Genomic DNA, 461,373 nt, shown 5'->3' on the forward strand with positions numbered 1-461,373 from the left:
ATCTTTGGGGTAACAGATGCCACTGAATTCAATATAACTACATCAGAAGACACTTATGACGATGGTAGCGCTTTTAAAACATTAGACTATCATTGGAAAAATAATGATACACAATATAATGTCAGTACAGATACATCAGGAAATATATTCAAATATGATGTAAATTATTCTGACAAAAAAGATGAATTTAAATTTTTAACAAAAGAAGAAACTATAAAAATAGCCTCAGATTTTATGAATAAATTAGATCCTAATCTAATTAAACAATATAGACTACGAGATATACAAACCTATGTTAAAAATGGAAGTTCTACTTTATACTTTAATAGGTATGTAAATGATACCATAATATCTAATGATAGCATAACTATAGATGTATTTTTTAATAGTAAGTCTGTATGTTCTTTTGAAAGAACAAATTCAAGTTCAAAATTTAAAGATGAAAATTTTCCAAAACTTGAAGATGCTCTTCCAAAAAAGAATATATTCTCAAATATTGAAAATACAAATCCTTTAAGGCTTTCTTATTTAGTTACCGGAGATGAGAAAAAACAAATTGGTACGCTTGTATATACTCACTTATTAGATACAAAGCCCTTAGATGCTACAACTGCTAAGCCAATAGTAACTTATAATAATAATTACAAAGATTCCTCAAAAACTGATGGAACTTTAGCGTTAAATGATGTTGAAATAACTGAAATTGAAAAAATTAAGAATTTAAAACCTGAAAAAGAAGTTCAATCTTTCATTAAAAAAAATTTTAACACTAAAGATTTAAAGCTTGATTCCAAACAACTTATGTTAGATAAAAATAAAAACTACTACTATCTTTTCTACTATTCTACACCTAAAGATAGTTCTATAAGATCTATTAGTGTAAGCGTTGATGCAAAAGACTTAAGCCTACTATCATTTAATGAATATACAATCAATACTGATAATGATTCTGAAATTTCAAAAAAAGAAGCCATAAATTTAGCTTCTAAATTTCTAAAAAATTTTAAACACGCTAAAAATATAGATGAAAATAACCCTGTTACTTTATCTTCTGAAGGAATAACAACCATTTTATATCCAAGAATTGAAAATAATATTGCCGTTTATTCTGAAGGAATTACTATTTTAGTTGATAATTCAAGTAAAAAAGTTTTCGATTATAAAACTAATTTCTCAAACGCTAAATTTCCAGCTAAATCTAATATTATAAATTTAGAAAAAGCTAAAGAATTTGCGATGAATGATTTTGGTTTAAGTTATGGATATGTTGGAAGCAAACCAACTCTAATTTACTCATATAAAAATGGCAACACTATTTTAAGAGCTAGTGATGGTACACCTATCTCAATCGTTGGTGATGAAATTCAAAATCCGGAAATAAATTATGAAAATCTGGAAAAATCAAAATATAAAGATGAAATAACCATGCTAACAGACCTTGGAATTGGATTTTATAATTTAAAAGACTTACAAAGGAGCATTACAATAAAAGAATTTATAAATTTGATGGAATCAATAGACTCGGTAACAACAAAAGCCATCGATTACTCATTTATTCCATCTCAATATGAAGACCTAAATCAAAGTGACTTAGAAAATATCTTAACTTATAAAAATGCGATAAAATGGATTTTAAACTCTAAAGGTATTAATAATTTTAAAAATACAACTGAAATTTGGGATAAAACAATTTTTAAAGATTATGATAATATAGAAAAAGAATATTTAGCATATTATTATATAGCTAAATCAAAAGGCATATATGACAAAAATGAATCTTTTCAAAATCAAAATATAAGTGCAGATGAAATACTCCATCTCATATATAATGCTGTTATAAAAAATAGAAAAATATAAATCTGTAAATAATTTTGTGTATCAACCTAAATCCAAACTTTTTGTGAGGTATAATAGTTTGGAAATATAGCTTTATTATTGGTTGCTTTTTTAGTTGTCTATTGAAGTTTTCCCTGGCGTATATATTAACTTTCTTATATCTACCGGATATTTGAAATATGTGGATAGTTCTTAACAATTATTCTTGCAAGAACTTACACACAACTGTAGTTGCCAAAAATTCTTTTAATGCTTGTTTAATATCTTGTACATTTTACAGTTGATATTCTTCAATTAACATTTTCGCTATTTTGACACCTCTTAATTCCGGTCTCCCTTGGCATAAATCCCCTCCTAATTAGTTTTTGTCTATTCTAATCAGGAGGGTTCCATACACAAAATTTTACACAGTCTTAAAACAGATATGAATATTTCTTAATGTATCTGATATAACATCCGCATTTTTAGGACCCCATTATTAGTTTCTTTATCTTTTTTTGATTTTAAGACTTTTACAACATCCCCTTAATATTTATTTACAGCGTCCATATTAAAAGTTTCTTTCTTAAAATCATTAATATATGGTAAATTAGCTCTCATTTCAATGACATAATCTAAATCTACTTCCGTTATTAGAAGTTCTTCCTCTGTTTCAGATGCCTTATTTACAATTGAACCATCCGGGCCTACAATCATTGAACTGCCACATAAATTTTCATCTATTGCATTAACTCCGGCAATAAATATCAAGTTATAAAGAGCATTCCCTTGTAGATCTAAATACCATCTATCTTTTGCTTTCATTGACCAATAAGATATATTCAATATTATTTCAGCTCCTTTAAGCATTTGTATTCTCGAAGGTTCTGGAAATTCTATATCATAACAAATCTGCAAACCTACATTGCCAAATTTAGTTTTTACTACAGGAAATTTATCTCCGGAACAATAGATGTTTTTTTCTTTTCCCCACAAATAGACTTTTCTCATATTACTTATAATATTTCCTTCATCATTTACAAATATAGCAGAATTGTATATCTTACCAGGAATTATTTCATCTAATTCCGGATAGCCTGCATATATATAAATTTTATTTTCTCTTGCTAAACGTCTCATTTCTGATACAAAAAAATCATTTTTAGTTTCTGCTATTTTCTGTAATTCTATTTTTGAACCTATATAACCTGTATATGAATATTCAGGAAACATTATCAGCTTACAATTTTTATTACTAGCTCTGATAGTGAGTTCTTTAATTTTTTCCAAATTTTTTTCGGTTTCTTTATTGAATAATTTAAATTGCCCTTGTGCAATTTTAAAATTTCTTGTCATAAAATCTCCTATCAAAATAAATTTTTAGTTATAATACAAAGTATAATAACATTATAAATTAAATTTTAATATTTTATTACCATCCTGCAGGAAGTAATCCTATAGTTCCTAGTATATGGTATATTACAGTCCCCCCATAAACTATTATTATAGTTGCTTGTACCGGTTTAGATGCTAATTTACCTGCACTCCACTCCGGTTTAATCTCTCCATTTTTTCTAGCACTATTAACCATAAATATTGGTAAAATAGCCATAATTGCTGCTGCAAAAGTTCCGGAAAAATATATTGCATCAACAAATCCTACCATACCTGTAACGGTTAAAAATAGTGGTATACCTAGGCAGATTATCATCAACATTATTCTAGTCTTAGGATCTGAATCACTTTTGAAATGAAAAAAGTCCACTATATTTGATATTAATGTCTGTGTTATTGGAGTAAAAGATGTAAATATTGCCATCAATGCAAATAAGTTTGCACTCACAAATGCCCAATTTCCTATTGCTTTTCCCCATGTTATAGTTGCTACTTGTTCTATATTATTAGACGGAGAAACTAAGAAAGTTCCCAAAGGGATCAAAATCAATAATATTGCCACTATTATTTGCCCTATCAAAAGTGAAGGAGCAAGTTTTTTGGGGTCATGTGCTAACCCTCTGGCTAAGTCCGGAACTAAATATTGTCCGATATAACTAAAAGCCGCAACGTTGAAAATAGGAATTGCATAGTCCCAATTAGATTCAAACAGTCTTGATAACTCTGCATTTTTACTTACAAAACTTGCACTTATTAATACTAAGATTAATATTATCATCAGATATGACATATATTTTCCTGCAATTCCTACAGCTTTTAATCCAATGTATACAACTATTGCTGAAGGAATTAAAAATATAAAAGTTCCAACAATTTGTGGTACTCCTAATAATTGAGATATTATACTTCCACTTCCATTAAAATAAGCTATTAAACATGAAAATGAATTTATCACCACTGCCAAAAATATTAAAACTCTTGCTGCCGGACCAACATATTTTTCAGCAAGTCCAGGTAACTGAATCATTTTTCTTGTTCTTAATGTAGCCTCAGCAACGTAATACATAGAAAATAAAGTTAATAAACCAGATAATAACAACCATATAGCTATTACCGGAAAACCACCTTTTCTTGCAGCATAAGCAGTCCCAAGCGCTCCCGAACCTATGCCGCAACCTACAACTTGAAAAATAACTTCTGCTGAAGTAAGTTTTTGAATCTTTAGAGCCCCTTCTTCGTATTGAGTATTTCTATTTTCCATATTTCACCTCAATATTTATTTAGAGCTTCCATAGTAAATGTATCTTCTTTAAAATCATTTAAATACGGAAGTTTTGATCTCATTTCTACTACATAATCTAAATCAATTTCTGTTATTAACAATTCTTGTTCTGTTTCAGATGCTCTATTTATTATTTCTCCATCCGGTCCTACTATCATAGAACTGCCGCATAAATTATCTTTTACTGCATTAGTTCCGGACATAAATAAAACATTAAATAAAGCATTCCCTCGCATATCTATAAACCATCTTGTTCTTGCAGGCATTGACCAATAGGAAACATTTAATATGATCTCTGCTCCTTTTAAGGCTTGTATTCTTGAAGGTTCTGGCAATTCCATATCATAGCAAATTTGTAATCCTACTTTGCCAAATTTAGTACTTACTACAGGATATTTCTCCCCTGCTCTATACTTTAATTTCTCATCCCCCCATAAATATACTTTCCTCATATTTGCCAGTATATTTCCTTCGTCATCTATAAATATAGCTGAATTATAAATTCTTCCAGCTACTATTTCATCTAATTCAGGATAGCCTGCATATATATGAATTTTATTTTCTTTTGCTAATTTTTTCATTTCCGACACAAAAAAATCATTTTTTGTCTCCGCTAATTTTTGTAATTCAAGAGCCGTTAATGAATATCCTGTATATGCACATTCCGGTAATGTAATTAAATCACACTCTTTTGCTCCAGCCTCTTCAATAAATTTTTTCATTAAATTAAAATTTTGCTCTGTATCATTATTAATCAATGCAAATTGTCCTTGAGCTATTTTTAATTTTCTTGGCATATAAATCCCCCTTTCACTATGCAAATGTTTTCTTGAATTATACATTAAAAGGGAACATCAATTAGTATATTCCCTTTTAATAAGATATATTTTTATTACCCATTGATAATATTGATATCTATTTTACTTTGTGCAATTTATTTTAAATAAATATTAATTTTCCACACATAAAACCTTCCCATTATCTACAATAAGTTCTCCATCAAAGATTATAGTAGGATTGTATTGAACCATGTCTATATGAACTGTAGAAGTTGCAGGTTGACCATAATAATAGCCATTCCCCATTGCAATATGACAAGTTCCTAAAGCTTTCTTTTCTTCTTCAAAATCTCCATTGAATAAACTTTCAGGATTTAACCCTATTCCAATTTCTGCTATATTATCACTTCCAGGAATAGTATCAATTTGTTTTCTAATTTCTCTTACTATTTTTGGATCTCCATCAATAACTTCAACTATTTTACCACCCTCAACTTTCAATCTTACAGGTTCTGATGGATTCCCATAATAACAAATCGGTCCATCTATGACTAAAATTCCTTCTGTAGTTCCAATAACTGGTCCTAAAGATACTTCTCCATCCGACCATGCCATAGCATCTCCAGGCTTTCTAGCTATGCCACATTCAATTATTGGTTCCATATCATTCATTTCCATTTTTAAATCAGTTCCTGCAGGAGTTGTTATATGAGCAAATTTTTTTCCTCTCCACACAGCCTGTAGCTTTTCTCCGTTGGCATATATTTTTTCATAATCAGCAAGCGCTCCTCCACGAGTAAAATTATCTATTCCTCTTAAGCAAATAGAACATTCCCTTAATTTTTTTTCGTTTATTAATTCTTTTAATCTATTATTGTAGATAGCAGCTCCTGATGAAGTTGTCATTCCAATAAACACATCACACTTTTCCATTCCAAGTTCTAATGACTTAGGAAAAATAGTAGCTTTGTCTTTACCTCTTATAGGCATCATATATACACCGCATTCCGCTCCAAGTGTATTGGCCGCTCCCATCAATGCATCAACCATTCTGGTATCAGTTTGAGGATCTGTTACTATTAAAACTTCTTCCCCTTTTTTTACTCCCATACATTTATCTAATAAATAATAAGCTCTTTCAAAGCATTCTATAATTCTGTTATCCATAATTCTCTCCTCTTTATAAACTCATATTATAATAATCATCCGTATTTAATTTATTTTCACTTTTTGCTATTATTACAGAGGTTACTAAATCCCCTAAAGAATTAGTTGCTGTATGAATTTGATCTATTATCCTATAAATACCGGCTACCAGTGCAGTAGCCTCTAAAGGAAGTCCCATTTGAGTTAAAAGTGAAATACTGATTATTAAGCCTATTTGAGGTGTTGCTGCACACCCTACACTCAATAATGTACCTTGAAGTACAATAAAAATTTGTTGTCCTACACTTAATTCAATACCATATAACTGAGCTGCAAATACCACTATACATGCGAAGTATATGTTTGTTCCATTCATATTTGCTGTTGCTCCTAAAGGCAATACAAAGTTTGAAACTTTATCATCAACACCTAATTTTTCAGGCGCCACCCTCATTGACACAGGTAATGCTGCTGAGGATGTACATGTGCTAAAAGCTATTAGCCATGGTTCGAAAGCTTTTTTGAAAAAAGGCAAAGGTTTTACTTTCCCAAGTACGATTAGTACTATTGGGTAAAAAATTAAAGTTACTGTCAAGGCTGAAATATAATCTGTGATTATGAACTTAAACACTGGCCCAAATATGGATGTTCCAAATTTTATCATTGTAACACTCATCAAACCAAATACCCCAAATGGAATTATTTTTACTATCCACCCAATCATTGTTAACATAGCATCGGTTATAACAGATATGATATTTATTAATTCTTTTGTTCTGCTTTCTTCTAAATAAATAATCGCAAATCCAAGAATTAAAGCAAATACTATAATAGGCATCATATCTCCATCAGCTAATGACTTAATGGGATTTATAGGAAGTAATCCTAAAATTATTTCATAAGGACCTGGTAATGTAGCTTCTGTAGCCATTGCATTTTCAACTGAACCTAAAGTTATTCCTATTCCCGGTTTAATAATATTTACAAAAATTAAGCCCACGCCAGCAGCAAAAGCTGAACTTAATAAAAACCATAGAATCGTTTTTAATCCTATACTTTTTAAAGCATTTATATCTCCCAATGAAATAGCTGCATTTAAAATACTAAAAAATACCAATGGTACTAAAACCATCTTTATAGCTTTTATAAAAAAGTCACCTAAAAATTGCATAAAAGGTATTACTTTTTTAGCTATAAAAGGAATATCTTCTCCACCCATCTTATTTAAAATCAGACCTACTATTACTCCTAATACTAGTCCAATAAATATTTTTACATATGATGGAATTTTTCTTTTATTAACTTCTTCAGTCATTTTAATTCCTCCTATTTAGTTTTAAAACTTTATCTTCTATTACCTCCCTTTAATACTTGCAAGTATTTTACACTCTAAGTTTATATTTAAATTCGGATTAAGTCAAGTCATTTTATTAATTTTGAAGAATATTATTCTTCTTTTATTTATATAAGAATTTATTTATTCATATAATAATTGATATTATCTGTTTTTACTTGTATAATGTATAGATAAAAGGGGGATTTTATGCGGAATTCAATAAATTTTGAAAACTTGAATATATTACAAAGAATAAATTATTTTAAAGAAAACTTTAGTAAAACACAATTAAAAATTGGAGATTTTATTCTTGAAAATTTTGACAAGACTGTTTTTTACACTTCAACAGAACTTGCCTATAAATGTGGAGTCAGTGAATCTAGTGTTGTAAGATTTGCTAATTTTATTCAATATAAAGGTTATTCTGACATGCAGAATGATTTACAAAATTTTTTGAGAGAAAAAATAACCATGACTCAAAGGCTACATAATTTAACTGAAAAAAAAGGTAACCAGACTCAAATTCTCTATGATGTATTGCAAAAAGGTAAAGACGATATTCAATGGCTAATAGATAATATTAATCCTAATACATTTGATGAAATAGTTGATATAATTTCTACTGCAAAAAAAGTCTATCTTGTGGGTTCACGAAGTTCATATTCTGTTACATACTTTTTGGGTTTGAGTTTAAAATGGATCAGAAATAATGTTTATATTATAGATGGCATCAACAGAGATTTTGATGATATATCTGAAATTACATCCAAAGATGTCCTTATATCTTTAAGTTTGCCTCGTTATTTAAAAAGTACTTTAAATATTCATAGATATGCATATAATAGAGGAGTTAAAACAATTTGTATTACAGATTCAATTACATCTCCTCTGGTTAAATATACAACTATTCCTTTATTAATAAACAATGAAATTCTTTCTTTCTCTGATAACCTTATACCTGTTATAACTATCGTTACAGCCCTTTTGAATTCTATAGCAGCTAAAGAAAAAAAAGCGGAGCAAAAAATGGCTAAAAAGGAAGCTTTTTGGAATGATTTTGAACTTTATCAAAAATTTTAAATATCTAATTGCAACAATAAGTTATCCACCTTACTTAATCATAGAAAACTATGTTACTTTCTTAAGTCTTCCCCTATTTAACTAGGGGAAAATTTTTTATACCTTTATTTCTTTTATAAATTCCTCGTAATATGCGCTAAAATTTAGTATCTTTCCAGGATAATTATTTATCGATACTATTATTCTCTCTATTTGTTTTTTGACAAAGTTTCTATTGGATTTCTTTTATTTTGTAGTTCCTTTATTTATAGTGTTATTTATTGTATTAAGAGCTTCTCCTATATGTTTAGCTGTTTTTCTGTTACTATCCCCTCATTTAATTATATATAGTATATAATTTTTCATGTTTTTGTCTTCAAAATTCATTATGACATTAATAATTTATTTTATATTTCAAGTATGATACCTTGAAAAATATTCCCTATTGTTATATTCTTTTAAATGGAGGATAAAAGATATTATGAACGAAGAAAAACTTAGAACATTAGATCATAAAAGAGAGTTAAAACGAAAAAAAAGACGCCAAAAAATGCGTCGCAGACGAATGATTTTTTACGTAGGTGTGCTTATCCTACTTTTTATAATAATACAAATATTTTCAGCAATACTTGGAAGTTTCAAAAAAGATACCTCTAAAGAAATTTCATTCAATTGGTTTTTAGATAAAGCATATCGGGACTCAATAGGCGCTGTCAGAACACATATGCCAAACTATAATAATTTTGAAGATAGCTTAAATGCTATTTATGATGAATTTGAATTTATGAAAAAAGAACTTATGCCTGGTGAAAACCATTTGGTACAAGCAAATAGTTACGCATATAATACAGCAGAAATTAGAGCCTACATAAGAGGAGAAAAGAAATACACCGGGAAAGATAAACTTGTATTTTTAACCTTTGATGATGGCCCTAACACTTCAATTACACCACAAGTTTTAGCTACTTTAAAGAAAAACAATGTACACGGAACGTTCTTTGTTGTTGGAAGTAGAATTACAGAGAAAACTTATCCTGTATTAAGAAAGACAATATATAACGGTAATGCAATAGGAACTCACTCTTTCTACCACAATTATGATATTTTATATCCTGAAAGAGTTGCTGACCCAGCAAAAATTAAAGAAGAAACTCAACTAACTTTGGCAAGACTCCAAAAAGTTTTTGGAGATAATTTCCACAGTGTCCCATGGAGATACCCGGGCGGTCATATGTCTTGGCAAAACACCTCTGAAGCAGACAGTGTAATCTCTGCAATGAATGTAGAATGGCTTGACTGGAATTGTATGACAGGAGATGCCGAACCTAAAAAGACAAGACCTACTACAAACTCAGGTATAGTTGATACCTTAGATAAAACTTTGAATCAAAATTTACACACAGATGTAGCTGTTGTACTTATGCACGATGCAACAAACAAACAATTGAGTGTCGATTCACTACAAGATGTAATAGATTATTTTAAAGAACATAACTATAAATTTGGAATACTAAAATAAGGAGGATAACCCTCCTTTTTTTAAAAGGAGAAATAAAATGTTAAAGATAAAAAATTCAATAGAAATAGATGGCATAAGTATTGAAATGCTAAAGAAAACTTACGGAACTCCACTATATATATATTCAGTAAATGGAATGAGAGATAGAATTGGCGAGATAAAAAAAGATTTCTTAAATAAATATAAAAATACAAGTGTCGCTTATGCTGCAAAAGCATTTTTGACAACCGCAATGGCAAAATTTATTAAAGATGAAGGATTGAATTTAGATGTTGTCAGTGGCGGAGAAATAGCAATCGCACTTAATGCAGATTTCCCACCTGAAAAAATTGAATTCAACGGTAATAACAAACTCGAAGAAGAAATTTCGTTTGCAATAGAAAATAATGTCGGTAAATTTATAATAGATGGAGCCGATGAATTATCAATGATTTCAAAACATGCAAAAAATCTAAACAAAACTGTTAATGTACTTTTTAGAATTACTCCGGGAGTTGATGCACACACTCATGAGTACATCCAAACAGCAAATGTAGATTCAAAATTCGGCTTTAATCTAACTGATGTTTTAGAATATGTAAAGATTGCTAATTCAGATGAAAATATAAAATTCTTAGGCTACCATTTCCACTTAGGTTCTCAACTTTTTGAAAATGAAGTTTACTTAAAAGCAATTGATGCAGTTAGTGGATTGATCAAAAAAACAGAAAAAATTATCGGTTCTCCTCTACACGATTTAAATATTGGTGGTGGTTTTGGGATAACTTATACTGATGAAATAAGAAAACCCTACTCTTACTTTTTAGAACCTGTTATGAAAAAAATAGACTCTCTATATCAAAATTCAACACGTCCACATATAACCATTGAACCTGGAAGAAGTATTGTAGGAGATTCTGGCTATACCCTTTACACTGTTGGAAATATTAAAGAAATACCTGATATGAGAAAATATGTTACTGTTGATGGCGGCATGACAGACAATGTAAGACCTGCACTATACAATGCAAAATATACTGCTCTTACAAATTCTAAATCAGAAACTCATGAAGATGTTAGAATTGTTGGAAAGTGTTGTGAATCAGGCGATATATTGATTAGAGAAATTGAGCTTCCAAAACTAAACCGTGGTGATTTAATTCTTGTGCTTTCTACAGGTGCTTATGGCCATAGTATGTCAAGCAATTACAATTCCCTTCCAAGACCAGCCGTAGTGTTTACAGAAAATGGAACTCACAGACTCGTTGTAAGAAGAGAAACTTACAGAGATTTAGTAAGTAGAGATGTAGATTAATCATAATTTATCTTTGTACATTATAATATTACACATCATAAAAAGAGGCCCTGTATATCTACAGAGCCTTTAATCTTTTAAATTATTTCCCAATCAATGTATCAAGTCTGGCTTTATCAAAACCTACAATTTCTTCAGTCCCTACAACTATTACAGGAACTCCTGAATAACCCTTTTCCATTAATTCACTTCTTGCCTGTGCATCGTTTTGAACATTTTTTTCTTCAAATTCAATTCCTTTTTCTTTTAAATAATCCTTTGCCATTGTGCAATACGGACATGTATTTGAAGTATAAACTGTAATCTTTTCCATTTTTTAATTCCCCCTTAATCTCTTTGAATTATACCCTTATCTTTATTTATTAATCAACCTAATCTATGTTTTGCGTGTACCAATCCATCTTTAAATATACACTGTATATGTTCATCATCTAATGAATATATAGCATTTCTTGCAACTCTCTCAACCCTTATTATATTATGGCTCCTCAAAACTGCAAGTTGATGAGATATCGAAGATTGGCTCATCTGAAGCACGTTTGAAATTTGAGTAACATTCATTGGTCCTTTTGACAGTGCATAAAGTATTTTTATTCGAGTTGGATCCCCCATAGATTTAAAGATAATTGAAATTTTATCAATTAATTCAGTATGTTCTGAAAATTCTCTAATCTCTTGTTCTATACTCATTTTATCACCTCAAATTTTGGGAAAATTTATAGTTAAAACTATAAATTCTTCCGGTGTCAAAGTTTCTGCTCTTCTCTTAGAATCTATATTAGATATTTTTAAAACATTTTCTATTATGTCTTTACATATATCAAATCCATAAGTAGATAAAGAATTTATGATAGTTTTTCTTCTCTTTGAAAAAGATGCCTTGACAATTTTAAATAGTTTTTCTCTATCTACAACTGCCAAATCATCTTTTAATTTAAATCTAACTACGCCAGAATCAACTCTTGGTCTTGGCATAAACACTGTACTTGGTACGTCAAATTCATATTTTACATCAGAATAAAATTGCACAAAAACTGATAGAGAACCATAGTCTTTTGTTGAAGGCTTTGCTGAAAATCTTCTTGCAACTTCTTTCTGTACCATTACTGTTATAGATTCAGCTCTTGTCTGCTCTATAATTCTTGTCAAAATAGGAGTTGTGACATAGTAAGGTAAATTTGAAACAACTACAAAACTTTCACCTTCGAACTCTTCTTCTAATATTTTTAAATCCAATTTTAAAAAATCGTCATAGATAACTTTTACATTATCTAATTTCAAAGTTTCTTCATGAACCGGAATTAGCTTTTTATCTATTTCTATAGCCAAAACTTTTTTAGCTCTCATTGCCAATTCTTCTGTAAGAGTTCCAAGTCCAGGTCCTATTTCGAGTACATTCTTCCCCTCAACTTCAGCTACGTCCACAATTTTTCTGACAATATTTCCATCTATCAAAAAATTTTGGCCTAAAGATTTAGAAAATTTAAACCCATATCTATCTAATATTTCTACCACTCTATGTGGTTTATAAAGTCTTTCCATTTAAACCTACTTTTTCAGTATTTCTTCTGCTGATTTTATGGCGTTTTCAAATTCTTCTATGGTTATTTTAAAACCATTGAGTTTATTGACCATTTGTTTTGCATTACCGTGTCCTATTTTTAAAACATCTCCAACAATTTCTCTCTTGCTTTTTGAATCAGTTCTTCCAGTCAACCCATATCTCATCAACATAGCCTCATTAAATAAATTCGTCTTTTCTTCAAAATCAGGACGTGCATTCATTATCGCTGTTCTTATATCTTCAGCTTTGGCATTTTCAATTCCTATATCATCTCTCTTGGTGGCTTTCGACTGTGATAAAAATGCGTGTTTTACACCTTTAACCTGTGAAGATATGTCATTTCTTATCTTCTTTCCCATATAGTCAGGGTCTGTGAAAACTATTAGTCCCCTCTTCTTTTGAATATCCTTTAATTGATTTATGAGCCTTCTGCCGTATCCAAATCCATGAGTTTGAATTACATCGCATTCCAATGCACCTTTTACAGCTGTGATATCATCTCTGCCTTCTACAACTATCACTTCTTTAATCATTGTAAAACCTCTTTGCATTTTCAGCAGTTATATCTATAATTTCTTGAACCTTCATTCCTCTTATCTTAGCTATTTCTTTTGCAGTATGTTTTATAAACATCGGCTCGTTCCTCTTGCCTCTCATAGGTGTTGGTGCAAGATAAGGCGAGTCAGTTTCTAAGACCAACATTTCCAAAGGCACTTCTTTTGCAACTTCTTTAGGGTGGACAGAATTTTTAAAAGTTACAGCTCCCCCAAGTGCTATATAGCAACCCAACTTTATATATTCTCTCATCATCTCAACAGACTGTGTAAAACAATGTATTAAAAATTTTAAATCGGGATGCTCTTCCTTAGCTGCTTTTATAATATCAAAAGTTTCTTGCACTGCATCTCTTGTGTGAATTACTATCGGCAAGTTCAACTTATGAGCCAGTTCAATCTGTCTTATAAACACTTCTCTTTGAGTATCTCTAGGTGAATAGTCATAGTAATAATCTAATCCTATTTCACCTATTGCCTTTACATTTTCATTTTTGGCAAGTTCTATTAGCTTATTTTCTACTTCGTCATTATATTCATCAGCAGAATGAGGATGCACCCCAATAACTGCTCTCAAATTTTCGTATATTGATGCGAGTTCAACAGAGACTATTGAAGATTCTAAATCTGCCCCTATGTTATAAACTCTTTCAACTCCATTTTCTTCAAGATTTGAAATTACGATATCTCTATCGTAATCAAATCTTTCACTGTCTAAGTGTGCATGAGAATCTATAATTCCCATTAACAAATCACGCTCCCGTCCGGTAAATCTTCGTGTATAGTAGCTAAAGATATATTTCCTTTTTCATCTTCAGCCGCTAAAATCATACCTTCTGAAAAAACTCCTCTGAAATTATGTGGCTTTAAGTTAGTTATAACAAGTATTTTCTTTCCAGTTAGATATTCCTTACTGAATTTACTCTTTATATTTGAAACTACAACTCTTCTTTCTTCGCCTAATTTTAAATTCAAAAGATAAAGTCTATCTGCATTTGGATGGTCTTCTACTGATTCTATTAAAGCTACTTTGATTTCTAATTTATCAAAGTCATCAAGAGTGATTTCCGACTTTCCTGCTACTTCTTCAGCTTCTCCAGCCCAAGCTTTCTTCTCTGCCGCTCTTTGGTCTATCAACTCTTGGTTTGCTGTGTTAAGTCTTTCAAGTTCTTTTTCAACATCAAGTCTTGGGAAAAGAACTCCTAAATTCTTAACTTTTTCACCTGCAACGCAAAGTCCCCAAGTCTTAGCATCTTCCCATGAAATCTCATCTTTAATTTTAAGCGATTTTCTGATTGAGATTGAAGTTTTTGAAAGAAATGGTGAAATCAATACTGACACAACTCTTAGCGATTCTGCTAAATTGTAAAGTACTGTATCAAGTCTCTTTCTCTTGTCTTCATCTTTTGCCAATATCCATGGTGTTGTTTCATCTACATATTTATTTGAACGTCTTATAAGGTTCCAAATTTCTTCAAGCGCAACTGAGAATTGGAAGTGTGCCATAGCTTCGTCTACTTTATCAGCAGTTCCTGTTGCTACTTTTTTCAAGTCTTCGTCAACTTTTTCAAATTCTATAGCTTCTGGTATATATCCATCATTGTACTTTTCAATCATTGATATTGTACGAGATACTAAGTTGCCAAGGTCATTTGCAAGGTCTGAATTTAATCTTCTTATGAATTTTTCTCTATTAAATGAACCGTCTGCTCCAAAGCTAAATTCTCTAAGCAAGAAATATTTAAGAGCATCTATTCCATATAAGTCTATAATTGGTTCCGGATAGATTATATTCCCCTTAGATTTGCTCATCTTATCGTTGTCGAATAATATCCATCCATGACCAAAAACTTTTTTAGGAAGTGGTAAATCCAATGCCATTAAAATTGCCGGCCAAATTATAGTGTGGAATCTCGTAATTTCTTTACCTACCAAGTGTACATCTGCCGGCCAGAAAGAATTGAATTTTTCATCATCTGCTCCATATCCTATTGCAGATAAGTAGCAAGAAAGTGCATCTATCCAAACATACACAACGTGCTTTTCATCAAATGGAACTTTAACTCCCCAATCAAAAGTTGACCTTGAAACTGATAAATCTTCTAAATTTTCTAAGAAGTTTTTTATCATCTCATTCTTTCTCGATTCAGGTTCAATGAAATCAGGGTGATCTTCATAATATTTTAAAAGTCGATCTCTATATTTTGACAATCTAAAGAAATATGATTCTTCTTTTTGAACATTTGTAGGTCTACCACAGTCAGGGCAAGTGTGCCCTTCTCCTAATTGAGATTCTGTCCAAAATGACTCACATGGTGTACAGTAATATCCTTCATATTCAGACTTGTAGATTTCTCCCTTATCATATAGTTCTTTAAATATCTTTTGTACGTTCTTTTCGTGTTGTTCATCCGTCGATCTTATAAATGAATCATATTCTATCTCTAATTTTTCCCAAAGAGCTTTTATAGATACAATTATATTGTCCACATATTCTTTAGGCTCAAGTCCGACTTCTCTAGCCTTTTCTTCAATTTTTTGTCCGTGCTCATCAGTGCCTGTTGTAAAGAACACATCATATCCTTGTAATTTTTTATATCTCTTTATGCTGTCTGCCGCCACTGTACAATAAGTATGCCCTATGTGTAGATTATCTGAAGGATAGTATATTGGCGTTGTTAAATAATATTTTCCCTTTTCCATTTTTGTCCCCCTGTTCCAAAAAACAAGACTTTTTCTGTCTTTTATAATATATAAATTATATGCTAAAGCACTTATATTTTCAACTTTTGAGCATTTTAAGAGGGAGCATGTGCTCCCTCTTATATGTCTCCTTTTACGACCAAAACTGAAACTTTTGAACTATTTATTACTTTATTTGAAACTGAGCCTAGCACAGTTCTTGAAAAAGCACCTAATCCTCTGTTCCCCATTACTATTAAATCTATATCGTGTTCTTCTGCAAACTTTGTAATTTGTTGTGCGGGATTCCCACTTGTGTAAAAAGTTTCAATTTTCTTAGGATAGTCAGAAAGTTCATTTTCAACATCTGATAAAACTAACTCTGCTCTTTCTGTGTTAGCTCTTTCTATTTCTAAAGTATATGGGAAATTTGTAGGGTATTGTTCAAATATGCTTGTCTCCGGAATTACTGTAAGTACAACCAGATCTGCATCATACTTCTTACCTATATCTTTTGCTACATAAACTGATTTTTTAGATATTTTTGAACCGTCTATAGGCACTAAAATCTTCATTGTGATTCCCCCTTTTTATTATTAGATTTACCCCATTAGCAGAAAATAAAACCCAACATCTAAATCTTAAACTTTGCCATTTAAAACATCATTTAAGTCTTTTCAAATCTCTAAAAATTCTAACATACTCTTTATAGCTGCCTCCTTCATAGTCAACTTCAATTACTACTCCTTCTTTTTCATACTCAAATCCAACATTTTCTATATAATTTACATTCACTCCATCTATTATTTTTTTTTCCATTTTCCCAGAATAATACACTCTTCCTTCATATTGATTCAATAATCTTTGGAAAATTCTAACCGGTTTCCCATCCAACTTATAAAAAGAATATAAATAATTCGATTTCCCATTTTCATCCATTTCAGACATAATATGTTTATATTCTTTACCTAACACCACCGGCTCAAAATTTAATTCTTCTTTAATCTCAGCTATATTTTCTTTTCTCTGTAATTGAATATTACTTTCAATTAAATTAAATTCATGTCTTTTTATTTTTTGCTTATTTATTAAAACTTTTATTTTTTCTATATTACCTCCAGTATGCTTCATTATTTTAACTAAACTCTTTCCCGTATGAGTAAATGGCATTAAAAATAATATCACCGTTACAGCGGAAATATACTTGAATATTTCTGTTTTCTTCTTTAACTTTTTCTTTCTGATAAGTTTCTTAACTCTTTTCTTTGTTTCTTCTGACGGTTTATACATTCCAATAATTTCTGTGATAATTTCTAAGTCTTTTTGGTCAAATTCATCTATAATATCATAATCTATTTCTTTATCCAGTCTGCTACTGTCATTCTCCATAATATTCCTCCAGTCTCTTTCTAATTTTCTTAATAGCTCTGTGTAATATAACAGTTACATTTGAATATCCTATATCCATTAATTCTGAAATCTCTTTATTGCCAAGTCCAGCCCCAAACTTCATTGAAATAATTTCCTGTTCTTTATCTGATAGACTTCGAACTGCCTTCTCTAAATATTCATACTCTTCTTGCTTTTCTATATTTTCCTCAACATGCTTTTCAAACTTAATAAAATTTGCAAAATCATATATGGAACATGTTTCTTTAACATTAGATTTTCTGTAATAATCAGTTATCATATTTCTAGTTATCCTAAACACCCAAGTATCCAAAGTCCCTTTAGTTGAATCATAACTATTTAACTTTTCACTTAGCCGCATAAACACTTCTGCTGACAAATCTTCCGCATCCTCTTTATGTAAGATGCGATGAGAAACAAATTTATAAATTCTATCAAAATATATTTCATATAATTGTTCAGAATCTATACTTTTAAAACTTTCTGAATCCGTCATTCATTTCCTCCTTATTAGCTTATAATAATGAATACGTAATAAATTGAAAAATATTACAAAAAAAAGTGCCACTTATATGGCACTAAATTTCTATATATCTAAAACCATGACCTTGAATGTCCGAGGTATCACTAACCGCAACAAATGCTCCTTTATCTATTTTATTTATTATAGATTTAACTTTTACTACTTCAACCGGAGTACATATCATATATATTATCTTAAATTTATTATGACTATATGCTCCTTCTCCATAAATATATGTCATCCCTCTATTCATATTACTATAAATGCTATTTACAATTTTTTCATCATGCTCACTTATTATAAATACTTGCTTTTGCTTTCCAACCCCTAAATGAATTTTATCCATCACTCTATAGGCAATAAATAGTGCAACAAGTGTATACAGTGCTCTATCTAAAGAATATATAAAAGATGATGACATTATTATAAAAAAGTTTAACCCCATCAATACATTCCCAACAGAAATGTTGTACTTCTTTTTCATTATTGCACCAATTATATCAAGTCCACCCGTTGAGCATCCATTTCTAAATGTAATTCCCATTCCAATTCCATTTAGAACTCCGCCAAATATACAAGACAATAAGACATCTTTAGTAACTATAAATCCAGATTCTGTAATAGAGTCTAAAAATCCTACATAAAAAGATAGCAAAAATATTGATATAGTTGAGAAAAACATAAATTTTGTATCCAAATATATTAGCCCAAGTATCATAGGAGGTAAATTTAATAAGAACAAAATCAAACCTATCGGAATTGGTAAATACAAATCTAAAAGAGCTGATAATCCCGTAACGCCTCCCGATATTAGTTGATTAGGTCTCAACAACAAAACCAAAGCCATTGCGCAAAATAAATTTCCTATTAAAATTGCCAAAAGTTTTTTTATAAATACTTCTTTTGTGATATTAAATTTCAAACTTATCCCTCCTACTTTGATTATAGGATTAAGAGCCTAAATAGTAAACCTTATTTATTACATATTGTAATTATCTCTTTACTAACTCTTAAATATCATCAAAGTTTTAGATTTTAATTCTGTGGTATAATACAAATAAGATAAATAAGGAGGTATTCTATGAAAAAACTAAGCTTATTACTTATTGCACTCATTCTACTCAGTGCCTGTGCAAAGAACGAAACAAAAAATAACTCTAAAGACACAACAGCATCCGAAAATAAAACTACTCAGGAAACTGATAAAAAAGTAAATACTGAAGAAGAAGTTCTATATTCATACACAGGACAAAATGAAAACTTTGAGGCAAGAGCTGTCGTAACCCCTGTAACAGAAGAATATTTAAAATCTTTGGCTGATGAGCACGCAGGTACAAACTCTGACGAACTTCAAAAAATCATGGAACAAAATCCTGTATATAAAGTGAATGTATATCTTACATACACCGGAGATTCATTAGGAGAACTCCCAGATATGACTGATGTTGCATTTAAAGTTTCTCTTCCTGATGTATTTGAAGCTTCTACAAGTAAATTGCCTAAAGAAACTCTAGTTAAAATTCTAACCGGTAAGGAAGCTATTTCAAAAGATAAGCTAATACCTGAATCAGTTTCTTCTAACATCAATGAATCATCTGTTATAAAAATAAACGCTCAATCTAAGACAATGCCGGAATTTAATTTTGACATAGACTTAAAAGCAAATTAAATTATATTCAAGGCTCTGTTTTATTTTTTTTAAATGTAAAACAGAGCCTTTTTAGGAGGTATGTATGAAAAAAATACTAATTGTTTTAATGCTATTGCTATCTTTGACAGCTTGTGCTGAAAAAAAAGATAATAAAGAAACAGTAGCTGCACTTAGAAAATCTCCCGAATATTTATCATATTCCGAGTCAAATATTAGAAATGACTATGAACCTTATTATACATTCGAGGGAGAAAATGAAAATTTTAAAGCTGTGTACACAATAAAGCCCATTGACCAAAGTATAATCGAGCAATATTCTGAAAAGTTCCCTACTAACGAAAAGCTCACAGCTAAGTCTTTACAAATTGACTGTTATTTAACTTATAAGGGTGATTTGGCTGAAAGTGATTTAGATTTACCTTCGTATTCTGAAATAGATTTATCAAATAATTTTTCTACCTGTGGTACTTATTTAATGCCTCCTCGTCTTGTAAGTATCTTAGATGGAAAATCCGACCTTGTTTCTTATTATCAAATTATTTCAGATTTTGATTTTGAAAAAGGAACATCTGAGCTAATCGAATCAAACAATACAGTAAAACTTACTTCAAAAACTAAGTCAGATTCAAATAAAGATTTTAATTTTGAACTAACTTTAAACAGAGTAGATAAAAAATAGCCTATTTAAAAAGCGTACCAGAAAAATTTCTGATACGCTTTCTTTAACAAAACTTATTTCTATTTGGGTCGTCTTTATTCTCCATATCCCAGAAACAATCTATTTTCAAATCACTTTCTTTGGCAATTTCTAATATTTTGTCCCTTTCAGCAACCTCATCATACAAAATACAAACTCCACAACAATGGTCCGCCTCTCTTGGTGTCGGTGCAACTGTAGATTTAATTTGTGCTTCTTGCATTTTTTGATATAGTGTCATTGCCTCTTTAGAATTTGGCATTAATACATAGTGTCTTATTTTTTTCATTTAATCCTCAATTAGCTGAGCATTTCTATAAAAGCTCCTATTCTTGTCTTTAGTTGTTCAGCATCTTCATCTGTATAATCTGTTTCAATTCCTATGCAAGGAATTCCGGCTTCTTGCATAGCTTTTTCTACAAAGTATCCTTCTGTATCGTAGATATTACAGAATTTTAAATTTAAATCGATTACACCATCTACGTTGTATTCTTTCGCCAATCTGATTATATCATCGATTCTTTCTCTATTAGGAGTGAAGCAAGCACAATTTATATGTCCAAGATATCTATCAGCTAAATTTTTGACCATTGTGTCCTTACTTCCTTTTGTTTCATCAACTAATGCTTCAGAATATCTAACTCCTGTACACATTTCTTCACATACAACAGCACCACCGGATGTCTCAATAATTTGATGTATCTTCCAATTTGGAATTGATAAAGGCGTACCAGTCAATAAAATTCTCTTAGTTCCCTTTTCATAAACAGAAACATTATCTTTCTTTCTCTCATCTAATTCATCACATAGAGTATTTAACATTTGTGCAAATCTCTTAGGGTCATCATAAAACGCTATTTGATGAATAAGTAGTGCATCTCTACCGCTGATTGGAACATTTTCAAGTTTTCTGAATTCGTTTAATCTTTGAAGTGCCCTTCTCTTATTATTTGCAGTTAGAATTGCATCATACAGTGTATCTTCTGTGATTTTATTTCCTGTCAATTCTTCCAATACTTCCATATAGTTTCTAATTTCATTTTCCCATTTTACAAAATCTTGTTCTCTCTTCATTTGAGGTATGTCCATTATATGCATTGGTGCATCCTCGGATAAAATTTCCCACGCTTTCTTCTTTCCATCACAAGTTGTTTCGCCTACGAACAAATCACAAATACTAAAAAACGGACAAGTTCTATCAAACCTTGCTCCTAAAGAAGCTTTTATCAATGGACAAGTCGCCGTTGGCAAAACTTTTTCTCCCCCCGGAACCCAAAACTGCGAACCACTGCAAAGACCAGTGGCTATTGCGCCTGCAGCCAAGACAACTTCATCAGGAACATGTATACAAAAACTTCCTACAACTTTTCCACCATTCTTTTGAAATTCAACTAACTCTGCTGGACGAATCCCATGTATGTCTGCAACAACCATATTGAAATAATCCATCTTTTGCGGTCTTTTTTCTTGACTTAAATATACATCTCCAAAAGCTTGAGGCAATGCTTCACACAATAAATCATGAGTTTCAACATCCATCCCAAGTTCTTCCCACATTTTTTTATTATCTGCCATTATTAACTCCTCTTAATAATTAAATTTAATTTTTCCCATAAAACAACCCTTACACGTAAATATCGGATTATCTATATCTCTCTTAATTCCATATCGTATAGTATTTAAATCACTATCGATTGCTCTATAAATTCCACCTGGACATACTGCTGTCACTGTGATTCTATCACAGTCATACAAATCTAACTTTTCAACTGTTTCTTCTAAAAATTTTCTTCTCTCTTTTATGTCTATCAAGTATCTTGAAAAGAATTCTACTTCAAATATTTCTCTACCCGATAAATTACTTATATGTAATTTATTCAAAGCTAAGTCCATTTTCTTAAACTCTTCAATTGCAATCTCATGCAGTTCTTTTGAATACTCTCTTTTGTAAACTTCCTCTAAAATCAACTTCAATTCATCTTCATTTCTGTACACACAAATTGGTTTTTCAGTTTCACCCTGCAAACTCTCTATAAAATGGTCACAAAAATCTTCGACTACGTACATTTTGGCTGAAAATAACAATGGACATTTTTCAGTCTTTAAATAAATAATCGTACTCTTTACCAAATCGCAACCATCATACTCTCCAAAAGAGAATATATGTGAGTCCAAGCCCTCCATAGGCACTGTGTGTAAACCATAAGCATAAATCAAAGGCTCATTTACATTTCCAAAAATTCCAACAATACTATCTTCCAAAGATTTATTCATTATACAATCTACAAATGCCTGCCGTCTCAGCTCCGGCAAATCTTCATACGTTTTTAATTTTCGCTTTCTCCAAACACTCATGCCAATAACGCCGCTCCTATAGCTCCCGCAAATCTCGCGTCTTTATGTGAATTCACTTCTGCTCCGAGCCTCTTTGATAACTCATTTATGACATAATCACTTTCACAAAATCCTCCTGTCAGAAAATATGAATCGCTCTTTTGTTTTTTATTTACAAGAGCAACTACCTTCGCACATATCGAATTAACAACACCTGCTGCAATATCTTCTTTAGAAGTACCCTTCCCCATTAGAGAAATAATTTCTGATTCTGCAAAAACCGTGCAAGTTGATGATATCTTAGCCTTTTTTCCATTCTCCGCAAGCTCAAACATCTCATTCAAATTAAGCCCTAACCTATTTGCCATAACTTCCAAAAACTTTCCAGTTCCAGCAGAGCATTTATCATTCATTATAAAATCCATAACTTGTCCATTTTTTAGGACTATTATCTTTGTATCTTGCCCACCTATATCTATGACAGTTGTATCACCATTATGTAAATAACTAGTTCCTTTCCCATGGCATGTTATTTCAGTTATAGTTCTATCAGCATATGGTACACTGACTCTACCATATCCTGTTGCAACTATCTTTAAACAACTTTTTCTATACCCTAATTCCTCAATCCATTTTTTTATTTCTTCTCCTGTTTCCTTACTATTCCAACCACTTGGCATAATTTTTTTATTCAATATAGTACTCTTTTTTTCATCAAAAATGACTACTTTACTTGCTGTAGAGCCTATATCTATTCCTACATAATTCAAAACATACCTCAATTTAATAAATTTTTAACTGTAAAACGTATTCATTGATATTAAACTCTTATTTCTTATTATAAAGCATATCTTTTTTAAATCTTTTTGTCAATTACTTATACAATATAAAAGCCATCATCAAATGACAATGGCCTTCTAAATTTATTCTATACCTATTACAGTATATCCTTCTTCTTCAATTGTTTCTTTTAATTTTGCATCAATGTTTTCTTCAACTTCAACTACTGCATTTTTTTCTTCAAGATTAACAGAAAAACTTTTTACTTCTTCGATTCCACTTAGTGCTTTTTCAACAGCTGCTTTACAGTGTCCACACATCATACCTTCAATTATAATTTTTCTTTCCATTTTATTCTCCTCTCTTCCACTTAGGTGTAAAAAATTTCAACCTTAGTGCATTACTCACTACCGAAACTGAACTAAAACTCATTGCTGCCGCCCCTATCATTGGACTTAATAGTATTCCAAATTTATTATAAAGTAAACCTGCCGCAATTGGAATTCCTATAGCATTATAGATAAATGCCCAAAATAGATTTTGTTTTATATTTCTGATAACAGCTTTGCTAAGTCCTATTGCAGACGGCACGTCCAACAAATTACTTCTCATTAAAACTACATCGGCCGACTCTATTGCAACTTCTGTACCGGCACCAATTGCCATTCCAACATCTGCCCTTGCCAAAGCCGGAGCGTCATTTATTCCATCTCCAACCATTACAACTTTTCCATCTTTCTGAAACTCTCTTACAGCTTTTTCTTTATCTTCCGGCAAAACTTCTGCAACAAAATCACTTAACCCAACTTGCTCAGCAATTGCCTTTGCAGTTCTCTTGTTGTCTCCGGTTATCATAACAGTTGCTATTCCCATCTCTCTTAAATGGGATAGTGCCTCTTTTGAACTTTCTTTTATTGTATCTGCAACAGCTATTATTCCCAATATTTTATTTTCTTCTAAAAAATACATTGGTGTCTTGCCTTCATTTGCAAATTTTTCTTCTTCATAAGCAACTTTCGCTACATCAATTCCAAGCTCTTGCATAAGTTTTGCATTCCCTGCATATATTTTAACACCCTTACACATCGCCGACATTCCTCTGCCTGGAATTAATTCGTATTCATCAGCTTTAAAAATTTCAATATTTTTCTCTCTTGCATTGTTTACAATTGCTTCTGCCAATGGATGTGATGAAAGACTTTCTATCGAAGCTGCAATTGATATAAGTTTTTCTTCGCTATCTTCATAAGCTATTACATCAGTTACTTTCGGTTTACCTTCTGTTATAGTGCCCGTTTTATCAAACACCACAGTTTTTACCGAATGCAAAATTTCAAGAGCCTCTGCAGATTTTATTAAAATTCCATTTTCAGCACCTTTGCCAGTTCCCACCATAATTGCCGTAGGAGTTGCTAACCCAAGAGCACATGGGCAAGATATTACCAAAACTGATATACCTATCCCCAATGCAAATTCAAAATCTCCAGTTAAAATAGTCCAAACTATCATTGATAGCAACGAAATTAACATTACTATCGGCACAAATATACCACTTATTTTATCTGCCAACTTTGCTATTGGAGCTTTAGATGACGTAGCATCTTCCACAAGTTTTATTATTTTTGCCAAAGCTGTGTCATCTCCTACACGCTTGGCCTCTAATTTAAAAAATCCCGTAGTATTTAAAGTTCCTGAAGTTACAGTATCTCCAACAGATTTCATAACCGGAATGCTCTCTCCAGTTATCGCCGATTCATCAACGCTTCCATATCCTTCAACAACAACTCCGTCAACCGGAATGGCATCTCCAACTTTTATAATTACTATATCTCCAATGACTATATCTTCAACTGCAACTTCTCCTTCAACGCCATTTCTATTTATCAAAGCTGTCTTAGGCATCAAATTTACCAATTTCTTTATCGCATCAGATGTTTTATCCTTTGCTCTTGCTTCAAAAAACTTGCCAAGTGTGATTAGAGTAAGTATCATCCCAGCCGACTCAAAATACAAATGCATCATAAAGTGATGTGCTGTTATCATATCTCCAACACCCAATGCAATTCCTATTTTATAAATTGAATAAATTCCATATGCTATTGCAGCTCCTGACCCCATCGCAATCAACGAATCCATATTTGGAGAAAGCCTATACATATTTTTAAACCCATTTATAAAATATTTTCTATTTATAAAAACAATTGGTATCACCATCAAAAATTGAGTAAATGCAAATGTGATAGAATTTTCAACTCCAGTTAAAATTTTTGGAATAGGCATTCCCCACATTTCTCCCATTGCTATATAAAAAAGAGGAATTGTAAAAAATAATGATACTAACAATCTTCTTTTCATCTCTTTTAATTCATTATTTTCTTTGAGCTCTGATTTTTCTACTTTAGCATTTCCTTTTACAGTTGCTCCAAATCCCGTATCTTCTACAACTTTTATTATATCTTTATCAGTTATATTATCTTTATAATCTACCAACATAGAATTTGTCAAAAGATTAACACTTACTTTTTCCACTCCATCCATTTTTGAAATTTTCTTTTCTAATCTAGTAGAACAAGCTGCACAACTCATGCCAGTAACATCAAAACTTTGTTTCATCTCTACCACCCTTGACACATATTATTTTTAAATTTATTATATATCTACAGTTTCTTATTAACAAGAATATACATTTTTGTATTATACTATCTAAAAATATACTAAGGAGCAAATTATGAAATCTAAAGACGACATGACAGTAGACTGCCCTGTTTATACAACAATCTCTTTAATTGGCGGAAAATATAAAGCGCTGATATTATGGCACTTAACCGGAAAAACTCTGCGTTATTCTGAATTAAAAACTTTAATAGAACAAGCAACGCCTAAAATGCTCACTCAACAGCTTAGGGAACTTGAAGATAATATGCTCATTCACAGAGAAGTATATCCGGTTGTTCCGCCTAAAGTTGAATACTCTCTCACAGAGCTTGGTGAAAGCTTACTTCCAATTTTAAATGCAATGTATAATTGGGGAAGTGATTTTATGAAATCTAAGGGAAAGCACCCTTGTTGTAACATGAAAAAAATAGATGATTATATTTATAAGTCATTATAAAAAATCGTAGAGCAATTAACTCTACGACTTTTTTATTTTATTTACATTATTGATTGAGCTGCTGTAATTATAGCTAAAGAGTAAACTTCATCTTCATTACATCCTCTTGATAAATCATTTACCGGTGCATTTAGACCTTGTAGAATTGGTCCTACCGCTTCAAATCCACCAAATCTTTGGATTAATTTATATCCAATATTTCCTGCTTCAAGTGAAGGGAAAATAAATACATTTGCATGTCCCGCAACTTCTGACCTTGGCGCTTTTTTAGCTGCAACTTCAGGTACGAATGCTGCATCAAATTGAAGATCCCCATCTACTACAAGCTCAGGGTCCATTTCTTTCGCAAGTACGGTTGCGTTTGCAACTTTGTCCACAAGTTCATGTGAAGCTGAACCCAATGTTGAGAATGAAAGCATAGCAACCTTAGGATCCATTCCAAAAGCTTTAGCTGTTCTTCCTGTTATAACTGCAACTTCAGCTAGTGATTCTGCATCGTGTTCAATGTTTATTGCACAGTCTGCAGCTATATACATCTCTTCTCCTTTTAATAATATGAATGCTCCTGAAGTTCTCTTAAATCCTTCTTGAGTCTTTATTATTTGAAGAGCAGGTTTTACTGTTTCACCTGTAGTGTGCACAGCCCCTGATACAAGTCCATCTGCTTTTTTTGTATATACAAGCATTGTTCCAAAATAGTTAACGTCTTTTAATAAATTTGTCGCTCTGACATCATCAAGTTTTCCTTTACGTCTTTCAAGAAGAGCTTCTTTAAGTTCATCTATTTCTGCATATTCAGCTGGATCTATAAAGTTTAATTCATCTAAATTAACATTTAATTTCTTAGCTGTAGCTTCAACTTCTTGTCTATCCCCAAGAACTATTGGATTTAATATTTTTTCATCTTTTAGTCTTTTAACTGCTCCAAGAATTCTCTCATCTTCGCCTTCCGGAAAAACTATTGTAGGGCATTTTTCGCTTACTTTAATTTTTAGTTGATCAATTAAATACATATTAATCCTCCCTTTTTATTCATTACTACTATACCACATCTGTAGTATATTTGCATTTTTTCTCGTGTTTTCCTTAAATGTAAATCTTTGAAAGTATCATATTTTTTAAGATTTCTAACATTTAGCAAACTAAATTGATTTATTTTTAATTTCAAGTTATCATTATAAAAAGAATACCCTTTCCCAATATTAAATATCAAATTTAATATTAAAAAAATAAAGGTGAATTATATGAAAAAATATACAACATTAGTTGCCTTATCTCTTTTGCTAGTAGGCGCTGGAAATAAAGCACAATACTCTGATATAGAAAACCACTGGGCAAAAAATTATATAGAAAAAATGTCTGATTCTAAACTGCTATTGGGCTACACAGATGGTAGTTTTAAACCAAATAATTATATTTTAAACGTTGAAACCTATACAATAATAAATAGAATTTTTAAATTTGACAACTACACTACTGATAAAATAAATTCTAATTTAGATTCACACAAAGATAAATGGTACTATAATGAACTATTAGCTGCCGAGTCAGGTAACTATATAAATTTCAATAGAAACTTTAATGTAGAGCCAATTACTCGCTTAGAAGTGTGCAAAATATTGAGCACTTTATATAATTTAAAATCTGAAAATAAAAATTATTTTACGGACTTGGATAAACTTCAGTACAAAGAAATAGAAGCTATAAACTCTCTTGCAAAAGATGGTATAATAAATGGCTTTGGAGATAACACATTCCGACCAAAAGAAAAAATAACTCGTGCAGAATTATCTAAAATTTTAACTTTATCAATCGAAAGATACGGTACTGAACTTAGGAAATTTGACCCCTCTAAATATGAATCTCTGTTGAAAAAATTAGAAAATCTTTCTAAAGTAGATGCCAGTAGATTGAGTTCGACAGATATTCAAAAACTAAATTATATAATTGAGCAAACTTCAAAAGAAAGTTATATTTCAAATAGTGATTTTGAAACTTGGAATACATTTTTAGATAACATTTTAAGCGGTTTCAATTCTAATAATGTAAATAATCCAAATGCCAACTCGAGCAAAAATATAAATTTAAATATTAAGGTTTCAGATTCCATGGGAAACCCTATATCTGCAAGCATTAAAATTAATAATAAGCCTTTTACAGGAGCTCGTTTAAGCCCTGGTAAATATCTTATTAAAGTAGAATCTCCCGGTAAAAAAAGTTATGAATCATTCCTTGAGATAAATTTGGACCAAACTTTGGAAATAACATTAGAAGACGCTAAACAATCCTTTTTAAAACTGACTTTAAATTCTACATACCTAAGCAGTCCTGCCGGTTATGAATTTAAATCCGGTGCAAGAGTTAGCGTAAAAATTGATGTTCCAACTGGCATGGAAGTTGATTCGCTAATTGTAAATGGTGTAAAAAAAGGTGTCCTAAGTGATAAATTTACATTTATCATCAAAGAGGACACTCAAATAGATGTATCGTTTAAACCTGAAGAGAACCGTTAAGGGTCTCTTCTTTTTTTCTTTTTAAATCATCAATTAAAATTGCTTATCACATAAAGCAATATATATTCCTTTTCATCATTCAAATTACTTTCAATTGCTGCAACTTTAAATTTTTCATTCAATCTTTCAATAAAATATGAACCATTTAATTCATCTAATCCAACGTAAATTTTAAAAATAACTCCTTCATTAAAATTTATATAATCTACTATAAAATCAATAAATTCTTCAGAATTAAAATTACTTTTATATTCTTTTAATTTTAGGTTTGTATCATATACATAGTATAAATTATCGCATCTATGCTTTTTTGCTGTTGAATTTTTAAAATACAATTCATAAATTGTTTCGTCTATTTCTCTATCCAGTACCTTCTTACTAAATTTTTCAACAAAGTTATCATAGGGTTGCATTTGCAAAACAAATTTACTTTTATCTTTTTCTTTATATTCCTCTAATTCAACACACCTAAAGATTTTACACATTATTTCTTCGATTTTTGAATTTCTTTTTTCTAACCCAAGCGAAAGAACAGCATGATTAGTTAAATAATTTGCCATTAAAAATTGAATTTTTATACTTGCCAACAATTCATCTATAATTTTCATTTCTGAATAATTATATTCTTTAATATTGTTCAAATCGTAACTTTTTAATTCAGTCATTTTAAGATTTGAATTAAAATCCTTCAATTTTATTCTTCCTAAAAATTCTGCATACTCTACTTTTCTAAACATAAACTTTTATCCTATACGCTTTACTAAGATTAAACTTTAACCCTGAAAAAATCAGTAATATTCTCTTTTTAAATCATCAATCAGATATTTTGTCACAACTAATGTGCATATAAATAAAATCACATCTGCTTCTTTTAAAATATTTTTAATGTTTAACATATATACTTAAAACTTAACAACTCATAAATTTTATAAATTATTTTACAATTTTATATCTGAAAAATAAATTTATATATGTATGTAAATACTGTAAGATGTATAAAATAATTATCAACTAAATTGTAATTTGAGTTTTCACTAGAGCTGTTATTGCAGAAAATATACACTTATTTGTAAGTTTTTCAACCGATTCATTTAACAGTTCTTCGTAATTAGAGCTCATCCTCTTCACTTCCGTCATAAAATCCAACTATATCTTCAAAAATATCCCACATTTCATCAACCATTTTTTTATCTACAGAAGAAAATGGAATTATATTATCTCTATTTTTTATTCCCAACTTCTTTTGTATCTTTGCAATATGATTTTGGTATTGTCCACGTGAAATTTTATCTGCCTTAGTTGCAATTACAAGACCTGAATGTCCATTTGCAATTAGATAATCATACATAGCTTTATCCAATTCTGAAGGTTCATGCCTAATATCAACTAACAACAATACTTCTAATAAATTCTCTCTGTTTTCAAGATAAGTATTTATAACTCCAGCCCAAGAATTTCTTTCAGTCTTAGAAACTTTCGCATAGCCATATCCCGGCAAGTCCACAAGTCTTAAATCTGAAACTCTATAAAAATTTATAGTTCTTGTCTTACCTGGAGAGGAAGAAGTCCTCGCAAGGTTCTTCCTCCCAAGCATTGCATTTATAAATGATGACTTCCCAACATTAGACCTCCCTGCAAATGCAAACTCATATACATCAGGTTCCGGATACTGTTCTCTTTTTACAGCAACTTGTTCTAAACGTGCGTCATCAGTTTTCATCATTTCCTCCAAAGATGTGTTCTATTGCTTCATTAGCTTCATTTAAAGTTACAATTTCAAGCTTATTTACAATATTTTCATCAATCTCTTTTAAATCTCTCTCGTTTTCTCTTGGTATTAAAACTTTCTTGATTCCCATTCTCTCAGCCGCTAAGAGTTTTTCTTTTAAACCGCCTATAGGCAAAACTCTTCCGGTCAATGTTATCTCGCCTGTCATCGCAACATCTGATTTAATCTTTCGACCTGTTAAACTTGAAAGCACAGAACTAAACATTGCAACTCCTGCTGATGGTCCATCTTTTGGAACTGCTCCTTCCGGAACGTGAATGTGAATGTCTGATTTTTTTCTAAACTCAGAGTCTACATTTAAAGTTTCTGCATTACTTGCTATATAAGAAATCGCAGCATTTGCCGATTCTTTCATGACATCCCCTAGTTTACCTGTCAACATCAATTTCCCTGAACCGTCCATAACTGTAGATTCAATTTCAAGAGTCTCTCCACCAACTTCAGTCCAAGCAAGTCCATTTACAACTCCCACTCTATTTTTTTCTTGAACTAAATCAAATAGAAATTTCTTTTCTCCTAAATATTGATTTAAGTTATTTTCTGTAACAGATAGAGATTTTTTATTTTCTTCTACTATTCTCAAAACAGCTTTTCTAATACATTTGGCAATTTCTTTTTCAAGGCCTCTAACTCCAGCTTCTCTTGTGTAATAATTTATGATGTCTTCGATTGCCTTGTCTGTAAATTTAATTTGAGATTTCTTTAGTCCATTCTCTTTTATCTGCTTAGGCAGCAAGTATCTCTTAGCTATTTGAAATTTTTCTTGTGGTGTATATCCGCTTAATCTGATTACTTCCATTCTATCTAAAAGTGGTCTTGGTATTGTAGAAGTTGAGTTAGCAGTTGCTATAAAGAAAACTTTCGATAAATCAAAAGGAAGTTCTAAATATCTATCTGTAAAAGTATTGTTTTGTTCCGGATCAAGAACTTCAAGTAGTCCACTTGCAGGATCCCCTTTAAAATCACTTCCAACTTTATCTATCTCATCTAATAAAAACACAGGATTATTCTCTTCTGCTTTTTTCATTAAGCTTATAACTCTTCCGGGTAGAGCGCCGATATAAGTTCTTCTATGACCTCTTATCTCAGCTTCATCGGTTATACCTCCAAGACTCATCCTTACAAATTCCTTAGATAGAGAATTTGCTATTGAAGAAGCTATGGAAGTTTTTCCAACTCCCGGAGGACCTACTAAACACAATATTGGACCTTTAGAACTTTCTGTTAAATTTCTAACTGCCATAAATTCTAAAATTCTTTCTTTTACATCTTTTAGTCCATAGTGCTCAGAATCTAATATTTCTCTAACTTTACTCAACTCAACTGTATCTGCTGAAGATTCATTCCATGGTAATTCTAATATCCAATCTAAATAAGTTAAAATTACTGAATACTCCGGTGAAGAAGGATTTAACTTAGAAAGTCTGCTAACTTCTTTAAGCGCTTTTTCTCTAACGTAGTCAGGTAAATCTGTATCTTCAATCTTTTCTTCGTACTCAAGAAGTGTATCTTCTTCTGCATTGTCGCCAAGTTCTTTGTGTATTACTTTTAACTGTTCTTTTAAATAATACTCTCTTTGAACTTTATTCATATTAGATTTAACTTGTTTGTCAATTTTTCTTTCAATAGAGAGCAATTCTATTTCTCTTTTTAAAATTCCATGAAACTTAGTAAGCCTTTCAAATGGGTCCAATGTTTCTAAAAGGTCCTGACTCTTTTCTAAATCTAAATTTATATACGCTGCTGATGTGTCTACTAAAGATTCTGGAGATGATGAATCTACAACGGACTGCAAAAGACCTGGTATAAGCCTTGAGTCCAATTCAGTATAATTTTCTAAATCTTCTTCAATGAGTCTCATAGCCGCTAAAACTTCTTGATTGTCGTCTTCATTACTTTCATATTTTATCTCTTCAACTGCGGCTTCATAAAAGAAATCCCCAATAAAAAATTCTTCTATTTTAGCTCTCTTTACTCCTTCAACGAGAACTCTGACTACTCCTCCCGGAAGTTTTAAAATTTGTTTTATTGCGGCTAAAGTTCCATAATCAAATAAATCTTCTCTCTTTGGTTCCAATACTGCAGAATCTTTTTGTGCTACCAATAAAACATATGAGCCGTTTATTTCAGCAGCCTCTACTGCCGCTATACTCTTTTGTCTTCCGCAATCAAAGTGTGTTACCATCCTTGGAAAAACGACTAAATCCCTCAATGCTATTAAAGGCACTTTTTTATTTTCACTCAAATTATCACCTACTATAAAATAGGACTCACTAAGTGAGCCCCTAATTAATTTACATTCTTTAAAATTAACTCTGGACTCTTGTCTCCACTAACCGAATCCTTTGTTATAATTACCTTCTCAACATCATCTCGAGATGGTATTTCATACATTATATCCATTATAGTATTTTCTATTATACTTCTAAGACCTCTTGCTCCAGCCTTTTTTTCTATTGCAGACTTTGCAATATACTTAAGAGCTTCATCCTCAAACTCTAATTCTACATCATCAAGCTTTAACAATGCTTTATATTGTTTGACGAGTGCATTTTTAGGTTGAGTTAAAATTTCAATCAGAGCATCTTCATCCAACTGTTCTAAAGTAACTGTTATAGGTAGACGACCTATAAGCTCAGGTATCAAACCAAATTTTAAAAAGTCCTCTGTCCTTACATCCTTTAGAAGTAGTCCTCTGTCACGATTTTTATCAGTTAATTCACTTCCAAATCCCATAGAAGATTTTTCAGTTCTGGACTCAATGATACTATCTATTCCGTCAAATGCTCCCCCAACTATAAATAATATGTTGGTTGTATCAACTTGTATAAATTCCTGATTAGGGTGCTTTCTTCCGCCTTGTGGAGGTACATTAGCTACTGTGCCCTCTATTATTTTCAATAGAGCTTGTTGTACACCCTCTCCACTTACATCTCTTGTTATAGATACATTTTCAGCTTTTCTAGCTATCTTGTCTATTTCATCAATGTAAATTATTCCCTTTTCAGCTTTTTCTATATCATAATCTGCAGCTTGAACTAACTTTAAAATGATGTTCTCTACATCTTCACCAACATAGCCCGCTTCAGTAAGAGTTGTCGCATCTGCAATTGCAAACGGAACATTTAATACCTTAGCTAAAGTTTGAGCCAGAAGAGTCTTACCACTACCGGTTGGCCCAACCATTAGAATATTAGATTTTTGTAGCTCAACATCATCTTTATCTCTATGCGTTGAAATTCTCTTATAGTGATTATATACAGCCACCGCTAATGATCTCTTTGCTTTTTCTTGCTTTATAACATATTGATCAAGCACGTTTTTTATTTCTGCAGGTTTTTTCAAATCAAACTCTGTGTTTAAAAGTTCTTTTTGTTCTTCATTTAAAATTTCTTCACAAAGGTCTATGCATTCATTACAAATGTATACATTTGGTCCTGCAATAAGTCTGTCAACCTGATTATACGCTTTACCACAAAAAGAACATCTGGCAATTTCATCCTCTTTATTTAAAGTACCTTTTGCCATTTAACACCTCAGTTTCTCTTCTCAATTACTTTATCGATTATACCGTACTCAAGAGCTTCATCTGCTGTTAAATAATAGTCTCTGTCTGTATCTAACTCTATCTTATCCAACGGTTGACCGGTTCTCTCTGAAAGTATTTTATTTAATCGTTCTCTTACTTTTAAAATTTTTTCAGCTTGAATCTTTATGTCTGTCGCTTGTCCTTGAGCTCCTCCCAAAGGTTGGTGAATCATTATATCTGCATTAGGTAGCGCAAATCTCTTCCCCTTTGTGCCAGCTATTAAAAGAAATGCTCCCATAGATGCTGCCATACCCATACATATTGTGGAAACATCACACTTTATATATTGCATAGTGTCATAGATTGCAAACCCCGCACTCACAGACCCCCCCGGGCTGTTTATATATATTTGAATATCCTTAGTATTATCTTCTGCTTCTAAAAACAATAATTGTGCAACTACAAGGTCTGCTACTTGGTCGTTTATCTCGCCTGTTAAAAATATTATTCTTTCTTTTAATAATCTTGAATAAATATCGTAGCTTCTTTCCCCTCGTCCAGTTTGCTCAACTACCATAGGCACTAATGCCATTTAATCACCTTTCTTTTCTCTTTTATAAATTATTTATCCTCTTCAGAATCAGTTTCTTCGGCAGGTTCTATAAATTTAGCATTCTCATATAAATAATCAAGAGTCTTTTTGTTCATAAGGTCTTCTTTTATGGATTCTCTATTTGAACCATTCATATACTCTCTCATTTTTGTTTTTTGTTCTTCATTATCTTTGAAATACAGGTTTACTATATTCTCAATTTCAGCATCTACATCTTCATCAGTCGGTACAATACCTTCAAGTTCAGCAACTTTTTCAAGAGCTAATGCACTTTTAACTTGCTTAAGAGCATCTTCTCTTAAGTTTTCAGCAAAATCTTTAACTTCAACACCAATCATTCCTAAGTAGTCTTCAAGGTTCATTCCTTGGCTACGTAAATTTTGATCAAAGTTTTGCATCTGAGTATTGATTTGAGCGTCAACCATTCCCTTTGGAACGTCTACTTCAACAATTTCAACTAATTTCTTAGATATAGCTTCTTTCTTTTCTGCAATTGATCTCTCTTCAAATTGCTTAACTTTCTTTTCTCTTAAATCATTTTTGTATTCTTCAACTGTATCAAATTCTGAAATATCTTTAATGAATTCATCATCTAATTCAGGAAGTTCTTCTTTTGAGATTGAATTTAATCTAACTGAGAATACAGCTTCTTTTCCCTTTAAATCTTCAGAAAAATAATCTTCCGGGAAAGTTACATTGACATCAAATTCATCATCAATATTATGTCCTTCTATTTGTTTTTCAAATCCCGGAATAAAAGTATTTGACCCCAAAACTAGATCTTGGTTTTCTCCAGCTCCACCTTCAAATTCTTCTCCATCAACTTTACCTACAAAATCGATATTTACCTTATCTCCTTCTTCAGCTGCTCTATCATCAATGTTCAGAACTCTTGCATTAAGACTTCTTTGTTGGTCAATTTCAGCATTTAAAAGTTCTTCAGTAACTTCATATTTAACATCTTCAACTTCTATCCCTTTATATCCTTCGATTTTAACTTCAGGTTTTACATCTACTGAAATTTCAACTTTAATATCTTCACCTGAGTGAGCTTCTTCAATATTTACATGCGGCTGGTCTACAACTTCAAGCTTTAATTCTTCAATAGTTTCTTCATATTTCTTAGGTAAAATTTCATTGATAGCATCTTCTAAAAATACTTCTTTGCCATAAACATTTTCGATTATTTTTCTTGGCACTTTTCCTTTTCTAAATCCAGGAACTTGGAAATACTTTCTATTTTTCTTAAAAACTGTATCTTCGGCGATTTTAACTTCTTCAGCTTTCAACACCATTTCAAACTTTACTGTGTTATTTTCTCTCTTAATATCTGTCATTTCATCCTCCGTAAATGATAATTAATCCATTATACCATATTGGTAAAAGATAGTCTAATTTTATATATTCTTAATTGCTTCAACTAACTCATTAAATTCAGCTTCATCAAATGTAATTCCCTTGCTCATTTTAATGTGCTCTGGGTCCCATTCCCTTATATCGTATTTGGGAGCACGTTCATTCCATGAAACCATATTTAGCTCTTTTGTCCATCCATTACTCTTTGTTGATAGAGTTGCAACATGTCTGGTTATTTCAAATTTAAATTCTGCCATATTACCTCAATTATTTTTAAAGTCAACTTCTATTTTACTATAAAGTTCACCTAATTCAATTTCAACATTATTTTTTTCTCTTCTTGTAGAATATTCCACTATTTTTTCGTCAGCTTTTTTACCAACTGTTATTCTTAGAGGAATACCTATAAGGTCTCTATCTTTAAACTTAACTCCAGGTCTTTCATTCCTGTCATCAAGTAAAACTTCATATCCTTTAGAAATCAATTCGTTATAAATTTCTTCCCCTAATGCCATTTGAGTTTCATCATTTGCCTTCATCACAGTGATTATAACGTGATATGGTGCAACTGATATAGGCCAGATAATTCCGTCATCATCATTAAACTGCTCAACTACTGCCGCTACAGTTCTAGTTACTCCAACACCATAAGAACCCATCCAAATGATTTGTTCTTTTCCATTTTGATCTAAATAAGTTGCTCCTATAGATTCAGAATACTTAGTTCCAAGTTGGAATATATTTCCTACTTCAACCCCACGTCTAAATTTATATTCTTCATTAGTTCCTTCAATTAAATCGCCTTCTTTTACTTCAAGTAAGTCTTCAGCAATTTCCCCTTCGAAGTCTCTTCCGTAGTTTGCATTCTTTATATGGTAATCTTCCTTATTAGCTCCAACTATTAAATTGTGAAGTCTTGCAACAGATGAATCAAAAATAAGTCTTGCATCTATTCCCATAGGTCCGGTAAATCCTTGCACACTTCCTATGCTCTTTATTTGTTCATCATTCATCGCTTCTATTTCATGTTCAGGAACGCCCAAGTAACCTTCAAGTTTTGCCATGTTGATTTCTCTATCTCCAGGTATAAAAACTACTACAGGTTTTTCTTGAACCATAAAATCAACAGCCTTTAAACATCTTGATTTTTCTTCACCAAGATAGCTTGAAACTTCTTCTATAGTCTTAGTATTAGGTGTATGAACTTCTTCAAGCTCTCTTGCCTCTTCATCTGGAACTTCGGGATAAACTACTTTTGCCTTTTCAGCAGTTGCTGCATATCCAGTACCATAAGCAATTACACCTTCTCCAGTGTCTGCAAGAGCTATAAATTCATGAGATTGGTTTCCTCCCATGGCTCCATTGTCGCCTTCAACAACAACATATTCAAGTCCTATTCTGTCAAATATCTTTTCATATGCATCATACATTTCTTGATAAGACTTTTTCATTCCCTCAGGATCAATATCAAAAGAATAAGCATCCTTCATACTAAATTCTCTCGCTCTATTAACTCCAAATCTAGGTCTCTTTTCATCTCTATACTTTGTCTGTATTTGATATAAATTTAGAGGAAGTTGCTTGTAAGATTTTACTTCGTCCTTTATTAGAGTTGTAAAATACTCTTCAGCAGTCGGTCCAAGACAAAACTCCCTTTCATGTCTATCTTTTAATTTAAACATCTCAGGGCCAAATCTATCCCATCTGCCTGATGCTTCCCAAATTTCTTTGGGTTGTATTGCAGACATTAGTATCTCTTGACTTCCCGCTCTGTCCATTTCTTCTCTTACAATATTTTCAATCTTTCTTACCACTCTATATCCTAAAGGCAAGTATGAATATATTCCACTTGCAGATTTTCGAATAAAAGCTCCTCTTAACAACAATTTATGAGATGCTATTTCCGCATCTTGAGGTGCTTCCCTAAGGGTTGGCATATATAATTTAGAAAGTTTCATAAATTCCTCCAATTCCTCTTACAATTTGCCATATAATTATATTATTAAAATAAGTCTAATTCAAGTAATTTAGCCAATCTATATATAAATTTTCATTTTTATTCAAAAATTTATTGTTTTTCTTTAAAAAATTATGTACAATGGTAGAACAAATTAATTGAATTCAAAAAATGATTAATTTCAAAGTCTTATAAAAAACTTTTTAAAAGATACAAAAAAAGACTTGCAAAATTGTCATAATAGAATTATAATTTATTAGTACTTTGATTTCGGGGTGTAGCGCAGTTTGGTAGCGCACGTGGTTTGGGACCATGGGGCCGGGGGTTCAAATCCTCTCACCCCGACCATCAAAAAGCATCGCATTAGCGGTGCTTTTTTTATACCTAAATTTAAACAATGAGATAAACCTTATTTCTTATAAGGTTTATATTTCTATAAATAAGGAGCTTATATGAACACAATTATGTTCGATTTAGATGGTACTCTCTTAGATTCCATGCATATGTGGAAAAATCTGGGAAGTAACTTTCTACTTCGTAAAAATCTAAAAATAACAGATGACGTCATTAAAACTATGAGCACTATGAGCCTTGTAATGAGTTCAGCTTTTTTAAAAGAATATTACAACCTTCCAGAAAGCTCAGATAAAATTCATAAAGATTTTAAAAATACAGTAATGTATTTCTATTTAAATGAAGTAGACCCTAAAGTTGGCGCTATAGAAGTTTTAAAAAAATATAAAAAACTTGGAAAAAAAGTACTGCTTGCAACTGCTACAAATGAAGAATTTGTAAAGCCTACTTTAGATAAATTTGGAATATACCATTATTTTGACGGAATATACACATCAGATACCGTTGGTGAGAAAAAAGATTCTCCTAAATTCTTTGATAAAATATTAAACATTGAAAATATTTCAGCAAGCTCTACACTTCTATTTGATGATTCTGAATTTGCCCTATTGGCTGCAAAAAAATCCGGAATAAAAACTTGTTGTGTAATTGACCAATATTCAATTGCCAACTATGAAATGCTCAAAAAAGAGTGTGATTTCTATATAGAAAATTTTACAGATTGGATGATATAAAATTGATTTTATTTTTTCTTTCAAAGGCGATAATAATATTTTCAGTAACATTTATTTGTTTCTCAATTATAAGAACTCATTTTTTCCCTCATTTGAAAAAAGGTTCTTCACCAATTAGAGAACTATATATCAGTATTTTCTATTCTTATATATTGACTATGAGCATATTCCTTTTTATGCCAAACTCATACGTTGTCGGCTCTAACAGCACGCAATATTTTGACATGGCAGGAAATTTCAAAAATATATTGGAACATTCTAAAATAAATTTAGTTCCTTTTAGAACTATTAGAAACTATATATTATATGCCAGTATATCTCATACAATATTAAATATCTTTGGAAATACATTTTTATTCGTTCCATTTGGATACCTACTCACAAAAATATATCCTCAATTAAAAAAAGCAAAGAGTATTTCTCTAATACTTGCCATGGCCATTTTATCAATAGAAATTATACAACTCACAGTTGGCCGAACTTTTGATATAGATGATTTTTTATTAAATTTTATTGGCGGAATCTTTGGTTATTATTTAAGTTTAATTGACCGAAAGTAGTTTTTAATTTATAATGGTCTTACTTACCTTGGGGGCGAAACTGGTTTCGACGGGGGTTTGGAGCTTACAGTAGCGAGTCGTTTTGAGAACAACGTAAAAGTCTCAAAAAAAATTAAACGACAATAACGAATTAGCGTTTGCTGCCTAAGCGCAGCTCATCTTCTCTTTGAACCCCGTGGCTTAGAGTAAGGTGTCAAATTAACGGGACACAAAACTAGGGAAGACAACATAGCTTAGTGGGTATTAATGTTGTTATAATTTAAATACTTTGTTCGTCGAGGATTTAAATCGAATTTAAATGATGTAACTGCACTCGGAGAAGCTGTCTGTAAAGGGCTTTCGGACGCGGGTTCGACTCCCGCCGCCTCCACCACACTAAATCCAACCTTGTATTTTACAAGGTTGGATTTTTTATGTAAACTGAACCCCTAAAGTTGGACCAAGAAATTTAGCATTATGAGGTCAGTTCATTATAAAGTTTTATACTTACTATTTCTTTTAAATAAGTGTTTTTATTTATACTTTAACCCTTAATTTAATAATATTTATTTTTATTTATTTCTATTTTCTTTTTTCTAATTTAAGTGTATTATACTAGTAAGCAGTCAGGAAAACATATGCAAAAATTTAAAACTAGCAACCATCATAACAGGTCTAGTACTAATAAGTCTAACAAATATTGTAAATACAAAAGAATTTAAGGACACTAAAAAGGCTGATGGTACTCCCATCAAAAAGAAAAGAAAGGAAATATAAGATGAATGAAAACGTAAAGAATGTAATACTAAAAGGGATTGTATTTGGAACACTATTAGGAACAGTAGCAAACACAAATTCAGTACAAGGGGTAGGACAAAACAACCTCAAAATAAAAGAAACAACAAAGAAAATAAACCTAGAAAATAAAAAATCCAGCAATATGCAAAATGTAGAAATTGGGGGAACAAACTATATACAATTAAGAGAATTTGTAAACATAATCAATGCAAACGCAAGCAAAGGGGTTAAAATCAACTTTGATGATGCAAAACAAGAAATCAAACTAGGCACAGATGTTAAAAATAGAGAAGCATTAAAAACAGTATTAGAAACACAAGCAAAAGAAGGAAACTTTTTAAATACATTAGTACTAAATACAAAACATAAAATAATGGTAAACGGAAAATACTTTAACTTAAAGGGTTTTCTAATCAATGGAAGAAACTATTTTAGACTATCAGATTTAGCAAAAGTATTAAACATAGGGTATTATAAACACCCAGAAACAAAACAAATCTTAATTAACACAAAAGAGGGTTACTTTGCATCACAAATCAAATCAGATAAAGAAGTAAAAGCAGAATTTGCACTACACACAATAGAAGAAGAAACAAAAGACAACTTAAAGAAAGCAGAAGTACAAACATCATACGAATATGTAGAATTTAAAGAATGGGAAAATAGATATTTTGAAGATTTAGCAGAATTAATATATAAAGACCAAAAGACAACAAAACAAGAACCGAAAATAGAGAAATCAAAAGACAATAAAAAAGTAGAACCATTAAAACCAATAAAACCATTTAAACCAGAAATAATCACAGGTTATGATGAAAACCCAATAGACTTTGAACAATACAATAAAGAAGAAGTAAAAGGACAATATACAGAAGAACAACTAAAACACTTAACAGAAACAGAAGATAGTAGGAAAAAAACAAAAATAGAAATAATTACAGGTTATGATGAAAACCCAATAGACTTTGAACAATACAACAGAGAAGAAGATTATAAAGATGTAAAAGGACAATATACAGAAGAACAATTAAAACACTTAACAGAAACAAAAGATGGAGAAATTAATCTTAAACCAGCACCATCAGAAAAAAAACCAGAATTTGTAGCACCATTAGAAGATGACTTCCCAGATGTAACAAAATATAAAGAAACAATTGGAAAACCAGACAGAGAGTTATTTAGAGGGTTAAAAGATGCATATATCGACCAACTAAGGAAGATGGGTATTAATGATAAAGCCACAGAATATGCAATTTTAGAAAATGGAAATCCATATATTATAAAGCAACTATATGAAAATGCAATAAAAGCACAAGAAGAAAGAGATAGAATCGCACATGAAAAAGCAGTTCGTCAAAAAGAATTAGAAAGAAAACAAAAAGAAGAACAAGAAAAACAAAAGAAATTAAAATTAGCACAAAACGAAGCACTACAAAAACTACAAGCAGCAGGGGTAAAAGAAACAGATTTTATCTATAATTACAAAACAGTAGAAGAACTAAACAGAGAAGTAGAAAAGAAAATAGAAGAACACAAACAAGCAGCAAAAGAACAAGCAGCAAGAGAACAAGCAGCAAAAGAACAAGCAGCAAGAGAACAAGCAGCAAGAGAACAAGCAGCAAGAGAACAAGCAGCAAGAGAACAAGCAGCAAGAGAACAAGCAGCAAGAGAACAAGCAGCAAGAGAACAAACAGATAGAATAGAAATGCTAGAAAGCTATAAAGAGTTATTACAAAGAGAGGGTATACAAGATATTTCATTCTTAGATAATTTAAAAACAAAAGAAGAAATAGAAAAAGAGGGTCTAAAAAGATTAGAACAACATAAATTAGCACTAGCAGAAGCAAGAGCAGATGCAATTAGAGAATTAACAGAAAAGGGTATCAAAGACATAGAATTTCTAACAGATATCAAGACAAAAGAAGAAATTAACAGATTAAAAGAAGAAAAACTAGCTGAAAAAGAAAAAGAAGAACAAGAAAAAGAACAAGAAAAAGAAGAAGTTACAGAAAAAACAATGGATTCTGTTACAATTGCAGAAATAAAGAAAGATAAAATAGATTATGATAAAGTTTTAAAGTTCAATGAAAGAGATTTTACGGGTAATAAAGAAGGTTTAAAAGAATTTTTAAAGAAACACATCTATTATCTTGCACCACAAGCACAATTTGTAGCTAAGGTTGGAGAAGTAAAAGATGTAATTACAGAACTTAACAATAAATCTACAGATGCAAACGTAAGATATGTTAGGAACTGGAATTTCACATATTATACTACAATGGATTCTATAAATAACTTAACAGAAAATGACAGAAAAGGGAATGTAGAATTAACATTTAATTATGGTGAGAATAAGGAAACTTTAAAACAAATAGAAGATAAAATAGATAAGTATATTAAAGAAAATATAGAAGGTAAGGATTTAACAGAAGTACAAAAAGTTAAAGTAATTCATGACTACATCATAGAAAATACAAACTATAAAGTTAATGATAACAAAGTAGACTTAGAAAGAAAAAATTATAATGAACAACTTCCAAGTTCAATCCTATTTGGAGATGGTGGGGTCTGTGAAGCCTATGCAATGACATTTGCAAGAATGGCAGAAAGAGCAGGCTTGGACTCAAAAGTAGTAGTAGGATTCCACATATCACCAAATAAGATAAAAGATGATGATATGAGAGCTAAAAAACTAGAAGAAAAGCACAAGAAAATTAAAGCCGAAAACTTTAATATTCAAAGTACAGACCAACAGAACCACGCATGGAATGCAGTTAAGGTTGACGGAAAATGGTATCATATAGACGTAACACATGATGACCCAAAGGTATTTAGAAATGGTAAACTATACACATCAGACCCTAACTTTAAAACATATGATAACTTCTTAAAATCAGATGAAACAATGAAGAAAACAAGAACATGGGATGAAGATTATGTAGAAAAAGCTCCTGAAGATTACACAGAAGAAACATTTAAATATGAAAAATCAGTTGATGGAGATACAAAAATAGAAATAGTAGGTTCAGAAGATTTTACAAATAGAGAAAAAGAAGTAAAACAAAAAGATAAAGAAAATAAAGAGTTGCTAAAAATGGTTAGACCTTCTGATGAAACATTATTAGAAGTTACAGAAGAAAATATAGCAGAAGAATCAAAAGATTTAGAGTCTGTAGAAGAAATTTCAAAAGAAGCAGAAGTAGAAACAGGAACAGAAGAAGCATAGAAAACAAAAATAAATGGGTCTGTAGGTAGTGTTAAAAGGTAAGTGTATGTAATGTGAAAAGTTTTGTGTATCAGCCCCTCCTGATAGGATATGGCTAATATTTTCTAAAAAATATCTTAAAATTTAATATATTCAAAAATTAAATTTTATGAATATTTGTAAGCTAATTTTGGCACAACTAAATTAAAAGGTCAAGATTTATACTAAAAATCCACCTTTTTTTGCCTAATTGTTTTTTTAAAAATTTGAGAATTTTTGTCAAGGGTTGGTCGTTAGACCAAGGCATAGCCTTTACCCTTGACGGGAATTTTCAAATTTTTTATTATGGAGAAAGCAAAAAATTAGATTCTACGAGACCTTGAAATAGTTTATGTTTTACTAGTCTATTTTAAGTATATAATTAAAAAATAATCACTCAATATTATTAATTATTTTTATTTATTATATTAATTTTTAAGCTTAATATACTAAATTTTTATATATTTTTTCAAAGTTTTTTGTTACAATATTCTATATAAATTTTTATTTTTAGGAGGTATTTTTATTGAACAAAAAACTTTTAACCGCTTTATTATCTGCAACTATTTTAGTAGGTAGCGGAAGCATTTATGCAAATGTACAAAGTAGAAACATCGCAAATGAGAAGGAACGTACTATACTAAATTCTCCAATTGATGAAAAAGGCGGAGCTCGTGCGGCGCTATATTCTGCTGACCATCAAGAGTCTCCATATTACAAAGCACCTGACTTTTACAATATGAAGTCTTCTAAGTCTTTGACAATTCTACCTAAGTTTAAAACTTACCAACAATCTACTGAATGGTCTTGTGGCAACGCGGCAGCGCTTATGGTCATGAACTATTTAGGCGATAAAAAGATAACAGAGCTTGAACTTGCAAAAGCTATGAAGTCTTCTACAGACTTAGATGTTCCAAACGCTGAAATCGGTACTGCTAATAATTTTGGAGAGTATGGAACTTCCCTACCTCAAATGGCTCAATATTTTAAAAATAGCAAAACTTTTAAAATATTAGATACAAACTACGATGAAAAAATAGACTCAAATCAATTTACTAAAGCAGGACAAGCAACTCCTAATGCTGTTGGTAATAAGAAACCTACTTTTTCTCCTTTAGCTCTATACACTTCAGACAATGTAGCTAATTCTACAAATTTTGTTGAAGATGCTAAGGATTCACATTTTGTAAAGTGGTTAAAAAAATACCTAGATAAAAACATTCCTATCATGGTTGAATGGGGCGATTGGGGCGGACACTGGCTTACAATTATCGGATATGATAATATGTCAACTCCAACTGTCAGCGATGATGTATTGATATTCGCTGATTCATACGATGTAACAGACCATTCTCAAGATGGATACTATGTATATCCTTTAGAAAGATTCTTTACAATGTGGAGCGATTACAATATAGTTCAAAAACCTTACCAACTTCAAAACTATATCGTTGTTTCCCCTGTAAAATAAATTTAAAATCCCTAACAAAAAAGGAAGTAGAAATTAATCTGCTTCCTTTTAAAATTAAATAATTATTAAATTTTATCTTTCGACTTCTACTTCTATAAGTCCTAAATTACCGTCATTTCTTCTATATAGTAAATCAATTTCTTCAGTCTCTGCATTTAGGTAAATAAAGAAATTATGATTCAGTAAATCCATCTGCATTTCTGCTTCTTCTTCCATCATAGGTTTTAAAGTAAACGTCTTTCTCTTTACAATTTTAGATTCTTCTGTTTCTTCTTCAGAAAGTGATTCGATATTTTCAAATCTAATTGTCTTAGGGTCTTGATATCTATTCTTTAATCTAGTCTTGTATTTTCTAATCTGTCTTTCAAGGATGTCAATTGTCGCGTCAATAGAAGCATACATATCATCAGAAGTATCTTCAGCTCTTAATATTGTACCCGGCAAGAAGACTGTTACCTCGACTGTTCTATTATCCTTCTCTACAGATAATACCGCCCTAACTTCTACTTCTTCATCAAAGTATCTGTCTAACTTTTCTAATTTCTTTTCACTTTGTTCTTTTAAGCTTTGGGTTAAGTCAAGATTTTTTCCTATTAATTTTAATTTCATAGTAACACTCCTCTCAAGAATTTATTAATTCTTGTTTTTATTATACCCATAACTCATAATATTAATACATCAAATTTTATTTGTTAATATTTTCCCTGTGGATAATGTGTATAACTTTGTTGAAAAGTGTATTTTTTAAGCTTTTATTGTTATTATCTCTGTGGATTTGTTAGTTATAACTTCTCTTTTGGTATAATATTAGTAGGTGAATTATGAAAAAAATAAATTTTAATTTTAATACGAAAATAGGAATGAGAAATTTAAAAACTGCTTTGGCAGTAACATTAGGTCTGTATTTATCGGATGTTTTAAATTTAAACACACCTATCTTTACTTCAATAGCTTCTATAAGTGGAATGAAAAATTCTTTTGCTGAGAGTTTTAATGATTTCAGGGTTAGAATGTTTACAACTATCTTCGGAGTCGTGCTGGGTTTTCTCTTAAGTTTGATTCCAGCGCCACACTATCTAACTCCAATAGTTGGTGGTCTTGGTATAATTTTTATAATTTATATTTTAGTTGCATTTAATCTAAAGGATATGGTTATACTATCGTGCATCGTCTATATAGCTTCCTTTGTTTATCCTGAGAGTCAGATAATATATGGTATAGAGAGAGTGTTAGGTACTTTTTTGGGTCTTGTAGTTTCTCTTGTAATAAACTATCTTTTATCAACTCCTGATGTCAACGAAAACTTTACTGCCATAGGCAATGATTCTTTTTTCAATGCAAGGTCTGCTCTACTTAATTTAGTATTTACAAAAGAGCATGATATTTCTAATTTTGAGTCGTCCTTTGAAAAGATAAAAGCTCAATATAAAGTTCTTTTAGAAGAGTCCAATGCTCCAATACATCCCGACTTGGATATTGAGAATGCGAGAAGAGCTATAAGGGCATTTGATGATATTCATCTCAGATTTTTATTACTAAATTCTATCGAAGAAAAACCAAAACTAAAACCAAGTATAATAAGCCGACTTGAAGATAAATTTCACATCACATTGTTAAATAACGGCTCGCTTGAAGGCGATATAAATGAGATGTATAATCTTCATATAAAGAAAATATTATTTAATTTAGAAAATTTAAGAGAGTTGTTGAATATTAATGAAATTTGAAAATACAATAGAAAAATATAATTTTTTAGAAACCTTTTACTACCTTTTAGATGATTTTGTACAAGTTAATGACACCGGCGATTCGATTTATTACCAAATATCTGACATATTTGGTCCTTTACTCCCTAAATCTCTAGTTTTACTAGATAGACAAAAAAATGAATCAGCCTTTAAAGAAAGATTTTTATATTTTGCAAATATGTCTTTATTTGATGATGCTGATGTTCTTTTGGAAAACTTAACGAACTCTTACATAACTGTTTTAGAGTTATTTGAAAAAGGAGCTGAAGATAGACTTCTTGGAAAAAGTATAAATCTTTCAAACTTTCCCGAAGACGTATCTCCCGGAGAATTTTTAATATGTAGAGTTTTAGAAATTGACGGCGAATACTTTATCTATGGAGATTATCTCCCTATGACATTTCTTCACGCAGAAGCTGTAATAGATGAGTTCAATCGATTACGTTCTCTTGAAACTTTAGATTTAAAACAGTTAAAATGTAGCTCTTATGATTTATTTATGCTTTATTTTGCAAGCACTCTTGATGAGAACTTGCTAAGTGTGGACGTCGATTTATTTGCCACAGGTGCTATCTCTACACTTATGTTTAATAGACCTGAACTCTCCCTATACATGCAAATGTCTTCGTTTGGGAGCGAAAAGTTTTTTAATTCAACTGAGCTGCTCAGTATCTTTTATATGAGAATTTTATTGCCGCAAAACTATAATTATTCATCTTTTAAAAGAATTAATTTTTATGAATGCTTTACAACTGCTGTTAAAAATGGATACTTCAAAAATGAATCCGAACTATTTGCAGTTTTGGAAACAGTGATTGATGTATATAAATTCTTTTCAAGGTTTAGAGATGATTACAAATTAGCACTTTCAAACTTAAAAGAAGTTAAACAAAACATCTTTAATTTGATTAGAACTTTAAAAAAATCAACTAACGGTTTTTACTACGATGAAAATCTTTTAAAACTTATTGAAACACCTCATAGAGTAGTTTCAGATTTAGAGAAAATAGAAGAAATTTTAGGTACAGAATCCATCGTCGAGTCTAGGACAACTGCTGCTTTAACTTCTAAATCAGTCCAGATATTGGCAGATGCCTTGGAAGTTAACCCAACAAAAAAAGTGACAAGCTATACCGCTTACCACTTCCCTTATGTAGATTTTCTATATAGATTTTTAAAGTCAAAAGGCTTAGTTGAAGTTTATGATGAAGTCATTCTAACTCCCCTTTTAGATAATTTTTTAAATTTTGAAGAAGAAGAAATACTCGCTTTAATCTACACTTCTATATTTAATGTAGATTTCTTAAGCGAAATATATCCTCCTATAAAGGTCAAAGAGTTCTCTACGATTTTTAACTCTCTATTTGAAAAATTAAAAGTCTCTGAGATTGATTTGGACGAGTTAACTCAAGAAGAATTACACTTTATAGAAGGCTTCTCGAGAATTGGTTTGGTTGATGTCGATAGAGTTGTTAAACTTTCAAATACAGCTACGGCAATTTTAAATTACTATAGCTCACCAGCCAATAACATCATCAGTTTGAAGGACTATCGTTAGTTTCTATCGGTAGTATTGCAACAGCTATAAAAGTTGTGTTGTCTACTACTATATGAAATTCCCCACCTAAAATTTCAACCAAATTTTTAGTTATATACAATCCCAAGCCGGAGCCTTCAGTGGTTCTGGCTTTTTCTGATTTAACCAACTCATTTAATAAATCCGTTTCATTTTCCTTAATCGGAATATTCGATTCATTTTTCATTTCAAAATGAATGTATCCATCTTCTATTTTTGTACAACACAATATTTTAGTACCTGGCTTAGAATATTTATATGCATTTGATATTAAATTTTGCACTATTCTAGATACAATCCCAGGGTCTGTGTATAGATTTATCTCTTCGTTATCATAGTCATATATGAACTCAAGTCCTTTTTTATTTAGAACCTCATCGAAATCGCCATATATTTGACTTACCAATTCATTAAAATCGATAAATACTTTCTCTACTTTTATTGCACCACTTCCAGTCTTTGATGCATAAATTAAATCAATTATAAGGCTTCTAAGCCTCTCAGAATTTCTTCCAAGCACTCCTATATATTCCCTTGCTTCATCGTCCATTTCGGTCTTTTTAGAGAGTATATCCGCATAATTTATAATTGATGTCAGAGGAGTCTTTAAATCGTGTGAAATATTGGTTATTAATTCAGTTTTTAATCTTTCCGTTTCCATAGACTTATTTATAGAAGTCTTTATCTGTTCTTTGATTGAAGATAACATATCAAGTGTCCTTGTAGTCTTTCTATTTGCCAAAGTTGATTTTTCAAAAGACTCTCCAAAATTATATAAGTCTTCAATTGCCGTATTTAAAATTTCATTTTGCACATAAATATCTTCGCCAGAAAAGATAATCTTAAATACTATTAAATTTAAAAATGACGAAAAAAAGTTATAATCCATAACCATCATGGTAAATAATATAAATATATTCAGCACTCCAAATACTGTATACATTTTATTTCCAGATGAATTTAAAAACAGCTTCAATGTAAAGATACTGTCAATTAAATCTCCATCTAAAACTTTATGCATTATAATTATTGAAAAAATACCAATTGCCAAAATATATCCATACACGGAGAAAAAAGCACCGAACAATACCATAAGACTTAAAAAAGTAGATTCTAAAAAATTTGTATTCTTAAAATGTCGTACCACCTTTTTTAAGATACCCTTTTTAGTCGTCATTATTTACCCTCTATCTTATAACCCATTCCGTAAACTGACTTTATCAAATCAGGCTTTCTTGGATTAATTTCTATTTTATCTCTCAAATGTGATATATGCACTGATATTACTTTCTTTACATCATGTGCTTCTTCTTCCCAAACTTCTGAATAAATTTCATCTGAAGAAAATACCTTTGACTTATTTTTCATAAGTAAGAGTAAAATTTTATATTCATAAGGAGTTAAACTAACTTTTTGATTGTCTACAAAGACTTCTTTTGACATATCATTAACTGTAACTCTTCCAATTTGATAAGTGCCGCTGTCTATGCTAGCTGAACCCAAACTCATAAATCTTCTCAACGTAGAATTCACTCTTGCCACAAGTTCTATCGCATTAAATGGCTTAGTTATATAATCATCAGCACCAACATTTAAGCCTATTATTTTATCTGTGATTTCACTCTTAGCAGATAAAATAATAATTGGAATATTGTGGTCCTCTCTTATTTTTAATATGGCTGATATTCCATCCATATTCGGCATCATAAGGTCCATTATAACAAGATGAATTTCTTCTCTTTTTAAAATATCTAGAGCTTCCAATCCGTCATTTGCAGTAAAAATTTCATATCCTTCAGCTGACAAATAAATTTGAATAGCCCTTACTATATCTTGTTCATCATCACAAACTAAAATTTTATAGTTCATAAAATCTCCTTTCAAAATTGTACAATCTAAGGTTCAATCAAATCCTCACTGGGTATAGAGATATTGGAGGTGAGATTATCAAAAAGTTAAAAGATAAACTCTATTTGATTCGAAATAAGCCATTTATAATTTTTATAGATAAATTATTATATCGATTTACAGAACATAAATTACCAGAAATGAGTGGCTCATTAGTATACTTTATAATTCTGAGTCTATTCCCATTTATTATAGCACTTTTAAATACATTAAAGTTTACAGGTATTTTATCACCTGATGCAGTTTTAAGCTATATAGAATATCTTCCTGATGATATTTCTTCAATAGTCTTGAGTTTTTCTCAAGAACTTTTAAATTCAAGCTCAAGCAGATTGTTCATAGTTTCTATATTAGCAGGTCTATGGACTTCTTCAAACGGCATCAATCAATTACTAAACAATGTAAATGCCGCTTATGGATTTAACAAAAAACGTTCTTTTGTTGCTGCAAAATCTCTTTCATTGATATTTGCAATAGCGCTAATTTTAATGGTCATACTACTTATGATAACTCAAGTTTTCGGTGGTTTAATTCTTGATTATATATCTAAAACAATAAATTTGGACTTAGATTTTAAGCAAATCATTAAAATACTTAGTTTAATCATACCTGTGGTATACATGTTAATTATGTTTACAGCCCTATATAAATTCGCACCATCTAGTCAAATAAGAAAGATGTTAAGTTTTAAATTAGTAGTGCCGGGGGCTGTCTTTACAACAATCGGTGTCATTCTTATGACCATATTATTTGGTTCCTACGTATCAAACTTCGGAAAATATTCTGTAACTTATGGCTCTCTTGGAGGTATCATAGTCATGTTAATTTGGATATGGCTTGTAAGTTTAATCATACTTATAGGTGGAGAAATAAATGCAATTAATTTTTCTCGTAAATATTTCCCTGAATCTTCAGTTTGGCCTCGTAACGAATCAATTTTAAAAGGTATATTGACAGATGAAAAATATACTGATTTAGATGTTGATTAAATATTGTGTGTGGTTGCAACAAGTGCAGCCACTTTTTTTGCGCCATTTTCTTTTAACGCTCTTGCAACTTCATCTATGGTAGAGCCCGTAGTTATGACATCGTCAACTACTATTATATTTTCAGGTAGTTTACCTGTGACTTGAAATACATCCTTTAAATTTTTATATCTATCTAAACTTGTAACTTCAATTTGTTTCTTAGTTCTCTTAATCTTTTTAATTGGCTCTATGAATTTTAAAAGAATATCCTCCGAGACTTTCTTTGCCAATATCTTTGATTGGTTATACCCTCGCTCCATTACATCTATTTTGTGCATAGGTACATAAGTTATCGCATCATATTTTCTATATAGTCGCGTTTTTAAAAGTTTTTCAGTCATAATTTTAGATAACACATCCGAATAATAGACACAATCTCTAAACTTATAATCTATTAGAATTTCTCTTAAAAGACCTACATATTCGCCACATACTACAACATCATCTGCATAATCAAGTTTTTTATCCCAAATTACATCCAACCTTAAATTTGAATAGCATGATTCGCACAAATTATATTTATAAATTTTCTTATGTGAGCATTTTAAACATCCTGTATCAAACATTCTACTTTACCTTGTAATTTTTCTTTCAAACTTGAATACCTTAGAGATATTCTATTATTTTTTACCATCTGTTCAACATATTTATAATTTCCAACTAGTACCACAAGTTTTTTAGCTCTTGTTATAGCAGTATATAATAAATTTCTTGTCAACAATATCGGTGGCGCAAAGTGAATTGGCATTACAACAACTTCAAATTCCGAGCCTTGAGATTTGTGAATTGTTGTCGCATAAGATAGTGTCAGTTCATCTAAATCTGTATATTCATATTTTACTTTCTTAGTATCATCAAACAAAACAGTTAAACTCTTATCTTCCTCGTCCACTGACATTATTTTTCCAATATCTCCATTAAAAACGCCACTGCCTTTTTCAAAATAAAATTCCGATTCTATTTTGTACTCAAGATTATAATTATTTTTCATCTGCATAACTCTGTCTCCAATTCTGAAGATGCTGCCATTGTAATCTATCGCCTCTCCTTTCGGATTTAGTGTATTTTGCAATTCCTTATTTAAATTATTTACGCCACAAATCCCCTTTTTCATAGGTGCAAGCACTTGAATATTTTCTTTGTCTATTGAATAGTAATCCGGCAATCTCTTATGCACCAACTCTACAATAGTCTTTAAAGAAGTTCTCTCATCTTCGCTGTATATTGTAAAGAAATCTCCATTATTTGTTATCGGTGGAACTTTTCCATTATTTACCATGTGAGCATTTTTAATTATATGAGACTCTCCTGATTGTCTGAAAATTTGATTTAAATTTACAACGGGTATTACTTTTGAATTTATTAAATCTGACAATACATTGCCCGCTCCTACAGAAGGTAACTGATCTTTATCTCCAACTAAAATAAGCCTTGTCCCTATAGAAATTCTATTTAATAAATTCTCCATTAAATTCAAATCCACCATACTGACTTCATCTACTATTAATACATCACATTCAAGATTTTCTTCTGATTGGTATCCGTAATCTATGTATTCACTATCAGAAACTGTCAACTCTAACATCTTGTGTATTGTTTGCGCTTCTCTTGAAGTGGCTTCTTTCATTCTCTTTGCCGCTCTGCCTGTAGGAGCAGCTAAAAAGACTTTCTTTTCCATTAACTCAAACAATTCTATAATCACCTTTAATGTAGTAGTCTTTCCTGTCCCCGGTCCTCCTGTAATTATTGTTATCCCATTCCTTACAGCTTCTCTGGCAGCTTTTTCTTGATTTTCAGCTAATGTGATTTTTTGTCTATCTTGTACTTCTTCAATGAGTTTATCTACATCTTCATTCGTATGTTCGTACTTCAATATATCTTTTATCTTACCGGCGATATAGTTTTCAGCTTTTAGATATGGTGCAAAATAACACCTTATTGGATCACCATTTTCAAGTTTAAATCTGTCGTCTAAATTCAAAACTTCTACTTCGTTGTAGAGTTCTTCTTCCGCCTTATTCACTAGTAGTTTTGTTCTCTTTATCAGTAAATCTATTGGAAGATAACTGTGTCCTTCAAGAGTTGCCATGTATAGAGCATATTTAAGCGCCGCCTTTACTCTTAAATTGCTCTTGCTGAAATCCCCTATTTTCATAGCTATTTCATCAGCTTTTTTAAACCCTATTCCCCTTATATCTTCTGCCAATCTATATGGATTTTCTCGTACCATAGATATTGAATTATCACCATAATTCTTGTATATCTTCATAGATAAAGAAGTTGAAATGCCATATTCAGAGAAAAATATTATTACTTTTCTAAGTCCTTGGTCTTTTTCCAACTTTCCCAAAATTTTTCTCAGCTTCGCCTTTCCTATACCTTCAACCATTATAAGCTGCTCAGGACTTTTTTCTATTATGTCTAAAGTTTTCTCTCCAAATCTTGCATATATCTTTTTTGCCATAGCCTTCCCAACATAAGGTATTGCCCCACTTGTGAGATAGTTTATAATTCCCTTTTCTGATTTCGGTAGTATTTCTCGCACATTTTGAAAATTAAATTGCTCTCCGTATTTTTTGTGAAAAGTAAAATCCCCTTCAAGTACATACTCCATCTGTTCTTTAAATTCAAGTGCACTTCCAGTTACCGTTATGTAATCATCTTCCGTATAAAATCTGGCAACAGTATATCCATTTTCATCATTTCTATATACAATTTTTTCTAAAATCCCTTTGATTTCTATCATAATTTTCACCATATTAGAAAAGGACTGTTGCCAGTCCTATCTTATAAATAAGTTTTTAATTTCTCTACTTTATCCAGCTTTTCCCAAGGAAGATCTAATTCATTTCTTCCAAAGTGTCCATAAGCTGCCACTTGTTTATAAAGTGGTCTTTGTAAATCTAAATTCTTAATAATCGCTGCCGGTCTAGCATCAAAGTTTTCAAGAACTATATTTTCAAGCTCTGCATCTGATAATACACCAGTTCCAAATGTTTCAACATATACTGATGTAGGTTTTGAAACGCCTATTGCATATGAAAGTCCTATTTCACATTTTTTAGCAAGTCCTGCTGCAACCAAGTTCTTGGCTATATATCTTGCAAAATAACTAGCTGATCTATCTACTTTTGTAGGATCCTTACCGGAGAATGCTCCTCCGCCATGTCTTGCATACCCCCCATAAGTATCAACTATTATCTTACGACCTGTAAGCCCTGCATCTCCCATCGGTCCCCCAACTACAAATCTGCCTGTAGGGTTTATATAGATTTTAGTACTTTCATCCATCATGTCTTTATCCACGATAACTTCAATTACTTCTCTCTTTAAATCTTCTCTAATTTGCTCTAAGCTAACTTCCGGATCATGTTGTGTTGAAATTACAATAGTATCTATCCTCTTAGGTACACCATCTATATAGTCGATACTCACTTGAGTTTTTCCATCCGGCCTTAAATAATTTAAAGTTCCATTCTTTCTCACTTCAGTTAATCTCTTTGCAAGAGCATGAGAAAGAGAAATAGGAAGTGGCATGTATTCATCAGTTTCATCACAAGCAAAGCCAAACATCAAACCTTGATCTCCTGCTCCAAATCCATCCAATTCGTCAATGCCTTCTTCTTTAAATCTATCAACACCCATTGCAATATCAGGACTTTGTTCTTTTATTGCAGAAAGGACAGAACAAGTTTCGCAATCGAAACCTATCTTTGCTCTATCATATCCAATTTCTTTTAAAGTTTCTCTAACTACTTTAGTAAAATCAACATAAGTTGAAGTTGTTATCTCCCCTGTTATTAAAATCATTCCTGTACTTGCAACAGTTTCACAAGCTACTCTAGCATTTTTATCCTTTTCCAGGATAGCATCTAAAATCGCATCAGAAACTTGATCACACACTTTATCGGGATGACCTTCAGTAACAGATTCCGATGTAAATGTCCATTTTTCCATAAATGCTTCCCCTCCATAATATTGAGTATATCATTGATTGACAAGTAAATAAAGCTTATACTACACCTAAATTCTTAAGAATTGCAATTCCTGCTGCAAATGTAAATAGAGAAAGTGCATAACTCAAAGTTATAATTTGTGAAGTCATGAGTTCATCAGAACCCAACTTTTTTCCCATTACAAAACAATTTATTGCACAAGGAGTCCCAAACAATATATATGCTACAACTATTTCAGAACTGTTGAAATTTAATTTAAATGCCAAAGGAAGTAAAATAGTTGCTCCTATTACATTCTTTATTAATGCACTTATACTTACCAATATTAGATCATTATTTCTTGTATTAAAATTAAGACTTCCTCCAATCATTATTAAAGCCAGTGGCGTATTTAAATTTCCTAAAACTTTTATTCCTCTTTCCAATGTACTCGGTATAGAAAAATTTATATATCTAAGTATCAATCCAATAAACATTGCAACTATAACCGGATTTTTTAAAACTTTAATAATTAATTCAGATATAATTATGTCATTTTCCGAATAATATGTTAAAAATAAAGTTCCTATTATATTAAAAAGAGCAACTCCAAATATCATTGCCGCCAACACTGATGCCATTTGATAATCCGGCTTTATAGCTTTTAAAATTGGTACACCTACATATAAAAAGTTAGACCTATAAGCACAATGTACAAAAGCCGACAATTTTTTATTATCTTCTATAAAAAATCTGGCTATAGCCCATGTTCCTCCAAACATAACAAGTACGCCTAATAAAAGATAAATTATATAGTTTAAATTTATTCCACTTAAATCCGAACTTTTAACTTCCATAATTAAGCTTGCGGGCATTGTTACATAAAATATTAAATTTGTGGACTGATTTATAAATCTATCATCTATTATTTTTATTTTTTTTAAAAATAATCCTGTAAACAGTACAAAAAATAATGGGAATATAACATTTATTCCCAATATAAAATTATTCACTCCATCGCTTCCCTTCTATTTTATTATAGCAAATAAAAGGCCCTTATTGAGCATATTAATCCAAGTTTTAAAATAAAAAGGGGCTTATGTAAATAAATTTGGTTATTTAAATCTGTAAAAATATTAATTTAGAAAATTGTTATACAAAAAAGGACTACTCGAGTAGTCCTTTAATTTAGCTAATTTTAATTAGGGATTAATACCATCCTCTTAATTTCATAGCTGTATCTATTGATTTGATTGCATACATGTAAACAGCTTCTCTTAATGTTACTTTGTATTCATCAGCTACTGAGAAAACACCTTCGATAGCTTTCATCATGTCTGCTTCTTGTTTTTCTTCTACTTCTGCTTCTGTCCAGTAGTATCCGTATTGGTTTTGTACCCATTCATAGTAAGATACTAGAACTCCTCCTGAGTTAGTTAAGATGTCCGGTGTTAATTCGATTCCTTTTTCTACTAAAACTTTGTCTCCTTCTGGTGTTGTTGGACCGTTTGCAGCTTCACAGATCAATTTAGCGTTTATTGTTTTAGCTCTTTCGCCTGTGATTACATTTTCTAATGCTGCCGGCACTATAATGTCATATTCTTTTGTCCAGAATTCTTCTTCAGTTATTCTTTCTGCTCCCGGGAATCCAATTAATGTTTTATGTTCAGCTTTGTATGCTGCTAATTCTTTGAAGTCTAACCCGTTTGCATTGTAAAGAGCATAGTTTCCTTCATTTCTGTCCCACTCAGCGATTGCACAAACTTTTCCGCCTTGTCTTTCAATGTTCTTTACTGTAAATTGACCTACATTACCAAAACCTTGAACAGCTATTTTAGCATCTTCCATTTTGATTCCGAATCTCTTTGCAGATTCTCTTACTACTACAGCTACTCCGAATCCTGTTGCTTCGTTTCTTCCTTCACTACCACCAAATGCTACCGGCTTTCCTGTAAAAGTTCCGATATCCATTCTTTCGCCATTTAATTTTACATATTCATCTACAAACCAACTCATGATTTGTCCGTTAGTGTTTACATCTGGTGCTGGAATATCGATTCTGTCTCCAAGATATTTATAAAGACCTCTTACATATCCTCTTGCCAGTTGTTCTAATTCTCTTTCTGATAGTTCTGCCGGATCTACGCAGATTCCACCCTTTCCTCCGCCGTATGGTAAGCCTAGTGCTCCACCTTTAAATGTCATCCATAGAGAAAGAGCTTTAACTTCATCCATGTTTACATTTGGATGGAATCTAACTCCACCTTTTGATGGACCTACAGCGCTTGAGTGAGCACTTCTCCATCCTTTGAACACTTTAACTGTACCATCATCCATTTTTACCGGAATTGAGATTTCAATTACTCTTTGTGGTTCTTTTAATAGTTCATATACTGCCGGATCGCATCCCAATTTTTCACATGCTACTCTTACTTTTTCTTGTGCCGCTACTAACGGATTAAGTGTATCTGTCATTTTATCTCTCCTTATTTACTATACACAGTGATCTCTCACTTGCTTATGTACTTCCACATTACGAAATATATTGGTAATGTTTTCAACAATTTGATTATACCAAATAAAAATTTTTAAAACAACCGATAAACGAAAGAATTTTTTTATACCACTCTTTCGTTTATAACTTTATTTTATTGGCTTATTTATCATTTTTGAGTATTATTTACCACTTCTCCGCAGTTAAGTGCAAAATAAGCTATGCTTATTAAAAGCCCACCCAATATATTTCCTACTGTAGCCGGTATTATATTGTGAAGTGCCATTGCAAAAGTTATTTCCTTTGATAAACTCATCCCCAGTGTAAACACTGTCATATTGGCAATGGAGTGCTCAAATCCAAGTGCAACAAATGGTAATATGCACCAAAAAATCATTATTAACTTGCCTGATTCTGACTTTAACTTATAACAAGTTAAAACTGCAAGACAAACTAATATATTACAAAGTATACCTCTAAATAAAATTTCCATAGTAGTATGGTGTGCCTTTGCAATCGCAAGTTGTACTATTGCATCTCCTATGCTTTCATTTCCAAGGCCTGTTCCCAAAAATAGCCCACTTAATAAAAGCGCACCTAAGAAGTTGCCAAAATATGAAAATATACATACAGTAATAGCTTCTTTAGTGGATATGCCTTCGTTATATGCACCTGAAGACAAAACTAATATGTTCCCTGTGAATAAATCTCCACCTGCCATCATTACTAACGACAACGCCATAGTAAATATAATACCACTAAACACTTTGCTCAAAGGAAAATCCAGACTGCCAAAGACAGCCCCGGATAACCCCATACTTAAAACTCCAAACCCTATATACATACCTGCAAGTCCTGAGGTCGTAGCATATATAAGTTTGGAGTTTTTATACATTCCAACTTTTCCTCTTGCCGCATTTGAAAGCGACAATGTCAATTCTTTATACATTAATCCACCTCATGGTGGATTGTATAGCCTTTATGTCAAATATTAGTCTAATTTAAAGTTTTCTTCAGGTTCATCTATATGAATTAAAGCTATAAATTCAGGCCCAACATGTGCACCTATTATATGCCCTATCTGTTCCACTCTAATATTTTCAGGATTCATACTAAAATTCTTTATAATGGCATTCTTTACTTTTACCGCATACTCTTCAGAATCTCCATATACTATAAAAACAGGTTGATTTAAAACTTCCGGTCTTAAATTTTCTAAAAGTTTCTTCAACATATTTTTATCTCCACGAACCTTATCTATTACTTCTAACTTGCCATTTTCAGGAATTACTCTTAACATGGGGCGAATATTTAAAAGTCCACCTATTATTGCACTACTTCTTGAAACTCTTCCGCCCCTCATTAAAAATTCTAATGATGTTACGGAAAAATTTTCTTTTATAGTCCTCTTATAAAATTCAAGTAATTTCATTATCTGTTCAAAAGTTGCACCGCTATTTGCAAGTTCAGCTGCTTTTTCAACCATATATCCCAAGCCAGCTGTAGCAAGTTTTGAATCAAACACATGGATTTTTTCACCATATTTTTCATTTACCTGATCTGCAATCAACTTAGCAGCATCATAAGTTCCACTTAACCCAGAAGATAAGCTTATATATATTATCTCTTGACCTTGTGAAGCATATTTTTCAAAGGTTTCTTGGTAAATTTGATTTGAAACCTGACTAGTCATAAATACTTCTCCGGCTCTCATCCTCGAGAACATTTCATCTATTGATAATTCTCCATCGAAAAATATTTGTTCATCATTATTTATATACATGGGTAACATTTCAACATTAAGTTTTTTTAACTTTTCTTTTAAAATATCACAACCACCATCTGTAACTATCTTTATACTCATATCAAACCTCAATAATCTATTTTAGGCAGTCCTAAATCTTTTTTGACTGCTACCATTCTTATTATAAATACTATAAGTGCAGATAAAATCATAACTTCATCTAAATCTAACATATTTCTAAAAACTAGATAGCAACATGCTCCTAAAAGAGACGCCGAAGCATATATCTGCTCCCTAAATATTGATGGAGTTCTATCTGCGAAAACATCTCTTATAACTCCACCACCAACGCCTGTTATCATTCCTGAAAAAATCAACAAAAATTTAGCATCAGTGTACCCAAGCTTTAAAGCTGCATTTATTCCTGTAACTGTAAAAGCACCAAGCCCTATTGCATCAAAATATATCATGATATTTTCAAAATTTTCCATTGTCTTAGAACTCAATAGATCAGTTTTAAAATAACATATTACAAAAATTATTATTGATGATACCACTGATTGTACCGCAAAAGATGGATCAGTAAACATATTAGGGGGATGGTATCCTAAAATTATATCTCTTATGCAACCTCCCCCAAGAGCTGTTGTAACTCCTAGCACTATGGTTCCCATCAAATCCATTCTCTTTCTTATTCCCAACATTGCGCCGGAAAAAGCAAAAGCTATTGTACCTATTATTCCTAAAATCAAATCTATTTGTTGATAACTTGGCATCTCGCACCTACTTGATTCTTTTCACTAATTCTTTCAATTCGTCAGTGTTGTTGACAATATAATCAGCTCCTGCATCAATAAGTTCTTTTTCTTCCCCATATCCCCATTTTACACCTATGGATTTTAAATTCAACTCTTTGGCGCCTTTAATATCATAGAACCTATCACCAATCATATATGTCTCTTCTGAGTCATACTCACCTATATTTTCCAATACATATTTCAAAACTTTTGCCTTTGTGTTTCTCGACCCATCCATTGCCGCCCCACCTACAAAAGCAAAATATTTTTCTAAATCAAAATATTTTATTATATCTCTGGCACTTTCTTCCAACTTTGAAGTTCCAACTGCTAATACATGCTCTTTTGATAACTCTTTTATAGTTTCTTCAACCCCAGCATATATTTTATTCATACTCTTTCCATTTTTAGCATAGTGTTCTCTATAAAAAGCCAATGCTTTGTCAGCTTCTTGTTCAGCGAAACCTAAACTATTTCTAAAAGTATCTTCTAATGGAGGTCCTATAAACTTTTCTAATTCTTTTACATTAGGAACTTCTAATCCCATCTTTGTAAGAGAGTATTCAAAACTCTTAACTATTCCCTTTCCAGACTCTATTATAGTTCCATCTAAGTCGAATATTATTAACATCTTTACGCCTTCTTCCTAAAGTAAAATTAACTTCTAAATAAAAAGATTACCCCTTTAGTATATCCAAAAAGGCAATCTTTGAAAACTTATATTTATTAGTTAGTTAAAAATTTTTCCAGAATTTCTTTTGTAGTTCCACGAATTCATCTAAAGACATCGGCTGTAATTTAGCAAATAATTCCATTTGAGATTTCATCATCTCAACATAAAATTTATCCTTCCCATTTTTAAGTTCTATTTTTCTATTTGAATTTATAGTAGCAGGTATTTTTGAAGTATCATCACTATTAGGCGAATGTACTTCAATTATCATCTCACCAAAATTATTATTTAATTTAGGTTTTGTCTTTATATTTATCTTTCCAAAATCTCCTTGAACTAATTCTCTTTTCTTTCTAAGCTCAATTTCATTTTTTAAATTATCAGATAAATCTCTCTCTTTAGAAATTTCTATAAATATCCCTTGAGTTTTTATCAAAAGTATTTCATCTTCAATCTTTTCAAGCTCATTTCCATCTAACTTTTCTTTTAATAAGTCAGGTAATTTTTCAAGATACTTATACACCTCCAAAGACACTATTATTCTCCCCTTATTTATTTCTAGATATGCTCTGTCTTTTACTTTTGACAAAAAGATTTCATCTTGATATTTTATCCAAATATAATCGTCTTTTTCCAATCCAAAATACAAATCAAATTTTGAACTTAAATTTTCTGGCTCATTTAAAATAACTATATTATTTTCTATTAATTTAATATACCTATTATCATCAGTTAAATTAAGTCTGTATAACATGATATTCCTTTCTAAAAGCCTCTCATCATACCCGGCCTAAAGTTCTTTCTCTTAAGAGTTTCATCTATTTGAGCAATTAATGCCTCTTTATCTCTATTCAAAGTTCCCCCTAATAGAACATAATTAGAAGCATGATTAGACCTGAAGACAGTCCCCTCTGAATCTACATTCTCTAAAAATTTTCTCATTTCAAATAAAATTTGCTCTGCTGTAGGCATTTCAAATTTTCCAGCAGCATAATCTTTGTATAAACTTGCATTTTCATACAATCTAATAGTCAGGTAACTCACATAATCAGGTTTAGTCTTGGTTATCAAATCTGCTGTACCCAAAGCATTTTGCTCCCACTTGGCAGTTCCTCCAAGTCCGGCTATTATAGTTATAGAAGATTCAAAGCCAACGCTGTGAACTTTCTTCATTGCCTCTAAATAATCCTGTGTTGTAAGACCTTTATTTATATCTCTTAGTATCTCTTCATCTCCACTTTCAAAACCTATATACAACATTTTAAGTCCATTATCATAGAGTAATTTGAGTTCTTCTTCAGACTTTAAATTTATATCCTTTGCTGTCGCATACGAAGATATGCGCTTTACATTAGGCATATTTTCATTAATGTAATTTATCAGCTTTAATAACTTGTCAGTTGGAATGATAAGTGCATCTCCATCTGCTATAAATACTCTTTCATAGTAGTGGAAATAATCTCTATCTTCCTCTAAATCTGCAATTACATCATCTATATCTCTGATTATAAACGGCTCATCTTTGTACATATAACAAAAAGTACACTTGTTGTGTGAACATCCTATAGTAGCTTGAATTATAAGTGACCTTGCCTCACTCGGCGGTCTAAATACATTTCCGTAATATTTCATTTAATTCCCTTTCCATGAGATTTTAAAAGCTCATCTTTAATTTCCCATAATTTTTCTGATAAGTCTACAATATACTCTTGCGGATTGTCAAATCTTTTAACTTCTTCCCAAATAGTTTCCACTTCTTCTTGAACCTTATTTCTTATCTCTTCTATACTAGGCAATTCGTAAACTAATTTCCCCTTTTCATAAATCGGGACTAATAATGACTTGGCTGTAAAATTATTCAACCTCTTTCTCTTCCAAGTGTATATTGGATGGAATATTTCATATTCTTTACTATCATCAATCACTTCGTCATGTAATGTTATTACATCCGCCATTGCAATTCCAGTTTCATTATCATACAATCTATACAAATTTTTAAAGCCTGGGTTTGTAATCTTACTTACATTTTCAGATATTTTTATCTTTGGTATCATTTCTCCATCTTCAAAAACTGTTGTCAATTTATAAACGCCACCAAAAACCGGAGAACTCTTAGATGTAATTAATCTCTCTCCAACTCCAAAAGAATCTACTTTTGCACCTTGTAATAATAAATTTTGAATGGTAAATTCATCAAGAGAATTAGAAGCCATTATTTTGCAATCTTCAAATCCTGCATTATCCAACATTTTTCTTGCTTTCTTAGTTAGATAGGCCATATCACCTGAATCAATTCTTATTCCTTTTGGCCTGTATCCCTTTGGCAATAACACTTCATTAAAAACTTTTATAGCATTTGGTATTCCTTCTTTCAAAGTATCAAAAGTGTCCACCAGCAATAGACAATTATCAGGATAAATTTCAGCAAACTTTTTAAAAGCTTCATATTCACTATCAAACAGTTGCACCCATGAATGTGCCATAGTTCCCATTGCCGGAACACCATAAGCTTTTTCAGCCAGTGTATTAGCTGTTCCAACGCATCCTCCTATGTAAGATGCCCTTGCCCCAAGCATTGCTCCTGAATGTCCTTGAGCCCTTCTGGACCCAAACTCTATTACAGGTCTTCCCTCTGCAGAAATACAAATTCTATTCGCCTTAGTTGCAATCATAGATTGATGGTTAATAGTTAATAACAACATTGTCTCTATAAATTGAGCTTGTATCGCCGGTCCTTTAACTATCACTAAAGGTTCATTTGGAAATATAACAGTTCCTTCAGGAATAGCCCAAACGTTACATTCAAACTTAAAATTCCTCAAATACTTCAAAAACTCAGAGTCAAACATACCTTTCTTTTCTAAAAAAGCTATATCCTCATCTGTGAAATTTAAATGTTCAAGATACTCCACCATCTGTTCAATTCCCGCTAATATAGCATAACTTGCATTGTCCGGAACAGATCTAAAAAATAAATCAAAACTGACAATCTTATCCTTTAAATTTGATTTAAAAAATCCATTGCTCATCGTAAACTCATAAAAATCTGATAATAATGTGTAGTTATTTTTATCTCCGTCTATATCCCTCATATTATTCACCTAACCCTTTTAGTAATTAAAACAATTATATATTTATTGTACTTATTGTTCAAATGTTTACCCATTAATCATCTATAATATGTTTTTAATTTAGCAATCTCAAAATTTATTAAGTTGAAAAATAGTATTTAGGGTATACTATTTAAAAATAAAAAGATTCCCTTTGATTTATTACAAAGTAGGAGACTCAATAAAAAGTATAATATTTTTTATTGCAATTGCATTTATAAATTTTTTAATACTACTTATAACCATAAATCTTTTAGGAAATCTAGAATACGGAAATGCAGTAGCATTTTGCATTATAAGCGCACTCAACACGAGTATATTATTTCAAATGTTAAATAAAAAATAAGGTGAGAATATGAAAATTAGAGACGAATATTATTTAGAAGAAAATTTTGCAGTAAATTTTATTTCAGAAATTTTAGAATATGAGGGAAGTTCTTTTGTACATGATGAAATTGTATATGTTTTGATACAAAAATTAACGGTTGGAAATAAAAGCTTAACTGAACTCTTCGAGCTTCTAAATCTTGAAAAAGCGCTTGAATTTGTTATTGAACTTGCAAAAAATGAAAGAAATTTAAGTGAAAATTTAATTTCAGAAATCAATAGAATACTTTTGATAGACATCTTGCCGGGTGGTATTTATCGTACTCACAACAACATTGGCGGAGTTGATTTCACAGAAATACAAGAGCAGATGAGCTATTTGTTAAACGACTTTTTAAATTCAGATGAAATCAAATCAGCAGATTGGTTCTTTGAAAACTTTATGGAAATTAAACCTTTCAATTACAGAAACTTAGCCACAGCTGCAATAATCCACATATTCATAAGTTTAAAACTTGGAGATATCCCTAAACTACTTAGTGAAATTTAAGGAGTGATACAAACGAAAAAATTAGCTTATTGTTTTGTTTTTATAATTTTCCTCCTAATTGTAGGATGTAACAAAAATAAAAATAAATTTGAAATTATATTCGAATCCAAAGAAAATTTTTCTGAAAAATTATATACTTCAAAAGAAAATTATAGTGTTTATTCACACAATGGCACAGTATATGTAATGCTGAATGGTGAAAAACTCCTATTAAAAGATGCATTAGAACAAGACAAAATATCCATGGATGAAATACTTGAAAAAGCCAAAAATGATTTCAACCCTAATACACTTTCCAAATATTCTTACTCTGATGGAGGCAGCCAAGAATATCCCTATAAAACTTATACTTTAATTAATTTTAATACCCTTGATGGAAATAATGATATATATTTTGCTCCTCCCAAAACTACTATAAACGATATAGAACAAAATAATGAAATGGATATTTATTTTGAAGAAGCTGATAATGGATTAAAATTATTACATCAAAAAGATGAATTTACAAACTTCAACACATTTTCATATAATGGTATAGTGAGCATAGTGTATACTCAAAAAATCTTGCCTATTGAAGATGCTATAAAAGAAGGATTAGACATGTCTTTTGTGTACTATAAAATAGAGCGTCGAGATTTCCAAAAAAGAGAAGATGAAATAAAAACTTATAAAAATAATTTCAAAATCTATCCTTATCATAATTATAAAGAAATAAAATTTATAGATGGTGATTTGTACTTTGTTCCTAAAAATTTTTCTTTGAATGAAATAGAAAAATTAAATAATAATATTTAGAACATACTAAATTTAAATTAAAAAATACAAAAATAGTAGTGTTAAATTAATCATTATTAAACCCAACCTATTCTAAATATAGACTGGGTTTTCATTTTTATAACTTAATAGACTTTGTTGCAATATAAGTCTTTATATTCATCTTATGCAATCTTCCAAATCCATTAGTGTCTTCATACAAATCCACTAGTGTAAAGCCAGCTTTCAATTGACCGCCTATCTGCTCTTCCATACTATGAGAAAATTGCATGCCACAATTTTCTTTTTCCATAAACTGTCTTGCTTTCTCATCGGCAATTGGGTCAAAAGGCATTGGCCATATTATTTTTTCTTCTTTTTCATCAACTATGTAGTTAATTTCATTCCCTAATCCCGATAATAAAACTCCTCCCTTTTTTAAAACTCTATAAGCTTCATTAAAAACGTGTTGCACATCTTTAATATAACAGTTTGAAACGGGATGAAATACAATATCAAAAGTCTCGTCTTCAAAAGGCAATCTCTTCGTCATATCCCCTTGTATTGCTTCAATTCTGTATCCTTCTATTTTTGCAAATTCAATTTCAGTTTCAATTTGTTTTGTAGAATAGTCAAGCACGGTACACTCTGCTCCAAGAGCCGTTAATATTGGCATCTGCTGTCCGCCACCAGCTGCCAATCCAAGGATTTTTTTGCCTCTTAAATCCCCGAACCACTCTTTCGGCACATTTATTGTCGGAGTCAACAATACATTAAATATTCCATTTTTAGCATCTACAAATTGTTGATGAGTTATTCGTTTTCCCCATTCCCAACCTTCCTCAACCCATCTATCTATAGTTTCTTTGTTTATATCTTGATACGATTTCATAATTTTCTCCTAATCTATCTTATACAAATTATTTTATCTAATATTTGCAGTAACTTCAATTTTACTATAATACAAGACCCTCTCTACTTATTTTCGTAAAGAGGATCTTAATTATATCTTATAAATTTCTAAGTTTCTTTAAAATAAGCTTTTGCTCTACACTTGCAACAAGACGTCTTGTATACTCAACAGTGTCCGGATTTACACTCATTGATGTAACGCCACACTCTACAAGGTACTCTGCAAGCTCAGGATATTGACTTGGACCTTGGCCACATATTGAACAAGTTATTCCCTTCTTGTTTGCTGCATCGATTATTATCTTCAAAGCTCTCTTAACCGGTTCATTTCTTTCATCAAAATATCCCATGTTGTTTAACACACCTGAATCTCTGTCAGCGCCCATTACAAGTTGTGTCAAGTCATTTGAACCTATTGAAAAACCATCTACAAGTTCTGCAAATTCTTCTGCTTGGAATACAACAGCTGGAACTTCTGCCATTATCCAAATTTTAAAATTCTTAGATTGTTTCAATCCTTCAGAAGCCATAATCTCTTTTACAGTAACTAATTCTTCAGTAGTTCTAACAAATGGAAGCATTGCAATTACATTTGTTAGCCCAAATTCTTCTCTAACTTTTTTCATTGCACGACATTCAAGTCTAAATCCTTCTTCATATTCAGGAGAGATATATCTTGAAACCCCTCTCCAACCAATCATTGGATTTGCTTCTATAGGTTCAACTTCGTCTCCGCCCTTTAAACCTCTAAATTCGTTAGTTCTAAAATCGCTCATTCTAACAACTAAATTTCTTGGATAAATAGCTGAGGCTACTTTTGAAATACCTTCTGCCAATTTATCAATCATAAGTTGCTCTTGGTGTGTTTTCAACAGATACATTGGATGTGCTCCAATCATATTTGTAAATATGAACTCTGTTCTCATAAGTCCTATTCCGTCAAATGGTAAGTCCTTATATTTTTCAATAAGTCCTGGTTCACCAAGATTCATATATATTTTTGTAGCTGTTACAGGAGCTGAAAGATTTCTAAGGCTTGCAATTAAATCTTCTGATACAACAGCTCCGCCTTCTTTTTTCTCTTCAGCTTTCTTTTCTTCTTTTAATACTTCTCCTTCGTATACAACTCCACGAGTAGCATCTACGGTTACAGTTTGTCCTTCTTTTAACACTTTTGTTGCATTTTTAGCACCAACTATACAAGGTATTTGAAGTTCTCTTGAAACAATTGCAGCGTGACAAGTTCTTCCCCCTTCATCTGTTACAACGCCGGCAGCTTTTCTCATAGCCGGAACCATATCAGGATTTGTCATTTCAGTTACTAAAATATCGCCTTCTTTTACAAGGTTTATTTCAGAAACATCTTTTATTAAAATAACTTTTCCTCTGCCAATTCCTGGAGATGCTGGAAGTCCTTTGCAAAGTGGTTTTAATACTTCTTTCTTTTCTTCAATTGTTGTTATAGGTCTTGATTGTAAGAAATAGAATTCTTTAGTGTCTTTATCAAATCCCCATTCAGTATCTTGAACACTTCCATATAGTTCTTCAACTTTTAATCCTCTTTCAATCAAAGTATTCAATTCATTTTCAGAAAGACATTCTGCTTCAACAAATTCTTCGCCCAAAACTTCACTTACAAGTTTTTCTTCTGTTCCCACAGTGTCCTCTTTACGAACTACCATTGTCTTTTTAGAGGCTATATTTTTTTCAATTACTTTCTTAGCATTTTTATCTATTACATATTCATCAGGAGTTACCATTCCTGAAACAACCGCTTCACCAAGTCCCCAACTTGCATTTATCATCATTTCATCTTTAGAGTTGTTGATAGGGTTTGCAGTAAACATTACCCCTGATTTTTCAGAATTTACCATTTTTTGAACAACTACTGAAAGAGAAACGTTGAAGTGGTCGAAGTTTTGTTTTTCTCTATAATATATTGCTCTTGAAGTCCAAAGAGATGCCCAACAACTTCTAATATGATTTAAAAGTTCTTCTTCGCCTCTTATGTGTAGATAAGTATCTTGTTGTCCGGCAAATGAAGCATCTGGCAAATCTTCAGCAGTTGCAGAAGACCTAACCGCAACTTCAGGATTTTCTACTCCTATTTCTTCCGCAAATTGTGCATAGGCCCTTTTGATTTCTTCTTCTATCTCAGGCTTTATTTCAGATGAATTTATTTTATCTCTAACTTCTTTTGAAACATCTGTCAAAGCTTCAACATCTTCCACGTCAAGAGAACTTACTAAAATTCTTACAATTTCATCAAGTTCTGAATAATTTATAAATTCATCATATGCTCCTGCTGTTACACAGAATCCTGGTGGCACAGGCAACCCCATGCTTGTAAGCTCGCCTAAATTAGCCCCCTTACCACCAACTTGTGATATATCGTCTTTACCAATCTCATTAAACCATTTTATATAATTGTAACCAGACATAAGCCCTCCTCGTGTTATGTTATATTATATTTTTCCAACCTGTTTAATATTATATCATATTTATAATTATGACGCACTATATTTTATACAAAAAAATCGTGCTCTCACACGATTTATTTTGATATGCTTTCTTTTAATTCTGCTATCGAAAGAGTTGAAACGTGTTTCTTATCAACTTGAAGCCTGTCCAATATTTCATATAATTCTTCTTCTGAATTAGCCTCTACTTCAACATATGGATGAGGATATGTTTCTTCATCCCACGTATCAACATCAAATCTTATATTATTTAATTTATAAGACACTCTGTTTTTTCTTCCCTCTATTTGTAAATCATATCCCATAAGTTCTAAAATTTTTCTGAGTTCCATTACCTCAGATACTTCAGTTGTATGCTCTATGTTCTCTCTAACATTTTTATCTGTTATCTGTTCCTTAAATGTAAAATACTTTTTATGTTCACCTGTTATTAAATTTTTAGATTCTCTTATTCTCAAGTATCCAATTCCATTATTTATTTCATGTGTACTTGAATTTATAGTTATATTAACTTGGTCTTCTTCCAAAAATTTTTCAGCACCTATATATATTAACTTCGATTTAAATTCTTCAACATCTAAACTCAATAACTTTACTTCAATTTCCCTTTCCATCAACAATCTCCTGTAATTTAAAATCTATATAATCACTTGAAACGCATTTATATAAGACTTCATTTTTAATCCCCTCAAAAACTTGTCTGTGCCCTTCTGCATGAAGATGCCCATATATGCAAATCTCTACTCCACTTTTTGTCAATAAATTTGAAAATTCATTAGCCGAAAAATCTTGATTATACGGTGGATAGTGTATCATAGCAATTAACTTCTTACCTTTTTCAGCCGCCTTTATCGAATTTTCAAGTCTTATTACCTCTCGATTATATATTTTTTCATCCGCCTTTTTAAATTCACTCATATCCTTGGATATCCAACCTCTTGTTCCAACAATTGCATAATCTTCAAAAGTGTGTGAGTTGTTGTACAAAAATTTTGTCCTTTTAAGTTTTAGTTCATCCAACTTACTTATCGAACTCCACCAATAGTCGTGATTTCCCTTAGAAATTATCTTATATCCCGGTAAACTATCTATTAGTTCTAAATCTAAAACACTTTCTGAAAGTTTCAAACCCCAACTTATGTCACCCGGTAACAAAACCATGTCATCATCTTTGACCTTGGACTTCCAACTTTCAATTATTTTTTCCTTGTGATTTATCCACTTTTCCCCAAATACATCCATGGGCTTTTCTCCTATTGGGTCAAAATGTAAATCACCTATCCCATATATCATAAATTCACCTTATTGTATTCAATTCCCATCTCATCTAAAATTTTAGCCTCTCTGTTCATTGCGCTGAATATTATTATTTGTTTTTTATTTGAATAGTTATTCAAAAATTTAAGCGTTTCTCTACATCTTAAATCATCGTATTGTATAAAGTGGTCATCCAAAACTACAGGTGCATTTTTATACATAATTTCTGAAATAGCAAGTCTAATACCTAGATATAACTGGTCCACAGTTCCATTGCTTAGCTTTTCAACTTCAACCATCTTTCCAGAAGCTTTATCTTCAACTACAATGTTAAACTTTTCATCTACCACTATTCTATCGTACTTTCCAGAAGTTATATCTTTTATAAACTCATTCATAAATTCCACAACCTTTGGTAAAAATACCTCTTTATTTTGCGAATATATCTCTTTTAATACATCTATTGCTCTATGAATTGCTCGTTGATCATCTTCAAGCTCTTTTAATTTATTTTCTAATATACTAAGTTCCTCATCCACTTCAGTTAGTCTGTGAAAATTATCATCATTTATACTCATTTTACCTGAAAGCTCTATAAACTCAGCTTCCAGTTCTTCCAATACACTCTCTTCTTCAAACAAATTCCCATCTACCACTTCAATATTATGATTTAAATCTTCAATATCTCTTCCATTTAAAATGTGCTCTATAATACTTTCGCTATTTTTAATATCTTGTATTAAAGATTTCCCTTCATCTGACAAATACTTCTCTCTTAATTCATCAAAAGATAGATCATACTTTCTCTCTAACTCAGCTATTTTTAATTTGAATGTTTCTAATTTCTTTTCCAAATCAATTCTAATATTTTCTTCTATTTCATTCCTTACATCTTTTTCAATTTCCATCTTATTCAATTTGGAAATTTCATCTTCAAAAAACTCTCTAAGTTCTTTCAAACTATTTAATCTGTACTTTCTCATATATACAGAAAAAACATTGTCCATTTCCCTTTTCTCTTGAGTTTTTACAGCAGACTGTTTCATATAGTCACTTATTCTATCTTCAATTCTATCCATTGCTGCCTTTTTCATTCTATATGGATTGAATTTTAAATACGCAAAAAACAATAGCGGTATGGCAACTAACCCAATATAAAATCTTCTAAAGTAAATTGCTCCCAAAATTGACAGCAATGCCAACCCAAGAGCTATTAACATATATCCATTCAGCTTATTAACTTCAGTTTTAGAAATTATCAAATCATGGTTTAACAACTCAATTTCCTTAGAAAAATTATTTCTGTTGAGTTCATCTATTCTATTGCATAATTTTTTAAATTCTATATAGTCTTTTTCTATGTCATCATATTCACAAACCACATCTATGCAATTTCTCTCTTCATTTAGCCTGCTCTCTATCTTGGAATACTCTCTATCTATTTCAATTAAAGTTTCATAATCCGTATCAGAAATTACCTTGCCTAAATTTTCTTTACTATTCCTAAATTTTTTTATTTTTTGATAATTTCTCTGGTCATCTGATAGCTTTAAATTTCTTACAAATTTTCTCTGTTCATACAGACTTTGCTTAAGTTCCAAAAATTCTGAAGTTATCTCTTCATATCTTGATAGATTTAATTTCAGTTCACTTTTCTTCTTTTTAAGCAGTTCTATTTGCTGATAAAGCTTACCTATCGGAGAAGTCTTTCGACTTTCTCTGCCCAATTCATCACTTTTCTTCTCAAGATTTTCAACCGCATCAATTAAAGAATACTTTTCATCTCCCGAAGTAACAAAATTTTCCAAACTGTGCTTTAATGTATCAACTTCTGAACCAAGTTTTGATTCCAACTGTCCAATGAAAAACGAATTGCTAAACACCGAACTTTCAACATCGAATAAATACACCCCAGGCTGTTTTATCTTTGCAAATTTGTTTAGCTCACTTGCTGAACTCAAATTTTCTCCTGTTGTCATATTGTGAAAATCGAGCTCATACTTATCAAAGTTTCTCATTATTCTAAAACTATCACCATTATTTAAAACAATAGAGCCCTTGTATTCACTCCCAGTCCATGGTCTATACTTTTCAAAATCTGAAGTAGTTCTTCTCTGAACACCACTTTTTGCAAATCCATAAAATATACCTTCAATGAATTTGAATATAGTGCTCTTTCCAGATTCATTTTCACCGTAAATCAAATTAATTCCGTCTTTTAATTCAATTTGCTTATTTTTAAATTTCCCAAACGCCTGTAAATTAAGTTCTTCAATTTTCATTTGCAGTCTCCAATAGAGCCTCTATCCCATACTTTATAGCTTGCTCATCACTTCCTAATTTTTTTAAAACTTCTGAAATAATCCCACTGGTATCAGAATTAGAAAGTTCTTCATAATTTATTATATTCTTAGTTTCATTCACTATCTTTAAATAATAAAAATCGTTATTTTCAAGAATTTCTAAAATATATTCTATATCTTGATTTTTCCCAATTAAAATTAATTTATTAAAATCAGCTCTATATTCATTTAAAAGTTCTAATACTTCATTTTTTATTTTATCTACATTTTTATCCGTTACATCAACCTTAAAAGTGTTGTACTCTCTTTTGGCAAACTTCACAAACTCTTGATTTTCATTTTCTAAATCATATACATAAAATCCATGCCTTCCTTCGTCCTTAAATCGTGACGGTTCGAGTGCTCCAGAATAATACGCTCTGTCTGCTACTTTTTTATGTCCATGGAAATGCCCAAGTGCAATATAATCAAATTTTTGTCTGTTCAACCACTCTTCGCTAATTGGAAAATGACTTTCAAAACCAACAGAACAATGTAACATTAAAATATTTTTAAATTTATCATTCAGTTCAAAATTCAATTCACTTTTAAAATTATACTGTCTGTCCCAAGTTATCCCATAAATTCTCAAATTTTTATATTCAAAATATTCCTCTTCCGTAAATAAATGAACATTACTTGGCATATCAACTTTTAAAAACATACTGTTTTCATCTACGTGGTCGTGATTTCCACCTATTATATATATTTCTGAATTTGAAATTGAAAATAAATCACTTAATCTTTTAAAATTATTTAATGTGAAATATTCTCTCTCATACAAATCTCCACTTATTAAAATTATTTCTATATTGTTTGAATTAGCATAACTTATTAGATCCGAAAAACTTTGCCAGACCTCTTCTCTTCTCTGTTTAGAGTATAAAAAATTTTCTCCCTTATAAGATTTCCCAAGATGCAAGTCTGCTGTGTGTAATATTTTCATTCTATCACCTATCAAAATTATATAATAATAAACAAAAAATATATAGGACAAGCCTATATATTTTAGTTTTAAGTTACAAAGTAATCTTACATTATTAATTTTTGAATTGCTTTAAACTCATCAGTACCTGCAACAGAATTTAAATCAAACATAATTGTTTCTGTATTTGTTATTACACATCCCATTTCACTTAACATTTGAAGTGCATTCTTATAGTTAAAGTCACTTCTTGACCCAACCGCATCACTTGCTATAAATACTTCATATCCATTTGCTATAAGGTCTCTTGCAGTTAAAAGAACACATATATGAGATTCTACTCCACTAACAACAATTTGTTTTTTATCTTTAGATTTAAACTCTTCTACAAATTCATCATTTAACATACAACTAAAAGATTCTTTACCAATTTCTTTTGCCTCAGGTAAAAATGATTTTAATTCTTCGTTACTAAATCCCAATCCCTTTGGATATTGTGCTGTAAAAATACTTTCTAAATTCATTATTTTTGCCATTTGAGCAAGAATTTTTGTATTTTTTAGTACATCTTCTTTATTACTCATTACATTTAACAGCTTATCTTGAACATCAATAAATAAAAATAATGTTTTATCTCTATCTAAATTAAAATTCTTCACATTTCCTCCCTTATGATATACACGTGTATATCATTCATCAAAGCTTTCAAATCTGCCATTTCAGCTTCACGATTTTTTACTACTGATTCAATTATAGCACAAGCTATCCCAAGTTTTAATGTCATCTCAAAGTCATATCCTCTTTCAATTCCAAGAGCTATTCCGGCATTTAACTTGTTCTTGTCAAACTTGCTAACAGAGTATTTTAAATCACTAAAATCTATTCTATAACTTGCCCCTTTAGTATTGACCATGACACCTGTCTGTGAATTTACCACCAACACTCCAACACCTTTTTCAAAGATTATATTAGATGCTTTAACCACTTGGCTTTGTGTCTTTATTACAAACTTAGTGTAATTTTCTAAATCTTCCTTATCAACTACCATTAGATATGGTTTCACATCTATTACATCTTCAATCTCATTTGGAGCTGTCAAAACTCTAACTCCATTTTTATAACAGAGATTAAAAAAGTTTTTATAAAGTGTAGAATCTATATTTGGATTTCCTTTAGCTGCTATCAATACGATATTTGCATTTTGTAGCAATTCGTTAAACTTACTAAATAAAGTTTCTTCTTCATCATTTGTGAGTACCGGATACTCCCCTCGTATTGTGGTCTTAAGACTTCTGCTCCTAATTAGTATTTCTTCCATACTCTCATCTTTAGAATGAACTATAACAGGTTCAATCCCTCTTTTATTAAGTTCATTTTTAAAAAGTTCTCCTGTTTTCCCTCCAAGATAAGTTAAAAGAGTTGAATTAGCTGAAAGCTTATCTACTAGTAACATAGAGTCTAAAATTTCGCCAGTTGGATATTCAAAATTTTCAGAAAAAGTATTAACTTTATTTTTTTCAAAATCCACTACTCTATATTCTTTCCTCAGAGTCGGATTAAATTCACAAAACAATATCATGTCAGCCTCCACTATTCAACTGAATTAAGCTTTGATAATACATCCTCTTTTATGTCGTCTACCTTTTTCTTTGCTGCTTCTGCGTCTTTATCAACTACATAGATATATAATTTTATCTTTGGCTCAGTTCCAGATGGTCTAACTGCAAACCAAGAACCGTCTGTTAGATAATAAATTAAAACATTACTCTTTCCAATATCTTTGTATCCATCTTTATAGTCAATTCTCTCTTTTAAATCTATTCCTGAAAATTCTTTGAATTCAGTCTTTCTAAAGAATTCCATCATTCTCTTAATTCTGTCTGCACCTTCTAAACCTTCAAGTACAACGCTCATAAGGTGTTCTGCGTGATAGCCATATTCTTTAAAAATTTCATTTAATAAATCAACAAGAGTCATTCCCTTAGCTTTATAGTAAGCTGCCATCTCTACAATTAGCATAGAAGAAATTACTCCGTCTTTATCTCTAACATGGTCTCCGTAAACATATCCTATACTTTCTTCAAAACCATATACAAATTGAGATTCTTTAGTTTCATCCCACTTGTTTGGAAGTGCACAGATATTTTTAAAACCTGTCAATGTATTGTAAGATTTAATCCCAAAACTTTCAGCGATTCTTCTTGGCAAATCTCCTGTTACTATTGATTTTACAATAGCTCCATTACTTGGAAGAGCTTGTTTTTCTTTTAATGAGCTCAAAATATAGTAAGTTAAAAGAGAACCTATTTGATTTCCGTTGAACTCAAAATATTCACCCTCATGTAGAGCCATCATTGCAACTCTATCACAGTCAGGGTCTGTAGCGATCAGTAAATCCGCTTTTATCTCTTTCCCCAACTTCTTAGCATAAGCAAAAGCCTTAGTATCTTCAGGGTTTGGGTAACCAACTGTAGCAAAAGTTGGGTCTGGATTTTCTTGTTCAGGCACAACTGTTATATTTGTAAATCCTCTTTCCCTTAAGATGTGTCTAACCGGATAATTCCCAGTTCCATTAAGTGGAGTATAAACTACACTTATATCTTTATCTACATTTTCTCTAAGAGCTCTTATAAGAGTTTCTCTATAGTATGATTTATCAAGATCGTCTGAAAGTATTTCTATAAGTCCTTGGTTTTTAGCCTCTTCATATTCCATAGTCTTAACATCTTCAAATTTTAACTTGTCTATTTCAGCTAAAATTTCTGAAGCAATGTCTTCTAAAATTTGAGAGCCTTTATCCCAATAAACTTTATATCCATTATAATTCTTAGGATTGTGACTTGCTGTTATTACAATACCTGATTGAGTCCCCAAGTATCTCACTGCATAAGAAAGCATAGGTGTAGGTCTTATACCGTCAAATAAATAAGTCTTAATGCCATTTGCCGCAAATACTGATGCCGCTATTTCAGAAAACTCATGAGACATATATCTAACGTCATGAGCTATTACAATTCCCTTTTGAACAGCTTCTTTGCCGTGATTTTTTATAGTGTTTGCCAATCCTTGAGATGCTCTCATAATCACGTACTTATTCATTCTGTTAGTTCCTGCACCAAGTATACCTCTAAGTCCTGCAGTTCCAAACTCCAAGTCCCTATAAAATCTATCTAATAATTCAGATTCGTCCTTTATCTCTCTTATTTCAGCTTTAGACTCTTCATCAATTACTGCACTGTTAAGCCATTCGTTCATCCTATTTTTATATTCCATTTAATCTCTCCTAACTATCTGAGCAAACTCAGCCCCTATTAACTTTTCTAAACTCTTCGGTTTTACTTTTATCTGTAAACCTATTTTACCACCACTAACATACATGAATTCCTTTTCTATTGCCGATTCATCTATATAGGTTTTAAAAAGTTTTTTCATTCCAACCGGAGAACACCCTCCGTGAATATATCCTGTAGTATTCAACAAATCAGATTGCTTTATCATTTCTATTTTCTTAACGCCAGCTACATTTGCCGCAAGTTTCAAATCAAGTTCAGCACACACCGGCACAACAAAAACAAAATAGTCATTTTTAAAATGTGTTACAAGAGTTTTAAATACTATTTCCTCATCTTCCCCTAACTGTCTTGCAACATCTTGTCCTGATATGCCACCATCTTCTGAATACTCTACAATTTCATATTCAATTTTATTTTGGTCTAAAATTCTCATCGCATTAGTCTTTTTCATACTTTTATTTTACCCAAAAACAACGTTTATCTTCAAGTCCTTCATCTATTAAACTTAGGGGATATTAAAAGAATTAGTATCAAAGTAAACACTCCAATTAAAACTATAGTTCCACCAGGTTTTAAACCTAAATAAAATGAAAGAATAAGACCACTCATGGTAAATATGAGTCCAAAAATTGATGATAGTATTAGCGTTTTAAAATATCCTAGTCTAAATTTCATTGCACAGGCCACAGGAATTACCATTAGAGAGGATATTATAAGTATCCCCACAGTTCTTGCCGAAACTGAAATTGTTATAGCGATTAGCATCATAAAAATTGTATTTACCAAGCCCACATTTATTCCGGATAGCCTTGCGCTTGTCTCATCAAACGAAATGTGCATCAAATCTTTATAAAAATATAAAAAAGTTAAAAACACAGCAATGCCAACACCCAAAATAAGTGCGAATTCATCATTTGGTATAGCTATTATACTTCCAAATAAAAAACCTTCAAAATTTGCTGACCTCGTCAAAAATCCTGACAATATTGACGATAGACCAATCCCCGTAGACATTATAATTGCTGTAGAAATTTCCTGATAACTTGGAAATCTCTTTCTAATAAATTCCATTAGCAGCGCTGCTATTATACAGACTATAAGTGCCCCCAAAGTCATATTCATTCCGAGCACAAATCCCATCAATACCCCTGCTAAAGATACGTGAGAAAGTGCATCCCCTATCATAGATATCTTTTTATTTACTACCACTATCCCCATAAATGGTATTATTATTGACACTATAAATCCGACTATCAAAGCCCGAATCATGTAGCTATATTCAAATATCTCCATCGATTATCCTCACTTGACCATCTTCCACCATATAAACTCTGTCCAAGTACTCTCTAACAAGATCCAACTCATGTGTAATTATCAAAATAGTTATTCCATGAGCTCTATTGATATGGTGTAACAATTTATATAAATTACCTTTAGTCTTGTGGTCTATACCATTTGTAGGTTCGTCCAAAATCAAAAACTTAGGGTAGGCTATCAATGCCTTTGCTATTAAAACTCTCTGTCTTTGCCCCCCTGATAGCTCAGAATATAAATCATCTATCTTATCATCTATGCCAACAAGTTTTAAAGTTTCTTCTATTCTTTCATTTTCTACCGAGCTAAGTCTCCCACGTCTTTTTAGCGGCAATGACAATAACTCTCTCACAGTAATTGGAAAATTGTAACTCGACCCAACTCCCAACTGTGGAACATATCCTATATCTTTAAAACCATTTTCCAAATTAAAATTTACAGTTCCACTGTTAGGTTTTAATTCTCCTAATATAAGTTTTATAAAAGTAGTTTTTCCCGCTCCATTAGAACCAACGAGGGCGATAAATTCGCCCCCGTTAATTGTTAAGTCTATATTTTTTAAAACTTTTTCTCTATTATATCCGAAATCTAAATTCTTTATTTCAAGCAATTTCAACTCAAAGCCTCAACTAATTTATCAAGATTTGCTCTCATAACTGAAACATAATCATCCCCATTTTTAACTTCTTCTCCAGAAAGTCCTTCAAGTGGATTTAATCTTACAGTTTTAGCACCTGTTTCTGATGAAATTGTATCAGCAATCTTAGTATCTAGCAACTCTTCTGTAAAAATTGTATTTATATTCTTTTCCTTTACAAGTTGAATGATTTCTTTCATTGTCTTTGCATCTGGTTCAGTTTCAGCTTCAATTCCTGTGATGCCTATTTGCTCTAAACCATAGTCAGCTACAAGATAACCATAGGCTTCATGAGAAACTACTATTATCTTGTTAGGAACTGTTGCAAGCTTAGCTTTATATTCTTCATCTACTTTCTTAAACTCTTCTGAATACTTAGCTAAATTTTCTTTATAATAATCAGCATTTTCAAGATCAGCTTCAGAAAGCGCCATAGTTATATTTTCAAGCTCTTTTATTGCTCTTATAGGAGATAACCATACGTGTGGGTCATAAGCCCCATGGTCATGTTCATGTTCGTGCTCATGTTCTGTAGCTTCATTATTGTTGTGGTTTTCGTGGTTGTGTTCCACCGCTTCGTGTTCATGGTCATGATCATGAGTGTTTGCTATAAGTTCAACACCCTTAGATGCTTCTACAAATTTCAAATCTTTGTTTTCAACAGATTCAGTTACCTTTTCAACCCAAGATTCAAGACCTGCTCCTGAATAAACAAATACATCAGCAGATTCAAGTTCTTTTAATAATTTTTGGTTAGGTTCCCATCCGTGAGGTTCTTCTCCATTTGGTATAACTGAAGTAAGTTCTATCTTATCTCCACCAATTTTATTTACAAAGTCATATACCGGATACACCGATGCATAAACTTTAAGCTTTTCACGTGAGTCTACTGCTTCGCTTTTTTCTGCAGAATTTTTATTGCCACAAGCTGCCAACAATAAAAGTACAAATGTCATTACTACCAAACTAATTTTTTTCATGTTTTCCTCCTAAAGTTAATTACTATTCTTAATAAGATATACCCAAATTTTTTTAAATTAAAGTAAAATACTATTTCTCTTTTTAAAATGTTATACTAAGTAAATGGAGGTTATATTATGGAAGAATTATTGATTGAACATGGTCTCAGGTCTACAAAAGCCCGCATGGAAGTTCTAGATATTTTAAAATCAAGTTCTGTGCCGCTTTCTGCAGATGAATTAATTCTAAAAATCAATAGAGAAGTAGTCTCCGGTTCAAGTGTTTATCGCATTTTAAGTGAACTTGAAAGAGCAGGTCTCCTTAAAAAAACACTTAGACAAAACGGTCTACGCTACTATACAATTTATGACTCACATGAACACTATATAGTATGCTCTAATTGCGGAAAGATAGTGCCTATTGCACATTGTCCAATCTCTCCTTATGAGGACGGCATTGCACAGAATACTGGATTTAAGGTTACCGGACACACACTTGAATTACAGGGAATCTGTCCTGATTGCCAAGGCTAAAAAATAAGCTCATGAGTTTTATCCCATGAGCCTGTTTTTATTTTAAATACATCCCTGCTGGAGTAGCACTTAAATTAATCAATATATTTTTCATTTGTGTGTAGTGGTCTAAGATAACCTTGTGAGTTTCACGTCCTATTCCGGACTCTTTATACCCCCCAAATGGTGCACCTGCTGGGAATGTGTTATATGTGTTAACCCATACCCTACCAGTTCTTATTCCTGTTGCAACTCTAATTGCCTTGTTTATATCCTTAGTGAATACACCTCCACCAAGTCCATAGTCTGAATCATTTGCCATTCTAATTAAATCTTCTTCATCTTTAAACTTTATGATTACTCCAACCGGTCCAAAAATTTCTTCTCTGGCAACTCTCATTTCATTTGTAACATCCCCAAGTAAAGTAGGTTCCATGAAAACTCCATCGCCTTCTATTTTATTTCCACCGGTTAAAATCTTTGCGCCTTCTTTTTGACCTATTTCAACATAGTCTAAAATCTTTCTAAGTTGACCCATGCTTGCTTGAGCTCCCATTTGTGTTTCAGGGTCAAGTGGGTCTCCAACTTTAACTTTTTTAAATGCCTCTACAACTTTTTCTACAAATTCATCATAGAAACTCTCTTGTACAAAAATTCTTGACCCTGCTGAACAAACTTGTCCTTGGTTAAATAAAATTCCAAGTTGAACTCCTTCAAGTGCAACATCCATATCAGCATCTTCAAAGAATATATTGGCACTCTTACCACCCAACTCAAGAGTTGCCGGGATAATTCTCTCTGCCGCTGCAATTCCAATTCCCCTACCCACTTCTGTAGAGCCTGTAAACGCAAGCTTGTCTATTCCCTTGTGATGTTGTAAATATTCTCCACTCTTTGAACCTGAACCGGTAATTACATTTATTACACCTGCCGGAACAACATCTTGAATTAATTCCATAAGTGCAAGCACTGAAAGAGATGTGCTGCTTGATGGTTTCAAAATTGTTACATCACCTGCTGCCAATACTGGCGCTAATTTCCATGCTGCCATTAAGAATGGGAAGTTCCAAGGAACTATTTGTCCTACCACTCCAATAGGTTCGTGTAAAATTAAATTTAAAGTATTCTTATCCAACATTTGAGCAGTACCTTCTTGCATTCTTGCCGCAGCTGCGAAATATCTAAAGTGGTCTGCTGCCAAAGGAATATCAGCTCCCATTGTTTCTCTTATAGGTTTACCATTATCCATTGATTCTATAGTAGCCAAGTATTCGGCGTTTTCATCTATTATATCTGCTATCTTAGTGAGCAACGCTTGTCTTTCAACTGCTGTAGAATCTTTAAAAGTTTCAAAAGCTTTTTTTGCAGCTTCAACCGCATCGTCTACATCATCATTTGTAGCTTGAGGGATTTGAGATAAAACTTCTCCAGTTGCAGGATTAAAAGTTTGTAACCATTGCCCGTCTGAAGCCTCTCTCCATTCTCCTCCTATAAACATTCTATATTCTTTTTTTAATTCAAAAGACATTTAATCACCCTTTTCTATCTTAATTATTTTAAAATATTTTTCTTCCTTTGCAATGTATACCCCTTGAATTTTATTAAATAACATAGAAAAAAAGAGATTTTTTTAACAATCTCTTTTTGTGATTAAATATTCAGCTTTGGCCTAGTTTATTGGCAATTGTATTTTTATTGTAGTTCCAACTCCGGCTTCACTTTGAACTTCTATCTCTCCATTTAAATTTTTTACAATATGTTTTACAATAGAAAGACCTAGTCCAGTTCCTCCGCTTTTTTTATTTCTTGATTTATCAACTCTGTAAAATCTTTCAAAAATTCTCTTTAAACTTTCTTCATCAATTCCTATCCCAGAATCCTTTACTACAATTTCAGTCTGTTCTGTAACTTCCATACTAACATCCACACTGCCATTCTCAACATTGTATTTAATTGCATTTTCGATTAAGTTAGCTAATAGCTCCCAAATCATGGTCTTGTTAGTTTTAAAAACTCCATCGCCAACAATCGCTAACTCAACATTTTTTTCAGTTGCTATTGGAATAAAATGTGATTTTAACTCTTCTGACAATTCATTTAAGTCAACAATATCTTCAACGACTTGAACGTTTGACTCCAACTTAGAAATCTTAATTATCTCATCAATCAAGTCCAATAATCTCTTTGATTCCTTATAAATCCTGTAGAGCATTTCTTTCTTGTCATTCTCATCAGATACAATTCCAGTGTTTAAAAGTTCTGCAAATCCATATATAGAAGTTAAAGGCGTCCTCAATTCATGGGATACATTTGCCGAAAACTCTTCTCTGATTTTTTCTGCTTCTATCCTCTTAGTCTCATCAATCAAAAGAAGTACTGCTCCACTTATATTTTCGTTGTAGTACACGGGGTTTGAATAGTACTTTATATATCTGTCTTGAACTTCAAGTCTACCCTCAGAATAAATTCCAAGATAACAATTTTCTATAGACTTTACAATTTCACTATTTCTCGTAACGTAAAGTATACTCTTGTTTATCGATTCCTCATCTGTTTCTAAAATCTTAGCTGCTTCAGAATTTAACATCAAAATACGTCGTTTCTCATCTAATATCAAAAGGCCTTCTTTCATGCCCATTAGAATAGTATTTATAGTATCTCTCTGTCTTTCAATTTCTCGGATCTCCTTTAAATTCATCTCGCTTTGTTTCAAAATGATTTTGTCAAACGGATAAATTTCCGGTACGTCCATTATCTTTTCTATATCCCATGATTTTTCATAGGCGTTTATAGGCTTCAAAATTCCACCCACCGACTTTTTAGTGGCGAATTTAGTAAAAATAAATACACTTCCAATAGCTAAAAGATTTATTGGTAACAAGTGTAAAAATATTCCAAATAAATTATTTTTTATTTCACTTACTCCAAGTAGAGAACTATTATCTAATTTTTTTACAACTTCAAATTCAGATTTAGTAAGACTTATATTTTCTCTATTATTCCCAACTTCTAAAGAAAAGTTTTTTTCTCCTTTAGAGTCATAATTTTCTGAACCTGAAATATATCTTATCCTAATTCTATTAAACTCTTTATCAAAATTTTTTATATATTCAAGTTTATTTTCTTCACTCTCAATATTCTTTTGTATTACAAAATTTAAATTCGCCAAAACTTTGTATTCACTTTGACTATAATCTACAAAATAAATTATAAGTGCGACTATAAAAGTTACGAAGAAAGAAAAAGTTGCCACAATTCTCAAATATCTTTGAATATGTCTATCCATTTTTATCTCCAGCATCTATCTTATATCCCACACCTCTTACAGTGGTTATAATATCTCTCTTATCTCCCAACTTTTCTCTGAGAAGTTTTATGTGCATATCTACAGTTCTGGTCTCTCCCTCGTAATCATAATCCCACACAGCATTTAACAGTTTTTCTCTCGAAAGTACAATTCCAACATTGTTAAGTAAGTACTTTAAGAGTTCAAACTCCTTGTATGTCAAAGATATTCCATCTCCATCAATAGAAACTTCTCTTCTCAACAAGTCCATAGTAATGCCTTTAAATTCTATTCTCTCTTCTAATTTCTTAGTATTTCTTCTCAAAAGAGCATTAACTCTCGACAAAAGCTCTAATACAGAAAAAGGTTTTATCATATAATCGTCTGCACCCATATCCAAAGAGCTCACAATGTCATACTCAGATGTCTTAGCCGTCAACATCATAACCGGAATATCTGAAGTATTTGAGTTTTGTTTTAACTTAGCCAATATTTCAGTTCCATCCATATCCGGCAACATTATATCTAACAAAATTAAATTAGGTACAACTTTAGAGAGTTCCCCAAAGAACTCCCTACCATTTTCAAAACCTTTACAATTGTAATTTTTAGATTTCAATGCATACTCAATCAGCTTTTGTATTGAGTTGTCATCTTCAACAATATATATCAACATACTACGCCTCTGTAGGAAATCCCTCTATGGCAAATATTATCCATCTTGAAATATTTACAGCATGGTCTGCAATTCTCTCAAGATATTTAGTAATCATAATCAAGTCAATTATTCGCTCAGCATCTAAGGATTCATTCTTTATTAACTTTACAAACTCAGCTCTAACTTCTATAAAATAATTATCTACAACATCATCATCTTTGGACACACTTCCAGCTATTTCAACATCTCTTTTAACATAAGCATCTATGCTCTTGTGTACCATGGCTATAGTCGCCTTTGCCATTTCCTTTATTGAGTCAACAGAAAATACCTTATCGTCCTCTTTAAAATATTTGCATAAGTCTGCAATATCTCTCGCTTGGTCTCCTATTCTCTCCATATCTGTAATCATCTTGAGAGTAGCTGAAATCCATCTCAAATCTGTTGCAACCGGTTGTTGCTCTAAAAAAAGTCTAAGACAGTGGTCTTGAATTTTTGTTTCCAACCTGTCAGTCTCTTCTTCATATTCAAAGACTTCTTTTATTCCCTTATCATCTGCATTAAAAATTAAATTTACAGATTTATCTATAGCTTTTTCAACTATCATACTCATCTGTAACATTTCTTCATTTAACAAAGCAAGTTCTTCATCAAATTTCTTTCGCACAATCTCACCCAAACCTTCCTGTAATATAATCTTCCGTTCTCTTATCTCTTGGATTAGAAAATATCTCATAGGTATCTCCAAATTCAACAACCTCTCCTCTCAAGAAAAATGCCGTCTTGTCAGAAACTCTTGAAGCTTGTTGCATATTGTGCGTTACCATGATAATAGTATAATCTTTTTTCAATTCAAGGACAAGGTCTTCTATTTTTCCCGTAGAAATCGGGTCTAGTGCAGAAGTTGGTTCATCCATCAAAATAACATCCGGTTCAATTGCCAAGCATCTTGCAATACACAATCTCTGTTGTTGTCCTCCGGAAATTGAAAGTGCATTTTTATTTAGGTTGTCCTTTACTTCATTCCATATTGCAGCTGCCTTCAAAGACTTTTCTACAATTTCGTCCAATGTATTTTTATCAGTTATGCCGTGAGTTTTTGGACCATAAGCTATATTATTATAAATTGACATTGGAAATGGATTTGGAGATTGAAACACCATTCCAACTCTCTTTCTAAGAGCATTGATGTTGTATGAATTGATGCTCTCTCCATCGAGTTCAATCTTACCCTCAATTCTACAACCATCAACTAAATCATTCATTCTATTTAAACACTTCAAAGTTGTAGACTTCCCACAACCTGATGGACCTATAAAAGCAGTTATCTCATTCGCTTCTATCCCCATATTTATTCCTTTTAAAGCTTTAAAATCTCCATAATAAAGATTTAAGTCTTCTATATTAAACTTAAGTGTCAACTTTTAACCTCCATAAATCTATTGGCAATCTTATTTGAAATAAAATTAATTATAAGCACTATGATTAGTAGTACAGTTGCAGTAGCATACGCCTCTCCAACGTGCATTCCCTCAGAAGACAACATATAAACGTGTAGCGATAAAGTTCTTGCTGATGAAAAAATTCCATCAGGCATTTTGGTTGCCGTCCCAAGAGTGAACATCAAGCAAGCAGTTTCTCCTACTACACGTCCAGTTGCAAGCACAACTCCTGAAATTATTCCCGGCATTGCAACAGGTAACACAACTTTAAAAATTGTCCTAAGCTTCCCAGCTCCAAGAGCAAATGATGCATGTCTTATGCTGTCATTCACTGCTTTTAAAGCTTCCTCAGTAGAACGAATTATAAGCGGCAATATCATAATCGATACAGTACACACTCCAGAAATTATAGAAAATCCAAATCCCAACCAAATTGAGAAAAACATCATTCCAAATAATCCGTAAACAATTGACGGAATACCTTGTAAAGTTTCCGCAGCAAGCCTTATAACTTCTACAACTTTTGAGCCTCTCTTTGCATACTCAACCAAGTATATTGCTGTGAAAACTCCTATTGGCGTAGCCAATGCCACTGATAAAATCACAGTTATAAAAGTTGTTATTATAGCCGGCAGCATTGACACATTATCTGAAGTGTATTCAAAAGCAAATAAAGACGGTTTTATATATGGTACTCCCTTTGAAATAACATAGCCTATTAAAACCGCTAAGCTTCCAAAAGTGAATATTATAGATAGAGTTGTCAAAAACCTATAGACGTTTAGCATATTTTTATACTTCAAAAAAGCAAAAGTGCCTATGAGAATTGTAGCCATTAAAATCAATATTCCAAATTTAGTGCTCATATCCTTTCACTCCTTATCTTAAAAATCCAAAAAGTAAAATTTATTATAAGGATGAATACAAATAGGACGCATGCTGTCGCAATCAAAGCTTCTCTGTGCATTCCTGAAGCATATCCCATTTCCATTACAATATTTGTGGTCAAAGTTCTAATGCCCTTAAAAATATTAAAAGTTAGACGAGTTTGATTTCCTGCAACCAATATAACTGCCATAGTTTCTCCAATTGCTCTACCAATTCCAAGAATTATGCCGGCAAAAATACCACTCTTTGCCGCCGGCATCAAAACTTTCATAATAGTTCTCTCGTGAGTTGCCCCAAGAGCAATACTTCCTGTGTAATAAGAATACGGTACTGAACGTATTGCATTTTCAGAAATAGAAATTATAGTCGGCAATATCATTATTAGGAGAAGAACTGATGCCGTTAAAATACTCATTCCAGTGCCACCAGATAAATCCTTCATCTTGGGAACTATAAATGTCAAAGCAAAGAATCCATAAATTATCGATGGAATTCCCGCCATTAAATTTAACGCCGGTTTTAAAATTTTGTATAACCATATAGGACAATCACAAGCCAAAAACGAAGCTGTAAACACTGCAATCGGAACAGCCATTGCACTTGAAATCAATGTCACCAATATAGAACCTATCACCATTGAAAAAATACCAAACGAAGCCGGTTTATTCATCGGTGCCCATTTAGAATTTAACAAAAAATCTTTAATTCCAACATCTCTAAACACATTTATTCCACCACTAAAGATGAAATAAGAAATTAAGAGAATAAATATTACAGATAACATAGCACTTAGTAAAAAGAGGTATCTTGCGATACTCTCTTTAAACTCTTGCTGACTTTTTATTTTATATACAACCTTATTTTCCATTTACCTCAGCCCAATCAGTTAGTTTTCCACTAAATATATTTTTCACTTGTTCCATTGATAAATCTGAAACTTGATTTGCTTTGTTAGTTATAATAGCTATTCCGTCCATAGCTATGACTTCTTTTTTCAATTGACTAGCCTCATCATCTTTAAGCTCTCTTGAAGCCATACCAACTTGAGCTGAACCGTCTATTGCAGCTTGAATTCCAGATGAAGAACCTGTGGCTTGAATATCTGCTTTAAAATCAGGATTAAATATCTTATAAACTTCAACTAATTTTTCCATTAATGGTGCTACAGATGTTGAGCCTGCAATTGTTATAGATGCTGAATTATTAGTTCCTTGATAAGGTTGAGCATCTTTGTTTTTGACATAACCCTCTTCTTCAACAACCTTTTGTCCCTCGCTTGAAGCTATAAAGTTTAAGAAATCTTGTACTTCAGGCGTAACACCGTCTTTGTAGACTATGTTGAAGGGTCTTGCTATAGGATATGAGCCATTGGTAATATCTTCAGCACTTGCTTCAACTCCTCCAATTTTTAGTGCCTTTACAGTGTCGTTCAAAGACCCTAAAGAAATATAGCCTATAGCGCTTTCGTCATTAGCTGTAGCTGTCATAACCGCATCAGTAGAATTTTGAACAACAGCTTCAGGATAAGTCATATCTGTTTCATTACCACTTGCATCTTTTTCGATTAACCCAACTATTTCAGTAAATGCTCCTCTTGTGCCTGAGCCGTCTTCTCTTGTTATTACATTTATAGTTGCGCTTTGTGTCTTTTCAGAAACGTCGGCGGCCTCTTTTTCATCTTTTGCCCCACAAGCAGTAAGCGCAATTGTAAATGACATTATACAAACCATCACAAATAATCTTTTAAAAACTTTACTAGACATTGAATTCATCCTTTCTAAGTTCGTGTTTTTTATTACAAGCACATTATATTTCTCTAATGTAAATTCCTTGATATTGAATTGTAAAGTTTGTGTAAAATAATTAAATGTACCATCGCAATGTAAAATCGATTTTGATAATTTTATATCAAATGATATAATACAAATGGTAAATCGTATATAAAAAGAGGTAAAAAATGACACTACAACAACTTAGATATATCATACAAGTGGCTCACACTGGTTCAATTCACACAGCAGCACAAGAATTATTTATAACACAACCCACACTTTCCAAATCCATTATGGAACTTGAGAAAGAAATGGGAATAACAATATTTTACAGAACAAACAGAGGAGTTAGCCTCACAGACGACGGAACAAAATTTTTGTCCTATGCAAAACAAGTCATTGAGCAAGCTGACCTATTAGAAGGTCAGTACAAATCAGAAAAATCTGTCAAAAGAATATTTGCAGTTGCCTCTCAACACTATGCGTTTGTAGTAAATGCCTTTGTAAAATTAGTAAAACTACTCGGAAAAGATGAATATGAATTTTCACTAAAAGAACTTCGTACCTTTGAAATCATTGAAGATATACGTACAAGACGAAGTGAAATAGGAATTTTATATTTAAGCGATTTCAATAAGGAAATTTTAAAGAGAAGCTTTGTGGCGAATGATTTAAAATTTGAAAAACTTTTTACTGCAAGGCCTCACGTATTCTTCAGTAAAAACCATCCGCTTGCAAATAAAAAAATCGTAACTCTAAAAGACCTTGAAGAATATCCACGTTTCACATATGACCAAGGATTAAACAATTCCTTCTATTACGCAGAAGAGTTGCACTCAATCGAATATGCAAGAAAATCAATTGTAGTAACAGATAGAGCGACACTTTTTAATTTATTGATTGGATTAGATGGCTATACAATTTCATCAGGTATACTCTCAAGAGAATTAAACGGAGATAATCTTGTGGCAATCCCTCTTGAAAGTGACGAGTCAATGGAGCTTGTCTATATCTATAGGTCTGACAACCCAATATCCGCCATTGGCAAAACTTATATAGACATTTTAAAACACTATGTAGCACAGTACAAAATTGAAGAAAATTACTAACTTCATCTTTAGTTCCCTAACACTTGGGTATACATTAAGTAAACTATAAAACAATTAGGAGGCAGACATGGAAGTTAAAAGAGGTCAAAATGCTTATTACATTGGTGAAAGCCAAGAAAAATATGATGGAATTCTTCAATTCGTTGAAAAAGACGGTAAAATCGATGCTCAACACACAATTGTAAGACCTGCCATGGAAGGTCAAGGACTTGCAGGTGAACTTGTTAAACGACTAATTGCCGACGCAAGAGCAGAGGGTAAAAAAATTATCCCTACTTGTTCATACGTAAACAAAAAATTACAAGGCGAAGAATTTGACGACGTCAGAGCATAAATAAATTATCAGAAGCTTCAGTTTTTTGAAGCTTCTTTTTATTGCATTTACATGCATCGATAGCCCTCTATATAACTCTTTTTAAACTCTATTCATTTTAGCTATAACCGGCAACACATAAAAGCCATTATTCACAGCATTGACTCAAAAAAAATAAAATGCTAACATACATTAAAATGATTTTTAAATAAACGTACAAAAAGAAGAGTACCTTTCTAAAAAGATTACAGAGAGCTTCGTTGTGGTGAAAGAAGTAGATTTTGAAATTGGGAATATGGCCTTTTTATGGACTTGCTAAGCTTATTGTTAGGCGAGTACGGGATTGCCCGTTACAGCAGAGGGTATTGATAGATACCTATTGAGTTCATTAGTGGAAGCTAATGAAAAATTAAGGTGGTAACACGAGCTTTCGTCCTTATACGATGGCTCTTTTTTTATACAACTAAGGAGGAAAAACATGACAAATTATTTATCAGAAACACTCTGTATTCAAGCAGGATATCATCCAAAAAACGGAGAATCAAGAACAGTGCCAATAGTTCAATCCACAACATATAAATATGACAATGCAGACGAAGTAGCAGACTTATTCAATTTAAAAAAAGAAGGAGATATGTATACAAGAATTTCCAACCCAACTGTTACAGCATTAGAGAAAAAAGTTACTGCTCTTGAAGGAGGAGTCGCAACTGTTGCAACATCTTCCGGACAACAAGCAAACCTAATCTCAATATTAAATATTTGCGAATCAGGTGATGAAATAATTGCCATGGACAACCTTTATGGAGGTACAATCACACTTCTGTCTTCAACAATCAAAAAACTTGGTATCACAACAAAATTTGTACCTTTAAATGACTTTGAAGCATTAGAAAAAGCAATCAACGAAAAGACAAAACTTATCTTTGGAGAGACTATAGCAAACCCTGGACTTGAAATTTTAGATTTAGAAAAAATTTCAGAAGTCGCACATAAACACGGACTACCCGTGATAATAGACAACACATTTGCTACACCTTATCTATGCAGACCATTTGAACATGGCATAGATATCGTAACTCACTCTTCAACAAAGTACTTAGACGGTCACGCAGTTGCGGTAGGCGGGCTTATAGTAGACAGTGGAAATTTTGATTGGGCAAAAAATGGTTACGAATCAATTTCTGCACCAGACCCTAATTACCACGGTCTATCTTATACAGAAACTTTTGGTAAAGCTGCATACGCAGTAAAAGCTAAAGTAGTATACATTCGTGACTTTGGTACACCGGCTTCACCAATGAATGCATTCCTTACAAACCTCGGAATAGAAACACTCGCCCTTAGAATGGATAGACACTCCGAAAATGCACTTAAAGTTGCAAAATATTTAAACACTCACGAAAAAGTTGAATGGATACACTACCCGGGGCTTGAAGATGATGCGTACCATGAACTTGCAAAAAAATACCTACCTAAAGGTCAAAGCGGAGTAATTTCAGTTGGAATAAAAGGTGGACTTGAAAAGACAAAACAATGGATAAATAACCTAAAACTTGCTACACTCGTAGTTCACGTTGGAGATGTCAGAACTCACGTCTTGCATCCTGCAAGCATGACTCATCGTCAGCTATCAAAAGAAGCCTTAGAGCGTGCCGGAATAAAAGAGAATACAGTCAGACTATCCGTTGGAATAGAAAATGTCGAAGACATCATAGCCGACTTAGACCAAGCATTTAAAAATATTTAATTCCGCTGTGGGTGTGCCTCTGCTCACCCATTTTTATTTTTCAAACCTATTTTTTAAGTTAAAATCCAACAAAAATAGAGCGAAAAACTCGCTCTTAATATTTTAAAAACTTATAAAAATATTTAACACCTGCAAGTGCCAGTGCTGTCCCTAATCCAGAATAAAAAACAGCTATGAAAACATCAGGCACTAAATTATAAAGCCTTAAACTAATACCCATGCTCATCATAAAAGCCATAATCAAAAAAGATTTTAAATCAAAAAAATTCCAAAAATTGTATTTTTCATGTGGCAAGCCCTTTATCCTTATGATATTTTTATCAACCATCTTCTTGAAAATCATATTCCAAAAATTAAAAATACTATAACACTTAGCCCCAAATTCAACAAAGATAAATACTCAGAATACACACTAATTCCTATCTTTAAAACATTAACCCCCGCTATAACCCAAACAATAGCTGCCCATAACACCAAACTTTTCTTGCCAACTTTCATAAACTTCTCCTCAAAATAAAACCCTTAATTTTAAATACAATTATAAAATATAATCAGTATTCATCTGTAAATCTATAACTTACCTAAATCAATTCCTTTAAAATAAAAGTAAATTATAAACTAACAGTAACTAATTTATTTATTACACGTTTATACCCATTAATACAAAAAAAGAGCACCCTAAGTTGCTCTTTTTTCAAGTGAGTTTATTTAGTTAGTTGGATCTTAACTTCTCTTCTTACTGAATCCCATTCAATATTTTTGTTGTCACCCTTATTACCAGTAGTCATTCCAAGTGCTTTACCAATTTCAGAAATTGGAAGCATTGTTCTGCCTTGTTTAATTTCAGGGTCTACACTGAATGTGTTCTTAATACCATCTACATAGAAATCTCTTGAATCTATATTGATGATTACCACTTTCTTGCCATCTGTGAAAGTCGCAAGTCTTGTTGTATCATTAAAAGTTACATTGTATCCCAAAGCTTGAGCTACAAATCTGATTGGTAGCATTGTTCTACCTTCTTTTATATAAGCTTCTACATCCATAGTTGTTGTTGTAGTTACTCCATCTTTTGTTGTTGTTAATCTCTTGTCTCCTATTGTTAGATTTACAACATAGTTGTAAGTATCTTTCTTAGATTCTCCGGCTACTTTGTAAGTTGTGTTGTTTTCTCTTAAGTTAGAATAATTTGCAGTTACTTTGATTTCTTCCCCGGCTTTTAAGTCTCTGTTTAAACTGATAGTGAATTCTCCATTGCTATAAGCTGTCCCACTACCAAGTCTAATTCCCTTGGAATCATAAACTGCAACTGTTGCATATCCATTAACTCCGCTACCTTTTACAGTGCTTGTTCCAGCTATAGCTTGAGTTATTCTTGGTGCATATGCATAGTTATTATAATATCCATTATTGTAATATCTATCAATATAAGCTTTATTTAAATATTGTCTCTCAGAATATTTTCCATCTAATTCAGCTTCTAGATAATAATCTGATAAATCGTAATATCCATAACCATTGTTGTAGCTATTGTTATATCCATTTGTATAAACTACAGTATTATTTCTATTGTATACATACTTATTAAAGTTTATAGTATAGTACCCTCTTGAATCAGAGTATGCAGAACCTAAATACTCACCATTGTTATATGCTTGAACATAAGTGTTTGCAGTTGTATAACCTGATACATATCTATCTCCATAAGAACTTACTGAAGCTGTCCCATTGTATCCGTTATATCTGTAGTCTCCAAATCTATAGTTTATTGTATAATCACCATATCTGTCGGCTTTTACATAGTCTACTTTACTTCTATTTCTATATAGAGTTACAGTTGCGTAAGGTGTAGTTCTTCCTGTAACCTTATTATAGTATACTGTTGGTCTGTTTAAAGTAACAGAAGTCGGAGCCGGTGTTGGTTTCACTGTTTTCTTTTCAAGTTTTACTTTTTCAAGATTTGCTTTTGCTGTAGTATAATCTGTTGATTTTTTAGTATCATCTTTATAAATACCTTCAGCTGTTGCTATTGCAGCTTTTAACTTATCTATAGAGTCTTGAGTATATACATCTGAAGTGGCGGTACTCAAACTACCTTTAGCTGTATCTATAGCTGATTTCAATTCTGCTTTAGCTTTTTCTTGAGCTGTCTTTTCTTGTTTGGCTTGTTCTTCCTTATTTTTAGCTTCTTCAATAAGACCCATTATCCTTGCTGCTTTTTCTTTTGCAGATTTAGAACTTATATTAGCTGATTTTGCTAAGCTTATAGCTTCTTGAGCTTTAGATGCTTCTTCTGCTGCTGTGGTTGCTGCTTTTGCTGCTGTAGTTGCTGCTTCTGCCGCCTCTTTAGCTTCTCCTTCTAATTTTTTTGCTTCTTCCAAATCGCCTGTTGCAGTTTTTAATTCCCCACTAGCTTCTTTAACTCTTTTATTAGCTTCTTCTGCTGCTGTGGTTGCTGCTTCTGCTGCTGCTTTTGCTTCATCTTGTGTAGGTGTTTTCGCTTCTGCCGCTGCTACCTTATTAAGTTCTAAATTAAAATTAGAAAAATTTGCTTTTACCGGTGCAGCTACTGCAAGTGTAAATGCTAGTGCAACTGATGTAATTCTTTTTCTATTGATTTTATTCATTTGTTTTCCTCCTAAGTCCATTTGTGTAAACTAATCTCTCACTCACTTGTTTCTTAACTAAAGTATACCTCTAAAATATTAAAATTTCCACTAAAATAACATTTTTTAACTTTTGTAACAAGATTTTAATATTTCTGTTAAATAAATGTTTAAAATTAAATTCCCCAAATAAATTTGCTTTATAATGCTTTTTAATTTATATATGTATGTTCGGACGAACCTCGTAAACTCGTGTCGCCCCTACGTTATGTTTATAATGCAAATAAAATTTTAAAACATCAAACAATATAAATTGTCATTAACGGGCGGGCCTATATTTCTTTTCATTCATTTTTTCAATTTCTCCATTTCATTTTACCTTCATATTCAATCTTGCAAAAACGTGCCGTCCCTACTTTTTTTTAAGCATTTTTAATTTTTATAAATCGTAGGGGTCACACGAATGCATCAGCATGAGATCGATCCGATAATCACAATTTAATGAATTTTCAAAAACTTAACTCAATCAATTCATATAAATAATTTTTCATTTTTCAAATTTATTTTCATTTTCGGTCAAACCTCACAAAACTCGTGTCTTCCCCATGTTTAATATCCCCAACTAAAATTGAATGTAAAAAATGGACAATTTTTAAAACTGTCCATTTTAATTATAAATCTTAATTATAAATCATCTTCTATTACACTGCTCTTTGCATAAGCTGAAACTTTGGCTTCAAAGAAATCTGTTTTCACCATATTAGGGTCTGAGTATTCGCTAACCCACGCCATACTCTCCGGCTCTTTTTCAAATCCGGGATAGATTATCCCAAATCCAAGTCCTTTGCTTCTCAAGTTTCCAAGATATTTAATATAACTTCTTATCATATCCATGCTAAGACCTTTTACATTATTGCCTATTGCGTATTCAGCCCATTTTATTTCTTCTTCAACTCCTCTTTCAATCATACTCCTATATTCTTCAATTTTTTCGTCTGTGAAGAGTTGAGGTTCTTCTTTTTTAAGTTCTAATATTATGCTTCTAAACAACCACAGGTGAGAATTTTCATCTCTGTTGATATATCTTATCTCTTGAACTGTACCCGGCATTTTACCAATTCTTCCCAAGGAATAGAAGAACATAAACCCTGAATAGAAATATATTCCTTCAAGCACATAATTGGCTACCAATGTCTTGGCTAAATTATCTTCTGTTCTCTCATAGTAAAAATCATTGTATTGGTCACCTATAAATTTATTTCTCGCAAGCAAAATCGGATCATCTTTCCATTGGTATAATATTTCTGTTCTCTCTTCCGGAGAGCATATTGTATCTAAAATATATCCATAGCTTTGTGAGTGGACAGATTCTTGATAAGTTTGAATATTCAGACATAAATTTACTTCGTTTGCCGTTATAAATTCTGAAAGGTTTGGCAAATTTGCTGATTGTAGTGAGTCTAAAAATACAAGAAAGGAAAGTATTTTGTCGTATGCTGTTTTTTCTGTCGCATCTAATTTTCTATAGTCTTTTATGTCTTGAGTTAAATTTATTTCTTCCGGAATCCAAAAGTTATTCATGGCAAGTCTATACCAATCCGAAACCCAAGAATACTTCATATTATTGAAGTCATTTAAGTTAGTAGTATTGCCATTTATCATTCTCCTCTTAGAGAGTTCTATATCTCCTTTTTCATTAAAAAGAGCTTTTCTCTTTACTTCCATTTTTCCTCCTCATGCACTACAACTGTCACACTCTTCAACTTCTAATGATTTACTTCTCACATAGTAGATAGTCTTAACTTCTTCTTCGCAAGCTTGTATAAATAAGTTCAAAATTCGTTTCATTGTATATTCCGTAGTTATATACAAGTTCACTGATTGTGATTGGTCAAGATGTCTTTGTCTTATTCCTGCTGATTTAATTACCCAAGTTTGGTCAATTTCATGTGCGTTTTCATACAACCAAAATGTTTGTGAGCTAAGTGATGGAGCTACTCTCGGAACGATTTGCCCCTTCTTTTCCTCTAGGAAATATCTCATCATAACCGGATCAACTGCCGCTGTTGTCCCTGCTATTATAGATGTAGACCCTGTCGGTGCAACTGCCATAAGATAAGCATTTCTCATTCCCTTGGCTACTTCATCTCTAAGAGCTTCCCATCTTTCTGATGTGTAGTTTCTCTTTTCAAAGTATGCTCCACTTTGCCAATCTGAACCTTCAAAGTACTCATAACTGCCTTTTTCTTTCGCTATTTCTGCTGATGCTTTAACTGCATAGTAGTTTATGTTTTCATAAAGTTCATCTGCAAATTTTAAATGTTCTTCACTTTGGAACATTATTCCCTGTTTTACCATTGCATGATGATAACCGCTTGTGCCAAGGCCTATTGCTCTGTATCTTCCATTTGTAATCTTTGCATATTCTACCGGATAGTAGTTCAAATCTATTACGTTGTCCAACGCCCTCACTACTGTGCTGACTACATCTTCAAGTTCCTCTTGGTCTGTTATATTTATATTCCCAAGCACTAAAGATGCTAAATTACACACTACAAAATCTCCCGGTTTTGTAGTTGTAACTACAACTGTTTCGCCATTTACATCTACTATTTCCTTTGAAACCGATTCAATTTCAGAAGTATTTTGAGCTATTTCTGTGCACAAGTTTGATGAATAGATAACTCCCTTGTGTGAGTTTGGATTGTATTTATTTACTACATCTCTATTGAATATAAATGGAGTTCCTGTTTCCACAGTGGATTTTATGATGAGCCTTACCATATCTTTCACACTCATCACTCTCTTTTCTATTCTATCGTCTTCAATACACTCTTTATACCTTCTAACCCACTCGTCACCAAAATAGTCTTCAAGAGCATATCCTCTATAAGTTAGAATTTCATGTGGACACATCATATACCAATTTGCATCTAAGTCATTCTTCGCAAGTTCCCAGAAATAGTTTGGGAAACAAACTGCCGGAAAGACATCGTGTGCTTTCATTCTGTCGTCCCCATTATTTGTTCTTAACTGTAAAAACTCAGGAATATCTTTGTGCCATACGTCTAAATAAACCGCACAAGCGCCCTGTCTCATTCCAAGTTGATCTACTGCAACTGCTGTATCATTTGCAAGTCTTATCCAACGAATTACGCCTCCTGCAACGCCTTTAAACCCTCTTATATCTGAGCCCATTGCCCTAACTTTCCCAAAATACAATCCCATTCCGCCACCGTGTTTTGAAACTTGTGAGAAATTGGTTATTGAACGGTATATTCCATCTAAGTTATCCGGTACTGTGTCAATGAAACATGAAGAAAGTTGATGGAAAGGCTTACGTGCATTTGACATTGTTGGGGTTGCCATTGTAACCTTTAAATTTGAAAGTATATCATAGAATTTCTTTGCCCAATAAACTCTGTCATTTTCTCTCATTGCCAAGTGCATTGAAATTCCCATGAACATTTCTTGCACTTTTTCAAGTACAACTCCGCTCATGTTTTTTATTAAATATCTCTTGTATACTAATTCCAAGCCTGAGTAGTTGAATAATTCATCTCTTTGTGGCTGTATATAGTTTTCAAGCTCTTCTATTTCTTCCACTGTGTAGTTTTCAAGTATATACTTGCCATACAAATTTTCTTTAGTTAACAACTTAATTTTATCTGCAAAGCTATATATTTCGTGCTTGTTAGATTCTTTGTCTATGTTTCTGTTAATATTAAAACTTAAAAATCTCCCTGCTATATACTCCCATTTAGGTGCGTCCTTTGAAGTTAATTCACTTGCCGCTTTTATAAGTGAATTTATAATATCTTCAAAGCTCATATTTTCTTTTGCAAATGATGTAAATTTTGTATACAGACTTCCCAATTCATATACGTCTTCTTTGAAGTCTTTTTGAATTTTTTTCATTACTTCAAGTAGTTCAACATCGTCAAAATAATCCGAAAAGTCTTCTAATACTTTTCTCATTTTGTGATGAGACGCTCTATATAAAATATATGATTTTACAACTGTATAGTAGTTGTATTCTATCAATGTTATTTCTACTAAATCTTGAATTTCTTCAACTGTTACAACATGGTCTTTTGGAAAGTTGTTTTCTACCTTTTTTTGAACATCAACTGCCATCTGTTCCAATATATCTTCTTTATATGGTTTAGAAACTGATATAAATGCTTTTTCTATTGCTCTTTTTATCTTTTGCACATCAAATTCTACAGTTTTTCCACTTCTCTTTATTATTATCATTTCTACTCCCTAAGTATTATATTAATAAATTAAATATACCCATAAAAACTACAAATTAAAGTTTAATCTTCTGCCCAATCAAAAGCTCTTGAAACTGCTTTATGCCAAAGTTTGAGCTTGTTTTCTCTGGTTTCATTTGTCATATTCGGCTCAAACTTTTTGTCTCCATTAAATTTTTTTAAAATTTCATCTATCGATTTAAACATCCCAACGCCAAGTGCCGCCAAAAATGCCGCTCCTCTAACTGTTGACTCTATGTTTTCAGGTCTTATTACTTCTCTATTTATAATATCCGCTTGGAACTGCATTAAAAAATCATTTGAGCTTGCTCCGCCATCTACTTTCAAAGTTTTTAGCTCTCCCAAATCTTCTTCCATAGCCTTTAAAACATCATTTGATAAATATGCCATAGACTCCAAAGTCGCCCTTACTAAATGAGCTTTCTTCACACTTCGTGTCAAACCACATATTATTCCTCTTGCATACTGATTCCAATACGGAGCTCCAAGTCCAGTAAATGCCGGCACTACATAGCAACCTTCTGTATCATCTACTTTGTTTGCCAAATATTCTGAGTCTTCTGCTGAGTCGATAAGTTTTAAATCATCTCTAAGCCATTGTATAGATGAACCCGCTATAAAAATTGAGCCTTCTAGTGCATAAGTTATTTTTTCATCTATTCCCCATGCAATGGTTGAAACCAACCCATTTTTAGATTCAACTCTCTTATCTCCCGTATTTATCAAAAGAAAAGCTCCAGTTCCATAAGTATTCTTTGCCTCAGCTTCTTTAAAACAACCTTGTCCAAATAGAGCTGCCTGTTGGTCTCCAACAGCAGATGATATTTTTATTTCTTCTCCAAAAAATTCTCTTGATGTCTTTCCGTATACTTCGGCAGTGTTTTTAACTTCAGGCAACATACATCTTGGTATATCCATTAAATTTAAAAGTTCCTCGTCCCATTCTAAAGTGTTTATGTTATATAGCATTGTTCTTGAAGCATTTGAATAATCTGTCACATGTACTCCCTTTGTGAGTTTCCAGATTAAAAAAGTTTCCACTGTTCCAAACAGCAATTCGCCATTTTTGGCTCTCTCTTTTGCACCTTCTACATTATCTAAAATCCATTTTATCTTTGTCGCCGAAAAGTATGCATCAATTTCAAGCCCGGTTTTTTGATATATCTCATCTCTATGTCCATTTGCTTTTAAATAGTCGCAGTACTTTGAAGTTCTTCTACACTGCCAAACAATTGCATTATACAAAACTTCTCCTGTTGTCTTGTCCCACACAATTGTCGTCTCACGTTGATTTGTTATGCCTATTGAGACTATATCCTTTGCATTTATGTTTATCTTAGCCATAGCTTCAACAGCTGTTCCAAGTTGAGTTGAAAATATTTCATTTGGGTCTTCTTCAACCCAACCGGGTTTTGGAAATATTTGCTTAAGTTCCTTTTTAGCTGAGGATACTATGTTGAATTCACTGTCAAATATCAACGTTCTACAACTCGTCGTTCCGGAATCAAATGCCATTATATACTTTTTCATAAACACCCTCCTCATTAAATTTTAGCATATTCTTGTGTATTTTTTGTTTACACTTGCATTTCTTTAGTATCTTTTTAAAATTAATAATAAAAAAATCACCCAAAATTATTTTAGGTGATCATTCTTTATTATATAACTAATATTCAATTTGTTCTACAATCGATTCATCTATTGCAAAAGTATGTTCTTTGTCAGGGAAAATACCTTCTTTGATTTCTTTATCATATTCTCTAAAAGCTTTTATCATATCTTCTCCAATATTTGCAAAGTGTTTTACAAATTTAGCTTTAAATTCTGTATACATTCCCAACATGTCCTGATAAACTAAAACTTGTCCATCACATTTGTTCCCAGCGCCTATTCCAATAGTAGGTATCTTTAACATTTTAGTTATCTCTTCTGCCAATCTGCCTGGTACGCATTCTAATACCACGGCAAATGCTCCTGCAGCTTCTACTGCTTTTGCATCTTCCACTAGTTTTTTTGCCCCTTCTATATCTTTTCCTTGTACCCTAAATCCACCAAGAGCATTTATTGCTTGAGGAGTTAAACCAATGTGTGCACAAACAGGTATTCCCGCATTTACTATAGCTCTTATCTCTTCTGCTACCTCTGCTCCACCTTCAAGTTTAACTGCATTAGCTCTCCCTTCACTCATAAGTCTCCCAGCATTTATTACAGCATCTCTCACTCCTGTGTTATATGTCATAAAAGGTAAATCACATACAATCAAAGTATTTTTAGCACCTCTTGAAACTGCTTTTGAATGATGAATCATGTCTTCAAGTGTTACACTCAAAGTATCTTCGTATCCCAACATAGTCATCCCCAAACTATCCCCAACCAAAATAGCATTTATGCCGGCTTCATCCACTAATTTAGCTGTAGTATAGTCATAGGCTGTCAACATAGAAAGTTTAACACCTTCTTCTTTAGCTCTTCTAAAAGTTAAAACAGTATTTTTCATAATAGTCTGAAATTAATCAGTCCCCTCACTTTCTAATAATTTTTTCAATCCAGAATAATCCCTATTAGGATTTTTTTCTTTTGCAATTTCTACCAAATATTTACTTAAGTTAATGTAGATTTCTTTTTCTAATTCAAAATTTCCATCTTTAATAGAATCTATATGTCCTTTTACAGTTCTTAAATCATTTCTTTCCACAGGCCCAGTCAAAGTTTTCAAAATCCCTTTTTGAAAAAATGCATTTATATTAGATTCTCCTAATACAGACAGTGCCATTAACGCTTCTTTTTCTGTAAAGTCATATTGTGTAAGTAGTTCAACTGAAATATTTGATAAAGCCAAGACCAAATTACTTATAAATACTGTAGCCAAATGATATTTTCTCTTATCATCTTCATAAATTAATTTAGTTGGATTCCCATTTAATTTCAACTCATCTTGAATTATGCTTACAGCTTTTAAATCCCCCTCCAAAGTAAAAAAAGCACTACTCAAAGCCTTGTACGATTCTTCTTTATTGGATATTGCCAACATAGGATGAAAAGAACAACAATTAACTTTTTTAATAGTACTATCGAAGAAAATTTTAGAAGACAAGCTACCACTACAATGACAAACTACTTTGTCTTCAATATTTAATTTTAAAAGTTGCTTCCAAACTCTACTTATTTCATCATCAGGGACAGTTATTATAAGAATTTGATTCTCATCCACCATCTTTTTTAATGATTCATATGCCAAAGTTTTGGTAAGATCTGCACTATATTTTGAACTATCTGCATTTCGGCTGTAATAGCCAGATAATTCAAGATTTCCTTTTTTAAATAGATACAAACCCAAACTGGTGCCAACTTTTCCGGCACCTATAATCCCTACTTTATAAATAGTTATCACCTCCTCAAGAGTATAATACTAAAATAGCGATTTTAAACTTCAATAATGTATAGTTTCCTTCGAATACTATCAAAATTTATTATAAGTGATCAATAATTTTAATTCAAATGTTTTAATATTTTAATCATTAAAAAAAGTCCGACTTTCGCCAGACTATTTTTTTAAAAAGCAGGAACTACTGCTCCTTCAAATTTTTCTTCTATCACCTTTTTAGCTGCATCTGAATTTAAAACTTCTATAAGTTTCTTAAACTTCTCTTGTCCTTCTTCACCTGTTCTAACTGCAACTAAGTTTGCATAAGGAGAGTCTCCTGATTCTAATAAAAGTGCATCTTTTGAAGGTACTAACCCTGCTCCAAGTGCATAATTTGCATTTATTACTGCCAACTCTGCATCTTTGTATGTGTTAGGTATGTTTTGTGCTTCCATTGCAACAAATTTTAAGTTCTTTGAATTTTCAACTATATCTGCTTCTGTAGAAAGTAGGTTTGAACTATCTTTTAATTTGATAAGGCCTACTTGTTCTAAAAGTAATAGTGCTCTTCCACCATTTGTAGCATCATTTGGAATTAAGATTTCTCCACCGTCTTTAATTTCTTCAACAGTTTTTACTTTGTCTGAGTACACTCCCATCGGTTCAATGTGTACATTCCCCACTGAAGTAAGTTCTAAATTGTTTTGTTTAGTAAATTCTTCAAGATATGGTCCGTGTTGAAAATAATTTGCGTCTAAATCTCCTGCTGCCAATTGTTCATTTGGTTGTATATAGTCATCAAATACTACTGCTTCAACTTTTAGGCCGGCTTCTTCAAATTGTGGTTGAAGCGCTTCTATGATTTCTGCATGCGGTGTTGGTGAAACGCCAATTTTTATTGTGTTATCTGCTACTTCTGTCTTTGTTGCTTCTTTTGCATTCCCCGCTTGATTTGCTTTTTGTGCTCCATTTCCACAACCAACAAGTGCTAATGAAAGTCCTACTACTGCTAATATTTTCTTCATGTTCTTCCCCCTACTTTTTATCAATTTTGTTTTCTAAATAAGTTCCTACAAATTGTATTATTTGTACTAATGCAACTATTAGTATTACAGCTACCCAAAGTATTTCATATCTCTTGTATGAATAACCATATCTAACGGCAACTTCTCCAAGTCCGCCACCTCCAATAGCCCCTGCCATAGCTGAATAACCAATTATGTTTATAATAACCATTGTTATACCATTTATAATTTGTGGCATAGCTTCTGGAATTAAAACCTTTTTTACTATTTGACTGTTTGTTGAGCCCATTGACTTGGCTGCTTCAAGTATACCTCTGTCAATTTGTGACAAATATCCCTCCATTAATCTTCCAAAGAATGGGATTGCAGATGCTGCAAGTGGAATTATAGTTGCTGCCGTTCCATAAGCTTTCCCAACTACAAGTCTCATCAAAGGTATCAATATCAACATCAAAATTATAAATGGTACTGATCTAAAAAAATTTACCAGTGAATCTAAAACTGAATACAATTTTGAATTCTCTCTTAAACCCTCAGGTCTTGTCAGTGTTAAAATTATTCCAAGCGGCATCCCCAACAACACAGCTATTGCAGATGATACAAAAACCAATATCAATGTCTGTGGTATTGCCGGAGCCACAATATTCCAAGCTTCTGATACAAACTCCATTACAATACCTCCACGCTTACTTTTGAATTTTTAAGATACTCTATAGCTTTATCAACTTCTACATCTTCTCCGGTTATCTCAATAGTCAAGTACCCCATTGCACCCTCTGTAACTTTATTTACATTTGCTGAGATTATGTTGAAGTAAACTTCATATTTTTTCAAACATTTAGATAGTATCGGCTCTGCTACATTGCCCCCATCGTATACAAGTCTTAATAACTTTCCTTTAAATTCACTTGCTACAATTTCTTCTGCAACATCTAAGTGTTGAATAAATGACCTTGTCAATGCAGTCTTAGGATTTCTGAAAAGTTGATTTGTTTCATTTTCCTCAACTATTTTCCCGTGATCCATCACTGCTATCCTATCGCAAATATCTTGCGCCACTTCCATTTGATGAGTTATCATCACTATGGTCATCTGATATGTTTTAACAACCTTTTTTAACAACTCTAATATCGTCTTTGTATTAGCCGGGTCGAGTGCTGAAGTTCCCTCATCAGATAACAATATCTTTGGGTTTGTTGCAATACTTCTCGCTATTGCAACTCTTTGCTTTTGACCACCTGATAGCTCAGACGGATATGCATTTTTCTTTTCTTCAAGGTCTATAAACTTGAGCAGTTCATTAACTCTCTCGTCTATTTTTTCTTTTGAAACCTTCGATATTTCTAGTGGATATGCTATATTTTGATAAACTGTCTTTTGCATAAACAAGTTGAAATTTTGAAATATCATTCCAATCTCTCTTCTTTCTTCTAAGAGTTGAGATTCTGACAAGTCCAATATATTTTTCCCATCAACTATAATTTCTCCACCGGTGGGTTCTTCCAGTCTATTTAAACATCTTACCAAGGTGCTCTTCCCCGCGCCTGATAATCCGATTATTCCATATATTTCACCTTTTTTAACCGAAAAGCTAACATCGTCTACAGCTTTAAAAATTTCGCCGTCTAATTTAAACTCTTTGGTTAAATTTTTTACTTCTATCATTTATTCCTCCGATATGCGTTAATGCATGTAAAAAGTATAATTTTATTTATCAGTTGAGTCAAGCTATCTAGTGTTTGATGTTTTTTATCTTGAGTTATAACTTTTATGAATATCAAAACAAAAAAATAAGTAGCACATCAGAGTTTTCTGACACACTACCTACATTTTAGTCTTGTGATTTTTCAATCAATTCACCAGTTTGAGCATTGTATGAATAATTTAATTCAGGAACATCATGTCCGTGTAATTCAACTTCTACAACATTCAATCCATCTTCAACTGAAAGTTTCCATGCTGTGTTGTAATATTTATCTCTTCCGGCATCTTCAATAGCCTTTTTAGCTAGCTCCATTACTTTCGCAACAAGAGTTTCATCTATAAAACCATCACTGTCAGTATCTTTTTCTTTTTCATCTCTTGTAACATCGCCTGTTATAGGATCGATTTCAACTTCAAATTCCTCAGCTCCGTTTGAGCCTTGTATTTCATAGTAAAACCCCTTGTTGTCATCATTGTCTAATGAAATGGATTCTATTTTTGCATCATCATGTACTTCTTTGAACTTAGCTACTGCTTCTTCAGGTTTTACTTTTATATTTTCGTGAGTTGCTGCAGTTACTGCGTCTGCGTTCTTTTCTCCCTTTAACTTGTCTTCCACTGTATTTTTAACATCGCCAGCTTTTTCTACCGCCGAGTTTTTAACTTCTTCAGCTTTATTTGCCATACTGTCTACAGCATTTTTAGCTTGTTGTTGACAACCAACTAATACCAAAGATAGTGCTGTTACAGATAATATTTTCTTATTCATATTCTCCCCCTATTCTTTTTATTTATATCCCCATATTTAGTACAAACTAAACATTTTTAGCAAATACATTGTATATTGCAGATATAGCTTTGTCGTAGTCTTTTTCCAGTATACCTACAATTATATTCAACTCAGATGCGCCTTGAATAATCATCTTTATATTTATATTCTCTTCACCTAATGCTGAAAATATTTTTGCTGAAGTTCCAACTCTATCTTGCATTCCTTGTCCTACAACTGTTATAAGTGCAATACCATATGAAATAGTTACTTTATTTGGATTACAAAAAGTTTTCAACTCAGAGATTATAGTATCTGCCTTACCTATTATCTGAGAGCTTGGTACTATAAGAGATAGTGAGTCTATTGATGAAGGCATATGCTCTAAAGTTACATCATTTACTTCAAGCACAGACATTACTTTTCTATGAAATCCCTTATCTGAATTCATCTTTATCTTTTCTATGTTAATTACTGCAAATTCTTTTTTACCTGTAACTCCTGTGATTTCTATATCAGATTTTTTTCGCTCATAAGGAACTATCATTGTTCCTTCATCTTCTGGCATAAAAGTATTTTTTATTTGAATTGGAATCCCAGCAGATTGAACCGGCAAAATCGCCTCTGAATGTAAAACTGAAGCTCCTGCATAAGACAACTCTCTAAGCTCTCTATAAGTAAGTTCTCTAACTTCTCTTGGCTTTGGAACTATTTTGGGATCAACTGCCAAGAACCCACTTACATCAGTCCAATTTTCATATAAGTCTGCTCCTACGCCCCTCGCAATTATAGAACCTGTTAAATCTCCTCCACCTCTTGAGAAGGTTTTGACCTTTCCACTTATATTCACTCCATAAAATCCAGGGATTACAGCAAATTCATATTTTTCTTTCATCTCATTTATTGCTGTGTAAGTTTTTTTATCGTCTATATTCCCTTTCTTGTCAAAGAAAATCAATTCTTTTGCATCTACAAACTCATATCCCAAAAGTTTTGCCAATATTTTTGCGTTTAAATATTCTCCTCTTGAAGCAATATAATCTTTGGACTCATTGGCCATATTTTTTGTAAATTCTTCAAATTCCGAGTCTAAATCTATTTCAACACCTACTTTTGAAATAATATCTTGGTATTTTTTCAATACTTTATTAAGTATGTCATCACTATTTATATTATTTACCTCTAAATCATAAGCTAAATATAATAAATCAGTTACCTTAGTGTCAAAACTGTTTACTTTACCAGGTGCTGAAGCGACTATATATCTTCTTGTTAAATCACTATTTAGAATTTCTCTTACATTTAAAAATCTATCTCCGCTTGCTAATGATGAACCACCAAACTTTGAAACTTTAATCATCTGTCTTTCTCCTCCTGATACTTTTTGTATATATTACACTATTTAAGACAGATTTTCATCTTTAATTGATATATTGTTTTAATTTTTATAAAAAAGTACATAAAAAAACCTTGAAGCAAAACTTCAAGGTTATAATTCTGGTGCACCTTCACGGACTCGAACCGTGGGCCCACTGATTAAGAGTCAGTTGCTCTACCAACTGAGCTAAAGGTGCGCATGTTTGATAACAAAAGATATTTTACACTCATTTTTTTATTAAGTCAAGTATTATTTCCAGACTTATTTATACATCAAAAAAGAGCCTGGGCATTGGCTCTTTTTATATGCGTTATATGCGTTTAAATTTATGCTCTTCGTCCTAGTTCAGAATCATAACGATACAAACCCGTCCAAGATTCTCCCAATCTTTCCATTTTTTCAACAATTCCTCTGAAAGTAGCTTCTTCTTCAACTTGTTCTTTTATATATCCACCTAAGAATTCAAGAATTTCATAATTTTTTTCTACAGTCGCTTGTTCATAAAGATTTCTAATTCTCTTTGTAACTTCTTTTTCATGTTCTAAAGCTGTTTTAAATAGATTTGTAAAACTTCCGTATTCAGCTTCTGGTTTTTCAATTGCTTCATAAACCGGCACTGAATCTAAAAGGAATATAAATTTATAAAAATCCATAGCGTGTTCTAATTCTTCTTTTGCTTGGAAGTTCATGAAGTGTGCGAATCCATCCATTCCCTTGCTCTTGCAATAAGAAGACATAGCTGCGTAAATATATGCGCTACTAATTTCAAAATTCATTTGTTCATTTAAGCTTTCTATTAAATTAGTCATATTTCCTTCCTCCTACATTAATTCCTACTAATTTGAGCCATAAAGTTCATATACTCCATAAAGTTTAACTTTTAGTTCAACTAATTTTTCAACAACTTCAGGAATTTCACTCGTCAAAATATTTAAACTCATTCCATTGTATTTAAGTTTTCCCAATCCATAATATTTAGACTCCACAGAATTAAAATTATCCAATAGAATTTTAATATTTTTATCCATATCTCCAATCAAAAAGAAAACATTTCTTTTTTCATCTGTTTCTTGAATATTTATTTTGTTAATTAACAAAGTGTTATCCATTAGTCATCTACCTCTCTGAGAATACTTTTACCCCTTTTAAACTTTAATAAACTATTTATTCCGAATATCCTAAATTATCTAGTGATACATTCACATCATTAGCCTTTAATTTAATATATTTTATTTTATTCCTGTCTATATTAAAAACTTCCATAGGTATTTTAACCGTTTTAAAAGAGCCATTATAATCATAATTTTCAGTGAATTGTTGGAACTTAGAAATTTCAACTTTTATTTTAGGCTGTAGTTTTGCATAGTCTTCAAGCTTAACGCTTTTTGCATTTCCAAAATCATCTATTAATTCAATTTCTAAATCCGTCCCATTATAATTTTCTTCTTTATCATTTGTCATAACGTCTAAACTCAAATACTTTTTAACCGGCACATAATCTACAAAGCTAAAAATATACTCCCCACTTCCACTAATTAAAAGTGAATTATCTTCTGTGTCAAAATCACCTATATATGTGCTTTCTTCAGTAACACTCAATTTATCAAACCTTGTCCTTCCATGTGAAAATGTAGTTAAATCATAATCTTCATCAAAATTTGCTATCACATTAAAAGATGAATTTTGATACCTACTCCACACAGGCGTTGATATTTCTTTATACTCTTCAGGATTTTTTACCAAATTCAAATCACCAGTATTGAAAAAACTTGCTTTTAGAAATTCTCCTATCAGAGAACTTGCCATCTTTTGTTGTTCTCCTGATTTTAAAAGAGAAGCTCTGCTTAAAAACCATGATTTAGGGGGGTCAGTGTCCATTTCCCACTCACTGTTAAATTTTCCATGATTTGCATTGCCTAGATATATTGCTGATTTAAATCTCCCATCATCCAATGAAGTGTTGTTGTATAATTTCATTCCATCAAAACCGTCTACATCAGAATCATGAGTTCCGTGTATTGTCAAAAAGTTTATTCCTTTTAACTTTAAATCTTTATTTGCAAAATTATATTGGTCTACAGTGGGTGCAATTGCGACCACAGCTTTAGATTTAAAGTCATATTTTATTTTTTTCCCATTGTCAGGGTTATATTTTAAATTCAATAACTCAGCCGCAATACTCGCTGCTTCTCCGCCTCTTGAGTGCCCTATAAATGCAATTTGGTTCCTATCGAATAAATTTTCAAACTCAGTTTTGGTTTCGCTACTCTTAATCAAATATTCCAAATTGTCCAACAATAAGTATGCCCTTGCATCATTTTCATTTTTTAATCCAAATTTAGAAAATCCATTTAACATATTCATATCTACACTTGCCATGGCTATTCCCTGTCTTGCCAATTGCTTTCCAAGATAGTCATATCCCAAATAGCTTGGCGTTGTAAATCTGTGATTGCCGTGAGCCAAAATTACAAGCGGTACATTGGTAGCTCCCTCAGGATACCAAAGTCTTCCCTTGATGGGAACTTCACTAAGTGTCTTAGAAAAATATTTATCTCTTACCAACTTAGTTTTTCCCGAATATTTAACATACGGCCTCAAATTGACACTATCACCTTGATAATCTTTATATTCTGCTGAATATATTATATTTTCTTCAATAGTTCTATCTGCTACATTTTCAAAATTATGTTTATTTTCAACCCCTGGATAAATTATAAATATCGATGTTGCTCCAACTACCACAGCTGTTAATATCATTGTTATAATAGGTAAAACTTTTTTGTTTTTTAAAGCACTTATGCTCTTTGAAAATATCATAAAAATCAAAGTACTTACAAGTGCCACTACAACTTCTTCAAGCTGTGACCAGTCCATTTCATCTGCAACATCATCTATAAATTTATAGAGCACAAAAACTCCAATACAAAGTATCACAAGATTTGAAGTCCTAATTCGTTTAATAAATATAGCCAATATTTTTAAAATAAAAAAACAAATACTTATTAATATATATAGTACAACCGAACTTCCTATAAACGCTGCAATTAGCGGAACTCCCAAATCAATTATGTAAAAATATACATTTGTAGCCAATAATCCTGCAAAAATAGCTTTTAAAATTCTCTCTGCCGGCTTTATTCTTCCGTATTGATTCCTTAAAAAGCTTTGAATTTTTGCAAGCAACCGTATTAATATTGCTTTAATCTTCATAAAAAAAGGCGGTTCATCCGCCCATCACTCCTTCTCAAGTTCTTTTAATTCTTCAGGTCTTGCCTCTTCATCCTTTAGTGTAGAAGTCATCCCTAGATACTTTTTATTAAATTTACCCGTTCTCTTAACTTCACTTATATCATAAAATTCTATTTCTGAATCTTCTTCGTCTGAGAACATAACTTTTACCAACTCTTGAATTGTATAACTTGATATTACAGTACCCTTGCCTTGCTCCGTTTCGACAACTTCTCCAATCTTAGGCATTCTCTTTATTATGCACTCATATCCATCTTGTTCATACTTTAAGCAACACATAAGTCTTCCACATACACCTGAAATTTTAACAGGATTTAGAGAAAGTCCTTGGTCTTTTGCCATTTTTATAGATACAGGATTGAATTCTGACAAGAATGAAGAACAGCAAGTTTCTCTTCCACAACATCCAAGAGCTCCAACTACCTTAGCTTCATCTCTTACACCTATCTGTCTAAGCTCTATTCTGGTTCTAAATATTGTTGCCAAATCTCTGACAAGTTCTCTAAAATCTACTCTTCCCTCTGCTGTAAAATAGAATAGTAGTTTTGATTTATCAAAAGTATATTCAGCATTTATAAGATTCATCTTCAAATTATGGTGCTCTGCTCTATCTTCAAATATGATCATAGCTTCCCTTGCTTTATTTCTGTTATCTATATGTTCAGATTTATCTTCATCTGTTGCTATTCTTAAAACTGATTTTAGCTCTGATTTTATCTCTTCTTCGTCAATCTCTTTCTTTATTACAACCCTTCCAAATTCTAACCCTCTTATCGTTTCTACTATTACGTCATCTTCGATTTTTGCACCAGTTGATTTAGGGTCAAAGTAATAAATTTTACCAGTTTTCTTAAACCTGACGCCAACTACGTCTAACACTATATTCCTCCTATGAAGAGTTGCCCTATGGTCAACTCAAAATTTGCATTATCCTTTAAATATTGTTTTGTCCTTTGAATTTGTCTATATATTTCAAGGGCTTGTTTAGTTGATATATTTTGTTTTTGAATGTAATTTATCTTATCTATATTTATATAAAAAGATCTGCTCACATTCTCGTTAAATATTATTACATCTCTTAAAAAGATACTATATATATTAAAAAATTCGTCTAAATTTTCTTTATTTTCTTCAAAAAATTCCATTTCTCTGAAAGGGTCTGTATTTAAATTTATAAGTCTATCTATTAATTCAAAACTTTTATCTCTAAATGCTATAGCAGACGCGTCAGTAGCATATTTCATTGCTCTTTTTACAGAACCCACTGATATCCTTGAAAATAAATTTGCATTTTGACTATCAAGTCCTATATTGTGAACTAGGAAATCACTTATTTCTTCATCATCAACATCTTTGAACTTTATAAGTCTACTTCTTGAAGCAATGGTTGGAAGTATATTTGAAATTGACTTTGCTATCAAAATTATCTTCAAATACTCTTCCGGCTCTTCCAATGTCTTTAGGAGAGCATTTTGCCCACTTACACTCACGTTTTCAAAACCATCTATGATAAACACTTTATACTTTCCCGAAAATGGATTCTTCTTAGACTCACTTATAAGTTCTTCGATTTGTTCCTTTTTGATGGAATTTCCCCTTACAACGTGTAAATCTAAGGTGCTATCCCCCAAAATTTTCTTGGCAAAAGCTTTAGCCAGTGTGAATTTACCAACTCCCTCACTCCCAATAAATAAATAGGCGTGGTTTATATCCCCAGTTTCTATATTCTTTTCAAGTTCCTGCTTCGCATCTCTATTTCCTACGAAATCTATTAACATTAAATTCTCAAATTATCTTCAACATCTACTACAAAAATTGTAGCTCCTGAAACATTAAATTTACCTTGTTCAGTTTCAACACGTTCTTCTTTAGTAATTTCTTTGAATATAGAATAAACTTTTTCAATTTCAGACTCTTCGCACCCTAAAAGTAGAGTTGAGTTTCCATTTTTAAAAAATCCTCCCGATGAAGAAATCTTTGTTACATAAACTCCCTCATCATAAAATCTATCCATGATTTCATCTATAAACTTCTCTTGCACTATCGCAATCATCATTTTCATAATCTAAAACCTCTTAAAATCTTCTACGTTTAAAACAAATGAATTAGCTCCACCAACAGTAACCTTTATAGGCATAGGTAACATTGCAGTTCCCGGTATGTTTATAGTCTGTATAGTTCTTGTAACTTCTCTTGTCTTTGCATTATTTTTTACAACTGTTAAATATTCATCAACTTTATCATCTTCTACCCCGGATAAAAGAGTTGAATTTCCACTCTTTAAAAATCCTCCCGTAGTGCTCATTCTAGTAACTCTAAATCCTGCTTTTGTGATTTCTTCAGTTAACTTTTCGGCATCAACATCTTGAATAATTGAAATTATTAACTTCATTTTCTATCCAACCTTTCCAAAATGACATCCATACAGTTTTGAAAAACTTCTTCAACCGACTGTGTTGCGTCTATTACAGTATATCTGCCACTTTTAATCAAACTCTCATAGCCTTCTCTTACTTTAGAGTGAAACTCTCCCTTTTCCAGTTCAAGTCTATCTCCTCCAGCTTTTAACTTTCTCTCAACAGAATTATTTTGCTTTACATCAAATAAAAACGTTATATCCGGTGAAACTTCTCCAACAGCAAAATCGTTTATCTCTTGCACTTGTCTTTCCCCAAGACCTCTCGCATAACCCTGATATACTAATGAAGATACTATAAATCTTTCACATATAACTATTTTACCCATTTTTAATGCCGGTTCTATCAACTGTTCAACATGTTGAGCTCTAGAAGCTGCATATAAAAGCGCTTCTGTTCTTGATGTCATCTCAACATTGTTATTATCTAATATAAAATCTCTAATCTTCTCAGAAATTTCAGTTCCACCAGGTTCTCTAGTTTTCAAACAATTAAACCTTCGTGAAAGTTTTTCATAAACTTTATTTGCAATTGTAGTTTTCCCACACCCATCAGGTCCTTCGAAAGCTATAAACAAACCTCTCATTTAACTACCTCTACCTTATTATCTACAACTCCTGAAAGTTTAGGATATCTCTGAAGTTCAGCCACAATTTCTCTTGTAAACTCTTCCCCATAAGATATAATAGGTACTCCAGGTGGATAGAGCATTACTATCGCACTTGAAATTCTTCCTATTGAGTCCTCTAATTCCACCATTTCAGTTTCACTTTCAAAAGCTTCCTTAGGTGATATTACAACTTTCGGCAATATCTCTCTATAATTCTCATCTATATTTTGATAAACTCCAACCGAAATATCTTTTAAAGCTTTTTCTAAGCACTTAAAGTCTTCAGTTTCATCAATTACCGATAAAATACACAGAGCATAGTATAAATCACCCATTTCTAATCTTATATTATATCGTAAAGCCAACTCATTAACAACGTTAAGCCCACTGTGACCTTTAGTTCTAAAAGCAAGTTTTAAAATATCTACATCGGCAACAGAGTTATCTTCTATTTCCAAAAATTCAACTATTCCCTTTAAATTTTCTTTAAACTCTTTTACTTCTTTCTCTATTTTTTCAAATCCGCCTTTTCTTTCTAAATAATCAATTCCAAATTCACTGGATAACATAGAAAGATACGATGGAGAAGATGACATCAATAAATTCATCATCTTTAAAACTTTTTTATGCGCTATATCACAATTTACATGTAGCATTGCTGAGCCGGTCAAGCTTGGCAATGTCTTGTGTGTGGAATGCACAATCACGTCTGCATATCTAACAGCCGACAATTCTCTCTGTCTTGAAAAAATCAAATGCCCCCCGTGAGCCTCATCAACTATCAATTTACACCCATTGTTGTGAACAATTTCAGAAAGCTCTTTCAAATTCAAAATCATTCCATAATAGTTAGGACTTGTTAATACAACCAACTTTATATTTTTATTAGATTTTAATTTTTTATCCAATTCAATTGGGTCAACTCCCAATAAAAGTTGTCTTTCTTCATCAAACTTTGAATTTATAAATTCTAAATTTAAATCAAATTGCACTGCACTATTGTATATTGACTTATGAGAATTTCTCTGTATCAAAATTGTATCGTTGGGCTTTGTTAAAAGTGAGATTGCTATCTTTAAAGCCATTGTAGAGCCCTCTGTTATAAAGTAACTTCTCTTGACCCCATAAATTTCAGCTATCTCTTCTTCACTTTTTAGGATGCACTCTTCGGGCTCCATCAAATTATCTGCACCAACAACCTCTGTTATATCATCCCTAAAGTCAAAATCATATATATCTTTGGACTTGTGCCCCGGCATTGAAAATGCACTTTGTCCTCTCAAATTTTTTAATGCTTCAAAAATATATCTCTTCATAATTACATTATAATTAATTTTAAAAATTATTTCGATGTTTAAAATAAAAAAGGACTTCTCGTTAAAAAGAAATCCTTTAAATATTAATTTTAAAATGCTGAATTTCTAAGCACTTCTTCTCCATATCCTCCTGCTTGAGGTAATGGCATATTAGTCGAATTTGGAGCTCTGAAAACTCTAATAGGTCTAACCCCCACTTCTTTAGCTGCCAAGACATCATCATCACTATCTCCGTAGTGAATAGCAACATTGTGTTTCTTTATGAAGTAAGATTTGTCATATTTAAATCCTTCTCTTGGAGTATCTGCTGTATAGTCAATAGGATTTACTTTTTGCATATTAAAATAATTTTTCAAATTGTTAGCAGTCTTATCAAGATAGCCTTCTTTATACATACTTCCTCTTGTTCTACCTGTTATAAAGAATATGTTATCTCCTCTTTCCATATGCATCTTTATTATTTCTTTTGTAGACAATTTAGGAATTGAATGAGAATCACCTTCAAGTGCAACATAGTCCCAGAACTTTTGGTCTTTTAAGAAATCAAACTTTCCTGGAGTAAGTACTGTTTTTCCATATTGGAAATATTGACTTGAGAAAAGTAATGTATCGTCTATATCAAAACTTACATTAATAGGTCCCTTGTCCTTCAAAGAATTTTTAATATCTTCTACTGATACGTATTTTATAAATGCAGCATCACTTTGAACAGTAACTCCCGGTTGAGTATATTTAACTTTAGGTCCTGCAGCAAACGATACCATAGGCGCCGCTAATGTCACAGCTAAAGTTAAAATTGTACCTGTCTTTAAAATCTTATTTTTTATATACATACTATCACTCCTTTATCATAATATACCATCTTTAGTTTACTATGTAAACGTATTTTTAATAATTGGCTTCAGTTTTATAATTCAAATTGCTATTCTCTTCAAACTTAATTAAAAAAGGTAGTCTGTCAAACCGGCACACTACCTCATATTTATTCTTCACCTTTACCTTTAACTCTTTTAAGTCTGAAGAAGTCCTCTCTTTCTTTTTCGGCTAAAACATCTTCTATTTCTTTTAATGTCTTTTCCTGTTTAGGTATTTGAATTTTTTCCAGAGCATTTGCCCTCTTGACGCTCTTTTTAATTTCCTTCCCAAGTTTATATAAACTTGTCTCTATTTCTGCAAGCTCATAAATTTTTTCTCTGAGCTCATTCATTTCAAGATAAACTTTGTCAAAAGCAAAAGATGTTTCATAGATACTAAATGTACTTCTTGGATTATACTTACTATAGTGTACTTCTGGAATTTCCACTCCCATTACAGACCTATAACCAACCTTATATTCTTCTTCTTTTGGCATTGAAAGCGAAAGATCAACTACAGACTCCCAACCCATAGTCACTGAAGCCATAGTCAATGAGTCATAAGATTTTTTAAAACTCTCTTCTATGTCTTCTTGAATCTTTATGGCTCTTTCATTTAGTCTCATCATTTCTCTAATTAGTACGGTACGTTTTTTATCTAAAAGGCTATATCCCTTTTTGGCAAAAGATAAAGACTCCTTCACTTTTATAAGGTTTGCCTTTGTAGCTGTCATTTTCTTTGCCATAATATCCTCCTATAGATACTTAGCTTGAATTTTGGGATCAATTCTAACAAGCATTTCCTTAGGCAATATTTTTAGTAGTTCCCATGCCTTATCAAGTGTCTGCTCCATACTGGAATTTTCGTGAAATCCTTGCCCTACAAATTCTTTTTCAAATCTTTCTCCGAACTGTAATAACTTCTTATCGTCTTCACTAAGTTCTTCTTGCCCTATTATTTGAGCAAGTGCACGAACTTCTATTACTCGTGAATAAGAGGCAAAAAGTTGTGCTGAAACATCCGGATGGTCATCTCTTGTATATTCTTCGCCTATACCGTCTTTCATAAGACGTGAAAGAGATGGCAATACATCTACCGGCGGATAAATACCTTGTTGATGTAAGTCTCTGCTCATTACTATTTGGCCCTCTGTAATGTATCCTGTAAGATCTGGAATAGGGTGTGTAATATCATCTGAAGGCATTGTCAATATTGGAATCAAAGTCACAGAACCTTCTACACCTTTAACCATTCCGGCTCTTTCATAAATCGCCGCCAAGTCAGAATATAGATATCCCGGATAACCCTTTCTTGAAGGTACTTCACTTCTTTGAGAACTCACCTCTCTCAAACTTTCTCCATAACTTGTCATATCTGTCATGATTACAAGCACGTGTCTATGCTCTTCGAAGGCCAAGTATTCAGCTGCGGTAAGAGCACATTTAGGAGCTATAATCCTCTCCATAATTGGATCGTCTGCATAGTTTAAGTACATTACTACCTTATCCATTACTCCAGCTTCCATAAAATTATCTATAAAGAAACTGGCAATTTCTCTCTTCAAACCCATTCCACAAAATATAACTGCAAATTCACTATCTTCTCCAACTATGTGAGCTTGTCTTACTATTTGTGCAGCCAGCTCGTTGTGTGGAAGTCCTGACCCCGAGAAAATTGGAAGCTTTTGCCCACGAATTAAAGTCATAAGAGAATCTATCGACCTTATCCCCGTTTCAACATAGTTCCTAGGATACTCTCTGGCAACCGGATTCATAGGGCGACCATTTACATTATAGAACTTATCAGAATAAATAGGTCCACCTTTATCTCTTGCTATCCCTATACCGTTAAATATTCTTCCCAATATCTCACTTGACACAGGTATTTTAAAAGGCTTACCTTCAAATACAACTTTTGTATTTGTTGTGGAGATTCCCATAGATTCTCCAAAGACTTGAACAGTTGCCTTATCTCCATCTATCCCTATTATACGACCTACTACATTTTCAGACTTGCCTTTGACAGATAAATTGACTATTTCTCCATAAGCTACGTGATGAAGACCTGATAGTTCTACCAGAGAACCTTCGACCTTGTCTAAAATCAAATATTCTTTTTTCATACTATCACTCCTCTATCTCATCAGTGTCTGAGTATTGCATTCTCAATCCCCTATAAAACTCACGAATCTTGTTATTCAAAATAGTAAAAGGTGTATAATCTTCATTAGTTATATCATATTTCATATTTATTATTTCTGAAATCAAACTACTGTTTTTAACTTCTGAAATTGATACTCCCAAATCCAACACAGACATCCCCTCCCTGTAGAGTATGTCTATTGTATTTAACATTTCAAATTGCTTTTCAAGTGGTACAAATGTATCTATTTTGTGGAAAGCATTTTGTTGTAAAAATCCAACCTTTGTTATTCTTGCTATTTCAAGTAAAAATCTCTCTTTATCTGGAAGAACATCTTCTCCAACAAGCATTACAATTTCTTGAAGTTTTGATTCTTCGTGAAGTATTCCCAAAAACTTACTTCTAAGTTCAGGTAAATTCCCTTCAAGTCTATTATCATAGTAGTTAGATAAGCTTGAAACATACCCTGAATAAGAATCTAACCAATGTATAGCTGGATAGTGTCTGCTATATGCAAGGTCTTTATCAAGCGCTAAGAAAGTATTTACAAATCTTCTTGTATTTTCTGTTACAGGTTCTGAGAAGTCCCCACCAGCTGGAGAAACAGCCCCTATTGTAGTAACTGAACCATCTTTCCCTGATAAAGTAACCGCTGAACCACTTCTTTCATAAAAACCTGCTATTCTACTTGGCAAATAAGCTGGATATCCCTCTTCAGCCGGCATTTCTTCAAGACGCCCTGAGATTTCACGTAAAGCTTCTGCCCAACGTGAAGTAGAATCTGCCATCATTGCAACATTATAACCTTGATCTCTAAAATATTCCGCCATAGTAATGCCTGTGTAAATTGATGCTTCTCGAGCTGCAACCGGCATATTTGAAGTATTTGCAATCAAGATTGTCCTATCCATCAAAGGTTTTTCGCTATATGGGTCAATTAGTTTAGGAAAATCCTCCAAAACTTCTGTCATTTCATTCCCACGCTCACCGCAACCAATGTATACTATGATGTCTGCATCACAATACTTTGCAATTTGATGTTGTGTCATTGTCTTTCCTGTACCAAAGCTTCCAGGTATAGCAACTGTACCGCCTTTAGCGATTGGGAAAAATACATCTAAAACACGTTGCCCTGTTACGAGTAGTGTATTTGCATCTTTAAATTCCCTTACCGGTCTTGGCACACGCACTGGCCATTCATGGCTCATTGCAACTTCTTTAATACCACTTTCACTTTCAACTTTCACTACAGCTTCTACTATATTATAGTCGCCCTCTTTGGCAACCCATGTAACTTTTCCTGATACATTTGGAGGTATCAAAACTTTGTGAGTGATTATTTGTGTTTCTTCAACTTCTCCAAATATTTCTCCACCAGTTACAACATCTCCAACTTTTATTATAGGCTTCAAGTGCCATTTTTTTTCTAAATCTAAATTGCTAAGTCCTATACCTTCTGGTATAAATGCTCCGTGTTCTGCTTCTATTCTGTTTAGTGGACGTTCAATACCGTCAAACATATTTGACAGCATGCCAGGCCCAAGACGTACTGAAAGCGGAGCGTGAGTAGCGTAGATTTCTTCATCTCTCTTAAGTCCCTCTGTTTCTTCATAAACTTGGACTATACCTTTATCTCCCTGAATTGCTATTACTTCTCCAATTAGCTTTTTGTTCCCAACTTGAACCATTTCACGCATTGCAAAAGTAGACATCGGCTCTCCAACTACTACCGGACCGTTTATCTTAACTATTTTAGCTCGTTCAGACATTTGCTGCCTCCTTCTTGAAGAGATCATGCAAAAGCATCCCTATCTCATATCTTTTTTCTTCAATAATAGTGTATATATCATTATTTAAATTATAAGTCTTAGCTTCATTACTCAAGATATGTCCACCTATCATCCAATCTTTTTTTATAACTGGTATTAACTTTATTCCTCTTTCACCAGCTATTTTTTCAATTTCATCAAAGTATTTTTCCATATCTTTTTTAGTAAGACCTAATCTATATGTTCCCTCTTTCAAATGATTAAAGGTAACTATTATACCGTCTATAAGGTGTTTCTTGTATTCGTCAGAATCCGTCCAAGCCCAAGCTCTTTGTCTTATAGTTTGAATTAAATCATCTTCTAATTCATTCATAATCCTAAGCTCTAAAACCCTTTTTTCTTCCTTCGCCTTGGCAATTTTTTCATTTCCAAGTTCTTTTGCAAGCTTTTCTCTTCTCGATATCATATCAGCAGCTTCTCTTTCAAGAGAGTCCTCTTTTTCTTTTCTTATACGGTCTCTTTCATTTTCCCACTGTGCAATTTTCTTTTGGAATTCAGTAACACGATTTTTATAGACGACATTCTCAAACATTTCCAATTTATTTTCAATTAATATCATCTTATCACCTATCTAATTTTAGACCCACAGCTTCCTTAACATACTTCAATATAAAATCTTGTTCTTTAAATCCACCACGTCCAGGAAGTGTAACTATTAATGGTCCTCTCTTTTTCTTCTTAGCCTCAAAGACTTCTTCTCTCATCTCTTGAAAATCATCTTCAGACAATAGAATTATACCTATTTGATTTTGTTTTAGGATATCTTTGAATTCCATCTTCAAACTGTGAACATCTTTACAAAATATCCCTTCAAAACCACTCATTCTCAATGCCACAAGAAGCTCATAATTTCTGCTTATTGCGATAGATTTCATTAAAGTTTACCTAAAATCATTATTGAGATGATAAGTCCGTAAATTGCGATACCTTCTGCCAAACCTACAAAGATAAGTGTCTTACCTAATATAGAATCATCTTCTGAAACAGCCCCTAAAGCAGCTGACCCAACTACACCTACTGCATAACCAGTACCAATTGTAGCCATACCTGTTGAAAGTGCAGCTGCAATTAATCCAAGTCCGTTAACGCCTGTAGGTTCTGTTGCCGCACTTACTGCTCCTGGTACAAGTAGCACAAAGGCTGCCACTATTGTAGGTATAAAAACAGCTAAGTTAGATCTCAAAAGTTTCTTAAGTCTTGGTCTATCTCCACCAATTCCCTTTTCTATTAAAACAAGTCCATAAAATATAGTCGCAAACACTACAAGTGATGCTAAAATTAAAATCATTTCCATTTTTTTCTGCCTCTTTCTGTATTTCTAAAATTAATCTTATCTGATTTAAACTCCACTCCGCTACCTTGATAATAACGGCTGAACAATTCGTAGTATTCAAGTCTAAGTCCTTGAATAAATACTATAAGTCCTTCTAACCCAATAATTAAGATGTTTCCCAAAACCAATATTAAAACATTTCCAACTGTATGGTTTGCCATTTCAGCCATTGTATGAAAAGCTAAAAATAAACCTACATGGTTTATTGCAAATGCTCCAACTCTTATAAAAGAAACAATACCTGACAAAGTTGATATTAAAAGTTCTATTATTGAAAAAGAACTTTCTATAAAATAACCTACCTTACCTTCTTCATAACTCACTTCTTGTTTATATATCTTTGAAAGTATAGGCTTTCTAAATATCATTGCTAGTATTGATAAAATCAAGACTCCTATTGCAACTGATGTAGGTATCACGTGCACATAACCTGTCGCATCTAAAAGCAAGAAAATAAGCATTGCAAATACTACGAATCCAAGAAGTCCGTGTTCTCCAAACAGTCCTTGATTTAAATCTCTATTTCTAAAGGCATTTATAAAATTCATAACATATGCCATTACAAGTAAAAACACCCCAAAAGATATCGACATGATAAGCACTTGATTTATGTTTTCAAAAGGCCTTATCCATAGAGGTTGAATTATCTCTTCATTTCCAAACACAGAACCATAGAGCACACCGAATACCATACTGCTGGCACCAAGTCTCATCAAAAGAGGCCCCATATCATTTTTAAGTTTTTTCTTTAAAATCATTCCTGCCAAGAAAAATACTAAGCCTTGTCCTAAATCACCAAACATAGCCCCAAATAGAATCATATAAGTGATTCCCAAAAATACTGTAGGGTCGATTTCATTATAGTTTGGAACTCCATACATTCTAACTAAGAGCTCAAACGGTTTAAAAAAAGAATTGTTTTTTAGCTTTGTAGGTGGTTTGAAAATTATATCTTCTCCATCAGCATCTACCGCTGTAATTAATGTGTCAGAATATTTTCCCAACTGTTCCTTTAATTCTTTAAAACCATCTTCACTTGCCCATCCTGATAATAGGAAGTATTTTTTAGCTTTCGCCATTTTAGACTTAGCTTCTTCAATTCTTCCAAGCACCAACATTCTGGCTAAAATTTTATGAATTTCTTTAGTCTTACTCTTGTAAAGAGTTTGTTTTTCCACTTCTATTTCTTCAAGTCTGTTGTTTAATGCAGCTGCCTCAGCTTCAATTTGATTTAAAGTTTCCTTGGCACTCCCTTGTGAATGCTCTAAAATTGGAACGTCTATCCAATGTAGAGAACTCAATATTCTGTCTATTTCCTCATGAACTTCATTTGGATATATTGCCAAATATACTTCTTCATTTTCATATGAACCTGTATGAAAAACTGCCGCTAAAATATGGTCGTAATTTTCTTTTAGCTTAAGCCTTGCAGCTTTTTCAATTCTTCCGAATCTAGCTGTAAAATACTCCATATTTTTTAGTTCTCTTAAGTCGACATCAACATTTCTAAATAATGCCAAGTTTTGACTAATTCCCTGAGAAACTTCTAACCTCTTGTCGATTTCTTCTATTTCATTACGTAAATTAGCAGTTTCTGCATATAACTTGTCAAAATCTTTTTCAGTATATTCACTTGAGCCCTCTTGCTCAGCTTCAAGATTTTCAATGCCAAAATATTCCATCAATTGTCTTGCTTGTTGCGTTCTCTTTCTATTGTTATTATCAGCAACAAATGGTCCAAGATTGTTTAAATCTACAATCATATCTACATTTTCAGCATTCAATTCATAAATGGCATTGTTCTTTGAAAGCTGTGTCATGGCATCTACCATATCTATAGACTCACTTTTTAATATATCCAACAATATATTTTCTAAGTCATCAAGCTTCCCTACTACATTAAGCATGACCATTTTTTCTACTGCCATACTTCACCTTCCTTTAACGGGATTGTCAAAAGATCCCTTACAATATTCGAGTTAATCCCCAATCTCTTACCTTCTAATACTGTGGAGATATCTCTAATTTGCAATTCCATCAATAAAGTTATTGAAAGAATTTTTCCTATATCAAAACCACTTGTTTGATATGCATTTAAAAATTTTTTATATAAATCACGTTCCATTCTTATGTCCATATTTGTGGCTTCTCTTCCGCCCGGAAATAAGAAATTAAATTTGGTATCTGCTACATTTTTTAAAAATTCTTTTATATCCTCATATGCCAAAATAGATAATGTCTGCCTTGATAATTTTTCTCCACCATCAATCAAAAAGTTGACCATTTCTTGTGGCAAAATAGAATATGTCTTTTCCCCTCTATATAAATAGGTTATATTTAACAAATCTATATGATTGCCGATTAAACTCAATGCCAACTTTGAACTTGAGCCGCTAAGTTTCTTTGCTCTTTCAATTAAATTTTCATAATAACTCTTATCCAAAGTCATCTCTACATAAAATAATATTCTGTCATCTGGAATATCTGTATAGACCGTAAGCTTTCTTGCGTAGTCAGTGTCTTTTAAAGTTTCGATAAACCTCTCAACTTTCCAATCTCCATCTTCTGGAATTATTGCAGGATTTAGCGCAACAAGACTTTCTCTCAAAAGATTTCTGTTTTCACCGTGTACTATGGTTCTAAAAATTCTCTTTATATCTCTTATTTTATATCTTTCTAAAAGGCCACTGTAGAATTTTCTCTCTTCCCCTTGAAAGAAATAAAGAAAATCTTTTAATTCTTCATACACTTTGTGTTCCATCTGCTTATTTACTTCATATAAATCTATTGCTTCTTTTCCACTTGGTAGTTCAATGTCAAGTTTCCATAACTCATTGAGCTTAGCCAAGGCTGCCTTTGGTGTATCCATTCCCAACAATTGTAATTGAGGACTTTGTTTTATATATTTAGCATATACCGCTCTTGCCTTTGTATTTACAGCAGCATAATTCACATTCTCACCTCTACAGCTCTAAAAGTTTAATCGCCTTAGTAATCAATTCTTCTTTATTTTCTCGATAAATTGATTCCACATCTTTTAACCTCTTCTGATTTTCTTCAGAGATGCTTTCTACTTTCGCCATTGCCTCACTGTACACTTTTTCATACATTTCTATAGCTCTTTTCTTAGCTTCTTCATGGCTTTTTAATTCAAAATTATTTAACATATTTTGAATTTCAGCTTTTGACTCTTCCAATTCTCTCTCGGCTCTATTGGTAAACTCTTTAGTTTTTTTGTCTAAACTAAGTATCTGCTGAATCAATTCTTCCAAAATTCATCACCTTCCTTTAACTTAAAAAAACGACCGGCCAATGGTCGCTATTTTCTAATTACAAAATTTTCAATTTTCGTAAATCATCTTGAGTGTACTCCTTTTAATTTAATAATGCAAATTATTTTTTCTATTTTTTAGCCAATTTTCAATAAGTCTTTTTTATCTTTTAATAATTAAATTTTATAGATATTATCAAATCTTGTAAAATCTTAATTCCTAAGTTCTATATTATTTGATTAGATTTTAATTTTGGGCACAAAAAAAGTAGCCAAATAGGCTACTTTAATTTTAAATTTAATTAAGCAAGTTCTACAGTTGCTCCTGCTTCTTCTAATTTAGCTTTAAGTTCTTCAGCTTCTTCTTTGCTTGCACCTTCTTTAACTGCTTTTGGAGCTTCGTCAACGATAGCTTTAGCGTCTTTTAGTCCAAGTCCTGTAGCATCTTTAACTACTTTGATAACTTTAACTTTTTCTGCACCTGCATCTTTGATGATTACATCAAATTCAGTTTTTTCTTCAGCTGCTGCTGGAGCTGCACCTGCTACTGGAGCTGCTGCTACTGCCATAGGAGCTGCTGCTGATACTCCGAATTCTTCTTCTAATGCTTTAACAACTTCTGAAAGTTCTAATACTGTTAAACCTTTGATTTCTTCAATAAGTGATTGTACTTTATCTGACATTATAATATCCTCCTGTTTGTGCTTTGCACTAAATTTTTATGCTGTTTCTTGTTCTTTCTTTTCTGCTATGGCATTTAATACCACTGCAAGTCCTCTAATATTTCCGTTAAGTACATTAACAAGACCTTGAATTGGGCTGTTCATGCTGCCAAGTAACTTAGCAACAAGTACTTCTTTAGATGGTAATTTAGCTAGACCTTCTACTTCTTCTTTTGAAATTAACTTTCCGTCTACAATACCGGATTTTATTTCAAATGCTTCATGTTCTTTAGCGAATTCAGCTGTTACTTTTGCCGCTGAAACCGGATCTTCTAGTGAAAATGCTATCGCGCTTGGTCCTACTAGGTACTCTGAAATTTCAGTTTGTCCAAGTTCTTCGAATGCACGTCTCATCATAGTATTTTTATAAACTTTGTATTCTACATTAGCTTCTCTGTATTTACTTCTAAGTTCAGTAACTTCTTCTACAGTAAGACCTCTGTAATTAACAAGTACGATACTTTGAGCGCTTTCAATTTTTCCTTTGATTTCATCAACCAATTGGACTTTTCCATTTAGCTTTTCTTCTTTCACTATTTCACCTCCAAATATAAAAAATCCCATCGCAGACTGATGAGATTAAGAAATTCGTATTTAAAACGATCTTACCTCGGTAGGATTTTTAAGATTTCTCCCCTACTGTCTGCGGTTAATTAACATAGATATTCTATCTTTCACAATACACTTTGTCAAGACTAAATGTACAATTTATTAAAATTAATTTCTCGGATTGTCAAACATATTTTACAATCCTAAATGATTTAGATAACTATAATTCAATTTGCTATTGCAATTTAGGATTAACTTTGCTATATTACGATGTTTTCTTAACTTAATAGTACTTTTATCCATTAACCTTTGACTTTTCTTAGTAAAACTAAAATTTACTATTGCTTATATATTTTGTTATACTGTCTATACAAGGAGGTAATTATGGATTCTTTTATAGAAACTAAAAATCTTACCAAAGTATATAAAATGGGAGATTCTTCTGTATATGCCCTAGACGATGTCAATCTCAAAATAAAAAAAGGGCAGATTATATGTCTCCTCGGTACATCTGGAAGTGGAAAATCCACTCTTTTAAATATACTTGCCGGCCTTGATAAACCAACCACCGGTCAAGTCTTTATAGGCGGAATTGATATAGTTGGTTTAAACGAAGACCAAATCACCAAATTTAGGCAACTCAATGTTGGTTTTGTATTTCAATCTTACAACTTAATTCCAACTCTTGATGCATCAGAAAATGTCAGTCTTGGACTTACTTTTAAAGGTATTTCTAAAGCAAAACGAAATGAATTTGCAAAAGACATCCTCACAAAAGTCGGACTAGGCGATAGATTGCGACACAAACCAAATGAAATGAGTGGTGGACAACAACAAAGAGTCTCAATAGCTAGAGCCTTTGTCGATAGTCCTCCAATTGTGTTTGCCGATGAGCCAACTGGCAACTTAGATAGTAAAACATCTGATGATATCATGAAGCTTATGTGCTCAATATCTCGAAAACATAATCAAACGTTGATTATTGTAACCCATGACGTTGAAACTTCTGTCTATGCTGATGTGATTATACATATGAAGGATGGAAAAATTATAAATATAGAAGACAATGTTTCAATAATTTCATAACTCGGAGGAAAAATGAAGAAATTCACAATTTATTTATTATTAATTTTGCTATTATTTAATTCAAGCATTGTAAATGCAAGTAACGTAAAAACAACATCTAATTTAAAACTCAATGTGTCTGCCCCTCAAACTATTAATTTAACAGATGGAGAAACTGCTGCTGTAAATATTACGCTAAACAACCCATCCAACGAAGAAAACATCTCCGGAATTTCAGTACAAGCTTTTATCGAAAATCCTGACAAAGTGTATGTTGATGGAGATGGTTATGCTGTAAATAACGGTTCAATAGGACAAAATAATTCTTTAAGTGGAACTTTTTATTTGAGAACCGAAAAAGATTTTACAACCAAATCTGTTCCTATAAAATTAAAACTTAGATACTATGTAAATCAAACTTTTCTTGAACAAGAAGAAACTATATATGTAAGAGTTATCGCTCCTGAAAAGCCAGTAAATCCATCAATTGAAATTTCAAAAAGCACTCTGTGGACCGGCTCTGTACAACCTTCAAAGTCATTTGAAGTTCCTTTCACAATTAAAAACACCGGAGATTCGACAGCTAAAAATATTAAAGTTTCATTAGAAGGACTTGAAAGCGGAAAAATCACACTTGCAAAAGGGCTTTCAACTGTTGATATAACTTCTTTAGAGCCTGGAAATTCAACTCCCATATTTTTCGATTTGAAATCTGACCCATCAACACCTGCCGGAAGTTATATGTTGACTTTAAAATATTCATTTGTAGGTGATGATGCAACTAAATCTCCTAAAGAAGGTTCTTATAGTTTCTCAATAGATGTATTAAAAGCACCAAAGTCTTCTACAAATTTAGAATTCCAAAATATTGTCTTTCCTACTAAAGTTTTGAGTAGAAATCAAAGCACTACAATAGGTTTTGACATAGCTAACACTGGTAAAAATCAGGCAAAAAATTTAGTTGTAACAGCAATTTCTCAAGATCAAAGTGGACTTGCTTCAAAATCTGTTTCTAAAGTCTTGACTAAGTCTTTGGATCCAGGACAATCTAAGCACTATTCATTTGACTTTATCACCACACCATCTGCTGATACAAAAAATTATCCTGTGGAATTAAAAGTTTCTTATAGTGACGGAGCTGATGGCACTTTAGAGTCTACTCAAATTGTCGGTGTTTTCATTAAAGCACCTAAGCCAGTTGACCCTAATGCTAAAGATACTTCTCCAGTTCCTAAATTGATTTTGGAAGAATACTCTTTTGACCCTGAAATCATAGAAGCTGGTATGCCTTTTAAAATGCATTTAAAACTCTACAACACAAATGCAAAAAAATCTGTTAGAAATATAAAAATACTTTTGACATCAGACGCACAAGAATCTGTTTCAAATAACTCAAACAATTCAAATAATTCTCAATCTAGTGGAAATAATACTCCGTCTACAGCTTCAGTATTCACTCCCGTTGGAAGTTCCAATACATTCTATGTAGATGAGATAAAACCCGGAAAGAGAGTTGAAAAAGAAATTGTATTTACCACAGTTCCTGATACCGCAGCTAAGACATACACTGTAATAGCAAATTTTGAATACGAAGATTCTAAAGCTGAAAAATACCAAGCAACCGAACAAATTGGTATACCTGTAGTACAAAAAGCAAAACTTGATATAGGAGATATAGTCCCTCAAGGTGAATTTATTGTTGGACAAGAAAATCCAATCACTGTAGACTACTTCAACACCGGAAAAGCTTCGCTTTACAATGTGTTAGTTAAGATAAGTGGTAAAAATTTAAAATTCGATATACCTTCAAGCTATAAAGGAAACTTTTCTCCTGGAAGTTCTGAGCAGTTCACAGTATCAGTCACACCTGAAAAAGCTGGTAAAGGTAAATTTGAAATAGAATTTTCATACGAAGACTCAACTGGTAAAAAAGAAACTTTAAAGAGAGACTATTCATTTGATGCACAAGATTTCTCAGCTCCTGAAAACATGGATGAAATGCCGCAACAAAGTTCTTTTAATCCTTTACTGCTAATCATTCCATTAGTTCTTTTAGCTACTGGTGCTGGTGGATTTATATTCTATAAAAAGCGTAAACAAAATAAAAATGATGAGGACTTGAAATTATAATGAACTTAAATGATTTAATTTCTATGGCTATAAAAAATTTAAAAGCACGAAAGATGAGAACTTTCTTAACAGTTCTCGGTGTCATTATAGGAACTACTTCAATTATAGTCATGCTTTCCATCGGATTTGGATTCCAAAAAATAAATACTGCAATGTACTCTTCAATGGGTAATTTGACAATCTTGGACTTACAAAAAAACTTCGGATCAATGAATTCTGAAATGAGTCCTAAGACAAAAGATAAAAAGCTTAATGATACAGCTGTTGCAGAAGTGTCTCGTGTTGAACACGTCACTTCTGTAATGCCTATCTATAAGGCCTCAGCTACATTTAAAAGTGGTCGCTATGTCAATGAATGGGTTGATGTTGTAGCTATGCCCCCTAAAGTTATGAATGACTTTGATTTTAAAATACAAGATGGCAGACTTCTCACGAATGGAGACACTAAACACATTGTCTTTAGTGGCGGTGCTGCAAAAAACTTTAGAGACCCTAAGAGAGTAAATATTGATGCTTCATCAAAAGTAGAACCTATGAAAAGTAAAATTGAAATTTCAAAAATAAACATAGAAAACTCAGAAATGAATGGGAATTTTACAGAAGATGAGAACAAACCTGTATATTCAGAAAAAATTTCTGTAGTGGGAGTGTTAGTACCAAACGAAAATGACTGGCAAAATTACAATACAATTTATATGCCTATAGATTACTTAAAAAAACTAGCTAAAGATTCTGCACAATTTTCTAACACAACTCCACCTAAATTTAATGAGTATTCTATTATAAAGGTTAAAGTTGATGATATAAAAAATGTAAAAGCTGTTCAAGATAATATCAAAGCCATGGGATACAATGCTTCAAACATCTTTGCAGAAATTCTTGAAAATCAAAACAAAAATATATTGATAGTCCAAGCAGTATTTGGAGCAATATCTGCCGTATCATTTTTAGTGGCTGCCATAGGCATTACCAACACAATGATAATGTCAATATATGAAAGAACTAGAGAAATAGGTGTAATGAAAGTAATAGGAGCTTCAATATCTGATATAAAAAAATTATTCTTAATCGAGGCTGGTTTCATAGGCCTTTTAGGAGGAATAATTGGAGTTATATTTTCTCTAATACTTTCCTTTGTATTCAATATCTTGGCAAAAGGATTTTTGATGTCTAGGTTCCAACTCACTGGAGACTTTGAACCAAAGATATCTTACATCCCTTTTTGGTTAATTTTAATTGCACTGTTATTTTCTTGTTTAATAGGAATTTTAGCTGGCTACTTCCCTGCGAAACGTGCAATGAAATTATCTGCCTTAGATGCAATTAGAAGTGAATAGAAAATCCGTTGCATTGGCAACTAATAGAATTGCTTACAATATCAAATATTTAAATAAAATGGATGCTACCTAAAAATATAGGTGAACATCCATTTTATTTTTGTTTGAATTCTTTTGTTATAATAATTTATAATACAGAGTTTTAAAAGCTTGGCTATCTTAATTGTCTATAGATATAGCTCCATTTACTGTACCTATTTCTATAACATTTCTTCCATTCTTGATTTTTTTATCGATTCTCCTTGGAAATAGATTACTTTCTTCATATTCAAAAAAAGTGCTAACACCTCCATTTATTGAATTTATTTTTATGTTAGCATCAAAATTTTCCATCTTAATATTAGCCGCTCCATTTATTGAATTTATATTCATATTAAACGACTCTTTACTATCTATACCTAATGCACCATTTACTGTTTCTATTGTAAGCTCCTTAATATTTGTGTCTATTGACATAGCACCATTTAAATTAGTTATCTTTGCTATCAACTCTTCCGGATTTTTTGAATATACTATCGTTCGTCTATAATTATTTTTAAACAAATCTTTTATTGAAATATTATCTGTTTCTCCACCCTTATCATCAATAATCAGTTTTCCATTTTCAAAACTATAAACAACATTCCCCTTTTCCCCATCAGTAATTTTTATTCCATTGTAATTTGATTGTTTTATTAATAGTCCACCGTTTAATTTTTCTATATAAAGTTCTTTTATCTCAGCATCAAAGTTTTCTTCTTTAGCAAAATTTTCTGTATCTGAAAATCCTTTTTGCTCTTCAATATCTTTCATAATACTCAAGTCAATTACTGAATTTTTTAGCTTATCTCTATCATTTATAAAAAATGAAACTCCAGCAATTATTGAAGCAGATATTCCTAATAACAATACTATAATAATAAATCTTTTCATCTATATCACCAACTTCCATCTTATTGCAAAAAATACGTCTCCAACTGTTCTAATAAAGAATTTTAAAAATTTAATTCCTAAATACAATAATATTATTCCAAAACAAATTAGCGCAATCCCTGTAAATAATCTTGTTATTGGATTTGCCAAAATAGCAACTTCTGAAACCGGTATAAATGGAAAAAAGCTCAAAAATAATCCAAGCCCGCCTACTATCAGACCCACTCCAGCTCCCATAAGTCCCATAAATATTCCAAATGCCAACCCGAAAATACCTGTAATAGCGCCTATGATTACCGGAGCAAAGATCAAACCTAAAACTATCAATAAAATATTTCTTGATCTATTATCATTTTTTTCTATATTTTCTTCATTTTCTATATTTTCTTTTTTTGTAGCTTTTTGAGGGTCTCTTCCCAAGTACTCTTTAGCTATGTCATCAGGATATCCAAGTTCTTCAGCAATCTTTTCTTCAGTTTTGCCTTGTTCTATTCCCAAGTTAAAATGCTCTTCATAATCATAGATAATATCATCTACAACTATTTTGGGCAGTTCTCCAAGATGATATCTTAATAAATTCAAATAATCTTTTTTATTCATCCGTTTCACCTTTCAATATCATATTTACAGAATTAATAAATTCAAACCACTCTTCAATTTGTCCTTCATATTGTTTTTTCCCAAAATTAGTAATAGTATAGTACTTTCTCGGCGGTCCACTTTGAGACTCTTCTAAGTATGTAGAAACATATCCTTCATTAGATAGTCGCCTAAGTAGAGGATAGATACTGCCTTCTGAAATATTTATATGCTTTGAGATTTTTTCTACCATTTCATAACCATAGTGGTCTCTATCCTTGAGAAGTGCAAAAACTAAAAGTTCTAAAACACCTTTTTTAAACTGTACGTTCATATAATTCCCTCTCTTCAGATGTATAATATCACAAGCTACCTTTTAATACAAGGTACTGAGTATAAAATAATACTAATTAAAATATTACTACCAATCCAAAAACTTTTTTATTAATTTACTCTATAGTTTGTAAATATGTATTACTTTATAAATAATTTATCAAATTATAACTTTTGAATTATCTATCATATAGAATAGCTAAATTTATAAATTTCATTAAAAACCCCCTTTCACTATGTACAGCAAAAGGGGTTCTTATCATTTTCTCATTAAAAATAGTGTTACTAATTTTTTATATTAAAATTCAGTTCTTGGGTCTTTAGCTCCGTAGAATGTTCCTGTTTTAGGGTCTTTTATAATTGCATTTACATCTCCCATAACAGGTTTCTTTGTTACTTTATAGCCCATATTTTCAAGTTTCACTTTTACATCTTTTACAAGAGTATCTTTTTCTATTCTTATTTCATCAGGCAACCATTGCATATGGAATCTTGGTTTAGCAACAGCTTCTGCTATATCCATTTCATGGTCAATTACGTTTGATATTACTTGAAGTACAGTAGTTATGATTCTAGTTCCTCCAGGGCTTCCGACTACCATATATACTTTTCCATCTTTTAGGATTATAGTCGGAGACATAGATGATAGAGGTCTCTTTCCACTTTCTATTGCGTTCGCATCTCCGCCAACTGCTCCAAATACATTTGGAACTCCTGGCTTAGCAGAAAAATCATCCATTTCATCATTTAATAAAAATCCTGCTCCGTCAACAGATGCTCCAGAACCAAATGTCCAGTTTATTGTATAAGTTACTGATACGGCGTTTCCCTTTGAATCCATTACTGAATAGTGAGTAGTTTGGTCTGATTCATAAGGAAGTTCTAATCCTGGTTTAACTTGTGAACTTGGAATAGCTTTATCTTTATTTGCAACTATCTTTTCATATATTTTTTTAGCATATGCTTTGTCCATGAGTTTTGCAGTTGGAACTTTTACAAAGTCAGGATCTCCCATGTATTCAGCTCTGTCTGCATAAGCTTGTCTTTCAGCTTCCGCCATCAATTGGATTGTTTCTGAAGAAAGTGAACCCATTTCTTTGATGTTTGCATTTTCCATTATGTTTAAAATTTGTATTATATGAGTTCCTCCTGATGATGGTGGGCACATAGAAACTATATCATATCCTCTGTAAGTTCCCTTTACTGGAGTTCTCCAAACTGTCTTATAAGCAGCTAAATCAGCCTTTGTTATAAGCCCACCATTCTTTTCCATATCTTTAACTATAAGGTCTGCGGTTTCTCCTCTGTAAAATTCAGATGGTCCTCTTTTAGCTATTCTCTCTAAAGTTTTTGCCAAATCTTCTTGTTTTAAAACTTCTCCTTCTTTATAAGGATTTCCATTTGCTTTATAGAAATATTTTTTTGTAGCTTCAAATTTTTGCATTCTATCTTTTTCTTCTACAAACGTTTCAGCTTGTCTTGATGATAATTTAAAACCATTTCTAGCTGTGTCTATAGCTGGTTGAATTAATTCTGATAATTGCATAGTTCCGTATTCGTTAAGCATTTCACTCATGCCCTTTACAGTTCCTGGAATTCCGGCAGCTTTGTATCCTGTTACACTCATGCCATCTATTACATTACCTTTTTTATCAAGATACATATCTCTTGTAGCTTTTGCCGGAGCAGTTTCTCTAAAATCCAATGCCACGTCTTTACCATCTTCAGTGTGAATCAATGCAAATCCACCGCCGCCAATATTTCCTGCAGCAGGGTGTACAACAGCTAACATATATCCAACTGCAACAGCTGCGTCAATTGCATTTCCACCTTTATCAAGTACTTCCTTACCTACTTTGTTCGCCAAAGGATTAGTACTCATTACAAGCCCTGTTCCATTGTCTTTTACTGGCTCTCTAGTTGCCGCATATGTACCAATTGGCGAAAGCGCCGACACCATTAAACTAAGTACTAACGTCCAAATAGGTAATCGTTTTCTTATCATATTAAATACCTCCTTTATCTTATTTTCAGATTATCACAATAAATTAATTGTGTCAATTACAATTTATCATGATAATCTAATGAAAGACTACAGGATGTAAAATTTTTCAACATCAGGATTTTTTTCAAGCATTTCTGAAATTCTTATAACTTCATCTTCATCATCCGATAAAAATCTCATATTTATTGTAAGTTTACTTTCGCCACTTAGTTGTTTTATATTGCTGTATTTTATCTTCTTGTATCCAACATGCTGTTTAATTTCATCTATTACAGTTAAATTATTTGCTTGAATAACAAGAGTATGTGTAGACGCGGCAGAGAAAAATACGCCTCCGACATATAGCATACTTTGTACTGTCGCCATTACCATACATACAACTATCCCAACAAAATACAGGCCCGCTCCAAAGCTCATACCTATAATCGCCATAGTCCAAATACCCGCTGAGGTAGTCAGCCCACTTATTGTATCATCTTTTGTAAATGTCAATATAAGAATGTACATTTTTGCTCAAATAATAATGTACATTTTCTTATTCCTCCTTTTCAAAAATATGGTCTTTTAATCTATATGATGCTCCTGTTATTGAGATGACTGTTGAATGATGTAATAGTCTATCTACTATTGCTTGGGCTATTTTTTCATCATAAAATAGTTCTCCCCATTCTGAAAAGTTTAAGTTACTTGTTATAATTGTACTTTTTGTTTCATACCTTTTATCTATTAGTTGAAATAGCATTCTTTCGTCTCCGTGGTTTAGGGGAAGGTACCCTAGTTCGTCTATTATCAGTAGCTTATATTTTGTGTAATGTTTGATTCTATTGTCTAATCTATTTTCTAGTTTGGCTCTTTTTAGATTGTCTATTAAGTCGTTACATTTGATAAAGTAGGTGCTTATTCTTTTTCTTGCGGCTTCTATTCCTATGGATGTTGCTAAATGAGTTTTACCTACTCCGCTATTTCCTAATATTATTATGTTTTCATTTTTTTCTATGAAACTTAATCCACATAGCATTTTTATTTGATTTTCGTTTATGTTTTCATTGAAGTTAAAATCAAAGTTTTTTAGGGTTTTTATGCTTGGAAAGTTTGCTACTTTTACCATTTGATTTGCTGCTACTATTTTCTTGTTATCTACTTCATAATCTGTTAATCTTAAAAGCCCATCTATTAGTGATATATTTGGATCTTTAAGTTCATTTTCTAAATGTATTATTACCTGCTTTAAATTTAGATATTTTAGGTTGGTTATTAGTCTTTCATAGTTTGTGCTATATTCCATATATTTCTCCAATCTTTTTTAAATTTTCTTTTGCAATTTCTTTTATTGCTACTGAATCTTTGTTTTTTAATGTATTGGATAATATTTCTTCGTAGTCTTCTAAATGATAATTTAATTTTTTATGGCTTATTTTATGAATTGTTACTAATTTTGTGTTATCATAGACGTACAATTTATTATCTAATACTTGTAAGTTTAATGGCTTATTTTCATATTCAGTTGGGACTGAGTATTGATTCTTCTTGTATGTTATCATAGAGGATTTGTTTACTCTTACTTGTGTTAGCTTTATTTTGTAGAGATTTCTTATTTGCTTACTTGGTAGTGGCTTTAAGAAGTCTTTTTCTTTTTCTAAAAGTTTAATTGGTATTTGACCTGTTCCTTGATGAATATCTAAGTTTACTCGGTTATTAATTTTTGAAACTAAGTCTAAAAGTTCTTGATATGTTAATTTCCCTTGTTAGGCGTTAATTTCTTCTAATAGTTTCATGCTAGATTCTACTTTTCCTTTAGTCTGTGGTCTTTTGGCTGTACATGGTTTTAGATCAAAACCATAATCTTTCATAAATTGATAAAACTTATTGTTAACTTTTCCTTCTTTTCTACCGGTTCTTGGCTCATCCATAATTGTTTTCATATTATCAGTTACTAAGCTTTGAGGAACTCCACTAATTTGTTCAAAGCTAGAATTTAAAAAGTCAAATAGAGTACTTTGTTTTTTGTCTAGTGATACACTAAAAATCCTATATCTTGAATATGAAAGTATGAAAACAAAAATATTTAAATTAATTACCTCTCCATCAGAAGTTATGAACTCTATATTTTCTTTCCAATCAATTTGAGCTTGCTCTGATGGAGATGATTCAAATCTTATTTTAGCTTTGTTTTTTCCTTTATTTTTATCAAAATATTCTTTGAAAACTTCATTATTGTTAATGTATTTATTGAAATTAGAAAGGCTTGTATCTAGAGCATGATTATCTTTTAGATATCTCCAAAGAATTGTTTTAGAGTAGAATTTTTGAACAGAGTTAACATCAAGCAACTCTTTAATTACATCCTTAAACTTGTCTATTTTAGAAGATTTGTTTCTAGAAAAGGGTTTTATCATAATCATGATAATATTTTTTAATAGTACGTCTATCCACACCAAGTTCTTTAGATAAAGCAGAATAGTTTGGTTTTAAATCATTTGAATCCATAATTATTTTTAATTTTGATAAATCTTTTAACTTTTGTATTTTAATTTTCAAGTTATTTATTAATGAATATTCCATTATTTCCTCCAAAATGTTATATTCATTATTTTATCAAATTGTACATTCCTATTTAATCATTTTTGTACATTCTTATTTTACCGTTTACAGATGAGTTTAAGGGTGATAGTGGCAATAACAAGTATCAGACTTCTCTTCTTAATGGTGATACTCATAGTGTTATTGATATTTTACTTTCTAGGAGTAAGGATTGTTTGTTTGAGTATTTTAAAAGGATTTCTAATATAGAGAGGATGAGTGTTAAGTTTTTTGTAAGTGATATGTCTAATTTTTTTAAATCTGTTAGGGATAGGTTCTTTAGAAGTTCGATTCATATTATTGATAGGTATCATTTCATAAGACAGGTTTCTTGGGCTTTGGAGAATGTTAGAAAGAGGATTCAAAGGGATGTTTCTTCTAAGCTTAGGGTGTTTTTAAGAGAAGTAAGAGTTTAGTTACAAAGCCTTCTTCTATGCTTAGTTCTATGCAGGCTAGTGAGGTTTCTTTAATGCTTGGGTTAAGTGAGGATTTAAGGTTAGCTTATCAATTAAAGGAGTTGTTCTACCAATATGTTCTTACTCAGCCTAATAAAAAGATGGCTAGTATATGTTTGAGTGAGTGGATAAGAAGGGCTAAGGAGTCCGGTTTAAAGGAATTTAGTTCTTGTATTACTGCTTTTAATGATTGGTTTGATGAGATATGTAATTCTTTTGATTATCCTTGGTCTAATGGTCCTCTTGAGGGTACGCATACTAAGATAAAGACTTTAAAGAGAAATTGTTTTGGTATGAGGAATTTTGATTTATTTAGAAAACGAATTATGTTTTCGTGTAAGTAGTTGGTAAAAGAGTATTAAATTTTCTGAAAACTCCTAGGAGTTTTGTTTGCTATGCTTATTTTTAGTGGTTTTTGTTTTATTTTAGTTTTGGACTTATTTTAGCTGCTATGTGTTGATTTTTACATAAAATGAGAGGCTCGATTTATGAGCCTCCCCAATGTTTGACATAGAGCCAAAAAATGATGTTGCAGAGTAGAATCATCTATTCTGCAACATCACCTAATTGTTAATTAAATTAGTCGATAAGTTTAGAAACAACGCCTGATGCTACTGTTCTTCCACCTTCACGAATTGCGAATCTTAATCCTTCGTCCATCGCGATTGGTGTGATTAGTGTTACTGTGAATGTTGAGTTGTCTCCTGGCATTACCATTTCTACGCCTTCTGCTAGTTGGATGTCTCCTGTTACGTCTGTTGTTCTGAAGTAGAATTGTGGTCTGTATCCGTTAAAGAATGGTGTGTGTCTTCCACCTTCTTCTTTTGATAGTACGTATACTTCGGCTTCGAATTTTGTGTGTGGATTGATTGTTCCTGGTGCTGCTAGTACTTGGCCTCTTTCGATTTCATCTCTTTGGATTCCTCTTAGTAGGGCTCCGATGTTATCTCCTGCTTGGGCTTGGTCTAGTTGCTTCTTGAACATTTCAACTCCTGTTACTACTAGGGTTCTTCTTTCTTCTGTTAGTCCTACTAGTTCTACGTTGTCGCCTACTTTTACTGTTCCTTGTTCTACTCTTCCTGTTGCTACTGTTCCTCTTCCTGTGATTGAGAATACGTCTTCTACTGGCATTAGGAATGGGTGGTCTATGTCTCTTACTGGCTCTGGAATGTATTCGTCTACTGCTTCCATTAGTTTTAGGATTTTGTCTCCCCATTCTCCGTCCGGATCTTCTAATGCTTTTAGGGCTGATCCTACTACGATTGGTGTGTTGTCTCCGTCAAAGTCGTATTCGCTTAGTAGGTCTCTGATTTCCATTTCTACTAATTCGATTAGTTCCGGGTCATCTACTTGGTCTTCTTTGTTTAGGAATACTACTATTTTTGGTACCCCTACTTGTCTTGCTAGTAGGATGTGTTCTCTTGTTTGTGGCATTGGACCGTCTGCTGCTGAGCATACTAGGATTGCTCCGTCCATTTGTGCTGCTCCTGTGATCATGTTCTTTACGTAGTCAGCGTGTCCTGGACAGTCTACGTGTGCGTAGTGTCTGTTTGCTGTTTCGTATTCTACGTGTGATGTTGAGATTGTAATTCCTCTTTCTCTTTCTTCTGGTGCTTTATCGATGTTTGCGTAGTCTACGAATTCACCTGATCCGAATCTTTTGTTTAGTACTAGTGTTATTGCTGCTGTTAGTGTTGTTTTTCCGTGGTCTACGTGTCCTATTGTTCCTATGTTTACGTGTGGTTTGTTTCTTTCAAATTTAGCTTTAGCCATTGTAATTCCTCCTTAAAGATCTTACTTTTTGTCTCCAAGAACTTCGTCAGAAATGTTCTTAGGTACTGGTTCATAGTGGTCAAATTGCATAGAGTAGTTAGCTCTACCTTGTGTGTTTGAACGAAGTGATGTTGCATATCCAAACATCTCTGCTAGTGGTACATAACTTGTTATGATTTGTGCACCATTTACAAGTTCCATACCTTCCATTCTTCCACGTCTTGAGTTTATATCTCCGATAACATCTCCCATGTATTCTTCTGGAGTTGTTATTTCTACTTTCATTGTTGGTTCAAGAAGTACCGGATTTGCTTTTGCAAGTGCATCTCTTAATGCCATAGATCCAGCAATCTTAAATGCCATTTCTGAAGAGTCTACATCGTGGTAAGAACCATCATATAGTTCAACTTTAACGTCTAATACTTCATATCCACCAAGTACACCTGATTGCATTGCTTCTTCGATACCTTGTTGTGTAGGTCCGATGAATTCCTTAGGAATAGCACCCCCAACAATGTTGTTTTCGAATACAAATCCTGAACCCGGTTCAAGAGGTGTAACTCTGATCTTACAGTGACCGTATTGTCCACGACCACCTGATTGACGAACATATTTACCTTCGCCTTCAGAAGCTGTAGTAATAGATTCTCTATAAGATACTTGTGGATTACCGATATTTGCTTCAACTTTGAATTCTCTTAAAAGTCTATCTACGATAATGTCAAGGTGAAGCTCTCCCATACCTGCGATTATAGTTTGACCTGTCTCTTCGTCAGTGTATGTTCTGAATGTTGGGTCTTCTTCTGCTAATTTTTGAAGTGCAATACCCATTTTTTCTTGAGATGCTTTTGATTTTGGTTCAATAGCAACAGAAATTACCGGTTCTGGGAATTCCATTTTTTCAAGAATTACTTTTGATTTTTCATCACAAAGTGTATCACCTGTTGTAGTGTCTTTTAGACCAACAGCTGCAGCGATTTCTCCTGCATATACTTCATCAATTTCTTCTCTCTTATTAGCATGCATTAAAAGAATACGTCCGATTCTTTCTCTCTTACCTTTAGTTGAGTTATATACATAAGAACCTGATTTCAATACCCCAGAGTAAACTCTAAAGTAAGCTAACTTACCAACGAATGGGTCAGAAACTATCTTAAATGCTAATGCTGATAGTGGTTCTTCGTCTGAAGCGTGTCTTTCTATAGGTTCTCCGTCATCATCAGTTCCCTTGATTGCCGGAATATCTAATGGTGATGGTAGATAATCTATAATAGCGTCAAGAAGTAATTGTACCCCTTTGTTCTTATAAGAAGATCCACAAGTACATGGTGTTATCTTAACATCTACTGTACCTTTTCTTATAGCTTTTTTAATTTGCTCTTTAGAGATTTCTTCACCTTCAAGGTATGCCATCATAAGTTCTTCATCAAACTCCGCAACCTTGTCAATCAAGTTTTCTCTATATTCTTCTGCTTGAGCTTTATATTCTTCAGGAATGTCAGTAACTTCAATTTCTGTACCGTCATCATTCTTGTAGATTTCAGCTTTCATTTCTACAAGGTCAATCATACCGATAAATGTGTCTTCAGCTCCCATTGGGATTTGAATAGGCACCGGGTTGCCTTGTAATTTTTTATCTATTGTAGCAACTGATCTAAAGAAATCAGCTCCTGTAACGTCCATTTTATTGATATGTGCAATTCTAGGCACACCATATCTATCTGCTTGTCTCCAAACAGTTTCAGATTGCGGTTCTACACCACTCTTTGCATCAAACAAGGCTACTGCACCATCAAGAACTCTTAGAGATCTTTCTACTTCTACAGTGAAGTCAACGTGTCCCGGAGTATCAATGATATTAAGTCTATGATTCTTCCAATTTGCAGTTGTTGCAGCTGAGGTAATTGTGATACCTCTTTCTTGCTCTTGTTCCATCCAATCCATTTGCGCTCCACCTTCATGTGTTTCGCCTATTTTATGGATTTTACCTGAATAATAAAGTATACGTTCAGTAGTAGTGGTTTTTCCGGCATCGATATGAGCCATGATACCAATATTTCTTACTCTATTTAAAGGTATATCACGAGCCATGGGCTTCCTCCCTTACCATCTATAGTGAGCAAATGCCTTATTGGCTTCTGCTGTTCTATGCATTTCTTCTTTTCTCTTCACACTTGCTCCTAAGTTGTTAGATGCGTCAAGTATTTCTTTCGCAAGTCTTTGAGCCATAGTTTTTTCACCTCTAGCTCTTGCATACTTAACCAACCATCTTAGTCCAAGTGTTTGACGTCTTTCAGGTCTAACTTCCATAGGTACTTGGTAAGTAGCCCCACCGATTCTTCTTGCTTTTACTTCTAATACAGGCATTACATTATTAAGAGCTTTGTAGAATACTTCTAAAGCTTCTTCACCTGTTTCCCCTTGAATATTTTCAAGAGCATTGTATACAATTCTTTGTGCTGTACCCTTTTTACCATCTAACATTACGTTATTGATAAGTTTTGTGATGATTACATCATCATAAACAGGATCAGCCATTACTTGCCTTTTTTGGATGTGTCCTTTTCTTGGCATAACTTCCCTCCTTAACTATTTAGTCGATTCATTGGTACTCGATTAACGTAAGCCAAAAAATCTATATAAAGAATGTTAAATCAAATCAATCTTATTTCTTAGGTCTCTTAGTACCGTATTTAGATCTTGATTGTTTTCTGTTGTCAACTCCAGCTGTATCAAGTGTTCCACGAACAATGTGATATCTAACCCCTGGAAGGTCCTTAACTCTTCCACCTCTGATAAGTACAACACTGTGCTCTTGTAGATTGTGTCCTATCCCTGGGATATAAGCCATTACTTCGTATCCATTAGTAAGACGAACTCTGGCTACTTTTCTAAGCGCTGAGTTAGGTTTCTTAGGAGTTACTGTTCTAACTGCTACACAAACCCCTCTCTTTTGTGGTGAGTTTACTTCTGTTTCAACTTTTCTTAGTGAATCATAGTTAACATCAAGAGCTGGTGACTTTGATTTAGTTTCAATTTTCTTTCTACCTTTTCTGATTAATTGGTTAATAGTTGGCATTCTTTCACCTCCATAAAATTAGTAAATTCCAACACACACATTAAGACTACCTTTAAAGGTAGTCTTAAATAGCTATCAAAATACTCAATAAGTATATCATTCAACCTGTTTTAAGTCAACTTTATTTAGCCAATATTTCTCTAATTTTGTAGCTTTAGAATACTTATAACCAAAAAAAGACCTAAAATATATCACAAAAGGTATTCTTAGGTCCTAAAAATTTAAATTATTTATTTTAGATTAAGTCCAACTACTAAAATACTAAACTGTATTCTCAAAAATTTTCTAAAAAACTTTTATAACTCCTTCACTATAAATTTTTAATCTCTTCAGGAACTTCTATCTTTTCAAGTTGATTTATTTTTTCATAATTTCCGCTTTGTTTTAACTGTGTAACTTCGTCGTTCTCCTTATTTAAAAAGCGTGCTTCCCACTCAAATGAAATAGGCTGATATGTATCTTTTTCAAAAGAAAATTCAGCTCTTATTGAAGTTAACTCTCCTATAAATGAATTGCTCTCATCTTTTCCAAAAAGAATATTTTCAATTTCACTTATATTATCTGAGTTGGACTCAAGCTTTAATATATAAATATCTTGCGACTCTACGATTTCATAATAACTTTCAAGATTTTCCAAAATAGAGTTTGAATCAAATGTAGTTTTTGCAACAAAAGTAGGTATGTCTTCTTTATTGTCGTTCATATCGTCAATTGTTTTCTTATTCCATTCCCCTTTGTTTTCTCTATAAAAATTCTCTTTGTCTATGATATAAACTTCGCTTTCATTTTTAGTGTTATCACTTATGCCTTCCCATTTTGCGTGATATATCTTAGGCTCCCTTATCATTTCAACAGTCCCATTTGAATTAGTTACTTCTTTTTTCTCATCAGACTGAGCATTAAATGTCGCTTCACTTTTAGTCTTAACAACATAACTCATTAAATCTTTTTCTCTTAATAATTTTGAAAATACTTCTTTTTTGTTTACAGCCTCAGTATCTTCACTCAAATTGCTTTTTGTCCCTTGTGAACAACCTATCAAAAACATTACAACAATTAACGTAACCATCAAATATTTTTTCATAGAAACCTCCCTATACTTTGCTTTATTTATAACTAACCCCTGTAATTTATATTTATCAATTATAATTTTGCCATCGTGAAACTTCTTATATCTTTTCTAAGCGACACCATTAAACAAATATATTCCTCTATTTTTCTTCACTCTATCACACAATCCCAGTAAAGTAAACTTTTTTAAACATACTTTTATTAGTAATTATATTTTCTTATCCAAAAGCATACAAAAAATCCGCCAGATTTCTCCGACGGATTTTATTTCTATTCTACTACTACTTCTTCTTCAAATTCATTTTCATCAATGAATTCTGAATTTTCAAGAAGTAAATAATTTTCTTTTAATTTTTCATCTACATCTAGTTGTACAAGTTTATTTTGTCTTGCTCCTGTACCTGCAGGAATTAACTGACCTATTATGATATTTTCTTTAAGTCCGTGTAATTTATCTTCCTTGCCTTTTATCGCTGCATCTGTAAGAACTCTTGTTGTTTCTTGGAATGATGCTGCTGATAAGAATGAATCTGTAGCAAGTGAAGCTTTAGTTATACCAAGTAGATTAACTTCTCCGATAGCAGGATTTTTACCTTCTTCTATCATTTGTTTGTTAGTCAACTTGTATTCAGTTGCATCAACCAATGAGCCTGGTAGGAATTCTGTATCCCCCGGATCATCGATCTTATACTTAGACAACATTTGACGTACTATAATTTCAATATGCTTATCGTTGATGTCTACCCCTTGAAGTCTATAAACTCTTTGAACTTCTTTAACGATGTATTCTTCAACTCCCTTAGCTCCCATTACTCTCAATAAGTCTTGAGGGTAAACGGAACCTTGAGTAAGCTCTTGTCCTTTTTCTACATAGTCGCCATTTTTAACTTTAAGTCTTGCCCCGTAAACTATGTTGTAGCTATGAGATTCTCCATCTCTTGGCGTTACAACAACTTCACGCTTTCTGTTTTGCTCTCTAATTTCAACTGTCCCCTCAACTTCTGAAATAACTGCTAATCCCTTAGGCTTTCTAGCCTCAAAAAGTTCTTCAACACGAGGAAGACCTTGTGTGATGTCCGCAGCAGATGCAACCCCACCAGTGTGGAAAGTTCTCATTGTAAGCTGAGTACCAGGTTCACCTATTGATTGAGCTGCTATTACCCCTACAGCTTCTCCAATGTCAACGTGGTTTCCAGTTGCCAAGTTACGTCCGTAGCAATGAGCACAAACTCCTGTCTTAGCTTTACAGCCTAATACAGTTCTAACTTTAACTTCTTTTATTCCAGCTTCAACTATTTTTTCTGCATCATCATCAGAAATTTCGTGGTTTGCGTATACTAATACTTCTTTAGTTTCAGGATGTACGATGTCTTCAAAAGAATATCTTCCTTCAATTCTATCTTTTAATCCTTCTATAAGTTCTTTTCCATCCTTGAAATCTCTTGCAACTAAATACTCGTCAGTTCCACAGTCTTCTTCTTTGATGATTACTTGTTGAGCAACGTCTACAAGTCTTCTTGTCAAATATCCAGAGTCCGCAGTTCTAAGTGCTGTATCCGCAAGTCCCTTTCTGGAACCATGCGCTGACATGTAGAATTCAAGTACTGAAAGTCCTTCACGGAAGTTAGATGTAATGGGAACCTCGATAGTTCTACCAGATGGAGAAGCCATCAAACCTCTCATTCCGGCCAACTGTCTGATTTGGTTCTTAGAACCTCTGGCTCCTGAGTCCGCCATGATGTAAATATTGTTAAGTCTATCAAAGCCTTCCATTACATCGTCTGTCAAATCATCTGTAGCCTTGTTCCAAATGTCTATTACCTTTTCATATCTTTCTTCGTCTGAAATCAAACCTCTACGGAATGCTTTTTCGTATTTATCTACTTCAGCTTTAGCTTGAGCTAAGATTTCAGGTTTTGATTCTGGTACCTCAACGTCGCCCATTGAAATTGAAATAGCTCCAATAATTGAATAGTGGTATCCATTTTCTTTTATATTGTCAAGCAATTTAGCGGTAACTATATTGCCATGTTTTTTGTAAGTTTTTTCTATTATCTTGCCAAGCAACTTTTTATCAGTTACTTTATCTACTTCAAGAGAATATTTATCGACATTTCTGTCAACAAATCCAAGGTCTTGAGGTATGAAGCTGTTCATTATAAATCTACCTACTGTAGAATATACAATTTTACCCCATCTGTCATTTTCATCAGCGTATCTTCTAACTCCTACGTGAGCTTGTAGATGTAAGAAACCTGCATAGTATGCATGCATCATTTCATCTTCGCTGGTAAATACCATTCCATCTCCTTTTTTAGATTCCCCTATATCTAAAGTTAGATAATAAGAACCTAAAATCATATCTTGAGTTGGAGTTGCGATAGGTTTACCATCTTTAAGGCCTAGTATATTGTTTGTAGATAGCATAAGAAGTCTTGCTTCTGCTTGTGCTTCTGTTGACAGTGGTAAATGGACAGCCATTTGGTCCCCGTCGAAGTCGGCATTATATGCTGTACATGAAAGTGGGTGAAGTTTAATAGCCTTTCCTTCTACAAGCACTGGTTCAAAAGCTTGAATACCAAGTCTGTGAAGTGTCGGTGCACGGTTTAGAAGTACTGGATGGTCTTTTATTACTTCTTCAAGCACATCCCAAACTTCTTCCCTCGTTCTCTCAACCATTCTCTTCGCACTCTTGATATTGTGTGCATAACCTTGTGCAACAAGTTCTCTCATTACAAATGGTTTGAACAATTCAAGCGCCATATTCTTTGGAAGACCGCATTGGTAGAATTTAAGATCTGGGCCTACTACGATTACTGAACGTCCTGAATAGTCAACACGCTTTCCAAGTAAGTTTTGTCTGAAACGACCTTGCTTACCCTTTAGCATCTCGGAAAGAGATTTAAGCGCTCTGTTTCCAGGTCCTGTAACAGGTCTTCCTCTTCTACCATTATCTATCAGTGCATCGACTGCTTCTTGAAGCATTCTCTTTTCATTTCTTACAATGATATCTGGTGCATTGATATCTAATAATTTCTTAAGTCTGTTGTTTCTGTTTATGATTCTTCTATAAAGGTCATTTAAATCGCTTGTTGCAAATCTTCCACCGTCTAATTGAACCATAGGTCTTATGTCTGGTGGGATTACAGGCACCGCTTCAAGTATCATCCATTCAGGTCTGTTACCTGATTGAAGAAAAGCTTCTATAACTTCTAATCTTCTTGAAATTCTAACTTTCTTTTGTCCTGTTGCCGCTTCTAATTCAGCGCTTAATAATTCAGATTCTCTTTGTAAATCTATGCTTTGAAGTAAATCCTTTATAGCTTCAGCTCCCATTTTAGCAGTAAATTGGTCGCCGTATTCTCTCTTGTATTCTCTGTATTCTATTTCTGTTAAAAGTTGTTTTTGATAAAGAGGCAAGTCTGCTTCTCTCTCAACATGAGTTACTATATAAGATGCAAAATAAAGAACTTTTTCAAGAGCTCTTGGACTCATGTCAAGTACAAGTCCCATTCTTGAAGGAATCCCTTTAAAGTACCAAATGTGAGATACTGGAGCTGCAAGTTCTATGTGGCCCATTCTCTCACGACGAACTTTTGCCTTTGTCACTTCAACTCCGCATTTTTCACACACTACACCCTTATATCTTACTCTCTTATATTTACCGCAACTACACTCCCAGTCCTTAGTAGGCCCAAATATCTTTTCGCAGAATAGACCTTCTTTTTCAGGCTTTAGCGTTCTATAATTTATAGTTTCCGGCTTTTTAACTTCTCCATAAGACCACTGTCTTATTTTTTCAGGTGAAGCTAGCCCTATTTTAATTGAGTGAAATAATTCGTGTTCGCTCAAGGAGCATTCTCTCCTTTCTGTAGCTTATAAATAAGTTACTCATCATCAGAGTCATCATAAGAACTAAAATCTTCTTCATAATGACCATCTAATTCATCTTCTTCGTTCTCTTCTTCATAACCTTCTTCAAGAGCCTCTATATCATCTGTAGAAATTCTCTTAATCGCACCTTGAGTAGGAGCTTGGTTATTTTCTATAAGGCCTTTTATCTCTTCATCATTATTTGAAATGTTATCAATTCTGTCTAAATCATCTTCGTCAACTTCAAGGTCAACATCTTGTCCGTATTCATCCAAAACTTTTATTTCAAGAGCTAATGATTGAAGTTCCTTAATCAATACTTTGAATGATTCAGGCACTCCCGGTTGAGGAATGTTTTCTCCCTTTACAATTGCTTCATACGTCTTAACACGTCCAACAATATCATCACTCTTTACTGTCAACATTTCTTGAAGAGTATAACTTGCACCATAAGCTTCAAGAGCCCAAACTTCCATTTCTCCAAATCTTTGTCCACCAAATTGTGCTTTGCCTCCAAGAGGTTGTTGCGTTACTAAAGAATAAGGTCCGGTACTTCTTGCGTGAATCTTTTCATCTACTAAATGGTGAAGTTTAAGCATATACATGTATCCAACAGTTACAGGGTGGTCGAATTCCTCACCTGTTCTACCATCTCTCAATTGAATTTTTCCATCTATAGGATATCCCGCTTGGCTCAAAGCCTTTTGAATATCTTCTTCGTTTGCCCCATCAAATACTGGAGTTGCAACATGCCAGCCTAGTTTCTTAGCTGCAAGTCCCAAGTGAACTTCCAATACCTGTCCAAGGTTCATACGAGAAGGTACCCCAAGTGGATTTAATACTATTTGTATAGGTGTACCATCTGGCATATAAGGCATATCTTCAGCAGGCATAACCCTTGAGATAACCCCCTTGTTACCGTGACGACCGCACATCTTATCTCCGACTTGAATCTTTCTCTTTGTAGCTATAAATACTCTGACCATTTCATTTACGCCAGGTTGAAGTTCATCTCCGGCTTCTCTTGTAAAAGTCTTTACATCTACAACAATACCTTGCTCTCCGTGAGGAAGTCTAAGCGAAGTATCTCTTACTTCTCTAGCCTTTTCTCCGAAAATAGCACGTAAAAGTCTTTCTTCAGCTGATAGTTCAGTTTCCCCCTTAGGAGTTACCTTGCCTACAAGAATATTTCCCGGTTTTACTTCAGCGCCTATTCTGATGATTCCTCTTTCATCCAAATCTTTTAACATATCATCGCCAACATTTGGAATATCACGAGTTATCTCTTCAGGCCCAAGTTTTGTATCTCTAGCTTCTGATTCATATTCTTCAATGTGAAGAGAAGTCAAAGTGTCATCTATTACTAAGTCTTTATTTACTAGCATCGCATCTTCATAGTTGTAACCTTCCCAGTTCATGAAAGCTATAAGTATGTTTTTACCTAACGCCATTTCACCCATATCTGTAGAAGGCCCATCGGCTATGATTTCGCCTTTTTTAACTTTTTGTCCCTTCTTTACGATAGGTCTTTGATTTATAGTAGTTCCTTGGTTAGCTCCGATAAATTTATGAAGTTCATATCTATCCTTAACTCCATCAGAATCCCTTCTGACAACTATTTCTGTGGCATCAACTTTAGTTATCTCACCATCTTCTTTAGATACAATAACTACCCCTGAGTCCTTAGCTGCTCTGTACTCAATACCAGTACCAATTATAGGAGCTTCTGTTTTTAATAGAGGAACTGCTTGACGTTGCATGTTGGCACCCATTAGGGCTCTGTTCGCATCGTCGTTTTCAAGGAAAGGAATCATTGCTGTACCTACTGCAACTATTTGTTGAGGAGATACGTCCATGTAAGTTACTTCCTTAGAGTCGAAGATATCTACTACCCCTTCATGACCCCTTGCAACTACTCTATCATTTATAAATTTTCCGTTTTCATCAAGTAACTCATTAGATTGAGCTATAATTTGCTCATATTCAACATCAGCAGTTATATATTCAATTTCATCAGTTACAATTCCTTCTCCAAATTTTACTTTTCTATAAGGAGTCTCTAAAAATCCGTATTCATTAATTCTCGCATATGTTGTAAGCGAAGTTATCAGTCCTATGTTAGGACCTTCTGGTGTCTCAATAGGACACATTCTACCATAATGGGAATTATGGACGTCACGCACTTCAAAGCCAGCTCTATCTCTGCTCAACCCACCAGGCCCTAGTGCAGATAGCCTTCTCTTGTGAGTTAATTCTGATAGAGGGTTATTTTGGTCCATAAATTGCGAAAGTTGTGATGACCCGAAGAACTCTTTAATAGCAGCTGTTACAGGTCTTATATTTATTAACGATTGAGGAGTTGTAGCATCTACATCTTGAACAGTCATTCTTTCACGTATAACTCTTTCCATTCTTGAAATGCCAATTCTAAACTGATTTTGTAAAAGCTCTCCTACAGATCTAATTCTTCTGTTTCCTAAATGGTCAATATCATCTACTACCCCAACGTTAAATGAAAGTCCAAATTCATAGTTTACAGATGCGATGATGTCATCTACAGTTATATGTTTAGGACTAAGTAGTCGATAATTTTTCTTTAATTCTTGTTTTAACTTTTCTTCATCGCCTTCAAATTCTTCTACGATTTCTTTAAATAGAGGATAATAAACTTTTTCTTTAAATCCTAACTCTTTTAAATCAAAAGGTAGTTCAAAATCATCTGGATATGCAAAATTATTTCCAATAACAATTACATCTCTATCTGGTTCATCTTCACGAATCGATTTAACAGTTACAATAAGTTTATTAATACCTGCATTTTCAACAGCTCTTGCCGTTTCTTCAGTGAACCTGTTTCCTTCTTCTACTATTATTTCACCAGTTTCAGGATTAACTACATCAGTACTTGCATAGTGTCCTTCAATTCTTGCTGAAATACCAAGTTTCTTATTGAACTTATATCTACCTACATGAGCTAAATCATATCTTCTATTGTCAAAAAACATGTTTTCAAACAATGATTCAGCAGACTCTATAGTAGGTGGCTCACCAGGTCTAAGCTTCTTATAAATTTCAAGTAATGCCTCATTTTTATTAGAAGTAGAATCCTTCTCTAAAGTCTTCAGCAATGCTTCACTTTCTCCTAATATGTCAGTTATTTCCATATTAGATTCGACGCCTATAGCTCTCATAAGAATAGTAACAGGAATTTTTCTTGTTCTATCAAGCCTTACATTTATAACGCCTTGAGCATCCGTTTCATATTCAAGCCATGCTCCACGATTTGGGATAACAGTCGCTGAATATAATTTCTTTCCGGTTTTATCTGTTTCTACTTTGTAGTAACTTCCCGGGCTTCTAACAAGTCGAGATACCACAACACGTTCTGAACCATTTATAATAAATGTTCCAGTTGGTGTCATAAGTGGTAGATCTCCCATGAACACTTCTTGTTCCTTAACCTCTCCAGTTTCAGTATTGATAAGTCTTACTTTAACTTTCAAAGGCGCAGAATAATTTGTGTCACGTTCCTTTGCGTCGTCTATTGAATACTTACGTTCTGCAGATACATAATAATCTACAAATTCAAGTATTAAGTTACCTGAGTAATCCTCGATAGGAGATACCTCATCAAAAACTTCCTTCAAACCCTCTTTGATTAGCCAATCAAATGAGGCTGTCTGCACTTCAAGAAGATTTGGTAAATTTTGTACCTCTGGTATTCGAGAAAAGCTCATTCTCTCTCTCTTCCCATATTTCACAGGATGTGCCAATTAATAATCACCCCTTAAATTCAAGACAGATTTACTGTCGCCTAATTTAGAGAACACTAATCCATTTTTATAATTTTGCAATTAATTATTTTAACATTGTTACACAAGTTTTGCAAGGATTTACAATGCTTTTTTATTTTTTTAGAAAATAAATTTATATGTAAATAAAATAAACCTCAGTAGATTATTTATGATAATTCTAAATAAAAAACGTGCTAATAATCAAAAATTATTAACACGCTCTATCTATTTTAATATGCCGTTTGGTTTTATAACGGTTTCTATTAATTTATTTTCTTCTTTAATTCTTATATACAGCACTATCATGTAAAGTGGAAGCACTACAATACTTGTGATTGTGCTATGACAAATCAATGCTATTCCTATAAGCTCAGGAATAATATTTAGAAAATAATTAGGATGCTTAAATGTATCAAACAACCAGTGGCTATTAAACTTATGTCCCTTTGCTATCATAAGTTTTACAGTCCATATTCCTTTTAATATATTAACCACCGAATACAAAACTACCATTGAAAATATTACTAATATTAGTCCTATCAAACTAACTTTATCAAATTCTACTTTCTTAACTAACGCTTCAACTAAACTACCAAAATAAAATAGTATGTGTAATATTGTTATTCGCTTAGTATTTGTAACTCCATATTCTCTTCCACCACTTGCTAATATCGCTCTTTCATTTTCTTTAGATATCTTTAAAAAAGCTAATCTTATGGCAAAAACTATTACTATAATTACATAAATAGAATATCTTTGCATAATACCCCCTTAATTTATTTAAAATATTTTAAATAAATTTTAATATGGAAAGCCTTTTGTTGTCAACAAAACAAAATATTAAGAATATTAAATTTTTATAACGCTAAAAATTTCTATCCTTAGCTCAAAAATTTTTAAGGATTTATATAATAGCGTTTAAGGTAGTATACTCTATTCTGTATTATCTGCAATAAATTTTATTCAAAATAATTACTATTTGCACAATAAATGATAGGTCTACCCTTAACCTTTATTATCAATCCTTCTTGTTCTAAATCACTAATTTCATCTCTTATTGTTTTTGCATAATATCCATCTAAATATCCAATTATATCTTCTCTTTCTATTCCGCTATTATAATTAAAATAATAATCTTGTGAAAGTATAAACATTATATCTTTTTTTACATCAGTATCTAAAGTATTATCATTCATTATTTTTGCGTGAATTTTGTCGAGTTTTTCTACTTTATCTATTAAATTTTCTATAATATCAAATTGCCCCTCAATTAAAATACTCAAAAAAGTATCAATAAAATAATTGAGTTCTCCTTTGTTTTTTACAGAATTAGTGATATCAAAAGCTCTGTAATAATCATTTTTCTTCAAAAAGCTTCCTCTAGCTAATGACATAGCCGTTAAATAACCATAATCTTCTTTTATATACATACTACTTATAAAACGCCCTGTTCTACCATTTCCATCATAAAACGGATGTATATATCCAAAATAATAATGCCCTATTGCAGTTCTTAATAACAGTGGAATTGTATTATCATTTAAAAAATTTAACATCATATTTATATGCTCAGAAATATTATCTTCCCCTAAAATACCTTCGTGGATGCATTCTCCAGAAACAGTATTTTTCTTCTGAACATAAATAGCATTTTCCCTAAAAATTTTACCGTCAGGAATACAATCTTTTTCTAATTCACCTTTGGTAATATGGTCATATATTTTCCTAATATCTTTACTATCTTCTGGAAGTTTTAATATATCTTCACCTGATAAATATATATACGACTTAATCATGCTCACTAATCTGTCATTTGTTAATTTCTTATTCTCGATTATCTCTCTAGTTGTTTCGGCTATTTGTTCTCTGCTACTTTCCACCCCTTCAAGTTCATTTGAACTTTGTAGTTCACTGGAAATAATATCTTTAAGCAAAGATTTTTTCGCCACTTCAGGCAACTTTAATTCAATTTCATTAAGCCGATTATCATTTTCTCTTACTAAATCTAAGTATCTTGAAGTTTCGTTGTTAAAAACATAATATAAACTTAAATTTTCATTTGTTTTGTAAGGATTTATTTTCAAATCTAACCTTAATGTAGTCTCAAACTCATACCTATTTTTATAGATTTTTTCATAATTTTTAAAATCCTTATAATATACTTTTGATATATAGTCCATATTTTCACCTCTCCACTTCTTTTAACTTCTATTTATAAAAAAGCCTTGAAACAGTAATAAAATTTATTTTTATGGAAATATTTAATCTAACGCATTATTTAATGCTTGATAAATTAAATTTTATCGATATATTTAATTTATTATACCATTTATTGTAAACAAATCAATTTTTTCCGATTTGTTTAATTTATATTTCTATTTTTTCTTAACAAATCAATTTTTCCCACTTTATTTAATTTATATTTCTATTTCTTCTTAACAAATCAATTTTTTTCCGCTTTATTTAATTTATATTATAAAAATTTATTTTATATTTATTATTCAAGTAAATATATCTGAAAATAAAAACAAGGGCTTTAAAAGCCCCCTATATTTATAGTCTATTCTTTTTGTATTCTGCCAATCCGTTTAAATAGTATAATGCCATCCAACATCCAACGTGAGAAGCTGTTTGTAGTGAATTAGTTTCTGGATAAATTTCAACAAAGTCAAATCCTTTTGCCCCTGCTAATCCTGCTTCATGAACCATCATAGCCAATTCATAAGAAGTAAGTCCACACATATCTTGTGGCCCTTGTGGCATAAATGCTGCATCTAATGCATCCGCACATATTGTTACATAGACAACTTCTGTATCCTTAAATGCGATTGCTATCGCTTCATCTATAGCTTCTTTCCAGCCTTTTTCTTTAACATCTTGGCTCTTAATTACTGTTGCTCCAAATTTTTCTGCATTTTCATATTCTTTTTTATGATTTCTTGGCCCTCTTATTCCTATGTGAACTATCTTTGTAGGGTCCATATTTTCATCAGTGTATAGTCTATAGAAAGGTGAGCATCTTGAATATGGGTCATCTCCAAATTGTTCATAGTTGTCTAAATGAGCATCGAAGTGTAGTATACCTACTTTTTTAGGATGTTTTTTAGCCATCTCGCTAATTATTGGATAAGATATTGAGTGATCTCCCCCAAATGTTATCGGAATAACATCGGCATCTATAACTTTGGCAACTTTTTTTCTTATTTCTTCAAATGTAAAATCATAATTTCCGTTTTGTACTGGAACATCCCCAAAGTCTCCACCTTTTAAATATTCAAACGAATCCAAGTTGAAGTCAGGCAAAAATCCTGTATATCTTATTGAGACACTTCTAATTGATTTAGGACCTTCTGTACATGATGAATATCCACCTATTGTGCATCCACCTTCCCAAGGCACTCCCACTATGGCTATATCCAACTCATTTAAATCTTCATCTTCTTCTATTACAGGAAGATTTAACCATGATGGTACTCCACTATAAATATTATTTGGTAAAAATTTTGGATCATATATTGTTGGCTTACTGTTTCTCATTTTGCTCCTCCTAATTTAAAAACTTTATTTAAAATAACGACATTATACTGCTTACACCAATTGTTAGAGATATTAAAAAAACTCCAATCCCCAAAACTTTTTGAAGCATGTTGTTTTTATATTCTCCCATAACTTTTTCTTTGCTAGCTAAATACAATAATACGAACACACTCACCGGCAGGAAGATCCCGTTTACAGCTTGTGCCGCCATTATTATTGTAATAGGATTAAATCCTGTTGCCGCTCCGACAATTCCAAAAAGTAAAATCAATACATTTGTCGCAAAGTATCTCTTATCTCTTTTGTTAAGTTCCCATCCAAATAGTCCTGCCAACACATAAGACACTCCCAATGGTGTTATTACCGCGCTTGAAATACCAGCTGCAACTAATCCTATAGCTAAAAATGGAACTGATAAATTTCCTAAAAGCGGCTCCAATTGTTGAGCCATGTCTACTGCCGATGAAATTTCCATTCCTCTAACAACCGTTCCTGCGGTTATCATTACAGCACCTGTAATTATTCCACCCACTATCATAGAGAAAGTTACGTCAAATTGAGCTAATGGTATTTGTTCCGGATCTTTCCATGTTTGTCTAGCACTTGTTGCATGAATAAATAAATTGTATGGAACTACAGTTGTTCCTATTAGTGCTACACAAGTCATAATAGAATTAGATTCAGTACTTGGTATCAAGCCTTTTAATATTTCTGTAAAATCAGGTCTTACTACAAACATTGTTATAACAAATATAACTGCCATTATAGAAACACACACTGTCAATAATTTTTCCAACCATTTTATAGCATTGTTATGATTACTTATAAATAGAATACATATGCCCCAAATAGGAGCTATAACTCTTGAAGGTATCCCTGTAAGTGCTGAAAGACCTATTGCCGTACCTGTAAGGTCTCCACTCATATAGGCAATTCCTCCTAATATAATGGCTGCTGACACCAAAATCACCATTATATTTTTTAAGACAGGTCTTTCCTTTAAATCTTCTATTAAATTTTCAGATAATCCAGTTTGTGTTACTATCCCAAGTCTTGCAGCCATGCCTTGCATGATTATTACTGCCAAAACAGAAAATAATATACACCATAATAGCTGATATCCATATGTAGCTCCTGCTCTAGTTGAACTAGTTATCGTTCCGGGCCCTATAAACGAACCCACTATAAGCATCCCCGGCCCTAGAGCTTTTAATTTTTCTTTGAAAGTATATTTTTTCATAACTTCCTCCTACAAAATTATCATCTAAATGTATTTTAAGTTAATTTTGTAAATATCATTGCGCATCGATAAATTACTAAATTAATTATATATCCATAAGAAAACCTTTGTCAATACGGTATTATCGTTTTTTATTCTATAATACCGTATTTTACTTTCGCTATCTTCCCCGTTATAATTTAATTATAAATATTTATATAGAGAGGGAATTAGTATGCTATATTCATTCAAACCTATTCAATCTATAAAAAGAGCTATAGATGTTATAAACTGTTTTACTGACAATATAAACTATCTTACATTAAAGGAAATTAGTGAAATTACAAATTTAAAATTGAGTACAACAAGAGGAATAGCTAATACCCTATTAATGTATGGACTTTTAAACTTTGATTCTTCTACTAAATGTTATAGCCTAGGATTATTTTTTTCAGCTAAATCCAAATTACTAAATAAAAAACAAGAACTATATATACAACATATAAGCCCTTTTGTAGAAAAAATATCCGATGAATTCTCAGTAACTTGCTGTTTTCAAATTGTAGAAAATCTACAAGTTTACACTATATATAGTTCAAGTGCTCATAAAGAACACTATCAAATACATGTCGCCGAGCATGTATTACTACCATTATCAGTTAGTGCATCAGGTAAGTTAGCTTTAGCTCATAACTACAATTTACAAAATATTAAATATGCTTTGGACAGTAAGCCCGACAACACAACTGACTATTCCTCAACCTCTGTTGAGATGTTGGAGGCAAAATTAAATGATATCTTAGAGAAGGGCTATAGCTATGAAAACCAAGAATATCAACTAGGTGTGAGCAGTCTTTCAGTACCAATCTTTAATTCAAACGGAAATATTATAGCTACACTTAGCATAACTTCATTTTCAACTTATATTGAAAGTATATTAAACGATGTAGTTCCCGAATTAAAAAATCAGGCTTCTCAAATAGCTAAATTAATATCAAATATTTAAAAAGAGAGTTCCCACGAACTCCCTTTTTGATTTGAAACATTTTAATCTTCAGCTTTGACAAATATCTTAGTTATATTAATTACTACCGCATATAAAACCCCAGCCACCGGCCATACTATCCATGTGAATCCCCACTTCATTGTATATAGTGACCACGCTAAATATATTGCAAGTGCTATTCCCCAATATACAGAGCTCACTTTATTTATAACTGTGGCTATTTTTTTATTTGCTACTGTAAAATCCCCCTCTTGTAAAAGTTTGTCATAACTATCCTTCACTAAACCAACTTGTGCCATTCTATTCACCGATACAGCTATAATAAAAATTAGCAGAGCTACCATGTTGAATATTATATAGTCCTCATCAGTAAGTGCTGTGCTGACTAAAAGTGGAACACAAGCCAAAATACACGCTACAACACCTATCGCTATTGTGTTCGTATACTTATTTGAGTGATTATTTTTCTTCTCACGAACCAAACCATCCACTCCATACGCAGTTTCTATTTCATTTCTAGATATAAACTTATATTTCTTAGCTCTATTTCCACAACCTATAGATATATACACTCCAAGAGCAACCATAAACAATAAAACAGGAACTCCCACAGATATTATCATATCCTCCGATACACCAAACAATTTGCTTTCAGCCAATCCAGACAAAATTAACAAAACTATAGGAGACGCTATATATAGGAAAATTGACAAAGCTGACCACATCGAATTTTCCTCACTTATCTTCAAAAAATCAACAGCCTCTTCCATACTCACATTCTTTATGTTTTTACTTTCTACTTCAACGGCAATGCTCTCATAATTTTTTTGAACAGTATCTATCTCGTCTTTTAACAGATAATCAGTGCTAACCCCAAAAATTTTGGACATATTTAATATCCTATTTAAGTCAGGCACAGATTGTGCGCTTTCCCATTTAGAAACCGACTGTCTAGAAACTCCTAACTTTTCAGCCAACTCTTCTTGACTCCATCCATTTTTCTTTCTTTCTTCAATTATCTTATCAGCTAGTATCATCTCTACTATTCCTCTCTGTTATTTTTAATTAATGTATCAAAAATAGTATTTGCATTCTATAAAGTTAGCTTTGAAATTTGTCAACTGCCAGTTGCAATCGTCGATTTCAGCCAATTTAAGTCCATGTAGAATATATATATTACAAAATTATAATTTATAGTTCATTTCTTTTCAAATATACCTTTAATTTATAACTATTACTTTTTCAAAATATTTCTCTTTAATATTGTCGTCTCAATTTTATTCACAATTAAAAAGAGTGCCTTTCGTATATTGCACTCCATAGTTTAAAATTTATTTCCAGTATTGTAATTTACTTTCATCAAGTCCTATATTCTTTCCAATGAATACAGGATTTTTACCTTGTCTCTTTTGCGCTTTATAATCCTCTAAGGCTTTAAGTGCTTGTCCTCCCAAAATTATAATTGTAGGAATATTGATTATACACATAAGTCCCATCAACAAATCTGCAACATTCCAAGCTAATTCCATTTGCATTCCCGCTCCAACAAAAATTAAAACTGCCGCTAATACTCTATAGCAAACCATAAATACCTTTGAAGGCACTTTCTTATTCAAGTATGTCAAGCAAGTGTCTACATAGTATAAGTTCCCTATCAAAGTTGTGAATGCGAATAGCGTAAGAGCAACTGTTATGAATATAATCCCATAATTTCCAAATACTGTTGATAATGAAGTTTGAACAAATGCTGCTCCTGCAAGCTCCGCTATCGGTTCAACTCCAGATGATAATGCCATAAATGCTGTTGCAGAACAAATTAAAAGTGTGTCTATGAATACAGAAAGCATTTGAACCAAGCCTTGTTTTGCAGGGTGGGATACATCTGCTGCAGCTGCGGCATTAGGCGCAGATCCCATACCAGCTTCATTTGAGTACAATCCTCTCTTTATTCCCGCAACAAGTGAAGATCCTGCTATTCCTCCAAATATTGCCTTAAAGTTAAAAGCATCAGACAATATCTTTGAAAAAACTGTTGGTATATAAGTTATATTTAGTATAATCATTAAGATTGAAACGATTACGAATATAACTCCCATAAACGGCACTAGTATTGAAGTAAATTTTATAATTCTCTTTCCACCGCCTAAAATACAATATGCAGCAACTACAGCAAGTATAGCTCCTATCATCCAAGATGTTTTACCTGGAGTGTAAAATCCGTATATTTTAAATGAATCTTGTAAATTAAAAGATGCTAACATATTAAACCCAACTGCATAAGTTAATATTAAACATATCGCAAATAAAACCCCAACAGTTCTGCTTCCAAGTGCAGTTTCTATGTAGTATGAAGGACCTCCATAGCTCGTACCGTCCTCACCTTTTCTCTTGTAAATTTGAGCAAGAGTAGATTCTATAAATGCTGATGCTCCACCAATTATAGCTATAACCCACATCCAAAATACAGCTCCATATCCGCCAAGGCAAATAGCATTAGAAACCCCTACTATGTTTCCTGTACCAACTCTTGATGCTGTTGAAACCATAAGAGCTTGGAAAGATGATACCCCACCTTCATCAGGCTTTTCAGTTACCACACTTATAGACTCTTTGAACATTGATAATTGTATAAGTCCTGTTCTAACCGAAAAATAAAGTCCACAAAACAACAACATAATAAGTAAGATTGGATAATACAACACATCATTAATGCTCAACAATATTTCATTTAACTTCGTAGATAAAGTTATGAATAATTCTTCCATCTATTCCTCCTTTAATATACATTCAAATTTAATTTCTCAGATAAATACTCAAGCATTCTAACACCTGAGTAGCTATTCCCGTGCGTATCAAGAGCCGGACTATAAACTGCCAAGCCATAACCATCTATTGTGGCTGTGACAATTCCTCCGCCAACTCCACTCTTAGCCGGAATTCCAACTCTAACAGCAAAATCTCCGGAGTAGTCATACGTACCACAAGTTGCCATAAGAGTTCTTAAAATTCTTGCATGTTCTGGTTCTATAACTTTTTCACCGCTCAAAGATACTCCATTGTTAGATATACAATAGCTCATATTGGCCAAATTTTTAACATTTACCATCAATGAACAGCTTTTGAAATAAATATCCAAAACTTCTTCTACTTCAAGACTCGGTGGTAAAATCTTTCTTGAAAGCATGAGATATGTTAAAGTTCTATTGGCAAAAGAAGATACTTTCTCAGATACAAAAATTTCTTCACTGTAACTTATTTCTTCCCCTAAAAACTTTGATGCTTTCTCAATTATAACTTCTAGTGTCCTTTCTTTATAAACCCTATGTAGCAATGCAACCACAACTATCGCCCCTGCATTTATAAAAGGATTTACCGGCACATTTTTCTTTGACAACTCAAGTTCTATTACACTGTTAAAAGCTTTTGATGATGGCTTGAGCCCAACATATTTTTTCAATTCATCAACAGTAAAATTTTCAAGTGCAATAGCATATAAAATTACTTTTACAACAGATTGTATGGAAAATCTATCCTCACTATCTCCCGAACAAATTAATTCTCCATCTTCGATTGCAGCAATCCCTATTTTATTTGGATCTTGTTTCTTCAACTCAGGTATGTAATCTGCAACTTCTCCCATGTCAGTATATTTTCTTCCAAGCGCTATTGCACCTTCTAGTAGTTCCTGATTAAATCTACGCAAACGTTTCACCTCCGATTTTAATTCTACCATAGTCATATATTATCTTTCTATATAAAATTTTTTAAATACAATATTTTTTTGAATGTAGTTTCACAAAATATTCTTTTTACCTAAAAAGTAATAAGGAGTATAATATACTCAATAAATTTAATCATTAATTTTAAGGAAGGTTATGTATGAATAAAATCAAATTTTTAGAAGAGATTAAATCCGATTTATCATCGATAGTTTCAAATTTAACTTTTGATAACTTGGAAGAAACCAATGTATATTTAAAAAACTATCTTTGTATTTTAAATTCACTAAATGATTTACCAAATAATTTATCAAACTATAATACGTATGAACACTCCACGACTATCAAGTCAAATAATAACTTAACCGAAATTTATGATGCAAATAACAATATTTTCTTAGGTCAAGCTCACTTAAATCTATCCGGAGCAAACATTGGAAGCTTTAAAATATTTGTGCCTGAAAAGTTTATAAGAAAACTTAATATTGAAGAAGGTGATTGGGTTAAGGCTTCAGTTATCAAAAAAGCTTACAACCAAAAACCTGTATATGAATATGAATTAATTGAAAAAGTCGCTGCCGAAAGCAATAAAAAAGTTGTCAAATATGCCATTGTAGAATTCGACGAAGATCTAGAACAATATTACATAGAATCTTCAGAAGATAGACTATCTACAAAAATACTACTTGACCAATATAAGACAGGTAATTTCCACTTAGAAATTGGTGATGTAGTAGACTATGCATATTGGAACGATGAAATCCTAAGCGGAAAAATAATATGGGTTTACCACACTGATTCTTCTCCCGAATTAATCAAAGACCACGAAATACAATCCTTAACCTCCAGCTCATTAAACGGATTAAATATTGGAATAATCGGTTTAGAAACTGATAAAGAAATCTTCAAAAGAGCTATCGAAGCAAATGGAGGACAACTTTGTTACTTGTCAGGAAATGAGTCAGTCGAAATTCTTTCAAACGAAATTTCAAAGACAAATATTTTAATAATATTTATAGATTCTGTTGGCCACGATGCAATGTTCAAAATTAGAAATGTGAGCAAAGATTTTGAAATACCTATTTTATATTCAAAGAGCGTTGAAAGTAATGCTCTTATCCAACTAATATTAGAAGAATTAGAAATACAGTAACATAAGAAAAAGGACTTCATTGGAAAGTCCTTTTTTATATCATTGATTATAGTTACTTTGCTCTCTTATTTTTTATCTTATTTATAATAATTTGAACTTCAGATACTTTTAGCACTAAAATAGCTACCAAGTAAACCCCTCCAGCAACCACAATTGCAACCAATAGAGCTAAAATATTGCCAATAGCTCCTCTTGAAAAACTATAAGCAACACTCGCTAAAAGTCCCATACATACAGTCGCTATAGTTATCTTCATCAAATCTGAAATATTTATATTACTAAACATTCTGCCCAATTTACCTTTTAAACTTAAAACCATCAGTATGGCTCCAACAATAAATGAGATAGAAGTTGCAAGTGCAAGTCCTCTTATCCCATACACCTTCATCATTACCATACTCAAAACTATATTCACTCCAACCATTACAACTGAATTTACAACAGGTGTTTTAGTATCCATAATTGCATAAAACGCCCTTGATACTATCTCTCTAACGCCTATACCAATTATCCCTATGGCATAGAAATTTAAAACATTGGCAGTCACCACTGCTTCTTGCTTCCCAAAAGCTCCCCCCACAAATAGTAGTTTTACAATTGGATCTGAAAATATAAATAGACCTACCGAAGCCGGTACAACTAAAAGAGCCATAGATACCAAGGCTCCCCCAACAGATTTTTTCAAGCCGTCATAGTCACAAACTGCTCCAAGTCTTGCCATGTCCGGATATACAGCTGTTACAATTGAAGTTATTACAATCCCCGTTACAAAAGCTTGCAACTTATAAGCATAATTTAAAGAAGCCATAGCTCCAGTAAACAAAGCAGATGCCAATGATTTTGAAATTATAAAATTTAATTCAATTACTGAAGTCGAAATAAGCACAGGCACAATAATCTTCATCATCATTTTAAAATCTCTATCTTTCAAACTGATTAGATTTCTATGTCTATAACCCGACTTCTTGATGTATGGCAAAAATATTAAATATTGGAATATAAATCCTGACAAGATACCAAACGCCAAGTATTGATAACCCATTTTTTTAGCAATTGTCATACTTGCAATTATAATTACATTCATCAAAATCGCATGTGCTATTGAAACTATAAAATGTCTTTTAATTTGAAGATAAGCTTTAAAAATAGAAAAGACAGTCGTTGCAGCAAGACTTAAAAGCGCAACTCTTGTCATAAAGACAGCCATTGTCAGTGTCTCACCTTCAAAACCTATCGCCATTGCCATAACCAATTGTTTTGCAAATACAATCCCTACAATGGAAATTAACAAAGTGCCCATAAAGACGATATTAGATAAATTTGAAGTAAATCTATTAGCCTCTTTTTCTCCGCTTCGCTCTTTAATTTCATTATACATAGGAATGTATCCATTAGCTGTAGCTCCGGATAATATGTTTGTAAAAGTCATTGGAATTTGAAAAGCGACCAAAAAAGCTTCTACAATTATTCCCGTTCCGAAAAAATAAGCCAATGCTTTTTCACGTACCAAACCAAAAATTTTTGATAATATTGTTACAATCATCAATATATACGACGTATTCATATTTAACCTCTTTTTATTTTTTACTATATTATTATTGTAACAAAAAGATTTAATTAAAAAAATATGTTTGAAATTAATTAATATTTCAATTTTGTACAATTCCTTTTAGTTTACTTAATCTTCTAAATTAAATTTTAAATTACAAATAAAAAGGCCCTGCAAAAGTTTATATCTCTTACAGAACCTATGCCTTATATAATTTATTTTATTTGAATATTTTTGCAAATGCCATTACTATAAGTGACAATAGTCCAAGCACTACAAAAATAGAAATCATTCCCTTTCCCATTATTTCAAGGGATACTAAAAAATTTGGATTCATATTCCCCTCCTATAGAAACTGTTGGATTAAGTTTAATATAACTCCACCAGCTACAACAGAACCGATTTGACCCGATACATTTGCACCTACAGCAAACATCAAAAGGTGGTTAGATGGATCTTCTTTTAACCCCATCTTTTGAACTACACGAGCTGACATTGGAAATGCTGAAATACCAGCAGCACCTATCATTGGATTAATCTTATTCTTTGTAAATAAGTTTAGTATTTTCGCAAACACTACTCCGCCAATTGTATCAAACACAAATGCTATAAGTCCTATTCCCATTATCAAAAGAGTTTCAAAATTTACAAAAGCTTCCGACCTCATGCTGAATGAAATAGTAATTCCAAGTAAAAGTGTTATCAAATTCGCAAGTTCATTGCTCGCCGTTTCTGTTAAATTTCCAAGTACACCCGACTCACGAATTAAGTTTCCAAACATCAAAAATCCAACAAGCGAAACTGACATAGGAGCAACTAATCCTGCTATAATCGTAACTAAAATAGGGAAGAAAATTCTCGCATTTCTTGAAACTCCAGTAGGATTGTAGTGCATTTTTATCTGTCTTTCTTTTTTAGTAGTAACCAATTTTATTGCCATTGGTTGCACAATTGGAACCAATGCCATATAAGAATATGCCGCAACCGCTATAGCACCTACATACTTTGAGCCCAAAACTTGAGAAACAAGTATTGAAGTAGGTCCATCTGCTGCACCTATTATTCCTATTGAAGCTGCATCTTTTAATTCGAACCCAAGAACTGTCGCCAAAGAAAGTGCAAAGAAAATTCCAAACTGAGCCGCCGCTCCAAACAAAAACATTTTAGGGTTTGAAAGTAACGGACCAAAATCAATCATGGCTCCTATTCCAATAAATAATAATAGCGGGAGTGCCTCTGACGCTTCTATTCCAACCTTAAATAACCATTCAACTATCCCCGTTACTTCACCAATTCCAGCCATGGTTTGGTTTATAGCTCCAGATAATGGTAGGTTAACTAAAATTGCACCAAATCCCATAGGGAGCAATAGTGCCGGTTCAAATTCTTTTTCAATAGCTAGGTAAATAAGCAGAATTCCAACGCCATACATAACTAAATCCTGCCAAGTGATAAGCTTTATACCTTCTGTTAAAAATTCCATTTCGTCCTCCTAATTAACTATAATATGTTACCACACAGAAAAAACTTTTCAATATGTTGAATATAAAATTTAAAATAAATAATTAAAAAATAAAATCTGCACACACCTTCGTATGCACAGATTTATTAGCTATATTATATTGTCATAAGTTTAATCTTCAAAAAGTGGTTCTCCAAGGTCAAAGAAAGATAAAGTCCCTCTCGCCACTAACTTACCACTATCATCTTTTATTTCAACATCAATAACTTTTACAGTTTTACCATTTTTTAAAAGTTTTGATTCTCCAATCAACTTCTTGCCCTTCATAGCCGGAGCTAAGAAATTGATATTTGCATTTAACGTACTCGCTTTATTCCCAAAAGAGTTTGCACAAGAGCCGGCAGTTACATCTGCCAAGCTAAATATCAACCCACCATGAGCTGCTCCCATAGGATTGATATGCCCATCCCCTATCTCGACTTCCGTCTTTGCATATCCTTCTCTTATTTCAACCACATTAATCCCCAAGTGATTTATATATCCACTTGCGTTTCTTTCATCAATCATCCTCTTATAATCCATACTACACCTCCAATTTGTGAATAGACCCTCTTGATACAATCACATTTCTTCCCGTAATCTGGTAAATCAAATCTGAAATATATGGCTCATGTCCAACTATTATATAATCCATATCTTTAGATAACTCTCTCACAAAGTCTTCATACCTTGAATCATATAAATCATCAATCGTTTCAAAGTCACATTTTAAAATATCACTTAAAATTTCTGCAGTCTGCATTGTTCTAACTGCGGGGGAAACATAAATCTTGTAGTCTTTGGAATCAAAGTCTTCTGCAAACCCCAAGAAAGCCGCCTTTAGCTTTATCTTTCCCTCTATAGTCAATTCTCTTACAAAATCGGATGTGCTGTATGCTTCAGCTATGCCATGTCTTATTAAATAAATCATCTTTTTAAATTGTAGAATCCTTTTAATCCCGCATATTTTGCTGTTTGCCCTAATTGGTCTTCAATTCTCAAAAGTTGGTTATATTTAGCCACTCTCTCACTTCTTGCAGGAGCTCCTGTCTTTATAAATCCTGCATTAGTTGCAACAGCTAAGTCTGCAATTGTAGAATCTTCAGTTTCTCCACTTCTATGTGAAATTAAACAAGTCATGTTGTGAGTTTTAGCAAGTTCAATTGCATCTAAAGTTTCTGTCAAACTTCCAATTTGGTTGAATTTGATTAGAATTGAATTTGCAATTCCCTCTTCGATTCCCTTTTGTAATTTCTTTGTATTAGTTACAAATAAGTCATCTCCAACTAATTGAACTTTATTGCCTATCTCATCTGTCATAATTTTCCAACCAGCCCAGTCATCCTCGCCAAGTCCATCTTCTATTGAATAGATTGGATAGTTTTCAACTAAGTCAGCATAGTAATCTATCATTTCTTCTGATGAAAGAACTTTTCCTTCACCCTTTAAATTATATTTTCCATCTTCATACATTTCTGAAGCTGCAACATCAAGAGCTAATACAATATCTTCTCCTGCTTTATATCCTGATTTTTCAATAGCTTCTACTATTACATCAAGAGCTTCTCTGTTACTTTCAAGATTTGGTGCAAATCCACCTTCATCACCAACTCCTGTTGAAAGATTTCTTTCACGAAGAACTCCTTTTAAGTTGTGATAAACTGTTGCCCCCATTTCAAGAGCTTCTTTAAAGCTATGAGCCCCAACTGGCATAATCATAAACTCTTGAATATCTACATTGTTGTCTGCATGTTCTCCACCGTTTAAAATATTCATCATTGGCACAGGTAATGTCTTTGCATTAACTCCTCCAAGATATTGATATAGCGGTAAATTCAATTCATCAGCAGCAGCTCTTGCAACAGCTAATGAAACACCTAAAATAGCATTTGCTCCAAGTTTACCTTTATTTTCAGTTCCATCTTGTCTTATTAAATAAGAATCTATTGCAAGTTGGTCAAAACAATCAAAGAAAGTTAAATCTTCTGTAAGTTGAGTGTTGATATTATCTACAGCTTTTTGAACTCCCTTACCAAGATATCTTGAACCGCCATCTCTCAATTCAACAGCTTCATAAGCTCCTGTTGAAGCTCCACTTGGAACTATAGCCCTTCCAAGACCGCCTTTTACAGTTCTAACTTCCACTTCAACAGTTGGATTTCCTCTTGAATCCAATACTTCTCTTGCATATACATTTGAAATTAAACTCATATATTTTCCTCCAATAAACTCTTTCCCGTCATTTCAATAGGCTGTTCAATATTCATTATTTCCAACACTGTCGGCGCTAAATCTGCAAGTGCTCCGCTGTGTAATTTTCTGTCAACTCCAACAAGATACATCGGCACTACATTTGTTGTATGTGATGTAACCGGTTTTCCATTGTCATCTAGCATTACTTCGCAATTTCCATGGTCCGCAGTTATTATTGCCGCTCCGCCTAATATTTTAAGTTGCTCAATTATTTTTCCAAGACATTCATCCACTGTTTCTACAGCTTTTATTGCAGCAGGAATTGAACCTGTGTGCCCAACCATATCAGTATTGGCAAAATTTAACATTATAAAATCATAATCCCCCATTACAGGAATTAACTTTTCAGTTACTTCATATGCACTCATCTCCGGTTTCAAATCGTAAGTTGCCACTTTTGGTGATTGGACTAAAATTCTATCTTCATTTTCAAAAGGCACTTCTCTTCCACCATTTAAGAAAAATGTCACGTGTGCATATTTTTCTGTTTCAGCAATTCTGAGCTGACTCTTTCCATTTTTTGCAAGCACTTCTCCAAGTGTATTACTTGGTATAAATTCGCCATATGCAACAGTTACATTAGTAAGTGTAGAATCATATTGTGTCATGCTCACTACGTTTAATCGAACGTATTTAGCGCGGAGTGCATCACTAAAATCATCATCACTTAAAAGTCTGACGATTTGCCTTGCTCTGTCCGGTCTGAAATTGAAGAAAATAACAGAATCTCCATCCTCAAGCGTTATGTCTTTTACCTTTCCAGGTTCTACAAATTCATCATATATTTCTCTATGGTAATTCGAATCTATAAGAGCATCAACTGATGAATAAGCTTCCCCTTCTCCTATGGTCAAGAGATTGTAATACTTCATGGTCCTTTCCCATCTTCTATCTCTATCCATAGCCCAGTATCTTCCACTGACAGTTGCAATTTCTCCAACACCTATTATATCAAGTTCTCTTTGAAGTTCTCTTAAGTCTTCTCTACCTGAATCAGGCGCCACATCACGGCCATCTAGAATAGCATGCACATAAACTTTTTCTACTCCTTCAAGTTTAGCAAGTTTTAACAATGCCTTTAAGTGTTCCATATGTGAGTGAACTCCCCCATGAGATACCAATCCCATCAAGTGTAGAGCTTTTCCATTCTTTTTGACTGACTCCATCTCTCCAACTAACACCTTATTGTGGAAAAATTCTCCGTCAGATATTTCTTTATTAATTCTTGATAAATCTTGAAATATTACACGTCCAGCGCCTATATTCAAGTGTCCTACTTCTGAATTGCCCATCTGCCCATCAGGCAAACCAACATATTCTCCAGAAGCTTGTAGTGTGGTACTTGGAACACTTTTCTTTAGTTCATCAATTACAGGTGTATTTGCAAGATATGCAGCATTTCCGTCATATTCTTTGCCGACGCCAAACCCGTCCAAGACTATCAGCATCATAGGTTTCATATTATTCTCCAAAATTTACTAATTTTTCAAAATCATCTGCTTTTAAAGATGCTCCTCCAACAAGAGCTCCATCTATATTTTCTCTTCCCATTAATTCAGCTACATTATTTGGCTTAACTGAACCTCCGTATAGAATTCTTGTCTTTTCAGAAACTTCTTTGCCATAAAGTCCCTCAATAGTTTCTCTTATAAATTTAGCCATTTCTTCTGCATCTTCAGGACTGCAAACATCTCCTGTCCCAATTGCCCAAGTAGGCTCATAAGCTATTATTATGCTTCCATCGTTTTCAACTTCATTAAGTCCATTTACAATTTGAGCTTTGACAACATCAAACGCACGATTTTCATCACGCTCTTCTTTAGATTCCCCAACACAAAGTATAGGAACAATATTTGCTTCCAACGCTCTCTTTATTTTTTTATTTAATAATTCATCGCTTTCTTGTTGGTAAGTTCTCCTCTCAGAGTGTCCTATTAGTACGTGAGTTACATTTAAATCAGTTAGCATTTCAGCTGAAATCTCACCTGTGTACGCCCCTTCATTTTGTTCACTTAAATTTTGAGCTCCCAACATTATATGTGTTTCATTTAACACCTCATAAGCCTTTGGTATTGACGTAAATGGCGGAATTACCAATACATCAACATCTATAGCAAGTGGCTTTTCTATAAACTCCACTAGCATATCTTGAGCTCGACTTGCATTTAAATTCATTTTCCAATTTCCGGCTATAAGTTTTTTTCTCATATTATGCCTCCTCAATTATATCTATTCCAGGTAAAACTTTACCCTCTAACATTTCAAGGCTTGCTCCACCACCAGTTGAAACGTGTGAAATCTTATCCTCAACACCGCTCTTTTCAACAGCAGCTCCCGAATCTCCGCCGCCAACAATAGTTATGGCGTCTTTAAGATTTGCCAAAGCTTCTGCTACTGAGAAAGTACCTTTAGCAAATTCATCTATTTCAAAAACTCCACAAGGTCCATTCCAGATTACAGTTGCCGCACCATTTAATGCATCTTCTATCCTCTTAACCGACTCCGGTCCTATATCAAATGCGGCTTTATCACTTGGAATTTCATTAGCAGCTACAACTTCAGTTGGAACTCCCGATTTCAATTCTTCTGCTATTACAAAGTCGACCGGCAGTATCATATCTACTCCATTTTCCTTTGCTCTTGAAATAAGTTCTTTGGCAAGCTCAAGCTTATCATCTTCAACAAGAGACTTCCCAACTTCACATCCCATGGCTTTTACAAACGTATTTGCCATTGCACCTACTATTATAATCTTATCTACTATTCCAAGTAAATTGTCTATTACCCCAATTTTGTCTGAAACCTTTGCTCCTCCTAAAATTGCAACAAAAGGTCTCTTTGGATTTTCAATTGCATTTTTAATATATTTTACCTCTTTTTCAACTAAATATCCCATAGCTGATGGTAAATTTTGTGCTATTCCTACATTTGAAGCATGTGCTCTGTGTGCTGTGCCAAATGCATCATTTATATATACATCTCCAAGACTTGATAGTTTTCTTGCAAACTCAGGGTCATTTTTTTCTTCCCCTGCTACAAATCTTGTATTTTCAAGCAATGCTATTTCTCCGGCTTTTAGTTCTCTAACCTCTTCCAAAACTCTATCTGAAACAACTTCTTCATCTGGGATGAATTTAACTTTTTTACCAATTAGGTTTTCTAAAACTCCCACAACCGGTTTTAAAGAAAACTCTTCAGAGTATTTTCCTTTAGGTCTTCCAAGATGAGATAGTAAAACTACTGATGCTCCTGCCGCTAAAACTGTATTTATAGTTTCAAGACTTGCCCTTACTCTGGCATCATTAGTAACTTTTCCATCTTTTAGTGGCACATTGTAGTCAACTCTTATTACCGCTCTCTTTCCTTTTAAATCTAAATCTTTTATAGTCTTTTTCATTTTTCCTCCATAAGAAAAAGCGAAAGCAAAAAGCTTCCGCTAATTTATCTCAACTTAAAGTCCTTTGCTAACTTTATCTGTTAAATCAACAACTCTTTGTGAATAGCCCCATTCATTGTCGTACCAAGAAACTAATTTCACAAGTCTGTCTTTTACAATTGTAAGTTGTGAATCAAAGATTGAAGAATGAGGATCTCCAACTATATCAGAAGATACTATATCTTCTTCAGTGTATGCTAAAACTCCTTTTAATTCATTTTCAGAAGCCTTTTTAATAGCTGCATTGATTTCTTCAACAGTAGCTTCTTTAGAAATTTCAAAAGTAACATCAACTACAGAACCAGTTGGAACAGGAACTCTCATTGCCATACCAGTTAAAATTCCTTCAACTTCAGGAATTACCTTTGCAACCGCTTGAGCTGCTCCAGTTGTTGTAGGAATTATATTTTCAGCTCCTGCTCTTGCACGTCTCATATCTTTATGAAGAGCATCATGAATTTTTTGGTCATTAGTATACGCATGAACAGTTGTCATGATTCCTCTTTCGATACCAAAGTTTTCAAGAATAACTTTTGTTACAGGAGCTAAACAGTTAGTTGTACAAGAAGCATTTGAAATTACATCATGAACAGCACTGTCATATTCTGAATCGTTAACTCCCATTACTATTGTCTTGACATCTCCCTTTGCAGGAGCAGAAATAATAACCTTTTTAGCACCAGCTTCGATGTGTCCGTGAGCTTTTGCATATTCAGTAAATGCACCAGTTGATTCAATTACTATATCAACCCCTAATTCTCCCCAGTTCATTTCACTTGGTAACTTTCCATCGATAACTGTAACCTTATTTCCATTTACTAAAAATCCATCTTCTACAACTTCAACTTCGCCAGGGAATTTTCTATATACTGAATCATATTTAAATAAATGAGCGTGTTCTTTTATCTTTTCACTCGCCTTTAAATCAGCTATGTGAGTAATATTAAAACTCTTTTCATCTCTAAGAGCCCAACCTCTTAAAACATCTCTACCTATTCTTCCAAATCCCATAATAGCTACATTAACTGCCATAATTTACCTCCTTAATAATCTCGTGCGCTGCACTTTCATCTATAACTAAAACCATATCAGGTCTAAGAGTTGAAATACTTATAATAGCTTGTGCTTTTTCAACCCCACCTGCAACACCTATAATCTTAGGTATGCTTAAAAACTTATCCAAACTTATGCCGACACTCTCTTGAGAATAAACTCTATCTCCCTTTAAATTAAAATAATTTCCAAATGCTTCAGACACAGCTCCACAGTTTAAAACTTTCGAACTTTTCTCTTCATTTATACCCCTTCTTGCCAACATAACATCAGCTCTACCTATACCAAACAGCAAAACATCTAAACTCTTTAACATCTCATAAGCTTCTCTCATTTCACTATCGCTTAAGAAAATTTCCATAGCCTGCTTCGAAACAGTCTCCGGTATAGGCAAAAGTTGTAACTTCGCATTTAATTTATTTGCAATTCTGGATGCAATTGTGTTAGCTTGAAATCTAGCTTGGCTACCAACAGAACCCCTGGCCGGAATCACTGTCACATCAAATTTTTCATCTCTCGATACGATAGACTCCGAAACACTATAGATAGTCTCGCCACCAGTCACACCTATCAATTCCCCTTTAGAGATGTGATCTTCAAATACAATTGCCGCCTGAGCGCCTAAGTTCTTCACCGTCTCAGCATGAGTGCCACTTTCAACAATGAACACACTCTTAACACCCAAACACTTTTCAACTTCAATGCTTAGAGAACGTAAACTGTTCATCTCACGATAAACAGAACTCAATTCACTTATGAACTTACTTCCCTTCTCCAATATCTCTATACCGAAAGAAGAAACAGCAATAAAATCTTGAGCTTTAAGCTTTTCAATTTCATCTCTAACAACTCTCTCAGAGATGTCCATACCTTGTGCAATTGTCCTTCTGCCCACTCTTCCATTTATGCTTATATATTTAAGTAATTCATATCTTTTTATAAACAAATCATGAAGTTCAGGCACAAACTCTATTAAAAATTCTAAATTCATATTCGCACCTTTTGTCCCGCTTGTCATTTTTTGTTCCCACTAAGAGTATATCACATACACTCCTTCAGTCAATAGTTTATAAATAATATATTGAAATTAAAAAACCCCACCTTTAAAATTGGATTCACATCTTTCTCTTATTGTAAAAATGATTAACTATACCACCAATAAACATACACAAAAAATAAATTATGACAGCTCTAAAAATATATTCATTTTTTTCTTGGGGCGTAAAATACTTAAATATATGTTTTTTACCTATAAAAATATAATAACTCAACACACTCCAGTAGATTAATGTACTTGCAATTATTTTTTTCATAGACCCTCCTAAAGTATTATTTTTATTGTGCGTTTTAATATTACGAATAAGCTAAATTGTTAGATTATTACTTAAATTCTTTTAGCCACTTAAGTAAAATCTCATAGCTTTGTTCTATACTTATATTTATATCTGGTTCAATAGGTTCATTTTCATAAACTATTCCATCTTTAATATGTCCTTTGATTCAATTTTATAAAACATTTTTTCGATTTTATTATATTTTTATTCTAACACACAACCATATTAAATCAATCTATCTAATTCATTAAGAATTCTATAGATTAACTTCTTTAACCCATGATATATAAAAAACAAGACAGAATTAAACCTGCCTTGTCTATCTATTTTCTCATTAAATAATTAAATGCACCTAAAGCTGCTGTTGCTCCACTTCCCTCTGCAATTATAATTTGTTTAAATGCAGTGTCTGTACAATCTCCTGCTGCAAATATCCCTTCGACATTTGTTGCGCCTTCTCTATTTACAACAATCTCTTTGTGGTTATTTGTTTCAACTCTATCTCCAAGCCACTCTGTACTTGGAACTAATCCAACTTGTATGAAACAACCGTCTATTTCAGACTCTACTGTTTCTCCACTTATCCTGTCAGTATAAGTAATACCTTCTACTTTTTCTGTTCCCTTTATTTCAGAAGTTTGTGCATTAGTTACTATTTTTACATTAGAAAGTGATTTCAATCTCTTTTGTAAAACCTCGTCTGCCTTTAATTCTGGCAGGAATTCTAAAAGTAGTACTTCCTTAGCCATTCCAGCTAAGTCAATCGCAGCTTCAACACCTGAGTTTCCGCCGCCTATTACCGCAACTTTCTTGTCTTTGAAAAGTGGTCCATCACAATGTGTACAATATGCAACACCCTTATTTCTAAGTTCTGTTTCTCCAGGTATTCCTATAAGTCTCCACTTTGCTCCTGTCGCTATGATTACAGTTTTGGATTTAAGTTCACCTTTATTTGTTACAACAGTAATCATTTCCCCAGGCACTACATCTTCGACTTTTGCATTTTCCATCAATGCAACATCATAGCTCAAGACGTGAGCTCTAACTTCTTCCATATATTTAGGTCCTTCAGTATATGATGTACCTATTATATTTTCAATTCCAAGAGTTTCTTTAACTTGTCCACCGAATTCTTCGCAAACTATTCCAGTTCTAATGCCCTTACGCGCTGCATATACAGCTGCTGCACCACCTGCTGCACCACCGCCGATTACTAAGACGTCAAAGGGTTCAACCCCTTCAAATTTATCTTGTGCGGATTCTCCAACGGCTTTATCTAAAATTTGCTCTAATGTCATACGTCCATTTGCAAATTCCTCACCATTTAAAAATACACTCGGGACTGCCATCACTCCTCTTTTTTCAACAAGCTCTTTGTGCATTCCGCCTTCTATCATAGTGTGTTTTACATTAGGATTTAAAACTGACATTATGTTCAATGCCTGTACAACATCAGGACAGTTATGGCAACTTAAACTAACTACCGTTTCAAAGTTTAGTTCTCTATCTATCGCTTTGATTCTGTTTATTTCATATTCAGAAATTTTTGGAGTTCTTCCACCAACTTGTAAAAGCGCTAAAACGAAAGACTCAAATTCATGTCCCAAAGGCACACCGGCAAATACAACTCCCTCGCTCATTTTAGAGCTAAGTGAAAAACTTGGTTTGAATTCCAATTCTCCCTCTTTAAGACTAAGCTTATCTGACATTTCTGAAATTTCAGTTACAAAATCTCTAACCTCTTTTGAATTTTCATCATTAGACACCGATAAAGTAATTACAACTTCTTTTTCAAGAAGTTGTAAATATTGTGCTAATTGATTTTTCAAATTAACATCAAGACTCATTAAATTTTACCTACTAGGTCTAGTCCTGGAGTTAAAGTTTTTCCTGATTCTTTCCATTTTGCCGGGCAAACTTGACCAGGGTTGTTACGTACGAATTGAGCTGCTCTTATCTTATCGATTAGTGCGCTTGCGTCACGTCCGATTCCATCTGCGTTGATTTCACAAGCTTGTACAACTCCGTCCGGGTCTACGATAAATGTTCCACGTTGTGCCATTCCTGCTTCTTCATCAAGAACTTCAAAGCTTCTTGCAATTTCTTTAGAAGGGTCAGCAATCATTGTGTATTCAAGTTTGCTTATAGCTTCAGAATGATCATGCCATCCCTTGTGAACAAAGTGTGTATCAGTTGATACTGAATATACTTCTGTATCTAATCCTTGAAGTGTTGCATATTGTTCTTGTAAATCTTCAAGTTCTGTTGGACATACAAAAGTGAAATCTGCCGGGTAGAACATAATTACATTCCACTTCCCCTTTAAGTTTTCATTTGATACTGTTACAAACTCTTCTTTCTTTGGATTATAAGCATTTGCTTTAAATTCTGGTATTTGTTTTCCTATTAATGACATATTTCCTCCTTAAGTAATTTATCTATTTCTTAATTTTTTTAAGAATATTATTTGTAATTTATGACTTACACGTTAAGTATACCCCCTAAAATTTTGTTTGAAACCTATTATCAATGTTTTTTATACTTTTTTTGTAGATTTTATTTAAAATTCTAAAAAAAGGTACGCCGATTAATCGCCATACCTTAAATACAAAAGCATTTATTTTCTAAACGCTTTTGCTTCGTCAAGTCTCTTCAAAAGTTGTTCTTTTCCAAGTAAATAGATGATGTTCTTAAGTTCAGGACCGTGAACATTTCCAGAAATGGCTGCCCTTATAGGCATGAAGAGTTGTTTCCCCTTTATTCCTGTAGATTTTTGGATTTTTTTCATAACTCCATTTGCAAATTCTTGGTCAACTTCTTCTATAGAACTTAACTCATCTTCAAATGCTTTTATTAAATCCGGTACTTGTTCACCTGCAAGTTCTTCTTTTGCCTCTTCTTCTGTGATGTTTAAATCTCCAAATAAGAATCTAACTTTTTCAGGCACTTCACTTAAGTTACTCAAACTCTCTTTAACCGTTTCAATTAGAAGAACATACCAATCCCAATTTGATTTCATTTCCTCTTCTGTCATAAGTCCTTCTGCCACCATAAAAGGCATTGAAAGTTCTGCTATCTTTTCTGTTTGATATTGTTTAATATAGTGAGCATTTACCCAGTTCAATTTTTCTACATCAAAAATACCGCCGCTCTTTCCAACTCTTTCAAAAGTGAACTTATCTACCATCTCATCAAGAGTGAAGATTTCTTCTCCATCTTCACTACTCCAACCAACAAGCGCTAAGTAGTTTACTAAACCTTCGGGTAAATACCCCTTGTTTTTAAAATCTTCTACTGAAACATCTCCTTGACGTTTTGAAAGCTTCTTACGATCTTTATTCAAAACTGTTGGTAGATGTACAAATGTAGGTGCTGCCCAGCCTAGTACTTCGTATAAAAATACATGTTTTGGTGTTGATGGTAACCACTCTTCCCCTCTTACCACGTGAGTTATTCCCATCAAATGGTCATCTACTACGACTGCCATATGGTATGTTGGAAATCCGTCTGATTTCATTAAAACTTGGTCATCAATTTCATCTGTATTGATTGTAACTCTACCTCTTACCGCATCTTCAAAAGATATGTCTTTATTTCTTGGCAATTTTAATCTGACTACATACTCTTCTCCGGCTTCAATTCTCTTTTTAGCTTCTTCTAGTGGTATATCTCTGCAGAATCCGTCATATTTGGGAACCATACCTTTTATCTTCTGCTCTTCTCTTACTTTATCAAGTCTTTCTTTTGAACAGAAACAATAGTATGCATATCCTTTTTCTATAAGTTCATCAACATATTTCTTATAAATATCTAGTCTTTGAGATTGAATATATGGCCCAGTTTCTCCAACTTCTACCACTTTGCCGTCTTTAACCATAACTCCTTCATCGTAGTCAATTCCAGCCCACTTTAAAGAGTCTATTAAATTTTCAATTGCTCCCTCTACAAATCTTGTTCTATCTGTATCTTCTATTCTAAGAATAAACTGTCCACCATTTTTCTTTGCATATAAGTAATTGTAAAGCGCTGTTCTAAGTCCTCCGATATGTAGATATCCTGTTGGACTTGGCGCAAATCTAACTCTGACATTATCCATAATTCTAATCCCCCTGTAAATGATTATAAAGCTAGGTCATTCATCTATCTATACGACAACTGCCGTTTAATATCTTATGAATGATTATATAAAAAAACTAAATTCTTGTAAATATTGCCATTTAAAAAGACCTCTTTCGAGGCCTTTAAAATACTTACTCTCTGTAAGATATTATATCATACATATCAAATCAATAAATGTCTTTATGCTCTCCGTGTGGATTTCCGCAACAATTGCTATTACAACTTCCACAATCACAAGTTGACTTCTTTGAAAAAACTCTTTTGATCGCAAAGCCTAAAGCCACGCAAAGTAACACCAAAACTACTACTGTAGATACTGTAACATTCATCTTCTTACTCCTTTACTGACCTGGCTTGTACTCCTTTTATGTCTTTATATTTATTAGGTCTAAATAAAAGATATAGATATACAGCCAAGATTACAATTGCTATTGCCGTCATAAAATTAGCCGGTTCATGCATTACTAAAACTCTTCCGAATTGATATATCATAAGCGCTACTGTATAGGAGAATAATATTTGGTATCCAACTGTAAACCAGAACCATTTTCTATCATTCATCTCTTCTCTTATCGCCCCAACTGCCGCAAAACAAGGTATTGTCAATTGGTTAAAGAACATAAATGAAATAATTGAAACGGTTGTAAAGTTTTGTTGAATCAACGGTACTAGACCCGGATCATCTGCCCCAACTTCTCCAATTCCAGCAACTACACCATACGTACCTACTACAACTTCTTTTGCAACTAAACCAAGCACAGTTGCAACCGCTGCTTTCCACTCTCCAAATCCAAGTGGAGCAAATACAATTGCTATCTTCTTACCTACGAATGACAAAATAGAATCTACTGACTCAGATTCCCAATCCAAGAAATCTCCGTGAATTGAAATATTTTGTAAGAACCAAATGGCCACAGTACATAGCAAGATAACTGTTCCAGCTTTAATTATAAACGCCTTACATCTATTCCATGTAGCCTTTAGACAATTAACTATAGATGGGAAATGGTATTGAGGTAGCTCCATTACAAATGGCGCCGGGTCACCATGGAATCTCTTTGTCTTTTTCAAAATTACACCAGTAACTATTACGGCTAAAATTCCTCCAAAGTACCAAAGAGGTCCATACCAAAAATGTCCCCCTAACACAGCTGTAAACATGGCAATAATTTCAGTTTTTGCACCACAAGGCATAAATGATGCCGTTGCAATAGTCATTCTTCTATCATTGTCATTTTCTATAGTTCTTGTACCCATAATTCCTGGAACTGAACATCCCGTCCCAATCAAAATAGGAATGAAACTCTTCCCTGAAAGTCCAAATCTTCTGAAAATTTTATCTAATATAAAGGCAATCCTCGCCATGTATCCAACATCTTCTAACAGTGATATCAAGAAAAATAGAGTCGCTATTATAGGTAAAAACCCTAATACTCCACCAACTCCGCCTATTACACCATCAACTATTAAAGATACAAGCCAAGGCGCAACTTCCATTGATTCAAGAAATTCAGTAGCTCCATTAGCTATAAATCCACCAAATAGAGCTTCATTTACCCACTCTGTTACTGGTCCGCCAACGATTTTTATCGCTATGTAGTAGATAACATACATAAGCCCTGCAAAAATTGGAATCGCTAAAAATCTATCTGTTATAATTCTATCTACTTTATCTGAAGTAGTAAGGCCTACTGTTCCCTTTTTAACTGCTGTTGTTGTCATATCAGTGATAGCTGAGTATCTTTCATCGGTTATGATACCCTCAGTATCGTCATCATATTCTTTCTCAGCTTCCTCTGCTATCTTATTTAATCTATCTATTTGCCCTTGTGTTAAATTTAATTTTTCAATTAATTTGTTATCAAGTTCAAACAATTTTATAAGTAACCATCTCTTAGCTGTATCATTTGAAACTTTTGGCAACATAGTTTCTATTTCCACAAGATATTTCTCAACACCTTCAGAAAATTTAATGCTGTAGTTATTTTCCGAAATCTTTATAGCCTCTTGTACAAGAACATCTATATTTTCATTTCTTAGCGCAGATATCTCAACTATCTTGCAGCCAAGTTCTCTCTCAAGTTTTTTAGTGTCAATCTTATCTTTATTCTTTCTTACAACGTCCATCATATTTAAAGCTATTACTGTAGGTATTCCAAGCTCTAAAAGTTGTGTTGTAAGATAAAGATTTCTCTCTATATTTGATGCGTCAACTACATTTATAATTGCATCAGGTTTTTCATTTAATAGATAATCTCTTGATACAACTTCCTCTAGTGTATATGGAGATAGCGAATAAATTCCTGGAAGGTCCGTAAAAAATATCTCCCTATCTTTTTTGTATTCCCCTGTTTTCTTTTCTACTGTTACACCCGGCCAGTTTCCAACGTATTGATGAGAACCTGTAAGCGTGTTAAAAAGCGTAGTCTTCCCACTGTTGGGATTACCCGCTAATGCGATTGTATATGCCATTCTTTCCTCCCGTTATAATTACATTTCTTCAATTTCAATAAGCTCAGCATCTTCTTTTCTTATACTGAGTTCATAGTTTCTTATGTTAATTTGTACGGGGTCTCCAAGTGGCGCCACTTTTCTTATGTAAATTTCTGCTCCTTTAGTTATTCCCATATCCATAATTCTTCTCTTTAACGGACCGACTCCATTAATCTTTTTAACTTTATAATAACTTCCTACTGTTGCTTCTCTTAGCGTCATTGTAACTCCCCTACCATAAATGCTGATGCTATGTCTTTTCCTATTGCAACTCTAGCACCCTTAATATTTACAATTAAATTTCCATTGTTCTCACTTACAACTCTTAGAGTTGAACCTTCTATAAATCCAAGATTGTTTAAATGCTTTGCCTGTGAATCCGTTGGAAGTTTATTAGACTTAACTTTTAATATTTTTAACTCCTTATCTATCGGAGCCATTAATAAACTCAACATAATATTTCTCCTATCTATTATCATTAACAGCGTATAAATGATAATTTGTATTAACTTCTACAATATTATAGCATAAATTCATAAAAAATCACTATAATTGAAAAATATTATTACTCCTATTTGTAAAATTTAAATCAATTCTAAAATAAATTCTTTTGTTTATATTGGTTAACTATTTCTTGGAAGCTTTGAATATTTTCTTTAAATTTTAAAATTTCACACAAAAAAACCACCCCTATAGGTGGTTGATTTTAATATGTACCATGAACCCGCTTTCGAATTATTGTTCACATACGGTACCCAAGTAGTTAACTCAGATAAGGCACCCCCATAACACACGCATGAACTTGCTTAGTGCTGCTTCCGTCAAGACCTGACACGATTCACAAGTATACATTGTATGGGACCCTATCGTCACCGCCACTTGCTTGGGGCAGGCTATACAAACAAAAATCCTTGAACGGGAATTCAACCCTGCTATAGCGAATTGCAGGTTACAAGGCATCGCTAATTCCCCGTCTATCATGGATGGCGGAGAGAGGGGGATTCGAACCCCCGATGCCTTTATGGGGCATACGCACTTTCCAGGCACGCGCCTTAAACCAGCTCGACCATCTCTCCACATGTTTAGACTTTCATTTTACATTTTTTGCAAGCTATTGTCAAATTGAAAAGTTTGTTTACCTAATTACAAAAATAAACTATAATTTTATTAGGAAGTGATTAAATGTCAACTAAAGATAAAGTTTTAAAAATACTCGAAGAAAATAGAGATATCCATATGTCTGGAGAAAGCATAGCTCTTCAACTTGGTGTATCTAGAACGGCTGTGTGGAAAGCTGTTAAAAATTTAAAAAATGATGGTCATAATATCAGTTCTGTAACCAACAGAGGGTATAAATTGGATAACTCATCTGATAAGTTGGATAAGTGGGCAATTATAAACTACTTAGATTCTGAAATAAAAGAAAGTGATGTCAGAGTTTATGAAACTATCGACTCAACTAACACAGAGGCAAAGCGCCTTTTAAATTCTGAAAATCTTTCAAATTTCACAGTTTTAGTTTCTGATGAACAAACTGCCGGACGAGGTCGTCGTGGAAAAACTTTTAAATCTCCTAAGGGAACTGGAGTCTATTTTTCTATTGTATTCTTCCCTAAAGAAGATTTTTCATATAATTCATTTGACTTAGTCACTATAAAGGCAGCCGTCTCTATTGTTAAGGCAATTGAAAAGACTACGGACAAAAAACCTGAAATAAAATGGGTGAATGATATATTTTTAAACCACAAAAAAATCTGTGGAATACTAACTGAAGCTGACATAGACTTTGAATCTAAGAAAGTTCACTCTATAGTCACAGGAATCGGCATAAATTTCACAACAGAATTTATAGACGAATTAAGTCCTATTGCAGGTTCTCTGTATGCTGAAAATTTACTTAGATCTGAACTTGTCGCCGAAGTAATAAATGAGTTTTACAAAGCTCTTTATTATAAACCTGACGAAGAAATATTATCCGAATATAAATCTCATTCTCTTTTACTCGGAAGATATGTAAATTTCGAACTCAACGGAACTAAGTACGAAGCCATTGCAAAAGATATAAATGAAAAGGGAAATTTAATAGTCCAAACAGACGATAGTAAACTGATGACACTTTCTTCAGGGGAAGTTTCCGTTCGCGGCCAATTTTAAAAACTATAATTTAACTTTAGGACGTCATATTATATATGCGTCCTTTTGTTTAACTTCTGTATAAATCATAAACATATCATTATATAAATTTAATTAGAAATTCTCATATAACTTAAACTCCTAATTAGCTTTATATTGCATTATAAGCATTTTAATGTTTTCTCCATTTATATTTCTAATTTCACTTCCAATTATTATAAACCCTGAATTTTTATATAATTTAATAGCCCTTTTGTTAAATTCCCTAACCTTTAAAATTAAATTTTTATCTTCAAATCTATTATTATACTCTTTCAATATAATTCTCATAAATTTACTACCAAATCCCTGGCCGCAAAAATCAGGCTTTAAAGATAGTCCAAGAATTACATTTTTTTCATTCTCTATAAATCTGAAATTACCTATTAATTCTCTATTTTTATATAGAGACAGAAACTCTCTTTCTCTTGTCTCCTTAAATAAAATTCCCCATTCTTGCTCCCTTAAAATTTCAAATTCCGGATAATTATGCACGTCATAAGGTTCTTCATATCTCCAATTACAAATTTCAAAAATATCTTGTTCTGTAGTAATTCTTACTTCAAATTTATCCAAATACATCCCTAGTTGTTTAACTATCACTTCATATTAACTAACATTTTCTAAGCTTAATCTTTATTTATATTTTAACTTTTCTAAAGTTTCTCTAAAAATCAAAAAGACATCCAATTTAGATGTCTTTTTATGTATAGCTGGGAAGAAAAAAGATGATTGAAATATCCATTACTCAGGATATTTACAATATAATGATAGCACTTTACGAAACATATTGCAAGCCTTTTCATAAATATTTTTTGAAAAATATTTGTAATTTACCCAGATTAATTTAGTTCTATTTTTTTGAAAACACGTTTTCATTTTTTGTTGTTTTTATGTTAAACTAATCTATACATTCTAATCTTTCATTCAAATGTTGATTTAAATTTGTATTTTTTTAATTTTTTATTTATCATGGCATTAAAGGTTTATGAAAATATTTATTTTGGTATAAATAATGAGAATTAAATAAATATGAGGTGAAATATGTTAAAAGATTTAATTAAAGAGAGAAGAAGTATTAGACAATATAAAGAAAATTCTGTAGATGTAGAATTAGTAAAAGATTTATTAAAATATTCACTTATGGGGCCATCTTATAAGAGCGCAAGGCCGGTTGAGTTTTTAGTTGTAACTGACAAAGAAATTTTAGAAAAACTTTCAAACGTCGGCTCTTTCTCAACAAAATACATAGCTGAGGTTCCAATGGCTATAGTAATCCTTGCAAATACTGAAACCACTACAACTTGGGTTGAAGAGAGCGCTATTTCTGCAGCTTATTTCCAACTTCTTGCTCAAGAAGAAGGGCTTAATACTTGTTGGGTAAACTTAAAAGAAGGTGAAGCATCTAACGGAGAAGAAATACAGGCTTACTTAAAAAGTTTCCTAAACTTCCCTAAAAACTTAAAAGCCGTCTGCATGATTCCTGTTGGATATGGAAACGAAAGAGTTAGAAAAAGAAAAGATTTTGAAGTTGACGAAAAAATACACTACAACACATTCTAAAATTTTAGGGCGATCATCTCGCCCTTTTTTATTTGTATCTCAATTTTGAAAATATCTATCATTATTTTTTAACAATTTATATACTACTAAAGAAAAAATTATATATATCGAAATTGATGGTAGAGAAGCTTCTACTCCAAAATCCCCACCGGTAATCAATAAGTTTTTTGACAATAAAACTATATTATAAATAGATTCCGGATTTTCTGATATACCTATATTTATTATTTTACCAATAAATACTATATTCCATATACTATGTACAATGGCACTATTCCAAATACTATTGCTTTCAATAGTTATTAGAGAAAATAATATCCCAACAAAAGTTCCTGCAACCATTAATTGAATTATACTTATAATATCCAAGTCTCTGCCAATTATATGTAATCCTCCGAATATAACTGACGGTATTAAAATAGCCCATTTTCTATTTAGTTTCTTTTCCAAAATTCCAAGTATTACTCCTCTAAATATACTCTCCTCAGCTATCCCTGTTGCAATTCCAAAAAAGAATACTGAAGCCGTTATTATCTCGAGTTTATTTGTCGCATTTCCTATTTTAAATTCTGCACCTGTAGTAATTAATAGTACTATTACAAAAATAACCATAAGAAACCCTATAACTACATACTTTAATTTCATATTAGTTGGGCATATCCTATATTCATTCAAAGTTGATTTAAGTACTTTTTCAATTAATACCTTCAAATTTATTAATATTAAAACAATAGATATTACTCCCGTGAAAATATTTGCTACTGCATTTGGAATACCTATCTTCACTACTATCCTTCCCACTCCAATTGCTGCTAATTGCGCTATAACTAAGCATACAATTGATAAAAATATTCCTCCCACAACTTGATATTTAGATAAGTGTTTTTCTGTCATAAGTCTCTCCTATTGTCATTATGTTAATAATAGCATTATACTAAAACTATACAATATTTACTAATTACCTTTTTCTATTGCACTGTTCATAAAAAAGAGCTACGCAACAAAGCATAGCCCTTATTTAATGCACAAATTCTATAACTTTACCATTTGAATTTTTAATAAATTCAAAGTCATGCGTAACTACTATAACAATTTTATCTCGTTCTTTTAGCATATCCAAAAGGTTTACAACAGATTTCATGGTCTTATTGCACAACCCGCTCGTCGGCTCGTCTAAAACCACTATTGGCTTGTCCGATAAAATAGCATTTGCAATTAATAACCTCTGTTTTTCTCCGCCCGATAAACTTTGTGGGTGAGAGTCTTTCTTTTCAAATAAGTTTAAAACTCTTAGCACTCTCTCCTTACTTAAATTATCTTCGGTCGCCAAAGAGAGTTCTTCCCAAACACTTTCTGTAAAAATTTGATAGTTCACATCTTGCATGACCAGTGAAATATAATCCTGTGGTCTTTTTATTCTCTCTCCATTGTAAAATGTCTTTCCTTTAAATTTTTTATTAAGGCCGCACAAACTCCTTATAAAAGTTGTCTTTCCTATTCCGTTCTCTCCAACTATAAAATTTATCCCTCTATCAATCGACAAATCCATGTCGAACAAAACTTTGCCTCTCTCATACCAATACTTGTAGTCTCGCATCTCCAATGCTCCACGTGGAGCATGCTTTTCATAGACGTTCGTTTTACTCCATTCACAGTCCACATTCTCTTTAACTATTTTTTCAAGAGTTCTAAGTTCATATGTAGATACAGTTTCTTCTCTTATATCGTCTTTATTTAACTCTGTAACTCTCCCTTTGTTCAGGATGTAGAGCTTATCCATGAGTTCTTTTAAAAAATATAACCTATGTTCAGCTACTATAATTATCTTGCCCATGTCTCGTAACTTTTCTATCACATTTTTGAATTCATCTATTGAACTTCCATCCAAAGACGAGGAAGGTTCATCAAAAATATATACTTCTCCATCCATAACGGCCACTCCCGTTATAGCTACTAGCTGTCTTTGACCTCCTGACAATTTAAAAATATTTTTACCTAGTAGATGTTTTGTATTTAACAGAGTCGAATATTCTTCAATTGTATCTATTATCTTCTTCCTCGGAATGTTTCTGTTTTCTAACGCAAAAGCTATTTCATCAAAGCTGTCTATTGAAAAAAATTGACTTTTAGGATTTTGAAACACCGTCTATATACTTTCGCTCCGTTTTGCTATGTCCAGTTCATAGATGTTTTTCTTATTAAAAAGTATCTCTCCACTAAAATAAGCCTTTGTAAAGTGAGGTATAACTCCGTTTATCAGTTTCATAATAGAGCTCTTGCCTGAACCTGAATTGCCTGTTATTACATTTATTGTTCCTTTTTCAAACTTCATTGAAATTCCATTCAAAACTGTATCTTTTGCATATTTTAAAGTCACATTTTTAAATTCAAGCATACCTACCTCTAACAAATATTACAAACACTACACCACATCCTAAAATCATTAAGTAATCTATAATTTTTAGTCTTGTGTTAGATATAGAAGTCCTTTCTTTCCCAACCACAAGCCCTCTGCTCATGGCAGATATGGAGACATCGTCCGCAGTTTTTGAAGCAACCATGAACAATGGTACTACTTTAAATTCAAAATATCTAATTGGGTCTTTGAAAAAATTAGATATAGTGATCCCGTACATCTTCATTCCATAATTTATAAACTGTAAATCTATTTGTAGTGAATAGAAAAATCTAAACATGACGGCTATAGGTATTATGAGTTCATCCGGAAAGTGCCAAGCCTTTAAAGCCGCCACCAAGTCCGACATAGTTGTTGTGGATATTGCGTAGTACCCCATCATTATCCCCGGCAACATTCTTCTAATTATGCTTCCAAGTATTAATGTAATTAGAGATAAAATTCCCATTCCCTCTTCAAAATTCTTTGTCAAAAAAATAGATATAACTATTGCAAGTAAACCCTTTATACACATTTTATACTTCTTTTTTTCAAGCAATAATACAAATGGAAATACTACCAAAGAATACGCTAATAGAGGAGCTGTATATTCTAAATTTCCTGAAATACATACCGTGGACAAAGTCACAGTCATAATAAGTTTAGTTCTAAAATCAAACATCAGATCATATTCGCTCTCTTAAAATGTTTGTTTAACATTTTTATTCCGAATGTCGCTCCTATATATCCACCAAGGCACCCCATTAGCACTATAGGTATAAATGACCAAGTTGGCATGACTGATAACATCTTGTTGACAAATTCTTTAGGATATCCCATTGCTATAATTTGCTTAATATAAGCCTCTCTAGCAAAAAATATAGGTATTAAATTAAATCCGGCAAACACCGCAAAAACTGTATATGCAAGTCTAGCTTTCTTAATACTCTTGTAATTTCCGGACTTAATAATGTATTCAGAAATCAAAGCTGTAACCACTGTTCCCGGCAATACATAAGGACCGTGTCCGCTCATCATAAATACAAGACCCACCACTATTCCAAGTATTAAAACCATACCGAATTTTTTAATCTTGGTTGAATACAGCATAAATACCGGCGCAGAAACAAGCGCTCCAACGAATGGTACTATAGGCATCAAGACCGGAATAAACCCTATCATTCCTCCACACCAGTAAAGTGCTGTAAGTAAGATCGAAAATAATCCCGCATTTATTAAATCTTTAACTTCCAATCCTTTTTTATCCATAATTTCCTCCTCAATAAGTGAACTTTTCTGTCAAGTTTGATTTTTCTATGAGTCTGTTGTATAGTTTGGATTTTTCCATTAGTTCTCTATGAGTTCCCTGTGCGTTTATCTTGCCCTTATCCATAACTATTATTTTATCCACCATCTCTACTGACTTTAGTCTGTGTGAAATAATGACTACAGTTTTTCCAACTATAAGTTTATTTAAACTCTCTTGTATCTTCATCTCATTATCTACGTCTAAAGATGCACTGATTTCATCTAAGAGTAATATTGGAGCATCTTTTAAAAATGCTCTTGCTATTGAAAGTCTCTGCCTTTCTCCCCCTGATAGCTTACTTCCATTTTCACCAATGAGCGTCTGATATCCATTAGGTAACTTCCTTATAAATTCATCACAATTTGCAGCCTTCGCCGCTTCCATTATCTCTTCATCAGTTGCATCCTGTCTACCTATTCTTATATTCTCCATAATAGAGGCATTAAAAAGAATTACATCTTGAAATACCATTGACACATTCTCAAATAAAGAATCAGTTGAAATTTTTTTAATGTCATATCCATCAATCTCTATATTGCCTGAATCATAGTCAAACAGTCTGGATATAAGACGTAATATAGTAGTCTTACCACATCCTGAAGGTCCGACTATCGCTGTAACATCACCCTGCTTAGCTACAAATGAAACTCCATCCAATACTCTCACATCAGAATTGTATCCGAAAGATATATTTTTAAATTCTATGTCGAATTTTCTCAATTCAACATCCTTCCCCGTTTGTATTTTAGTATCTTTTAAAGCATTTATACGTTTAGTCCTTGCATCTATATAGAATAACTCAGCTAAATTTTCATCCATAGCTCCAATGCTGTCTATTAACTTAACTGAACCAATTAAAAATCCTATTACGTAAATTAGCTCAACTTCATTTTTGGCAAGCATCATAGAACCCACCAATACCACAGCACCTATTGCAAATTTAATAACCGAAAAAGAACTCAACACCGGCAAAGCCTGTCTTATTTCTGCCTTTATATGCATATCCTCGCTGTCTTCTATTGCAGCATATACTTCATCTTTCTTTTCCGATGCCATACCGTAACTTTTTATCTCTTGTTGCATCTCTATATTCTCTTGAAATATTTCTGCATTCTTTCTAAGTTTCCAAAAGAATTTTTCACTCCAAACCTTTTGGTTATTCTTAGACATAATTAACATCAATATTCCAATCAACATAGGAACCATAGCCGCAACGCCTAATTTCCAATTTGAAAGCAACATCATAGTCGCTATGATAGTTAAAAATATTGCCGTTGCTACCACTCTTGGAATTGCATGGGACACGCTATGTTCCAAATCGAGCACATCTTGCATTATAGTTTGAGCCACATCTGATATATCATGCTTTGAGAAATATGATATCGGCATCTTCTTGAGTTGGTCTGCAATTGCTATTCTCAAATCCTTTGCCTCAGCGTAGGTAGTGTTAAAAGTTCTCTTATATTCTAAATTCAGCACAATGTACATCACTACCACAATCGCAAAAATAATTATGTAGTAAGTTTTATTTTCTACAGAATTTCCTTTTAGCAAATTATCTACGAAAAACAATATTGCCACCATGGCAGACATAAGTGAAAAATTCACCAGCACAGATGCCTTTATAGCTTTTACAACTCCCCTTGCTCCCTTTTCAGTTAGAGCAAATTTATTTTTTAACCAGTTCATTTTTTCACCTTCCAATCATTAGCTTGTCTAAATTTTTCCTGATAACTTCTATATACTGAATCTTTAGCCATCAATTCAGCATCATTACCGCGTTCAATTATCTTTCCATCTTGCACAACCAAAATTTCATCCACATTTCTTATAGAACTCAACCTGTGTGCTATCATAATCACCGTCTTGCCCTTCATTAAATTGGCAAAGGCCTTTTGTAATTCATATTCATTTTCCGGATCAGCTGCCGCACTCGCCTCATCTAAGATTATAATCTTGGCATCTTTTAAAATCGCTCTGGCTATAGCTATGCGTTGAGTTTCCCCACCTGATAGATAAACTCCCTTTGTCCCAATAACTACATTCTCTCTCTCTTTAAATTTGTCCAATATCTCATCACATTGTGCCAAGTGCAAAGCTTCCATAACCTCTTCACGAGTTGCTTCTTTATTCCCAACTTTTACATTGTCAAATATCGACATTTTAAAAAGTTTTGAATCTTGGAACACATTCGCTATATTCTTCACTATAGCATCTTCTGTATATTCATCTATAGAATGTCCACCTATCAAAACCTTGCCGCTATTCACAGGATAAAATCCTGAAATCAACTTAACTATTGTGGACTTACCACTTCCTGAAGCTCCAACCAGCGCATATGTCTTACCTTGTTTTAAATAAAATGAAAGATTATTCAAAATCATATTTTCTTCATATCCAAAGCTGACATTCTCAAAAGTTATATCACAATTCTCGATCTCTTTGACCTCACCATGAAATAAACCTTTTTGTTTCATATCTGTAAATAAATCTTCAATCTTTTTAATCGCTGATGTTGCTTGGTATTGATACATTGCCACATACATTATCTTCATAAATGCATTGAAAATTACTCCACACATAGATACATAGAAAATAACCTTAGCCGCTATATCATATATATTTTCTCCTCTTGATATGACATATATTGACGCAGGTATCAAAATTAAAATTATAGAATTAAAAAACATTTGGAATACTACATAAGGCACTCTACAACTCATGCTGTATGAAAGAGCCATTTCTGAATAGTCCAAAATAGAATTGTAAAACTCTTTTAATGATCTGACATTTGCTTTAAATATCTTCAAAACGCTCATGCCTCTGACATATTCTACAGCTCCTGAAGTCATTTTCTCTTGAGCCAACATATACTTGCCCATGAATTCAGTCTCACCCATCATTCCCTTACCGATAATTCCACCAATGATTACAGTTATAATAAATAAAATTCCGAGTCTATAGTCTACAACAAAAGCCAAAATTAAAGAAAACAATGGAGTGAATACCGCTGTCGCCAAGTCTGGAATCAAGTGTGCCACGCTCATATGAGTTAAAGCCGTATTGTCATCTATTATCTTACGAATTCTTCCTGATTCATTCTTGTCATAAAATGAAAATGAAGCTCCCATAAGATTGTCTATTCCCCTCTTTTTTAAATTCGTCTCCAATCTAAATGCTACCAAGTGAGTACACCAAAGACTTATAAAATAAACAATTGCATTTGCTATTAAAAACCCTAATATACATCCCGCAATGTTTACAGCATCTACAACTTTCTTCTCAACTAAAAGACTGTTCAATAATTTGTACAAATGCCAATACGACGCTGCCATACATGCTGAAGATATTATGGTCAACAGAATTCCGCTATAAACTAAGTGAATCTTTTCCGGCACATACTCCTTTAACTTTTTATAAATCATATTTCAACCCTCCTCTGTATACTCTAGGACTAATGCCCTCATATTTTCTAAACATATCTGCAAACTTACTCGCATTTGCATAACCAACACTCTCTGCAATCTCTGTTATGCTAATTTTGCTCAATCTCATCTGTTCCTTTGCATATTCTATTCTCTTGTTTATTAAATACACATGGATGCTATCTCCATAAACTTCCTTGAAAGCTCTGTTCAGATAAGTCTTTGAAATGTTCACGATGCTCGCCAACTCATCAACAGTGTATTTTTTTCTAAAATCACCAGTTATCAATTTTTGAACCTGCTGTACTTTTTCTATATGTTTCTTTGGCAGATAGACAAATTCATTTTCTTCAGAAAGTTGAATGTCTTTTAAATAGAAAAGCGTTTCTAAAAGAGCCATTCTGTATCTATTCACATTAAAAAACTCTTCTCCTATAAAACTTTTAAAAATCTTTTCGATTCCTAAATCCTTTTTAAGTACAGCCACCTTCTCCGAACCAAATTTCTCATATATTCCCATTATCGAAACTCCAAAGCTTTCAAAAATTTTTTCTGTCTCTTCGCTTATCTCTTCAATTGAAATAAAATACTCTAAATTTTTTAGATGTCCTTCCGGAAATTTAGCCTCCGCACAGTGCTTAGCTATGCAGTCCACAGTGAATGAATGTTTTGTTATAAAAGATACCTCATTAGTGGTAGGCAACTGACACTTCATTTGCCCCTCTAAACAGTATGACAAATTCATTGATTTAATATTAAACCCTCCAGAAACTTCATAATTATATGTGTCTCTATAGTCAGTCAAAACCAAATATATCCCATCAAATAATTTCGCCACATAATTAAAGCTATCTTGTGCCTTTTTATATCTAAACTTCGAAAGACCTTTGAGCTCTCCTATATAATCCAAATTCATTTTATTCATCAGAATTTTTTTCATTTGTTTCATAAATTTACCCTCAATAAATTGATAACATATATCATTTGCTATCAGTATACATTTTATTTTTTCTTTATTCCACTCCAATTTAATTTAATTGTCCCTTTTGGAAAATTCATTTGTTCAATAACTGTTTGCATTTAAAAATTTTATAACTTCCCACAAAAAAATAACCTATTCCGTTTGAATAGATTATCTCAATAATTTTTTATATATTTGTTTATACTGCTCAACGCCCGGCTGATTGAATGGATTTGCTCCAAATAAAACGGAAGATACGAAGCATGCGTACATAAAAAAGTAAACTAATTGACCTAAGTTATACTCATCTATACTATTTATCTCAATCATAAGAGTATCTATATTATTTTTTGAATGAGCAACTTTAGTGGCTTCCATCACCACTTTATTTATATTGTTTAAACTATATTTATTCAAACCCGCATAGTCATTGCTGAACTCTTCCAAATTTATTTCCAAATCTATTTTATTTTCATTTACGAATAGTACTGTCTCAAATAGATCTCCAGGTCCTTCTTGAATATACTGCCCAATTGAGTGGAGATCTGTTGTGTTTGTCAAATATGTGGGAAAAATAACATTATCACTCTTCCCTTCACTCTCTCCAAACAACTGCACATACCATTCTTGTAAAAATTTCAAGCTCGGATCATATGAAACTAAAAACTCTTTATTCTTCCCATTGTCATAAAACTCTTTCCTCGACAGAGCATATTGGACAGAAGGATTATCGAATGTAACCAATTTTCGTTTGTAATCTCTTATTCCTCTTAGAAATTCATCTATATTTATTCCCGCCGCCGCCATAGGTAACAACCCTACTGATGTGTGGAGTGAATATCTTCCACCTACATTTTTAGGAACTGTAAGTCTTTTATAGCCTTCTTTTTTTGATATATCATATAGATATCCCGAGTTACAATTAGTTATCACATAGATTCTATCAGAAACATCGGTATACTTTTTTTTAAAGCCTTCTCTTACCAATTGATAGCCTATATTTGTCTCAAGAGTTTCTCCGGATTTTGAAATTACGATTATACAAGCTTCGTAGTTATCGATTAATTTTAAAGCTGTTCTCAAATATCTCGAAGACAAATCATGCCCCAAAAATATGATCTTGGGTTCATCTCTTAATTCTCCCTGCACGCTTTCTATTATCGCTCTCGAACCAGTATATGAACCACCTGCACCACAAATCACTATCAGTTTGTATTTATCTCTTATTTCTTGTGCGTATTCATATATCTTATCTAATTCAAAAGTCGAATTAAATTCATCAGTCCACCCTAAGTAATCTGAATACTCTTTAGATTTTTCTTCAACTAACTTTTCAACTTTTTCAAATTCTATAAACTTAGTTTCTCCAATAAATTTTATCATCTACCAAACCTTTATCAAAAGAGCAGTTATATCATCCTTTTGTTCGCCCCACATATAACTATAAATAGATTGTTTAAGCTTCAAAAGTTCGTCAGTTTCATTTTTTAGCATGATATCTTTAATTCTTTCTATTCCATAAGGTTCATTTTCATAATTCATAACTTCACTAACTCCATCACTCATCATTATGACTTTGTCAGATGTATTTAATTTTATACTGTATTCTTTGTATTCAACCTTATCGAAAAATCTGGAAATTGGATATCCTTCCACTTCTATTTCTTTTATTATTTCACCTTGTACTATCAAGGGACAAGGAAAATGTCCTGCATTCGAGTACGTGAACTGCCCTGTTTTCTTATTAAACACTCCGTAAAAGCAAGTAAAATATATTTCAAAGTCGAGTCCCAAATTTTTAAATCTCCTCCAAAGCTCTTGTAGTAACATTGATGGTCTCAACTTTTTGCCATACGATATTGTACGCATTGTAATTCTAATAAACATAGTTACCATTGACGCTGCAAAACCATGTCCAACAGTATCTGCAATATATATCCCCAAGTGGTCATCGTCTATTTCAAATATATCAAACATATCTCCGCTAAGTAAATTTGAAGGTCTGTATAGATAATCTACATTTAACACCCCAAAAAATCCTTTTTCAGGTAGCAATGCCGTTTGAATTTTTCTGGCATGATTCATTTCAACTGTCATAGATTTATTCTTTTCTACAATGGCTGAAATCAATTTTCTCTCTTGGGAAATATTTCTAAACACTTCTACTACGCCTATTATTTTTTCGTCACTTTTAATAGGTGAGCATTTTACTGAATACAACTTATCTTGAATAGTTTCTTCTCTTTGAATTACTTCTCCTGTTTCAAGCGTTCTCTTTGTAATTTTCGATTTCAAGATATTATCATAAATATTGCAAATCAAATTTTCAGTATCATACCCTAAAGTATCTTTCATAGCTTGATTTACATAGACCACTTCATTTCTATGGTCTAAAACTCTCACCAAGTCCACTATTCCATCTAATATTTGATAATTTAATTTTGAATTTTTTAAAACTTCTTCTAAATCTTCATTCATAGCGAACCTCTCCTTGATATTAATTATACCATACTAATATTGCTTTACAAACACACTATAACGGTTTAGGACCAAAGTATTGATACAAATAGGAGAGTAATCTTCCGTTATAAAGTTTTCTATTTTTATTGCTTTTACCTAAATTCTTTTCAAGTTTTTCATCTGCCGAAATTACATACATTGAGTATGTTGGAACGGATTTATAGAGAACCTTTAAAGCTATCTCCAATTCCTCTACTTCATCTACTCCTATTCTGATACCATAAGGTGGATTTGTTATTATCACGCCATAGTTATCAGGTAAGTCTAAATCTCTAACATCTTTTACAAAGAAAGTTATATCTTCTTCAAGTCCTAAAATTTCCGCATTTGACTTTGCTATTTCTATAGCTTTCCTTGAAATGTCAGAGCCTATTATATTTAACTTCTTATCATAATCTATCTCCGAATAACATCTCGCCTTTTCTTCTTTCAAAAGAGATTCATCGATAAAGATAAATTTTTCAAAATCAAATTTTCTCATAAGTCCCGGCGCTATTTTTTTAGCCATCATAGCTGCCTCAATCAAAATAGTCCCTGATCCACAGAACGGGTCTACCAACAGCCTCTCCGGTTTCCAATAAGACAATTGGACCATTGCCGCTGCGAGAGTTTCTGTTATAGGTGCCTTGTATGAAGCCTCTCTATATCCCCTCTTATGCAGCCCTTCTCCTGATGTGTCCAAAGTCACAGAGACAATATCATTTCTAATTGCAACTTCTATAGAGTACCTCTCTGCAGATTTTTCAAATCTGTTTCTTTTGTAAGTTCTTTGCAAACTCTTTATTATTGCTTTTTCCGAAATTCTTTGAATATCAGAAAGAGAGAACAATTTTGACTTATAACTCTTAGAATTTATTATGAAGTTTCCATCTTCAGAAATCCATTCTTCCCAATCTATAGCATTTATATTATCAAAGAGTTCCTCAAAGCTAAGAGCTTTAAAATTCCCAATCTCTATTAAAACTCTCTCTGCACATCTAAGTCTTAAATTTAAAATGGCGACATCTCTCAAGTCGCCATTAAATTTTATTCGTCCATCTTGAACTGTTAAATCTCCATACCCCAAATCATATAATTCTCTTTTTACTACTGATTCAAGTCCAAAATTCACAGTCACTATAATATTTAAATTCATTATTCATACCTCAAAGCATCTATAGGATTTAATTTTGCAGCTTTATTCGCCGGATAATATCCAAAGAAAATTCCTATGCTCATAGAGAAGCCAACTGCAATTACTATAGATAAAATATTTGGAAGTGTTGGTAACTTCATCATTGATGAAGCAAGATATCCGAGCGAACCTCCCAACAACACCCCTATTATTCCACCTATTATACATATTATAATACTTTCTGTTATAAATTGCCCTCTAATATCTTTTGAAGTAGCTCCTAATGCCTTTCTAACCCCTATTTCTCTGGTCCTCTCTGTAACAGAAACAAGAAGTATATTCATTACCCCAATTCCACCTACTAATAATGAAATTGCCGCTATTCCTCCTATTGCCAATTTAACATTTGACATAATTGATGTTATTTGCTCAAGTTCCGATCCTACGGATTTAGCTTCAACCTTGACAACTTCATTTTCAGCAAATTTATTTTCATTATAATATTTTTCTATTTCTTTTGTGGCAAAATCTATATCCTCTGCTTTATTAGTTATTATGCTGAAATTCATAAACTTCTGATCATTTTTTTCAAAATCTCTAACTCCTACTGTATATGGAATGTACAACGTTGTACTATCTTCACCTTGTCCTCCCAAGGCGCCAAAGTTTATAGTTTCATTTTTATAAACACCTTTACACCTGTAAACATATATGCCATTCCCGGTATCAACTTCTACTTCTTTCCCTAAAGCTTCTGAATATCCACCAAACAAATCTTTTGCTACTTTGTCACTTATGATACAAACTTCTCTATACGCTTGAACATCATTTTCATTATAAAATTCTCCGGACAGCATCTTTAATTTTTGAATTTCCTTCACACCTTCTGTACTCGGATTAATATTTACTTTTAAATCCTTACCTTGCTCAGTTTTTATCTTAGCTCCTTTACCGTCACCCTGTAATATAATAAACTTTATAAAACTTCCAAATTGTTGTTTAAGAAATTCTGTATCCTCAGATTTAAAAAAATCTCTATTTTGTATATCTGTCCAGCTATAGCCTTCTTTAGGTCTAAGGCCTACTTGAAACATATTTTTATTAAATTTATCAAACCCATCAGATACCGACTTTGACATTGCTTGTCCTATTGTGAGAATTGAAATTACAGAAGCTATACCTATTATTATCCCAAGCATTGTCAAAAAAGACCTCATCTTGTTAAGTTTTAGTCCCTCCAGTGCCATGGTTATATTTTCAAGTATATTCATTATTCTATTATCCTTCCATCTGACATAGTAAGTACCCTCCCAGTTTCTTCAGCTAATTCAGGATTATGAGTTATTAAAACTATAGTCATGCCTTGTTCTTTGTTTAGCCTATGAAACAAATCCATTACACTTCTTCCCGTCTTTGTATCAAGTGCTCCGGTTGGCTCGTCGGCTAACAATATACTAGGACTATTTGCCATCGCCCTTGCAATAGCCACCCTTTGTTTTTGTCCCCCTGACAATTCGTTGGGATTGTGATTAGCTCTTTCAGACATCTCAACCAATTCCAAAAGTTCCATAGCTCTGCTACTCATATCTTTTTTATTTTTTGAATATATCATTGGCAGCTCCACATTTTTCCTCGCAGAAAGCCTTGGTATTAGATTAAAGTTTTGGAATACAAAACCTATTTTTTGATTTCGTATCCCTGAAAGTTCTGAGTCTTTTGCTTCACTCACATTCACTCCGTCTAAAAAATATTCTCCCTCGGTCTGCCTATCAAGCAGTCCAATTATATTCATAAGTGTACTCTTCCCCGATCCGGAAGCACCAACTATAGATACAAATTCTCCCTCGTATATATTTACATCTATCCCATGAAGAATTTCTAACTCATTCGGTTGCCCTATATAATATCTCTTGATGATATTCTTCATCGATATTAATTCTTTCATTTCTTTTCTTCCATTTCTTCTGTAAGTTGTACTGTTGTTCCTGATTGATACTTATCAGCAGAATTTATAACTCTCATTTTCCCCTTTAAATCCTTTGATGTTATTACACTCTCCACATCATTTCCTGTTACAACTTTTACTTCAATTTCTCTAATTTCCGTTACATCTTTATCGTCCACAACAAGCATAAAACTCTTGTCATTTTTTTTGTAAATTGCACTTGTAGGGACTATTATTACATCTTTTTTAGATTCTAGTATATATTTTGTCCTAACACTCATACCAGGTTTAAGTTTTAATTGCGGATCATCAATTGAAATTTTACTTTTATAAGCTACTTCTTGTGATTGTGTTTGTCCTTGGTTAGATTCAGCTGCTTTAGGAGTTGGAGATATGGACTCAACCCTACCTTTAAATACTTCATTCTTGCCTAACGCATCAGCCGTAACCTCAACTTCCATCCCCACTTTTATCTTAGGATAATCATATTCCTTTATTTGAGATTCAATTATTGTTCTCTTTACAGTCTGTATTTGAGCAAGAGACGCCGTTGGAGCTTGCCCTTTTACCATATCTACCTTTGTAATTGTTCCTGAGATAGGAGCTTTTATAACTGTCTTTTCAAGTTCTTCATACAAATTTTTCAAATCTACTGAATTAACCCCATTATCTCCACTTGCCTTAGCTTGCTCAAGACCTGACTCAAGGCTTCTTATTTCTGCCTCTTGCGCTGCAAGAGCAACTGTCAAATTCTTCTTTGCATTTTCATATACATTTTTCGCATCTGCAGCATTTTTTCTATAAGTATTCAAAACATCTTCCCTTGAGCGTTTTGAAAGTTGATCTTGACCTATTTGAGTATTAAGTGTATTTTTTGTGTTTGCAAGATTCTGCTCTTGTTGTGCCAATTCTTTCTCTAAAGACAATCTTGTCTCTTCATTACTATCAATTTGTGATTTAAACTTTGATCTCTCAGCTTCTACTTCGGCTATCTTAGCTTTGATTTGTTGAGACTCAATCGTCTTTTCATTTATTTTCCTTGTCTCTCTATTAATTTCCTCTTGAATCTTTAATGTTTCTTCAAACATTTGTGTATTCTTTTTTCCATTTATTTCATCTCCTGATGAGCCTCCTTCTCCTCTTGCTTTTACATTTCCCAATTTTATATTTAATTCATTTATATCTCTAGTTATAGCTTCATCTTCAGATTTTAATCTATCAAGTTGAACTGTCAACTCGCTATAGCCCCTTCTTGCATTCTCTGCTAAAGATACAGATTCTGTTAATTTCTGTTTTGTTTGTTCATAAGTAAGATTTTGACTATTTAAATTATTTTGTAAAGTAGTGTCATTACCCTTTTTTGCAACTAAAGCTTCATTATAGCCCATATTTAAACTTCTTAAATAATCATCATATGTTTTTTCAGCTAATTGCCATTGGTCATAAGTTTGTAATACATTGGCATTTGCACTCACAACCTGTGAATTTGTCCCATCATTCTTTCCCTTTAATGCTTCATTTAATTTATCCTTGGCACTTTTTACTTGAATTCCTGAAGTTCTATTATTAGACGCAATAAGAGCTTCTTTCGCCTTTATTTGTTGTTTTAAAGAAGAGTCATCCAGTTTAGCTATAATCTGCCCTGCAATCACCTCATCTCCCACTTTTACTTCCACGCTTTCAACAGGTAGGTTTTTTTCAGCAAATATATCTACTGAGTCTTCACTTTTTACCTTTCCACTTTCTTTTATCATGTTAGAAAAATCCTTTTTTCTTATCTCAGTAGTTTCTATTTTTGGTAATTGAACATATTTACTTTTACCAGCTCTCCCTAAAATCGACCTACCTATTAAAAGAACCAATATTATACCCAATGCTATGGCTATTTTCTTATGTCCTAAAATAAAATTTTTAATCTTCAAAATTATCCCCCTATTAAATTAGCCAATTTATTTTATTAATATTTATTATATTATTGACTTTATATACTTTATATTATATCAGTGTTTAATACATCAAAAGCAAAGTAAATATAAATAAATTTTTAAAATTTTATTACATATGTTACATATTTTTATCTTATAGGTTTATAATGTCCTAAGGTGATGAAATGAAATTTGAAATTAGTCCCAAAGACTTATTTGAATATAGCGTTAAAAATGAAATTTTTATATTAATAGATATGAGAAGCCCAATTGAATTTAAAAGTTTTAATATCCCTGAAGCTATAAACTTTCCAATTTTAAATAATGAAGAGAGAAAAATTGTAGGTACTTTATTTGATAACGGAGAAATAGATAGAGCAAAATCTCTATCAGTTAAATACGCCGCTGCTAAATTACCTACTTTATTTGATAATATTTTAGAACTTGTAAAAAATTATGACCATGTAATTTTATACTGTGCAAGAGGTGGATATAGAAGCACAGTATTTTTTCAATTTTTAAGAAGTCTGGGAGTCCCTGTAAAAAAATTAGTCGGAGGTTACAAAGCATACAGAAAATATATAAGAGAAAATTTAGAGCAATTAGTATCCACTAAAAACTTTGTAGTTCTCCACGGAAAAACCGGAGTAGGAAAAACAGAGATATTAAATAGGTTAAAAAGTTCAGGGCTATCTATTTTAAATCTCGAAGAACTTGCAAACCACCGTGGCAGTTCATTTGGTAGTCTGGGTTTAAATGCTCAGCCATCTCAAAAACAATTTGAATCTCTTCTGTATAACTCTCTTTTGAAAACTTCCGATTTAATATTTTTAGAAGGTGAGAGTAGTAGAATAGGAAATATCTTACTTCCGAAATACTTATTAGATAAAATGTACAAGGGAACCAACATAGTTATAGAAGATACCATTGAAAATAGAGTTGCTCGAATAAAAAGAGACTATGTAAATGGCACAAAAGAAGAAATCAACTCAGCACTCGATAATTTAAGTAAGTATATATCCGAAGATAGAATTAATTCATATAAATCCCATGTTGAAAATAACGATCTTGAATTTGTTATAAAAGATTTAATCTTAAACTACTACGATAGTCATTACGCCATAAATTATTCCAAAGATGACTTGCATTTAAATAACGATGAACTAATCTTAGAAAACTTACAAAATTTTATGCAGACACTGTAAAAGCCGACCTTTAGCCGGCTTTTACATATTTACTATATTTATTCCACTTGCAACTATTTTGTTCTTTATTTCCTTAATATGCTCTGCATCTCTTGTTTCAATTACAAATTTAACTATCTTGCAATTTATCTCCATATGCTCTTCACTTTCATTGTGCTCAACCTTAATGATGTTTGCCCCGGACTCGCCAATTAAGTTTACAACCTTTGCCAGTTGTCCAGGTTTATCAGTCAACACTAATCTAAACTTAGTGTTTCTTCCGCTCATTACAAGACCTCTGTGAACAACCTTAGAAAGTATATTTACATCAATGTTGCCTCCAGATAATAAAACAGCTACCTTTTTGCCTTCGTATGGAATCTTTCCGTGTTTAATGGCTGAGTATCCTACCGCACCAGACCCTTCACAAACTAACTTTTGTTTTTCCATAAGTTCAAGTACACCAGATGCAATTTCATCTTCAGACACTGTCACTATTTCATCAACATATTTTTCAACTAAATCAAAAGTAACTTCTCCCGGTTTTTTTACAGCTATCCCATCTGCAAAAGTACAAACTGAATCAATGCACATCAATTGATGAGTTTCTTTAGACAACTTCATTGCATTTGCAGACTCAGCCTCTACACCGTAAACTTTACAATTTGGATTTAAACTCTTTGCCACAAAAGCAACTCCGGAGATAAGTCCACCCCCGCCTATTGGCACCACAATTGCATCAATATCCTCAATTTCTTGAAGAATTTCAAGTCCAACCGTTCCTTGACCTGCAATTAAAGTTTCATCATTGAAAGGGTGTATGAAAGTCTTTCCCTCTGACTCATTGTATTTTATAGCAGCAGCATATGCATCATCATATACACTTCCCACTAACTTAACTTCTGCTCCATATGATTTTGTCGCCTCAACTTTTGAAATTGGAGCTGACTCAGGCATAAAAATAGTTGCACTGATTCCAAGTCTTTGACATGCTAAGGCTACTCCTTGAGCGTGGTTCCCGGCAGAACAAGCAACAACTCCCCTTTCTTTTTCTTTTTCACTTAAAGTTGATATTTTATAATATGCACCTCTCAATTTAAAAGAACCTGTTACCTGTAAATTTTCAGTTTTTAGATAAACCCCTTTAAATTGACTTGACTCAATTAAAGAAGTTTTTCTCGCAACCTCTTTAAGTTTCTCTGCCGCACTATATACGCTCTCCATACTTAATTTATTCAATACAAATAACCCCCTCTTAATTCTCTAACTCCAATTTTATATTATGTAAACCACTTCTTGCTTACGTTTTCCTTTTCACTAAAACACAAACTTGATTTGATGTTATATAGTAATTTTATCACAACTTTTAATATTATAAAATTTACTATGTAATAGTTCAGTTCTAACTCTATTTATTTTTAAATTATATTATAAATTCCTGAATTAAAATTTATTTATACTAAAAAAGAGATGAGCTTAACCCATCTCTAAATCTATTCTTATTTAACTTCTTCAGCGCTTTCCCAAAGGCCGTGAATATTGCAATAGCTTAATGCATATACAGTTCCTTTTTTATCAGTCTTAACAACTGCGTGAACTTCAGGTTTAGAAAGAAGTTCTCCTTCTCCGTGTGCAGAGAAATTATAAGAACCTACTTCAACTGGAGCTGCAAATCCTTCAGGTTGGAAGAATACTTTAATCCATCCAATATGGTGTTCTAAAGTATTTGGATGTTCAATTTCTTCTCCTACTTGTGCATGTATTTTTAATTCTCCGTTTACACTTTCAACGTGAAGTACAGGTACGTGCTTTTCGTTTTTCCAATCTCCGGCTTTTACTGTTTCTGTTAATTTCATTATATTTCCTCCTCAAATTGTATATAACTTACTCTGACAAATTTATACCCTTTGTGAAGATTTTTAACCTTATTATTTAAATTATCTTTATTTTATATAACTTTTACAAAAAATAAGAGAGGTTTCCCTCTCTTACCAATTTAATAGCATTTTCTTAATCAAAACATCTCCACCTAATGTATAGGCGATTAATGACCAAGGTTTTAAGAATAAAATTATCCATGTGAATTTTGACAATTTCATATTCACAAGCCCTGCAAACAAGCAGAGTATATCATCAGGCGCCACTGGCAACGCAATAGCTATTGCAAAAAACCTATCAAATTTATTTCCCTTGTGAATCCATTTTGTATATCTTTGCAATTTTTTCTTGCCAATTAATTTTTCAACAAATACTATGCCATATTTCCTTGCCAAAAAATAATTGATATAACTTCCTATTACAATCCCAACATAATTATAAATAGTTCCCTTCAAAGGTCCAAATATGAAAACTCCTGCTATTGAGGTTATTCCTCCCGGTATTATAGGAACAACTACTTGTATAATTTGAAGTACTACAAAAAATAACGGTCCCCATACTCCAAGATTTACTATGAAGCTATCTAACTTTTCTTGAGATGTAAAAATTCCAAGTCTATAACCTCTATAAAATCCCCAAAACATTAATAACATAGTTACCGCAGTAATACTATGATAAATTCTATTTAGTTTTCTATTGTTTTCTTCTAACAAGCCTCTTCTTTCGAGAATTCCATGTGGTTTGTCAGTTTCTATATTTTTTTCATCCTTCATATTTATAATTATACACAATATTTTTAATTTCTATTCTTAAGTTATAATTAAGATTTTATTAATAACCTGTTATTTCTAATATTTCATAATATGCCCAGTCATTTTTATCAAAATCTTTAAATGGATTCTTTGAATAAGTATCCATAAATTCTTTATTCGGACTTCTGTCCAAAATCTTGTTCAATACTTTTGCACACTCAGCTCTTGTAATAGGATAATCTGCTGCAAATATTGTAGAACTTCTGCCTGTCATATATCCTTTAGAGCTAACATAGCTTATTGCCTCCCTCGACCAACTATCTGCTTTTACATCTTCATAAGTTACACTTTCTTCTACACCTTCATCTTTTAATTTGGCTATAACTGCTGCAAATTCTGCTCTTGTTATAGATTTTTCAGGTTTAAAGCTTCCGTCATAGTAGCCTTTCATAAAGCCCTTTTCTTCCATAAAACCAATTGCATCTGCATACCATTCACTTTGTTTTACATCCCTAAAATTAGTATAGTTCCCTGAAGGTTCTTTCTTCAAGTAAACTCTTGCCAATACTTGAGCAACTTCTGCCCTTGTCATCTCTTTTTTAGGTTTAAAAGTCTTGTCCCAATATCCATTCATATATGGAACTCTTAAATATTTAACTGCATTCTTAACTTTAGTAAGTGCGTCTTCTAAATCAGAATTTTTTCTATCTGACATTACTAATACATATTTAGCATTTGCAACTGCCGCTTCTATTCTCGCCCTGTCTTCATTACTTGCTCTGTTTGTAGAAATATTCATTGCCATCTTAACATAATCTTCTAAAACTTTTGTATCGATAGCTACAGTTGCCTTCTTCCCTTCCGAATCGGAAACAACTATGTTTTCAGAGTCTGTTGTAACTTTTCCATTCAATTTATATACTGAAATGACTTTTAGTTTTTTGCCAAGTTCTTGTTTAGGAATCTTTATTTCAAATTCTCCCTTGTCATTTGCAATGACATTTTCAATTTCTATATTTCCATCAAAAACACTTACTTTAGCTTTTGGTTGAGTTGTCCCTGTTAGAATTTCATCTTGAGTCTTTAATTCATTGATTTTTAATTGTGTCTTAGAATTCGTTACAACAGTATTTGATGTCAAATCTTTTTGACTTGAACTCTCTTTTCCATCATCTTTTATTGAACTAAGCACTACAGAATTGTTGAAATCTCCTTCTTGTGCTCCTGTTCTAACTTTAGTTGATATAGAAACTGAAAAGTTATTTACTTCTCCAAGTGCCTTCATATCATTCACTGAAAGTGAAACTATATTTTGTTTCCCTTTAACTTCTGTACTCTTCAACACAATCTTATCATTCTTAACAACACCTTCTAAAGACGTCCCAGTAACTGATAACTTTTCATCCATTAGTAGAGTAACAGCAAAAGATTTATACTTTACACCTTCTTTTGGAATACTTATATTCAATTTATAATTTAAATTATCCCCAACTACCGCCTTTGCCACTGCCGGTTGTTCCAAAACAGCAGATATTTCTTGAGCAAACACCGGTGTACTTAGCATCAATATAAAACAAAATAAAATCAAAATCTTCTTCATAAAACACCTCTCTTATTATTATATCTTTTTAAAGTAGTTTAGTAAAATACAAGCTCATATTTTTCTTCACTTTAAACTAAAAAATCCCCTTTTAAAAAGGGGACTTGTAATATATATCAGCCGATTCCTCCAAAGATTGCACCTGCTATTAGGGCAATAAAAGCTAAAGCACAATATAAATACTTTCCTGCAGGATAAAACCATCCTCCAATTTTGTGAGGTGCTCCTAAATTTACTGCTTCCTCTGCAAATTCTCTGTTTGCTATCCAGAAGAACATTACCCCTGCTAAAAGTGCTCCTAACGGACAAATGTAGATCGAAACAATATCCATCCATTGAGAAACTATGGCTTGTATAAATATAGCTACAGCACATCCAATAACATGAATTATTACAACTGCAGTTAATCTATTCATATTAAATTTTTCTTGTAAGACTGCAACCGGTGTTTCATATAGATTGATTATTGAGCTAACGCCTGCAAATAATATACAGAGGTAGAATACAACCCCTATAATTCTTCCACCAATCATTCCATTTATTACATTTACTAAGTAAATAAACATAAGTCCTGGACCTCCTTCTGATAGCTCAGCGCCACCAACTGCCATAGCTGGAATAATAACTATTGCAGCAAGCATTGCGGCTAAAGTATCAAAGAATGCAACTTGTTTTGCAGAATCTATTAAATTTTCACTCTTACTCAAATATGAACCATATATTACCGAGCCACTTCCCGCTACTGATAGAGAAAAGAAAGCTTGTCCAAAAGCAAAAATCCAAAGCTTAGGGTCTTTTAATCCTTCTGAATTTACAGTGAATATATAACTATAACCATTAGATGCTCCCGGTTGTAGTGCTATGTATATGGCTAAAAATACAAATAGTATGAACAGCACCGGCATCATTATCTTATTTGCCTTTTCTATACCGCCTGCAATACCCATTGACATTATTATTAAACTTACAACTATTGCTATAATGATCCATGTATTAGCTCCACCTGCTGAAGCAGTTTTGCCAAATGTAGAACCTATTACATCCATATCATTACCCATTGCATACAATGAACCGTCTATTGACATCCAAGCATATTTAAAAATCCAACCCATTACGCATGTGTAACCTATCGCAAGAGCAAGAGAACCCACTACAGGAATTAAACCTAAAGTTTCCCCCACTTTTCTATTACCTTTTTGCTCTGTACACATCCCAAAAGCTCCCACAGGGCCTGCTCCTGCAGCACGACCAAGTGCAAACTCTTCTATAACCCCAGTACTACCTATTAAAATTACAAATATGAAGTACGGAATTAAAAATGTCATTCCTCCCCATGCCGAAACTAAAACAGGAAATCTCCAAATATTTCCCATACCTACAGCTGAACCTATACAGGCTAAAATAAATCCCCACTTACTGCTAAATCCGTCTCGTTTCCCACCGTTTTTTTCTGACATATTGTGCCTCCACAATTATTTATTTTATTAAAATCTCATCCTCTCCATTACAGAAGGGATGAGATTTTAGGTTGGTTTATTTAATTATTAAATTATTTTTCTTCGTTTGGATATGGTTCCAAAAATGCATGGAAGTGACGCATTGGAAGAGTGTGACCTTTTGTAATTCTCATGTTTGGAATTGATTCACGGTCTTCATAAAGCGCCTTAACAGCAGCTATTACATAATCTAAATGTTCTTTAGAGTAAACACTTCTGTTAATTGCAAATCTTACTACGTTTGCAACTTCAGCTTGTTGCTCAGGAGTCTTAAGGTCATATTCCATAGAATAATCTCCAAGTTCAGAAACCCTTATACCGTAACGACGGATAAGTTCTAAACTGAAACCTTCTCCGGCAAATGTTTCATGCCCTCTCTTTCCATCAAAGAATTCATCCATATTGATATAAACTCCGTGTCCACCTGCAGGAATTACAACACCTTTTACTCCAGCGTTGAATAAACCTTCTGCAAGATAGTTGCATTGATCAATACGTTCTTCAAGATAGTTTACGTTTAGACATTCATATAAACCTGCTGCAAGAGCCATGATGTCACGTCCTGACATTCCACCGTAAGAGTCATTACCATAAGAAGAAATTTGTTTAACTTTTAGTAATATACCTACATCTGTCTTAACTGTTCCGTCTTCGTTGAAATCTGAGAATTTCTTCCAGAAGTATCCTTTATCACGGAAAGCTAAGATACCACCCATGTTAGAGTGTCCGTCTTTCTTAAGTGAAGCTGTGAAACCATCACAATAAGAGAACATTTCTTTAGCTATTTCAGCAATTGATTTGTCTGCATAGCCATCTTCATTCATCTTGATAAAGTAGCAGTTTTCTGCCCATCTTGCAGCATCAAGCATAAATGGAATTTCATATTTATGAGCAAGTTCAGAAGTTTCTCTGATACTCTTCATAGAAACAGCTTGTCCACAGATAGTATTGTTTGTAACTGTAGTGTAAATCATTGGAATGTTTTCAATACCAACTGCATCTATAAGTTGTTGAAGTTTTTCAACGTCCATATCACCTTTGAAAGGATTCTTTTCATAACGTCCGTTTTCTGGAACTTCATATAATAATTCTTTGTTGTATAGGTTACGAGGAATTGAACCCATTTGTTTAATATTTCCTTCAGTAGTATCGAAGTGTCCATTTGAAGGAATTGTGAATACTTTCCCCGGTTCACGTTCTGCTAATATTTTACGAACTATTTCAAATAAAATAGATTCCGCTGCACGGCCTTGTGGCATAATGAACGCATTTGGACGTTCAAGTTGAGCTGCCCCACCGTTGAAAAGAGTGCCTTCGTATTCACATAAGTACATTTCGTCCATCATTTTTTCTATATCTTGGCAATCTGTTCTAACCAAGTCTATAATTCTCTTTTGATCGTCTCCACGTTCAAAACAATCACGCATTGCATCTAAAAGTACATAGTAGCCCTTGTTTCTTCCGTAAGCTTCATCGCCTAAGAACATTGCTGACCATTGTTGGTCTGTCATAGCTGTTGTACCTGAGTCAGACAACATATCTACAGTAAGCATACCTGCCGGGAATGCAAATTCATTGTAATGAGTTTCTTTCAAAGCTCTTTCACGTTGTTCAATAGTAACATTTGGGATATTACGTTTTACGTAAGAAAAAGAACGTGGTGTTGGAACGTTTAATTGATATTCTTTCATTTTTATACTGACCTCCTAAATTTTGACTATCGCCTTCTCAGAGGATACCCCGGTTTTCGAAATTATCGATTAGCGGACAGTATACTACTCTAACTATTTTTGAATATCTAAAGCAGTTCCTTAGATATTACAAACAATTGCTTTGATTTTTTATTAGATCTATGTATTCAAGTTTTTAGAATCGTTTGCATAACACGGAACTTCTTTATAGGTCAATTTTATCATCTACTGAGATACTTTGTCAATAAGTTGACGCCTTATACTAACCTTTATTTTTAACTATAACTTATTCTAAATAATCTATGTTTTACTTCTTAATTATTTTACTTATAACATATACAACCAAGCCCGCCATAAGTATCATAAAAATCGTTGGCAATATGTTTGCAATTGTATTCATAATAAATATCCTCCTATCGATTTATCTAAAAATATTACTTAATCATAAATAATATTATCATTTTAAAATTATTTCTTCAATTTGCTGTAAATTATTATTTCTTTTGCCATGCTGTACATTTAATGTGTATAATATCTTTAATAAAGGAGGCTACAATGTATAAACTTTTAAAAGAAGAAATGATTGATGAAGTGTCTTCTAAGGCACTATATTTTATACACGAAAAAACTAATGCACAAGTCCTTGTGCTTTCAAATGATGATGCAAATAAAGCCTTTGGAATTGGTTTTAAGACAATCCCTGAAGATTCAACAGGAGTTGCCCATATAGTTGAACACTCTGTACTATCCGGCTCAAGAAAATATAGAACAAAAGAACCTTTTATGGACCTTATAAAATCCAGCCAACAAACTTTTTTGAATGCTATGACATTTCCTGATAAGACAATCTACCCTGTCAGTTCAAGAAATGAAAAAGACTTTTATAACCTGATGGATGTGTACTTAGATTCCGTATTTTATCCGAGAATGTATGAAGTCAAAGAAATCTTTGAACAAGAAGGTTGGCACTATGAAATGGAAAAAGATTCTCCATTATCTATAAACGGTGTCGTATACAATGAAATGAAAGGTGTCTACTCAGACCCTCAATCAATAGTTTCTGATACTTTGACTTTTAACCTACATCCCAACTCAACTTATGGTGTTGATTCAGGTGGAGACCCTAAAGAAATTCCAAATTTAACTTACGAAAACTTTTTGAATTTCCACAAAAAATTTTACCATCCTTCTAATTCTTATATCTATCTCTATGGAAATATGAATTATGAAGAAGTTTTAAAATTTATAGAAGATAACTATTTAAATTCATTTGATTTTGAAGAAATAGACTCTGAAATAAAATTAAACTCTCCAATTACAGAAACTACCTTTGTAAAAGAGACTTATGCTGCAACTCCAGCAGAGGTTGAAAAGAAAAATGATTATTTAGGATTTGGGTGGTGTATTGGAAAGAGTTTAAACCCTGAAGATTTATTTATGAGAAATTTCCTATCTGAACTCTTAGTAAATTCAGATTCATCTCCTATAAAACAAGATGTTTTAAGCTCAGGTTTTGCAGAAGATGTTTGGGCTGAAAATTCAACTTCACTAACTCTTGACTTATCAATTGTCGCTAAAAACACCGGTGGGAAAACTGCCGAAGAATTTCGCGACTTCATATATGCCTCTCTCGAAAAAATAGTTTCAAATGGCATAGATAAGGATTTGCTCCTTGCTACATTTAATAAATTTGAGTTTGCATATCGTGAAGGCGGAGGAGTCCAAAAGGCTATAATATATTACATTAGAGCTCTTAACACTTGGTTATATGGCGAAAACCCTATAGACGGACTAAAATCTCTATCTGTAATTGAAAACTTGAGAAATAAAATAGATACTGATTTCTTTGAACAATACATTCAAAAGCATTTGATTGATAACAAATATTCAGTTGGAGTTCAAATTTCAGCAGACGCTGATAAAAATGAAATTGAACTAAATGAATTAAAAGAAAAACTTGAGAATATAAAGGACTCTCTTTCTGATGAAGAAGTAGATAACATTATATTAAATCATAAAAATTTAGTCGAATATCAATTAAGAGAAGACAGTGATGAGGATAAAAACACCATACCTTCACTTGAACTTTCTGATATCAAAGAGGGTATCGAACACATTGAAAGTGAGATATTTAAAGAAAAATATGGAACGCTTTTATTCAATCCTCAACCTACAAATGGTATCTCTTACGTTACAATTTCGTTCCCTGCTGAATATATAGCTATCGAAGATTTGCCAACTATGAATCTATTAAGCGAATTATTCGGCAAAGTCTCCACTCAAAACTATCACTATTCTAATTTAGACACAGAAATATATAAGACAATGGGTGGTTTTGGAACAGGACTTGCAACTTATAGAGACTACACTAAAGAAGATGAATTCAAATCTCGATTTGAAGCTTCTATTAAGACTTTAGACTTGAACTTTGAAAAGTCTATTGAACTTTCAAAAGAAATTTTATTAAATTCTAAATTTGATGATAAGAAGAGAATTAAAGAGCTTATCTTACTTCAAAAATCATATATCGAGGCAATAATACTTCAAAGCGGACATTCAATAGCTGCTGAAGTTGTTAAGAGTTATTTCTCAAAGCTATCTGCTTATAATCAAATAGCCGGTGGATTTAACTACTACTTCTACCTTTCTGATTTGATTGAAAACTTTGAAACTATGTGGGAAGGTTTAAGCGCTAAACTTAAAGAACTATCAGCCAAGTTGATAAACGGTGTGGATGTTGTTGTGAATTTAACTGCCGACAGTTCTGAAAAGAAAGATTTTCTATCCGAGTTTTTAGAATCTCTTCCTACTGAAAAATATGAATCTGTTGAATTTGAATTTACTCCTAATCCAAAAAATCAAGGATTTACAACTTCTGCCAATGTAAACTATGTATCTAAAGGATATAATCTAAAAGAATTCGGAATAAACTACTCAGGTATTATGCCTGTCCTTGGAAATATATTGTCCGCTGATTATCTTCATAATCAAATACGTGCTAAAGGTGGCGCTTATGGAGCTGGAGTTAAGTTCTCTATGTCAGATGACGTAGTAACTTATTCTTATAGAGACCCTAACCTTGAAAAGACAGCTGAAGTTTATGACAATATGGCTGAATATGTGGACTCACTTGACTTAACTGAAGATGAACTCAAAAATTATATAATCGGTACTATGAATGCTTTCGACCCACTTCTTGGCGCAGCTGAAAAGGGAAGTGCAAACTTCAGCCGATTTATGACAAACTTAACAGAAGAAAAAGTTGCTGAATTTAAAGAACAAGCGCTAAACACCAAGCTTTCAGACCTAAAAGCTCTACGTGGAGCATTAAAAGAAGCTATGAATAAAAATTATATTACTGCAATAGGCTCAAAAGAAATGATAGAGTCAAGCAAGTTGTTTAAAGAAGTAATTGAACTAAAAAGATAAAAATAAGGTGATATTGTAAAATAGAATTCTATTTTGCAACATCACCTTTTTAATATAAACCAGTTTAATCATCTAAATTAATCAAACATGTCATTATTCACCAATACAGTACATATGCTATAATTAACTTGGTGATTCAATGAAAAAACTTATAACGATATCATTATCCATTCTACTGTGTTTAGTAGGAGCACTATACATTTACTCAAACAACAATAAATCTATTAACATAAACAGCCCGAAAAAAACTGAAAATGAAATATACAGAACTAAAATTTGGGCAACTGGCGACATCATGTACCATATGCCATTGTATAAATATAATTATGATGCCACCACAGGATTGTACTCTTTCAACACCTATTATCAAAAAGTTTCAGAATATTTAAAAGGTGCTGACTTAGTAATTGGAAATTTTGAAAGCACAGTCAATCCAAACAAAAATATCTCAGGTCATCCAATGTTCAACACCCCGTCTGAAGCTTTAAATTATTTAAAAGACTTTGGTTTCGATGCATTAGCGACCTCAAATAACCACTGTCTTGATTCCGGATACGAAGGCGTTCAAACAACTATTGACGCAATAGAAAAAGCCGGCTTAAAGCACTTCGGCACTCGCAAAGAAAATTCCAAACCTCTAATCATAACTACCAATGGCATCGCAGTTGGTTTGCTATCATATTCTGAAATGTTTAACGGTTTAGACGGACTCGTTCCAAAAGATAAGAGATATGAAATCTCACCACTTCAAGAAGATTTAATTTTAGGTGACATCCAAAATTTAAAAAGCCTTGGCGCAGATTACATCATTGCATACCCACATTGGGGTGTTGAATACGCGAGCGAACCATCAGAAACTCAAAAATATTTTGAAAAATTTTTGTTAGATAATGGTGTAGACGCAGTCCTTGGTTCGCACCCTCATGTTTTGCAAAGAGTTGAACTAAAAGATAATAAATTTACAATTTTTTCAATGGGAAACTCAATTTCAAACCAAAGACAACAGTGGATTGGTCATGCCGGAGTTGAATCCGGAGTCTTTGTAGAATTGAATTTGATTAAACAAAATGGAAATACAAAACTTGAAAACTTTATTCTCCACCCAACTTACGTGAATAGATACCACGACCAAAACGGAAAAATACAATCCGAAGTCGTATTGTATTCAGATATTCTAAACGGTGGAAAATATAGAAACACTTTAGACCAAAGAACTCAAAACTTTGTCGATTCAAGTTATAACTGGGTCATCGAAAGACTTGGCATCTTACAAGGTCCACAGAAATAATTCTATATTGATTAATTGCCAAAAATATAATTATTAAATATAGTATCTTTTATCACAACTTTCATTATTTTTCACTCATATATTTATGATCGTAAAAGAGGTCAACCTCTCCTTTATTTTAATAAGGGCAGATTGACCTCCTCTATTACTAAAATATTAAATTACTACAATGAATTTTTTATCTTTTTAAAAATTTTATTTCTTATCTTTTAATTAATCCTCGATATCTAATTCTTTTTAAGTTTTTACTTAGCGATTCATTTAATTCTAATATCCTATTAAATGTAGAAATACAATCAATTCATACGAGTAATGTTTTTAATCTTTTCTTTAGTATTTATTGTTTCAAGTAATACATCGACGACATCAACTAATAAATGAAAGAGTTCATTCTTAAATCCCATAGATCTTATTTGTTTCCATATTTGTTCTATGGTATTCATTTTCGGTGTATAGGGTGGTATGTGAATAATTTTTATATTCCCTGAAATTTTAAGTTCTTTTAATTTATGCCATGCCGCTCAATCATATACAGATAGTATCCTATTGTTATGTTTTATCCTCCTTCAACAATTAAATATTTCATTTCTTATTTCGCATTTCTAACAACCAATATGTTTATTTTTGTTAATAGTATTTAATTAATTGTCTTTTCTCTTCCCATTTTATTCAACTCAACAATCATCATAAATATTCCAACAACAATCATTATAAAATCTACAAGAGGTTGCGTGAACCAAACCGCTTTCACTCCAAATGCCATTGGCAAGAAAATCATTGCAGGAACAAATAAAAATAACTGTCTTAACATAACTATAATCCCTGCCTTCTTTCCGTTTCCAATTGATTGAAAAAATGTAATGCTCATGACCATAACACCATATAAAATAAATACAGAATAGAACAGTCTGAAATTCCCTACTCCCTGAGCTATGATATTTGCGTCTACTCCAAACAGCGAAAGTATCTGACTTGATAACAATAATGACGGAATCCAGAAGACTGCTGCAAGCACAATCCCTCCGATAGAAAATACTTTCATTGCTTGTCTTACTCTATCATATTGCTCGGCTCCGAAGTTTGTTCCTACAACAGGTTGTAAGCCTTGGCTCATTCCCCAAAGCGGAATGAATGAAAAGGCATATACACGAAGCGATGCTGCCATTAAAATTCCGTTTGGATCACCGCCATATTTAAATGCCATTTTGTAGAGCATAGTTTGCTGAATCATAAACAAAAGCTGCATCATCATAGCCGATGAACCTACTGCGAACATTTCTTTTTTTATTCTCACATCAGATTTAATCTTATAGATCCTTACAACTTTACTTTTCCTCAAAAAATATTGAAGTGTTATCACAGCTTGAACAAACTGTGCTGTGATCGTTGCAAGAGCAGCACCTTCAATGGCATATTTACCCATAAGTATCATTAAAATCGGATCAAGAATTATATTGAGTAATGCCCCAAGCCCCATAATCATCATTGCTTTTTTCATCAATCCTTCCCCACGCATGACCATATTTGCAGACTGCGTGAAGTTTACAAAGATAGAACCGATAAAAATCACTCTCAGGTATCTGATACCATAAGACTTGATTTCGCCTGTCGCACCGACCATATCTAAAAAATGTGGTGCAAGTAGTATTCCGCCAACTGTTATAATTGTCGAAAAGAAAATCACCCAAAAAATCAAATTCCCCATGATTTTATCTACAGTTTTCTGATCACCTTTTCCAATTGCTCGTGATAAAACAGATGCCGAGCCTACACCAAGTAAAGTTGAAACACCACTATTAAAAAAAGTAAGCGGCATTGCAACCCCGCAGGCAGTCATGGCTATCTGTCCAATAATCTTCCCTGCAAATATTCCGTCCATTAATGGATACAATCCAATTACTATCATCCCGATAACTGCCGGGATAGATAATTGAAACATCAATGATATGGGTGTTTTTGTGAGCAATTGTTCTTTCATATTTTCTTTCATAAACGATCTCCTTATTTTTAATATAATATCGTTAATAATATTAATTTTCGCACTTATTAAACTTCCATATACTTCACTAAGACTATTTAAATTTCTTTCCATTTCATTTAAACAGTACTCTTCATTATTCTTGATATTTATAACTTCGAAAATCCTCTAAACAAAGAACATAATCTGTTGTTGCATTTATAAATTCAATATCATGAGAAACAATAAATACGATGTTATCTTTCGTTTTCATTTTCTTTATCAGTTTTGAAATTTTTAGCATATTATTATAATCCATTCCACTTGTAGGCTCATCAAAAAATATAAACTTAGAATTTTTGCATAAAACAGAAGCAATCGCCACTCTTTGTTTTTGTCCTCCTGATAAGCTCATTGGATGCCTTTTCCTCAATTCATCAAGTCCAAGTCCAATTAGAACCCTATCTATTTTATCTTGACTTGAATCCTTAACTCCGAGTTTCAATTCTTCTTCTACAGAATCTGTAAAAAGTTGATGATTTACATCTTGCATAACAAAAGCTGAATTTTTAATTCGTTCTATTTTGCTAAGTTTTTTACCTTTAAAAATAATTTCATTGTTATCCTTTTTGTTCAGCCCTGTCATTGCACGTAAAAAAGTAGATTTCCCACAACCATTTTTGCCGACAATGCCATAAATCTCTCCCAAGTCAAAAGATATGTCTTTAAGGACTAATTCACCTTTGTCTTCAAAATCAATTTTCATCGTTTGAATGACTAAATCTTTTCCATAAAGTTTTTGATTTTTACTTAAAGGTGTCTTGTGTATTGAACGAAGTCCATACTCGATCAAACTTTCACTTGATAATGACAAAAACTCTTCTTTGTTAAAAACTTGGTCAATTCTTCCTTGTTTTATTAAATAAATATAATCGACCAAATTCATCAGATAATAAATTCGATGCTCTGCAAGAATAAGCGTTATTTTCTTTTCTTTTAACATTTTTAGCATTTTCATTAAAATATTTATGTGCTTGTCATCCAAGTTTGATGACGGTTCATCAAGTACTATAATTTTACATCCGGAAATATACGAAGCAGCTACACACAATATCTGTTTTTCTCCACCGGATAATTCAAAGATACTACGTCCAAGTAAATGCTCTATATGAAATATTTTCAGCATTTCTTGCATACGTGAGTCCATATCCTCTTTAGATAACCCGATGTTCTCTAAATAAAACAGGAGTTCTATTGTAGTATTAACATTAAAAAAGTGTGTCTTAGGATTTTGAAAAACACTGGCAATAAGTAGGGATACTTCATAAAGTTCTAAGTTCTTTATTTCTTTGTCATCGACTTTAATGCTACCTGTTCCAACGGCATTTTCATAGGCAAATGCTAATCCGTTAATTGAATTGATTATAGAGGACTTTCCGCTTCCGCTTTCACCTGTTAGTAAAATACATTCTCCGTCAAGAACTTTTAAGGAAATATTATTTAATATTTTATTATCTTCACCATACGATAAACAAAGATTTTTTATTTGAAGCATAACCATCCTCCTATGACTATTGATGCCATCACTATCCCATAGATGAAGTCGATTAAATTTACACCAACCCTAACATATCTCGTTTTTTTTATGGGATTTGCAATACATTTTGTTTCAGCCGCCTTAGAGATGTCATCAGCAATATTAGATGAAATAATTAAAAGAGGTACAATAACATACTCTAAATATTTAAAAGGATTTTTTGTTTCTATTCCCCTTATTTTCATTGCCATTTTTATATTTTCTCTTTCTTCCGCAAAAGACGGAAAAAATCGAAACATCACCGCTATAGGTATAGATATGACACTTGGGATTTTTAAGACATCCATAGATGAAATAATACTCCCAACATCCGATGTTTTAATCAAAAATTTTCCTGCAGCAAAAGGTATATAAAACATACGCAGTACAAAAATTAAAGAAAATAACATCTTTATTAAAAATGGCAACTGAGCTAATATCTTAAAATTCGGTGCAAGAAATAGAATACCGAATAAAAGAATATTTTTTATTGCTTCTTTTCTAAAGCCATTTATTAAGTACATTATGGAAATAATAAATATCAATGCCCATTCCAAAATAGGATGAATGGAATGTACAACAGTTAACCCCAATAATCCCACAACAAATAACTTTGTTATGGGATTTGGATTTAATCTTCTATTATTCTCAATAAACATTAAACAATACCCGCTTTGTTAAAGTGTTTCTTAAGAAGAGCCTTTCCAATATATGCTCCGATAATTCCACCTATTAAAGCACCGGCATAAACTAATAACATATTTGGATAGGTAATTAACTTTTCTAAAGCATCTACATATTCTTTTCCCATCATCATTGATAATTTAATATATTTTTCTTTTGCCCATAGCATTTGCATTAAAGATCCACAAATCCATGTATTAAAAATCGCAAAAGCAAACATATTGTATTTAAAAGAATTATATCCGCCCACTTTTCTTATCATTTCAGCAATAAACATAACAACAATAGCATGAACTGCTATTACATAGGTATGCCCCATAGCAAACATCAATAATGGGGATAGTATTCCTAATATAAATAAGCCCCAAGGTTTTTGAACCTTTGCCATAAATAACATAATAATTGTACCTGTCACAATACCAAGAAGAGTTGGATATACTAAGAATAAAATAGGTACCATTCCTATCATTCCCACACCGAACATTACTACAAAATAGATAACTGCAAATACACCAATGGTTACTAAATCTTTGATTTTTAGTTTATTTTCTCTCATTTTCTTCCTCCTAATAAATTTTTCTAATTTCTATAATGTCCAATTGGCTGCACGTTCTCGTGCCTGTATAAACGATGAGTAAATTCCTTCCTTGCAAATCAAGTCACTGTGATTTCCCGCTTGCACCAATGTACCGCCGTCAATTACTAAGATTTGATCAGCTTTTTTCACTGTAGAAAGTCTGTGTGCTATAGAGATAACAGTATGCCCTTTCGATAATTCTTCAATAGCAGCCAAAATCTCATATTCATTTTCAGGATCAACAGAGCTGGTCGCTTCATCTAAAAGAATAATCGGTGCATTTTTCAGTAACGCTCTCGCAATAGAAACTCTCTGTTTTTCTCCGCCTGAAAGAGAACTTCCCCCTTCGCCTACCATAGTATTATAACCGTCGGGAAGTTCCATAATAAAATTATGACAGCGCGCTTTTTTAGCAGCTTCTACAACTTCTTCATGACTTGCATCAGGATTTGCAAAGCGAATATTGTTTTCTATGGTATCTCGAAAAAGATATACATCTTGGAAAACAAGAGAAAGATTTTTTAGTAAACTTTCTACTTTATAATCTCGTATATCCTCATCCCCCAATCTTATTTCACCACTATCAACATCATAAAAACGAGATATTAAATTGATAATTGTAGTTTTCCCTGAACCGGAAGGTCCGACAATAGCTGTCCTTGAACCTTGTGGAATCGTAAATGAAAGATCTTTTAAGACAAAATTTCTCTTGTCATAACCAAAATTCACCTTATCAAAGACAATATCATTGTTTTTCATGACTTCTAAAGTCCCCTCACTTATTTCAGGAATATCTAAAACCTCATCCAAATATTGCATATTCGCAGGATTTTTAACCATCAGAATAGCTGCGTTTTCAAGTTGTTTTAAGCCACCAAAAATCATAAACCCGGCAGCTGAAACAGTGAGTGCTTGCGGTAATAAAACCTCTCCTTTAGTATAGAGATAACAAGAAAATAGTGTAACAAGGAGGCTCGAAAGATTGATAATAGTAGAAAAAATTCTAGCATAAATAACAAAGACCATCTCAAAATGTACTTGCGTAAGTCTAAGCTCCTCAGAAGCATTCTTCAATTTAGAGTGTATTTCCTCCTCAACGCTCTCGTTCACAAGCGGAAAACTTCGAAGCACAGGAATACCGCTGATACTGTCGACTAAAGCATCCCCCAACTTGGTAATGGCAGTATGTTCACGTGCAATTTCTTTCTTTGCTTGATTAGTCATAAGTAATACGCAAAGCCAAATAAAAATTAAGCAAATTAAAGTCAATATTCCGATTTTAATATTTACACCGAACATTCCAATCAATAGGAAAAATGATATTGAAATCCCGGAAACAGCAAAGTCTATGCTCATTGCAGAGTAGTTTTCAAGACTTTTCATAACATTGGTAAAAGCCGCCATAATTCTCGATAAACTTTGTTCTGCAAAATATCCCATGGGTGCTTTTTTAAGTTTTTCTCCGACAGCAAGTCTGTAATCTTTGAAAATTCCGAAGAAAACACCGTCACTAAGACCACTCTTTGCCCAACCTGTTAGAAAATTGAAAAGAAAAGATGCAAATAATACTCCAAAAATCGTCCAAATATGTCCGACAGTAATTTCATTCATCCAACCGAATGCAAGGAATAGAGCGAAAAATCCAAACAACACAGAAGCGTTTTGAAGAAAAATAAGCAACATTCCCGCCTTAAGTCGATTTTTATACTGTCCCGCTAATTTGAGTGATAATTTTATAAACTTCATATTCTACTCCTTCCCTAAATATTGTTCCCAAAGACTTGCATAGAGCGGCTCTTTCATAAGTTCATCATGCTTACCCTTAGCTATAATTTTACCTTTATCAATCAAAATTATTTGATGCGCCTGCTTAATTGTATTTAATCTATGGGCAACCATCACAAGATTTTTTCCCTTTACAAGATGAGATAACGCTTCTTGAATGAGTGCTTCATTTTCCGGATCGGCATAAGCTGTTGCCTCATCTAAGACAATTGTTGATGCAGGTTTCAAAATTGCTCTGGCAAGAGTTATACGTTGTCTTTCTCCACCTGACATTGCTCCGCCTGCTTCACCCGCTTTAGTATCATATCCTTCAGGAAGTGCCATAATAAAATCATGACAATGAGCAGCTTTTGCTGCCGCAATAATTTCATCCTCGCTCGCCCACGGTTTACCAAGTCTTATATTATCTCTAATGCTCACATCGAACAAAAAGTTATCTTGTGATACGAAAGAAATCTCTTCTGCAAGCTGTTTAAATGAGATTTTATTTGTATCCACACCTCCAATAGAAATTGTTCCCGATGACTGATCCCAAAAGCCTACTAAAAGCTTTGCAATTGTGGATTTACCTCCCCCTGAAGGCCCTACAAGTGCAGTTACTTCCCCCGGTTTTGTTTCAAAAGAAATGTTATGCAGAACCTCAGTTCCGTCATGATAAGAAAAACTTACCCCATCAAACTTAATTCCCCTATTCTTGTCTATAACAGCTTTATTTTTTGAATCAGGACGTTTTTGTACAGGCATATCAAGCAATTCTTGTATGGATACCCAAGTATTCGATGCCATTTGGAAGAGTTCAAAGCTCGTCATAATTGAAAAAGCCTGCGGAAGAATAGCAATCGGAAGTATAAGTGATAAAATTAAAGTTTCGATACCTATTTGTCCGTTCCCATATAAATAAAAAGCTAAAGGCATACTAACTATCTGCGGTGTCATCATCGCCGCAGTCATCAGTGCTTTGCCAAACCAACTTTGCTTCCACCACTTCATCGTAGAGAAATGATAGAATTTTACCGCATCTGCAAATTTCCCATACGAAACTTTATCTTGTACAAAAGCTTTTATTACAGGTATCCCACGAACATATTCAGCACTTCTATCCGCAACATTAGCATAACTTGATATCCACACAGCCATCCTGCTACGGTATTTATACATCATAGTAGCCATTCCGATAAAAATAATTGGCAATGGTACAAATATTGATAATCCTATCCGCCAGTCCAATAAAAATAAAATGATTATACAAAGTATCGGATGTAAAAGTCTACTCGGCAACTCCGGCATTATATGAGCTACCCAATCTTCCATATCCGCTACTCGTTCCATGATAATTACTTTGATTTTTCCCACAGGATTATCCACCAAATATCCCATTGGAATCACCTTTAATTTTTCAAATAAAGTCTGTCTAAGTTTTGCGAGTATAGAAAATGATGTTCTGTGTGAAATAGTTGTGCTAAATCCTGTAAATATAAAATAGAGAAACAATGATCCTACTGCCAAAAAAGCATATTTAATAAGTTCATCAAAGCTTACCGGTTTATTACCGGAATTTTTTATTAACCACCCTGCCGCATAAGCACTGAAAAAATAAGTAGAAAAACTAAAAATCTCTCCAATACAGGCCAAAATAACAGAAAGTTGCATCCTCCCCTTATACTCCGGAGCTATACTCATAAGCGCTTTATTTAATCCCCCCATGCTAATTTTGGGTTGCTTTTCACTTCGCTCAACATCACTTTCGATTCGCTGCATAATTTCATTAGGAACATCGAGATTTAAATTCTCTATATCTCTTATTAAATTTTCATTTCCCTTGGGCTTCTTGATTTCCGAAGTAGAATCAAGCAATTTATCATTATGTTTTTTCTCCTTCATTAATTTATCTCCTTTCAGCTAGTGTATACTAACCCTTGATTATAAAAAATATTCTATTTGCCTTATCATAGCTATCGATAAGCAGATTAACGGATCCTAGAAAAAAACTATCTATTCTTATAAAGCTTTATTTTATTCCTCTCCATTTTCAAATATGCAAATAATCATTTTTTCTAAAATCTTTCTATTCTTGGCGAAATTTTCTCTAGCGTCTAAAACATCTGCCGCAATAATCATTGCATTTGTAAAATCAGTAACTAATTGAAAAATATTGGCTTCATTTATCCATTTTAGTTCTTCATTCATAGATATTTTGAGTCTTTCTTTTGTCTGCTCCTGTAATTCCACCATAAGTTCACAGAGCTCAGGATTTCTTTTTTTAGCAATTAAAAACTCAATATAAAGCGGCATATAAAGGTTGTCATCAATTATCTTTGTTACAAGCTCCTTAGCCATAAATTCCTTAGTTACATTTTTTTGAGATTTAGCCAGATGTTCTCTTATAATTTCGTCTCTATATTTAATTCCATTAAGCATAATATCTTTAAATATTTCTATAACACTTCCATAATAGTGATAAACCCCACCCTTTGATAAAGTTGTTCCTGCAATAATTTCTTCCATTGTTGTCTTTTCAAGTCCCTTTTCTGCAATTACTTTTGCAGCTGAGTCCATGATTTCTTTTTTTCTTTCCTTTACGCTCAACCTTTTGGCAGCACACATATATTTCCTCCTCTTATACCGACGACGTAGTCGGTATTTAATGATATTATATATCATTTAACTTCGCCTAACAACCATTTTTTAAAATTTTTATTAAAACTAATACTAATCATTTCCTAAACATTAAATAATCGGTATGATAAGGATATTGAAATAATAAACATAAAAAATACAAGAAATATCTAAAAAAAATAGAACTTGAATTAACAAGTTCTACTTTCACAATTAATCTTCTTTTTTATCTGCAAGAATTCTCTTAGCCATTTCTTTTCCAAGATCTTTTAATTCTTGAATTTGTTCGTCTGTTGCAGCACCTTTGATTTCGGGTTTTATATCTAAAACATTGTACTTCATTTCTTCTGCAAACTGGTCAAATCTTTTCATTGCTCCACCACTCCAAGAGTATGAGCCGAAGAATCCCCAAATATTATTTTTCATCTTTTGATGTTTTAATTCTTCAATTAGGAATGACATTGGTGGGAATATATTGTTGTTATAAGAGCATGAACCTAAAATAACCCCTTTATATTTCCATGTATCTGCTAATAGATACGATAAGTTAGTTTTTGAGATATCTCTAATTCTGACATCACTTATTCCGCCTTCAACAACTCCTTTTGCAACTGCTTCTGCCATTCTCTCTGTATTTCCATACATACTTCCATAAATTATTACTACACCATCTGTAACTTTTTGTTTTGAAAGTCTTGTATACAAATCTAATATCTTTGAAGGATCTTTTCTCCAAATAACTCCATGCACCGGACAAATCGTTTTTATATCAAGACTCTCTAATCTATTAAGTGCTTTTAAAGCTTGTCCTGAATATTTTCCAACTATATTTATAAAGTAACGAGTTGTTTCAGATAGATAGTAGTCGTCAAATTTTACCTCGTCATCAAAAATTGCACCGTTTAATGTACCAAATCCACCAAATATGTCTTGAGAGAATAGAGTTTTTGTAGCCTCTTCGTAGCATACCATCGATTCAGGCCAGTGAACCATTGGTGTCATATAAAAAGTAAGTTCTCTATCTCCAAGTTTTAAGACTTCCCCATCTTTTACTTCGATTATATTTTCTGTAATTCCATAGTAGCTTTCTAAAAGCGGCACTGTCTTTTTGTTACATATGATTTTTACATGCGGATATATTGAAAGTAACTCAACAATCCCACTCGAGTGATCCGGTTCAATATGGTTTATTACAAGATAATCAAGTTCTTTATCTCCTAAAATTTCATATAACTTTTCTAAAAATCCTTGCACTGTAGTGTCTTTTACAACATCCATACAGATGCTAACTTCCCCTGTAAGTAAGTATGAATTATATGCAACTCCATCCGGAAGCGGCCACATCCCCTCAAAAAGTTGAGTTATTCTGTCGTTTACTCCAATGTAATATAAGTTTTCTTGTATTTTTTCTGTCAATAAATTGTTCATTATTACCTCACTTTAAAATAATTTCAACAGGACAATGATCAGACCCCATAACACTTTGGTGAATCTTAGAATCTTCAATCCTATCTAAAAATCTTTCAGAGACTACAAAGTAGTCTATTCTCCAACCTATGTTTCTCTCACGTGCTTTATTAAAGTTACTCCACCAGCTATATTCGTCGGCTCTATCTGGATAAAAATGTCTAAACGTATCTACATATCCGCTCGCCAAAAGTTCTGTAAACTTAGCTCTCTCCTCGTCGCTAAACCCAGCAGATTTATGGTTTGTATCCGGATTTGCCAAGTCAATTTCATTATGTGCGACATTTAAATCTCCACACAACACTATAGGTTTATTTTTATCAAGTTCATTTAGATAGTTTCTAAAAGCATCTTCCCAAACTACTCTGTAATCTAAACGTTCCAATTTTCTCTTTGAATTAGGTGTATAACAAGTTATAAAATAATAATCTTCAAATTCAAGAGTTATAACTCGCCCTTCTGTATCATGCTCTTCAATTCCTATTCCATAAGTTACAGAAATCGGTTTTAATTTTGTAAAAACTGCCGTTCCTGAATATCCCTTTCGCTCTGCATAATTATAATATAATTCATATCCTTCAAGTTCAAGTTCCAATTGTCCTTCTGAAAGTTTTATTTCTTGAAGCCCAATTATATCAGGGTTCATCTCTGCAAGTTTTTCTAAAAAACCTTTTTTCACTGCTGCTCTAAGTCCGTTTACATTCCACGATATAAATTTCAATCTTCACCTCTAATATTCTTCCATAAAAGATATTTTCTTTCCGTCTTTATTCTTATATCCTATAATAGCTCCCAATTCAACATTTTCAGCTGACCTCAAAATGCTAATTGCGGCATTTGGGTTTTTCTCCTCTACTCTTGCAATTAAATTCTTAATATAGCCTCTCATGGAGCCTTCTTCTTTTTTCTGTGCAACTTCGCAAGCACAATCAAGTGCATGAAGTCCTGTAGAATTTATAAAATTTATAACCGACTCTTCCCTTACATAGTACATAGGTCTTATCAGCTCAAGGCCTTCAAAATTTTGAGAATGAAGTTTTGGCATCATAGTCTTATAGTTTCCTGCAAAAAGTATATTCAACATTATAGTTTCTATTACATCATCAAAATGGTGCCCAAGCGCCAACTTATTACAACCCAGTTCCTGTGCTTTGGCATATAAATTCCCTCTTCTCATTCTTGCGCACATATAGCATGGATACCCATCAGATACTTTTTGAGAAACTTCAAACACATCCGAATTGTGGATCTTCAGAGGAATCCCTAGCCTTTCACAATTGTATTTAAGTGTTTCCCTATTTTTATTGTTATAACCCGGGTCCATAGCTATAAATTCAAGTTCAAAATTCATCTTCCCATGCCTTTTAAGCTCTTGTAGACATTTTGCAAGTGTAAGAGAATCTTTCCCCCCTGAGATTGCAACTGCAATTTTATCTCCATCTTGAATCATGTCAAATTCATTAATTCCTTTTACAAAAGGCACCCATATATATTTTCTATAACTTTTTATTAAACTTCTTTCAATTTCCTTTAAAGCCTTTATATTATTCAATCATCTCTCTCCTTAATCCTAGTTTATTATAACATGATTTCGGTACATATTGGGTATATGTATATAGGTGATTATATGAAAAATAATGTAAATGGTCCAAAATTTTCAGAAGCTTTAGTTGCGATAGCCTTAATTTTCTTAGGAACTATTTGGAGCTATTTCTCAATTTCAAATAAAATGATTTTACTAAGAGATGGTGTAGACCCTTTCATCGTAACTGCACTACATATATGTGGCTTTATAATTATTTCAATAGGCATCTTTTTATTGGTGTACAAGCTAAGAATAAATATATCTTTTCATAAAAGTCATAAAAAGAAAGACTTCTCTAAAAAGCGAGTTCATAAGACAAATTTTAAAAATTTCCATAAGCATAACCTCTGCCCTAATTGTGGTTTTGAATTAGAAGATTACTTTAAATTCTGCCCAGAGTGCGGTTATAAAATAGAAGATGAAGAAATATTTTGAATTTAAAAATAGGTTCTAGTGAATTTATCTAATCATTAGAACCCTATTATCTATTAAATATTATGTTTTAATCTATCAACAGCAACTTTCAATCTATTTAATGCTTCTATCAATACATCTGAAGGCACAGCTAAATTAAATCTTTCGTATCCTTCTCCACCATCTCCAAATATATATCCTTCATCCAAAAACAACTCTGCCTCATTTATCATAAATTCTTCAAGTTCTTCGCTGTTCATACCTAAGCAATTAAAATTAACCCATTGTAAATAAGTTCCTTCATTTAATTTTACTTTAATCTCTGGGAAGTTTACCTCGAAAAACTCTTTAAATATTTTTTGGTTTTTTTCTATGTGTAATAAGCATTCTTCTAACCATTCTTCACATTCATTATATGCTATTTCACAAGCTTTATATCCTAATACGTTTAGCGCTATCCCATTTATGTTATTCACTTCTTCTATAAATTCATCTCTTAATTCCTTATTTTTTATAATAATATTGGACATTCCCATTCCAGCCAAATTAAATGTTTTTGATGGTGCTGTAAATGTTACAGTTTTATCTGCCAATTCTTCACTTAGAGTCTGTAGCACTAGATGTTTATTCCCTCTCATTACTAAATCATGGTGTATCTCATCACTCAATAATATAAGATTATTTTTCAATACTATTTCGGATATTTTTTCTAATTCTTCTTTCTTCCATACTCTCCCAACTGGATTGTGAGGGGAACAAAATAGCAATACTTTATTTTCTTCTTTAGATGCAAGCTCATTTAATAGTTCATAATCAATAGTATAATTTTCATCCTCTTTAATCAAAGGGCAATTTATAACTTTTCTATCTTGTAATTTTATTGCATTGAAAAAAGGATAATATACTGGAGACATAACAATTACACCTTCATTTTTTTGAGTAAACGCTCTAACTGCTGTAAAAAGAGCCGGAACAACCCCCGGTGTATTTATAATCCATTCTTTTTTTATTTTAAAATTGTGCCTTCTATCCATCCATGAAATAACAGCATCATAAAAACTATCGTTTGCGATTGTGTAACCTAAAATAGTTTCATCTATATATTTCTTTAATCCTTCTCTAATTTCCGGAGCATTCACAATTTCCATATCTGCTACAGATAATGGTATTACATTTTCTGATACATTAGGTTTTTTGTTATACATATCTATCCATTTAAATGACCCTTGTTTTTTTCTATCTATTAATGTTTCAAAATCATATTTCATATCTTTTCTCCTTATTCTTCTTCTAGTGCTTCTTTTATTATTCTAAGTCTATTTTCTTCTAAGATACTCTTTTTTACTCTTCCAGTTTTTAAACAAAATACTGATAATACTAATACCAACAATAAAATAGCTACCATAAATATCTTTTCAACCGGCTTAAAACTAATAAATAAATTATAACAAACTATTAATGCACATATTGATGATGCAATACAAATTAAATTTATCATTAGTTTAGGCATATGTAATATACTTTTATCCCATTGTTCATCATGTTGCTTTATTAATTTTATACATTTAGCATTGCAATACGCATTCATTAACATAGATGGTATCATAACCAAAGAAACCATTGCTCCTAAGCTAAATCCACCAACTACAGGAATAATACTTATTATATAATATAGTAAGTAAACTGCCCATGGATATCCTGAATCTGTAGTCTTTGTAAAAACTTTTGGCAACCATCCATCTTCAGCAACTTTTAACATAGGATATCTTACCATTGTCACACCTGTTATCATCGAAGTTGCTATGGCAAATGTAGCTCCTCCTATTATAAAAATTACAAACAATATACTTGGAAATATTTCCCTTGCAACAACACTTAAGTTTTGACCCGCTACTTGATCTATTGGCAATACGCCCGCTGCTACATATGACATTAATGCATATACTAAAGCCAATACTACTGTAACCAAAAGTATTCCTAATGGGATATTCCTCTTTGAATTTATAGTTACTGCAGATACTGATACAGGACCCATTGTAGTCCCTTGGCAAGCCCATCCCATTATAGCTATAGCTGATATAAATCCTGACATCTTATCTTTAAAAAAATCAGTTCCACTAAAATATCCTGTAGTAACTTTTGGCAAACCAAATATTATAAATGACAGTATAGAACATATTAAAACAACTGTCATTATACTATTTAAAGTAGATATAAATTTAGATCCTTTTATTGTTGCACCAAATAATACCGTTATAATTATTACAGCTAAAATTTTGGTATAAGGTAATATTTCCGGAAAAACTATCGATAAGTATTCAACAATTGCAACACTATACATAGCTATACTAAACCCATTTATAAAAGTTATATATGCTCCTACACCAGTTAAAACAGGTCCAAAACAAATAGCTTTCTGACTATAATCTCCTCCCTTAAACACAAACATCGATGATAAGAGTACATTATAAAAATAGGCTAATAACATAACAAGGCAACCCACTCCTACTGCTAATACTACAGATTTACCAGTGTATTCTATTCCTAACCCCATTAATACAAATATCCCTGATCCTACAGCTCCTCCAAACCCTAAGTTAAAAACATCAAATAACTTTAGTGATTTCTCCTCAATTCTAGCTACATTCATTTTACAACCCCCTTTATAATTTAGGCACTTAATTATTAAGTATATTTTAATACTCTTTTCTCACATTTTCAATATGGATTTTCAAATTTTTATTGTTATAATATTTTTAGAGGTGCACAAACTTGAATAAAAAATTATATTTAGAAAACATTATTGATACGTGGGTAGAACCTAATGAAACAGACGACAAAATTCATGAACGCTATAAAGAATTGAATAAAATTGTTACTCCTATGTATGACTTCATACTTTCTTACTCTAATTATTACAATACTAGACGCGATTATGGTAATGGTATGTTATCCACAATGATAGAAATTCATATATTAACTGATATTTATGATTATAATAATATTACTGTCTCTGATTTAGCTGATAAATGGAGACGTAGTAATTCAGCGATATCACAAATCGTTCGTAGATTAATAGGGAAAAATCTTGTTACTCGTAAAAATAGTGAACAAGATGCAAAAATATTTTATTTAGAGTGTACTAATGATGGTAAATCACTCGTAACTCTCCATAAAAAATATGATAATTTAGATATTATAAAAACTCGAAAAAAGTTATTAGAAAAATTTACAATTGATGAGCTTGTAGCTTTTGACCAAATTTGTTTAGAATATACAAAAATATTACGTGAAAACACTTCTGATACTGATAAATAATTTTAATTTTTCAATCCGACACTCAAATTAATTTATTAATTTAAAACTTTATTACAAATTTTAAAAAGAAGCTCTAAGGTCTGACCCTAAAGCTTCTTAATTTTTACTTATAGATATTATATAGCACTTGGGCTACTTGAGCTCTTGTAAATGGAGTTTTAGGACTAAATGTACCATCTTCCATTCCGTTTACAATCTTAGCTTTTGCAAGTTCTTCAACTGAATCCTTAGCCCAGCTTGAAATCTTAGCACTGTCTTTAAATTCTGAATTTCCACCATTCTTAACTGTGACTCCTGTAACTTTTAAATATCTAGCCATTATTACAGCCATTTGTTCTCTAGTCATAACATCATTTGGATTAAATCTTCCATTTCCCACTCCGTTGACTATTCCCGTTTCACTTGCCCAGTTCACATATGGTGCATAAAATTCTCCTTGTTTTACATCTGAGAACTTAGAACTTTGATATTTACTCTTATCAATTTTTTGAATTCTTCCAAGAACTGTTACAAATTCTCCTCTTGTCATACCTCTATCCGGATCAAATTTGTTATCTCCTACTCCTTCAAAATATCCTTTAGACAAGCCAAATTCTATAGCTACTCTTGCCCAGTGGTTTTGAATATCGTAAAGATTGCCAGTCTTATTTATTACTTTCTTTTCCTCATTCTTCTTAGGAGTTATATCTTTAGCAGATGACCAATTAAATCTTAAGATTGCATCTTGTTCACCAGCTCCCGGGCGTCCACCTCTTAATTCATCCATTGCATCTACCCAAACAGCAATTTTCACATCTTCTATTTTAGAATTTAAAGTGAATGACCAAACTCCGCCACCTTCATTAGTAGCTTCATACTTGCCGCCATCATAGTAGAATAATTTTGTTATATTACCTGTTAAAGTCTTACCTTTAAATGACTTTTCAATAGGCTTAAATGAAACATAGTATTTGAATTTTCCATCTTTTTCTTCAACTCTAGCTATTTTATGAACCCCATCTCTTGCCATTGAAGTCCCATTTCCATCAGCTCTTAAAACTTCTACTCCTACTTCGTAAGTCTTTACATTTTCGTTGATTTTCTTACTTTCTAATGAATTTTTAGTTTCAACGCTCTTTGTTGTATTATTCTTAATTAGATTTCTCTTCGCTCTAATCAAATCATCTAGCGCCCTACTTATATCTCTATCAGAAGCTCTATAATCTCTTACTACATCTCTTGCCCTATCCAATGAATATTGAAAATCTCTCCAAGATCTATCTTCATAATCTCTAGAATTATAATTCAATCCATTTCTAATTTCTCTCTCTAATTCATCTTTTATGCTAAATCTAGAGTTGGAATTTGGATTATAATTTGAGCTTACTTGACTTTTATTTGATGGATCAAACACCATTCTAAAAACTCTATTTCCAGATCCATAGCCGCCACCAGCTAAAGCATCCATCATATCAACATTGACTTCTAACCAAACTTCTGTATTTCTATCTAAAACTTCCCTTGGAACTTCAAATGTAAATATATTTCCTGACTTGCGCGCAGGAATTCTACTTCCATAGCGACTATTGCCGCTAAAGCTAAATAACTCTTGAACTTCTCCTTCAAATCCTCTGTAATTGATTGATTGCATTTTAACATCCGCATACAATCTATTATTTTCTTCTCTTATAGTTACAGGGTTTACTATGGCATTAGCTGCCATTGAAGTTTCATTTCTATCCGCTTCTAATGCAGTTACTCGCATTGTATACATATTTGAATTTGTACCATTAGTAACTCTTCTATCCACATTAGTAGATGTAGAATTATTTAGTCTCTTAAGTCCATTTCTTGCTTTAACTAATTCTTCTTTAGCTCTATCTATCTCATCTTGTGTAAAGTTTTTATTTTCAATCAAAATATCTGCTGCCTTGTCATATTTTTCTTTAAAAACATTCCATGAACTTGGTTCATAATCTCTCTCAGACAGTGCATAAGACTTATAATATTCTTTTCTTAAATCATCTTTTGTAAGACTTATGTCAGTACTGCTTTCACTATTATTAACTACAGGTTTAAGACTTTCAGAATTAGGATTTAAAACAAGCTTTGCTGATTTACTTCCTTTACCTGAACCAAGTTCTCCATTTGCAAGCATATCCATTATATCTACAATAACCCTTACATTAACTTCATACTTTTTAGTTAAAACTTCTTTAGGAACTGTAAAAGTAAACTTAGTTGGATACTTTTTAATCTTACTTGTCGGATTAGTTATAGTTTTAAAATCAGATTTTGTAGTTTCAATTTCACCTTTTAATGCTTTGCTTTTATCCGTTTCATTGTTGGACTTACTACTTCCATCCTTTATAAACAAATCCAGTAAATGCCCTTTTAAAGCTCCATTATTATTTTTAATTTCTAATTCTCTTGTATTTATAGTTATGGTCGCTTTTTCTCCATCCACCTTGGCAGTTATAAAGCTAAAAGCATCTTTGCCCATAGCCTCTTCTTCTGAGCCATCTCTTTTCCATTCAAACGGAATTTTATATACACCTGCTTCAAGTGCCTTTTTGTTCCCAATATTATCTTCTATATTTTTATCTGTTTTAATTTTTGAGTCTTTCTCATCAGTAATACTTAAGTTAGGAATTTCTGACTTAATAGCATCTTTTAATTGACTTTCCGTAATTGTTTCTTTGTTATTGTCTAACTTCAAATCAGCATCTCTATAGTCAATAGTTGCTGATGTCATATAGGCTCCCGTTTGAATCTTGAACTCTTTTTCATCTTGTTTATCTCTTATAAACGAAATTACTTTAGTATATCCAGGACTTTTACTTAATCTTACACTTGTCTCCTTAAATTGATTATCTTCAAAATGCTTTAAATTCTGAATTTCTGCCTTTACTCCCATAACTTCCATAGGTTTAAATAACAAATGATATATAGTTTTTCCCGCTACTTGCTCTATATAGATTTCCTTAGACATCGCATCATTTGCCATAGAATCAGAAGAAAGCCCACTCTCGGCAATTCTTCCCTTTACCTTAAAATACTGTCTTTCCCCTTTAAGCTTAGGTACTAAACTTTTTTCTATATCTTGTAATTTTTTAATCTTATCCTGTATTTGAGTAGGATTTAAATGTTTGTTTAACTCCTCTTCACATTCCTTTATAGCTTTTTCTAAAAATGCATAAGACCATTCTTCATAATCTTCTGCCTTTTTAGTTCTGGCACTTTGCACTGCAGCTTCCAATAATTTATTATCTTTATCTTTTCGCTGTAAAGCATTTTTTGTACTATTTAAAGAATCGTAAACTTTAGATAAACTTGCATCATCCTTACTATTTCTAAAAGTTTCAAGTGATTTTTGGTAAGCAGTTTTAAACTCATTTACATTACTATCTTTAAATGCTCCTTGCTCTATTTCTAACAATGTTTCATAAGACTCATTTATAAGTGTTTTTAAATTTTTCTTTATTTCAGAATACGTTGCTCTTTTTCTGTTATTTTCCTTTAAAGCATCTATAATCGCACTCTTTACTGCCTTTTTAACATCTGCTGTTGCTCGTGCTTTTAAATCGCTATCTCTATCTTCTATGACTATTTTTTCAATTTCTTCTAACGTCTTGCCCTTGTACTCTTTAAAACCTTCCGCCATATATGAAGCATATGCAGGATTGCCCGCAACCGCTGTATTGTTATCTGTCACTTCTAATACTTTGTCTTCTGTAGTATTAAGTTTGATTTTTAGTTGAATAGTCTTTTCCGGCAGTCTATACTTACCTAATATTATAGCTGGATCTTTATCAGACGGTTTGTATTCCGAAAAAGGATATGATATTTCCGTTGGAATTTCTGTTCCATAGTAATATACCTTAACAGACTTAGCTGGTCCATTCCCATCTAAATCTTTCATATTGATTATTTCATGAATAAATTTTAAGTTTGTATATACACTATTTTTTAATATATATGCCCCTGCCTTATACTCTGAATTTATTGTACCTTTTGAGTCATAAAATACATTGTTCAAATTTCCAATAACATTACCTTTTTCATCTTGTGGCGTATATATTTGAAAAGCACTACTTCCTGCTGTAGTTACTAGAATAAGCCTTATATTTTTATTTAAAAGATCAATTTGTTGAGGATCTCCATTTGCTATCTTGCCATTATGATACTCAAAATCAGATGACAAACTATTTATAAAATGTGGAGAGTTTATTATTGTTTTATTATTTTTCCATTGGTTCAAATAAATTCCTTCCACACCCTCAATATATATTCTTTTTTCAGGTAACTTGTACTTACCATTTTTATCTTTTATATTTACAAAATATATACCTCCTAAATGTGTTTTTGGCCCTGTTAACTTATATTGTCTATCTTTAATTTTCTCTAATGTATATTGTCCTTCCACTTCCTCATTATATATTCCATAAGTCACCCCCTCAAATTCCAATTCAAAATCTTCAGGTAACGTACTTTCAAATATATATATTGAATTTTTTCCTTCATCATATTTGTCTTTTAAAGTTAATGTTTGACCTTTTTTTAATATCCCTTCTTCATTCACATCTTGCACATCTTCAATTTTTTTGTTTTTGTCAGAATCTTTCTTTTCAGCTTTTTCCTTTTTATTGCTATTTAAAATTTCTCCTTGAGATATATTTTTATTTAAATCTTTTGTATACTTCTTGATTAAGCTATCTCCTTCAACAAGTAAAAATAATAGTTCATCTATTCCATAGCTTTTATCTGCATTTTCTATTTTATCTAAAAATAGGCTAATTTCTGAGTTTATTTTTATTCTTTTTAAAATTTTTTCTTGTTCCCTAATTTTATTTACTATATCTTGACTGTTTCGTTCTGTATAATCTTTTTCTTTACTTATATCTTTCTTATATACTGCTATAAGTTTTTCATATCTATTTATAAGATTAATAATATCTGTAGAGCTACTTTCCTCAAAATTTTCTTTATATCCTCTTATAATTATTTCTAAATTTTTATAACTATCTTTGTCCTTCCCTTCTTGTTTATTTATTATATTTTGTATTTCTTCTGCTCTTTTCCTCAATTCTTGCTTTAAGTATTCCTGTATATCTTCTATCTCTTTTATAGATTCATCTTTCTCATCTGCCGGAACATCTTTTGTTGATTCGCTTTCATTCTTTTTGATTAAGCTATCTCCTTCAACAAGTATTAATAGTACTTCTTCAAGAGTTATTTCTTCATTTACAGTTTCTATCAGACTAAGATGAGCACTAATATCTGAAGATTTTGGATTTATTTTTTCTAACTTTTTCTCATCATTTTTTATTTTTGTTATTATAGACTTTATATTTTCACTTGCTTTTTTTTCATCTTCATCATTATACTGATTCATTTCCTTTTTATATCGCACTAAATTTTTTTCAAATAGTGCTATCAATTTTATAATATCAGTACTACTCTGATCTTCAAAATTTTCTTTATAAGATTTTATAATTACTTCTAAACCTTTATAACTATCTTTCTCCTTCCCTTTTTGTTTATTTATTATATTTTGTATTTCTTCTGCTCTTTGCCTCAATTCTCGCTTTAAGTATTCCTGTACATCTTCTTGATTGCTATTTGTACTTTGACTGCTTATAGACAACACTTCCATAGGCCCTCTAGCTCTAACTTGTGCCATAACCGGACTAGCAGTTGACGCCGCCATTTGCAATGCCAACATAAGTGCCATCGCTCTATTTATTTTATTATTCATTGTCATTTTCTCTCCTTTACTATTTTTTTATTATCACTGTACGAGTTTCTGCGTTCCAATCCACTTTAGCGCCAGAAATTTCAGCAATTGCTCTTAATGGCACAAAAGTTCTGCTTTCTTTTATAACTGCCGGAGCGTCGATTTTAGTTTTTACTCCATCTTTTTCTATTTCAGCTTTTCCAATTGTCAAATTGATTTTTTCATCTATAAAAACTTTTTGAACCTCTCCATTCCAATCCACTTTTAAACCAAGTGCCTCTGAAATAAATCTAACAGGAACCATAGTTCTGCCATTTTCTATATATGGTTTAGTATCCATTTGAACTTCTTTGCCATTTACATTTATCTTTATTAAATCGCTATTTTTCTCTTCAACTTTCACTTTATTTTCTTTATTATTTTGTGATTTTACATCAACATTAGACCAATCTAAACTCAATATTGCCTTTTGCTCTCCGGCACCCGGAGTTCCCCCTGCAAGTTCATCCATGGCATCTACCCAAACTGCTATTTCAATTTCTTTTTCTTTTAACATATCTCTTGAAAATTCAAAATCTGTCTTATCGCTTTTCTCTATTTTTTTAGCTTCAGTTTTAGAACTTCCTGATATTACAAACAAGTTAGTTACTTTCCCCTCTAATCCGCTAAATTGTAGCGGTTTGAAAGATACTGTATAAATGGACTTCCCATTTTCTTCTTTAACTTTTGCTGTATGTATAATGGCCTCGTTTGCCATAGACTTTTTACCGGCTTCTCTTGAATAGTGTATAATCTCAACCGGCAAATCATAATTTTCCCCAGCAGCCAATACGCTTGATGTCAGCATTAAAACCAAAACCATAATTGTTAAAAATAATTTCTTCATTTTTCTTTCTCTCCTTTTCTTTTTATTTACAGATCAAAATTTATTTTCTTTAAATAAACTTTAGATCTCATTTTTTTGATAATATATATCATTTGGAAAGGATTATATCATTAACTTTTTATAAAGAATTAATTTTATAATAAAAAAAAGAGTTAATGCGAATTAACTCTTCTAGTTTAAAATTTTCATTTTTTCAAAAAATACTTTTTTATTATTTTTAAATTTTTTACAAATAGCTATTTATTCAATACTCATTCTCAATAACAATTTATTTAACTTTAAGTTTATTTATATTTACTTTTTGTTTCTCTATAAAAATTATATTCTCTCTCGCTTGAATTATCTTCACTGTATTTATAACCCAACTTATCAAATCTCTTTATCTTTTCAATTTCTTGAACATTGTTTTCAGCCATGTATCTTACCATTTCTCCTCTTGCAATTTTGGAATAAGTGGCTTTTTGCACCGGCTTTTTCTCTATAACTTCAAAGAAATTACAAGTTATAAATACATCATCTTCTCCCAAATATTTTTCTATGGCCTTGTAATATTCTTTTGACGCCAAATTTACAATCGGCGTTTTTAGTTGGCTATATAATTTTTCTCCCCAAAAGTCATACAAATCATCATGACCTAAAATATTTGCCTTTGCTTGCATTTCAAGTCTATATGGAACAACTCCATCAGTTGGTTTTAAAACTCCATAAAATCCTGAAAGTATTCTCAATTTATCTGATAGATATTCTATTTCTTTTGGACTAAATTTTTCAGGTTCAATAGTTTTAAAAACTATCCCGTCATAAGCTAAAATTGCTGGAGTAACTCTTTTGTCTAACTCCATACTCTTTATTCTCTCGTAATTTTGTTCTGCAAGCTTGTCGTTGCATTGCCATATAGTTTTTAACTCAGAATATGTTCTATCTTTTAACCAACTTAAAATTTCTAATGTGTCTTCTAATAATTCAGGTTCTGTTATTTCTAAATTATTTTCAACGTATCTCATCTTCTTAGTTGGTGAAATAATAATGTGCATTATACTTCCCCAAGCATTTTTTGTGGGTCTTCTTTAGCTTTCACTTTGTCATTTGCATATATAATTTTGCCTTCTTCATCTATTACATAGGTTGTTCTGACAACTCCCATATATGCCTTGCCAAAAGTTTTCTTTTCTTTCCAAACATCGTATGCCTCTATTGCCTTAAGCTCCGGGTCTGAAAGAATTGTAATTTTTAAATCTTTTTTCTCTTCAAAATTTTTGTGTGATTTAACACTGTCTTTGCTCACTCCAAGAACCACTGCATCTTTCTTGTCAAAGTCATCTTTTAATTCTGAAAATCCAACTGCTTGCATCGAACAACCCGGTGTATTATCTTTAGGATAAAAATATAATACTACTTTCTTTCCTCTGTAATCTTCTAATTTGTGTAGCTTTCCATTTTGGTCTTCAAGTTCAAACTCAGGTGCTTTTACTCCAACTTCTAACATATTTCAATCCTCCAAATTCTATATTTTAATTTATATTGTATTTTACCCATTTTGCATAAAATACATTACATAAAAAAGGAGCTATTCTCAAAGAAAACAACTCCTACAAAATCTCAATTCTTTAATTGCTGATAGTATTCAACATTATCAAATTTATTTTTTTCTTCTCTACCTAAATTTTCAAAATTCCCCTGTCCGTCTAAGTTTATAAAATCTTTTCTAACTGAATGTTCTTTAGAATAGCTTGATAAAAACTGACTGTATATATTTCCTTTAATTTTAAGTTTATCTAACAATTCAGATATTAAAAAAGCCGGCTCTATGGTTCTTCCATCTCCACAAAGTTCTATCCTTTGTCTCAAACTTTCATTCGCCCAAAACAAATACGGAGTTTCATACAAGTTGCGTACACCTTCAACAGTCTTCAAATTTTGTTCGATATTAAGCATTTCAATCAAACTTTTATTTTCTCCCATCGTTGGAGAATGGTCGCCAAATAAAACCATAACTGTTGGCTTATCAATTTTATTTAGTTTATCCGTCAATATTTTAAGATTGTCAGAAGTATCCTTAATTCCTCTGAGATAATTATTAAAGTAGTTAAACAGTCCTTCATTATAATTTTCTTTCCACTTTATAATATCTTCGCCTTCTATATCTTTAGTGTACGGCCCGTGGTTTTGAAATGTAACTGCAAAACTAAATACTTTTGATTTTTTAGAACTCTCTTCAAAATCTTCCATAAGTTTTTCAAAAAATTCTCTATCCCTCAGCGGCTTTTCAGAAAAATTTTTAAAATAATTTTCGTAATACTTAAAACTTTCAAAGCCTATATTTTTGTATATCTGTTTTCTGTTGTAGAACCCACCATAATATGGATGATGTGCTGTGGTCATATAGCCCAGATCTTTAAAATAATTCACATAAGTTTGGGTATTTCTTTTGAATTTAGGAAGATGGTAAAAACCGCTTAGAACTTGCATTTCAGTGGTAAAAGTTCCTCCTCCGAACGCATCCACTATCAGCCCGCTACTCAACGATTCAACTTTTAATTTTTTAAAATCTTCATACGGATCGATTTCAAATTCAAAATTTCCTTGAACGGTTGAAAAATCTTTAAATGATTCAAGCATTATAACTAAAAAATTTATATCACAATTTTTGCCTTCCTCAAATTCTGAAAGCTCCTCTACTGCCATCTTTTCAGAATAGTTTTTAAATTTATACTCAAATATATCGGATATAGAGTGTAGAAATGGATATAAAAATCCTTTGCTTTGGTAACTTTCAAGTTCAATATATGGGCTCATATCTCTTATAGTCAAGCTTCTATAAACTCTCTCATTTTTTATCGCATACCAAACTGCCACTAAGCATACAATTGAAATTAAAAGCATAGCTGTAGATATCTCAAATTCCGTTTTGTACCATTGCATTAATATCGCCACCATAATTGACAATATATAGAGTAAAGCACTTCCGTTTAATTTTAGTGGATATTGCCCTGACATATTTATAGCTTCTTTAAAAATTAATATGTCTTTAAAATACAATGGTTCTTCTCTAAACTGAACTTTGTAGTAGTGGATTAATGCCAAAGTGTTAACCGCTACCATTACAACCGCTGCTCCGTTTACAAATTTTATTTTGCTAAGTATTATTGAGCATAAAATTATAGGCAAAAAATTTAACAAAACTATTTTAGGTTCTTTGAAAAAATCTACAATTCTAATTTTCTTGTTATTCTTTGAGATGATTAGAGAAAATATCGTAGAAAAAATCGAACCCAAAATTAAAAAAGTCATTTTACACTTCCTTAAAATCTTCCATATTCCATATTTCTGTTGCTATCGACTCATAGAAATCTCTTTCGTGGCTTATTAAGAAAACCGCCCCATCAAAATCTTTAATAGCTCGTTTTAATTCTTCTTTTGCTTCAGGATCCAAGTGGTTAGTAGGCTCGTCAAGCATCAATACATTTGCCGGTCTATTTAAAATTTTACATAACCTTACCTTAGCTTGCTCTCCTCCGCTTAAAACTCTAACTAAAGATTCTATCTGTTCTGTCATCAAACCACATTTTGCAAGAGCAGCTCTGACTTCTGCTTGGTTCCAGCTTGGATACTCTTCCCATACTTCATCAATTGCCGTCTTTTTATCTTCATAAAATTCTTCTTGTTTAAAATATCCAACTTGAATGCTTTGCCCTTGGTGTATGCTCCCTGAAATTGGTTTAACTTCTCCCAAGACAGTTTTTATAAGGGTACTCTTTCCTGTTCCATTTGGACCTACAAGAGCAATCCTATCGCCTCTCTCCATTCTCAAATTCAAAGGCTTAGTAAGTGGTTTGTCATAGCCTATTACCAAATCTTTTGTTTCAAAAATTAATTTTGACATTTGAGAAGTAGATAAGAATCTAAATTCCGGCTTTGGTTTTTCCTTGGCAAGTTCTATAATTTCCATCTTGTCTAATTTCTTTTGTCTAGACATCGCCATATTTCTTGTGGCAATTCTCGCCTTGTTTCTCGCAACGAAATCTTCCAACTCTTGTATTTCTTGTTGTTGTTTCTTGTATGCAGCTTCTATTTGCTTTTTCTTTAACTCTCTAAGTCTTTCAAATTCTGAATAATCCCCTACATATCTGTTCAATTCTTTATTTTCAACATGGTAGATTATATTTATTACAGAGTTTAAAAAGTCTATATCATGAGAAATTAGAATAAATGCATTTTCATAATTTACCAAATAATTTCTCAACCAATCTATGTGGTTTTCGTCTAAATAATTTGTCGGCTCGTCAAGCATCAATATATCCGGTTTTTCCAACAGTAACTTTGCCAACAATATCTTTGACCTCTGCCCCCCGGATAAATCTTTAAAGTTTTTATCAAGTCCTATTGAGTGTAACTCAAATGCATTTGAAATTTCTTCAACTTTTGAATCAATCATATAAAAATCGTGTTGCTCTAGTAGAGTTTGAAGCGTTCCAACTTCTTCCATCAACTCATTTAACTCAGCTTCCCCAACATCTCCCATTTTCATATATGCAGCGTTTATTTCTTGTTCCCAATCATATAAATGCGCAAATGCGCTCTTTAATACATCTCTAACTGTATAATCTCCGACAAAAGTGGCGTGTTGGTCTAAATATCCAACTCTCACTCTCTTTGCCCAAGTTATCTCTCCTTCTTCAGGAACTAACTTACCTGTTATGATGTTCATAAAGGAGCTCTTACCTTCTCCATTTGGACCCACAAGACCAACGTGTTCTCCTTGTAATAATCTAAAATTTACATCATTTAAAATTTCCCTGCCGCCATACTGATGACTTAAATTTTTTACTGTTAAAATACTCATTTTTCACCTAATTTTTCATCTGCATAATCCATTAATTTTGCAACGGACTTACTCTGTCCTACAAATGGATAAGTTGTAATATACTCTTCAAAATCTTTCTTTATCTTTCTAGCTCCGGCATAATCTCTTTCATACAGTGTAAAAGCATATTCTATATGAAATCTATTTATAAGAGCCTTTAATATTTTATTTCTAAATTTTTCAAATTCTTCAGTATCGTACTTCTCTATACCTTCTTCATCTCTATTCACTAGTTTATAGAAGAGTACCTCTCCAATTAAAACTTGTCTTTGTAAATCTGAAGACAACACCGGCTTTGTCAAAGCCAATTCTGCTGTTTCTTCAGCTCTTTTAAAATCTCCAATATCCAAATAATAATCTACCATAAAACTGTTAAATTCTAAATATTTCATATTTTCGGGCGCTGTTAAAACTTTCATTTCATCTTCCGACCACAAATTCTCTGACTCTGTTAAATATCTTTCACTCGCAATCAAAGACGCTTGAATTAACAACCTATATGATTTATTTTTGTAGCTTTCAAGCGCATTCTTCCCGTCATTGTTAATCATTCCCTTTAATGGAATTCCATTGGTTATCACACCAAATATATTTACTATATGCATGTGAAATGCAAAAGCTTTTAAATCTCCTCTAGCATTAATCATAACTACAAAAAATATTATTGCCGTAATTAAATTTAACAGAACTCCACCCATATTATATAAAATATATGGATAATCTTCCCCTAATTTCTGTTTTGGAACCATTAGATTTTGCCCAAGAGTTCCCGGAATTTTAAATTTCTTAAATTTTAAATGTCCATTTTCTCTTACCAATGCATACGAAGATATTCTATACATTACAAATCTATATCCACTTATCTTTGCTGCTAAATAATGCCCCAACTCATGTATAAATATACTAAATACTATAGCCGGTGCAAGAGTATATAAAAATACCAAAGGATTAATTCTTTCTCCATTTAATATGTAATTTCCATAACTATAAGTTACAAATCCTCCAAATAAAAATCCTATAATCAAAGATAGTATTCCCATGCGCCCTCCCTATTTGATAATTATAACATTACATACTACTTCATACATTCTTATTTTTCTTCTGTGACTTAGTCACCGACTTCTCATCTTATAAAGATATATACTAAATATATATTACTGAAAGGTGGAAAACTATGAAAAAAATTGTAATTATCGGAGGAGTTGCCGGTGGTGCAGGAGCCGCTGCAAGACTCAGACGACTGGATAAAGATGCTGAAATAATTGTTTTAGAAAGAGGTCCTTATATTTCATACGCCAACTGCGGTCTCCCATACTATGTAGGTGGTGTGATTGAATCTCAAGATGCTCTCTTCTTAGAAACTCCTGAGGCAATGAAATCTAAATTCAATGTTGATGTAAGAGTTGAAAATGAAGTTGTTAAAATAGATAGAGATTCTAAAACAGTAATAATTAAAAAAGTTGACAGCGGTATTGAATACGCTGAAAACTATGACAAACTTATAATTTCAACAGGTTCTTCGCCTCTAAGACCATCTATTCCCGGAATTGATAGCGATAGAATTAAAACTCTATGGACTGTCCCGGATACACTTACAATAAAAAAATTCTTAACTGAAAAAAATGTAAAGGACGTTGTCGTCATTGGTGGTGGGTTTATTGGCCTTGAAATGATGGAAAACTTGAAACATGCAGGACTAAATGTCCATCTTGTTGAAGGTACAAATCAAGTGATGGCGCCTGTAGATTTTGAAATGGCTCAACTTTTACACGAAAATATAGCGCAAAATGGCGTTAAACTGCATCTTAACAGCACGGTTTCTAAATTTGAAGAAACTTCAGATAAAATCTCTGTAGTTTTAGAATCCGGAGAAAAAATAACTTCTGACTTAGTTATTTTATCTATAGGTGTACGTCCTAATAGTCAAATTGCTAAAGATGCCGGCATAAATACTAACGAACGTGGTGGAATCATTGTTGATGAACATCTTCTAACTAATGACCCTGACATATATGCCGTTGGAGATGTCATTGAAGTTAATGATTTTATACTAAATAAAAAAACCATGATTCCTCTTGCCGGACCTGCCAACAAACAAGCGAGAATTGTTGCAAACAATATCTGTGGTAGAAATGAAGTCTATGCTGGAACTATGGGCACTTCAATCGCACAAGTATTCGATTTATCTGTTGCATCAACAGGCTCAAATGAAAAAGCTCTACTAAAAAATGGTCTTGTTGAAGGTAAAGACTTCAAAAAAATATACGTAACTCAAAACTCCCATGCAGGTTACTATCCCGGAGCAAACCCATTAACTATTAAATTATTATTTAGCACAGACGGAATGAAAATCTACGGTGCTCAAATAGTTGGCATGGAAAGTGTTGATAAGAGAATTGATACAATCGCCACTACAATGAAACTTAACGGAAGTATCTTTGATTTAAAAGCTCTAGAGTTATCATACGCTCCGCCTTTCTCTTCTGCTAAAGACCCTGTGAATATGGCAGGCTTCACAGCTGAAAATACCTTAACTAACTTAGTTGAATTTTCAGCTTGGGACATAGAAAAGACAAATCCTGATGCAGTTCTATTAGATGTGAGAGAACCGGCTGAACTTATGGCATTTGAAATTGAAAACTCTGTCAATATTCCTTTAGGACAGTTGATAAATAGACTTTCTGAACTCGATAAAGAAAAAGAAATTATAACTTTCTGTGCAATTGGAGTTCGTTCTTACAATGCTGCAAGAATTTTAATTCAAAACGGTTTTAAAAAAGTTAAATTATATCCCGGTGGAACAAGATTCTATCAATCTACTCATTACGATAAATTAAACCCTTCTCCAAAATTAGAGCCGTTATCCGATAATGGAAATATAAATTTTCAAGAAAAAACTTTTAATGTCAAAAACCATAGTAATAACGAAGACAACAGGACAATCAAACTAAATTGTATGGGGATGCAATGTCCCGGTCCTTTGATGCAAGTTTTTGAAAAGATGAACACAGTAAATGAGGGGGATATTTTAGAAATCCAAGCTTCAGATCCCGGTTTTGTAAAAGATATTAAAGCTTGGAGTAACCGAACCGGAAACACACTTATTTCAGCAGGAAAAGATGGAAATAAATATGTTGCAGTTTTAAAAAAAGGCAGTGATGAATTAAAACCTATGCCAAAGCTCGCACCTACTAACACACCTGATGGGAAAACTATGATAGTATTCTCCGGAGATTTTGATAAAGTCTTGGCAAGTTTTATAATTGCAAATGGCGCCGCAGCAATGGGTAGACCTGTAACTATGTTCTTCACTTTCTGGGGACTGTCTGCTCTTAGAAAACAAAATCCGCCATCCATTAAAAAGAACTTTATGGAAAAGATGTTTGGATTTATGTTACCTAAGGGTAGCACTAAGCTTGGCCTTTCTAAGATGAACATGGGCGGTTTAGGAACTGCAATGATGAAAAAGATAATGAGAGATAAAAATGTAAATTCATTAGAAGACTTGATTAAATGTGCTATGCAAAACGGTGTTAAAATAATGGCTTGCACAATGAGTATGGACGTTATGGGAATTACTAAAGAAGAACTAATCGACGGAATTGAATATGTAGGAGTTGGAACTTATCTTGGTGATGCAGAAGAATCAAATGTAAATTTATTTATATAACACAAGGGGCTGTTGCAAAAGTCCCGAGAATAAAAAATACGAGGAAATAAAAAAAGGCTCTATAATATCTGTTGGGGAGTAAATCTCTAACAGCTATTATAGAGCCAACAAAAATTGATAGACCTGAACTAAATAAATTACTTTCTTTATTGGAAGATGGTGACACTTTAATGTTTACCAAACTTGATAGAGTCGCTAGAAGTGCTATTGAAGGTTCTAAATTAATTCTCTTTTAGAAAAAAATGTTAGAGTCCATATATTAAATATTGGCATTATGGATAATACTCCTGCTAGTAAATTAATTAGGCAAATATTTTTTGCTTTTGCTGAATTTGAAAGAGATCTTATTGTAGAGCGTACTCAAGAGGGAAGGGCTATTGCTAAATTAAAATCAGATTATAGAGAAGGGCGTCCTAAAAAATTTTCACAAAAACAAATAAATCATGCTTTAGAATTGAAAAAATCCTATTCATATAAACAAGTTAGTGAGATGACAGGAATTTCTGTAAGTACATTAAAACGAGCTAATCGAAAATGATTAGCCCATTTATTATAGTTGATTAAATTTAATTATTCTTAATAAATACTAGATTAACTTTTTTAATTTTTAATACAATTAAACTATGCTTCTGAATCTCCACCAATAACTTTTCCCGTTATCGCATCAACATATATTTTATCTCTTGATTTTGATATTACCGAATAAACCAAATGTAACTTTTTATTAGATGCACTTCTCCAAAATGACCTACCAAAATTATTATTTTCTCCTTTTACAACTAATTCAACTTCTGCTAATTCAAAAGGTTTTTCAGTATAATCATCATTATTATATACATCTTTTGCTATTTTTATTGCTTCTTCTTCAGTAATTTTAGGTCCTTCTGTCATTTCAAATTCATCTACTCTATAAAATGTATAAACTGTATTACCTGAATATGGAACTACAAATACGTAGCTATCATAATAATTTTTTATTCCATATTCATTATTTTTTAAACATGCTATTCTGTGTCCTAAATTTAAAAAAGGTTGATTTTCTATAATTCTGTATTCATTGGGAATATATTTTTCTATAATATAGTTTATATACTCGGTTCTAGAAAAATTATCTATCTTTTCATTTTTAGGTATAGATTTTCTCACATTGTCATAATCTTCTATTAAACCTATCTGGTCGATTTCATTAACTTCACCATTCTTGGTAAATACCATACATCCCTTTTCTCTAGTTATTGGAATTTTAATAAACTTACTTTTTCTGCTTGCTCTATTTATTTCAGTTGAAATATCTATACTAGATGTATCTTTTATCATAATATTAAAGTCTGAAATTGTTTCAGATATTTTTTTATATAGTATATCTTTATCTGCTATAGGTTCTCTTGTTACAAACCATATCAAACTGCACAAAGTAGTTATTACTATAATGAATATAGGGAAAATTTTTTCTCTCATAATTATATATCTCTCTTGCAAAAATATGTCGTCATACTATGCTCTTTCGTCATAGTTAGAATCACCTATAAATCTTACATGATAATAAGTTCCTTGCTGGCTTATAGCTCTATTGATATTCTCAAGTATAGAATCTCTTGGATGATTCTCAACACAATTAGTTAATCTTCTAGAAAAATCACGAAGTACATCTATATCTTCATGTGCATACCAACCTATAAATGCTTTTCTGTAAGAGTTATTTCTTATCCCGAAAGCATTACTCCAATAATTTCCATGATCTGCAGTATTACAACCATTTAAAATTACTAAATCCCAACAACATCTTACTTGATCAGGAGATAAATATCTTACATAATATCTACTATCTTCATGCCCATTCCCAAAATATGTTGGGCTAGCATGTCCTGAAAAACTAAATGCATAATTATTGCCATCTCCTTGCACAAAAGCTTGAGCAGATCTACCATTATCTGCTATAGAATCAGAAATTATACTATTATATCCTAATATTCTAAATAGCCTGTTTGTATTCCCTGCTGTCATTGCAAATCTATAATCGTTCTTTTCTTTATTCGAGCCAAAAGTAGCCATCGCATCTTTACTAGCAACCTCTGTTCCCCCAACTATAACACCTTTTAAGGCATCTACATATATTTTTATACCGGATTGAAATTTAATAGAATACACCAACGTTAAAGGACGATTTAATTCAATATCTGTATATTTTAACATTTCTTCTTCGCTCATTTCTAAATAATCAACATTCTCAAAATAATCATTTTCTCTTTTTACTGTTAGTTCTATTTCTGGATTAACTACACTTTCAATCTTATAACCTTCGTCTATCAATTTTTCTATGGCTATATTCTCAGCTTTTTCCCTTGAAATTATTGACTCATTATTAACAATATACTCACTTATCTTATTAAATCCTAAAACCACTTTTTTTGAAACATTAACAGTAATTTTATATTTATCATAATCATTTATTATCCCATGTTTATTAGGCTTTCTACAAGAAATTAAATGAATATCTTTAAAAGTATTCTCTATTTCTATCAAGCTATATTCTTTTGGAACATATTTATTAATTATATAATCAATATATTCTTGTTCTGTTAGAGAATCTATTTTACTGTTTATTGATATATCTATACTTTCTATATCTGCTGCTAAGCTAAACTGATCTACTGAAATAATATACCCTTCAGAGTCAAATATAAAAATACTTTTTTTATCCTTAGAATCGATTTCTATCTCTTCACTCTTTATAAAACTCTTATAATTTAAACTATCTAATTTATCTTCATTAATTTTTCTATCTACATTAACATCTAATATATTGGCTTCTTCTAAATCTATAAATTTAAAATCATTCAAAGTTTCTTTTATTTTTACATTTTCTTTTTCTCTAGCTAATACAGAACTATTTAATACGAACATTAATATAAACAAAACTAACATACAGCTATATCTTTTTTTCATTTTTTCCTCCTTGATTTCAATAAATAAATTTTTAATATTCTTGATTTATACCTAGTTATTCTAGTATAATTAAAGTATTATTTTATTATGTTTTTAAATTGTATTCCATAATACATCTCCTCAATAACGAAAACGTTGTACTCTTACATTCTTATATTATCAATTTATTTTGTTAATGTGAATGCATTTCTATCTACGTTATTTATTATTTCAAAAAGCATCTTATTGCCCTTATTTGTACATTTTAGTTATGACCTATACTACGAATTTTCCCTGTTTGAGTGATTTAAAAAGTAAGTCACTCTTTCTTTATGTTTGAATAACTTACATTAATTTAATATAATTAACACAAATGTAAATTATGTAGGTGATTAAACGGCATACGAAACTAACGATAATAGAACAAGAAACAAAAAGATAAGTATTTTTTTTAATGATAAAGAATTGTTAAAATTACAAAATCTTAAAGAAAAAACGTCTAGCAAAACATACAGTCAGGTAATAAGAGATTTATTAATTAAAGGAAAAATTGAAAATTTTGAAGTTAAAAAAGAAAATTTAGATAATATCAGAAATTTAACTCAAGAAATAAATGCTATTGGAAAAAATATTAATCAGATTTCAAGAATGGTTAATTCCGGACAACCTGTTTTTCAATCTGATATAGATTATATGAAAAAAGAAATTGAAAATATAAAGTTAAAAGTCATGGATTTGTTATAGTATTTAAAATGTTCTTGATGAAAGGAAATAAATATGAACGAATACAATTTAAAAGTTTTAAAGAATTATGTAAATAAAAATAAATATTATCTTTCTGAAAACACAATTTATAGCTTAGAAAAAGACTTTGAATTAAGATTTCATCATGAATCAACTAAGATAGAAGGAAATACTTTAACTTTAAATGAAGTAAAAACAGTACTTGTAGATGGAGTATCTATAGGAGGCAAGTTATTAAGAGAAATATATGAAGTAACTAATAATAATAAGGCTTATGAATATGTTAAAAATCAAGTTTTTGAAAATAAAGAATTATCAGAAGATACTATAAAGGATATTCATGAAATAGTTGTTGAAAATATTTTTCATGGAGGAATTTATAGAACAGAAAATGTAAGAATACTAGGAGCATCTTTTATTCCGCCTACATGGGAAAAGATAAGAAATGAAATGAAATTTTTTATGGAAGATATGAAGAGATACCCTGAAGGCATAGAAAAAGCTGCCTGGATTCATGCTGAATTTGTTAGAATGCATCCTTTTGCTGATGGAAACGGAAGAACAGCAAGATTATTATTAAATTATGAATTAATGAAATTAGGCTACTTATCTATTAATATAAAATCAGAAAATAGAGTAGAATATTATGAAGCTTTAGATAATTATGGTAAAAATAAGGATATAAAATTATTTTTAGATTTAATTTACAAACTTGAAGAAGAGAGACTTCTAGATTATAAAAAAGAAATAAATATGATTAAGTATAAAGCAAATAATTTAGAAAGATAGGGTTCAAGTTGAACCCTATTATTTTATACTATTATCCTATTAAATCTAGATATATAACCAATCCCTATTGGTGATACTTTTAACCATCTCTTTTGTTAATTTATTTATCGTTTCACACAACCTATCCACTACGTCTGATAATGTGTGGAAAAATTCATTTTTAAATCCCATAGTCCTAATTTGTTTCCAAATCTGTTCTATGGGGTTCATTTCTGGTGTATATGGTGGTATATGCATTATTTCTATGTTTTCCGGTATTCTTAATCCTTTGGATTTATGCCATGTTGCTCCATCACATACTAGTAGTATCATATCATTCTTATAGGTTTTGGAGAGTTCTTTTAAAAATATGTTAATACAGTCTGTATTACAATACGGCAATATTAAAAAGAAGTTTTCTCCTGTTGTTGGTTCTGCTGCTCCATAAGTATATCTGTATTCTCTTAAATGATGACAAGGTACTGATGGTCTTATTTTATGGTTACACCAACAGTATTTCGGCTTATTTATGCGACCGAATCCTGCTTCATCTTGGAACATTATTCTTACTTTTTTATCCGGGTTAACGTTTCTAAGTTCTTTTGCTCTGCTGTTAATTTTTTTGAGGTCTCTATGACCTCTTTACTTGCTTTCTTAGGATGTTTACTTCTTGGCATTATTTTTCTAAATCCGTGTCTTTTTAGTACTCTATATATTTGACCCGTTCCTATGGAATGTCCTACAAGCTTTACATATGCTTTTTCTATTTCTTTGGCTGTTACTATTTGTCCACTTTCTGCTTTTTCTTCAAATTGCTTTAGGAATTCTTTTTCTTCTTCAAAGCAGAGATTTCTATGATTGCCTTGTCTTTTTTTATTTTTTAATGCGTTTACAGAATCTTCTCTGTGTGCTTTTAACCATGCGAATACTGTAGATTTTCCAACATCTAATTTTTCAGATATGGATTTGGCACTGTTGCCTTTAAGTTTTAGTATTATGGCTTTAATCCTTATATATTCTCTTTTGTTATTAGTTTTTTTGAGTTCTACTTCTAATTCTTGAATTTGTTTTTGTATATCTTTCATAATATTATTATACTACATTAAATCACACAATTGTATCTATTGTTTAACGGATATTAGTATAAAATGTAAATCGCTAGAAACAATTTACACTAAAGACAAAACATTATTTGAACATTGGTGTTTGAAGATGAGAAAGCTAATTCTTTAATTCCAAGTTTTATAAATATGAAAACTTATACAGTTAAAAACATCTTAGTCTAAAAAGCAAATTTGTTGTATATATAAATTTTTGTAATACCACTATATATAATTTAAGTGCTTTACTTCACTTAAATACTTTTAAGTTTGTTACCCAATCTTGAGAAACGCTTTATGTAGTATACTATATATATGAACGCTGTTATCCCCCATGATATGGGATAACATGATAATACTGTTATAAGAGTATGGTTAAGCGGAACTATGAATAAAACCCACAAAATTCTTGAAATGCAAGTTCCCAAAAGAGTTATTACCATAGGCCTAAATGTATCTCCCGTTCCTCGTATCGCTCCAGGCAAGATATCACAAAACACATAAATAAGATATAACGGAGCAATGAAGTGCATAATTTGCGAAGTAATAAAAATTACATTTTCATCATCAATAAGAAGTTGCGCAAAAATTTCACCACAGAAATATAAAACGCAACTCACTACTGATATTGAGGTCAATGCCATAATTAATCCCACTCTCACACCATTTCTTGCTCTTTCGTACTTCTGTGCACCATAATTTTGAGCAACAAAAGTTGCCACTGCAACAGAAAAAGCATCAGATATAGCCCATATAAGAAAATCTAATTTCCCACAAACAGCCCAAGCGGCAATGCTATCAACTCCTATACTATTTATGCTAGCTTGAACTATAGTGTTGGAGAGTGGATACAAAACGGATTGTATTCCTATTGGTAATCCCAACTTAAAGATTTCTATTACATGAATTTTATGAAATCTTAGATTCTTAAAGCTTATTTGGCAAGGCAATTTAGTTTTTGTTAATGCCACTACAATCAAAACAGTGCTTAGACATTGAGAAAAAACAGTAGCAATTGCTGCTCCCACAACACCTAATCTAAAAAATGCTACAAAAATCAAATCTAAAATTACATTAAGAAAATTAGCTGCGATTAAAAAATAAAAAGGTGTTTTAGAATTTCCAAGCGCTCTCAATATACCGGCTCCCACATTATAGAGCATAGATACAACTATCCCCGAAAAATAAATAAAGATATATCTCTGTGCATCAGTTACAATTTCATTTGGAACACGAATGGCTTTTATAGCAAATGGTGACAAAATACAGCCAATTACAGTCAATGCTATCCCCCCGACAAAAGCAAACAACATAGCATTATGACTTGCATCGGACACCTCTTTATTCTTTTTTGCCCCATAATATTGAGAAATAATAATTGTTGCCCCTGATGCAAGTCCAGCAAAAAAATTGATCGGCATTTTTGTTAATGTGAATACAGATTCTATTGATGCTAATGCTTCTTTACCTGCAAATCTTCCGATAATAATCGCATCTACAGTCGTATAGAGCGATTGAAACAAAGTCCCCAGAAAAATCGGCATTGCAAATTGCAGCATAATCTTCCATACTGTTCCTTCTGTTAAATTAAATTTTTGCAAAAATTTTTTTGTCTCCATAACATACATTACTCCCGTTTATTTTTGAAGTTAATACTATTACTCAATTTAAATATCTCTCAAAGAGATTATAGCTATTCTAAAACACTTCATAAACCACAAATATAGTTATTGTATATTTATGGTATTAAAGTTTATTCTTAATTCTATCTTTTCATTAATTAATGTAAAATTATTCACTGCCTATATATGAATTTGCTTTTTAATAAATGTATTGTATCAAAAAAGACGAGAATCTTTAGTTTTCTCGTCTTTTTCTACTTCTAGAAGCTTTTAAAACTGTTCATTCCGTCTTTTAAAGACTATACTATTTTTTGTAGTCTCGCTGATTTACAATGACCATTCTACTCATAATAATTAAAACTACACTAACTTTATTATAAAATAATATTACTAAAAAATTTTATTCTTCATAATCTCTTTCTCAAATCGATTATTATTAATTTAGTTTAACATCGTTAATTTATCGTTAATTTTTATTTTCTTTATTATATCAATTTTTTTAACTCTTTTATATTTTTAATTCCTATCTTACCTCTTGAAAGGCTTATTATGTTTTTATCTTGCAGTGTATTTAAACTTCTTGAAACAACTTCCCTTGCCGAGCCTATATCTTTTGCAATATCTCCATGAGTTAAACTAAGAACATCGGAATGTTGTCTTTCTCTTTCTTCTAAGAGCTTATTCAAAAGGCGTTTTTCTAAGGGTATAAACATCATACTTTGCATTAAATTAAATGCATTTTGATATTTATCTTTTGCTATTTCCAAAAAGAATATTTTAACTTCATTATATTTTTCAGAAAGTTTTTTTATGTATTTCACATCAATTACTAAAATTTGTGCATTTTCAGTTGCTTCTATATAAAAATTTCGGTTTAAATCATCTATAATACAAGCTCCCGACATTATGCACATACTATCTTCCATAAGTTTATTCAACGTCATATCTCTTCCATCTTCAGATAACACATAACCTCTTAGCTTTCCCTTTATTACATAGAGTATGCCCGTGCAGACAGTTCTTCCCCCATGCACTAAATCACCTTTTTCATAGTTATTACAAAGGGTACTTTCAACTATACAATTTTGTTCATATTCTGTTAACATTTCCCAAAAGGGAAATTTCTGTTTAAATATTTTTTTAGTATCCATATCAAACCTTCATTCAAATATATGAGTTAAATTCTAAACATACACTTATTAAATGCTTTTTCTTTTTATATTTACTATATTAACATGAAAATAATTATATTAGAAAGTATCTATAATAATTAAAAATAAATTTTAAAGGTACTAAATTCCAGTACCTTTACTTCGCTCTATTCAGAAATAAAATATCCGTGATCTAACGGGCCACTTCCTTTACCCAAATCCATCTTTCTCATCAATAGATTATTTAAATATAGTTTCGCCATATATATTGAGTCTTTAAGTGAATTTCCTTTAGCTAAATTCGAAGCTATGGCTGATGAAAGTGTACATCCGGTTCCATGTGTATTTTTATTATCTATTCTTTCTCCTCTAAACCAATTTTCAGTTCCATCATATAACAAATCATCACAACTGCTATCCAAGTGTCCACCTTTTACCAACACTGCCACGTGTGACTTTTCATATATAAACTTCGCTGAAGTAAGCATGTCCTCTTTACTTTTTATTTTCTTTTCAGATAAAACTTCTGCCTCTTTTAAATTCGGAGTTATCAAATCAGCTATTGGAAATAATTTATTTTCTAGTGTACTCACTGCCCCTGATTTAATTAAATTTGAACCACTTGTCGCCACCATAACCGGATCCACTACAATATTCTTTGCAGAATATTTTTTTAAATTTTTCACTATCACTTCAATTAATTCAGAATTTGAAACCATTCCTATTTTTACAGCATCTGGAAATATATCTTCGAATACACATTTCAACTGCTCATCCAAAATTTCCGGACTAACTTCTAATACTTTTGTAACTCCTGTAGTATTCTGAGCTGTTATCACTGTAATACAACTCATCCCATATACTCCATTTGAAATCATAGTCTTTAAATCAGCTTGTATTCCTGCTCCTCCGCTCGAATCACTTCCGGCTATAGTAAGTACTTTCTTTCTCATAACGACTCCTCAAAATTAATCTATAATCTAACTTCTCCTAATCCTGCACAAATAAGTTCAATTAATAATTCCGCCGTCTTATTATCATAATCAAGTAATGGATTTAGCTCTACAAATTCCAAACTCAAAACTTTTCCTGAAGCGTGACATTTTTCTAAACCAAGTCTTGCTTCTCTAAAATTAAGTCCACCAAATAAATGAATCCCTGTTCCCGGCGCAAATATTGGATCTAAACAATCTACATCAAATGAAACATGTACTCCGTCTGTATTTTTTAAATACTCTAAAGCTTCATCCATAACTCTTCCCATTCCAAGTTGATCAATATCGGCTATAGTGTAGCATTTAATATTGTTCTCTTTTAAAATTTCCTTTTCGCCATTATCCAAATCTCTAAGGCCCACATAAACTATATTTTCAGGATTTAAAGTTAAGTTTCCCCCAACAGCCTTTAATCTCTCATCTCCCATTCCGATTAAAGCTGCTATAGGCATTCCATGTATATTCCCCGATGGGGAGGTTTCTGTTGTGTTTATATCCGCATGCGCATCAAAATATATTAGCCCAGCATTTGGATAATTATTCAACACACCTTTCATAGTTCCAAGAACTGTTGTATGGTCGCCCCCTATTACTAAAGGCAATCTGCCTTCTTCCATTTGATTTTTTACACTTTCAAAAAGAATATCTAGTTGTTCTAAAATCATATCTAAATGATTTAAATTGTCTTCTGATTTTTCCAATTTATATCCATTTTTAACATCTAAGTTAAAATCTCTATCTATATCTAATCCGAGTCTTTTTATTTTATCTATTAAGCCGAGTAATCTAAGTGTGTCAGGTGCAAACCTAGAACCCTGACGGACTCCACCCATATCAAGCGGTGCACCTATTACAGAAATATTTTTATTCATAATTTCTCCCTTTTTCATTATTTTATAATTATACAACAATTCCTATAGAAATATACCTAAACTCACTCTCTATACTCAGTTATTTTAATTTTTCTAAGGGTATCTTTTAAAAGAGGTGAATTATGTATTTAGAAGATTATTTTGTTGGACAAACATTTAATATAGATTCTGTTAAAATTACAGAGGAACATATTTTAGAACATGCTAAAAAATATGACCCTCGCCCTTTTCATTTAGATAAATCTGTCGCTGAAAAGACAAGGTTTAAAAAGCTTTTCGCATCCGGACTGATGACCTTAAATGTATGTTGGGGAGAGTGGGTTAAAACTAAAATCGATGAAAAAGGAGTTATAGCCGGTATAGGAATGGACAACATACGATGGTTGGCTCCTGTTTTTGCTGATGATGAACTGCATTCCATATTGACTGTATCTGAAATCACTCCTTCAGTAAAAAATCCTCATGGTGTTGTAAAATTTGATATGGTCTCTATGAATCAAAATGATGAAATTGTACTAACCCTTACTGCCATTGTTTTAATTGCCAAGAATCCATCTATATAAAGTATTGTAAAAAATCGTTAACCTCCATATAATTATAATATAATTACTTGGAGGTTTTTATGAATATTAAGTTATTAACTCGCACTGCCCTTTTTATGGCTATCGTAACCGTAACTACTATGGTTATAAATATTCCAATCCCGGCCACTAAAGGGTATGTTAACGCATCTGAAATAGCCGTATTTTTGGCTGCAGCTCTTTTACCATTTGCATATAATACATTTGCTGCCGGAGCCGGCTGTGCACTCGCTGATATCTTGCTTGGATATAGTCTTTATGCTCCTGCAACTTTAGTTATAAAGGCAATTGAAGCTTTCATCGCATTTAAACTTCTTAAAAAGTTTAAGCTCAATCCTTTTGTGGCTTTCGGTATAGCTTGTATATTTATGCCGGCCGGATACTTTTTATATGAATTTGGAATATTGAGATACACTTACGAAACAGCACTTGCTGCACTAATTCCAAACTTGTTACAAGGTCTTTTCGGCGCAATTGGTGCAGGAATTGTATATCCTTTCTTAAAAAAATTATATATTTAAGATTTATTTACAAAAAACCGACGATTGCCCGTCGGATTTTATTACTTTAATTTTTCTATTATTTGTTCTATTGTTAAACTTTCTTGTTCTTGCTTTGCCATATCCTTGATAGCATATTTCCCAGTTTGTACTTCGTTTTCTCCAACTACAATTGTGTATGGGATATTTAAAGCATCAGCATACTTAAATTTCTTTCCAAGCTTGGCTTTTTCTGTATAGACAGTTGTAGCTATGCCTGCTTCTTGTAATTTTGCAGCAAGTTTTATGCTGTCCATTTCATATTCATCCATAGGAATTACCATTACATCTGTTAAGCTTTCTCTCTTAGCTTCAATTATATTTGCTTGGTTAAGTTGATAGAAAAGCCTAGATAGTCCTATTGAAATACCAACTCCCGGAAGTTTCTTATCTGTGTAATAGCTTGCAAGGTTTTCATATCTTCCCCCCGAACAAACCGAACCTATTTCAGGATAGTTTACAAGTTCTGTTTCATAAACCGTTCCTGTATAATAATCCAGTCCTCTTGCAACTTTTAGATCAACTCTATAATTTGTCTCTGGAACTCCATATCCACCAATACAATCTATTACAGTAGTTAATTCTGAAACTCCCTCTTTAAAACTTTCATTTTCAATACCTAAATTTTCAAGCTGTTTTATAATTTCTTTATTAGTACCTTCTATTGTGATGAAGTTCAAAATTTTATCGGCATTTTCTTCAGAAACTCCTACCGCTAAAAGCTCAGCTTTAACTTTATCAATACCTATTTTATCCAACTTGTCTACAGTTCTAAGCACAGAAACTGTATCTTCTATTGCCAGTTCTTTATAAAATCCATTTAATATTTTTCTGTTGTTTAGCTTTACTACAAACTCATCAAATCCCAATTCTTTAAATGTGTGGTATATTACAACAGGGAATTCAGCATCATTTAAAATGCTGAGCTTTTCATTTCCTATCGTATCGATATCACATTGGTAAAACTCTCTAAATCTTCCTTTTTGCGCCTTTTCTCCACGATATACCTTTCCTATTTGATATCTCTTAAATGGAAAAGACAAATCATTGAAATGTTCTACTGTATATCTTGCCAATGGCACTGTCAAATCAAATCTAAGAGACATATCCGTGTCTCCCTTTTGGAATCTATAGATTTGTTTTTCTGTCTCTCCACCACCCTTCGCAAGAAGTACTTCACTCTTTTCAATTACCGGAGTATCCAATGGCAAAAATCCATACTTCTCGTAGTTTCTCTTTATCGTGTCCAACATCTCATTAAAAAGTATTTGTTCTCTCGGCAACAATTCCATAAATCCTGGAAGTGTTGAAGGCTTTACTATATCTGTCATTTCTTCCCCCTAATTAAAGTTTATTTCAACCATCTCACTCACTGCACTGTATATCAACACTGCTGCAAGGCTGGCTGTAGCATTGTCTTTATCGTATCTTGGCGATACTTCCGCTATATCAAAGCTCACCACTTTACCTGTTTGTAAAATATGTTTAAGTATTATAATTACCACTTCCGGATCCAACCCCAAAGGTTGTGGAGCACTTACCCCCGGTGCATAAGAACTTGAAAATACATCAGAACAAATTGTCACATATACAGAATCCAATTTTCTTGTGAACTTATCTATACTGTCAAACAATTTATAAATTTGTCCATTCACTATATCCTTAGCTAAAATATATTCTACACCTGCATCTTTTGCAAAATTAAACAAACTCACTGTGTTGGAATGCTTTTGTATTCCTATTGGCAAATAATTAAAATCTAAACCATTTTCTTTGTTCATATCATGAATTTGTCTAAACATAGTTCCTGATGATGGGCCGTTTTCTTCATAAGGTCTACAATCAAAATGTGCGTCAAAGTTTATTACTCCTAACTTGTTTGATTTTCCATACTTATTAAAAAGTCCTTGGTAATGTCCAAATGCTGTTTCATGCCCTCCACCCAAAATAATAGGTTTTAAATTTAAATCCAACATTCTGTCCACCGCTTTAGCCAAACATCTTTGTCCTTCATCTAAACTAATACCTTGAACATATACATTTCCACAATCGAAAATTTTCACTTCTTTTGGAAAATCACATGGCAATTTAGAAAGTTCTTTTCTAATGCTCTTAGGTCCGTTGGCTGCTCCAACTCTTCCCTTGTTATACTCTATTCCCCAATCACATTCGAAACCTAATATACCAATTCCAAATTTACCTTCAAAAGGTTCTAAACTTTCATCATTTAAATCTATTATCTCAACCCATTGATGCCATCTAAATGAGTCGAAATCATTCACTGAATCTACTCTTCCCGTCCAGTTGTATGGAAGTTCTTTACTATAATTTTCTATCATATAACCACTCCCTCAATATTTTGATTTTATCATTAAATTAAAATATTGTCAGCTTTTTGCCATGATTTACTGATCTAATCATTTAAAAATCATTTCTAATCTGCTAAATATCTAAATGCTTTTTATATTTTTCCGGAATAGCACTTAGGTATTCTTCTCTTTTAGTTCTCTTTCTGTCCGGATCTCTGAAGAAGTCTCTGATTAACGCTATTACAACCGGCATAAGGAGTAAAACTCCAACCAAGTTTGGTATTGCCATAAGTCCATTTAATGTATCTGAAATGTGCCAAATTTCCTGTAAGCCTCCAATAGCTCCAACTGTTGCTATCGGTATATAAATTAATCTATAAATCCAAACCGAATTTCTGCCGAATAAATATTGGAAACACTTTTCTCCATAGTATTCCCAACCCAAAATAGTTGAGAAGGCAAATAGAGCGAGCCCAATTGTAACTACGTGGTCTCCCCCTACAAATCCAGTTTGAAATGCCTTTGTAGTCAATTCCGCTCCTGTCAGACCACTGTAAGCTTGACCTGTAACAATGATTACCAGCGCAGTTAAGGTACATATCATTATAGTATCTGCAAACACTTCAAATATACCCCACAGTCCTTGTCTTACCGGATGGTCAGTTTGAGCTGCAGCATGTGCTATCGGTGCAGACCCCAAGCCAGCTTCATTTGTAAATACGCCTCTTGCTATACCAAATTTTATAGTCTTTTTAATAGCTATTCCCATTCCGCCACCCAAAGCAGCTCTCGGTGAAAAAGCAGTTCTAAAAATCTCAGCAAAAGCACTTGGCACGTTCTTTATGTTTAAAAATATTATAAATAATGCACCTACTATATATAGTGTTGCCATAAGAGGAACTAATTTTGCTGTGAACTTTGCTATACGTGCTATCCCGCCAATTATTACAATGCCGGCTAAGACTGAAACTCCTATACCAACATATAATTTATTCAATCCATATGTGGTGTTGAGTGCGACAGCAACGGAATTTGATTGAGTCATATTGCCTATTCCGAGCGAAGCAATCATTCCAAAAAATGCAAATGTACTTGCCAGCCAACCAAGTCCCAATCCATTTTTGATATAGTACATTGGCCCACCTATTGAATAACCATAATCGTCCGTTTCTCTATACGTTATGGACAATATTACCTCTGACATCTTTGTCGCCATACCAAATAGTGCTGAAACCCACATCCAAAATATAGCCCCAGGCCCACCGGATGCTATTGCTGTAGCAACTCCGGCTATATTCCCTGTGCCAACTGTGGCTGCGAGTGCTGTAGACACTGCTTGAAAAGGAGTTATATCTCCCTCGTGTTCTTCACTCGCCTGCTCAAAAACTTTCAGTATAGTATTTCTTATTGTGTAGAAAAATTTTGTAAGCTGCGGTGCCCCTAGCACTGTAGTATATAAAATTCCCGTTCCAAGTAATAGGATTAACATAGGCCAACCCCAAACTATTCCATTTAAAATATCATTTATTTTTAAAATTAGCTCCATCTTCTTCTCCCAAACTAAAATTATATTTTTACTATTTTACCATTTTAATTATAACTTTAAAACTATTTTTAGTATAATTTTTATATTATATTTATCTTGGTATTTCAAAAATTTTACATTCATGTATTAGTTTTTACAACCTCATTTCAAAACTTATCAAAATTGATTTTTTATCTTATGCTATTAAATTTCTTAATTTATTGCGCCGGTATAATAGAAAAAGATATTGTAAAATTTACAATTGCCGTCTTATATAGCCTAATCTTGTATGCCTATATAAAAAAACAAATATAAGGAGAAATAATATGAAAAATAAAAAATTTATTATTACTTTTTTGGTAATGTTCTTTATCTCTATGTTTTCAAGAACAGCTTTTGCACAAGAAATGAATTCGGTAATAGAAAACGAAACCTTTAAGGATATGGTTGCCTCAGGTGAATTAGTATATAGGAGGCACTGATCAAGAAACTCAACTTCAGATATCTAATTCAAACTCAACCATTCAAGAGAGTGTATATCAATTTACAATTTTTGAATCTGTCATAAATAATATTTTGATTCTAAATCTTTTAAAATTCTTCATTCCAAATGTTAGTATTTTAAATTGCTTCATCTCATTGTTTGTTCGTATTTCTCTAGCAACTCATCTTATTTTATCATTTAAATTATAGCTTCAAAGCTATTTTAAATATTATGTTTATATTAAATTTATACTTTATCTTTCCATATTAAAATCCGCCGAATTTCTTCGACGGACTTAATTATTAAATATTAAACTTCACTTCTCTTATTAACCCGGTATCTTCATCTTTAAATGTCAATACTCCATCTAAAACACTAACTGTTTTAACATTTATATTTCCCTTTGTCTTTGCAACTATACTTTGATTTTTATCAAAAACTATTAAATTGTCGCCTTTATCAAAAGTCGCAAATACATAGTTATTTACTTTTCTCAAACCTGTTAGAGAACCTTCTCTATTTAATTTCTTTCTATTTTGGTTGAATAATGATCCATTTTCTATAGAAGTTTTATAATAAATATTTCCATTAAGTGCTGTCATTAATATAGGATCCCATTTATTAACATCAAGCCTTAATATTTCTTTTTCTTCCATATCTATTAAATTTAAACAATTAACAGTTTTTTGAGTTTCGTAATCCACGGTAAAATATAAATTATTATTGTCTAAAACTAAATTGCTTCCATTTTTATTTACATCTTTTACTTCAACATCTTTTCCGCTATCAACCTTAGAGATTATTATATTTGAATTCTTTCTATTTCTTCCTACTAAGTAGTTTATTCCTCCTATTTCTTTTGAGAAATAGTATTCTCTAAAATTAGTATTGTATGAACTTACATTTAAAATATCTCTTTTACAATTATTTTTTTTAGAACTTATTCTCAAGCCTGAATCTTTATCAAAGCTATACTCCCAATTAAATTCATCATTACAAAATCTCCATGTCAACGGAAAATATGTCACATCTCTATATACTAACAAAGGAAACTTTTCATTTTTATTATCTATATCCTTTCCATTGACAACTATATTGAAATCTGCTTGCTTAGCTACATCATAATTTTTATTTCTTCTTCCAATATATCTATAATAATCTCCTTTTGGTATATCACTTTCTATTTTTAAAGTTTTTGTATCTTTATCCCAAAAAGTATTCACTCCTAAAAATCTTGAATTTTTATATGTCATTGGGAAGTAAGTTACATCTTTATATAAAATAATAGGATATTTATTTTCTCTCTTTTCCATCTCAATATCATTAATGCTTACCTTAAAACTTGGAATTTGAATATTTACTTTTTGTATTTCCGTAGCCTGAACACGTTTAGTCATCATCAATACGCAACACAATATTATAAACTTAGTTTTGTTATTCACTTTCACTCTCCTTTATCAACTCATATCTTATTTTTATTAGTTAAATCTTATAGTTATATTTTCTGTATCCCATTGTGTACTACTATTTACTTCTACTTTATCTCTACTTCCATAAATCCCTGAAACTCCAAATTTTCCAGTTCTATTAGTAACACTACTATAGTTCATAGGTGTATAACTCCCATCTGCTCTATACAAATATGATTGAGAAAATCCCCCATTATATAGCACTTCCTGTATTAAAATCTCTATTAGGATTGCACAATGTTATTTGTTTGTTAAATGATGCATTATATTTCGTAATTCCATTTAAATAGTAATATTTATCGTATAATACATTTGAAAAATCAGAAGCGGAAACAACCCTACATCTAACCCAATTGTTACTATCAACATTTATGTTAGATCTATTATATCTTGTCTAGTCAATATTAGTCATTTACAAACTAAACCCATCTCCGTTTTTATACCTTTGAGGATTTTGACACTTTCCCATTAAAACTCCTCCTTTTTATTTAGATTGTCCTATAATTTTCTTTAATAGTTAATATATACTTATCTTAATTAAATAACTTTTTAAAAATTTTTCTACATTATATGATATCATTTTCTATTGTTTGCTTTAGCCTATCAAAAAAAAAGAAAAAGTCAACACTTTATAAATTTTTTATAATATCTAATTAAATTAAGCTTTATAAAATGGAAGATTTTATACACTTCTAGTAATCAGTAGGCTATTAATAAAAAATGAATTTTACTCTTTGCTGAGCATTAAATAATTATTATAAAAAATATCTGTTGAGTATTTCTACTAACAGATATTTTAAAATTTATTTAATTTGCCAAATCAAAGCTATGGAACTCTGATTCTTTCTTTGGTTGCTTACTTTCTTCTTTTGAAATTATATCTTTTACTTTCATAAGACGAGTGATTCCCGCTCTTTCATTTTCATCCAGCTTGCTTCTTATATAAGAAACTGTTTCGGATAAATCCGGAATGGTCTTGTACTCGAGTGCATTTACTCTTCTTCTTGTCTTTTCTATTTCATCTGCCATTAACTGTGCAGACTTTTCCATTTGAGCAAGTTCGAGAAGTCTTCCTAACACCTTGTTCAATCCGTCTATCGCCTCATCTAAATCTGAAGTTGTTTGAGCATATCCATATGGATATACTGAACCTGACTCAGTTAACTTTTTTGTTTGAAATTTCATATTTGGAATGAATACGCTCATTACATTTTCAATCTCTATATCTAATTCTATAGCTTGTGTCGGAAAAGAAACTGCCGCCTCTAACATCTTTGGATCAGTTGAAGATGATGCCAATAGAAAGTTTGCAAAGGCTCTGTGCAATTCTTCTTCGACTTCTTCTCTTAATTTTTTATTTTCTCTTATTAAGTCAATAAATCTTCTCATCAGTTCGTCTTGCTTATCTTTTAAGAGTTTGTGTCCTCTTTTAGATGTAGCAAGCCTACCCTTTAGATTTGTCATGTTCATTCTGGTAGGACTTACATTCAATCTAGCCATGTTATCCCTACTTTCTGTCTTGACTTACTGGATCTTGTCCTTTTATATCGTTTAAAGTAGCTCTAGCTGACGCTTTTGACTGTTCAGCTCTTTGCTTATCTATTTCTTCTATTGATTTATTAACTGCCTTCTTAGTCAGATTCTTTTGTTCAACTTCAACTTCTGATTTTTCAGTAAGGTATTTATCAATTAATTTATCATCTATTCTCTTTAGTTCGGTTCTTGGAATAATTCTAAGCAAATCCCAACCTGTATTTAAAGTTTCTTCAATACTTCTATTTGAATAATATCCTTGATTTACATATTCTTTTTCAAATGCATCGGCAAATTTTGCAAATGCCTTATCCGCTTCTGAAAGCGCAGATTCTCCAAGGATTACTGAAAGTTCTTTAGCTTCTTTTCCTGAAGTGTATGCTGCATAAATTTGGTTCATAGTACCTGAATGGTCTTCACGAGTTTTACCTTCACCTATACCTTTATCTTTCAAACGTGATAATGATGGTATTGCATTTATTGGCGGTTCTATTCCTTGTTTATATAATTCTTTAGAAAGTATTATTTGTCCTTCTGTTATATATCCTGTAAGGTCGGGGATTGGATGAGTTATATCATCTTCAGGCATTGTCAAAATAGGAATCTGAGTGATTGAACCATCTCTTCCCTTTATCTTGCCTGCTCTCTCATAAATTCCCGCAAGGTCAGTGTATAGATATCCCGGATAACCTCTACGTCCTGGAACTTCTTTACGAGCTGCTGAAACTTCACGAAGAGCTTCTGCATAGTTTGTCATATCAGTCATAATTACCAACACGTGCATTCCCAACTCAAACGCCAAATATTCTGCACACGTCAATGCCATTTTTGGAGTCGCAAGTCTTTCAATGGCAGGGTCATCTGCTAAGTTCATAAATAATACAGCTCTATCTATAGCTCCAGTTTCTTTGAAGTCGTCTATAAAGAATTGTGCTTCTTCAAATGTAATTCCCATTGCAGTGAATACAACTGCGAATTTATCATCTTTACCAAGTACCTTTGCCTGTCTTGCTATTTGAGCAGCAACATTGTTGTGTGGAAGTCCTGCTCCGGAAAAGATAGGTAACTTTTGTCCACGCACAAGTGTGTTGAGTCCATCAATAGTGGATATACCAGTTTGTATAAACTCTGATGGATAATCACGAGATACCGGATTTATTGCAGTACCGTTTATATCTATCTTAGCTTCAGGAATTATCTTTGGACCATCATCAATTGGATTTCCAAGCCCATCAAATACACGACCAATCATGTCAGGACTCACGCCTAATTCAAGAGGATGTCCTAAAAATCTAACTTTTGTATCTTGTAGGTTGATTCCTGTTGAACCTTCGAAAATTTGGACCATGGCTTTATCTCTTTCTATTTCAATTACACGACCACGGCGTCTTTCTCCAGTTTGTAATTCAATATCTACAAGCTCTTCATATTCAACTCCGCTAACTCCCTCTACAACCATTAGAGGGCCTACTACTTCTGTAACCGACTTATATTCTTTAAGCATTTACAGTACCCCCTTTGTCTTCTGAATTAGGAGAAAGCTCTCTCATTTCTCTTTCTATTTCTTCTATAATTTCATCTAAAGAAGATATCTCTTCTTCAGAAACGTACTTCATTCTTGTTATACGTTCTCTTACATTCATCTTTTCTATTTCTGATAGATAAATGCCGTCTTCTATTCCCTTAAGTCCTTGGTCATAGAATGAAAGAATAACTTTCATCATCTTGTTTTGCTTTTCAAGAGAGCAGAAAGTATCAACATCATGGAATGCATTTTGTTGTAGATAATCTTCACGCAAAGACTTTGCAACTTCAAGCTTTAATTGGTCCTGTTCAGATAGAGAATCACGTCCTACTAAACGAACAATTTCTTGAAGTGATGATTCTTCTTGTAAAAGAGCCATTGCTCTTCTTCTATTTTTAGAAAATTCTGAATCTATTTCTGAATCAAAATATTTATCCATCTTAGTTTGATATAGAGAATAAGATTCTATCCAGTTAATTGCCGGGAAGTGACGTCTATATGAAAGGTCATAGTCAAGCTTCCAGAATATTTTTACAATTCTAAGTGTTGATTGAGTTACCGGCTCTGAAATATCTCCCCCCGGAGGAGAAACTGCGCCTATTACAGAAAGTGCCCCCTCTCTGTTATCTTGTCCAAGACAAGTAACACGTCCTGCTCTTTCATAGAACTCTGCTACACGAGATGCAAGATATGCTGGATATCCTTCGTCCCCTGGCATTTCTTCCAAACGTCCACTCATTTCACGAAGTGCCTCTGCCCAACGTGATGTAGAATCTGCCATCATCGCAACTGAGTAACCCATATCTCTATAGTATTCCGAGATAGTTATCCCTGTATAGATTGAAGCTTCACGTGCTGCTACAGGCATGTTTGAAGTGTTTGCTATAAGAACTGTACGTTTCATTATAGACTGACCCGTCTTTTCGTCTATAAGTTCAGGGAATTCCATAAGAACGTCTGTCATCTCATTTCCACGTTCTCCACAACCTACATATACTACAACTTGAGCATCTGCCCATTTTGCAAGTTGATGTTGAACAACTGTCTTTCCTGAACCGAACGGACCAGGTATAGCTGCTGTGCCTCCCTTAGTTATAGGGAAAAATGTATCTATTACTCTTTGTCCTGTGATAAGAGGTGTATTTGGGTCTATCTTTCCCTTTGTCTTTCTACCTCTTCTTACAGGCCATTTTTGAATCATATTAAATTCTCTGTCTCCACTTTCTGTTTCAAGTACATATACTGTTTCATCAACATGGAAACTTCCACTCTTTATGTCTTTTATCCTACCTGATACCCCTATAGGTACCATTATTTTGTGGTTTATTACCTCAGTTTCTTGGACAGTCCCTACAATATCTCCTTCTACTACTTCATCTCCGACTTTGGCAACTGGTACAAAATCCCATAGTTTTTCTCTATTTAAGTTTTTAACTTCTGCGCCTTTTGTCAAAAAATCTCCTGCTACTTCTTGAAGTGATTGTAGTGGCCTTTGTATACCATCAAACATTTGCTCTATAAGTCCCGGTCCAAGTTCAACTGATAATGGAGCTCCTGTTGTAATTACATCATCTCCAGGACCTATCCCTGTTGTTTCTTCATAAACTTGTATTGAGGCTTCATCACCCCTCATCTCGATGATTTCGCCTATCAATCTATCTTTAGAAACTTCCACCACATCATAAACAGCGGCTTCTTCCATGCCACTTGCCACAACTAGCGGACCGGAAACTTTTATTACTTTTCCTGTTTTCAAAATTTCCTCCTTACAATATGTTACTTCCAACAGCTTTTTCTACATTTTTATCGATATTTTTCATTCCTATCCCTAAAGAACCCTTATTTGATGGGATTAAAACTATTGCCGGTACTGTAACACTATTATATCTATCGATGGTCTCCTCAATTTTTTCTGCAAGTTGCTCTGTAATAAATATGAGCCCGTAGTTATCTTTTGCAAGGCCATCTACTATTCTTCTCGTCTGGTCAGCATCGTAGCTTATCTTTACATCCACTCCCAATGCTTTAAATGCTAATACAGAATCTTTATCCCCTACAACTGCTATTTTATACATATGTTTCACGCAGCCTTTCACGTATAGAGTTGGTGTCTGTTGAATTCAACTTTGAAATTAAAATCATCCTTATATTTTTAATTTCAGTTTCTCTTGCATATAAGTATGCAAATAAGACTTCAGGGCCATATGTCACTTTTTTTACATCCTTTACTAGTTCCATGAAGTAGTTGTCTTTTTGTCTTTCAAACTCTGACATAGTTCCTGTTTGTTTATATTCTTCAATTCCCTTCTTCAAATATTTATAAAACTCAGTTCTTCTAAATACTGAAGAATTTTCATCTACTTCTAATCCGAATATATTTTCTAACTCTCCAACTTCTATACTTCCACCTTCAACTAAAACCTTTTTTAAAAAATCAATAGTTCTGTCTTGTCTTTTACATCTTAATACTGTTGCTATATTTGTAAAATCAATTAGATTTCTCACATATTTGTCAAAAAGTTCCACTTTAGACTCTTTAGCTATTTTCTTTAAGTGCTCAAAATATTTTTTATCTATAAAAATATCAATATCTTGCGGATTTTTCCCCTTTTCATATTCTTCCATAGCTTCTCTAACCACATCTGAATACTCCACACTCGCTCCAGTATCTATGCTTTTCTTAATTTCATCTCTTGGGAAATTTTCTAATTTATAGTATAAATATTCTAAATCTTCTCCCAAAATGTATTCTTTTAAGACAACTTTTAAATTATGATAATAGTATTTAAGCGCTAACAAATCTACTACCAAGTCTTCTCTTGTCATCTCATACATCTTTTTATAAAAGTCTAAGAGCATATTATCAAGAGCCTCTTCATAATTTTGCGCTGCACTAAGCTTAGAAATTTCTTCTTTATAAGTTGTCTCTTGCAACGCACGAATTGCATCTTCTATATCAGCGGTTTCTATTAATCTTTCAAAATCAGACTTAGTTAAAAGAGATTTTTCAAAAATTCTGGTAGTGACGGACGGCTGAACAAATTCATTTCTATCCATGCCTACCTCCTATTTTTTCAAATTTCCATTTGAAAATAATTCCCTATAAATTAAGCCTTCTATATCACTTCTATTATTTTCTATTATTCCTACAAAATCATTGTTATATAAAACATTGCCATCTTGTACTGCAAATCCCGAATTTATTGTTTCTTCACTGATCTTAATCTCTTTGAAGTTTTCAACAATGTATTCTCTATACTTAGCCATAACTTTCAACTCAGCATTTTCAGATAAGTCTACTGAAGCAACTTCCCTCTTTATATACTCAAGATAATCATCATTTGATATATCATTGAGTTTATCAACCGCAAGTTCTATTACTTTTTCAATCGTACTTTGTTTTATCTTTAAAATTTGGTCTCTAGCTTCTAACTCTGCTCTTCCAGTAGCTTTTTCAATTAAATTTTCAGCTTCCTGTTCTGTTTTTTTTAAGAATACCTCTGATTTTTCACGAGACTCTACTTCAGTTTTTCTTACTATTTCTTCGGCCTTTTGTCTTGCAGCGTCAATGATACTTTGCTGTTCTTGTTTAGAATCAGCTTCTATTTTTTCAAGTAAAGTTTCTATATTTGACACTACATCCTCCTTAAATTGAGTTCATGTGAAGGAAAGAGATTGCCAATGCTAAAATCGCATACATCTCAACCATTACTGCTAAAACTATAGCCTTAGTCATGTGCTCTTCTTTTTTAGCTAATATGTTTATACCGCTTACAACAACTTTACCTTGGCTAATTGCAGAGAAGAGACCTACTAGACCTATTGGAATAGCTGCTAAAAATAGTGAAAATCCTGTTTGTAAATCCATATCAGGGCTTAGTCTAAATAGCATAAGCATTCCTATTACAAAACCATATAACCCTTGTGTACCTGGTAATAGTTGAAGTACAAGTGCTTTACCAAACTTTTCAGGTTCTTCAATTATAACACCTGCTGCTGCTTCTCCGGCTATCCCTACACCTTTAGCTGACCCTATGCCTGCAAGTGCTACAGAAATTGCTACACCTAAACCTCCAAGTATCATTCCTCCATAATTAACAAAAAACTCTGCCATTTTAATCCTCCTCAATTATAAAATAATCTGACTGTGTGACCATTTCCTTAAACGGAATTCCTCCACCTTCATAAAACTTATTAAACATTTCTACAAAAGTAAGTCTTGCTGAATGTACATATGATGATAAGAATGATAAAAACATATTAAATATTTGGAATGCCACAAATATTAAAACTCCAAATATAACTCCTATAATTCCCTGTCCCATTAACATTCTTACTATTATATTTACAGCTATAGCTATAAATGAACCTGCTAAAGCAAGAGCCATAAGTCTGAAATAACTTACAAAATCTCCTAAATAAGATGTAATACCGTATAGGGCATACACACCCCATCCTATCTTTCCGCCAACTGATTCTTGGTCACGACCTCCTGTAAATAATATTCCAACCATTCCTATAAGCATTATTATAGGAGATACCATACTGACGATACTTCCTAAGTCTACTACTTTAGAACCTATAAATAACATAGCACCTATTAATGCCATATACCAAAACCCAACGTCAAATAGCGCATCTGCCGGTTTATGATCCCTTAAATTCATGTATGCTTTAATTCCCATTGCAAAGAATATATGAAATATTCCAAAAGCCATACACATGGCAATCATTTTCATATAATCTTCTGATGGGTTTAGATATGCCTTTATTGGAATTAAATCTCCGAAAAACGATCCAAATATGAATCCCCAGAATGTAGATGAAATCCCCATATACATTACGAACTTTATAAGTCTAGCCTTTACTTTATCAGGTTTTAAAACTTTTAGTACAAACATACTTATTAAAGTAACTAAGATACCATAGCCCATATCTCCTACCATAATTCCTGAAAATATAAAATAAAATGGTGCAAGCAGTGGTGTCGGGTCTATTTCTTGATATCTTGGAATTGAATACATTTCCGTTATTGATTCAAAAGGTTCTACTAATTTATTATTTTTTAATTTAATAGGTACATTTGTATCTTCTTGTTCTGCCGGAGCAATTTCTAAATAATATTCTGTACCTAAAACTTCATCTAATAAATTATTAAATGCATCAGCCTTATCACTTGGTACATAACCCGTGATAAAATCTATTTTTTTAGACTTTGCAAAATTTTGTACTGCCGCTTGTCTCAAACTCTCATTTCTCAAATATTCATAATAATACTTAAGATCCTCTAAGTTTTCTTTTTCTGAATCTATCTCAGAATCTATTTGTCCAATTCTATTTTCAAATTCTTTTAATTTATTTTTTTGATCTGTAATTTCTTCACTTACTCTTTTTTCAGTTTTTATTCTATTGTTTGTAAATCCATTAGCTCTTAAAATATTTGTTAATTCAGCTTCTTCTGTTTTTTCAACTGCAATTATCAAATACTTCATTCCATTTAATATTTTATACTCTTCAACAGAGTACAATTTTAATTCTGAACTGGATAATGATTCCTTAAACTGCGCTTCATTCCTTAAAGGAATGCTTCCCGGTATAACTTTTATGCGATTTAAATTTCTAATCTCATTTAAACTTACTCTTAATTCTGAAAATGGTTCTAATTCATTTATTACTTCATTGACCGTAGAAATTTTTTGATTCAATTCATTCTTTTCCAAGTAAAGACTGTTTAATTTGTCATAGATTTCATTAAAATTAAATCTGTCTGCCTTTTCTTTTAAATCTTTTAATGAAACTCTTATCTTTTGACCTTTAAATCCGTCTACTGCAGATGCTGACGGCAAATATGTTTGTAATAAATCCATCGTCCACTTTACTCTACCTATTTCATTATCGAGTTTAAACACAGATTCTGGAACATCAACTTTTTTTAAGTAATCCTGCTCTTCTGAAAGCTTTAAATCGTTTAAATGAACATCTTTGAATTCCTGCAAAGATTTTAAAAGCTCACTTTGACGATTGGCAAATGTGTACAGATCAAACTTATGCATCTTAACTATTGCCATTTTTCACAACCTTATCTACAACCATATCAGCTAATTTTTCTATCTTCCCCTTGTCAATTTGGGAAATTATATCAGCTTTCTTCCTACTCTCTTCAAGAATTTTAGTCCTTATTAAATTAGCCTTTTCCTCAGCTTCTTGAATTTTCTGACTTCTCAATTCTTCACTTTGTTCTGATATCTCTTGCTTCAACTTTTCGGCTTCGGCTTTTGCATCTCTCAATATCTTTTCTGCAGTTTTTTTAGCACTGCTCAATTGATCTTCTGCCAATTTCTCACTTTCAACAATACGTTCTATTGCACTAGCCATTTTCCACCTCCTATATCAGTTTTTAACATTATATCACTTTGATTATGATAAGTATATATTCTCACCAATAACTTTTTATGATAAATTTCTCTTATTTTAATAGTATAACACACTATTATGCCTATTTACTATAGTATCTCATTAATTTAACGACTTACAAGTCATAAATATCATCTTTATTTTATTTATTTAAAAGCCCAGGAACTCCCGGGCTTTTAAATCTAACTTTTTACAAATATTTCGTTTAAAAATACAATAATTCTATTATTGTCTAATTAAAGTTCCTGTTTTTCCTTCCAATCCTTCTAACGCTTTTTCAAGAGAAGTGATTATTGCCTTTCTATTTTCTTTTGATTTTACAAATCCTAATGCTGCTTCAACCTTCGGTTTCATAGAACCTTCTGCAAATTCTTTTTGTTCTATATATTTTTCAGCTTCTTCAACACTCATTTCGCTCAACCATTTTTCTTCAGGCGTTCCAAATTTAATTGCAACTTTTTCTACAGCAGTCAAAATTATCAGTACATCAGCATCGACAAGTTCTGCCAATTTAGCTGTTGTAAAATCTTTATCTATAACAGCAGGAACTCCAACATATTCTCCAGCTTCATCTACCACTGGAATGCCGCCACCTCCAGCAGCCACTACTATTGTTGAATTATTATATAAAAGCTCTACCGACTTCTTTTCTATTATGTCTATTGGCTTTGGTGAAGGTACAACTCTTCTATATCCACGACCCGCATCTTCTTTAAAAACCAATCCTGTTTCCATCAATTTTTCTGCTTCTTCTTTAGAATAAAAAGAACCTATTGGCTTAGTTGGATTTTCAAATGCCTTGTCATTCTTATCTACTAAAACTTGTGTTACAAGAGAAACAACGTCCACTTTCATATCTCTTTTGTTTAGCTCATTCTCTATTGAGTTTTGTAGATGATATCCTATATAGCCTTGACTCATTGCCCCACATTCCGGAAAAGGCATGTTTGGAGTATTTGCTTCTGATTTTGAAGCAGTTTCCATAGCTAAATTTATCATTCCAACTTGCGGACCGTTACCGTGTGAAATTATTACTTTATTTCCTTCAGCCACTAAATCTACAATTGATTTTGCAGTAATCTTAACCGCCTCTTTTTGTTCTTCCGGTGAATTGCCAAGTGCATTTCCACCAAGTGCTAAAACTATCTTTTTAATAATAATCCCTCCTAACTATTTAGTGCTCTGTCTACATTTCTTATGAAATCTTGAACATTAGTTACCATTGAAACAGCTGTTACAGTTCCTCTGTCTGATAATTTATTAACAGCAAATTCTTGAATGTCTATTGTATACATATATACCGGTCGAATTTCTCCGTCGAATTCATTATATGATGGAGTCATATTTCCAGTTGCTATGGTAAATAAAATTGCTGACATCATGATTATAGTTGAAGTTTTTCTCGCGTGAGACCTCATTGTATTTTGTGCTTCATATACATTATTTATAGTCTCAGGCAATCCCAATCTGTCACGAATTGTCCCTGCTATTACAAATGGAACATCCATTTCAACACATGCTTTTATAAACCCATCTTTTACTAACCCTGACTCAACAAGCGCTTTTGTAGAACCGTATTTTCTAGCTAAGTTAAGTGTTTCAAATAAATTTCTAGTCGTATTCTGCTCTTTTTCAAAATGTTCTTGACCCCAAGATGTATTAAATAATCCCTTTTCAAGGTCAAATGCTGCTGTTTCTGTACCACAGAAAATTGCTTGAACAAAGCCATTTCTTATAAGTCTTGCCAATGCATTTCTTGAGTCTGTATCAAGCGAAAGTGCAGAACCGACTATCAAAGTAACATATCCATTATTTGCTTTCTCATATCTTAAAACTTCATAAAGAGTATCGTAGTCTATAGAAAAAGCTGTTTCTCTTGAACGGCCTGAACGGAATGCAAAAGTATCTGTATTTTCATCTGCTGTTAAAAATCCTCGAGTCCAAACATAGATACCTTCTGAGGCATCTTCAGTACGTCCTATTACAACTTTGTCACCTTTTTTTAAGTTTCGAAACTCTACTATGTTTACACTCTCTTCTCCCAATGTATCATTTGCAACACATACTGTGTCCATTCTTGATTGAGTTGCTAAAACCCATTTCCCATTTATTTTAAAATATTCAGGATAAACTGAAAGAGCATGGTAATTTCTTGGACTTATTCCATCTATTTTTACCTCCTCCAAAGTTACATTAGGAGCTTTTTTCAAAAATTCTTGTTCAAAATCCGGATGATGATATTTTGGCATTTCAAATTTCATTTTAGATTTCCCCCCTGCTTTCTTCTTTATCTCTCTCAATTCCTACATATTCTTCTTCAGGTATCTTCATCTCATCTGCGAAAACTTTGTTCGCTGGTGTTATAAGAGCTTTTTCACAATTTACTACAAAGTCTTGTACATTAGTTACCATAGGTACAAATGCCATCAATTCTCTTGCAGCTCCAACTTTGTTTACTACATTTTCTGTTACATCTATTGAATACATGTAAACCGGTGTTATTCTTCCATCTTTTCTGACAGTATATCCTGAAGCCATGTTTGCTACAGAAAGACTATGAAGCATAGTTGCTATACAAATTATCAATGTTGACTTATCAAGTGCTTTCTTAGTCTCAGTAAGTGCTCTCTCAGTATCTCCTATAACTTCTGGTAGTGGTCCATCATCTCTAATCGAACCACTTAGTACAAAAGGAATGTCCATGTCTGATAAAGTCTTTATTATTCCATCTTTTACATTTCCACTAGCTATAAATTCTTTTATAGAACCTATTGTCCTAACTTCATTTAACAAATCTAAATGGTTGTAATGTCCCATCGGAACATTTTCTTGAGTATATATATTTTGTCCCAATGCTGTTTGTAAAAATCCGCCTTCTAAATCATGAGTACACATTGCATTCCCACCAAGCAGACAATCAATATATCCATTTTCAGCTAACTGATTAAGTGCTTTTCTTGTGTCATAGTCAAAGACAACACTAGGTCCTAAAACCCATGTAATGTATCCATCTTCGCTATCTCTTTCATTTTGCATAAGCTCAAATAAATACTCATAGTCTTTTGAAAATGAAGTTTCTACTGCCTTTCCAAGTGTTGAATATATCGATTTTGGAAATCCCTTTCTATATACCAAGACTCCTGTGTCCATCTCTCCAGTCAAAGATAATACAACTTTCTCGCCTTTTTTAAGCTCTCTTATCTCTTTTATAAAAATTTCCCCATTTTCCAAAACAGCTACACAGTTTAATGAATTGTGTTTTGGAAATAGCCATCTATCTTCATATTTATAGAAAGTTGGCATATGAGTTGTAAGATAAAAATTATCAGGCGCTACTCCATCTCTTTCAACAACTCCCAATTCAATATTCGGTGCATCTTTATACTTTTCTTCGGAAAAATTTGGTGAATTAAACTCAGGTATTTGAATTCCCATGCTTGCCTCCTATTTTTATTTAATATCTACATATAATCTTTCATTTTCCATTTTTAAAATAATACTAATACCATCTTCTGTTTGATTTTCTAATTTTCTCTTGCATATTAAAAAATATACTTCATGTTCTATATACTTTTTGATTTCTCTTGCACCCATTTTTTCTTTTAAAACATAACTTGTTAATCTATCAATAAACTCTTCTGTAATATTTAAGTCCACACGACTATCTTTTAATAGCTTTTTTAGTTCGTTGAGGTTATGTTTTATGAGTTCTTTAATGGTGTCAGGGGTTAATGATTTCAAATAAAATATATAATCTACATAGTTATCAATTTGAAATCCTAAATTTTTATTAATATCTTTAATGCTTTCGTCCACTCCACAAGTTGTAGTCAGTATTACAATTGTATTTTTAAAATTTATCTCTCGTCCTTTATTATCTTTTACTTTGCCATCTTGAATAATCTGCATGATTAAGCTTTGAACTTCTCTATGAGCATTTTCTATATTTTTAAACAATATCACACTGTAAGGTTTAGTTCTTAAAGCTTCTGTTAAGACACCGCCCATTTCATATCCTACATATCCTGGAGGTGCACCTATCAATTTTGTTATAGAAGCTTTTTCGCTAAATTCACTCATGTCAAATCTTATTAAACTTGTCTGCCCATCAAACAAATTTCTTGATACAACTTCTGCAATATAGCTTTTCCCCGAGCCTGAACTCCCACATATTAAAAAAGTTCCTATAGGTTTATCTCTGTTGATTAAACCACTCTCTGAAATCATATAAGTATTGACTATCTTATCTATCAATTCATTTTCGCCAACAAACTCTTCTTTCATAGAGTTTTTTATTTCATCAAGCTTTTCAAGTTTATTCAATTGTAGTTTCACTTTCGGCATTCCAGAAATTTTAGATATAATTTCTTTCACTTCATTAGCAGTTACTCTGGTGTGTATTGGATAATATGGTTGTATATCAGTTAAAGATTTTATTTTTTCTTCTATTCTTTTTTTTGCAATAATGAGCTCATCTAATTTTTTAAAATCATGTAGCTCTTTTGCCTCTTCTACTTGTAAATTTATATCTTCTATCTCTTTTTCATTTAATAATATATCTTCTTGTCGCTTTTTTTCTAAATTATACAATTCAGTTCTATGCTTTAATAATGCTTCAAGTTTTTCAATTTCTCTTTCTTTTTCACTTAGTCTATCTTTTGAAACACTATCCACTTCATCTTTTAATGCAATCTTTTCCATCTCCAACTTAACAATATTTCTATGCAAATTATCAAGCTCTTCCGGTTTTTGATCTCTCGCCATTCTAACGAGTGCACATGCTTCATCTATTACATCCAGTGCAACATCGGGCAACTTCCTTTCAGTTAAAAATCGCTTTGAAAGTTTTACAGCCTCTATCAATGCTCCATCTGTAATTTTTACCATATGATGATTCTCATATTTTTTCTTTAATCCTCTTAATATGGCGATAGAATCTTCTATGCTTGGCTCTTCAATCAAAATTTTTTGAAACCTTCTATCTAAAGCTCCATCTATTTCAATATATTTTCTATATTCCTCTATAGTTGTCGCTCCTATAGTTAGTATTTCTCCTCTTGCAAGCATTGGCTTTAATATGTTCGCAGTATCCATGGTCCCAGATGTATTTCCGCTTCCCATTATGTTGTGAATTTCATCTATAAACAAAATTATTTTTCCATCTGAATCTTTAATTATATCTAAAAGTTTTTTAAGTCTTTCTTCAAAATCACCACGATATTTAGCTCCTGCAATCAACGCAGTCATATTTAATGAAAAAACGATCTTTTCTTTTAAATTGTCCGGAACATCTCCTCTTACAATTCTTTGAGCTATTCCCTCTACAATTGCCGTCTTTCCTACGCCCGCTTCTCCAATTAAGACAGGATTGTTCTTTATTCTTCTTGTAAGCACCCTTATCGCACTTCTTGTTTCTTCATCTCTACCTATAACAGGATCTAATTTTCCTTCAATTATTTCTTTTGTGAGATTTCTCCCATATCTTTCAAGATTTAGCATAGTTTCTTGAGATACTCCACTTAAAAAAGCTTCATTAAATTTTTTTGAAACATATCTCATAAAACTTTCATAGTCTACTTTAAATGACATTGCAAGCTTAGCACTCGCAATGTCATTCTCTCTTAAAAGAGCTAAAAATAAATGCTCTATAGTTACTTTTTCTTCATATAAATTTCTTGAGATTTCTTCAGATATTAACAAAACTCTTTGATAAGATCTACTCACGTATAAATTAGAAACACCTTTCAAACTTCTCAATTTACTTATTGCATTTTTAACATCTTCTTTTAAGTTTTGTAAAATAACTCCTCTTTCCTTGAAATAATCCTTAATATTCTTATTCGGATTTAGAAGAATGGTATAAAAAATGTGTAAATCGGTTACTTCATTGTTGTTATTTCTTATAGCAACTTGATTCGATTCATTAATTATATTAATAGCTGCCTGTGAGTATCTTGAAATATCCATTAAAACAATAACCCCCAAATTATATGCGATGCTATTCCTGCACTTAGTCCTCCTATTGTGTGAGATAGTATGGCATTTCCCGTCATCTCTTTAGTATCAAGTGCATCCATCATTGCAATATGTGTTGATAAATATCCGCTCCAGCACATGCAAATTGAAGTAAATACCGCTATGTCATTTCCACCTATTATTTTTTTACTTGCCATATCAGAAACCATACCAATTGCAGCTCCACTACTTCCAAGTGCAGTTATAGGTATAGCAATGGCCTTAGGTGTGCTAAATCCAAATAGTGGCGTTAAAATAAAACTAAGTTTTTCGCCAATTATTGGCAAAATTCCTATCCCCTGATTTGCACTGCCATCGTATATTCCACTTGCTCCTGTTCCATTTGTAAGTAAAATTACAATTGTACAAATTAAACATACTCCGGGAATTATGGCAATACCCATATCAACTCCTATCTTTCCACCTTCTAAAAGAGATTGTATAAATCTTGACCCCACAGAGCCTTCTCTTATTTTTCTCTTCCCATTAGGTAATGAAACAGTATTCTTACACTCAACCATTTCTTCTGTTCCATAATACTTCTTAGTTTTTCTAATCATAAGTCTCACGGAAACAACACTTCCTATAATAGCTCCTAAAAGACCTACCAATGCACCTTTAATTGCTCCATCAACAGGTAACGCCATCATTGAAGTAACAGTGATAAGACCCATGCCAAATGAAGTCCCCAAATTAGTTAGGGCTGGCATTTGGTATTTTTTAAAATATTTTCTGAAATTATCATCATGTGCGAGAGTCAATATAGCAGGGTTATCTGACATAAAACAGTTTAATATACCTATTGAACTGGCCCCCGGTAAATCATAAATTGGTTTCATAATTACAGATACTGCCTTATTTATTAAAGCTATAACTCCAAATTCAGAAAATATAGAAGAAATCCCCCCTGCTATAACTGCAACTGCCATAAGATAAAAACAAACATTTATAAGCAAATCAAACGCAGTATTCATCATTGTCTTAATCATATTGGTTCCGCCCATTACGTTCCCAATATAGGCAAATAGCCCAAAAAATATTACTAAAAATATGGGAGCTTCCCATCCAATTTCTTTTTTTAACAGTCTATCATTCTTTAATTCTTCCATTTATTTTCCTCTGTCATAAAATTTGTTGACTATTTTTTAGCCCCCGGATAATATTTCGGATCTTTAAAAAATTCATCTACAAGCTCTTTAAGTTCTCCACTGAGCATTATCATACCTACCATGTTAGTAAAAACAACAAGTCCTAAAGTTGCATCCAAGAATACTCCTGCATTATCAAATGATACAAATCCACCAAGTATAACCATGCCGCAAGCTATAAGTCTTACAACTTTACCTATAGTTGTACCGAATAGATATTCGCCTTGTTTTTCAGCATAAAATACTATAACTATTATTGTAGAAAGTACAAATAAGAACAAACTTATTGCTATAATTGCTGTTCCAACTTGTCCAAATGCAGAATTAAATGCTCTCTCAACCCCTATATCTTTCATATCAGGATTTTGATAAAGCCCTGTTACAATAACTACAAGCGTAGAAATTGTACATACGATAATTGTATCTGCTATTACTTCAAATATACCCCACATACCTTGTCTACAAGGATGGTCAGTAACTGCTGTTGCGTGTGCATAAGGCGCTGAACCCATACCCGCTTCATTTGAATAACAACCTCTTGCTGCTCCGGCTCTAATAAGTTGAGCTATACCTGCTCCGGCTGCTCCTCCAACAACAGCTCTTGGATTAAATGCTCCGACTATAATCATTCTAAATGCTTCAGGGAGTTTATCTATATGCATAACTATAATTGCAAGACCTGCCAATATGTAGATTGTTGCCATTATAGGTACCATCTTTTCAGTTACTTGAGCAATTCTCTTAATCCCGCCATAAGCTACTAACACAACCAACACAGCTATTATAACAGCTGAAACCACTCTTGATAAACCCAGTTGTTCCAAAGGCGCAGCCGCTGAAATCGTTTGTAATGTTATTGATGGCAATATTTCTATCATAAAGAAGAAAGATACTAAGAACCCCATTATCTTGCCTAAAGTTCCTCCAATACCCTTTTTAAATGTATATGCAGGTCCTCCAACATATTCTCCTTCAACATTCTTTTCTCTATACTTAATACCTAATATTATTTCTCCAAACTTAGTTGCTTGACCTATTAAAGCTGCAATCCACATCCAAAATATTGCTCCAGGACCTGCGGTAAAAATAATAGAAGGTGCTACTACTATATTTGCCGCTCCTATTGACGATGCAAGTGCTGCCGTTGCCGCTTGGAAAGGACTTACTGAACCCTCTCCTCCAACATTAGAAGAAAACATTTTTCCAAAAGTTTGTTTTAAAATAAATGGAAGATATCTGACTTGAATAAATCCTGTTCTCACACAGATTATAAGCCCTCCACCAAGTAATACTATTAATATTGGCCATCCCCAAAATGCGTTAGTTATATCAGATATTATTTTTATTAAATTTTCCATAATAAACTCCTTTAGTTAATTGAGATTTAGGGGAAACTGTTGCGTCTCCCCTAAATACACCAATAAATTCTCTATCTCATAAGTTGTCCATTAACAAAGAGTTGCATAAATTACCGCTTTTATAGTATGCATTCTATTTTCAGCTTGATCAAATACTAATGATTGTTTTGATTCAAATACTTCATCGGTAACTTCCATTTCTTCTAATCCGAATTTTTCATAAATATCTTTTCCAACTTTTGTCTTTGTATCGTGGAAAGATGGTAGACAGTGTAAGAAAATAGCTTCTTCATTAGCATTTTCCATAGCCGCTTTGTTTATTTGATAATCCTTCAAAAGTGATATTCTCTTTTCCCAAATTTCTGCCGGCTCGCCCATAGATACCCAGATGTCAGTGTAAAGAATATCAGCATTTTCAGTACCCTCTTTAACATCAGATGTTAAAGTTACTGTACAGTGATTTTCCTTAGCTATTTCTTTTGCCATTTCTACAAGATGATCTTCAGGGAATAATTCTTCCGGTGCACAAGCCACGAAATTAACTCCTAATTTTGCGCAAACTATCATAAGAGAATTAGCAACATTGTTTCTTGCATCTCCCATGTATACAAATTTTAATCCTTTTAAATATCCAAAATGTTCTTCAACTGTAAGCATATCTGCCAACATTTGAGTTGGATGCCATTCATCAGTCAATCCATTCCATACAGGTACTCCTGCATATTTCCCCAATTCTTCAACTGTTTCTTGAGAGAATCCACGATACTCAATACCATCATACATTCTTCCAAGAACTCTTGCTGTATCTGCAATAGATTCCTTATGTCCCATTTGAGAACCGGCTGGATCTAAATAAGTTACTCCCATTCCAAGGTCGTTTCCAGCAACTTCAAATGAGCATCTAGTTCTAGTTGAAGTCTTTTCAAATAATAAAACAATATTTTTCCCCTCAAGATACTTGTGTGGTTGTCCTGCTCTTTTCATTGACTTGAAGTTTTTAGCAAGTTCCATTAAGTAACGAACTTCTTCTGAACTAAAATCAATCAACTTTAAAAAATTTCTACCTCTAAGATTTTGTGCCATTTTAATCACTCCTTTATGTAACTTATCTTTACTACCTAAGATTAATTTATCACATTTGAAAACATTTCCAGAGACAAATTAAGATTAATTTTCTGTAAATAATTTCTATTATCTCACAATGTACAAATATGGCTATCTTTATAGTACTAATTTAGTCCAATGTTTTCCAATTGCACTAAAGTGAATTACGTATTATAATAATTTTATCACATTAAATATAACTTAAACATAGAATAATGTTTCTTATCTGATCCTTATGTTATATTTTGGAGAGATTCACCATGAAAAAAATTAAAATACAAGAAAATTATAACGAAACTGTTGATAATAACTACATTTTTAATTTTGACATACAAAGTGATTCTAAACCCACAGAACCACTTTTGCATAAACACAGCAGATTTATCTACATCTTAGAAGGACATGGCAAAATTAAAATTCAAAATAAAATTATAGCCTTATTCCCGGGAGTTATAATTTCAATAGCTCCGTGGCAAATTTCGGAAATAATAGAAGTTTCCGAAGAACTCACATACTATCTTTTGGTCTATAATTTTAATCTCCTAAACATCTATATAAAAAAAGAATTTAATATCAATAGTGAAAACATTAACATAATAAATTCTCTTTATAAATCAAATGTAATCATACCTTCCAGCAAAGATTCACTGAAAATAAAATCAATTTTTGAAGATATTAAAGATGAATTTGGACTTTGCTCTGTTAATTTCATTTCAGAATCAAAACCTTATTCAACTCTTTATGGCATTTCAAAATTTGCTGAACTCTTAGTTATATATTTAAGAAATATTAATGAAACTACACCAGCTGACGATGAAATTAACCCGGACATGATTTTTATGTATATGTTTTTAAACTGTTGCAATAATTTGAGTTTAGAATTGATTTCAAAAGCATTCTTTATGAGCGAAAGTTCCATCTCCAAATATATACATGATTTTACCGGAATTGGATTTTATGAATTATTAAATGAAATGAGAATTTTTAAAGCTAAATTTCTTTTAACTCATACAAATTTAAATATAAAAGATATTGCATATATATTAAACTATTCCGATCCCGGGCAACTATCAAAAATATTCCATGACAAATATCATCTTGGAACTAAAGATTTTAAAAAATTACAATGTCCTGAGTCATTAGTAAACATAAGGCTTGATTATAGAGGACTAAAAATAATTGAATATATGTATGAAAATTATGATGAAGAATTAGATATAGGCACAGTTTCAGATTTATTTAAGACCACACCAAAAAATATAAATAGTATTCTAATGTATTACATTGAGAAAAATTTTTACAACTTTTTAAATCAAATTAGAATTCATAAAGCTTGCGACCTACTCACTGAGACTGAACTTCCTATCGCAGATATTTCAGCTTTAGTAGGATATAATTCTACAAAAACTTTCGTCAGAAATTTTATAAAGATTTTAAATATTACCCCTTCTGAATTTAGAACAACATATATAAAATAAAATAGGCGATAAACGGAAAAATATGATCCATTTATCGCTTATTTATCTCTTTTAAGTCAATTATTCTATCTGATATTTTATCTATCAAAGCATAATTATGTGATATAAATAACATGCCCATCTTTCTCTGTCTCACATAGTTGATTAATTCCTCCAGAAGTTTGACTTGTGTTATTGCATCTAACATTGAAGTTATTTCATCAGCTACCAAATACTTAGTATCTTCATGCATAACTCTGGCTATACATATTCTCTGTAACTCTCCTCCAGATAGCTCATTTGGAAAATTTCTTAACCAGAAATCTTTTATTCCAAAACTTTTAATTACTTCTTCACTTACGTTCCAACCTTCATTTAAAATTTTTGATACTTTCCAGTTTGGGTTTATGCTTTTTTCAGGATGCTGATGAATCATTTGTACTTTTAAAAATCCTTGCAATTTTTCTATGTCTTCTCCATCCACTAAAATTTTACCTGAGTTTGGTTTTAGATATCCACTCATCAACTGTCCCAAAGTACTTTTCCCATATCCAGACGGAGCCACAATTCCCAAAATTTCATTTTCATCTAATTCTAAACTCAAATTTTTTATAATTGGAGTTGTTTTGTCATAAGAAAAACACACATTTTCTAACTTTATCAATATTTCTTCTCCTAAAAGTCAACTTTAAACTCATTTTCAGGCAAAGCTCTTAACAACTTCCTTGTGTAATCGTTCTTTAAATTTAAGCCATTATTTTCAAAATCTTTTATGTCTTCAACTTCTATAATTGTCCCATCCCAAAAAACTGCAATCCTATCTGCAAACTCAAGTGCCATTTTCAAATCATGTGTTATGACTAAAGCTGATTTTCCTCTCTCTTTTAAGGATTTAAAAAAGTTAACTGTTTCTTCAACACCCAAGTCGTCCATACCTGGTGTTGGTTCATCCGCTACTATCAAGTCAGCTTCACTAATCATACTTTCACTGACGAGTATCCTTCTTGCCATCCCCCCCGAAAGTTCAAATGGATATTTATCAAGGACTTCTTTTTTTAATCCAAACTGATTTAACATTTCTTCGTATTTCTTTTCATCTCTTTTATAAAATTTAAGTTGCTTTTTAATTTTTAAAAGTGGATTTAATGAGTTTACCGTCTGTGGAATTAACCAAATTTGTTCACCACGCAGCTTTTCAATAGATCTATTGTTTAACGATTGCTCTTTATAATAAATTTCACCCCTTACAACAGCATTATATGGTAATAAATTTAAGATTGCATGAGCTAATAAACTCTTTCCGGACCCACTCGCCCCAACAATCGCAACAACTTCATTAGCTCCAACTTTTAAGTTTAAATTGTGTACTACATTTAATTCTCTTACTCTAAGACCTTTTTCATACTGTAGAAATGAAATGCTTAAATCTTCTATATTTAATAACATAAAATCACCTGTGATAAGAATATGGGCAAATTAAATCTTTTAAACTTTCTCCTAAAAAATTAATACATACTACTATACTCACCAATGCTATCCCCGGAAATATTGCCAAATGCCAATAACCATAAATTAAATATTTCATAGCCTCTGACAAAATTATTCCCACCGCCGGTGTAGATGCATCAAATCCAAATCCCAAAAATGTTATTCCTGCCTCATGTAATATTGCATGAGGAAATAACAATATAGTTCCAACTAAAATCTGTGGTAATATTTTAGGTATAACGTGATTAAATGCAATATATAAACTGCTCTTACCCATAGCTTGTGAAATTTTTATGTAGTTTTCTTGTTTTATCTCCAAAATTTCAGCTCTTATAATTCTAGTAAGAGAAGTCCAATGAGTCAGTGCTATTCCAATTATAATCCCTTTAACCCCTCTTCCAACTGCTACAGCAATTACAATTAAAAACACCATGTGTGGTATTGCTAAAGATATATCTATCAGCCAATTCACAATAATATCTGTCTTTTTGCCAAACACAGTCAATAGAATTGCAAAAGTCATAGTTATTAAAACACTGGAAAAACTTGCAACCATTCCTACACAAATTGATATCCCAAGGCCCTTAACTGTCCTTAAAAACATATCTCTGCCTACTGCATCAGTTCCAAAAAGATGCTCTAAACTAGGACCTAGAAACTTTTCAGAAAAATTAACTTTTAAATCTGCTTCACTTATTCTCCAATAACTTATAAATATATATGCTATAAAAAATATTGCTACGGTCATTATAGTTAATGTTATTTGTCTTTGTGATTTTCGTTGATTAGTATTTTTAAAAATTTTTATTTTTGATTTTATATCTTTATTAAATTCCACTTTTCCTCCTAAGCCTTGGGTCTATAAATAAATATAGTAAATCACAAACTCTATTGCCCACATATACAAACACACCGGAAAAAACCACTAATCCCAACAGTAAAGGCGTATCACCTCTAAGCCCAGCCTCAACTGTCAAATTCCCTAAGCCCGGATAATTAAAAACATTTTCTACTAATACAGTCCCCGAAAACAATTCGCTAAAATACGTAAATTGAAGTGTCAGTCCAGGTAAAATCATATTTTTAAAAGCATAGTTCCAAAGTATCTCTCTCTTCTTTAATCCTTTTGCCTTTGCATAAAGTACATAGTCTGAGTTTAAAATGTCTTCAACTTTAGCACGTGTTTGTAAAATTATATTTGAGACTCCTGCCAACACAAGACTTATACAAGGTAATACCATATATTTTAACCTTTGTAAAAAATTTACATCTATATCTCTAACACCTATTGGCGAACCCATAGATGCCGGAAACCAATTCAATTTTATTGAAAACACAACTATCAACATCAACCCTATCCAAAATGTAGGCATTGCAGCAAAAATTAAAGCATATAACTTAATTGCTTTATCTTTTATTGTGCCTACATTAGCCCCTGCAACGATCCCTAATACAATCCCAAATATCCCCTGTAGAAGCCATGCACATGCCATTAGCATAATAGAAGATGAAAACCCTCTTTTTATTATTTCTAAAACTGGTCTATTATATATATTTGAGATTCCTAAATTCCCTCTTAATAAAAATTTAAGCCATATTATATATCTTTCAAATAGCGATTTATCTAAGCCCCATTTTAATATTAGGGCTTGTTTTTCGTCTAGTGTTAAACCTATTGCCCTGCTCCTTGTAAATGAAGCAACAGGGTCAATAGGCGATTGATCTATCAATAAAAAAGATATAAAAGAAATACTTAAAATTAAAACACAAAAGAATAAAGTTTGTTTTATAATCTTTTTCATTTTAAAAATTACTTCCATTTCCAATTAGAAATTGTATCAATCATTGGCCAACCCCCACCATGAGGTTGTATTTTTTGTCTTCCTATTTCAAGTTCATCGCGAACTAAATATAGATGATTTTCATTTACCAACCAAATCCACGGGCAATCACCTTTCCATGATAAACCTGTTTCTCCATCCCATTGAGCAAGCTTGAAATTTTCATAAAGTGCATCAACATTATCACTAGATAGAGCTTTTTCAAAGTACTCATCAACTTTTTCATTTGCATATTGATTTGCATTATAATATTCAAATCCTTTAAATTTACTAGAATAGTTATAGTACATCTCTAGAGGGTCATATCCTCCCCACCCAAATAAAACAGCACTGCTATACATTCTTGGAGTTACAAAATCCCAATCTCCGTATACAAGATTCACATCTATGCCTATTTCTTTTGCTCTCTCAGCGAAGTACAGTGCAATATTTTCTCTTTCTTTATAAGAGTACAGCAAATCAAATTTTGCTTTTAGTCCATTTTTCTCGCGTACTCCATCAGCTCCCATTTTCCAACCTGCATCTTCTAAAATCTTCTTTGCACCTTCTATATCACCATCAAATAAATCATTAGTTTGTTCATTGTACCAAGGCATTTCATCGGCAACTGAATTTGCCTTAGTTCCCTCTCCATTTAGAACATTATCTATTATCTCTTGTCTATCCATAGCTATATTAAGTGCTTTTCTAATTTCAAGATCAGAAGTTACATCATTCCCAATAGGACTTCCCGGCGACATTGTATCATCGTTTGTCACCTTTCCTTCATTCTTTACAACAGGCATTGAAATTCCCCTGTTATCTATTGACTTTATACTTTCAACATGAAATCCTTCTACATTTATATCTTTAGCAGTGTAAGGAATCTTTATCATATCGCAGTCTCCTGATTTAGCTGTTGCCAAAACAGAATCATCATCCTTGAAAAATAAAAAAGTTAATTTTTTAAACGGAACTTTGTCTCCGTAATAGTATTCATTAGGTTCTACAATAAGTTGTTGCCCTTCTTTCCACTCCAACAGCTTAAAAGGCCCTGTCCCGATTGGATTTTTCCCATATTCTTGATTGTAAGCGTGTTTTGGGACAATTGACAGTGAACACATAGAGGACATAAACGAAATATCCGGCTGATTCAATTCTATCTCAACCTTGTATTCGTCTGATTTTCTAGCTTCTAAAAGCCTACTCAAATTAACTCCTGGCGTCTTTTCTTCTTTAGCTAAATTATATGTAAAGACAACATCATCCGCCGTAAAAACTTCTCCATCAGACCACTTTACATCATCTCTTAATGTAATTTCATATACCTTCTTATCCTCAGATAATTTATATTCTTTTGCTAAGTCCGGAACTATATTCAAATCAATATCTCTTTTAAATAGAGCTGACTGAAAAATAGCAGTCCCATAATGTCCTGAGCCATGTATTGGGTCCCAACCTTGTTCCGGCTCACTACCTAACCCCAGAACTAATTCATCTTTTTTAGCAGTAGTTTCTTTTGTATTCTCTTCTTTCTTATCTGCGCAAGCTACCATTACAAATAACAGCATCATTATCAACAAAGCGTTTTTTAAAAATTTTTTCATAACTCCTCCTACTAATGTTGTTAGATTTAATCCATCTTTTTAGCAATCACAACAAACATTTCCTCACTATCTACTTTTTTTAATACTTTATAATTTGCTCCTATAAAATAATTTTCTAAAATTTCCATCTTTGGCAAAATATCCTTTTCTACCACAATTGACGAATCCTTGTGTAAATTATTGATTGCCTCTCTACTTTGAGAATGACATATAATTAACTTTCCATTTTCATTTAAATATTTTCTAAGCTTTTCTATCGCCTTCTTTTTATCTTCAAAATGAGGAAACATTGAATAACATATAACTTTATCATAATATCTAGTGTTTAAATCGCAATCTAGAATATCTTCATTCTTAAATGTCAAATTACTTGCAGCATACTTTTTCATTGCAACTTCTATCATTTTCTCAGAGATATCAACCGCGCACACTTCTCCACCTTTACCAACTCTTTCAAGTAAAAATGGAATCAAAATCCCCGTCCCCGTTCCAACGTCAAGCACTTTATCACTTGGTTTAATTTCTAATAAATTCAAAATCTCTATAATCTTTTTATTATCGTGCTTACAAAAACTGTCCCATTTTTCAGCCATTGAATTAAAAAATTCTCTTTGATTCATATTTCAAGCCTTTTTTGTTTATTTAAAATATATACAATGGCCGGAATAAATATTAGCTGAATTATAATTCCTGGAATTCCCTTTACAATAGCTCCAGTAATAAACACTGTAGGCGCCGGTAACTTAGCCATAAAGAAAGAAGCTAAAACCCAAACTACAATCGCAGATACAATTCTTCCTGCTATCATAGCCACTATTAATGACACAAATATATTAGCTTTTACCTTGTTGTGAATATAGCTTACAACTGCTCCATAAGTCAAAAGTTCAAAAACCATAAAAGGTAATACAGGAAACATTGGTGGCATACCGGTTAGCACAGAGCTAAGAATTGGAGTCAAGGCTCCAACTAAAGCTGCATAAGGCACACTCAAGAAAAACCCCGCTAATAAAACAGGAATATGCATAGGCAAAAATACCGGTCCTGCACCAATAGCATGAAATACCATTGGTAAAATCAATCCTAAAGCTATAAATAATGCCGCTAAAATCAATTCTTTTGTCGTATTCTTTCTCATAAATTTCCTCCTATAAAATTATTTTTTTCTAATTTTCTCTTTCACTTCAAAAATACTCAAGTTATTTTCTCTTGCTATCTTTGATAGGTCATCGTATTCAAACTTTCCCCTACTCACTCCATATCCATAAGATTTCTTAAATCTTATCGTGCCTAAAGAAGTCTCGATTTCTTCAATATTTCTATCTAAAATATATCTAGAAGTTTGAGTTTCTCTAATACCAATAGTAGTAGTGTGTTTAAATATAAGCTCTAATAAATTACTCTTATCTTCTTCTCTACACATTACCTTTATCAAAGTTCCCGGCCTTGATTTTTTCATTCCTATTGGAACTGTATACACTTCTTTAGCTCCAGCTTCAAAAAATCTGTCCATTGCAAAACTAATTTCTTCAGCACTCATATCATCAACATTACAAGACAACTCATACACTATTTCTTCTGAGTCTTTGGTCTCTCCCAAAAAAGCTCTTACACAGTTTATTCTCTCAAAATCTTTTTTCCCCATTCCATAACCTATTTTTTCAACTCTCAATTTAGGCATTTCTTCAAATTTTGATACAAAATGTTTTAATATAGCCGCTCCGGTAGGAGTACAAAGTTCTCCGCGTATTTCAGAAGTATACATTGGAACATCTTTTAATATATAAGCTGTTGCCGGAGCTGGAACAGGCAATATCCCATGTGCACAATGTACGTGTCCACTTCCAACATTTATTGGAGATGCTATTATCTTTTCAACTTCCAACTCATCAATCAAAAAACAAACTGCTGTTATATCTGCTATTGCATCCATAGTTCCAACTTCATGGAAGTGAATTTCTGAAACATCAACATTATGAGCTACACTTTCTGCTTCTGCTATGTGCTTATAAACTTCCATAATGTCTTTTTTAACTTTCTCTGACACTTTTATATTACGAACTATTTCTTCAATATCTTTCATACTTCTATGCACATGATGCCCGTGTTCATGGTGATGGTGACTATGTGTATGTTCATGGTCTTCATGATGGTGGTGATGTTCATGGTCTCCATGATGATGGTGGTGATGTTCATGATGGTGTTCATGTTCGTCGATTTTCTCTTCTTCTCCATTTATTTTTACAACCATACGAGTTCCTTTTATGCCACACTTAAAAGAATCCACTTTTTCAAAACTAATCCCTTCAATTCCAAGATTATTTAAGTTTTCTATTTGCTTTTCATTATCTTCAAACAGTTCTAATATCGCCGCTGTCAACATATCTCCAGCCGCTCCCATTGAACATTCCAAATATAAAGTTTTCATTTCTTGACCTCCATATGATTTATCATACTGGCTGTATAACCCGCTCCAAATCCATTATCTATATTTACAACACTCACTCCACTTGCACATGAATTAAGCATTGATAAAAGTGCCGCTACTCCATTAAATGCCGCTCCATATCCAACACTTGTTGGAACCGCAATAACAGGACAATCTGTAAGGCCTCCTACTACACTTGCAAGCGCTCCTTCCATACCTGCGATGGTGATAACAACACTTGCACTCATTATTTCATCAAGATGCCCTAAAATTCTATGAAGTCCTGCAACCCCTACATCATAGAGTCTAACCACTTCATTTCCTAAGAATTCACATGTCAAAGCTGCTTCCTCCGCTACCGGAATGTCGCTTGTTCCTCCCGTAGCAACTACAATCTTACCAATTCCATTCGGTTTCTTTAATGGCCCGTATATCCCTATCTTTGCTTCTTCATAATATTCTATTGAGTGTATTTTTTTTATCTCTCTTGCTGCATCTTCATTTAATCTCGTAATCAAAATTGAACCTTGTCCATTCTCAAGCATTGTAGAAATAATTCCTATCATCTGATTTGCAGTCTTGCTTGCACCGTAGATGACTTCTCCAACGCCTTGTCTTACTTTTCTATGAAAATCTATCTTTGCATACTCTATATCTTTAAAAGGTTTAGATTTTAATTCTAACAGTGCATCTTCAACTGAAATTTCTCCATTTTTTACAGACTCTAAAATTTTTTTAATATCATTCTTCATCTCTCACCTCTAAATTCAGTGTCACTTCTCTATAAAACTTCTTAAATTCATCTACTATTTCTTTTCTAAATGAAATTATCTTTTCGAAGTCTTTCCCCGTAACTTCAATTTTTGCAACATCGTCTATTTTCCTGACTCTAAAATTTTTAAACCCAAGATTCATTAAAAATGCTTCTGCTTTTTCAATGACTGCTAAATCTTCTTTTGTTATATTCATTCCTGTCTTTATTCTCGTTGCCAAGCACGAATATGATGGTTTTCTCCAACTTGCCAATCCTTCTTTTTTGGACAATTCCCTTATTTCAGATTTAGTCAAATTACACTCTCTAAGTGGAGATAATACCTTCATCTCTTCTTTTGCCCTCATCCCCGGTCTATCTTCATATTCATCCGAAGCATTTGTCCCATCTAATAAGACATCAAACCCATCTATTTTTGCTGCCTCAATAATAGTTCCAAAAATTTTTTGCTTACAAAAATAACATCTATCCTTATCATTTTTCTCTATACGGACATCTTTTAAGACATCAACTTCTAGTATTTTTAAATCCGCTCCTAATTCATGAGCAAAATATTTTGCTTCTTTAAACTCAAACTCAGGTTGAAAATCTGATTTCACATAATATGCTCTCACTTCAGCTTTGTTTTTTAGAGCTTGTTGTAACAAAAAAACAGAATCAACTCCACCCGAAAAAGCAATTGCAACTTTTTTATTTTTGCTAAAGAATTCCTTTAAATTCATCCTTTGTTCCTCACAAATAAAAAGCATGCAAATCCCTACAGAGATTGCATACTTTCATAGTACTATTAAAAGACCGTTTGAATTTTTAACCGACTACTTCTCTAGTCATCCTTTACTTCATATAAAAGATTCAACTCAAACAACTATAAAATTTTTTCAACTTCCTTAACCGCAAGCGCTATCAATTTTTTGATAGAGTATTCATTAATTCCCACAATAACGTTATCATCGTGTAAAAACGGAATTAAAATCCTCTTTGCTCTACTAAGACTTACCGCTTCTGCCATTTTTGCCGTTATCTCGCCATATAATGAATTAGTTAATAAAATCCCAATTGGACCAACTATTACATCGGCTCTTGCACAATTTACTACCACAGCATTTTCGCCTGTCGCTCCAAAGCTCGCTCCTGCTTTTAACATATTTGTGGTTGCAATACCATTTGTACCAACTGCAATAATTTCTAGATCTTTATACTTTTCTTTTAAGGCTTGAACAATTTGTTTGCCAAGTCCGCCACCCTGAGCATCAATTACTAATATATTCACAACTACCTCTTTAAATCTTAAATATAAATAATTATATCATTTATTTTCTATGAATTTTAAATTCCAAATAGAATTAAGATTAAATCCTTTAATTTTTTCTCTAATTGTCCTTTATAAAATAGTCTCCTTACATTAAAAGAATAAGCCCAGAAACTTCTGAGCTTATTTTAAATAAAGTTTAAATTTTATAAAACTATTTTTTCTTCTTACCTTGTTTCTTGGATTCTCTATCGTTATTTGAATCTAAATTTCTCTTATCGTTTTTCTCATCATTGTCTTTATTTGAAACATTTGTGCTTCCATTTTCTACACTGTCTTCAGATTCTACAACTTCACTTCTAAGAGATACTTCCTTTGCAAATTTTTCATCTATCTTGTAAACAGAAACTTTATCTCTGCCAATCTTTACACCATTTACAGGTACCCCTTCAAGGGTAGCTGTTGAAATGTCTTCTCTATCTATTCCAATTCCAAACCTTGCTAAAGTAACCATTTGTCCATAAGTCAAATCTGTTTCCACAAACTCATCAACAATATCAAGTAATTCTGGAATTTTTAATAGCATTGCAGGTGACTTCAATTTTTCAAAAAGCATCATCAAAAATCCTTGTTGCGCTCCTATCCTATCTATATCTTGACCTTCATAAGCTTTTCTTATTCTGAGATAGTCAACTGCCTTTTTACCATCTAAATGGTTAATTCCCCTCTTCATGCTTATTTCTAAAGGTGGCACTACCCAATCATCTTTGTAAATATAGTCAGGTCTATCCCACTCTACATCCATTCCCCCAACAGCATCAACAATTTGTGTAACTGCTTTATAATCTATTAAAGCATAGTGGTCTATCTTCACATTCAATAAATCTTCAACTGTAGAAGCCACAAGTTTTAATCCTCCCTTAGGATAAACTATATCGCTAAATGCAGCATTTATTTTATTTTTATCATATCCATGAATCCTCACATAAGAATCTCTTGGAACTGATAGTAATTGTACCCTTTTACTTACCGGATCAATTGAGAATAACATTATCGTGTCGCTTCTCATTCCATTTTTTTCTTCTGAAAGTTGTTTAGTAGCTGTTTTATCAACTCCTAAAACAAGCACTCTCAACACTTCATCATTGTTAAAAACTTCCGTCCCCTTAGTGTCTAGGATAGATTCTTCTTTTTTGTCTTTTAAACTAATTTTTCCCTTGTTTTCATAATCAGGTTTTATTCTGTATAATAGCAAAACTACCCCTGCTAACAAGCACAGCATTAAAACTGCGACTATTCTGAATACATATTTCACTCTACACCTCAAATAAATAATTTCAGTATGATTAAAGCTATAACGAATGGTACTCCCAATAAGCCTGTCAAAAATGCCACTATTGGTTTAATTACTATGTAAATACCAAAAGAGCTCAATAAAATGTTTGCAACATAGAGAATTATAGCTCCTATGATTGTGTTTAATATAACTTTAACAACTATTTTTATAGACTTAAATATAATTAATGCAGATAGTATCGCAACTATTGCACCTACAACATAAAGTTCCATACTTTCACTTCCTAATTTTTTATTATATCATGTAATCACACTATTTAAAATAAGAGGTGATTTAATGAAGATTTATCTTGATGCTGATGGTTCTCCCATTACTTCTGAACTAATAAATTTAGCAAGAGAATACAATGTAGAATTAATAATAGTTAAAAATTATCTAACCAACATAAAAAGCGAATATGCAACTGTTGTTAGTGTTGACATATCTTCTGACTCTGCAGATTTATATATTGCAAACCACGTTGAACACGAAGACTTAACTATAACTGCTGACAGAGCTCTATCAGCTCTCATCTTGGCAAAGGGCTCATACGTTATAGACTTTTATGGAAATCATATAACTAACGATAATATTTTGTTCCACTTAGACACTAGACATGCTAACAGAAATCTTAGAAAAAAGGGTATATATTCAAAAGTTAGTGCACGCAAAAAAATAGATACTCAAAATTTTATAGCTTCTGTTAGAAATTTTTTATCTAACTTTGCAAATCAAACAGGAGGTGTTTTATGATAACACTATTTATATCAAGTTTATGTCCAGATTGTCCCCCAGCTTTAGAAGCTTTTGAAAACTCTTCACTCGACTATAAAATAATCGACATTACCGAATCCATGGCTAACTTAAAAGCTTTCTTAAAATATAGAGACAAAGATTCTTTTTTCAACTCTATAAAAGCTAATTGTCAAGTTGGTGTACCATCTATAATGGTTGGAGATGGAGAAAAATTTTATTCTTTCTCATCTGAGCTCGACTTAAAAAATTTATAATTTTAATGAAAAGGAGATAACTACGACTTTGTAAATATCTCCTAATTTTTAATATTTTTTTAATTCAGATGCTCTTAATATTATATTTGCTACATCTTGTACAGAAAATTTTGATACATCAATTGTTATATCATAATCTGAGGAGTAGCCCCACTGTCCTGTTGTATACTTTTGATAATGGTTTCTTCTCCTTGCATCTATCTTTTGAACTTCATTTTTAGCTTTTGCATTGTCATATTTATATCTATTTTTTATCTTTTCTAATCTATATTCTTCCGGTGCGGTCAAAAAAACATTGAATATTTTTCCCGTACTCAAAACATAATTTGTACACTTCCCCATCATTATACAAGAACCTTTTTTAGCTAAATCTCTTATTGTTTTTGAATTAGCTAAAAATTGTGCGTCATTACTCGTGATATCTTCTTGTGAATAAGAATAATTTTCTCTGTATAAATCATACACGGTTCCCTGTAAAAATGTATCATCTTTTTTTACATTTGAAGGGTCTACTTGGCTCTCCAAGGTTTTTAACTCTATTATGTCTTCATCATAAACTTCAATATTTAATTTTTTGCCAAGTATCGAAGCTATCTCAAAAGCTCCAGTACCATGTTCTCTGTCAATTGTATATATTACATCATTAGATACATTTGCATTACCTAACAATTTATTAAAAAAATTCATCTTCACCACTTCCTTATTAAATATATTATCTCACATTAGAATAAATAATTTATTAAAAATTAGATGATGATTTCTAAGATTGCACTAAATAATTTCTATAGATAGCCTTTTCTCTTTAATATCCTCACTATATACCAAGATATTACCATGCTAAGCAGTACCAAAATCCAAAATGCCGCCGGATGATTTTCAATCGGAAGTTTTACATTCATTCCCCACAATCCACCAACTATAGTTGGTACAGTCATCACTATTGTTATAGAAGTCAAAACTTGCATTACAACATTCAATTTATGTGAAATCAAATTTGAATACAAATCAGATAAATTCTCCATTATAGTTGTAGACTCTTCAATCATCACTCGAGCTTGTTTGTTTTCAACAAGCAAATCATGTAACAATTCAGATGCCTTATCACTTTTTAATTTAGAATATGACTCGAACATCTTTTCTATTACCGGTCCATTTTCTCTGGTTGCCATACTAAATTTTATAAGCGACTTTTGTATCACTATCATATCTGAAAAAGCTTTTTCATCACTATTTTTCAGAACTGTCTTTTCAATCTTTTCTATACTTTCATTTAATTCTCTAACACTTTTTACAAATTCAGAACAAATTGCCCATGCAATTTCTGTAGATAAACTCTCGCTATCTTCTCCCAAACCTTTCTCTTCATAAGAATTTTTAACTTTGTTTATCAACTTCAAATTTTCAGTAGAAACTGTAATCAAAATTCCATCAACCATTATCATTGATATCGGTCTTGTTATATAACTACAATTATTTATTTTTATTGGATGACTTAGTAAAAATAAATTAGCTGCCCCACTTTCCCAAACTTCAACTCTTGGAACTTCTTCATCATCTAGCACAGAGTATATATAGTCCTTTGGAATTTTATATTTTGTAAGTATTTCATCTATTTCTTGTTGATTAGGATTTATAAGTTCTATCCAAAAAAACTTTTCACCATTTTCTGACATTGTCAATTTATTGTTCTCAATATAATATTTATTTTCCATTTTCTTTATTTCCCAACTGTGCAGCCATAATTGCAATAAACATCAACAGGCATCCTATTAATTCTCTTTTAGTTAAAATTTCTCCAAGTATTAAATAACCACCTACCGCTGCAAAAACTGATTCTATTGAACTTATCAAAGATGCCAAAGCCGCATCTATGTGTCTTAAAGCCATTATCTGTAATGTGAATGCCACAGAACTTGACATTATTGAAGCATAAAGTATTGACCACATCGCCAACTTTATAGCCTCTAATGAAATGGTTTCAAATAAAACCGCTCCTACTGTACTTAAAAGTCCACATATTATAAATTGATAAGCATTAAATTTCAATCCGTCTGTTCTCGGAGAATAGTACGCTATTATAAGCATATGAACAGAGAAAAATACAGTGGAAATAAAAACTATTAAATCCCCTTTATTTATTGATAAATTTTCTTTAACTGACAATAAATAAACTCCTATTACAGATAGTACAATACAAACTATTAGTTTTTTAGACAGTCTATGCCCTCTAAACATCATGAGTATCGGTACTATTATTATATAGAGTGCACTTATAAAACCCGCCTTACCCACAGTTGTATCTACTATTCCTATTTGCTGTATATTCATTGCACAGAACAACACTATTCCTGTTAGGATTCCCCCTCTTCTTGTAGCTGCTTGATCTACGACAACACTTTCTTCATCAAGTATAGCTTTTCTTAAAAACGGATTCATCCTCATAATAAGTATCACAAATCCGCCAATCAAACATCTTAATGCAGAAAACGTCATTGTGCCTATGTATTCCATACCTTTACTCTGTGCTACAAATGTCAAACCCCATATTGCCGCTGCAACTAGTAAATAGATAGATGCCTTTAATTTATTTTTATCCATAAATATTTCTCCCAATAAATAACTTATATACACAGTGTAACAGACCTAAATTAAACTTTAAAGACACTTTAAAAATTATTATCTTTTAGCAATTTAAATATTTATTTTAATTTTCCTTAAAATTTTGCGCAAAAAAGCACAGGCAATTTAACCTGTGCTTTAAATATCTTAGAATAATTTTCCACCAAATGCTACGAATAGTGGTGCAAATACTAATGATACTACTGTTATAAGTTTTACAAGAATATTTAATGAAGGTCCTGAAGTATCCTTGAATGGGTCCCCTACAGTATCTCCAGTTACAGCTGCTTTGTGAGCTTCTGAACCTTTTCCACCGTGTGCTCCACCTTCGATAAATTTCTTAGCATTATCCCAAGCTCCACCAGAGTTTGACATAAAGATTGCCATTAATACACCAGTGATAAGAGCTCCGGCTTGTAATCCACCTAGAGCTTCTGCTCCAAGTAATAGACCTACTACTATTGGAACTACTACTGCTATTACTCCTGGAACAATCATTTCTTTAAGAGCTGCTCCTGTAGAAATGTCTACACATTTTGCATATTCAGGAGTTGCTTTACCTTCCATGATTCCTGGGATTTCTCTAAATTGACGTCTTACTTCATCAATCATTGAAGAAGCTGCATTTCCTACTGCTGACATTGTCAAAGCAGAGAAGGCAAATGGAAGCATACCACCGATAAACGTTCCGGCAATAACTTCTGGTTTAGATACGTCAATTCCTTCTAATCCTGTTGCGTTGATATATGAAACGAATAGTGCTAAGGCTGTAAGAGCTGCTGAACCAATTGCAAATCCCTTACCAATAGCCGCTGTTGTGTTACCTACTGCATCAAGTGAATCAGTTATTTGTCTTACTTCTTCTGGAAGTTCACACATCTCTGCAATACCTCCAGCATTGTCAGCTATAGGCCCATAAGCGTCAACTGCAATTGTCATACCTGTAGTTGAAAGCATACCTACTGCTGCAAGAGCTATACCAAATAATCCGTGAACTGATGATTCATTTCCACCAGCACCTATAAAGGCAACCATTATACCAATAGCGATTACTATGATTGGTCCAACTGTAGACATCATTCCTACAGAAAGTCCTGAAATTATGTTTGTAGAAGAACCTGTTTCAGATTCTGATGCTATTCTTCGTACTGGAGCGTATTCGTCCGCTGTATAGTACTCAGTTATTTTAGATATTATAAGTCCAACACATATACCTGCGATTACGGGAACAAATGGTTTAAAGTTACCAAATATCATATTTGATAATACAGCTGCTGCAATTATACTAGCTCCAGCTGCGATGTATTCTCCAACATTTAGAGCTTTTTGAGGGTCTTTATCTCCCTTTACAAAAAACACTGCTATAATTGAAGCGATTATACCTACTGCTGCTATTGATAGAGCATACGCTATACCATTTTCTTGATATGCAACAACTCCTAAAGTGATAGCTGATAAAAGAGCTCCAACATATGATTCAAATAAGTCCGCACCCATACCTGCAACGTCCCCTACGTTATCACCTACATTATCAGCGATAACAGCTGGGTTCCTTGGATCATCTTCAGGAATTCCCGCTTCAACTTTACCTACAAGGTCAGCTCCAACATCTGCCGCTTTAGTGTATATACCACCACCAACTCTTGCAAAAAGAGCGATTGAAGAAGCCCCTAGTGAAAATCCTGTAACTATAGTTGTATCTTGAGTTAACATATAAGCTGCTGTGATGCCTATGATCCCCAAACCTACAACACACATACCCATTACAGCACCACCTGAAAATGCGATATCAAGTGCTTTTGCAAGACCTGAAACATTAGCTGCGTTTGCAGTTCTAACATTTGCACGTGTTGCCACTCTCATACCCACATAACCTGCGATTACTGAACAAATAGCTCCTGCAATGAAACATAGAGCCGTTGCCACACTGTGAAGTCCAACAGCTAAAATTGCTGCAAGAACTATTACAAATACTACAAGTGCTTTGTATTCTCTTGTTAAAAATGCCATTGCACCGTCTTGTATATATGAAGAAATTTCCCTCATTCTTTCATTTCCCGGATCTTGTTTAGACACAAAAGACGCTTTAAAGAAAGCAAAAGCTAATGCTAAAACTCCGGCTATTATAGCTAAAATATAAACGTTCATTCTTCCGTATACCCCCTATATTGCTGAAAGTGCTATTACGGAAACTAAAAATATTATAGATGATACTGTTATAATGCGATTTTCAATTTCCTTCTTGCTTGTTCCTCTATGTTCTCCCCATAGATTTGATTGTTCTCCCTGTAATGTGCCAAGTCCTGCTTGAGCACTCTCAGTAACTACCACAGTGCCAATTAAAACGAGCGATGAAATGGCAATAATTACTGTTAAAAATAATTCCACTGTAAAACCTCCTATTTTATTTATCCACAATGCATTAATTCTACCACAATAAATTTTCAAAATCAATTGAAACCGTTAATTTCAAGCCTTTTTATACTAAAATATCTTCAAAAATAAAATTACTAGTACGCCAAGCCCTATTCTATACATTCCAAACACTTTGAAATCGTGTTTTTGAATGTAACTCATAAACTTAGTTATTACAGCATATGCTACTACAAATGAGATTACAAAACCCACTAAAATATAGAACCACTCACTTACTGTAAACGATGTTCCCATCTTCAATACCTTCAAAGCTGTTGCACCTAACATTGTTGGAATTGCCAAGAAAAATGAAAATTCCGCTGCTGTTGTCCTGTTACAGCCAAGAGTCATTCCACCAATTATTGTAGCTGCACTTCTTGAAGTTCCCGGTATCATCGCTAAGCATTGGAACACGCCTATTTTAAAAGCATCCACTACACTTAGCTCATCAATGTCTTCATATTTAAATTCAGATTTTTTCTTGTCTTCCATAAATATAATTATCACACCATAGATTATCAATGTTATCGCAACTACAGTTGGATTAAATAAGTACTTGTCTATTATATCATCAAATAGAAAACCTAAAACTGCAGCAGGTAAAAATCCTATTATAACCTTTGCTATCAATCTCATAGTTTTCTTATCTCGTAAGTGCCATCTATCTGAAATAGATAAATGCGATTCATTTTCTACAATACTTGAGGATAATTTTTTCTTTGATATTGGGTTTAATTTATCCCAATACAATAGCACTACTGCTAAAATTGCCCCCAATTGAATTATTACTGAGAACGCATTTTCAAAGCTTTGTGAGTGTAATTTTAAAATCTCACTAACTAAGATTAAATGTCCTGTAGATGATATCGGCAAAAATTCCGTAATACCCTCTACAATTCCCAAAATTATTATCTTAATTAACTCCATCTTCCCTCCTATGAACCATATTCTTTATTTAAGAATTTAGTAAATTCTTTTCTAAATATCAGTTCCACTGTACCTGTTGGTCCATTTCTATGTTTTGCAATTATAACTTCGCCAATATTTGGTTTTTCTGACTCTTCTTTTGTATAGTACTCATCTCTAAATAGAAACATTACGACGTCGGCATCTTGTTCTATAGCTCCTGATTCTCTAAGGTCTGAAAGAATAGGCCTGTGGTCAGCTCTTGCTTCTGGCGAACGTGAAAGTTGAGACAGTGCAAGCACCGGCACTTCAAGCTCTTTTGCTATAGCTTTTAAGCTCCTTGAAATTGCTGAAATTTCTTGAGTTCTCGATTCAACTTTTTCACTCATTTGCATAAGTTGAAGATAATCTATAACCACCAAGTCCAAGCCTTTTTCCATCTTTTGTCTTCTGCACTTGGCTTTTAATTCCAACGGAGAAATACCTGCTGTATCATCTATTTCAATTTCAAGTTCAGATATTATTGGCATTGCATTTATGACTCTTTCCCAGTCATCTGCTGTCAAATTACCAGATATTATCTTTTGTAAATCCACATGTGCTATTGAAGCTATGATTCTGTCAACCAACTGAGTCTTACTCATTTCCAGAGAAAACATTGCAACTTTTGCCTTTGCTCTTAGCGCTGCATTTGTTGCTATATTTACCATTAGAGCAGTCTTTCCCATCGATGGTCTTGCCGCCAAAAGCACTAAGTCCGACTTTTGTAGACCACTCAACTGTCTATCCAAATCTTCAAAACCTGTAGTAACTCCTGTTAGCGAGTTTGGATTTTGTGCACGTTTTTCCATTGCAGCAAATGATTCAAGCAGAGTTTCTTTTATTGGCGAAAGTCCAATTCTATGAGAGGCTTGAGTTATATTAAATATATTCGACTCAGCTTTTTCTATAATCATATCCAAATCTGCATCTTGTGCATACGCGCTCGACATAGTTTCATCTGAGGCAGCTATCAACTTTCTCAGTGTAGACTTTTCTTTGATTATCTCACAATGATATTTTGTATTTGAGACTAAACCTGCAGAAGAACTCAAACTTGCTATATAGCTAATCCCCCCAACATCTTCAAGACTATTTCTCTTTTTCAGTTCATCTACTGTAGTCATCACATCAACCGGAACATTTCTATTGTATATAGAAGTTATGGCTCCATATATTTCACCATGAATCTCTGAATAGAAATCTTCAGCTCTTAAAATTTCTACAGCCGATGTGATGGCATCTTTAGATAACATCATAGCACCAAGCACTGACTGTTCCGTTTCAGTGACGTGAGGAGGTACTTTGAGATTTAAATCTTCCATTATTCTGCCTCAACTGTTACCTTTAAATTTGCAGTTATTCCAGGATACAATTTTACAGGTACAGTTTTTGTGGCCTCCATCTTGATGTTTTCGCTTAATTCAATTTTTTTCTTGTCTAACGTTATTTTAAGTTGCTCTTCAAGAGCTTCTTTTATATTTTGAGAAGTTATTGCTCCAAAAAGTCTTCCCCCCTCACCAGATTTAGCTTTTATTACAACTTTACCTGCTTCAATCTTCTTTTTTACTTCAGTGAATTCAGCTCTGTTTTTCTTTTCTTCTTCTGCTCTCTTTTCGTTATCTTCTTCCCATTTTTTAAGGTTCTCTTCATTAGCTTCTATGGCAACCTTTCTTGGTATCAAGAAATTTCTTGCATATCCGTCTTTTGCCTCAACAAGAGACCCTGCTTTTCCTAAATTTTTATCGTCTTTTAATAAAATTACCTTCATATATTTTCTCCCTTTTTCTGTTCGTCAATATACTCTTCCACTGCTTGTACTAAAATATTTTCAGCTTCATCTAGAGATTCTACTTTTAGTCTGGCTCCAGCCATGTTAAGATGTCCTCCGCCTCCTAATTTTTCAAGTATCAACTGCACTGAAAAATCCCCTGATGACCTCCCTGAAATGTGAATTTCATCATCTACCGGAGTCATTACAAAACTTGCCCTTATTCCATTTATATCAAGTAATTCATCAGCAGCTTGTGCCGCTATCAATATAGAATTCGCAGCCTTTTTATCTAGCCTTGAAATTGCCACCTCATCACAAACTACCTTTGTAGCGTGCACTACTTGAGCTCTATTTTGAAGTGTATCTAAATCATCTTGAAACAAGTTTTTTACCTTTATCATATCTGCACCAGCACGTTTTAATATTGATGCTGCTTCAAAAGTTCTAACCCCTGTTTGGAAACTAAAATTCTTAGTATCAACTACTATACCACTCATCAATGCATCAGCCTCAAAGTGAGTTAAATTTAATTCATCATTCATATAAGTTAACATCTCAGTTACAAGTTCACTTGTAGATGATGCATAAGGTTCAACATAAGTCAGTACAGGATTCTTTACAAATTCCTTACCTCTTCTATGGTGGTCTATTACAACTATTTGTGTTGTCAAATCTAAAAGTTCAGGACTTTCAGTAAAGTTTGGTTTATGATTATCAACCAATATCACTAAAGACTTAGGTGTTATATTACTCTTTGCCTGCTCTGATGAAATTATCTTCTCAAAAATTTCAGGCTCTTCTTCTTTCATTCTATCAAGAAGATTTGATATTGAAGGATTACTCTTATTTAAAACAATATACCCTTCAACATTTCTATTCAATACAGCTCTTAAAATACCTATCGCTGAACCTATAGCATCCATATCGGCATTTTTATGTCCCATTATATAGACATCTTCTGCTCCATCGATAAGTTGTTTTAGGGCAACCCCTAAAACTCTTGCCTTTACTTTGTTTCTCTTTTCAACAGCTTTTGACTTACCACCAAAGAATTCATAGTTGTCCTCAACTTTTATTACTGCTTGGTCTCCTCCACGTCCAAGTGCAAGGTCTAAGCAAGTGTCAGCTTCGTCCACCGACTCCTTAAAGTTAAGTCCAAAAGATGATACCCCTATTGAAAGTGTCATAGGTATGGAATTTCCCATATCTAACTCTCTTAAATCGTCAAGTAAATCAAATCTCTTTTCCTTTATGCTCTTTAATGCTCCAAAAGTCATGACAACTAGGTACATATCGTCATCATACTTTCTAACTAGAGCATCATAACTTTGAAAATATCCTCTTACCAAGTAATCTATCTCAGCTATTAACTGTGGTCTGTTGGCAGTCGGTGCAGAATCCATTGCCTCATCATAGTTGTCTACTTCTATTTTTGCAACTATTGGATATTCTGAGACATATTTATCTCTCAAAACATCATAATCAGTCTTATCTACGAAGTATAATAGAATTAATTTATTTCTATCTGAGTCAGATTTTTTGACGTCAACTACATTCGCATAAACTTTATAAGATTTAGAACCTAATTTTGCAGTTAAATCTTCATCATTGGGCTCTTCAATTACACTTTCAAAGTTTATTTCAGGAATCAACTCAGAAACATTCATCTCCATAATTTCAACATCTTCAAATATGTTTAAGAAAGTTGTGTTGTACCAAATTACATTCGCATTTTCATCTGTTATTACCATTGGAAAAGGCATTGAAAAAATAGCATGTTTTGTTATCGAGTCAAAGTCTCTGCTTATTGTTTCAACCATCGCAATTGACTTTTGGTTGTACTCTTCTATAGTCTTACTACCTGAGTATATCAAATAAACCAAAATTAGAAGTCCCAAAATACCTAACCAAGGCTTGAAATATAAAAGTCCTATGCTCAATATAGCAACAACTACTATAAATCCTTTAAAGTCTTTTAAATCAAATTTATAATCCATCTTTCACCTCACGCAAGCCTTCTAAAGTTGAATATATTGTCCAAAATACCCATAGCTATAAAAATAAACTGTGCTCCCGGAACTAAAAATCCAAAAAGAGTCACTAAAATTTTTATAAACCTTCCAGCTTTAATCTTGTTTAGTATAAACATTATAACACTCATTCCCAATAAAAATAGTATGCTTGAAAATACTAAAATTAAGTTTTCTATAACTAAATTAGGTGACTCAAATAATATATCCCCAAAACTATATAATACAGCTATTGAAAAAGCTCCTACAAATAATATTCCTTTCGGTAGATTAAAATAAATAAATGGTTGATAGTTTAATTTTAATCCTTGTTTTAAGATAAGCTTTCTTATTGATAAGTGATATGTTACATAACTTAACAAAAGAGAAATTATAACTAACATAGCTGGCATCAATTGCAACGACCTATTATATAGCATAGTCCATTCTGCAGTTGACAGCTTTTCGATACTCATATTATTTTGTATTTGTATAAAACTTTCTAAAACTTCTTTTGATTTTAACATTTCAGGGCTAACTCCATAAGAATATGAAGTTACAAATATAGAAATAAAAAACATTACCGCTGCCAAAACTACAGTTGAATTTTGATCATAATTTTTATGCATCATCCAGTGAAACACTAAAATCATTGGTCCAAATAATGTAAAAACTATTATGGCATAATTTAAAGAAATCATAGTAAGTAGTGCATTGGCAACAAAAAACAGCGAAAAAGCGTTCATAACGCCTCCTGATATAGCTTCCCCAACGAAAATAGCCGGTAAAAATAAAAATGCCGGTGGAAAAACCATTCCAATCGCAGCAATAAGCACTGCTCTTGTCACCAATATAAACTTATTTAATGTTGAATTTGTAATTTCAATCATCTCCTTATTATTTTTTATTTTACCATACCGACTAAATATAAAATAGATATTTGTTAATATGCTATTTATATGCATATTATGGTATAATTTCACTAACGTGTAGGAAAGGAGTTAATATGATTCAAAGTTTAATTAAAGCAGCAAATATACTCGAATATATGAAACAAGATAGCCGCGAATTCACTATCGCAGAAATTTCAGAAGCCATATCAATTCCACCAAGTACAACTCACAGAATTTTATCTACACTAATAGCTTGTGAGTTTGTAACTAAAGACAACAATACCCACTTATATAAACTTGGTCCCGGACTTATTTCAATAGGCATGGCAGCTTCAGGAAATATAAGTCTACAAAGCGAGGCTGATATTATTTTAAGAAAACTTTCAGACGAAACTAATGAGGACTCATTTATGGTAGTACGCTCTGAAAATACCGGAGTTGTCATAGGAAAAGCCGAAGGCTCTGAAACATTGAAAATCGTTGAAAATTTTGGAAGACAAATCCCTCTGCATAAAGGCGCTATAAGGAAAGTGGTTCTTGCATACCAGCCAGAAGATTTTATAAATTCTTACTTAAAACTTGAATTGGATCCATACTCAACCGGTCCTGTGGATATAGAACAATTAAAATCTGAACTTCAAAAAATTAGAGAAAAATCTCTTGCAATTTCAGAAGGAGAGTACATAAAAGATACCATCGGCCTTGGAGCCCCAGTATTTAACCATACAGGTGACTTCATAGCTTCCATAGGTATAGTGACGCCAGAATACAGGTCAAAAGATAAAGTTGACGAGATGATTAAATATGTAAAAGGAGCAGCCTTGGAACTTTCAAAACGTCTAGGCTATAGAGGAAAGAATGAATAACTACGAAGAACTTTTATTTAAAATAAAATCTCTCTGTTCTCAAACAGAAAATAAAGTTTCAATTTTGGCAAATGTTTCAGCCGTATTATTTGAAATGGGAGATGTTTCTTGGGCGGGGTTTTATATGTTAGAAAATGAAAAACTATTGCTTGGACCATTTCAAGGTAGAGTAGCTTGCACTGAAATTGAAATTGGAAAAGGCGTTTGCGGTACATCATTTGAAAAACGTGAAACACTAATCGTCGCTGATGTTCATAAATTTGATGGCCATATAGCTTGTGATTCTCGAAGTAATTCTGAAATAGTTGTTCCAATTACAAAAAATGACCTACCGATTGGAGTGATTGATATAGATTCAACTTCATTCGATAGATTTTCAAAGATTGAAAAAGACTTTTTAGAAAAAGTTTCATATATAGTTTCAAAAAAGATGTAATCGTTGGGATATGTGTATTATAAATAATATGCATATCCTTTTTAAATTTTAAAAGGTACCGGCTTTATAACCGACACCTAACTTTTATACTAAATTTCTAATTTCTTCTATTTTTTTGCGATAATCTTTATATATTTTTTGTGCTTCTTCTATAGAAACTTGCTGGAATAAAACTTTTCCATCTGGAGCCATTTGTGACAACTTACAAATATCCGGTGTTATTACAGTTGCTATCTTAGTATATCCACCTGTTGTCTGACGGTCTGCCATCAACACAATAGGTCTGCCATCTGCAGGGACTTGAACAGAACCTTTAACTGTTCCATCAGATATTATATCTGCTCCCTTCTTAAATTCCAATGGGTTTCCATCCAATCTAATCCCCATTCTGTCGGCATTTTTAGTTATCGTATATCCGCCTGACATAAAGAATTTTTTGATACCTTCTTCTGTAAAATAATCATCTTGTGGCCCTAAAACAGTTCTTAAAACTGCAAATTGACTCATAACAGGTCTGTACTTTTTAGGAATAACTCTCTTCACAAAATCTCTTGCATTTAAAATTTCAAGTTCATCTTTCGGTTTTAAAGCTCTTCCTTTGTAGCCACCTATCTTGCTTTTTATCAAAGTTGATTTACTTCCATTTAATTCTTCAACGCCTATCTCTCCACTAAAAGCCAAGTAAGCTCTCATCCCGGATTTTAATTTTCCAAAACTTAGCGTGCTTCCCGCTTTTAATAAGTGAGTTTCATACATTGCAACCTCTACACCGTCTACTTTAGGTGTAACATCAGCACCTGTAACAGCAAAAGTTACGTCTTCATCAACTTTTAAAGTTGGTCCCAAATAAGTTATTTCAAATACAGCTTCACCGCTTTTATTGCCAACTAAAATATTTGACAACTCATAGCTATATTCATCCATTACTCCTGCTTGTCCTATGCCAAACTTTTGATATCCTATTCGCCCAAAATCTTGAACGGTAGTGAGTACACCTCCCATGATAAATTCTACTTTAGCCATTCAACTCACCTACCTCTACACGTCTAACATTGACTTTATAGTTTCCAGATTCTACTTCAGCTTTTATTTTATTGTACTCTTCTTCATCTATACTCACATATCTTATATAATCTCCAGCTTGTATAAACACTGGCGGTTCCGCTTCCGGATTGTATAATTTAAGTGGTGTTCTTCCTATCAACTGCCAACCACCCGGTGATTCAGATGGATACATCCCAGTTTGACTTCCTGCTATACCAACAGAACCAGCTTCAATTTTTAATCTTGGAGATTTCAATCTTGGTGTTGCAATTCGCTCGTCCATTCCACCCAAATAAGTGAACCCCGGTGCAAACCCAAGCATATAAACTAAGTAATCAGTCCCTGTATGAATTTTTACAACCTCTTCTTCTGATAGACCCGCATTCGATTTTACAAAATCCATATCAGGACCATACTCTCCACCGTATAGAGTTGGAATTTCTATAAGATTTACTTTTTCTTCTCCATCACTTGAAGAAACACTCTCATATTTCTTTAACTGCTCAACCAAATCACTATAACTCAACTTCTCAGGTTCATATACTATTGTTATAGATCTATATGTTGGAGTCATTTCAACTATTCCTTCTATATTGCCATCTATCGCCGCCATAGTACTTCTGATTTTGGCATTTATATCTTTGTTTATCTCATTTCCAAACTCCATAACTATGGCTCTGTCTCCAGCTATGAGATATTTAACTTCATTATACATAGTTCCTCCTTAGAAGAAAGTAGATAATTTAGTAACCATTGTTGTCACTCCCAAATAGAATGAAAGTGCTGTTACAACCCATCCTAAGTAGAAAAGAACCATCGGATGTTCATAATTCCCTACTATTGATTTCTTCTTACTTGCAATAAGCATAACTGCTAAAGTTATTGGTAAAATCAATCCGTTTAAAGCTCCTACCAATACAAGTAGTGTTTGTGGTTGGCCTATTAAAACATATGCAAGAGTTGAGATTACTATAAAACCAATTGTAAATAAATTAGCTTTTTCTTCAACTACTTTGAAAAGAGTTTTTAAGAAAGATACTGACGTGAAAGCACAACCTACGATTGAAGTAATCGCCGCCGCAGTAAATACCAAACCAAATATCTTATAACCAACTTCTCCACTTGCTATTTTAAAAGCTGACGCCGCTATATTTTCAGGGTCAAGTTGTCCTCCTGATGATATTACTCCAAGAATAGCTAAGAATAATAAAATTCTAACTATAAGAGCAACTCCTATTCCCATTGTTGCAGACTTAGTAACTTGTGGTAAATTTTCTTCACCAGTTATTCCTGCATCAATTAATCTGTGTCCGCCTGAGAATACTATGTATCCACCAACAGTTCCTCCAAGAAGAGTTAGTACTGCAGGAATAGTATTGTTTAATTCTGTAGGTGCAACTGCTCTAACAGCAGCTTCTCCAACCGGAGGCGCAGTAGTAATACATACGTAACCTATCAAAAGTATCATGCCGGCTCCTAACACTTGAGTTAGTTTATCCATTGCATTACCGGCTGACTTTGAAGTAAAAATTACTATTCCTAATAGGGCGGCAATTATTGCTCCAAGTTTTGTGTCTATACCAAATATTACGTTTAGCCCTAGTCCAGCTCCACCAACATTTCCTATGTTAAATGCAAATCCACCAAGAGCTACTAAAAATGCTATAAAGTATCCTAACCCAGGCAATACTTTGTTTGCTATATCTTGTCCTCTTAGTTTTGAAACTGCTATAACTCTCCAAACATTAAGTTGAGCAACATAACTCATTATTATTGAAGCAAATATTACAAAAGCAAAATCAGCATGTAAATCATTTGTGAATTTTGCTGTCTGTGTCATAAATCCAGGTCCTATTGCAGAAGTAGCCATTAGGAAAGCTGCCCCTAAAAGAACCGACCAATTTGTCTTTTTCTTTTCCATAAATTACCTCACTTTATAAATTCATCTACGGGCTTTATTTCAATTCCCGCTTCAATTAAACCCACTCTTATCTGTTGAACAAATTCCATTGCTTGTGGATTGTCTCCATGAACGCATATAGAGTCAGCTTTTATGTCTATATCCGTTCCGTCAACGGCTGTAACTTTACCTTCTTTAATCATTCTTATTACTCTTGGCAATGCATCCTTTATATCTTTTACAAATGCCCCCTGTTGAGAACGATTGACTAATGTTCCGTCTGGATTGTATCCTCTATCAGCAAATACTTCTTCGCTTACTCTAAGTCCTCTCTTCTTTGCCTCTTTTGCTATGTAACTTCCACTTAAAACCATTAAAATTATGTCTTTATCTAAAACTTCTATACCGTCTATTATTCCAGCCGCCAATTCAGGATCAACACAAGCTTTGTTATAGAATCCGCCGTGCAATTTCATATGTTGTAACTTTGTTCCATTAGCTTTGGCAAATGCCATTAAAGCCCCTGTTTGATACAACATATAATTTTTAGCCTCTTCTCTAGTTATAGTCATAGCTCTTCTTCCAAATCCCAAAAGGTCCGGATAGCCAGGGTGTGCTCCAACTTTTACTCCATTTTCAATTGCAAGCTTTACAGTTTTGTCCATAATCATAGGGTCTCCTGCATGCCAGCCACAAGCCAAGTTTATGCTACTAACATACTTTATGATTTCATCATCCATCCCCAACTTATAACTGCCATAACCTTCTCCTATGTCACTGTTCAAGTCAACATAAAATTCCATAATTTGATTCTCCTCTACTGTAAAATTAAGAACGAATCACTTTAGAATACGTTTTCACGTTTATTTCACTCGCTCTTAAACTAATTTTATTACCTTTATATCTTTATTGCAATACTATGTGTAAAAAATATTTTTAGTCTTTACTTGTTAAACCATTTTGAATCACTTTATTTTTTTGAATATGTTTTAATTTGCTATCATGCTATAATGATTTTAATAACAAAAAATTATTTAAGGAGCTATTTTTATTAAAAATATAAAATACGTGCTACGCAATATCTTTGTATTCACTTTAGTTTCAGCTTATTTTTAATAAACGTGGTATTATTTACTCACACCTATCCCATTCCGAAAAATTATCCTTGCTTAATAATAGAGTTTTAGTTTTTTCAATTCTTGTAGTGATACTTTGTTTAATAATACAAAAATTTTTTAAAAAGCATGACTAAGTATATATTAAAGCCTCACTCATATCATTAATATCAAATTTAATTTTATTTACATAACAAAAATGGACTGTTTTTAAACAGTCCGTTTTTGTTATTTATAAAATTCTTTAAACACATTTATAAAGTGAGCAACATCTGAAGCTCCTGTAAGCTCTCTTGCTGAGTGCATACCTAGCGTGCTCATGCCTATGTCTACAGATTTAATAGCTATTTGTGATTGTGAAATAGGCCCTATTGTAGAACCTCCCTTTACATCACTTCTGTTGTGATAAGTTTGGAATGGAACCTTGGCTTTAGTACACATATCTATAAATTTTCCAGCGCTGTATGCATCTGAAGTATATGATCTACTAGCTGCATATTTGATAACCGGACCTCCCCCTAGTATCGGTTGATTAGTAGGGTCTGCTTTTTCAGTAAAATTAGGATGTACTGCATGAGCTGCATCTGCTGATATCAAGAAAGAATTTTCTAAAGCTCTTAGATATTCTTCTCTATTTGCTCCAAGTGCTATTGCAACTCTCTCAAGAATCCTGCCGAGCACTGGCGAATCAGCTCCAGCATAAGATGTTGAACCAACTTCTTCATTGTCCGTTGCCAAGAACACATTGATCCCTGATGCATTCGACTCTAAAAGAGCTATTAAGCTTGTATAAGCCATAAATAAGTTATCCTGTCTTCCTTGAGAAATAAATTCTTCTTTAAGACCTACTAATTCTCCCTTAGCTGTATCATAGATGTATAAATCGTAATCTAAAATATCTTTAGAATCTATTCCCTTTATCTTTGCCATCTCATTTAATAGCAAGTCTTCTTTCATCTCTTCACTATCCAATGCCATTAGAGGTAATGTGTGTTTTTGAGCATTAAATTCAAACCCTTTGTTAACTTCTCTGTTCATATGAATTGCCAAAGATGGAATTGTAAAAATCGGCTTTTTAAAATCTATTAGTTCAGTTACAATTTTTCCTTCTTTAAAAAAACTAATTCTTCCGGCTGCTGATAAAAGTCTATCCATCCAAGTATATAAAATTGGTCCTCCATAAACTTCTGTATTCAATATGATATTTCCGGCACTTTTCATCACAGGATTTCTCTTTATTCTAAAGGTCGGAGAATCGGTGTGAGAACCTATAATTTTAAAACCATCTTCTAATTTTTTATCGCCTATGTTAATTGCAAGAAGAGCTGTATCATCTATTTTCACATAGAATTTTTTACCATTTAATTTAAACTCTTCCTCCAACTTCAATTCCGTATAATCATTTTCAACTAACAAGTTCTCCATATTTTTAACTGCGAAATGTGCAGTCATGGACTTGTCTATAAAATTCACAAGGCCTTCTACTCTACTATTCACCTAGTGCCTCCTTTAATCTATTATATCTTGGCAGTATATCCTCTTTCTCCACACCATTTATCTCTCTAATAGAAAGGGCATAATCTATTGCCTCTCTAAGTTCAGAATTACCTACTGTATCTAATTTCTTTTGCGCTTTCTTAGTTAGTTTGCCCAATTGATTAAACAATTGAACAACTTCGTGTTCATCTTTTATATGCTCTAATAAATAAGAAAATTTCCAATCTTTTGAAGTTTCAGTTATCACTGCTTTATACGGAACAACCACTTCCTTTTCTTTAAGTGCCATTAGATAAGATTGTAGAATATTCCTATCTAAATCTCCGAATAATAACATCTCTACTTTCGGAATATCAATATAATCTACATCTTCTCTCTCATAACCTTCAAGATTAAATAATACAGCTACCTTTTGCTCCAAATCTTCTTGTCTAACTTCATTTGTCTCAATTCCAAATTTTTCAGCCACAGTTATTACTTTTTCAAGACGCTCTGCGTCAAATCCATAATATAGAAGTTGTTTTTTCATATTTTCCCCTTCCTTAGTCTATGTATAGTATAATACACTAAGGTGATTTAAAATGGAAATACATGAAAAGAATAATTTAAAATTGGGATACCTTTTGACAATACTTGGAGCTGTAGCTTGGGGTTTTTCAGGAATATGTGGCGAATACTTAATGCAAAGCAGCCATATGAACACCGGACTCATAGTAAACATACGACTTATAATTGCAGGACTTTTACTAACTATACTATCTATAGTAAAGTATAAAAAAGAATCCCTATTAATTTTTAAAAATAAAAAAGACTTACTTAATTTAATAATATTTGGTGTTTTTGGAATACTCTTTTGTCAATATTCCTACCTGTCCGCTATAAAATATACCAATGCTCCAACTGGAACTGTACTTCAATTTTTAAGCAGCGGAATAATCGTTGTCTATGTTTGCTTAGTTGAAAAGAGATTTCCTAAAATCATAGAAATTTTAGCAATATTCCTATCCTTGCTTGGAGTTTTTGGACTTGCAACTCACTTCAGTTTAAGTGAATTAGTAATAAGTCCTTTAGGCCTGTTTTGGGGAACAATGGCAGCAATCAGCGTAGTTGTTTATACACTCATACCAATTAGCTTAATGCTCAAATATCCGAAACTTTCAGTCATAGGCTTTGGAATGCTCGTCGGTGGAATTGTATTTACCATTTACCTACAACCTTGGAAATTTGTAGTACCAACTGACTCTGTATCTCTATGGGCTCTCTTTGGAATGGTATTTATCGGAACCGTCTTTTCTTTCTCTTCGTTTTTAATTGGAGTTAGTATTGTAGGGCCGGTTATCGGAGGTCTTATAGCCGGTCTTGAAGCTGTTGCCTCACTTATTTTTTCAATAATCCTATTAGGACAGACATTCACAATTCAAGATTTAGTGAGCATTGCTCTTGTAATGTCTTCCATAGTAATTTTAAGTTTTAAAAAAGATTAAACCTTGCTAACACATTGAATTTACAAACTTGTGAGTTCAATGTATTATATTCTCATGGAGGTGTAAGTATGAAAAAATCAATTTTTTATATTTTTTTATTATTAATTTTACTTAATTTAAGTGCTTATAAGAATACTTACCCAGAAGAAGATAATCAAATATCATTAGATTCTTTCTATGACATATCGTAAAAAACCATTTCTAATAACCCTTATTATTCAGCATTTTTCAAATATGAAAATAGAACTTACAAATTAGACTACTTCTCAGATTTAGACACAATTAAATCTTATATAAATAGTTTCTTTGAACAAATATAAATTAAAAGCTAACGGATTCATTTACTAAATCCATTAGCTTTTTTTAGTTATTGTAAATATTTTAAAGCATATCTTACAAAATATTCTATTCCAAGTTTCATTGCTCCCTCGTCTATTTCAAAATACTCATTGTGTTGAGGGAAATATCCCTTATCTCCTGCTCCGCCTAACAATAAAAAGCAACCCGGTATATTCAAAAGATATTTTGCAAAATCTTCTCCGCCCATCAGTTTAGGATAGTTTTCGATATAATTTTCTCCAAACACTTCCCTTGCTATTTCAATTCCAAATTCAGTAGCTTTTTCTTCGTTGACTGTAGCGGGTGTTCCATCGTGATAGTCCAAAGTGATTTCTGCTCTTGTAGTAAGAGCAACTCCGGCTAATATTCTCTCTATCTGTTCTTTATATTTTGCTCTTAACTCGTTGTTAAATGACCTTGTAGTCCCTTCCAAATGTGCCATTTCAGGGATTACATTCTTAGAATTTCCAGAGTTAAATGCCGTCACACTTATAACTTGTGGCTCCAATGGGTCGTTTTCTCTGCTGACTATAGTTTGAAGTGCATTTACTACCATAGAACCCGCCACTATTGGATCTACTGCCAAATTAGGTGTTGCTCCATGTCCGCTTATACCTTTTATGTAGATGTCAAAAGTGTCTGCCGACGCCATAATCGGCCCAACGTTTAGCGATGCCTGTCCAGACTTGATACCGGCCCATATATGAAGTCCTATTATGTTATCGAGTGTCTCAATTTCTTTTTCTTTAGAAAGATATTTCGCTCCGGAGTCTTGTATAAATTCTTCAGCCGGTTGAAAAACAAAAACTATTTCTCCATTAAACTTATCTCTCATTTCATTTAATACTTTTGCCGTTCCAAGCAATACAGCTGCGTGTACATCATGTCCGCAAGCATGCATCACTCCGCTGTTTTTAGATGCAAATGGCAAATTAGTCTCTTCTTTTATCGGAAGAGCATCTATGTCCGCTCTTATACCAAGTCTTTTTCCGGTACTTTTCCCGCAAATCTTGGCTATAACTCCCGTGTCTTTTACAACTCTGTACTCTATACCCATGCTTTGAAGTTCATTTTGAATCTTCTTAGCTGTGTTGAATTCATTCCAAGACAGTTCGGGATTTTCATGGAAATATCTTCTGAGTTGTATTGTATAATCTTCGACACTTAGTATTTTATCTTTTATATCCATAGTTTTCTCCCTCGTAAATTAGAATGGTCCGTAGTTGATTTTTACAGCTATAATTAAAGATATAATCGCAACTACAAATAAGATTGCGAGTAATTTCCAAACGAATTTATACCATCTGTTAAGTGGAATTTTTGCAATTGTTAAGAACATTAGCAATGTACCACTTGTAAACCACAAACTGTTTGTCAAACCATCACCAAATTGAAATGCTAAAATCATAGTTTGTCTTGTCATTCCTATCAAGTCTGCCAAAGGAATTAGTATAGGCATAAGCGCTGTGGCCTTTGCAGAACCTGATGTGATAAGACCGTTGAATAGTGAGATTATAAACATAACGGCTATTGGTGTGCTAACTGCACCCATCTTACTCAACGGTTTAGAAAGTGCATTTATTATAGGGTCGATTACTCCACCGGAGTTCAACATCCATTGAATACCTCTTGCAAGTCCTATTACAAGCGCCGGTCCAAGACCGTCCTTAGCTCCCGCAATAAATCCGGAGATGACTTCGTTTATATTCATTCCGTTTATTATTCCACCCATTACTCCCGCAAAGAAGAATGCTGCGCCTAAATCGTTCATGCTCCATCCTTTTGATGAAACACCAACTATAGATGCTATAAAAGTTCCCAAGAATACTAAAAGAGATAACTTTTGTCTTCCATTCATCTTGGCACTCAATTCATCTGAAAAGTTAATTCTAAAACTTGAATCGTCTATTCCCTTCATATATGAATTGTTAGGGTCTCTCTTCACGCTTCTTGCATATCTAAGTACATAAATTTGCATAATTATGTTAAATATAACCAACAGTATAAATCTAAATGCAAATCCTGAAAACATTGGCAACTGAGCTACTTCGTGTGAAATTCCTACAGTGTACACACTTGATGGAGATACGGAGAAACTTATCATATCCACCATGGCTGAACAAGCTATCCCAGTCATTACATCATATCCCATTGCCAAACAGAGCGAGATAATTATAGGTATGAACGGAACTATCTGTTCATTCCAACCTAAAAATCCTCCCAAACACCCGAACATAACCATTATTAAAGACAATATTTTTTCGCTGCCAAATCTATCTGCCTTGGATAGAAGTGCAGATACCAATTTATTTATTGCATCTGAACGCTTGTATATCTCTATACATCCAGCCACCATCATAACCACAAACATCATAGATGCTGACGATGTCAAACCTTCCGGCACAGCTTGAAAAATAGCTTGAGGTCCTAAATAAGTTTTTTCTGTAGCATGGAAACTATTTGCTATTACAGTTGTAACTCCATTGACTTCTTCTCTTTGGAATTCTCCAGACGGAACTACCAATGTTAAAAAATAACAAAAAACAATTACTAAAAATATAATTACAAATGCATCAAATTTTATTTTTTTCCTATCTTTATTCATTTTATCCTCCTTATCTTATTAATTGTTTTTTAATCTACCTACTCATAAAAATATTTTCGCTTCACCTCCCCTATAAATTTTTTGTCTTTAAAAGTGGTTTGAAATCAAAATATTAAATTAAAATTTCAATCTCGATTTCATCCTTTATTTCATTATAACTCTAAAGAAATTATATTTCTATAGAACTTTAATTTCGCTCATTAATCCTAATTTAATATTAAAATAGAGCTGATCTCATAAAAGTCAGCTCACAAGCTTTAAAATTTTATTTATTTTTATATGCACCAAAATTTATATCTTCCATTTCATCTGCCATTCTAACGCTATCTGAAATGCAAGCTGCCATCAAGTGAGGTTTTATAGTGTGAACTCTTACAACTTCAACACCCTTAAATGCAGCTATAGATGTTAAAATAGCAGAACTTTGATCTCTGTTTATGCTTCCTTCTTCAGTTTCAAAATTAGTTTCAAATCCATTTTCATCTAAGATATTCATTATGAATCTTTTTCTCGATACTCCAAGGAATGTAAAATATCCCATTTCTCTTATAATATCTACTTTGTTTATCAACTCTAAATTTTCTTTTTTTGTAAGTCCAAATCCTATACCCGGGTCAAGCATAATTCTCTCTTTAGATATTCCATATTTTTCAGCCAGTTCCAAACTCTTTTTAAAATATTTTTCCATAACTTCCACAATGTTCATATCTTCATATGATTTTAACTCTGCTTCTGAAAATACTCCGTCTCCTCCAAATTTAGGAAATACCTTTGAGCTTGGATGACTCGGCCTTGCTATAACAGGATTAAACATGACTATTGCTCCAACATTTGACTCGCCAATTACTTTGCCCATATTTAAATCTCCCAAAAATCCGGTTATATCGTTTATTATGTCTGCTCCTGCTTCAATTGCTGCCTTAGCCACTTCGCTCTTCCATGTATCTACTGAAATCGGTACATCAACTGAATCTTTAATCGCCTTGATAGCTGGCACAACTCTCTTTATTTCCTCTTCAATTTCCACATAAGTGCTTCCCGGTCTTGTAGATTCTCCCCCAACATCTAGCATAGTTGCTCCTTCAGCAACTAATTCCTTGGCTCTCCTCACAGCATTTTCTATATCGTAATACTTGCCACCATCTGAGAATGAGTCCGGTGTGGTATTTATTATTCCACATAAAATTGTCTTTTCCCCACTTACAATTTTCTTGTCTCTATACTTAAAATCCATTGTACTTTAAACTTCCTTTCGTTCTAAAACTTAAAGTTATAATTATTGTGAATAATATAATTCATAAAAAATTTTGTCAACAATTTTATTTTATACCTATTAAGTCTATAGAATATCCACAAATTTAAAATAAAAAACTCCAAATCTATAAAGACTTGGAGTCATAATTTTAATCAATTTGTATATTTTTTACTTTTTGTAGTTCAGCTTTTTTAGGAATTTGTATATTTAACACTCCCTTATCTAAGCTTGCCTTAATATTTTCTTCATCTACATCTTTAAAATACATTCTTCTTGAAACTTTTGACATCTTTCTTTCACGATGAATATAATTTTTAGATTCATTACTTTCATCAACCGACTCTGATTTTTCAGCTTTTAAAGTCAATTTTCCTTCATCAAATTCAATGCTTATATCTTCCTTTTCAAATCCCGGAAGCTCAGCTTCTACAGTGTACTCATTGTCATTTTCACTTATGTCTACCTTAAAAGATTCCACATTACTTCTCTTTGATGGAAACTCTTCATTAAAGAATGAATCCATCATGTTGTAAAAATCTTCAAAACCCCTATTTTGTAATCCAAATCCATTTCTTCTAACTAAGTTTGTCATTTTAACATCTCCATCGATTTAATATTTAGCACTCTCTTATCTCAAGTGCTAAATTAATTATAAAATAAAAGTCAAAGAAAGTCAAATATATTTTTTACCTTCTTCGACCTTTATTTTTATTTTTTGATTTTTTCATACTTTTTTTCAATTTAATTAGTGTGCTTACTAAATCAAATGCAATGGTTAGAATTAATAGATAGTACACTACGCTGAGTTGTGTTTCATAAAAATACATTTTTAATATTGTACTTAGTAGAATCAAAGCTCCTGCATCAGTTATCACGCTTAGTGTAGTGATAAATTTACCATAATATACTTCTGATATTCTACTTATATCTCTTAAAACCAACATGAAAAATATTATTTGTAGTGCTTTTGTAAGTGCTTCTTCTGAACTCAAACTAGCATAGATTATACTCAAGAATATAAATAAACTAAATACAAACATAAATAGATATTCACCATTATTTTGAGTGTATCTTTCTTTTGAATAATATAGTTCATCTATGGAGAAATCTTTTACAAGAGAGCTCATCATTCTAATGTTCTTCACTCTTTCAGATATGAAACTGCTAAGCACTCCCGTTATAAAAACTGTCAGCAATAAATTCTTAGCTGAGTTTATAATTTCAGCCTTATTTTGAAATCCGCCAATAAATTTATAAATTATTGTAGCTAATATGATTTCTAAAGACATTATCTTCAAATATTTGAAAAATATCTCATAGTTTTTCCCTGAAATTAGCATATTTTGTTTGACTTCATACTTAGTTGAAAAATTATAAGGACTTCCAAGCGTCAATAGAAAATCTTCTAATTCTTCGTATGTATAATCCTCTCCCAATTTACTCTCTATTATTTCGTTTAAATCATTGGTCGCCGTTATAGAGTTTTCATAGCTCAAGTACTTTACCATTTGATTTATATATCTATCCAATAACTCCGATTTTTCTCTCATACTTCCTCCTAAATCGGATTATAACATAAAAAGGAGCCTTTCGGCTCCTATCTAATCTAATACATAAACTTTTACATTTCTTCTGCCAAACTTATTTGCTTGAGCATTTGTACTGTAAAATAAATCTATTCTATTTCCTTTAATTGCCCCACCTGTATCTTCTGCTACAGCATATCCATAAGTTGGGAATCCATCCATTGACTCTATATATAATTTTGAGCCAAGTGGTATAACTCTTGGGTCTACAGCTACCGCACCAACTCTTGCTCTTGTTCCCATAGCTGTCTTTGAACCGGCTGTTGGATCATATGCTGTAGCTTGCATAACTATAACTTTCTTTACATTTCTTCCTTGTAAGGAAGCAGATTGATCTTCTTTAGGTTTATCTTTAGTACCTTTTTCAACAATGGCATTAACAGGTTCTTGAGATACAACAGAATTTATTATATCTATTGAAACCATTTGACCATTTACAAAAGTATGTTGTACTGTGTCAGTTTTCTTACCAACTACACCTTGTTGAATAACTTTTTCTTCTCCTTTAAACATTTCAGAATTTTCTCTTACTTCTGTTTCAAAAGGTATATCTGTTTGCACATCAAAAGTTTCTCTATTAACTCTCTCTATAATTATTAGAGTTTCAGGCTTAACCGGTGTATTCATAGCTGGTGTAACAACGTCATCTGCATCTACGCTTATCTTTAAATTCTTAAGTATTTCTCCGACATTATCCCCTATGGCCTTTACTGATTTTGATTCTGCACCATCTTGAAGCTTATAGTTCTTTGGTGCTTTTATTATTATGTCCATATTATCAACAAGCTTTGTATCTAAACTTGGTTCAACAACTTCTTTGTCTTTTAATTCTATACCTTCATTTTCTAAAAAGCTTCCTACTGTCGATGTATATGTCACTACTTTACTTTCTTTTCCATCTATAATAAGACTTACTTCCTTGCTCATTATAGTGTTAAAACCTAATGTGAATGTTGAAGAAAGAATTATTGCTCCCATTACAAAAGTTAGGGCTTTCTTCTTCCACTCTCCATGATTTAAACTCATAACTCCTCCTACTCTAAAACGGTTACTGATTTGTAAATTTTGTAATCATTTTGTAACTACTTTCTGACTTTGTTAGTATATAGGAGTTTTATAAATTTGTCAATAATTTGTAACCTTTTAAATTTTTTTGAATATCTGTCCCAAAAATTTATTTTAATTCTCAAATTTTCTGATATTATTTGTAACTATTTCCCAAAAAACACAATAATTATTCTTACAAATTAATTTTTAATTAAATCTCACTCACACCTCTTTTTTAACATTTGTATAAATGTGTAGGTAAGTTTAGCTGTGAATCCCCAAATTATTTTGTCTTTATATCTATAAAAATGAATTTTGTCAGTTCCTCTTTTAAATTTATAATTCTTTCCATTTGGAATTAAGTCGTACGGAAAATCTTCTGAACTCTTAACTTTTAAATCAACTTCGTATATATCGGGTTCATTCTCTAAAAAATAACTAAGTGGAACACAGAATATTGAATCCACTTCATCACCACTTGGGCTTATTTTAGTTGCATCTAAATTCAATTTCCCAATTGTAGAATAAATTATGGCATTATATGGATTTACTAAATAGTCTCCCTCTGATATCACTTCAACCCTATCTTTTGTGATGCATAATTCTTCAGAGGTCTCTCTTATAGCCGCTTCAACTGGATTTTCTCCGTCTTCTATCTTACCACCCGGAAAGCTTATCTCCCCAGGCTGATTTCTCAGTTCTTTACTTCTAACCTCATATAATAAATGTATTTCATTTTCAACTTCTATTAGTGGAATTAAGACACTATAACTATTTTTCACTTCTATCGGTTTTGGTTCATAGCCTTTAAATACTTCTGATATATCTTCTAATTTCATCTTAACACCTTATTCATTAAAATCTTGATGTTGAATGCACTCAATAACTCTTCCGGTAATTTTTCAAAATCGCCTCTCGCTTTTAAAATAGCGCTTAGCTGTTCAATATCGTATATCTTTAAGTACTCTATGTTGTGCTTATTGGCAAAGTATTCAAACAATCCCGTCAAAACTTCTGAATATTTATAGTTGCTTTCAAGTTTCAAATTGGCAGCTATAGATGGTATGAATTCTTCATAGAATTTTCTATACTCTGACTCAAATTGAAGATTTGAATATTCCTTGACCTTTTCAAAATATAGTTCTCTTAAAAGCTTGTCAGCTTCAACTTCATCAAATGGTTTCACATAGTATTTTTTGCCCAAAAGTCCCTTGAATTTCTTATACGTATCAAAATACCCTATTCTCATAAGTTCATCTGATTTATTTGGATTGAAGTCCATAGTTTCAACATATTTTTCACTCGGAGCAATCACTATTGCATCGCTTGGCATTATCATATTTCTAAAATCATTTGGATTTGCCCTTATAATAACTGGTCTCATTCCCAATCGTTCAACCATATTATATGGAATTTGATTTGCAAAACCACCGTCTAGATATGCCTTGCCATTTATTAACTCTCTCTTAAAAATCGGTAAGTAACAAGATGCTATTATATAATCCCTGAGCTGTCCCTTTGGAATATCTTCAACAAACTTCTCTTCAACAACTCTATCAGTTAAATTTATAGTCACAAGACCAAATTTTAAATCAGAATTTCTTACTTTATCTTCATCTATGTATTTGTAAACAAAATTTCTAAGTGGCTCAATTGAAATTCTCTTGCTGTTTAAATTATCAATTAACTTTTTAAAACTATGAAACATATTGTTTGTTTGCTTTTCTGAAACTATCTGAGCAATCTCTTTATTATCATAATAATCTGAAAGCCCCGTATTTCTCCAAGCTTCCATAGCCACGTTAGCTTCTCCCATAGCTATCATAGCTCCATTTATCGCTCCGATTGAAGTTCCAACTACTGCATCAAACTTATATCCAAGTTCCTTTAACGCAAAATAGGAACCTATTTGATAGGCTCCTTTTGCTCCTCCACCTTCTAAAACTAATCCAAGCATAATTCTTCGTTCCCCTCAATTAGTTAAGTTCGCTTGTACAATGAGGACATCTTGTTGCATCAATAGCAACTTCACTCTTGCAATAAGGGCAAGTTTTTGTTGTTGGTGCAGCTTCTTCCTCTTCTTTTTCAAATCTCTTTTTAACTCTATTAATCTGTCTAATCATAATAAAAATTACAAGTGCAATTATTAAAAAGTTTAAAACATTGCCAATAAACGCCCCTAGTCCCATAACTGGAGCTCCTGCTTCTTTAGCTGCAGCAAGAGTAGCATGCTTTGAACCGTCAAGAGTTATGAACATATCGTCAAAATTAATACCACCTGTTATATATGCGATTACAGGCATGATTACATCATCTACTAATGAAGTTACAATTTTACCAAATGCTCCACCTATTATAACCGCAACAGCAAGATCCATTACGTTTCCTCTGGCAATAAATTCCTTAAATTCCTTTACAAAACTCATTTGTCTCTCCTCTCTAACTTTTTCAACTCTACATTGTTATCCTTTATAAGTTTTAGAGCATAGTCATCCACTCTATATGCATCTCTGTAGTATATGGCAGTTATTCCGGCTTGGATTAGAGCTTTTGTACAATTTAAACACGGAAAGTGAGTGACATATGCAGTACAACCTTTTACACTTATACCCTCTTTTGCACAATATAAAAGAGCGTTCATCTCAGCATGTATTGTTGCAATGCAATGTCCATCTCTCATAGTATGTCCTATCTCATCACATTGTGGATTACCGGCTAACGAGCCATTGTATCCTGTAGAAACAATTCTGTGCTCACTATTTACTATTACACAACCCACAAATGCTCTGTCACAAGTTGATCTAGTAGCTACCATTTCTGTTATTTCTAAAAAATATTCATCCCAACTTTTTCTCATTTCGCACCCTTTGCAAGCTTATCTGCAAGTTCGTTAAACTCCACCCCAGTATGTGCTTGCACCTTTATAAATTCTACTGTTATCTTGTCCTTTACACTCGAATAAAAATCTCTGTACTCCTGAGTTGATTTCTTGTTTGCCTTCCAACTTCCAAGAGCCCAACACTCTATGCCCATGTAGTCGTAGTGAAGATATATTTTTTTATATCCAAGCTCTAAAGCTCTTTCAATTGCAACTTTAGAACCCATTATCTCTCCGGCAACATTTCTCATTGAAGCATCTTCTACTCCGAAAAATCTCTTGCTGTCAGTTTCTATTACATTCACTCCGTCAGTCAGTACAATTCCATAAGAGTAGCTTTTTTCATTCTTGTCATAAGAACCGTCAACATAAGCTATTATCTCTCCATCAGATATAGAACTCACTATTTCTGATTTACTATCTATCTTTTTTTCTACATTAGTTTCTCCACCTATAAAGGCCTCTGCTTCGGAAAGTGTTGGAAATTTTTTATATATTGCTCCGCCAAACCCAATCACTTGTCTTTTGCACTCATCCCAAGTGGTGAATACTCCCGTCTGTCTTCCTTTTTTTACTGCGTAATAATTCATAATACTCCTAAATTTTATTTGTCTTATTTTATTATATTAACCTTTATTATACAACACTTAAGGTTTATGATATACTTAAAACAAATAAAAGGGGGATAAAATGAATCAAAATCAACTCGAACAAATGAAATCTAAAGACGGATTTATCGCCGCTCTTGACCAAAGTGGTGGATCTACTCCAAAGGCACTTAGACTATATGGAATTGAAGAAAGTAGCTACAATAGCGAAGAAGAAATGTTTGAACTTGTTCATGAAATGAGAACAAGGATTATAAAAAGTCCTGCTTTTAACGGCGAAAAAATCCTTGCTACAATACTTTTTAAGAGAACAATGAACTCTAAAATTGATGGAGTTTACACTGCAGACTATCTATGGAACGAACTTGGAATAGTTCCTATTTTAAAAATTGACGAAGGTCTAGCTGAAGAAAAAGACGGCGTTCAACTTATGAAAGAAATGAAGAGTCTTGATGAACTTCTTGAAAATGCAAAAGAACGTGCTATCTTCGGTACAAAGATGAGATCAGTTATAAAAGAACTTAACCTTGAAGGAATAAAAGCTGTAGTTGCTCAACAATTTGAATATGCTAAAAAAATCATGGCAGCTGGATTCGTTCCTATCATTGAACCGGAAGTGGATATTCACTCTGAAAAGAAAGCAGAAATAGAACAAGCTCTTCACGATGAACTAAAAGCTCAACTTGAAGTTTTAGATTCTGATGCAAGACTTATGTTCAAACTTACTCTTCCAGAAAAGAACGACCTTTATGAAGACCTATACGACTTCGAACAAGTTGTTAGAATAGTTGTACTTTCAGGCGGTTATTCAAGAGAAGAATCTAATGCAAGATTAAAAGCTAATCATAGATTGATAGCTTCTTTCTCAAGAGCACTTTCTGAAGGATTAAGAGCTGACCAAACAGATGAAGAATTCGACACTATGCTTCAAGCATCAATCGATTCAATCTTCGATGCATCTGTAAATAAAAACTAACTAAAAAAGAGAGGTTACCCTCTCTTTTAATTTATTGTGGATTTTTTAGCCTCTGTAACATCATCATAAGCATTTCTTACATCTACAAACTCTTTAAACTCTAAGTAAGTCCTAAATAATGTGGACCTTTTTTCAAACTCATCTCTCGATTCAGGTAATGGTAAATTTCTATATCTGTTGTAGAGCTCTTCTAATCTATTAATTATAGTGTCTGTTAGTTCAGCCTCACTATTCTTTTCATTTTGTAAAATCATCAATTCTGCAAGGCCTGTTCCCTGTGTAAACTCTTGAGGCATATACTTTAAGTTTTCAAACATACGTCTTAAAATTCTAACTTGCTCAACACGCATAGTCCAATAACTCATTAAGTCCGCACTTTCTTCATAAAACATATTTTCTCTCTCATTTCTCAGCAATGTCTCTGCCAACTTGAGGTCATTGTCTAAAATATTAAACACAACTTCACCTTTCATCAAAGGGATATCTTGTGTAATATAATTCGCATAGTGAACTAAAATAGACCTTATTTTTCCATCTATCTTATCCAAAACTTCTTGCAGTTCTTTTGATACAGATGGAAAATATAAATTGGCCACAATTGCAAATCCTGAACCAATGATCATGAGTGCAATCTCATTTAATATCAAACCCAATTCCACACCATTTGATAACAACAAGTGAGTTACAAGAACACTTGATGGTCCAAGTCCTATATCAATTTTTAACAACAATGAAATTGGCACAAATAAAATTAAATACAATACATACGCCCAAAGATTATAACCCAAGAACATAAAACACATACTTCCTATTCCCAAGGCGAGTATTGCCGATGCCATTCTATTTATAACGCCTTTATAAGTTGCCTCTCTAGTGTCCATAACACTTAATATTGCTATTATTGCCGCAGCTGAAGAAGATTTAAGCCCCAATAATTCTGCTATAAACAAAGATATTCCCGCCGCCAAAGCTATCTTTATAGTTTTTAATCCTATTATATTCATAAACTCACCCAGACTTTATTTACCCTTTGAGATTGAGTTTACACAAATTTTAATCCAACATCCCATACTCCTTTATAAAGAGTTCATTTGCAATTTCAAGTTTTTTATAAAATTCATCATATTTTTTACTCAAAACTCTCATATTTGGAATAAATACATCATAAAATCCATTTTCCTGATTAAAAGATTTAAAACTTTCCATTAACTCATAGCCAATTGAACTTTTATATTCATCAGACTTTCTATATTCTAAATAAGCTTCTATCTGTTCTCTATTATCCAAAAAATTCTCAGGCTCTTCAATACTTTTAATAGTCTCATTTTCCGCTCTCTGAAGAATTTCCATATTTGGCGTATTTTCTAAAAACTTATTTAATTTATCAGAAACTGTAAAGTTTGGCATATTATCTAAAAACTCCATGACTTTTTCATAAGCTCTTTTCTGTTCTTCCGTTACAACTTTTATCTCAAGAAACTTTGAAAAATGTAAATATAAATATCTTCCGTAGTGCCCCGGAAATTTTTCGATCAACATTTCTGAAATATAACTATTTTTCTCTAAAATGTTTAATAGTTCTTCAATCTCCTCAAATCTAGAACCATTTGATAGTTTGTGAAGTAGTTCAGCTCGAATAGATTGGTTTTTTAATTCCAAATCCTTCTTTATTGAAATTTCATCTAACTTTTTCTTTCCGTGCTTTAAAATCTCTCTTATTTCTTCAACTTGTAAATTCAATTTTCTATACACATAGATATCTCTTAGAATTTTTACATCTTCTTGTGAATAATCTCTATATCCGTTTTCTAATACTTTGGGGCTCACAAGTTCTTTCTCAGTATAATACACAATTGCCTTTTTAGTAAGTCCAGTAATTTTTGCAACTTCATTTATTAACATACTATCACCTCTATCTAAATGATAATCTCACCTCTAATGTATCAGTCAACTAAATATTTTCTTTGTTATCTTGTATATTTTAAATTATAATAATCTTGAGGTGTTTATGAAAAATCTTAAATTAAAATATATTTTAACTCAATCAATTTTTTGGATGTTGATGGCTTGTCTGACTTCATACATCAATGTTATCTTGACCGGTCGTGGAATAAGTGTTTCAAATATCGGAATAATAGCAGCACTCGGTAGTGTGATTGCTGCTTTCTTTGGTCCATTTATATCTCAACTATGTGAAAATTCAAAGAGCAAAACTGAACGTGAATACATGCTGATTGTAATTTTAATTTCAATTATAGCTCTAGTACTTTCACTATTGTTTCGCAGCCCAATTATCACAGTACTTATTTTAATTTTAATTCCCAATGTGTTGGTTCTATCTCTTCAACCATTGCTAAACAGTCTTGGAATGAATTATATGCAACTTGATAAAAATATAGACTTTTCAAAAGCTAGGGGGATAGGAGCTTTTTCGTACGCAATATGTTCTCTAATCCTTGGTAAAATGAGTGTTGGGAACTCTGATATGCCCATAATATTTTCAATCGTACTATTTGCATTGTTGTTCTTCATAATGCTATCCCAACCACACTTAGAAAATGTAAATTCATTACATACTTCAAGCGGAGCAGTCGAATCAGATATTCCCTTCTCTAAAAGAGAGGCTACAGCAGCTATCATTGGGGTTATTCTATTATTTGTATTCTATCAAATAAACCATTCATTTATGCTTCAAATAATGGAAAACTTGGGAGGAGATTCATCTCACATGGGTCTTGCCTTTTCAATAGCGGCATTTTCCGAAACAATAGCAATGTTTGCTCTACCAAAAGTATTGGGGAAATATAATCTAATAAAATTATTCAAATTTTCAGCAGTTATGTTCATCGCAAAAGGTATCTTGACTTATTTTGCCCCAACCGTTGGAACACTTCTTGCTGTTCAAGTTTCTCAAGTTGTAGGATTTGGAATTTTCACTCCTGTTTCAGTTTACCTATTCAGTAGAAAATTCCCACCATCTATGAGAATTAGAGCACAAGGATATCTTACAAGCTCCATCACGCTCGGCGGTGTATTTGGATTGTTAATCGGCGGAATATTAGTTGAAAATTTAGGAATAGGAAATACAATTTTAATTTCCATGCTCTTTGCCCTAGTAGGCACTGTATCTATTTTTACAATCAAAAATATAAATCAAAAAAGGTAGCGTGTAAAAATATTTTTACACGCTACCTTTTTTAATTTTGATGGTTACTTTATTTGATTATATTTTTTTCTCTCTTATAAACTCATTTCAAGCAATTTTCAATAAAAAAGAGTAATAAAAATAAAGCTCCTAAAATAAAATTTTTACATAAATATAGTCCCACCAATACCTATTGGTAAGTTGAAAGCATAGAATACTGCCATCAACGCTGTCCAGAATACTAAGAATGCTAATGAGTATGGAAGCATCATTGAAATCAAAGTTCCAAGTCCTGAATCTTCGTCATACTTTTGCATAAATACTACTATCATTGCAAAATAAGTCATAAGCGGTGAAATAATGTTTGTTGAAGAATCACCTATTCTGTAAGCAACTTGTGTAAGCGCAGGGGAGAATCCCATTTCAAGCAACATTGGTACAAAGATTGGTGCCATGATAGCCCATTTTGCTGATGCTGAACCCATAAACAAGTTTATGAATGCTGATAATAAGATAAATAATATTATCAGTGGTAATCCAGATAGACCTGCTGACTTAAGGAATGCTGCGCCATTGTATGATATGATAAGTCCTAAATTTGTCTTACCAAAATAAGCTATAAATTGTGCTGCGAAGAAAGAAAGTACAAGATATCCTCCCATTGATTTCATAGCTGATGTCATAGCCGCTACTAAATCATGAGTAGATTTTATCTTTCCTATAGTCTTTCCATATACAAGACCAGGGATTAAAAATAAAAGCATCATCGCTGGAATTAATCCATAATGTAAGAATTCATTTAAATCCATTTGTCCTGTTTTTTCGTTAAGTGATTGGAAAAGTGCTCCTTGTGGGAACATCAATACTCCCATTATGATTACATATCCAATAAGAGCAATCATTGCATTTCTTATACCTTTCACTTCAATATCTGTAACATTGTCAGCTGCTTCAGCTTCATTTATTGCTCCAACATATTTTCCTAAATTTGGCTCAACAATTTTATCAGTAACTATTGTTCCAACTACTGTTAAGAATATTGCTGATACTGCTAAGAAATACATATTTGATGTTACCGGTATTGTTGTGTCAATTTGAGCAGCTTTTAAAGCTTCATTTGTGATGTTAGTCAATAGTGGGTCAGTCGTACCTAAAATTAAGTTTGCTGAAAATCCACCACTTACTCCTGCAAATGCCGCTGCAAGTCCTGCTAATGGATGACGCCCTGCAAGACCAAAGATTAGTGCACCTATTGGAACTACTACTACATATCCTGCGTCTGAAGCTACATTTGACATAATACCTGCAAATACTACTATTGGAGTAAGTATTTTGGGATTTGCATTTAAAAGTGCTTTTCTTAAACCTGTGTTAAATAGACCTGTCCATTCACAAACTCCAACCCCTAACATTGCAACAAGTACTGTTCCAAGTGGAGCAAAATCTGTAAAGTTTTTAGTGGCTGAATTGAAGATATATCTTATACCCTCTGCATTTAATAGTGATACGGCACTCTTGGTAACCTCTTCCCCAGCCTTAGCATCGTAATATGTTACCGGTGCTCCATACTTTGCAACAAAATGCGAAGCAATTACTACAACCACCGAAAGAATAAAAAATATTATTGCAGGGTGCGGTAGTCTATTACCTATTACTTCAACACCTTTTAGAAATCCTTTGACTTCTTTTTTGTTGTTTGTAGATTTCATACTCTGCCTCCTCTTTTATTTATAATAAAATTATACAGGATATTGTTAACTCTTCATAGCATTTAAGTTAAATTTTATTTATAATATTTCAAATCTTCCTAAATAAGCTTTGATTGTAAGCTTTAATTTTTAAGAACATTTTTTATATCCACTTTATTCTCTGAAAGCAAAATTTCCTTGCACTTATTCCAATAATCAAATTTTCTGATATAATAAATTTGGAGGTGTTATATGACAGATTATAGTGCATTTGAAGTCATGGGCCCCATTATGGTCGGTCCGTCAAGTTCACACACTGCCGGAGCGTGTAAAATTGCAAACGTTGCCGTCGATATTGTGAGCGAAGGTTTTAATAAAGTTGAATTTCAACTTCACGGTTCTTTTGCACATACTTATAAAGGACATGGAACTGACCGCGCCTTAGTTGGTGGAATTCTTGGCTTTGAGCCGGATGACGACAGAATTAAAACATCTTTTGAAATTGCTGAAGAATCCGGATTAAATTATATATTTACTACTATAAATCTTGGTGAAAATTATCATCCAAATTCTGTAAAAATAATTTTTTCATATCCTGATAGAGATGAAGAATATGTAATAGGCTCTTCTATTGGTGGTGGAGCTATGAAAATTGTAAACATAAATGGAATTGCCATCGAGTTTAAAGGTGATTATTCAACTATATTACTTGAATACCCTGAGCAACGTGGTGTAATATCTTACGTCTCTTCACTGCTTACAGGAAATGATTACAATATTGAATCTTTAAATACTAAGAAGAATAAATTGACTAATGTTGTAACTTTAACTGTAGAAATTGATAAGCCACTTACAGATAGTTTAAAATCTGCAATACTCGGTGTCGAAAGATTTATAACAGCTAAATATGTGGAGGTATAGATGCTAAACACAGCTCGTGAAATAATAGATGTGTGCAATGAGAGAGGCATTAAAATCTACGACTTAGTTCTTGAGGAAGAGATTAAAAATTCTCATACCACTGAAGAAGAAATAAGAAAAAAACTTGACGAGGTAATTGATGTAATGTACTCCTCAGCAACTAAAAATTTAACTAATTCAGATGTAACTGAATACAAAATGATTGACGGATTTGCAAAGACTACTTATGAATATGCAACTTCCGGAAAATCTATAGTTGGCGACTTCCTTGCAAAAGCTATGGCAATGGCTTTTTCCACAAGTGAAGTAAATGCTTCAATGGGAAAAATCGTAGCTGCTCCAACTGCAGGCTCTTCCGGAATCATGCCGGCAATGTTGGTCGCCGCTTCTGAAAAATATAATTTTGATAGAACCACTATTCAAAACGGCTTCCTTACCTCAATAGGTATAGGTCAATTGATAGCAAAGTATGCAACTTTTGCCGGAGCCGAAGGTGGTTGTCAAGCTGAATGTGGTTCCGCTTCTGCAATGGCAGCTTCTGCCATTGTTGAAATGCTTGGTGGAACTGTTGAACAAGCTCTTCACGCTGCAAGTATCACAATCATTAATGTGCTTGGACTTGTATGCGATCCTATAGCCGGTTTAGTTCAATATCCTTGCACTTTCAGAAATGCGTCCGGAGTAATCAATGCATTTATCTCTGCAGACTTAGCTCTTGCAGGTATTGAAAGTTTAGTGCCATTTGATGAAGTGGTAATAGCAATGGGTGAAGTTGGAAATTCCATGATTGAAGCCTTAAGAGAGACAGGACTTGGCGGGCTTGCCGGAAGTAAAACCGGTCAAAAAATTAGAAGAGATTTCTTGAAAGAAGGAGATTAATATGACAGAAAAAAAGACTTTTAAATTAGGCTTAATTCCAAAACTAATCATCGCTATAGTTTTGGGTACATTAGTAGGCCTAAATTTACCTGAAGTTGTAACTCAAATAGCAGTTACTTTTTCATCAAACTTCGGTAAATTCCTAGGATTTATAATCCCATTAATGATTATTGCATTTGTATCTAAGGGCATTGCAGACTTATCTGAAGGCGCCGGAAAATTACTTCTTGCCACCGTAGGACTTGCTTATGCTTCAACTCTTATAGCAGGTACACTTTCTTACACTATGGCTAGTAATATATTCCCAAGTTTTATTTCAACTGAAATGGTTGATAAAATTCAATCAGCAAGTGAAAAAACTCTTGAAGCTTTCTTTGAAATTCCACTTAAACCTGCTATTGATGTAACAGGAGCTCTTGTTCTTGCTTTTATGATAGGTTTATGTGTATCAATTATTCGTCAACATGGAGATGGTGAAGGCTTTTATAAACTTATAAATGAATTCAATGCTATGATCAACTTAGTACTTGAAAAGGCAATCATACCTCTTCTACCATTCTTTATATTTGGTAACTTTGCAAATATGGCTTACTCCGGATCAGTATTTGCTATACTTTCTGTATTTATAAAAATCTTCGGCTGCATAATAGTGCTACATATTTTATATATTTGTGCTATGTTCATAGTTGCCGGAGCTTATAGTAAGAAAAACCCTTTTGCTTCTCTTAGAAAAGCAGTTCCTGCTTATTTAACGGCAATTGGTACTCAATCATCAGCTGCAACAATTCCTGTCAATGTTGAATGTAATAGAAAAATTGGTGTAACTAGACAAATTAGAGAATTTGTAATTCCTCTATCTGCAACTGTTCACCTCCCAGGTTCTATGATCACGCTTACTGCATGTGTATTCACATTACTACACATGTATGATATGCCTCATTCATATGCCCTTATATTAAAATTCATCGCCATCCTTGGCGTTGCAATGGTAGCTGCTCCAGGAGCTCCAGGCGGAGCTGTTATGAGTGCTCTTCCATTCCTACCTGTTGTTGGTATAGCTTCTGAATCACCACTTGCTTCAATCTTGATTTCACTTTACTTAACTCAAGATTCTTTTGGTACAGCGGCCAATGTTACAGGCGACAATGCTATATCAATGATGGTAGAAAAATTCTATTACAAGCATATAGTTAAACGTCCTATTCCAACAGAAGAAGACTAATTAGATTTCAAGAGAGGAGAAATTCTCCTCTCTATATTTTAGGAGGATACTATGACTTTTGAAAATTTAGAGGGTGTTCTTAACATCAATTTAGATAGTATATTGACTTTAGCCTTAGCATCAATCCTTTTATTAATCGGATATGGCCTAAAGAACAGGATTCATTTCTTAGAAAAATATTGTATTCCAGCTCCAGTTATCGGTGGATTTTTATTCATGTTCATAACTTGGTTGGGTCACACTTCTGGAAGTTTTGTTTTTAATTTCGAAAACGTATTCCAAGACGTATTTATGTTAGCTTTCTTCACTACTGTAGGTCTTGGAGCAAGTTTTAAAATACTTAAATCAGGCGGAAAATTATTACTTATCTACTGGTTGTGCTGTGGTGTAATTTCTTTATTCCAAAATACCATAGGTATGACTATTTCTAAAATTGTTGGCCTCGAAGCGCCTTATGCTCTTCTTGCCAGCTCAATATCAATGATTGGTGGACACGGTGCCGCTCTATCTTATGGTTCAACTTTTGCTGAAATGGGCTATGATATAGCTCCTCTTGTTGGCGCCGCAGCAGCAACTTTTGGTCTTATCTCTGCCGTTTTAATAGGTGGACCTCTTGGCAGAAGACTTATAGAAAAAAATAACCTTAAACCAGTTGATGAAAATTTCGACGAGTCAGTTACTTCTATAAATGCTACTCACGTTTCTTTAAACAGCCTTGACGTTATAAAAAATGTAGTTGTGATAATCGTATGTATGGCAATAGGTAGTATAATATCCGGTAAAATCGGAGAGCTTATCGATATGTCATTCCCAACATATGTTGGTGCTATGTTTGTAGCGGTAATTGCCAGAAATTTAAACGAAAAACTTAACTTATACAAATTCAGCTACCCAGTAGTTGATGAAATTGGAAATGTAATGTTAAACCTTTATCTTGCGCTAGCTATGATGACTTTAAAACTTTGGCAACTTTCAGACCTAATAGGAGGCGTTCTATTAGTAGTAGTTGCTCAAGTATTATTTATGATGCTTGTAGCTTACTTTGTAATATTTAGAATATTGGGCTCAAACTACGACTCAGCTGTTATGTGTGCAGGACTTTGTGGTCACGGCTTAGGTGCTACACCATCTGCTATAGTAAATATGACAGCAGTAAACGAAAGGTATGGAATGTCTAGAAAAGCTATGATGATTGTTCCTATAGTTGGAGCATTCCTTGTAGATATAATCTACCAACCACAAACTATTTGGTTCATTAAAACTTTCGTACAAGCTCTACATTAATAGTTAAAACCAACAAACTTAACCCGCCGAAAAATTCGGTGGGTTTTTAATTGCTTTAAGTTATAATATAATTAGGTGATTATATGGAACTAACGGAAAAATTTGAAGTAGATGATTGTAAAAATAAAATTTCATACAATATAATCCATGGCGATATTCCCATCAAAATGTCTCCGGATTTAGTCGATGCCATAAAGTACTTACTTTGGTACGTTCCTGATATTGCATCAATTCAATCTCGTGACAATGAATTGGTTTCAAATGTTTTATATGATGATTTTACTTTTTTAGAAATTATGAAATATATGAAGCTAAGAGATGAAGATGTCTGGTTTGCAGATGAAATTCCAAAAGCAATTGAAGAAATTTATAGACACAGCGTATGTACCAATTCTCAAAAAATTGTAATGACCAAGGGTGAAAATGAAACTAAAACCAGTGCCGTTCTAAGACATATAAGAAATGCAATTGCCCATGGTTATTTTAATATCGTAGAAAATTTAATTGTTGGGTTTGACTATAAACCTGTAAATAAATATGAAGAAAAATGCACTGCTTTTTTTAAAATAGACCCTACAAACTTGCTGATGGCTCTTAAAAGTTTGGACAATGAGCTAACTTCAACACAACTGGTTACTTTGGCTCTTAAAAACAATGGTTACCACGTTGGTAAATATGAAGAAAATTTTGAAACAAGCGAAAGATTTGATTTATATGCTCGTAAAGGCTCCCAAAAATATGCTATCGAGCTCAAATCTTATAATGCTCAAGAAAAAATACATCATCAAGACGTTTTGGATATGATTGCAAGTTTCGAGGGAATGTTTCGAGATTTAAAAACTGTTTTAGTAATAAACTCTTCATTTTTGCTTGAAGAGTCAAAAGATGAATTATTAAAACATGACGTAATAATCTTAGACGTTAAGAATATTAAAAAGATGCTAGCCGGCAGAGATATGCTCTCTGAAATTGTAAGAGATAATAAAATTAAATAATTTTGGACATAAAAAAAGATAGTTACTCATTTATATGACTTAACTATCTTTTTTATACTTCACATTCCATCCAACTGTACATTTTTGGTTCTATCACTGTCTATCAACTTCCTCTCTTTAACCTTACTTTTTCATCTCGTTTAAAATATTTTATAGTCTACTTTAATTTTTAATCTAAGGTCAACCAATAATTCTTAATACTCCATTGCCAAAAACCCTACTCTTAAGTTTTTGTAGAGAACTAAGTCTTACCACTTAACATACTACTTGCGTTCAATCTATATAAACGCCTTCGCGATTTTTAAAAGTTGGATGGAATTGTAAAGGTTCAACATCGGCTCGGTATAAAGTATTATTTTATCTTCCGATGTATTATTAATATACCCATCGTTTTTACTATTAAACATTTTTTTCAAACTTTTTTTATTTTTTTTCAAATAATTTTTTGAAAAATATTTTTTCATTGTGTAAAATATTTTTTGGTGATTAATATGAATTTTTTAGATGAGGCTATAAATCTTGCTCTTAAATCTATTGAACATGGGGATATCCCCGTTGGTGCAATTGTTGTAAAAGACAATAAAATAGTTGGTCGCGGATACAATCAAAAAGAAAAAAAGGCTGATGCATCTGCCCATGCTGAGTTATTAGCTCTCCAAGATGCGGCTAAAAATCTTGGAACTTATCATCTTGAAGATTGTGAAATTTATTCAACCCTTGAGCCATGTTGTATGTGCGCAGGTGCAATAGTTAATTTTAGGATAAAAAAAGTATATATAGGTACACGAAATCCAAGATTTGGGTGTTGTGGCAGCAACTTGAATCTGCTTGATTCTGTTTTGAACCATACAACTGAAGTGGAATTTTTAGATGATGCTAAATGCTCAAAAATCATCTCCGAATTTTTTAAAGGTTTGAGAAAAGATAAATAGTTAAATAAACTACACAAAATATTATCTTTTTTAAATTAAATATCTCATTTAAAAAGCGAATAACACATTATCAGTTATTCGCCTTCTTATCTCTTATTTAGTAAAATCTTAAGTAAGTTCTATTTAATTTATCTCTGATTTTCTAGAGGAACCTTTTTCTCCAAAATTTTCTTTGCAACTATTGCACAAATATACCCCAAAGCTACTCCACCGAGTACATCTGTTGGATAGTGGACAAACAAATACAATCTTGTAAATCCCATCAAAATTGCAAAACTAAGCAGTATAATTCCATTCTTTTTATCATAAAAGAGCACTGAGAATGCTGTTGCAAATGCTGAATAGGTATGTCCTGATGGAAAAGAGCCATCTATTAATGGATTAACCAATATTTTTCTGCCTATTGCATTATAAGGACGCACTCTGTGTATTAGAGGTTTTAGTATAAGGTTCCCCAGTATTGCTGAGAGTACTAAACTAAGTAATATATTAAATCCTATTCTTCTTGTCTTTTTAAAGATTGAAAAACACAATCCAATTAAAATAAATATGGCTCCACCCGTTCCAAGTTGAGCCATAATTATTGAAATTCTATCCAAGACAGGATTTTGCAAAGTCTCTATTGCGTTTAAAATGCTTAGCTCCACTTATCTTTGATTTTCCTCATCTACCCATTGTTTGGCTTCTTCTACCGATTGTTCTGTTGGAGTTTCTACTCCTGTTTCTGAATCTTTTTCTTCAGATTTTGCATATACATCTGTAGCAGGTCTTTCTTCGTGATTTATTTCTTTAGCTTGTTCTAAATCTGCTACGATTTCTTTTTTTCTTTGTTCTGACAATGTGCTCATTTCTTCAAATTTATTTTCTGACATAATATCCTCCTACTTTACTTTTACTTTCTTACTTTATCATGTATACCCACTTGTGCAAAAAATAATTGGGTATAATATATTAATCGACAAGACAGGAGGAATTTTATGATAAAGACAATTGTCTCATACGTTAAAGAATATAAAATATATTCCCTACTTTGTCCTATTTTTGTTGTCATAGAAATTACAATGGATGTTCTAATACCTTATTTAATGAGTTTAATAATTGACAAAGGCATCCGTTTGGGTTCAAGAGATGACATTATGAAATATGGAATATATTTAATTATCACCGTTGTAATAGCATTTCTAAGCGGAATGATTTCAGGCTACTTGGCCACTAAGGCATCTGCCGGTCTCGCTAAGAACTTAAGATTTGCAATATTTAAAAACATACAAGACTTTGCATTTGAAGATATAGAGTCATTTTCTACCGGTTCTCTTATAACAAGAATGACAACCGATGTACAAAATATTCAAGCTTCTTATCAAATGGCAAACAGACTCGCTCTAAGAGCACCACTTCTACTTATCTTTGCCATGATTATGAGTTTTAATATACATTTTTCTCTATCTCTTACATTTATGTTCACCTTTCCCGTTTTAATTCTTGGATTGGCATATATCATCAGCCATGCCCATCCTCTTTTTGTGAAAATTTTCAAAACCTATGACGATTTAAACACAATGGTTTCAGAAAATCTTTTGGGGATTAGAGTGGTTAAGAGTTTTGTTAAAGAAGACCATGAAATTGAAAAATTCCATAGCCTTTCAAAAAAATTATTCAGACTGTATACAAAAGTTTCTAAATTGATGGCTTATGCCATGCCTATAATGATGCTTTCAACTTATGTTGCCTCTCTTTTAATTGCATATTTTGGAACTGGTCATATCTTGGAGGGCACTCTTACCACAGGACAGCTTGTAAGTCTTATTAATTATGCAGTTCAAATTCAAATTTCTCTTATGATGTTATCTTTTGTAGTAGTTCAATTCATCATTTCGAGAAATTCTGCAGAAAGAGTGGTTGAAGTTCTAAACACCAAGACCGGCCTTGATAAAAATATTGATGGGTTAACCGAAGTAAAAGACGGCAGTATAGAATTTAATGCTGTTTGTTTTTCATACCTACACGACAACTCAAAATATGTTTTAAAAGATATTAATTTTTCAATCTCTTCTGGAGATAGCGTGGGGATAATAGGCCCAACAGGCTCTTCAAAATCGACTTTAATAAGTTTAATTCCTAGACTTTATGATGCTGATTGCGGTGTCGTGTCCGTCGGAGGGATAAATGTAAAAGATTATAATTTGAAAAATTTGCGAGATGCTGTGTCAGTCGTGTTGCAAAAGAACACTCTGTTTTCAGGTTCTATCTTGGACAATTTGAAGTGGGGAGATGTAAATGCTACCTTAGATCAAGTTCAAGAAGCTGCAAAGCTCGCTCAAGCTCATAATTTTATTATGGATACAGAAAATGGTTATGACACAAAAGTTGACCGTGGCGGTGCAAATTTCTCTGGTGGTCAAAGACAACGTCTTAGCATTGCAAGATCACTTCTAAAAAATCCTAAGATATTAATTTTAGACGATTCGACTTCCGCTCTTGATAATGAAACTGAAAAGAAAATAATAGATGGATTGAACAAATTCAGACCTGACCTTACCAAGATAATAATAAGCCAAAGAATTAATTCTTTAAAAAATACAGACTATATCTTAGTAGTTGACAAAGGGCGAATAAATAAAATTGGAACTCATCAAGAACTTTTAGATACAAATGAGATATACCAAGATATAGCCAAAACTCAAATAGGAGGTGACTTTGATGCATAGGAATAGACAAGCTCGTGGAAAGATTAACACCCCTGAAAACAAAGCGGCTTTCTTAAGGCTTATGAAGATACTATTTAATGAATCTAAAATTAAATTTATAACTATCATATTGCTTGTGTCCATCGGCTCTGTAGTTTCTGTTGCACAATCTATATTCATCAAGACTTTAGTTGATGATTATATAACTCCTATGTTAAATACTAAAGCACCTGACTACTCACCGCTTATTAGACTGATACTTCTATATGCATTTATATTCCTCATGGGAACTTTCTCAACTCTGTTAGCTTCTCGACTTATGATAAATATAGCCGAGAAGATTATAAGAGATCTTAGAAACAGTATGTTTGAGCACATGGAAAAATTGCCTATTTCATTCTTCGACCAAAACTCACACGGCGACCTAATGAGTAGATACACAAGTGATACTCAAGTTTTGGAACAGATGCTTACCAACGCACTTCCAAACTTCTTTTCATCACTGCTCACGCTTATAGTTATCATAACAGCTATGATACTCTCCTCAGCAATGCTGTTCTTAGTGGTAGTGGTATGTATAATCCTATTATTCCTATCTATGAATTTCGTCGGAGGAAAGAGTTCTGTGTTCTTTACAAGACAACAAAACTCAATCGGAAAGACAAATGGATATATAGAAGAATTGATTGAAGGTCAAAAAGTTGTTAAAGTATTTTCTCGAGAAGATAAAGTTATAGAAGATTTTAAAATTTTAAATGAAGAATTAACTGAAAACACAATGCTCGCCAATAGATACTCTCTATACTTGCTCCCTATAATTTTTAATATAGGTAACTTACAATTCGCATTTATAGCAACAGTTGGCGGACTTATGACTCTTAGCGGAAACTATGGTCTTACCGTTGGTGGACTTGTAGGATTTTTGCAACTATCAAGATCTTTTTCAGGACCAATTAACAATATCTCTCAACAGATGAACCAAGTTATACTTGCGCTTGCAGGAGCTAAGAGAATCTTCGATTTGCTTGACCAAGAAGTTGAAATTGACGACGGAACTTATGAAATTGTCAGAGTTTGCGAAAAAGAAAATGGTCTTGAAATATGCTCCGAACGTACAGGACGTTGGGCTTGGAAAAACTCTGCAAGTGATGAAGATTTTATTGAAGTCAAAGGTGATATAAGATTTTACAATATAGACTTCTCTTATGATGGAGAGCATAAAATTTTAGACAACATCTCTCTATATGCTAAACCCGGTCAAAAAATCGCCTTTGTCGGCGAAACCGGTGCCGGTAAAACAACAATAACCAACTTGATAAATAGATTCTATGAAATAGACTCAGGCAAGATAACTTTTGATGGAATCAATATAAAAGATATTAAAAAATCACACCTTCGTAGTGCACTCGGAATGGTGTTGCAAGATACCCATCTATTCACTGGAAGTATCAACTATAACTTGAAATATGGTAGACCTGACACATCTGCCGAGAGAATTGTAGAAGCAGCAAAGAAAACTCAATCAGATGACTTTATAGAAAAACTTGAAAATAGATACGATACCGTAATCTCAGGTACAAATTCAGATTTATCACAAGGACAAGCTCAGCTCCTATCAATTGGACGTGCTGAAGTCTACAATCCACCTGTGTTGATATTAGATGAGGCGACATCCTCAATCGACACTCGTACTGAAAGACTTGTTCAAGAATCAATGGATGAAATTATGAAAGGAAGAACTACTTTTGTAATTGCACATAGATTATCCACTGTAAAAAATGCAGATGCAATAATTGTTCTTTCAAAAGGTAAAATAATAGAACGTGGAAATCACGAAGAATTGATGGCTCAAAAAGGAGTTTACTATCGCCTATACACTGGTGGTTTTGAAGAAAAAGAAGATTAAAAATAAACTCACACTTCATTAATACAGTTTTGTGTGGTAAATTTATCTAGTAACCTACAAATTAGTCTTGGACTTTTCCCATACGGAATCCAAGACTTTTTCTTTTCTATACTTCTGTTCCTTACAATCTTACCGTCATAAAATTTTAAATATCAATTACTTGTCTAAGTTCTTTGTAAAAGTTGTCCGTAATTACATAATTAGATATAATTACATATATTAAATAAAAGAAATTTGGAGGTGATTTTTTGAAAACAATGCAAGAATATAGAGCTTACTTAATTGTTATAGCAATTGCAATTTTGTTGCGTGTATTTGTTTTTCGTATATCTGTTGTCAGTGGACAGAGCATGGAAAATACTTTTCACAACAGAAATATACTGTTCTGTACTATTTTTGACAGGACAGATTTAAAACACGGAGATATAATAGTTTTCAAATCGCCAGTGGAAGATAAATTGTATGTAAAGAGAGTTATCGGACTACCAAAAGATGAAATCGAAATCGACTACGAGCATATAATTTTAAATGGAAAAATTCTTGAAGAACCTTATATAAAAGAAAAAACTAGATACTATAAAAATTCAATAAAATTAGAAAATAAATATTTTGTACTTGGCGACAATCGTGACAATAGTTCCGACTCACGCCATTTTGGAGCTATCACTCCCGATTCAATTGTCGCAAAAGTCAGATTCAAAATATTTTAGGAGAACCAATGAACAGAGAGACAACTTCAACACTAAAAAAACTGATGATATATATTCTTATCTATATAGCTCTTTCATCAGTCATAATTTACTTTAATATAAATAAAAGATATTTAATCTTTAACGCCGGCCTTTCATTTATACCTTATATTGTAAGCGGCTTTACTCTTTCCAAAAAGGACAGTGCGTTATTTGTCCTTTTAGGGCTTTTTGTGTCGGTTATCTTCTATCCAAATGCAATATATATGTTTACCGACTTCATACATATAAAAACTTCGGATTATTATAAAATTATCGGCGGCGAAGTAGTCTATGTAATGGAAGCTATAAATTGGATAAAGTTAGGCGCTGAAGTTTGTATAATAACTCTTTCTATGGTGCTAAGCTTTGAAAGTTTTATAAACATTCTAAAGATAATGAGATGCCGTGGTCATAAGATTGCCGAACTAATACTTTTAATTGTTGCATCAGCCGGCACTTCTTTAGCTGTCTACATTGGCAGATTTTTGAGATTTAACTCTTGGGATATATTTAAAATTCACACAATTGTATCTGATATTTTAAACAATATTTCCACAAATGATTATTATCTCTTAGGCGCTTTTGCAGTAATTCATTTTATAATAATGCTTACTCTTTTCAATATGAAACAAAACTAAAATAGGTGGTAATGTGATGTGTATTAAATTTATTCATAAAATAATATTTTCCGGCATTTCTGTAGCTATTTTAGCTATTTCAGATAATTCTTTGGGACTTCATATGTATGTACAATATAAAATAGATTATATTATATTATTTTTAGTGTTTTTTGGGATATCAAGTTTAATAAATGATATTTCTAAAATAGTAGAATATAAAATAAACGCAAATTCCAATACCCAGTTGAATAAAAAATATTAAAACACACACTTATTATTAAGTTTTAATATTTTTAAATTCTACTTTTTCTTTAGCAATAAAGCCATTAATATCAGCTTTTAATATATCTATGTCATTTTTAAGCTATGTATTTGCTCTATTTAAAGTGTCAGAATATAAATTAATTTTAGGTTTGACCAAATCAATATTTTTTTCTGAAAGAGAATAATTAATATTCTGATTCTTTAAATTTTGACTTTTGCGATCAACTTCCACCTCAAGACCTTTAATATCTCAAGTAGAAAATTTCTGCATATGCACTGAAAAAACTCCCATAAACACCTCTTAAAAAATTGTATAAAAAAGTTCGCGCAAACACTTTAAGAATGCACGAACTAATAAATAATCCTATTAAGAGTATAACACGGTATACTCTTGCTTCGCAAGAACCGTGTTATATAAATTGTTTTTTAGAATTCAACAGTACTGAATAAATTACTTTTTAGATCATAGGTATATATATTATTTAGTTGCTCATTAGATTGTAAAAAAACATACCAAAAATTATTCTCTTCATTTAACATTGCTACATTAACACTATTAACCTTAATTTTTTTTATAAAATTTGGGTTATATTTACCACATATAAAAATAATATTTGGATTTAAAGGTATTTCTAAAAAAGAAAAACCTTTAATCTTATAAAAGTTTTCTATGCTTCCTTGAGCTCCTGAAAAAATAACCTTATGAGTTAAATTATTATATGCTATGTATGATATAAGATTGTTTTCAGTATGATAAATCTCTAGAAAATGAAATTTATCATACCTTTCAGAAAATAAAATTTCATTTTCTGAATCTTTAATCGCATATAATTCATATGAATTATATGCAAAATATATAAAAAAACCTAAAAATATAAATACTATCGTTTTTAAAAAAACATTTTTTTTCATTACTACCTCCTCAATTCTATTGAATATTTTAACAGAAGCTTTGTCATGGATTTTATTTTATTTAGTTGTTAAATTTTATTTAACAATTTACGAATATAAAATAAAAGGCGATAACATAAAATAGAATTATCTATTTGCTTATTACTTTTTTATTAACATACGAATTTACAATTTAATTTTACAACTTATCCTATAAAAAAGACGAGGATTTTTAATTTCCTCGTCTCTTTCTTTATAAGAACTTTAGTGCTATTGGCATCAAAACAACTGTCACAAGTCCTGCTATGCCTATTGATAGCCCTGACATTGCCCCTTCAACTTCGCCCATCTCGTTCGCCTTAGATGTACCTACGGCATGAGACGCGGTTCCCATTGCTATTCCCCTTGCAACAGGACTTTTTATCTTAATCATTTTTAAAATACTTGGTCCAAAAACTGCTCCAATTATTCCAGTAATCATTATAGTTATAACTGTAAGAGTTGGATTGCCACCGTATTGCTCAGAAAGTGGCATACCTATTGCAGTTGTAACTGAATGTGGTAAAAATGCAGTTGCAAATTTTTCGTTTATTCCCAACAATTTACACAACACCAATGTGCTTGCAATAGCAGTTATCGAGCCGACAACTATCCCAACCAAAATAGGCACTATATCTTTTTTTAATATATTCAAATTTTTATACAACTCCACCATTAAAGCTACAGTTGTAGGTGCTATTAAAAATGTAATATACTTCGCACCTATGTTGTAGGTTTCAAAATCTATTCCCAAAGCTAAAAGAACTCCTATTGTTAATATTATTCCTATCAACAATGGATTTAAAATAGGCGTTCTAAATTTTTCATTTATCTTAACCCCAACCATATAACAAGCGTACGAAAGTAAAATTCCAAAATAAGGATTATCTATCATTTGTATAGCCTCCTTATCACAAACTCCACAACAAGAGCTGTTAATATCAAAGTTATAATCGTAGATATTGATATTATTACTAGAATTTGAAGCACCTTCCCATCCATACTTGCATACTCTTTCATAATCTCAACTCCAGCAGGCAAAAAGAAAAAAGCAAAATACTTTAAAAGCCCTCTTGAAGTTTCTTCAATATCACTCACGCTCACAACTTTAAAAATAAGTCCTAAAAATAAAAAAATCATACCCCAAACTACCATAGGTATAGGAGTACTAAAAAAATAATTTACAATCACACCCATAAAAAGACATATGAGCAAGATTGAAAATTGTTTTAGATAATTCAATCATCTCACCTCTATTTTTATTATATAATATATTTTTAACATTGTCTTATTTTTTAAAACCTTATAAAATATTTTATTATTAAGAACATAATTTTAACATTAAATTTATATAATCTTGAATTCTCTTATCACTTTTTTACTCATTTAGTATATGTTAAAATGGAGAATGGAGGTTAAAATGTTATTTTGCTCACTTTCTAGCGGTTCTTCCGGGAACTGCCAATATATAGAATATAAAAACACAAAAATTTTAATAGATGCCGGTCATTCGGGTAAAAAGATAACTGAACTTTTAAATAGTATCGACAAAAAAGTAGAAGAAATTGACGCAATCTTTGTAACTCATGAGCATTTAGACCATGCTAAAGGCGTTGGGGTGCTTTCTCGTAAACACAACATAAAAGTTTTTTCTACTATAGAAACCATGCGAGCTATGCAACCTGTAACTAAAGAAATAGCTGCTGAAAATGCCTATACTTTTATAAATGGTCAGCCTTTTCAGTTCAAAGACTTGTTCATCCAACCAATGCAATCTTTCCACGATTGTAGTAACGGAACTTGTTTTATACTAAATGGTAATAAAAAAATAAGTGTAGTCACAGATACCGGATATATAAATCCTGATTTGCTAAACTCAATGGAAAATTCAGATATATACTATTTAGAATCAAACCACGATTATGAAATGCTGATGAACGGAAGTTACCCTTGGAGTTTGAAAAGTAGAATTTCTTCAACTCGAGGCCACCTTTCAAATGACAATGCGGCAGAAGTTTTAAACAGATTAATCAAAAAGAAGAATGAAATTGTAATGTTGTCTCATCTATCACAAGATAACAACACCCATACAATTGCTTCAAATACAGTACGTAATCTTCTCCATCAAAACTCAATAATAGACGGAGTAGATTATACTTTAGAGGTATCTCCTCGTGATGAGATTTCTCTACATGAAATTTAGGAGGAAAAATGAATATACTATTAACAAATGATGACGGGTATTTTGCACCCGGTATAAAGGAACTTGCAAGACAACTTATTGCAGAAGGACACAACATTACAATTGTCGCTCCTACTCAAGAAAATTCAGGCAAAAGCCATTCTATAACTCTACGTGAAAAACTTGTTGTATCTCCTGTTACAATAGATGGAATAGACGCTATGTGCTATTCAGTTAGCGGGACTCCTGCAGACTGTGTAAGAGCTGCTCTAAATATACTTGATACAAAATTTGATTTTTGTTTCTCAGGCTGTAACTTTGGATACAATGCCGGAATGGATATACTCTACTCTGGAACTGTTTCTGCGGCAATTGAAGCCAATGTCTTTGGCATAAATTCATTTGCGGTTTCAGCTGAATTTTTAAAAGAAAACACAAATTATGAAACAGCTGCAAAAGTTGCAATAGAAGTATTCAACAAGGTTCATAAATCTCTTGATAAAGTTCAAGTTGTAAATATAAATGTACCATCTGTTGAATATTCAGAATTAAAAGGCATAAAGGCAGCTAAAATTGGTGGAAATGTGATGGATAAGTATACAAAGGTTCAAACTGAAAATGGATACACTCTTTCTCTAAGCGGAAGAAATGAATACAATTGCCCTGAAAATACTGACAGATATCTTCTTTCAGAAGGATATGCAACTGTAACTCCACTTTTATATAATTTAACTGATATCGAACTACTAAAAAACATCAGTGAAAAATTATAGAGTCTTTGACCATAAACTATTTAAAAATTAGATTTTTTATAAAACAAAATCAACTTTTTATTAAATCATAGAAAGTTGATTTTTAATCTCTAAAGCCAATTACTTATAACTTTGAAAAGTAAATATTTCCTTTACATTAAAAATCCGTTTAAAATGAACTATTGTTTAATATGTTACCAAAAATTTATAAAAATTTTTTCTCTTATATTTTCCTTATATACTAGCTTTTAATTCTAAGAATTGTGCTCAGCATATTTTAATTAAATATTTTTTATTATTTTTGTTCTACTCACATTTTATAACTGTTAAATTTTTATTATTTAATTCCATAATTCCTTTACTTATGTAAGCATTATTTTGTAAGCATTCCACTTAAAACCTTTAATATTACTAACTCTTATGTGTTTTTTATTGTAATTTTAAAACTTTAATGATATGCTCAATAATATAAAATTTTAATATATTTAGGAGGACATTATGAAATATTTAAAATACTTAGTGGCTGAAAAAAGTGCGTTTTTTATTGGTGGAGTTGCCGCTGCAATGGTAGCTAAAAAAGTTTTAAAGAGCAAATCTCTACACAACTTAGCAGTTAGTGCTGTTGCCGGTGGTATGAAAATTCAAAAAGAAGCTGGCTATAAACTTGAATCAATAAAAGAAGATGCTGAAGATTTAGTAAGACAACAAGAAGAATCTGCTAAAGCTGAATGCAATTGTGATTGTGATTGCGAATAATATAATATGAAATTTCAAATCGCATGTAATTTAAATGGTTATCTGCGCTTAAAGTTAGGTCGATATACTCTTGATGAAGAAAAGTCATATTCTCTTTCTCATGAGATAAAAAAATACAGTGGAGTTTATAAAGTCAGTGCAAACCACATAACCGGTTCTGTACTAATAGAACATGATGCTGATGTCAATTCACTTATTGAAAAGCTAAAAAAAATAGATTTGGACTCTCTTGAAGAGGTCCCTTCTTATGAACGAGATGAGAGCACTGCAATAGGTGTTAAATTTAGACAAAAACTTTTGAACAAATTCTTGATTAGATTCATTGCAAGAAATCTAATTCCTAGACCCATTGGCAAAATAGTAATTATAAAAAGAGCCCTTGGCTATATAAGTAAAGGTTTCAATTCTCTATCCAAGGGCGAAGTCAATGTTGATGTTTTAGACGGTTCAGTTATAGGTCTCTCTATATTGAAAGGTCACTATGGCAATGCCGCTTCTATAATGTTCTTACTTGGAATTTCTGATGTACTTGAAGAATACACTAGAGAAAAGAGCAGAAACACATTATCGAGCGCACTGATATTCCAAGTTGATAAAGTTTGGATTAAAGGTAAAGATGGAGAACAATATCAAAAATCTCTTGTAGATGTTCAACTAGAAGAGCAAATCATCGTCCGTACCGGATCAATGATTCCTGTTGATGGAAATATAGTAAGTGGCGAATCTGAAGTCAATGAAGCAAGTATGACCGGAGAAAGTATGCCGGTTCAAAAAACAGTTGGCGATTCTGTCTTTGCAGGAACAGTGGTTGTAGACGGAGAAATTGTAGTTGCTGTAAAATCTCTTCACAGTGATTCTCGAATTCAGAGCATACTATCTATGGTCGAGGAATCTGAGGGATTAAAATCTGCAATTTCTTCTAAAGCTGCTCACTTAGCTGACAGAATTGTACCTTACAGTTTCTTGTTTTCTGCAATTGTATTTGCACTTACTCGCAGTTCAGAAAAAGCTCTTTCAGCTCTTACTGTAGACTACTCTTGTGCTATAAAGTTAGCGACTCCTCTGTCAGTTATTTCTGCAATAAGTGAGGCTTCTAACAACAGAATTATGGTCAAGGGGGGTAAATATCTTGAGGCTTTGAGTGAAGCTGATACTATTGTATTCGATAAAACAGGCACACTTACTATGGCAACTCCTAAAGTGGTTAAAGTTATACCTTTTGGAGATTTCACAAGAGACGAAGCACTTAGATTGGCTGCTTGCCTTGAGGAACACTTCCCTCACAGTTTAGCTCGTGCCATTGTAAAAAAAGCCGAAGAAGAAAATTTAAAACACAAAGAAGAACACGCAGAAGTTCAGTATATTGTATCTCATGGAGTTCATTCTACATGGAAGGGACATAAAGTTCTAATAGGAAGTTCACACTTCTTAACAGATGATAACGGTGTATTTATTTCTGAAGATGAAGAAAATATAATAAATTCTGAAGGAGTTGGATATTCGTGTGTATATCTATCAGTAGATGATAGACTTGCCGGTGTAATTTGCGTGCAAGACCCACCTCGTCCGGAGGCTCCAAGCATTATAGCTGAACTAAAAACTCTTGGAATAGACAATATCTACATGCTCACAGGAGATAGCTCTCAAGCTGCTGAAAAAATAGCTGAAGAGTTAAATATAGATAATGTCTTCTCAGGAGTGTTACCTGAAGACAAGGCAGAAAAAATTGAAGAATTGCAAAGAAAAGGTCACCGCGTAATCATGGTAGGAGACGGTATAAACGATACTCCTGCACTCGCTAAGGCCGATGTTTCAATCTCCTTAAGAGATGCTACTGACCTTGCAAGAGAAGTTTCTGATATCACTCTATTAGATAGCAATTTGCATTCTCTAATAGAGCTTAGAAAACTTAGCCGTGGAATGACTAATCGTATTGAATCGAATTTCACGAAAATTTTTACAATAAATACCATGTTATTGGTGCTTGGTGCATTTGGAACTCTTAGACCTACTAGCACAGCACTTCTACACAATGTTTCAACTGCGCTAATAGGTGCAAGTTCAACTAGAAATATTTTACCTTTAAATTAAAATGATCGGCATACTCGAAAGAATATGCCGATTTATTATTTTCTTTTTTCAAGTAACTCAGTACTCTCTTCTACACTTAGAAGTTTTCCATAGCTTACAACTTCTCCGTCAACTACAAGAGCCGGCGTACTCATAACACCCATACTTGCAATGGCTGAGAAATCAGTTATATAAGGACTCCCCTAAAAGAAGTCCTTAAATTATTATAATGCACTTGCTAAATTTTCTATTTCTTCATCTGTTGTAAGATATGTCGTTACAAATCTCAAAACTCTGTTGTCTTCATCTAACGGCATTACTTCAAACATATTATCTACTGCCAATTGTTCAATTTTTTCCAGTGGATATTCTATAAATATTTGGTTTGAAACCGGTTCTTGATAGAATTTAGCTCCGACACTTCTCAACTTGCTCTCTAATTTTTTAGAAGCTTCAAATGATTTTCTACCAAGTTCATAGTATAGTCCATCTTCAAAAAGAGCTGCAAATTGTGCACCTAGTGCAAATCCCTTTGCCATAACTGCTCCTCGTTGTTTCATGAACTTTCTAACGTTGACTTTTAAATCATCATCTACAATTACAATTGCCTCACCATACATTGCACCGTTTTTTGTTCCGCCAAGTGTAAAGATGTCGCATATCTTTGGAAGTTCAGATACATCAATTCCACTCGCCGCAAGTCCGGTTGCCATTCTAGCTCCGTCTATATATAAATACAATCCATGTAGAACACACACTCTGTATATTTCTTTTATCTCTTCAAGTGAATATACAGTTCCAAGCTCTGTGGTTTGTGAGATATATACTAATTTAGGTTCAATATGATATTCTTCTCCTAAGCTTAGTATTTTTTCTTCTATCAATTCTGCACTTAACTTTCCATTAGCTACTTCTATAGTTTCAAGCTTATGACCTGTAGCTTCTATTGAGCCTGTTTCGTGGGCTGTTATGTGACCTGTGCTCGCTGCGATTATTCCTTCGTATGGCATCAAATTAGCGCTTATAGCGATTATGTTAGCTATTGTTCCCCCTCCTACAAATTCAATTTCAACAGTTTCATCTTTTAAATCTCGTCTAATGTAATTTTTAGCTTGCTCAGTATAAAAATCTGAGCCATAACCCAAGTGTCCATTTCTTTCAATTTTACCAAGCTTCTCAAAAACTCTCTCATGGCATAAATCATTATAGTCGTTTACAAAAATATTCATACTTCACCTCTTTGTTACAATTATACTACTCATGGTATAATATTGGCGAGGTGTATTATGAAAGATAAACATGGTGCAAATATTTTTGAAATTTCAAGAGAGTATGGCTTTGACGAAACTCAAATTGCCGATTTCTCTTCCAATATAAATCCTATAGGACCTTCTGTGTCATCTATAGAATACTTAAAAGACAATTTAAATTTGGTAACAACATATCCTGACCCTGAATATGTTTCTCTTAAAGAGAGCATATCGTCTTATTCAGGAGCAAACCCTGAGAATATTGTGCTTGGAGCTGGAACAACAGAGCTATTTAAACAATATATAAGTTTGATTTCACCTAAAAAAGCTTTGGTATTCTCCCCTTGTTACTCAGAATATGAAAATGAACTAAAGAGTATAGGTGCTGAAATATTTTATGAAGACTTGCTCGAAAAAAATGAATATGCAGTATCTTTGGACTCTATGATAGAAAAAATTAAATCTCAAAACATAGAGATGTTGATATTTGCAAACCCAAACAATCCGACGGGAACAATACTAAATCGTGAGGAAATTTCCGCAATACTTAAAACCGGCATTCATCTCTTGGTCGACGAAACCTATGTAGAATTTACCGACAAAAGCAAATTTTCAGCAGTGGAACTCACCAACCACTATCCTAATCTATTTGTAGCAAGAGGTGTGAGCAAATTTTTTGCAACTCCCGGGATACGTCTTGGCTATGGAATCACATCAGACAAAAAACTACTAACTACTCTTAAAGAAAACTCCATGCTTTGGAATGTGAATATATTTGCCGATATTCTCGGTCAAAAAATGTTCCAAGACTCAAAGTATCAATCTGAAGTGTTTTCATTTATGAATTCACAAAGAGACTACTTTTTTAAAGAGTTGTCTGAAATTAAAAATATAAAATGTTTTCCATCTTATGGTAACTTTATTCTCTGTAAAATTTTAAACCATTCCACCGCAGCCGAGTTAAGAGAACATCTTATGAAAAAAGCCATCGTCATTCGCGATTGTTCAAATTTTAAAAATCTAAATGAAAAGAACTTTAGATTTTGTATATTGTCGGAAGCTGACAACAAAAAACTAATATCTGAATTAAAAAAATATTTCAAATAATAAAAAGCTTTGTCCTCGTAGCGACAAAGCTCTTTTTTTAAAACGTTGAAAGTCCACTAAACTCTTGGACTCTATATATTATATTTTTCCACCATATATCTTCGGCATTTGTGTTGTAATCAAGTGTATAAGTTCTACCATTGTTATTCCATAACACATCTATATAATTTGCAACTTTTTGCATTTCTTCAGTGTCCTTATCGCCAATTATCACTACATCCGATTCCAAATTCAAATCATCTAAATTTCTTCTTGTGAAGTTTGCCGAACCGCCTATCAATACCATTTCATCATTGGTTTCTAAAACAAGTAACTTTGAATGGAATTGCTCTCCACTGGTGTTGTACCATCTAATTTCTATATTTTTTTCTTTAGACAGTTCATTTGCAACTTGTTTATTAGGTATTCCTATCTTCTTCTGACCAAAGGCATCCTTATTCAAATCTAAAATCAATCTTATTCCAACACCTCTCCTAGATGCTTCTTTTAATTCCTTTATAATACCTCGATGTGATAAGTAGAATACACCTAAATACAATTTATCTCCCTTTTTAGAACGTCTTATAGTGTCTATCAAAGCTTCCTTTATCTTTCCTTCAGTTACACTTTGTATCTCAAACTCTCCACCTTTTACATCTTTTACTATAAATTCAAGCGCTCGAGATTCTAGGCCAGAAAATCTTATAATGGCTTTTTCAGACTCCAATATATCATTTAGAACAGCACCTTTAACTTTAAAAGCTATGTTAGAATGAAATGCACTTCCATCATGCGGGTTTGCAGAAGCTATTATGGCTTCCTTTTCATTCACAACAACTTTTCTATGATTGGCTTTGAAATTTAAAAGCTTTGTATATTCTGAAATAGAGACTTTTTCTCCCTTTATAAATAAATTCGGAAGAAACTTCCCTTTACCGGACGGTAAATTTCTAAAATATGCTCTATAAAAACTTGTATATAAAGGATTTGAATCCTTTATTGCATCTAAATCAGTAACCAAAACTTCTATGTTGGCCTCTTTTAACTTTCTGAAGTTCTCCGGCATATATCCACCATAAAAAGTATTTATAGGGTCTGTTATCAACACTATAGGCAAATTAGGATTCTTTGCTTTTTTCTTCAAAAGAGTTTCTGTAAGTTCATTTGAAAGCGACGGCATATCATACTTATCCTTGTCGTAATCATCGTTAAATAAGAAAAAATCTAACAATAAAAAGTTTTCTGCCTCATCTATTAATTTATATACATTTGAAAAAATTTCCTGTTCCGACTTTCTGTCTCCTTTGATGTCAGAATAAGTTAAATCATATAAAAAGTTAAAATCTCCGTGGTGCTCTAAACTCTTGTATGAAACATCTTCAGGTATTTCTCTAAAAGATTCAATTAAAAATGTGCCAAAAGGTACTATAATAAATATTAGTAATAAAACTATTTTTAAAAACATCTTCATCTTGAACCTCTTTATTTTAATAATTTATTTTATTTGCAAAAATTCCTTATATCTTTAATTAACTCTTCATATTTATCCGTCATTATAGCATGTCCACAGTTATCGTACATTATCAGCTCAGCTTGTTTGGAAAAATAATTTTTATTTACTTTAGCTATCAATGAATCCACAACCTTATCTCCAGTGCCATGAACAATTAAAATCGGTATATTCTCTCTAATTGTTTTGTTAAATCTAAAATTTCCAACTGCATTCCCAGCTTCAGACAAGCATCTTTGTTTTACAGTATCTTGTAAATTTCTATCATATATCTCATCACCCGGATAATTTTCTGTATATACCAAGCTCTTCAGTATTCCACTCATTCCCCTGTACTTTATAGCTTCATTAGCATGTTCTAAAAAAGAAGTTATCGGATTATATTTAACTAAACTTTGAGTTAGAGTAAAATTAACATTGTATATTTGATTGCCAATGCCCTTCATTCCCGTTGTCAGTGGAAGTTCAGCACCATACACTCCTATGGACGCCATAAGTATAGCTTTTTTCACTCTGAACTTTAGGTCTTGATCCCCCATAAATTCCATTACAATTCCACCACCCAATGACCAACCCAATATGTAAAATTCTTTTAAATCTAATTCTATTACAAACTCTCTAATATCATCTGCAAATTCAGATATACTATTTATTTTCTTATTGTAAGAACTATTCCCATACCCCCTTAAATCAGGAGCTATAACTCTATACTCTTTAGATAATTCTTCTATCATCTCTGTAAAAAAGATTGAAGAAGATATATTGCCATGTATCAATAATAAAATCGGACCTGTGCCCTTTTCTCTATAAAATATCTCTTCACCATTTATTTCTATAGTTCTACATTTCAAAATTGACCTCCAAACATATTTTAATTTTATCAAACTCACTAAATCATTACAATCGTGCCAATTGAAATTATAAAGTCCCTAATATATAATTTTTACAAAGGAGGTAGAAATGGAAGATTTTAAAACATTACCTACCGTAGTCAGTACAAACCCGAATCACCACCTACAAATAATTCGCGCGGAGCTGACTAACGATTTAAGCATTGCATTTGATATATTAAATATAGGCAATTTAGTTGTTTCAGATATAACTTTTTCAGTTAAATACAAAGATATATACGGTAATTTTCTATTTAATTCAAGTGAATTTTTCTATACTTCAAAATCTATTGAAGTGCTTCCAGAAAAAATTTACTATGTAGAACCATTTAAAATAGACCAGAGATTTGTTGATGCTCGTGGTTTAGAAGTAAGAATTAGAGAAATCACTCACCTTGGGGGTAAAAACCATGTCTACGATGCCTCCGAAGAAATTTCATACAGCTTAGCTGTTATTCCTCAAAACAAACAAATTAAAATAAACAATTTGCTTGGTAATGACATAATAGCTTATGGTGAAAATTTAAGAGTTGCTTGGAAGTGCGTATGTGGTGCTGTAAACCCTTCAGACGTTCAGGAGTGTAGACACTGTCACAGAAATAAATATTTTGTACTAAATAATTTGACCGAGTCGCTGGTTAATATGAAGATACTAAATATGCTTTCTCAAACTATAAACTTTTCTGAAGCAGGAAAAAAAGCCTTAACTGAAAATCTAACTAAGACACATCTTACAAAAATTGCTCCTTCTACAGATGTATTGGCAACTACTCGAATTAATGAAGATGAAGATAAGAGCAAAAGTAAAAATAAAGTTCTCACAAATACCCTTTTAGTTACTGTGTCTTTAATTATATTTATATTAATTTCACATCTAATAATGAATTTTAATCAGTCAAATAATTTTTATAAAGCAAAAGATTATATAGCCAAAGGGAAATATCAAGAAGCCGTTCAACTGCTAGAGAAAATACAACCTTCAGATAAATTTGAAACTCAACCTTTAATAGAAAAAGCTGAAAAACTCATGGAATCAGATAATCTATTTTCAAGAGCTAAAACATATTTTGATGAAAAAAACTATACTGCAGCCTTAATAAACTATAAAAAAGTATTACCTGAGGACTTACACTATCAAGAAGCTCAAGATAAAATAAGTGAAATAGAAGAACTCGTTATAAATAGAGCAAAAAACCGTATAGAAAATGGAGACCCTTACGAAGCCGTGAATATATTATTATCCCTACAAGAAATATTACCGGAATCCGCAGAAGCATCTTCACTTCTAAGCTCTATAAAATCATCTTCGGATTATGTAAAACAAAACCCTTATGATATTGAAGAATCTCCCGAGTACAAAAAAAATCGTGCTGAAATGTCTAATATAGCAAACAATCTATTACACACTTTCCAAAAAGTACAGACAGATAAAGCCAATTTACGTACATCTCCTTCTATTGAATCTGAAATTGTAACTACGTTGCCAATTGATTCCGATCTATATGTAAAAAATACAAAAATTGAAGGGATAGAACGCATTTGGTGTGAAGTAGAGGCACTCGACTCTTCAACAGGAGAAAGATATCAAGGTTGGATATCCAATAAAGTTATGGATAAAGATAACGCCAGTAAAAATACAGTTTCTGTTTCAAAATTCTAACAAAAAAACTGTATCAAAAAGACTTCAAAAGCAACAAAGCTTTTGGATTTTTTTGATACAGTAAAATTTACATCTCTTATAATAGTTCTAAATAATTTACAACCGGTTCTTCATAAGGATGACACTCTTTAATTACATCTTTTACAAAATCCAGTTCCGCAGACCTTATTCTAAACTCTAATCTTACTTCCCTTATTTCACTAACTACGCCAATTTCTCCGGTGTATGGATTTGCCCCTTCAATAGGTCTAAAGTGACCAGTGACATTTGAAGTTGCAAATACATAGTCATAATTTCCATCTCTAAGGATTCCTTCCTCATTAAGAGCATTGACTAACTTTATGACATTCTCTTCAGGTATATAAACTTCTACTTTTATATATTCTCTCACATAATCACCCCTTAATAAATATGCCATTATTATATATTAGCCTATAATATCACTTCAACTAAGAAGAAAATAAGAAAGATTTAAAATTTTATTAAATTTTGAACTTACTCATTCTTACCATTCTATTTAATGTCGATATCCCAAGTATTATACACAGCAATATTTCATCACTTTTTACATTATCATGCTCTTTAAGATAATCAATATGCTTGCGTTAATATTTTTAGTTAAGTATTTTATTTCCCATATGTAAAAATTAAGTTTAGATTGATTTTAATAATTTATAGATTCTCTTGATTATTTGCTTTTTCTAAAATCGGCTGAAATAGTTCTTCCTCAGCTTTCTTTCTAGCTCTGATAGCATCTTCTTTTTTCTTAAATGTTCCAAGTGTATATCTCTTTCTTCTTAATGTAATATAAGAAATCCACTTTCCATTTTTAGTTTGACTGACACCTCTTACTCCACTGGTATTATTTGATGGAATCTTTCCCGTTAGTAAGTATGGTAAAGCTCCGTCTACATAGTTATATTTGCGTTCATTACTAAGATGCCCACAACTAAGTGTATGTCCGCTGATTAGGTTGGATCTGGATACATAAGTATACTTACCGCAAGAACATAGACAAAGGTACTTTTCTCTATTTTTATCAAATGAGATAATTGTAAGCTCTCCAAATTTTTGCCCTAATAAATCTTCATATTTATGATTCCCGCAGTCTTTGACATATCCTCTGTCCAATTGCTTTTTAGTGGCTTCAATGTATTTTCCGCATTTAAGACACCTACATTTCCAAACTATTAAACCATCTTCACGTTTTTCAGTTTTCTCTTCAACTATAAGGTCGTGATATATTTTCCCTACTATGTTTTTATAACTATTGGCAATCTCCGCTCCTCTACATCCACAGCTCACTGTCCTCCCTGAAACAAGATTACTATAATATACATCAATAGTGTTTCCGCAATCACAAATACATTTACATTTTTTGTACTTGCCTTTTTTATAAACAGATATCACTTTTAGTTTCCCAAACCTTTTCCCTATTAGTTCGTCGTTTTTATCTATTTCTTTTAAATCCTTTGATACCATATCTACAAAAATCTTCTTTTTTCAAAAAACCTCTCTTAAATTTTATTTCTTCAATAATCAATTAAGAAAAATTCAGCTATTTTTCAATTTCTTTGCATAATATATTTATTACCTTGACTCATACAAGCCAATAATAATAGATTCTAATTCTATACAAGTAACTATTATTGAACAATTTAACTCCTATTCTTTTAATTAATTCAACTTCTATTAACAGACTTTTATAAATTTAAAAATTACAAATAGCAACTCATAAAATATAATTTTGTCTTTAATGCTCTATATAAATCAATTCCTATTCCCAAGCTCTATTATTTCTCCTTTTCTTGCCCTTAATGTAAACAAATCTAGGGTTAAAATGTCAAGAATTTTAGACTTTGATTTACAGATAAAAACCTATAAATCAAATATCTGCTCAACATTTAATAAATCCATTAAATCCATAATAAAGTTCATAATAAACCTATTTTAAATATTATACTACAAAGCGGAATTCAAAGTCTATAAATATATCCATCACTTTCTAGTTTATTTATAATTTTAGAAATATATGCCTTGGAGACATTCCATATTTCATTTAATTCAATGGCGTTTATACCAGGAGATTTGAAAATATTATAGATAATGTGCGCTTCAATCATAGACAATTTATCAGAGTCTCCATAATTTTTTGGAACTTTCATATAACTTTCATAAGAGATTGCAAAGTCATAAACAGCTTGGTTAAACTCATTTACATCTTCAAATAATGCAATTAATTCCTCGTCAGAAAGTTTGTCTAAAGATTTTTGGTTTATCAATGCATGTAAGTCCATATAATCACTCCTAATAAAATATGATATATTGATAAGAAGATAAAGTCAAGTGAGTGAACAAATTTATAAATCCAATTATCAATTATAAAATGGCTTTAAATTATGAAATATAATACAATATTAGAAAATACATGGCCACTAGCGACAAAGAAAAACGTTTATTTATATTAAAAGAATTGTTGAAAATATTTCAAATTGAAGGATTTGGAATAAGTGAAGAGCATGGAAATTAATGGTTGGTGGTTCATGAGAATAAAGAAGGATTTGATAAACTAAATAAAAATAGGTTATTGACATCAATTGCAACGTCATCACTATTAGCCGTCACAATTGGAACAACTCTTAAAAGTGAATTAGAGAGATAAAAACTTCTGATAGAATCGATCTGCTTATATATTTTATTAAGTATAGTGGATTTAGGCTTATTTGAGATGCGTTAGAAGGATTTACCGAAGATCACAAGCTAAGAATTATAACAACATCATATATGGGAGTTTCTGATTTTAATGCAATAGTTGAGCTTTTAAAGTTGCCAAATACTGAAGTTGAAATTTTATATGATACAAACAGAACTGACTGCACGTAAAATCTTATTGTTTTGAAAGAAGTACGGGATATTCATCAGCTTATATAGGATCTTCAAATATATAAAATCCGGCTTTGATTTCTGGATTGGAGTGGAATTTAAAAATTTTAGAATACATATCACCCGATGCAGTTAAATCTTAGAGCAACCGTTATAGCTTTTTTACAAGATATCAATGAGAAAATAAGATAAAAATTGATATGATAATTTATATTAAAGGAGTACTGACAGTGAGTATTAAAAATAATAAAAAATTTTGGGATAAATTTGCCAAACTATATAACGCTTTTATTAAAAAAGATAAAAAAGTTTATGATAAAATTTGCGGAAATATTTGTCATTATTTGAATAAAGATATGAATATACTTGAACTTGCTTGTGGATCAGGGCAACTGTCGTTTAGTCTTTCAAGGTATACTAAAAGTTGGATTGCAACAGACTTCTCTGAACAAATGATTGTGGAGGCAAGGAAGCGTGGAAAATACAAAAACCTTACATTTGAAATAGCTGATGCAACATCATTATCTTTTGCAGATGGAAAATTTGATTGTGTTGTAATAGCTAATGCACTTCACATTATGCCTAAGCCGGATGAGGCAATGAAAGAAATATCTAGGGTATTAAAATCTAATGGTATTTTATTTGCTCCTACTTTTCTATGGAAAGAGGGGAAACAAAGAAAAATTATAAAAATGATTATGTCCATTTTAGGATTTAAGATGTATCAAGAATGGAATAAAAAGCAATTTGAAGAATTTATTGAGGAATATGGATTTTCAGTAGTTGAAATGAAACTGATATATGGAGGGCTTGCACCAGTTGGCGTGATGATTGCTAAAAGTGTAACATAACATATCTTTTTCTTAATTTCATACCAAAATACGATAGATTTCAAGAATTCTAAGAAATAAAATTTCTTTTCCTATATGCGTTATTAAAAAGATATTTTGAAATTATTTCAGACAAATATTGAAAATACAAAATGACAAGGTGAAAAGCAGTTGAGGATTTTTAAGTGAAAGCTGAAAAACTTTACTACAAAGAAATTATAGGCTACATCTTCTATGAAGCTCCAAGAGAAGAAAATAACTTCACAGCACTACTTGATACAATTGATTTTTTAGAAGTTAGAGAAGATGAATACCAAAGGACAGGCAAAGAACTGATGATCCAAGGAGAGATTATCGTAATGGATGGGGCAAATACATTTTTCAACTTAGAGGCGTAAGATCTTATGTATCATATAAATACTATATTACAAAACATAAGAACTACAAGTCCCTTGAGAATTATGACAAGAAGAATATACTTGGTATAGAAGATATACATAAAGATATGGAAGGGTGAAACTAAGCGGAAAGACCGTTATTAAAAGGATGAAATAGCATATAATAATATAAAATAGATAAAATTGGAGGTAATTTTTTGGATTTTATTATTTTGAAGATACAAATTATATATACGGCTATTATGTCAGGAATGATGCTTATGTATACAGTTACATTGGGGAGCTATTTTAATTATATCTTAAAAAATAAGATATTAAGCGGATTTCAAGATTATTCATCTTTTCGTTCAAATACTAATGTTAAAATAAATCACTCTATTATATTACTTGGGCAAATAATAGTATCAATCATATCTTTGATTTTAAATTACAATAAAGGTTTTAACCCATTATGCTTTAGCTTAATTGTTCCAATTATAATGTTGGTGTTGCATACATTAACAGGTTTTGGGGAAGTAGAGAATTTGGTAAATAGCGGAAAGAAAGTAGAAATGAATCAGATTGAAAAATATGTTACATGGAATATTCCACTTCATATTATATATTTTATCTTATATCTAATATCTGCTGAGCAACTACTTAGCCTATTTTAATAAGTAATAAATACAAATATTTTATTAAAACAGAATATAATAAAATCAAAGGTAATTTCAAAACGATATGATACTCCATAAGTAGACAAGGTAAATAACCAAAACTACTTATGGAGTTTTTTATTATTTGAAAATTTTAAGGAGGAATTAGAGTGGATGAAAATAATAGATTTTGATTTTCAATAGGATTAAGCCAATTTAAGGTCTGAATTGAAAGCCTGGTAGATCTATACAAATATCTTTTCATCTGATTAATTATTTTTTCAAGCTCTTACATACTTTTGATACTTTTTGCCCTATTTATCTTCAAACATGGCTAAATTTGTAAAAGTCAATTCTTCTGTAGATGCTCTATATACTGATTTTAAATCTTTCATTACTCCTTTTATATCTTTGAAATATACATATTTGGAGAGATTTCTTATTTGATGGATTATACATTTTTGTATCTCTGCTTTTGGATATACAACTTCTATTACTTGTGGTTTAAAGAATCCTTTTCTATCTCTTAGAATACTTAAGTCTATATATCCATAGGATTATTTAACAGTTTTTTTGCTTGAAGTGTTTCTTGCATTAAAGGTTAATGGATTTTCATCATATTCATAGGGTAAATGAGCATCTAATTCAGCTTTTAATATTTGTTTCATTGTATCACGTAAAAGATCTTTTAGAGCTTTTTGCAGGTCATATATTACTTCTGGTTGAAATTCTTCAATTAACATCTTAGATATTTTGTTTAACTTTGTTTATGGTCTCTTTCTTGGCATAAAAATTCCTCCTGATTAGTTATTGTTTACCATAATCAGGAGGTTATATACACAAAATTTTACACAATCTCGAAGAACTGTAAAAAAAAGTAGAGAAATAAATCCTGAAAATAAAAGAAAATATGATTTATATTTGACAAAAAAAGGTGAGATTTTTAATAAAAAACATATGATACATGATATCGAATCGACAATTTTTACAACAACTTTCTTATCTCAAGATTTCAGTCTTGATGAAATTGCAAAATCAAGAATTTTTTTGAGGAAGTATAAAGATGCTATTGAAAAAGAATAATCCAAATAAATTAAGTCCCCCGGATAACCCGGAGGACTTGCTTTATATATACTTATGTTTCTTTAAAACTTCTTCTAGTCTCATTAAATTTTCGGTTAAATATTTCTTAGGTAAACCAATATTAATTCTCATATGTCTTTCTCCGCCGTATCCATATTCGGAACCTAAATTCACATAGCACTTTGCCTCATCAAGCAATTCACACATTTTATTTTCATCAATTCCCATCTTTTCATATGAAATCCAGACCAAAAAACTAGCCTGTGGAACTACGTATGAAAATAAATTATTGTACTTTTCTAAAAAGTTCACTAAAACTCTTAAATTTTCCTTTATTACTTCTGTCACTTCTTCTATCCAAGCCTGACCATTAGTATAAGCTGATTGAGTTGCTACCATCCCTAAAACATTAGCTCTTTCCAATCCAATTTTCTCGTTGGCAACAATAAATCTGCTCCTTATCTTTTCATTAGCTATTATTATGTTTGAGCATTGAAGTCCGGCAATGTTAAATGTCTTTGATGCTGCTGTACAAATTATAGAGTTATCCAAAACTCCACTTGAAATAGTGCCTATAATCCTGTGCTTCTTCTCGCTCAACATTATATCTGAATGAATTTCATCGCTCACTATCATTAGACCGTTATCAATACATATTCTCCCCAACTTTTCTAATTCTTCAACGTCCCAAACTCTTCCCGACGGATTATGTGGGCTACAGAATAAAATAAGTTTTGCTTGTTTAGCTTGTTTTTCTAAAAGTTCAAAATCAATAAAATAATTTCCATCATTAAAAATCATTGGACATTCAGAAACTTGTCTATCTTGACCTTTAACTACATCATAAAACGGTGGATAAATAGGAGTCATAATGATAACTTTCTCTCCAACATTTGTAAATTCTCCAACAGCAGTTGCTAATGCTGAAACAACTCCTGGAGTTGTAAATATCCATTCTTGTCTTATATTAAAACCATGGTGTGACTTAAAAAATTCTACAACGCTCTCTAAATATTCTTTTGTAGGTCTTGAATAACCTAAGACTTGTTCGCTTATATATCCGGTTAAGTCATTTCTAATTTCCTTGCATAATTCGAAATCCATATCTGCAGTAGACATCGGCAACACAAAATCCTCTTCTGTATTATTTACCTTTAACCACTTGCTTGGGTTTGATTTTCTTCTATCTACTGCTGAACTAAAATTATATTTCATATTTACTCCTCTCAATAATTTAGTAATTTATCCGCAACATCTCTCATTTCTTTAGTCCAACCTTGTAACCCACCGGTGTGTATAAATAAAATATTTTCAAAATCTGAATTTTTTATCTCTTCAAGCATCCCGATAAAACCCTTCCCTGTATAACAAGGGTCAAAAATTATTCCCGTTTCTTTTGATATATCTATATAGGCTTGAATTTCTTTTTCTGTATATTTTCCATAACCTAAGCCAATGTAATCATCAACTATATTTATCCCATTGAAATCTGTAATATTACAGTTCATACCTTTTAATATTTCAACTATTACTTTTTTAAAATGTTCACTTGACTCGCTAACACTTATACCAAAAATTTCTTTGTTTGACTTATTTTTGTAATTGCCATACCAAAGACCTGCATATGTTCCACCTGAACCAGTTGTCGAAAATATTGCATCGAATTTAACCCCCAAGCTTTTTTCTTGGTCTATTATTTCATCAAAACAAGCTTGGTATCCTAACGCTCCAACTGATGTAGAAGCTCCAACCGGCATATAGTAGGCTTTATGCCCATTGTCATTTAAATTTTGTATCAACTCTTCTACATATGTTTCTCTTTCAGATGATTCTTTTATTACATGAATTTTAGCACCCAATAATTTGTCTAAAAAATAGTTTCCTTCGTTATTTCCAACTTCACCAACTAATACTAAATGACAATCCAAACCAAGTTTAGCTGAAGCTGCAGCAGTTGCTCTACAATGATTTGATTGAATAGCTCCAGTTGTTATAATTGTATCAGCACATTGATTTATAGCGTCTTGCATAGTGTATTCCAATTTTCTAATTTTATTTCCGGATACTTCAGTACCCGTGAAATCATCGCGCTTTATATAAATATTTTTTTTATATTTTTTGCTTAATGACTCGATTTTTTCAATTGGTGTCGGTAGATTTGCCAAATTTATTTTATTCACTCGCCACATCCTTCTTTCTTATCCAATTTTTGCCTTCAACAATTCTTGTTACCATCATTGAAGCTATTGTATCTCCACTTGCATTTGCCATTGTAGCTGCAGGATCCACTAAAAATCCAATCGTTGCAATAATCGGGAATGACTCAGGAGGAAAATTAAATAGTGATACTATTAACATTTCCCCAACTAATCCACCTCCTGGCGCCCCTGATAATACAAATGCACTCAATATAGCCACCATCATAGACTTAGCATACACATCTATTCCCGTATAGGGAATTCCATAAATTCCAAATAAAAATGCTATTTTAAATATGGACGAAATAACTGAACCGTCCATATGCATTGTACAACCTAATGGAAGTATAATATCGGATATATCTTCAGACACTCCTATATTATTACAAGCATTCTTGTTAACTGGTAGAGTTGCCACAGAAGATTGAGTTGCAAAAGATGTTACCATTGGTTTTATTATATTTTTAGACATCCTTCTCACACCTATCTTACCACCAGCAAAGTAAGCATACAAAGGGAAAAATATTACTACATAAATAATTATCAAAGGATAATATACTGCCAGTAACCTTCCATAATTCCCAATAAGTTCCGGTCCAAACTCTCCAACTAAATTGCAAAATAAGCTCCTAATCCAATTGGCGCAAGCTTCATAATAAAAGAAATAATAGTCATAATAACATTATTTAAATTATTTAGTAATTTGCCTACAAGGCTGTCTTTTCCTCCGTTTTTACTTACAGCCAAGCCCAGCATTATAGAGAACACGATAATTGCCAACATGTTTTTTCTGCTTAATATTTCAGGAAAATCACTTACAGTTAAAGTTTCAACTACCATGTCTCCTGCAGATTTTATTTCAACACCTTGCTCAGCAGCCATTTCAAAGTTCATAGACCCTGGATCTACAATATTAAAAATATTTAAAGTCCCAAAACTAACTATACCTGCGAATAGACCTGTAACTACAAATATCAACATTGTCCAAGTTAATATTTTACCTAATCTCTTCATGTCTATCATATTGCCAACCGCAGTTGATATAGAAACTAACACCATAGGAGCAACTATTGTAAACATCAAATTTAGAAAAATATCTCCTAAAGGTTTTAACACTGTCGCCTTTTCACCAAACACTAAACCTATAATAGCCCCTAACACAATACCACCTATAAGTAATAATAAAGATAAATCTCTCTTTTTACTAACTTTCTCAGTCATAAAACCCCTCCAAAAAGTATCTATTGTGAACTGTTCACTTAGTTAACTATTTTCAGTCTAGCACGGTAATGTTTTCCTGTCAATCATTTTATTATTTAATCTTATTCTAATAAAATCCCGTTGCTTTGAGTAATCATCTGTCCACTTACCTTTTCTCGTAACCATAAAGCTAATCTTTAATGCTATAATTAGCTCAAGGAAATAATATTAAAAAAATATCTACTATAAATTAATGACTTAAAAGGAGAAAATTATGGAAGTTAAACAAATTTTAAAAAAATATTTTGGCTATGATAATTTTAGATCTGGACAAGAAGATTTAATAAACAATATTTTAAATGGGAAAGATGTTTTGGGTGTACTACCCACAGGCGGCGGAAAATCTATATGCTACCAAATTCCCGCAATGCTGATTGATGGTTTAACTATATTTATCTCACCACTTATTGCCCTAATGAAAGATCAAGTCGATGACTTAAGGCTAAAGGGAATCCCGGCAAGACTTATGAATTCCAGTCAAGATTTCACCCAAACCGGCGAAGTTAAAAATGAAATTGAAAATGGAAATATAAAACTCTTATACATAGCTCCTGAAAGATTAGAAAATGTTTTTTTCACGCAATGGGCTAAAAATCTCAACATCTCGCAAATAGTTGTTGATGAAGCGCATTGTATTTCACAATGGGGTCATGACTTCAGACCTTCTTACAGAACAATTTCTTCTTTTATACAAAATCTTAATATAAGACCGGTAGTTTCAGCATTTACGGCAACAGCAAATCAATTAGTCAGAAAAGATATAATCAACCAGCTTGATCAAGTAGAGCCTTTTATTCATGTATCCAGCTTCGACAGACCAAATATCTATTTTGCCGTTGAAGAACCTAAAGATAAAAAAGAAAGGTTACTTGAACTATTGGATAAATGTCAATCTCAAATAATTTATTGCTCAACTAGAAAACTTGTAGATGAAATAAAAGATTTTCTTCAAGATAGAGGATATTCGGTCGGGAAATACCATGCCGGTATAGATATTACGCAAAGAAATGCCATTCAAAATGCATTTTTAAAAGATGAAATTTCAATAATGGTTTGTACTAATGCTTTTGGAATGGGCATAGATAAACCTGACGTAAGACAAGTTATTCACTACAATATGCCAAAAGACATTGAGTCATACTATCAAGAGGCAGGTAGAGCCGGCAGAGATGGAGAACCTGCAAATGCAATCCTCTTATTTTCCCCACAAGATATAGTAACTAATAAATTCTTAATAAAATCTAATAATGACAATTATTCATATAAAAAACTCGAACAAATGATTGCCTATTGCTATTCAACTAAGTGTTTACGTTGGCAAATAATTAATTATTTTGATAAAAATACCCATGACAAGTGCAATAACTGCTCTGTTTGCTTAAATAAAACAGAAATTGAATCCAGAACAATTGATGCTCAAAAAGTTTTGTCCTGTATAGTTCGTATGGATCAAAACTTTGGAATGGACTTGGTTTCTTTAGTTTTAAAAGGATCTTCTAACCATAAAGTACTTAACTGGAATTTCGATAAATTATCCACCTATGGAATCATGAATAATCTTAGTCGTGATGAAATTAAAAATATAATATCTAAACTTATCTCAGACAAATATCTTGTTCTTGGAAGACATCGAGAATTGAGATTAACTAAATCATCCGTCAACCTATTACAAGGCGAAGAGGAGTTTTACATGATTAAAAAGAAAACTCCAAAAGCAAACAACAAAACTTCTATAATAAAAGAAAATTTATCCTCCATTGATGCCGAACTATTTGAAAATTTAAGATATTTAAGAAATTCTATAGCAGAAGAAGAAAATGTTCCGCCTTATGTGATACTGCATAATTCACATTTGAAAAATCTAGCCATTATGAAGCCTCAAACAATGAGAGAATTTAAAGAGATGCCTGGATTTGGCGAAACTAAAATAAGAAAATATGGTAAAAGATTTCTTGAATTGATCTTAGATTTTGTTAAAGACGTCGATTTAACACAAAATAAGTACGATAATTATTCCATTCCTCAAGAAAATAGTATAAAGAAAAAATCATTCTCAAACTCTTTCAAACGTTCAGCCATGCTATTTAAAGAAGGTATGTCTATAGAAGAAATTGCCATTCAACGAAATATAACTTCCGAAACTGTACTTAAACACCTAGACATTGCTCAAAAAACAGGATATCTTGAAAATATAAATTTTAATTTGGATAAAAATGTAAGAAATGAAATATTTAAAGCGATTGAACGCTTGGGTTACTCAAAATTAAAGCCAATAAAAGAAGCTGTAAACGAAAATATCTCCTATAATCAAATAAAAATGGCTGTAATCGAATATAGACAAAATAAATAGATGAGCTTTTTAGTTATGCAATTATATTAAAGTTTGATTAAAATAATTCCTTATTTTTATATACTCGAGATGGTAGATTGGTTGAAGAATGCAATTTCCAGTAATTATATTCGCGAAAATATATACTTAAAATTGGATATTATTCTTTAAATAAAAAAGTAGAAGATGTATATAATAAACTCTAGATAAACAAAGTATCTATTTCAAATATCCGGAAGGAATAGGAAAATGTACATTCTTATATTGACATTTACACTTGTACCTTGCGATGGTAGATGCATCTAGCAAGTGGGCCACTAGAATAAGGGGCTGGGATAAGATATTGTCGCAATTAACAATATTTTTTGAAGGCAGAATCTAATTTTTTGCCTTCACCATAATAAAAAAATTGAATTTTCTTGTCACATATGTTTGACAACTCTAGACAGTTTTTTATATAATCAAAAGTTTATAGTTGCATTTGATGATAATTTTAGATATTGTTACAATAAGTATTATTCAAACTTTTGAAAAATTTTTTTATATTTCTATATATAAAAATCTTCTAAAATACACTACACTTAGCTCTTATATTTGTTGCTTGATTCCAAGTTTCTGAATCTATTTTACAAATATAACAACATTTCTATAATTGTTTTTAAATCTCTAACCCAGAGGCTGATAAGCTTAATTGTAATGAATGTTCACTATCATTTTTAATTAAAATTATTTATGTTATAATATTATCAGTAATAAATTATTTGGAGGTTAGAATGATAGATTTACCAAATTGCCCACAGTGTGGAGAAGGCTACACATACAAAGATAATCATTTATATGTTTGTCCTATGTGTTTTCATGAGTGGACAGATGCAGATATGGAAGCTGCTGAACTTGCTAGCAAAACATTTGATTTTAACGGAGCTGAATTAGCAGATGGCGATTCAGTTACTACAATAAAAGAATTACCATTAGGCAAAGATAGATTAAAACAAGGAACTAAAGCTACTAAATTAAAAATTCTTAAACCTGAAGTAAATGGTCACGACATTGAAGCTACTGTAGATGGAGTTGGTAGAATTTATCTAAAATCAAAATTGGTCAAGAAAATATAAGAATAATAACTCGGAATGCTCCGAGTTTATTTTTTTATATTTTAGTCTGAATATATGATTTGATGAACTAGTTAATTTCACTTTCTTCTTAAATTTTATATTTTTAACATATGAATAAAAGCAAACCCCGTATAAAAATTTTTACAATACATACTTTAATTTTTGACTCTCAACTTAATCAAATTAACATAGATTATACTAATAGTCTTGCTGAGGATTTTTAACCTCTTGAATTTATAATCTTATTCAAACCCAATAATTATCATAGCATATTTGTTTATTTTACAAATTATCAGTATCTATTAAGTTTCTAAAATCTGGTGTCTTTATACCTAGTTTTTGAGTTTTTAATCTCAAAACAATATCAGTGTTTATACTACAGTAAGAGTGTTTTTGGGGACACACATTATTCATCCAACATCAACTTTCCCTGTTTAGCTTTATCCTTAAGACGTTTCATCTGTTCTTTTTCTATCTGTTGAATATTTTTCTCTGGAACTGGTAAATCTTCTGGCATTGTGCCACCTATTTTCTCAATGGCACCTCTCACTTCTTTTCCTACTGAATAATGCACTTTTGTTGCTGCATATGCACCCTCAACTTTGTCTTTCCTTAGCTTTTCTTCTGTCTGTGAAATTCTAAATAAATTCGCAATGAGTTCAGTACTTCCCATGTAATCCAAAATCTTTTGTCTTGCAGCTAGACCCTTCCTAGAATGTATATCTTCTACATCTAATCCGCCATACAATCCCATATATCCAGCATTTTGGAATATAGCGAATTCTTCGTTTGTGATAACTCCCGCATCATGTGCTGTTTCAACTAAAATCTGATTCCATTGTTTAATATCACCTCGAACAACAAGCCGTCTTCTATCCTCATCAAGCTGATTAAAATGATCCGCTAGCTCTTGACGATATGTTTGTATAGCAAAGTAGGTTTGTCCAAGTGCAATAACTTCTTTTCTAGGATCACCATTTTGCACAATCAAATAGCAAGCATATCTTGTAAGTTCATAATCTTTAATAGACTTGCTTGTAGCACCAGCTTCTACGATTTTGCTGGCCTCAGCAAAATCGTATGTTACTTCATGCCCACTATTTTCACAAGCAATCATAGCCTTATCAATTACCTTTTGAAAATTACGCCATTGATAGTAATCAAGTACAGCAGAAAGTTCTCTTGCACTCCAATACTCACTTCCATCTTTTCTGATATGTTTAATATCTTCAAATTTTTTATATTCTTTTGCTTTTAAATTTGGCATAAACTTACCTCTTGCTATTTCTATAGTAACTATCTTATACATAAACTATCTTTCTATATCTCTATATTTTTCGATTCTGTTACCATGTATATCCTTCCATTCAACCCATCCATTATTAGATTTTCCGATAATTATCCAACCTGCGCTCGATGGATTAACACATACAATGTCTTCTTGTAATATATTATTTACTATATTTGCATTTCGTCTAATAGAAGAAATATACCCTTTCCCAGTATTTCCACAAATACTTCCTTTTAAAACTGTAAATATACCATCTTCTACTTTTGCTTTACCATAAACTTTACCAAAACCTTTAATATTACGGTTTAATACATATTCCCCATCTGGAACAAACCCATTATCTGACTTAAGTTTTATTTCTTCTGTTGATTCCTTAAATACTTCCTTTTTACTCTTATCTTTTGGATAAATCTGCTTACCATCTAAAGAAGATAATAACGATTTTGCTATTTCTATATCTAAAGCAAATAGTTCTGTATTAACAATCCTACTTTTACTAAAAATATCATGTATAAGCTTTTCTTTCTCGTCATATCCATCCACTTCTATAGCAAATTCTCTTTTTAGCCCTGTAATATTAGCGTATCCATTACTTTCTAAAAATCTCATTCTATTTTCAAATTGGTCATTTCTGGTTTTACCAATCTTTATAAGACCAGATACTACTGTGGTCATTAAATATATTATTCCTTTTGACATAATTTACACTCTCTCAATATATTCGTTCATTGAATTTAATCAAATATATTTTATACTATTTTCTGCAGCTAACGGCACAGACTTGTTAATATAGTCTGTATGTGAATAAATATCATCATATTCAAAATGATAACTATCAGTCCAAAGTTCGCACTGTGTCATAACAACTTGCACTGCATCTTCCATCCCCTCAGGCGGATATTTATGTTTTTTCAAAAGTTTTTTAATTAACATTCTCATTTTAGCACGAGCTGATTCTCTTTTTTGCCAGTCTATACTTCTATTCTTCCTAAGTGTATCTGTTAATTCCCTACTAATTGCAATTAACTCATCATTTTTATAAAAATCTTTAATCGCTTGAGGTTTTGTAAGTGCATCATAAAAAGCAAGCTCATCTGTTGTCAACCCCAATTTATCACCAGCTTTTTGTGCTTCAGCAATCTGTTTTGCAAGATTTAGCATTTCTTCAATGACCTCTTCATTCGTTAACATCCCATTAAGATATGAATTTAATGTCCTTTGCATAATTCCACTAAATTTTTCAGACTTTACTATATTTGTCCTCTTATATACAACAACTTGCTCTGCTATTAATTTTTTTAAAAGCTCTACAGCAATATTTTTTTCTTTCATATTAGCTACATCTTGCAAAAACTTAGGATCAAATAATGAAAACTCTTCTTTTATGTCAGAGAATAGATTTATCACTCCTTCACTCTTAATGCTTTGTTTTAATAAATCATTGATTTTAGCATTCATTTGATTTAAAGATATTTTTTGTCCTTGTCCATTATTTATAAGCCTTAAAACTAAAACTCGAATCGCTTCAAAAAAAGCAGCTTCTAATCTATCTTTCTCACATACTAAAGATGAACAAAGAGATAGTGCCTGATGAAGCATAAGTGCTTCTTTCAAAAAAATTTCTTTATCATTCTCTCTTTTTCTGTCTAGAATAAAATTTAACGCGCCACTAATAATTTTAGCCCTTTCTAAATCACTATCTCCACTAAAATTAATATAATTATAACCATGGAATAAATCTTGACATACAGATAATTTTTCTAAAAATTTAGGATAAGCAACCTCTGCAACATCTGTATTTCCATAATTTTTCTTATCACGAGTTGTATAATCATTCATAGCTTGTTTTAATGCTGATGCAATCCCTACATAGTCAACAATAAGGCCACCTTCTTTATCTTGGAACACACGATTCACTCGTGCAATAGCCTGCATCAAATTATGTCCTGTCATTGGCTTATAAACATACATAGTTGCCAAAGATGGAACATCAAACCCCGTAAGCCACATATCCACAACAATAGCAATTTTCATTTCACTATCGTTATTTTTAAATTTCTTTGCCAACTCATCCTTATGCTTTTTATTTCCAATTATATCTCTCCACTCTTCAGGATCATTGTTCCCCGAAGTCATAACTACGCCTATTTTTTCAACCCAATTAGGTCGAAGTTCTAATATTTTCTCATAAATTCTCATAGCAATAGGTCGAGAATATGCTACAATCATAGCCTTACCAGTAAGCAAGTTTTCTCGATTATCTTCATAATGATCTATAATGTCACAAACAAGTGAATTTATAGTATTATCATTTCCAAGTATTGCGTCCATCCTACCAAGCTCTTTTTTACTTCTTTCAATAACATGAGGGTCAGCATTTTCTGCCATTATATCGTACTCTTTATCTATTAATTTTAATGTACTTTCATCAAGATTTAATTTAATAACTCTACTTTCGTAATAAACAGGTCTTGTAGCTCCATCCTCAACAGCTTGGGTCATATCGTAGATATCAATATATTCACCAAATACCTCTCTAGTACTTCTATCTTTTGAAGAAATAGGAGTCCCTGTAAATCCAATATATGTTGCATTAGGCAGAGAATTTCTAATAATTCTCGCAGTCCCGACAACTCTTTTAGCTATATCTTCTCCATTTTCATTTTGTACAATTTTAATTCTTTCTGCTAAACCATATTGTCCTCTATGTGCTTCATCAGCCATTACAATAACATTACGTCTTTCACATAAAGCATCTTCTGATTCCTCAAACTTTTGCATTGTAGTAAATATAATTCCGTTTGCTTTTCTTCCATTAAGCAAATTTTTTAAATGAGCTCTACTATCTGCTTGAATAGGATCTTGTCTTAAAAAATTCTTACATTTAACAAATTGTCCATACAGTTGATCATCCAAATCATTTCTATCTGTAAGCACAACAATCGTAGGGCTATCTAATGCTTCTTGTAGTCTATGTGCATAAAATACCATAGATAAAGACTTCCCACTACCTTGAGTATGCCAAAAAACTCCACCTTTACCATCTGTCACTGTAGCTTTTTTAGTAGATTCAATAGCCTTATTAACTGCAAAATACTGATGATACCCCGCTAAAATTTTAAACATACTTATACCTTCATTTGAAAAACAAATGTAATTTTTTATTATATCTAAGAATCTTTCTTTTTTAAAAATTCCCTCAAAAAATGTATCAAAGTTAGCATATTCTGTATTTTCATAGCTACCATCTTTTGTTTTCCACTCCATAAAACGATCTTCACCAGAAGTAATTGTTCCTGCTTTGGATGTCAATTGGTCACTCATGACACAAATAGCATTATAAATAAACATAGATGGGATTTCTTTCATATAATTTTTCAACTGTCTATATCCATCTGAAGCATCTGTTCCTTCTCTAGATGGTGACTTTAATTCAATAACGACAATAGGTAGTCCATTTAAAAATAAAACAATGTCAGGTCTTTTTTCACTATTTTCTATAAATGTCCATTGATTTGCAACAATAAAGGAGTTATTATCTAGATTCTTATAATCAACAATATAAACAATATCTGAGCGCTCTTCATCTTTAAAAAAATATCTTACTGGAATGCCATTTTGCAGATAGTCCATAAATAAATTATTTTTTTGTACAATCTCACCATTTTCAAAATTTTTAATTTTATACAATGCCTCCTGAATGGCATCTCCTGGCAAATCTCTATTTAAACGATATAACGATTCAACTAGAACCTCTTCATATAGCGGGCTATAAAAATCCCTCTCAATATTAGGACCATATGCGTACTCATATTCCAAATCGTTTTGAAATAATTCAATTATTGAGTTTTCATAATTTTCTTCTGTATATGATGCCAGCATAACTCTCTCCTTTATAGATTTATTTAATATAATTCTTATTTTTCTTTCTAATTTTTATATGAAGTATTACAAACAATAATTTAGAGCAGCAAGCTCGGGCAATTTTTGATGCGATGTTTCCAAGTATATCAAATGGAGAAAATACTATCGGAGATAGCATAACTCCAAAAAGAGGCAAGGGCTTACTATCGAAAAACGCCATATTCGGAAATGTTCCAGTTGTTGCTGGCGGTTTGGAACCATCAACGTATCATAATGTAGCTAATACAGTTGCTCCTGTTCTTGCTATATCTGCTTCCGGTGCAAATTCGGGATATGTTAGTTTATGGAATATACCGATTTGGTCATCAGACTCATCTTTTATTGATAGTTCAATGACAGACAATGTTTATTTTTGGTATGTGTTATTAAAAAAGCGCCAGAAAGAAATATACGATGCTCAAACTGGTTCTGCACAGCCGCACATTTATCCTCAGCATATAGCCGCTATGCCAATAAGCAACTTAAACTTTGACGATGTCCGTAATTACACGGCCACTGTAACGCCGATTTTTGAGATGATTGGTCATAACAAAGCTGAAAATGTACGATTAGCTACAACTCGTGACGCTCTTTTACCTAAACTGATGTCCGGTGAGCTTGATGTATCAGACATAGACCTTTAAGCCGCTAAATTATTGTTTATCGCATTATTCAATGCTATTTTATCATCAAGAGCCTTTAGTATACTTCCGATTTTCCTTTGCTCTTCGATATTAGGCAACTCTATATCCAAATCAGAGACTACATCAGTTTGTACTCTTTGGCGACCCGATGACCCCACCATAGATTTAATTGCCGGATTACGAACCAATGGGCTACAAATCAAATAATACAGAAAATCAGCATCACTAACACCTTCAATAGCACGAAAAACAATGTATTCAGTTGATCCAAAACCAACTTCATCATCATCCAACATAGAAACTTTTGAAATTTTTCCATTCTCCAAACAAGGTGTTATTCTTGCCATTATCGTGTCACCATTTCTAAATTTAGCTCCCCCCTTATACTCTCCCAAAATGAATTCTGGAATATCCCTACAAAACGGTTGCAATTTATCCATTGGTACTTTTTTTGCCATGATGCCTTTACCAATGCTTTCTTTTGGATTGATGTGAGCAATTTCGGATAGCTTTTTTATACGCCAATTACACTTCATAACCAATAGCCCCTAACTTCTTTCTGATTTCCTCTTCCAGTTCATGAGATTTCTCAAACATATCCGAAAGTTCTGAGGTCAGCCTTGTCATCTTTTCCTCAAAAGGCTCGCCGTCATCTTCTTGTTCTTCAATACCTACGTATCGACCGGGAGTTAATATATAATCTTGTTTTGCTATATCTTCTATTGACGCTATAGCGGAAAATCCTTTTTTCTCCTCTAATTTTCCATTTTGAAAATCTTCAAAGGTTTTTGCTAGTAAGTCAATATCCCCAAGACTTCCATCTTCTTGTATACCTTCCGTAAAATCTCTATGTTTTCGATCAACCATATATCCCATTTTTCTGGCATCAATAAATAGGGTCTTTCCTTTCTGTTTTTTATTTTTAGTAATAAACCACAATGTCACTGGAATAGTTACGCTATAAAATAACTGTGTTGGCAAAGCTACAATCCCTTCAACGAGATCATCTTCTATAATCTTTTTTCTTATTTCTCCTTCTCCTGAAGATTGGGATGATAATGCTCCATTAGCCAGTACTAAGCCTATTTTTCCGTTCGGCGCTAGGTGATGAATCATATGTTGTATCCACGCATAGTTTGCATTTCCCGATGGCGGAGTTCCATATTTCCACCTAACATCATCTTTTAATTTATCTGCACCCCAATTAGAAAGATTAAACGGTGGATTTGCCATAATGAAATCCGATTTTAATGTTTTATGGATGTCATTAAAAAATGTATCGGCATGATAAGAACCGAAATTGGCATCAATTCCTCTTATTGCCATATTCATTTTCGCCATCTTCCATGTGTCTGCATTAGATTCCTGTCCATAAACAGAAATATTCCCTCGATTGTCGCTATGAGCCTGTACAAATTTTTCACTCTGTACAAACATACCACCACTTCCACAACAAGGGTCATATACACGACAATTATTAAAAGGTTTCAAAATTTCAACTATTGTCTTTACAATACTTGAAGGAGTATAAAATTCTCCACCTTTTGTTCCTTCATATGCTGCAAATTGAGCAATACAGTATTCATAAGTCCTACCAAGTAAATCTTTGCTTTCATCTGTATCATCCATATGAATTTCATTAGTAAATAAGTCAACAACTTCTCCTAATACCCTTTTATCTAAATCCGGACTAGCATAATTCTTAGGCAAAACATTTTTTAAACTCACATTTTCTTTTTCAATCGCTCTCATTGCATCATCAATTACTATTCCAATTTCAGGTGTGTGCGCAGCAGAGGAAATCTTACTCCAACGTGCCTCTTCTGGCACAAAGAAAATATTTTCTTCTGCATATGCATCTCTGTCATTTTCAAAACCATAACCTTCTTTTAAAAGCTCCTCATAACGTTTTTCAAAAGCATTTGATATATAACGAAGAAAAATAAGTCCAACAATTACCTTTCTATATTCAGCTGCAGGTATATGTCCCCAAAGAACACAAGCTGCATCCCAAATTTGCTTTTCAAAACCTATATTTGTGTTATTTTTTTTTGCCACTATTCATTCCCCTTCCTCTTCAATTTAGATAAAATCATCTAATATAAATTTAACTATCTGCCAATTTCACAAAATTTTATATTAATTTTTATTTAACTTGTTTATTGTCTATGTGCTAACTTTTGGTATTTTTACTAAGTATTTTTATTAATGTATTTAACTAATACAACTTGTAATGTTTATTTATATTTAGTTTTAATTCTTACATCATATTTAGTCAATCGCATATTATTTTTATATATTATATCATAGCATCAAGTTAAATATACCGTTCTGTCTATTTTAGTTTTATACATAATAAATTAGTACAGTAAGTGAATTTTAAAATTTGTTATGAGCGTTCTTTCTTTACTTTTAAAGATTCTTATACTAATTTTCTACTTTACATTTAATTTATATCACTTTTTATTTTCTGTGTATATTAACATTCTGTCTTTATACAAATTATCTTTTATTAATTTAATCTTTTATTCTTTGCATTCAACTAGAAAAATATACTTTATATATTTATCAATAAAAATTCGATCGTGATTTTATTTGAATATTAAATCTTTACTAATACTAATATCCGTTAAACAATAGATATAATTGTGTGATTTAATGTAGTATAATAATATTATGAAAGATATACAAAAACAAATTCAAGAATTAGAAGTAGAACTCAAAAAAACTAATAACAAAAGAGAATATATAAAGATTAAAGCCATAATACTAAAACTTAAAGGCAACAGTGCCAAATCCATATCTGAAAAATTAGATGTTGGAAAATCTACAGTGTTCGCATGGTTAAAAGCATATAGAGAAGATTCTGTAAACGCATTAAAAAATAAAAAAAGACAAGGCAATCATAGAAATCTCTGCTTTGAAGAAGAAAAAGAATTCCTAAAGCAATTTGAAGAAAAAGCAGAAAGTGGACAAATAGTAACAGCCAAAGAAATAGAAAAAGCATATGTAAAGCTTGTAGGACATTCCATAGGAACGGGTCAAATATATAGAGTACTAAAAAGACACGGATTTAGAAAAATAATGCCAAGAAGTAAATATCCTAAGAAAGCAAGTAAAGAGGTCATAGAGACCTCAAAAAAATTAACAGCAGAGCAAAAGAACTTAGAAACGTTAACCCGGATAAAAAAGTAAGAATAATGTTCCAAGATGAAGTAGGATTCGGTCGCATAAATAAGCCGAAATACTGTTGGGGTAACCATAAAATAAGACCATCAGTACCTTATCATCATTTAAGAGAATACAGATATACTTATGGAGCAGTAGAACCAACAACAGGAGAAAACTTCTTTTTAATATTGCCGTATTGTAATACAGACTGTACGAACATATTTTTAAAAGAACTCTCCAAAACCTATAAGAATGATATGATACTACTAGTATGTGATGGAGCAACATGGCATAAATCCAAAGGATTAAGAATACCGGAAAACATAGAAATAATGCATATACCACCATATACACCAGAAATGAACCCCATAGAACAGATTTGGAAACAAATTAGGACTATGGGATTTAAAAATGAATTTTCCACACATTATCAGACGTAGTGGATAGGTTGTGTGAAACGATAAATAAATTAACAAAAGAGATGGTTAAAAGTATCACCAATAGGGATTGGTTATATATCTAGATTTAATAGGATGATAGTATAAATTGAATACTTCTCAATTATTATAATATTCCTTTAAAAATCACTATAAAAACCTCCCATAATTTAATGGAAGGTTCTCTAAGTTGTATATTCAATAAATTATTTAATTATTCCCATTCTTCTTTTCCAAATGTACTATATATCCCAAACCGTCCAAAATACTAGATTCTATTTTTTAATGTACCACCAAATCCACCTAATTATAGGGCGTTTTCAAATTTTTAGTCCCGTACCAGTCCCAGTACCGGAGAAAACTCTATAATAATTTTACTTGTGTAGTTTTTTTATATCTGATTGGTTTAATTTTTCTAAAGATACGAGTTGGGTCTTTGCAAGATTTCTAAGTTCAATCATTCTTTCTTTTTGCTCTAATCCCTTTTCAATTAAAATTGCATTGTAGGATTCCATATTAGCAAGTACTAATAGTTCATTAAGACTTGCATAGTCTCTCATATTTCCTTTTAGGTCAGGATTTTCTTCACGCCACTGTTTTGCTCTTTTATTAAATAGTGCCACATTAAGCATATCTGCTTCACTTGCATATTTAAATGATAACTGCTCATCTGTAAGGTCTTTTAATAAATATTCTTTGATGGCATCTGTATGAATTTTATAATTGATTTTAGATATTTCTCTATGCAGGTTCCAAGTTAATGATAATTTTGAGTTTTCATCTTCTTTAAGTCTTTGATAATCTTTAATTATATAAAGTTCAAATTCTGCAGATATCCATGAAGCAAATTTAAAAGCTATATCTTTATGAGCATATGTGCCTCCATATCTACCCAACTTTACAAATAGTCCTACTGCATTAGTGGTTTTCTGCCATTTTTGAGGTGATAAAGTAAAAGCGTTACTACCCGCCTTTTTTAAATACCCCTCGAATTCGAGGGGGTTAAAATCTGGATTATTTAACTGCTCCCAAATGCCAAGATATTCTATTGTATTATAGTTTCGCATCCAATTTGAAACAACTACATTAGGTTCTTCCTTGTTTTTATATTTTGCTATATCAGTAAGACTTATATAATCATTTTTAAAATCTTCTGTGTAAACCTCAATATCAAAGCCTTTAGCTGAAATTTGATCTTTTTTAATTTTTGACAATATACCCCCTCCTTATTCTAGCTTAATCTTTATTACTTGTATTATAACATAAAAAATGGCCAGGGCACCGTATGCTTCCTGACCTAATCTTAAGATTAAATTAAATATCCCAAATCACTAATTGTCAAATGATATAAGCCACTTTACTCATGTATATAATTTTTATCTTTTTATTTTATAGGCTATTTTTCTGGTAAAACTCCCACACAGGGGAGTTTTACTCCCACTCAATAGTTGCTGGTGGTTTACTTGTTATATCATACACAATCCTATTTATGTGTTTTACTTCATTTACTATTCTAACTGAAACTTTATCTAAAACTTCGTATGGAATTCTTGACCAATCTGCTGTCATGAAATCTGTTGTCTTAACTGCTCTTAGAGCAAGTGTGTAGTCGTATGTTCTAAAGTCTCCCATAACTCCTACTGTTCTGTTATTTGTAAGAACTGCAAAGTATTGGTTTATATCAGAGTCAAGTCCTGCTTTTGCAATTTCTTCTCTAAAGATTGCATCTGCATCTCTTAGTAAATCTAATTTTTCTTTGGTTACTTCTCCAATTACTCTTATTCCAAGTCCTGGCCCTGGGAATGGTTGTCTGTTTACTAAATAGTCTTTAAGTCCAAGTTCTCTACCAAGTTGTCTCACTTCATCTTTAAACAACATTCTAAGTGGCTCTACTATGTCTTTAAAATCTACAACCGATGGAAGTCCTCCAACATTGTGGTGGCTCTTTATCACTGCCGCATCTCCAAGTCCTGATTCTATTATATCCGGATAAATTGTTCCTTGAGCTAGGAAATCTACTGAGCCGATTTTCTTTCCTTCATCTTCAAATACTCTGATGAATTCTTCTCCAATTGCCTTTCTTTTGTCTTCTGGGTCTGTAACGCCTTCAAGTCTCTTTAAGAACCTTTCTTCTGCATCCACTCTTATAAAGTTCATTCCTGAATCTTTAAAAGCTTCTTCAACTTCTAAAGCTTCATTCTTTCTCATCAGACCATGGTCAACTAAGATACAAGTCAAGTTTTCTCCAACTGCTTCTGAAAGTAGTGCTGCTGCAACTGATGAATCTACTCCACCTGATAGGGCAAGTAAAACTTTGCCATCTCCTACTTTTTCTCTTATGGAAGAAATAAGTGTTGTTTTATAATTTGCCATTGTCCAGTCTTGTTTTTCACCAACAACATTTACGACAAAGTTTTTTAACATCTCTGTTCCAAATTCTGAATGATTAACTTCTGGATGGAATTGGAAGCCATATAATTTCTTTTCATCATTTGCTATTGCAGCATTTTCTGTATTGTCTGTCTTAGCGATTGTCTTAAATCCTTTTGGTAATTCAACAACTTTATCAACGTGACTCATCCATACTGTAGAGTCTTGTTCTATGCCATCGAATATTTTATTATCAGAGATATTTAAAACAGTTTTTCCAAACTCTCTTTCAGTTGAAGCCTTTACTTCTCCTCCAAGTACATGGCTCATAAGTTGCATACCGTAGCAAAGTCCCAAAATAGGGATTCCAAGTTCAAAGATTTCCTTTTCTATGCTTGGTGCTCCTTCTTCATAAACTGAATTAGGTCCCCCTGTAAAAACTATTCCACTTGGCTTTTTTTCTTTGATAGCTTCTAAAGCCTTGCTATATGGAACCACTTCACAGTACACATTAAGGTCTCTTATTCTTCTTGCTATAAGTTGGTTATACTGTCCTCCAAAATCAACAACTAAAATCATTTTTCCTCCTATTTAATCTTTTTCTTAACTATATTATAAATGCTATATGGTACAAGTTCTAGTACTATAATCATTAAACTCATTATAATTGGATAAATTACTTTAAAATCTTTAAATGCTTCAGGCATTAATCCAACTTTTAGAAAATATTCAAGCACTAATATATGTGTTGTGTATATAAAAAGTGTTGAATTTGATAGCAAACTCAATTCTGTATCTGTCTTTGACCTAACCACAAATAAAAATACGCTAACTGCATATATAAAGCTAAGTGGATTTACCATTTCAAAGTATGTTACAAAATTTGCATCCGTAGGATTTTCTATCAAAATATCAATCATATACCAGATTGCAAATGCTCCAAATATTGAAAAACCTCTTGGTATATCTTCTTTATATTTAAAAATGTAATGTCCTATCATTGCATAACCTATAGTTGAGTAACTCATTGACAAACTGTATGTTAAAATGAATGGATTCTTAATTAGATTTAAAGTTTTTAAATATGGCACAACTATTGAGCCTAGGAAAAATAAAAATATTGCAAATCTATATTCATTCCTAGTCATATTTGAAACTAATCTATAAACTACCGGTGCTGAGATGAAAAGCACAACTGCAATGTAGAGATAATACAAATGAAATTTTTCATTAATCTTCATAAGATTTTCCATACTGGTGTCATTCATCCACCAACCGTCCCAATACCTATATACGAAGTTAAAGAATAGTATTAAAAATATCAGTTTAAGTACCATTTTAAAGGTCTTTTTAAAAGTTGGTTTTCTTCTATATAGTAAAGCTCCGCTCGCCATCATAAATAGTGGCACTGCGCATCTTGATAGCGCACCATAAAATATTTTAAAGTTTATCAGGTCTTCTGAAACCATATATATATTTGTGTGTATCATCAGAACTAAAAATATTGCCAGTCCCTTTACTAAGTCTATTTCTCTTATTCTCTTCATATTAGTAAAAAAGTCGCCTTTCGGCGACTATTTAAAACTCCTTAAGTGCTCTTTTTACGTTTTCTGCAGTTATTCCAAAATACCTAAACACTTCTGAACCAGGTGCTGATGTTCCAAATTCATCAATAGTTACAAGTTTCCCGTCAATTCCTGCATATTTATGCCAACCATAAGAACTTGCCGCTTCTACTACAACTCTGTTTCTAACGTTGTTAGGTATTATTGATTCTCTATATTCTTCAGTTTGTGCCTCAAAAAGTTCTCTTGATGGCATTGAAACAACTCTTGTTTCTTCATCTGCCGCTTCTACTGCAATTTCAACTTCAGAACCTGTTGCTATGATGATTTTCTTTAGTTCTTTTGTTTCTTTTTGTACTATATAAGCACCTTTTGCCGCATCTCTTGATGAACCTTCTAAATTCTTAAGAGTTTGTCTTGAAAGAATAAGTGATACAGGTGTTGATTTTGAGTTCAGCGCAACTGACCAACCTACTGCCGCTTCTACTGCATCTGCCGGTCTAAATACAATGTGATTTGGAATACTTCTAAGCATTGAAAGTTGTTCTATAGGTTGATGTGTAGGTCCGTCTTCTCCAACTCCGATAGAGTCGTGAGTAAGTATGAACACTGAGCCTAAATTTTGAATTGCAGCAAGTCTGATAGCAGGTTTTAAATAATCTGCAAATACAAGGAATGTTGCTCCATAAGATTTGAATCCTCCATGTAGCATAATACCATTTACTATTGCCGCCATAGCGTGTTCACGAACTCCAAAGTTTATGTTAAGTCCTTTTGGATTTTTCGCACTAAAGTTTTCTTCTTTATCTATATTTGATTTGTTTGATGGCGCAAGGTCTGCTGAACCGCCAAAGAATAAATCAAATTTTTCAGCTATTCTATTTAATGCAACTCCTGAAGATGCACGAGTCGCCATATCTTTTTCAAATTTGTAAAGTTCTTCTGTATTCAAAACTTCTAAATCAAATTTTCCATTCATTGAGTCTACAAGTTTCTTGTATTCTTCAGGATATTTTTCAGCATATAGCTCTTCTACTCTGTTTGATTTTTCGTATTCAAAGTGTAAATCTTTTTTGATGTCTTCAAAATGAGCTCTAACTTCTTCTGAAACGTAGAATGCTTCTTCTGAAGCTTCTAAGAATTTCTTAGTTTCTAAAACTCCGTCTGCTCCAAGTGGTTCTCCATGCGCTTTGCTTGTTCCAACTCTTGGTGAGCCATATCCTATTTCTGTAGTTACTTTTATAAGTGAAGGCCTTTCATCTTTTTTAGCTTCTTCTATTGCCGCTGCAATTGCTTCTATGTCGTTTCCGTCTTCAACTTCTATAACTTGCCAACCCAGTGCTAAATATCTTGAAGCAACGTCTTCTGAGAATGCTAAGTCAGTTGATCCTTCTATTGAAATTCCATTTGAATCGTAAAGAACTATAAGCTTTGATAATTTAAGAGTTCCCGCAAGAGATGAAGCTTCGTTAGAAATACCTTCCATTAAATCTCCATCGCCACATATTACAAATGTATGGTGGTCTACAACTTCAATGTCTTTATTATAAATTGCGGCCATGTGCTTTTCTGCCATTGCCATACCAACTGCCATAGATATACCTTGTCCAAGAGGCCCTGTAGTAGCCTCTACACCAACTGTGTGTTTATACTCAGGGTGCCCCGGTGTACGTGATGAAAGTTGTCTAAAGTTCTTTAAATCTTCTATTTCAAGGCCATATCCAAAAAGGTGAAGTAATGAATACAACATACTTGAACCATGACCTGCTGAAAGAATAAATCTATCTCTGTTTATCCAACTTGGGTCACTAGGATTGTGCTTCATATTTTTCCAAATTGTGTAAGCCATTGGAGATGCTCCAAGTGGTAATCCAGGGTGTCCTGAATTTGCGGCTTGAATTTGGTCCACTGAAAGTAATCTGATGGTGTTAATAGCTTTAGTTTCTATGTTCATTTTTTCCTCCTACTACTACAGAATTCTTATCCTTTATTACAGAATACAAAAATTTAGGTATTGCCACTTGTCTTTTTATTCTGGCTGGGTCTGATAACAATCTATAAAGCCACTCTAAATTTAACTTTATAAACGCCTCCGGAGCTCTTTTACTCACTCCGGCAAGTATGTCTATAACTCCGCCATTACCTATTATAATTTTTGAATTCAATCTGCCCTTATTATGTTCTATCCAAAGTTCTTGTTTAGGATAACCCATACCCAAAAATATTATATCAGGTTTTAATGAATTTATCTGTTCAATTACTTTAAGTTCTTCTTCATGGTCTCCCATTCCCAAATGAGCTCCCTTGAAATATCCATCATGATAACCAACTATATTAAGCTTTTCATCTTTTTTTAAATTTTTATAAGCTTGCTCTACAATTTCGGGTTTTGTTCCAAGTAAAAACAAACTGTATCCTTCTTCTCTACAAAGGTCTATCATCTTTATAGATAAGTCAAACCCTGTTACACGCTCCTTTAACGGCAACTTCTTCATCTTTGAGCCATAAATAAGCCCTATACCATCTGCCACAACCAAGTCCGCAGAATTTATTATGTCTCTCATCTTAGGATTGTCTCGTGCATCCACAACAATTTCAGTGTTCGGAGTCATTATGGTGTGTAATCTATCTTCTTTCAAAAAACCTTTAATCTTTTCAAAGGCTTCATCGAAAGTTACATTGAAAACCTCAACTCCAAATATACTAACCTTTTCCATGCTCTGTATTTAATACCTCCAAAACCCTTTGATTGTGCTCTTTGGTCTTTTTTACAAATTTAAGCAAATATCCACTAATTTCTTTTTTAAGTTCATCTCTATCTTCTATAGATTGTAAAATTTCTTTGGCTAACTCATCCGATTTGAAATTTTGTACATAGTGGTTTTGTACTCTATCTAATTCTTTCATAAACCCGTCAATTTTAGGGTCGTATGAAATTCCTATGGGATAAACTCCCATAAGTGTCGAAAATATAAGCCCGTGAAGCCTCATGCTCACACATATATCTAAATTCCCTATCAATGATAGATATTCATTTACGTGTAAATAGTGGTCTGCCAAGTATATATTTTCATATTTATCTTTTATTTTATCATAAATTTCAGTTTCAATTTTTAAATCTAAATGGTAAAAGAATGGAATCAGTATTATATTGACATCTCTTTCACTCTTTACGAGTTCAATTGTCTTTATAAATTCATCTATAGTTCTCTCTCCTGAATTCTTCCAATTCATAACTATCATTCCAACATTTACTGCATTTTTTCTAACTCCTAGCCCATCAAGGACTTCTCTTCCCTTGTCCAAACTCGGTTTTTTTATTCCAAATACAGTGTCTGTCGTTACTTGAACATCTCTTTTTACATTTAAATCTCTTAAATACGCTTCGCTTTGTCTATCTCTAACATTTAAATAATCTACTTTATTTAAAATTTTTCTTGTCAAAAATCTATTAAAAGTTCTCCTAATAGGTCCTATTCCTTGAGAATATATAAAAGTTTTCTTTCTCATAAGTTGAGCAAGTTTCAAAATCCCAAGGTAATAAAGTATAGATTTACTACTACTTACATCTTGAAGAAGTGAGCCTCCTCCTGACAAAAGCATGTCTGTACTGCTGATATTTTTTAGAATATCAGTTATTTTAGACCTATTTACTGCTTTTACTCCATATTTTTCCGTTGTCCAATCTGGATTTTTCGATAATACCACAATTTCAGCATCGCTAATCTCAGATATTCCGTCTACTAGACCTTTTAGAATAGCTTCATCACCTATGTTGTTATAGCCGTAGTACCCGGACACCAAAATTTTATTTGCCAATGTATTTGTCGTACCCCTTTCTTACAACTTCTGCAACATATACAAAAACTAAGGCTATAAGTGCCACAACTAAATATTGCACACAAACTCTAGTAAATGAAATATAAAGTGGTGTTCTTATATGAGAGAAAGTATTTACTATGTCTGCCATACCTATTGAAGCTAAAAGTATCAATATAAGTGTCATTATTTCAGCTCTTTTTCTATATGCTATATACATCAAAAGCACTATTGCCGGCCAACCCATTAAGATAGCTTTAGTTCTTGGTCTAACTGGTAGATATATTTCCATCAAGTTTCTTGCAAGTAATTCCATTCCTGGAATTTTAGTGTTGGTGTTCCCACCTCTTAGCAAGAATATCGCAACTAAAATCAACAACATTCCCGCAAGGCCCGCTTGCCAAAATTTTACATCCATATTTAATACATTTCTAATTTCTTTTACTTGTATTTTTGGAGCAGTCTCTTCAGTTCTCCCAAAACCAATGTATGCCGCATATATTACAAATGCAAATAATATTGGTAACATTTGAGAAATTTTAACTCCTCTAAATTCTACAAGCTCTACTAAATAATTTGTTCCGCTCAAAAATGAAACTTCGTTTAAAGCTCCTATCATACTTATCAAAATAGCTATTAAAAGCAATAACATTCCATGAGTATAAATTTTAAAAGTCTTTACTTCTCTATTTTTTCTTCTCTTCACAAGCATATAATTTTCCATTATCACTGTAAGAGCTAGTGTCGGATAGACTACTATCGCCGCCAAGTTAAACAACAAATTGCCCAGGTTTTCTTTTATTCCAAGTCCAAAAAATGTAAGTGACGTAAAAATTCCAATTCCCATAAGTATAGCTGAAACAAGAGCCGGCAATTTAAATATTATCTGTAAAAGTAGTATTCCAGCTGCCACCACACCTATCGCCACAGGTATTTTAAACAGTCTATTTGGACTCCATGTTCCAATTGGATTTACTTCACCTGCTGTATATCCCTTTTGTCCCATTCTTTCAGCTAAAGGAAGTAATACATTTCCATACATTTGTGGATCTGTTATTATTTCATTTCCCTTTGTGTAAGGAGCAATGAAAACCACTGCTACATTTCTTTCTGAAATAGCTCTATAATACACATTTGTAAGCTCTTGTCCATTTCTGTGTAGAGGAATTTGATAATCATATCTATCTTGTAAGTAATCCCAAGTAGTAAAAGCTCTAAACTTTCTAACTCTATCATTTTTAATTACATTATTAACGCCTTTTAAATCTGTATGTCCTCTTTGATTAGAAGATTCAACCAGTCCAAGTGCCATATTATTTTTATTAAGTAAGTCTATAAATTCCTCATCAATTGATTTATCTTTAGATCTGTTTGAATAAAATTCTGTTCCTGAAAATACAATCCACTTTTGTTCAGGGTTATATTTTTCTACTACTCCAATAAATCTTTCCATTGTCTTTTTAGGATCTTGAATTCTTGAATAAAAATTAGGTCTTAAATTTACTTTTAACCCATTATCTTTTAATTCCTCTATTAATTTTAAATCATATCCCAATCCCACATACTCAAGAACTGAACTCTTATAACTAAAATCACCTATACGTTTTTCTTCTATATCAAAAGCTCCTACACGATTTCCCACTAAATCTTCGGGTCTTCCTTCTACTATTATCTCTTCTTTTGAAATCTTTGTAATCTTTCTAGGTTGTTTTAAAGTTTCCAAGCCATTTATTATAAAGTTCAACTCTTCAGAGCTTCCCTTTATATCTAAATCTTGTCCGATCATTTGTGTTCTAAGTTTTGAATTTGGCAATTTTCTCATAGAATCAATAGTGTATTCATTTAAAGAAATTGTAGTTACTCCATTTTTTTGTAACTTCTTAAAGTATTCTATTGACGAATCTCCACTTTCATAAGAAAGTTTTAAAAATTGATTGTAGTCAGCCACTACATCATATCCCTTATACTGTACCTCCGCTCTGTATCTTCCAACTACAAAATACATTGAAAAAACAACAGATAATAATATAAGCCCTAACATTATATATCCTCTATTCAGCTTTTGCATAATATCTCCTCTTACTAATTAATTTATATTTTTCATTATACTATGATTACTTTATTTTTTACAGAAAAAAGGCCTCTCTCTTGAGAAGCACTTTAATATGTATTTATTTTTGAATGTTTAAACTCACACTCATTGCATGATCTATTTCCCTCATAATATCTTCATTAAACTTTCCTATTTTTTCTCGAAGACGTTTTTTGTCAATAGTTCTAATCTGCTCAAGAAGTATTACAGAATTTTTCGGCAACGGCACTCCTTTTGCATCTACATTGACATGAGTTGGAAGTTTAGCTTTATTAAGCTGAGATGTAATTGCAGCAACTATTGTAGTTGGAGAATATTTATTCCCTACATCATTTTGTATAATTACTACAGGCCTCACACCTCCCTGCTCAGACCCTATAACCGGAGATAGATCTGCATAAAAAATGTCTCCTCTCTTGATAATGTTCATAACTTTTCCTCTAACTTACTTGAGCATACAAACTGCAACTGCATAATCTCCGTCATGCGAAATAGAAAGTTCAAATACTTTTTCTCCAACTCTGGCTCTAGGATATGGATTGTATTCAATTGCTATTTCTTTAAATCCAACTTCTCCTATTCCAGTACCGAGTGCTTTTGAAACAGCTTCTTTTGAAGCATACATCCCCGCAACTGTATTTTTGCTCTTTTGCTTTTTCTGTATATACTCAATCTCCTCTTTTGTAAAAATTCTTTTCAAAAAGTTATCTCCAAACTTTTCTAGAAGCTTTTCTATCCTATCTACCTTTACTAAGTCAACTCCTAACACTTAGTGCCTCCTCATATAACTTACCTAACTTACGACCTATTTCTATTATGTCCTTATCCTCTACGAATTTATACCCTGCTTTTGAAATGTTTGGCAACTCTCCAGTTAAAATACCCCTTATTTTAACCTCAAATTCATCAACAGAACTTGCCTTATACACCTGTTCTCCATCTTTCAAACTACTATAAATATCAATACTCCTAACCAAGACATTTGTACCAGTAGCTAACGCTTCAAGTAGTACTATACCTTCTGTTTCTTCATATGTGGGGAAAAAGTATAAGTCTGAAGCACTGTATGCGAGTCTCAGTTCTTCACTTGAAACATAACCTGGAAATTTTAAATTTGGAAGTTTTACGTTTACTGCTTGTCTTACTTCTTGAGGTAGTAGTTTTGGGTCAGTATATCCGAACCAAATAAATTCGTATTCCGGCATTCTCTTTGCAAGTTCAACAAAATCCAATATGCCTTTTCTCTTTATGTATAGCCCCACTGAAACTATTACCTTCTTACCCAAAGTGTTATATTGTTCATCAAAAACACTTCTGTCAGATGGTTTAGCTTTCCAAAAATTTAAATCAATTCCATTTGAAATAACTTCAATTGGACTCTTTAAATTATACTTTTGTAGTAATTCCTTAGAATACTCAGTAGGTGTTAGTATTAAATCTGAATTGTTGTAGCATTTTATAAGCCATTTCTTAAAAAAAGGTGCAAGTTGGTTTGAAAACATAAAAGAGTTTTTAAAATCCTCTTCTGTTGAATGTGCATGGTAAACTACAGGTATTCCTTTCTTTTTACACTTTTTTGTAAATATGTACGATTTTGGAAACACTGTATTAATATGTACTATATCATAATTATCTTTTATATCTGTTGTGTAATTGATCCCTGCTTCACTAAGGGCTTTTTCCTGATGCTTTATCGCCTTTCCTACGCCTGAGTCCTTTACAACATCATAGTCTTCTTTATATAAAAGTACATTCATTGCAGTAACCCCTCCATAAATATATTACCATACATTAGTCTATTGCACATCTAATTTTATTGATGTATGCTTATTGGGTTGACAATTTATTTTATATGAGCTATATTTATAGACAAGTAAATATGGACAGATGGTACCCAGTAAGCTTAGCGCCGAATTACAATACCGGAGTCCAAGGCAACTGTGCTTAAACAGTATTGAGGCTACAAGCGAAAAAAGGTGGTACCACGAAAGCGTCCTTTTATATGCATGTGGTTTTTTTATTATCTAAATTTATATAGCTTAAGAATAAAATTTATTTTATATAGTTTGAATAATATTTTATACTTAAATCTTCGCTAGTCAATATAAATTTAAATTAACTTTAAATTAATTTAGGAGGAAAAATGGAAAACAAAACTAATGTATATGACTTGCTTGAACAACGTGGTTTTATAGACCAAGCAACTTATGCTGAAGAATTAAAAGAATTATTGGGAAAAGAAAGTGTAACTTTCTATATAGGATTTGATGCTACAGCTGACTCATTAACTTTGGGACACTTCCTACAAGTTAGAGTTATGCAACACATGCAAAAATTCGGCCACAGACCTATCGCCCTTCTTGGTGGTGGTACTACTATGATTGGAGACCCTTCCGGAAAAACAGATATGAGAAAGTTACTTACTAAAGAAGACATCGACCGCAATGCAGAATGTTTTAAAAAACAACTTTCCAAATTAATAAATTTTGAAGGAGACCCTGAAAATGGAATCCAAAAAGCAATCTTTACAAACAATGCTGATTGGCTTTTAAATTTAAATTTCCTTAACTTCATGAGAGAAATTGGAGTTCATTTCAGCGTAAATAGAATGCTTACATTTGATGCATATAAAAATAGAATGGAACGTGGACTTACATTCTTTGAATTTGGATATATGTTGATGCAAAGTTATGACTTCCTACATCTTTACAGAGAACACGGATGTAAATTACAACTTGGAGGAAGTGACCAATGGTCAAATATGTTAGGTGGTTACGAACTTGTTAGAAAACTTGAAGAAGACAAAGTTTACTCAATGACATTCAAATTATTGACTACTGCATCAGGAATTAAAATGGGCAAGACAGTTAGCGGCGCTATTTGGCTTGACCCAGAAAAGACAACTCCTTATGAAATGTATCAATACCTAAGAAATACAGATGACAGAGATGTAATAAAATTCTTAAAACTTCTAACACTTCTACCTATGGAAGAAATTGAAAAATATGAAAGCTATGAAGGTTCTCAATTAAATGAATTAAAAGACCTCCTAGCTTATGAAGTTGTTAAAGATGTACACGGAACACAACTTGCAAATGAAGCTCGTCAAGCTTCTAAGGCTCTTTTCGGTGGTGGAGCAGATTTAGAAAATGTTCCTTTCACAGAATATGACAAATCCGAATTTGAAGAAGGTAAAGGACTTTTAAATCTTCTAAATGAAACAGGACTTACAAGCTCAAACTCAGAAGCGAGAAGACTTGTTACACAAAACGGTATTGCAATTGATGACGAAAAAGTTACTGACCCTAAGACAATTATAACTCTTGCTAATTTTGACGAAGAAGGCAGAATGATGATTAAAAAAGGTAAAAAAGTTTACCACCAAATCAGAATAAAATAATTTAAAACACTCTCTTTAATTCAACTTAAGGAGAGTGTTTATTGTTTTTCTAATTATTTTTATTTAATCTAACTTAAGATAATAAAATCTGATTAATTTTTCGGGCAATTTATTTTCACATAGAATTTATTCTACATATTTACAAGTTCAATCAAGAGCTATTCAGCTAATTATTTAGTTTCTTTTTCCGGACTCACTTGATTAATAAAATCTTGATATATCTTCAATGCAAATTCATCTTTATCATTTATTATTAAATCTTCTGGGTGCCATTGGAAACCAATAAAATAAGTTTTGTCATTTCTTACAATTGCTTCGATAGTTCCATCAGCTGCTGTAGCAACTACATCTAAATTTTCACCTAAATCTTTTATAGCTTGGTGGTGCCATGAATTTACTTCTATAGCTCCATCTTGTCCAATAATCTTGTGTAAAAGTGTATCTGGAACAATTGTAACTTCATGTTTTACAAATACTTCTCTATTAGGGTCTCTGTGTACTATTTCAGTTGGTCTTTGAGTGATTATATCTTGATATAGAGTTCCACCTGATAATATATTGGTTAATTGCATACCTCTACAAGTAGCCAATGTATGTTTATCAGCTTCTAAACAAGCTTTGATTAGTGCCACATCTGAAATATCTCTTGTCGGATTTATATCCTCTAAATTTGGATGAGGTTCTTCATTGTAAAGAGCAGGATTCAAATCATCTCCGCCAGTAATTATAACTGCATCTACTTCTTCAATAGCTTTTTTTGCTTCTTCGTCATTTGTAAATTGTTTTAAAAATATAGGCTCTCCTCCGGCTTTTTTAACTGCATCTGCGTAAAGTTGAGTGTCTTCGTCAATTTCATCAGCTGCCCAAGATATACCTATCTTAGCTTTTAAAACTTCATCTTCTTTTTTTGAGCATCCAACCATAATTGACAAACTTAAACTCAAAACCATTGCCAACAACAGTATCTTTTTTAAATTTAATTTCATACAAAGTCTCCTTTCCGTTGTTAAAATATGTAAGCTCTTGATTTATAACTTCATTATATAATTAAGCTAACGTTTTCTCAATCTTTCTTTTGTATATAGTCATTATTTAATCTATTTACATTAAATTTAATATTTTAACTTATTTTACTAATTAATTATTATAAAATTCTCTTTTGAATTAAATATTACTAATTTATTAATTGTTTATATTAAAATTTGACAACATTAAATCCTATCAATATAATCAGATTTAGGAGGTGTTTTATGAAAAATTTTAAAAAATTGTTAGCCGTTACTCTTGTGTCAACTTGTCTACTTGGAACTACACAAAACGTTTTCGCGTGTACTGGTGTAATAGTAGGAAAAAATTTGACCACTGATGGTAGTTTTATCTATGGTAGAACTGAAGATTACGAAAGAAACAGAACTAAGAGATTAGTTGTCCACCCTGCTGGAGAATTCAAAAAGGGAACCAAACTTGTTGATTCAAACAATGGTTTTGAATTTATTCACCCTGAAGATAGTTTTAAATTCTTCTCCACTCCTGACTCCACACAAAAACCTGAAGAGATGGAAAAAGGTGTATATGATGCAGCAGGTTATAATGAATATGGCCTCGGTGCTTTCTGTACTGTTTCTGCAAACTATTCTGATGATATAAAAGCTGTTGACCCTTACATAGAAAATGGAGTGAATGAGGCCTCTATGACTACATTCATTCTTGCACACGCAAAATCTGCAAGAGGCGCTATCGAACTATTAGCTAAAACTATTGACGAAAAAGGAGCTTCTATGGGTGACATAGTAGTATTTGGAGACCACGATGAAGTTTGGTATATGGAAATTTATTCCGGGCATCAATATGTTGCAATAAAATATCCAGCTGATAAGTTCAGTGTATTCCCTAATGCATTTTGGTTAGGTGGCGTTGATTTGAACGATAAAGAGAACGTTATATCTTCAAAAGATGTAGTTAAAATTGCTAAAGATGCAAAAACTTATACTGAAACTAAAGATGGTCTAATAGATTTAGCCGCTTCATATAACCCGAAACAACTAAGAGAATCCAATAGATCCAGAATGTGGTCCGGTGTTCACTCTCTTGATCCAAACTCTACTGTTAAATATGATTCTGAAAGATTCAATTTGATGAATGACCTTTCCAAAGACAGTAAAAAAATTGATATAAAAGATGTCTTAGCTTTCACAAGAAATAGATTTGAAGGTACTGACTTCAAGGCATCTGAAAATAGAAAATTATTAAAAGATAGTAAAGAATATAAATATCCTATCGGCAATATCAACACTATGCAATCACATATATTTCAAATAAAAGAAAACTTTCCTAAGGAAGCTCCTGGAATTATGTGGCTAACCCCCGGAAGTCCACTTAACATTCCATACATTCCAGTCTTTCCGGACATCAATGATACAACTGAGCAATATAAAAATAATGCTCCAACTTATGATGATAACTCACTTTACTGGGTAGGAAGTTCTGTAAATGATTTAGTAACTTCTAACAGAGAAGCTCTTGGCGTTTCTACAAGAGAAAAAGTTCTGGATTTAGAAGATAAATTTATGAAAGATTTGCCAGCCTTAGAAAAAGAATGGTTAGCTCTTTATGACAAAGATAAAGCTGAAGCGGCTAAATATTCCACAGAAAAAACTAATTCTTTCTCAAATGATGCATTCAAACTTGAACAAGATTTACAAAAAGAACTTTCAGAAATTTCAAAAGTTGACATAGACAATCACTGGGCAAACAAAGCTATTTTAAACAACATTGCCAACAAGACAATGTCCGGAATAGATAAACTACACTTCGCTCCTAATCAAACTATTTCAAGAGCAGAATTCGTTACAATATTAGGTAGACTTGAAAAAGTTGATACAGAAAAATTCAAAGAAAACAAAGCTACTGATATAGTTGCTGATAAATTCTATACAGCTTATATGAACTGGGCAGTTGAAAATAATTTAGTCAAAGGTAAGGAAGACGGACTTGTTAAACCTGATGATAAACTAACTCGTGAAGAAATGTCTGTAATCTTAGCTAAGTATATAAATATGTCAGCTGACAAAGACTTGCTTAAAAATGTAAAAGCAGAAGTTAAATTTGCAGATGAAAAAACCATTTCTGATTGGGCAAAAGATTCTGTTACTCTTCTTTCTAACATGAAATTATTAAAAGGAAAAGATAATAATAGTTTCGCTCCTAAGGATAATTTGACAAGAGCTGAAGTTGCTCAAATTATTTATAACTTAAATAATAAATGAAAAGTTAAATAATATTTAAAATAAAGTATGCTATCTTTAGATTTGAATTAGATAAAGATAGCATTTTTATTTAATTTATGTATATTTTAATTTTTCTATCCAAGAGATTTAATAAGTGTTATAATTCTATAAAATTTAATATTAATTAATACACTTTATCTAAATTACAGCTTTTTTAATTTATAGGGGGAATTACTATGTTAAAACTAAAAAAAGGAGATACTATAGGAATTTTTTCACCTTCATCACCGGCTACAGTTTTTGCTAAAAAACGTTATGAAAGAGCAAAAAATTTTATAGAAGACAAAGGTTTTATTATTAAAGAAGGAAATTTAACCGGGAAAAGTGACTTTTATCGTTCAGGAAGTATAGTTGAAAGAGCCAATGAACTAAATAATCTCATCTATGATCCCAAAATTAAATGTATCATTTCCACAATAGGAGGAAACAACTCAAACTCCATTTTACCTTATATAGATTATGAATATTTTAAAAGCCATCCCAAAATTATTATAGGATATTCTGATGTTACTGCAATATTATTTGCAATATATGCTAAAACAAATATCCCAACTTACTATGGTCCCGCTATGGTTGCTTCTTTTGGTGAATATCCACCTTTTGTTGACAAAACGTATGAATACTTTGAAAATGTTTTAATTAAATCAAACAATCTTCCATTAGAACTGCAAACGCCTAACGAATGGACCGAAGAATATATCCCATGGGAAGAACAAACTAGATGCAAAAGTGGAATTGATAATGAATTAATTACAGTTAATAGCGGTAAAGTAACCGGAAGACTTATAGGTGGAAATTTAAATACAATGGAAGGTATTTGGAATACAGAATATATGCCTGTCATCAAAAATGGAGACATATTGATGATTGAAGATTCGTTAAAAGATATAGCTACAATAGAGCGTAGCTTTTCATTATTAAAATGCAGTGGAATTTTTGATAAAATTGGCGGTTTAATTTTGGGCAAGCATGAACTTTTTAATGACCTAGGAACAGGCAGGAAACCCTATGAAGTTCTAAAAGAAGTCATTGGAAATTTAAACATTCCAATTCTAGCCGAATTTGACTGTTGCCACACTCACCCTATGTATACAATTCCCATTGGATCTAATGTGGCACTGGATGCAGACAAAAAAACTTTAACTTTATTAAATTGGTGATTTCTAGAATAAACGCTAAACCAAATAATAGATTTCTAACCCTATCATTAAAGCATAACCGCGTGTTTAACAAGTGGTTATGCTTTAGCTATAAAAACTGCTTTTTTAAGTTCCACAATAAGTTTTATATTTTATAATATCTTTTTCTTGCATCGGTGTTTTATACTTTTCATCAATTTCAATTTTATAGTTATAAGGGTCACTAAAAACTCTTATGGCTTCTTCAAAAGGTTTATAATTTCCACTTTCAGCTGATTTAATTACTTTTTCTACTATCTCATTTCTTGGAATTACAACAGGGTTTGAATTTTCCATCAATTCTCTTGATGTGCACTTAGGCTCCCATTTTTTTACAAACCCTTCAAGCTCTTCCGGATACTCTCCAATCGTCAATTTGTAGAATGTATTTGTGAAATCCATTTTATTCATATACATTATATTTAATAATTCATAAATCAATTCATGATCATTTTCTTCAGGTTTCTCTATCCCCAATTTATTAAAGAACTCTCTTTCAAAAGCTTCTTCATACAATTTTGAAAAATTCGAAATCACTTCTTCAATTTCTTCTTTTGTAACTTCTTCCAACAATACATCTAAAATGTATTCTGCAAATCTTGCAAGATTCCATTGATATATTTTGGGTTGATTGGAATATTTATATCTGCCAATTGTATCTATAGAACTGAAGACAGTTTCTGGATTGTATATGTCCATAAAAGCACACGGCCCATAGTCAATTGTTTCTACTGCCAAAGACATATTGTCAGTATTCATAACTCCATGTATAAATCCAACCGACATCCACTTTGCCATCAATTTTGCGCCTTGCTCTGAAATTCTTTTGAGTAAATCAAATGGGCTTACCCCGTCATACAATTTATTTGATACATAATTTAAAAGCTCTTTAACAGATTCTTTACCCATCTCACTTGCATATCCAAATGTTCCAAATCTCACATGAGTTTTGGCAATTCTTAAACTGACAGCCCCATCTTCAACTTTATTTCTTATAACTGCATTTCCTGTTTTCGCCACAAATAAATTTCTAGTAGTAGGAACATTTAAATTATACATTGACTCTGAAATTAAATACTCTCTGACCATAGAGCCCAAAGTAGCTTTTCCATCTCCACCTCTTGAATATGGAGTCTTTCCACTTCCCTTTAAATGTAATTCCAATCCATCAATATCTCCAAGAAGTGCTGCTCTTCCATCTCCAAGCCTTGTAAAATATCCAAATTGATGTCCACTATATGCCATAGCTATAATTTCATCACTATCATAATCTATTTCATCTAAATTTAAATCCAATTCAGATAGTAATTTTTCATTGATCTTTACATATTCTTTAGGCCTTTCTGTAGGTTTTACTCTTGAATAAAATAATGAAGAGAGTTCATTTAAATATTCATGATTCATTTTAAATTCTCCAACAGTTTTAGAGTGAAATCATATACTCTTTCAGCTGAAGAGATACTAATTCTCTCTTTAGGAGAGTGTACATCAAACATATTAGGACCAAATGAAATCATCTCTGTATTAGGAAGTATTTTCTTTAAAATCCCACACTCAAGACCTGCATGAACAGCCTCAAAAGTTGCTTTAGGTGAATACATACTATTCCAAGTTTCTTCCGCCACGTCTTTTAATTTGCTTTCAGGTTCATATTCCCAACCTGGATATTCATTTTCTATAGCAAATTTAGCTCCAGTCATATTTGCAATTACTCTAAGTTTATCTATCAAAAATTCTAATTTAGAATCAGATGATGAACGAACAGAAATAGTATATTCTATCTTTTCTTCATCTTGCACAATTACCGCATTGTTTAATGAAGATTCAACTAATCCACTTATATTTTTAGAATATGCAAACACTCCATTTGGAATTGACGCTACGAAATTTATAAAATTGTCTGATACTTTTTCACTTAAAACTCTATTAATTTCAATTTCTTCTATGTCTACTTTTAAATTTGGGTCTGTATTCTTATATTCGTGAGCAAATGCTGCTTCTAAAGATTTTATTCTTTCTTTAGCTCTTTCAATATCTTCAACTTCCAACACAACCTCATTTGAATTTGCAATCGCATTGTGTTTTGTTCCGCCCTTTACAGTTGCCAGTCTTACTCTCATTTCATTTCTTAAGCTACTCAAAATTCTTGCAGACAATACATTTGCATTGGCCTTATCTTTATCAATTTCCATTCCTGAGTGTCCGCCTTCAAGTCCACTCACTCTTACTTTAAGCGCTTTTGTAGTCTTTTCTTCCCATTCATTTTCAAAGTCTACTACAATTTCTGCTCCACCGGCGCTACTAACCAAGAAAATACTTTCTTCTTCAGAATCTATATTAAATAGATAATCACCTTCTATTTCTCCTTCTTTTATAGACATTGCGCCTACCATAGTAGTTTCTTCTTCTGTGGTTATGAGCACGGTTAATTTAGGATGAACTAAATTTTTAGAATCCAATATTGCTAATGCATACGCAACTGCTATTCCATCATCTCCACCCAAAGTTGTGCCTCTTGCTTTTAAATAGTCTCCGTCTATATACATATCTATCGGATCTTTTTCAAAATCATGAGCACTGCCATCTTCTTTAACACAAACCATATCCATGTGCCCTTGTATTATGACACTTTTCGAGTTTTCATAACCTTCTGTTGCCGGTTTTTCTATTATTACGTTGTTTGCTTCATCTTTTCTCACCGCTAAATTTCTCTCTTTAGCAAAATTCACTAAAAACTCAGAGATAGCTTCCTCATTTCCTGAGCCTCTTGGTATTTGATTTATCTCATAGAACCAATTAAAAATTGGATTTTTTCTTAAATTTTCCATTACGTACCTCCTATATCTTATTCAATTTTACCCAATTATCTACAATTAAAAAAGGTGGCAATGCCACCCTAATTAAAATACTAATAATTCTTCCGCTCTATATTCAGTTTCTACAGGCTTATCTTGTTTTGGCTGAGCTTTAGGTTCAACTACTGCACTTGGATCGGCTGCTTCATATACAAGTTGTTCCACTCCCCAAGTCTTTAATTCTTGAGCTGTTCCTATCCAAACTGGCATTCCCACAGTTGCCCTTGGAAATACAAATTGTTCAATGTCATAATTAAACATTCTTATACATCCGTTTGATGCATATTGTCCCAATTGATGTGGCTTTATATTTCCATGTATTCCATATCCACTTGCACCAGGTATGCTAAGCCCCATCCATCTTTCTCCAAGTGGATTTTTGGGGTCATCCGGTAGAGCTGGAGAATACTTTCCGCCCATTCCTCCCCAAGCTGGATTTTTATGCATATTTGCAATCTTTGCCTTTGCAGAAGGTGTTGGAGTATCTGAAGCTCCAACTGTCACAGGAAATTTATAAATAGGAGATTTTCCATGGTAATAAGTCAAAACTCTTGTAGTTGTGTTTACTGTTATCCAATCTCCATTAGTTGGTGGCGTTAAAATCACATCTTGAACCACCATATTTTGATTGTAAAGCACCTTATTAGTCATGGCATCTAACTTGCCTGTTACTGGCAAATTAGACAGTGATTGAAATCTCTTTATCTCTTCAATTTTTCTGTAGCCAGATTTGTCCATAAAAGTATTTTGTCTTACGTACTTAGCGTAAACTCCAGTACTGTTTAAAATACAAATGCAAAGTACAAAACTAAAAATAACCCTTTTTAAAATTTTATTCATCATTTTCCCCTCTATAATAATGGTTTTAAAAATTTTCCTGTATATGATTTAGGATTTTTTGCAACTTCTTCAGGTCTGCCCTCGGCGATTATTTCTCCTCCGCCATCTCCACCTTCAGGTCCTAAATCGATGATGTGATCTGCAGTTTTTATCACATCTAAATTATGTTCAATTACAACAACGGTATTTCCTCTGTCCACCAACTCATTTAGAACCCCAATCAATTTTCTAACATCCTCTGAATGTAGACCAGTTGTCGGCTCGTCAAGTATATACATAGTGCTTCCCGTTGCAACTTTTGAAAGTTCAGTGGCAAGTTTTATTCTCTGTGCCTCTCCACCTGATAGTTGAGTAGATGGTTGTCCAAGCTTGATATAAGAAAGCCCAACATCTCTTAAGGTTTCAAGTCTTCTCTTGATTCTTGGATGTACTTCAAAGAAATCTATAGCTTCTTCAACTGTCATATCAAGAACTTCAGAAATATCTTTTCCCTTGTATTTTACTTGCAATGTTTCACGATTATATCTCTTTCCTTTACAAACTTCACAAGGAACATATACATCTGGTAAGAAGTGCATTTCCACTTTTATTATTCCGTCACCTTTACAAGCTTCACATCTACCACCTTTAACGTTAAATGAAAATCTTCCTTTTTTATATCCTCTCATTTTAGATTCGGTAGTTTCTGCAAATATATCTCTTATTATATCAAAAGTTCCAGTATAAGTTACCGGATTAGAACGCGGAGTTCTTCCTATTGGACTTTGGTCTATATCTACAACCTTGTCTATATTTTCAAGCCCTTTTATTTCTTTATGCTTTCCAGGTTTTATTCTTGAACGATTGACCTTGCTAGCTAAAGATTTAAACAATATTTCATTTATAAGTGAACTCTTTCCACTTCCGGACACTCCTGTAATAGCTACAAATTGTCCCAAAGGTATTTTCACATTTATATTCTTTAAATTGTTTTCAGCTGCTCCAATTATCTCAATTTCTTTTCCAGTGTACTCTCTTCTCTCTTTAGGAACCTCTATTTTCTTACGTCCAGATAAATAAGCTCCAGTAATTGACTCTTCACAAGCCATAACTTCTTCAGGTGTTCCCTGCGCAACTATGTGCCCACCAAGCCTTCCGGCGCAAGGCCCTATATCAACTATCTGGTCTGCCATTCTCATAGTGTCTTCGTCATGTTCTACAACTATTAGAGTGTTTCCAACATCTGTGAGTTCACGAAGTGCTCCTAATAATTTTTCATTATCTCTCTGATGTAAACCAATGCTTGGTTCATCTAAGACATATATAACACCAACAAGTTTTGAACCTATTTGCGTCGCCAATCTTATTCTTTGAGATTCTCCACCAGAAAGAGTCCCGCTCATTCTTGAAAGTGATAAATATTCTAACCCAACAGTCTCTAAAAATCCAAGTCTTGCATTTATTTCCTTTAAAATTTCAGCTGCTATCATATTTTCTTTTTCAGATAACTTTAAATCTTTAAAAAATTTAACTGCATTAGAAATTGAAAGTTCTGTTAACTCAAATATATTTAAACCGCCAACTTTTACAGCAAGTGAAGACTCTTTAAGCCTTGCTCCATGACATTTTGGACATGGTGTATCGCTCATAAACTCTTCTATTCTTCCAAGTTGAGCGTCTGAACTAGTCTCCATATATCGACGTTTTAAATTCTTTTTAATTCCCTCAAACTCTCCAACATAGAGTTTATCTCCTGAAAAATGAGAATTGAATTTAAACTTTAGCTTTCTATCAGAACCGTTCATCAACTCATCTATAAATTCCTCAGGAGCATTTTTAATGGGTTCATCTAAGCTAAATTTGTGAGCTTCGGCAAGAGCTTTTATCATCTGATTGTAATAAGTTCCATCTACTGTTGAATAACAAGCTATTGCTCCTTGATTTATTGACAAATCTTTATTAGGCAAAACTAACTCTTCATCAACTTCTTTTGAAAACCCAAGACCATTACACACTTCACAAGCACCTATTGGTGTGTTAAATGAAAAAGACCTAGGAGTTATCTCTTCAATAACTATATCACATTCAGGACAAGCTAATTTTGAAGAAAATATTAATTTTTCTCCATCTATAATATCCACATAGACCAAACCATCTGAAAGAGATAGAGCTTGCTCCATAGACTCTGCAAGTCTTGACTCTATTCCCTCTCTTATAATTAATCTGTCAATTACTACATCAATATCGTGTACTTTATTTTTATCAAGTTCTATATCTTCATCCAAGTCGTGCATTTCTCCATCTATCACAACTCTAATAAAACCATCTTTTTTTAATTTATCTAAATTCCGCTTATGCGTGCCCTTTCTTCTGCTTATTACCGGAGATAGTATTTGTATTTTAGTTCTCTCTTCAAGCTCTAAAACTTTATCAACCATCTGGTCAATTGAAAAGGATGTTATCTCCTTGCCACATTTAGGACAGAAAGGATGTCCAACCCTCGCATATAAAAGTCTTAAGTAGTCATAAATTTCTGTGACAGTTCCCACAGTTGAACGCGGATTTTTGCTAGTGGTCTTTTGGTCTATAGATATGGACGGACTCATTCCCTCTATATAGTCCACTTCAGGTTTATCCATTTGCCCCAAAAATTGCCTTGCATAGCTCGACAAACTCTCGACATATCTTCTTTGCCCTTCGGCATAAATTGTATCAAACGCAAGAGAGGACTTACCCGAACCGGAAAGCCCTGTAAATACCACAAATTTATTTCGCGGAATTTCTAAATCAACATTTTTTAAATTGTGTTGTCTCGCTCCTTTGATAACTATATTTGAACTACTCATGTTCACCTCAATTATCTTTTATCTTCTCCATTGTATCTTTTAATTCTTTAATCTTATCCCTTATTTCTGCTGCCTTTTCAAAATCAAGAGACTCAGCTGCCTTGTACATTTCGGTCTTTAGTGCATCTATCATAGCCTGTATTTCCTCATTAGAAAAACTTTCTACAGCTTCATACTTGACTTCACTTTCTGCAGCTATTGTAGCTTCTATTACTTCCCTTACACTCTTTGATACAGACTTAGGTATTATGCCATGCTCCTTGTTAAACTTGTCTTGAATTTCCCTACGACGATTAGTTTCATCGAGCGTTGTTTTCATAGACCTAGTAATAGTGTCAGCATACATTATTACCTTACCTTTGACATTTCTAGCAGCACGACCTGAAGTTTGAATAAGAGAAGTTTCACTTCTAAGAAACCCTTCCTTATCCGCATCCAAAATAATTACCAAAGAAACTTCTGGTATATCCAAGCCTTCGCGCAACAAGTTTATACCCACAAGTACATCATATACACCAAGCCTCAAATCCCTTATAATTTCCATTCTCTCGATTGTGTCTATATCCGAGTGCATATAAGTTACTTTCATTCCTATTTCTTTTAGATGTCGACTCAAATCCTCAGCCATCTTTTTAGTAAGAGTAGTCACGAGAATTCTTTCCCCTGCATCTATTCTGTCGTTTATCTCTCCAATCAAATCATCAATTTGATTCTTAGTTGGTCTGACTTCAATTTCAGGATCCAACAGTCCTGTCGGTCTTATAATCTGTTCAACTTTATTCTGTTCATGCTCCTGCTCATAAGGACCAGGCGTTGCAGAAACATATATTGTTTGATTCATCAGCTCTTCAAACTCACTAAAATGTAGTGGTCTATTATCAAGTGCCGATGGTAATCTGAATCCATAATCTACAAGAGTTTGTTTTCTCGCTCTGTCCCCATTAAACATACCTCTTATCTGTGGCAAAGTTGCATGGGATTCATCTATTATAGTCAAAAAATCCTTAGGAAAATAGTCAATCAAAGTATATGGCCTAGAGCCAGCCGGTCTTTGAGAAAGATGTCTTGAATAGTTTTCTATTCCCGAGCAAAAACCCATCTCAGACAACATCTCTAAATCATATCTCGTTCTCTGTTCTATTCTCTGCGCTTCCAAAAGCTTTTCCTGATCCTTTAAAACTTGAAGCCTTTCCTCAAGTTCTTCTTCAATAGTTACAATTGCTCGCTTCACCTTTTCCTCAGATGTTGCAAAGTGAGAAGCCGGATATATTGCAATATGTTTTCTATATCCTATAACTTCTCCCGTAAGAGCATTCATTTCAGTTATCCTATCAATCTCATCCCCGAAAAACTCAACCCTTATACTATTTTCAGAAGAAAAAGCAGGAAATATTTCTAAAACATCTCCTCTAACTCTAAATGTACCTCTTACAAAATTGACATCATTTCTAACATATTGAATATCCACCAATTTTTTCATTATTTCATTTCTGTCCTTAAGCATACCGGGTCTTAAAGACACTACCAGATTTTCATAATCTATAGGGTCCCCCAAACCATATATGCAAGAAACAGAAGCAACTATAATGACATCTCTTCTCTCAAACAAACTCATAGTTGCAGAGTGCCTTAATTTATCAATTTCATCATTTATAGAAGAATCTTTTTCAATAAAAGTATCACTTTGAGGCACATAAGCCTCAGGTTGATAATAATCATAGTAACTTACAAAATATTCTACAGCATTTTCAGGAAAAAATTCCTTGAATTCACTTGCAAGTTGGTAAGCCAAAGTCTTGTTGTGAGCTATTACAAGAGTTGGTCTTTGTACCCTCTCAATTATATTAGCCATAGTAAAAGTCTTTCCCGAACCAGTTACTCCAAGTAAAGTCTGATGCTTTAAATTGTTGTTTAAACCTTCCACTAACCCATCAATAGCCTGTGGTTGGTCTCCCATAGGTTTAAAATCTGAATGAATTTTAAATTCCATTACATCACCTATCCTAAGTATACCCGAACAATTGTTTTTTGTAAACGCAATCGAACAATCGTTTTTTATTTTATAAGATTATATACAAATCAAAAAACCCGTGGAAATTAATCCACGGGAAATACTAAATCTTAAATATTTTTATTATAAATACATACATAAGAAGAAGCGATGGTTTATATTTAAGATTTAATAACTTATTTATAATACGGTAATTGTTCCTTAAATTTTTTATCTTTATTATTTAGCCAATATACTACATGGTTCATTGCTTCAACGGCTTTTGTTTTTGCTGCCAAATCAGAATTGAAGCCTTGATGTGGTTGTACATAAAAATTCTCAGCTTTGGCAATCCCATTTTTGATTATTTCTCCCGCTGCAATAATATCATCATTACTACATTTAGAAAAATCATTATTTTGCAAATAACTTGTCAATTCTGATTCATGGCTGAATACATCTACTCCTATCCCCACTATTTTTTTCTCTTTATATAATTTTAAAAGAGTGGATTCGGGAGCTATTTCTCCTCTTGTAACATTTACAAAATACAATGGTTTTTTAGCTTTTAGTAAATACTCCTCACTAAAATAATTTTCATTATAAAATCTACTTCCTCTATCTTTAGTAAGATTCATCACATTTACAATTATGTCGCTATTTAATATTGCTTCTTCCGGAGTTACAAAATTAAAACCTTTATATTCTTCAAGTAATTTCAATTCTTCACTTCTGATGTCTACAGCCTGTACAGATAGTCCATTATAACTCAAATTTTCATAAATCTTTTTGCCAATTTTCCCTACCCAATATACAGTTGCTACTCGATTTAAATTTAATTCCATAAAAGAAGAACTATTTTTTCTCTCAAATATACTTGTATTTAAAGTATATTCATTTAAATTTCCGCAAACACAGTACACAAACTTAATTGCAGTCTGAGCTACCGCATCCACACAATACTCTCTTAAACTTGTTAAATTTATTTCATTTTGTAAATGTTCAAAGTGGTCATATCCGGCACTTCTAGTTATAACACTCTTCTTATTTCCTTCTGATACGTATCTTTTTGGAAGTTTAGAATGAGTTTTTGTAGTTATTATATCAGGCATTTTTACTTCTTTATCTTTAAAATATTCTTGTATAGTCAAAGGAGTAATTAAAAAATTAAAATTTTTAGGTAGCTTCCCATTTTCTATAAGTTCATTTGTTATATTTTCTAAATGTTCAGCTTCTTTTCCCAAAGCTTCAAAGTGCATAATATCATAATTCATTTTTTATTCCCTCACTACTTCTTTTGATTTCCTTGCATTTTGCCAGGAGTCCACCATTTAAAAATAAGTGCTGAAACTGTCAAAACTATAAATGCCGCCCACATTGCTAATGTAGTGTATTGAGGCCATTTCCCACCTAAAACAATAAATAGTGGTGGTAATACCTGCAGTGCAATAGCTATAGGTCTATTTAACAAGTCCGTTATTCCCGTATCTTCAAGCCCTCTTGATTTTTGATCCGGGTCTACAACTCTATTTAACAATACTCCTGTAGCTATAACACCGTTAGACCTTCCGTAATTCATAATACCTCTCTCAAACCAAGCTCTACTTGAAGTATATTTACTAACATATAAAAACCATACTATGTTTAAAACTAATCCAAATATAAAGCTTATTAAAAGTGGTCCGAAATTAGCTGCTATTACATCTAACTTCAAAGATGCTACAGCTGACAATACCAATAAATCAGTAGCCGAACTACTTATCCTTTGCATAGTCCCTCTGTCAACATATTCCACAGCTCCTGTTTTTTTCAAAACAAATTGAGCAAGATATCCAAAAATTAAAGCAGACACAAAAACCGGTATTGATAACCAACTAACATATCCTTTTACAAAACCAGAAAACCATTTCCCTAAAAAGGTAACAAATAGTGCTATAGCCAAGTGAAATACTAATGGATCTAAAGACATATTAGATACTGTTATTTTCCCTGCACTCTTTTGTTTATCTTTAGGTATTAAACCCGTTCTTATTTCTTCCGGTAATTCTTTAGGTGAACTTACATAAATTGTATAGCCCTTACGAGTTCCCCAATTTATCAATGCCATTCCTATAACTATACCGCCTACTAATCCCACTGTAGCCGAAGCATTTCCAAGGTCAAAAAACTCTGGCCAACCGTAGTCTTTGTAAACTGCACCAACTGCTGCCGCAGTACCATGCCCACCATAGAATCCCGTTGCCATCAATAGACCAAAACCATCATTTAAATTTGGCCAAATTTTATTTAATACTCCCAATGCCAATGTCATACCTGCTGCATATTGTAGTATCAATATACCTGTATTTTGATAAAAAAAGCCTCCTACACCTTTAATATCTTCTTTACTCATAGGTTCATCACCTATAGGAGTACATGCAAATACAACCGCTATAAGTATTCCTGCATAACCACTTAACTGATCAGAAAAAGGTAAAATATTTAGTACTCCGGGTCCTAAAATTAAGCCTATAAATCCTCCTATTAACGATGCCGGCATCAATAGATTTTGAAACAATTTTACTTTTGCTCTTAAAAATTGTCCTACTAATAGTAATAATCCCATCAAACCTGCATCAATAAGTACATCCCATAATGACATAAAGTTATCTCCTTATTTATTACTACAGTACTGTGTAATTTCATTATATGCTCCATTTAGGAACATGTCAATTATATTTCGTCATTTTGGTTCATTATTATTTTTATTTGTACTTTTATGATATTTTAAGTATATTAATAAATATTATTAAGGAATGATTAGTGTATGTTATCTTTTGGCGCTAGATTAAAAAACTTAAGAATTAGTTCTGATATGACTCAGTTAGATTTATCAAAAAAATTGAATGTATCTAGAGCTACAGTTGGAAGATATGAGACAGAAGAGCGCTTCCCCGATAAAGAAACTTTAATTAAATTAGCTGACATATTCAATGTAAGTCTAGATTTCCTGCTAGGTAGAGAATATAAAAATATAAATATTTCTTCCATAACTTTAAATGATTCTTTAGATCCTTACTCCGTTTCAACTTTTATTCATGAAATTTTATTAGAGAATTTAAAGAAACTTAATATTGAAACTAATATAATTAATGATTCATCTTTTTTAAACAATGTTATTACATATGGATTACAGGCCGGATTAAAAATATACTTATTAGAAAAAAATCAAAATATGTGAACATTATAAAAGCTACTGATCTAATAAAACAGTAGCTCCTCTTCACCAATATTTAAAAATTCAATTACTCTTTCCAATTCTTACAAACATCAACCCATTTAACATAATTAGAATACTTTTCCAATTGATCTATATTTACCTTCACTGTATTATGGGCATCTCCCCCACCGGTGTAAACTATGTCAAATCTTTTTAAAGATTCGTCCAAGTACACCTTCACATTGTCTTTTAACCCAAAAGGACATATTCCACCAGGCAAGTGCCCTGTCAATCTTTCAACCTCTTCGAAAGAAGCCATCTTAGCTTTTGAGTTGAACTTAGCCTTGTATTTTGGATTATCTATCTTTGCATCTCCACTTGTAACTATTAATACAGTTTCATCTCCAATTACAAAAGACATTGTCTTTGCAATTTGCTTTGGTTCACAGCCAAGTAAACTCGCAGCATTTTCTACAGTGTCAGATATTACATCACTATGTAAAACTAAATCTTCTAAACCATCTTTCTTAAATACTTCTCTTACACTTTCTACAGACATAATTCCCCTACTAACATAAAATATTTTCTACTTTAAGTTTATCATTTTAAATTTGAATTTAATATATAATTTCTAATTTTATTTGCTATTAATTTCTAAAAATATTATCTTATTAATTCAACAATGCTCTTATTAGTTATTTTCTTCATCGCAAAGTAATATATTATATAACTGAATGAAATAATAATTATAACTATTAGAAAAATTATCATAAAAGGAAAAATAGAAATATATTTTTTGATACTTATATATGGAATGGTTGTTAATAATGATCCAAATAAAGCATTAGCTATTAGCGTAGCAATAAATACTGACTTTATAATATTTTTTTTCATATCTTTCAGCAAGTTTTTTTCTAAATCAACAACATACATCCCATTACTTAATAAAACCCCTATTTCCTTTTCTCTGTTGAAAAATGATAAATTTGTTGAGGCATATGAATTTGCTATATTTAAAAATACAACCGAAACAATAGATAATACTCCTATAAAATATACACTCTGCTCATTAAGTTTATTTAATTTCATCTGCTGTATTTTATTATTTACAATGTACTTCTCATCGTTTAATACAGTATTTTCCATAATATCTTCTATTCTCTTAGAATACTCTTCTATATTTTTATCACTAAATTTCATATTTAATTCATAGTATATTCTAGGAAATTCTATGCCCTTTTCTACAAAAGCTTGTTCTGATTTCTTTATAATTTTTTGAAAATTTTCGATTGAAGTTACTAAACACACTTGATACAAATTAATATTTTCACTATCTTCAACAAATGTATTTAGTTTTTTATTTATCTCTATTTCTTGTTCAGCCATATTGCTTAATGGCCTTAAATAAAGGCTATCAACATTATTATCAATATAAGGAATAAATTTTGCGTCTGCATAAAAAGTTTTTGGATTTTCTTGTACCAAGTTTACCAATACAACATCTGATGCATTTTCACTAATTTTTGAAAATCTTTCATTATCTATTCCGATTAAAGTACCATCGACTAAATTATCTTCTGAATAATAAAATAATCCATCAAATCCTTTTGCATAACCTATTTTTTTAAACTCATTGCTATAGTCCAACTTATTCGTATTAACATAGTAATTTTTAACTAAAGTTACCATAGTTTTTTTAGTAGGAAATTCATTTATAATATCATCAAAAATCTTTGGATATTCGTTGTTTTTAGTACTGTATCTCAATAAGAAGTTGAAATCTCTTTCATCTTTATTTCTTAATTCATTATAAGTATTTAATGTGCTTGTATTGATTAAAAATATTACTAATATAAGTCCAACAGTCATAATAATAAAAGCTGGTCTAATAGATTTATAATTATTAATTTTTAATTCTTTAAAAAGGTTCTTATTTCTTTTCTTTTTTAGACTTTTGGTCTGTATATTTTCTTTTAATCCATCTAATATTTCTATCTTAGAGATAGTCCTTGTTGGAAATGTAATGGAAATCATTAATATTATAAAAATTATAAAGTTAATAGTTAATATAGAAATCCAATTTAAATATATTTCATTTGTTGGTATAGAAAGTAGTTTAGCTTGTAAAGAAAAGAGTTTTTTAAATACATTAACAATTAAAACTAGTCCTAAAAATTCACCTATGCAGATAGGTATAATTGATATTTTAAAAATCTCTCTAGCTAACAATTTATATATTTGGAAATTTGTAGCTCCAATAGATTTATACATTGAAAATTCTCTTATTTTATAAATTCCCCAAATATTAAATACATTTTTTATCATAAATATAAATATTACTGTTATAACTATAATTGGAAGAAGGTTAATTCCGATAAAACTCAAAGGATGTACTCCAGTTTCATCTATTTTCAAAAATCTTAATAAATTTATATTCTCTATGACTAAATTTTTTTCTCCAACTATTTTTTCTATGTCCAACTTTGTATCATATATTTTGTCTAATCGATTAACTTTTATACAAGGATAGAGTTCTTTTTCTTCTGTTAATTTTGAATATACATTTTGAATTTTTTTATCAGACTGATTTTTAAATATCCCGACTATTTTAAAAACCATTTTATTATCTTCTCTAAACTTTTCATTTTTGTTATATCCAAATGTTGGATTTATTATGTTTCCCTTTAATAATCTATCCCCTGATTGAACCTGTATATCATCTCCCAATTTAAACTTAAATCTATCCATAGTTTTTTCTGAAACTATTAATTCATTTGAGTTATCTGGAAATGTCCCACTCTTCAAGAAATCTTTTTGCATTTTAAAATAATTTTCATCGAATCTATTTATTGTAAACAAATCCGATTTATATTTTAAAGACTTTGGGTCACTTCTAAATCCTACCGATTTTATATTTTCTAAATTTTTAATCAGTTCTATCTTGTTTTCACCTATTTTAGAATACAATGTCATATGTTCAGGCATAGCTTCTACATAAGAATTATAAATTTCTAAATTTTGTGTTATTAAAATATATCCTAAAATTGAAATTACAAAAGATGCAATAAAAGTAGATATTGTTATAGAAATATTCTTTTTAGCCATTTTTCTCATCTCCGCATATTTTTCCATCTTCTATTGAAATAATTCTATCTGTTTGCAAAGCCACTCTTTCATCATGGGTAATTATGATAATTGTCTGATTTAAGCTATGATTAAAATACTTTAGAATATCTATTGTGTCTTGCGAATTTTTTCTATCCAAGTTTCCTGTTGGCTCATCAGCTAAAATAATTGATGGTTTATAAATCAAACTTCTTGCTATAGCCACTCTTTGTTGTTGCCCCCCTGATAGTTCATTTGGAAAGTTATCAAGTTTTAATTCTATTCCCAATTTTTTAACTATTTCTTCAAAAAATTTTTCATCCACCTTCCTGCCATCCAATTTTATAGGAAGTTCTATGTTATGTCTTACTGTTAAATTTGGAATGAGATTGTAAAATTGATATATCAGTCCCACCTTTCTACGTCTAAAAAGTGCTAATTCCTTTTGAGAATATTTTGAGATATTTGTACCTTCTATAAAAATTTCTCCACTTGTTGGCGTATCAACACCCCCTATGCAATGAATTAATGTAGATTTTCCAGAACCACTTGGACCCATAATAGCTAAAAATTCCCCTTTTTCAACTTTGAAACTTACATCATTTAATGCCTTTATTTTATTTTCTCCATTTCCATAGACTTTTTTTAAATTATCTACTCTCAATATTTCCATATTTATCACCTCTTGATTCTTACATAAATAATATACAACTAAAGTGATTTTAAAATGACAAAAGAGAACTTTAAGCTACTAAGTTCTCTTTTAAAATATCATTTATAAATTTTAATTTTAAAATTTGCCCCATCTTGAATATTCTCAACACTTATCTCTCCATTGTTACTTTCTATTATTACTTTAGCCATGGCTAATCCAATTCCAAATCCTTTTGAATCAGGTGTTTTATAAAATCTTTGGAATATTTTATCTTTATATTTTTTGTCTATTCCACCACCATTATCACATATATTAATTAACGTAAAAATTGGATTATCTTTTACTGAAATAATTATTTTTGTGCAACTTTCCAAATCAACCGCATTTTTTAAAATATTAATTATTGCTTCATTTATCCAGTAGAAATCTCCATATATATACTCATCTGAACAGTCTTTTATTATTTCTATCTCTTTCTTATCAATTTCAGTTTCTAAAATATCTAGAGCATATTCAAATACTTCCTCAACATAAAATTTTTCCCTTTTCATTTTATCCAGCTGTGCATCTAAACTTGATAACTTAAGCAAAATTCCCACTAACGAGTTTAATCGATTTAATTGAAACTTTAACTTTTGAATTTCTCTATTTTCATAGTTTTCTCTTTCTAAAGTTTCTATATCAAGTAACATTGTCATTATAGGAGTTTTTATTTGGTGAGAAATATCTTCTACATTTTTTAATTGAGTTTTAGAATATTTTTTAAATTTTTCTTTTTCCTCTATAATTTCTAAAAATAACTTGTATATCGTATCCTCAAGAATTGAAAAATCATCTTGTTTCATCGGAATTTTATAATCTTTTTTATACAAATTATCAACTAAATTTAAAATTTCGTTTATTCTATCTCTCTTTTTATGTTCTATAAATACATATAGCAAAAATAAACTTAAAATCCAAAATACATAAATCATAATATTTCCATTCTATATCCAATTCCACGCACAGTTTTTAATAATGTCTTTGATGTTTTATTTCTTATCCGCCTAATCGTTGCTGTTAATGTGTTATCGTTGACAAATTGATTTTTATTTTCCCAAAATCTCTCTAAAAGCTGTTCTCGTGTAAATATTCTATTTGGATTTTTTATAAAAAGGCTCATCACTTCATACTCTAAACTCGTGAAATCAACTTGTTTACTTTCATAGAAAATAATAGCCTTATCCAAATCTAAAACACATTCTCCAACTTCTATTTTATTCCCAACTTTTATAGGTATGGTTCTTAAACTGGCATCAATTCTAGCTCTTAAAACACTCAAATTAAAAGGCTTTGTTAAATAGTCATCTGCTCCTTTATCAAGAGCTTCCACTATAAAATTTTCATCATCTTTTACTGTTGCTATTATCACTCTTGTATTTCTATCTTTTAATTTCTTCAAAAGAATTATTCCAGATTCATCCGGTAAATTTAAGTCCAATATAGCTAAATCAAAATTCTCATCAAGCTTAGTGATAGCTTCTGTGTATGAATATGCAGTTGTAGTCTGATACCCTTTCGAATCTAAAAAAGATTTAATTGAATCACTTATTTGTCTATCATCTTCTATCAATAGTATTTTATTCATAGTTTTCCTCTCTTTTTATTGAGTCAATAATAACATAGCACTTTCAAATAAAAAAGGTCTCTGCTTTTTTATTTAATTTCTCAAATGTACTTTTATAATTGCTAATTATCTTTATATGATAAAATATTACTTAGATACTTTATAAATAGGAGGTTTTTATGAAATATTTTGATTTATACAATGGAAATAATTTACCAGCCGTTGGGCTTGGTGTATATACTTTGGAAAATGAGCCTGAACTTAGAAAAGTTATGATTGTTGCTCATGAAGCCAATTATGAATTAATAGACACTGCTTATTTTTATAAAAATGAAGAATTTATTGGTGAGATAATACAATCTGAAAAATTAAATAAATTTAAAATCGCTTCTAAAGTTTGGCCTTCAGATTTCGGAGCAGATGCCACTAAGAGAAGTATCGAAAGGTCTTTAAAATCACTTAAAACAGACCGCTTGGAAATTATGTATTTACACTGGCCAGGCGAAGACAGTGAACAATCTTGGAAAGTCTTAGAAGATTACTATGAACAAGGTGTTTTTAAAAACATAGGAGTTTGCAATTTCTACAAACATCACTTAGACAAACTCTCTGTGACCGCAAATATAAAACCTCATGTTAACCAAATCGAAACCCATCCCTTGCTCACTCTAAATAATTTTATAGACTATCTAAAGAAAGAAAACATACAACCCATTGCTTGGAGTCCTCTTGCAAGAGGCAATGGAGAGTTATTTAATGACCAAGCTGTTTTAAAATTAGCTAAAAAATATAATGTGAGTGTTGGACAAATAGTTTTAAAATATAATATTGCAAGAGATGTAATAGTCCTTCCAAGAACTACAAAAGAAAAAAGAGTTTTTGAAAATATAGACTTATTTGATTTTGAACTATCTAAAGAAGATTTAGAAATTTTAAACTCACTTAATATAGATAAACACGTTTCACACAGCCCCGAAGAAACTGAATGGTTAGAGGAGATTCGTAAAAAATGATTTTTTCAAAATTATTATTAAACGCCGGACTTAAACACTATATCTCCGGCTCTTCCTACGATATACGTGACAACCCTCAAATAGCAGAAAATTTGAATCATTTTGCAAATATAATTGAAATTAAACCAGATAAATTTTATACTGCACACCAACTTCACACAGATAATGTTATGTATGCAGATGGTCTTAACGGAACAGATAAACCTTATGGCAAAATGTTTGAAAATACCGATGGACTTATTACAGATAAAAAAGATATTGCACTTGTCATTAAATTCGCCGACTGCACTCCAGTTTTGATGTATGATCCAATTAAAAAAGTCCAAGCCGTTGTCCATTCCGGTTGGAGAGGTACAGTAAAGAAAATTTCAAAAAATGCACTCGATTTAATGATTCAAGATTTTGGTTGTGAGGCAAAAAATATACTCTGTTTTATCGGACCTAGCATTGACCAAGAGAACTACGAAGTTGGAATAGATGTCTATGATGAGTTTAAAACTTTTAAAAATCGGGATTCATTCTTCAAACCTTTTGGAGAAAAATATAAATTGAGTATGGTGGACGCAAATTTAGATATACTTATTTCCTGTGGAATACTGTTAGAAAATATTGAAATTTGCAGAGTTTCAACTTTTAATACTCCTGAGCTAAATTCGGCAAGACGAGATAGTTCAAACTATAAATTAAATTGTATGATTTCTATAATTGGTGAATGATATATTTATACTTTTTAACTATTTAAAATCATAGAAATTTACGCCGGCAAATTAAGTATTCTAATATGACTTTATGTAAATTACTTTTTTACTATATTTATAAATCAAAGGAGAATGAAATTGATAGAAATAGAAAACTTAGAATTTAATTATAAAAATAAATTTCAACTCAATATTCCTGACCTAATAATTAGTGAGGGAATAGTTGGCTTGCTTGGTACAAATGGTTCAGGTAAAACTACCTTTTTTAAAATATTATCTACTATTCTGCCATTTAAAAAAGGAAACATAAATATATATGGTTTAAATCTTAAATCTAAAAATTATCGAGAAATTCGTTCTATACTAAGTTATATGCCTCAAAACTTTGATTTCTTCCCTAGATTTAAAGTTTATGAAGTATTAGAATATTTTGCAATTTTAAAACTTATGGACAAAAATATTGTTCCACAAAGAATAGAAGAAGTATTAACTGAAGTAAATATGTTAGACTATAAAAATTCTTTAGCAATAAATTTGTCAGGCGGTCTAAAAAGAAGATTAGGATTTGCAATTTCTATACTAAATAAACCCAAAATACTCCTATTAGATGAACCAACTGCAGGAGTAGATCCTAAAGAAAGAATCGAAATGAGGAATAGTATAAAGAAATATTCTAAAGAACATCTAACCTTAATATCTACTCATATTGTTGAAGATATAGAAAATTTATGTAGTGATGTAATTATACTATTAAACGGAGATATTAAATATGTTGGTAAAACAAGCGATTTTATAAAAAACTCTCCAAATGTATATATTTTTAAAGTAAAAGAAGATGACCTTGAAAAAATAAAAACTCTTGGTGAAATTATAAATATTAAATATCTTGATAATATTATGGAGATTACATTAGTAAGCGATAAAACTTTAGATGCTGTCGAAAAAAACAAAACTTTAGAAAGTGGATACTTATATGTGCAAAATAAAAACTCATTCATTAAAAATTAAAAAAATATTTCCAATTGTATTGTTAATTTTTACACTAATCAGTATCTTCTTAGCTAACAATAGTATTGGATATATAAAAAGTTTCCCAATAAAAACATCATATGATGTAAATAGTCTAGAGCATTATAAACTATTAAATAAAGTATTCCCAAGATTCGAGACATTGTCAGATAAAGAAAAGATGGAAATTTTAAATAATTATTTCAAAGATTTAATAAAAAATGATATCACATTAAAAAGCAATGAAATACAGTACATAAGGGAAAACTTTATAAATAAAACAAAATATAACGACTATGAGAAAAAATGGGATCAACTTTATAAAATAGCTATAGAAAATGGAACAATAGAAAAATTTGAAAAAATTAGATTTGATATATCTTATTTTTCCGGAATGGATTTGCAAGATGTACAAAATAGATTATATGAAACTGGTAAAAACCATAATCTTTCTTTTGATTTTGCATATGAATTAGCCGACAAAATAATTATTCTTTGGTCTCTATTTATATATATAGTAGTTGGATACTATTTCTATATCTATAGAAATAAAAACAGCGAAGTATTTATAATAACTTCACCATATAGTCCTACAAAATATTCTCTATGTAACTTGCTAAAAATTCAATCTACAATATTACTATTGGCAAGCTTAGAATATATTATTATTTCATTAATTATTCATAATAAAATAAAGTTTGACTACTTAAGTGCTTTTTCAGATTATTTAATTGTATTATTCATGTTAATATGGATTTCAATTATATTTTTAATAGGTCTTGCATATTTTTTAAATGAAATAAGCAGAAAAATATATTTAACAGCTCCATTATATTACAGTGTTTGTTTTGCATTTATTACTCCTACATTTGAGAAAAATAAATTAAAAGTTTTATTACCTCATATAAGAAGAGATATGTTTACACTAATAGATAAAAAATTTATTGATTTGTTATTCATAAACAGATTGGTTATATTTATATTGACTATTTTGTTGGCCATAGGAACAATCGTAATTTTTAAGAAAGGATATACAAGAGATAGCCATGTTAATTAAATTTATCTTAAAACAAGAAATAAGTTTAAAAAAGATATTTCTAATATTAATTTCCCCTATATTATTATTTATTTTTGAAGTAAATAATAGTTTTTCATACATACGATTTTTCGAGTCAATATTGCCAACTTTCTATATTTTTATACTCTTTAGTAGTTTAATAAACTCTAAAGAGATAGGTATAGATGACTTAGAAAAATCTACACCTTATTCAAATTATAAGATTTATCTTTATAAAACTTTTATTATCTTTATTCTATTTATTTTAAATATGGCATATAACTACTTGATTTTAAGAATAATATTTAACTATAAATTTGATATAGGACAAATTTTCATTGGTGAAAACAATTATTCAGAGATAAATACATTTTATATATTTATCTCTGGAATTATAAACTTTATATTTTATAGCTCAATTATGAGTTTCCTTCAAGCATTATTTAAGGAAAAGTGGATATCAATAATTTTAACGTTTATTTTTAGTTTAATGAATTTAGTTAATATCAATTTAATAAATATAAACTCTATTTATTATTATGGCAATAATTGGTTATATCTAAAATTTATCTATGTCTTATTAATTATAGTTCTCCAATTTATAATAATGAACTTAAAAAAGTATATAACTTTACTTAATAGCTAGATATTTGAATTTTCATTTTATTTTAGTTATTAATACTGTCAATTAATGCCCTGTTTCCTAATTTAATTATTTGTTATTTTAACTTAAAAAATATCAAAACACATTAAAGACCTTATGATTAATTTTTACTTTAATCGTAAGGTCTTTACATAAATTTTTGTATTCTAATTTTGATTTTCTAACATATGCCCGGTTTCTTTTAACTCACCAGAAAGTGTATTCCATATAACTTCAACATCTTGTTCTTCACTAATCTTTTTTATTTCATCTTCTGTGCTGAGAAATAGTGTTGTTGATAGGTAGTCGCTTAGCCCTGAGTCTTTTGTGATTATGCTTATTGAGTTGTATTCTCCTTCCGGGTATAGTGTCTTAGGGTCTATTATGTGGTGATATTTTCTTCCGTTGTATTCGAAGTATCTTTGGTAGTCTCCGCTTGTTACTACTGATGTGTCGTTTAGCTTTAGTACGGCTAGGAATGTGCTGTTGTCTCCTTTGTCGTTTGGGTTTTGTATGGCTACTGTGTATGTTTCTTTTATTGGGTGCTTTCCTATCAGTTTTACGTTCCCTCCTGCTGATATTAGTCCGCTTTTTACTCCTATTTGTTTTGCGTATTCTCCTATTTTTTCTGTTGCGTATCCTTTTGCTACTGCTCCCAGGTCCAGTTTCATTCCTTTTTCTATATAGATTGTTTTGGTTTTTTTGTCTGTTTTTATTTTTGTTGTGTCTGTTAGGTTTCTTAATGCTTCTAGTTCTTCTCTTTCCGGTAATGGGTGTCCGAATTGTTTTATTGCTTCTGCTTCTCCTCCGTCTAGATGGGCTTCTCTGTATTTGGCCCATATGTCTATTATTGGTCCCATTGCTATGTTCACTTTGTTTGATATTGTTTTTTCTCGTTCTAGGGTTGTTTCTATTAGGTTGTATAGGTCGTCTGATACTTCTACCGGTTGTACTCCTGCGTTGTCGTTTATTGTTTTTAGGTTGTTTAGGTTTTCGTAGTTGTTGTATCTGTCGAATTCTCTGTGTAGTCTAAAGTATTCGTTTCTCATTTTTTCCAGTTTTTCGTTTGCTGTTTTTTCGTCTGTGTCGTATATTTGAAATGTTGTTACTGTGTCGAATGCCTCGAAAAATTGTATTTCGTATTTTTGCATTTTTGTGTTATTTTCTTCTATTTCATTTGGTTTATTGCCTCCGCATGCTGTTAGTATGAGTAAACAAATTATAATAAATATTTTTTTCATTTTATCACCACATATTTTAATAAGTTATAAATTTTTATCTAGAATTATATTGTTCTAAGGCTTTCTTTAAAGCTTCAAGACCTCCTGAAGTTGAAAAAGTAGCTCCGCTTATACCATCAAAATGCTTGTTTATTTTTGATTGTTCCGTCGTATATAACCCTCTTTTATTTATCGGCTTGATGTCATCATACATATTTGAAATTAGTTGGTAAGCTTCTTCTACGCTGTCTGTCTTTTTAATTTTAAGCCATAAATTATCCATACATCTATCAAACATAACTTTGTACACTCCCGGATTTTGGGAGTCTTCAAAGGTAGTTTTCATATCTACTATTTTATTATTTTCAATAGTTACAGATGCAGAAATAGAATTTTTATCTTTCACATTTTTATTATCCTTACTTTCAAAATTTAAGAAACCTCTACCGCTACCGCTGTATTTTCCATCTCTATTATCCGATTTATTTTTTTCACGAGGTTTAATTTCGTCATAATTAATATTCGGATTTATAAAATTTTTCAAGTCTCGTATTATGTTTTGGATTTGATTTGTAACTGTAGCTTTCCAATCCTCTATAGAGTTTATTTTTTCTTTTATAATCTTATTATCATCATAAATAGTCTTGAGCATTTCATCTGATCTAGGCTCCTTGTTGCCTAACCCTACTTCTTTTATGCTTGCTTTTCTAAGTGCATCTCTTACTGCATTCTTTATTCCATTAGAACTATAAGTGGCATTTGATATTGAATCCACCTTTACAGATTGATTTTTTACTATATCTTTAGTAATATTTTTTGCCAAATTGAAATAAGGTCTGTCTTCATTCTCTTCTTTTATATCTATCTTTTCAATTTTGCCTTCATTAATTTTAACTAAAACCTTTATTTCGCCTTTATAACCTCTGCCAACTCCGTCATACTCACCATCTTTATAACCTTTAGTCTCTTCACCTCTATCTATCACATTTAAGTTTTGATTTAATCTGCTAATTTCATTTTTTAATTCCTTATTTTCTTTTGAAATTGCTTTTAACATTCCCATTATTTCGTCATTTCCGCCTTCAGAACCGCCACCTTTTTTAAGCGCATTTCTAACTGCCGATTTTATTCCATTAGAACTAAAAGTTGCTTCACTTATTGAGTCCACCTTTGTAGATTGCTTCTCAATTATCTTATTTATCACCGCTTTAGCATTGCTAAAATAAGGCTCATCATCAGAAGATTCAATAATATTTATAGACTCTATCTTTTTATCTTTCACTACTACAGATGCTTTTATACTTCCCTTAAAGCCTTGTCCTTCTCCTTCGTATTTTCCATCTTTATATGAAGTAGGGTCTCCTCCGTTATCCAGTGAACTGATAGATTTGCTTAAAGCCTCTATTTTCTTTTTCAATTCTTTATTTTCTTTGCTAATTCCGTCAAGCTTTTCGCTAATTTCCTGTGAAGCATCTGACTCATCACCTTTGCCCCCGGCTTGTTTTAAAGCATTTCTAACTGCTGACTTTATTCCATTTGAACTGTAAGTTGCTCCGCTAACTGAATCTACTTTTGCGGATTGTGACTCTACTATTTTATCCAAAATAGCCTTGGCATTGCTAAAATAAGGCTCGTCATCAGAAGAATTTAAGACATCTATTTTTTCTATTTTGCCGTCTTTTATAGTTAGCTCAACTTCTATATCATCCTTAAAGCCCTTTCCTTTTCCTTTATATGTCCCGTCCTTATAGCCTTTAGAATTTTCAGAACCTTCAGAACTTCCTTCAAACTTACTTATAATTAAATCTAATTTTTTATTTATTTCCTTATTCTCTTCATTTGAAGAATCATTATTTTCCGGTGAGCTTACAATTGAATCATCGCCGGCTTGTTTCAAAGCACTTCTAACTGCCGATTTTATTCCATTTGAACTGAAAGTCGCTCCGCTAACTGAATCTACCTTTGTAGACTGCGTCTTTAATATTTTATCCAATACCGCCTTGGCATTGCTAAAATATGGCTCATCATCAGAAGATTTTAATATCTTTATGTCTGTGATTTTAGCATCTTCCACTTTAACAGACACTTTAATTTCACCTTTGAAGCCTTTACCTGAACCTTCATATGTCCCATCTTTTAATTTGTTTGGAGTAATTTTTTCATTACTCAATTCTTCAACCATTTTTGCAATTTGATCCAACTTTTTCTTATAACTTCCATCAACTCCCGCTGAATGAACTGATTTCTTCACAGAAGTTTTTTCTAACTCACCAGCCCCGGCCTTTTCTAAAGCATCTATGACTGCATTTTTTATACCGACCGAAGAAAAAGTAGCTCCACTTATTGTTTCCACATCAGGACTTTGTCTTTCTATAATATTACTTATTATTGACTTAGCTTTATTAAAATATGGTTTATCATCATTATTTTCAAGAACTTTTATATCTTTTATTTTTCCTGATTCTATTTTTACAGATACCTTTATATCGCTCTTAAAACCTTTAGCTGTCCCTTCGTACACACCATCTTTTAATCCTTTTTCCTTATCAATGTATGTATTACTTTCAATTACATCATTATTTTCTAAATCTTTTATCGCTAAATTTGCATGTTTAGGTTTTTTATAAGCCTCCGCTTTAGATTTTAGAGTATTATCAGCTACAGACTTCCCCAATGCAAAACTAGTTATACTGAAAAAAACACACAAAATTACTCCAGTTAAAACAAACTTAGATCCATGTTTACTCATTTTAACCCCCCGGCTTTCATCAAAGCATCTTTCACCGCATCTATTACTCCATTTGAAGAAAATGTAGCCCCACTTATTGTATCAACATCTATAGACTCATTTTCTAAAATATCTTTTATTAAACCATCCATTTGCAATAAATACTCTTCATCATCATTAGAATCTATTATCTCTATATCTTCCATTTTACCTGAATTTATAGTTATATTCACTTTTATATCGCCATTGTAGCCTTTGCCGATTCCTTCAAAATTTCCATTTTTTAAAGGTCCCTTAATAATGCCGACTAAATTTTGTTTCCCGACTGATTGACTTTTGCTTATTTTAGTCCCGGAATTTATTCCCATCACTATTAAAGAACATACTAACACTGTTACTATTGTTTGTTTTATATTCATAAAAACATCTATCCCTTTTTCTCTACCAATAAAACTTTTTTCTTTCTATTCTTTTCTAAAATTCCATTAACTTTTAATATTGTGTAAGAAATAAATACAACATTATAAAAAATTAAACTTATAACTTTATCAAGTCCAAGAGGCCTTGATATATAGACCATAACAACTTGCACATATATCATTGCATAAAATATATAAGCAAACTGTTGCAGATTTTTCCACTTTGAGCCACTCATTTTTTTCCTAAAAAATTTAAACGATGTAATAAATAGAGGTAGCATAATCCCTATGGCAAAAATTGCAGACGCGAACACCATCAAATTTGTCCATATAGAAAAACCGCTCATCCTATCTAAAAGTTCAGATTTTTTTATGAAATCAAAAAAATAATAAAAATTATGCGGTATTGTAAATATACAAGCTATTATAGATAATTCCGCTCTAATTATCTTCAATCTCTTACATACTTCATATTTCATATTTACTACACCCAAGTACATTACAACTATAAAAAACGCTCCACCTAGAGCTCCTGATTCTATAGCACGCATAATTTGTTTTAGCCCTACAAAATATTCAACATTATATCCACTTAATTTAAAAAACGAATGCATAATTGCCATTACAGATATTGTTGAAGCTAAAATATACACAGGTATATTATTTTTTCTGATTTTATCTGAAAATAAATATCCAAATAAGAGTGCCGACAGAACACAAATTGTTATTTTCATCTCTTTCCCTTCCTTAAAATTTAAAGATTATAAGGGACGGACTTAAACCCGCCCCTTATAAATTTATTACTTATTTTTTTGATTTTTACTTTCTAATGCCTTTATTACAGCTTGTTGAACTGATTTTGATGTAACTGTTGCTCCAGAAACAGAATCTACTCCGTCTTTATCTGTTTTCATAGCTTTAACTCCATCAAGGTCTTTCCCTTTATATTTCTTTAATCCATTCTCATGATTCTCATATACCGTCCAATAAATTGCATTCTGACTACCTCTATCCGTATTGTTATCTGTTACACTTTCAATTCGGCCATCATCTCCAACTACAACTTTTACTTTTTGAGTAAAATTAAACTTTGCAATTATATCTTCACATGGAGCTTCTCCAAAGTAATTCACTTGAGAATTCCCTTGCTTCTCATTTACAGACTTTTCTTGTTCTTCGAAATTAGTAAAAAATATCATCAAATAACTTGCAGCATATTTATCAGTCTTAAAGTTAATAGTAAGATTTTTCATTTTTCCAGCATTCACTACTTTTACTTCTTCAACTACGTCATCTATGGATTGATTTGATTCGTTAAATACTTCTATTTTAAAAGTATCTTCTTTTAAATCCTTATATTTTACCGGGATACTTTGTTTGGGTTTTGAAATTGTTCCAGACTCTTCAAATTTTTCTTTCTTCCATGTAAATTCTTTTACAACAGTATTATCTGTTTTATCTCTTAGAACTACTCTTGTTGGAACTTTATCTATTACTTTTGCTTTGCCGCCTGCATTATCTTTGCCGACTATATTATCTTCATCTTTTATTGCATCTTTAAAGCCAACTGACCACATTGCATAATTACTTACATCATCATATTTAGCTTTGAAATGAACTTGGAAAAATCCTCTTTCTTTTTTAATTACTGAATAAACTGTTTTTTCAGCATCTAGAATATTTATTTCTTTACCTTCTAAATTGTATACTTTTATATCAAAATCACTTATTTTAGAACTATTATATTTAGTTGGAATTGTTCCTATTATACCTTTTTTAAAGATTTGTCCCTTTTGATCAGTCCACTCATTTTGTTTCCACTTCAATTCGAAAATTTCTTTACCATCTTTTTTATCTTTTATAACTACTTTTGCTGGTGTTAAATTTTCCTGTTCAGTTATTTGCACCTTATATTTTTGTTCTTTACCTTTATTTTTTACGGTAATCTCCTTTTCCTTCTTTGCTAAATCATCTTTTGTAAATTCATATCCTATTATAGGGTCTATTTCAAAGCCTTCTTTTGGTGCATCTGTAAAGAATATAGTTTTTGTCTGCCCAGAGTTCATAATTACTTTTAATTTTAAATCTTTATCACTAAGCTTTTCCCCTACTCCGTATTTTTTGTTATAGGTTCTATTTCAAAGGACTCTACTTCTAAACCCTTCTCAAAATGAGTATCTAAACGGTAAGTTCCATATTCCCATCTATCTTTAGAAGCCAAATTTTTAGTCTCTGCAAAATATTTTGCACTATCTCCTTGATATATTGGTTCAGTTTCTAATATCATCTCACTATCTTTATATAGTTCAACTTTTTCTATAGGCTTGTCTATAGATATAACTTTACCAACTGTTAATTTTCCTTTTGGAATGTCTATTTTTTGATTGCTTCCGTCTTTGTAAGTTATAAGGAAATGTGATGGGTTGTCTTTTACTTTTGGAGTTTCTGACACAACAATATTTAAACTCTGCTCTGTCAAAGAAGGCGCATGTGTAAATTTAAGTTCTATTGCAGTACGTTTCCCTTGGTTTGCAATCACATCTCCATTTTTATAGTTACACTCTACACCTAATTTCTTTAAATCATCTAATGTTTGAGATTTAAGAACTTCGCCATTTGCTTTTGTAACTTCAAATCTCAAAAATCCTAAATTTATAGGTTTATCATAGAATAATTTACCTTCGTTCATAGCATTGGTTCTATCTTCAACTTTAATAAAAGCTATTTTTTGATCTTCTTTATCCTTTGCATACTTAGCGGCTCTTTCTAATGCATGCTCTACTCCCAGCAAGTAAGCTCTTGCAGAGATTGTAGCATTTGTTACCGCATCATACTTAGAATTTAAATTTTTTATCTTACCTCTTACTTTTTTCTGAAGATATTCTTGTACTTCTTTCAATCCTTTTTCATCTATATTTTTCGGTGTTTTAAATGTTTCTTCACTTTCTCCAAAATATGCACCTAAAATTTTTATACCATTTGTTTCTGATAATCCAGTTGCCGGATCTTCTGTAGTATAAACTATCTTTGCGCCTGTTATTTTGCCATCTTTTATTGTTACTGCTACTAAATCTTCTCCTCTTTGAGGATTTGCATAATTTTCTTTTGCAATTCCATACCAAGTTCCATCAGCATACTTTACATCTTCTTTAGGAGATGGCACTAGAGGTGCTGCCGGATTCTTAGGAGTAGTAGGAGTTGTAGGATTTAACGGCTTAGCAGGTCTTGAATCTGTGTTTGAACTTCTACTATCTCTTGGTGTATCGTAACCTACTATGTTTATTGTTCTGTAGTTAAATCCGCTCCTATTCTTGTTTTCTGTTTTCTTCGGTTCTTCTTTGTTTGTGCTTGTGTTTGTCTTCTTTTCTATTTTTTCTAATCCGTTGCTCAATGCTACGAATGCTGTTTCTCTTGTAGCTTTTTCGCTTGGTTCTATTTTTTCTATTCCTGTGTCTTTTCCTATCAGTTTTTCTTCTTCTGCCCATTTTATATAGTCTTTTGGCCATTGGGCATTTTTGATTTCTGTGCTATTTAGGTCCTTTTTTGTCGCCACTACCAACATCTTTAACAGTTCTGCGTTTGTTATGTTGTCTTCGGGTTTAAATGTTCCGTCCGGATATCCGTTTACTATATTTTGTCCATTTTTCATTTTTTCTTCGCTGGCATATGAAATTACTCCGTTTGCCCAGTGACTTATTGAAACGTCTGAAAATTTTCCTTGTTTTGGCTGTAATTTTTTTGCTTCTGCTTCTTTTCCCAGTGCATAAACTATTATTTTTGTTATTTCACTTCTCTTGATGTTGTCATTAAGGTTGAGGTTACCTTTTTCATCTCCCTCTACTATTTTTCTGTTTACCAGTTTTTCTACTTTTGCTTTGTTACTCAATCCATTCTGCGCATATGCAACGGGGTTTATGCTCCCAACCAGTAATAGAGCTGCCAAACCCGCTGATAATATTTTTTCTTTCATGTAATACTCCTTATTTTTAACTGTTATTTATATAGCAAATGATAATTTTTAACTCTCATCCTATTATGAATGCTTCAAATTTTAACAAACATTCTCTTGATACTATTAACTTCTTAAATCAATGTGCTATATGGTCTGATCATCGTTCTAAAATTCAACTTTACCCGTCTTCACGGGGGAGATTTGTTTTTATTGGATATTGCCAATTTGTCATCTTTCTCCTTTGCTTTGTGATTATTGCAAGATAAATAACCTGCTCTTAACAACAATTAATTCCTTTTTGTTTCTGATAATTTACTAAACTACAAAATAATAGTCATACGATAAAAATATCTATTTAAATCGCCCTAGTTTTTAATTGCGATTATCTTTATCAATAAAATTTTTCATAGAAGTATCTTCTATAATATTTAAATTGTAGGTTGTATATTTGTATTTTATTTTTTTACCGCTTTTAGAAGAGATTTTACTAGTGTCAATATCCAAAATAATCTCTCTATTGTGTTCCAAAGCTTCTTTTAAATTCTCTTTTTTGTAAACTAATTGCGTTTCTCTTTCTTCATTGCTTTCTTCTCTGTATTTAAGTATAAATTCTACTCCATTAAGTGAAGATACCGCTTTGTAAACATCAGGAGAAACTTTAACTTTTTGTGCAAACTCCTCTGGATTAAAAGGAGTTAAATTTATCAAATTATCTGAGCCGCTAACTTTTAAATATATCCCTAACGGTTCAAGCTTCACTCTTTCTTCTTCAACATAAATAACTTTACATCTTTTGATTGTATTACTATCTTCATGAATTACCGCCAAATACAATCCCCTATTTATATCTGTACCGAGTAGATTTGAATTTATCTCACTGCCATTTTTGACTTCTTTTCCCGTGTAAACATTTATTACTTTTAATCCATATTGGTCAAAATCTGAATACGGAACAGTCTTCTTTTCTGAACTGTTTTTCATGGTAAGTTCTACTTGAAGTTTATCCAAATCCAACTTTGAATTTTCTTTAACTGTATAACCCTCTCTCGTTCCAAATTCTCCTGTTATAATCAAGTTTGTAAACTGTATCGCCGGATCAGCCTTCTCCAATGCCATAGCAACAGCTTCAACCGTCCCCTTTGCGGTATCTGTAGCTCCGCTTACGCCGTCTATTTGGTCAAAATATTTTTTATACCCAAGTTTTTCGCTTGCATAGTTTCTTAACGATACATGTATATTATTCTCAAGGTCTGCAGCATTCCCAATAATAAATTTTTCTTTAGGAATTTCTCCTTCACCAATTATTTGATTAAAAGCTTCTTCATAACTTTTTTCAGCGTTATTTTTATTTTCATTTATCATCCTGACAATCTTATCCTTAGCTTCATAGTAAGAGCATAAAGAATATGCTAATTGATGATGATTTTGATTCTTAAGTATTGATTCTCTAACTTTCTCGTAGCCTCGTAAATATACTCCACCATCATCTATATCCGGATGATGTTTGTCCGCTTTTATTAATTCCTCTTTAACCACTGCTATGTCTACAATTTTATTATCTTTTATAGTAACTTTTAACGGTACTGCTTTTGCTTTATGATGCCCATATCCATCCCCATAATATTCTCCGTCCGGGTAAATTTTATCTTTGCCTATTTTATCAATCTCTTCCGTAGTCAAAAATTTCAATTTATCTCTGTTTCTCTCTTCTTTTGGCCTTGGGATTGGACCAGCTATTGGCACGGATCCTCTTTCCAAATTTGAAATTAAATTACGGTCTAAACTTGTTCCCGTTTTTTTGTCTTTCGACGGTCTATCAGTCTTAGTTTCTTTACTTTCAAATTCAAAAAACAACATTATGTAACTTGATTTATCATCATTTAAGTACACTGTAATTAATTTTTTATTTTCTCCCCCTCCTGTAACATTAATTTCTTTGATCAATTCTAACTTTTGACCGTTGCTATTAAACAGCTCAATGTTAAAAGTATTCTTATCTAAATTTTCATACTTCTTAGGAAGTGTTTGATTTAATTTTTTTACAATTTCTTTATTTCCCACCCACTCATCTTTTGTCCAAGTATATTCTTTTACTATATCATTTCCATCTTTGAGAATTATTTTTGATGGCACTTTGTCTAATACTTCTTTCTGAGATGATTCTACAGGAATATCCGGTTGTTTAGGAGTAACAGTGTTTGTAGGATTTAATGGCTTAGCAGGTCTTAAATCTACTGCACTTGAACTTCTATTTTCTCTTGGTGTATCGTAACCTACTATGTTTATTGTTCTGTAGTTAAATCCGCTCCTATTCTTGTTTTCTGTTTTCTTTGGTTCTTCTTTGTTTGTGCTTGTGTTTGTCTTCTTTTCTATTTTTTCTAATCCGTTGCTCAATGCTACGAATGCTGTTTCTCTTGTAGCTTTTTCGCTTGGTTCTATTTTTTCTATTCCTGTGTCTTTTCCTATCAGTTTTTCTTCTTCTGCCCATTTTATATAGTCTTTTGGCCATTGGGCATTTTTGATCTCTATGCTATTTAGGTCTTTCTTTGTCGCCACTACCAACATCTTTAACAGTTCTGCATTTGTTATGTTGTCTTCGGGTTTAAATGTTCCGTCCGGATATCCGTTTACTATATTTTGTCCATTTTTCATTTTTTCTTCGCTGGCAAATGAAATTACTCCGTTTGCCCAGTGATTTATTAAAACGTCTGAAAATTTCCCTTGTTTTGGCTGTAATTTTTTTGCTTCTGCTTCTTTTCCCAGTGCATAAACTATTATTTTTGTTATCTCACTTCTCTTGATGTTGTCATTAAGGTTGAGGTTACCTTTTTCATCTCCCTCTACTATTTTTCTGCTTACTAATTTTTCTACTTTCGCTTTATTGCTCAATCCATTCTGCGCATATGCAACGGGGTTTATGCTCCCAACTAGTAATAGAGCTGCCAAACCCGCTGATAATATTTTTTCTTTCATGTAATACTCCTTATTTTTAACTATTATTTATTTAAGTTAATAAATTAAAATTTTTAAACCTCTTTTGTCTATATCCCTTTACTATTTAATAAACCGTCTTACACCCCCGCTATCACATCTTTTTAAATACAATAAAATCCCACACTAATCTCAAAAAAGTTAATACTACTTAAAATTACAGCAGTATATTTCGATTAATATTTTTTACATTTTTGCTATATTTTATTTACTTTCTTTAAATAATTTAAATATACATTTATAAACCTATGTTTAAATTTTAATACTTATACTTCAATTAAACATTCATTTTTTAATTATTCCCCCATTGAAACAGCTCTTCTGTATATTAAAGAATGTTAAATATTTTATTTATAAAACTATGAATATCTCATCTGAGTTAATAGTAATTAATTTTTCTTAGAATAATATAATAATTATGCAAATGATACTCACTTGCAACACTTTAAGAGTATAACATATTTTTTATAAAAAAACATTCTTTTTTTACTTTAATTAAACTGCAATATATTTTTTGTAATCCTCAATTTAACTAGAATATATTATTAATTTAATATTTACTGTGTTTAGATTTTACCTATACAAAAAGCTCACAGCCTCTCAAATAAGAGAAGCTATGAGCTCTATAATTTTAATATTTTTTCTGTGTATTCAGTTTTTATAAATTTAATGTCATCTATACTCTTAACAAATCTCTTCTTCATAAGCGAGTTAGTACAGATGCAAGCGTCAAAATTTTCTACTTCTTCAAATGGTATGTGCCTTATTTCATACTGTATATTTTCTTCATCAAACTTTTTGATAAGATTTTTTCTATATATTCCGGGTAACAAACCATCTTCAACCGGCGCTGTAACAACCATACAATCTTTTATAAAGAATAGATTTGTATAACTGCCTTCTGTCACATTCCCATCTTGGTTGAGAAATACAACTTCATCATATCCATCTGACTTGGCATTTGCCAATACTTCATGATTTAAAAGGTAGTTGTTGGTTTTGTGGTTATTTAAGAGATTATTTTTATCCCTTATTTCTTTTGCCAATTTTAGTTTTAAGCCACTCTGAAATTTTTCATCTGTATAGTCAGTAAGTCTAGTTTCTATATGCAGACTGTATTTTTCAAAATTTTCTAAAACCATTATTCTAACTGCGCCATCTATATTCAAATCAAGCTTTTGAATTTCTAGCTCTATATCTTTTTCTATCCCATCAGAACAAATTTTTAAAAATTCCATTGAGTTTTTAAGCCTTTGTAGATGGTCTTCAAAATATTCAAGTTTTAAATTTTTTATCTTTATGGTTTCAAAAAGTCCTTTGCCATATTTTATTCCATCTGACTGCTTCACTTCAGTGCCTCTATTAATTTTAGCGATTTTTGCAATGACTCATTGTACTCATCTTTAACTTCTGAATCCCAAGTCACTGCACCTCCACCTGAAAAATAGCAGTCTTCGCCCTTTTTTAATATCGTTCTGATCAATATATTCAAGTCTGAGTTTTCATTAAATGAAATATACCCTAGTGAACCCGTATATACATTTCTCTTATATTTTTCTACCTTGTCAATCGCTTCAATGGCTGTCAGTTTTGGAGCACCGGTTATTGACCCCCCCGGGAAAATATTTTTTATAAGACTGTATATGTCTTCTTCATCTCTTAATTCCCCTACAATTGTGGCGACTAGATGGTGTACACTTTCGTAGCTCTCAAGTCTGTAATTTTCAATTGCCTTAACTGTTTCATATTTACATGAAAGACTTAGATCATTTCTCATAAGGTCCACAATCATCAACAACTCAGAGACATTCTTTTCGCTATTTAACAACTCAGCTTTTAATTTTTCATCTTCTTCTTTGTCAGCAGATCTCTTTATAGTTCCCTTTATAGGCCTTGCTTCCACCATTCTATCTTTACACTTAAAAAATCTTTCAGGTGATGAAGATAGTATTTGATAATCTCCAAAATCCATATATGTCATAAAGTCAGCTTTGTTTATATTTCTTAAATTTATATATAAATCATATGGGTCTCTATCGCTTTTCACTGTGAATTGTTGAGTTAGGTTTACTTCATATACAAATCCTTTTTTTATCATTTCTCTAACTTGATCAAAGGCAACTCCATATTCTTCTTCTGAAATTCCCTTAATCATTTCTTCAGTGTGATATTCAGTTGGAACTATTTCTCTATAATAAAATATTTCTTCGATATCTCTTATATCTTCTCCATCCACGTATATTATATTAAATTCTTTTGAAACATTGTCATATTCTACAACTTTGAAATAAATTCCAAAAAATGCGTCATATATGTCTACATTTTTTTCAGCTTTTAAAACTACATTGCAATTTTCTTCTGTAAAGTCATATGAAAGATATCCAACAGCACCTCCGATAAAATCTCTATCGTCTTCTACAAAATATTCTTTCATAAGCTCTCTTAAAACATCTAACGGATTTTTATGAATTTTGAAATTCTTAAGTCCTTCTACTTCTGTGTCAAATCCCTTGGATTTAACTATTATCTTTGGCTCAAACCCGAAGTAAGATTTATTTCCCTGATGTGAATTCCCCTTTGCACTATCTAAGAAAAATGGATAGCTTTTTTCTCTTATATTAAATAACAGCTCCTCCGGAGCTATGTTTGTATCAATGTGCTTAGTTTTTATCATTTCTTACCTCTGCCAAAAAATTTTCTATCATCTTTAAACCAAAGTCTGTACCAACAGATTCAGGATGAAACTGTACTGTTTCAATTTTCATATCTTTATCTCTAAATCCCATTATAACTCCGTCACTTGTTCTTGATGTTATCTTCATTCCATTGTATTTATCATCTACAAACAAATCTTCTTTTGCAACTAGTGAATGGTATCTCATAACAGTTACAGGATTTGGTATATTTTTAAACACGCCTTGTCCATCATGTGTTATCTCGCTCATCTTGCCGTGCATTGGACGTTTGCCTTCCACAACTTCTACACCTCTTGAAACTGCAAAAACTTGATGCCCTAAGCATATTCCCAAGATTGGATACTTGCCTTGTAGTTCTTTAAGTATCTCCAAACTTATCTTTGATTCCTCCGGAGTTTTAGGCCCTGGAGAAATAACGATTGCCTCAGGATTTAATTTTATTATTTCATCTATTTTTATCTCATCATTTTTTTTAACTACAACTTTTTCTTTTAAAATATTTAGATACGTAACAACATTGTACGTAAACGAGTCATAATTATCTATCATTAAAATCATTTTTTCACCTAATTCATTTTGTATTTAATTCGATTTTACATCTTTTTTAATGCCTTTATTAAGTAGTATAATAGAAATATAATTGAAGTATATTTGCTAATATTATCGTAGTCTAACTCTTGACTGCCTTATTTTACTTTGATAGTATCGATTATAAATTAATATGTTATTTATTACAAGCGAGGAAAAAATGAATACAGAAAACAAACAATTAAAAACTTTTGATGATTATGTAGATTGGATGTACGACAGAGGCTCCAGCGGAGAAAAGCATACTATGGAAAACGTAGGTAGACTTCTTGCTGCTTTTGATAATCCTCAAGATAAAATTAAAGCTATACATGTTGCAGGTACAAATGGTAAGGGCTCTACTTGTCATTACTTAGAAAGTGCTTTATCTGCTACTTCAAAATGCGGCCTGTTTATATCTCCTTATATGGAAACTATATTAGAATCAATTTCTATAAATGGCGTTCAAATATCTGACAAAGATTTTATGAAGTATATTGATGAATTAAAACCTGTTGTTGAAACTTTAGACGCTGAAGGATTCCACAACACTTATTTTGAAGTTTTAACTGCAATAATGTACAGATATTTTTATGATCAAAAAGTTGATGTGGCAGTTATAGAAGTTGGTTTAGGAGGTCGTGTAGATTCAACCAACATTATAAAAGCGCCTCTTGCTTCAGTAATCGTTACTATTTCTATGGACCATGTTAATATTTTGGGAAATACTATAGAAGAAATTGCTGAAAACAAAGGTGGAATTATAAAAGACAATCGTCCGGTCTTTGTATATCCTCAAAAACCTGAAGTTATGTCAGTTTTAAGAGAAATAGCAAGTGAACACAACTCAGAATTCTTTACTTTCTCACCAGATGAAATTAAAGACATTGAGCTTTCACCTGAAAACAATCAATTTAGTTTTAGAAACTTCACAAATGCCAAGACAAAACTTGTTGGAGTACACCAACTTTACAATGTTTCTCTTGCTCTTATGGTTCTTGAACGCTTTAAAGATGAATTTAATTTAACTGATGATATAATCAAAGAATCAATTTTTAATACCGAAAACCATGGTAGACTTGAAGTTATATCTGAAAATCCTAAAGTTTTGATCGATGGAAGTCACAATGCTGAAGCTATTGAAGCTTTACTTGAATCATTAAAGGCATTTAAATACAATAGATTGATAGTTGGCTTTAGTATTTTAAAAGATAAAGATTACAACTATGTAATTTCAAAACTATCTTCTATCGCAGATGAATTAATCATAACAAACATAGACAATCCTCGAGCTTTTGAACTTGAAGATTTGAAGAAAGAAGTTTTAAAGAAAACTGAAAATGTAACTGCTATAGCTGATAGAATTGAAGCTTATGAATACTCAAAATCTCGTGCTAAAGATGGAGATTTAGTATTGTGGTGTGGTTCTCTATATCTAATCAGAGAATTCAGACTTTATGAAAAAAATAAAAAGTAAATAAAAAATCGGTTTATAATGTCCATTGGAACTCAGTACTCCAATGGATGTTTTTTTAACCGATAAATTTTTCACGCTTTAAAAATTTCCTTTGTTCTATGAATAACTACTATGTTTTTTATATCATTATTTTTTTCTACATAAATTTTTGCATTTAAATTTTCTATTCTATCCCATGGTGAAAGTAGATAATATCCACTTACAACACTCTTTTCCGATTTTTCATCTTTGTATTTACACTTAATCCTAGCTGTCATATAACTTCCTATTCTAACCATATTATTTGGTATAATCTCTGTTATAAAACAATCATAACACACACCTTCTTTTTTTAATTTTTTTAGTTTATTATTATTAAGCTTTGCTTTTATTAAAAGTAGAAAACTGACAACTATCCATAAAATTCCATTGTATAAAATAGCTACATTTCCCCCATAAAATAACCAAATTAATCCTACTAAAAAAAATGGAATTCCAAATCCCAGTCCAATAAATTTACCAAGTAAATGCCAAGGAGTCTCTATAATTTTCATTAAATCTTCCTTTCCTCAATTTAAATGCATAAAATTACTAAATAAATACTAGCTATCTAGTTTAGAAATTATCATTCAATAAATTAATTGTCAATATATTTTCATTTTATACCTATACTCTCTACTCTTAGAACAACAAAATTTAATTTCAAAATATTAAATATAAAAAAACCTTCCTTATGATTGGTAAGGAAGGAGCTTTCACTTTATTTTGACTCATCTAAATTAACTTTATCTATATATTCTTGTAATTTATCATCATCTTTATTTAATTCATTTAAATTTGTTCCGTTGGCTTCCAATATTAAATCAACTGCCCCTCTTGAAAAAGAGCTCAATTCTTTTTGATTATTAAAATATCTTAGCTCTCCTAAATTTTCAATCATTGCAAATGTAACTACTGCTTGGTCAAAAAAACTTGCCTCTTGTTGACCTTCAAGATTTACATTCAATCCATAAGGTTCTTTTTCTGACTGAATTTCAATTGATTTATATTTTAAGCCATTCGGATAATTTAGTCCGCTTACTATTCCAATAACTTTTGAATTATCTCCAACATACTTTGTCTTATATTGTTGAAGTCCTTCTTGTTTCTTTGAACAAGCTACTAAATAAAAAACTGCAAATAAAATTGTACATATTTTTTTCATATTAAAATCCTACAACAATTCCTCCTATATCTGCATATCCTGTAGCAAGCCCTTTAGTGTGTACTATTAATATGTCTTTAAATTTATAGAGTTCTTTTGCTTTTTCCGCTAGCAATTGTGCTTTTTCTAAACCATCAGCATGAGATATTACCAAAATTCTCTCTTCTAAATTTTCTGCTATATTCCCTATTTCTTTAGCTAGCTTGAGTAGAGATTTTTTAAATCCTCTATTTATTTCGTGAATAGTAATTTCCCCTTCTCTGGTAGCCTTCATAATAGGTCTTATATTTAATGCTGTTGCAATTAATCCGGTAGTTTTTTTAATTCTTCCATTTTTAATTAAATTATCTAGGTTTTCTAATATGAAAAATGTATGATTGTCTTCTACAGCTTTTTCTATTTTCTCTACTTGTTCATCAAATCTAAGCTCTTCTTTCATTATTTCATCAATCTTTAATAATAAAGATAATTGTCCTGCACTTGCTGATTTTGAATTTATAATATAAACTTGTTTTTCAGGATGTTCTTTTAAAAACTCTTCTCTTGCTATCACGGCAGCATTGTTTGATCCCGATAATATTTCAGATATTGTCACAATTAAAATTTTATCTTCTTCGCATTGATTTAACTTTTCTAGATAGTCATATGGCGATGGGCATGAAGTTCTTATAGGGTTTTTTGTCTGTTTCATAGCCTCTTTAAACTCATTTAAATTTAAATTTTCGTCATCTACATATTCAACATCTTCTATATCTATCTTAAATGAGACTAACAAAACTCTTAATTTTTTTTCTAATTCTTCACTTATATCGCAAGACGTGTCTGCTATTATTCTATAATCCATTTCTCCTCCTAATTTAATTTAAGTTCTATAAAGTTAGCAAGTTCTCTTGCTTTTGCTTCCATCAATTCTTTATCTTCGCCTTCAATCATAACTCTAATCAAAGGTTCTGTTCCTGACGGTCTAATTACAACTCTACCATTTCCGCCAAATTCATTTTCTATTTTTTCTATTTCGTCTTTAACTCCCGGAAAACTCATATAATTATTTTTTAAATCGTTTCTAACTTTTGCATTTACTAGAACTTGAGGATATGACGTCATTAAATTATTTAATTCACTCAACTCTTTTCCGGTTTTCTTTGCTACTTCTAATAAATGAAGTCCTGTGGCAAGTCCATCTCCTGTGGTGTTATATTCTAAAAATACAACGTGCCCTGATTGTTCAGCACCTATTACATAGTCTTTTGATATCATTTTTTCTAAGATATATCTATCTCCCACTTTAGTTTGAACAAGATTTACACCGATTGTATCCAAATATTTCTTAAGTCCTATATTCGACATAATTGTTCCAACAACAGTATTGTTTTTCAATCTGTCATTTTCTTTTAGATAAGTTGCACAGATTGCAAGTATATGGTCTCCATCAATTAAGTTACCTTTTTCATCAACTGCTATTATTCTGTCTGCATCTCCATCGAAACTCATTCCCATATCAGCTCTCGTTTCAAGAACTAAATTTCTTATTAGTTCAGGATTTGTCGAACCACAGTTGTCGTTTATGTTCATTCCATTTGGCTTGTCATTTACTGCCACAACTTCTGCCCCAATCTCTTCTAAAACATTTTGTGCAATTTTATATAGAGCTCCATTTCCAATGTCTATGGCAACCTTCATTCCGGTTAGATCCACATTTGAAATTTCAATTAAATATTCTTCATATTTTTTAAGCAAGTCTTCACTATAAGTCATTGTTCCAACATCTTCATGAGTAGCATTTTTATATATTTTTGTATCGTCAAATATCAATTCTTCTATTTGTTCTTCAACCTTATCAGGTAATTTATATCCATCTGATGAGAAAAATTTTATTCCGTTGTGTTCGAAAGGATTGTGAGAGGCTGAAATAACTACTCCGGCCAGATATTCTCCTGTTCTTGTCAAATAAGCTATCCCCGGAGTGGGTATTACTCCTGCAACTTCTACATCAAGTCCTATTGACATAAGTCCACTCACAAGAGCTGCTTTTAAAAGTTCTCCTGAAAGTCTTGTATCTTGACCTACTACAACTTTTCCTTTTTTATCTTTTGAAAGTACATATCCCGCTGCTCTTCCCACTTTGTATGCAAGTTGAGGCGTAAGTTCAAGATTTGCTACCCCTCTTATTCCGTCAGTTCCAAATAATTTACCCATGTTAACCTCTATTTTTTAAAATTTCTATAAGATAGTCTTTTTTGTTAAGCTCAGGCTTATCCAAGACAATTTCTTCAAGATATCTAAGTATATTTCCTATTTCTTTTCCTTCTCTATACCCAAGTGCCTTTATATCATTGCCATTTAAGCATAAAAACTTTTCTTTTGCAATATCTTCTTTTAAGAGTCCTTTTGCTCTCTCCCTTATCTTAAGTAAAAAATCTATATCTCTACCCTCAGTTGTACACATTCTATCCGCAATCATTAAGCTGTATAAATCTAAAATATTGTCCGAACCCACTCTTCTTAACTGCCTTCTCAATGCCTTATCTGATATTTCTTCATGTACCTTCATATGCTCAGAAATTAAAATTTGAACTCTTCCTATAAAGGCTTTTGAATAACCAAATTTTCTTAAAATCTCTCCAGACATTTTTGCTCCAATTTCATCATGCCCATAAAAATGACCTTGACCATTTTCATCAACAGAAAAAGTTTTTGGTTTAGCTATATCGTGTAACAACCCTGAAACTCTCTGTTTCAAGTTTTTTTCTGTACTGTCTACAACACACTTTATATGGTCAAACACAGTTTTGTCATGATATTTAGTCCTCTGTTCAAATCCTATACAATCGTGTAGTTCAGGAATTATATATTTTAAAGCATCAGTCTTGGCCAAGAGTTCAAGCCCTATCGAAGGTCTTTCAGAAAGCAATATCTTATCAATTTCAATTTTTAATCTCTCATTTGCAACGCTTCTCAAAAGATATGCATTGTCTATAATTGAGTTTAGAGTTTTCTCTTCTATTTCAAAATTTAGAACAGTCGCAAACCTTATTGCTCTAATCATCCTAAGTGCATCTTCTCTAAATCTCTCTTCAGGATCGCCAACTGTTCTTATGATTTTATCTTCTAAATCTTTTCTTCCACCATGCAAATCTAAAATTTTACCTTCATACATTGCCATAGCATTTATGGTAAAATCTCTTCGCTTTAAATCTTCTCTGACATCGTCTGTAAAAATAACTTCATCAGGATGCCTTGAATCAGTATGCCCCAGTTCAGTTCTAAACGTTGTAATTTCAAAGTGCTCATCTTCAATTATCACAGTGATAGTCCCATATCTCTTGCCCAAAGCCAAAGTCTTATATTCTTTAAATACTTTTATTATTTCTTCCGGCAAGGCACTTGTTGCAACATCATAATCATGAGGAGTTTTGCCGAGTAATATATCCCTGACAGAACCGCCAACCATATATGCTTCATATCCGGCACTCATCAATCTTATTAATACTTCTTCAATTTTACTTTGCATAGCATCACCTTTTTTATTATACCATATTCCTCACAATTCAGTTACTATACAGACGTTACTTGTTGAGAAACTCGTGGTATAATGTAACAAAAGGAGGATTACATGAAAAAATTAATAATAACTACTCTATTACTTAGTTTAATGCTAAGCGCATGTAATAAGAAACCGGCTGATGATAAGACAAGCACTAAAAAGGGAAATACCGTTGAAGTGTTGACAAATCAAAATACTGACGAGAAAAAGGTTACTCAGGCAGAAGATACAGATGCTGATAAAAAGAAAGATACAGCTGATGAAAAGAATTCTGCTAAAAATAATGACATTAAAGATACTGACATAGTTTCACTTATTAAAAATTCAGATTACATTTCTCGTATTCGTATAACTGCAGCAGGTTCTTCTACTGATGTAAATTTCATTGAAGATTACAGAGGAGACCTTTCAAACATAGTCTTGGATATTCCAAAAGGTCTTAAAGAAAATCGTGAATATATTTTATTCTATGTAGATGGAAAAGATGGAAAAATAGCTCCTGTTTCTGAAGATTCAGCATTTATTGAGCTAAGTGGTTCTGACGATAGCAGACTTAAATTCTTAGATAAAGAATTTGGCGTGAAATCAAGTCCTGGCATTGTTGACAACACCACTGCAAAAGACTCTAAAAAATCCACTACTAAAGATTCCACTAAGTCATCAAATGATTCTAAATTAGAAAAACCATCTTCTAAATCTACTAAAGATGTTAAAACTACTGATAGAGAATCTTTAAAAGCTACTGATGAAAATTCAAAGACCACAAAAGAAACTACGGCAACTAAAGACGGTTCAAAAACTACGAAAGAAACTAAACCTACTAAATAAATTAAGGAGTTTATAGAATGAAAAGATTTTTGATATTTTGTCTTGCACTTTTAATTGCAACTCCGGTATTTGCAAAAGACATTAAAATCACCCTAGACGGAAAAGAAATAAAGAGCGATGTTTCTGCATATATTGAAAACGACAGAACCCTTGTGCCAATAAGATTTATATCCGAACAACTTGGCTACGAAGTTAAGTGGAATGACGAGACAAGAGTTGTAAATATCTTAGATAAAAACAAAGCTATCGAACTTAAAATTGACTCTAAAGATATTAAAGTAAATGGGAAAGATTTAAAGATGGATGTTGCTCCAGTGATAAAAAGAGATAGGACTTTTGTCCCATTGAGATTTGTAGCAGAACACATGGGACTAAAAGTTGATTGGGATGCTACTTCCTACACTGTAATTTTACAGACACAAAATCAATCTCCATACTTTTCTGAAATTAATGGCTTATTAAAAGAATTAAATTCTAAAAATGAAGAACTTAAAAAATATTTCTTTGCCGGAGAAGAAAAATATTCTCGAGCTGAAATTGAAAGTAAATTTGAAGTCTTGAGAAATGACATCCAAACAACTTTGGATAAGATAAGAAATATGACTGTACCGGCAGAAAATACAACAAGTCACAAATTAATCTTAGAAGTTTCAGACTTAACAAGTGAAATTTTAAAAGAATATCGTACCGGAATTTTAGAAGGAAATAGTGCCCATGCTAAAAAAATTGTAGATATTCAAACTAAACTTGCTGTAAAAACACACGAAGTTGTCAATGCTCTTGAAGCTGAGAAAAACGGTAAGGCTTATACGCCTGACTTAGATACTCAAATATTTAATAGAGCCGGAGAAGTTGATAAAAATAAAAATCCACTTGAAGATGAATTGATACAAAGTTTATTGAGAAAAATATAAGAGGAGAGCTTAAAGCTCTCCTCAGACTGATGACAAAGGTAGGTGCAAAGCGAAAAACATCTACCTTTTTTCATGCATAAATGGCTAAACATGGGCTAATAAGGGTATAAAACTACCAAGAAAGTAGGTGGAAACATGCTGTCCAAAAATAACAAACGAAAAACAGATCAAGTTCAGATGATCTCAGTCGAAGAATTAATCCCTAAAGACCATATACTTAGAAAAATAGATAAATACATAGACTTTGACTTTATCTATGATTTAGTTGAAGATAAATACTGCTTAGATAATGGAAGACCAAGCATAGACCCACTCGTGCTTTTTAAAATCATATTCATTCAATACTTGTTCAACATAAAAAGTATGCGCCAAACAATAAAAGAGATTGAAGTAAACATTGCCTATCGATGGTTTCTAGGCTTTGATTTTTATGATAAGATTCCACACTTTACCACCTTTAGTCAAAACTACAGAAGACGGTTTAAAGATACAAAGATTTTTGAAGAAATCTTTGCAAATATATTAGGTCAAGCAATGGACAAAGGCTTTGTAGATAGCAAAATACAATTTGTCGATGCAACCCACGTAAAAGCCCATGCAAATAGACATAAAAATAAAAGAGAAGAAATAAAAGTCCAAGCAAAAGCCTATCAAGAAGACCTAGAAAAAGAAATCGATGAAGACAGAAAAGAACATGGTAAAAAACCCTTAAAAGAAAAAAGTAAAAGCCAAGAAACAAGAAAAATCACCACGTCCACAACAGATCCAGAAAGTGGACTTTTCCATAAAGGAGAACACAAATAAGTATTCGCCTACAATGTACAAACCTCCTGTGATAAAAACGGCTGGGTCTTAGCCTACAAAATATTTCCAGGCAATCTTCATGACAGCACAAGCTTTATCCCCTTTTATGAAGAAAAATTAAAACAATATCATGCAGAAAAAATAGTCATGGATGCAGGATATAAGACACCAGCCATAGCAAAAAAACTCATTGATGATTCCACGCTACCCGTATTACCCTACACCGCCCCAAAAAGAAAAGTCAAAACAGAAAAGCCCTATTACAAAAAAGATTATGTCTATGATGCATACTATGATTGCTACCTATGCCCAGAAAATCAAGTCCTAGACTATAAAACAACAGATAGACAAGGATATAGACAATATAAAAGTGATAAAAAAGTATGTAAAAACTGTCCAAATCTAAGTATGTGTACTCAAAGTAAAAACCATCAAAAAGTAATCACTAGACACATCTGGCAAAACTATCTTGATATATCAGAAGAATACAGATATACAAATCAAGGAAAAGAAGACTACAGTCGAAGAAAAGAAACAATCGAAAGAATATTTGGAAGTGCTAAAGAATTCCATGGATTTCGATACACCAATATGATTGGTAAAGGAAAAATGGAAATGAAAGCAGCACTTACCTTTGCATGCCTAAATATGAAAAAGTTAGCAACCTTAATGTGTAGATTAGACCCGAATAAGGATCTAATAAGGCATATTTTTACGAATATTTTTAATAAATTATTAAAGCTATTAAAATGCAAACAAACCCAAGGAAAATTCCTGGGTTTGTCTACAACCTGAAGAGAGCTTAAAGCTCTCCTTATTTTAATGCTAACAATTAAATTGTCTATTAAATTTTAAATTCCCAACAATTTTAAAATTTCTTTTTTGTACTCTAGAAATTTTTCTGTGAGAGTGAAATCTCCTTCTGTCTTTTCAACTATTATCTCATTCTCAATTTTTCCAGGAGAGCCAATCATTAGATAGACCCTATCTGAAAGTTCCAATGCTTCATCGATATCATGAGTTATAAAAATTGTAGACAGATTTAAATTTTTACTGATATTCTTGTACCATTTGTGCATTTCTTTTTTCGTTATCGCATCAAGTGCACTAAAAGGCTCATCAAGCAAAACCATTTCGTCAGACGCAAAATAAGTTCTTAAAAACGCCGCTCTCTGTCTCATCCCCCCTGATAGAGAATTTGGATAAGAATTTTCATATCCCAGTAGACCAAACATTTCCAAATATTCTTTTGCCTTATCTATCGCGACTTTCTTTTTAATCCCTTTTATTCTCAACGGTAAAATTATATTTTCCAAAATTGTCTTTTGTTCTATAAGCAAATCTTTCTGTAGCATATAACTTATATGCCCTGGTTTTGAAGTAATATCTTCTTCTTTTAGAAAAACTCTCCCCTTATCAGGACTTTCAACTCCCGAAATTATATTAAAAAGAGTGGTCTTTCCAACTCCACTAAGACCTAAAAGGGAGATTATCTCTCCCTTTCTTAAACTTATAGATATATTTTCAATTATCTTTTTATCTTTGTAGGCTTTTTCTACATTTTTTACTTGTAGTATATTCATATCAGTCTGGTAAATATTCATTGCTATATCCAAAATCTGCCGGTATTTCTTTTTCTATCAAGCCATTTTCAAATAACCAAGCATAGAAATTATTCCAACGTGCTGAGTCAAAATATCCCCACTTCTTTGCATCTGAAATGTATTCATCTTTTAAATACTCTTGACTTGCAATTACCATGTCTTTATCAAGTTCAGGATTGTCCTTTAATAAAATTTCAGCAGCTTCCTTAGGATTTTCAATTGAATATTCATATCCCTTTTTAATTGCTCTTAAAAATGCCTTAACTGTTTCAGGGTCTTCTTTTAAAAATTCATTGTTTGCAATTATTGTTGGTGTGTAGTAATCAAACACAGGATTTATATCCTTAAATGCAAAATAATCTACATCAACATTCTTTACCTTAGCTGCAATTCCATCCCATCCATAGAAAATCCAAACTGCATCTATATCATTTCCAAGTCCTGTAAATATATCTGAGTAGTTTAATGGCACTAACTTAACTTTTGAAAAATCTCCGCCATCTTTTTCAACTACATTCTTTATCATGGCTTGTTCAACATCCATTCCCCAAGTCGCATATTTTTTGCCTTCCATACCCTTAGGTCTGTCCATTCCATTTCCCTTTAGCGATACAATCCCTGATGTATTGTGTTGTACTAAAGCTGCAACATTAGTTACAGGAAGTGGCTCGTCTTGTGCATATGCAGCAGCTATTGTATCTTGGTAATCAACCCCTAATTGAGCTTTCCCAGAGGCAACAAGCACTGGGGCTCCGTCAGCTGGTGGTTGAACTATATCAAGTTCGATTCCTTCTTCTGCAAGATATCCAAGCTCTTTGGCTACATATATTCCAGTGTGATTTGTGTTTGGTGTATAGTCCAAAACAAATGTCAATTTTTTTAAATCTCCTTGTTGTTTTTTGCCACATCCGACTAAAACCAACATCATTATCAACATTAAACTTACAATTTTTTTCATCTTACTCTCCTTTTTTTGTCTTAAGCCATGGCATACTCAAATGTTGAATTAAATCAACTAACTGAATTAATAATATGCTCAAAATTGAAATTAAAAATATTACTGCAAACATCTTGTCAAAAGCATATGACTTTCTAACTCTTGTCATATACACCCCAAGCCCGTTATATCCTCCAAGCCATTCTGAAATTACAGCACCAACTATAGAATATGCCGCTGAAATTCTAAGCCCTGCAAAGAAATATGATCTTACATGAGGTAACTTTGCCATCCACAATGTCTGTAACTTTGTTGCTCCCATTGATTTAAAAAGCCTTATCACATCTGGGTCAACAGATTTAAAGCCATCTAAAACTCCAATCGTCACTGGGAAAAATGTAACCAGCACTATCAAAACTATCTTAGCTTGCATTTCATATCCAAACCACAAAACCAATAGCGGTGCAATTGCTACAGTTGGAATTGTCTGAGTAACTATCAAAATTGGATAAATTGCCTTGTATAGAAATTTAAAATTTTCCATTATTAGTGCCACAATAAATCCCAGGACAACTCCAATTGATAGTCCTAAAAATGCCTCTATCAAAGTTACTCTCGCATGTTCTACAAGCAATGGTAAATCTAACACAAATGCTTTTAGTACATCTGTTGGGCCAGGTAACATATATGCCGGAACAATCTCCAACATAGATAAAACTTGCCACAATAATAAAATACTTAAAATTCCGAGCGCCGGCAAAACCTTATTTATGGTACTTAGATATTTTTTCATCTGTTGTCAAAATATGTTTTTCAGGGCTATACACAAGCTTAATATACGAACTCACAGATGGAGCTCCCGCTTCAATAGCTTTCAACTGACTAAACTTTATAATTTCCATTATCTGCTCTAAGTCACCTTCTACTGTTGTCTCAAAAGGTCCTACATAGTATTCAAGTCCTGTCGAATCTATATAAGCTATTACTTCATCAACTATTCTGACTACTTCTTCATCACTTTCAACTCTTGGCAGAGTTTGAAGTGCAAGTGCACAATTCATTTTATCCCTCCAAATAAAAAAGACTTTAGATAATCTAAAGTCCAAGTATTTAACACTTCCCTACGCTAGAATTATCTATCAGGTTCCAAGGGTCATTTTACAATTCTCAGCTTTCGCTCCCCTAGTGAATCTATTTAATTTACTTTTTTATTATAGCACAACATGAAATTTATATTATAATTATTTGTAGAACTTAGTTTTAGGAGAAAAATTATGCTCATAAATGCCCACGACCATTTTAATTTCTATAAAGATTTAGAAAGTGGTTTAAATACAATTGAAAAAAATAAAATAATTACACTTGTAAATTCTATGACCTTTGAAGAATATTTAGAACTAAAAAATAAACATTCAAAAAATCCCCTTATAAAAATTGGACTTGGAATTCATCCTTGGAAAGTAGATGAAAATACCAATCTATTACTTCTAATCGAAGAGATTAAAAATTGTGATTTCATCGGAGAAATTGGTTTAGATTTTTATTGGGATAAGAGAAGTGAAATGTATTCAAAACAAAAAATTATATTTAATGAATTTTTATCTCTTGCCGATGGAAATAAAAAGGTTGTGAATATTCACACTAAAGGCGCTGAAAGAGAAGTTCTAAATTTTTTGAAACAATATAATTTAAAAACTCCAATCATTCATTGGTACAGTGGAGATTTATCTTTAATTGATGAGTATTTATCTATTGGCGCTTATTTTACAATTGGCCCTGATGCCGGCTATTCAAAAAAAACTGATGCAATTATAAATATTTTGCCGATAAACAGAATACTTACTGAAACCGACGGTCCAACTTCTATTGAATGGGTAAATGGAATTTATGCCGAAAGTGATTATATTAAAAACATTCTTAAATATATTTCTAATATCAAAAAAATAAGTCCTTCAGATTTAGAAGAACAAATTTATAAAAACTATCTCTCTTTAAATATAAAATAGACAAGCCATTAAACTTGTCTATTTTTTTCTGCAATAATAATTTGCTCCTATGATCACCGTAACAGGGATTGTGAGTAACAAACCTATGCTACCTGCCATTGCCCTTATAATTTCTGTGGCAATTGAGTCCAAATTTATTATCTCTGTCATCCTTATTCTATATACAATAAAAAGTATTATTAAGTGAAGTGTACTTCCTACATATGCCAAGATCAAAGTATTTGACATTGAACCCAACATATCTTTTCCAATGTTCATTCCTGATTTAATCATTTCATTTTTACTGATTTCGTTATTTATAGACTTAAGTTCATACAGAGCAGACGCTATTGAAATTGCAACATCCATTATCGCTCCAATCGCCCCAATTAAAATTGTTCCAAATAAAATTCCTTCATAGTTCATATTTCTATACTGTGGTATATAAGCAAGACTTATTGCGCTGTCTTCGGCAAGTCCAGTAAGTGCTGCATATTTCCCAAATATTACAGCAAGTATTCCAGCACATATAACTCCTATCGACGTACCTATTATTGAAATAGTAGTCTTGCTACTCTTGCCCGCAATTATAAATAATGTTCCTATTATTGCAACTATTGAAATTATTATTGATGTCAACAAAGGTGGATAACCTCTTAAAATCAATGGGATGTATACTGCAAATATCATACTCAATGTAAATATTAATGAAAGAAGTGTCTTAACTCCACTTATTCCTCCAAATACACACAACAGTATTATAAATAACCCAACTATCATAAAGACCTGTTTGTCTCTTACTTTTTCTTGTATCTTCACTGTGTCTATGACCGAGTCTTCTTCTGTAACTCTCAATAGTAATTTATCGCCAACTTTAAATATGTAATTACCCGGCATTATTTTTTCTATGGTATGTTTTATGGTCAGCTCTTCACCCTTGTATTTTCCATTTAAAAACTTTACTTTCAAGTGTTGGTATCTTATATCTGCTTCGAGCGGAATATCTCTTTCCTCTTTTGTATCATCATATTCTATTTCTTCAACTCTTGCCTTTAATATCAAATAATCAGTTTCATTTATTTTGTCTTCATAATACTTTCTCATTTCAGAATCTGCAGATACTTTTTCAGCTGTTACCATGTTGGGATAAATCATTAAAATCATTAAAATTAAAATAAGTTTTTTCATATACTCCTCACTTAAAAAGAGAAAAGCCCAATCACTGGGCCTTTCTTCATTAAAAATTTAAGCTTTAAATTCTCATTTAAGCTGCTTTTTTTGTTTCAGCAGTTTGAGTTACTGCTTTTATATAGTCTATTGGCTTTGGAGTTATTTTCTTAGATTCTTTAATTTTTTCAACTAATGCATCTCTTATTGGTACATAAGTTTCATCAACATTAGTTGCCTTGCTAAAGTCATATCCATCTCCACCTGTAAACATAAAGTCGTTTGTAACTACTCTATAAGTTTTTTCCATTTCAATAGGAGTTCCATCAGTCAATGTTATCTTTGTAATCTTTTCCCCATATGGTTTTGCAGGGTCATATTCTACAACTAAACCGCTGAATGCTCCGTCTGTTGTCTTCGGCATATCAATTCCGTGGTCAATAGCTTTTATTAAGTCTGCTCCCTTAAGGTCCATAACAACTAAATAGTTGTCAAATGGCATGATTTCATATAAATCTCCCATTGTTATTTGACCTTTTTCCATAGTTCTTCTAAGTCCACCGCCATTTTGGATAGCGATTTGAGCTTTTCCTTTTTCTGCCATAACTTCACATGCCCAGTATCCTAAAAGTGTGTTTGATCCTTTTGTCTTTCTATCGTGTGTGAATTCAGCAGTAGCTTCTCCAAGAAGTTCGCCTTTGATAGGTTTTAATTCTTCTTGTAGTTCTGTATAGAATTTTTCAGTAGCATTATCTTTTATAATGTTGCTCTTAATTCTATTTCCTTCTAATACTTGAGTATCGATGCTTACTTTCTTTTGATCATCAACTTTAATGTCAACTTGTCCGATCGCTCTGCCATAGCAATAAGCTTGTAGTATAGAAACATCATTTACTTTACCGCTAACTGTTCTATGAGAGTGAGCTGAAAGCACACAGTTAAGCCCCTTAACTTCGTTAGCTAATTTTGCTGCATTACCTGTAATTTCTTTTGTGTCAGATTTTTGATCTGAATCTAAATGAGTTAGTGCTATGATTATATCAGGTGTACCTTCTTTAGCTTTTCCGGCTTTTAAATAGTCAACCCATTCTTGAGCGGATTTAACCGGATCTCTAAATTCATAACCGGCAACATACTCTGCTTTAGTTAATGTAGCTGTTTCAGGGTGAGCAAGTCCTATTACACCAATTTTTAAATTATTTTTTTCTATAATCATATATGGTTTTGCCCAATCAACTGGCTTATTAGTTTTCTTATCATAGATGTTTGAAGCAAGATAAGTGAAGTTACCTTCTTTACCCCAATTACCTATCTTGTCAGCTCCCCAATCAAATTCGTGGTTTCCAACTGCTGATGCAACTATTCCCATACCTTTCATCATTGCAGTAACTGGTTTACCCATAGTTAAATTTGAGTCGCTAGTTCCTTGGTAGTTATCTCCACCAGCTAATACAATTGTATTAGGATGTTTTTCTTTAAATTCGTTAACATAACCTACCATTTTAGCCATACCAATATTTCTCTTCTTACCTGTAACTTCTTCACTGATATTTCCGTGGAAGTCATTGAAGTATAGAATATGGATTCCGTCTTTTTCAACAGCTCCGAATACAACGCCAATTTCTTTAGCTTTTTCTTCAGAAATTACATTAGTTTTTACTAAGTATTCTCCTAAAGTGTATCCTGTGTTGTCATTCATTTTTTGATTTAAAGCTCCCATTATATATTTAGCAGCTTCTTGTTTTGTTATTTTTGAATTGATATCATCATCTTTTGACAATAATCCAATTTCTTTTGAAATCTTGTCAGCATCTTTATATGCTTTGTTTGAATCGTAAGATAACCCTCTTAAAATAAATGCGATAAATTCTTGTTTACTTAAATTTGAATTAGGGTCATAAGATTTTTCTGATTTACCCTTAGTTAGATTTAAATCAAAACCTAGTCCTGCATAGCCTTTAAACCATTCTGGAACATCTGTAAAAGGATTTAATTTTACATTTTTTTCACTTTCTGCTACCTTTTGAGAATATCCCAAAGCTTTTAAGACCATTGTAAGTCCTTCTGCTCTTGTTAAATCACTTTTTAATTTTTCTTCTGTATTTTCTTTATCAAGCAATTCAACTTTTTGAAGTTTTTCAACATCTGTAGGTTGAGTAGCCGCAGCAAAAACGGTTTGGAAACTTGATGTCAATAATAAAACAGACATAATAAGTGATAATAACACTTTTTTACTATTTTTCATAAAACTCCTCCTTTGTTTTTATAACTATATATTATCATTATTGACTTATAAAGTATACGTTTTCAGAAAAATTTTCAACAAAAAAATGGACGACTAAGCCATCCACTTTCTTTAATATCTTTCTTTAAGCGCTTGTTGAATTTTTCTATCGGCATCTTTTTTAGCTAAGGTGTCTCTTTTATCGTATAGTTTCTTACCTTTTGCCACTGCCAATTCCATCTTAACTCTTCCATTTTTCAAATATAACTTCAATGGAACTAGAGTATTTCCCTTTATTGTAAGTTCTCTTTCTAACTTTCTAATCTCGTTCCTATTTAATAAAAGCTTTCTCTTTCTCATAGGGTCTACATTAAAAATATTTCCCTGTTCGTATGGGGAAATGTGCATTCCCTCTACAAAAACTTCTCCGCCTGAGATTGACGCATAGGAATCTTTTAGATTAGCTTTGCCTTGCCTTAAAGACTTAACTTCAGTTCCAACAAGCACTATTCCAACTTCAAGAGTATCTTGAATAAAATAGTCATGCCTTGCCTTTCTGTTACTGGCAATTGTATTATCGCTCATCTTCCTCGCTCCTATCTTCTTTAGAAAGATTTATATTTATATCTTGAATATCTTCTGTTATTACAAAATCTACTGTTCCCTTAAGTGTGTTAGCTCCAACAACTTTTACTCTCACTTTGTCGCCTATGTCATATACTTTTCCAGTATCTCTTCCTATAGCCTTGAAATTATCTGCATCATATTCAAAATAATCATCTAAGTCTTGGTAGGAAATTAAACCTTCAATTGTATTTTCAAGTTGAGCAAACATACCAAAGCTTGTTATTGAAGTTATTATCGCTGGATATTCTTCGCCTATTCTATCTTCCATATACTCCGCAAACTTCACAGACTCAACAGTTCTTTCCGCATCTTGAGCAAGTCTTTCCATAGCTGATACGTGGTCTGCGATTTCCGGCAACATCACTTCTAAATATCTCAATCTACCTTCTGTCAATTTACCTTTTATTAAATCTTTCATAATTCTGTGAATAGTAAGGTCAGAATAACGTCTTATCGGAGAAGTGAAGTGAGAATAATATTTTGCTGCAAGTCCAAAATGTATATCATTTATTTCAGAATATCTTGCTTTCATAAGACTTCTAAGTGCTATTGTTGAAACGAAAAGCTCTTCATCTTTTCCCTTAACACTCTCTATCAACTTTTGAAAATCTTTAGATTCCATATTTTGAGTATTTAATTTCAAGCCTAAGTGTCTCAAAACCTTATTAAGATTTTCTACTCTCTCAGCATCAGGCTTTTCATGTATACGATATAAGAAAGGTATTTCCATCCAGAAGTATTCTTCAGCCACTACCTCATTGGTAATCAACATAAACTCTTCGATCAATTTATCAGCTGTTCTTCTCTCTCTTCTTCTTACATCTACTGTTTTTCCATTATCATCTACATCAATGTATGCCTCTGGAAAATCAAAATCTATTGAGCCTCTGTCCATTCTCTTATGTCTAAGTTTTAAAGCTAACTCATTCATCTTAGTTAAATCTTCTTCTAAACCTTTTACAGATTCGTGAACAGTCCCATTTTCTAAAAAGTCACTCACATTTGTATAAACAAGTCTTCTATTTGAATTTATGACTGTGTTCATTATCTTATGTCCAACTAATTTTGCATTCTTATCAAAATCCATATAAACAGAAAACGCCAATCTGTCTACATTTTCGTTTAATGAGCAAATTCCATTTGAAAGCTCTTCCGGAAGCATTGGAATTACCTTATCTACTAAGTAGTAAGAATTCCCTCTCTTGTATGCTTCTTTATCTATTTCATCAGATTCTTTGACATAGTGACTTACATCAGCTATGTGAACCCAAAGTCTTAAATTGCCGTCTACTTCTTCAATTGAAATTGCATCGTCAAAATCTTTTGAATCTGCTCCGTCAATTGTAAAAGTTGTAAGCTCTCTAAGGTCTTTTCTTCCGGCAAAGTCCTTTTCTGTAACCTTTTGAGGAATTTCTCTTGCAGCTGATTTAACAGCTTTTGAGAACTCAGTAGGTATGTTCATATCTCGAGCTATGCTCATTATGTCCACACCTTTTTCGCCCTTGTAACCTAAAATTTCTACTATCATTCCCTCAGGTTTCTTACCTTCTTCAGGCCATTTTTTTATCTTAACTACTACTTTTTGATTGTCTTTTGCTCCGCCAATGTCTTTTTTAGCTATATATATATCAAAAGCTATCTTATCATCATCCGGAACCACAAACCCAAATGTTTCTTTCTTTTGAAAAGTTCCGACAACAGTTTTATTCCCTCTATCAATTATTTGTATTACTTTTCCTTCAAGAGAATGTCCTGTTGAACCATCTAACACCTTAACTAATACTTCATCTCCATTTAATGCAGAAGATAAGTTTTTTTGAGATATAAATACATCTTCATCAGCTTGAAGTAAAAATCCAAAACCTCTTTCATTTCCTTGGATTTTACCACGTCTATATTTTTGTCCATCTATAGGAATGTATTTTTGTCCGTCAAAAAAAATTCTTCCATCTTTTTCCAATGTTTTTAAAACTTTGTCAAATGCAGATTTCTCTTGTTTACCTATTTCAAATACTTTGTATATTTTGTCCTTTGTCATTGGACTTGAGTCTTTTAACTTGTCGTACACTTTGTCAATTATCATTATAACTTAGCTCCATATGTCGTCTTCTTTAGAAGATCTGAATCATAAGAGGTTATGTTTTTAGATTTTTGATTAAACCTCTTATATGCCAATTCAATTAATTTATTTATTTCTTCAGTGAAGCTAATTCCACTTACTTCAAATAAATAGAAAGAAATTGAACCTGGAAGTGTGTTGATTTCATTTACATATACTTTTTCGCCATCAAGCAAGAAATCTATTCTAGCCACTCCCATTCCGTCTATTGCTCTAAAAGCAACCTTTGCATAATTTTGAATTTGATTTTTTATGTCCTCTGTGACATTCGCCGGTAAATTCTTAGATTGATTTGCCATGCCATCCATCTTAGAACCGCCCTTTGAACCTGAGATATACTTTTCATCAAATTTTAAAAAGTCCTTCCAACCAATAGGTTCTTCAAGTTCAGAAACTTGTAAATCATTTTGGTATCCAAGAACTGCTGCATTTATCTCTCTCGGATTATCTACAGCTTTTTCTATTATTATTTTTCTATCGTATGACGCAGCCACCTTTATCGCTTCAATTAGCTCTTCTCTATTCTTAACTTTAGAAATTCCAATTGAAGAACCTAAGTTGGCTGGCTTTACAAATAAATTATACCCTATTTCCTCAGCTTTATTGATTATCTCGTCTTGATTCTCAAAATCCTCTCTGTAGAAATAGAAATATGGGGTCATAGGTATTCCTTCAGATTCAAATACCTTTTTCATTATTACCTTGTCCATACCAACAGCCGCACTCATAACCCCACATCCAACGTATGGAACTCCTGTTGTCTCTAACATACCTTGGAAACAACCATCTTCTCCATAAGTTCCGTGTAGTGCTGGAAATACACAGTCAACTTTTATATATTTCTCAAGAGTTGTGCTCTCTTTTCCAAATAAACCACTCTTTTGAGTTACTTCTCTATATAAATATTGGTCTTGAGGTTTAAAAAATACTTCAAAAGTTTCGCTGAAATCTCCTTGCTTGAAAGTTTTAAAATTCTTTAAACTATCTCCGCATAAAAATTTTCCTCCTTTTGTAACATAAAGAGGCACTGCATTATATTTTTTATCCATATTTTCTACAACTTGCATACCTGTGATAACTGAAACCTCATGTTCAACAGATCTGCCACCAAAAACTACTACTATATTTTCCATTTTTTCCTCCTAATCAGCTTTCACTATAATTATCTGGTAAATCATTTTCAAATAATACAATATCTCCCGGTTTAGTAATACTTCCAAGAACTTCAGTAGCCTTTGTCAAAGACTCAACTACAAATGTATTTTCCTTTGCAAATCCAGACGCTTCAAGCCCTCTTTGAATAGGCTTAGTTCTATTAGGTCCGACTAAAATCGCATAGTCACAAACTTTTGCAATCTCAGACGCAACTTTTTCATTTTCCTCTTCTTCAATATCTCCAAGCTCAACCATTCCCGGAGTTATTATTATTTTTCTACCACTCTTAAACTCATTTAATACATCAAGTGCTGCTCTAAATCCTACAGGATTAGAATTAAAAGCATCATCTATTACTATTACGCCAGTTCCGCTATCAACTATGTTCAATCTGTGCTCAACCGGTTCAACCTTTTTAATACCTGCGCTTATCTGCTCTAAACTAAGTCCAAGAACATATCCCGCACAAGCTGACGCAAGTAAGTTTGATATATTGTGTACGCCTAACAATTTACTCTCACAAGGTATCTCTCCAATGTCTTTTACTCCAAGAGTGAACTTTGAACCATTTTCATCAACTGTTATATCTTTTGCATACACATCTAATTTTTCAATATCTTTAATTCCATAGTTAATAGTTCTTATCTTAGTCTTATCTGATAATGGCTTTACATAGTCATTGTCATAATTAAAAATTGCCACGCCATCTTCAGGTAAGTTTTCAATTAACTCATACTTTGTATTTTGTATATTTTCTATTGTCTTAAAAAGGTGCATATGAGTTGGTCCGATTGCTGTTATTATACCTATATCAGGTTGTACAAGTTTAGCTACCTCGTCAATTTCTCCCTTTTTCTTCGCTCCAAGTTCAGCAATAAACACTTCATAGCTCTTATCCAAATCATTGTTGATTACTTTTGAAAGTCCCATTGGTGTATTGTAAGATGATGGAGTGTTCTTAACTCTAAGTCCTTCTGAAAGAACTGTATCAGAAATAAATTTTACAGATGTCTTCCCAAAAGAACCTGTTATCCCCAAAACTTTCAATCCGTCTTTTTTCAACTCTCTTATCTTACCTTGGGCGTTAGTATAAAATCCCATATTGATTTTTTCTTCAACAGGAACTTGTCTATTGTTTGAAATTTCAAGCACCTTGTATTGGTAGTAGTATAAAACTATATTGCTCAAAATTAAAAATGCAAAACCTAACGCTGGGTTAAATAAAAATCCCACAAAGCCAACAATTAATAAAGCACTTATAAATATAATGTTTGTCGCCTGATGTCTTTTTAAAAGTCTCTTAGCCCTATCAGTCCACACAAGTGGAGATTTTACTTCTATTGCTTTTTCATATACAAACTTGTTCATTTTTGATTTATTTTCAGCAATCCACTTTGTATATTCTTCCGTTTCATAACCTTCAAGTTGAAGCATGTGAATTGGAAATTCACTTCTCTTTGTAATAGACTTATAATTCAAAATAGAAACTGCTATCCCTATTACAAAATATATAATAGTCCCTATCATCATATTCTCAAAAATATCCATATTTCTCCTATCCTAAAAATGATTTTAATACTGCACTAAATGTTCCATAGTCATCAATATAACTAAAATGTCCCCCATTTAATACAACCAATCCCGAATCTTTTATCTTTTGTTCAAACACCTTTGCCATATACAGTGGAGTTGCATCATCAGTTTCTCCCCAAACCAAAAGTGTCGGAGCTTTTATCTTTTCAAAATATTCTTCAGTAGATTCGTTTACTACTTTTACAAAAGTCTTTCTCATAATTCCTTGAGAAGATTGATAATCATCAGAGCCATACTTTTTATAAAACTTTTCAAGCCTTTCATCCTTATCTCCGCTTGAAAATGTCGTGTAAACTTTTCTCAAAAACTTAAAAGAATAGACCTTAAAATAATACTTTAAACTTCTCTTAGGTATCACCCCAGAGGCATCTACCAAAACTAATTTATCTACCATTTCCGGATGTTTTGCCGCAAAAATACTAAGAGTCTTTCCACCAAAAGAGTGCCCTACAAAAGTTGCCCTCTCTATATTCATCTTGCTCAAAAAACGTTCCAAAAGTTCTTCATAATCATGTGTGCCCCAAACTTCTCTCGGCTCTTCAGAATCTCCAAAGCCCGCTGAGTCATAAGCATATACATGATATTTAGGACTTATCGCATTTATTATCGGCACTACAGACTCTATATTCGCTCCCCATCCATGGAGAAGCACCAAGGGAATTTCGCCCTCTCTTTCAAAATAAGCAACCTTTGTGCCCAAATCTATATACTTTTTTTCCAAAACTATTCCTTCTCATTCATCTATATATTTATTTTCATCTCTTACTTCATCAGATTTAAAATTAGAAAATGACTTTACGTATTCATACTTGCTTTTAATAGCTTCTATTCGAGCTAAAAGCCTGTCAATTTCAGCAATTGTATTCTCTTCAAAATCAATGTCCACTGTAGCGCTCTCTTTTTTTAATTTGAACACATACTCTCCAAGTTTTCTATACTGTGCGCTTAACTTGCTCTCTTCTTTTACCAACTCAACCTTAAGCTGAGTTTGGTCCTTGATTTGTTTAGAGTTCTTTTCAATTTTGCTGACTATTCTTTGTAAATTATCCTTTAAATCCGAAACATTGTCGCTAAAATCATTAAATAAATTCATGATCTCACCTCTACTTGATTCATTATACCAAAAAATATAAACTTTGGACTTAACTATGTTTAAAATATGCAAATTTAGAGCTTTCTTAAATTTTTAAAACTATAAAATTTATCTCAACTCATAATTATTTTTTATAATTGATTTCTAAATAACTAACCAAAAATATCGATAGCATAAGTAATCTTCTCGACAAAATAGCAACTAATAAATTTCCGTGAAGCGCTATACCATTATATTCAAAATACATTTTAGCTAAAAGATACAACACTATATGAATTATAGTATTTCTCACAATTATTTTTAATCTATCGTCCATTAACACGCCTCCATAGATTGTTTATTTATATACTACAACAAATCAATTGATTGTGCTCACGATATTTTAAACTATCATCATAACTATGTTATCTTGACACACTTTAGCATATTTGTTTAATAAGCAGTTTTCAGGGTAAATAAATTATAGAGGTGACTTATAAAATGGAAAATTTAAGATTATTTGTCGGAACAGTATGTCCTTTTTGTAAAAGAGTAGAAAAATTTATAGAAGATAATAAAATTGAAGGTGTTGAACTAGTGAACATTGACGAAAATGTTCAAGCAAGAGAAGACCTTATTGAAAAGGGTGGCAAAAAACAAGTGCCTGCTCTTGATTTAGGCGATAAGATTATGTACGAATCTCTTGATATCATGAACTACCTTAAAACAAAAGGAGAATAAATAATAAAATGAAAAATTTAAAACTATATTATAAACCAACATGTCCTTACTGCTTAAAAGTTTTAAGATATATGGACGAAAATAAAATTGAAACTATTGAACTTTTAAACGTAGATGAAATAGATGGATTGCGTGCAGAACTTGCTGAAAAAGGCGGCAAGACTCAAGTGCCTGCCCTTGATATCGACGGCAAAATCATGTATGAATCTGATGACATTGTCGAATATTTAAAAGCAAATTTTTAAAATAAACTTTATAACAACACTTAAAAGCAGTTAATTGTAATCGTTAACTGCTTTTTCTTTAACCCTTATGTAACTTTTATAAATTATAAATGTAGTCCAGTGCATCTTTTTTAGATAGATTATGCTCTTCCATTAAAAATTTTATTGCATCTTTCTTTTTATTTTCTATCATCAAATCCAATAAGTATATATCTTCTTCTATTGGAATTTCCAATGAAGACATGCTATCTTTACCTTCATCTTTTAAATATTTATAAAATGATTTTTTGTTTGTGTAAATTCGTCTTCGTAAATCTAATGAACTATTTGCAATATATCCTTCTAGAAAAATTAACAATATAAAAATTGTTATAATTATATATCTATTCATAAGTTTCTCCCTTTTACATTACTTATATAATTCAATTTAACACACTACAATTAATATTTCACTAATTTAAGATTAAATATTTAAAAGAGTGCTAATTTCAGCACTCTCTTAATTTTAAGTATTTAAGTTACTAATACAAACTACTATAAAAACAAACCCTTTTGTTCAATAATTGCTTTCATTAGCAATATTGTGCATAATTGCCATAAAATTACCATAAAAGCAAATCCCTTCTGAGTCCACTTTAACTCCCTATTTATAAAAATTGAATGTAGATTTGCTAAAATCCCTAGGATTGTCAATATAAAAAAGATTACGACTTCAAACTTTATCGGCGTAGGATTATTAAAATCTCCATGTCCAATATCCACACATAATGGAGTAGTTAAAATCCACGAAGTTGCTCCAAAGCTAAATATATAATTTTTTAAACTCAGTTTCTGCCTTTTATCTTTTTTCATAACATCCCTTTCAAATGTTTAAAATGTGTAGACACTTCTCACATTAAAATAATAAGCTGTATAGCAGTCATTTCCTCTACACTTTCTTTGACATACTCCAACGCCATTAAGAACTATCCCAGATTTTGATAAATAAATTCCACCTAAATCACGTACTGCATCTAAACAATCATGTATCTGATTTAACATTGCTATATCTATCGCACCTACTCCACTAGCATATAAAAATCCAGCAATTGCCGCTATTTCAATACCCCATCCTACTGCAGAAACAATCTCTGCATAAGTAAATCTTAAGTTAGGCATTGCTTTTTCAGAGCCTATAGGACAAGTTCCTCCATCATAACCGAATGGTTTAATTTCTCCATAGCTTTTCAATTTAGGTACAAAACTAAAATCCGCTTCTTTTTTATCCAAATCAATTACTTTTTTTGTAATAGATGATGACAATGTATTTTCTATTTTATCTAAATAGAATGTGCTTTCTACTTCTCTGCTTTAATTAATTACTTTTGTAACTTTTGATACTTTATCTTCGTATATTTTAATTGTTTTTAAAACACCTTTTTCCTTTATTTGAATAGTGTTTTCATCAATATAGTTTAATTCTAATACAGGTTCTTCTTGTGCATAAACAAAATATGGACTCAACGAACTAATTAAAATCGTTAAGAACAACAACATACAAATTTTCTTTTTCATAATACACCTCTTATTAGATTTATTCAAAATCGATTTCATTTGTATTTTATTATTTTTTTTGTCAACATTTATTTTTTCCAATTGAAAATGTTTTATTCAAACCTGCATTAGTGCATCAAATTTATCTAAATAATAAAAAGACTTTAAGAAAAATATATTAATCTCCTAAATTACTTTTTAATTCAAACCTCATAAGCTAAATTTTAAATTTTCTAACTTTTAGAATAAAATTTAACCAAACTTTATAAACTTTACTTAACTTTATTGTTGGCATCTTCCCCAACAACACTTTCATCCATACCTGTAGTCATTTCTATTTTTGTGTCAATACCTTTTAGTTGCTCGGATTCTTTTGGCAAATACTTATCTATTAAAAACTTTCCTTCGTCAGTTATACCAACTTCCCCAGATTTTATTTTATCCATATTTTCATCTATATACGATTTAAAATCATCAATTGTAACTTCTTCAAGTTCAGTTTTACCATTTACAAAATACTCTCCAACTACCTTATCATTCTCTATGTAGGTTAAAATTGGATTTGAAAAAAGTTTTAAATCCTCTTTTTCAAATGTATTGCTTGTCTTTTTACAGCCATAGATAAATATAAAACAACTAATGAGCAATATTAGTTTATATCTTTTCATTTTTAGCCTTTCGCATTAATATGGAGAATATATATTGTAATGCATATATAAGCCATCAATTTTAAAATAAAGCGACCCTGAAACAATCATTTCAGATAAGGTTCCTCTGCCATAAGTTCCATCTGCTCTGATAGTATGTGTGTAAATTCTTTTACCATTAGTAAAATCTCCGTAGGATGCTATTATCCTAACATCTGTCTGAGAATCTAAATTCGTTACATGAGATGATGGATTAACATAATCTATAATATTACTGCTATCATCCACACCCCAATCAACATTGCTACTTATTCTAAAAATAGGTGTTCCTCCTAAAGGGGATTTAAACTCTCCGACAGCTGTCCCAGTTCTATGTCTGTATGCATAAGGAATTACTAAATCCTCTTTCTCTTCAGAATTTAATTCATTTTTAGAAAATACTACTTCATTTTTTGATTTGCAACTTCCTTTTAATTTAGTATATAATCTCGGATAATAATTTTCCATTAATTTCAAGCCATCTTTTGTAAATAAAATTTTTTCTCCAGATATCACTTTATCAATAGTTCTTGATAATTCATCATCTACTAGTGAATATTTTTCTTCAAAAGTTAATAATGTCATGTCTTGTGCAATATTGTTTAAATTATGATTATTTGCCAACGCAAAAAAATCATCCCCTATACTTGCGTTTTCAATGTAAAATTCTACATATGCTGGTTTCAGAATTAATTGATCAAACCCATCTAAATTTGTAGCCATTACTTTTTTAGATGCTAATATTGCGATTATTAAAATCGTATTCATGAATAATGTAGTTATTTTTTTCATAATATAAACCCTTTCTACATTAAATATTCCCATTTTACAATATACTTACTTTAGTAATTCATGTACATCGGTATCACTCCTTTTTCCTTTTATACCCACAAAAAACTATATATAACACTCTTTAAAAAATTTTTTACTCATATAATTCACAGACTAAAATTTTACCCTTACCTGTTACTTCCGCCTCCTCTCCTATGTATGCACTCATTTTAGAATATTCCTCTCCATTTACTCTCATTCCACTTTCATAGAAAAATATTAAATTTCTATCTTCAATTCTCGCTGTTCCATCTACATCTAAAGAATACATTTTATTAGTAAAATCTTCTCTCACTATTAAATTAAAATCTCTTACCTTAGAATATGAAATTACCTCATCTGAACCAGAAAACTTATATACTTCAAATGGTTTTAAAATAACCTCTTTCCCATTTACCACCATCTTCAAATCTCCATCAAGTGGTGTTATGTATCTTGTAAAGCCATTATATGGAGTAAAACTAGAGCTGTCTAATTCACAAGTTGCCGTTGAAATTCTTAAATCAAAATTCTTGTCTTTAACACTTGCTGTAGTCGGACTTATTAAAAGTTCTGAAGTTTCTCCGCCAGACCAATTTGTAGTTTTAAATTCTTCTCTTGTTATTTTCATAGTCATCCTCCTAATTCTTAATTTGATGTTACCACAATAATAATAAAACTCAAATATTTGTTTTTATGATAAAATAATCACCGAGGTGTTTTATGGAATCTATTTTATCTATTTCTATAATTGGAGTTGGTCTTGCAATGGACGCTTTTGCAGCGAGTATTTGTAAGGGGCTATCTCTTACTAAAAGAGATTTTTCAAAGACTATTAAGGTTGGGTTGTGTTTTGGAATTTTCCAAACTATTATGCCTATTTTCGGCTTTTTACTTGCCAGTACATTTGCAGACAAAATTAAAAGTATCGACCATTGGGTTGCATTCTTTTTACTTTCTTACATAGGGTTTAATATGATTAAGGAATCGAGAGTTGCAACTTGTGATTTAGATTCGGGCTTTGATTTTAAATCTTTAGTTTTAATTGGTATTGCAACTTCTATAGATGCAATGGCTGTTGGAATAAGTTTTGCATTTTTAAATGTTGAAATTTATTCAGCTTCTATTTTAATAGGAATTATAACTTTAGTTATATCAATGCTTGGAGTAACTCTTGGCAATATATTCGGCATCAAGTACAAACAAGCCGCTGAATTTGCTGGTGGAGTTATCTTAATTGCAATGGGAGTCAAAATTTTAATACAGCATTTATTTTTTCTAAAGTAAAATGCTCCGTAAGGGATGAGAAGATATTGTCATTATATTTTCTCATCTTTATTTATTTTAAAATTTATTTTTTTCACTCTTTTTTCCATGTTTATTTTTGGGTATAAATGTTTAGAAAAGGAGGTTCAAATGGACTACAATAAACAATTAGAACGTGTTATAAATTACTTTAAAAAAGGTGAAACTGATTATAAAGATTTCACTGTTGGTTTAGAATTTGAACACTTTGTATTAGATAAAAGTTCTCTCAAATCCATTTCTTATTATGGAGATGGTGGATTGGGCGAAACTTTACTTGAAATTTGTAAAACTTTAAATGCTAAACCTTATTATAATAATGAATCCATATTAGGTTGTGACACTGATAAGTTTTCTATTTCACTTGAACCGGGTGCTCAATTTGAAATTAGTATAAAATCCAAACTTTCAATAGAACAATTATATCAAGATTACAAGGAAATTTTAGGTATGGTTCTTCCTATCTTTGCTAAGAAAAATCAAATTTTAGTGCCTCTTGGATATAATCCTGTTTCTAAAATTGAAGATATTAAATTAATTCCTAAAATTAGATATAACCATATGTTTGAGCATTTTAATTCTCTAAATGGAGATAACAACATGGGTTGGAATATGATGAAAGGCACTGCTTCTGTACAAGTTACTATCGATTATTCTGACGAAAAAGATTGTATTAGAAAATACTTTCTAGCCAGTGCCATAGCGCCAATTCTATATGCAGCTTTTGACAATGGATATATTTTTGAAGAAGAGCCTTATAAAAAATATAATATAAGGCAAATGGTTTGGGAAAAGACTGATAAGTCTCGTTCCGGCTTATTAGATTTTGCTTTTGATGATATGTCTTATCAGAGATATGCCAAATTTATTTTGGATACTACTCCAATATTTGTGGAGAAAAATGGAGAAATTATAAACGTCAACAAAAAACCGTTTAAAGAATTATTCGACCCTGAAAATGATTCTGATGATGAAATCTTCCATGCCATTTCAATAGTATTTCCTGATGTTAGATTAAAAACTTATCTTGAGTTTAGAATGATGGATGGAGTAAACTATCCTACAAATTTTGCGATAGTTTCTCTTATAAAAGGACTTTTCTACTCTGAAGATAGTTTAAATGCTTTAGAAAAGATGTTTAAAGGCACAACTTATAGTGAAGTTATGAATACTAAATCAGAAACTCTTTTACACGGTCTAAAAGCCAAGTACAAGGGAATTACAATTTTAGAGCATCTAGAAAATTTATACAATTTGGCTTATTCAGCACTAGGAGATGAAGGTCGTTTCTTATCTCCTATAAAAGAAATTATAAACAGCGGAAAATCTCCTAAAGATGTTTTTGAAGATCTATTTGAATCTGAAGGTCTTAGGAGTGCAATAGAATATAATAGGGTTGATAAAAATGTTTAATATAAAATATGCAGAAGAATATATTTCTTTAGTAAAAAAAGAACCGGAAAAATATTACAAGGACTATTTAAAACTTCTTGATGATGTTGCGCACTCAAACGCAATATACAAAGAGAAGCCCGTACCAGTTACTTATCAAGGCCTTTTTTATGACCAAGAAGATAAGGACAATTTCACACAGCTTTGCAAAACTCTAATGGATATAACTCAAAAAGTTACTCATGAATATTTAAAAAATCCTGAGTACAGAAAACTTTTTGGATTTTCTAAAGAGCTTGAGGAATTGATTTTACACGACCCAGGATATGACATAACAGTTCCTATTGCAAGATACGATGTATTCTACAACGGTATGGATAAATTCAAATTTATTGAGTTCAATACCGATGGCTCAAGTGCAATGAATAAAGACAATACTGTCGGAGATTTGTTAATTGAAACTTTGGCCATGAAAGAGTTTAGAAAAAAATATGATGTTGAGTGCGTTGATATGTTTCATCCTTGGATTGAAGAATCCACAAAAATATATGAGTCAGCTCATCACAGAAAACCTAACATAGCTATTGTTGACTTTTTAGACATAGGCGCTACTTATGAATTTAAAAAGTTCCGTCAACTCTTTATAGAATCTGGATACAATTGTGAAATATTTGATATCAGAGATTTAAAGTATGTTGATGGAAAATTGGTTTGTGATAATTTTGAAATCGACATGGTCTACAGGCGTGCAGTAACTGTTGAATATATGAAACACTATTCTGAAATGCAAGACTTTACTAAAGCCTACATGGACAATGCGTTTATGTTAATTGGCTCTTTTAGAAGTCAGATTATGCACACAAAACTGATTTTTAAAATACTTTTAGACCCTCTGACTCAAAATATCTTAACCGATTATGAAAATAAGTTTTTGGAAGACCACATTCCTTTTACAGATTATTTTGACGAAAGAGTTTATGAAGAAGTCTTGGAAAATAAAGACCAATATATAATAAAACCTGTTGATGATTATGCAAGTCATGGAGTTTATGCCGGAAGAGGATTTTCTAAAGAAGAGTGGTCAAAACTTTTAGATGAAGCTTTAAAATCAGAATATATCTATCAAAGATATTATGAGATGGAGCCTCTACCGTTCTTGGAATTTGATGATTCTGGAGAAATTAAAGTCAGTGGATTTACTGCTGTTCTAGGAATGTTCATTTACAACGGAAAATTCGTTGCTCCTTACACTCGAATAGGTCAAAACTCAACAGTTGGTGGCGCAGATAAACACTATGTAGCACCAAATATGTTCATAAAAAAATAAGAATTCTTTTCCCTTCTTACTCAACATTTTGTAAGAAGGGATTTTTTATGAATTCTTATCTTCTAAAAGTTATTATAAATTTTTATTTTATTATAGGAATTGAGTTATAAAACCTCCAACCACTATTAATGGTAATCCAATAAATATAATTTGCGGTATACAAGTGTCTCTTATATGGTCGTGTTGTTTATCTACTCCAAGACCTGCCGTAGGTCCTAACGTTGTATCAGATGCTGGAGAACCTGCGTCTCCACAAACAGCTGCTATTGTAACTAATAGTATAGTCGCACTTGGTGAAAATCCCAACTTCATTGCCAACGGAACGTATATTGCTGAAATAATTGGAACTGTACCAAATGAAGTTCCTATTCCCAATGTTACTAACAGACCAAGTAAAATCATTACATATGAAGAAATAAGTTTTGAACCGCCTAACACTCCTGCTGCTGATTCAACTATTTTATCTATTGCTCCAGAATTTGTAATTACATTTGCATATCCTGCTGCTAATAACATTACAAATGCGATAAATCCCATCATGTGAATTCCGCCATCAAGCATATCTTGAATGTCATTAAATTTTATAACGCCTGTTGCCACTATAAATATAAGTCCGCAAAGAGCACCTAGAGGTAATGACTTAGTCAATATTTGTACAGCAACTGTTATTGCACCGGCTATTAGTATAAGCCAATGATTTTTATCAGCTTTTATATCTCCTTCTACTTCACTAGCTCCAACAACTGCTCCTGAAACTGTCTTATACTCTCTATCTCTTGAGAAGATTATAACACCTATAGTAACTCCTATAGCCATTATAAGTGCTATTATCCAGTTAGTTGAAATTATCATACTACCGTTTATTGCAAGCCCAGCTTTTTTAAATGATGTGATTATCAATTCATGGAATATTGCACCATATGCTATTGGAAGTGTAATATATGGAGCTTTTAATCCAAATCCAAAACTTATTGAAAGCATTCTTCTATCTACTTTCATTTTATTCATAAGCCCTAATAGCGGTGGTATTAATATCGGTATAAATGCTATGTGAATTGGTATAAATGTTTCGGCAACTACTGCAAATAACATTACAATTATAGCTAAAATAAATTTATTGCCTCTTATCAACTTTCCAATTTGTCTAGCCATAACTTCTGCTGCGCCACTTTTATTTATACAATAAGCCAAAGCTCCCAACAAAATGTAGCTAAGTGCTGTATCTGAATTAGCTCCCATTCCACCAACTAAAAGCTTCATTGTTTCGTCAATTGGTATCCCCGAAGTAACACCAGCGACTATAGCTG

The 461,373-nt window shown here is 32.1% G+C and carries 421 protein-coding genes, 3 tRNA genes, 2 other RNA genes, 7 pseudogenes, 1 riboswitch and 1 other annotated feature (2 of these 435 only partly in view); of the genes and pseudogenes, 97 read left to right on the plus strand and 336 right to left on the minus strand.

Annotation, left to right across the window (positions count from 1 at the left end; translation table 11 throughout):
• Positions 1–1,857: the 3' portion of a YcdB/YcdC domain-containing protein gene (locus DYE58_RS01980; protein WP_115311969.1), read on the plus strand. The gene continues 96 nt to the left of window position 1, outside the view; 1,857 of the gene's 1,953 nt are visible here — the last part of the coding sequence; the start codon falls outside the window, past its left edge; it ends in the stop codon at positions 1,855–1,857.
• 504 nt (positions 1,858–2,361) lie between these two features.
• Here DYE58_RS01980 and DYE58_RS01985 read toward each other — a convergent pair.
• The 5 genes from DYE58_RS01985 to DYE58_RS02005 all read right to left on the minus strand — a co-directional run bounded on the left by DYE58_RS01985 (position 2,362) and on the right by DYE58_RS02005 (position 7,732).
• Entirely contained in the window at positions 2,362–3,171 is an 810-nt protein-coding gene (locus tag DYE58_RS01985; RefSeq protein WP_040552795.1) for a carbon-nitrogen hydrolase family protein, read from the minus strand.
• Positions 3,172–3,247: 76 nt separating this feature from the next.
• Positions 3,248–4,471 carry an aromatic amino acid transport family protein gene (locus DYE58_RS01990; protein WP_115311970.1) on the minus strand — a complete coding sequence of 408 codons (1,224 nt, stop codon included), beginning with the start codon at positions 4,469–4,471 and terminating at the stop codon, positions 3,248–3,250.
• Between the two features lie 8 nt (positions 4,472–4,479).
• Positions 4,480–5,289, minus strand: coding sequence for a nitrilase-related carbon-nitrogen hydrolase (locus tag DYE58_RS01995; protein WP_040552792.1), 810 nt, complete (start codon positions 5,287–5,289; stop codon positions 4,480–4,482).
• A 153-nt stretch (positions 5,290–5,442) separates the two neighbouring features.
• The gene (locus DYE58_RS02000; protein WP_218563699.1) at positions 5,443–6,438 is read right to left on the minus strand and encodes an aminopeptidase; all 996 of its coding nucleotides are present in this window, start codon (positions 6,436–6,438) and stop codon (positions 5,443–5,445) included.
• A gap of 13 nt (positions 6,439–6,451) precedes the next feature.
• A complete protein-coding gene (locus DYE58_RS02005; RefSeq protein ID WP_115311972.1) occupies positions 6,452–7,732 on the minus strand; it encodes a dicarboxylate/amino acid:cation symporter in 1,281 nt (426 codons plus the stop codon).
• A 255-nt stretch (positions 7,733–7,987) separates the two neighbouring features.
• On the opposite strand from DYE58_RS02005, the gene DYE58_RS02010 reads away from it, so the two are divergent.
• From DYE58_RS02010 to lysA, 3 genes are all read left to right on the plus strand, one after another.
• The gene (locus DYE58_RS02010; protein WP_172463311.1) at positions 7,988–8,833 is read left to right on the plus strand and encodes a MurR/RpiR family transcriptional regulator; all 846 of its coding nucleotides are present in this window, start codon (positions 7,988–7,990) and stop codon (positions 8,831–8,833) included.
• 460 nt (positions 8,834–9,293) lie between these two features.
• Entirely contained in the window at positions 9,294–10,331 is a 1,038-nt protein-coding gene (locus tag DYE58_RS02015; protein WP_115311974.1) for a polysaccharide deacetylase family protein, read from the plus strand.
• 37 nt (positions 10,332–10,368) lie between these two features.
• Positions 10,369–11,625 (plus strand): diaminopimelate decarboxylase, encoded by a 1,257-nt coding sequence (gene lysA, locus DYE58_RS02020; RefSeq protein ID WP_004821971.1) that lies wholly within the window; start codon positions 10,369–10,371, stop codon positions 11,623–11,625.
• 82 nt (positions 11,626–11,707) lie between these two features.
• Here the strand turns inward: lysA and DYE58_RS02025 are convergent, their stop codons facing one another.
• The 10 genes from DYE58_RS02025 to DYE58_RS02070 all read right to left on the minus strand — a co-directional run bounded on the left by DYE58_RS02025 (position 11,708) and on the right by DYE58_RS02070 (position 19,280).
• On the minus strand, positions 11,708–11,938 hold the full coding sequence (locus DYE58_RS02025; RefSeq protein ID WP_040552788.1) for a glutaredoxin family protein: 231 nt from the start codon (positions 11,936–11,938) through the stop codon (positions 11,708–11,710).
• A 53-nt stretch (positions 11,939–11,991) separates the two neighbouring features.
• Entirely contained in the window at positions 11,992–12,315 is a 324-nt protein-coding gene (locus tag DYE58_RS02030; RefSeq protein ID WP_004821966.1) for an ArsR/SmtB family transcription factor, read from the minus strand.
• 9 nt (positions 12,316–12,324) lie between these two features.
• Complete coding sequence (gene rsmA / locus DYE58_RS02035; protein WP_004821965.1) at positions 12,325–13,167, minus strand: 16S rRNA (adenine(1518)-N(6)/adenine(1519)-N(6))-dimethyltransferase RsmA; 843 nt, start codon at positions 13,165–13,167, stop codon at positions 12,325–12,327.
• A 6-nt stretch (positions 13,168–13,173) separates the two neighbouring features.
• Positions 13,174–13,722: a ribonuclease M5 gene (rnmV, locus tag DYE58_RS02040; RefSeq protein WP_040552785.1), complete on the minus strand. Its 549-nt coding sequence runs from the start codon at positions 13,720–13,722 to the stop codon at positions 13,174–13,176.
• On the minus strand, positions 13,715–14,482 hold the full coding sequence (locus DYE58_RS02045; protein ID WP_040552828.1) for a TatD family hydrolase: 768 nt from the start codon (positions 14,480–14,482) through the stop codon (positions 13,715–13,717). The genes rnmV and DYE58_RS02045 overlap by 8 nt, the downstream gene beginning before the upstream one ends.
• Before the next feature lie 5 nt (positions 14,483–14,487).
• Positions 14,488–16,446: a methionine--tRNA ligase gene (metG, locus tag DYE58_RS02050; RefSeq protein WP_004821959.1), complete on the minus strand. Its 1,959-nt coding sequence runs from the start codon at positions 16,444–16,446 to the stop codon at positions 14,488–14,490.
• A gap of 119 nt (positions 16,447–16,565) precedes the next feature.
• Complete coding sequence (locus tag DYE58_RS02055) at positions 16,566–17,000, minus strand: universal stress protein (protein WP_004821956.1); 435 nt, start codon at positions 16,998–17,000, stop codon at positions 16,566–16,568.
• An 88-nt stretch (positions 17,001–17,088) separates the two neighbouring features.
• Positions 17,089–17,814: a hypothetical protein gene (locus DYE58_RS02060; RefSeq protein WP_004821954.1), complete on the minus strand. Its 726-nt coding sequence runs from the start codon at positions 17,812–17,814 to the stop codon at positions 17,089–17,091.
• Positions 17,804–18,331 (minus strand): RNA polymerase sigma factor, encoded by a 528-nt coding sequence (locus DYE58_RS02065; RefSeq protein WP_004821953.1) that lies wholly within the window; start codon positions 18,329–18,331, stop codon positions 17,804–17,806. The genes DYE58_RS02060 and DYE58_RS02065 overlap by 11 nt, the downstream gene beginning before the upstream one ends.
• 82 nt (positions 18,332–18,413) lie before the next feature.
• Positions 18,414–19,280: a YitT family protein gene (locus tag DYE58_RS02070; RefSeq protein ID WP_245946034.1), complete on the minus strand. Its 867-nt coding sequence runs from the start codon at positions 19,278–19,280 to the stop codon at positions 18,414–18,416.
• Positions 19,281–19,439: 159 nt separating this feature from the next.
• Between DYE58_RS02070 and DYE58_RS02075 the strand changes: the two genes are divergently transcribed.
• Together DYE58_RS02075 and DYE58_RS02080 are read left to right on the plus strand one after the other, a co-directional pair.
• Entirely contained in the window at positions 19,440–20,027 is a 588-nt protein-coding gene (locus tag DYE58_RS02075; protein WP_004821949.1) for a hypothetical protein, read from the plus strand.
• 64 nt (positions 20,028–20,091) lie between these two features.
• Positions 20,092–20,688 carry a hypothetical protein gene (locus DYE58_RS02080; protein WP_004821947.1) on the plus strand — a complete coding sequence of 199 codons (597 nt, stop codon included), beginning with the start codon at positions 20,092–20,094 and terminating at the stop codon, positions 20,686–20,688.
• A 43-nt stretch (positions 20,689–20,731) separates the two neighbouring features.
• Here the strand turns inward: DYE58_RS02080 and DYE58_RS02085 are convergent, their stop codons facing one another.
• From DYE58_RS02085 to DYE58_RS02110, 6 genes are all read right to left on the minus strand, one after another.
• Positions 20,732–20,995: a putative Se/S carrier protein gene (locus DYE58_RS02085; protein WP_004821945.1), complete on the minus strand. Its 264-nt coding sequence runs from the start codon at positions 20,993–20,995 to the stop codon at positions 20,732–20,734.
• A gap of 11 nt (positions 20,996–21,006) precedes the next feature.
• The gene (locus DYE58_RS02090) at positions 21,007–22,281 is read right to left on the minus strand and encodes a double-cubane-cluster-containing anaerobic reductase (protein ID WP_004821943.1); all 1,275 of its coding nucleotides are present in this window, start codon (positions 22,279–22,281) and stop codon (positions 21,007–21,009) included.
• A 12-nt stretch (positions 22,282–22,293) separates the two neighbouring features.
• A complete protein-coding gene (locus DYE58_RS02095; protein WP_004821940.1) occupies positions 22,294–23,061 on the minus strand; it encodes a 2-hydroxyacyl-CoA dehydratase family protein in 768 nt (255 codons plus the stop codon).
• Positions 23,058–23,810, minus strand: coding sequence for an acyl-CoA dehydratase activase (locus DYE58_RS02100; protein WP_040552778.1), 753 nt, complete (start codon positions 23,808–23,810; stop codon positions 23,058–23,060). Before DYE58_RS02100 ends, DYE58_RS02095 begins: the two co-directional genes overlap by 4 nt.
• Before the next feature lie 153 nt (positions 23,811–23,963).
• Positions 23,964–24,170: a heavy-metal-associated domain-containing protein gene (locus DYE58_RS11270; protein ID WP_004821936.1), complete on the minus strand. Its 207-nt coding sequence runs from the start codon at positions 24,168–24,170 to the stop codon at positions 23,964–23,966.
• A gap of 1 nt (position 24,171) precedes the next feature.
• Positions 24,172–26,433 (minus strand): heavy metal translocating P-type ATPase, encoded by a 2,262-nt coding sequence (locus DYE58_RS02110; RefSeq protein WP_115311975.1) that lies wholly within the window; start codon positions 26,431–26,433, stop codon positions 24,172–24,174.
• 115 nt (positions 26,434–26,548) lie between these two features.
• Here DYE58_RS02110 and DYE58_RS02115 point away from each other — a divergent pair, with 115 nt between their 5' ends.
• Entirely contained in the window at positions 26,549–26,932 is a 384-nt protein-coding gene (locus DYE58_RS02115) for a winged helix-turn-helix transcriptional regulator (protein WP_004821931.1), read from the plus strand.
• Between the two features lie 41 nt (positions 26,933–26,973).
• On the opposite strand, the gene pta is transcribed toward DYE58_RS02115, so the two are convergent.
• On the minus strand, positions 26,974–27,945 hold the full coding sequence (gene pta, locus DYE58_RS02120; RefSeq protein ID WP_004821929.1) for a phosphate acetyltransferase: 972 nt from the start codon (positions 27,943–27,945) through the stop codon (positions 26,974–26,976).
• Between the two features lie 231 nt (positions 27,946–28,176).
• Between pta and DYE58_RS02125 the strand changes: the two genes are divergently transcribed.
• Positions 28,177–29,445 (plus strand): S-layer homology domain-containing protein, encoded by a 1,269-nt coding sequence (locus DYE58_RS02125; protein WP_115311976.1) that lies wholly within the window; start codon positions 28,177–28,179, stop codon positions 29,443–29,445.
• Between the two features lie 29 nt (positions 29,446–29,474).
• Here the strand turns inward: DYE58_RS02125 and DYE58_RS02130 are convergent, their stop codons facing one another.
• The 8 genes from DYE58_RS02130 to DYE58_RS02165 form a co-directional block, all read right to left on the minus strand.
• Positions 29,475–30,182, minus strand: a complete 708-nt coding sequence (locus DYE58_RS02130; protein WP_115311977.1) for a hypothetical protein — start codon at positions 30,180–30,182, stop codon at positions 29,475–29,477.
• A gap of 371 nt (positions 30,183–30,553) precedes the next feature.
• The gene (yihA, locus tag DYE58_RS02135) at positions 30,554–31,165 is read right to left on the minus strand and encodes a ribosome biogenesis GTP-binding protein YihA/YsxC (protein ID WP_040552771.1); all 612 of its coding nucleotides are present in this window, start codon (positions 31,163–31,165) and stop codon (positions 30,554–30,556) included.
• A complete protein-coding gene (lon, locus tag DYE58_RS02140; RefSeq protein WP_004821924.1) occupies positions 31,155–33,479 on the minus strand; it encodes an endopeptidase La in 2,325 nt (774 codons plus the stop codon). Before lon ends, yihA begins: the two co-directional genes overlap by 11 nt.
• Positions 33,480–33,523: 44 nt before the next feature.
• Positions 33,524–34,762, minus strand: coding sequence for an ATP-dependent Clp protease ATP-binding subunit ClpX (gene clpX, locus DYE58_RS02145; protein WP_004821922.1), 1,239 nt, complete (start codon positions 34,760–34,762; stop codon positions 33,524–33,526).
• Between the two features lie 8 nt (positions 34,763–34,770).
• A complete protein-coding gene (gene clpP, locus DYE58_RS02150) occupies positions 34,771–35,355 on the minus strand; it encodes an ATP-dependent Clp endopeptidase proteolytic subunit ClpP (protein ID WP_004821921.1) in 585 nt (194 codons plus the stop codon).
• Between the two features lie 29 nt (positions 35,356–35,384).
• Positions 35,385–36,713 (minus strand): trigger factor, encoded by a 1,329-nt coding sequence (tig, locus tag DYE58_RS02155; RefSeq protein WP_004821918.1) that lies wholly within the window; start codon positions 36,711–36,713, stop codon positions 35,385–35,387.
• Between the two features lie 60 nt (positions 36,714–36,773).
• Positions 36,774–36,989, minus strand: coding sequence for a YdbC family protein (locus DYE58_RS02160; protein ID WP_004821916.1), 216 nt, complete (start codon positions 36,987–36,989; stop codon positions 36,774–36,776).
• A 6-nt stretch (positions 36,990–36,995) separates the two neighbouring features.
• Positions 36,996–38,690 (minus strand): proline--tRNA ligase, encoded by a 1,695-nt coding sequence (locus tag DYE58_RS02165; protein WP_004821914.1) that lies wholly within the window; start codon positions 38,688–38,690, stop codon positions 36,996–36,998.
• A gap of 270 nt (positions 38,691–38,960) precedes the next feature.
• On the opposite strand from DYE58_RS02165, the gene DYE58_RS02170 reads away from it, so the two are divergent.
• The 6 genes from DYE58_RS02170 (at position 38,961) to DYE58_RS02195 (ending at position 45,829) form a co-directional block, all read left to right on the plus strand.
• Positions 38,961–39,037: transfer RNA gene (locus DYE58_RS02170), tRNA-Pro, on the plus strand.
• Between the two features lie 104 nt (positions 39,038–39,141).
• On the plus strand, positions 39,142–39,777 hold the full coding sequence (locus DYE58_RS02175; protein ID WP_004821912.1) for an HAD family hydrolase: 636 nt from the start codon (positions 39,142–39,144) through the stop codon (positions 39,775–39,777).
• 2 nt (positions 39,778–39,779) lie between these two features.
• Positions 39,780–40,337, plus strand: coding sequence for a VanZ family protein (locus tag DYE58_RS02180; RefSeq protein ID WP_147285871.1), 558 nt, complete (start codon positions 39,780–39,782; stop codon positions 40,335–40,337).
• 30 nt (positions 40,338–40,367) lie between these two features.
• Positions 40,368–40,710: a transfer-messenger RNA gene (gene ssrA / locus DYE58_RS02185) on the plus strand.
• Between the two features lie 384 nt (positions 40,711–41,094).
• Positions 41,095–44,340, plus strand: a complete 3,246-nt coding sequence (locus DYE58_RS02190; RefSeq protein ID WP_147285872.1) for a transglutaminase domain-containing protein — start codon at positions 41,095–41,097, stop codon at positions 44,338–44,340.
• A 544-nt stretch (positions 44,341–44,884) separates the two neighbouring features.
• A complete protein-coding gene (locus tag DYE58_RS02195; RefSeq protein ID WP_004818984.1) occupies positions 44,885–45,829 on the plus strand; it encodes a C39 family peptidase in 945 nt (314 codons plus the stop codon).
• 72 nt (positions 45,830–45,901) lie between these two features.
• Here the strand turns inward: DYE58_RS02195 and hpf are convergent, their stop codons facing one another.
• Positions 45,902–46,438, minus strand: coding sequence for a ribosome hibernation-promoting factor, HPF/YfiA family (gene hpf / locus DYE58_RS02200; protein ID WP_004818985.1), 537 nt, complete (start codon positions 46,436–46,438; stop codon positions 45,902–45,904).
• Between the two features lie 212 nt (positions 46,439–46,650).
• Here hpf and DYE58_RS02205 point away from each other — a divergent pair, with 212 nt between their 5' ends.
• Positions 46,651–47,556 (plus strand): FUSC family protein, encoded by a 906-nt coding sequence (locus DYE58_RS02205; protein WP_004818988.1) that lies wholly within the window; start codon positions 46,651–46,653, stop codon positions 47,554–47,556.
• Positions 47,546–49,135 (plus strand): hypothetical protein, encoded by a 1,590-nt coding sequence (locus DYE58_RS02210; protein ID WP_004818990.1) that lies wholly within the window; start codon positions 47,546–47,548, stop codon positions 49,133–49,135. The genes DYE58_RS02205 and DYE58_RS02210 overlap by 11 nt, the downstream gene beginning before the upstream one ends.
• On the opposite strand, the gene DYE58_RS02215 is transcribed toward DYE58_RS02210, so the two are convergent.
• Positions 49,113–50,330, minus strand: coding sequence for a sensor histidine kinase (locus DYE58_RS02215; RefSeq protein WP_004818992.1), 1,218 nt, complete (start codon positions 50,328–50,330; stop codon positions 49,113–49,115). The genes DYE58_RS02210 and DYE58_RS02215 overlap by 23 nt on opposite strands.
• A complete protein-coding gene (locus DYE58_RS02220) occupies positions 50,330–51,022 on the minus strand; it encodes a response regulator transcription factor (protein WP_004818995.1) in 693 nt (230 codons plus the stop codon). The genes DYE58_RS02215 and DYE58_RS02220 overlap by 1 nt, the downstream gene beginning before the upstream one ends.
• A gap of 104 nt (positions 51,023–51,126) precedes the next feature.
• Here DYE58_RS02220 and DYE58_RS02225 point away from each other — a divergent pair, with 104 nt between their 5' ends.
• On the plus strand, positions 51,127–52,050 hold the full coding sequence (locus DYE58_RS02225) for a YihY/virulence factor BrkB family protein (protein WP_245946036.1): 924 nt from the start codon (positions 51,127–51,129) through the stop codon (positions 52,048–52,050).
• Here the strand turns inward: DYE58_RS02225 and DYE58_RS02230 are convergent.
• The 12 genes from DYE58_RS02230 to DYE58_RS02285 all read right to left on the minus strand — a co-directional run bounded on the left by DYE58_RS02230 (position 52,047) and on the right by DYE58_RS02285 (position 64,824).
• A complete protein-coding gene (locus DYE58_RS02230) occupies positions 52,047–52,655 on the minus strand; it encodes a ComF family protein (protein ID WP_004818998.1) in 609 nt (202 codons plus the stop codon). The two genes, DYE58_RS02225 and DYE58_RS02230, sit on opposite strands and share 4 nt — an antisense overlap.
• A complete protein-coding gene (gene recD2 / locus DYE58_RS02235) occupies positions 52,634–54,835 on the minus strand; it encodes an SF1B family DNA helicase RecD2 (RefSeq protein WP_040552078.1) in 2,202 nt (733 codons plus the stop codon). Before recD2 ends, DYE58_RS02230 begins: the two co-directional genes overlap by 22 nt.
• 41 nt (positions 54,836–54,876) lie before the next feature.
• Positions 54,877–56,046 (minus strand): methionine adenosyltransferase, encoded by a 1,170-nt coding sequence (gene metK / locus DYE58_RS02240; RefSeq protein ID WP_004819002.1) that lies wholly within the window; start codon positions 56,044–56,046, stop codon positions 54,877–54,879.
• A 55-nt stretch (positions 56,047–56,101) separates the two neighbouring features.
• The gene (locus DYE58_RS02245) at positions 56,102–57,037 is read right to left on the minus strand and encodes an AEC family transporter (RefSeq protein WP_115311978.1); all 936 of its coding nucleotides are present in this window, start codon (positions 57,035–57,037) and stop codon (positions 56,102–56,104) included.
• Positions 57,038–57,233: 196 nt separating this feature from the next.
• Positions 57,234–58,499: a Glu/Leu/Phe/Val family dehydrogenase gene (locus DYE58_RS02250; RefSeq protein WP_004819006.1), complete on the minus strand. Its 1,266-nt coding sequence runs from the start codon at positions 58,497–58,499 to the stop codon at positions 57,234–57,236.
• Positions 58,500–58,687: 188 nt separating this feature from the next.
• A complete protein-coding gene (locus tag DYE58_RS02255) occupies positions 58,688–59,467 on the minus strand; it encodes a formate/nitrite transporter family protein (protein WP_004819008.1) in 780 nt (259 codons plus the stop codon).
• 42 nt (positions 59,468–59,509) lie between these two features.
• Positions 59,510–60,382: a DegV family protein gene (locus DYE58_RS02260; RefSeq protein WP_004819011.1), complete on the minus strand. Its 873-nt coding sequence runs from the start codon at positions 60,380–60,382 to the stop codon at positions 59,510–59,512.
• 8 nt (positions 60,383–60,390) lie between these two features.
• On the minus strand, positions 60,391–61,038 hold the full coding sequence (locus DYE58_RS02265) for a trimeric intracellular cation channel family protein (protein ID WP_004819012.1): 648 nt from the start codon (positions 61,036–61,038) through the stop codon (positions 60,391–60,393).
• A gap of 7 nt (positions 61,039–61,045) precedes the next feature.
• Positions 61,046–61,690, minus strand: coding sequence for an HAD hydrolase-like protein (locus tag DYE58_RS02270; RefSeq protein WP_115311979.1), 645 nt, complete (start codon positions 61,688–61,690; stop codon positions 61,046–61,048).
• A gap of 103 nt (positions 61,691–61,793) precedes the next feature.
• Entirely contained in the window at positions 61,794–62,486 is a 693-nt protein-coding gene (locus tag DYE58_RS02275) for a hypothetical protein (protein WP_004819017.1), read from the minus strand.
• A gap of 11 nt (positions 62,487–62,497) precedes the next feature.
• Positions 62,498–63,364 carry a B12-binding domain-containing radical SAM protein gene (locus tag DYE58_RS02280; protein ID WP_004819019.1) on the minus strand — a complete coding sequence of 289 codons (867 nt, stop codon included), beginning with the start codon at positions 63,362–63,364 and terminating at the stop codon, positions 62,498–62,500.
• Positions 63,361–64,824, minus strand: coding sequence for a nicotinate phosphoribosyltransferase (locus DYE58_RS02285; protein WP_004819020.1), 1,464 nt, complete (start codon positions 64,822–64,824; stop codon positions 63,361–63,363). Before DYE58_RS02285 ends, DYE58_RS02280 begins: the two co-directional genes overlap by 4 nt.
• A 373-nt stretch (positions 64,825–65,197) precedes the next feature.
• Between DYE58_RS02285 and DYE58_RS02290 the strand changes: the two genes are divergently transcribed.
• Together DYE58_RS02290 and DYE58_RS02295 are read left to right on the plus strand one after the other, a co-directional pair.
• Positions 65,198–65,719: a hypothetical protein gene (locus DYE58_RS02290; protein ID WP_004819024.1), complete on the plus strand. Its 522-nt coding sequence runs from the start codon at positions 65,198–65,200 to the stop codon at positions 65,717–65,719.
• 3 nt (positions 65,720–65,722) lie between these two features.
• The gene (locus DYE58_RS02295) at positions 65,723–66,514 is read left to right on the plus strand and encodes a hypothetical protein (RefSeq protein WP_115311980.1); all 792 of its coding nucleotides are present in this window, start codon (positions 65,723–65,725) and stop codon (positions 66,512–66,514) included.
• Positions 66,515–66,611: 97 nt separating this feature from the next.
• Here DYE58_RS02295 and DYE58_RS02300 read toward each other — a convergent pair whose 3' ends face one another.
• From DYE58_RS02300 to DYE58_RS02360, 13 genes are all read right to left on the minus strand, one after another.
• The gene (locus DYE58_RS02300) at positions 66,612–67,364 is read right to left on the minus strand and encodes a class I SAM-dependent methyltransferase (protein ID WP_004819028.1); all 753 of its coding nucleotides are present in this window, start codon (positions 67,362–67,364) and stop codon (positions 66,612–66,614) included.
• Between the two features lie 118 nt (positions 67,365–67,482).
• A complete protein-coding gene (ppsA, locus tag DYE58_RS02305; RefSeq protein WP_004819031.1) occupies positions 67,483–69,825 on the minus strand; it encodes a phosphoenolpyruvate synthase in 2,343 nt (780 codons plus the stop codon).
• A gap of 113 nt (positions 69,826–69,938) precedes the next feature.
• A complete protein-coding gene (locus DYE58_RS02310; RefSeq protein ID WP_004819032.1) occupies positions 69,939–70,478 on the minus strand; it encodes a class IV adenylate cyclase in 540 nt (179 codons plus the stop codon).
• Complete coding sequence (locus DYE58_RS02315) at positions 70,462–71,157, minus strand: metallophosphoesterase (RefSeq protein ID WP_004819036.1); 696 nt, start codon at positions 71,155–71,157, stop codon at positions 70,462–70,464. The genes DYE58_RS02310 and DYE58_RS02315 overlap by 17 nt, the downstream gene beginning before the upstream one ends.
• Positions 71,154–73,403 (minus strand): ATP-binding protein, encoded by a 2,250-nt coding sequence (locus DYE58_RS02320; protein ID WP_115311981.1) that lies wholly within the window; start codon positions 73,401–73,403, stop codon positions 71,154–71,156. Before DYE58_RS02320 ends, DYE58_RS02315 begins: the two co-directional genes overlap by 4 nt.
• Complete coding sequence (locus DYE58_RS02325) at positions 73,393–74,409, minus strand: metallophosphoesterase family protein (protein WP_115311982.1); 1,017 nt, start codon at positions 74,407–74,409, stop codon at positions 73,393–73,395. Before DYE58_RS02325 ends, DYE58_RS02320 begins: the two co-directional genes overlap by 11 nt.
• Before the next feature lie 86 nt (positions 74,410–74,495).
• A complete protein-coding gene (locus DYE58_RS02330) occupies positions 74,496–75,047 on the minus strand; it encodes an isochorismatase family protein (RefSeq protein ID WP_004819042.1) in 552 nt (183 codons plus the stop codon).
• Complete coding sequence (locus tag DYE58_RS02335; RefSeq protein WP_040552081.1) at positions 75,044–75,967, minus strand: PfkB family carbohydrate kinase; 924 nt, start codon at positions 75,965–75,967, stop codon at positions 75,044–75,046. The genes DYE58_RS02330 and DYE58_RS02335 overlap by 4 nt, the downstream gene beginning before the upstream one ends.
• A gap of 11 nt (positions 75,968–75,978) precedes the next feature.
• Positions 75,979–77,661 (minus strand): phospho-sugar mutase, encoded by a 1,683-nt coding sequence (locus tag DYE58_RS02340; protein WP_004819046.1) that lies wholly within the window; start codon positions 77,659–77,661, stop codon positions 75,979–75,981.
• Entirely contained in the window at positions 77,662–78,132 is a 471-nt protein-coding gene (gene ybaK, locus DYE58_RS02345) for a Cys-tRNA(Pro) deacylase (RefSeq protein ID WP_004819048.1), read from the minus strand.
• Positions 78,133–78,173: 41 nt separating this feature from the next.
• Positions 78,174–78,974: a metal ABC transporter permease gene (locus tag DYE58_RS02350; RefSeq protein WP_004819049.1), complete on the minus strand. Its 801-nt coding sequence runs from the start codon at positions 78,972–78,974 to the stop codon at positions 78,174–78,176.
• The gene (locus DYE58_RS02355) at positions 78,961–79,611 is read right to left on the minus strand and encodes a metal ABC transporter ATP-binding protein (protein ID WP_004819052.1); all 651 of its coding nucleotides are present in this window, start codon (positions 79,609–79,611) and stop codon (positions 78,961–78,963) included. Before DYE58_RS02355 ends, DYE58_RS02350 begins: the two co-directional genes overlap by 14 nt.
• On the minus strand, positions 79,608–80,612 hold the full coding sequence (locus DYE58_RS02360; protein ID WP_115311983.1) for a metal ABC transporter substrate-binding protein: 1,005 nt from the start codon (positions 80,610–80,612) through the stop codon (positions 79,608–79,610). The genes DYE58_RS02355 and DYE58_RS02360 overlap by 4 nt, the downstream gene beginning before the upstream one ends.
• Positions 80,613–80,729: 117 nt before the next feature.
• On the opposite strand from DYE58_RS02360, the gene DYE58_RS02365 reads away from it, so the two are divergent.
• On the plus strand, positions 80,730–81,125 hold the full coding sequence (locus DYE58_RS02365; RefSeq protein WP_004819055.1) for a Fur family transcriptional regulator: 396 nt from the start codon (positions 80,730–80,732) through the stop codon (positions 81,123–81,125).
• Between the two features lie 37 nt (positions 81,126–81,162).
• Here the strand turns inward: DYE58_RS02365 and DYE58_RS02370 are convergent, their stop codons facing one another.
• The 8 genes from DYE58_RS02370 to DYE58_RS02405 form a co-directional block, all read right to left on the minus strand.
• Positions 81,163–82,632, minus strand: coding sequence for an aldehyde dehydrogenase family protein (locus tag DYE58_RS02370; protein WP_004819057.1), 1,470 nt, complete (start codon positions 82,630–82,632; stop codon positions 81,163–81,165).
• Between the two features lie 141 nt (positions 82,633–82,773).
• Entirely contained in the window at positions 82,774–84,390 is a 1,617-nt protein-coding gene (locus tag DYE58_RS02375) for a sensor histidine kinase (RefSeq protein WP_040552083.1), read from the minus strand.
• On the minus strand, positions 84,383–85,066 hold the full coding sequence (locus tag DYE58_RS02380; protein ID WP_004819060.1) for a response regulator transcription factor: 684 nt from the start codon (positions 85,064–85,066) through the stop codon (positions 84,383–84,385). Before DYE58_RS02380 ends, DYE58_RS02375 begins: the two co-directional genes overlap by 8 nt.
• Before the next feature lies 1 nt (position 85,067).
• Positions 85,068–85,715: a phosphate signaling complex protein PhoU gene (phoU, locus tag DYE58_RS02385; RefSeq protein WP_040552377.1), complete on the minus strand. Its 648-nt coding sequence runs from the start codon at positions 85,713–85,715 to the stop codon at positions 85,068–85,070.
• Between the two features lie 4 nt (positions 85,716–85,719).
• Positions 85,720–86,469, minus strand: coding sequence for a phosphate ABC transporter ATP-binding protein PstB (pstB, locus tag DYE58_RS02390; protein ID WP_004819064.1), 750 nt, complete (start codon positions 86,467–86,469; stop codon positions 85,720–85,722).
• Complete coding sequence (gene pstA / locus DYE58_RS02395; RefSeq protein ID WP_004819066.1) at positions 86,466–87,356, minus strand: phosphate ABC transporter permease PstA; 891 nt, start codon at positions 87,354–87,356, stop codon at positions 86,466–86,468. The genes pstB and pstA overlap by 4 nt, the downstream gene beginning before the upstream one ends.
• Positions 87,353–88,246, minus strand: coding sequence for a phosphate ABC transporter permease subunit PstC (pstC, locus tag DYE58_RS02400; RefSeq protein WP_004819068.1), 894 nt, complete (start codon positions 88,244–88,246; stop codon positions 87,353–87,355). The genes pstA and pstC overlap by 4 nt, the downstream gene beginning before the upstream one ends.
• Complete coding sequence (locus tag DYE58_RS02405) at positions 88,236–89,141, minus strand: substrate-binding domain-containing protein (protein ID WP_040552085.1); 906 nt, start codon at positions 89,139–89,141, stop codon at positions 88,236–88,238. Before DYE58_RS02405 ends, pstC begins: the two co-directional genes overlap by 11 nt.
• 194 nt (positions 89,142–89,335) lie before the next feature.
• Here DYE58_RS02405 and DYE58_RS02410 point away from each other — a divergent pair, with 194 nt between their 5' ends.
• The 3 genes from DYE58_RS02410 to DYE58_RS02420 all read left to right on the plus strand — a co-directional run bounded on the left by DYE58_RS02410 (position 89,336) and on the right by DYE58_RS02420 (position 92,322).
• Positions 89,336–90,259, plus strand: a complete 924-nt coding sequence (locus DYE58_RS02410) for a LysR family transcriptional regulator (protein WP_004819072.1) — start codon at positions 89,336–89,338, stop codon at positions 90,257–90,259.
• A gap of 67 nt (positions 90,260–90,326) precedes the next feature.
• Positions 90,327–90,593 (plus strand): GNAT family N-acetyltransferase, encoded by a 267-nt coding sequence (locus DYE58_RS02415; protein ID WP_004819075.1) that lies wholly within the window; start codon positions 90,327–90,329, stop codon positions 90,591–90,593.
• Positions 90,594–91,050: 457 nt separating this feature from the next.
• Positions 91,051–92,322 carry an O-acetylhomoserine aminocarboxypropyltransferase/cysteine synthase family protein gene (locus tag DYE58_RS02420; protein ID WP_004819077.1) on the plus strand — a complete coding sequence of 424 codons (1,272 nt, stop codon included), beginning with the start codon at positions 91,051–91,053 and terminating at the stop codon, positions 92,320–92,322.
• Positions 92,323–92,416: 94 nt separating this feature from the next.
• Here the strand turns inward: DYE58_RS02420 and DYE58_RS11275 are convergent, their stop codons facing one another.
• The 35 genes from DYE58_RS11275 to rplJ form a co-directional block, all read right to left on the minus strand.
• Entirely contained in the window at positions 92,417–92,650 is a 234-nt protein-coding gene (locus tag DYE58_RS11275) for a hypothetical protein (RefSeq protein WP_245946038.1), read from the minus strand.
• Positions 92,651–92,661: 11 nt separating this feature from the next.
• Positions 92,662–92,820 carry a hypothetical protein gene (locus tag DYE58_RS11280; RefSeq protein ID WP_004819081.1) on the minus strand — a complete coding sequence of 53 codons (159 nt, stop codon included), beginning with the start codon at positions 92,818–92,820 and terminating at the stop codon, positions 92,662–92,664.
• 206 nt (positions 92,821–93,026) lie between these two features.
• Complete coding sequence (locus tag DYE58_RS02430; protein WP_004819083.1) at positions 93,027–94,949, minus strand: stalk domain-containing protein; 1,923 nt, start codon at positions 94,947–94,949, stop codon at positions 93,027–93,029.
• Between the two features lie 663 nt (positions 94,950–95,612).
• A complete protein-coding gene (locus DYE58_RS02435) occupies positions 95,613–96,653 on the minus strand; it encodes a ribonucleotide-diphosphate reductase subunit beta (RefSeq protein ID WP_004819084.1) in 1,041 nt (346 codons plus the stop codon).
• A 9-nt stretch (positions 96,654–96,662) separates the two neighbouring features.
• Positions 96,663–99,185 (minus strand): ribonucleoside-diphosphate reductase subunit alpha, encoded by a 2,523-nt coding sequence (locus tag DYE58_RS02440; protein WP_115311984.1) that lies wholly within the window; start codon positions 99,183–99,185, stop codon positions 96,663–96,665.
• 62 nt (positions 99,186–99,247) lie between these two features.
• Entirely contained in the window at positions 99,248–100,735 is a 1,488-nt protein-coding gene (glpK, locus tag DYE58_RS02445) for a glycerol kinase GlpK (protein WP_004819091.1), read from the minus strand.
• A gap of 136 nt (positions 100,736–100,871) precedes the next feature.
• Complete coding sequence (gene panB / locus DYE58_RS02450) at positions 100,872–101,702, minus strand: 3-methyl-2-oxobutanoate hydroxymethyltransferase (RefSeq protein ID WP_004819095.1); 831 nt, start codon at positions 101,700–101,702, stop codon at positions 100,872–100,874.
• A 12-nt stretch (positions 101,703–101,714) separates the two neighbouring features.
• A complete protein-coding gene (locus DYE58_RS02455; protein ID WP_004819097.1) occupies positions 101,715–102,596 on the minus strand; it encodes a Rossmann-like and DUF2520 domain-containing protein in 882 nt (293 codons plus the stop codon).
• A 161-nt stretch (positions 102,597–102,757) separates the two neighbouring features.
• Entirely contained in the window at positions 102,758–103,594 is an 837-nt protein-coding gene (locus DYE58_RS02460; RefSeq protein ID WP_040552088.1) for a MetQ/NlpA family ABC transporter substrate-binding protein, read from the minus strand.
• A gap of 10 nt (positions 103,595–103,604) precedes the next feature.
• Positions 103,605–104,264 carry a methionine ABC transporter permease gene (locus DYE58_RS02465; protein WP_004819103.1) on the minus strand — a complete coding sequence of 220 codons (660 nt, stop codon included), beginning with the start codon at positions 104,262–104,264 and terminating at the stop codon, positions 103,605–103,607.
• On the minus strand, positions 104,264–105,259 hold the full coding sequence (locus tag DYE58_RS02470; RefSeq protein ID WP_004819105.1) for a methionine ABC transporter ATP-binding protein: 996 nt from the start codon (positions 105,257–105,259) through the stop codon (positions 104,264–104,266). Before DYE58_RS02470 ends, DYE58_RS02465 begins: the two co-directional genes overlap by 1 nt.
• Positions 105,260–105,425: 166 nt before the next feature.
• Entirely contained in the window at positions 105,426–106,067 is a 642-nt protein-coding gene (locus DYE58_RS02475) for a PepSY domain-containing protein (RefSeq protein ID WP_004819107.1), read from the minus strand.
• A 46-nt stretch (positions 106,068–106,113) separates the two neighbouring features.
• The gene (locus DYE58_RS02480) at positions 106,114–107,427 is read right to left on the minus strand and encodes an aspartate kinase (protein ID WP_004819109.1); all 1,314 of its coding nucleotides are present in this window, start codon (positions 107,425–107,427) and stop codon (positions 106,114–106,116) included.
• Between the two features lie 138 nt (positions 107,428–107,565).
• A tRNA-Lys gene (locus DYE58_RS02485) sits at positions 107,566–107,641 on the minus strand.
• 130 nt (positions 107,642–107,771) lie between these two features.
• Positions 107,772–108,254: a ferritin gene (locus DYE58_RS02490; protein ID WP_004819111.1), complete on the minus strand. Its 483-nt coding sequence runs from the start codon at positions 108,252–108,254 to the stop codon at positions 107,772–107,774.
• 27 nt (positions 108,255–108,281) lie between these two features.
• Positions 108,282–108,554, minus strand: coding sequence for a hypothetical protein (locus tag DYE58_RS02495; protein ID WP_004819113.1), 273 nt, complete (start codon positions 108,552–108,554; stop codon positions 108,282–108,284).
• A 55-nt stretch (positions 108,555–108,609) separates the two neighbouring features.
• Positions 108,610–110,658, minus strand: coding sequence for a hypothetical protein (locus DYE58_RS02500; protein WP_115311985.1), 2,049 nt, complete (start codon positions 110,656–110,658; stop codon positions 108,610–108,612).
• 24 nt (positions 110,659–110,682) lie between these two features.
• Positions 110,683–111,576 carry a PSP1 domain-containing protein gene (locus DYE58_RS02505; RefSeq protein WP_004819117.1) on the minus strand — a complete coding sequence of 298 codons (894 nt, stop codon included), beginning with the start codon at positions 111,574–111,576 and terminating at the stop codon, positions 110,683–110,685.
• Positions 111,576–112,475 carry a DNA polymerase III subunit gene (locus DYE58_RS02510; protein ID WP_115311986.1) on the minus strand — a complete coding sequence of 300 codons (900 nt, stop codon included), beginning with the start codon at positions 112,473–112,475 and terminating at the stop codon, positions 111,576–111,578. The genes DYE58_RS02505 and DYE58_RS02510 overlap by 1 nt, the downstream gene beginning before the upstream one ends.
• Complete coding sequence (locus DYE58_RS02515; protein ID WP_004819120.1) at positions 112,475–112,759, minus strand: cyclic-di-AMP receptor; 285 nt, start codon at positions 112,757–112,759, stop codon at positions 112,475–112,477. The genes DYE58_RS02510 and DYE58_RS02515 overlap by 1 nt, the downstream gene beginning before the upstream one ends.
• 3 nt (positions 112,760–112,762) lie before the next feature.
• Entirely contained in the window at positions 112,763–113,089 is a 327-nt protein-coding gene (locus tag DYE58_RS02520) for a cyclic-di-AMP receptor (RefSeq protein ID WP_004819122.1), read from the minus strand.
• Entirely contained in the window at positions 113,086–113,700 is a 615-nt protein-coding gene (tmk, locus tag DYE58_RS02525) for a dTMP kinase (RefSeq protein ID WP_004819123.1), read from the minus strand. Before tmk ends, DYE58_RS02520 begins: the two co-directional genes overlap by 4 nt.
• Positions 113,697–115,040 (minus strand): aminotransferase class I/II-fold pyridoxal phosphate-dependent enzyme, encoded by a 1,344-nt coding sequence (locus DYE58_RS02530; RefSeq protein WP_004819125.1) that lies wholly within the window; start codon positions 115,038–115,040, stop codon positions 113,697–113,699. Before DYE58_RS02530 ends, tmk begins: the two co-directional genes overlap by 4 nt.
• Before the next feature lie 89 nt (positions 115,041–115,129).
• Entirely contained in the window at positions 115,130–115,873 is a 744-nt protein-coding gene (aphA, locus tag DYE58_RS02535; protein WP_004819127.1) for an acid phosphatase AphA, read from the minus strand.
• Positions 115,874–116,022: 149 nt separating this feature from the next.
• Positions 116,023–116,640 (minus strand): V-type ATP synthase subunit D, encoded by a 618-nt coding sequence (locus tag DYE58_RS02540; RefSeq protein WP_004819128.1) that lies wholly within the window; start codon positions 116,638–116,640, stop codon positions 116,023–116,025.
• 9 nt (positions 116,641–116,649) lie between these two features.
• The gene (locus DYE58_RS02545; protein ID WP_004819130.1) at positions 116,650–118,017 is read right to left on the minus strand and encodes a V-type ATP synthase subunit B; all 1,368 of its coding nucleotides are present in this window, start codon (positions 118,015–118,017) and stop codon (positions 116,650–116,652) included.
• A 4-nt stretch (positions 118,018–118,021) separates the two neighbouring features.
• Positions 118,022–119,806: a V-type ATP synthase subunit A gene (locus DYE58_RS02550; RefSeq protein ID WP_004819132.1), complete on the minus strand. Its 1,785-nt coding sequence runs from the start codon at positions 119,804–119,806 to the stop codon at positions 118,022–118,024.
• Positions 119,799–120,425 (minus strand): hypothetical protein, encoded by a 627-nt coding sequence (locus tag DYE58_RS02555; protein ID WP_004819134.1) that lies wholly within the window; start codon positions 120,423–120,425, stop codon positions 119,799–119,801. The genes DYE58_RS02550 and DYE58_RS02555 overlap by 8 nt, the downstream gene beginning before the upstream one ends.
• A 4-nt stretch (positions 120,426–120,429) precedes the next feature.
• The gene (locus DYE58_RS02560; RefSeq protein WP_004819136.1) at positions 120,430–120,741 is read right to left on the minus strand and encodes a V-type ATP synthase subunit F; all 312 of its coding nucleotides are present in this window, start codon (positions 120,739–120,741) and stop codon (positions 120,430–120,432) included.
• Positions 120,741–121,160, minus strand: coding sequence for an ATP synthase subunit C (locus tag DYE58_RS02565; RefSeq protein ID WP_004819137.1), 420 nt, complete (start codon positions 121,158–121,160; stop codon positions 120,741–120,743). Before DYE58_RS02565 ends, DYE58_RS02560 begins: the two co-directional genes overlap by 1 nt.
• Positions 121,151–123,127 carry a V-type ATP synthase subunit I gene (locus DYE58_RS02570; RefSeq protein ID WP_004819140.1) on the minus strand — a complete coding sequence of 659 codons (1,977 nt, stop codon included), beginning with the start codon at positions 123,125–123,127 and terminating at the stop codon, positions 121,151–121,153. The genes DYE58_RS02565 and DYE58_RS02570 overlap by 10 nt, the downstream gene beginning before the upstream one ends.
• Complete coding sequence (locus DYE58_RS02575; RefSeq protein ID WP_004819143.1) at positions 123,118–124,152, minus strand: V-type ATPase subunit; 1,035 nt, start codon at positions 124,150–124,152, stop codon at positions 123,118–123,120. The genes DYE58_RS02570 and DYE58_RS02575 overlap by 10 nt, the downstream gene beginning before the upstream one ends.
• A 10-nt stretch (positions 124,153–124,162) precedes the next feature.
• A complete protein-coding gene (locus DYE58_RS02580) occupies positions 124,163–124,471 on the minus strand; it encodes a hypothetical protein (protein ID WP_004819144.1) in 309 nt (102 codons plus the stop codon).
• Between the two features lie 301 nt (positions 124,472–124,772).
• A complete protein-coding gene (gene rplL / locus DYE58_RS02585; protein WP_004819148.1) occupies positions 124,773–125,153 on the minus strand; it encodes a 50S ribosomal protein L7/L12 in 381 nt (126 codons plus the stop codon).
• Positions 125,154–125,189: 36 nt separating this feature from the next.
• Complete coding sequence (gene rplJ, locus DYE58_RS02590) at positions 125,190–125,726, minus strand: 50S ribosomal protein L10 (protein WP_040552091.1); 537 nt, start codon at positions 125,724–125,726, stop codon at positions 125,190–125,192.
• A gap of 8 nt (positions 125,727–125,734) precedes the next feature.
• Positions 125,735–125,859: a sequence feature (ribosomal protein L10 leader region), on the minus strand.
• Positions 125,860–126,125: 266 nt separating this feature from the next.
• Between rplJ and DYE58_RS02595 the strand changes: the two genes are divergently transcribed.
• From DYE58_RS02595 to DYE58_RS02605, 3 genes are read left to right on the plus strand one after another with little or no spacing between them, the layout of a single operon-like run.
• Positions 126,126–126,827, plus strand: coding sequence for an ABC transporter ATP-binding protein (locus DYE58_RS02595; RefSeq protein ID WP_004819151.1), 702 nt, complete (start codon positions 126,126–126,128; stop codon positions 126,825–126,827).
• A 12-nt stretch (positions 126,828–126,839) separates the two neighbouring features.
• A complete protein-coding gene (locus DYE58_RS02600; protein WP_004819152.1) occupies positions 126,840–128,936 on the plus strand; it encodes a COG1361 S-layer family protein in 2,097 nt (698 codons plus the stop codon).
• On the plus strand, positions 128,936–130,273 hold the full coding sequence (locus tag DYE58_RS02605; RefSeq protein WP_004819154.1) for an ABC transporter permease: 1,338 nt from the start codon (positions 128,936–128,938) through the stop codon (positions 130,271–130,273). The genes DYE58_RS02600 and DYE58_RS02605 overlap by 1 nt, the downstream gene beginning before the upstream one ends.
• Positions 130,274–130,432: 159 nt before the next feature.
• On the opposite strand, the gene DYE58_RS02610 is transcribed toward DYE58_RS02605, so the two are convergent.
• The 7 genes and pseudogenes from DYE58_RS02610 to istA form a co-directional block, all read right to left on the minus strand.
• Positions 130,433–131,185 carry a DUF4097 family beta strand repeat-containing protein gene (locus tag DYE58_RS02610; RefSeq protein WP_115311987.1) on the minus strand — a complete coding sequence of 251 codons (753 nt, stop codon included), beginning with the start codon at positions 131,183–131,185 and terminating at the stop codon, positions 130,433–130,435.
• Positions 131,186–131,785: a DUF1700 domain-containing protein gene (locus DYE58_RS02615; RefSeq protein WP_115311988.1), complete on the minus strand. Its 600-nt coding sequence runs from the start codon at positions 131,783–131,785 to the stop codon at positions 131,186–131,188.
• Complete coding sequence (locus tag DYE58_RS02620) at positions 131,778–132,098, minus strand: PadR family transcriptional regulator (protein ID WP_004819159.1); 321 nt, start codon at positions 132,096–132,098, stop codon at positions 131,778–131,780. Before DYE58_RS02620 ends, DYE58_RS02615 begins: the two co-directional genes overlap by 8 nt.
• Positions 132,099–132,395: 297 nt before the next feature.
• The gene (gene ggt / locus DYE58_RS02625; protein ID WP_004819161.1) at positions 132,396–134,102 is read right to left on the minus strand and encodes a gamma-glutamyltransferase; all 1,707 of its coding nucleotides are present in this window, start codon (positions 134,100–134,102) and stop codon (positions 132,396–132,398) included.
• An 87-nt stretch (positions 134,103–134,189) separates the two neighbouring features.
• On the minus strand, positions 134,190–134,609 hold the full coding sequence (locus DYE58_RS02630) for an MgtC/SapB family protein (RefSeq protein WP_115311989.1): 420 nt from the start codon (positions 134,607–134,609) through the stop codon (positions 134,190–134,192).
• A gap of 28 nt (positions 134,610–134,637) precedes the next feature.
• Positions 134,638–135,387, minus strand: coding sequence for an IS21-like element helper ATPase IstB (gene istB / locus DYE58_RS02635; protein WP_004823537.1), 750 nt, complete (start codon positions 135,385–135,387; stop codon positions 134,638–134,640).
• Positions 135,377–136,664, minus strand: a pseudogene (gene istA / locus DYE58_RS02640) (IS21 family transposase). The gene istB and the pseudogene istA overlap by 11 nt, the downstream one beginning before the upstream one ends.
• A gap of 62 nt (positions 136,665–136,726) precedes the next feature.
• Between istA and DYE58_RS11285 the strand changes: the two are divergent.
• Positions 136,727–137,481 (plus strand): annotated as a pseudogene (locus DYE58_RS11285) (ISL3 family transposase).
• Positions 137,482–137,716: 235 nt separating this feature from the next.
• Here DYE58_RS11285 and tuf read toward each other — a convergent pair.
• The 11 genes from tuf to DYE58_RS02705 all read right to left on the minus strand — a co-directional run bounded on the left by tuf (position 137,717) and on the right by DYE58_RS02705 (position 155,504).
• Positions 137,717–138,910 carry an elongation factor Tu gene (gene tuf, locus DYE58_RS02655; protein WP_115311992.1) on the minus strand — a complete coding sequence of 398 codons (1,194 nt, stop codon included), beginning with the start codon at positions 138,908–138,910 and terminating at the stop codon, positions 137,717–137,719.
• 21 nt (positions 138,911–138,931) lie between these two features.
• Positions 138,932–141,001: an elongation factor G gene (gene fusA, locus DYE58_RS02660; RefSeq protein WP_004819166.1), complete on the minus strand. Its 2,070-nt coding sequence runs from the start codon at positions 140,999–141,001 to the stop codon at positions 138,932–138,934.
• 12 nt (positions 141,002–141,013) lie between these two features.
• Complete coding sequence (gene rpsG / locus DYE58_RS02665; protein WP_004819168.1) at positions 141,014–141,484, minus strand: 30S ribosomal protein S7; 471 nt, start codon at positions 141,482–141,484, stop codon at positions 141,014–141,016.
• 91 nt (positions 141,485–141,575) lie between these two features.
• Positions 141,576–141,989, minus strand: a complete 414-nt coding sequence (gene rpsL, locus DYE58_RS02670) for a 30S ribosomal protein S12 (RefSeq protein WP_004819171.1) — start codon at positions 141,987–141,989, stop codon at positions 141,576–141,578.
• A 310-nt stretch (positions 141,990–142,299) separates the two neighbouring features.
• The gene (locus DYE58_RS02675) at positions 142,300–143,073 is read right to left on the minus strand and encodes a DUF6612 family protein (protein WP_004819172.1); all 774 of its coding nucleotides are present in this window, start codon (positions 143,071–143,073) and stop codon (positions 142,300–142,302) included.
• A 257-nt stretch (positions 143,074–143,330) separates the two neighbouring features.
• Entirely contained in the window at positions 143,331–146,912 is a 3,582-nt protein-coding gene (rpoC, locus tag DYE58_RS02680; protein ID WP_004819174.1) for a DNA-directed RNA polymerase subunit beta', read from the minus strand.
• Positions 146,913–146,947: 35 nt separating this feature from the next.
• Positions 146,948–150,706, minus strand: a complete 3,759-nt coding sequence (gene rpoB / locus DYE58_RS02685; protein ID WP_004819176.1) for a DNA-directed RNA polymerase subunit beta — start codon at positions 150,704–150,706, stop codon at positions 146,948–146,950.
• A gap of 246 nt (positions 150,707–150,952) precedes the next feature.
• Positions 150,953–151,489, minus strand: coding sequence for an isoprenylcysteine carboxyl methyltransferase family protein (locus DYE58_RS02690; protein WP_040552386.1), 537 nt, complete (start codon positions 151,487–151,489; stop codon positions 150,953–150,955).
• A gap of 197 nt (positions 151,490–151,686) precedes the next feature.
• Positions 151,687–152,907 carry a Fic family protein gene (locus DYE58_RS02695; protein WP_040553266.1) on the minus strand — a complete coding sequence of 407 codons (1,221 nt, stop codon included), beginning with the start codon at positions 152,905–152,907 and terminating at the stop codon, positions 151,687–151,689.
• A 373-nt stretch (positions 152,908–153,280) separates the two neighbouring features.
• Entirely contained in the window at positions 153,281–154,264 is a 984-nt protein-coding gene (locus tag DYE58_RS02700; RefSeq protein ID WP_004819179.1) for an agmatinase family protein, read from the minus strand.
• Positions 154,265–154,292: 28 nt separating this feature from the next.
• A complete protein-coding gene (locus tag DYE58_RS02705; protein ID WP_004819181.1) occupies positions 154,293–155,504 on the minus strand; it encodes an Nramp family divalent metal transporter in 1,212 nt (403 codons plus the stop codon).
• Positions 155,505–155,718: 214 nt separating this feature from the next.
• Here DYE58_RS02705 and DYE58_RS02710 point away from each other — a divergent pair, with 214 nt between their 5' ends.
• Positions 155,719–156,489 (plus strand): IclR family transcriptional regulator, encoded by a 771-nt coding sequence (locus DYE58_RS02710; RefSeq protein ID WP_004819182.1) that lies wholly within the window; start codon positions 155,719–155,721, stop codon positions 156,487–156,489.
• 41 nt (positions 156,490–156,530) lie between these two features.
• On the opposite strand, the gene DYE58_RS02715 is transcribed toward DYE58_RS02710, so the two are convergent.
• The 3 genes from DYE58_RS02715 to glsA form a co-directional block, all read right to left on the minus strand.
• The gene (locus tag DYE58_RS02715) at positions 156,531–157,526 is read right to left on the minus strand and encodes a helix-turn-helix domain-containing protein (protein ID WP_004819184.1); all 996 of its coding nucleotides are present in this window, start codon (positions 157,524–157,526) and stop codon (positions 156,531–156,533) included.
• Positions 157,527–157,820: 294 nt separating this feature from the next.
• Positions 157,821–159,254, minus strand: coding sequence for an alanine/glycine:cation symporter family protein (locus DYE58_RS02720; protein WP_004819186.1), 1,434 nt, complete (start codon positions 159,252–159,254; stop codon positions 157,821–157,823).
• An 11-nt stretch (positions 159,255–159,265) separates the two neighbouring features.
• On the minus strand, positions 159,266–160,201 hold the full coding sequence (gene glsA, locus DYE58_RS02725) for a glutaminase A (RefSeq protein ID WP_370882802.1): 936 nt from the start codon (positions 160,199–160,201) through the stop codon (positions 159,266–159,268).
• A gap of 167 nt (positions 160,202–160,368) precedes the next feature.
• Between glsA and DYE58_RS02730 the strand changes: the two genes are divergently transcribed.
• Complete coding sequence (locus tag DYE58_RS02730) at positions 160,369–161,361, plus strand: DUF2325 domain-containing protein (protein ID WP_004819189.1); 993 nt, start codon at positions 160,369–160,371, stop codon at positions 161,359–161,361.
• Positions 161,362–161,413: 52 nt separating this feature from the next.
• Here DYE58_RS02730 and murJ read toward each other — a convergent pair whose 3' ends face one another.
• From murJ to DYE58_RS02825, 20 genes are all read right to left on the minus strand, one after another.
• The gene (gene murJ / locus DYE58_RS02735) at positions 161,414–162,925 is read right to left on the minus strand and encodes a murein biosynthesis integral membrane protein MurJ (protein ID WP_004819191.1); all 1,512 of its coding nucleotides are present in this window, start codon (positions 162,923–162,925) and stop codon (positions 161,414–161,416) included.
• 331 nt (positions 162,926–163,256) lie between these two features.
• Positions 163,257–164,393: a sodium ion-translocating decarboxylase subunit beta gene (locus DYE58_RS02740; protein WP_004819193.1), complete on the minus strand. Its 1,137-nt coding sequence runs from the start codon at positions 164,391–164,393 to the stop codon at positions 163,257–163,259.
• Between the two features lie 150 nt (positions 164,394–164,543).
• A complete protein-coding gene (locus DYE58_RS02745; RefSeq protein ID WP_115311993.1) occupies positions 164,544–164,954 on the minus strand; it encodes a PaaI family thioesterase in 411 nt (136 codons plus the stop codon).
• A gap of 1 nt (position 164,955) precedes the next feature.
• Complete coding sequence (locus tag DYE58_RS02750; RefSeq protein WP_004819198.1) at positions 164,956–165,342, minus strand: SixA phosphatase family protein; 387 nt, start codon at positions 165,340–165,342, stop codon at positions 164,956–164,958.
• Positions 165,339–166,622: a phosphopyruvate hydratase gene (gene eno / locus DYE58_RS02755; RefSeq protein ID WP_004819200.1), complete on the minus strand. Its 1,284-nt coding sequence runs from the start codon at positions 166,620–166,622 to the stop codon at positions 165,339–165,341. The genes DYE58_RS02750 and eno overlap by 4 nt, the downstream gene beginning before the upstream one ends.
• Positions 166,619–168,124, minus strand: a complete 1,506-nt coding sequence (gpmI, locus tag DYE58_RS02760; protein WP_004819202.1) for a 2,3-bisphosphoglycerate-independent phosphoglycerate mutase — start codon at positions 168,122–168,124, stop codon at positions 166,619–166,621. Before gpmI ends, eno begins: the two co-directional genes overlap by 4 nt.
• Position 168,125: 1 nt before the next feature.
• Positions 168,126–168,872, minus strand: a complete 747-nt coding sequence (tpiA, locus tag DYE58_RS02765) for a triose-phosphate isomerase (RefSeq protein WP_004819204.1) — start codon at positions 168,870–168,872, stop codon at positions 168,126–168,128.
• Position 168,873: 1 nt separating this feature from the next.
• Entirely contained in the window at positions 168,874–170,061 is a 1,188-nt protein-coding gene (locus DYE58_RS02770) for a phosphoglycerate kinase (RefSeq protein WP_004819207.1), read from the minus strand.
• Between the two features lie 54 nt (positions 170,062–170,115).
• The gene (gene gap, locus DYE58_RS02775) at positions 170,116–171,132 is read right to left on the minus strand and encodes a type I glyceraldehyde-3-phosphate dehydrogenase (protein ID WP_004819210.1); all 1,017 of its coding nucleotides are present in this window, start codon (positions 171,130–171,132) and stop codon (positions 170,116–170,118) included.
• Positions 171,122–172,171 carry a sugar-binding transcriptional regulator gene (locus DYE58_RS02780; protein WP_004819212.1) on the minus strand — a complete coding sequence of 350 codons (1,050 nt, stop codon included), beginning with the start codon at positions 172,169–172,171 and terminating at the stop codon, positions 171,122–171,124. Before DYE58_RS02780 ends, gap begins: the two co-directional genes overlap by 11 nt.
• A gap of 97 nt (positions 172,172–172,268) precedes the next feature.
• Complete coding sequence (locus DYE58_RS02785; protein WP_115311994.1) at positions 172,269–172,466, minus strand: hypothetical protein; 198 nt, start codon at positions 172,464–172,466, stop codon at positions 172,269–172,271.
• Between the two features lie 344 nt (positions 172,467–172,810).
• A complete protein-coding gene (gene ahpF / locus DYE58_RS02790) occupies positions 172,811–174,334 on the minus strand; it encodes an alkyl hydroperoxide reductase subunit F (RefSeq protein ID WP_004819214.1) in 1,524 nt (507 codons plus the stop codon).
• Positions 174,334–174,903, minus strand: a complete 570-nt coding sequence (ahpC, locus tag DYE58_RS02795) for an alkyl hydroperoxide reductase subunit C (RefSeq protein WP_004819216.1) — start codon at positions 174,901–174,903, stop codon at positions 174,334–174,336. The genes ahpF and ahpC overlap by 1 nt, the downstream gene beginning before the upstream one ends.
• A gap of 201 nt (positions 174,904–175,104) precedes the next feature.
• Entirely contained in the window at positions 175,105–176,583 is a 1,479-nt protein-coding gene (gene gltX, locus DYE58_RS02800; RefSeq protein WP_004819218.1) for a glutamate--tRNA ligase, read from the minus strand.
• 190 nt (positions 176,584–176,773) lie between these two features.
• Positions 176,774–176,935, minus strand: a complete 162-nt coding sequence (locus DYE58_RS11020) for a hypothetical protein (protein WP_004819220.1) — start codon at positions 176,933–176,935, stop codon at positions 176,774–176,776.
• A gap of 4 nt (positions 176,936–176,939) precedes the next feature.
• Complete coding sequence (gene feoB / locus DYE58_RS02805) at positions 176,940–179,078, minus strand: ferrous iron transport protein B (RefSeq protein WP_004819222.1); 2,139 nt, start codon at positions 179,076–179,078, stop codon at positions 176,940–176,942.
• An 18-nt stretch (positions 179,079–179,096) separates the two neighbouring features.
• Entirely contained in the window at positions 179,097–179,321 is a 225-nt protein-coding gene (locus DYE58_RS02810) for a FeoA family protein (RefSeq protein ID WP_004819223.1), read from the minus strand.
• The gene (locus tag DYE58_RS02815) at positions 179,318–179,554 is read right to left on the minus strand and encodes a FeoA family protein (protein WP_306424709.1); all 237 of its coding nucleotides are present in this window, start codon (positions 179,552–179,554) and stop codon (positions 179,318–179,320) included. Before DYE58_RS02815 ends, DYE58_RS02810 begins: the two co-directional genes overlap by 4 nt.
• A gap of 261 nt (positions 179,555–179,815) precedes the next feature.
• Positions 179,816–180,082: signal recognition particle sRNA large type (ffs, locus tag DYE58_RS02820), an RNA gene on the minus strand.
• A gap of 1 nt (position 180,083) precedes the next feature.
• Positions 180,084–180,175: transfer RNA gene (locus tag DYE58_RS02825), tRNA-Ser, on the minus strand.
• A gap of 106 nt (positions 180,176–180,281) precedes the next feature.
• Here DYE58_RS02825 and DYE58_RS02830 point away from each other — a divergent pair.
• The gene (locus DYE58_RS02830) at positions 180,282–181,253 is read left to right on the plus strand and encodes a biotin--[acetyl-CoA-carboxylase] ligase (protein WP_004819229.1); all 972 of its coding nucleotides are present in this window, start codon (positions 180,282–180,284) and stop codon (positions 181,251–181,253) included.
• Between the two features lie 120 nt (positions 181,254–181,373).
• Here DYE58_RS02830 and DYE58_RS02835 read toward each other — a convergent pair whose 3' ends face one another.
• Complete coding sequence (locus DYE58_RS02835; RefSeq protein ID WP_147285873.1) at positions 181,374–181,874, minus strand: GNAT family N-acetyltransferase; 501 nt, start codon at positions 181,872–181,874, stop codon at positions 181,374–181,376.
• Between the two features lie 441 nt (positions 181,875–182,315).
• Here DYE58_RS02835 and DYE58_RS02840 point away from each other — a divergent pair, with 441 nt between their 5' ends.
• Positions 182,316–182,834, plus strand: coding sequence for a nitroreductase family protein (locus tag DYE58_RS02840; protein WP_004819231.1), 519 nt, complete (start codon positions 182,316–182,318; stop codon positions 182,832–182,834).
• A gap of 39 nt (positions 182,835–182,873) precedes the next feature.
• Here the strand turns inward: DYE58_RS02840 and DYE58_RS02845 are convergent, their stop codons facing one another.
• The 14 genes and pseudogenes from DYE58_RS02845 to DYE58_RS02905 form a co-directional block, all read right to left on the minus strand.
• A complete protein-coding gene (locus tag DYE58_RS02845; RefSeq protein ID WP_004819233.1) occupies positions 182,874–183,728 on the minus strand; it encodes a CPBP family intramembrane glutamic endopeptidase in 855 nt (284 codons plus the stop codon).
• A gap of 124 nt (positions 183,729–183,852) precedes the next feature.
• A complete protein-coding gene (locus DYE58_RS11620; RefSeq protein ID WP_257009104.1) occupies positions 183,853–184,764 on the minus strand; it encodes an ATP-binding cassette domain-containing protein in 912 nt (303 codons plus the stop codon).
• A pseudogene (locus DYE58_RS11295) lies at positions 184,741–185,229 on the minus strand (ABC transporter ATP-binding protein); the annotation flags it as partial. The pseudogene DYE58_RS11295 and the gene DYE58_RS11620, both read right to left, overlap by 24 nt.
• Positions 185,222–185,911, minus strand: a complete 690-nt coding sequence (locus tag DYE58_RS02855; protein ID WP_004819240.1) for an energy-coupling factor transporter transmembrane component T — start codon at positions 185,909–185,911, stop codon at positions 185,222–185,224. The pseudogene DYE58_RS11295 and the gene DYE58_RS02855, both read right to left, overlap by 8 nt.
• Entirely contained in the window at positions 185,911–186,498 is a 588-nt protein-coding gene (locus DYE58_RS02860) for an MptD family putative ECF transporter S component (RefSeq protein ID WP_004819241.1), read from the minus strand. Before DYE58_RS02860 ends, DYE58_RS02855 begins: the two co-directional genes overlap by 1 nt.
• Before the next feature lie 10 nt (positions 186,499–186,508).
• On the minus strand, positions 186,509–188,227 hold the full coding sequence (locus tag DYE58_RS02865) for an ABC transporter ATP-binding protein (protein ID WP_040552094.1): 1,719 nt from the start codon (positions 188,225–188,227) through the stop codon (positions 186,509–186,511).
• Positions 188,224–189,963 (minus strand): ABC transporter ATP-binding protein, encoded by a 1,740-nt coding sequence (locus DYE58_RS02870; protein WP_004819246.1) that lies wholly within the window; start codon positions 189,961–189,963, stop codon positions 188,224–188,226. The genes DYE58_RS02865 and DYE58_RS02870 overlap by 4 nt, the downstream gene beginning before the upstream one ends.
• On the minus strand, positions 189,953–190,912 hold the full coding sequence (locus DYE58_RS02875) for a helix-turn-helix domain-containing protein (RefSeq protein WP_115311996.1): 960 nt from the start codon (positions 190,910–190,912) through the stop codon (positions 189,953–189,955). Before DYE58_RS02875 ends, DYE58_RS02870 begins: the two co-directional genes overlap by 11 nt.
• Positions 190,913–191,095: 183 nt before the next feature.
• Positions 191,096–192,307 carry a glucose-6-phosphate isomerase gene (locus DYE58_RS02880; RefSeq protein ID WP_004819250.1) on the minus strand — a complete coding sequence of 404 codons (1,212 nt, stop codon included), beginning with the start codon at positions 192,305–192,307 and terminating at the stop codon, positions 191,096–191,098.
• Positions 192,308–193,402: a PP2C family protein-serine/threonine phosphatase gene (locus tag DYE58_RS02885; RefSeq protein ID WP_004819253.1), complete on the minus strand. Its 1,095-nt coding sequence runs from the start codon at positions 193,400–193,402 to the stop codon at positions 192,308–192,310.
• A gap of 55 nt (positions 193,403–193,457) precedes the next feature.
• Entirely contained in the window at positions 193,458–194,579 is a 1,122-nt protein-coding gene (locus DYE58_RS02890) for a THUMP domain-containing class I SAM-dependent RNA methyltransferase (RefSeq protein ID WP_004819255.1), read from the minus strand.
• Positions 194,579–195,829: an ABC transporter permease gene (locus DYE58_RS02895; RefSeq protein ID WP_004819256.1), complete on the minus strand. Its 1,251-nt coding sequence runs from the start codon at positions 195,827–195,829 to the stop codon at positions 194,579–194,581. The genes DYE58_RS02890 and DYE58_RS02895 overlap by 1 nt, the downstream gene beginning before the upstream one ends.
• Entirely contained in the window at positions 195,829–196,503 is a 675-nt protein-coding gene (locus DYE58_RS02900) for an ABC transporter ATP-binding protein (protein WP_004819258.1), read from the minus strand. The genes DYE58_RS02895 and DYE58_RS02900 overlap by 1 nt, the downstream gene beginning before the upstream one ends.
• Positions 196,500–198,425: an HlyD family efflux transporter periplasmic adaptor subunit gene (locus tag DYE58_RS02905; protein WP_004819260.1), complete on the minus strand. Its 1,926-nt coding sequence runs from the start codon at positions 198,423–198,425 to the stop codon at positions 196,500–196,502. Before DYE58_RS02905 ends, DYE58_RS02900 begins: the two co-directional genes overlap by 4 nt.
• Before the next feature lie 188 nt (positions 198,426–198,613).
• Between DYE58_RS02905 and mnmH the strand changes: the two genes are divergently transcribed.
• Entirely contained in the window at positions 198,614–199,633 is a 1,020-nt protein-coding gene (mnmH, locus tag DYE58_RS02910; protein WP_004819262.1) for a tRNA 2-selenouridine(34) synthase MnmH, read from the plus strand.
• Positions 199,634–199,654: 21 nt separating this feature from the next.
• Here the strand turns inward: mnmH and ilvA are convergent, their stop codons facing one another.
• The 6 genes from ilvA to DYE58_RS02940 all read right to left on the minus strand — a co-directional run bounded on the left by ilvA (position 199,655) and on the right by DYE58_RS02940 (position 207,029).
• Positions 199,655–200,851 carry a threonine ammonia-lyase gene (ilvA, locus tag DYE58_RS02915; RefSeq protein WP_004819264.1) on the minus strand — a complete coding sequence of 399 codons (1,197 nt, stop codon included), beginning with the start codon at positions 200,849–200,851 and terminating at the stop codon, positions 199,655–199,657.
• 260 nt (positions 200,852–201,111) lie between these two features.
• Positions 201,112–201,468, minus strand: coding sequence for a class II SORL domain-containing protein (locus DYE58_RS02920; protein ID WP_004819266.1), 357 nt, complete (start codon positions 201,466–201,468; stop codon positions 201,112–201,114).
• A gap of 132 nt (positions 201,469–201,600) precedes the next feature.
• The gene (locus tag DYE58_RS02925) at positions 201,601–202,263 is read right to left on the minus strand and encodes a TVP38/TMEM64 family protein (RefSeq protein ID WP_004819268.1); all 663 of its coding nucleotides are present in this window, start codon (positions 202,261–202,263) and stop codon (positions 201,601–201,603) included.
• 58 nt (positions 202,264–202,321) lie between these two features.
• The gene (locus DYE58_RS02930) at positions 202,322–203,842 is read right to left on the minus strand and encodes an S-layer homology domain-containing protein (protein ID WP_004819269.1); all 1,521 of its coding nucleotides are present in this window, start codon (positions 203,840–203,842) and stop codon (positions 202,322–202,324) included.
• A gap of 116 nt (positions 203,843–203,958) precedes the next feature.
• On the minus strand, positions 203,959–205,299 hold the full coding sequence (locus DYE58_RS02935; protein WP_004819271.1) for a sodium-dependent transporter: 1,341 nt from the start codon (positions 205,297–205,299) through the stop codon (positions 203,959–203,961).
• Between the two features lie 92 nt (positions 205,300–205,391).
• Positions 205,392–207,029, minus strand: a complete 1,638-nt coding sequence (locus DYE58_RS02940; RefSeq protein WP_004819273.1) for a tryptophanase — start codon at positions 207,027–207,029, stop codon at positions 205,392–205,394.
• A 555-nt stretch (positions 207,030–207,584) separates the two neighbouring features.
• On the opposite strand from DYE58_RS02940, the gene DYE58_RS02945 reads away from it, so the two are divergent.
• Positions 207,585–210,458: an insulinase family protein gene (locus DYE58_RS02945; protein ID WP_040552096.1), complete on the plus strand. Its 2,874-nt coding sequence runs from the start codon at positions 207,585–207,587 to the stop codon at positions 210,456–210,458.
• 139 nt (positions 210,459–210,597) lie between these two features.
• Entirely contained in the window at positions 210,598–211,746 is a 1,149-nt protein-coding gene (locus tag DYE58_RS02950) for a CapA family protein (RefSeq protein ID WP_004819277.1), read from the plus strand.
• 296 nt (positions 211,747–212,042) lie between these two features.
• Here DYE58_RS02950 and DYE58_RS11025 read toward each other — a convergent pair whose 3' ends face one another.
• The 11 genes from DYE58_RS11025 to DYE58_RS03000 form a co-directional block, all read right to left on the minus strand.
• Positions 212,043–212,189 (minus strand): hypothetical protein, encoded by a 147-nt coding sequence (locus tag DYE58_RS11025; RefSeq protein WP_004819278.1) that lies wholly within the window; start codon positions 212,187–212,189, stop codon positions 212,043–212,045.
• 194 nt (positions 212,190–212,383) lie between these two features.
• Positions 212,384–213,736, minus strand: coding sequence for an MATE family efflux transporter (locus DYE58_RS02955; protein WP_040552098.1), 1,353 nt, complete (start codon positions 213,734–213,736; stop codon positions 212,384–212,386).
• Positions 213,737–213,860: 124 nt separating this feature from the next.
• On the minus strand, positions 213,861–215,258 hold the full coding sequence (locus DYE58_RS02960) for an ABC transporter ATP-binding protein (RefSeq protein ID WP_040552100.1): 1,398 nt from the start codon (positions 215,256–215,258) through the stop codon (positions 213,861–213,863).
• On the minus strand, positions 215,246–215,938 hold the full coding sequence (locus DYE58_RS02965; RefSeq protein ID WP_004819284.1) for an energy-coupling factor transporter transmembrane component T: 693 nt from the start codon (positions 215,936–215,938) through the stop codon (positions 215,246–215,248). The genes DYE58_RS02960 and DYE58_RS02965 overlap by 13 nt, the downstream gene beginning before the upstream one ends.
• The gene (locus DYE58_RS02970) at positions 215,938–216,519 is read right to left on the minus strand and encodes an MptD family putative ECF transporter S component (protein WP_004819285.1); all 582 of its coding nucleotides are present in this window, start codon (positions 216,517–216,519) and stop codon (positions 215,938–215,940) included. The genes DYE58_RS02965 and DYE58_RS02970 overlap by 1 nt, the downstream gene beginning before the upstream one ends.
• Before the next feature lie 30 nt (positions 216,520–216,549).
• Positions 216,550–218,286, minus strand: coding sequence for an ABC transporter ATP-binding protein (locus tag DYE58_RS02975; RefSeq protein ID WP_004819287.1), 1,737 nt, complete (start codon positions 218,284–218,286; stop codon positions 216,550–216,552).
• A gap of 3 nt (positions 218,287–218,289) precedes the next feature.
• The gene (locus tag DYE58_RS02980; RefSeq protein WP_004819289.1) at positions 218,290–220,206 is read right to left on the minus strand and encodes an ABC transporter ATP-binding protein; all 1,917 of its coding nucleotides are present in this window, start codon (positions 220,204–220,206) and stop codon (positions 218,290–218,292) included.
• A 132-nt stretch (positions 220,207–220,338) separates the two neighbouring features.
• A complete protein-coding gene (locus tag DYE58_RS02985) occupies positions 220,339–220,929 on the minus strand; it encodes a TetR/AcrR family transcriptional regulator (protein ID WP_004819292.1) in 591 nt (196 codons plus the stop codon).
• 225 nt (positions 220,930–221,154) lie between these two features.
• Positions 221,155–222,369: an FprA family A-type flavoprotein gene (locus DYE58_RS02990; RefSeq protein WP_004819293.1), complete on the minus strand. Its 1,215-nt coding sequence runs from the start codon at positions 222,367–222,369 to the stop codon at positions 221,155–221,157.
• A 7-nt stretch (positions 222,370–222,376) separates the two neighbouring features.
• Positions 222,377–223,129, minus strand: coding sequence for an exodeoxyribonuclease III (locus DYE58_RS02995; protein ID WP_004819295.1), 753 nt, complete (start codon positions 223,127–223,129; stop codon positions 222,377–222,379).
• 9 nt (positions 223,130–223,138) lie between these two features.
• Positions 223,139–223,960 carry a tRNA 2-thiocytidine(32) synthetase TtcA gene (locus DYE58_RS03000; protein WP_004819298.1) on the minus strand — a complete coding sequence of 274 codons (822 nt, stop codon included), beginning with the start codon at positions 223,958–223,960 and terminating at the stop codon, positions 223,139–223,141.
• 75 nt (positions 223,961–224,035) lie between these two features.
• Between DYE58_RS03000 and DYE58_RS03005 the strand changes: the two genes are divergently transcribed.
• The gene (locus DYE58_RS03005) at positions 224,036–224,428 is read left to right on the plus strand and encodes a zinc ribbon domain-containing protein (RefSeq protein WP_040552103.1); all 393 of its coding nucleotides are present in this window, start codon (positions 224,036–224,038) and stop codon (positions 224,426–224,428) included.
• A gap of 53 nt (positions 224,429–224,481) precedes the next feature.
• Here DYE58_RS03005 and DYE58_RS03010 read toward each other — a convergent pair whose 3' ends face one another.
• Both DYE58_RS03010 and DYE58_RS03015 read right to left on the minus strand, forming a co-directional pair.
• Complete coding sequence (locus tag DYE58_RS03010; protein WP_004819301.1) at positions 224,482–225,675, minus strand: MalY/PatB family protein; 1,194 nt, start codon at positions 225,673–225,675, stop codon at positions 224,482–224,484.
• Positions 225,676–225,686: 11 nt separating this feature from the next.
• Entirely contained in the window at positions 225,687–227,057 is a 1,371-nt protein-coding gene (locus tag DYE58_RS03015) for an APC family permease (protein WP_004819303.1), read from the minus strand.
• A 122-nt stretch (positions 227,058–227,179) separates the two neighbouring features.
• Here DYE58_RS03015 and DYE58_RS03020 point away from each other — a divergent pair, with 122 nt between their 5' ends.
• Complete coding sequence (locus DYE58_RS03020) at positions 227,180–227,725, plus strand: MarR family transcriptional regulator (protein WP_004819305.1); 546 nt, start codon at positions 227,180–227,182, stop codon at positions 227,723–227,725.
• A 103-nt stretch (positions 227,726–227,828) separates the two neighbouring features.
• Here the strand turns inward: DYE58_RS03020 and DYE58_RS03025 are convergent, their stop codons facing one another.
• The 7 genes from DYE58_RS03025 to DYE58_RS03055 form a co-directional block, all read right to left on the minus strand.
• Positions 227,829–233,462, minus strand: coding sequence for an S-layer homology domain-containing protein (locus tag DYE58_RS03025; RefSeq protein ID WP_172463312.1), 5,634 nt, complete (start codon positions 233,460–233,462; stop codon positions 227,829–227,831).
• 19 nt (positions 233,463–233,481) lie between these two features.
• On the minus strand, positions 233,482–234,327 hold the full coding sequence (locus DYE58_RS03030) for a stalk domain-containing protein (protein WP_004819313.1): 846 nt from the start codon (positions 234,325–234,327) through the stop codon (positions 233,482–233,484).
• Positions 234,328–234,611: 284 nt separating this feature from the next.
• Positions 234,612–235,361 carry a peroxide stress protein YaaA gene (gene yaaA / locus DYE58_RS03035; protein ID WP_004819314.1) on the minus strand — a complete coding sequence of 250 codons (750 nt, stop codon included), beginning with the start codon at positions 235,359–235,361 and terminating at the stop codon, positions 234,612–234,614.
• On the minus strand, positions 235,361–235,813 hold the full coding sequence (gene bcp, locus DYE58_RS03040; RefSeq protein WP_004819316.1) for a thioredoxin-dependent thiol peroxidase: 453 nt from the start codon (positions 235,811–235,813) through the stop codon (positions 235,361–235,363). The genes yaaA and bcp overlap by 1 nt, the downstream gene beginning before the upstream one ends.
• Positions 235,814–235,926: 113 nt before the next feature.
• A complete protein-coding gene (locus tag DYE58_RS03045) occupies positions 235,927–237,618 on the minus strand; it encodes an LTA synthase family protein (protein WP_115311998.1) in 1,692 nt (563 codons plus the stop codon).
• Between the two features lies 1 nt (position 237,619).
• Positions 237,620–239,170, minus strand: coding sequence for an ABC-F family ATP-binding cassette domain-containing protein (locus tag DYE58_RS03050; RefSeq protein ID WP_004819318.1), 1,551 nt, complete (start codon positions 239,168–239,170; stop codon positions 237,620–237,622).
• Positions 239,167–240,231, minus strand: a complete 1,065-nt coding sequence (locus DYE58_RS03055) for a site-2 protease family protein (RefSeq protein ID WP_004819320.1) — start codon at positions 240,229–240,231, stop codon at positions 239,167–239,169. The genes DYE58_RS03050 and DYE58_RS03055 overlap by 4 nt, the downstream gene beginning before the upstream one ends.
• A 134-nt stretch (positions 240,232–240,365) precedes the next feature.
• On the opposite strand from DYE58_RS03055, the gene DYE58_RS03060 reads away from it, so the two are divergent.
• From DYE58_RS03060 to DYE58_RS11630, 3 genes and pseudogenes are all read left to right on the plus strand, one after another.
• Positions 240,366–242,861, plus strand: coding sequence for an FAD-dependent oxidoreductase (locus DYE58_RS03060; protein WP_004819321.1), 2,496 nt, complete (start codon positions 240,366–240,368; stop codon positions 242,859–242,861).
• 149 nt (positions 242,862–243,010) lie between these two features.
• Positions 243,011–243,192: pseudogene (locus DYE58_RS11625) on the plus strand (recombinase family protein); the annotation flags it as partial.
• Between the two features lie 45 nt (positions 243,193–243,237).
• A complete protein-coding gene (locus DYE58_RS11630) occupies positions 243,238–243,399 on the plus strand; it encodes a helix-turn-helix domain-containing protein (protein WP_342769543.1) in 162 nt (53 codons plus the stop codon).
• An 83-nt stretch (positions 243,400–243,482) separates the two neighbouring features.
• Here DYE58_RS11630 and DYE58_RS03070 read toward each other — a convergent pair whose 3' ends face one another.
• Both DYE58_RS03070 and DYE58_RS03075 read right to left on the minus strand, forming a co-directional pair.
• Positions 243,483–244,319, minus strand: coding sequence for a hypothetical protein (locus tag DYE58_RS03070; RefSeq protein WP_004819327.1), 837 nt, complete (start codon positions 244,317–244,319; stop codon positions 243,483–243,485).
• 36 nt (positions 244,320–244,355) lie between these two features.
• Positions 244,356–245,807, minus strand: a complete 1,452-nt coding sequence (locus tag DYE58_RS03075; RefSeq protein WP_115311999.1) for a hypothetical protein — start codon at positions 245,805–245,807, stop codon at positions 244,356–244,358.
• A gap of 444 nt (positions 245,808–246,251) precedes the next feature.
• Between DYE58_RS03075 and DYE58_RS03080 the strand changes: the two genes are divergently transcribed.
• Positions 246,252–246,530, plus strand: a complete 279-nt coding sequence (locus DYE58_RS03080; RefSeq protein WP_004823547.1) for a plasmid mobilization relaxosome protein MobC — start codon at positions 246,252–246,254, stop codon at positions 246,528–246,530.
• 33 nt (positions 246,531–246,563) lie between these two features.
• Positions 246,564–247,319, plus strand: coding sequence for a Fic family protein (locus tag DYE58_RS03085; RefSeq protein WP_115312001.1), 756 nt, complete (start codon positions 246,564–246,566; stop codon positions 247,317–247,319).
• Positions 247,320–247,364: 45 nt separating this feature from the next.
• Here DYE58_RS03085 and DYE58_RS03090 read toward each other — a convergent pair whose 3' ends face one another.
• The 6 genes from DYE58_RS03090 to rocF form a co-directional block, all read right to left on the minus strand.
• Entirely contained in the window at positions 247,365–247,859 is a 495-nt protein-coding gene (locus DYE58_RS03090; protein ID WP_115312002.1) for an IS630 family transposase, read from the minus strand.
• 5 nt (positions 247,860–247,864) lie between these two features.
• Positions 247,865–248,383 carry a helix-turn-helix domain-containing protein gene (locus DYE58_RS03095; RefSeq protein ID WP_115312003.1) on the minus strand — a complete coding sequence of 173 codons (519 nt, stop codon included), beginning with the start codon at positions 248,381–248,383 and terminating at the stop codon, positions 247,865–247,867.
• Positions 248,384–248,652: 269 nt separating this feature from the next.
• Positions 248,653–250,017: an MATE family efflux transporter gene (locus DYE58_RS03100; RefSeq protein ID WP_040552109.1), complete on the minus strand. Its 1,365-nt coding sequence runs from the start codon at positions 250,015–250,017 to the stop codon at positions 248,653–248,655.
• A 488-nt stretch (positions 250,018–250,505) separates the two neighbouring features.
• Entirely contained in the window at positions 250,506–251,171 is a 666-nt protein-coding gene (locus DYE58_RS03105; protein WP_004819332.1) for a Crp/Fnr family transcriptional regulator, read from the minus strand.
• A 167-nt stretch (positions 251,172–251,338) separates the two neighbouring features.
• Positions 251,339–252,124 (minus strand): bifunctional hydroxymethylpyrimidine kinase/phosphomethylpyrimidine kinase, encoded by a 786-nt coding sequence (gene thiD, locus DYE58_RS03110; protein ID WP_115312004.1) that lies wholly within the window; start codon positions 252,122–252,124, stop codon positions 251,339–251,341.
• Between the two features lie 20 nt (positions 252,125–252,144).
• The gene (gene rocF / locus DYE58_RS03115; RefSeq protein WP_040552110.1) at positions 252,145–253,038 is read right to left on the minus strand and encodes an arginase; all 894 of its coding nucleotides are present in this window, start codon (positions 253,036–253,038) and stop codon (positions 252,145–252,147) included.
• 122 nt (positions 253,039–253,160) lie between these two features.
• On the opposite strand from rocF, the gene DYE58_RS03120 reads away from it, so the two are divergent.
• Both DYE58_RS03120 and DYE58_RS03125 read left to right on the plus strand, forming a co-directional pair.
• On the plus strand, positions 253,161–253,601 hold the full coding sequence (locus tag DYE58_RS03120) for a MaoC/PaaZ C-terminal domain-containing protein (RefSeq protein WP_004819338.1): 441 nt from the start codon (positions 253,161–253,163) through the stop codon (positions 253,599–253,601).
• Positions 253,602–253,660: 59 nt separating this feature from the next.
• Positions 253,661–254,140, plus strand: coding sequence for an ECF transporter S component (locus tag DYE58_RS03125; protein WP_115312005.1), 480 nt, complete (start codon positions 253,661–253,663; stop codon positions 254,138–254,140).
• A gap of 41 nt (positions 254,141–254,181) precedes the next feature.
• Here DYE58_RS03125 and hisS read toward each other — a convergent pair whose 3' ends face one another.
• The 3 genes from hisS to DYE58_RS03140 form a co-directional block, all read right to left on the minus strand.
• Positions 254,182–255,489 carry a histidine--tRNA ligase gene (gene hisS / locus DYE58_RS03130; RefSeq protein WP_004819342.1) on the minus strand — a complete coding sequence of 436 codons (1,308 nt, stop codon included), beginning with the start codon at positions 255,487–255,489 and terminating at the stop codon, positions 254,182–254,184.
• A gap of 9 nt (positions 255,490–255,498) precedes the next feature.
• Positions 255,499–256,497 carry a formimidoylglutamase gene (gene hutG, locus DYE58_RS03135; RefSeq protein WP_004819344.1) on the minus strand — a complete coding sequence of 333 codons (999 nt, stop codon included), beginning with the start codon at positions 256,495–256,497 and terminating at the stop codon, positions 255,499–255,501.
• 103 nt (positions 256,498–256,600) lie between these two features.
• A complete protein-coding gene (locus DYE58_RS03140; protein WP_004819345.1) occupies positions 256,601–258,013 on the minus strand; it encodes an alanine/glycine:cation symporter family protein in 1,413 nt (470 codons plus the stop codon).
• A gap of 305 nt (positions 258,014–258,318) precedes the next feature.
• Between DYE58_RS03140 and DYE58_RS11030 the strand changes: the two genes are divergently transcribed.
• Positions 258,319–258,474, plus strand: a complete 156-nt coding sequence (locus tag DYE58_RS11030; RefSeq protein WP_172463313.1) for a hypothetical protein — start codon at positions 258,319–258,321, stop codon at positions 258,472–258,474.
• 304 nt (positions 258,475–258,778) lie between these two features.
• Here DYE58_RS11030 and DYE58_RS03145 read toward each other — a convergent pair whose 3' ends face one another.
• From DYE58_RS03145 to argF, 18 genes are all read right to left on the minus strand, one after another.
• Positions 258,779–259,918 carry a hypothetical protein gene (locus tag DYE58_RS03145; RefSeq protein WP_050794606.1) on the minus strand — a complete coding sequence of 380 codons (1,140 nt, stop codon included), beginning with the start codon at positions 259,916–259,918 and terminating at the stop codon, positions 258,779–258,781.
• A 36-nt stretch (positions 259,919–259,954) separates the two neighbouring features.
• Entirely contained in the window at positions 259,955–260,086 is a 132-nt protein-coding gene (locus DYE58_RS11530; protein WP_257009105.1) for a hypothetical protein, read from the minus strand.
• 666 nt (positions 260,087–260,752) lie between these two features.
• On the minus strand, positions 260,753–261,445 hold the full coding sequence (locus tag DYE58_RS03150; protein ID WP_004819355.1) for a V-type ATP synthase subunit D: 693 nt from the start codon (positions 261,443–261,445) through the stop codon (positions 260,753–260,755).
• A 7-nt stretch (positions 261,446–261,452) separates the two neighbouring features.
• On the minus strand, positions 261,453–262,982 hold the full coding sequence (locus DYE58_RS03155) for a V-type ATP synthase subunit B (RefSeq protein WP_004819357.1): 1,530 nt from the start codon (positions 262,980–262,982) through the stop codon (positions 261,453–261,455).
• Positions 262,975–264,759: a V-type ATP synthase subunit A gene (locus DYE58_RS03160; protein ID WP_040552112.1), complete on the minus strand. Its 1,785-nt coding sequence runs from the start codon at positions 264,757–264,759 to the stop codon at positions 262,975–262,977. The genes DYE58_RS03155 and DYE58_RS03160 overlap by 8 nt, the downstream gene beginning before the upstream one ends.
• A gap of 10 nt (positions 264,760–264,769) precedes the next feature.
• Positions 264,770–265,078 carry a V-type ATP synthase subunit F gene (locus DYE58_RS03165; RefSeq protein WP_004819361.1) on the minus strand — a complete coding sequence of 103 codons (309 nt, stop codon included), beginning with the start codon at positions 265,076–265,078 and terminating at the stop codon, positions 264,770–264,772.
• Positions 265,071–266,060, minus strand: a complete 990-nt coding sequence (locus DYE58_RS03170; protein ID WP_115312006.1) for a V-type ATP synthase subunit C — start codon at positions 266,058–266,060, stop codon at positions 265,071–265,073. The genes DYE58_RS03165 and DYE58_RS03170 overlap by 8 nt, the downstream gene beginning before the upstream one ends.
• 9 nt (positions 266,061–266,069) lie before the next feature.
• A complete protein-coding gene (locus tag DYE58_RS03175) occupies positions 266,070–266,639 on the minus strand; it encodes a V-type ATP synthase subunit E (RefSeq protein ID WP_115312007.1) in 570 nt (189 codons plus the stop codon).
• A 10-nt stretch (positions 266,640–266,649) separates the two neighbouring features.
• Entirely contained in the window at positions 266,650–267,117 is a 468-nt protein-coding gene (locus DYE58_RS03180) for a V-type ATP synthase subunit K (protein WP_004819372.1), read from the minus strand.
• A gap of 1 nt (position 267,118) precedes the next feature.
• Complete coding sequence (locus DYE58_RS03185) at positions 267,119–269,071, minus strand: V-type ATP synthase subunit I (protein ID WP_004819374.1); 1,953 nt, start codon at positions 269,069–269,071, stop codon at positions 267,119–267,121.
• On the minus strand, positions 269,058–269,378 hold the full coding sequence (locus tag DYE58_RS03190) for a V-type ATPase subunit subunit G family protein (protein ID WP_004819375.1): 321 nt from the start codon (positions 269,376–269,378) through the stop codon (positions 269,058–269,060). The genes DYE58_RS03185 and DYE58_RS03190 overlap by 14 nt, the downstream gene beginning before the upstream one ends.
• Positions 269,379–269,642: 264 nt before the next feature.
• Entirely contained in the window at positions 269,643–270,572 is a 930-nt protein-coding gene (arcC, locus tag DYE58_RS03195; protein WP_040552115.1) for a carbamate kinase, read from the minus strand.
• Between the two features lie 11 nt (positions 270,573–270,583).
• Positions 270,584–271,678, minus strand: coding sequence for a putative NPN-dependent ornithine cyclodeaminase (locus DYE58_RS03200; protein ID WP_004819379.1), 1,095 nt, complete (start codon positions 271,676–271,678; stop codon positions 270,584–270,586).
• A gap of 1 nt (position 271,679) precedes the next feature.
• Positions 271,680–272,852 carry an ornithine cyclodeaminase family domain gene (locus tag DYE58_RS03205; RefSeq protein WP_004819383.1) on the minus strand — a complete coding sequence of 391 codons (1,173 nt, stop codon included), beginning with the start codon at positions 272,850–272,852 and terminating at the stop codon, positions 271,680–271,682.
• Between the two features lie 15 nt (positions 272,853–272,867).
• Positions 272,868–275,384 (minus strand): ATP-dependent Clp protease ATP-binding subunit, encoded by a 2,517-nt coding sequence (locus DYE58_RS03210; RefSeq protein ID WP_004819384.1) that lies wholly within the window; start codon positions 275,382–275,384, stop codon positions 272,868–272,870.
• Complete coding sequence (locus tag DYE58_RS03215; protein WP_004819386.1) at positions 275,384–276,541, minus strand: CD0519/CD1768 family membrane protein; 1,158 nt, start codon at positions 276,539–276,541, stop codon at positions 275,384–275,386. Before DYE58_RS03215 ends, DYE58_RS03210 begins: the two co-directional genes overlap by 1 nt.
• Before the next feature lie 29 nt (positions 276,542–276,570).
• Complete coding sequence (locus tag DYE58_RS03220) at positions 276,571–277,938, minus strand: alanine/glycine:cation symporter family protein (RefSeq protein ID WP_004819388.1); 1,368 nt, start codon at positions 277,936–277,938, stop codon at positions 276,571–276,573.
• Positions 277,939–278,028: 90 nt separating this feature from the next.
• Complete coding sequence (argF, locus tag DYE58_RS03225) at positions 278,029–279,021, minus strand: ornithine carbamoyltransferase (protein ID WP_004819390.1); 993 nt, start codon at positions 279,019–279,021, stop codon at positions 278,029–278,031.
• 281 nt (positions 279,022–279,302) lie between these two features.
• Between argF and DYE58_RS03230 the strand changes: the two genes are divergently transcribed.
• Positions 279,303–280,520 carry a helix-turn-helix domain-containing protein gene (locus DYE58_RS03230; RefSeq protein ID WP_115312008.1) on the plus strand — a complete coding sequence of 406 codons (1,218 nt, stop codon included), beginning with the start codon at positions 279,303–279,305 and terminating at the stop codon, positions 280,518–280,520.
• A gap of 31 nt (positions 280,521–280,551) precedes the next feature.
• Here DYE58_RS03230 and DYE58_RS03235 read toward each other — a convergent pair whose 3' ends face one another.
• The 13 genes from DYE58_RS03235 to DYE58_RS03295 form a co-directional block, all read right to left on the minus strand.
• Positions 280,552–281,163, minus strand: coding sequence for an ABC transporter ATP-binding protein (locus DYE58_RS03235; RefSeq protein ID WP_004819395.1), 612 nt, complete (start codon positions 281,161–281,163; stop codon positions 280,552–280,554).
• Positions 281,164–281,174: 11 nt separating this feature from the next.
• Positions 281,175–281,945, minus strand: coding sequence for an ATP-binding cassette domain-containing protein (locus tag DYE58_RS03240; protein WP_004819396.1), 771 nt, complete (start codon positions 281,943–281,945; stop codon positions 281,175–281,177).
• A 4-nt stretch (positions 281,946–281,949) separates the two neighbouring features.
• On the minus strand, positions 281,950–282,825 hold the full coding sequence (locus DYE58_RS03245; protein ID WP_245946040.1) for an ABC transporter permease: 876 nt from the start codon (positions 282,823–282,825) through the stop codon (positions 281,950–281,952).
• Positions 282,815–283,789: an ABC transporter permease gene (locus DYE58_RS03250; RefSeq protein WP_115312330.1), complete on the minus strand. Its 975-nt coding sequence runs from the start codon at positions 283,787–283,789 to the stop codon at positions 282,815–282,817. The genes DYE58_RS03245 and DYE58_RS03250 overlap by 11 nt, the downstream gene beginning before the upstream one ends.
• Before the next feature lie 8 nt (positions 283,790–283,797).
• Positions 283,798–285,414 (minus strand): ABC transporter substrate-binding protein, encoded by a 1,617-nt coding sequence (locus tag DYE58_RS03255; RefSeq protein WP_004819402.1) that lies wholly within the window; start codon positions 285,412–285,414, stop codon positions 283,798–283,800.
• Positions 285,415–285,440: 26 nt separating this feature from the next.
• Entirely contained in the window at positions 285,441–286,034 is a 594-nt protein-coding gene (locus DYE58_RS03260; protein WP_004819405.1) for a class I SAM-dependent methyltransferase, read from the minus strand.
• A complete protein-coding gene (locus tag DYE58_RS03265; protein ID WP_004819407.1) occupies positions 286,031–286,552 on the minus strand; it encodes an ECF transporter S component in 522 nt (173 codons plus the stop codon). Before DYE58_RS03265 ends, DYE58_RS03260 begins: the two co-directional genes overlap by 4 nt.
• An 18-nt stretch (positions 286,553–286,570) precedes the next feature.
• Positions 286,571–287,842: a nickel pincer cofactor biosynthesis protein LarC gene (larC, locus tag DYE58_RS03270; protein ID WP_004819410.1), complete on the minus strand. Its 1,272-nt coding sequence runs from the start codon at positions 287,840–287,842 to the stop codon at positions 286,571–286,573.
• The gene (gene larB / locus DYE58_RS03275) at positions 287,839–288,594 is read right to left on the minus strand and encodes a nickel pincer cofactor biosynthesis protein LarB (RefSeq protein ID WP_004819411.1); all 756 of its coding nucleotides are present in this window, start codon (positions 288,592–288,594) and stop codon (positions 287,839–287,841) included. Before larB ends, larC begins: the two co-directional genes overlap by 4 nt.
• Positions 288,584–289,336 (minus strand): ATP-dependent sacrificial sulfur transferase LarE, encoded by a 753-nt coding sequence (gene larE / locus DYE58_RS03280; RefSeq protein ID WP_040552404.1) that lies wholly within the window; start codon positions 289,334–289,336, stop codon positions 288,584–288,586. The genes larB and larE overlap by 11 nt, the downstream gene beginning before the upstream one ends.
• Positions 289,337–289,479: 143 nt before the next feature.
• Positions 289,480–289,884 (minus strand): DUF3842 family protein, encoded by a 405-nt coding sequence (locus DYE58_RS03285; RefSeq protein ID WP_115312009.1) that lies wholly within the window; start codon positions 289,882–289,884, stop codon positions 289,480–289,482.
• A gap of 193 nt (positions 289,885–290,077) precedes the next feature.
• On the minus strand, positions 290,078–291,178 hold the full coding sequence (locus DYE58_RS03290; protein ID WP_115312010.1) for an LCP family protein: 1,101 nt from the start codon (positions 291,176–291,178) through the stop codon (positions 290,078–290,080).
• 8 nt (positions 291,179–291,186) lie between these two features.
• Positions 291,187–291,432: a pro-sigmaK processing inhibitor BofA family protein gene (locus tag DYE58_RS03295; RefSeq protein WP_004819420.1), complete on the minus strand. Its 246-nt coding sequence runs from the start codon at positions 291,430–291,432 to the stop codon at positions 291,187–291,189.
• A 64-nt stretch (positions 291,433–291,496) separates the two neighbouring features.
• On the opposite strand from DYE58_RS03295, the gene DYE58_RS03300 reads away from it, so the two are divergent.
• A complete protein-coding gene (locus DYE58_RS03300) occupies positions 291,497–291,952 on the plus strand; it encodes a DUF188 domain-containing protein (RefSeq protein ID WP_004819423.1) in 456 nt (151 codons plus the stop codon).
• A complete protein-coding gene (locus DYE58_RS03305) occupies positions 291,949–292,209 on the plus strand; it encodes a glutaredoxin domain-containing protein (protein ID WP_115312011.1) in 261 nt (86 codons plus the stop codon). Before DYE58_RS03300 ends, DYE58_RS03305 begins: the two co-directional genes overlap by 4 nt.
• A 48-nt stretch (positions 292,210–292,257) precedes the next feature.
• Here the strand turns inward: DYE58_RS03305 and DYE58_RS03310 are convergent, their stop codons facing one another.
• The 10 genes from DYE58_RS03310 to DYE58_RS03355 form a co-directional block, all read right to left on the minus strand.
• Positions 292,258–292,896: a cytidylate kinase-like family protein gene (locus DYE58_RS03310; RefSeq protein ID WP_115312012.1), complete on the minus strand. Its 639-nt coding sequence runs from the start codon at positions 292,894–292,896 to the stop codon at positions 292,258–292,260.
• A 95-nt stretch (positions 292,897–292,991) separates the two neighbouring features.
• On the minus strand, positions 292,992–293,921 hold the full coding sequence (locus DYE58_RS03315) for a magnesium transporter CorA family protein (protein WP_004819429.1): 930 nt from the start codon (positions 293,919–293,921) through the stop codon (positions 292,992–292,994).
• The gene (locus DYE58_RS03320) at positions 293,911–294,807 is read right to left on the minus strand and encodes a DMT family transporter (RefSeq protein ID WP_004819430.1); all 897 of its coding nucleotides are present in this window, start codon (positions 294,805–294,807) and stop codon (positions 293,911–293,913) included. The genes DYE58_RS03315 and DYE58_RS03320 overlap by 11 nt, the downstream gene beginning before the upstream one ends.
• A 168-nt stretch (positions 294,808–294,975) precedes the next feature.
• Entirely contained in the window at positions 294,976–296,976 is a 2,001-nt protein-coding gene (locus DYE58_RS03325; protein ID WP_004819432.1) for a sodium-translocating pyrophosphatase, read from the minus strand.
• Positions 296,977–296,991: 15 nt separating this feature from the next.
• On the minus strand, positions 296,992–297,216 hold the full coding sequence (gene secG / locus DYE58_RS03330) for a preprotein translocase subunit SecG (protein ID WP_040552117.1): 225 nt from the start codon (positions 297,214–297,216) through the stop codon (positions 296,992–296,994).
• A 96-nt stretch (positions 297,217–297,312) separates the two neighbouring features.
• The gene (locus DYE58_RS03335; RefSeq protein WP_004819435.1) at positions 297,313–298,170 is read right to left on the minus strand and encodes an undecaprenyl-diphosphate phosphatase; all 858 of its coding nucleotides are present in this window, start codon (positions 298,168–298,170) and stop codon (positions 297,313–297,315) included.
• An 8-nt stretch (positions 298,171–298,178) separates the two neighbouring features.
• Positions 298,179–299,513 (minus strand): replicative DNA helicase, encoded by a 1,335-nt coding sequence (dnaB, locus tag DYE58_RS03340; RefSeq protein WP_004819438.1) that lies wholly within the window; start codon positions 299,511–299,513, stop codon positions 298,179–298,181.
• On the minus strand, positions 299,513–299,959 hold the full coding sequence (gene rplI / locus DYE58_RS03345) for a 50S ribosomal protein L9 (RefSeq protein ID WP_004819440.1): 447 nt from the start codon (positions 299,957–299,959) through the stop codon (positions 299,513–299,515). Before rplI ends, dnaB begins: the two co-directional genes overlap by 1 nt.
• On the minus strand, positions 299,956–301,959 hold the full coding sequence (locus tag DYE58_RS03350) for a DHH family phosphoesterase (RefSeq protein ID WP_004819442.1): 2,004 nt from the start codon (positions 301,957–301,959) through the stop codon (positions 299,956–299,958). The genes rplI and DYE58_RS03350 overlap by 4 nt, the downstream gene beginning before the upstream one ends.
• Positions 301,960–301,967: 8 nt before the next feature.
• Positions 301,968–302,861 carry a DUF2232 domain-containing protein gene (locus tag DYE58_RS03355; RefSeq protein WP_040552120.1) on the minus strand — a complete coding sequence of 298 codons (894 nt, stop codon included), beginning with the start codon at positions 302,859–302,861 and terminating at the stop codon, positions 301,968–301,970.
• A gap of 116 nt (positions 302,862–302,977) precedes the next feature.
• Here DYE58_RS03355 and DYE58_RS03360 point away from each other — a divergent pair, with 116 nt between their 5' ends.
• Both DYE58_RS03360 and DYE58_RS03365 read left to right on the plus strand, forming a co-directional pair.
• Positions 302,978–303,730, plus strand: a complete 753-nt coding sequence (locus DYE58_RS03360) for an IclR family transcriptional regulator (RefSeq protein ID WP_004819446.1) — start codon at positions 302,978–302,980, stop codon at positions 303,728–303,730.
• Positions 303,723–304,166, plus strand: a complete 444-nt coding sequence (locus DYE58_RS03365) for a GAF domain-containing protein (protein ID WP_004819447.1) — start codon at positions 303,723–303,725, stop codon at positions 304,164–304,166. The genes DYE58_RS03360 and DYE58_RS03365 overlap by 8 nt, the downstream gene beginning before the upstream one ends.
• Before the next feature lie 84 nt (positions 304,167–304,250).
• Here the strand turns inward: DYE58_RS03365 and DYE58_RS03370 are convergent, their stop codons facing one another.
• The 6 genes from DYE58_RS03370 to DYE58_RS03395 form a co-directional block, all read right to left on the minus strand.
• Positions 304,251–305,189 carry a 5-oxoprolinase subunit C family protein gene (locus DYE58_RS03370; protein WP_004819449.1) on the minus strand — a complete coding sequence of 313 codons (939 nt, stop codon included), beginning with the start codon at positions 305,187–305,189 and terminating at the stop codon, positions 304,251–304,253.
• The gene (gene pxpB, locus DYE58_RS03375; RefSeq protein WP_004819451.1) at positions 305,182–305,925 is read right to left on the minus strand and encodes a 5-oxoprolinase subunit PxpB; all 744 of its coding nucleotides are present in this window, start codon (positions 305,923–305,925) and stop codon (positions 305,182–305,184) included. The genes DYE58_RS03370 and pxpB overlap by 8 nt, the downstream gene beginning before the upstream one ends.
• Before the next feature lie 9 nt (positions 305,926–305,934).
• Positions 305,935–307,131 carry an NRAMP family divalent metal transporter gene (locus tag DYE58_RS03380; RefSeq protein ID WP_004819453.1) on the minus strand — a complete coding sequence of 399 codons (1,197 nt, stop codon included), beginning with the start codon at positions 307,129–307,131 and terminating at the stop codon, positions 305,935–305,937.
• 8 nt (positions 307,132–307,139) lie between these two features.
• Entirely contained in the window at positions 307,140–307,913 is a 774-nt protein-coding gene (locus DYE58_RS03385; protein ID WP_004819454.1) for a LamB/YcsF family protein, read from the minus strand.
• Between the two features lie 540 nt (positions 307,914–308,453).
• Positions 308,454–309,722: a M18 family aminopeptidase gene (locus tag DYE58_RS03390; RefSeq protein WP_115312013.1), complete on the minus strand. Its 1,269-nt coding sequence runs from the start codon at positions 309,720–309,722 to the stop codon at positions 308,454–308,456.
• Complete coding sequence (locus tag DYE58_RS03395) at positions 309,715–310,251, minus strand: DUF3783 domain-containing protein (protein ID WP_004819461.1); 537 nt, start codon at positions 310,249–310,251, stop codon at positions 309,715–309,717. Before DYE58_RS03395 ends, DYE58_RS03390 begins: the two co-directional genes overlap by 8 nt.
• A gap of 52 nt (positions 310,252–310,303) precedes the next feature.
• Between DYE58_RS03395 and DYE58_RS03400 the strand changes: the two genes are divergently transcribed.
• Positions 310,304–311,206: a DMT family transporter gene (locus tag DYE58_RS03400; RefSeq protein WP_115312014.1), complete on the plus strand. Its 903-nt coding sequence runs from the start codon at positions 310,304–310,306 to the stop codon at positions 311,204–311,206.
• A 367-nt stretch (positions 311,207–311,573) separates the two neighbouring features.
• On the opposite strand, the gene DYE58_RS03405 is transcribed toward DYE58_RS03400, so the two are convergent.
• The 11 genes from DYE58_RS03405 to DYE58_RS03455 form a co-directional block, all read right to left on the minus strand.
• Entirely contained in the window at positions 311,574–312,734 is a 1,161-nt protein-coding gene (locus DYE58_RS03405) for a M20 metallopeptidase family protein (protein WP_004819469.1), read from the minus strand.
• Positions 312,735–312,752: 18 nt separating this feature from the next.
• Positions 312,753–314,150 carry a YfcC family protein gene (locus DYE58_RS03410; RefSeq protein ID WP_004819471.1) on the minus strand — a complete coding sequence of 466 codons (1,398 nt, stop codon included), beginning with the start codon at positions 314,148–314,150 and terminating at the stop codon, positions 312,753–312,755.
• 265 nt (positions 314,151–314,415) lie between these two features.
• Positions 314,416–315,384 (minus strand): dihydropteroate synthase, encoded by a 969-nt coding sequence (folP, locus tag DYE58_RS03415; RefSeq protein WP_004819474.1) that lies wholly within the window; start codon positions 315,382–315,384, stop codon positions 314,416–314,418.
• Between the two features lie 169 nt (positions 315,385–315,553).
• Positions 315,554–315,997, minus strand: a complete 444-nt coding sequence (locus tag DYE58_RS03420; RefSeq protein WP_004819477.1) for an Hsp20/alpha crystallin family protein — start codon at positions 315,995–315,997, stop codon at positions 315,554–315,556.
• 94 nt (positions 315,998–316,091) lie between these two features.
• A complete protein-coding gene (locus tag DYE58_RS03425) occupies positions 316,092–316,955 on the minus strand; it encodes a hypothetical protein (protein WP_004819480.1) in 864 nt (287 codons plus the stop codon).
• 51 nt (positions 316,956–317,006) lie between these two features.
• Positions 317,007–318,017, minus strand: a complete 1,011-nt coding sequence (locus DYE58_RS03430) for a resuscitation-promoting factor (RefSeq protein ID WP_004819482.1) — start codon at positions 318,015–318,017, stop codon at positions 317,007–317,009.
• A gap of 239 nt (positions 318,018–318,256) precedes the next feature.
• Complete coding sequence (locus DYE58_RS03435; protein ID WP_004819483.1) at positions 318,257–318,877, minus strand: NUDIX hydrolase; 621 nt, start codon at positions 318,875–318,877, stop codon at positions 318,257–318,259.
• Positions 318,874–319,995, minus strand: coding sequence for a patatin-like phospholipase family protein (locus tag DYE58_RS03440; RefSeq protein ID WP_004819485.1), 1,122 nt, complete (start codon positions 319,993–319,995; stop codon positions 318,874–318,876). Before DYE58_RS03440 ends, DYE58_RS03435 begins: the two co-directional genes overlap by 4 nt.
• A 19-nt stretch (positions 319,996–320,014) precedes the next feature.
• Positions 320,015–320,464 (minus strand): large conductance mechanosensitive channel protein MscL, encoded by a 450-nt coding sequence (gene mscL, locus DYE58_RS03445; RefSeq protein ID WP_115312015.1) that lies wholly within the window; start codon positions 320,462–320,464, stop codon positions 320,015–320,017.
• Positions 320,461–320,895 (minus strand): deoxycytidylate deaminase, encoded by a 435-nt coding sequence (locus DYE58_RS03450; RefSeq protein ID WP_004819492.1) that lies wholly within the window; start codon positions 320,893–320,895, stop codon positions 320,461–320,463. The genes mscL and DYE58_RS03450 overlap by 4 nt, the downstream gene beginning before the upstream one ends.
• A complete protein-coding gene (locus DYE58_RS03455; protein ID WP_004819494.1) occupies positions 320,892–321,506 on the minus strand; it encodes a ribonuclease H1 domain-containing protein in 615 nt (204 codons plus the stop codon). The genes DYE58_RS03450 and DYE58_RS03455 overlap by 4 nt, the downstream gene beginning before the upstream one ends.
• A 100-nt stretch (positions 321,507–321,606) precedes the next feature.
• Between DYE58_RS03455 and DYE58_RS03460 the strand changes: the two genes are divergently transcribed.
• Positions 321,607–322,500 (plus strand): fructose bisphosphate aldolase, encoded by an 894-nt coding sequence (locus DYE58_RS03460; RefSeq protein ID WP_004819497.1) that lies wholly within the window; start codon positions 321,607–321,609, stop codon positions 322,498–322,500.
• 26 nt (positions 322,501–322,526) lie between these two features.
• Here DYE58_RS03460 and DYE58_RS03465 read toward each other — a convergent pair whose 3' ends face one another.
• The gene (locus DYE58_RS03465; RefSeq protein ID WP_004819498.1) at positions 322,527–323,504 is read right to left on the minus strand and encodes an aromatic acid exporter family protein; all 978 of its coding nucleotides are present in this window, start codon (positions 323,502–323,504) and stop codon (positions 322,527–322,529) included.
• A 49-nt stretch (positions 323,505–323,553) separates the two neighbouring features.
• Positions 323,554–324,402, minus strand: a complete 849-nt coding sequence (locus DYE58_RS03470) for a MerR family transcriptional regulator (RefSeq protein ID WP_004819501.1) — start codon at positions 324,400–324,402, stop codon at positions 323,554–323,556.
• A gap of 106 nt (positions 324,403–324,508) precedes the next feature.
• Between DYE58_RS03470 and DYE58_RS03475 the strand changes: the two genes are divergently transcribed.
• Positions 324,509–325,666: an MFS transporter gene (locus DYE58_RS03475; protein ID WP_004819503.1), complete on the plus strand. Its 1,158-nt coding sequence runs from the start codon at positions 324,509–324,511 to the stop codon at positions 325,664–325,666.
• A 143-nt stretch (positions 325,667–325,809) separates the two neighbouring features.
• Here DYE58_RS03475 and DYE58_RS03480 read toward each other — a convergent pair whose 3' ends face one another.
• Positions 325,810–327,354 (minus strand): AbgT family transporter, encoded by a 1,545-nt coding sequence (locus DYE58_RS03480; protein ID WP_004819506.1) that lies wholly within the window; start codon positions 327,352–327,354, stop codon positions 325,810–325,812.
• Positions 327,355–327,585: 231 nt separating this feature from the next.
• Here DYE58_RS03480 and sdaAB point away from each other — a divergent pair, with 231 nt between their 5' ends.
• The 6 genes from sdaAB (at position 327,586) to DYE58_RS03510 (ending at position 333,566) form a co-directional block, all read left to right on the plus strand.
• Entirely contained in the window at positions 327,586–328,254 is a 669-nt protein-coding gene (gene sdaAB / locus DYE58_RS03485) for an L-serine ammonia-lyase, iron-sulfur-dependent subunit beta (protein WP_004819507.1), read from the plus strand.
• The gene (gene sdaAA / locus DYE58_RS03490) at positions 328,255–329,133 is read left to right on the plus strand and encodes an L-serine ammonia-lyase, iron-sulfur-dependent, subunit alpha (RefSeq protein WP_004819509.1); all 879 of its coding nucleotides are present in this window, start codon (positions 328,255–328,257) and stop codon (positions 329,131–329,133) included.
• A gap of 1 nt (position 329,134) precedes the next feature.
• The gene (locus DYE58_RS03495) at positions 329,135–330,355 is read left to right on the plus strand and encodes a dicarboxylate/amino acid:cation symporter (RefSeq protein ID WP_004819511.1); all 1,221 of its coding nucleotides are present in this window, start codon (positions 329,135–329,137) and stop codon (positions 330,353–330,355) included.
• A gap of 51 nt (positions 330,356–330,406) precedes the next feature.
• Positions 330,407–331,639, plus strand: a complete 1,233-nt coding sequence (gltS, locus tag DYE58_RS03500) for a sodium/glutamate symporter (RefSeq protein WP_004819514.1) — start codon at positions 330,407–330,409, stop codon at positions 331,637–331,639.
• A gap of 83 nt (positions 331,640–331,722) precedes the next feature.
• Positions 331,723–332,634 carry a hypothetical protein gene (locus DYE58_RS03505; protein ID WP_004819516.1) on the plus strand — a complete coding sequence of 304 codons (912 nt, stop codon included), beginning with the start codon at positions 331,723–331,725 and terminating at the stop codon, positions 332,632–332,634.
• A 491-nt stretch (positions 332,635–333,125) separates the two neighbouring features.
• On the plus strand, positions 333,126–333,566 hold the full coding sequence (locus tag DYE58_RS03510; RefSeq protein WP_115312016.1) for a nucleoside deaminase: 441 nt from the start codon (positions 333,126–333,128) through the stop codon (positions 333,564–333,566).
• Positions 333,567–333,694: 128 nt separating this feature from the next.
• Here the strand turns inward: DYE58_RS03510 and DYE58_RS03515 are convergent, their stop codons facing one another.
• Both DYE58_RS03515 and DYE58_RS03520 read right to left on the minus strand, forming a co-directional pair.
• Positions 333,695–334,213, minus strand: coding sequence for a phosphatase PAP2 family protein (locus DYE58_RS03515; protein WP_004819522.1), 519 nt, complete (start codon positions 334,211–334,213; stop codon positions 333,695–333,697).
• A complete protein-coding gene (locus DYE58_RS03520; RefSeq protein ID WP_004819524.1) occupies positions 334,214–334,438 on the minus strand; it encodes a CDIF630_02480 family spore surface protein in 225 nt (74 codons plus the stop codon). It lies immediately after the preceding gene.
• 105 nt (positions 334,439–334,543) lie between these two features.
• On the opposite strand from DYE58_RS03520, the gene DYE58_RS03525 reads away from it, so the two are divergent.
• From DYE58_RS03525 to DYE58_RS03545, 5 genes are all read left to right on the plus strand, one after another.
• Positions 334,544–336,274: an ABC transporter ATP-binding protein gene (locus DYE58_RS03525; RefSeq protein WP_004819526.1), complete on the plus strand. Its 1,731-nt coding sequence runs from the start codon at positions 334,544–334,546 to the stop codon at positions 336,272–336,274.
• Positions 336,267–338,159 carry an ABC transporter ATP-binding protein gene (locus tag DYE58_RS03530; protein WP_004819528.1) on the plus strand — a complete coding sequence of 631 codons (1,893 nt, stop codon included), beginning with the start codon at positions 336,267–336,269 and terminating at the stop codon, positions 338,157–338,159. Before DYE58_RS03525 ends, DYE58_RS03530 begins: the two co-directional genes overlap by 8 nt.
• 257 nt (positions 338,160–338,416) lie before the next feature.
• Positions 338,417–338,869: a signal peptidase I gene (gene lepB / locus DYE58_RS03535; protein ID WP_245946105.1), complete on the plus strand. Its 453-nt coding sequence runs from the start codon at positions 338,417–338,419 to the stop codon at positions 338,867–338,869.
• Positions 338,870–338,877: 8 nt separating this feature from the next.
• A complete protein-coding gene (locus DYE58_RS03540; protein ID WP_004819531.1) occupies positions 338,878–339,528 on the plus strand; it encodes a DUF1361 domain-containing protein in 651 nt (216 codons plus the stop codon).
• A 16-nt stretch (positions 339,529–339,544) separates the two neighbouring features.
• Positions 339,545–339,772 carry a hypothetical protein gene (locus DYE58_RS03545; RefSeq protein WP_004819532.1) on the plus strand — a complete coding sequence of 76 codons (228 nt, stop codon included), beginning with the start codon at positions 339,545–339,547 and terminating at the stop codon, positions 339,770–339,772.
• Between the two features lie 428 nt (positions 339,773–340,200).
• Here the strand turns inward: DYE58_RS03545 and DYE58_RS03550 are convergent, their stop codons facing one another.
• From DYE58_RS03550 to DYE58_RS03560, 3 genes are all read right to left on the minus strand, one after another.
• The gene (locus tag DYE58_RS03550) at positions 340,201–340,686 is read right to left on the minus strand and encodes a hypothetical protein (protein WP_115312017.1); all 486 of its coding nucleotides are present in this window, start codon (positions 340,684–340,686) and stop codon (positions 340,201–340,203) included.
• Between the two features lie 232 nt (positions 340,687–340,918).
• A complete protein-coding gene (locus DYE58_RS03555) occupies positions 340,919–341,599 on the minus strand; it encodes an LrgB family protein (protein ID WP_004823540.1) in 681 nt (226 codons plus the stop codon).
• On the minus strand, positions 341,596–341,901 hold the full coding sequence (locus DYE58_RS03560) for a CidA/LrgA family protein (RefSeq protein ID WP_004823541.1): 306 nt from the start codon (positions 341,899–341,901) through the stop codon (positions 341,596–341,598). The genes DYE58_RS03555 and DYE58_RS03560 overlap by 4 nt, the downstream gene beginning before the upstream one ends.
• 223 nt (positions 341,902–342,124) lie before the next feature.
• Here DYE58_RS03560 and DYE58_RS03565 point away from each other — a divergent pair, with 223 nt between their 5' ends.
• The 4 genes from DYE58_RS03565 to DYE58_RS03580 all read left to right on the plus strand — a co-directional run bounded on the left by DYE58_RS03565 (position 342,125) and on the right by DYE58_RS03580 (position 346,485).
• The gene (locus DYE58_RS03565; protein WP_040552125.1) at positions 342,125–342,907 is read left to right on the plus strand and encodes an MBL fold metallo-hydrolase; all 783 of its coding nucleotides are present in this window, start codon (positions 342,125–342,127) and stop codon (positions 342,905–342,907) included.
• A gap of 8 nt (positions 342,908–342,915) precedes the next feature.
• On the plus strand, positions 342,916–343,659 hold the full coding sequence (surE, locus tag DYE58_RS03570; protein WP_004819536.1) for a 5'/3'-nucleotidase SurE: 744 nt from the start codon (positions 342,916–342,918) through the stop codon (positions 343,657–343,659).
• A 477-nt stretch (positions 343,660–344,136) separates the two neighbouring features.
• On the plus strand, positions 344,137–344,394 hold the full coding sequence (locus tag DYE58_RS03575) for a DUF1490 family protein (RefSeq protein WP_004819539.1): 258 nt from the start codon (positions 344,137–344,139) through the stop codon (positions 344,392–344,394).
• 6 nt (positions 344,395–344,400) lie between these two features.
• Positions 344,401–346,485, plus strand: coding sequence for a heavy metal translocating P-type ATPase (locus tag DYE58_RS03580; protein WP_004819540.1), 2,085 nt, complete (start codon positions 344,401–344,403; stop codon positions 346,483–346,485).
• Between the two features lie 35 nt (positions 346,486–346,520).
• Here the strand turns inward: DYE58_RS03580 and DYE58_RS03585 are convergent, their stop codons facing one another.
• Entirely contained in the window at positions 346,521–346,655 is a 135-nt protein-coding gene (locus DYE58_RS03585; protein WP_257009183.1) for a thioredoxin family protein, read from the minus strand.
• A 33-nt stretch (positions 346,656–346,688) separates the two neighbouring features.
• Positions 346,689–347,693 carry a threonine aldolase family protein gene (locus tag DYE58_RS03590; RefSeq protein ID WP_004819542.1) on the minus strand — a complete coding sequence of 335 codons (1,005 nt, stop codon included), beginning with the start codon at positions 347,691–347,693 and terminating at the stop codon, positions 346,689–346,691.
• Between the two features lie 57 nt (positions 347,694–347,750).
• Between DYE58_RS03590 and DYE58_RS03595 the strand changes: the two genes are divergently transcribed.
• On the plus strand, positions 347,751–348,821 hold the full coding sequence (locus tag DYE58_RS03595) for a pyridoxal phosphate-dependent aminotransferase (protein ID WP_004819544.1): 1,071 nt from the start codon (positions 347,751–347,753) through the stop codon (positions 348,819–348,821).
• Positions 348,822–348,858: 37 nt separating this feature from the next.
• Here DYE58_RS03595 and DYE58_RS03600 read toward each other — a convergent pair whose 3' ends face one another.
• The gene (locus DYE58_RS03600; RefSeq protein WP_004819545.1) at positions 348,859–350,271 is read right to left on the minus strand and encodes a phospholipase D-like domain-containing protein; all 1,413 of its coding nucleotides are present in this window, start codon (positions 350,269–350,271) and stop codon (positions 348,859–348,861) included.
• A 29-nt stretch (positions 350,272–350,300) separates the two neighbouring features.
• On the minus strand, positions 350,301–351,161 hold the full coding sequence (locus tag DYE58_RS03605) for an alpha/beta fold hydrolase (RefSeq protein WP_040552127.1): 861 nt from the start codon (positions 351,159–351,161) through the stop codon (positions 350,301–350,303).
• A gap of 109 nt (positions 351,162–351,270) precedes the next feature.
• On the opposite strand from DYE58_RS03605, the gene DYE58_RS03610 reads away from it, so the two are divergent.
• Positions 351,271–352,860, plus strand: a complete 1,590-nt coding sequence (locus DYE58_RS03610) for an SH3 domain-containing protein (RefSeq protein ID WP_004819548.1) — start codon at positions 351,271–351,273, stop codon at positions 352,858–352,860.
• 76 nt (positions 352,861–352,936) lie between these two features.
• Here the strand turns inward: DYE58_RS03610 and DYE58_RS03615 are convergent, their stop codons facing one another.
• The 3 genes from DYE58_RS03615 to DYE58_RS03625 form a co-directional block, all read right to left on the minus strand.
• A complete protein-coding gene (locus DYE58_RS03615; RefSeq protein WP_004819550.1) occupies positions 352,937–353,278 on the minus strand; it encodes a YqfO family protein in 342 nt (113 codons plus the stop codon).
• Between the two features lie 254 nt (positions 353,279–353,532).
• Positions 353,533–354,342, minus strand: a complete 810-nt coding sequence (locus DYE58_RS03620; protein WP_004819552.1) for an AP2/ERF family transcription factor — start codon at positions 354,340–354,342, stop codon at positions 353,533–353,535.
• Positions 354,343–354,836: 494 nt separating this feature from the next.
• On the minus strand, positions 354,837–355,157 hold the full coding sequence (locus DYE58_RS03625) for a MarR family transcriptional regulator (protein WP_115312018.1): 321 nt from the start codon (positions 355,155–355,157) through the stop codon (positions 354,837–354,839).
• 236 nt (positions 355,158–355,393) lie between these two features.
• Here DYE58_RS03625 and DYE58_RS11535 point away from each other — a divergent pair, with 236 nt between their 5' ends.
• The 4 genes and pseudogenes from DYE58_RS11535 (at position 355,394) to DYE58_RS03640 (ending at position 357,624) form a co-directional block, all read left to right on the plus strand.
• Positions 355,394–355,522, plus strand: coding sequence for a hypothetical protein (locus DYE58_RS11535; RefSeq protein WP_004823563.1), 129 nt, complete (start codon positions 355,394–355,396; stop codon positions 355,520–355,522).
• 421 nt (positions 355,523–355,943) lie between these two features.
• Positions 355,944–356,594: a class I SAM-dependent methyltransferase gene (locus DYE58_RS03630; protein WP_115312019.1), complete on the plus strand. Its 651-nt coding sequence runs from the start codon at positions 355,944–355,946 to the stop codon at positions 356,592–356,594.
• A 290-nt stretch (positions 356,595–356,884) separates the two neighbouring features.
• Positions 356,885–357,128: pseudogene (locus tag DYE58_RS11655) on the plus strand (VirD4-like conjugal transfer protein, CD1115 family); the annotation flags it as partial.
• A gap of 40 nt (positions 357,129–357,168) precedes the next feature.
• On the plus strand, positions 357,169–357,624 hold the full coding sequence (locus tag DYE58_RS03640) for a hypothetical protein (RefSeq protein ID WP_040552303.1): 456 nt from the start codon (positions 357,169–357,171) through the stop codon (positions 357,622–357,624).
• A 296-nt stretch (positions 357,625–357,920) separates the two neighbouring features.
• Here DYE58_RS03640 and DYE58_RS11305 read toward each other — a convergent pair whose 3' ends face one another.
• A complete protein-coding gene (locus tag DYE58_RS11305; RefSeq protein WP_306424714.1) occupies positions 357,921–358,151 on the minus strand; it encodes a transposase in 231 nt (76 codons plus the stop codon).
• A gap of 12 nt (positions 358,152–358,163) precedes the next feature.
• Positions 358,164–358,349 carry a transposase gene (locus DYE58_RS11310; protein WP_004820766.1) on the minus strand — a complete coding sequence of 62 codons (186 nt, stop codon included), beginning with the start codon at positions 358,347–358,349 and terminating at the stop codon, positions 358,164–358,166.
• A gap of 178 nt (positions 358,350–358,527) precedes the next feature.
• Here DYE58_RS11310 and DYE58_RS11035 point away from each other — a divergent pair, with 178 nt between their 5' ends.
• Positions 358,528–358,689, plus strand: a complete 162-nt coding sequence (locus tag DYE58_RS11035) for a hypothetical protein (protein WP_172463314.1) — start codon at positions 358,528–358,530, stop codon at positions 358,687–358,689.
• A gap of 42 nt (positions 358,690–358,731) precedes the next feature.
• Here the strand turns inward: DYE58_RS11035 and DYE58_RS03655 are convergent, their stop codons facing one another.
• The 3 genes and pseudogenes from DYE58_RS03655 to DYE58_RS11660 form a co-directional block, all read right to left on the minus strand.
• Complete coding sequence (locus DYE58_RS03655; RefSeq protein WP_004820759.1) at positions 358,732–359,904, minus strand: MalY/PatB family protein; 1,173 nt, start codon at positions 359,902–359,904, stop codon at positions 358,732–358,734.
• A gap of 11 nt (positions 359,905–359,915) precedes the next feature.
• Positions 359,916–360,869 (minus strand): D-cysteine desulfhydrase family protein, encoded by a 954-nt coding sequence (locus tag DYE58_RS03660; protein ID WP_004820757.1) that lies wholly within the window; start codon positions 360,867–360,869, stop codon positions 359,916–359,918.
• Positions 360,862–362,108, minus strand: a pseudogene (locus DYE58_RS11660) (dicarboxylate/amino acid:cation symporter). The gene DYE58_RS03660 and the pseudogene DYE58_RS11660 overlap by 8 nt, the downstream one beginning before the upstream one ends.
• Positions 362,109–362,361: 253 nt before the next feature.
• Between DYE58_RS11660 and recQ the strand changes: the two are divergent.
• Both recQ and DYE58_RS03675 read left to right on the plus strand, forming a co-directional pair.
• Entirely contained in the window at positions 362,362–364,497 is a 2,136-nt protein-coding gene (recQ, locus tag DYE58_RS03670) for a DNA helicase RecQ (RefSeq protein ID WP_004820754.1), read from the plus strand.
• A 752-nt stretch (positions 364,498–365,249) separates the two neighbouring features.
• Complete coding sequence (locus DYE58_RS03675; RefSeq protein ID WP_004820752.1) at positions 365,250–365,591, plus strand: zinc ribbon domain-containing protein YjdM; 342 nt, start codon at positions 365,250–365,252, stop codon at positions 365,589–365,591.
• Positions 365,592–365,997: 406 nt separating this feature from the next.
• Here the strand turns inward: DYE58_RS03675 and dinD are convergent, their stop codons facing one another.
• The 3 genes from dinD to DYE58_RS03690 are packed head-to-tail and all read right to left on the minus strand — an operon-like array spanning position 365,998 to position 370,764.
• Entirely contained in the window at positions 365,998–366,900 is a 903-nt protein-coding gene (dinD, locus tag DYE58_RS03680) for a DNA damage-inducible protein D (RefSeq protein ID WP_004820750.1), read from the minus strand.
• A gap of 3 nt (positions 366,901–366,903) precedes the next feature.
• Positions 366,904–367,581 carry a GIY-YIG nuclease family protein gene (locus tag DYE58_RS03685; protein ID WP_004820749.1) on the minus strand — a complete coding sequence of 226 codons (678 nt, stop codon included), beginning with the start codon at positions 367,579–367,581 and terminating at the stop codon, positions 366,904–366,906.
• Between the two features lie 39 nt (positions 367,582–367,620).
• Positions 367,621–370,764, minus strand: coding sequence for a type I restriction endonuclease subunit R (locus DYE58_RS03690; RefSeq protein WP_115312021.1), 3,144 nt, complete (start codon positions 370,762–370,764; stop codon positions 367,621–367,623).
• Positions 370,765–370,877: 113 nt separating this feature from the next.
• Here DYE58_RS03690 and DYE58_RS03695 point away from each other — a divergent pair, with 113 nt between their 5' ends.
• Positions 370,878–371,429, plus strand: a complete 552-nt coding sequence (locus tag DYE58_RS03695) for a hypothetical protein (RefSeq protein ID WP_004820743.1) — start codon at positions 370,878–370,880, stop codon at positions 371,427–371,429.
• Here the strand turns inward: DYE58_RS03695 and DYE58_RS03700 are convergent.
• Positions 371,426–371,965: a restriction endonuclease subunit S gene (locus tag DYE58_RS03700; RefSeq protein ID WP_004820741.1), complete on the minus strand. Its 540-nt coding sequence runs from the start codon at positions 371,963–371,965 to the stop codon at positions 371,426–371,428. The two genes, DYE58_RS03695 and DYE58_RS03700, sit on opposite strands and share 4 nt — an antisense overlap.
• Complete coding sequence (locus DYE58_RS03705; protein ID WP_004820739.1) at positions 371,955–373,487, minus strand: type I restriction-modification system subunit M; 1,533 nt, start codon at positions 373,485–373,487, stop codon at positions 371,955–371,957. The genes DYE58_RS03700 and DYE58_RS03705 overlap by 11 nt, the downstream gene beginning before the upstream one ends.
• Positions 373,488–374,105: 618 nt before the next feature.
• Between DYE58_RS03705 and DYE58_RS03710 the strand changes: the two genes are divergently transcribed.
• On the plus strand, positions 374,106–374,624 hold the full coding sequence (locus DYE58_RS03710; RefSeq protein ID WP_115312022.1) for a helix-turn-helix domain-containing protein: 519 nt from the start codon (positions 374,106–374,108) through the stop codon (positions 374,622–374,624).
• A 5-nt stretch (positions 374,625–374,629) separates the two neighbouring features.
• A complete protein-coding gene (locus tag DYE58_RS03715; protein WP_115312023.1) occupies positions 374,630–375,040 on the plus strand; it encodes an IS630 family transposase in 411 nt (136 codons plus the stop codon).
• A 371-nt stretch (positions 375,041–375,411) separates the two neighbouring features.
• Here DYE58_RS03715 and DYE58_RS03720 read toward each other — a convergent pair whose 3' ends face one another.
• From DYE58_RS03720 to DYE58_RS03765, 10 genes are all read right to left on the minus strand, one after another.
• Positions 375,412–376,251 carry a KilA-N domain-containing protein gene (locus tag DYE58_RS03720; protein ID WP_004820736.1) on the minus strand — a complete coding sequence of 280 codons (840 nt, stop codon included), beginning with the start codon at positions 376,249–376,251 and terminating at the stop codon, positions 375,412–375,414.
• 217 nt (positions 376,252–376,468) lie between these two features.
• The gene (gene guaA, locus DYE58_RS03725; RefSeq protein WP_004820735.1) at positions 376,469–377,986 is read right to left on the minus strand and encodes a glutamine-hydrolyzing GMP synthase; all 1,518 of its coding nucleotides are present in this window, start codon (positions 377,984–377,986) and stop codon (positions 376,469–376,471) included.
• Positions 377,987–377,994: 8 nt separating this feature from the next.
• On the minus strand, positions 377,995–378,954 hold the full coding sequence (locus DYE58_RS03730; protein ID WP_004820733.1) for an acyltransferase: 960 nt from the start codon (positions 378,952–378,954) through the stop codon (positions 377,995–377,997).
• Positions 378,955–378,985: 31 nt separating this feature from the next.
• Entirely contained in the window at positions 378,986–380,926 is a 1,941-nt protein-coding gene (gene tkt / locus DYE58_RS03735) for a transketolase (RefSeq protein ID WP_004820732.1), read from the minus strand.
• Positions 380,910–381,689 carry a WecB/TagA/CpsF family glycosyltransferase gene (locus tag DYE58_RS03740; protein ID WP_115312024.1) on the minus strand — a complete coding sequence of 260 codons (780 nt, stop codon included), beginning with the start codon at positions 381,687–381,689 and terminating at the stop codon, positions 380,910–380,912. The genes tkt and DYE58_RS03740 overlap by 17 nt, the downstream gene beginning before the upstream one ends.
• On the minus strand, positions 381,676–382,791 hold the full coding sequence (gene csaB / locus DYE58_RS03745; RefSeq protein WP_004820727.1) for a polysaccharide pyruvyl transferase CsaB: 1,116 nt from the start codon (positions 382,789–382,791) through the stop codon (positions 381,676–381,678). The genes DYE58_RS03740 and csaB overlap by 14 nt, the downstream gene beginning before the upstream one ends.
• The gene (locus DYE58_RS03750; protein ID WP_004820723.1) at positions 382,781–384,859 is read right to left on the minus strand and encodes a DUF5693 family protein; all 2,079 of its coding nucleotides are present in this window, start codon (positions 384,857–384,859) and stop codon (positions 382,781–382,783) included. The genes csaB and DYE58_RS03750 overlap by 11 nt, the downstream gene beginning before the upstream one ends.
• A 103-nt stretch (positions 384,860–384,962) precedes the next feature.
• The gene (locus DYE58_RS03755) at positions 384,963–385,313 is read right to left on the minus strand and encodes a type II toxin-antitoxin system PemK/MazF family toxin (protein ID WP_004820721.1); all 351 of its coding nucleotides are present in this window, start codon (positions 385,311–385,313) and stop codon (positions 384,963–384,965) included.
• Positions 385,314–385,328: 15 nt separating this feature from the next.
• Positions 385,329–385,652, minus strand: a complete 324-nt coding sequence (gene acpS / locus DYE58_RS03760) for a holo-ACP synthase (protein WP_004820719.1) — start codon at positions 385,650–385,652, stop codon at positions 385,329–385,331.
• The gene (locus DYE58_RS03765; protein WP_004820717.1) at positions 385,639–386,640 is read right to left on the minus strand and encodes an LTA glycolipid anchor biosynthesis glycosyltransferase, IagA/BgsA family; all 1,002 of its coding nucleotides are present in this window, start codon (positions 386,638–386,640) and stop codon (positions 385,639–385,641) included. Before DYE58_RS03765 ends, acpS begins: the two co-directional genes overlap by 14 nt.
• A gap of 386 nt (positions 386,641–387,026) precedes the next feature.
• Between DYE58_RS03765 and tyrS the strand changes: the two genes are divergently transcribed.
• Complete coding sequence (tyrS, locus tag DYE58_RS03770) at positions 387,027–388,283, plus strand: tyrosine--tRNA ligase (protein WP_115312025.1); 1,257 nt, start codon at positions 387,027–387,029, stop codon at positions 388,281–388,283.
• Positions 388,284–388,453: 170 nt separating this feature from the next.
• Here tyrS and DYE58_RS03775 read toward each other — a convergent pair whose 3' ends face one another.
• Positions 388,454–389,269, minus strand: a complete 816-nt coding sequence (locus DYE58_RS03775; protein ID WP_004820714.1) for a gamma-glutamyl-gamma-aminobutyrate hydrolase family protein — start codon at positions 389,267–389,269, stop codon at positions 388,454–388,456.
• A 264-nt stretch (positions 389,270–389,533) separates the two neighbouring features.
• Between DYE58_RS03775 and DYE58_RS03780 the strand changes: the two genes are divergently transcribed.
• Positions 389,534–391,549, plus strand: a complete 2,016-nt coding sequence (locus DYE58_RS03780; RefSeq protein WP_115312026.1) for a C69 family dipeptidase — start codon at positions 389,534–389,536, stop codon at positions 391,547–391,549.
• Positions 391,550–391,746: 197 nt separating this feature from the next.
• Positions 391,747–392,730 (plus strand): S66 family peptidase, encoded by a 984-nt coding sequence (locus DYE58_RS03785; protein WP_004820710.1) that lies wholly within the window; start codon positions 391,747–391,749, stop codon positions 392,728–392,730.
• Positions 392,731–392,835: 105 nt separating this feature from the next.
• On the opposite strand, the gene DYE58_RS03790 is transcribed toward DYE58_RS03785, so the two are convergent.
• The 7 genes from DYE58_RS03790 to DYE58_RS03820 all read right to left on the minus strand — a co-directional run bounded on the left by DYE58_RS03790 (position 392,836) and on the right by DYE58_RS03820 (position 403,899).
• Entirely contained in the window at positions 392,836–394,152 is a 1,317-nt protein-coding gene (locus DYE58_RS03790) for a protein adenylyltransferase SelO family protein (protein WP_115312027.1), read from the minus strand.
• Positions 394,149–395,576, minus strand: a complete 1,428-nt coding sequence (locus DYE58_RS03795) for an aminoacyl-histidine dipeptidase (RefSeq protein WP_004820703.1) — start codon at positions 395,574–395,576, stop codon at positions 394,149–394,151. Before DYE58_RS03795 ends, DYE58_RS03790 begins: the two co-directional genes overlap by 4 nt.
• A gap of 72 nt (positions 395,577–395,648) precedes the next feature.
• Positions 395,649–396,446: a L,D-transpeptidase gene (locus tag DYE58_RS03800; protein ID WP_004820702.1), complete on the minus strand. Its 798-nt coding sequence runs from the start codon at positions 396,444–396,446 to the stop codon at positions 395,649–395,651.
• 8 nt (positions 396,447–396,454) lie between these two features.
• Entirely contained in the window at positions 396,455–399,268 is a 2,814-nt protein-coding gene (uvrA, locus tag DYE58_RS03805) for an excinuclease ABC subunit UvrA (RefSeq protein ID WP_004820700.1), read from the minus strand.
• 7 nt (positions 399,269–399,275) lie between these two features.
• Positions 399,276–401,258, minus strand: coding sequence for an excinuclease ABC subunit UvrB (gene uvrB / locus DYE58_RS03810; RefSeq protein WP_004820698.1), 1,983 nt, complete (start codon positions 401,256–401,258; stop codon positions 399,276–399,278).
• Positions 401,259–401,455: 197 nt separating this feature from the next.
• A complete protein-coding gene (locus DYE58_RS03815) occupies positions 401,456–402,532 on the minus strand; it encodes an NAD(P)-dependent oxidoreductase (RefSeq protein WP_004820696.1) in 1,077 nt (358 codons plus the stop codon).
• A gap of 14 nt (positions 402,533–402,546) precedes the next feature.
• Positions 402,547–403,899, minus strand: coding sequence for a sodium/glutamate symporter (locus DYE58_RS03820; protein WP_004820693.1), 1,353 nt, complete (start codon positions 403,897–403,899; stop codon positions 402,547–402,549).
• Positions 403,900–404,064: 165 nt separating this feature from the next.
• Between DYE58_RS03820 and DYE58_RS03825 the strand changes: the two genes are divergently transcribed.
• Positions 404,065–404,478: a helix-turn-helix domain-containing protein gene (locus DYE58_RS03825; RefSeq protein WP_115312028.1), complete on the plus strand. Its 414-nt coding sequence runs from the start codon at positions 404,065–404,067 to the stop codon at positions 404,476–404,478.
• Positions 404,479–404,542: 64 nt separating this feature from the next.
• On the opposite strand, the gene DYE58_RS03830 is transcribed toward DYE58_RS03825, so the two are convergent.
• The 5 genes from DYE58_RS03830 to DYE58_RS03850 form a co-directional block, all read right to left on the minus strand.
• Positions 404,543–405,016, minus strand: a complete 474-nt coding sequence (locus tag DYE58_RS03830) for a YbaK/EbsC family protein (protein WP_004823351.1) — start codon at positions 405,014–405,016, stop codon at positions 404,543–404,545.
• A 104-nt stretch (positions 405,017–405,120) separates the two neighbouring features.
• Positions 405,121–407,562 (minus strand): FtsX-like permease family protein, encoded by a 2,442-nt coding sequence (locus tag DYE58_RS03835; RefSeq protein ID WP_172463315.1) that lies wholly within the window; start codon positions 407,560–407,562, stop codon positions 405,121–405,123.
• The gene (locus DYE58_RS03840; protein WP_004820689.1) at positions 407,555–408,235 is read right to left on the minus strand and encodes an ABC transporter ATP-binding protein; all 681 of its coding nucleotides are present in this window, start codon (positions 408,233–408,235) and stop codon (positions 407,555–407,557) included. The genes DYE58_RS03835 and DYE58_RS03840 overlap by 8 nt, the downstream gene beginning before the upstream one ends.
• Before the next feature lie 98 nt (positions 408,236–408,333).
• Positions 408,334–409,191: a sensor histidine kinase gene (locus DYE58_RS03845; RefSeq protein WP_115312030.1), complete on the minus strand. Its 858-nt coding sequence runs from the start codon at positions 409,189–409,191 to the stop codon at positions 408,334–408,336.
• Positions 409,188–409,844, minus strand: coding sequence for a response regulator transcription factor (locus DYE58_RS03850; RefSeq protein WP_004820686.1), 657 nt, complete (start codon positions 409,842–409,844; stop codon positions 409,188–409,190). Before DYE58_RS03850 ends, DYE58_RS03845 begins: the two co-directional genes overlap by 4 nt.
• 158 nt (positions 409,845–410,002) lie before the next feature.
• Between DYE58_RS03850 and DYE58_RS03855 the strand changes: the two genes are divergently transcribed.
• The 4 genes from DYE58_RS03855 (at position 410,003) to DYE58_RS03870 (ending at position 413,599) form a co-directional block, all read left to right on the plus strand.
• Complete coding sequence (locus DYE58_RS03855; RefSeq protein WP_115312031.1) at positions 410,003–410,836, plus strand: aldo/keto reductase; 834 nt, start codon at positions 410,003–410,005, stop codon at positions 410,834–410,836.
• Positions 410,833–411,552, plus strand: coding sequence for a peptidoglycan editing factor PgeF (gene pgeF / locus DYE58_RS03860; protein WP_004823458.1), 720 nt, complete (start codon positions 410,833–410,835; stop codon positions 411,550–411,552). Before DYE58_RS03855 ends, pgeF begins: the two co-directional genes overlap by 4 nt.
• A 120-nt stretch (positions 411,553–411,672) precedes the next feature.
• Positions 411,673–412,542: an ATP-binding cassette domain-containing protein gene (locus tag DYE58_RS03865; protein WP_172463316.1), complete on the plus strand. Its 870-nt coding sequence runs from the start codon at positions 411,673–411,675 to the stop codon at positions 412,540–412,542.
• Entirely contained in the window at positions 412,508–413,599 is a 1,092-nt protein-coding gene (locus DYE58_RS03870) for a hypothetical protein (RefSeq protein ID WP_115312033.1), read from the plus strand. The genes DYE58_RS03865 and DYE58_RS03870 overlap by 35 nt, the downstream gene beginning before the upstream one ends.
• An 810-nt stretch (positions 413,600–414,409) precedes the next feature.
• Here DYE58_RS03870 and DYE58_RS03880 read toward each other — a convergent pair.
• The 10 genes from DYE58_RS03880 to DYE58_RS03925 all read right to left on the minus strand — a co-directional run bounded on the left by DYE58_RS03880 (position 414,410) and on the right by DYE58_RS03925 (position 428,806).
• Positions 414,410–415,483, minus strand: coding sequence for an FAD:protein FMN transferase (locus DYE58_RS03880; RefSeq protein WP_115312034.1), 1,074 nt, complete (start codon positions 415,481–415,483; stop codon positions 414,410–414,412).
• Between the two features lie 34 nt (positions 415,484–415,517).
• Positions 415,518–418,211, minus strand: coding sequence for an FMN-binding protein (locus DYE58_RS03885; protein ID WP_115312035.1), 2,694 nt, complete (start codon positions 418,209–418,211; stop codon positions 415,518–415,520).
• The gene (locus DYE58_RS03890; RefSeq protein ID WP_004820680.1) at positions 418,208–418,609 is read right to left on the minus strand and encodes an FMN-binding protein; all 402 of its coding nucleotides are present in this window, start codon (positions 418,607–418,609) and stop codon (positions 418,208–418,210) included. Before DYE58_RS03890 ends, DYE58_RS03885 begins: the two co-directional genes overlap by 4 nt.
• An 8-nt stretch (positions 418,610–418,617) precedes the next feature.
• Positions 418,618–419,343: a ferric reductase-like transmembrane domain-containing protein gene (locus DYE58_RS03895; RefSeq protein WP_115312036.1), complete on the minus strand. Its 726-nt coding sequence runs from the start codon at positions 419,341–419,343 to the stop codon at positions 418,618–418,620.
• Positions 419,344–419,409: 66 nt separating this feature from the next.
• A complete protein-coding gene (locus DYE58_RS03900) occupies positions 419,410–420,675 on the minus strand; it encodes an FMN-binding protein (protein ID WP_115312037.1) in 1,266 nt (421 codons plus the stop codon).
• A gap of 41 nt (positions 420,676–420,716) precedes the next feature.
• Complete coding sequence (locus tag DYE58_RS03905) at positions 420,717–422,579, minus strand: S-layer homology domain-containing protein (RefSeq protein ID WP_115312038.1); 1,863 nt, start codon at positions 422,577–422,579, stop codon at positions 420,717–420,719.
• Positions 422,580–422,933: 354 nt separating this feature from the next.
• Positions 422,934–425,534 carry an S-layer homology domain-containing protein gene (locus DYE58_RS03910; RefSeq protein ID WP_004820673.1) on the minus strand — a complete coding sequence of 867 codons (2,601 nt, stop codon included), beginning with the start codon at positions 425,532–425,534 and terminating at the stop codon, positions 422,934–422,936.
• Between the two features lie 641 nt (positions 425,535–426,175).
• The gene (locus tag DYE58_RS03915) at positions 426,176–426,901 is read right to left on the minus strand and encodes an aminotransferase class IV (protein WP_004820671.1); all 726 of its coding nucleotides are present in this window, start codon (positions 426,899–426,901) and stop codon (positions 426,176–426,178) included.
• Positions 426,898–428,226: an anthranilate synthase component I family protein gene (locus DYE58_RS03920; protein WP_115312039.1), complete on the minus strand. Its 1,329-nt coding sequence runs from the start codon at positions 428,224–428,226 to the stop codon at positions 426,898–426,900. The genes DYE58_RS03915 and DYE58_RS03920 overlap by 4 nt, the downstream gene beginning before the upstream one ends.
• Complete coding sequence (locus DYE58_RS03925) at positions 428,213–428,806, minus strand: anthranilate synthase component II (protein ID WP_004820666.1); 594 nt, start codon at positions 428,804–428,806, stop codon at positions 428,213–428,215. The genes DYE58_RS03920 and DYE58_RS03925 overlap by 14 nt, the downstream gene beginning before the upstream one ends.
• Positions 428,807–428,996: 190 nt before the next feature.
• Here DYE58_RS03925 and DYE58_RS03930 point away from each other — a divergent pair, with 190 nt between their 5' ends.
• Positions 428,997–430,292: a bifunctional folylpolyglutamate synthase/dihydrofolate synthase gene (locus DYE58_RS03930; protein WP_040552298.1), complete on the plus strand. Its 1,296-nt coding sequence runs from the start codon at positions 428,997–428,999 to the stop codon at positions 430,290–430,292.
• Positions 430,293–430,363: 71 nt separating this feature from the next.
• Here the strand turns inward: DYE58_RS03930 and DYE58_RS03935 are convergent, their stop codons facing one another.
• The 5 genes from DYE58_RS03935 to DYE58_RS03955 form a co-directional block, all read right to left on the minus strand.
• Positions 430,364–430,825 (minus strand): hypothetical protein, encoded by a 462-nt coding sequence (locus DYE58_RS03935; RefSeq protein WP_115312040.1) that lies wholly within the window; start codon positions 430,823–430,825, stop codon positions 430,364–430,366.
• A 206-nt stretch (positions 430,826–431,031) separates the two neighbouring features.
• Positions 431,032–431,475, minus strand: coding sequence for a DUF4825 domain-containing protein (locus DYE58_RS03940; RefSeq protein ID WP_115312041.1), 444 nt, complete (start codon positions 431,473–431,475; stop codon positions 431,032–431,034).
• A 1-nt stretch (position 431,476) separates the two neighbouring features.
• Positions 431,477–432,319 carry a DegV family protein gene (locus tag DYE58_RS03945; protein ID WP_004820654.1) on the minus strand — a complete coding sequence of 281 codons (843 nt, stop codon included), beginning with the start codon at positions 432,317–432,319 and terminating at the stop codon, positions 431,477–431,479.
• An 8-nt stretch (positions 432,320–432,327) separates the two neighbouring features.
• A complete protein-coding gene (gene glmM, locus DYE58_RS03950) occupies positions 432,328–433,671 on the minus strand; it encodes a phosphoglucosamine mutase (protein ID WP_004820652.1) in 1,344 nt (447 codons plus the stop codon).
• A 1-nt stretch (position 433,672) separates the two neighbouring features.
• Positions 433,673–434,986 (minus strand): CCA tRNA nucleotidyltransferase, encoded by a 1,314-nt coding sequence (locus DYE58_RS03955; protein ID WP_004820649.1) that lies wholly within the window; start codon positions 434,984–434,986, stop codon positions 433,673–433,675.
• 102 nt (positions 434,987–435,088) lie between these two features.
• Between DYE58_RS03955 and DYE58_RS03960 the strand changes: the two genes are divergently transcribed.
• From DYE58_RS03960 to DYE58_RS03970, 3 genes and pseudogenes are all read left to right on the plus strand, one after another.
• Positions 435,089–435,847 (plus strand): hypothetical protein, encoded by a 759-nt coding sequence (locus tag DYE58_RS03960; protein WP_004820647.1) that lies wholly within the window; start codon positions 435,089–435,091, stop codon positions 435,845–435,847.
• Positions 435,848–435,864: 17 nt separating this feature from the next.
• Complete coding sequence (locus DYE58_RS03965) at positions 435,865–436,761, plus strand: copper amine oxidase N-terminal domain-containing protein (protein WP_004820645.1); 897 nt, start codon at positions 435,865–435,867, stop codon at positions 436,759–436,761.
• 135 nt (positions 436,762–436,896) lie between these two features.
• A pseudogene (locus tag DYE58_RS03970) lies at positions 436,897–438,360 on the plus strand (IS1182 family transposase).
• A 56-nt stretch (positions 438,361–438,416) separates the two neighbouring features.
• Here DYE58_RS03970 and DYE58_RS03975 read toward each other — a convergent pair.
• The 4 genes from DYE58_RS03975 to DYE58_RS03990 are packed head-to-tail and all read right to left on the minus strand — an operon-like array spanning position 438,417 to position 441,167.
• Positions 438,417–439,169, minus strand: coding sequence for an ABC transporter ATP-binding protein (locus DYE58_RS03975; RefSeq protein ID WP_004820640.1), 753 nt, complete (start codon positions 439,167–439,169; stop codon positions 438,417–438,419).
• Positions 439,150–440,127 (minus strand): ABC transporter substrate-binding protein, encoded by a 978-nt coding sequence (locus tag DYE58_RS03980; RefSeq protein WP_004820637.1) that lies wholly within the window; start codon positions 440,125–440,127, stop codon positions 439,150–439,152. Before DYE58_RS03980 ends, DYE58_RS03975 begins: the two co-directional genes overlap by 20 nt.
• A gap of 1 nt (position 440,128) precedes the next feature.
• Positions 440,129–440,899: an ABC transporter permease gene (locus DYE58_RS03985; protein ID WP_004820635.1), complete on the minus strand. Its 771-nt coding sequence runs from the start codon at positions 440,897–440,899 to the stop codon at positions 440,129–440,131.
• Positions 440,871–441,167 (minus strand): thiamine-binding protein, encoded by a 297-nt coding sequence (locus DYE58_RS03990; RefSeq protein ID WP_004820634.1) that lies wholly within the window; start codon positions 441,165–441,167, stop codon positions 440,871–440,873. Before DYE58_RS03990 ends, DYE58_RS03985 begins: the two co-directional genes overlap by 29 nt.
• A 40-nt stretch (positions 441,168–441,207) precedes the next feature.
• Positions 441,208–441,300: riboswitch (TPP riboswitch) on the minus strand.
• An 80-nt stretch (positions 441,301–441,380) separates the two neighbouring features.
• Between DYE58_RS03990 and DYE58_RS03995 the strand changes: the two genes are divergently transcribed.
• Complete coding sequence (locus DYE58_RS03995; protein ID WP_115312042.1) at positions 441,381–442,112, plus strand: TatD family hydrolase; 732 nt, start codon at positions 441,381–441,383, stop codon at positions 442,110–442,112.
• Between the two features lie 18 nt (positions 442,113–442,130).
• Here the strand turns inward: DYE58_RS03995 and DYE58_RS04000 are convergent, their stop codons facing one another.
• From DYE58_RS04000 to DYE58_RS04040, 9 genes are all read right to left on the minus strand, one after another.
• Positions 442,131–443,279, minus strand: coding sequence for a YibE/F family protein (locus tag DYE58_RS04000; protein ID WP_004820630.1), 1,149 nt, complete (start codon positions 443,277–443,279; stop codon positions 442,131–442,133).
• A 76-nt stretch (positions 443,280–443,355) separates the two neighbouring features.
• Positions 443,356–445,503 (minus strand): bifunctional metallophosphatase/5'-nucleotidase, encoded by a 2,148-nt coding sequence (locus tag DYE58_RS04005; RefSeq protein WP_245946048.1) that lies wholly within the window; start codon positions 445,501–445,503, stop codon positions 443,356–443,358.
• 111 nt (positions 445,504–445,614) lie between these two features.
• The gene (gene smpB, locus DYE58_RS04010; RefSeq protein ID WP_004820623.1) at positions 445,615–446,067 is read right to left on the minus strand and encodes an SsrA-binding protein SmpB; all 453 of its coding nucleotides are present in this window, start codon (positions 446,065–446,067) and stop codon (positions 445,615–445,617) included.
• Positions 446,057–448,192 carry a ribonuclease R gene (gene rnr / locus DYE58_RS04015; RefSeq protein ID WP_004820621.1) on the minus strand — a complete coding sequence of 712 codons (2,136 nt, stop codon included), beginning with the start codon at positions 448,190–448,192 and terminating at the stop codon, positions 446,057–446,059. The genes smpB and rnr overlap by 11 nt, the downstream gene beginning before the upstream one ends.
• On the minus strand, positions 448,192–449,361 hold the full coding sequence (locus DYE58_RS04020) for a D-alanine--D-alanine ligase family protein (RefSeq protein WP_004820619.1): 1,170 nt from the start codon (positions 449,359–449,361) through the stop codon (positions 448,192–448,194). The genes rnr and DYE58_RS04020 overlap by 1 nt, the downstream gene beginning before the upstream one ends.
• A 13-nt stretch (positions 449,362–449,374) precedes the next feature.
• Positions 449,375–450,931, minus strand: coding sequence for a UDP-N-acetylmuramoyl-tripeptide--D-alanyl-D-alanine ligase (locus tag DYE58_RS04025; RefSeq protein WP_004820616.1), 1,557 nt, complete (start codon positions 450,929–450,931; stop codon positions 449,375–449,377).
• A gap of 7 nt (positions 450,932–450,938) precedes the next feature.
• A complete protein-coding gene (locus DYE58_RS04030) occupies positions 450,939–451,697 on the minus strand; it encodes an alpha/beta fold hydrolase (RefSeq protein WP_004820615.1) in 759 nt (252 codons plus the stop codon).
• A 12-nt stretch (positions 451,698–451,709) separates the two neighbouring features.
• Entirely contained in the window at positions 451,710–452,069 is a 360-nt protein-coding gene (locus DYE58_RS04035; protein ID WP_004820612.1) for a coiled-coil domain-containing protein, read from the minus strand.
• 124 nt (positions 452,070–452,193) lie between these two features.
• Positions 452,194–452,385 (minus strand): hypothetical protein, encoded by a 192-nt coding sequence (locus DYE58_RS04040; RefSeq protein ID WP_004820611.1) that lies wholly within the window; start codon positions 452,383–452,385, stop codon positions 452,194–452,196.
• 164 nt (positions 452,386–452,549) lie between these two features.
• Here DYE58_RS04040 and DYE58_RS04045 point away from each other — a divergent pair, with 164 nt between their 5' ends.
• Positions 452,550–452,789 carry a glutaredoxin family protein gene (locus DYE58_RS04045; protein WP_004820608.1) on the plus strand — a complete coding sequence of 80 codons (240 nt, stop codon included), beginning with the start codon at positions 452,550–452,552 and terminating at the stop codon, positions 452,787–452,789.
• Between the two features lie 8 nt (positions 452,790–452,797).
• Positions 452,798–453,034, plus strand: a complete 237-nt coding sequence (locus DYE58_RS04050; RefSeq protein ID WP_004820607.1) for a glutaredoxin family protein — start codon at positions 452,798–452,800, stop codon at positions 453,032–453,034.
• Between the two features lie 76 nt (positions 453,035–453,110).
• Here the strand turns inward: DYE58_RS04050 and DYE58_RS04055 are convergent, their stop codons facing one another.
• The 7 genes from DYE58_RS04055 to DYE58_RS04085 form a co-directional block, all read right to left on the minus strand.
• Positions 453,111–453,404, minus strand: coding sequence for a hypothetical protein (locus DYE58_RS04055; protein WP_115312043.1), 294 nt, complete (start codon positions 453,402–453,404; stop codon positions 453,111–453,113).
• Between the two features lie 143 nt (positions 453,405–453,547).
• The gene (locus DYE58_RS04060; protein ID WP_004820604.1) at positions 453,548–453,865 is read right to left on the minus strand and encodes a hypothetical protein; all 318 of its coding nucleotides are present in this window, start codon (positions 453,863–453,865) and stop codon (positions 453,548–453,550) included.
• 18 nt (positions 453,866–453,883) lie between these two features.
• Positions 453,884–454,282 carry a hypothetical protein gene (locus DYE58_RS04065; protein ID WP_147285874.1) on the minus strand — a complete coding sequence of 133 codons (399 nt, stop codon included), beginning with the start codon at positions 454,280–454,282 and terminating at the stop codon, positions 453,884–453,886.
• Positions 454,283–454,363: 81 nt separating this feature from the next.
• Complete coding sequence (locus tag DYE58_RS04070; RefSeq protein WP_040552295.1) at positions 454,364–454,567, minus strand: hypothetical protein; 204 nt, start codon at positions 454,565–454,567, stop codon at positions 454,364–454,366.
• A gap of 251 nt (positions 454,568–454,818) precedes the next feature.
• Positions 454,819–455,214 (minus strand): hypothetical protein, encoded by a 396-nt coding sequence (locus DYE58_RS04075; RefSeq protein WP_004820597.1) that lies wholly within the window; start codon positions 455,212–455,214, stop codon positions 454,819–454,821.
• A 15-nt stretch (positions 455,215–455,229) separates the two neighbouring features.
• Positions 455,230–456,000: a hypothetical protein gene (locus tag DYE58_RS04080; protein ID WP_004820595.1), complete on the minus strand. Its 771-nt coding sequence runs from the start codon at positions 455,998–456,000 to the stop codon at positions 455,230–455,232.
• A gap of 157 nt (positions 456,001–456,157) precedes the next feature.
• Positions 456,158–456,673, minus strand: coding sequence for a HutD family protein (locus tag DYE58_RS04085; protein WP_040552292.1), 516 nt, complete (start codon positions 456,671–456,673; stop codon positions 456,158–456,160).
• A gap of 92 nt (positions 456,674–456,765) precedes the next feature.
• Between DYE58_RS04085 and DYE58_RS04090 the strand changes: the two genes are divergently transcribed.
• From DYE58_RS04090 to DYE58_RS04100, 3 genes are all read left to right on the plus strand, one after another.
• Entirely contained in the window at positions 456,766–457,329 is a 564-nt protein-coding gene (locus DYE58_RS04090; protein WP_004820592.1) for a manganese efflux pump MntP, read from the plus strand.
• Between the two features lie 129 nt (positions 457,330–457,458).
• The gene (locus tag DYE58_RS04095) at positions 457,459–458,760 is read left to right on the plus strand and encodes a glutamate-cysteine ligase family protein (RefSeq protein ID WP_040552290.1); all 1,302 of its coding nucleotides are present in this window, start codon (positions 457,459–457,461) and stop codon (positions 458,758–458,760) included.
• Positions 458,753–460,066 carry a glutathionylspermidine synthase family protein gene (locus DYE58_RS04100; RefSeq protein ID WP_004820587.1) on the plus strand — a complete coding sequence of 438 codons (1,314 nt, stop codon included), beginning with the start codon at positions 458,753–458,755 and terminating at the stop codon, positions 460,064–460,066. Before DYE58_RS04095 ends, DYE58_RS04100 begins: the two co-directional genes overlap by 8 nt.
• 90 nt (positions 460,067–460,156) lie before the next feature.
• On the opposite strand, the gene DYE58_RS04105 is transcribed toward DYE58_RS04100, so the two are convergent.
• On the minus strand, positions 460,157–461,373 hold the 3' portion of the coding sequence (locus tag DYE58_RS04105) for a GntT/GntP/DsdX family permease (protein ID WP_004820585.1). It continues 91 nt past the right edge of the window; 1,217 of the gene's 1,308 nt are visible here — the last part of the coding sequence; the start codon falls outside the window, past its right edge; its stop codon occupies positions 460,157–460,159.

It is taken from the genome of Peptoniphilus indolicus, assembly GCF_900454665.1.
Classification (GTDB): Bacteria; Bacillota; Clostridia; order Tissierellales; family Peptoniphilaceae; genus Peptoniphilus; species Peptoniphilus indolicus.

Bases quoted from the DNA above. Each gene is read 5' to 3' on its own strand.
- DYE58_RS03715 (WP_115312023.1), top strand. From the start codon at position 374,630: ATGTTCCAAGATGAAGTAGGATTCGGTCGCATAAATAAGCCGAAATAC.
- DYE58_RS03090 (WP_115312002.1), bottom strand. From the start codon at position 247,859: ATGTTCCAAGATGAAGCAGGATTCGGTCGCATAAATAAGCCGAAATAC.
- DYE58_RS04080 (WP_004820595.1), bottom strand. From the start codon at position 456,000: ATGAATACGATTTTAATAATCGCAATATTAGCATCTAAAAAAGTAATG.
- DYE58_RS03380 (WP_004819453.1), bottom strand. From the start codon at position 307,131: ATGGAAAAGAAAAAGACAAATTGGTCGGTTCTTTTAGGGGCAGCTTTC.
- DYE58_RS03200 (WP_004819379.1), bottom strand. From the start codon at position 271,678: ATGAAATTTGAAATGCCAAAATATCATCATCCGGATTTTGAACAAGAA.
- larC (WP_004819410.1), bottom strand. From the start codon at position 287,842: ATGAAAACTTTATATTTGGAATGTTCAATGGGAGCGGCTGGAGATATG.
- DYE58_RS03730 (WP_004820733.1), bottom strand. From the start codon at position 378,954: ATGAAGAGAATAAGAGAAATAGACTTAGTAAAGGGACTGGCAATATTT.
- DYE58_RS03575 (WP_004819539.1), top strand. From the start codon at position 344,137: ATGAAATATTTAAAATACTTAGTGGCTGAAAAAAGTGCGTTTTTTATT.
- DYE58_RS02435 (WP_004819084.1), bottom strand. From the start codon at position 96,653: ATGGAAGTAAAGAGAAAAGCTCTTTTTAATGAAAAAGGAGATATAGAA.
- metK (WP_004819002.1), bottom strand. From the start codon at position 56,046: ATGGAAAAATGGACATTTACATCGGAATCTGTTACTGAAGGTCATCCC.
- tyrS (WP_115312025.1), top strand. From the start codon at position 387,027: ATGGAAAACAAAACTAATGTATATGACTTGCTTGAACAACGTGGTTTT.
- DYE58_RS02530 (WP_004819125.1), bottom strand. From the start codon at position 115,040: ATGAAGAGATATATTTTTGAAGCATTAAAAAATTTGAGAGGACAAAGT.
- DYE58_RS03925 (WP_004820666.1), bottom strand. From the start codon at position 428,806: ATGATTTTAATGATAGATAATTATGACTCGTTTACGTACAATGTTGTT.
- DYE58_RS03555 (WP_004823540.1), bottom strand. From the start codon at position 341,599: ATGATAGATAATCCTTATTTTGGAATTTTACTTTCGTACGCTTGTTAT.
- DYE58_RS02300 (WP_004819028.1), bottom strand. From the start codon at position 67,364: ATGAAATCGTATCAAGATATAAACAAAGAAACTATAGATAGATGGGTT.
- DYE58_RS02270 (WP_115311979.1), bottom strand. From the start codon at position 61,690: ATGTTAATAATATTCGACTTAGATGGAACTATAATAGAGTCTGGAAAG.
- DYE58_RS03740 (WP_115312024.1), bottom strand. From the start codon at position 381,689: ATGGAAAAGGTTAGTATATTTGGAGTTGAGGTTTTCAATGTAACTTTC.
- DYE58_RS11025 (WP_004819278.1), bottom strand. From the start codon at position 212,189: ATGAATACCATAGAACAAATATGGAAACAAATAAGATCTATGGGATTT.
- DYE58_RS03420 (WP_004819477.1), bottom strand. From the start codon at position 315,997: ATGACAAACTTAGTTAGAAGAAATGGATTTGGATTACAAAATAGGGGT.
- DYE58_RS03465 (WP_004819498.1), bottom strand. From the start codon at position 323,504: ATGAATATAATAGGATTAAAAACTATAAAGATAGCTTTGGCGGCGGGA.
- DYE58_RS03545 (WP_004819532.1), top strand. From the start codon at position 339,545: ATGTGTATTAAATTTATTCATAAAATAATATTTTCCGGCATTTCTGTA.
- DYE58_RS03385 (WP_004819454.1), bottom strand. From the start codon at position 307,913: ATGGAATTTTATGTTGACTTGAACAGTGACATAGGAGAAGGTTATGGC.
- DYE58_RS03060 (WP_004819321.1), top strand. From the start codon at position 240,366: ATGAAAAAAATTGTAATTATCGGAGGAGTTGCCGGTGGTGCAGGAGCC.
- DYE58_RS11280 (WP_004819081.1), bottom strand. From the start codon at position 92,820: ATGAAAGTTGGCAAGAAAAGTTTGGTGTTATGGGCAGCTATTGTTTGG.
- DYE58_RS03180 (WP_004819372.1), bottom strand. From the start codon at position 267,117: ATGGCAGAGTTTTTTGTTAATTATGGAGGAATGATACTTGGAGGTTTA.
- DYE58_RS01990 (WP_115311970.1), bottom strand. From the start codon at position 4,471: ATGGAAAATAGAAATACTCAATACGAAGAAGGGGCTCTAAAGATTCAA.
- DYE58_RS02325 (WP_115311982.1), bottom strand. From the start codon at position 74,409: ATGAAAATATTACACACAGCAGACTTGCATCTTGGGAAATCTTATAAG.
- DYE58_RS03780 (WP_115312026.1), top strand. From the start codon at position 389,534: ATGAAAAATTTTAAAAAATTGTTAGCCGTTACTCTTGTGTCAACTTGT.
- DYE58_RS03940 (WP_115312041.1), bottom strand. From the start codon at position 431,475: ATGAAAAAAATATGTACAATTTTATTTGCAGTTTTTTATTTAGTAGCT.
- DYE58_RS03210 (WP_004819384.1), bottom strand. From the start codon at position 275,384: ATGGATATTTCAAGATACTCACAGGCAGCTATTAATATAATTAATGAA.
- DYE58_RS03565 (WP_040552125.1), top strand. From the start codon at position 342,125: ATGTTATTTTGCTCACTTTCTAGCGGTTCTTCCGGGAACTGCCAATAT.
- DYE58_RS02320 (WP_115311981.1), bottom strand. From the start codon at position 73,403: ATGAAAATTGAAGAACTTAATTTACAGGCGTTTGGGAAATTTAAAAAT.
- DYE58_RS02115 (WP_004821931.1), top strand. From the start codon at position 26,549: ATGAAATCTAAAGACGACATGACAGTAGACTGCCCTGTTTATACAACA.
- DYE58_RS11275 (WP_245946038.1), bottom strand. From the start codon at position 92,650: ATGGTTGATAAAAATATCATAAGGATAAAGGGCTTGCCACATGAAAAA.
- DYE58_RS03890 (WP_004820680.1), bottom strand. From the start codon at position 418,609: ATGAATATAAAACAAACAATAGTAACAGTGTTAGTATGTTCTTTAATA.
- ggt (WP_004819161.1), bottom strand. From the start codon at position 134,102: ATGATAAGAAAACGATTACCTATTTGGACGTTAGTACTTAGTTTAATG.
- DYE58_RS03190 (WP_004819375.1), bottom strand. From the start codon at position 269,378: ATGGCTAGTGCAATAGAACGTATTGTTGAAAGTGAGAAATTGGCAGAA.
- DYE58_RS03205 (WP_004819383.1), bottom strand. From the start codon at position 272,852: ATGGGAATTCAAATACCTGAGTTTAATTCACCAAATTTTTCCGAAGAA.
- DYE58_RS03930 (WP_040552298.1), top strand. From the start codon at position 428,997: ATGAATACAGAAAACAAACAATTAAAAACTTTTGATGATTATGTAGAT.
- DYE58_RS02720 (WP_004819186.1), bottom strand. From the start codon at position 159,254: ATGGAAGAATTATTCATAACTTTATCTACGAAGTTAAATGAAATATTG.
- DYE58_RS03505 (WP_004819516.1), top strand. From the start codon at position 331,723: ATGGAACTAACGGAAAAATTTGAAGTAGATGATTGTAAAAATAAAATT.
- DYE58_RS03675 (WP_004820752.1), top strand. From the start codon at position 365,250: ATGATAGATTTACCAAATTGCCCACAGTGTGGAGAAGGCTACACATAC.
- DYE58_RS02610 (WP_115311987.1), bottom strand. From the start codon at position 131,185: ATGAAAAGATTTATTATTATAGTATTGTTATTAGGAATATCTGCTTCA.
- DYE58_RS03405 (WP_004819469.1), bottom strand. From the start codon at position 312,734: ATGGATATAAAAGATAAAATACTAAGTGTCGAAGATTATACAATACAA.
- DYE58_RS03230 (WP_115312008.1), top strand. From the start codon at position 279,303: ATGAAAAAAATTAAAATACAAGAAAATTATAACGAAACTGTTGATAAT.
- clpP (WP_004821921.1), bottom strand. From the start codon at position 35,355: ATGGCATTAGTGCCTATGGTAGTTGAGCAAACTGGACGAGGGGAAAGA.
- DYE58_RS03590 (WP_004819542.1), bottom strand. From the start codon at position 347,693: ATGAATATTTTTGTAAACGACTATAATGATTTATGCCATGAGAGAGTT.
- DYE58_RS03955 (WP_004820649.1), bottom strand. From the start codon at position 434,986: ATGCAAAGTAAAATTGAAGAAGTATTAATAAGATTGATGAGTGCCGGA.
- DYE58_RS02205 (WP_004818988.1), top strand. From the start codon at position 46,651: ATGAAAAAAATAAATTTTAATTTTAATACGAAAATAGGAATGAGAAAT.
- DYE58_RS02250 (WP_004819006.1), bottom strand. From the start codon at position 58,499: ATGACAGATACACTTAATCCGTTAGTAGCGGCACAAGAAAAAGTAAGA.
- DYE58_RS04025 (WP_004820616.1), bottom strand. From the start codon at position 450,931: ATGGATATTTTTGAGAATATGATGATAGGGACTATTATATATTTTGTA.
- DYE58_RS02700 (WP_004819179.1), bottom strand. From the start codon at position 154,264: ATGAGAAACAGTAAGCCAACAATATATGATCCAAAATTTTTACCAAAT.
- aphA (WP_004819127.1), bottom strand. From the start codon at position 115,873: ATGTATATAAAAAATAAGATTTTAAAGACAGGTACAATTTTAACTTTA.
- DYE58_RS03045 (WP_115311998.1), bottom strand. From the start codon at position 237,618: ATGACTTTTTTAATTTTGGGTTCGATTTTTTCTACGATATTTTCTCTA.
- hpf (WP_004818985.1), bottom strand. From the start codon at position 46,438: ATGAAATTAAAATTAATAGGAAAAAATCTTGACTTAACCCAAAGCTTA.
- DYE58_RS02175 (WP_004821912.1), top strand. From the start codon at position 39,142: ATGAACACAATTATGTTCGATTTAGATGGTACTCTCTTAGATTCCATG.
- DYE58_RS03495 (WP_004819511.1), top strand. From the start codon at position 329,135: ATGACAGAAAAAAAGACTTTTAAATTAGGCTTAATTCCAAAACTAATC.
- DYE58_RS03975 (WP_004820640.1), bottom strand. From the start codon at position 439,169: ATGAATATTTACCAGACTGATATGAATATACTACAAGTAAAAAATGTA.
- ahpF (WP_004819214.1), bottom strand. From the start codon at position 174,334: ATGAGTCTTGATGTTAATTTGAAAAATCAATTAGCACAATATTTACAA.
- DYE58_RS02370 (WP_004819057.1), bottom strand. From the start codon at position 82,632: ATGTCTTTTGAATTAAAAAAAGAATATAGAATGTTTATAGGAGGAGAA.
- DYE58_RS02855 (WP_004819240.1), bottom strand. From the start codon at position 185,911: ATGTTTGATTTTAGAACTAAACTTATTATGACTGTGACTTTGTCCACG.
- larE (WP_040552404.1), bottom strand. From the start codon at position 289,336: ATGAATTTAAAGGAATTCTTTAGCAAAAATAAAAAAGTTGCAATTGCT.
- DYE58_RS02360 (WP_115311983.1), bottom strand. From the start codon at position 80,612: ATGAAAAAAATTAGTTTGGTAGTAATGACATTTGTACTTTTATTGTTG.
- DYE58_RS02860 (WP_004819241.1), bottom strand. From the start codon at position 186,498: ATGGATAAAAAAGGATTGGAAGTTAAAGATTTAATAAATGCGGGATTA.
- DYE58_RS02230 (WP_004818998.1), bottom strand. From the start codon at position 52,655: ATGTTTGATACAGGATGTTTAAAATGCTCACATAAGAAAATTTATAAA.
- DYE58_RS03310 (WP_115312012.1), bottom strand. From the start codon at position 292,896: ATGAATTTTTTTAATAAATTGTTAGGTAATGCAAATGTATCTAATGAT.
- DYE58_RS02085 (WP_004821945.1), bottom strand. From the start codon at position 20,995: ATGAAAAAAATAAGACACTATGTATTAATGCCAAATTCTAAAGAGGCA.
- DYE58_RS02955 (WP_040552098.1), bottom strand. From the start codon at position 213,736: ATGAAAGAAAATATGAAAGAACAATTGCTCACAAAAACACCCATATCA.
- DYE58_RS03355 (WP_040552120.1), bottom strand. From the start codon at position 302,861: ATGATTGAAATTACAAATTCAACATTAAATAAGTTTATATTGGTGACA.
- DYE58_RS04035 (WP_004820612.1), bottom strand. From the start codon at position 452,069: ATGAATTTATTTAATGATTTTAGCGACAATGTTTCGGATTTAAAGGAT.
- yihA (WP_040552771.1), bottom strand. From the start codon at position 31,165: ATGAAAACTGATGACGCACGTTTAGAACAAGTTGCTGTAAAAAGAGAA.
- DYE58_RS04075 (WP_004820597.1), bottom strand. From the start codon at position 455,214: ATGAAAAGATATAAACTAATATTGCTCATTAGTTGTTTTATATTTATC.
- DYE58_RS02570 (WP_004819140.1), bottom strand. From the start codon at position 123,127: ATGGCAGTAGAAAAAATGGTCATGCTTAATGTAGTAGGGAAGCTTGAT.
- DYE58_RS03960 (WP_004820647.1), top strand. From the start codon at position 435,089: ATGAAAAAATTAATAATAACTACTCTATTACTTAGTTTAATGCTAAGC.
- pxpB (WP_004819451.1), bottom strand. From the start codon at position 305,925: ATGTATAATGAAGTTAAATATCTCATAGCTGGAGACAGAGCCATAGTT.
- DYE58_RS03150 (WP_004819355.1), bottom strand. From the start codon at position 261,445: ATGGCTAGATTGAATGTAAGTCCTACCAGAATGAACATGACAAATCTA.
- DYE58_RS03695 (WP_004820743.1), top strand. From the start codon at position 370,878: ATGTTTCCAAGTATATCAAATGGAGAAAATACTATCGGAGATAGCATA.
- DYE58_RS03615 (WP_004819550.1), bottom strand. From the start codon at position 353,278: ATGGCATATTTATTAAGGGGTGATTATGTGAGAGAATATATAAAAGTA.
- yaaA (WP_004819314.1), bottom strand. From the start codon at position 235,361: ATGCACATTATTATTTCACCAACTAAGAAGATGAGATACGTTGAAAAT.
- mnmH (WP_004819262.1), top strand. From the start codon at position 198,614: ATGAAATTTGAAATTAGTCCCAAAGACTTATTTGAATATAGCGTTAAA.
- rsmA (WP_004821965.1), bottom strand. From the start codon at position 13,167: ATGGAAAGACTTTATAAACCACATAGAGTGGTAGAAATATTAGATAGA.
- gap (WP_004819210.1), bottom strand. From the start codon at position 171,132: ATGGCAGTTAATGTAGCTATTATGGGATTTGGAAGAATAGGTAGAGAT.
- DYE58_RS03625 (WP_115312018.1), bottom strand. From the start codon at position 355,157: ATGGACTTACATGCATTGATAAACCAAAAATCTTTAGACAAACTTTCT.
- DYE58_RS03800 (WP_004820702.1), bottom strand. From the start codon at position 396,446: ATGATGAATAAAATTTTAAAAAGGGTTATTTTTAGTTTTGTACTTTGC.
- DYE58_RS03095 (WP_115312003.1), bottom strand. From the start codon at position 248,383: ATGAAAGATATACAAAAACAAATTCAAGAATTAGAAGTAGAACTCAAA.
- DYE58_RS02950 (WP_004819277.1), top strand. From the start codon at position 210,598: ATGAAAAAACTTATAACGATATCATTATCCATTCTACTGTGTTTAGTA.
- DYE58_RS02690 (WP_040552386.1), bottom strand. From the start codon at position 151,489: ATGCAAAGATATTCTATTTATGTAATTATAGTAATAGTTTTTGCCATA.
- DYE58_RS02110 (WP_115311975.1), bottom strand. From the start codon at position 26,433: ATGAAACAAAGTTTTGATGTTACTGGCATGAGTTGTGCAGCTTGTTCT.
- DYE58_RS02055 (WP_004821956.1), bottom strand. From the start codon at position 17,000: ATGAAGATTTTAGTGCCTATAGACGGTTCAAAAATATCTAAAAAATCA.
- DYE58_RS02785 (WP_115311994.1), bottom strand. From the start codon at position 172,466: ATGAAAAAAATAATTGCAAGTACATTAATCTACTGGAGTGTGTTGAGT.
- DYE58_RS02165 (WP_004821914.1), bottom strand. From the start codon at position 38,690: ATGAAACTTTCTAAATTATATATGCCAACCCTTAGGGAAGCACCTCAA.
- DYE58_RS02095 (WP_004821940.1), bottom strand. From the start codon at position 23,061: ATGAGTGTTTGGAGAAAGCGAAAATTAAAAACGTATGAAGATTTGCCG.
- DYE58_RS03435 (WP_004819483.1), bottom strand. From the start codon at position 318,877: ATGAAATTAGAAGATATATCAGAAGTATTTAAAGGCTATGAACCAAAA.
- DYE58_RS03030 (WP_004819313.1), bottom strand. From the start codon at position 234,327: ATGAAGAAATTATTTTTAACAATTATGGTTTTGGTTTTAATGCTGACA.
- DYE58_RS02495 (WP_004819113.1), bottom strand. From the start codon at position 108,554: ATGGATAACACTTTGTTAATTAACAAAATAAATATTCAAGAAACAGAT.
- DYE58_RS03120 (WP_004819338.1), top strand. From the start codon at position 253,161: ATGTATTTAGAAGATTATTTTGTTGGACAAACATTTAATATAGATTCT.
- DYE58_RS03015 (WP_004819303.1), bottom strand. From the start codon at position 227,057: ATGAATGTAGCTAGAATTGAGGAGAAATCACTAAAGTTATTTGATGTT.
- DYE58_RS03550 (WP_115312017.1), bottom strand. From the start codon at position 340,686: ATGAAAAAAAATGTTTTTTTAAAAACGATAGTATTTATATTTTTAGGT.
- DYE58_RS03440 (WP_004819485.1), bottom strand. From the start codon at position 319,995: ATGCTTGGATTAGTTTTAGAAGGTGGAGGAGCAAAAGGAGCCTATCAA.
- DYE58_RS03085 (WP_115312001.1), top strand. From the start codon at position 246,564: ATGAACGAATACAATTTAAAAGTTTTAAAGAATTATGTAAATAAAAAT.
- DYE58_RS02060 (WP_004821954.1), bottom strand. From the start codon at position 17,814: ATGGAGAATGACAGTAGCAGACTGGATAAAGAAATAGATTATGATATT.
- DYE58_RS03075 (WP_115311999.1), bottom strand. From the start codon at position 245,807: ATGAAAAAAAGATATAGCTGTATGTTAGTTTTGTTTATATTAATGTTC.
- DYE58_RS03260 (WP_004819405.1), bottom strand. From the start codon at position 286,034: ATGAATCAAAGAGAATTTTTTAATTCAATGGCTGAAAAATGGGACAGT.
- DYE58_RS04050 (WP_004820607.1), top strand. From the start codon at position 452,798: ATGAAAAATTTAAAACTATATTATAAACCAACATGTCCTTACTGCTTA.
- DYE58_RS02335 (WP_040552081.1), bottom strand. From the start codon at position 75,967: ATGATATTGTTTTGTGAATTTAATCCGACTCTGAGGAAAGAATATAGA.
- DYE58_RS03005 (WP_040552103.1), top strand. From the start codon at position 224,036: ATGAAAAATAATGTAAATGGTCCAAAATTTTCAGAAGCTTTAGTTGCG.
- DYE58_RS03980 (WP_004820637.1), bottom strand. From the start codon at position 440,127: ATGAAAAAAATTGTAAGTTTAATGTTGATAATGATGTTGGTTTTAGTC.
- DYE58_RS02750 (WP_004819198.1), bottom strand. From the start codon at position 165,342: ATGATTTATTTAATAAGACATGGCATAGCTGAAGCATACAGCACATCC.
- DYE58_RS02255 (WP_004819008.1), bottom strand. From the start codon at position 59,467: ATGTATAAAGAATTGACATTGTCGCTTTCAAATGCGGCAAGAGGAAAA.
- DYE58_RS02350 (WP_004819049.1), bottom strand. From the start codon at position 78,974: ATGGAGATATTTGAATATAGCTACATGATTCGGGCTTTGATAGTCGGA.
- DYE58_RS03900 (WP_115312037.1), bottom strand. From the start codon at position 420,675: ATGAACTCTGGGCAGACAAAAACTATATTCTTTACAGATGCACCAAAA.
- DYE58_RS02065 (WP_004821953.1), bottom strand. From the start codon at position 18,331: ATGACGGATTCAGAAAGTTTTAAAAGTATAGATTCTGAACAATTATAT.
- DYE58_RS03370 (WP_004819449.1), bottom strand. From the start codon at position 305,189: ATGGCTAAAGTAGAATTTATCATGGGAGGTGTACTCACTACCGTTCAA.
- DYE58_RS02220 (WP_004818995.1), bottom strand. From the start codon at position 51,022: ATGAACTATAAAATTTTAGTTTGTGATGATGAACAAGATATAGTAAGG.
- DYE58_RS03365 (WP_004819447.1), top strand. From the start codon at position 303,723: ATGAATAACTACGAAGAACTTTTATTTAAAATAAAATCTCTCTGTTCT.
- pgeF (WP_004823458.1), top strand. From the start codon at position 410,833: ATGATTTTTTCAAAATTATTATTAAACGCCGGACTTAAACACTATATC.
- DYE58_RS02440 (WP_115311984.1), bottom strand. From the start codon at position 99,185: ATGATAATAATAAAGAGAAGTGGAAAAACTGTAGAATTTGATGTGCAA.
- DYE58_RS02025 (WP_040552788.1), bottom strand. From the start codon at position 11,938: ATGGAAAAGATTACAGTTTATACTTCAAATACATGTCCGTATTGCACA.
- larB (WP_004819411.1), bottom strand. From the start codon at position 288,594: ATGAAGAATGATATTAAAAAAATTTTAGAGTCTGTAAAAAATGGAGAA.
- DYE58_RS02630 (WP_115311989.1), bottom strand. From the start codon at position 134,609: ATGTACATTCTTATATTGACATTTACAAAAGATGATACAATAAGTGGG.
- DYE58_RS02310 (WP_004819032.1), bottom strand. From the start codon at position 70,478: ATGGAAAGGGAAATTGAAGTAAAGTTATTGAGTTTAGATGTTGAAGAA.
- rocF (WP_040552110.1), bottom strand. From the start codon at position 253,038: ATGAATAAAAATATTTCTGTAATAGGTGCACCGCTTGATATGGGTGGA.
- DYE58_RS02810 (WP_004819223.1), bottom strand. From the start codon at position 179,321: ATGACGCTAAGAGAAGCAACAGTAGGAAGTTATTATAAAGTTAAAAAG.
- DYE58_RS03425 (WP_004819480.1), bottom strand. From the start codon at position 316,955: ATGAGAGAAAAATCGGAGTTATTGGATAGATATATAAATCAAATGGTA.
- DYE58_RS02130 (WP_115311977.1), bottom strand. From the start codon at position 30,182: ATGTTTAGAAAAGTAGAGTATGCAGAATTTTTAGGAAGAATAAAATTG.
- DYE58_RS03300 (WP_004819423.1), top strand. From the start codon at position 291,497: ATGAAGATTTATCTTGATGCTGATGGTTCTCCCATTACTTCTGAACTA.
- DYE58_RS11020 (WP_004819220.1), bottom strand. From the start codon at position 176,935: ATGAATGTTACAGTATCTACAGTAGTAGTTTTGGTGTTACTTTGCGTG.
- tig (WP_004821918.1), bottom strand. From the start codon at position 36,713: ATGACAGATATTAAGAGAGAAAATAACACAGTAAAGTTTGAAATGGTG.
- DYE58_RS03985 (WP_004820635.1), bottom strand. From the start codon at position 440,899: ATGAAAAAATATCTAAGTACCATAAATAAGGTTTTGCCGGCGCTCGGA.
- DYE58_RS02555 (WP_004819134.1), bottom strand. From the start codon at position 120,425: ATGATATTAATTGAAAATAAATTGGAAATGTTTGAGAATGTCGTCTAT.
- DYE58_RS02005 (WP_115311972.1), bottom strand. From the start codon at position 7,732: ATGACTGAAGAAGTTAATAAAAGAAAAATTCCATCATATGTAAAAATA.
- smpB (WP_004820623.1), bottom strand. From the start codon at position 446,067: ATGAGCGATAATACAATTGCCAGTAACAGAAAGGCAAGGCATGACTAT.
- DYE58_RS03945 (WP_004820654.1), bottom strand. From the start codon at position 432,319: ATGGATTATAGAATAATAGCAGACACGTCTTGCGATATAAGTGAAGAA.
- DYE58_RS02740 (WP_004819193.1), bottom strand. From the start codon at position 164,393: ATGGAATTTTTAACAGAAGGTATAAAGCTTATCACTTGGCAGGATTTA.
- rnmV (WP_040552785.1), bottom strand. From the start codon at position 13,722: ATGATTAAAGAAGTGATAGTTGTAGAAGGCAGAGATGATATCACAGCT.
- DYE58_RS02990 (WP_004819293.1), bottom strand. From the start codon at position 222,369: ATGAACAATTTATTGACAGAAAAAATACAAGAAAACTTATATTACATT.
- ahpC (WP_004819216.1), bottom strand. From the start codon at position 174,903: ATGTCATTAATAGGAAAACAAATACCAGAATTTAAAGCAAATGCTTAT.
- folP (WP_004819474.1), bottom strand. From the start codon at position 315,384: ATGGATTTTAAGTATAGAGACAAGAAAATTGTAAGTGGGGAAAAGACA.
- DYE58_RS02875 (WP_115311996.1), bottom strand. From the start codon at position 190,912: ATGAAACAAATGAAAAAAATTCTGATGAATAAAATGAATTTGGATTAT.
- DYE58_RS02730 (WP_004819189.1), top strand. From the start codon at position 160,369: ATGAATAAAATCAAATTTTTAGAAGAGATTAAATCCGATTTATCATCG.
- DYE58_RS02710 (WP_004819182.1), top strand. From the start codon at position 155,719: ATGCTATATTCATTCAAACCTATTCAATCTATAAAAAGAGCTATAGAT.
- DYE58_RS03410 (WP_004819471.1), bottom strand. From the start codon at position 314,150: ATGAATAAAGATAGGAAAAAAATAAAATTTGATGCATTTGTAATTATA.
- DYE58_RS03710 (WP_115312022.1), top strand. From the start codon at position 374,106: ATGAAAGATATACAAAAACAAATTCAAGAATTAGAAGTAGAACTCAAA.
- DYE58_RS03895 (WP_115312036.1), bottom strand. From the start codon at position 419,343: ATGAAAATAACAATTTGTGTTCTGTCGGCACTCTTATTTGGATATTTA.
- DYE58_RS02280 (WP_004819019.1), bottom strand. From the start codon at position 63,364: ATGAAATATTACGGAAATGTATTTAGACCGCCGAGTGAGGCAAGGTCA.
- pstA (WP_004819066.1), bottom strand. From the start codon at position 87,356: ATGAGCACTAAATTTGGAATATTGATTTTAATGGCTACAATTCTCATA.
- DYE58_RS03870 (WP_115312033.1), top strand. From the start codon at position 412,508: ATGTGCAAAATAAAAACTCATTCATTAAAAATTAAAAAAATATTTCCA.
- DYE58_RS03855 (WP_115312031.1), top strand. From the start codon at position 410,003: ATGAAATATTTTGATTTATACAATGGAAATAATTTACCAGCCGTTGGG.
- DYE58_RS03350 (WP_004819442.1), bottom strand. From the start codon at position 301,959: ATGGATTATAAATTTGATTTAAAAGACTTTAAAGGATTTATAGTAGTT.
- istB (WP_004823537.1), bottom strand. From the start codon at position 135,387: ATGGAATATAGCACAAACTATGAAAGACTAATAACCAACCTAAAATAT.
- uvrB (WP_004820698.1), bottom strand. From the start codon at position 401,258: ATGGAATTTAAAATTCATTCAGATTTTAAACCTATGGGAGACCAACCA.
- DYE58_RS04055 (WP_115312043.1), bottom strand. From the start codon at position 453,404: ATGAATAGATATATAATTATAACAATTTTTATATTGTTAATTTTTCTA.
- bcp (WP_004819316.1), bottom strand. From the start codon at position 235,813: ATGTTAGAAGTTGGAGTAAAAGCACCTGAGTTTGAACTTGAAGACCAA.
- sdaAB (WP_004819507.1), top strand. From the start codon at position 327,586: ATGACAGATTATAGTGCATTTGAAGTCATGGGCCCCATTATGGTCGGT.
- DYE58_RS03935 (WP_115312040.1), bottom strand. From the start codon at position 430,825: ATGAAAATTATAGAGACTCCTTGGCATTTACTTGGTAAATTTATTGGA.
- DYE58_RS03920 (WP_115312039.1), bottom strand. From the start codon at position 428,226: ATGATAAAAACTAAGCACATTGATACAAACATAGCTCCGGAGGAGCTG.
- DYE58_RS02405 (WP_040552085.1), bottom strand. From the start codon at position 89,141: ATGTCTAGTAAAGTTTTTAAAAGATTATTTGTGATGGTTTGTATAATG.
- DYE58_RS02705 (WP_004819181.1), bottom strand. From the start codon at position 155,504: ATGAAAAAATATACTTTCAAAGAAAAATTAAAAGCTCTAGGGCCGGGG.
- DYE58_RS03620 (WP_004819552.1), bottom strand. From the start codon at position 354,342: ATGGTATCAAAGGATTTAAAAGAAATAGATAAAAACGACGAACTAATA.
- uvrA (WP_004820700.1), bottom strand. From the start codon at position 399,268: ATGAGTAGTTCAAATATAGTTATCAAAGGAGCGAGACAACACAATTTA.
- lepB (WP_245946105.1), top strand. From the start codon at position 338,417: ATGCAAGAATATAGAGCTTACTTAATTGTTATAGCAATTGCAATTTTG.
- DYE58_RS03905 (WP_115312038.1), bottom strand. From the start codon at position 422,579: ATGAAAGAAAAAATATTATCAGCGGGTTTGGCAGCTCTATTACTGGTT.
- DYE58_RS03910 (WP_004820673.1), bottom strand. From the start codon at position 425,534: ATGAAAGAAAAAATATTATCAGCGGGTTTGGCAGCTCTATTACTAGTT.
- DYE58_RS03840 (WP_004820689.1), bottom strand. From the start codon at position 408,235: ATGGAAATATTGAGAGTAGATAATTTAAAAAAAGTCTATGGAAATGGA.
- glmM (WP_004820652.1), bottom strand. From the start codon at position 433,671: ATGGGTAAATTATTTGGAACTGACGGAATAAGAGGGGTAGCAAATCTT.
- DYE58_RS02560 (WP_004819136.1), bottom strand. From the start codon at position 120,741: ATGAAATCTATCGCAATAAGCAGAAATTATGAGCTTCTTGTGGCATTG.
- DYE58_RS03825 (WP_115312028.1), top strand. From the start codon at position 404,065: ATGTTATCTTTTGGCGCTAGATTAAAAAACTTAAGAATTAGTTCTGAT.
- rplL (WP_004819148.1), bottom strand. From the start codon at position 125,153: ATGTCAGATAAAGTACAATCACTTATTGAAGAAATCAAAGGTTTAACA.
- DYE58_RS02015 (WP_115311974.1), top strand. From the start codon at position 9,294: ATGAACGAAGAAAAACTTAGAACATTAGATCATAAAAGAGAGTTAAAA.
- DYE58_RS03880 (WP_115312034.1), bottom strand. From the start codon at position 415,483: ATGAAAAAAATATTTATTATAATTTGTTTACTCATACTAACAGCATGC.
- DYE58_RS03815 (WP_004820696.1), bottom strand. From the start codon at position 402,532: ATGAATTATGATATTATGCACTTTGAAGCTTTGGGAAAAGAAGCTGAA.
- DYE58_RS03655 (WP_004820759.1), bottom strand. From the start codon at position 359,904: ATGAAATATAATTTTAGTTCAGCAGTAGATAGAAGAAAATCAAACCCA.
- DYE58_RS02715 (WP_004819184.1), bottom strand. From the start codon at position 157,526: ATGATACTAGCTGATAAGATAATTGAAGAAAGAAAGAAAAATGGATGG.
- clpX (WP_004821922.1), bottom strand. From the start codon at position 34,762: ATGGCAAAAGGTACTTTAAATAAAGAGGATGAAATTGCCAGATGTTCT.
- rplI (WP_004819440.1), bottom strand. From the start codon at position 299,959: ATGAAGGTAATTTTATTAAAAGACGATAAAAATTTAGGAAAAGCAGGG.
- DYE58_RS03475 (WP_004819503.1), top strand. From the start codon at position 324,509: ATGAAAAATCTTAAATTAAAATATATTTTAACTCAATCAATTTTTTGG.
- DYE58_RS02420 (WP_004819077.1), top strand. From the start codon at position 91,051: ATGACAAATTATTTATCAGAAACACTCTGTATTCAAGCAGGATATCAT.
- DYE58_RS03510 (WP_115312016.1), top strand. From the start codon at position 333,126: ATGAATTTTTTAGATGAGGCTATAAATCTTGCTCTTAAATCTATTGAA.
- DYE58_RS02470 (WP_004819105.1), bottom strand. From the start codon at position 105,259: ATGATAGAAGTAAAAAATTTAACCAAAGAGTTTAAATTAGACGGCGAA.
- DYE58_RS03595 (WP_004819544.1), top strand. From the start codon at position 347,751: ATGAAAGATAAACATGGTGCAAATATTTTTGAAATTTCAAGAGAGTAT.
- tkt (WP_004820732.1), bottom strand. From the start codon at position 380,926: ATGAACATAGAAACTAAAGCTATTAACACCATCAGATTACTTTCAGTG.
- DYE58_RS02600 (WP_004819152.1), top strand. From the start codon at position 126,840: ATGAAGAAATTCACAATTTATTTATTATTAATTTTGCTATTATTTAAT.
- DYE58_RS02375 (WP_040552083.1), bottom strand. From the start codon at position 84,390: ATGGATAGACATATTCAAAGATATTTGAGAATTGTGGCAACTTTTTCT.
- DYE58_RS11030 (WP_172463313.1), top strand. From the start codon at position 258,319: ATGAAAAATAAAAAATTTATTATTACTTTTTTGGTAATGTTCTTTATC.
- DYE58_RS03790 (WP_115312027.1), bottom strand. From the start codon at position 394,152: ATGAATCATGAATATTTAAATGAACTCTCTTCATTATTTTATTCAAGA.
- DYE58_RS02865 (WP_040552094.1), bottom strand. From the start codon at position 188,227: ATGAACTGGTTAAAAAATAAATTTGCTCTAACTGAAAAGGGAGCAAGG.
- DYE58_RS03995 (WP_115312042.1), top strand. From the start codon at position 441,381: ATGCTCATAAATGCCCACGACCATTTTAATTTCTATAAAGATTTAGAA.
- DYE58_RS02365 (WP_004819055.1), top strand. From the start codon at position 80,730: ATGGAAGAATTATTGATTGAACATGGTCTCAGGTCTACAAAAGCCCGC.
- recQ (WP_004820754.1), top strand. From the start codon at position 362,362: ATGGAAGTTAAACAAATTTTAAAAAAATATTTTGGCTATGATAATTTT.
- DYE58_RS03250 (WP_115312330.1), bottom strand. From the start codon at position 283,789: ATGAAAAAGATTATAAAACAAACTTTATTCTTTTGTGTTTTAATTTTA.
- DYE58_RS02935 (WP_004819271.1), bottom strand. From the start codon at position 205,299: ATGTCAGAAAAAAACGGTGGGAAACGAGACGGATTTAGCAGTAAGTGG.
- DYE58_RS03520 (WP_004819524.1), bottom strand. From the start codon at position 334,438: ATGTCAGAAAATAAATTTGAAGAAATGAGCACATTGTCAGAACAAAGA.
- DYE58_RS02075 (WP_004821949.1), top strand. From the start codon at position 19,440: ATGAAAAAACTAAGCTTATTACTTATTGCACTCATTCTACTCAGTGCC.
- DYE58_RS03835 (WP_172463315.1), bottom strand. From the start codon at position 407,562: ATGGCTAAAAAGAATATTTCTATAACAATATCTACTTTTATTGCATCT.
- DYE58_RS02275 (WP_004819017.1), bottom strand. From the start codon at position 62,486: ATGTTATACAGACTTAATTTAACTGATGATAATAGGTATATTAAATTA.
- DYE58_RS02285 (WP_004819020.1), bottom strand. From the start codon at position 64,824: ATGAGGGATATAGACGGAGATAAAAATAACTACACATTATTATCAGAT.
- DYE58_RS02695 (WP_040553266.1), bottom strand. From the start codon at position 152,907: ATGGACTATATATCAAAAGTATATTATAAGGATTTTAAAAATTATGAA.
- DYE58_RS03610 (WP_004819548.1), top strand. From the start codon at position 351,271: ATGGAAGATTTTAAAACATTACCTACCGTAGTCAGTACAAACCCGAAT.
- DYE58_RS03630 (WP_115312019.1), top strand. From the start codon at position 355,944: ATGATAATTTATATTAAAGGAGTACTGACAGTGAGTATTAAAAATAAT.
- DYE58_RS03685 (WP_004820749.1), bottom strand. From the start codon at position 367,581: ATGTCAAAAGGAATAATATATTTAATGACCACAGTAGTATCTGGTCTT.
- mscL (WP_115312015.1), bottom strand. From the start codon at position 320,464: ATGAGTTTTGTAAAGGAATTTAAGGAATTTATTGCCAGAGGAAACGTA.
- DYE58_RS03530 (WP_004819528.1), top strand. From the start codon at position 336,267: ATGCATAGGAATAGACAAGCTCGTGGAAAGATTAACACCCCTGAAAAC.
- DYE58_RS03830 (WP_004823351.1), bottom strand. From the start codon at position 405,016: ATGTCTGTAGAAAGTGTAAGAGAAGTATTTAAGAAAGATGGTTTAGAA.
- DYE58_RS03335 (WP_004819435.1), bottom strand. From the start codon at position 298,170: ATGGAGTTAATTAAGATAATAATTTTGGGAATTGTAGAGGGTATTACG.
- DYE58_RS01985 (WP_040552795.1), bottom strand. From the start codon at position 3,171: ATGACAAGAAATTTTAAAATTGCACAAGGGCAATTTAAATTATTCAAT.
- DYE58_RS03325 (WP_004819432.1), bottom strand. From the start codon at position 296,976: ATGAACGTTTATATTTTAGCTATAATAGCCGGAGTTTTAGCATTAGCT.
- DYE58_RS03795 (WP_004820703.1), bottom strand. From the start codon at position 395,576: ATGGAAAATTTAAGAAAAAATCCAATTTTTAATTGGTTCTATGAGATA.
- thiD (WP_115312004.1), bottom strand. From the start codon at position 252,124: ATGAGAAAGAAAGTACTTACTATAGCCGGAAGTGATTCGAGCGGAGGA.
- DYE58_RS04020 (WP_004820619.1), bottom strand. From the start codon at position 449,361: ATGGAAAATATAGTAGTAGTTTTTGGTGGCAGATCTGTTGAACATGAG.
- DYE58_RS03170 (WP_115312006.1), bottom strand. From the start codon at position 266,060: ATGGATAGAAATGAATTTGTTCAGCCGTCCGTCACTACCAGAATTTTT.
- DYE58_RS03580 (WP_004819540.1), top strand. From the start codon at position 344,401: ATGAAATTTCAAATCGCATGTAATTTAAATGGTTATCTGCGCTTAAAG.
- DYE58_RS03755 (WP_004820721.1), bottom strand. From the start codon at position 385,313: ATGAACATTATCAAGAGAGGAGACATTTTTTATGCAGATCTATCTCCG.
- sdaAA (WP_004819509.1), top strand. From the start codon at position 328,255: ATGCTAAACACAGCTCGTGAAATAATAGATGTGTGCAATGAGAGAGGC.
- DYE58_RS03750 (WP_004820723.1), bottom strand. From the start codon at position 384,859: ATGCAAAAGCTGAATAGAGGATATATAATGTTAGGGCTTATATTATTA.
- DYE58_RS02160 (WP_004821916.1), bottom strand. From the start codon at position 36,989: ATGGCAGAATTTAAATTTGAAATAACCAGACATGTTGCAACTCTATCA.
- tuf (WP_115311992.1), bottom strand. From the start codon at position 138,910: ATGGCTAAAGCTAAATTTGAAAGAAACAAACCACACGTAAACATAGGA.
- argF (WP_004819390.1), bottom strand. From the start codon at position 279,021: ATGGCACAAAATCTTAGAGGTAGAAATTTTTTAAAGTTGATTGATTTT.
- gltS (WP_004819514.1), top strand. From the start codon at position 330,407: ATGACTTTTGAAAATTTAGAGGGTGTTCTTAACATCAATTTAGATAGT.
- DYE58_RS04005 (WP_245946048.1), bottom strand. From the start codon at position 445,503: ATGAAAAATAGTAAAAAAGTGTTATTATCACTTATTATGTCTGTTTTA.
- DYE58_RS02260 (WP_004819011.1), bottom strand. From the start codon at position 60,382: ATGAGTATAAAGATAGTTACAGATGGTGGTTGTGATATTTTAAAAGAA.
- DYE58_RS03455 (WP_004819494.1), bottom strand. From the start codon at position 321,506: ATGAATTATTACGCAGTAAAAAAAGGAAGACAGACGGGAGTATTCACC.
- DYE58_RS03470 (WP_004819501.1), bottom strand. From the start codon at position 324,402: ATGTTAATAAATGAAGTTGCAAAAATTACTGGACTTACTAAAAAGGCA.
- DYE58_RS02430 (WP_004819083.1), bottom strand. From the start codon at position 94,949: ATGAATAAAATCAATAGAAAAAGAATTACATCAGTTGCACTAGCATTT.
- eno (WP_004819200.1), bottom strand. From the start codon at position 166,622: ATGAGTTTAATTTCAAATGTATATGCAAGAGAAGTATTGGATTCAAGA.
- ppsA (WP_004819031.1), bottom strand. From the start codon at position 69,825: ATGTCTGGTTACAATTATATAAAATGGTTTAATGAGATTGGTAAAGAC.
- DYE58_RS02410 (WP_004819072.1), top strand. From the start codon at position 89,336: ATGACACTACAACAACTTAGATATATCATACAAGTGGCTCACACTGGT.
- DYE58_RS02080 (WP_004821947.1), top strand. From the start codon at position 20,092: ATGAAAAAAATACTAATTGTTTTAATGCTATTGCTATCTTTGACAGCT.
- DYE58_RS03155 (WP_004819357.1), bottom strand. From the start codon at position 262,982: ATGCTTAAAGAATATAAGTCGGTTACAGAAGTAGTAGGCCCTCTAATG.
- DYE58_RS02615 (WP_115311988.1), bottom strand. From the start codon at position 131,785: ATGAATAAAAAAGATTATTTGAATTTATTAAGATATCATCTTGGAGAA.
- DYE58_RS03560 (WP_004823541.1), bottom strand. From the start codon at position 341,901: ATGGGTGTGATTGTAAATTATTTTTTTAGTACTCCTATACCTATGGTA.
- DYE58_RS02210 (WP_004818990.1), top strand. From the start codon at position 47,546: ATGAAATTTGAAAATACAATAGAAAAATATAATTTTTTAGAAACCTTT.
- DYE58_RS02930 (WP_004819269.1), bottom strand. From the start codon at position 203,842: ATGAAGAAGATTTTGATTTTATTTTGTTTTATATTGATGCTAAGTACA.
- DYE58_RS03055 (WP_004819320.1), bottom strand. From the start codon at position 240,231: ATGGGAATACTATCTTTGATTATAGGATTTTTATTTGGAGGATTTGTA.
- DYE58_RS04040 (WP_004820611.1), bottom strand. From the start codon at position 452,385: ATGGACGATAGATTAAAAATAATTGTGAGAAATACTATAATTCATATA.
- DYE58_RS02605 (WP_004819154.1), top strand. From the start codon at position 128,936: ATGAACTTAAATGATTTAATTTCTATGGCTATAAAAAATTTAAAAGCA.
- DYE58_RS02870 (WP_004819246.1), bottom strand. From the start codon at position 189,963: ATGATTTATAAAAAGTTAAAGGAGTATGTGCCGGAAAAGATTCACTTA.
- DYE58_RS03965 (WP_004820645.1), top strand. From the start codon at position 435,865: ATGAAAAGATTTTTGATATTTTGTCTTGCACTTTTAATTGCAACTCCG.
- DYE58_RS03430 (WP_004819482.1), bottom strand. From the start codon at position 318,017: ATGAGTTTAAATCATGGAGAGTGGAAGAAGAAAGCCCTAACTTTTGTA.
- DYE58_RS02515 (WP_004819120.1), bottom strand. From the start codon at position 112,759: ATGAAAATGATGATTGCGATAGTGCAAGAGAAGTTTATAGATGAAATC.
- DYE58_RS04100 (WP_004820587.1), top strand. From the start codon at position 458,753: ATGTTTAATATAAAATATGCAGAAGAATATATTTCTTTAGTAAAAAAA.
- DYE58_RS04090 (WP_004820592.1), top strand. From the start codon at position 456,766: ATGGAATCTATTTTATCTATTTCTATAATTGGAGTTGGTCTTGCAATG.
- DYE58_RS02465 (WP_004819103.1), bottom strand. From the start codon at position 104,264: ATGGAGTTTGTATCAGAAGCTTGGAATATTGTGGCTCCGGCAATACCA.
- DYE58_RS02490 (WP_004819111.1), bottom strand. From the start codon at position 108,254: ATGACTAATTTAATAGAAAGCTTAAATGAACAAATGAATTTTGAAATT.
- DYE58_RS02960 (WP_040552100.1), bottom strand. From the start codon at position 215,258: ATGCTTCAAATAAAAAATCTTTGTTTATCGTATGGTGAAGATAATAAA.
- DYE58_RS02090 (WP_004821943.1), bottom strand. From the start codon at position 22,281: ATGGCAGATAATAAAAAAATGTGGGAAGAACTTGGGATGGATGTTGAA.
- tpiA (WP_004819204.1), bottom strand. From the start codon at position 168,872: ATGAGAAAAAAACTTATAGCCGGAAATTGGAAAATGAATTTAAATGCA.
- DYE58_RS03775 (WP_004820714.1), bottom strand. From the start codon at position 389,269: ATGAAATTAAATTTAAAAAAGATACTGTTGTTGGCAATGGTTTTGAGT.
- DYE58_RS03690 (WP_115312021.1), bottom strand. From the start codon at position 370,764: ATGCTGGCATCATATACAGAAGAAAATTATGAAAACTCAATAATTGAA.
- DYE58_RS03100 (WP_040552109.1), bottom strand. From the start codon at position 250,017: ATGGAGACAAAAAAATTTTTGCAAAAATTTAATTTAACAGAAGGAACA.
- DYE58_RS02215 (WP_004818992.1), bottom strand. From the start codon at position 50,330: ATGACGACTAAAAAGGGTATCTTAAAAAAGGTGGTACGACATTTTAAG.
- DYE58_RS03450 (WP_004819492.1), bottom strand. From the start codon at position 320,895: ATGAGAAAAAGTTGGGATGAATATTTTTTAGAAATAACAGAAATGGTA.
- DYE58_RS03785 (WP_004820710.1), top strand. From the start codon at position 391,747: ATGTTAAAACTAAAAAAAGGAGATACTATAGGAATTTTTTCACCTTCA.
- DYE58_RS11310 (WP_004820766.1), bottom strand. From the start codon at position 358,349: ATGTTAATTGAAGAATTTCAACCAGAAGTAATATATGACCTGCAAAAA.
- DYE58_RS02265 (WP_004819012.1), bottom strand. From the start codon at position 61,038: ATGCCAAGTTATCAACAAATAGATTTGATTTTAGGAATAATAGGTACA.
- DYE58_RS02340 (WP_004819046.1), bottom strand. From the start codon at position 77,661: ATGGAATATAAAAATAGGATGAACGAATGGCTTAACAGTGCAGTAATT.
- gpmI (WP_004819202.1), bottom strand. From the start codon at position 168,124: ATGAAACCTATGATGCTGATAGTCTTGGACGGGTTTGGCGTCGGCAAA.
- hutG (WP_004819344.1), bottom strand. From the start codon at position 256,497: ATGATAGAAAATTATAGTAAAGAACTTCCATACAACTGGACGGGAAGA.
- DYE58_RS02510 (WP_115311986.1), bottom strand. From the start codon at position 112,475: ATGTTAATAGATTTCGTAGGAAATAGAGATGCGAAGCAGGAACTTGAA.
- DYE58_RS02815 (WP_306424709.1), bottom strand. From the start codon at position 179,554: ATGTTGAGTTTATTAATGGCTCCGATAGATAAGGAGTTAAAAATATTA.
- DYE58_RS11270 (WP_004821936.1), bottom strand. From the start codon at position 24,170: ATGGAAAGAAAAATTATAATTGAAGGTATGATGTGTGGACACTGTAAA.
- DYE58_RS03765 (WP_004820717.1), bottom strand. From the start codon at position 386,640: ATGAATGTACTTTTATATAAAGAAGACTATGATGTTGTAAAGGACTCA.
- DYE58_RS02545 (WP_004819130.1), bottom strand. From the start codon at position 118,017: ATGAAAAAAGAATATTTGATTTTAGACAAGGTCGAAGGTTCTCTGGTA.
- ybaK (WP_004819048.1), bottom strand. From the start codon at position 78,132: ATGAAAAAGACTAATGCGATGAGAATTTTAGACCAAAATAAAATTGAA.
- DYE58_RS02890 (WP_004819255.1), bottom strand. From the start codon at position 194,579: ATGAATTTAAATATTATAGTGACTGTGAATTTTGGACTTGAATCAGTA.
- DYE58_RS11620 (WP_257009104.1), bottom strand. From the start codon at position 184,764: ATGGATGGAGAAGTATATATTTTTGATGAACCTTCCTCGTCTTTGGAT.
- DYE58_RS03050 (WP_004819318.1), bottom strand. From the start codon at position 239,170: ATGAGTATTTTAACAGTAAAAAATTTAAGTCATCAGTATGGCGGCAGG.
- DYE58_RS03540 (WP_004819531.1), top strand. From the start codon at position 338,878: ATGAACAGAGAGACAACTTCAACACTAAAAAAACTGATGATATATATT.
- DYE58_RS03400 (WP_115312014.1), top strand. From the start codon at position 310,304: ATGGAAATACATGAAAAGAATAATTTAAAATTGGGATACCTTTTGACA.
- tmk (WP_004819123.1), bottom strand. From the start codon at position 113,700: ATGAGAGGTTTGTTTATAGCTTTCGAAGGACCTGATGGGTGTGGGAAA.
- DYE58_RS02920 (WP_004819266.1), bottom strand. From the start codon at position 201,468: ATGAAATTAACAGAAACAGTAAAAGCCGGAGATTGGAAAAACGAAAAG.
- DYE58_RS11530 (WP_257009105.1), bottom strand. From the start codon at position 260,086: ATGAACTATAGTAGTGTTACTAATAGAACTGGAAAATTTGGAGTTTCA.
- dinD (WP_004820750.1), bottom strand. From the start codon at position 366,900: ATGTATAAGATAGTTACTATAGAAATAGCAAGAGGTAAGTTTATGCCA.
- DYE58_RS03185 (WP_004819374.1), bottom strand. From the start codon at position 269,071: ATGGCAATAGTTAAGATGCATAAGTTTGATCTGTACACATTTGCCAAT.
- DYE58_RS02925 (WP_004819268.1), bottom strand. From the start codon at position 202,263: ATGAAGGATGAAAAAAATATAGAAACTGACAAACCACATGGAATTCTC.
- DYE58_RS03295 (WP_004819420.1), bottom strand. From the start codon at position 291,432: ATGGAACTTTATGTTGTAGGTGCAATAGTTGCGATACTATCTGCATTA.
- DYE58_RS03820 (WP_004820693.1), bottom strand. From the start codon at position 403,899: ATGTCATTATGGGATGTACTTATTGATGCAGGTTTGATGGGATTATTA.
- DYE58_RS02965 (WP_004819284.1), bottom strand. From the start codon at position 215,938: ATGTTTATTGAGAATAATAGAAGATTAAATCCAAATCCCATAACAAAG.
- glpK (WP_004819091.1), bottom strand. From the start codon at position 100,735: ATGAAAAAGTATATAATGGCATTTGATTCCGGAACGACGAGTTGTAGA.
- DYE58_RS02475 (WP_004819107.1), bottom strand. From the start codon at position 106,067: ATGAATAAGAAAATATTATCTGTAACAGCACTATCTTTGGTATTAGTT.
- DYE58_RS03885 (WP_115312035.1), bottom strand. From the start codon at position 418,211: ATGAGTAAACATGGATCTAAGTTTGTTTTAACTGGAGTAATTTTGTGT.
- DYE58_RS02830 (WP_004819229.1), top strand. From the start codon at position 180,282: ATGTCAACTAAAGATAAAGTTTTAAAAATACTCGAAGAAAATAGAGAT.
- recD2 (WP_040552078.1), bottom strand. From the start codon at position 54,835: ATGATAGAAATCAAAGGGATTTTAGAAAAAATTGTATATAGAAATGAT.
- DYE58_RS03140 (WP_004819345.1), bottom strand. From the start codon at position 258,013: ATGGAGCTAATTTTAAAAATAAATGATATTTTAAATGGAATAGTTTGG.
- DYE58_RS03010 (WP_004819301.1), bottom strand. From the start codon at position 225,675: ATGAAATATGATTTTGAAACATTAATAGATAGAAAAAAACAAGGGTCA.
- DYE58_RS02030 (WP_004821966.1), bottom strand. From the start codon at position 12,315: ATGAGTATAGAACAAGAGATTAGAGAATTTTCAGAACATACTGAATTA.
- DYE58_RS03990 (WP_004820634.1), bottom strand. From the start codon at position 441,167: ATGAATTGTGCACTTGCACTTCAAACTCTGCCAAGAGTTGAAAGTGAT.
- DYE58_RS02540 (WP_004819128.1), bottom strand. From the start codon at position 116,640: ATGGCAAAGAAAATGACAGCTACAAAGGCAAACCTTATAAAAGTGAAG.
- DYE58_RS02745 (WP_115311993.1), bottom strand. From the start codon at position 164,954: ATGGATTATAAGAGGATGATTGATGAAAGAAACGCAAGTGGATATATA.
- DYE58_RS02500 (WP_115311985.1), bottom strand. From the start codon at position 110,658: ATGAAGATTAAAGCAATATTAATACGGTTGCTTGCAAAAATTCAAAGC.
- DYE58_RS02595 (WP_004819151.1), top strand. From the start codon at position 126,126: ATGGATTCTTTTATAGAAACTAAAAATCTTACCAAAGTATATAAAATG.
- DYE58_RS02620 (WP_004819159.1), bottom strand. From the start codon at position 132,098: ATGAACGTACAGTTTAAAAAAGGTGTTTTAGAACTTTTAGTTTTTGCA.
- DYE58_RS02415 (WP_004819075.1), top strand. From the start codon at position 90,327: ATGGAAGTTAAAAGAGGTCAAAATGCTTATTACATTGGTGAAAGCCAA.
- DYE58_RS02290 (WP_004819024.1), top strand. From the start codon at position 65,198: ATGAAAATTAGAGACGAATATTATTTAGAAGAAAATTTTGCAGTAAAT.
- DYE58_RS03025 (WP_172463312.1), bottom strand. From the start codon at position 233,462: ATGAATAATAAAATAAATAGAGCGATGGCACTTATGTTGGCATTGCAA.
- metG (WP_004821959.1), bottom strand. From the start codon at position 16,446: ATGGAAAAGGGAAAATATTATTTAACAACGCCAATATACTATCCTTCA.
- rnr (WP_004820621.1), bottom strand. From the start codon at position 448,192: ATGATAATTGACAAAGTGTACGACAAGTTAAAAGACTCAAGTCCAATG.
- DYE58_RS03845 (WP_115312030.1), bottom strand. From the start codon at position 409,191: ATGATTTATGTATTTTGGATTTTAAGTTTATTTTTGCTATATGTATTT.
- DYE58_RS02940 (WP_004819273.1), bottom strand. From the start codon at position 207,029: ATGAAAGAATATCAATTAAACGTTCCAACACCACGTTCTTTTTCTTAC.
- surE (WP_004819536.1), top strand. From the start codon at position 342,916: ATGAATATACTATTAACAAATGATGACGGGTATTTTGCACCCGGTATA.
- DYE58_RS02460 (WP_040552088.1), bottom strand. From the start codon at position 103,594: ATGAAGAAAATATTAGCAGTAGTAGGACTTTCATTAGCACTTGTTGGT.
- DYE58_RS03315 (WP_004819429.1), bottom strand. From the start codon at position 293,921: ATGGAAAATAAATATTATATTGAGAACAATAAATTGACAATGTCAGAA.
- DYE58_RS02780 (WP_004819212.1), bottom strand. From the start codon at position 172,171: ATGACAAGCGGGACAAAAGGTGCGAATATGAATTTAGAATTTTTAATA.
- DYE58_RS04045 (WP_004820608.1), top strand. From the start codon at position 452,550: ATGGAAAATTTAAGATTATTTGTCGGAACAGTATGTCCTTTTTGTAAA.
- DYE58_RS03525 (WP_004819526.1), top strand. From the start codon at position 334,544: ATGATAAAGACAATTGTCTCATACGTTAAAGAATATAAAATATATTCC.
- DYE58_RS04060 (WP_004820604.1), bottom strand. From the start codon at position 453,865: ATGAAAAAAGATAAAAGGCAGAAACTGAGTTTAAAAAATTATATATTT.
- DYE58_RS02980 (WP_004819289.1), bottom strand. From the start codon at position 220,206: ATGAAGGAGAAAAAACATAATGATAAATTGCTTGATTCTACTTCGGAA.
- DYE58_RS03215 (WP_004819386.1), bottom strand. From the start codon at position 276,541: ATGGAAGAATTAAAGAATGATAGACTGTTAAAAAAAGAAATTGGATGG.
- DYE58_RS03125 (WP_115312005.1), top strand. From the start codon at position 253,661: ATGAATATTAAGTTATTAACTCGCACTGCCCTTTTTATGGCTATCGTA.
- DYE58_RS03240 (WP_004819396.1), bottom strand. From the start codon at position 281,945: ATGTTATTAAATATAGAAGATTTAAGCATTTCATTTCTACAGTATGAA.
- gltX (WP_004819218.1), bottom strand. From the start codon at position 176,583: ATGGATAATGTCAGAGTTAGATTTGCGCCAAGTCCAACAGGATATCTA.
- pta (WP_004821929.1), bottom strand. From the start codon at position 27,945: ATGTATTTAATTGATCAACTAAAAATTAAAGTAAGCGAAAAATGCCCT.
- DYE58_RS02000 (WP_218563699.1), bottom strand. From the start codon at position 6,438: ATGGATAACAGAATTATAGAATGCTTTGAAAGAGCTTATTATTTATTA.
- DYE58_RS02315 (WP_004819036.1), bottom strand. From the start codon at position 71,157: ATGATATATGGGATAGGTGATTTACATTTTGACCCAATAGGAGAAAAG.
- DYE58_RS03480 (WP_004819506.1), bottom strand. From the start codon at position 327,354: ATGAAATCTACAAACAACAAAAAAGAAGTCAAAGGATTTCTAAAAGGT.
- DYE58_RS04070 (WP_040552295.1), bottom strand. From the start codon at position 454,567: ATGAAAAAGAAAATTTGTATGTTGTTGTTCTTAACGATTTTAATTAGT.
- DYE58_RS02900 (WP_004819258.1), bottom strand. From the start codon at position 196,503: ATGAAAGAATTAATATCGATGAAGAATATCATCAAGAGATATTATATA.
- DYE58_RS02970 (WP_004819285.1), bottom strand. From the start codon at position 216,519: ATGAGAGAAAATAAACTAAAAATCAAAGATTTAGTAACCATTGGTGTA.
- DYE58_RS02945 (WP_040552096.1), top strand. From the start codon at position 207,585: ATGTATAAACTTTTAAAAGAAGAAATGATTGATGAAGTGTCTTCTAAG.
- DYE58_RS02975 (WP_004819287.1), bottom strand. From the start codon at position 218,286: ATGAAGTTTATAAAATTATCACTCAAATTAGCGGGACAGTATAAAAAT.
- DYE58_RS03305 (WP_115312011.1), top strand. From the start codon at position 291,949: ATGATAACACTATTTATATCAAGTTTATGTCCAGATTGTCCCCCAGCT.
- DYE58_RS03320 (WP_004819430.1), bottom strand. From the start codon at position 294,807: ATGGATAAAAATAAATTAAAGGCATCTATCTATTTACTAGTTGCAGCG.
- DYE58_RS01995 (WP_040552792.1), bottom strand. From the start codon at position 5,289: ATGCCAAGAAAATTAAAAATAGCTCAAGGACAATTTGCATTGATTAAT.
- DYE58_RS02895 (WP_004819256.1), bottom strand. From the start codon at position 195,829: ATGAATATACTTGAAAATATAACCATGGCACTGGAGGGACTAAAACTT.
- DYE58_RS03265 (WP_004819407.1), bottom strand. From the start codon at position 286,552: ATGAGAAAGAATACGACAAAAGAATTGATTTTAGCGGCATTATTTATA.
- DYE58_RS03395 (WP_004819461.1), bottom strand. From the start codon at position 310,251: ATGAAAAAACAACTTCTATATTATGGATTTGACGCAGAGCGTCTTGAA.
- DYE58_RS03070 (WP_004819327.1), bottom strand. From the start codon at position 244,319: ATGAGAGAAAAAATTTTCCCTATATTCATTATAGTAATAACTACTTTG.
- DYE58_RS03105 (WP_004819332.1), bottom strand. From the start codon at position 251,171: ATGGATACTAAAAAAATATTTAAACAGAAATTTCCCTTTTGGGAAATG.
- murJ (WP_004819191.1), bottom strand. From the start codon at position 162,925: ATGAATACGTCGTATATATTGATGATTGTAACAATATTATCAAAAATT.
- DYE58_RS03600 (WP_004819545.1), bottom strand. From the start codon at position 350,271: ATGAAGATGTTTTTAAAAATAGTTTTATTACTAATATTTATTATAGTA.
- feoB (WP_004819222.1), bottom strand. From the start codon at position 179,078: ATGGCATATACAATCGCATTAGCGGGTAATCCCAACAGTGGGAAGACT.
- DYE58_RS03460 (WP_004819497.1), top strand. From the start codon at position 321,607: ATGAATCAAAATCAACTCGAACAAATGAAATCTAAAGACGGATTTATC.
- DYE58_RS02675 (WP_004819172.1), bottom strand. From the start codon at position 143,073: ATGAAAAAATATTTGATGGTTACGTTAATTGTTGTAATGTTTTTGATA.
- dnaB (WP_004819438.1), bottom strand. From the start codon at position 299,513: ATGGAAGATTTAAATCTCAAAGTACCTCCTCACGTCACTGAAACGGAA.
- DYE58_RS03360 (WP_004819446.1), top strand. From the start codon at position 302,978: ATGATTCAAAGTTTAATTAAAGCAGCAAATATACTCGAATATATGAAA.
- DYE58_RS02550 (WP_004819132.1), bottom strand. From the start codon at position 119,806: ATGTCTGAACGAGCTAAAATAGTTAAGATAAACGGTCCGGTAGTAGTT.
- lysA (WP_004821971.1), top strand. From the start codon at position 10,369: ATGTTAAAGATAAAAAATTCAATAGAAATAGATGGCATAAGTATTGAA.
- rpsL (WP_004819171.1), bottom strand. From the start codon at position 141,989: ATGCCAACTATTAACCAATTAATCAGAAAAGGTAGAAAGAAAATTGAA.
- DYE58_RS04000 (WP_004820630.1), bottom strand. From the start codon at position 443,279: ATGAAAAAACTTATTTTAATTTTAATGATTTTAATGATTTATCCCAAC.
- DYE58_RS03700 (WP_004820741.1), bottom strand. From the start codon at position 371,965: ATGAAGTGTAATTGGCGTATAAAAAAGCTATCCGAAATTGCTCACATC.
- DYE58_RS02845 (WP_004819233.1), bottom strand. From the start codon at position 183,728: ATGACAGAAAAACACTTATCTAAATATCAAGTTGTGGGAGGAATATTT.
- DYE58_RS02885 (WP_004819253.1), bottom strand. From the start codon at position 193,402: ATGAATGAAGATTTAGAAGAAGTTTTAAAAAATTCAAAATTAAATTAT.
- rpsG (WP_004819168.1), bottom strand. From the start codon at position 141,484: ATGCCAAGAAAAGGACACATCCAAAAAAGGCAAGTAATGGCTGATCCT.
- DYE58_RS02880 (WP_004819250.1), bottom strand. From the start codon at position 192,307: ATGATAAAATTTATTGGAGAAACTAAGTTTATAGAATTTGAAAAAGTT.
- pstC (WP_004819068.1), bottom strand. From the start codon at position 88,246: ATGGAAAATAAGGTTGTATATAAAATAAAAAGTCAGCAAGAGTTTAAA.
- DYE58_RS02565 (WP_004819137.1), bottom strand. From the start codon at position 121,160: ATGGAAATGATTTTAATTTTAGCATCACTTGTAGTGTTTGCGACTATA.
- DYE58_RS02840 (WP_004819231.1), top strand. From the start codon at position 182,316: ATGTTAAAAGATTTAATTAAAGAGAGAAGAAGTATTAGACAATATAAA.
- DYE58_RS03255 (WP_004819402.1), bottom strand. From the start codon at position 285,414: ATGAAAAAATTTTTAAAAAACGCTTTGTTGATAATGATGCTGTTATTT.
- fusA (WP_004819166.1), bottom strand. From the start codon at position 141,001: ATGGCTCGTGATATACCTTTAAATAGAGTAAGAAATATTGGTATCATG.
- DYE58_RS02520 (WP_004819122.1), bottom strand. From the start codon at position 113,089: ATGAAGTTAATAATTTCAATTATTCAAGATGTTGATGCCGAAAAGTTA.
- DYE58_RS02125 (WP_115311976.1), top strand. From the start codon at position 28,177: ATGAAAAAATATACAACATTAGTTGCCTTATCTCTTTTGCTAGTAGGC.
- DYE58_RS03220 (WP_004819388.1), bottom strand. From the start codon at position 277,938: ATGGAAAATTTAATAAAAATAATATCTGATATAACTAACGCATTTTGG.
- DYE58_RS03850 (WP_004820686.1), bottom strand. From the start codon at position 409,844: ATGAATAAAATACTATTGATAGAAGATGATAGACAAATAAGTGATTCA.
- DYE58_RS02985 (WP_004819292.1), bottom strand. From the start codon at position 220,929: ATGTGTGCTGCCAAAAGGTTGAGCGTAAAGGAAAGAAAAAAAGAAATC.
- guaA (WP_004820735.1), bottom strand. From the start codon at position 377,986: ATGATTTTAGTTGTTGATTTTGGAGGACAGTATAACCAACTTATAGCA.
- DYE58_RS02480 (WP_004819109.1), bottom strand. From the start codon at position 107,427: ATGATTAAAGTTTCAAAGTTTGGTGGTTCATCATTAGCAAGCGGAGAT.
- DYE58_RS04085 (WP_040552292.1), bottom strand. From the start codon at position 456,673: ATGAAAATAACAAGAGAAGAATTTAAAACTACAAATTGGTCTGGCGGA.
- DYE58_RS02190 (WP_147285872.1), top strand. From the start codon at position 41,095: ATGAATGAAAACGTAAAGAATGTAATACTAAAAGGGATTGTATTTGGA.
- DYE58_RS03165 (WP_004819361.1), bottom strand. From the start codon at position 265,078: ATGTATAAAATAGCAGTTGTAGGGGATAAAGATTCTGTATTAGCATTT.
- panB (WP_004819095.1), bottom strand. From the start codon at position 101,702: ATGAAAAATACTGTTTTAACTTTTAGAAGAGCTAAAGAAGAAGGTGTT.
- DYE58_RS02380 (WP_004819060.1), bottom strand. From the start codon at position 85,066: ATGTTGATATATATTGTTGAAGATGACAACTCAATACAAAAGCTGATT.
- hisS (WP_004819342.1), bottom strand. From the start codon at position 255,489: ATGACAGATATAGTAAAGCCTTCAACACTTCCAGGATTTATGGAATTG.
- DYE58_RS04095 (WP_040552290.1), top strand. From the start codon at position 457,459: ATGGACTACAATAAACAATTAGAACGTGTTATAAATTACTTTAAAAAA.
- DYE58_RS02770 (WP_004819207.1), bottom strand. From the start codon at position 170,061: ATGAAAAAGACTATAAAAGATTTAGATTTAAAAGGAAAGAGAGCGGTA.